The sequence below is a fragment of the Citrobacter sp. BIDMC107 genome (genome assembly GCF_001037575.1).
Classification (GTDB): Bacteria; Pseudomonadota; Gammaproteobacteria; order Enterobacterales; family Enterobacteriaceae; genus Citrobacter; species Citrobacter freundii.
Genome location: NZ_KQ089848.1, coordinates 3,869,448 through 4,330,820, shown reverse-complemented (window position 1 = coordinate 4,330,820; position 461,373 = coordinate 3,869,448). Strand labels below are relative to the sequence as shown.

At 51.9% G+C, this 461,373-nt stretch carries 412 protein-coding genes, 8 tRNA genes, 1 other RNA gene, 7 pseudogenes and 1 riboswitch (2 of these 429 running past the window's edge); of the genes and pseudogenes, 162 read left to right on the top strand and 266 right to left on the bottom strand.

Annotated elements, in window-relative coordinates; all coding sequences use genetic code 11:
• The 32 genes from gndA to SK39_RS19860 all read right to left on the bottom strand — a co-directional run.
• On the bottom strand, positions 1-88 hold the start of the coding sequence (gene gndA, locus SK39_RS20015) for an NADP-dependent phosphogluconate dehydrogenase (RefSeq protein ID WP_048217349.1). It extends 1,319 nt beyond the left edge of the window; 88 of the gene's 1,407 nt are visible here — the first part of the coding sequence; it begins with the start codon at positions 86-88; its stop codon lies beyond the left edge, outside the window.
• Between the two features lie 332 nt (positions 89-420).
• The gene (gene rfbA / locus SK39_RS20010; protein ID WP_044701931.1) at positions 421-1,293 is read right to left on the bottom strand and encodes a glucose-1-phosphate thymidylyltransferase RfbA; all 873 of its coding nucleotides are present in this window, start codon (positions 1,291-1,293) and stop codon (positions 421-423) included.
• A 38-nt stretch (positions 1,294-1,331) separates the two neighbouring features.
• A complete protein-coding gene (gene rfbD / locus SK39_RS20005; protein WP_044701929.1) occupies positions 1,332-2,231 on the bottom strand; it encodes a dTDP-4-dehydrorhamnose reductase in 900 nt (299 codons plus the stop codon).
• The gene (rfbB, locus tag SK39_RS20000; RefSeq protein WP_003844298.1) at positions 2,231-3,319 is read right to left on the bottom strand and encodes a dTDP-glucose 4,6-dehydratase; all 1,089 of its coding nucleotides are present in this window, start codon (positions 3,317-3,319) and stop codon (positions 2,231-2,233) included. The genes rfbD and rfbB overlap by 1 nt, the downstream gene beginning before the upstream one ends.
• A 16-nt stretch (positions 3,320-3,335) precedes the next feature.
• Positions 3,336-3,878, bottom strand: a complete 543-nt coding sequence (gene rfbC, locus SK39_RS19995) for a dTDP-4-dehydrorhamnose 3,5-epimerase (RefSeq protein ID WP_003844299.1) — start codon at positions 3,876-3,878, stop codon at positions 3,336-3,338.
• Between the two features lie 19 nt (positions 3,879-3,897).
• Entirely contained in the window at positions 3,898-5,328 is a 1,431-nt protein-coding gene (gene wbaP / locus SK39_RS19990) for an undecaprenyl-phosphate galactose phosphotransferase WbaP (protein ID WP_003844301.1), read from the bottom strand.
• Between the two features lie 3 nt (positions 5,329-5,331).
• Positions 5,332-6,267, bottom strand: a complete 936-nt coding sequence (locus SK39_RS19985) for a glycosyltransferase family 2 protein (RefSeq protein ID WP_044701927.1) — start codon at positions 6,265-6,267, stop codon at positions 5,332-5,334.
• On the bottom strand, positions 6,267-7,406 hold the full coding sequence (locus SK39_RS19980; protein ID WP_016150595.1) for a glycosyltransferase: 1,140 nt from the start codon (positions 7,404-7,406) through the stop codon (positions 6,267-6,269). Before SK39_RS19980 ends, SK39_RS19985 begins: the two co-directional genes overlap by 1 nt.
• On the bottom strand, positions 7,399-8,307 hold the full coding sequence (locus SK39_RS19975) for a glycosyltransferase family 2 protein (RefSeq protein WP_044701925.1): 909 nt from the start codon (positions 8,305-8,307) through the stop codon (positions 7,399-7,401). The genes SK39_RS19980 and SK39_RS19975 overlap by 8 nt, the downstream gene beginning before the upstream one ends.
• A gap of 220 nt (positions 8,308-8,527) precedes the next feature.
• Positions 8,528-9,160: a glycosyltransferase gene (locus SK39_RS19970; protein ID WP_231593822.1), complete on the bottom strand. Its 633-nt coding sequence runs from the start codon at positions 9,158-9,160 to the stop codon at positions 8,528-8,530.
• Between the two features lie 6 nt (positions 9,161-9,166).
• Complete coding sequence (locus tag SK39_RS19965; RefSeq protein WP_048217348.1) at positions 9,167-10,420, bottom strand: flippase; 1,254 nt, start codon at positions 10,418-10,420, stop codon at positions 9,167-9,169.
• A 342-nt stretch (positions 10,421-10,762) separates the two neighbouring features.
• Complete coding sequence (gene galF, locus SK39_RS19960) at positions 10,763-11,656, bottom strand: GalU regulator GalF (protein ID WP_048217347.1); 894 nt, start codon at positions 11,654-11,656, stop codon at positions 10,763-10,765.
• 165 nt (positions 11,657-11,821) lie between these two features.
• Positions 11,822-13,216 carry a colanic acid biosynthesis protein WcaM gene (wcaM, locus tag SK39_RS19955; protein WP_048217346.1) on the bottom strand — a complete coding sequence of 465 codons (1,395 nt, stop codon included), beginning with the start codon at positions 13,214-13,216 and terminating at the stop codon, positions 11,822-11,824.
• Between the two features lie 11 nt (positions 13,217-13,227).
• Positions 13,228-14,448, bottom strand: a complete 1,221-nt coding sequence (gene wcaL, locus SK39_RS19950; protein ID WP_003844312.1) for a colanic acid biosynthesis glycosyltransferase WcaL — start codon at positions 14,446-14,448, stop codon at positions 13,228-13,230.
• Positions 14,445-15,725, bottom strand: coding sequence for a colanic acid biosynthesis pyruvyl transferase WcaK (gene wcaK, locus SK39_RS19945; protein WP_003844313.1), 1,281 nt, complete (start codon positions 15,723-15,725; stop codon positions 14,445-14,447). The genes wcaL and wcaK overlap by 4 nt, the downstream gene beginning before the upstream one ends.
• 23 nt (positions 15,726-15,748) lie before the next feature.
• Positions 15,749-17,227, bottom strand: coding sequence for a colanic acid undecaprenyl disphosphate flippase WzxC (wzxC, locus tag SK39_RS19940; RefSeq protein WP_003844314.1), 1,479 nt, complete (start codon positions 17,225-17,227; stop codon positions 15,749-15,751).
• Between the two features lies 1 nt (position 17,228).
• Complete coding sequence (gene wcaJ / locus SK39_RS19935; RefSeq protein WP_003844315.1) at positions 17,229-18,623, bottom strand: undecaprenyl-phosphate glucose phosphotransferase; 1,395 nt, start codon at positions 18,621-18,623, stop codon at positions 17,229-17,231.
• 54 nt (positions 18,624-18,677) lie between these two features.
• A complete protein-coding gene (gene cpsG, locus SK39_RS19930; RefSeq protein ID WP_046670039.1) occupies positions 18,678-20,048 on the bottom strand; it encodes a colanic acid biosynthesis phosphomannomutase CpsG in 1,371 nt (456 codons plus the stop codon).
• Positions 20,049-20,183: 135 nt separating this feature from the next.
• A complete protein-coding gene (cpsB, locus tag SK39_RS19925; RefSeq protein WP_048217345.1) occupies positions 20,184-21,620 on the bottom strand; it encodes a mannose-1-phosphate guanyltransferase in 1,437 nt (478 codons plus the stop codon).
• Positions 21,621-21,622: 2 nt separating this feature from the next.
• Complete coding sequence (gene wcaI / locus SK39_RS19920) at positions 21,623-22,846, bottom strand: colanic acid biosynthesis fucosyltransferase WcaI (protein WP_003844321.1); 1,224 nt, start codon at positions 22,844-22,846, stop codon at positions 21,623-21,625.
• A complete protein-coding gene (locus SK39_RS19915; RefSeq protein WP_003844322.1) occupies positions 22,843-23,322 on the bottom strand; it encodes a GDP-mannose mannosyl hydrolase in 480 nt (159 codons plus the stop codon). Before SK39_RS19915 ends, wcaI begins: the two co-directional genes overlap by 4 nt.
• A 2-nt stretch (positions 23,323-23,324) precedes the next feature.
• A complete protein-coding gene (gene fcl, locus SK39_RS19910) occupies positions 23,325-24,290 on the bottom strand; it encodes a GDP-L-fucose synthase (protein WP_003841801.1) in 966 nt (321 codons plus the stop codon).
• Between the two features lie 2 nt (positions 24,291-24,292).
• Positions 24,293-25,414: a GDP-mannose 4,6-dehydratase gene (gmd, locus tag SK39_RS19905; protein ID WP_003036748.1), complete on the bottom strand. Its 1,122-nt coding sequence runs from the start codon at positions 25,412-25,414 to the stop codon at positions 24,293-24,295.
• Between the two features lie 24 nt (positions 25,415-25,438).
• On the bottom strand, positions 25,439-25,993 hold the full coding sequence (gene wcaF / locus SK39_RS19900) for a colanic acid biosynthesis acetyltransferase WcaF (protein ID WP_003844323.1): 555 nt from the start codon (positions 25,991-25,993) through the stop codon (positions 25,439-25,441).
• Positions 25,994-26,002: 9 nt separating this feature from the next.
• On the bottom strand, positions 26,003-26,749 hold the full coding sequence (wcaE, locus tag SK39_RS19895; protein ID WP_003036753.1) for a colanic acid biosynthesis glycosyltransferase WcaE: 747 nt from the start codon (positions 26,747-26,749) through the stop codon (positions 26,003-26,005).
• 5 nt (positions 26,750-26,754) lie between these two features.
• Positions 26,755-27,972, bottom strand: coding sequence for a colanic acid polymerase WcaD (gene wcaD, locus SK39_RS19890; protein ID WP_003844324.1), 1,218 nt, complete (start codon positions 27,970-27,972; stop codon positions 26,755-26,757).
• Positions 27,947-29,164: a colanic acid biosynthesis glycosyltransferase WcaC gene (gene wcaC / locus SK39_RS19885; protein ID WP_032936710.1), complete on the bottom strand. Its 1,218-nt coding sequence runs from the start codon at positions 29,162-29,164 to the stop codon at positions 27,947-27,949. The genes wcaD and wcaC overlap by 26 nt, the downstream gene beginning before the upstream one ends.
• The gene (gene wcaB / locus SK39_RS19880) at positions 29,161-29,649 is read right to left on the bottom strand and encodes a colanic acid biosynthesis acetyltransferase WcaB (protein ID WP_003844327.1); all 489 of its coding nucleotides are present in this window, start codon (positions 29,647-29,649) and stop codon (positions 29,161-29,163) included. Before wcaB ends, wcaC begins: the two co-directional genes overlap by 4 nt.
• 2 nt (positions 29,650-29,651) lie before the next feature.
• Complete coding sequence (wcaA, locus tag SK39_RS19875; protein WP_003841790.1) at positions 29,652-30,494, bottom strand: colanic acid biosynthesis glycosyltransferase WcaA; 843 nt, start codon at positions 30,492-30,494, stop codon at positions 29,652-29,654.
• Positions 30,495-30,566: 72 nt separating this feature from the next.
• Positions 30,567-32,729: a tyrosine-protein kinase Wzc gene (gene wzc, locus SK39_RS19870; protein ID WP_003841788.1), complete on the bottom strand. Its 2,163-nt coding sequence runs from the start codon at positions 32,727-32,729 to the stop codon at positions 30,567-30,569.
• Positions 32,726-33,175, bottom strand: a complete 450-nt coding sequence (wzb, locus tag SK39_RS19865) for a low molecular weight protein-tyrosine-phosphatase Wzb (RefSeq protein ID WP_003036763.1) — start codon at positions 33,173-33,175, stop codon at positions 32,726-32,728. The genes wzc and wzb overlap by 4 nt, the downstream gene beginning before the upstream one ends.
• Before the next feature lie 5 nt (positions 33,176-33,180).
• The gene (locus SK39_RS19860) at positions 33,181-34,320 is read right to left on the bottom strand and encodes a polysaccharide export protein (RefSeq protein ID WP_032936707.1); all 1,140 of its coding nucleotides are present in this window, start codon (positions 34,318-34,320) and stop codon (positions 33,181-33,183) included.
• Positions 34,321-34,976: 656 nt separating this feature from the next.
• Here SK39_RS19860 and SK39_RS19855 point away from each other — a divergent pair.
• Positions 34,977-36,560, top strand: coding sequence for a TerC family protein (locus SK39_RS19855; protein WP_003841782.1), 1,584 nt, complete (start codon positions 34,977-34,979; stop codon positions 36,558-36,560).
• A gap of 44 nt (positions 36,561-36,604) precedes the next feature.
• On the opposite strand, the gene asmA is transcribed toward SK39_RS19855, so the two are convergent.
• The 3 genes from asmA to udk all read right to left on the bottom strand — a co-directional run bounded on the left by asmA (position 36,605) and on the right by udk (position 39,799).
• The gene (gene asmA / locus SK39_RS19850; RefSeq protein WP_003844331.1) at positions 36,605-38,458 is read right to left on the bottom strand and encodes an outer membrane assembly protein AsmA; all 1,854 of its coding nucleotides are present in this window, start codon (positions 38,456-38,458) and stop codon (positions 36,605-36,607) included.
• 26 nt (positions 38,459-38,484) lie between these two features.
• Positions 38,485-39,066, bottom strand: coding sequence for a dCTP deaminase (gene dcd, locus SK39_RS19845; RefSeq protein ID WP_003036774.1), 582 nt, complete (start codon positions 39,064-39,066; stop codon positions 38,485-38,487).
• 91 nt (positions 39,067-39,157) lie between these two features.
• Positions 39,158-39,799: a uridine kinase gene (udk, locus tag SK39_RS19840; protein WP_003036776.1), complete on the bottom strand. Its 642-nt coding sequence runs from the start codon at positions 39,797-39,799 to the stop codon at positions 39,158-39,160.
• Between the two features lie 315 nt (positions 39,800-40,114).
• Here udk and SK39_RS19835 point away from each other — a divergent pair, with 315 nt between their 5' ends.
• Positions 40,115-43,444 carry a diguanylate cyclase gene (locus SK39_RS19835; RefSeq protein ID WP_032948115.1) on the top strand — a complete coding sequence of 1,110 codons (3,330 nt, stop codon included), beginning with the start codon at positions 40,115-40,117 and terminating at the stop codon, positions 43,442-43,444.
• Here the strand turns inward: SK39_RS19835 and alkA are convergent.
• Positions 43,412-44,281: a DNA-3-methyladenine glycosylase 2 gene (gene alkA / locus SK39_RS19830; protein WP_003841772.1), complete on the bottom strand. Its 870-nt coding sequence runs from the start codon at positions 44,279-44,281 to the stop codon at positions 43,412-43,414. The two genes, SK39_RS19835 and alkA, sit on opposite strands and share 33 nt — an antisense overlap.
• Before the next feature lie 136 nt (positions 44,282-44,417).
• Here alkA and yegD point away from each other — a divergent pair, with 136 nt between their 5' ends.
• On the top strand, positions 44,418-45,770 hold the full coding sequence (gene yegD, locus SK39_RS19825; RefSeq protein ID WP_048217344.1) for a molecular chaperone: 1,353 nt from the start codon (positions 44,418-44,420) through the stop codon (positions 45,768-45,770).
• A 99-nt stretch (positions 45,771-45,869) separates the two neighbouring features.
• Here yegD and SK39_RS27185 read toward each other — a convergent pair whose 3' ends face one another.
• Positions 45,870-45,929, bottom strand: coding sequence for a type I toxin-antitoxin system Ibs family toxin (locus tag SK39_RS27185; protein WP_106672390.1), 60 nt, complete (start codon positions 45,927-45,929; stop codon positions 45,870-45,872).
• A gap of 278 nt (positions 45,930-46,207) precedes the next feature.
• Between SK39_RS27185 and SK39_RS19820 the strand changes: the two genes are divergently transcribed.
• From SK39_RS19820 to trhP, 8 genes are all read left to right on the top strand, one after another.
• Positions 46,208-47,455, top strand: coding sequence for an MdtA/MuxA family multidrug efflux RND transporter periplasmic adaptor subunit (locus tag SK39_RS19820; protein ID WP_048217343.1), 1,248 nt, complete (start codon positions 46,208-46,210; stop codon positions 47,453-47,455).
• Complete coding sequence (locus SK39_RS19815; RefSeq protein WP_048217342.1) at positions 47,455-50,577, top strand: MdtB/MuxB family multidrug efflux RND transporter permease subunit; 3,123 nt, start codon at positions 47,455-47,457, stop codon at positions 50,575-50,577. Before SK39_RS19820 ends, SK39_RS19815 begins: the two co-directional genes overlap by 1 nt.
• The gene (gene mdtC / locus SK39_RS19810) at positions 50,578-53,658 is read left to right on the top strand and encodes a multidrug efflux RND transporter permease subunit MdtC (protein ID WP_044701897.1); all 3,081 of its coding nucleotides are present in this window, start codon (positions 50,578-50,580) and stop codon (positions 53,656-53,658) included.
• Positions 53,655-55,067, top strand: a complete 1,413-nt coding sequence (gene mdtD, locus SK39_RS19805) for an MFS transporter (protein ID WP_003036790.1) — start codon at positions 53,655-53,657, stop codon at positions 55,065-55,067. The genes mdtC and mdtD overlap by 4 nt, the downstream gene beginning before the upstream one ends.
• The gene (baeS, locus tag SK39_RS19800) at positions 55,067-56,470 is read left to right on the top strand and encodes an envelope stress sensor histidine kinase BaeS (RefSeq protein ID WP_003844344.1); all 1,404 of its coding nucleotides are present in this window, start codon (positions 55,067-55,069) and stop codon (positions 56,468-56,470) included. The genes mdtD and baeS overlap by 1 nt, the downstream gene beginning before the upstream one ends.
• Positions 56,467-57,189, top strand: coding sequence for an envelope stress response regulator BaeR (gene baeR, locus SK39_RS19795; RefSeq protein ID WP_003036797.1), 723 nt, complete (start codon positions 56,467-56,469; stop codon positions 57,187-57,189). Before baeS ends, baeR begins: the two co-directional genes overlap by 4 nt.
• Positions 57,190-57,324: 135 nt before the next feature.
• Complete coding sequence (locus SK39_RS19790) at positions 57,325-57,657, top strand: YegP family protein (protein WP_003841759.1); 333 nt, start codon at positions 57,325-57,327, stop codon at positions 57,655-57,657.
• A 159-nt stretch (positions 57,658-57,816) separates the two neighbouring features.
• Positions 57,817-59,178 (top strand): prephenate-dependent tRNA uridine(34) hydroxylase TrhP, encoded by a 1,362-nt coding sequence (gene trhP, locus SK39_RS19785; protein WP_003844346.1) that lies wholly within the window; start codon positions 57,817-57,819, stop codon positions 59,176-59,178.
• A gap of 269 nt (positions 59,179-59,447) precedes the next feature.
• Here trhP and clpA read toward each other — a convergent pair whose 3' ends face one another.
• Both clpA and clpS read right to left on the bottom strand, forming a co-directional pair.
• Positions 59,448-61,724, bottom strand: a complete 2,277-nt coding sequence (clpA, locus tag SK39_RS19780; RefSeq protein WP_003036804.1) for an ATP-dependent Clp protease ATP-binding subunit ClpA — start codon at positions 61,722-61,724, stop codon at positions 59,448-59,450.
• A gap of 30 nt (positions 61,725-61,754) precedes the next feature.
• Positions 61,755-62,075, bottom strand: coding sequence for an ATP-dependent Clp protease adapter ClpS (gene clpS, locus SK39_RS19775; RefSeq protein ID WP_003036810.1), 321 nt, complete (start codon positions 62,073-62,075; stop codon positions 61,755-61,757).
• Positions 62,076-62,398: 323 nt separating this feature from the next.
• On the opposite strand from clpS, the gene cspD reads away from it, so the two are divergent.
• The gene (gene cspD / locus SK39_RS19770) at positions 62,399-62,623 is read left to right on the top strand and encodes a cold shock-like protein CspD (RefSeq protein WP_003036813.1); all 225 of its coding nucleotides are present in this window, start codon (positions 62,399-62,401) and stop codon (positions 62,621-62,623) included.
• A gap of 74 nt (positions 62,624-62,697) precedes the next feature.
• Here the strand turns inward: cspD and macB are convergent, their stop codons facing one another.
• Together macB and macA are read right to left on the bottom strand one after the other, a co-directional pair.
• Positions 62,698-64,644, bottom strand: coding sequence for a macrolide ABC transporter ATP-binding protein/permease MacB (gene macB / locus SK39_RS19765; RefSeq protein ID WP_003840216.1), 1,947 nt, complete (start codon positions 64,642-64,644; stop codon positions 62,698-62,700).
• Positions 64,641-65,756, bottom strand: a complete 1,116-nt coding sequence (gene macA / locus SK39_RS19760) for a macrolide transporter subunit MacA (RefSeq protein ID WP_016150621.1) — start codon at positions 65,754-65,756, stop codon at positions 64,641-64,643. The genes macB and macA overlap by 4 nt, the downstream gene beginning before the upstream one ends.
• 159 nt (positions 65,757-65,915) lie before the next feature.
• Between macA and SK39_RS19755 the strand changes: the two genes are divergently transcribed.
• Complete coding sequence (locus tag SK39_RS19755) at positions 65,916-66,863, top strand: VirK/YbjX family protein (RefSeq protein WP_048217341.1); 948 nt, start codon at positions 65,916-65,918, stop codon at positions 66,861-66,863.
• On the opposite strand, the gene SK39_RS19750 is transcribed toward SK39_RS19755, so the two are convergent.
• Positions 66,860-68,518 (bottom strand): ATP-dependent endonuclease, encoded by a 1,659-nt coding sequence (locus SK39_RS19750; protein WP_003036822.1) that lies wholly within the window; start codon positions 68,516-68,518, stop codon positions 66,860-66,862. The genes SK39_RS19755 and SK39_RS19750 overlap by 4 nt on opposite strands.
• Before the next feature lie 371 nt (positions 68,519-68,889).
• Here SK39_RS19750 and aqpZ point away from each other — a divergent pair, with 371 nt between their 5' ends.
• The 5 genes from aqpZ (at position 68,890) to SK39_RS19725 (ending at position 75,229) form a co-directional block, all read left to right on the top strand.
• Positions 68,890-69,585: an aquaporin Z gene (gene aqpZ, locus SK39_RS19745; protein ID WP_003840208.1), complete on the top strand. Its 696-nt coding sequence runs from the start codon at positions 68,890-68,892 to the stop codon at positions 69,583-69,585.
• Between the two features lie 144 nt (positions 69,586-69,729).
• Positions 69,730-70,629, top strand: coding sequence for a LysO family transporter (locus tag SK39_RS19740; protein WP_003027250.1), 900 nt, complete (start codon positions 69,730-69,732; stop codon positions 70,627-70,629).
• A 155-nt stretch (positions 70,630-70,784) separates the two neighbouring features.
• Positions 70,785-72,437: a hydroxylamine reductase gene (hcp, locus tag SK39_RS19735; RefSeq protein ID WP_003840204.1), complete on the top strand. Its 1,653-nt coding sequence runs from the start codon at positions 70,785-70,787 to the stop codon at positions 72,435-72,437.
• Between the two features lie 10 nt (positions 72,438-72,447).
• Entirely contained in the window at positions 72,448-73,416 is a 969-nt protein-coding gene (gene hcr / locus SK39_RS19730; RefSeq protein ID WP_003027256.1) for an NADH oxidoreductase, read from the top strand.
• A 199-nt stretch (positions 73,417-73,615) separates the two neighbouring features.
• Positions 73,616-75,229 carry an FAD-NAD(P)-binding protein gene (locus tag SK39_RS19725; RefSeq protein WP_048217340.1) on the top strand — a complete coding sequence of 538 codons (1,614 nt, stop codon included), beginning with the start codon at positions 73,616-73,618 and terminating at the stop codon, positions 75,227-75,229.
• A 61-nt stretch (positions 75,230-75,290) separates the two neighbouring features.
• Here the strand turns inward: SK39_RS19725 and SK39_RS19720 are convergent, their stop codons facing one another.
• A complete protein-coding gene (locus tag SK39_RS19720; protein WP_003844357.1) occupies positions 75,291-75,725 on the bottom strand; it encodes a DoxX family protein in 435 nt (144 codons plus the stop codon).
• Between the two features lie 153 nt (positions 75,726-75,878).
• Here SK39_RS19720 and poxB point away from each other — a divergent pair, with 153 nt between their 5' ends.
• The 4 genes from poxB to SK39_RS19700 all read left to right on the top strand — a co-directional run bounded on the left by poxB (position 75,879) and on the right by SK39_RS19700 (position 81,306).
• Positions 75,879-77,597 carry a ubiquinone-dependent pyruvate dehydrogenase gene (gene poxB, locus SK39_RS19715; protein ID WP_003027264.1) on the top strand — a complete coding sequence of 573 codons (1,719 nt, stop codon included), beginning with the start codon at positions 75,879-75,881 and terminating at the stop codon, positions 77,595-77,597.
• 155 nt (positions 77,598-77,752) lie between these two features.
• Complete coding sequence (ltaE, locus tag SK39_RS19710; protein ID WP_003840196.1) at positions 77,753-78,754, top strand: low-specificity L-threonine aldolase; 1,002 nt, start codon at positions 77,753-77,755, stop codon at positions 78,752-78,754.
• A gap of 10 nt (positions 78,755-78,764) precedes the next feature.
• Positions 78,765-80,195, top strand: a complete 1,431-nt coding sequence (locus SK39_RS19705; protein ID WP_048217429.1) for an SDR family oxidoreductase — start codon at positions 78,765-78,767, stop codon at positions 80,193-80,195.
• Between the two features lie 97 nt (positions 80,196-80,292).
• Complete coding sequence (locus tag SK39_RS19700) at positions 80,293-81,306, top strand: NAD-dependent epimerase/dehydratase family protein (protein ID WP_003840192.1); 1,014 nt, start codon at positions 80,293-80,295, stop codon at positions 81,304-81,306.
• A gap of 105 nt (positions 81,307-81,411) precedes the next feature.
• Here SK39_RS19700 and SK39_RS19695 read toward each other — a convergent pair whose 3' ends face one another.
• Entirely contained in the window at positions 81,412-82,242 is an 831-nt protein-coding gene (locus SK39_RS19695; protein ID WP_003027275.1) for an N-acetylmuramoyl-L-alanine amidase, read from the bottom strand.
• The gene (locus SK39_RS19690) at positions 82,239-82,562 is read right to left on the bottom strand and encodes a heavy metal-binding domain-containing protein (RefSeq protein WP_001160725.1); all 324 of its coding nucleotides are present in this window, start codon (positions 82,560-82,562) and stop codon (positions 82,239-82,241) included. The genes SK39_RS19695 and SK39_RS19690 overlap by 4 nt, the downstream gene beginning before the upstream one ends.
• A gap of 126 nt (positions 82,563-82,688) precedes the next feature.
• Here SK39_RS19690 and SK39_RS19685 point away from each other — a divergent pair, with 126 nt between their 5' ends.
• The 7 genes from SK39_RS19685 to yegS all read left to right on the top strand — a co-directional run bounded on the left by SK39_RS19685 (position 82,689) and on the right by yegS (position 88,322).
• Positions 82,689-83,204, top strand: coding sequence for a lipoprotein (locus SK39_RS19685; protein WP_048217339.1), 516 nt, complete (start codon positions 82,689-82,691; stop codon positions 83,202-83,204).
• Between the two features lie 225 nt (positions 83,205-83,429).
• On the top strand, positions 83,430-84,158 hold the full coding sequence (artP, locus tag SK39_RS19680; protein WP_003027295.1) for an arginine ABC transporter ATP-binding protein ArtP: 729 nt from the start codon (positions 83,430-83,432) through the stop codon (positions 84,156-84,158).
• A 16-nt stretch (positions 84,159-84,174) separates the two neighbouring features.
• Positions 84,175-84,906, top strand: coding sequence for an arginine ABC transporter substrate-binding protein ArtI (gene artI, locus SK39_RS19675; RefSeq protein ID WP_003027298.1), 732 nt, complete (start codon positions 84,175-84,177; stop codon positions 84,904-84,906).
• A 6-nt stretch (positions 84,907-84,912) separates the two neighbouring features.
• Positions 84,913-85,629 (top strand): arginine ABC transporter permease ArtQ, encoded by a 717-nt coding sequence (artQ, locus tag SK39_RS19670; protein WP_003027301.1) that lies wholly within the window; start codon positions 84,913-84,915, stop codon positions 85,627-85,629.
• Complete coding sequence (artM, locus tag SK39_RS19665) at positions 85,629-86,297, top strand: arginine ABC transporter permease ArtM (RefSeq protein WP_003840185.1); 669 nt, start codon at positions 85,629-85,631, stop codon at positions 86,295-86,297. The genes artQ and artM overlap by 1 nt, the downstream gene beginning before the upstream one ends.
• Before the next feature lie 262 nt (positions 86,298-86,559).
• The gene (artJ, locus tag SK39_RS19660) at positions 86,560-87,291 is read left to right on the top strand and encodes an arginine ABC transporter substrate-binding protein ArtJ (RefSeq protein WP_003834417.1); all 732 of its coding nucleotides are present in this window, start codon (positions 86,560-86,562) and stop codon (positions 87,289-87,291) included.
• 131 nt (positions 87,292-87,422) lie between these two features.
• On the top strand, positions 87,423-88,322 hold the full coding sequence (gene yegS, locus SK39_RS19655; protein ID WP_003027310.1) for a lipid kinase YegS: 900 nt from the start codon (positions 87,423-87,425) through the stop codon (positions 88,320-88,322).
• A gap of 22 nt (positions 88,323-88,344) precedes the next feature.
• On the opposite strand, the gene fbaB is transcribed toward yegS, so the two are convergent.
• Complete coding sequence (fbaB, locus tag SK39_RS19650; RefSeq protein WP_003027312.1) at positions 88,345-89,397, bottom strand: class I fructose-bisphosphate aldolase; 1,053 nt, start codon at positions 89,395-89,397, stop codon at positions 88,345-88,347.
• Positions 89,398-89,649: 252 nt separating this feature from the next.
• Between fbaB and SK39_RS19645 the strand changes: the two genes are divergently transcribed.
• Genes SK39_RS19645 through SK39_RS19635 form a run of 3 tightly spaced genes read left to right on the top strand, consistent with a single transcriptional unit; the run spans position 89,650 to position 92,890 of the window.
• Positions 89,650-90,927, top strand: a complete 1,278-nt coding sequence (locus tag SK39_RS19645) for a nucleoside permease (RefSeq protein WP_003027315.1) — start codon at positions 89,650-89,652, stop codon at positions 90,925-90,927.
• Positions 90,924-91,928 carry an ADP-ribosylglycohydrolase family protein gene (locus SK39_RS19640; protein ID WP_048217338.1) on the top strand — a complete coding sequence of 335 codons (1,005 nt, stop codon included), beginning with the start codon at positions 90,924-90,926 and terminating at the stop codon, positions 91,926-91,928. The genes SK39_RS19645 and SK39_RS19640 overlap by 4 nt, the downstream gene beginning before the upstream one ends.
• Entirely contained in the window at positions 91,925-92,890 is a 966-nt protein-coding gene (locus SK39_RS19635) for a PfkB family carbohydrate kinase (protein WP_048217337.1), read from the top strand. The genes SK39_RS19640 and SK39_RS19635 overlap by 4 nt, the downstream gene beginning before the upstream one ends.
• On the opposite strand, the gene SK39_RS19630 is transcribed toward SK39_RS19635, so the two are convergent.
• From SK39_RS19630 to thiM, 3 genes are read right to left on the bottom strand one after another with little or no spacing between them, the layout of a single operon-like run.
• Positions 92,864-93,610, bottom strand: coding sequence for a GntR family transcriptional regulator (locus tag SK39_RS19630; protein WP_003027325.1), 747 nt, complete (start codon positions 93,608-93,610; stop codon positions 92,864-92,866). The genes SK39_RS19635 and SK39_RS19630 overlap by 27 nt on opposite strands.
• Before the next feature lie 42 nt (positions 93,611-93,652).
• A complete protein-coding gene (gene thiD, locus SK39_RS19625) occupies positions 93,653-94,453 on the bottom strand; it encodes a bifunctional hydroxymethylpyrimidine kinase/phosphomethylpyrimidine kinase (protein ID WP_003844369.1) in 801 nt (266 codons plus the stop codon).
• 2 nt (positions 94,454-94,455) lie between these two features.
• Complete coding sequence (thiM, locus tag SK39_RS19620) at positions 94,456-95,238, bottom strand: hydroxyethylthiazole kinase (protein WP_048217336.1); 783 nt, start codon at positions 95,236-95,238, stop codon at positions 94,456-94,458.
• Between the two features lie 31 nt (positions 95,239-95,269).
• Positions 95,270-95,366: riboswitch (TPP riboswitch) on the bottom strand.
• 234 nt (positions 95,367-95,600) lie between these two features.
• On the opposite strand from thiM, the gene SK39_RS19615 reads away from it, so the two are divergent.
• Positions 95,601-95,933 carry an RcnB family protein gene (locus tag SK39_RS19615; protein WP_016150637.1) on the top strand — a complete coding sequence of 111 codons (333 nt, stop codon included), beginning with the start codon at positions 95,601-95,603 and terminating at the stop codon, positions 95,931-95,933.
• A 51-nt stretch (positions 95,934-95,984) separates the two neighbouring features.
• Here SK39_RS19615 and SK39_RS19610 read toward each other — a convergent pair whose 3' ends face one another.
• The 6 genes from SK39_RS19610 to apbC all read right to left on the bottom strand — a co-directional run bounded on the left by SK39_RS19610 (position 95,985) and on the right by apbC (position 102,743).
• Positions 95,985-97,022: a hypothetical protein gene (locus SK39_RS19610; RefSeq protein ID WP_048217335.1), complete on the bottom strand. Its 1,038-nt coding sequence runs from the start codon at positions 97,020-97,022 to the stop codon at positions 95,985-95,987.
• A gap of 9 nt (positions 97,023-97,031) precedes the next feature.
• Complete coding sequence (locus tag SK39_RS19605) at positions 97,032-99,512, bottom strand: fimbrial biogenesis outer membrane usher protein (RefSeq protein WP_048217334.1); 2,481 nt, start codon at positions 99,510-99,512, stop codon at positions 97,032-97,034.
• 12 nt (positions 99,513-99,524) lie between these two features.
• A complete protein-coding gene (locus tag SK39_RS19600) occupies positions 99,525-100,208 on the bottom strand; it encodes a fimbria/pilus periplasmic chaperone (RefSeq protein ID WP_048217333.1) in 684 nt (227 codons plus the stop codon).
• Positions 100,209-100,255: 47 nt separating this feature from the next.
• Positions 100,256-100,810, bottom strand: coding sequence for a fimbrial protein (locus SK39_RS19595; protein ID WP_048217332.1), 555 nt, complete (start codon positions 100,808-100,810; stop codon positions 100,256-100,258).
• Positions 100,811-101,087: 277 nt separating this feature from the next.
• Entirely contained in the window at positions 101,088-101,369 is a 282-nt protein-coding gene (locus SK39_RS19590) for a DUF2574 family protein (RefSeq protein WP_048217331.1), read from the bottom strand.
• A 264-nt stretch (positions 101,370-101,633) separates the two neighbouring features.
• A complete protein-coding gene (gene apbC / locus SK39_RS19585) occupies positions 101,634-102,743 on the bottom strand; it encodes an iron-sulfur cluster carrier protein ApbC (protein WP_048217330.1) in 1,110 nt (369 codons plus the stop codon).
• 164 nt (positions 102,744-102,907) lie between these two features.
• Here apbC and metG point away from each other — a divergent pair, with 164 nt between their 5' ends.
• Together metG and SK39_RS19575 are read left to right on the top strand one after the other, a co-directional pair.
• Entirely contained in the window at positions 102,908-104,941 is a 2,034-nt protein-coding gene (gene metG / locus SK39_RS19580; RefSeq protein WP_003844377.1) for a methionine--tRNA ligase, read from the top strand.
• A gap of 206 nt (positions 104,942-105,147) precedes the next feature.
• Positions 105,148-105,606: a YehR family lipoprotein gene (locus tag SK39_RS19575; protein WP_003840158.1), complete on the top strand. Its 459-nt coding sequence runs from the start codon at positions 105,148-105,150 to the stop codon at positions 105,604-105,606.
• 42 nt (positions 105,607-105,648) lie between these two features.
• Here SK39_RS19575 and SK39_RS19570 read toward each other — a convergent pair whose 3' ends face one another.
• Genes SK39_RS19570 through SK39_RS19560 form a run of 3 tightly spaced genes read right to left on the bottom strand, consistent with a single transcriptional unit; the run spans position 105,649 to position 108,567 of the window.
• Positions 105,649-106,119: a YehS family protein gene (locus SK39_RS19570; RefSeq protein WP_003027346.1), complete on the bottom strand. Its 471-nt coding sequence runs from the start codon at positions 106,117-106,119 to the stop codon at positions 105,649-105,651.
• 46 nt (positions 106,120-106,165) lie between these two features.
• Positions 106,166-106,885 (bottom strand): two-component system response regulator BtsR, encoded by a 720-nt coding sequence (gene btsR / locus SK39_RS19565; protein WP_003840155.1) that lies wholly within the window; start codon positions 106,883-106,885, stop codon positions 106,166-106,168.
• Positions 106,882-108,567 (bottom strand): sensor histidine kinase, encoded by a 1,686-nt coding sequence (locus SK39_RS19560; RefSeq protein WP_003027348.1) that lies wholly within the window; start codon positions 108,565-108,567, stop codon positions 106,882-106,884. The genes btsR and SK39_RS19560 overlap by 4 nt, the downstream gene beginning before the upstream one ends.
• 225 nt (positions 108,568-108,792) lie before the next feature.
• Here SK39_RS19560 and mlrA point away from each other — a divergent pair, with 225 nt between their 5' ends.
• Both mlrA and SK39_RS26255 read left to right on the top strand, forming a co-directional pair.
• The gene (mlrA, locus tag SK39_RS19555; RefSeq protein ID WP_048217329.1) at positions 108,793-109,524 is read left to right on the top strand and encodes an HTH-type transcriptional regulator MlrA; all 732 of its coding nucleotides are present in this window, start codon (positions 108,793-108,795) and stop codon (positions 109,522-109,524) included.
• A gap of 51 nt (positions 109,525-109,575) precedes the next feature.
• Complete coding sequence (locus tag SK39_RS26255) at positions 109,576-109,683, top strand: protein YohO (RefSeq protein WP_003027354.1); 108 nt, start codon at positions 109,576-109,578, stop codon at positions 109,681-109,683.
• On the opposite strand, the gene SK39_RS19550 is transcribed toward SK39_RS26255, so the two are convergent.
• From SK39_RS19550 to bglX, 5 genes are all read right to left on the bottom strand, one after another.
• Complete coding sequence (locus SK39_RS19550; protein WP_032936682.1) at positions 109,664-110,395, bottom strand: ABC transporter permease; 732 nt, start codon at positions 110,393-110,395, stop codon at positions 109,664-109,666. The two genes, SK39_RS26255 and SK39_RS19550, sit on opposite strands and share 20 nt — an antisense overlap.
• Positions 110,379-111,326, bottom strand: a complete 948-nt coding sequence (locus tag SK39_RS19545) for an ABC transporter ATP-binding protein (protein ID WP_032936681.1) — start codon at positions 111,324-111,326, stop codon at positions 110,379-110,381. The genes SK39_RS19550 and SK39_RS19545 overlap by 17 nt, the downstream gene beginning before the upstream one ends.
• Positions 111,319-112,485, bottom strand: a complete 1,167-nt coding sequence (locus tag SK39_RS19540; RefSeq protein ID WP_032936680.1) for an ABC transporter permease — start codon at positions 112,483-112,485, stop codon at positions 111,319-111,321. Before SK39_RS19540 ends, SK39_RS19545 begins: the two co-directional genes overlap by 8 nt.
• Positions 112,486-112,500: 15 nt before the next feature.
• Positions 112,501-113,418 (bottom strand): glycine betaine ABC transporter substrate-binding protein OsmF, encoded by a 918-nt coding sequence (gene osmF, locus SK39_RS19535; RefSeq protein ID WP_003840148.1) that lies wholly within the window; start codon positions 113,416-113,418, stop codon positions 112,501-112,503.
• Between the two features lie 195 nt (positions 113,419-113,613).
• Entirely contained in the window at positions 113,614-115,911 is a 2,298-nt protein-coding gene (bglX, locus tag SK39_RS19530; protein WP_049015356.1) for a beta-glucosidase BglX, read from the bottom strand.
• Between the two features lie 232 nt (positions 115,912-116,143).
• On the opposite strand from bglX, the gene dld reads away from it, so the two are divergent.
• Positions 116,144-117,853, top strand: a complete 1,710-nt coding sequence (gene dld / locus SK39_RS19525) for a D-lactate dehydrogenase (protein ID WP_003840144.1) — start codon at positions 116,144-116,146, stop codon at positions 117,851-117,853.
• Positions 117,854-117,917: 64 nt separating this feature from the next.
• Here the strand turns inward: dld and pbpG are convergent, their stop codons facing one another.
• Entirely contained in the window at positions 117,918-118,865 is a 948-nt protein-coding gene (gene pbpG, locus SK39_RS19520; protein WP_003027363.1) for a D-alanyl-D-alanine endopeptidase, read from the bottom strand.
• 180 nt (positions 118,866-119,045) lie between these two features.
• Complete coding sequence (locus tag SK39_RS19515) at positions 119,046-119,633, bottom strand: Yip1 family protein (protein WP_003840142.1); 588 nt, start codon at positions 119,631-119,633, stop codon at positions 119,046-119,048.
• A 242-nt stretch (positions 119,634-119,875) separates the two neighbouring features.
• On the opposite strand from SK39_RS19515, the gene SK39_RS19510 reads away from it, so the two are divergent.
• On the top strand, positions 119,876-120,445 hold the full coding sequence (locus tag SK39_RS19510; RefSeq protein ID WP_032936678.1) for a DedA family protein: 570 nt from the start codon (positions 119,876-119,878) through the stop codon (positions 120,443-120,445).
• Between the two features lie 37 nt (positions 120,446-120,482).
• Here SK39_RS19510 and mdtQ read toward each other — a convergent pair whose 3' ends face one another.
• The gene (gene mdtQ / locus SK39_RS19505; protein ID WP_032936676.1) at positions 120,483-121,922 is read right to left on the bottom strand and encodes a multidrug resistance outer membrane protein MdtQ; all 1,440 of its coding nucleotides are present in this window, start codon (positions 121,920-121,922) and stop codon (positions 120,483-120,485) included.
• 169 nt (positions 121,923-122,091) lie between these two features.
• On the opposite strand from mdtQ, the gene SK39_RS19500 reads away from it, so the two are divergent.
• Together SK39_RS19500 and yohP are read left to right on the top strand one after the other, a co-directional pair.
• Positions 122,092-122,826: a class I SAM-dependent methyltransferase gene (locus SK39_RS19500; protein WP_016150648.1), complete on the top strand. Its 735-nt coding sequence runs from the start codon at positions 122,092-122,094 to the stop codon at positions 122,824-122,826.
• 70 nt (positions 122,827-122,896) lie between these two features.
• On the top strand, positions 122,897-122,980 hold the full coding sequence (gene yohP / locus SK39_RS27900; protein ID WP_015572324.1) for a small membrane protein YohP: 84 nt from the start codon (positions 122,897-122,899) through the stop codon (positions 122,978-122,980).
• A 68-nt stretch (positions 122,981-123,048) separates the two neighbouring features.
• Here yohP and dusC read toward each other — a convergent pair whose 3' ends face one another.
• The 6 genes from dusC to mhbT form a co-directional block, all read right to left on the bottom strand.
• Positions 123,049-123,987, bottom strand: coding sequence for a tRNA dihydrouridine(16) synthase DusC (gene dusC, locus SK39_RS19495; RefSeq protein WP_032936675.1), 939 nt, complete (start codon positions 123,985-123,987; stop codon positions 123,049-123,051).
• 61 nt (positions 123,988-124,048) lie between these two features.
• Entirely contained in the window at positions 124,049-125,242 is a 1,194-nt protein-coding gene (locus SK39_RS19490; protein ID WP_032936673.1) for a 3-hydroxybenzoate 6-monooxygenase, read from the bottom strand.
• A 14-nt stretch (positions 125,243-125,256) separates the two neighbouring features.
• Entirely contained in the window at positions 125,257-125,901 is a 645-nt protein-coding gene (gene maiA / locus SK39_RS19485) for a maleylacetoacetate isomerase (protein WP_032936672.1), read from the bottom strand.
• Between the two features lie 8 nt (positions 125,902-125,909).
• On the bottom strand, positions 125,910-126,611 hold the full coding sequence (locus tag SK39_RS19480) for a fumarylacetoacetate hydrolase family protein (RefSeq protein ID WP_016150651.1): 702 nt from the start codon (positions 126,609-126,611) through the stop codon (positions 125,910-125,912).
• A 15-nt stretch (positions 126,612-126,626) separates the two neighbouring features.
• Positions 126,627-127,664 (bottom strand): gentisate 1,2-dioxygenase, encoded by a 1,038-nt coding sequence (gene gtdA / locus SK39_RS19475; protein ID WP_003840127.1) that lies wholly within the window; start codon positions 127,662-127,664, stop codon positions 126,627-126,629.
• A gap of 11 nt (positions 127,665-127,675) precedes the next feature.
• On the bottom strand, positions 127,676-129,034 hold the full coding sequence (gene mhbT, locus SK39_RS19470; RefSeq protein ID WP_003845195.1) for a 3-hydroxybenzoate transporter MhbT: 1,359 nt from the start codon (positions 129,032-129,034) through the stop codon (positions 127,676-127,678).
• Positions 129,035-129,160: 126 nt separating this feature from the next.
• Between mhbT and SK39_RS19465 the strand changes: the two genes are divergently transcribed.
• The 8 genes from SK39_RS19465 (at position 129,161) to preA (ending at position 136,124) form a co-directional block, all read left to right on the top strand.
• The gene (locus tag SK39_RS19465) at positions 129,161-130,069 is read left to right on the top strand and encodes a LysR substrate-binding domain-containing protein (protein ID WP_003840122.1); all 909 of its coding nucleotides are present in this window, start codon (positions 129,161-129,163) and stop codon (positions 130,067-130,069) included.
• 131 nt (positions 130,070-130,200) lie between these two features.
• Positions 130,201-130,599, top strand: a complete 399-nt coding sequence (locus SK39_RS19460; RefSeq protein WP_003027379.1) for a CidA/LrgA family protein — start codon at positions 130,201-130,203, stop codon at positions 130,597-130,599.
• The gene (locus tag SK39_RS19455) at positions 130,596-131,291 is read left to right on the top strand and encodes a CidB/LrgB family autolysis modulator (protein WP_003027380.1); all 696 of its coding nucleotides are present in this window, start codon (positions 130,596-130,598) and stop codon (positions 131,289-131,291) included. Before SK39_RS19460 ends, SK39_RS19455 begins: the two co-directional genes overlap by 4 nt.
• A gap of 148 nt (positions 131,292-131,439) precedes the next feature.
• A complete protein-coding gene (cdd, locus tag SK39_RS19450; RefSeq protein ID WP_003027381.1) occupies positions 131,440-132,324 on the top strand; it encodes a cytidine deaminase in 885 nt (294 codons plus the stop codon).
• Between the two features lie 134 nt (positions 132,325-132,458).
• Entirely contained in the window at positions 132,459-133,178 is a 720-nt protein-coding gene (sanA, locus tag SK39_RS19445) for an outer membrane permeability protein SanA (protein WP_003027383.1), read from the top strand.
• Positions 133,179-133,180: 2 nt separating this feature from the next.
• Positions 133,181-133,420 (top strand): DUF2542 family protein, encoded by a 240-nt coding sequence (locus tag SK39_RS19440; RefSeq protein WP_003027385.1) that lies wholly within the window; start codon positions 133,181-133,183, stop codon positions 133,418-133,420.
• A 233-nt stretch (positions 133,421-133,653) separates the two neighbouring features.
• Complete coding sequence (locus SK39_RS19435; RefSeq protein ID WP_032936671.1) at positions 133,654-134,895, top strand: NAD(P)-dependent oxidoreductase; 1,242 nt, start codon at positions 133,654-133,656, stop codon at positions 134,893-134,895.
• On the top strand, positions 134,889-136,124 hold the full coding sequence (gene preA, locus SK39_RS19430; protein ID WP_003845190.1) for an NAD-dependent dihydropyrimidine dehydrogenase subunit PreA: 1,236 nt from the start codon (positions 134,889-134,891) through the stop codon (positions 136,122-136,124). The genes SK39_RS19435 and preA overlap by 7 nt, the downstream gene beginning before the upstream one ends.
• Positions 136,125-136,181: 57 nt before the next feature.
• On the opposite strand, the gene mglC is transcribed toward preA, so the two are convergent.
• The 6 genes from mglC to folE all read right to left on the bottom strand — a co-directional run bounded on the left by mglC (position 136,182) and on the right by folE (position 143,101).
• Positions 136,182-137,192 carry a galactose/methyl galactoside ABC transporter permease MglC gene (gene mglC / locus SK39_RS19425; RefSeq protein WP_003027393.1) on the bottom strand — a complete coding sequence of 337 codons (1,011 nt, stop codon included), beginning with the start codon at positions 137,190-137,192 and terminating at the stop codon, positions 136,182-136,184.
• Positions 137,193-137,207: 15 nt separating this feature from the next.
• Positions 137,208-138,728, bottom strand: a complete 1,521-nt coding sequence (gene mglA, locus SK39_RS19420) for a galactose/methyl galactoside ABC transporter ATP-binding protein MglA (protein ID WP_003027396.1) — start codon at positions 138,726-138,728, stop codon at positions 137,208-137,210.
• A 71-nt stretch (positions 138,729-138,799) separates the two neighbouring features.
• Positions 138,800-139,798: a galactose/glucose ABC transporter substrate-binding protein MglB gene (gene mglB, locus SK39_RS19415; protein ID WP_003027399.1), complete on the bottom strand. Its 999-nt coding sequence runs from the start codon at positions 139,796-139,798 to the stop codon at positions 138,800-138,802.
• A 292-nt stretch (positions 139,799-140,090) separates the two neighbouring features.
• Positions 140,091-141,116, bottom strand: coding sequence for an HTH-type transcriptional regulator GalS (galS, locus tag SK39_RS19410; RefSeq protein ID WP_003027402.1), 1,026 nt, complete (start codon positions 141,114-141,116; stop codon positions 140,091-140,093).
• A gap of 144 nt (positions 141,117-141,260) precedes the next feature.
• Positions 141,261-142,418, bottom strand: coding sequence for a DUF418 domain-containing protein YeiB (yeiB, locus tag SK39_RS19405; protein ID WP_048217328.1), 1,158 nt, complete (start codon positions 142,416-142,418; stop codon positions 141,261-141,263).
• 14 nt (positions 142,419-142,432) lie between these two features.
• A complete protein-coding gene (gene folE, locus SK39_RS19400; protein WP_003027410.1) occupies positions 142,433-143,101 on the bottom strand; it encodes a GTP cyclohydrolase I FolE in 669 nt (222 codons plus the stop codon).
• Positions 143,102-143,423: 322 nt separating this feature from the next.
• On the opposite strand from folE, the gene fghA reads away from it, so the two are divergent.
• Entirely contained in the window at positions 143,424-144,260 is an 837-nt protein-coding gene (fghA, locus tag SK39_RS19395; RefSeq protein ID WP_003845184.1) for an S-formylglutathione hydrolase, read from the top strand.
• Here fghA and SK39_RS19390 read toward each other — a convergent pair whose 3' ends face one another.
• Both SK39_RS19390 and SK39_RS19385 read right to left on the bottom strand, forming a co-directional pair.
• A complete protein-coding gene (locus tag SK39_RS19390; protein WP_003840109.1) occupies positions 144,261-144,650 on the bottom strand; it encodes a helix-turn-helix domain-containing protein in 390 nt (129 codons plus the stop codon).
• Complete coding sequence (locus SK39_RS19385) at positions 144,640-146,010, bottom strand: L-serine ammonia-lyase (RefSeq protein WP_071687535.1); 1,371 nt, start codon at positions 146,008-146,010, stop codon at positions 144,640-144,642. The genes SK39_RS19390 and SK39_RS19385 overlap by 11 nt, the downstream gene beginning before the upstream one ends.
• A gap of 216 nt (positions 146,011-146,226) precedes the next feature.
• On the opposite strand from SK39_RS19385, the gene serB reads away from it, so the two are divergent.
• From serB to SK39_RS19370, 3 genes are all read left to right on the top strand, one after another.
• Positions 146,227-147,114, top strand: a complete 888-nt coding sequence (gene serB, locus SK39_RS19380) for a phosphoserine phosphatase SerB (RefSeq protein WP_048217326.1) — start codon at positions 146,227-146,229, stop codon at positions 147,112-147,114.
• A 30-nt stretch (positions 147,115-147,144) separates the two neighbouring features.
• Complete coding sequence (locus tag SK39_RS19375) at positions 147,145-148,467, top strand: MFS transporter (RefSeq protein WP_003845176.1); 1,323 nt, start codon at positions 147,145-147,147, stop codon at positions 148,465-148,467.
• Positions 148,468-148,800: 333 nt separating this feature from the next.
• A complete protein-coding gene (locus tag SK39_RS19370; protein WP_048217325.1) occupies positions 148,801-150,786 on the top strand; it encodes a ligand-gated channel protein in 1,986 nt (661 codons plus the stop codon).
• 64 nt (positions 150,787-150,850) lie between these two features.
• Here the strand turns inward: SK39_RS19370 and lysP are convergent, their stop codons facing one another.
• Positions 150,851-152,320 (bottom strand): lysine-specific permease, encoded by a 1,470-nt coding sequence (gene lysP / locus SK39_RS19365; RefSeq protein WP_003027419.1) that lies wholly within the window; start codon positions 152,318-152,320, stop codon positions 150,851-150,853.
• Positions 152,321-152,515: 195 nt separating this feature from the next.
• Complete coding sequence (gene yieE, locus SK39_RS19360) at positions 152,516-153,397, bottom strand: DNA-binding transcriptional regulator YeiE (protein ID WP_003840099.1); 882 nt, start codon at positions 153,395-153,397, stop codon at positions 152,516-152,518.
• A gap of 178 nt (positions 153,398-153,575) precedes the next feature.
• Here yieE and SK39_RS19355 point away from each other — a divergent pair, with 178 nt between their 5' ends.
• The 3 genes from SK39_RS19355 to SK39_RS19345 all read left to right on the top strand — a co-directional run bounded on the left by SK39_RS19355 (position 153,576) and on the right by SK39_RS19345 (position 156,645).
• Entirely contained in the window at positions 153,576-154,625 is a 1,050-nt protein-coding gene (locus tag SK39_RS19355) for a YeiH family protein (protein WP_003840098.1), read from the top strand.
• Positions 154,626-154,696: 71 nt separating this feature from the next.
• On the top strand, positions 154,697-155,554 hold the full coding sequence (gene nfo, locus SK39_RS19350; protein WP_003027428.1) for a deoxyribonuclease IV: 858 nt from the start codon (positions 154,697-154,699) through the stop codon (positions 155,552-155,554).
• A gap of 2 nt (positions 155,555-155,556) precedes the next feature.
• A complete protein-coding gene (locus SK39_RS19345; protein ID WP_003027430.1) occupies positions 155,557-156,645 on the top strand; it encodes a sugar kinase in 1,089 nt (362 codons plus the stop codon).
• A 46-nt stretch (positions 156,646-156,691) separates the two neighbouring features.
• Here SK39_RS19345 and SK39_RS19340 read toward each other — a convergent pair whose 3' ends face one another.
• The 4 genes from SK39_RS19340 to hypT form a co-directional block, all read right to left on the bottom strand.
• On the bottom strand, positions 156,692-157,942 hold the full coding sequence (locus SK39_RS19340; protein WP_048217324.1) for a NupC/NupG family nucleoside CNT transporter: 1,251 nt from the start codon (positions 157,940-157,942) through the stop codon (positions 156,692-156,694).
• A 96-nt stretch (positions 157,943-158,038) separates the two neighbouring features.
• Entirely contained in the window at positions 158,039-158,974 is a 936-nt protein-coding gene (locus tag SK39_RS19335) for a pseudouridine-5'-phosphate glycosidase (protein WP_003840093.1), read from the bottom strand.
• Positions 158,962-159,903, bottom strand: a complete 942-nt coding sequence (locus SK39_RS19330; RefSeq protein WP_003027434.1) for a pseudouridine kinase — start codon at positions 159,901-159,903, stop codon at positions 158,962-158,964. The genes SK39_RS19335 and SK39_RS19330 overlap by 13 nt, the downstream gene beginning before the upstream one ends.
• A gap of 302 nt (positions 159,904-160,205) precedes the next feature.
• Complete coding sequence (hypT, locus tag SK39_RS19325; protein WP_048217323.1) at positions 160,206-161,117, bottom strand: hypochlorite stress DNA-binding transcriptional regulator HypT; 912 nt, start codon at positions 161,115-161,117, stop codon at positions 160,206-160,208.
• A gap of 349 nt (positions 161,118-161,466) precedes the next feature.
• Between hypT and cuyB the strand changes: the two genes are divergently transcribed.
• Together cuyB and SK39_RS19315 are read left to right on the top strand one after the other, a co-directional pair.
• Positions 161,467-162,186 (top strand): cysteate racemase, encoded by a 720-nt coding sequence (gene cuyB / locus SK39_RS19320; RefSeq protein WP_048217322.1) that lies wholly within the window; start codon positions 161,467-161,469, stop codon positions 162,184-162,186.
• Positions 162,187-162,261: 75 nt separating this feature from the next.
• The gene (locus tag SK39_RS19315; RefSeq protein WP_003845167.1) at positions 162,262-163,560 is read left to right on the top strand and encodes an anaerobic C4-dicarboxylate transporter; all 1,299 of its coding nucleotides are present in this window, start codon (positions 162,262-162,264) and stop codon (positions 163,558-163,560) included.
• A gap of 85 nt (positions 163,561-163,645) precedes the next feature.
• Here SK39_RS19315 and fruA read toward each other — a convergent pair whose 3' ends face one another.
• From fruA to fruB, 3 genes are read right to left on the bottom strand one after another with little or no spacing between them, the layout of a single operon-like run.
• Complete coding sequence (fruA, locus tag SK39_RS19310) at positions 163,646-165,334, bottom strand: PTS fructose transporter subunit IIBC (protein WP_048217321.1); 1,689 nt, start codon at positions 165,332-165,334, stop codon at positions 163,646-163,648.
• 16 nt (positions 165,335-165,350) lie between these two features.
• Positions 165,351-166,289, bottom strand: coding sequence for a 1-phosphofructokinase (gene fruK, locus SK39_RS19305; protein ID WP_003027446.1), 939 nt, complete (start codon positions 166,287-166,289; stop codon positions 165,351-165,353).
• Entirely contained in the window at positions 166,289-167,419 is a 1,131-nt protein-coding gene (gene fruB, locus SK39_RS19300; RefSeq protein ID WP_003845166.1) for a fused PTS fructose transporter subunit IIA/HPr protein, read from the bottom strand. The genes fruK and fruB overlap by 1 nt, the downstream gene beginning before the upstream one ends.
• Before the next feature lie 368 nt (positions 167,420-167,787).
• Between fruB and setB the strand changes: the two genes are divergently transcribed.
• A complete protein-coding gene (gene setB, locus SK39_RS19290; protein WP_016150664.1) occupies positions 167,788-168,969 on the top strand; it encodes a sugar efflux transporter SetB in 1,182 nt (393 codons plus the stop codon).
• On the opposite strand, the gene SK39_RS19285 is transcribed toward setB, so the two are convergent.
• On the bottom strand, positions 168,966-169,220 hold the full coding sequence (locus tag SK39_RS19285) for a YkgJ family cysteine cluster protein (RefSeq protein WP_003027451.1): 255 nt from the start codon (positions 169,218-169,220) through the stop codon (positions 168,966-168,968). The genes setB and SK39_RS19285 overlap by 4 nt on opposite strands.
• A gap of 157 nt (positions 169,221-169,377) precedes the next feature.
• On the opposite strand from SK39_RS19285, the gene yeiP reads away from it, so the two are divergent.
• Positions 169,378-169,950 carry an elongation factor P-like protein YeiP gene (yeiP, locus tag SK39_RS19280; RefSeq protein ID WP_003027452.1) on the top strand — a complete coding sequence of 191 codons (573 nt, stop codon included), beginning with the start codon at positions 169,378-169,380 and terminating at the stop codon, positions 169,948-169,950.
• 715 nt (positions 169,951-170,665) lie between these two features.
• On the opposite strand, the gene torD is transcribed toward yeiP, so the two are convergent.
• The 3 genes and pseudogenes from torD to torC all read right to left on the bottom strand — a co-directional run bounded on the left by torD (position 170,666) and on the right by torC (position 174,913).
• On the bottom strand, positions 170,666-171,298 hold the full coding sequence (torD, locus tag SK39_RS19275) for a molecular chaperone TorD (RefSeq protein WP_044711469.1): 633 nt from the start codon (positions 171,296-171,298) through the stop codon (positions 170,666-170,668).
• Positions 171,288-173,786, bottom strand: coding sequence for a trimethylamine-N-oxide reductase TorA (gene torA, locus SK39_RS19270; RefSeq protein ID WP_048217320.1), 2,499 nt, complete (start codon positions 173,784-173,786; stop codon positions 171,288-171,290). The genes torD and torA overlap by 11 nt, the downstream gene beginning before the upstream one ends.
• A gap of 9 nt (positions 173,787-173,795) precedes the next feature.
• A pseudogene (gene torC, locus SK39_RS19265) lies at positions 173,796-174,913 on the bottom strand (pentaheme c-type cytochrome TorC).
• Positions 174,914-175,077: 164 nt separating this feature from the next.
• On the opposite strand from torC, the gene pdxR reads away from it, so the two are divergent.
• Positions 175,078-176,550: a MocR-like pyridoxine biosynthesis transcription factor PdxR gene (pdxR, locus tag SK39_RS19260; RefSeq protein WP_003840070.1), complete on the top strand. Its 1,473-nt coding sequence runs from the start codon at positions 175,078-175,080 to the stop codon at positions 176,548-176,550.
• Positions 176,551-176,595: 45 nt separating this feature from the next.
• Here the strand turns inward: pdxR and uxuA are convergent, their stop codons facing one another.
• Positions 176,596-177,786 (bottom strand): mannonate dehydratase, encoded by a 1,191-nt coding sequence (gene uxuA, locus SK39_RS19255; RefSeq protein WP_048217319.1) that lies wholly within the window; start codon positions 177,784-177,786, stop codon positions 176,596-176,598.
• 202 nt (positions 177,787-177,988) lie between these two features.
• Here uxuA and SK39_RS19250 point away from each other — a divergent pair, with 202 nt between their 5' ends.
• The 9 genes from SK39_RS19250 (at position 177,989) to yejF (ending at position 189,649) form a co-directional block, all read left to right on the top strand.
• On the top strand, positions 177,989-179,455 hold the full coding sequence (locus tag SK39_RS19250; protein ID WP_032936632.1) for a mannitol dehydrogenase family protein: 1,467 nt from the start codon (positions 177,989-177,991) through the stop codon (positions 179,453-179,455).
• A gap of 119 nt (positions 179,456-179,574) precedes the next feature.
• Positions 179,575-180,561 carry a CobW family GTP-binding protein gene (locus tag SK39_RS19245; protein ID WP_016150669.1) on the top strand — a complete coding sequence of 329 codons (987 nt, stop codon included), beginning with the start codon at positions 179,575-179,577 and terminating at the stop codon, positions 180,559-180,561.
• A 34-nt stretch (positions 180,562-180,595) separates the two neighbouring features.
• A complete protein-coding gene (locus SK39_RS19240; protein WP_003840063.1) occupies positions 180,596-181,309 on the top strand; it encodes a phosphatase PAP2 family protein in 714 nt (237 codons plus the stop codon).
• A 413-nt stretch (positions 181,310-181,722) separates the two neighbouring features.
• Positions 181,723-182,292 (top strand): bifunctional murein DD-endopeptidase/murein LD-carboxypeptidase, encoded by a 570-nt coding sequence (gene mepS, locus SK39_RS19235; RefSeq protein WP_003027474.1) that lies wholly within the window; start codon positions 181,723-181,725, stop codon positions 182,290-182,292.
• Between the two features lie 172 nt (positions 182,293-182,464).
• Positions 182,465-184,024, top strand: coding sequence for a cyclic di-GMP phosphodiesterase (locus SK39_RS19230; RefSeq protein ID WP_003840059.1), 1,560 nt, complete (start codon positions 182,465-182,467; stop codon positions 184,022-184,024).
• Between the two features lie 99 nt (positions 184,025-184,123).
• On the top strand, positions 184,124-185,938 hold the full coding sequence (locus SK39_RS19225) for an extracellular solute-binding protein (protein ID WP_048217318.1): 1,815 nt from the start codon (positions 184,124-184,126) through the stop codon (positions 185,936-185,938).
• Positions 185,939-187,033: a microcin C ABC transporter permease YejB gene (locus SK39_RS19220; RefSeq protein WP_003834575.1), complete on the top strand. Its 1,095-nt coding sequence runs from the start codon at positions 185,939-185,941 to the stop codon at positions 187,031-187,033. It abuts the gene before it with no gap.
• Entirely contained in the window at positions 187,033-188,058 is a 1,026-nt protein-coding gene (locus SK39_RS19215; RefSeq protein WP_032936628.1) for an ABC transporter permease, read from the top strand. Before SK39_RS19220 ends, SK39_RS19215 begins: the two co-directional genes overlap by 1 nt.
• Position 188,059: 1 nt before the next feature.
• Entirely contained in the window at positions 188,060-189,649 is a 1,590-nt protein-coding gene (gene yejF, locus SK39_RS19210) for a microcin C ABC transporter ATP-binding protein YejF (protein ID WP_003845153.1), read from the top strand.
• 3 nt (positions 189,650-189,652) lie between these two features.
• On the opposite strand, the gene SK39_RS19205 is transcribed toward yejF, so the two are convergent.
• The 3 genes from SK39_RS19205 to rsuA all read right to left on the bottom strand — a co-directional run bounded on the left by SK39_RS19205 (position 189,653) and on the right by rsuA (position 192,244).
• Positions 189,653-189,997 (bottom strand): YejG family protein, encoded by a 345-nt coding sequence (locus SK39_RS19205; RefSeq protein WP_119174425.1) that lies wholly within the window; start codon positions 189,995-189,997, stop codon positions 189,653-189,655.
• A 333-nt stretch (positions 189,998-190,330) separates the two neighbouring features.
• Entirely contained in the window at positions 190,331-191,521 is a 1,191-nt protein-coding gene (locus tag SK39_RS19200) for a Bcr/CflA family multidrug efflux MFS transporter (RefSeq protein ID WP_003027494.1), read from the bottom strand.
• Between the two features lie 15 nt (positions 191,522-191,536).
• Positions 191,537-192,244, bottom strand: a complete 708-nt coding sequence (gene rsuA, locus SK39_RS19195) for a 16S rRNA pseudouridine(516) synthase RsuA (protein WP_044711485.1) — start codon at positions 192,242-192,244, stop codon at positions 191,537-191,539.
• 150 nt (positions 192,245-192,394) lie between these two features.
• Here rsuA and radD point away from each other — a divergent pair, with 150 nt between their 5' ends.
• Together radD and rplY are read left to right on the top strand one after the other, a co-directional pair.
• On the top strand, positions 192,395-194,155 hold the full coding sequence (radD, locus tag SK39_RS19190) for a DNA repair helicase RadD (protein ID WP_048217428.1): 1,761 nt from the start codon (positions 192,395-192,397) through the stop codon (positions 194,153-194,155).
• Positions 194,156-194,279: 124 nt separating this feature from the next.
• Positions 194,280-194,564: a 50S ribosomal protein L25 gene (gene rplY / locus SK39_RS19185; protein WP_003027502.1), complete on the top strand. Its 285-nt coding sequence runs from the start codon at positions 194,280-194,282 to the stop codon at positions 194,562-194,564.
• A 120-nt stretch (positions 194,565-194,684) separates the two neighbouring features.
• Here the strand turns inward: rplY and yejK are convergent, their stop codons facing one another.
• Positions 194,685-195,692, bottom strand: coding sequence for a nucleoid-associated protein YejK (gene yejK, locus SK39_RS19180; protein ID WP_003027504.1), 1,008 nt, complete (start codon positions 195,690-195,692; stop codon positions 194,685-194,687).
• Positions 195,693-195,826: 134 nt separating this feature from the next.
• Between yejK and SK39_RS19175 the strand changes: the two genes are divergently transcribed.
• The 3 genes from SK39_RS19175 to SK39_RS19165 all read left to right on the top strand — a co-directional run bounded on the left by SK39_RS19175 (position 195,827) and on the right by SK39_RS19165 (position 197,997).
• Positions 195,827-196,054 carry a YejL family protein gene (locus tag SK39_RS19175; RefSeq protein WP_003027506.1) on the top strand — a complete coding sequence of 76 codons (228 nt, stop codon included), beginning with the start codon at positions 195,827-195,829 and terminating at the stop codon, positions 196,052-196,054.
• Between the two features lie 31 nt (positions 196,055-196,085).
• Positions 196,086-197,846: an LPS biosynthesis-modulating metalloenzyme YejM gene (yejM, locus tag SK39_RS19170; RefSeq protein ID WP_048217316.1), complete on the top strand. Its 1,761-nt coding sequence runs from the start codon at positions 196,086-196,088 to the stop codon at positions 197,844-197,846.
• Between the two features lie 74 nt (positions 197,847-197,920).
• Positions 197,921-197,997: transfer RNA gene (locus SK39_RS19165), tRNA-Pro, on the top strand.
• 57 nt (positions 197,998-198,054) lie between these two features.
• Here SK39_RS19165 and SK39_RS27600 read toward each other — a convergent pair.
• Both SK39_RS27600 and SK39_RS27895 read right to left on the bottom strand, forming a co-directional pair.
• Positions 198,055-198,420: pseudogene (locus tag SK39_RS27600) on the bottom strand (HumD family translesion DNA polymerase); the annotation flags it as partial.
• Between the two features lie 2 nt (positions 198,421-198,422).
• A pseudogene (locus SK39_RS27895) lies at positions 198,423-198,587 on the bottom strand (DNA polymerase V); the annotation flags it as partial.
• An 81-nt stretch (positions 198,588-198,668) separates the two neighbouring features.
• Here SK39_RS27895 and SK39_RS19150 point away from each other — a divergent pair.
• From SK39_RS19150 to narP, 4 genes are all read left to right on the top strand, one after another.
• Positions 198,669-198,911, top strand: coding sequence for a DinI family protein (locus SK39_RS19150; protein WP_003845150.1), 243 nt, complete (start codon positions 198,669-198,671; stop codon positions 198,909-198,911).
• 484 nt (positions 198,912-199,395) lie between these two features.
• Complete coding sequence (gene yibB / locus SK39_RS19145) at positions 199,396-200,253, top strand: protein YibB (protein WP_032936618.1); 858 nt, start codon at positions 199,396-199,398, stop codon at positions 200,251-200,253.
• A gap of 447 nt (positions 200,254-200,700) precedes the next feature.
• Positions 200,701-201,327, top strand: coding sequence for a hypothetical protein (locus tag SK39_RS19140; protein ID WP_044701155.1), 627 nt, complete (start codon positions 200,701-200,703; stop codon positions 201,325-201,327).
• 462 nt (positions 201,328-201,789) lie between these two features.
• Positions 201,790-202,437, top strand: coding sequence for a nitrate/nitrite response regulator protein NarP (gene narP, locus SK39_RS19135; protein ID WP_003027518.1), 648 nt, complete (start codon positions 201,790-201,792; stop codon positions 202,435-202,437).
• A gap of 101 nt (positions 202,438-202,538) precedes the next feature.
• On the opposite strand, the gene SK39_RS19130 is transcribed toward narP, so the two are convergent.
• The 15 genes from SK39_RS19130 to napF all read right to left on the bottom strand — a co-directional run bounded on the left by SK39_RS19130 (position 202,539) and on the right by napF (position 214,724).
• The gene (locus tag SK39_RS19130) at positions 202,539-203,588 is read right to left on the bottom strand and encodes a cytochrome c-type biogenesis protein CcmH (protein ID WP_032936615.1); all 1,050 of its coding nucleotides are present in this window, start codon (positions 203,586-203,588) and stop codon (positions 202,539-202,541) included.
• Entirely contained in the window at positions 203,585-204,142 is a 558-nt protein-coding gene (dsbE, locus tag SK39_RS19125; RefSeq protein WP_003834613.1) for a thiol:disulfide interchange protein DsbE, read from the bottom strand. The genes SK39_RS19130 and dsbE overlap by 4 nt, the downstream gene beginning before the upstream one ends.
• A complete protein-coding gene (locus tag SK39_RS19120; RefSeq protein WP_003839444.1) occupies positions 204,139-206,094 on the bottom strand; it encodes a heme lyase CcmF/NrfE family subunit in 1,956 nt (651 codons plus the stop codon). Before SK39_RS19120 ends, dsbE begins: the two co-directional genes overlap by 4 nt.
• The gene (gene ccmE / locus SK39_RS19115) at positions 206,091-206,570 is read right to left on the bottom strand and encodes a cytochrome c maturation protein CcmE (RefSeq protein ID WP_003834619.1); all 480 of its coding nucleotides are present in this window, start codon (positions 206,568-206,570) and stop codon (positions 206,091-206,093) included. The genes SK39_RS19120 and ccmE overlap by 4 nt, the downstream gene beginning before the upstream one ends.
• Positions 206,567-206,779: a heme exporter protein CcmD gene (ccmD, locus tag SK39_RS19110; RefSeq protein ID WP_003027536.1), complete on the bottom strand. Its 213-nt coding sequence runs from the start codon at positions 206,777-206,779 to the stop codon at positions 206,567-206,569. Before ccmD ends, ccmE begins: the two co-directional genes overlap by 4 nt.
• Positions 206,776-207,513 carry a heme ABC transporter permease gene (locus SK39_RS19105; RefSeq protein WP_032949675.1) on the bottom strand — a complete coding sequence of 246 codons (738 nt, stop codon included), beginning with the start codon at positions 207,511-207,513 and terminating at the stop codon, positions 206,776-206,778. The genes ccmD and SK39_RS19105 overlap by 4 nt, the downstream gene beginning before the upstream one ends.
• A gap of 76 nt (positions 207,514-207,589) precedes the next feature.
• On the bottom strand, positions 207,590-208,249 hold the full coding sequence (gene ccmB, locus SK39_RS19100) for a heme exporter protein CcmB (protein WP_003027542.1): 660 nt from the start codon (positions 208,247-208,249) through the stop codon (positions 207,590-207,592).
• A complete protein-coding gene (gene ccmA / locus SK39_RS19095; protein ID WP_003027545.1) occupies positions 208,246-208,866 on the bottom strand; it encodes a cytochrome c biogenesis heme-transporting ATPase CcmA in 621 nt (206 codons plus the stop codon). Before ccmA ends, ccmB begins: the two co-directional genes overlap by 4 nt.
• A gap of 20 nt (positions 208,867-208,886) precedes the next feature.
• The gene (gene napC / locus SK39_RS19090; RefSeq protein ID WP_003027548.1) at positions 208,887-209,489 is read right to left on the bottom strand and encodes a cytochrome c-type protein NapC; all 603 of its coding nucleotides are present in this window, start codon (positions 209,487-209,489) and stop codon (positions 208,887-208,889) included.
• Between the two features lie 9 nt (positions 209,490-209,498).
• A complete protein-coding gene (gene napB, locus SK39_RS19085) occupies positions 209,499-209,948 on the bottom strand; it encodes a nitrate reductase cytochrome c-type subunit (protein ID WP_003839442.1) in 450 nt (149 codons plus the stop codon).
• Positions 209,945-210,808, bottom strand: a complete 864-nt coding sequence (gene napH, locus SK39_RS19080) for a quinol dehydrogenase ferredoxin subunit NapH (protein ID WP_003027552.1) — start codon at positions 210,806-210,808, stop codon at positions 209,945-209,947. The genes napB and napH overlap by 4 nt, the downstream gene beginning before the upstream one ends.
• Positions 210,795-211,490 carry a ferredoxin-type protein NapG gene (napG, locus tag SK39_RS19075; RefSeq protein WP_048217315.1) on the bottom strand — a complete coding sequence of 232 codons (696 nt, stop codon included), beginning with the start codon at positions 211,488-211,490 and terminating at the stop codon, positions 210,795-210,797. Before napG ends, napH begins: the two co-directional genes overlap by 14 nt.
• A 6-nt stretch (positions 211,491-211,496) precedes the next feature.
• A complete protein-coding gene (gene napA, locus SK39_RS19070; protein ID WP_003027558.1) occupies positions 211,497-213,983 on the bottom strand; it encodes a nitrate reductase catalytic subunit NapA in 2,487 nt (828 codons plus the stop codon).
• Complete coding sequence (napD, locus tag SK39_RS19065) at positions 213,980-214,243, bottom strand: chaperone NapD (RefSeq protein WP_032936605.1); 264 nt, start codon at positions 214,241-214,243, stop codon at positions 213,980-213,982. The genes napA and napD overlap by 4 nt, the downstream gene beginning before the upstream one ends.
• Positions 214,233-214,724 (bottom strand): ferredoxin-type protein NapF, encoded by a 492-nt coding sequence (gene napF / locus SK39_RS19060; protein WP_003027564.1) that lies wholly within the window; start codon positions 214,722-214,724, stop codon positions 214,233-214,235. The genes napD and napF overlap by 11 nt, the downstream gene beginning before the upstream one ends.
• 412 nt (positions 214,725-215,136) lie before the next feature.
• On the opposite strand from napF, the gene eco reads away from it, so the two are divergent.
• Positions 215,137-215,634: a serine protease inhibitor ecotin gene (eco, locus tag SK39_RS19055; RefSeq protein ID WP_003839433.1), complete on the top strand. Its 498-nt coding sequence runs from the start codon at positions 215,137-215,139 to the stop codon at positions 215,632-215,634.
• Between the two features lie 92 nt (positions 215,635-215,726).
• Here eco and mqo read toward each other — a convergent pair whose 3' ends face one another.
• Positions 215,727-217,388: a malate dehydrogenase (quinone) gene (gene mqo / locus SK39_RS19050; protein ID WP_016150680.1), complete on the bottom strand. Its 1,662-nt coding sequence runs from the start codon at positions 217,386-217,388 to the stop codon at positions 215,727-215,729.
• A gap of 278 nt (positions 217,389-217,666) precedes the next feature.
• Between mqo and SK39_RS19045 the strand changes: the two genes are divergently transcribed.
• Complete coding sequence (locus SK39_RS19045) at positions 217,667-218,914, top strand: SulP family inorganic anion transporter (RefSeq protein ID WP_032936865.1); 1,248 nt, start codon at positions 217,667-217,669, stop codon at positions 218,912-218,914.
• Here SK39_RS19045 and mgtE read toward each other — a convergent pair.
• The 6 genes from mgtE to SK39_RS19015 all read right to left on the bottom strand — a co-directional run bounded on the left by mgtE (position 218,877) and on the right by SK39_RS19015 (position 226,200).
• Entirely contained in the window at positions 218,877-220,313 is a 1,437-nt protein-coding gene (gene mgtE, locus SK39_RS19040; RefSeq protein WP_003027576.1) for a magnesium transporter, read from the bottom strand. The genes SK39_RS19045 and mgtE overlap by 38 nt on opposite strands.
• Positions 220,314-220,418: 105 nt before the next feature.
• A complete protein-coding gene (locus SK39_RS19035) occupies positions 220,419-222,062 on the bottom strand; it encodes a multidrug ABC transporter permease/ATP-binding protein (protein ID WP_003027580.1) in 1,644 nt (547 codons plus the stop codon).
• Between the two features lie 75 nt (positions 222,063-222,137).
• Entirely contained in the window at positions 222,138-222,788 is a 651-nt protein-coding gene (gene alkB / locus SK39_RS19030) for a DNA oxidative demethylase AlkB (protein WP_003027582.1), read from the bottom strand.
• Positions 222,788-223,852, bottom strand: a complete 1,065-nt coding sequence (ada, locus tag SK39_RS19025; protein WP_048217314.1) for a bifunctional DNA-binding transcriptional regulator/O6-methylguanine-DNA methyltransferase Ada — start codon at positions 223,850-223,852, stop codon at positions 222,788-222,790. The genes alkB and ada overlap by 1 nt, the downstream gene beginning before the upstream one ends.
• A 79-nt stretch (positions 223,853-223,931) precedes the next feature.
• Complete coding sequence (gene apbE, locus SK39_RS19020; RefSeq protein WP_046670095.1) at positions 223,932-224,984, bottom strand: FAD:protein FMN transferase ApbE; 1,053 nt, start codon at positions 224,982-224,984, stop codon at positions 223,932-223,934.
• Positions 224,985-225,099: 115 nt separating this feature from the next.
• On the bottom strand, positions 225,100-226,200 hold the full coding sequence (locus tag SK39_RS19015) for a porin OmpC (RefSeq protein ID WP_048217313.1): 1,101 nt from the start codon (positions 226,198-226,200) through the stop codon (positions 225,100-225,102).
• 739 nt (positions 226,201-226,939) lie between these two features.
• On the opposite strand from SK39_RS19015, the gene rcsD reads away from it, so the two are divergent.
• Complete coding sequence (rcsD, locus tag SK39_RS19010; protein WP_003845134.1) at positions 226,940-229,609, top strand: phosphotransferase RcsD; 2,670 nt, start codon at positions 226,940-226,942, stop codon at positions 229,607-229,609.
• 16 nt (positions 229,610-229,625) lie between these two features.
• Positions 229,626-230,276, top strand: coding sequence for a response regulator transcription factor RcsB (gene rcsB / locus SK39_RS19005; protein ID WP_003027592.1), 651 nt, complete (start codon positions 229,626-229,628; stop codon positions 230,274-230,276).
• 112 nt (positions 230,277-230,388) lie between these two features.
• Here rcsB and rcsC read toward each other — a convergent pair whose 3' ends face one another.
• Together rcsC and gyrA are read right to left on the bottom strand one after the other, a co-directional pair.
• Complete coding sequence (rcsC, locus tag SK39_RS19000) at positions 230,389-233,235, bottom strand: two-component system sensor histidine kinase RcsC (RefSeq protein ID WP_003027595.1); 2,847 nt, start codon at positions 233,233-233,235, stop codon at positions 230,389-230,391.
• A gap of 121 nt (positions 233,236-233,356) precedes the next feature.
• On the bottom strand, positions 233,357-235,993 hold the full coding sequence (gyrA, locus tag SK39_RS18995; RefSeq protein ID WP_003027598.1) for a DNA topoisomerase (ATP-hydrolyzing) subunit A: 2,637 nt from the start codon (positions 235,991-235,993) through the stop codon (positions 233,357-233,359).
• A gap of 158 nt (positions 235,994-236,151) precedes the next feature.
• Between gyrA and ubiG the strand changes: the two genes are divergently transcribed.
• The 5 genes and pseudogenes from ubiG to SK39_RS27890 form a co-directional block, all read left to right on the top strand.
• Positions 236,152-236,880, top strand: a complete 729-nt coding sequence (gene ubiG / locus SK39_RS18990) for a bifunctional 2-polyprenyl-6-hydroxyphenol methylase/3-demethylubiquinol 3-O-methyltransferase UbiG (RefSeq protein WP_003027601.1) — start codon at positions 236,152-236,154, stop codon at positions 236,878-236,880.
• A 488-nt stretch (positions 236,881-237,368) separates the two neighbouring features.
• Positions 237,369-239,654, top strand: coding sequence for a class 1a ribonucleoside-diphosphate reductase subunit alpha (gene nrdA / locus SK39_RS18985; protein ID WP_003027604.1), 2,286 nt, complete (start codon positions 237,369-237,371; stop codon positions 239,652-239,654).
• Positions 239,655-239,764: 110 nt separating this feature from the next.
• Positions 239,765-240,895 (top strand): class Ia ribonucleoside-diphosphate reductase subunit beta, encoded by a 1,131-nt coding sequence (gene nrdB / locus SK39_RS18980; protein ID WP_003027605.1) that lies wholly within the window; start codon positions 239,765-239,767, stop codon positions 240,893-240,895.
• Positions 240,895-241,149: a ferredoxin-like diferric-tyrosyl radical cofactor maintenance protein YfaE gene (gene yfaE, locus SK39_RS18975; RefSeq protein WP_003027609.1), complete on the top strand. Its 255-nt coding sequence runs from the start codon at positions 240,895-240,897 to the stop codon at positions 241,147-241,149. The genes nrdB and yfaE overlap by 1 nt, the downstream gene beginning before the upstream one ends.
• A gap of 21 nt (positions 241,150-241,170) precedes the next feature.
• Positions 241,171-241,260: pseudogene (locus tag SK39_RS27890) on the top strand (hypothetical protein); the annotation flags it as partial.
• Between the two features lie 62 nt (positions 241,261-241,322).
• On the opposite strand, the gene glpQ reads toward SK39_RS27890, so the two are convergent.
• Positions 241,323-242,390: a glycerophosphodiester phosphodiesterase gene (glpQ, locus tag SK39_RS18970; protein WP_003839410.1), complete on the bottom strand. Its 1,068-nt coding sequence runs from the start codon at positions 242,388-242,390 to the stop codon at positions 241,323-241,325.
• 3 nt (positions 242,391-242,393) lie between these two features.
• Positions 242,394-243,752, bottom strand: a complete 1,359-nt coding sequence (glpT, locus tag SK39_RS18965) for a glycerol-3-phosphate transporter (RefSeq protein ID WP_044701171.1) — start codon at positions 243,750-243,752, stop codon at positions 242,394-242,396.
• Between the two features lie 270 nt (positions 243,753-244,022).
• Here glpT and glpA point away from each other — a divergent pair, with 270 nt between their 5' ends.
• From glpA to SK39_RS26905, 4 genes are all read left to right on the top strand, one after another.
• Positions 244,023-245,651 carry an anaerobic glycerol-3-phosphate dehydrogenase subunit A gene (gene glpA / locus SK39_RS18960; RefSeq protein WP_003845117.1) on the top strand — a complete coding sequence of 543 codons (1,629 nt, stop codon included), beginning with the start codon at positions 244,023-244,025 and terminating at the stop codon, positions 245,649-245,651.
• On the top strand, positions 245,641-246,900 hold the full coding sequence (gene glpB / locus SK39_RS18955; RefSeq protein WP_032936591.1) for a glycerol-3-phosphate dehydrogenase subunit GlpB: 1,260 nt from the start codon (positions 245,641-245,643) through the stop codon (positions 246,898-246,900). The genes glpA and glpB overlap by 11 nt, the downstream gene beginning before the upstream one ends.
• Positions 246,897-248,087, top strand: a complete 1,191-nt coding sequence (glpC, locus tag SK39_RS18950; protein WP_003027620.1) for an anaerobic glycerol-3-phosphate dehydrogenase subunit GlpC — start codon at positions 246,897-246,899, stop codon at positions 248,085-248,087. Before glpB ends, glpC begins: the two co-directional genes overlap by 4 nt.
• Before the next feature lie 319 nt (positions 248,088-248,406).
• The gene (locus SK39_RS26905; protein WP_080708713.1) at positions 248,407-248,607 is read left to right on the top strand and encodes an RpnC/YadD family protein; all 201 of its coding nucleotides are present in this window, start codon (positions 248,407-248,409) and stop codon (positions 248,605-248,607) included.
• A gap of 38 nt (positions 248,608-248,645) precedes the next feature.
• Here the strand turns inward: SK39_RS26905 and SK39_RS18940 are convergent, their stop codons facing one another.
• Both SK39_RS18940 and SK39_RS18935 read right to left on the bottom strand, forming a co-directional pair.
• Complete coding sequence (locus SK39_RS18940; protein ID WP_032936590.1) at positions 248,646-249,842, bottom strand: nicotinamide mononucleotide deamidase-related protein YfaY; 1,197 nt, start codon at positions 249,840-249,842, stop codon at positions 248,646-248,648.
• Positions 249,843-249,921: 79 nt separating this feature from the next.
• A complete protein-coding gene (locus SK39_RS18935) occupies positions 249,922-250,464 on the bottom strand; it encodes a YfaZ family protein (RefSeq protein WP_032936588.1) in 543 nt (180 codons plus the stop codon).
• 317 nt (positions 250,465-250,781) lie between these two features.
• Here SK39_RS18935 and nudI point away from each other — a divergent pair, with 317 nt between their 5' ends.
• From nudI to arnF, 8 genes are all read left to right on the top strand, one after another.
• Positions 250,782-251,207: a nucleoside triphosphatase NudI gene (nudI, locus tag SK39_RS18930; protein WP_003027643.1), complete on the top strand. Its 426-nt coding sequence runs from the start codon at positions 250,782-250,784 to the stop codon at positions 251,205-251,207.
• A gap of 284 nt (positions 251,208-251,491) precedes the next feature.
• A complete protein-coding gene (gene arnB / locus SK39_RS18925; RefSeq protein ID WP_003027645.1) occupies positions 251,492-252,631 on the top strand; it encodes a UDP-4-amino-4-deoxy-L-arabinose aminotransferase in 1,140 nt (379 codons plus the stop codon).
• 2 nt (positions 252,632-252,633) lie between these two features.
• The gene (arnC, locus tag SK39_RS18920; protein WP_048217312.1) at positions 252,634-253,617 is read left to right on the top strand and encodes an undecaprenyl-phosphate 4-deoxy-4-formamido-L-arabinose transferase; all 984 of its coding nucleotides are present in this window, start codon (positions 252,634-252,636) and stop codon (positions 253,615-253,617) included.
• Positions 253,614-255,596: a bifunctional UDP-4-amino-4-deoxy-L-arabinose formyltransferase/UDP-glucuronic acid oxidase ArnA gene (arnA, locus tag SK39_RS18915; RefSeq protein ID WP_048217311.1), complete on the top strand. Its 1,983-nt coding sequence runs from the start codon at positions 253,614-253,616 to the stop codon at positions 255,594-255,596. The genes arnC and arnA overlap by 4 nt, the downstream gene beginning before the upstream one ends.
• Positions 255,593-256,495: a 4-deoxy-4-formamido-L-arabinose-phosphoundecaprenol deformylase gene (gene arnD / locus SK39_RS18910; protein ID WP_032936586.1), complete on the top strand. Its 903-nt coding sequence runs from the start codon at positions 255,593-255,595 to the stop codon at positions 256,493-256,495. The genes arnA and arnD overlap by 4 nt, the downstream gene beginning before the upstream one ends.
• On the top strand, positions 256,492-258,150 hold the full coding sequence (gene arnT, locus SK39_RS18905; RefSeq protein ID WP_032936585.1) for a lipid IV(A) 4-amino-4-deoxy-L-arabinosyltransferase: 1,659 nt from the start codon (positions 256,492-256,494) through the stop codon (positions 258,148-258,150). The genes arnD and arnT overlap by 4 nt, the downstream gene beginning before the upstream one ends.
• Positions 258,147-258,482 carry a 4-amino-4-deoxy-L-arabinose-phosphoundecaprenol flippase subunit ArnE gene (gene arnE, locus SK39_RS18900; protein WP_003027661.1) on the top strand — a complete coding sequence of 112 codons (336 nt, stop codon included), beginning with the start codon at positions 258,147-258,149 and terminating at the stop codon, positions 258,480-258,482. Before arnT ends, arnE begins: the two co-directional genes overlap by 4 nt.
• Positions 258,482-258,868: a 4-amino-4-deoxy-L-arabinose-phosphoundecaprenol flippase subunit ArnF gene (gene arnF, locus SK39_RS18895; RefSeq protein WP_032936583.1), complete on the top strand. Its 387-nt coding sequence runs from the start codon at positions 258,482-258,484 to the stop codon at positions 258,866-258,868. Before arnE ends, arnF begins: the two co-directional genes overlap by 1 nt.
• A 2-nt stretch (positions 258,869-258,870) precedes the next feature.
• Here arnF and pmrD read toward each other — a convergent pair whose 3' ends face one another.
• From pmrD to SK39_RS18850, 9 genes are all read right to left on the bottom strand, one after another.
• A complete protein-coding gene (gene pmrD / locus SK39_RS18890; RefSeq protein WP_032936581.1) occupies positions 258,871-259,134 on the bottom strand; it encodes a signal transduction protein PmrD in 264 nt (87 codons plus the stop codon).
• Positions 259,135-259,229: 95 nt separating this feature from the next.
• Positions 259,230-260,654: an o-succinylbenzoate--CoA ligase gene (menE, locus tag SK39_RS18885; RefSeq protein ID WP_048217310.1), complete on the bottom strand. Its 1,425-nt coding sequence runs from the start codon at positions 260,652-260,654 to the stop codon at positions 259,230-259,232.
• Positions 260,651-261,613, bottom strand: coding sequence for an o-succinylbenzoate synthase (gene menC, locus SK39_RS18880; protein WP_048217309.1), 963 nt, complete (start codon positions 261,611-261,613; stop codon positions 260,651-260,653). Before menC ends, menE begins: the two co-directional genes overlap by 4 nt.
• Positions 261,613-262,470, bottom strand: coding sequence for a 1,4-dihydroxy-2-naphthoyl-CoA synthase (gene menB / locus SK39_RS18875; protein ID WP_003027671.1), 858 nt, complete (start codon positions 262,468-262,470; stop codon positions 261,613-261,615). Before menB ends, menC begins: the two co-directional genes overlap by 1 nt.
• A gap of 14 nt (positions 262,471-262,484) precedes the next feature.
• Entirely contained in the window at positions 262,485-263,243 is a 759-nt protein-coding gene (menH, locus tag SK39_RS18870) for a 2-succinyl-6-hydroxy-2,4-cyclohexadiene-1-carboxylate synthase (protein WP_048217308.1), read from the bottom strand.
• A complete protein-coding gene (gene menD / locus SK39_RS18865; protein WP_032936577.1) occupies positions 263,240-264,910 on the bottom strand; it encodes a 2-succinyl-5-enolpyruvyl-6-hydroxy-3-cyclohexene-1-carboxylic-acid synthase in 1,671 nt (556 codons plus the stop codon). The genes menH and menD overlap by 4 nt, the downstream gene beginning before the upstream one ends.
• Before the next feature lie 84 nt (positions 264,911-264,994).
• Positions 264,995-266,293, bottom strand: coding sequence for an isochorismate synthase MenF (gene menF / locus SK39_RS18860; RefSeq protein WP_048217307.1), 1,299 nt, complete (start codon positions 266,291-266,293; stop codon positions 264,995-264,997).
• Positions 266,294-266,397: 104 nt separating this feature from the next.
• Entirely contained in the window at positions 266,398-266,703 is a 306-nt protein-coding gene (elaB, locus tag SK39_RS18855; RefSeq protein ID WP_032936574.1) for a stress response protein ElaB, read from the bottom strand.
• Positions 266,704-266,766: 63 nt separating this feature from the next.
• Positions 266,767-267,228 (bottom strand): GNAT family N-acetyltransferase, encoded by a 462-nt coding sequence (locus tag SK39_RS18850; RefSeq protein ID WP_003027684.1) that lies wholly within the window; start codon positions 267,226-267,228, stop codon positions 266,767-266,769.
• Positions 267,229-267,295: 67 nt separating this feature from the next.
• Here SK39_RS18850 and rbn point away from each other — a divergent pair.
• Both rbn and SK39_RS18845 read left to right on the top strand, forming a co-directional pair.
• Positions 267,296-268,212, top strand: a pseudogene (gene rbn, locus SK39_RS26215) (ribonuclease BN).
• A 64-nt stretch (positions 268,213-268,276) separates the two neighbouring features.
• A complete protein-coding gene (locus SK39_RS18845; protein ID WP_048217427.1) occupies positions 268,277-269,299 on the top strand; it encodes a chemotaxis protein in 1,023 nt (340 codons plus the stop codon).
• A gap of 42 nt (positions 269,300-269,341) precedes the next feature.
• Here the strand turns inward: SK39_RS18845 and nuoN are convergent, their stop codons facing one another.
• The 14 genes from nuoN to lrhA all read right to left on the bottom strand — a co-directional run bounded on the left by nuoN (position 269,342) and on the right by lrhA (position 285,972).
• Positions 269,342-270,799: an NADH-quinone oxidoreductase subunit NuoN gene (gene nuoN, locus SK39_RS18840; protein WP_003027689.1), complete on the bottom strand. Its 1,458-nt coding sequence runs from the start codon at positions 270,797-270,799 to the stop codon at positions 269,342-269,344.
• Between the two features lie 6 nt (positions 270,800-270,805).
• A complete protein-coding gene (nuoM, locus tag SK39_RS18835) occupies positions 270,806-272,335 on the bottom strand; it encodes an NADH-quinone oxidoreductase subunit M (RefSeq protein ID WP_003027692.1) in 1,530 nt (509 codons plus the stop codon).
• Between the two features lie 183 nt (positions 272,336-272,518).
• Positions 272,519-274,360 (bottom strand): NADH-quinone oxidoreductase subunit L, encoded by a 1,842-nt coding sequence (gene nuoL, locus SK39_RS18830; RefSeq protein ID WP_003027695.1) that lies wholly within the window; start codon positions 274,358-274,360, stop codon positions 272,519-272,521.
• Positions 274,357-274,659: an NADH-quinone oxidoreductase subunit NuoK gene (nuoK, locus tag SK39_RS18825; protein WP_000612644.1), complete on the bottom strand. Its 303-nt coding sequence runs from the start codon at positions 274,657-274,659 to the stop codon at positions 274,357-274,359. Before nuoK ends, nuoL begins: the two co-directional genes overlap by 4 nt.
• Positions 274,656-275,210: an NADH-quinone oxidoreductase subunit J gene (gene nuoJ, locus SK39_RS18820; RefSeq protein WP_003028059.1), complete on the bottom strand. Its 555-nt coding sequence runs from the start codon at positions 275,208-275,210 to the stop codon at positions 274,656-274,658. Before nuoJ ends, nuoK begins: the two co-directional genes overlap by 4 nt.
• Before the next feature lie 11 nt (positions 275,211-275,221).
• Positions 275,222-275,764, bottom strand: a complete 543-nt coding sequence (nuoI, locus tag SK39_RS18815; protein WP_003028062.1) for an NADH-quinone oxidoreductase subunit NuoI — start codon at positions 275,762-275,764, stop codon at positions 275,222-275,224.
• Between the two features lie 14 nt (positions 275,765-275,778).
• A complete protein-coding gene (gene nuoH, locus SK39_RS18810; protein WP_003028063.1) occupies positions 275,779-276,756 on the bottom strand; it encodes an NADH-quinone oxidoreductase subunit NuoH in 978 nt (325 codons plus the stop codon).
• Positions 276,753-279,479: an NADH-quinone oxidoreductase subunit NuoG gene (gene nuoG, locus SK39_RS18805; protein ID WP_003839358.1), complete on the bottom strand. Its 2,727-nt coding sequence runs from the start codon at positions 279,477-279,479 to the stop codon at positions 276,753-276,755. Before nuoG ends, nuoH begins: the two co-directional genes overlap by 4 nt.
• 80 nt (positions 279,480-279,559) lie before the next feature.
• Entirely contained in the window at positions 279,560-280,897 is a 1,338-nt protein-coding gene (gene nuoF, locus SK39_RS18800) for an NADH-quinone oxidoreductase subunit NuoF (protein ID WP_003839356.1), read from the bottom strand.
• Positions 280,894-281,394, bottom strand: coding sequence for an NADH-quinone oxidoreductase subunit NuoE (gene nuoE / locus SK39_RS18795; RefSeq protein ID WP_003028069.1), 501 nt, complete (start codon positions 281,392-281,394; stop codon positions 280,894-280,896). The genes nuoF and nuoE overlap by 4 nt, the downstream gene beginning before the upstream one ends.
• Before the next feature lie 2 nt (positions 281,395-281,396).
• On the bottom strand, positions 281,397-283,199 hold the full coding sequence (nuoC, locus tag SK39_RS18790; RefSeq protein WP_003028072.1) for an NADH-quinone oxidoreductase subunit C/D: 1,803 nt from the start codon (positions 283,197-283,199) through the stop codon (positions 281,397-281,399).
• 85 nt (positions 283,200-283,284) lie between these two features.
• Positions 283,285-283,947 carry an NADH-quinone oxidoreductase subunit NuoB gene (nuoB, locus tag SK39_RS18785; protein ID WP_003028075.1) on the bottom strand — a complete coding sequence of 221 codons (663 nt, stop codon included), beginning with the start codon at positions 283,945-283,947 and terminating at the stop codon, positions 283,285-283,287.
• 15 nt (positions 283,948-283,962) lie between these two features.
• Entirely contained in the window at positions 283,963-284,406 is a 444-nt protein-coding gene (gene nuoA / locus SK39_RS18780) for an NADH-quinone oxidoreductase subunit NuoA (RefSeq protein WP_003028077.1), read from the bottom strand.
• 627 nt (positions 284,407-285,033) lie between these two features.
• On the bottom strand, positions 285,034-285,972 hold the full coding sequence (gene lrhA, locus SK39_RS18775) for a transcriptional regulator LrhA (RefSeq protein ID WP_003028079.1): 939 nt from the start codon (positions 285,970-285,972) through the stop codon (positions 285,034-285,036).
• Between the two features lie 927 nt (positions 285,973-286,899).
• On the opposite strand from lrhA, the gene alaA reads away from it, so the two are divergent.
• Together alaA and yfbR are read left to right on the top strand one after the other, a co-directional pair.
• Positions 286,900-288,117 (top strand): alanine transaminase AlaA, encoded by a 1,218-nt coding sequence (gene alaA, locus SK39_RS18770; protein ID WP_003028082.1) that lies wholly within the window; start codon positions 286,900-286,902, stop codon positions 288,115-288,117.
• Between the two features lie 83 nt (positions 288,118-288,200).
• Positions 288,201-288,800 carry a 5'-deoxynucleotidase gene (yfbR, locus tag SK39_RS18765; protein WP_003028083.1) on the top strand — a complete coding sequence of 200 codons (600 nt, stop codon included), beginning with the start codon at positions 288,201-288,203 and terminating at the stop codon, positions 288,798-288,800.
• Between the two features lie 101 nt (positions 288,801-288,901).
• On the opposite strand, the gene SK39_RS18760 is transcribed toward yfbR, so the two are convergent.
• The 4 genes from SK39_RS18760 to yfbV all read right to left on the bottom strand — a co-directional run bounded on the left by SK39_RS18760 (position 288,902) and on the right by yfbV (position 292,515).
• Positions 288,902-290,734: an SLC13 family permease gene (locus SK39_RS18760; RefSeq protein WP_003845084.1), complete on the bottom strand. Its 1,833-nt coding sequence runs from the start codon at positions 290,732-290,734 to the stop codon at positions 288,902-288,904.
• Positions 290,735-290,811: 77 nt separating this feature from the next.
• Positions 290,812-291,489 (bottom strand): sugar phosphatase, encoded by a 678-nt coding sequence (locus tag SK39_RS18755; protein ID WP_085951580.1) that lies wholly within the window; start codon positions 291,487-291,489, stop codon positions 290,812-290,814.
• A complete protein-coding gene (locus SK39_RS18750; protein ID WP_003028086.1) occupies positions 291,482-291,976 on the bottom strand; it encodes a YfbU family protein in 495 nt (164 codons plus the stop codon). The genes SK39_RS18755 and SK39_RS18750 overlap by 8 nt, the downstream gene beginning before the upstream one ends.
• 83 nt (positions 291,977-292,059) lie before the next feature.
• Positions 292,060-292,515 (bottom strand): terminus macrodomain insulation protein YfbV, encoded by a 456-nt coding sequence (gene yfbV, locus SK39_RS18745; RefSeq protein WP_003028087.1) that lies wholly within the window; start codon positions 292,513-292,515, stop codon positions 292,060-292,062.
• Between the two features lie 339 nt (positions 292,516-292,854).
• On the opposite strand from yfbV, the gene ackA reads away from it, so the two are divergent.
• The 3 genes from ackA (at position 292,855) to yfcC (ending at position 297,998) form a co-directional block, all read left to right on the top strand.
• The gene (gene ackA, locus SK39_RS18740) at positions 292,855-294,057 is read left to right on the top strand and encodes an acetate kinase (RefSeq protein ID WP_003839347.1); all 1,203 of its coding nucleotides are present in this window, start codon (positions 292,855-292,857) and stop codon (positions 294,055-294,057) included.
• A gap of 76 nt (positions 294,058-294,133) precedes the next feature.
• Positions 294,134-296,278 carry a phosphate acetyltransferase gene (pta, locus tag SK39_RS18735; RefSeq protein WP_003028094.1) on the top strand — a complete coding sequence of 715 codons (2,145 nt, stop codon included), beginning with the start codon at positions 294,134-294,136 and terminating at the stop codon, positions 296,276-296,278.
• 199 nt (positions 296,279-296,477) lie between these two features.
• Complete coding sequence (gene yfcC, locus SK39_RS18730; RefSeq protein ID WP_048217306.1) at positions 296,478-297,998, top strand: putative basic amino acid antiporter YfcC; 1,521 nt, start codon at positions 296,478-296,480, stop codon at positions 297,996-297,998.
• A gap of 56 nt (positions 297,999-298,054) precedes the next feature.
• Here yfcC and yfcD read toward each other — a convergent pair whose 3' ends face one another.
• From yfcD to yfcF, 3 genes are read right to left on the bottom strand one after another with little or no spacing between them, the layout of a single operon-like run.
• Positions 298,055-298,609 carry an NUDIX hydrolase YfcD gene (gene yfcD, locus SK39_RS18725; RefSeq protein WP_003839343.1) on the bottom strand — a complete coding sequence of 185 codons (555 nt, stop codon included), beginning with the start codon at positions 298,607-298,609 and terminating at the stop codon, positions 298,055-298,057.
• A 56-nt stretch (positions 298,610-298,665) separates the two neighbouring features.
• The gene (gene yfcE / locus SK39_RS18720) at positions 298,666-299,217 is read right to left on the bottom strand and encodes a phosphodiesterase (RefSeq protein WP_048217305.1); all 552 of its coding nucleotides are present in this window, start codon (positions 299,215-299,217) and stop codon (positions 298,666-298,668) included.
• A 55-nt stretch (positions 299,218-299,272) separates the two neighbouring features.
• Positions 299,273-299,917, bottom strand: a complete 645-nt coding sequence (gene yfcF, locus SK39_RS18715) for a glutathione transferase (protein WP_003839339.1) — start codon at positions 299,915-299,917, stop codon at positions 299,273-299,275.
• A 134-nt stretch (positions 299,918-300,051) separates the two neighbouring features.
• On the opposite strand from yfcF, the gene yfcG reads away from it, so the two are divergent.
• The 4 genes from yfcG to SK39_RS18695 all read left to right on the top strand — a co-directional run bounded on the left by yfcG (position 300,052) and on the right by SK39_RS18695 (position 302,605).
• Positions 300,052-300,687, top strand: a complete 636-nt coding sequence (gene yfcG, locus SK39_RS18710; RefSeq protein ID WP_003845076.1) for a GSH-dependent disulfide bond oxidoreductase — start codon at positions 300,052-300,054, stop codon at positions 300,685-300,687.
• A gap of 54 nt (positions 300,688-300,741) precedes the next feature.
• The gene (gene folX, locus SK39_RS18705) at positions 300,742-301,104 is read left to right on the top strand and encodes a dihydroneopterin triphosphate 2'-epimerase (RefSeq protein ID WP_003028107.1); all 363 of its coding nucleotides are present in this window, start codon (positions 300,742-300,744) and stop codon (positions 301,102-301,104) included.
• Between the two features lie 20 nt (positions 301,105-301,124).
• Positions 301,125-302,018, top strand: coding sequence for a TIGR01777 family oxidoreductase (locus tag SK39_RS18700; protein WP_016150707.1), 894 nt, complete (start codon positions 301,125-301,127; stop codon positions 302,016-302,018).
• 71 nt (positions 302,019-302,089) lie between these two features.
• A complete protein-coding gene (locus tag SK39_RS18695; protein WP_016150708.1) occupies positions 302,090-302,605 on the top strand; it encodes a GNAT family N-acetyltransferase in 516 nt (171 codons plus the stop codon).
• Between the two features lie 33 nt (positions 302,606-302,638).
• On the opposite strand, the gene hisP is transcribed toward SK39_RS18695, so the two are convergent.
• The 15 genes from hisP to pdxB all read right to left on the bottom strand — a co-directional run bounded on the left by hisP (position 302,639) and on the right by pdxB (position 316,919).
• The gene (gene hisP, locus SK39_RS18690; RefSeq protein WP_003028114.1) at positions 302,639-303,412 is read right to left on the bottom strand and encodes a histidine ABC transporter ATP-binding protein HisP; all 774 of its coding nucleotides are present in this window, start codon (positions 303,410-303,412) and stop codon (positions 302,639-302,641) included.
• Positions 303,413-303,425: 13 nt separating this feature from the next.
• Positions 303,426-304,133 carry a histidine ABC transporter permease HisM gene (hisM, locus tag SK39_RS18685; RefSeq protein WP_003028116.1) on the bottom strand — a complete coding sequence of 236 codons (708 nt, stop codon included), beginning with the start codon at positions 304,131-304,133 and terminating at the stop codon, positions 303,426-303,428.
• Positions 304,130-304,816, bottom strand: coding sequence for a histidine ABC transporter permease HisQ (locus SK39_RS18680; RefSeq protein WP_003028118.1), 687 nt, complete (start codon positions 304,814-304,816; stop codon positions 304,130-304,132). Before SK39_RS18680 ends, hisM begins: the two co-directional genes overlap by 4 nt.
• 185 nt (positions 304,817-305,001) lie before the next feature.
• Positions 305,002-305,784: a histidine ABC transporter substrate-binding protein HisJ gene (gene hisJ, locus SK39_RS18675; RefSeq protein WP_003028120.1), complete on the bottom strand. Its 783-nt coding sequence runs from the start codon at positions 305,782-305,784 to the stop codon at positions 305,002-305,004.
• Between the two features lie 247 nt (positions 305,785-306,031).
• Positions 306,032-306,814 carry a lysine/arginine/ornithine ABC transporter substrate-binding protein ArgT gene (gene argT, locus SK39_RS18670; RefSeq protein WP_003028123.1) on the bottom strand — a complete coding sequence of 261 codons (783 nt, stop codon included), beginning with the start codon at positions 306,812-306,814 and terminating at the stop codon, positions 306,032-306,034.
• Between the two features lie 287 nt (positions 306,815-307,101).
• Positions 307,102-307,671 carry a UbiX family flavin prenyltransferase gene (locus tag SK39_RS18665; protein WP_003028125.1) on the bottom strand — a complete coding sequence of 190 codons (570 nt, stop codon included), beginning with the start codon at positions 307,669-307,671 and terminating at the stop codon, positions 307,102-307,104.
• Between the two features lie 96 nt (positions 307,672-307,767).
• Entirely contained in the window at positions 307,768-309,285 is a 1,518-nt protein-coding gene (gene purF / locus SK39_RS18660) for an amidophosphoribosyltransferase (protein WP_048217304.1), read from the bottom strand.
• Positions 309,286-309,318: 33 nt separating this feature from the next.
• Positions 309,319-309,807 carry a colicin V production protein gene (cvpA, locus tag SK39_RS18655; protein WP_003028129.1) on the bottom strand — a complete coding sequence of 163 codons (489 nt, stop codon included), beginning with the start codon at positions 309,805-309,807 and terminating at the stop codon, positions 309,319-309,321.
• Between the two features lie 220 nt (positions 309,808-310,027).
• Positions 310,028-310,690 (bottom strand): cell division protein DedD, encoded by a 663-nt coding sequence (gene dedD / locus SK39_RS18650; protein WP_003839320.1) that lies wholly within the window; start codon positions 310,688-310,690, stop codon positions 310,028-310,030.
• Positions 310,680-311,948 (bottom strand): bifunctional tetrahydrofolate synthase/dihydrofolate synthase, encoded by a 1,269-nt coding sequence (gene folC / locus SK39_RS18645; RefSeq protein ID WP_048217303.1) that lies wholly within the window; start codon positions 311,946-311,948, stop codon positions 310,680-310,682. Before folC ends, dedD begins: the two co-directional genes overlap by 11 nt.
• A 192-nt stretch (positions 311,949-312,140) precedes the next feature.
• Entirely contained in the window at positions 312,141-313,055 is a 915-nt protein-coding gene (accD, locus tag SK39_RS18640) for an acetyl-CoA carboxylase, carboxyltransferase subunit beta (RefSeq protein ID WP_003839317.1), read from the bottom strand.
• A 149-nt stretch (positions 313,056-313,204) separates the two neighbouring features.
• Positions 313,205-313,864 carry a DedA family protein gene (locus tag SK39_RS18635; protein WP_003028140.1) on the bottom strand — a complete coding sequence of 220 codons (660 nt, stop codon included), beginning with the start codon at positions 313,862-313,864 and terminating at the stop codon, positions 313,205-313,207.
• Positions 313,865-313,888: 24 nt separating this feature from the next.
• A complete protein-coding gene (gene truA / locus SK39_RS18630; protein WP_003028142.1) occupies positions 313,889-314,701 on the bottom strand; it encodes a tRNA pseudouridine(38-40) synthase TruA in 813 nt (270 codons plus the stop codon).
• Entirely contained in the window at positions 314,701-315,714 is a 1,014-nt protein-coding gene (locus SK39_RS18625) for an aspartate-semialdehyde dehydrogenase (protein ID WP_003028144.1), read from the bottom strand. The genes truA and SK39_RS18625 overlap by 1 nt, the downstream gene beginning before the upstream one ends.
• Positions 315,715-315,782: 68 nt before the next feature.
• Positions 315,783-316,919 (bottom strand): 4-phosphoerythronate dehydrogenase PdxB, encoded by a 1,137-nt coding sequence (gene pdxB / locus SK39_RS18620; protein WP_048217302.1) that lies wholly within the window; start codon positions 316,917-316,919, stop codon positions 315,783-315,785.
• A 108-nt stretch (positions 316,920-317,027) separates the two neighbouring features.
• Between pdxB and flk the strand changes: the two genes are divergently transcribed.
• On the top strand, positions 317,028-318,029 hold the full coding sequence (gene flk, locus SK39_RS18615; protein ID WP_048217426.1) for a flagella biosynthesis regulator Flk: 1,002 nt from the start codon (positions 317,028-317,030) through the stop codon (positions 318,027-318,029).
• On the opposite strand, the gene SK39_RS18610 is transcribed toward flk, so the two are convergent.
• Positions 318,026-319,204 carry an MFS transporter gene (locus SK39_RS18610; protein ID WP_003028149.1) on the bottom strand — a complete coding sequence of 393 codons (1,179 nt, stop codon included), beginning with the start codon at positions 319,202-319,204 and terminating at the stop codon, positions 318,026-318,028. The two genes, flk and SK39_RS18610, sit on opposite strands and share 4 nt — an antisense overlap.
• Before the next feature lie 213 nt (positions 319,205-319,417).
• Positions 319,418-320,632: a beta-ketoacyl-ACP synthase I gene (fabB, locus tag SK39_RS18605; protein WP_003834815.1), complete on the bottom strand. Its 1,215-nt coding sequence runs from the start codon at positions 320,630-320,632 to the stop codon at positions 319,418-319,420.
• Between the two features lie 159 nt (positions 320,633-320,791).
• Between fabB and mnmC the strand changes: the two genes are divergently transcribed.
• Positions 320,792-322,792 carry a bifunctional tRNA (5-methylaminomethyl-2-thiouridine)(34)-methyltransferase MnmC2/FAD-dependent 5-carboxymethylaminomethyl-2-thiouridine(34) oxidoreductase MnmC1 gene (gene mnmC / locus SK39_RS18600; protein ID WP_048217301.1) on the top strand — a complete coding sequence of 667 codons (2,001 nt, stop codon included), beginning with the start codon at positions 320,792-320,794 and terminating at the stop codon, positions 322,790-322,792.
• Between the two features lie 114 nt (positions 322,793-322,906).
• Here mnmC and SK39_RS18595 read toward each other — a convergent pair whose 3' ends face one another.
• Genes SK39_RS18595 through prmB form a run of 6 tightly spaced genes read right to left on the bottom strand, consistent with a single transcriptional unit; the run spans position 322,907 to position 327,457 of the window.
• Positions 322,907-323,182, bottom strand: coding sequence for a YfcL family protein (locus SK39_RS18595; RefSeq protein WP_003028163.1), 276 nt, complete (start codon positions 323,180-323,182; stop codon positions 322,907-322,909).
• Between the two features lie 32 nt (positions 323,183-323,214).
• Positions 323,215-323,763, bottom strand: a complete 549-nt coding sequence (locus tag SK39_RS18590; protein ID WP_003834819.1) for an elongation factor P hydroxylase — start codon at positions 323,761-323,763, stop codon at positions 323,215-323,217.
• A complete protein-coding gene (locus SK39_RS18585; protein WP_003028167.1) occupies positions 323,763-324,572 on the bottom strand; it encodes a sulfite exporter TauE/SafE family protein in 810 nt (269 codons plus the stop codon). Before SK39_RS18585 ends, SK39_RS18590 begins: the two co-directional genes overlap by 1 nt.
• Positions 324,572-325,396, bottom strand: a complete 825-nt coding sequence (mepA, locus tag SK39_RS18580) for a penicillin-insensitive murein endopeptidase (protein WP_003028168.1) — start codon at positions 325,394-325,396, stop codon at positions 324,572-324,574. Before mepA ends, SK39_RS18585 begins: the two co-directional genes overlap by 1 nt.
• A gap of 3 nt (positions 325,397-325,399) precedes the next feature.
• Complete coding sequence (gene aroC / locus SK39_RS18575) at positions 325,400-326,485, bottom strand: chorismate synthase (protein ID WP_048217300.1); 1,086 nt, start codon at positions 326,483-326,485, stop codon at positions 325,400-325,402.
• Positions 326,486-326,524: 39 nt separating this feature from the next.
• On the bottom strand, positions 326,525-327,457 hold the full coding sequence (gene prmB, locus SK39_RS18570; protein ID WP_003028173.1) for a 50S ribosomal protein L3 N(5)-glutamine methyltransferase: 933 nt from the start codon (positions 327,455-327,457) through the stop codon (positions 326,525-326,527).
• 166 nt (positions 327,458-327,623) lie between these two features.
• Between prmB and smrB the strand changes: the two genes are divergently transcribed.
• Complete coding sequence (gene smrB / locus SK39_RS18565; protein ID WP_003839296.1) at positions 327,624-328,175, top strand: endonuclease SmrB; 552 nt, start codon at positions 327,624-327,626, stop codon at positions 328,173-328,175.
• An 80-nt stretch (positions 328,176-328,255) separates the two neighbouring features.
• Here smrB and sixA read toward each other — a convergent pair whose 3' ends face one another.
• The 4 genes from sixA to SK39_RS18545 form a co-directional block, all read right to left on the bottom strand.
• Complete coding sequence (gene sixA / locus SK39_RS18560; RefSeq protein ID WP_003028179.1) at positions 328,256-328,741, bottom strand: phosphohistidine phosphatase SixA; 486 nt, start codon at positions 328,739-328,741, stop codon at positions 328,256-328,258.
• Positions 328,742-328,949: 208 nt separating this feature from the next.
• The gene (fadJ, locus tag SK39_RS18555; RefSeq protein WP_032949707.1) at positions 328,950-331,097 is read right to left on the bottom strand and encodes a fatty acid oxidation complex subunit alpha FadJ; all 2,148 of its coding nucleotides are present in this window, start codon (positions 331,095-331,097) and stop codon (positions 328,950-328,952) included.
• On the bottom strand, positions 331,097-332,407 hold the full coding sequence (fadI, locus tag SK39_RS18550) for an acetyl-CoA C-acyltransferase FadI (RefSeq protein ID WP_016150715.1): 1,311 nt from the start codon (positions 332,405-332,407) through the stop codon (positions 331,097-331,099). The genes fadJ and fadI overlap by 1 nt, the downstream gene beginning before the upstream one ends.
• Before the next feature lie 176 nt (positions 332,408-332,583).
• Positions 332,584-332,868, bottom strand: a complete 285-nt coding sequence (locus tag SK39_RS18545) for a YfcZ/YiiS family protein (RefSeq protein WP_003028186.1) — start codon at positions 332,866-332,868, stop codon at positions 332,584-332,586.
• Between the two features lie 371 nt (positions 332,869-333,239).
• Between SK39_RS18545 and fadL the strand changes: the two genes are divergently transcribed.
• The gene (fadL, locus tag SK39_RS18540; RefSeq protein WP_003845058.1) at positions 333,240-334,520 is read left to right on the top strand and encodes a long-chain fatty acid transporter FadL; all 1,281 of its coding nucleotides are present in this window, start codon (positions 333,240-333,242) and stop codon (positions 334,518-334,520) included.
• Between the two features lie 59 nt (positions 334,521-334,579).
• Here the strand turns inward: fadL and mlaA are convergent, their stop codons facing one another.
• Entirely contained in the window at positions 334,580-335,335 is a 756-nt protein-coding gene (mlaA, locus tag SK39_RS18535; protein WP_003028190.1) for a phospholipid-binding lipoprotein MlaA, read from the bottom strand.
• A gap of 288 nt (positions 335,336-335,623) precedes the next feature.
• Between mlaA and SK39_RS18530 the strand changes: the two genes are divergently transcribed.
• The 3 genes from SK39_RS18530 (at position 335,624) to SK39_RS26900 (ending at position 338,111) form a co-directional block, all read left to right on the top strand.
• Complete coding sequence (locus SK39_RS18530; RefSeq protein ID WP_046670109.1) at positions 335,624-336,565, top strand: formate/nitrite transporter family protein; 942 nt, start codon at positions 335,624-335,626, stop codon at positions 336,563-336,565.
• Positions 336,566-336,640: 75 nt separating this feature from the next.
• Positions 336,641-336,715: transfer RNA gene (locus SK39_RS18525), tRNA-Arg, on the top strand.
• A gap of 284 nt (positions 336,716-336,999) precedes the next feature.
• Positions 337,000-338,111 (top strand): IS3 family transposase gene (locus SK39_RS26900; protein WP_129622533.1). Its coding sequence is split into 2 segments (ribosomal slippage): positions 337,000-337,261 and positions 337,261-338,111, totalling 1,113 coding nucleotides; the frame shifts between segments, so codons are not numbered across the junction.
• Positions 338,112-338,227: 116 nt separating this feature from the next.
• Here the strand turns inward: SK39_RS26900 and SK39_RS18510 are convergent.
• The 4 genes from SK39_RS18510 to SK39_RS27405 form a co-directional block, all read right to left on the bottom strand.
• Entirely contained in the window at positions 338,228-340,132 is a 1,905-nt protein-coding gene (locus SK39_RS18510) for a hypothetical protein (RefSeq protein ID WP_053069600.1), read from the bottom strand.
• 164 nt (positions 340,133-340,296) lie between these two features.
• Positions 340,297-340,968, bottom strand: coding sequence for a nucleotide-binding protein (locus tag SK39_RS27410; RefSeq protein WP_053069599.1), 672 nt, complete (start codon positions 340,966-340,968; stop codon positions 340,297-340,299).
• A gap of 9 nt (positions 340,969-340,977) precedes the next feature.
• Positions 340,978-341,487: a hypothetical protein gene (locus tag SK39_RS18505; RefSeq protein ID WP_048217299.1), complete on the bottom strand. Its 510-nt coding sequence runs from the start codon at positions 341,485-341,487 to the stop codon at positions 340,978-340,980.
• Between the two features lie 302 nt (positions 341,488-341,789).
• Entirely contained in the window at positions 341,790-341,966 is a 177-nt protein-coding gene (locus SK39_RS27405; protein WP_165351553.1) for a hypothetical protein, read from the bottom strand.
• 301 nt (positions 341,967-342,267) lie between these two features.
• Between SK39_RS27405 and SK39_RS18500 the strand changes: the two genes are divergently transcribed.
• Positions 342,268-342,894: a recombinase family protein gene (locus SK39_RS18500; RefSeq protein WP_048217298.1), complete on the top strand. Its 627-nt coding sequence runs from the start codon at positions 342,268-342,270 to the stop codon at positions 342,892-342,894.
• A 204-nt stretch (positions 342,895-343,098) separates the two neighbouring features.
• Here SK39_RS18500 and SK39_RS18495 read toward each other — a convergent pair whose 3' ends face one another.
• Together SK39_RS18495 and SK39_RS18490 are read right to left on the bottom strand one after the other, a co-directional pair.
• Entirely contained in the window at positions 343,099-343,728 is a 630-nt protein-coding gene (locus tag SK39_RS18495; RefSeq protein ID WP_003028217.1) for an ECs1377 family protein, read from the bottom strand.
• A gap of 174 nt (positions 343,729-343,902) precedes the next feature.
• Positions 343,903-345,801, bottom strand: a complete 1,899-nt coding sequence (locus tag SK39_RS18490; protein WP_048217297.1) for a methyl-accepting chemotaxis protein — start codon at positions 345,799-345,801, stop codon at positions 343,903-343,905.
• A 373-nt stretch (positions 345,802-346,174) separates the two neighbouring features.
• On the opposite strand from SK39_RS18490, the gene SK39_RS18485 reads away from it, so the two are divergent.
• Positions 346,175-346,714, top strand: coding sequence for a DUF2058 domain-containing protein (locus tag SK39_RS18485; RefSeq protein ID WP_003839289.1), 540 nt, complete (start codon positions 346,175-346,177; stop codon positions 346,712-346,714).
• A 105-nt stretch (positions 346,715-346,819) separates the two neighbouring features.
• Here SK39_RS18485 and pgtA read toward each other — a convergent pair whose 3' ends face one another.
• From pgtA to pgtC, 3 genes are read right to left on the bottom strand one after another with little or no spacing between them, the layout of a single operon-like run.
• The gene (gene pgtA / locus SK39_RS18480; RefSeq protein WP_048217296.1) at positions 346,820-348,067 is read right to left on the bottom strand and encodes a two-component system response regulator PgtA; all 1,248 of its coding nucleotides are present in this window, start codon (positions 348,065-348,067) and stop codon (positions 346,820-346,822) included.
• Positions 348,057-350,051 carry a two-component system sensor histidine kinase PgtB gene (gene pgtB, locus SK39_RS18475; RefSeq protein ID WP_171279032.1) on the bottom strand — a complete coding sequence of 665 codons (1,995 nt, stop codon included), beginning with the start codon at positions 350,049-350,051 and terminating at the stop codon, positions 348,057-348,059. Before pgtB ends, pgtA begins: the two co-directional genes overlap by 11 nt.
• A gap of 11 nt (positions 350,052-350,062) precedes the next feature.
• Positions 350,063-351,262, bottom strand: coding sequence for a phosphoglycerate transport regulator PgtC (gene pgtC, locus SK39_RS18470; protein WP_103790837.1), 1,200 nt, complete (start codon positions 351,260-351,262; stop codon positions 350,063-350,065).
• A gap of 415 nt (positions 351,263-351,677) precedes the next feature.
• On the opposite strand from pgtC, the gene pgtP reads away from it, so the two are divergent.
• Complete coding sequence (gene pgtP / locus SK39_RS18465; protein WP_003028229.1) at positions 351,678-353,069, top strand: phosphoglycerate transporter PgtP; 1,392 nt, start codon at positions 351,678-351,680, stop codon at positions 353,067-353,069.
• 106 nt (positions 353,070-353,175) lie between these two features.
• On the opposite strand, the gene SK39_RS18460 is transcribed toward pgtP, so the two are convergent.
• On the bottom strand, positions 353,176-353,418 hold the full coding sequence (locus tag SK39_RS18460; protein WP_003028231.1) for a YfdY family protein: 243 nt from the start codon (positions 353,416-353,418) through the stop codon (positions 353,176-353,178).
• A 440-nt stretch (positions 353,419-353,858) separates the two neighbouring features.
• On the opposite strand from SK39_RS18460, the gene lpxP reads away from it, so the two are divergent.
• Entirely contained in the window at positions 353,859-354,779 is a 921-nt protein-coding gene (gene lpxP, locus SK39_RS18455; RefSeq protein ID WP_032936530.1) for a kdo(2)-lipid IV(A) palmitoleoyltransferase, read from the top strand.
• A gap of 41 nt (positions 354,780-354,820) precedes the next feature.
• Here lpxP and SK39_RS18450 read toward each other — a convergent pair whose 3' ends face one another.
• On the bottom strand, positions 354,821-355,438 hold the full coding sequence (locus SK39_RS18450; protein WP_032936529.1) for a lysozyme inhibitor LprI family protein: 618 nt from the start codon (positions 355,436-355,438) through the stop codon (positions 354,821-354,823).
• A 343-nt stretch (positions 355,439-355,781) separates the two neighbouring features.
• Here SK39_RS18450 and ypdK point away from each other — a divergent pair, with 343 nt between their 5' ends.
• A complete protein-coding gene (gene ypdK / locus SK39_RS27180; protein WP_010723117.1) occupies positions 355,782-355,853 on the top strand; it encodes a membrane protein YpdK in 72 nt (23 codons plus the stop codon).
• A 65-nt stretch (positions 355,854-355,918) separates the two neighbouring features.
• On the opposite strand, the gene alaC is transcribed toward ypdK, so the two are convergent.
• A complete protein-coding gene (alaC, locus tag SK39_RS18445; protein ID WP_003028236.1) occupies positions 355,919-357,157 on the bottom strand; it encodes an alanine transaminase in 1,239 nt (412 codons plus the stop codon).
• 387 nt (positions 357,158-357,544) lie between these two features.
• Between alaC and SK39_RS18440 the strand changes: the two genes are divergently transcribed.
• From SK39_RS18440 to SK39_RS18430, 3 genes are read left to right on the top strand one after another with little or no spacing between them, the layout of a single operon-like run.
• Positions 357,545-359,242: a sensor histidine kinase gene (locus SK39_RS18440; RefSeq protein WP_003028239.1), complete on the top strand. Its 1,698-nt coding sequence runs from the start codon at positions 357,545-357,547 to the stop codon at positions 359,240-359,242.
• Between the two features lie 14 nt (positions 359,243-359,256).
• Positions 359,257-359,991, top strand: a complete 735-nt coding sequence (ypdB, locus tag SK39_RS18435; RefSeq protein WP_032936528.1) for a two-component system response regulator YpdB — start codon at positions 359,257-359,259, stop codon at positions 359,989-359,991.
• 15 nt (positions 359,992-360,006) lie between these two features.
• On the top strand, positions 360,007-360,870 hold the full coding sequence (locus tag SK39_RS18430) for an AraC family transcriptional regulator (protein WP_003839254.1): 864 nt from the start codon (positions 360,007-360,009) through the stop codon (positions 360,868-360,870).
• A gap of 37 nt (positions 360,871-360,907) precedes the next feature.
• On the opposite strand, the gene SK39_RS18425 is transcribed toward SK39_RS18430, so the two are convergent.
• Complete coding sequence (locus SK39_RS18425; RefSeq protein WP_032936527.1) at positions 360,908-361,291, bottom strand: cupin domain-containing protein; 384 nt, start codon at positions 361,289-361,291, stop codon at positions 360,908-360,910.
• A 154-nt stretch (positions 361,292-361,445) separates the two neighbouring features.
• Between SK39_RS18425 and SK39_RS26200 the strand changes: the two genes are divergently transcribed.
• Positions 361,446-361,625: a hypothetical protein gene (locus SK39_RS26200; RefSeq protein WP_071524306.1), complete on the top strand. Its 180-nt coding sequence runs from the start codon at positions 361,446-361,448 to the stop codon at positions 361,623-361,625.
• A 43-nt stretch (positions 361,626-361,668) separates the two neighbouring features.
• On the opposite strand, the gene ptsP is transcribed toward SK39_RS26200, so the two are convergent.
• The 6 genes from ptsP to glk form a co-directional block, all read right to left on the bottom strand.
• A complete protein-coding gene (gene ptsP / locus SK39_RS18420) occupies positions 361,669-364,164 on the bottom strand; it encodes a phosphoenolpyruvate--protein phosphotransferase (protein WP_048217293.1) in 2,496 nt (831 codons plus the stop codon).
• Between the two features lie 23 nt (positions 364,165-364,187).
• Positions 364,188-365,228: an aminopeptidase gene (gene ypdE, locus SK39_RS18415; protein WP_032936518.1), complete on the bottom strand. Its 1,041-nt coding sequence runs from the start codon at positions 365,226-365,228 to the stop codon at positions 364,188-364,190.
• Positions 365,228-366,313 (bottom strand): aminopeptidase, encoded by a 1,086-nt coding sequence (gene ypdF / locus SK39_RS18410; RefSeq protein WP_032936516.1) that lies wholly within the window; start codon positions 366,311-366,313, stop codon positions 365,228-365,230. Before ypdF ends, ypdE begins: the two co-directional genes overlap by 1 nt.
• Positions 366,314-366,330: 17 nt before the next feature.
• Positions 366,331-367,578, bottom strand: coding sequence for a PTS fructose transporter subunit IIC (locus SK39_RS18405; RefSeq protein ID WP_003028252.1), 1,248 nt, complete (start codon positions 367,576-367,578; stop codon positions 366,331-366,333).
• 20 nt (positions 367,579-367,598) lie between these two features.
• A complete protein-coding gene (locus SK39_RS18400) occupies positions 367,599-367,925 on the bottom strand; it encodes a PTS fructose transporter subunit IIB (protein WP_003028254.1) in 327 nt (108 codons plus the stop codon).
• 191 nt (positions 367,926-368,116) lie between these two features.
• Positions 368,117-369,082 carry a glucokinase gene (glk, locus tag SK39_RS18395; RefSeq protein ID WP_003028256.1) on the bottom strand — a complete coding sequence of 322 codons (966 nt, stop codon included), beginning with the start codon at positions 369,080-369,082 and terminating at the stop codon, positions 368,117-368,119.
• A 204-nt stretch (positions 369,083-369,286) separates the two neighbouring features.
• Here glk and SK39_RS18390 point away from each other — a divergent pair.
• Positions 369,287-370,522, top strand: a pseudogene (locus tag SK39_RS18390) (ion channel protein).
• Here SK39_RS18390 and SK39_RS18385 read toward each other — a convergent pair.
• Positions 370,523-372,175, bottom strand: coding sequence for an alpha-keto acid decarboxylase family protein (locus tag SK39_RS18385; RefSeq protein ID WP_046670122.1), 1,653 nt, complete (start codon positions 372,173-372,175; stop codon positions 370,523-370,525). It abuts the pseudogene before it with no gap.
• Between the two features lie 181 nt (positions 372,176-372,356).
• On the opposite strand from SK39_RS18385, the gene mgrA reads away from it, so the two are divergent.
• Complete coding sequence (gene mgrA, locus SK39_RS18380; protein ID WP_048217292.1) at positions 372,357-373,346, top strand: L-glyceraldehyde 3-phosphate reductase; 990 nt, start codon at positions 372,357-372,359, stop codon at positions 373,344-373,346.
• Positions 373,347-373,483: 137 nt separating this feature from the next.
• Entirely contained in the window at positions 373,484-373,816 is a 333-nt protein-coding gene (gene ypeC, locus SK39_RS18375) for a DUF2502 domain-containing protein YpeC (protein ID WP_003839243.1), read from the top strand.
• A 32-nt stretch (positions 373,817-373,848) separates the two neighbouring features.
• Here the strand turns inward: ypeC and SK39_RS18370 are convergent, their stop codons facing one another.
• Positions 373,849-375,087: an Nramp family divalent metal transporter gene (locus SK39_RS18370; RefSeq protein WP_003028272.1), complete on the bottom strand. Its 1,239-nt coding sequence runs from the start codon at positions 375,085-375,087 to the stop codon at positions 373,849-373,851.
• Positions 375,084-375,158, bottom strand: a complete 75-nt coding sequence (locus SK39_RS27885) for a hypothetical protein (RefSeq protein ID WP_418219455.1) — start codon at positions 375,156-375,158, stop codon at positions 375,084-375,086. Before SK39_RS27885 ends, SK39_RS18370 begins: the two co-directional genes overlap by 4 nt.
• A gap of 272 nt (positions 375,159-375,430) precedes the next feature.
• On the opposite strand from SK39_RS27885, the gene nupC reads away from it, so the two are divergent.
• Entirely contained in the window at positions 375,431-376,633 is a 1,203-nt protein-coding gene (gene nupC, locus SK39_RS18365; RefSeq protein WP_003028275.1) for a nucleoside permease NupC, read from the top strand.
• Between the two features lie 144 nt (positions 376,634-376,777).
• On the opposite strand, the gene SK39_RS18360 is transcribed toward nupC, so the two are convergent.
• Positions 376,778-376,853: transfer RNA gene (locus tag SK39_RS18360), tRNA-Ala, on the bottom strand.
• Positions 376,854-376,895: 42 nt separating this feature from the next.
• Positions 376,896-376,971: transfer RNA gene (locus tag SK39_RS18355), tRNA-Ala, on the bottom strand.
• A 221-nt stretch (positions 376,972-377,192) separates the two neighbouring features.
• Here SK39_RS18355 and SK39_RS18350 point away from each other — a divergent pair.
• Together SK39_RS18350 and SK39_RS18345 are read left to right on the top strand one after the other, a co-directional pair.
• Entirely contained in the window at positions 377,193-377,555 is a 363-nt protein-coding gene (locus SK39_RS18350) for a YfeC-like transcriptional regulator (RefSeq protein WP_003028277.1), read from the top strand.
• A 1-nt stretch (position 377,556) separates the two neighbouring features.
• Positions 377,557-377,949, top strand: a complete 393-nt coding sequence (locus SK39_RS18345) for a MerR family transcriptional regulator (protein ID WP_003028279.1) — start codon at positions 377,557-377,559, stop codon at positions 377,947-377,949.
• Positions 377,950-378,005: 56 nt separating this feature from the next.
• Here SK39_RS18345 and gltX read toward each other — a convergent pair whose 3' ends face one another.
• Complete coding sequence (gltX, locus tag SK39_RS18340) at positions 378,006-379,421, bottom strand: glutamate--tRNA ligase (RefSeq protein ID WP_003845002.1); 1,416 nt, start codon at positions 379,419-379,421, stop codon at positions 378,006-378,008.
• Positions 379,422-379,679: 258 nt separating this feature from the next.
• Here gltX and SK39_RS18335 point away from each other — a divergent pair.
• From SK39_RS18335 to SK39_RS26190, 5 genes are all read left to right on the top strand, one after another.
• Positions 379,680-379,755: transfer RNA gene (locus SK39_RS18335), tRNA-Val, on the top strand.
• Between the two features lie 46 nt (positions 379,756-379,801).
• Positions 379,802-379,877, top strand: a tRNA-Val gene (locus tag SK39_RS18330).
• A gap of 47 nt (positions 379,878-379,924) precedes the next feature.
• Positions 379,925-380,000, top strand: a tRNA-Val gene (locus tag SK39_RS18325).
• A gap of 4 nt (positions 380,001-380,004) precedes the next feature.
• A tRNA-Lys gene (locus SK39_RS18320) sits at positions 380,005-380,080 on the top strand.
• A gap of 29 nt (positions 380,081-380,109) precedes the next feature.
• Positions 380,110-380,236, top strand: a non-coding RNA gene (locus tag SK39_RS26190) — RtT sRNA.
• A gap of 137 nt (positions 380,237-380,373) precedes the next feature.
• Here SK39_RS26190 and SK39_RS18315 read toward each other — a convergent pair.
• The 3 genes from SK39_RS18315 to xapA all read right to left on the bottom strand — a co-directional run bounded on the left by SK39_RS18315 (position 380,374) and on the right by xapA (position 383,503).
• Positions 380,374-381,258, bottom strand: coding sequence for a LysR family transcriptional regulator (locus SK39_RS18315; RefSeq protein ID WP_003838579.1), 885 nt, complete (start codon positions 381,256-381,258; stop codon positions 380,374-380,376).
• A 98-nt stretch (positions 381,259-381,356) separates the two neighbouring features.
• Positions 381,357-382,613, bottom strand: a complete 1,257-nt coding sequence (locus tag SK39_RS18310; RefSeq protein ID WP_003838577.1) for a nucleoside permease — start codon at positions 382,611-382,613, stop codon at positions 381,357-381,359.
• A gap of 56 nt (positions 382,614-382,669) precedes the next feature.
• The gene (gene xapA, locus SK39_RS18305; RefSeq protein ID WP_048217291.1) at positions 382,670-383,503 is read right to left on the bottom strand and encodes a xanthosine phosphorylase; all 834 of its coding nucleotides are present in this window, start codon (positions 383,501-383,503) and stop codon (positions 382,670-382,672) included.
• A 291-nt stretch (positions 383,504-383,794) separates the two neighbouring features.
• On the opposite strand from xapA, the gene SK39_RS18300 reads away from it, so the two are divergent.
• Positions 383,795-384,136: a FlxA-like family protein gene (locus tag SK39_RS18300; protein WP_048217290.1), complete on the top strand. Its 342-nt coding sequence runs from the start codon at positions 383,795-383,797 to the stop codon at positions 384,134-384,136.
• On the opposite strand, the gene SK39_RS18295 is transcribed toward SK39_RS18300, so the two are convergent.
• On the bottom strand, positions 384,127-385,053 hold the full coding sequence (locus SK39_RS18295; RefSeq protein WP_003838572.1) for a LysR family transcriptional regulator: 927 nt from the start codon (positions 385,051-385,053) through the stop codon (positions 384,127-384,129). The genes SK39_RS18300 and SK39_RS18295 overlap by 10 nt on opposite strands.
• 89 nt (positions 385,054-385,142) lie before the next feature.
• Here SK39_RS18295 and SK39_RS18290 point away from each other — a divergent pair, with 89 nt between their 5' ends.
• Positions 385,143-386,141 (top strand): bile acid:sodium symporter family protein, encoded by a 999-nt coding sequence (locus SK39_RS18290; protein WP_048217289.1) that lies wholly within the window; start codon positions 385,143-385,145, stop codon positions 386,139-386,141.
• Here SK39_RS18290 and SK39_RS18285 read toward each other — a convergent pair.
• The 3 genes from SK39_RS18285 to zipA form a co-directional block, all read right to left on the bottom strand.
• Entirely contained in the window at positions 386,138-386,356 is a 219-nt protein-coding gene (locus SK39_RS18285) for a DUF3820 family protein (protein ID WP_003038102.1), read from the bottom strand. The genes SK39_RS18290 and SK39_RS18285 overlap by 4 nt on opposite strands.
• Position 386,357: 1 nt before the next feature.
• Positions 386,358-388,373 carry an NAD-dependent DNA ligase LigA gene (gene ligA / locus SK39_RS18280; protein ID WP_048217288.1) on the bottom strand — a complete coding sequence of 672 codons (2,016 nt, stop codon included), beginning with the start codon at positions 388,371-388,373 and terminating at the stop codon, positions 386,358-386,360.
• A 71-nt stretch (positions 388,374-388,444) separates the two neighbouring features.
• Positions 388,445-389,452: a cell division protein ZipA gene (gene zipA, locus SK39_RS18275; protein WP_048217287.1), complete on the bottom strand. Its 1,008-nt coding sequence runs from the start codon at positions 389,450-389,452 to the stop codon at positions 388,445-388,447.
• Positions 389,453-389,682: 230 nt separating this feature from the next.
• Between zipA and cysZ the strand changes: the two genes are divergently transcribed.
• The 5 genes from cysZ (at position 389,683) to crr (ending at position 394,543) form a co-directional block, all read left to right on the top strand.
• Positions 389,683-390,444 carry a sulfate transporter CysZ gene (gene cysZ, locus SK39_RS18270; RefSeq protein ID WP_003838567.1) on the top strand — a complete coding sequence of 254 codons (762 nt, stop codon included), beginning with the start codon at positions 389,683-389,685 and terminating at the stop codon, positions 390,442-390,444.
• 163 nt (positions 390,445-390,607) lie between these two features.
• Positions 390,608-391,579 carry a cysteine synthase A gene (gene cysK, locus SK39_RS18265; protein ID WP_003038091.1) on the top strand — a complete coding sequence of 324 codons (972 nt, stop codon included), beginning with the start codon at positions 390,608-390,610 and terminating at the stop codon, positions 391,577-391,579.
• 383 nt (positions 391,580-391,962) lie between these two features.
• A complete protein-coding gene (gene ptsH, locus SK39_RS18260; RefSeq protein WP_003038086.1) occupies positions 391,963-392,220 on the top strand; it encodes a phosphocarrier protein Hpr in 258 nt (85 codons plus the stop codon).
• Between the two features lie 45 nt (positions 392,221-392,265).
• Complete coding sequence (ptsI, locus tag SK39_RS18255; protein WP_003038080.1) at positions 392,266-393,993, top strand: phosphoenolpyruvate-protein phosphotransferase PtsI; 1,728 nt, start codon at positions 392,266-392,268, stop codon at positions 393,991-393,993.
• A gap of 40 nt (positions 393,994-394,033) precedes the next feature.
• Complete coding sequence (crr, locus tag SK39_RS18250; RefSeq protein WP_000522253.1) at positions 394,034-394,543, top strand: PTS glucose transporter subunit IIA; 510 nt, start codon at positions 394,034-394,036, stop codon at positions 394,541-394,543.
• A gap of 61 nt (positions 394,544-394,604) precedes the next feature.
• Here the strand turns inward: crr and SK39_RS18245 are convergent, their stop codons facing one another.
• Positions 394,605-394,844 (bottom strand): hypothetical protein, encoded by a 240-nt coding sequence (locus SK39_RS18245; protein WP_003038077.1) that lies wholly within the window; start codon positions 394,842-394,844, stop codon positions 394,605-394,607.
• On the bottom strand, positions 394,841-395,707 hold the full coding sequence (pdxK, locus tag SK39_RS18240) for a pyridoxine/pyridoxal/pyridoxamine kinase (RefSeq protein WP_048217285.1): 867 nt from the start codon (positions 395,705-395,707) through the stop codon (positions 394,841-394,843). Before pdxK ends, SK39_RS18245 begins: the two co-directional genes overlap by 4 nt.
• Positions 395,708-395,789: 82 nt before the next feature.
• Between pdxK and ptsJ the strand changes: the two genes are divergently transcribed.
• Complete coding sequence (ptsJ, locus tag SK39_RS18235) at positions 395,790-397,082, top strand: MocR-like B6 salvage transcription factor PtsJ (protein WP_048217284.1); 1,293 nt, start codon at positions 395,790-395,792, stop codon at positions 397,080-397,082.
• A gap of 13 nt (positions 397,083-397,095) precedes the next feature.
• Complete coding sequence (locus SK39_RS18230; RefSeq protein ID WP_032937821.1) at positions 397,096-397,812, top strand: type 1 glutamine amidotransferase; 717 nt, start codon at positions 397,096-397,098, stop codon at positions 397,810-397,812.
• Between the two features lie 91 nt (positions 397,813-397,903).
• Here SK39_RS18230 and cysM read toward each other — a convergent pair whose 3' ends face one another.
• The 10 genes from cysM to SK39_RS18180 form a co-directional block, all read right to left on the bottom strand.
• Positions 397,904-398,815 carry a cysteine synthase CysM gene (gene cysM / locus SK39_RS18225; RefSeq protein ID WP_003838552.1) on the bottom strand — a complete coding sequence of 304 codons (912 nt, stop codon included), beginning with the start codon at positions 398,813-398,815 and terminating at the stop codon, positions 397,904-397,906.
• A 67-nt stretch (positions 398,816-398,882) separates the two neighbouring features.
• The gene (gene cysA / locus SK39_RS18220; protein WP_003038066.1) at positions 398,883-399,980 is read right to left on the bottom strand and encodes a sulfate/thiosulfate ABC transporter ATP-binding protein CysA; all 1,098 of its coding nucleotides are present in this window, start codon (positions 399,978-399,980) and stop codon (positions 398,883-398,885) included.
• On the bottom strand, positions 399,970-400,845 hold the full coding sequence (gene cysW, locus SK39_RS18215; protein ID WP_003838550.1) for a sulfate/thiosulfate ABC transporter permease CysW: 876 nt from the start codon (positions 400,843-400,845) through the stop codon (positions 399,970-399,972). Before cysW ends, cysA begins: the two co-directional genes overlap by 11 nt.
• The gene (cysT, locus tag SK39_RS18210; RefSeq protein WP_003038061.1) at positions 400,845-401,678 is read right to left on the bottom strand and encodes a sulfate/thiosulfate ABC transporter permease CysT; all 834 of its coding nucleotides are present in this window, start codon (positions 401,676-401,678) and stop codon (positions 400,845-400,847) included. The genes cysW and cysT overlap by 1 nt, the downstream gene beginning before the upstream one ends.
• Positions 401,679-402,695 carry a thiosulfate/sulfate ABC transporter substrate-binding protein CysP gene (cysP, locus tag SK39_RS18205; protein ID WP_003038059.1) on the bottom strand — a complete coding sequence of 339 codons (1,017 nt, stop codon included), beginning with the start codon at positions 402,693-402,695 and terminating at the stop codon, positions 401,679-401,681.
• A 157-nt stretch (positions 402,696-402,852) separates the two neighbouring features.
• Positions 402,853-403,644, bottom strand: coding sequence for an SDR family oxidoreductase UcpA (gene ucpA, locus SK39_RS18200; RefSeq protein WP_003038057.1), 792 nt, complete (start codon positions 403,642-403,644; stop codon positions 402,853-402,855).
• A 171-nt stretch (positions 403,645-403,815) separates the two neighbouring features.
• Positions 403,816-404,715 (bottom strand): porphyrinogen peroxidase, encoded by a 900-nt coding sequence (yfeX, locus tag SK39_RS18195; RefSeq protein WP_048210975.1) that lies wholly within the window; start codon positions 404,713-404,715, stop codon positions 403,816-403,818.
• Between the two features lie 93 nt (positions 404,716-404,808).
• Positions 404,809-405,384: an RpoE-regulated lipoprotein gene (locus SK39_RS18190; protein ID WP_016150735.1), complete on the bottom strand. Its 576-nt coding sequence runs from the start codon at positions 405,382-405,384 to the stop codon at positions 404,809-404,811.
• Between the two features lie 59 nt (positions 405,385-405,443).
• Entirely contained in the window at positions 405,444-405,893 is a 450-nt protein-coding gene (locus tag SK39_RS18185) for a DUF2919 domain-containing protein (RefSeq protein WP_003847269.1), read from the bottom strand.
• The gene (locus SK39_RS18180; protein WP_003038048.1) at positions 405,880-406,305 is read right to left on the bottom strand and encodes a GNAT family acetyltransferase; all 426 of its coding nucleotides are present in this window, start codon (positions 406,303-406,305) and stop codon (positions 405,880-405,882) included. Before SK39_RS18180 ends, SK39_RS18185 begins: the two co-directional genes overlap by 14 nt.
• 211 nt (positions 406,306-406,516) lie before the next feature.
• Here SK39_RS18180 and amiA point away from each other — a divergent pair, with 211 nt between their 5' ends.
• Together amiA and hemF are read left to right on the top strand one after the other, a co-directional pair.
• Positions 406,517-407,386: an N-acetylmuramoyl-L-alanine amidase AmiA gene (gene amiA / locus SK39_RS18175; protein WP_003038046.1), complete on the top strand. Its 870-nt coding sequence runs from the start codon at positions 406,517-406,519 to the stop codon at positions 407,384-407,386.
• Between the two features lie 2 nt (positions 407,387-407,388).
• Positions 407,389-408,288: an oxygen-dependent coproporphyrinogen oxidase gene (gene hemF, locus SK39_RS18170; protein ID WP_048217283.1), complete on the top strand. Its 900-nt coding sequence runs from the start codon at positions 407,389-407,391 to the stop codon at positions 408,286-408,288.
• 122 nt (positions 408,289-408,410) lie between these two features.
• On the opposite strand, the gene eutR is transcribed toward hemF, so the two are convergent.
• From eutR to maeB, 18 genes are all read right to left on the bottom strand, one after another.
• Positions 408,411-409,463 carry an HTH-type transcriptional regulator EutR gene (eutR, locus tag SK39_RS18165; protein WP_003038041.1) on the bottom strand — a complete coding sequence of 351 codons (1,053 nt, stop codon included), beginning with the start codon at positions 409,461-409,463 and terminating at the stop codon, positions 408,411-408,413.
• A gap of 48 nt (positions 409,464-409,511) precedes the next feature.
• Positions 409,512-410,057 carry an ethanolamine utilization microcompartment protein EutK gene (locus SK39_RS18160; protein WP_003838538.1) on the bottom strand — a complete coding sequence of 182 codons (546 nt, stop codon included), beginning with the start codon at positions 410,055-410,057 and terminating at the stop codon, positions 409,512-409,514.
• A gap of 11 nt (positions 410,058-410,068) precedes the next feature.
• Positions 410,069-410,728 carry an ethanolamine utilization microcompartment protein EutL gene (eutL, locus tag SK39_RS18155; RefSeq protein ID WP_003838537.1) on the bottom strand — a complete coding sequence of 220 codons (660 nt, stop codon included), beginning with the start codon at positions 410,726-410,728 and terminating at the stop codon, positions 410,069-410,071.
• Positions 410,729-410,737: 9 nt separating this feature from the next.
• Positions 410,738-411,628, bottom strand: coding sequence for an ethanolamine ammonia-lyase subunit EutC (gene eutC, locus SK39_RS18150; protein WP_003038033.1), 891 nt, complete (start codon positions 411,626-411,628; stop codon positions 410,738-410,740).
• A 20-nt stretch (positions 411,629-411,648) separates the two neighbouring features.
• The gene (gene eutB, locus SK39_RS18145) at positions 411,649-413,010 is read right to left on the bottom strand and encodes an ethanolamine ammonia-lyase subunit alpha (RefSeq protein ID WP_003038029.1); all 1,362 of its coding nucleotides are present in this window, start codon (positions 413,008-413,010) and stop codon (positions 411,649-411,651) included.
• A gap of 11 nt (positions 413,011-413,021) precedes the next feature.
• Positions 413,022-414,425 carry an ethanolamine ammonia-lyase reactivating factor EutA gene (eutA, locus tag SK39_RS18140; RefSeq protein ID WP_003838534.1) on the bottom strand — a complete coding sequence of 468 codons (1,404 nt, stop codon included), beginning with the start codon at positions 414,423-414,425 and terminating at the stop codon, positions 413,022-413,024.
• On the bottom strand, positions 414,422-415,654 hold the full coding sequence (gene eutH / locus SK39_RS18135) for an ethanolamine utilization protein EutH (RefSeq protein WP_003038023.1): 1,233 nt from the start codon (positions 415,652-415,654) through the stop codon (positions 414,422-414,424). The genes eutA and eutH overlap by 4 nt, the downstream gene beginning before the upstream one ends.
• Positions 415,655-415,773: 119 nt before the next feature.
• Positions 415,774-416,961 carry an ethanolamine utilization ethanol dehydrogenase EutG gene (eutG, locus tag SK39_RS18130; RefSeq protein WP_003038020.1) on the bottom strand — a complete coding sequence of 396 codons (1,188 nt, stop codon included), beginning with the start codon at positions 416,959-416,961 and terminating at the stop codon, positions 415,774-415,776.
• Positions 416,951-417,790 carry an ethanolamine utilization protein EutJ gene (gene eutJ / locus SK39_RS18125; protein ID WP_003838530.1) on the bottom strand — a complete coding sequence of 280 codons (840 nt, stop codon included), beginning with the start codon at positions 417,788-417,790 and terminating at the stop codon, positions 416,951-416,953. The genes eutG and eutJ overlap by 11 nt, the downstream gene beginning before the upstream one ends.
• 12 nt (positions 417,791-417,802) lie before the next feature.
• Entirely contained in the window at positions 417,803-419,206 is a 1,404-nt protein-coding gene (locus SK39_RS18120) for an aldehyde dehydrogenase family protein (protein WP_003038014.1), read from the bottom strand.
• 11 nt (positions 419,207-419,217) lie between these two features.
• The gene (eutN, locus tag SK39_RS18115) at positions 419,218-419,505 is read right to left on the bottom strand and encodes an ethanolamine utilization microcompartment protein EutN (RefSeq protein ID WP_003038011.1); all 288 of its coding nucleotides are present in this window, start codon (positions 419,503-419,505) and stop codon (positions 419,218-419,220) included.
• 114 nt (positions 419,506-419,619) lie between these two features.
• Positions 419,620-419,913, bottom strand: coding sequence for an ethanolamine utilization microcompartment protein EutM (eutM, locus tag SK39_RS18110; protein WP_003835054.1), 294 nt, complete (start codon positions 419,911-419,913; stop codon positions 419,620-419,622).
• Between the two features lie 37 nt (positions 419,914-419,950).
• Positions 419,951-420,967: a phosphate acetyltransferase gene (pta, locus tag SK39_RS18105; protein WP_003847257.1), complete on the bottom strand. Its 1,017-nt coding sequence runs from the start codon at positions 420,965-420,967 to the stop codon at positions 419,951-419,953.
• Positions 420,964-421,767: an ethanolamine utilization cob(I)yrinic acid a,c-diamide adenosyltransferase EutT gene (gene eutT / locus SK39_RS18100; RefSeq protein WP_003838524.1), complete on the bottom strand. Its 804-nt coding sequence runs from the start codon at positions 421,765-421,767 to the stop codon at positions 420,964-420,966. Before eutT ends, pta (SK39_RS18105) begins: the two co-directional genes overlap by 4 nt.
• A 9-nt stretch (positions 421,768-421,776) precedes the next feature.
• Entirely contained in the window at positions 421,777-422,481 is a 705-nt protein-coding gene (gene eutQ / locus SK39_RS18095) for an ethanolamine utilization acetate kinase EutQ (RefSeq protein ID WP_048217282.1), read from the bottom strand.
• Positions 422,459-422,938 carry an ethanolamine utilization acetate kinase EutP gene (gene eutP, locus SK39_RS18090; RefSeq protein WP_003838521.1) on the bottom strand — a complete coding sequence of 160 codons (480 nt, stop codon included), beginning with the start codon at positions 422,936-422,938 and terminating at the stop codon, positions 422,459-422,461. Before eutP ends, eutQ begins: the two co-directional genes overlap by 23 nt.
• A gap of 12 nt (positions 422,939-422,950) precedes the next feature.
• Positions 422,951-423,286, bottom strand: coding sequence for an ethanolamine utilization microcompartment protein EutS (eutS, locus tag SK39_RS18085; RefSeq protein ID WP_003037995.1), 336 nt, complete (start codon positions 423,284-423,286; stop codon positions 422,951-422,953).
• Between the two features lie 160 nt (positions 423,287-423,446).
• Positions 423,447-425,726 (bottom strand): NADP-dependent oxaloacetate-decarboxylating malate dehydrogenase, encoded by a 2,280-nt coding sequence (gene maeB, locus SK39_RS18080; protein ID WP_003838520.1) that lies wholly within the window; start codon positions 425,724-425,726, stop codon positions 423,447-423,449.
• A 280-nt stretch (positions 425,727-426,006) separates the two neighbouring features.
• Here maeB and tkt point away from each other — a divergent pair, with 280 nt between their 5' ends.
• The gene (tkt, locus tag SK39_RS18075; protein ID WP_048217281.1) at positions 426,007-428,001 is read left to right on the top strand and encodes a transketolase; all 1,995 of its coding nucleotides are present in this window, start codon (positions 426,007-426,009) and stop codon (positions 427,999-428,001) included.
• Here the strand turns inward: tkt and SK39_RS18070 are convergent.
• From SK39_RS18070 to aegA, 3 genes are all read right to left on the bottom strand, one after another.
• Entirely contained in the window at positions 427,991-429,034 is a 1,044-nt protein-coding gene (locus SK39_RS18070) for a DUF1176 domain-containing protein (RefSeq protein ID WP_003037987.1), read from the bottom strand. The two genes, tkt and SK39_RS18070, sit on opposite strands and share 11 nt — an antisense overlap.
• A 123-nt stretch (positions 429,035-429,157) precedes the next feature.
• Entirely contained in the window at positions 429,158-429,733 is a 576-nt protein-coding gene (nudK, locus tag SK39_RS18065) for a GDP-mannose pyrophosphatase NudK (protein ID WP_016150742.1), read from the bottom strand.
• Between the two features lie 156 nt (positions 429,734-429,889).
• On the bottom strand, positions 429,890-431,869 hold the full coding sequence (gene aegA / locus SK39_RS18060) for a formate-dependent uric acid utilization protein AegA (RefSeq protein ID WP_003847242.1): 1,980 nt from the start codon (positions 431,867-431,869) through the stop codon (positions 429,890-429,892).
• 260 nt (positions 431,870-432,129) lie between these two features.
• On the opposite strand from aegA, the gene narQ reads away from it, so the two are divergent.
• Positions 432,130-433,827, top strand: a complete 1,698-nt coding sequence (gene narQ / locus SK39_RS18055; protein ID WP_044701769.1) for a nitrate/nitrite two-component system sensor histidine kinase NarQ — start codon at positions 432,130-432,132, stop codon at positions 433,825-433,827.
• A gap of 184 nt (positions 433,828-434,011) precedes the next feature.
• Positions 434,012-437,126 (top strand): annotated as a pseudogene (gene acrD, locus SK39_RS18050) (multidrug efflux RND transporter permease AcrD).
• 75 nt (positions 437,127-437,201) lie between these two features.
• Here the strand turns inward: acrD and ypfM are convergent.
• Positions 437,202-437,261 carry a protein YpfM gene (gene ypfM, locus SK39_RS27175; protein WP_001386977.1) on the bottom strand — a complete coding sequence of 20 codons (60 nt, stop codon included), beginning with the start codon at positions 437,259-437,261 and terminating at the stop codon, positions 437,202-437,204.
• A 388-nt stretch (positions 437,262-437,649) separates the two neighbouring features.
• On the opposite strand from ypfM, the gene SK39_RS18045 reads away from it, so the two are divergent.
• Genes SK39_RS18045 through SK39_RS18035 form a run of 3 tightly spaced genes read left to right on the top strand, consistent with a single transcriptional unit; the run spans position 437,650 to position 439,366 of the window.
• A complete protein-coding gene (locus SK39_RS18045) occupies positions 437,650-438,006 on the top strand; it encodes an ArsC family reductase (protein ID WP_003037978.1) in 357 nt (118 codons plus the stop codon).
• Positions 438,007-438,009: 3 nt separating this feature from the next.
• The gene (gene dapE, locus SK39_RS18040; protein ID WP_003037976.1) at positions 438,010-439,137 is read left to right on the top strand and encodes a succinyl-diaminopimelate desuccinylase; all 1,128 of its coding nucleotides are present in this window, start codon (positions 438,010-438,012) and stop codon (positions 439,135-439,137) included.
• Positions 439,138-439,165: 28 nt separating this feature from the next.
• Positions 439,166-439,366 (top strand): membrane protein, encoded by a 201-nt coding sequence (locus SK39_RS18035; protein WP_003037974.1) that lies wholly within the window; start codon positions 439,166-439,168, stop codon positions 439,364-439,366.
• A 103-nt stretch (positions 439,367-439,469) separates the two neighbouring features.
• Here SK39_RS18035 and ypfH read toward each other — a convergent pair whose 3' ends face one another.
• From ypfH to dapA, 6 genes are all read right to left on the bottom strand, one after another.
• The gene (gene ypfH, locus SK39_RS18030) at positions 439,470-440,168 is read right to left on the bottom strand and encodes an esterase (protein WP_003037972.1); all 699 of its coding nucleotides are present in this window, start codon (positions 440,166-440,168) and stop codon (positions 439,470-439,472) included.
• Positions 440,169-440,241: 73 nt separating this feature from the next.
• On the bottom strand, positions 440,242-442,257 hold the full coding sequence (locus tag SK39_RS18025) for a tRNA(Met) cytidine acetyltransferase TmcA (RefSeq protein WP_048217280.1): 2,016 nt from the start codon (positions 442,255-442,257) through the stop codon (positions 440,242-440,244).
• A 15-nt stretch (positions 442,258-442,272) separates the two neighbouring features.
• The gene (gene ypfJ, locus SK39_RS18020; RefSeq protein WP_003037967.1) at positions 442,273-443,139 is read right to left on the bottom strand and encodes a KPN_02809 family neutral zinc metallopeptidase; all 867 of its coding nucleotides are present in this window, start codon (positions 443,137-443,139) and stop codon (positions 442,273-442,275) included.
• Positions 443,140-443,267: 128 nt separating this feature from the next.
• Positions 443,268-443,981, bottom strand: a complete 714-nt coding sequence (purC, locus tag SK39_RS18015; RefSeq protein WP_048217279.1) for a phosphoribosylaminoimidazolesuccinocarboxamide synthase — start codon at positions 443,979-443,981, stop codon at positions 443,268-443,270.
• Positions 443,982-444,092: 111 nt separating this feature from the next.
• The gene (gene bamC / locus SK39_RS18010) at positions 444,093-445,127 is read right to left on the bottom strand and encodes an outer membrane protein assembly factor BamC (protein ID WP_032937846.1); all 1,035 of its coding nucleotides are present in this window, start codon (positions 445,125-445,127) and stop codon (positions 444,093-444,095) included.
• Positions 445,128-445,143: 16 nt separating this feature from the next.
• The gene (gene dapA, locus SK39_RS18005; protein WP_003037957.1) at positions 445,144-446,022 is read right to left on the bottom strand and encodes a 4-hydroxy-tetrahydrodipicolinate synthase; all 879 of its coding nucleotides are present in this window, start codon (positions 446,020-446,022) and stop codon (positions 445,144-445,146) included.
• Positions 446,023-446,167: 145 nt separating this feature from the next.
• Between dapA and SK39_RS18000 the strand changes: the two genes are divergently transcribed.
• Together SK39_RS18000 and bcp are read left to right on the top strand one after the other, a co-directional pair.
• Entirely contained in the window at positions 446,168-446,740 is a 573-nt protein-coding gene (locus tag SK39_RS18000) for a glycine cleavage system transcriptional repressor (RefSeq protein ID WP_003037954.1), read from the top strand.
• Positions 446,740-447,210 (top strand): thioredoxin-dependent thiol peroxidase, encoded by a 471-nt coding sequence (gene bcp / locus SK39_RS17995; RefSeq protein WP_003037951.1) that lies wholly within the window; start codon positions 446,740-446,742, stop codon positions 447,208-447,210. Before SK39_RS18000 ends, bcp begins: the two co-directional genes overlap by 1 nt.
• A 153-nt stretch (positions 447,211-447,363) precedes the next feature.
• On the opposite strand, the gene iadA is transcribed toward bcp, so the two are convergent.
• The 4 genes from iadA to SK39_RS17975 form a co-directional block, all read right to left on the bottom strand.
• Positions 447,364-448,527 carry a beta-aspartyl-peptidase gene (gene iadA, locus SK39_RS17990; RefSeq protein WP_048217278.1) on the bottom strand — a complete coding sequence of 388 codons (1,164 nt, stop codon included), beginning with the start codon at positions 448,525-448,527 and terminating at the stop codon, positions 447,364-447,366.
• 11 nt (positions 448,528-448,538) lie between these two features.
• Complete coding sequence (locus SK39_RS17985; RefSeq protein ID WP_003037948.1) at positions 448,539-449,000, bottom strand: YjiG family protein; 462 nt, start codon at positions 448,998-449,000, stop codon at positions 448,539-448,541.
• Position 449,001: 1 nt separating this feature from the next.
• Complete coding sequence (locus SK39_RS17980) at positions 449,002-449,661, bottom strand: nucleoside recognition domain-containing protein (RefSeq protein WP_003847228.1); 660 nt, start codon at positions 449,659-449,661, stop codon at positions 449,002-449,004.
• A 166-nt stretch (positions 449,662-449,827) separates the two neighbouring features.
• Positions 449,828-450,892: an AI-2E family transporter gene (locus tag SK39_RS17975; RefSeq protein ID WP_003037941.1), complete on the bottom strand. Its 1,065-nt coding sequence runs from the start codon at positions 450,890-450,892 to the stop codon at positions 449,828-449,830.
• 226 nt (positions 450,893-451,118) lie between these two features.
• On the opposite strand from SK39_RS17975, the gene bepA reads away from it, so the two are divergent.
• Together bepA and arsC are read left to right on the top strand one after the other, a co-directional pair.
• The gene (gene bepA / locus SK39_RS17970) at positions 451,119-452,582 is read left to right on the top strand and encodes a beta-barrel assembly-enhancing protease (protein ID WP_003037939.1); all 1,464 of its coding nucleotides are present in this window, start codon (positions 451,119-451,121) and stop codon (positions 452,580-452,582) included.
• A gap of 123 nt (positions 452,583-452,705) precedes the next feature.
• Positions 452,706-453,065, top strand: a complete 360-nt coding sequence (gene arsC, locus SK39_RS17965; RefSeq protein ID WP_003037937.1) for an arsenate reductase (glutaredoxin) — start codon at positions 452,706-452,708, stop codon at positions 453,063-453,065.
• A gap of 33 nt (positions 453,066-453,098) precedes the next feature.
• Here the strand turns inward: arsC and SK39_RS17960 are convergent, their stop codons facing one another.
• From SK39_RS17960 to SK39_RS17945, 4 genes are all read right to left on the bottom strand, one after another.
• The gene (locus SK39_RS17960; RefSeq protein WP_211924219.1) at positions 453,099-453,800 is read right to left on the bottom strand and encodes a DnaA inactivator Hda; all 702 of its coding nucleotides are present in this window, start codon (positions 453,798-453,800) and stop codon (positions 453,099-453,101) included.
• Between the two features lie 95 nt (positions 453,801-453,895).
• Positions 453,896-455,185 carry a uracil permease gene (gene uraA / locus SK39_RS17955; RefSeq protein WP_003037932.1) on the bottom strand — a complete coding sequence of 430 codons (1,290 nt, stop codon included), beginning with the start codon at positions 455,183-455,185 and terminating at the stop codon, positions 453,896-453,898.
• A 96-nt stretch (positions 455,186-455,281) separates the two neighbouring features.
• A complete protein-coding gene (gene upp, locus SK39_RS17950; RefSeq protein WP_003037929.1) occupies positions 455,282-455,908 on the bottom strand; it encodes a uracil phosphoribosyltransferase in 627 nt (208 codons plus the stop codon).
• A 183-nt stretch (positions 455,909-456,091) separates the two neighbouring features.
• On the bottom strand, positions 456,092-457,522 hold the full coding sequence (locus tag SK39_RS17945) for a 6-phospho-beta-glucosidase (protein ID WP_048217277.1): 1,431 nt from the start codon (positions 457,520-457,522) through the stop codon (positions 456,092-456,094).
• 295 nt (positions 457,523-457,817) lie between these two features.
• Between SK39_RS17945 and purM the strand changes: the two genes are divergently transcribed.
• The 3 genes from purM to ppk1 form a co-directional block, all read left to right on the top strand.
• Positions 457,818-458,855, top strand: coding sequence for a phosphoribosylformylglycinamidine cyclo-ligase (gene purM, locus SK39_RS17940; protein ID WP_003838485.1), 1,038 nt, complete (start codon positions 457,818-457,820; stop codon positions 458,853-458,855).
• Complete coding sequence (purN, locus tag SK39_RS17935) at positions 458,852-459,493, top strand: phosphoribosylglycinamide formyltransferase (protein WP_003838482.1); 642 nt, start codon at positions 458,852-458,854, stop codon at positions 459,491-459,493. The genes purM and purN overlap by 4 nt, the downstream gene beginning before the upstream one ends.
• A 214-nt stretch (positions 459,494-459,707) precedes the next feature.
• Positions 459,708-461,373, top strand: partial view of a polyphosphate kinase 1 gene (gene ppk1 / locus SK39_RS17930; RefSeq protein ID WP_003037917.1) — the 5' portion only. 401 nt of this gene lie beyond the right edge of the window; only the first 1,666 of its 2,067 coding nucleotides appear in the window; its start codon is at positions 459,708-459,710; its stop codon lies beyond the right edge, outside the window.

The window sequence follows — 461,373 nt, the reverse complement described above, 5'->3', positions numbered from 1 at the left end:
AGACGGTATAACCACGGCTTTCGATGTTGAGCGCCAGGTTGCGCCCCATCACTGCCATACCGACGACGCCGATCTGTTGCTTGGACATTACATACTCCTGTCAGGTGTGGTCACCGCGCGACGTAAACGCGGCTTGAGATGTGGTCTAGATATTAACTCGATAATAGCAATTTTGAATAGCCTTTAATTTCACAAAATAGCAAAAATCAAACAGTCAAAATCACTGAATTAATCACAAAATAATAATAGAATTGAAGTTAGGTTCAATATAAAACACGAACTATAAAAACAATTGAAATTTGATTATGTACCACCTGATGAAAATTAAGTGATACATATCTTCCTTTAAAAGCAACATTAGTCGCTCAGGAATACAATTCATCTAAAAACTCAAGTGTGTATATTATGAGTTCACAATAACTATTTAATCAATTTAGCAAGATATTTTCCATAGTTATTCTTTGCCATCGGTTCAGCAAGTTTGAGAACCTGGTCAGCAGTGATAAATCCTTTACGGAATGCAATCTCCTCCGGGCAAGCAACTTTTAACCCCTGACGTTCTTCAATAGTTGCAATAAAATTACTAGCTTCGATGAGACTCTGGTGAGTACCAGTATCAAGCCACGCATAACCACGTCCCATCATCTCAACGGAGAGATTTCCTTGCTCCAGATAAAGTTGATTAATATCTGTGATTTCTAGCTCACCGCGCGCCGAAGGCTTCAGGGTCTTAGCTAGGGAAACTGCACTATTATCATAGAAATAAAGTCCAGTCACTGCATAGTTACTTTTAGGTTTTGCGGGCTTCTCTTCTAAGGAGATAGCCTTGCCTGTCTCATCAAACTCGGCTACGCCATATCGCTCTGGATCATTGACATGATAAGCAAAAACAGTCGCACCTGATTCTTTTTTCACTGCGTTTGAAAGTAATTTTGGTAAATCATGACCGTAGAAAATATTATCACCTAACACTAGCGCACAACTATCATCACCTATGAACTCTTCACCAATAATGAAAGCCTGAGCCAGACCATCAGGACTATCCTGTATTTTATACTTTAAGTTCAGTCCCCACTGACTCCCATCACCTAGCAGTTGTTCAAATCGAGGCGTATCCTGGGGTGTACTGATAATAAGTATATCTCGAATCCCTGCCAGCATTAACGTGGTCAGTGGATAGTAAATCATCGGTTTATCATAGATCGGTAATAATTGCTTACTCACCGCCATTGTAACTGGGTAAAGTCGTGTTCCTGAACCACCTGCTAAAATAATACCTTTACGAGTTGTCATTTTTTATCTCAAATAGTGTTTATGCCAAAGAGTAGGGATCAAAGTGACGATGCGGTAAATAGTTCAGCCAACATCCGCTTCACACCAACCTGCCATTGTGGTAACTGCAGATTGAAAGTCGTCTGAAATTTTTCCGTTGAAAGACGGGAGTTTCCAGGACGGCAAGCTGGTGTCAGATATTCACTCGTTGATATTTTTCTGACATCCTTAACAGCTAATTCAATCCCTGCTTTACGTGCTTGAGCAAAAACCAATTCAGCGTAATCAGCCCAAGTTGTAACCCCAGATGCAACCAAATGATATAAGCCAGCGACTTCTGGCCTAGCTTGTGCGGTGATAATGGCGTGAGCAGTGCAATCAGCAAGCAACTCAGCACCAGTCGGTGCACCAAATTGGTCACAGATAACCGACAAAGTCACATTTTTTTTTGCCAATCTTAGCATAGTCTTGGCAAAATTATTCCCTTTACCAGCATAGACCCAGCTAGTACGAAATATAAGATATTTTTCACAATGTTGCTGCAATAATTGCTCACCAGCTAGTTTGGTTTCACCATAAACATTGAGCGGATTCGTCGGGTCAGTTTCTTTCTTTGCAATGTCACCATCACCAGGGAAAACGTAATCAGTGGAGTAGTGGATAACCCAAGCATCGATCTTTTTGGCTTCCGATGCAATAGCCCCAACACTCTCGGCATTCACTATATACGCCAACTCAGATTCGGACTCTGCTTTGTCAACTGCGGTATATGCAGCAGCATTAACAATAACATCAGGTTTGATTCGGCGTATAGTTTCGGCAATCCCTTCGGGATTGGCAAAATCACCACAATACTCACTAGAATTAAAATCTAGTGCAGTCAATTTACCCAAAGGGGCCAATGCCCGCTGTAGCTCCCAACCTACCTGCCCGCCCTTACCAAATAATAGTATATTCATTACACTCGATCCTTATAGTTATGCTTAATCCAGTTAGCATACTCCCCGCTTCTCACATTATTTATCCACTCTGTATTGTCGAGATACCACTGGACAGTCTTGCGAATCCCGGACTCAAAGCTTTCCTGAGGGGACCAATTAAGTTCATTTTTGATTTTATCCGCATCTATAGCATAACGACGGTCATGGCCCGGTCGATCTGCAACCCAGCTAATTAGTTCACGGTATGAAGTTGAAGATGGAACGAGTTCATCAAGTAAATCACAAATTGCATGAACCACTTCAATATTTTTTTTCTCATTATGCCCGCCTATGTTATAGGTTTCTCCTGGCGTGCCTTTAGTCAATACGCAATAGAGCGCACGTGCATGATCCTCTACATATAGCCAGTCTCGAATTTGATCACCCTTGCCATAGATTGGCAATTGTTTTCCTTCAAGGGCATTCAGTATCACCAGAGGTATAAGTTTTTCTGGAAAGTGATATGGACCATAGTTATTAGAGCAATTAGTAACAATTGTCGGTAAACCGTAAGTCCGCTTCCACGCACGCACCAAATGATCACTGGATGCTTTTGAAGCTGAATATGGGCTGCTTGGTGCATAAGCTGTTTCCTCGGTGAACAACGGTAATGAATCATTATCGCCTTCCCATTGATCCGGGTGCGGTAAGTCACCGTAAACCTCATCAGTTGAAATATGATGAAATCGGAACGCTTCTTTACGTGAACTTTCTAAGTTATTCCAGTAAGCTCTACACACCTCTAACAATGTGTATGTACCTACAATATTCGTTTCAATAAAATCTGCCGGACCAGAAATTGAGCGATCTACATGGCTTTCTGCAGCCAAATGCATAATTAAATCAGGTTGATGACGTTCGAAAATGCGTTCAATGTCAGCTTTATCGCAAATATCTGCTTTCTCGAAAGAATAACGCTCATTATCAGCAATGCTTTTTAACGATTCTAGATTACCTGCGTAGGTCAATTTATCAACATTGACAACATAGTCAGCGGTATTATTTATAATATATCGAACCACTGCAGAACCAATAAAGCCCGCACCGCCTGTTACCAGAATTTTCATCAAATAGACCTATAAATTAAAGTTGAGAAGCATATTCTTTAAAAGTTAATCCTTTCATATCCTTATCAGAAAGAATAGGATCGGATACCAGCCATTCAATATTCAGATCAGCATCATTCCATAAAATACATTTTTCACTTGCAGGATCGTAATAATTTGTACACTTATATTCAAAATCAGCGACATCAGAGAGAACAACAAAACCATGAGCAAGTCCTGGCGCGATCCAAAATTGTTTTTTATTGCTTTCGCTAAGAATTACTGACTCCCAAAGACCAAAAGTTGGTGAATTTTTACGGATATCAACGGCCACATCAAGTACTTCTCCATGGACCACACGAACTAACTTGCCTTGTGGATTATTGGTCTGGAGATGTAAGCCGCGTAAAACATTTTTGACTGAACGTGAATGGTTATCCTGGATAAAATCATGTTCAATATCTAACATTTTCTTATAACGCTGGGCGTTAAATGTTTCCAAAAAGAAACCACGTACATCTTCAAATACTTTGGGTTCTATGATCTTAACACCATTGATCTTAGTATCAATAACTTTCATCATCGCACCTTTAATAGGATTAATAAGCACCGTCGCGTTTTAAAACGACACTAATTGTTTTAAATAAAATAACGATATCATTCCATAGAGACCAGTTTTTAACGTACCATGAATCAAAATATACACGTTTTTCATAATCGACATCATTTCGTCCACTTACCTGCCATAAACCTGTCATACCTGGTTTTGCCATGAGGTAGTAATCAGCTTCATCGTTATAGCGTAGTAGTTCCTCAGCGATAACTGGTCGCGGACCAACTAAGCTCATCTCACCTTTCAAAACATTAAAGAGTTGCGGAAGTTCGTCCAAGCTGGTACGTCGAATAAATTTTCCTATTGGAGTAATTCGAGGGTCATCTCGTAACTTAAAGTCTTTTTCCCATTCATCTCTGGCTTGAGAATCACTTTCAAGCAGGTTTTGTAGCACCTCCTGCGAATTCATCACCATTGAGCGAAATTTAAGACATTTAAATAAGTTTCCTTTTCGACCGACCCTTTCATGCCCATAAATAGCATACCCACCGTCTTTCTTTACTTTAAGGCTCAGATAAATAAGTAGTGGGGAAAGTAAAATTAAAAGAAAGCTAGAGACTATAATATCAAAAGTTCGTTTAACAAAACGAGAACTACGTTTAGCTAGATTGTTATTTACTCTAAGTAATAAGACTTCATGGCTAAAGATGAATGCCATATCTGTTCCATACAATGGCACACCACGAATTGTAGGTATTACTGAAATCGAACGACATTTTTTCTTTGTGAGATTTTTAAGCCATCGATCTAATTGTTGATAGTCACCATCATCAAATGCAAGGATAAATTGGATGTTTCTAAAATCTTCAATTTTGTAGATATCTTCCTCTTCTGTAAGAAGCTTAATATCTTCACTAATAGGTTCAACTTTGCCATTGACAGTATATAAATATTGAATATCATAGCCTAAGTTCTTTTCACTCATTAATGCTTGATATGCATCATAAGCGTTAACACCGCCACCTAGAATAATAGTTTTCTTTTTCCACATACCTATCTTTTTTAGGAATCGCTTAACTAAATTTCGGCCGACCGGTATAAATATAAAAATCCCACACCAAGTAAAAGCCCAAAGATAGCGAGAAAAATGCCATTTTGAAAACGCGACGATCGCCAAATCTATTACAGCGAAAATGATGACTGTTCGTAGTATTTCTTTTAGCTCATTCCAGAATGGTTTCCTGTATGTATAATGGCGTAAGCGAATTCCAAACCACGCTACAGCGACGAATCCAAGAATGAAGTGAGAGAGTACTCGGTAATTATAATCTTCCCCAGGCAGAAAAGGTGATAAGTCACCGCCAAAAAAATGCTTGGTAAGCATCATTGCTACAAAAAGAGAGGATATATAGACAAAAAAATCAACACTTGCGAAAACATATTTCGGTACATTATGCTTAAACTTATTCTTTAACATGACTCACCTATTATAAGAATTCTTCCAGTAATTCCTGTGCATACTCATTTTTTTTATGACACTAAGCGGGAGATTTTTATATCTTAATCCAATTTTGTATCCAATTAATTTTGCCACATTATTCATAAATGCTTTAATAATTAACAATGGATTATGTCTCATTAGATAAATCACCTCTGATTTAATAAATCTATTACCTTCTGACGATACTGCATTAAACTTTTTCTGAATCCACGGTTCATCTTGATGGAAAACACCAATATCGAAATAACGCTTATATTCTTCGATAATTGAGTAATTATGTGAATGACGGACTGCAGCCTCAGAGCAATAGCCTGTTTTTAGATTATGTTGAATAGCTTTCGCCGCAAAAAACATATCTTCACAAAGGATAGTGTCAGTTGGGAAACCACCAATACGCTGAAAATCATCTACTTTATAAGCGGAAAATGAATTAGACATGAAAGCAGTTTTGATGCCACGAATAGGGATACAATCTAGCTGATTTATCAACGACTCGCATCCATAATTAAATTCACGTGCATGGGCAGCTATTGGATTAGCATCAATATGAGGAAGTTGCTTACCATATGCAGCGCATAGATCATTTTCGACCATAAAATTGATTAATGTAGCCACACTATTTCTAGTTTCAAGAATAGCATCCTGAGTCAGAAAAATAACATAATCCTTATCATGAAAAATATCCATAGCTAGATTACGAGTACCACCATGATTAAAATCATGCTGCTGGATCTCATGGACAATAAATCCATACTGTTGGGCAACTGCTTGGGTGTTGTCCTTACTTTGTGAGTCCACAACCACGACATCAGTACCGGGTTGACAATTTAGATGAATAGCTTGCGCCGCTTTCTCCCAAATTTCCCCACCATTATAAGTCACTACCGCAATACCAATTTTTAAAGTAGAGCTCATTATTTCATTTCCAAAGAATCAATAATCTGTTTCGCTAACTCAGCCCAACTGTGACTAACCAAATATGCAGGATCATCAGTAAATGTAGTCGGCCCGAAAATATCTTCACCTTGGGAAAAGGCAGCTAATTTTTCGGCCAACAAAACAGCATCATCAGGTTTGAAAAAGTTCACTCTTTCATAATTTCCTATTGTCTCATGAGCATAGGGTAGATCGGCAGAAAGAATTGGTAATTTAAACTCTTTTGCTTCAGAAAGAGGAAGACCCCATGTTTCAAGCTTAGAAGGGAAAATTAGAGCATCGGTTTCATTGCGATATATATCATCTAATTTTTCTTTACTTTTCAGACCAATGAAATGTATATTTTGCAACCCACGCCTTTCACACTCAAAAATAATAAAATCTCCAAATTTCGTCATTCCTTTATTAAAGGTCAATATTATGTTTAATTTATTATAGATATGTATTTGTTGTTTTTTTAAGATTGCCATCGCATCAAGAAGTATATTGAAATTTTTAAAAGTTCTTGGAAATGCTGGGTACAGCAATCTTTTTACTCCAGTAGACACTGAGTTGCATTGAGCGGTTTCACGGTTTCTTATATTTTCTGCCTCAGGGCGGGCAACCAACAAATTATTAATACTATAGTTTTCCTTAAAATACTTTGCAATCCATTGCTGTTGCACAATGACTAGCTTATTAGATTTGATATTAACGCGATATAAATATTTGTAAAGTTTGGTAAACAAGAAAAAAGTTCGATCATACTTAAGATCGAGATGACTTGCCTGATAAAATGGAGATGGGTTATGGCAATACACAAATTGGTTGGCCGTAGCTACCCGTGCAGACATATCGTGCAGACATATCCAAGCATCTGGATTTAGTTCTTTACTCAATGTAAAGCTAGTTATATATTCAAACTTGAGTCTTTTAAGCCAGCCTGTTTTAATATTTTTATACTCATAAAATTCAATATTTTCTTGTGACTTAAATTGTTCAAATAGATTGACATCGTGAACCAAGCAAATTAACCTCACCCCAGAGACTTTGCTAAATGTAGTGATCATCGTCCTGAATACGGTCAAAATACCGCCTTCAACCATATTAACACCGGAAAGAACAATTAGCTTATTCATAAATCAACCAAAGTATTGAGAAAATTACACTGTAGGCAAACCTCTCAGTATAATAGGGTTTAACATATTTATGCAAGAAACGTATCTTTTGTAAAAAAGTTAATTTCCTTTTACATTCATTATTTTCTAACAGATTAAGCATTATTCGCGCCGATACGACTGAGCGCTTAATTCCTGATAAGGTCTTTTTCACTCTTTTAGCTCTAGCGAAGGTACTACGTTGTTGGGCACCTACAACGTTTGCTGAGTGTTGGCGATAATTAACAAGAGGCCGAGCCAGATAAAATATTTTCCCACTCCTCGCAGCCTGAAAAGCATACCAGTGATCATGCATTGCAATATGCTCAGGCACCATTCCGGCCATTTTGAGAAGTATTGAATTCATAATAACTGTACAGCCATAAACCGACGATCGCCAAGTTAAATAATTTAATGCCAAATTATTATTCGGATCAAGTTTTGAATAATTGTAAAAATCATCATTTATTAAGTTAAGATTTTCATCAACTATTCTAAGGTTTGAAAAGCCTAAACAAGGGACTTTTTCTCCGTTGATTATCTCTTGTTCACGAATCTCATTAAGCATCAGTTCTATTTTATCTTTTTCCCACACATCGTCTTGATCGCAAAAAAGAATATAATCCGCTGTACTGAATTGGATTCCATTATTGAAGTTTTTCACAACTCCTGCGGCATTATTACAAACATGACAACTAACCCTAGGATCTTGCTTCGAAATATTATGAATAAGGTCAACTGTACCATCAGAAGACCCGTCATCTGTAACAATTAAATTTAGCGCCGTATGCGATTGTTCCAAAATAGAAAAAATTTGCTGCTGAATAAATTTGGCACCATTATGAGCCGCAAGAATAACATCAACATGGATATCCTGATTCATAGTTATTTAAACACTCATTTTAATATGAGTATTTTCCTCCTTTGCCTATAACTCCATCCCAAATACCTTGCAAAATAAATTTAATTCGTTTCCTTTTGGGTGTCATAATCGCAAAAAGAGGTATTTTTTTTAGCAAAAGAAAAATAATTATAAGTTTGCTCCTCATGTCAAAACTCTTTGATTTTAATGAGAAAATCCAATTTCGTACAAGATAATATTGTCATACAGGCGAGCCTATTCTAACCTCCCAAATAAAGAGTTTTGGATACTCGTTTTCACCAATATTATGGTTCATTATTACACGTGGAGTTTCAAAAGAAAGATATCCTTTCTTTCGTGCACGATGGCTCCACTCAACATCAATCATATCGATGAACCAATCGGCTTTAAACATCCCCACGGTTTGAAAGGCATGTAGAGGAAAAAGAGCGCCAGAAGAAATAATAAAATCTTTCTCAGCTAGTCCCAAATTTTTTGGTTGATGATCTGTTGATTGCTGATTAATTGTTGGACCTATGCAAGCAATAGGATACTGATCTTTAAATTTATTATACTCAGCAATCATTTTTTTGCAGTATGAATCTGAAATCTGCGAGTCTTGATCAAAGGTAAAAATAAAATCACAATTTTCATCCATCGCTTTCTGCAACCCTATATTTTGCGCCTCAGCGATACCGACATTGTCATTCAGTCGAACAATATCCACATCCTTGTAGCTATTAACTTGTGAAGGCTCACTATTATCAACAATAATCACCTTAGATACCTGATGTGTTATTTTTCTGACAAACTCATCAAGTACTGAATTATCCGGATTATAGGTGACAATGATTGCAAATATTTTGTAGTCCATATTAATTTATCTTTTATAAATTCGTAATTTATTTGATACAATCTTTAGCAACAGCGCATCTAAAGCTACTCGGCCTGTCCAAGCGATAGCTGTACCTAATAATCCATAATGTAAAGTTAAAACATACAGAATGATAAGATACGGGATTATCTCAGAAAGATGAATAAATGCTGTAAACTTAGCTTTTCCTGCGGCCTGTATTAGTGAATATGGGATCTGAGCTAAGGCGTTAAAATAAAACCCTACAATTAGGACCTGTAAGATGTGCGCTGAATGAATGCCAAACTCCTCTCCCATCCATAAGGACATTAGCTGCTTTGAAAAGAACAAGCATATGATGACCACGGGAACACAAATAATAGACATCAATAGAATACTTTGCTTTTCAAGCTTTATTCTTTCCTCAGCTGATTGCGCATAACTAAGCTTAGGAAATAAGGCTCTTGCTAAAGCAGCTGGAATATTTAATAGTCGACCGATGCCTTCTGAGGGGGCAGTATAAAAAGCGACTTTACCCGCGCCTAATAAATTTGACACTACAAACCGATCAAAATAGACCATCATAGGGCTGATTATATTACTAATCGTTAGCCATCCTCCAAATTTTATAAGCCGTATAAATGTTTTCCTGCTAAAATTTATACCACTGGAAATTATTATTTTTCTACAAATAAAACATGTAAGTATAAATGAAATTAACCTACCGAATATTAAACCAATGATCGCGGATTTTAATGTAGGCTGGAAAATACAGCATAAAGCAGGGAGCCCAGCAATTGCTGAATTACTAATTGAACGCTGTATATTAATGTTAATAAATTTCTCATGGCCTTCCAACCATGCTAACCATATCTGATTTAATAGATAAATTGGAATAATAAATGCCAGTAATATGAAAGACTGACGAACTTCATCTCTCATATCTACTGACACTTTTAAAAACGAATTAAGATGCGGTACACTCAGTAATAAAAGAATTGCGGCCGTACAGCCCATAAACAATACTACTATACCTGATGTGGCGATAATTTTATACTGTTCTTGCAAGTCATCACGATAAATAGAAATTTCTCGAATGACAGCACGACTGAGCCCTGCATCAAAAATACTAGCATAACCCACAATTGCAAATGCCAATGTGAATATACCAAAAGCTTCGACGCCTATAACTCGAGCAAGATAACCTAAGGCAGGTACAGCAATTAATGTTGGAATTGCAAAACCTGCCAAATTATAAAAACTATTCTTTATTAGACTCATAACTCTATTTTTTGAAAACCTGCAGAAGCCTGCACATTTTTAGGTATGCTACCGCCCCTGGCCTTGCAGCTACCAGAGCACTACCTAAATTCCAAAGATGTAACCAGCCCCGCCAGCTATCGCAAAGCTCTGTTAAATTCAAACGCTAATTGTCTTACCAAATGCGACCAGAAACAAGAAAAAAACTGACAAAGCCATGATTAAACTTGGTAGGTTAACTTGTTGTTATTGGTCATTTTTCATAAAAAAGCGACAGTAACATTCCATTGCTTAAAGCATAGAAGCTGGGATGTTAGCTGCCGCTATTTTTTCTGGCTTACCGTCACAAAGACCTGTAAATATCTACTCGCTCAGTAGCTTCTCGATGCTCTTACGGAATTTCGGACCTTCTTTCAGGTTACGCAGCCCATACTTAACGAATGCCTGCATGTAGCCCATCTTTTTACCGCAATCGTAGCTGTCACCCGTCATCAGCATGGCATCAACAGACTGTTTTTTAGCCAACTCTGCAATGGCATCAGTCAGCTGAATACGTCCCCAGGCACCTGGAGCAGTTTTTTCCAGCTCTGCCCAGATATCAGCAGAAAGCACATAGCGTCCTACGGCCATCAGATCGGAATCCAGCGTTTGCGGCTGATCCGGTTTTTCGATGAACTCAACGATACGGCTGACTTTACCTTCGTTGTCCAAAGCCTCTTTGGTTTGAATAACAGAGTATTCAGACAGATCGCCCTCCATACGCTTAGCCAGCACCTGACTGCGCCCGGTTTCATTAAAACGAGCAACCATAGCAGCGAGGTTGTAGCGCAGCGGATCCGCACTTGCGGTATCCAGAATAACGTCAGGTAATACCACGACGAACGGGTTATCACCAATGATAGGGCGAGCACAAAGAATGGAGTGACCCAGACCCAGTAACTGAGCCTGACGGACGTTCATGATAGTCACGCCCGGAGGACAGATAGACTGCACCTCGGCTAATAACTGGCGCTTAACACGCTGCTCAAGCAACGATTCGAGTTCGTAAGAGGTGTCGAAGTGGTTCTCAACCGCGTTCTTAGACGCATGAGTTACCAGAACGATTTCTTTGATACCTGCAGCTACAATTTCGTCGACAATGTATTGAATCATCGGCTTGTCTACGATCGGCAGCATCTCTTTAGGGATTGCCTTAGTGGCTGGCAACATGTGCATCCCCAGACCTGCTACCGGAATAACTGCTTTCAGATTAATCATTAAGTCATTCACCTATTCATTAGTTGCTGAATTATAGCTTTTTAGCTTGTTTTAGCCAGTATGAATTACATTGTACAGTTGCCGCGTATGTTACGCCGCTTATCTGTAGAATGCAGTAATCTTAAGCTCAAGTATGTACAACTTGAGCCAGGAATGGTCGCAAAGTTACCTCTCCTGCCCCGGTAGTCGAAAATTCACCGCTTCAACATTCACCACCTGATGGTTTACCCGGTCGATGTCAACTGAACTTTGCCCAGCTTCGTTTACCGCATGAACATTGGCCAGTGAGAGTAGTGTGTCCTGCCTGGCCATAAACTTTCCGCGTACGTCCTGGCGCAGATCGAAGTGCATCTTAAGTGCGGGCCCCGTGGCCAATTGCTGCATCACCCTGACGTTACGTAAAAAAAGGTGCTGCGGTTGGTTGTGCAACTCAAGCGTGGCACACTTCATCTCCACGTTGGTGATGGCCACGAATGACGTTGCATTACCAGAGGAGATCTGAATTCCGCGTAATTTGTATTCACGTTTGGTGTTATCGAGATGGATATTATTTAGCTTAAAGTTTTGTGGAATGGATAAATATCGACCTTTGATAACGCCATAACCAATGAGCATACCTGCGCTGTTCTCCATATTGATATTATCGATCACGAAGTTATCACATCCATAAATAGCAACCGTCGCATTATCAATGCCCGCTTTCTTACTGAAATCCGGTGTGATATTTCGCGCGGTAATATTACGAATGATAAAATGCTTGCCGTTCTCCACATGAACTAACTGCCGACAGTCGGTACCGGTGATGTTCGCCACCACGAAGTTTTTTACCGCCAGTTCATCGGGATAGCTATTGTCATAGGTACTGCCCGCCAGCCCGATACCGATGCCCCAGTTCACATTGCCATTGGTACAGTTAATACGTTCAATGACATGGTCAGAAATGAGGATGTTGCTGTCGTTGATAGCCACATTCCACTCAATGGCATCTCCCTGTAGATCGCTAAAACGGCAGTTTGTAATCTTTACGCCATCCATTCGGTTATGAAAACCCTGACGCAAAATCCCATAGTTAGCGCGTGTGACAGTAATATCATCAATAATCAGATTACGCATCAGCCTTGAAGTTTTACCGCCGATATAGATTTGCGTCACCGGACCGAAACCGCTCATGGCAATCCCTTTTATTACACAGTCCGAACCACGTACATCCAGGGTAACGTTCTTCAGGCTCCCGCCCTGCTCGCCCACCACTTTGCATCCATCCTGCAGAATAAAGCGCCCACGGCCATTGCCACTTATTCGCCCTTGTATGAAGAGCGTTTTGCCTGGCGGAATAACAATAGCAGTATTGAGATCCTTACATTCCAGGCCTTTTGGTACGACGACCATTTGCCCTTCTTTGAACGCCTGCCTGAAAGAGGCCACCCAATCCTGTGGGTTGTAATCCTGAATGTTGACGCTGCCCGATGATTCAAGCGCGCGAACAACGGGAGAATGCAGCACGACAAGCGCAGAGCCCGCCGTCAGAAAAGTACGGCGTGAGAGTTTGTTCTCTGACATACAACCTCGATTTACATCGTTTGCAGCAGACTGGCTAACTGTTTATTGATAGCTAACTGATTAAATTCATTTTCAATTTTTTCACGCGCACACTGCACAATCGACTGTACCTGCTCACTGTCGAGCAGGCTAAATGCCGCTAAACGCTCTGCCAGTGCCTGCGCGTCGTTTTCCGGTACCAGCCAGCCTGATTTACCCGACTCGACCAGCTCCGGGATCCCGCTGTGAACGGTGGAAATCACCGGAATACCCACCGCCATTGCCTCCATCAGTGCCACCGGGATCCCTTCCATATCGCCGTCTCTTCCGGTGATCGAAGGCAGCAAAAATACATCCGCCTGTTCAAGCATCTCCTTTACCTGATGACTGGGCTTAAAGCCGGGCATCTCAATAACGCCATCGAGTTGATATTGCTCGATCAGCGTACGTAAACGACGCTCCCAAGGGCCGATACCCAGAATTCGATAACGAAATGAAACGCCCTGCTCTTTTAACTGACGACAAGCTTCGATGGCGAGGTGCAGTCCTTTTTTCTCGGTTAACCGGGCAACAGAGATTATTTCCAGCGGTGCAGTTGGCGATTTCAACTGGCGTGGCGTAAAGCGTGTCATATCGATTCCCATACGCGAGACGGCAATTTTTTGCGGCGGACATCCCATATTTTTTAACCGTCCGGCCCAGAGATTGCTGATGGGCAACATTAAATCACCGCGTTGAAACAGCTGCTGATACTCAGGGGTATAGCGGGCCAAAACGCCCCGGTGCGAAACATCAATCCCATGAAATACCGTGGCGATTTTTCCGCGGATCATCCCAAGCTCACGCAGCTTGGCGGCCGTTACGCCTGCGGGCCCAAAATGAGCAATAAAAACATCCGCCTCAAACGCTCGCGGATTCCCGCCGCAAATAGCTGCCAAAATCAGATTGCGCGCCTCCTCACCATAGCGTGCAACATTAAGCGCTTTCCAGGTCGCTGCGCGGGTAATACCGTGCAGAGCCGCCGCTGCCCTATATTTCAGTTTCGCCAGTTTGCTTTCCGGTTCATTCAGCAACCAGCGAGTTTTTTCACCCAGACGGTAGGTATTAAAGGAGGCATGAGTATTTTCAAGATCGCCCTTCTGCAAAGCGACAATCTCCACGTCGTAGCCCATATCGATAAATGCGGTTATCTGATTGAGTACAAATGTCTCGGAGGAGAGCGGAAATTTAAGCAGGAAAAAACCAATCTTCATTTATCCCCCTCAATACGCGTTAAAACCGACTGCACCATGCGTACCCCACGTTCGCGTTCGCGCATAACCGCGTCGCCGAGACGTATGCGCAGCTCAGGTAACTGTCCGAGAGTATCGGCAACCTTCCCTTCGAGACCGCCATCGAGAAGATGACGAATATCAACAGCCATCTCCGGTAACCCCAGTTGTTGCATGATCCCGGCCGATTTGTGCTCGTAGTTAATGGCGATGGCAGGCGTCATAAAATTCATCGAGATGATGGCAGAATGCAAGCGAGTCCCCACCGTCAGATCGCAGGCGCCCAGAATCTTCCCCATCTCCAGATCGTTAAGTTCATCCATCACCACGTGATATCGGGCCGGATCGTTAACATACTGGCGCAGGTTTAACGCCACCATGCGGTCATCTTTGTTGTAACTATCAATACCGGTGCAAGTTGACAGCGCTATCACCTGGTAACCTTCGTCGAGGATGCGGTTCACCACCCCGGAAAAGGCTTGCTCATAGGCCTGCTGCGTTGTCCCCAGACGCTTATCAAAAGGAGCCAGCTCACGCAATGTAATGGCAACGGTCTTCTGTTTAGCCGCCATGTCTAACCAGTGCTGTACCGCATAACCTGGCTCAAAATCCTCATGATGGTTGTCAACCAGCCAGGCCGTATCCACGCCAGTTTCGACTTTATCCGTGGTAATTGCGCTGCGCTTCATCAGATCCAGACTGACGGATTCACGTAAAATCAACGCATTACAGTGACCAAACACGTAGTTCGCCAGTTGATTAAACTGCCCATCCTGGAATGGCCCCACGCTGTGACCAATCATGTACAGCGGTTTTTTCGCCATAAACGAACACAGGGCATGTTCAAACTGCGGCACGCCATACAGATCGACAAAGAACGATCCGCCGACCTGGATGATGGCGTCATAGCGCGACAGCAGACGGACAAAATCGGTAAAGCCCTGGGCGATAGCGATATTGCGCAGATTACCGGAATCGGTAACACGCGAGAGCAGTACCTGATGCTGATAGCGACGACGCAGCACTTTCTTCACGCGCCCCATAACACCCGCTGCGTTGTTATGTTGCTTCATCTGCAAATACAGCGGGTCGCCCATCACCGGGCGGTTTAACAACCACGAAGAGCTCACCGGGTAACGGCTCATCACATCCACTTCGGTCTCGGGACGCAACGCGTTAATGGCATCCAGCAAACCGCGCAGGATCGCGCTATCCCCTCGGTTCCCGCAGGTATGGTTGCCTAAAATTAGTAATTTCATTATGACCTCTTAAAACGTTGTTCTTATCCCGCACGGAGCAAGGTTTTCATTTTTTCACTGCGACAGAATTGGCGTTTTATTTCCACCACCAGCGGATGGCGCGACAGCACAATCATTAGCGCAAACACCAGTGCTCCTGCCGCTATCTGGATCCCCAGCAGCGCGCTTAATGGCACCTGGTTGCGCAGGGTTAAGCCCAACGCATAGCTCACCACAAGGGTTGGTAAGGAGAGATACAACGGCAGCCACAGGCTGAGCATGTACTGACGGTAGCTGGAGCCAAGAACAGGTTTGATCATCACGAAGTAGCTGAGGATCGTGTTAATCACCTGGACCAACAGAAAGCCCAGCGTCACGCCAATCGCCCCCGCCAGATGACCGCCAATGAAAATGGCAGGAATAAACAAAAAGGTTTTGAACACATTGAATTTGAAGCTGATATCGACCCGGGCTTTCGCCATCAAAAGCGATCCTATTGGATTCCCCACGGATCGCAGCAAACCCACAATGCACAATAGTTGCAGGACCGGAATAATGCCGTTCCACTTATCGCCGAATACCAGCGGCACCACGTTATTCGACACCACCATCAGTCCCAGTAGCGCTGGGAAGTTGATAATCCCAACCACTGACAGCAACTTGTAAAAATTCACTCGTAGTTTTTCGCTGTCGTCCTGGATTTTGGCAAACGCCGGAAACAGCACGCGGGTGATAATCGGGTTCAGTTTGATCGGCGGGACAACCGCCACGTTCCAGGCGAGATTGAATCCGCCCGCCACGCCAGCTCCCAACGTGCGAGCTAAAACCAGCGTGGAAAGGTTGGTATTGATGTAATTGATGATGCTGTCTGCCGTCAGCCATGCGCCAAAACGCAGGTTCGACGAAACGGATGCCAGCGAAAAATGCAGCCCGGGTCGGTAAATCCGGCGGCCAAAATAGCCGAACAGCAGCGTACGTAGCGTACTATTCACCAGATACCCAAGAATGGCCGTCAGCGCGAGCGGCCAGAAATGGGCGCTGACCACGGTAAAGGTAAATCCAGCCAGCACCGAACTGGTTTCAATCATGCCAATTTTGTTGAAGGCCAGCTCTTTTTGCATCAGCGCGCGAAACTGCTGCCCGTGCGGTATCACCACAAACGCCAGTGATAAGGTTTTGATGAGCGGTGCCAGTTCTGGGTTATTGAGCACATGGGCAATCGTCTCGCTCAGCAGAAACATCGCCACGCATACCACGATACCCAGCCCAACGTTTAGCCAGTACAGCGTCGTCAGCTCCAGATAACCAATCTCTTTGCGTTGAATAATTGAGTTGGCGATACCGAAATCCGACAGCGTATCGGCCAGCGCTATGATCACCAGCGACACGGTTAACAACCCGAACTGGTGGTTATCAATAATTCGCGCCAGGACAGTCATCTGAATAAGTCCGAGCCCAATAATGATCACCGTTGCAATCGCCGACCACTTTGCGCCATTAAGCGTTTTTTCTCGTAAGCTCATGTTAATACGCCGCTTTGTTAACAAAGCCTTTGAATATCGTCAGAAAAACAATTTTGATATCGAACCACACGCTCCACTCGCGAATGTATTCGAGGTCAAACTCCACACGTTTCTCCATTTTTTCCAGCGTATCGGTTTCACCGCGCCAGCCGTTGATTTGCGCCCAGCCGGTAATACCCGGTTTCACCTTATGGCGTAACATGTATCCCTCAATCAGTTGGCGGTACTGTTCGTTATGCGCCACCGCATGCGGACGTGGTCCGACGATAGACATCCCCCCGGTGAGCACGTTAATAAACTGCGGCAGTTCATCAAGCGACGTCCGACGCAGGAAATTCCCCACAGGAGTAACGCGCGGATCGTTTTGCGTGGCCTGCGTCACCACCGCATCGTTTTCCATCACTTTCATTGAGCGAAACTTCCAGACTTTGATCGGCTTCCCATCCATGCCATAGCGAGTCTGGCGGAAAATCACCGGTCCTTTGGAGGTCAGTTTTACCAGTAGTGCTATGCCACACAGCACCGGGGAAATAAGTAGCAGGATCAGTGAAGCCAGCACGATATCTTCCGCGCGCTTCAACAGACGATTAATTCCCGAGAGTGGCGTGTCATACAGCGGCACCACCGGAATGCCGTTCATCTCTTCAATCCGTGAATGCAGAATGTTGAAGGTAAAGACATCAGGAATAAGGATCACTGAACAGGTGGTATCGGCCAGCTCGCGCACTAATTTTTTGACGCTGGCACCATCGCTCATCGACATGGCGATATAAACGTTATGAATGCGTGAGGCTTTGGCGTCATCCACCAGTTGTTGCAGATTACCGGCCCAGTCGCGGGAGTTTTTTCCAGGGATAGGGTCGTGATAGATACCTGCAACTTCAAACCCCAGCCACGGTTCATGGCGAAAGCTGTCCAGCAGCATTTGTCCGGCAGGCAGGTCCCCTGCCACTGCCACCCGGCGAGTGTTGTAACCGCGATTACGCAGCCATCCCGCGCCGTAGCGAATAAACGAACGACTCAACACCAGGCCAACGCTGGATAGCAGATACCACGCCAGCCAGACGGCGAGACGGTTATCAAAATCATTATTAAAGGCGATCAGACCTGCGCAAAAAATCAGGCTTAGCGTCCAGTTTTGCAGCAACAGCACCAGCTCAGTGGTAATTTTGACACCACGCCAGGAGCGATAAAAATCCGTTATGCCACCGAGCATCTGAAAAACGACCAGAGTGATCAGCGCCACCAGCAGGTGCATGTACAGGAAAGGCAAACCGCTTAATTCGCAGATTACCCACAACCCGCCAAACATGATGGTGATATCTGAAAAGCGTTGCACCATCGAAATTAACGACGCATTGGTTTTGGCGCGCTCGCGCTTCTTTAGATGTGTCATCGTGGTTCCTGTTAGTCACCCTTTGCCCAGAATCGGGCAAAGGAAGCACCAGCATTACTGATTCAGTAACGCCAGAAGAGTGCGCGTTCGCGCTTCCATCAACGGAATATCTCCGCGCGATTCCACGTTCAGGCGCACCACCGGTTCGGTATTGGAAGAGCGTAAATTGAAGCGCCAGTCGACAAACGACATGCTGATACCGTCCGTTCTGTCCACCGTCAGCGCCTCACGGGAAAAATGCTGCTCCACGCGCGCAATCGCTGCCGCCGGCTCTGCCAGCGTGCTGTTTATTTCACCACTCGCCGGGTAGGCCGCCATCCGGTCGCGGACCAGTTCGCCCAGCGACTGCCCTTTCAGACACAGCAACTCCGCGACCAGCAGCCACGGGATCATCCCGCTGTCACAGTAGGCAAAGTCACGGAAATAGTGATGCGCACTCATTTCACCGCCGTAGACGGCATCTTCGTGGCGCATCCGCTCTTTGATAAACGCGTGTCCGGTTTTTGACATCACCGGTTTACCGCCTGCCGCCGTCACCACGTCCACGGTGTTCCAGGACAGACGCGGGTCGTGGATAATCTTCGCCCCCGGATTCTTCTCCAGAAACGCCTCCGCCAGCAGGCCGACAATGTAGTAGCCCTCAATGAACTGACCTTTTTCATCGAACAGGAAGCAGCGGTCAAAATCACCGTCGAAGGCAATTCCCATATCTGCGCCGTGTTCAATCACCGCGTTGCGCGTGTCAGCCCGACATTCCGGCAGCAGAGGATTGGGAATACCGTTGGGGAAGTTGCCATCCGGCGTGTTGTGGATTTTGATGAACTCGACCGGCACGCCCAATGTTTTAAAACGGGCTTCAATGGCGTCCACTACAGGGCCTGCCGCGCCGTTACCGGAATTGAGCACCAGCTTCATCGGTTTCAGATTGGCGGGATTGATGTAACCCAGCAGGTGGTCAATGTAGGCATCACGGATAGTAATACGCTGGTAGCGGCCACGTTTTGTCTCATCAACCGCCGGGAAGTCGTTGGCTTCCGCCAGGCGCTGTACGTCGCGCAGACCGGTATCACCGCTGATGGGCCGTGCCCCTTCCCGCACCAGCTTCATGCCGTTGTAATCCATCGGATTATGGCTGGCGGTCACTTCAATACCGCCGTCAATACCCAGGTGGAAGGTGGCAAAATAAATCTCTTCGGTACCCGACATGCCAATATCCAGCACATCCACCCCCGCATCCTGTAGTCCTTTCGCCAGCGCCAGCTTTAGCGTCTTGCTGGTCAGGCGCACATCACCGCCGAGGACAATCGTTTTTGGCTTCAGGAACTCGCCGTAAGCGCGGCCAATACGCCACGCGATATCTTCATTCAGCTCTTCGCCCAGCCTGCCGCGAATATCGTAGGCTTTGAAACAGGTTAATTTCGTCATGATTTACCCTTCTTCAGGCAACAGGAGGCCCTGACTCTTAATGAGCCTTTTAATGAGTGTTAAATGCATTTCCTGGCGCGCTTCGCTTACCGGGCCTACGGTGTTGTAGGCCGGATAAGCGCGGCGCATCCTGCATCAGGCGCGCCCGTATCTGTCCGCAAACCGCACCACATCATCCTCATCGAGGTAAGATCCGGAGCGCACTTCAATCAGATCGAGCGGGATTTTCCCGGGATTCTCCAGACAATGGGTCGCCCCAAGCGGAATATAGACAGACTCGTTTTCAGCGAGCAGTTTGATGTCATCATTGATCGTCACTTTCGCGGTACCGGCCACCACTACCCAGTGTTCAGCCCGGTGATGATGCATCTGCACGGACAATCCTTCACCGGGTTTAACGGTAATTCGCTTCACCTGGTAACGGTCTCCGGCATCAATGGAGTCATACTTGCCCCACGGACGGTAAACTTCACGGTGAATATGGTGTTCATGTCGTCCGTCAGCTTTAATTTGCTCCACCACTTTTTTGACGTCCTGCACCGCGTTGCGATCGGCGATCAGCACCGCATCTTTGGTCTGCACCACCACCAGATCCTTCACCCCGACGGTCGTCACCAGGCCAGATTCGGCATACACGTAGCTGTTTTCCGTTTTGTGGCTAATGACGTCGCCATGATGCACATTGCCTTCGGCGGTATGGGCGCTGATTTCCCACAGCGATGACCAGGAGCCAACATCGCTCCAGCCTGCGTTCATGGGCATTACCACCGCATCGGCCGTACGTTCCATTATCGCATAGTCCACAGACTCTTCCGGACAGGCGAGAAACGCCTGTTCATCAACGCGGATAAAATCGAGATCGGGGTCAACCGTACTCATGGAATTCTCACAGGCCTGAAGAATGTCGGGGCGATATTTTTTCAGTTCTTCCAGATAACGTCCGGCGCGGAACAAGAACATGCCGCTGTTCCAGTAGTAATCGCCGTTCGCCACATAAGCCTGCGCGGTTTCCAGATTGGGCTTTTCAACAAACTGCGCCACTTCGAACGCCACAGCGTCGGTATTCGTTGGCGAAACCTCGCCACGGCGGATATAGCCATAGCCCGTTTCCGGCTGGTCCGGCACGATACCAAACGTCACCAGCTTACCCGCACTGGCATAGGGCATAGCATTGCGAACCGCCTCGCGAAATGCCTCTTCGTCGGCAATCATGTGATCGGCCGCCAATACCAGCAGCAGCGGATCTTCCTCCGGGCTTTGACGTTTTGCCGCCAGTGCGGCCAGCGCTATCGCCGGTGCCGTGTTACGTCCGGCGGGTTCGAGAATAATGTTCTCAGTCAGCTTGTGCAGTTGCCGTAGCTGTTCCGCGACGATGAAACGGTGTTGTTCATTACAGATAACCACCGGGCTTTCACACTCCACGCCGTTCAGACGACATATCGTTGTCTGCAGCATGGTGAGATCACCTTTCAGGCACAGGAACTGCTTTGGATACAATACGCGGGACAGAGGCCATAAACGGCTACCCGAGCCACCGGCCATCACCACCGGAAAGAGTTTGCTTTGACTCATCATTAACCCCGAATATCAGCAATAAATTGGCTAAGCACGTTATCTTTATCCAGCGTGCGTTCGGCATAGTCACGTGCCACCGTATTGACTTTTGGCATCCTCAACGCTTGTTGGATACCGCAAACCAGCGCGTTTACCGATTCCGGCTCCACGCATACTGCGATGCCTGGAACAATGTTACAGAGCTGCCCCAGCTCGGTTTCCGGCTCGGCGGTAATCACCGCGTTACCACCAACGGCGAGGATATTGGTCAGTTTGGAAGGCAGTACGGCATCCGCCGCACCGCGCTTTTGTACCACCAGATGACAGTCCGCCATTTTGAGCAGTGCAGGCAGCGCGTCATAAGATTGCAGCGGAAAGAACATCACATTGTTCAGGCCGCGTTCGCTGGTCATGTTCTCCAGCCGCGCTTTACCCCCGCCCTGCCCGACAATCACAAACAGCCAGGGCCGCTCGCTCAACAGGGCCGCTGCGTCGATTACACTCTCCAGTCCTTGCTTTTCACCAATATTGCCAGAGTAGAGAATGATTTTTTTTCCATCAGGCAAGCCCAGCTGCTGGCGCAACGCCAGAGCATCGGCGGCGTCCACATCGCGAAAACGCGCTACTTCTGACCAGTTCGGAAAGAAAATAACCTTCTGTGCATCAACGCCCTTTTCCTGTGCTTTATTCATCATTGAGCGAGAAATGGTCGAAATATGATCCATATTCAACAGCCCACTGCGCTCAAAAGCGCTGGCCAGTTTTGCCACCATACCGCGCTTGCCTTTGCCCGCCATGCCAAGTCCCAACATGGCATCAACTTCGTAATCCTGAATATGCAGCAGCGTGCGCGCCCCGGACAGCTTCGCCAGCAGGCGCATTCCCGGCGTACAAAACAGCGTCGGTACTACCCCAATGATGCGATCCGGCTTCCAGCGGCGCTGCGCCAGCAGCGGGAAGAAACTGCTCAGGGCGAAACTGCCTAAATGCAGTAGACGCTTGAGCGTGGAGGGCTGCTCAGGCACATACAGCGGGCAACGCCAGACGATGGCATCGCCCTCTTCACGACGGTAGCGCCAGGATGAATAGCGACCGTTGACTTTCCACTGCGGATAATAAGGCGGCGCAGTGATCACCCGTACGTCATGCCCCTGTTGCGCCATCCACGCCACCATTTCACCGGTGTATTTACCGATACCGGTCAACTCCGGCGAATAGTTGATGCCATACACAAGGATCTTCATAGCCCGGGTGCTCCGGCCTGACTCTTCTCACAGAAGTAAGCCCGGCTGTTGTCGTGCACGCGGTCAGTGGCCAGAATCTCTTCAATTGCCAGCCAGCGGTACGCGTCATGTTGAAGGTCAGGCAGTTGCAGGTCGTTTTCCGACACCCGCAGACGAAATCCCAGCACGATGTAATGCGTTGAGAAATCTTCCCCGGAAAAGTTGTCGTCATAGAAGTGCTGCCAGACACCGTAAAACTGCGCAGCGGACAGCAGTAAACGTAACCCCAGCTCAGCTTCAGTAAGCCGCTCAAAGGCCGCGTGCAACGGTTCATCTTTTTGCACCCGACCGCCGGGCACAAACCAGTACCCCTGCGCAGGACGATTGAGGCGCTTGCCAAGCAGAAATTCACCGTGGGCGTTTTCCACGATCAAATCAATGGAAATCAGCGGAGTTGAACGTACAACGGTGGCAAAATCCTCATGACGTAAAAACATGCTTACCCCCGGTAACGCTGCTGGTTTTCAAGAAACCACTGATATGTACTGGCAAGTCCCGCTTGCAGAGATATCTCGTGATACCAGCCCAACTGATGCAGACGCGTAACGTCAAGCAATTTGCGCGGCGTGCCGTCCGGTTTACTGGCGTCAAACACCACGCGCCCCTTGTAACCCACGACCTCCGCAATAGTCTGCGCCAGTTCACGGATGGTGCAGTCCACGCCGGTACCCACGTTGATATGCGACAGCATCGGCTGGGTATATTCCTGCAACACTTCCTGAGCCAACTCCATCACGTGGATACTGGCCGCCGCCATATCGTCGACATGCAGAAATTCACGCATTGGCGTCCCGCTGCCCCATACCACCACATCCGGCGCATTTTGCCCGCGAGCTTCATGAAAGCGGCGCAGCAGCGCCGGGATCACATGCGAATTACTCGGATGAAAGTTGTCATGCGGCCCATACAGATTGGTCGGCATCACCGAGCGATAATCACGGCCATACTGTCGGTTATACGATTCACACAGCTTGATACCGGCAATTTTGGCAATCGCATACGGCTCATTGGTCGGTTCAAGTGTCCCCTGCAACAGTTCACTCTCGGCGATTGGCTGGGTAGCTTGCTTGGGATAAATACAGGATGACCCGAGAAACAACAGTTTATTCACGTTATGCAGATGTGCAGCATGAATAATGTTGCTCTCAATCATCATGTTTTCATAAATAAAATCAGCAGGATAAGTATTGTTTGCCACAATCCCTCCTACTTTTGCCGCCGCCAGATAAACCTGGTCAATACGTTCAGCGGCAAAAAACGCCTGCACCGCACTGGCGTCCAGCAGATTAAGCTGGTCGCGGGTACGCAGCACCAGCTCCACATTATTTCGCTGCGACAATTGTCTGACGATGGCGGACCCCACCATCCCGCGATGGCCCGCCACAAAAATACGTTGTGTCTTCATCCTCAGTACTCCAGCGCGATGGCAACCTCGTAACCGTGCGACTTGAGCAGGGAATGTTTCTTCGCCGCATCAAGATCGTTAGCAACCATTTCCGAGATCATCTGGCGCAGCGTGATTTCCGGTTTCCAGCCCAGTTTTTCATGTGCTTTGGCCGGATCGCCCAGCAGCGTTTCCACCTCAGCCGGACGGAAGTAGCGCGGGTCAACGGCAATCATGACATCGCCTGGCTTCACGCCCGGCGCATCATGTCCGGTCACGGAAACCACGATGCCTTTTTCATTCACGCCCTCACCTTCAAAGCGCAATTTAATCCCCAGCTGAGCAGCCGCCATTTCTACAAACTGGCGCACGGAATACTGCACGCCGGTGGCAATCACGAAATCTTCCGGCTTATCCTGCTGCAGCATCATCCACTGCATCCTGACGTAATCTTTGGCATGCCCCCAGTCGCGCAGTGAATCCATGTTGCCCAGGTACAGGCAAGACTCCAGCCCCTGAGCGATGTTGGCGATCGCCCGGGTAATTTTGCGAGTGACAAAGGTTTCGCCGCGGCGCGGAGACTCGTGGTTAAACAGAATGCCGTTACAGGCATACATCCCGTAAGACTCACGGTAGTTGACGGTTATCCAGTAGGCATACAGCTTAGCAACGGCATACGGTGAACGCGGATAGAACGGCGTGCTCTCTTTCTGCGGGATTTCCTGAACCAGACCGTACAGCTCAGAGGTGGACGCCTGATAAAAACGGGTCTTTTTTTCCAGACCAAGGAAGCGGATCGCCTCCAGCAAGCGCAAGGTGCCGATCGCATCAACGTCTGCGGTGTATTCCGGTGAATCAAACGACACCGCAACGTGGCTCATGGCACCCAGGTTATAGACTTCATCCGGTTGGACTTCCTGTAAAATACGGGTCAGATTGGAGGAGTCCGTCAAATCGCCATAGTGCAGATGAAATTTGGGATTGCCTGAATGCGGATCCTGGTAGATGTGGTCCACACGTTCGGTGTTGAATGATGAAGCGCGACGCTTAATACCGTGTACTTCGTACCCTTTTTCCAGCAGGAGTTCTGCCAGGTAAGAGCCATCCTGCCCGGTTACGCCAGTAATGAGAGCGACTTTTGACATGTTATAACCTCTTCAGTGATCCCCTCAGGGAGTAACTTTCTCGACGCGTTCGCGCGTGACTACTGCGGGATTTCCCCGACAAATGACATTTGCTGGCAGCGATTTAAATACGCTGCTTCGTGCTCCGACGACGGTGCCATCGCCAATCGTTACGCCAGGCGCGACAAAGACATCTGTCGCCAGCCAGCATTTATCGCCAACCACTATCGGTGTGGCGTTAATATCAAAATGTTGGCTGGCATAATCATGACTCCCGGTGCATAAATAACTTTTTTGCGAAATAACTGCGTGGGCCCCAATCGTAATATCACCTAACGTATATAAAACCGCGTCATCACCCACCCAGGCATAATCTCCCAGAGTTAGTTTCCACGGATAAGTAATTTTTACTGAAGGCCGAATGACTACGTTTTTTCCTATTTTTGCGCCAAATATCCGTAATAAAAATGCACGCCAGCGATACATAACCTGTGGAGACCAGCGAAATAATGTTGATTGCACCGCCCACCATAATTGCACTTTAATAGCGCCGCCGCCGCGAAAACCTCCAGGCACTTTAAATCCGCTTAAGTCTTGCATATTGTGCTCTTACGTTTTTCCATATAAGGTTTTTGTTTTATCGGTTGTGCGCAGACGTAAATATTCTGACAAACCGGTCCAAAAACCTGGCATGTGTAATATCTGGCGCTGTACTTTTTTGGCATCCCGGCACAATTCCAGATTATTCGTCGTTGACACTCCGCCCATAGAAAATTCCGACACCAACCCGCGCAGCTTTTTAAAAGCGTAGCCGGACTTGTATAATTTGGCTGCCAACGCGTAATCTGACGATATTTTATATTGCAAATCATAATGCCAGACATTCAGTCCTGAGAGAGGAAAGAATATTGCCTGATGGCTGGCGGGCAGGCTGTGATAAATATACCAACCCGGTTTTGCCCGACGCTTAATTTTGTTGCCATTGCCGAAATCCAGCAACGCATCGCCAATGACCATAGTTTGGTCACTCTGCATTTTTAGCTGGCGGATAAAACAAGCCGCATTCGCATGCAGAATATCCCCGGAGTTGAGGAACAATGCAAACCGCCCGCGCGCCATGGCGATGCCTTTGTTCATCGCATCATAGATGCCGTTATCCGGTTCGCTGACAAACCGTAACCGGTGTTCTCCACTGAGTCCTTCAAGAAACGCCGACGTACCATCCGAGGAGCCGCCATCAACAACAATCCACTCAAAACTGATATCACCCGCTTGCGCCAGATGTGCCAGCGACGCGTGAGTTTTGACGATCCCTTCCAGATTGCGAAAGGCGACGGTAATGATACTGAGCAGCATGTGAGTTACCTCGCGATATTCAGCGCCTTGCGCAAAATAAACGGACACACAATTAAAAATGCGTATTCCGGACTAAATACTGAACCTGTAAAAAACAGTGACAATGGTGTAAGAAGATAAAGCTGCACCCGATAATTCTGATTATCGCCAAACGCATTGATCATCATTTTCATGACCTTCCCCATGTACCATAGGGCTAATATCACCGCGAACCATGAAAAATAAATAATCAGCAGATACAAGCCATTGTCTATTGTTTTACCGACATCTGCACCGTTAAAAATTCCGAATGACGCGACGTATTCATAAAGTGAGCCAAATCTCACTACGCCATCAACGTTCAGTAACGAATAACCGACCATCACTAATGGCCCTACGATACGATAATACGATGACGAACCTTCAGTTCCTAAATCACCAAGCCGCGTTGCGATGTACGGAAAAGCAAATATCACACCAACTAAAAACACGCTCAATGAGATTATCGCCAGAGGTAGCTTCTTTTTTATCGCATCCTTATTTAGGTACTGAAACGCCCATTCCAGGAGGTAAAACAAAATAAACGTCATTACTCCTGAAAACGATCCCGATAATATTATCCCTACCAGAATCATAGCATCGGACTTAGGTGTTTTGATACCAAACTGTTTGATACTGAGCCAAATTGAGATTAACGCCAGAGCGAAGAATGCCGGTTCGAAATAGAGCGCGGTGGTTCGTTTCCCACCAAACTTAATAAAGTTCAGAACATAGCTATTACTGTAAATAAGATATTTCGAAATAACTTCCATTAAACTGCTGCCGCCGCTGAGAATTATCTGTGCCATTTCAACCGCAGCTAACCCCACCACCAGTCCCACGACCAGCCAGAAAAAGCGCAAGATTTTAATGTAGTTATGCGGCGAAATCGTTTTGAAGCGAATACTCCATACCATGCCAATGATCACCACGGTATAGATAAACAACATGGCGGACGTCACGTACTTGCTGGCATCCAGTGACTGACCGAACAGATAGTTAAATGCCGTCAGTCCGCCCCCTACGCCCAGCGCGATCATTAATTTTTTGATATTGATGCGCTCGATAAACAGCAACAACAGAACGGGTAAAAAGGTGACGATAGTTATCGGGAAGCTCTCGCCAAGCTGGGCGAGTTTGACGTTTACCAACAGATAAAGCAGCGGTAGCACCAGATAGCTACAGATTCTGATAGAACGAGACATATTCCTCCAGCATCTGTTGTCCACTGTATGCCAACCGGCTGCGCTGGCTAAATGCGGCAAGCGACGTGTCAAAAACCGCCTGCGCAATGTCTGATTTTTTCAGTTGCACCAGTTGCAACACTTCAGCTTCGCTGAACGTTTTTCCGCCTGATTTAGCCAGCACTTCCTGCGCGGCATCGCTGTGCGTGGCTATTACCGGTACGCCGATGGACAGCGCTTCGCACAGAATCAGCGGGTAGTTATCGACACGTGAGCTGAACACCAGTCCATCCATCTGATTAAGCGCACTCATCAACGTGCGCTTATCGCTCTCAAAACCGTGATTGATGACGTTATCTCCCGCAAATGGCGAAAATTTGCCGAAGGTATGCAACTCAATTTTGTCTCCGAGCGCGGTAATCGCTCGCACCAGTTGCTGACTGGTTTTGCCGTCATAGCGCAGGTCATGAGCCACCACGGCAATTTTCGGCCGACCGCTCTCCTCAGGCATCGCGGGTAGTTCGGCAAGAATGGTTTCAGTTGCCACATCAATGCCATTATTGATAATGCGGCAACGTCCCGCGCCATACAGGCTGTTGAACGCGTCGGCCACATGCTGACTGGGCGAGATAAACTGGCAACCCAGCGCCAGCATCGCACGAAACATCTGCCGCTTAACGGGCAACTGCTGATGGGCTTTATCGATTTTTACCGGCGGATAGTTGCTCAGCGTTGGGCATTGCAGACAGCCCGTTTTCCAGCCTTCGCAGCCATCGGTAAAGGCACAGCGCCCGGTCACACTCCAGTGATCGTGCAGCGTCCAGACGAAGGTGATATCCGGTTTATGCGCTTTCACTTTTTGGCAAAAGGAGACTACCTCTTCCAGGTTCAACCAGTAGCTGTGCAACACATGAAAATGCAGTACCAGCGGGCCGTTAGTGCGGGTAACCATACGATATAGCTTGTCGAGATTGCCGAACATGTCGCGGTTCACGAAACGAAACAGCGCAATGTTCGCCGCCGACGTCAGGCGCGGCGTATATTTGATAACCTGCGGGTATTTCGCATGGCTGGCGCTTTTTTTACCGCCTTTGCCATAGCCATAGACAAAACGCGACGACAGCCCTTTTTCCAGCGACCTCAGATGCAAATCTAACGCCACGCCTGCCGCCCCACCTTCTGCGAGTCGCACATTAAATTGTAATATCTTCATTTTATTACCTTCACCCGTGCCTTCTCGCCCACGACCAGCGCATTGTCCGGAACGCTATCCACCACGACGCTCCCGGCACCAATCGTCACGTTATCGCCAATAGCAACGTCGCCAAGCAGAGTGACATTGGCCCCCAGCTCAACGCTGTTACCGATTACCGGGCAGGACAAATCGTTGGTGCCAAGATTGCCGATGGTGACGCCGTGACGTAGGGTAAAATCATCCCCCACAACCACGTGTTTATTGATAACCACCCCATAGCCATGATGGATGGTGAAACGACGACCGATTGATGCAGCGGCCTGAATTTCATAGCCAAACAGGCATTCGGTGATAAGGCGGTACATCACCAGTACCGGTGCGGCCCACAGGTTGTTTAAGATGTTTTTTTTACGCCAGACGGAGCAAAAATGGGCAATCCGATAGGCCACCACCATGCAGCAGGGGCGCAGACTCCAGCCGTTCACGCGTAAATCTTCCAGCATAATTAGCGTCCTCGCAGTCCGTCGGCCAGACGCTTACTGTTGCGAACAGAAAGCAGCGTCAGCAGCGTGCGCCAGTTCATCCGTTTGTTGCGGATCTGATAGAGGGTAAACAGCTGATACTTCTTGCTGGCCCGGTCAAATTTGCCTTTGTGCTTGCGGTAAAACTGAAAGTAGCCGGAGAATTTATTCGGCGATGAGGTAATGCGCATCTCACCGTGATTTACATGCAGGATCTGCGTCGCCTCTTTGACCTTCCACGGTTTGCCATACGCCACCACCATGCGCAGGAAGATGTCGTAATCCTGCGCCGCTTTCAGCGTGGTATCGAACAGACATGCTTTAAACCGCCATGCCCAGGTAAATACCTGGTTACCAATGATGTTGCGCTTATAAAACCTGCGGCGTGAATAAACGGACTTAGGATAGAGCGGCAGACTGGTCGGCTGCGAATACACTTCACCCTCACAGACATAGTCATTGGCATACAGAAACGCCCGCGTGACCAAATGATGGCGATAGTTGAGAAATACACTCAGTCGGTTCGGCGTCCATTCATCATCATCATCAATCCCCGTAATGTATTGCCCGTTGGCCTGCATAATGGCCTGATTACGCACCGCACAGGCCCCGGAGTTGGTGGGATTATGCGTATACGACACGCGCGGATCGTTGAGTTCCTCAACAAACTGCTGCAACTGCTCATATGAGGAAGAGCAATCATCCACAATGATCATCTCCCAGTGAGGATAGTCCTGCCGCAACACCGATTTAATCGCCCGAATGGCCAGCTGCTGGCGGTTCCAGGTTGGCATGTAAATTGAAATTAGCGGGTTTTCTGTGGTCATTTTCGTTTCCAAAAAAAGTTGCCTGATGGCACTACGCTTATCAGGCCTACATTCGATATGCGTTGCTGTTAGTTATTTCGAATCCGACGTGTATTCGTATTCGTAGTAGCCGTAATCCTGATACCCGCTGGCGCGGCGGAAGATCGAGTTGAGGATCACCCCTTTCACCTGAATGCCATTTTGCTCGAAGCGGCCCAGGCTGGTTTCCACCTCTTTCAGCGTGTTGACCGCATAACGCGCTACCATCAGCGTGGTTCCGACGTGGCGCCCTACGATAGCCGCATCGGTCACCGCCAGAATTGGTGGGGTGTCAATCAACACCAGGTCATAGTGCGAACTGGCCCAGGCAATCAGTTCGCCGAAGCGCTCGCTCATCAACAGTTCGGAAGGATTGGGAGGAATTTGACCGCGAGGGATCAGATCAAAATGCGGAATCGATGTCGGTTTAGCGCTGGATGAAATATCCCCTTTGCCAATGAGGATCTCAGACAGGCCGTTAACATTATTGGTCCCCAGCAGTTCGTGGGTATAGCCTTTGCGCATGTCGCAGTCGATCAATAGCACGCGTTTGTTAGTCTGGCTAATAACTGCCGCCAGGTTAGCGCAGACAAATGTTTTACCTATCGACGGGCTGACGCCGGTCAGCATCAATACGTTGTTACGCGCCTGCATCATGGCAAAGTGCAGGCTGGTACGCAGGCTACGGACCGCTTCTATGGCGAGATCCGTTGGATTCCCCACGGCCAGCAGTTGGCTTTGCTTGTAGCGTTTCACACCTTTAATGGTCTGAACGTTATCACGCGCTTTTTGCCATTCAGACAGCGGAATACTGGCATACACGCTGATACCATGCTCTTCCAGCGCCTGGGGGCTTTCAATACCGCGATTAAACAGAGAACGCAGCAGTACGCCCACCACGGAAAGCATTAAACCGAGAATGATACTGCCGAGAATAATCAGCGCCGTTTTCGGCTTCAGCACGCCAGGCTGGGCAATCGCGGGATCGACAATGCGCACATCACCGACCGTACTGGCCTCGGTAATCTTCAGTTCCTGTTGCTTGTTCAGCAACTGCATATAGACCTGCTGACCGGACTCCACATCACGCGTCAGGCGAACAATTTCCTGCTGTGTTTTCGGCATCGCCGTTACACGCCCGTTCAGCTTACTTTTCTCATCTTCCAGCGCCTGGCGTTTTTCCAGCAGCGTGCGGTACGCCGGGTGCGCTTTGGTGAACAGCTTGGAAATCTCCGCTTCTTTAAAGGTCAGTTCATTCAGCTGCGCGTCGATATTCACCATCGAATCCAGCACCGCTTTGGCTTCCAGCGGCAAATCCACGGAGTCTTTATCCTGACGGAAGGCGTTCAGCTTGTTTTCAGCAACATCCAGGTGGTTACGCACTTCGGGCAACTGCTTGGCCAGAAACGCCAGACTTTTGGCGGCCTCTTCGGATTTACGTTCCACGTTTTGTTGCAGATAGTTACGGGTAATACTGTCGAGGATCTGGCGGATTTGCTCGCGGTCTTCACCGGTAAAAGTCAGGCTCAATACACCGGTATCTTTGCCTGTTTCCGCCACCATCAGATTATTTTGCAGGGTGTTTATCATGCCCAGCGTGGAGAATTTACGGACGGTAAATTGGCTCTCCGGGCTGGCATGAATCGCCTCAACCAGCATCGTCACGCCATCGTGTTCCAACACCTTGCCGACTTGCCCCCGAACGCTAAAACCCCCGTCACTCACCAGTTGATAACTTTTGTCATTCAGCACATTGAGCGTGAAGGTCTGTTCATTCATTGCCTTTGGCAGCGTGAAGGTAGTCACATTAACCGTTTCGTTCTGACGGCCCATCAGCCGGTCCCAGCCCGCGCCAAAAATAGGGAACGTATCTTTGGTAACGCCGATATCGAGGTTGAGATCGTCTACCGTTTTCCCTAATACCAGTCGTGACTGAATGAGCTGAATTTCCGCTTCCGAGGCCGGGGGTTTGTTCGACAACGCCGAGCCAATATCCTGCACCAATGAATTTCCAGTATTTTGCTCAATTTGCACCAGCGCGTCCGCACTATAGATGGGGGTGGCGAACAGTGTGTAGACCGCGGCACACAATGCAAAAGCCGCGGTAATGCCAAGTACCCACCAGCGGGCTTCCACCACCGTTGCGACCAGACGACCAATATCGATTTCATCATTGCCCGTTACCGGCGCAGCAGACTGTTTTACTTTTTCTGTCATCGTTTTCCCTGCTCTGCGTTCAGTGCCTGAGCCCATTGGCGGGCAGACCGTTCAAGTAATGTGTACACCGCGTCAAACGCATCACGGCTTTTACGATATGGATCGGGAATTTCGCGCTCGCTGTCCCAGTGACCAAAAAGCATCACTTTGCCGCGCATCTCCGGCACCATTTCACACAGGGCAGAGATATGGCGCTTTTCCATGGCCAGGATCAGGTCATACTCCCGGCACATTCGTCCCGAGATCTGCCGGGCACAATGATTATCCAGTGACAGGTTGTGCGCCTGCGCAACGCTAATGGCGCACGGATCCGCGCCTTTCCCCACCAGCGCCCCAAGACCGGCAGAAGAGACCGTCAACGCCGGGTGAAATTGCCTTAACAAGCGCTCTGCCGTCGGGGAACGGCAAATGTTCCCCACACAGACAACTAAGATTTTGTTAAACATGACGATTACCAGTTGTGAAGGTCGCTGGCCGTGTCCGTCATATAGCGAACACCGCTAATAGTCGGCAGCAACTGATTGATCAAACGGTTCCAGCGAGCAACCGGCGCAGTAGTGACGTACACCACATCGTATGGCTGGAGTCGGAATGATGTTGCCATCACCAGCGACGTCGCATCGGACATATCAAGCTGATAGATATTGGCGATCTTGCCGTTGTTCCCGCCCTCGCCTTTCAATGGTCGAATAACGAAAATACCGCTGGCATTGGAGGTGGTCAGATCAATACCTTCGGCATTGCCCAGCGCTTCGGTAAGCGTCATGCCACTGAAGTCCATTTTGAGGGTGCTCTGTTTTTTCACTTCCCCCATTACAAAGACTTTCAGATCGTCATTACGCGGGACAAACAGAATGTCGCCAGGATAGAGCAGTCGGTTCTGGCTCAGGTCGCCATTTTGCATCAGTGCTTGCAGTGAAATGCGTTGCTCCTGCCCTTTATGAGTCAGCACAACGTTGCGCCAGTCTGCCGCTTCGGTGAGACCGCCTGCGGCGTTAATGGCATCGAGAACGGTAAGTGGCACGTTGGTGATGGCCTGCTGACCAGATTTGTTCACCTGTCCGGAGACATAGGCCTTCTGCGAGCGGAAAGCGGCGATATTAACGTCCACCTGCGGGTCAGCAATGTACTTCGCTAAGCGCCCGGTAATATCACTACGAATCTCTGCCAACGTTTTCCCTACCACGCTGACTTTGCCGATGTAGGGGTAAAACATCGTGCCATCAGGTTGTACCCAGTTGCCGGTATCGCTTGAGCTACGGTACTGCCCGGCTGGCGTGGTGAGTTCAGGATGATCCCAGACGGTCACATTCAGGACATCCCCCGGACCTACTCGGTACTGATACCCGGCAATCTCCTGGTCCAGCGACATATTAGGTTGTGCAACATTTGGTCGAGGACGTAATTGTTCTACCAGTCGTGGGGTGAGTGGATAAACATTCACCATGCGATCGATATCAAAATCAGCGTCCTGCTGTTTAATCACATCTTTGCCCATCGTAGACATATTGCTGCCCGGAAGCACGGTACAACCGTTTATCAAGATTGCCGATACCAATACTGGTATCAATTTAAGTTTGGATTTCATCATTGATTATTTATCACTTTGGCAGAGTAATTATCACATGCAATCTAAATAGCGACTTCGCCTGTACGTATTTACCTTGCCGTTAATTGAAATGGAATTTAACTGGCATCAGTCCTAAAAAAAATGAATTCATCTGCGGTCTCTTGACAGAATAATTTAGGCTTGTTTCAGGCGACCAGACACGCTACCGCCCCTGGCTTCACTAGCTACCAATGCACTGATTAATTTGAATTTTTATCTTCTCCTTTATTTTCATCACATTTACAGCGGCAACGCATCGGGAATACGTACCACTGGTTAATGAGGAAATATTTATCTTTTGATTATTACCGCAAGAATTGTTGCAGCTAAGCGAATATCAGGCAAGATAACAAACCACCGATACCAAGCTTTTAAGATTAATATTAAGCGTTGGATTTGTATATTTTTAGGATTTTATTGATGTTGACAACATTGATATAAAAACATCCCACCTGCGATATTTCCTAAATATATCTAGATTAATAAAATAATTTCCTGTAGTGACATTAAGGCTATTATCCTGCATCTGTTCTGATATAACCGACAGAGAAATCCCCTCTCGCCATTGCATTTTTCGCCAGTTTTACCCATGATCGAATTGTGACAATTGTCATACAACTATGGGTATAGCATTTACTATGGAATGGATTGCCGATCCGTCAATCTGGGCCGGACTGGTCACGTTAATCGTGATCGAACTTGTTCTTGGCATTGATAATCTTGTTTTTATTGCCATCCTCGCGGAGAAACTACCTCCTGCCCAGCGGGATAAGGCGCGTATTACCGGGCTACTGCTGGCGATGGTTATGCGCCTGCTGCTGCTGGCATCAATATCCTGGCTGGTAACACTGACCACGCCGCTGTTCAGCATTCGCGATCTCAGCTTCAGCGCCCGCGATCTGATCATGCTGTTCGGCGGTTTCTTCCTGCTGTTTAAAGCCACTATGGAGCTCAACGAACGGCTGGAAGGAAAAGACAGCGACAATCCCACCCAGCGTAAAGGCGCTAAGTTCTGGGGTGTGGTCGCGCAGATCGTGGTGCTGGACGCCATATTCTCTCTCGATTCCGTCATTACCGCTGTTGGGATGGTCGATCACCTGGCCGTGATGATGGCTGCGGTGATTATTGCCATCAGCCTGATGGTGCTGGCGAGCAAGTCGCTGACGCGCTTTGTCAACAGTCATCCAACTATCGTTATTCTGTGCCTGAGCTTCTTGCTGATGATTGGTTTTAGCCTGGTGGCCGAAGGGTTTGGTTTCCATATCCCGAAAGGTTACCTGTACGCGGCTATCGGCTTCTCGGTGATGATCGAAGCATTGAACCAGTTGGCTATTTTTAACCGTCGTCGCTTCCTCTCAGCCAACCATACTCTGCGCCAGCGCACCGCCGAAGCGGTAATGCGGCTGCTGAGCGGGCAAAAAGAAGATGCCGAACTGGATGCCGAAACCGCGGCAATGCTGGCGGACCATCATGAAGGTCAGATTTTCGCGCCTCAGGAGCGGAGGATGATTGAACGTGTGCTGAACCTTAATCAGCGTACCGTCAGCAGTATCATGACCTCGCGTCACGATATTGAACACATCGACCTCAATGCTCCCGAAGCAGAAATCCGCGCCTTACTGGAAAAAAACCAGCATACGCGTCTGGTGGTCACTGGCGAAGACGGGCAGGAAGAACTGCTTGGCGTGGTGCATGTCATCGATTTGCTGCAACAGTCTCTGCGCGGCGAGCCGCTCGACCTGCGCGTCCTGATTCGCCAGCCGCTGGTGTTCCCGGAAACTCTGCCGCTACTTCCGGCGCTTGAGCAGTTCCGAAACGCCCGGACGCACTTCGCGTTTGTAGCCGATGAATTTGGTTCCGTCGAAGGGATTGTGACGCTGAGTGATGTGATGGAAACCATCGCCGGCAATCTGCCAAACGAGGTAGAGGAAATCGACGCCCGCCATGATATTCAGAAAAACGCCGATGGTTCATGGACCGCTAACGGGCATATGCCGCTGGAAGACCTGGTGCAGTACGTCCCTATCCCATTAGATGAAAAACGTGAGTATCACACCATTGCCGGGCTTTTAATGGAATATTTGCAGCGCATCCCAAAAACCGGGGAGGAAGTCCAGGTTGGCGACTATCGGCTAAAAACCCTGCAGGTGGAAAATCATCGCGTGCAAAAAGTCCAGCTGATACCGCTACACAGTGAAGAAGAGATGGATTACGAGGTGTAAGTCACGAGCCGGATGGGGCATTAGCCACCATCCGGCAATATGAATCAGAGCTTATCCAGCAACTTTTTAACATCTTTGCCGTTGCGGGAATCTTTATTGCGATCGGCCCAGTCATTCAGGCGACGTTTTGCTTCATCCTGCAGATGTTTACGCAAAAGCTGATCAACTTGCAGACTGTAGTTCAGTGACTGCCATTGACCATAGACTCTGAGAGGAACCGGGGTGGCCTTCAGGAAATTAATCAACTTACTTTCGCCATCCCAACCGCCCAGAACGCGAATGTTAAACAGCGTGTCGCAATTCTGCTTCACCAGATCTAACGTTCCTTTGCCGGTCAGTGCCAACATAGCGGACTCCCCTACCATGTTATCCAGCGTTACCTCACCGTTATCCAGCGTCATATCGGTTACAAAACGATCCAGACGGGTCACGTTCTCCATATTTTGCTGGGCTTTAGCATCTCCACCGCTACGCTCGACGGCCTGCTGTATCATCTGCTGGAAGTTCATCCCTTCCATTCGCGTATCGTTCATTTCGACATGGGCCTGCCCTTGCCAGCTGTGACGAAACGCCTGGGCGTCAATATCCGAGCCGGAAAAATCTCCCGCCAACGACAGCTTGCCAGTGAGTGCGATGGGGTAATCAAAGGCCTTCAGAATAGTGCCAATTTCTACACCTTCCAGGCGCGGATGAAAGACCGCTCGCGGTTCTCCCTTTCTGGCATCCAGCGTGCCGGGCAATGAGATCAGCCCGCCATCACTTTTTCCCTGCAACTGTGCAATGTTCAGTAAGCCGAACCGGTTGTCTATTTTTGCCGAGACATTCTCAAACGCCATTTTCCGCCACAGCACTTTGTCAGCCTGCAAAGCGATGTCTGCCGAAAAACCCTTGAGTCCCTGATACGAAACAGCATCAACCTGGGAAGCAATAACGGGGCGCGCCAGCGTTGACTGACTCTGACCTTGCTGAACTTCACCTTTTGCTGTCACCGCTGCGTCATGTTGTACGAGCAGGTTATCCAGATTGAGCTGACCAAATTTTAGGTCAACGGCCCATTCCGGTTTTTCCAACAAGGCCACATGCGCTTGCCCGGAGAAAGAAGAGTCATTAGCGGTCAAATTTATCTGGCTAAATGAAAGCTGTTTTTTCTCTTCCAGCCATTGCGCCTGAAGATGTCCCTGACCGTTAATCCCCTGCGGCGGCAGATCGGCCCCCTGCAGTTGCCAGCTTAACTGCTCAATATTCGCAGATAAGTTGTGCGGATAATCGGAGGCATCGACCGTACCGTTAAAGGATAACGCGAGATCGCGCTGATCGCGGTTCACACGCCCGGAGAAATCAAACGTGCCGCGGTGCTGGCTATCTTGTTCCATCTCCAGACGAATATCGCGAACGGTAACCTGTTCATCGTCTTCATGTTGGAACACCAGAACACTGTCGGCAACGCGCAGACGGGCGATATCAAACGACCATCCTTTGTCTTCCGCCAGATCGGGCAACATATTGTCTTTTGGGGCAACGGGTGCATCTTTGCCCCGTACCGCCTCAGTTTGCGGGGTCAATTGAATCACTGCGCCTTTGAGCATCACCTGCTTCACGCTGAGCTGGTGGCTCAACAGCGGCCACAATGCAACGTCGAGACGCATATTATCAGCACGAACCAGGGGTTCGCTGGCGCCTTCAGCCGTTAACATCACTCGCCCTGAGAGGATACTCAGTTGCGGCCATACGTGCCAACGCAGGGGGCCATCCAACTGCAGCTGATACCCGCTACGTACGGCAACCTGCTTGACCATATACGCGCGGAAATCATTCGGATTCACCAACAGTACTAACGCAGAAAAACCGGCCACCAGCACGACCAGAAGAATCATCAGCGTCGTCAGAAATCGTCTCATGCTATCCCCAATGGACTGATAAACACTCAGTCTTTATCGATCCGGCTGGCAACGGCGCCCTGCTGGTCGCGATACTTCGCATCCTGACGACGGTTGTAGGGTCGCGCTGCCGGACCGGAAAGCGGTTCGAAACTTAACGCGCCAATCGGCATCCCCGGACGCAGAGCCAGCGGTAATTTTCCGGAGTTGTAAAACTCCAGTACGATACAGCCAGACCAGCCCGGATCGATACGGTGAGCGGTGACGTGTACCATCAGTCCCAGACGAGCCAGCGAAGAACGGCCATCTAACCAACCGACGAGATCGGAAGGCAGTGTCACGGATTCGAATGTTACCGCCAGTGCAAGTTCCCCCGGATGCAGGAAAAAGGCTTCGCCGTCCTTGAGGACGATTTCATCACTCATCACGCGATCCAGCGCGGCGCTGACTTCATCTTTCGGTCCGCTTAAATCGATATACGCCGCCGTATGACCGCGGAACGTACGGAATTTGTTGCCAAGACGCACATCTACCGTGGCGCCATTGATTCGCTCGACAGGAGGGCGTGGATTGATCGACAGGCGACCTTCATCCAACCAGGCTTCAATATCTCGGTCACATAAACGCATGGCACTTTCTCCTTTCGTGCTTCAAACCCTTAATGCCAGGTGCGTTAAGGGTGAACCAGGTTATCACTGAACGGTACACAATTCGCTGAACTTATTCAAAGAACTGACTGATTTTAGCCTTCAGAATATCGATGGCGATGCGGTTTTTACCCCCGCGCGGCACAATGATGTCGGCGTATTGTTTTGAAGGCTCAATAAATTGCAGGAACATTGGCCGGACGGTTTTCTGGTATTGCGCCATCACCGAATCCATTGAACGACCACGTTCGTTCACATCCCGCTTGATACGGCGCATCAGGCAAATATCCAACGGCGTATCAACAAAAATAGAGAAGTTCATCTCGTCACGCAAACGCGCATCCGTCAGCAGCAAAATGCCTTCCAGGATGATGACTTTCTTGGGTTCGATATGAATAGTGTCTTGCGTACGCGTGTGCTCAACATAGCTATATACCGGCAGTTCAATGGCAGAGCCGCGTTTCAGCGTTTGCAGATGTTGAAACAGCAGGCTATGGTCCATCGCGTTCGGATGGTCGTAGTTGGTTTTTACACGTTCTTCCATCGACAGATGGCTTTGATCTTTGTAATAGCTGTCTTCGGGAATAACGCCAATATGTTCGTCACCGACTTGTTCACGCAATTCGCGATAAAGAGTACTGGCAATAAGGCTCTTGCCGGAAGCCGATGCGCCGGCAATGCCGATAATGACGCACTGATGGGACTGATCAGTCATAAATTTAGCGACCTGATTAACCTGGATGTAAGGAAGGGCGGCGCCGAAACGCCAAACGCGGCAATTATAGGGATTTCAGCGGCGCGATGCCACCCCAGGCTGCACCAATGCTGTCCCTGTCGCAAATTAAAATGGTCAGATTTAGAACAGCCGCTATATTTATTCACCTGCCTTAGGAATTAATAGCTTGGGAGTGTTAATTTATGAGCAGCTGGCGTATAAATTGTAAATTGTTTGTACTAGCATAATCCCAGATTAAATGTGATGCGTCCGGCATCTCTGCTGGGCGACAACGGCTATTTGGGTAGAGTGGTAATGAGTAAACAATCCCAACATGTTTTAGTTACCTTACCCCATCCTCTACTGCGCCTGGCCAGTTTAGGTCTGGTGGCTTTCATCTTTACGTTGTTTTCGCTGGAACTGTCACGTTACGGCGCACAGCTTGCACCGCTGTGGTTTCCAACCTCTATCATGATGGTGGCTTTTTACCGTCACGCTGGAAAGATGTGGCCTGGGATCGCGCTGGCTTGCTCATTCGGTAGCATCGGCGCCTCTTTACTCTTCTTCCCCGGACAGTCGCTTAATTTCTCCTATACGGTCATTAACATTATTGAGGCTGTTGTTGGCGCAATGTTATTGCGTAAACTGCTGCCCTGGTACAATCCCTTACAAAATCTTAACGACTGGGCGCGTCTGGCATTTGGCAGCGCGGTTGTTCCGCCACTGCTGGGCGGCGTATTGATGTGGATGTTGTTGCCGAAGGAAACTACGTTAAATACCTTTCTCATTTGGGTACTGTCAGAATCCATTGGCGCACTGGCGTTGGTGCCGTTAGGTTTGCTGTTTAAACCACATTACCTGCTGCGCCATCGCGACCCGCGATTATTGCTTGAGACCCTGATTACGCTTCTGGTGACCTTAACGTTCAGTTGGCTATCCATGATGTACATTCCATGGCCATTTACCTGCGTTATTGTCCTGCTGATGTGGAGCGCTGTCCGTCTGCCGCGTATGGAGGCGTTTTTAATATTCCTCAGCACCGTGATGATGGTTTCGCTGATGCTGGCCGCCGCCCCTTCACTGCTTTACACCCCGAAACAGAACATGATGACGGACATCCCCTGGTTGCCGTTTTTGATGATCCTGTTGCCCGCCAACATGATGACCATGGTGATGTACGCGTTTCGAGCCGAACGCAAGAACATTTCAGAAAGCGAGTCACGCTTTCGCAACGCCATGGAATATTCCGCGATTGGCATGGCACTGGTTGGCACCGAGGGGCAATGGCTACAGGCCAATAAAGCCTTGTGCCAGTTTCTGGGCTATAGCCAGGAGGAGCTACGTTCGCTGACCTTCCAGCAGTTAACCTGGCCGGAAGATCTGAACAACGACCTTGAACAGCTCAACATGCTGGCACGCGGAGAGATTAATAGCTATTCCATGGAAAAACGCTATTACACCCGCGCGGGCGACGTCGTCTGGGCGTTGCTGGCCGTTTCGCTGGTGCGTCATAGCGACAACACTCCACTCTACTTTATCGCGCAGGTTGAGGACATTAACGACCTGAAGCATACCGAGTGGATTAACAAACGGTTGATGGAACGCATTACCCTCGCCAATGAAGCCGGGGGTATTGGGATTTGGGAATGGGAACTGCAGCCTGACGTGATCAGTTGGGATAAACGGATGTTCGATCTGTATGAAGTTCCCGCACATATCAAACCCAGTTGGCAAGTCTGGTATGAGTGCGTTGTACCCGAAGATCGCGAGTACGCCGAAAATGTGATTCGTGATTCGCTGGCCGCGCGGGTTCCGTTTAAGCTTGAGTTTCGTATCGCAGTAAAAGATGGCATACGCCATATCCGCTCGTTGGCCAACCGGGTGCTGAATAAAGACGGTGAAGTTGAACGCTTACTTGGTATCAATATGGATATGACCGAAGTGAAGCAGCTTAACGAAGCGCTGTATCAGGAAAAAGAGCGCCTGCACATTACGCTGGACTCAATCGGCGAAGCGGTAATTTGTATTGATGTCTATATGAACGTGACCTTTATGAATCCGGTCGCTGAGAAAATGAGCGGCTGGCAGCAGGACAGTGCCATCGGCATTCCGCTATTGACGGTACTACATATTACTTTTGGCGAGAACGGTCCGCTGATGGAAAATATCTACAGTGCTGACATGTCGCGTACGGCAATCGAGCAGGAAGTGGTCCTGCATTGTCGTAATGGCAACAGTTATGACATTCAGTACAGCATCACGCCCCTCAGCACCCTTGACGGCGGCAGCATTGGTTCGGTGTTGGTTATTCAGGACGTCACAGAGTCACGGAAGATGCTCCGCCAGCTTAGCTACAGTGCCTCACATGATGACCTGACGCAGTTGGCAAACCGGGTCAGCTTCGAAAACCATCTAAAACAATTGCTGCATTCAGTACACGACACGCGCCAGTGCCATGTACTGGTTTTTATCGATTTGGATCGTTTTAAAGCGGTGAACGACAGCGCGGGTCATGCCGCCGGCGATGCCCTGCTGCGTGAACTCTCTGCGCTTATGCTCAGCATGTTGCGATCCAGCGATATGCTGGCGCGCCTTGGCGGCGACGAGTTTGGTCTGTTGCTGCCGGATTGTAATATCGAAAGCGCCCGCTTTATCTCAGGACGCATCATCAGTGCTATTAACAATTACCAATTTATGTGGGAAGGCCGTTTGCACCGTATTGGCGCCAGTGCGGGAATTACGCTGATTGATGAGAAAAACCATGTCGCGACTGACGTTATGTCTCAGGCCGATATCGCCTGCTACGCGGCGAAAAACAGCGGCCGTGGGCGAGTCTGTGTCTATGAACCTCAGCAAAGCCAGGCCCATGCCGCGCGTAGCCAACTGTCATTGGATGAACAAAGACACACTATTACACACAACCCTATGCTGATGATCGCCAGAGGCGTTGCTTCTCCGCGTATACCGGAGACTTTTAGCTTCTGGATTATCTCGCTTCGCTTAGGCACCGCTGAGGGTGAAGTCATTGAAGATCAAGCCTTCCATGCCGGGTTGGTCGATCCCACGTTGAGTCAAGCGCTCGATCGTCGGGTATTCGGCGAGTTCTTCCAGAGTGCTGCCCCGGCTGTCGCCAACAAGGGCCTCAGTATTGCCCTGCCCCTTTCCGCCGCCGGCCTGCTCAACACAGAGCTGGTAGATGAGCTGCTGGAGCACTTGCAACGCAGCCCGCTACCGCCACGATTGCTGCATCTGACCGTTCCATCAAGCGTCATCAAAACAAACCCAACGCAGGCGGTATCCGCACTGCATCGACTGCGCCAGTACGGTTGTCGAATTGTGTTAAGTCAGGTTGGTCGCGACTTAGAGCTTTTTGACAACCTGAAATATCACATTGTCGATTACCTGTTGCTCGACAGCGAGCTAAGTGCCAGCGCTCCCGGCAACCTGATCGACGAAATGTGGGTGTCCATTATCCAGGGTCATGCTCAGCGCCTGGACATAAAAACCATCGCCGGTCCGGTGCAACTGCCGCTCATCATGGATACGCTTTCAGGCATCGGTATTGATATGATTTATGGCGATATTATTGCCGACGCCCAACCGCTGGATCTGCTACTGAATACCAGCAATTTCGCCATCAACTGACGGTTGCCAACCATCCGTATACCAGATATGCAACAGCGCATAGGAGCGCCAGGGTTTCCAGCGCTCTGCATACCGCCGGATCTGGGCTGGTGTCATGCCGGGAAAACGCTGCTTAATCAGATAATCATCCGGCAGAAAAACGTCCTTCGCCTGCCAGCCGCGCAGCGCAAAGTAGTTGGCGGTCCAGCGCCCTATCCCGGGAAATGTTTGTAGCTGCTTAACGCCTTGTTCGATATCGGCAGGGGCTGTTGTCGCGAGCGTTCCTTCAAGGGTTGCATGAGCAAGGTGAATCAACGCTTCAGCGCGTTTGAGCGGCATTCCTAACGTTTTCAGGTGCAGCGGATCGGCGTTGGCAAGCTCTTCTGGAGAGGGAAAACATACATACTCGGGCGCATCCTCCAGCGTATTGCCATAAGCGTGCGCTACTTTCGCTGTCAGTTTCGCGGCCATCGCCACGCTGACTAACTGCCCTAAAATCGCCCGTACCCCTTGCTCAAAAGCATCGACACATCCCGGCAGGCGCAATCCCGGACGCGCCGCGCCGAGGTTACCCAGCGCGCCGACAATTTGCTGCGGGCAACAGGAAAGATCGAACAAGCGCGTTATTTTTGCCAGGCACTCAGAGGCTACAGGCTGTAACCCTGAGCTCAACGTCACGTGTAGCACGTTGGCGTGCAGATCCGGGACAACGCTCACCAGACCACGATGCTCCCCTACGGACAGACTTCGGACATAACTCAGTTCTTCTACGGTTTCGACACCTTCAACCGCACGGGCGGCAAGAAATCCCAGCATCCAGGGCCAGTCATAAGGCGGTTGCCAGCTCAGCGTGAACATTCGGTTTTCCTTTTAAAGCAAACTTACAGCATAAACGGTATTCAATCAGTACGCCTTGCTTTCATATTCCAGTTGTCGGGGCGTCAACTATTCGTTAAAGTCACGCCCCTTCTTCACTGGCATGGGGATTTTTACGGTGTTTATTGGTTTTGACTACGGTACGGCAAACTGTTCAGTGGCCGTTATGCGTGATGGGCAGCCCCACCTGCTCAAAATGGAAAATAACAGCACGCTGCTACCCTCAATGCTGTGCGCACCAACGCGCGAAGCGGTTAGCGAGTGGTTGTATCGCCATCACGACGTTCCAACCACGGACGATGAAACACAGGCGCTGCTTCGCCGTGCGATGCGCTACAATCGCGAAGAGGACATCGACGTTAACGCCAACAGCGTGCAGTTCGGTCTGACATCGCTGGGTCAGTATATTGAAGACCCGGAAGAGGTGTACTTCGTTAAATCGCCAAAATCATTTTTGGGTGCCAGCGGTCTGAAGCCGCAGCAAGTTGCGCTGTTTGAAGATCTGGTCTGTGCAATGATGCTGCACATTCGCAACCAGGCGCAAAGCCAATTGCCGGAAGCTATCACTCAGGCCGTAATTGGTCGCCCCATCAACTTCCAGGGATTAGGTGGCGATGACGCCAACACCCAGGCGCAGGGGATTCTTGAACGTGCGGCCAAACGTGCCGGTTTTCAGGATGTCGTCTTCCAGTACGAGCCGGTAGCAGCGGGGCTGGATTACGAAGCCACACTGCAGGATGAGAAACGCGTGCTGGTGGTAGATATTGGCGGGGGTACGACCGACTGTTCACTGCTGCTGATGGGGCCGCAATGGCATCAGCGCGCCGATCGCGAAAACAGCCTGCTGGGACACAGTGGCTGCCGTGTAGGCGGGAACGATCTGGATATCGCGCTGGCGTTTAAACACCTGATGCCGCTGCTAGGTATGGGCGGTGAGACTGAAAAAGGGATCGCCTTACCGATTCTCCCCTGGTGGAACGCGGTCGCGATCAACGATGTTCCCGCGCAAAGTGATTTCTACAGCAGCGCCAACGGTCGTTTACTGAACGATCTTGTCCGCGACGCGAAAGAAGCCGATAAAGTAGCCTTGCTGCTTAAAGTCTGGCGCGAGCGTCTGAGCTATCGCCTGGTGCGCAGCGCAGAAGAGAGCAAGATCGCGCTTTCCGACCAGACCATTGTAACGGCTGCGATACCGTTTATCAGCGACACGCTGGCAACCGATATTAGTCAACATGGATTGGAGGCCGCGCTCAATCAGCCCCTGGCGCGCATTCTGGAGCAGGTCCAACTGGCGCTGGACAACGCGCAGGAAAAACCGGACGTGATTTATCTGACCGGCGGCAGCGCGCGTTCACCGCTGATTAAAAAAGCCCTCGCCCAGCAGCTTCCAGGGATCCCTATCGCGGGTGGCGATGACTTCGGTTCTGTCACCGCCGGTCTGGCCCGCTGGGCTGAGGTTGTTTTCCGCTAAGCGGCTCGCAAGCTGAAAGGTGTGCGTATTGACATCACCGTTGCTGTGGCTTATTTTCAGGAGTGAGGGTTAGGGAAGGTTTCCCCTCCCCCTGGTGTCTTAGTAAGCCGGTAAGCTAATGACTAAGAGTATCACCAGTATGATGACGTACTTCATCATAACCCTTTCCTTATTTTGGCCCCTTCCTCGGGAGGGGCTTTCCCGTTCCAGCGTCCCGCTGAAATCTCTGGCTTACCTCCTTTTGCCTTGACCGCACTCTAACGCGCAATGACGCATTCGCTATTTTCGCCGCAAATTGTTGCGTAACGCCTCGCAAAGCCGCGTCAGCATTCAGACGAATCCCGACAGTGTTTCATAATTCCTCCATTTTTCTCCCTTGTTCGCTGGCTAAACTAGTATCATTCCGCGAATCGTTTCAGGATGAGAAACTCATAACAATGAAAGGCAGTAATAAATCCCGCTGGGTGATAGCAATCGTGATCGTCGTGGCCGCCGTCACCGCCATCTGGTTCTGGCAAAGCCGCAGCGCTTCCCAGGAAACCGCACCGGGCGCTACCAAACCAGCGCAGCACACGCCTGGGTCGGCACGCCGTGGAATGCGCTCCGGACCGTTGGCTCCCGTGCAGGCTGCCACCGCCACCGAGGAAGCCGTTCCACGTTACCTGACAGGGCTGGGTACCATTACTGCCGCCAATACCGCCACGGTACGTAGCCGGGTGGACGGTCAGCTCATTGCCTTACACTTTGAGGAAGGACAACAGGTAAAAGCCGGCGACCTGCTGGCAGAGATAGATCCCAGCCAGTTCAAAGTCGCTCTGGCTCAGGCGCAGGGACAACTGGCAAAAGATAAAGCCACGCTGGCGAATGCCCGTCGCGATCTTGCCCGCTATCAACAGTTGGTTAAAACCAATCTGGTCTCCCGCCAGGAGCTGGATGCCCAGCAGGCGCTGGTCAATGAGACGTTAGGCACAATCAAAGCGGATGAAGCCAGTGTCGCCAGCGCTCAGTTGCAGCTCGACTGGAGCCGGATAACCGCACCTGTCGATGGTCGTGTCGGCCTGAAGCAGGTCGATGTCGGTAACCAAATTTCCAGCGGCGATACCACCGGGATCGTCGTCATTACGCAAACTCATCCCATCGACCTGATATTTACTTTGCCTGAAAACGAAATTGCTACCGTGTTGCAGGCACAAAAATCGGGAAGCCAGCTGAAGGTCGAAGCCTGGGACCGAACCAATTCACAAAAACTGAGTGAAGGCGTCCTGCTCAGTCTCGACAATCAGATTGATGCCACTACAGGAACCATCAAAGTTAAAGCCCGTTTTAACAATCAGGATGATGCGTTATTCCCTAACCAGTTCGTCAACGCCCGCATGCTGGTCGACACGCAGCAAAATGCCGTTGTGATCCCAACAGCAGCCCTGCAGATGGGCAACGAAGGGCACTTTGTCTGGGTATTGAACAGCGACAACAAAGTCAGCAAGCATCTGGTTAAACCGGGTATTCAGGACAGCCAAAAAGTGGTGATCGCCGCTGGGTTGTCCGCAGGCGATCGGGTCGTGACTGACGGTATTGACCGTCTGACGGAAGGCGCAAAAGTCGAAGTCGTTGAGGCGCACGACGCCTCTGTTTCCGATGAGAAAACAGCGCCACGCGGATACGGCAAAAAAGGAGCCAACTCCTGATGCAGGTGTTACCTCCTGACAACACAGGCGGACCATCGCGCCTGTTCATTCTGCGCCCCGTCGCCACTACGCTGCTGATGGTCGCGATTTTGCTTGCCGGTATTATCGGTTATCGCTTTCTGCCAATCGCCGCCTTACCTGAAGTGGATTACCCCACGATTCAGGTCGTGACGCTCTACCCTGGCGCCAGCCCGGACGTTATGACCTCGGCGGTAACCGCGCCGCTTGAACGTCAGTTTGGCCAGATGTCTGGCTTAAAACAGATGTCATCACAAAGCTCCGGTGGCGCATCGGTCGTTACGTTACAGTTTCAACTGACGCTCCCGCTGGATGTTGCCGAGCAAGAAGTTCAGGCCGCGATTAACGCCGCCACCAATTTATTACCTAGCGATCTACCTAACCCTCCGGTCTACAGCAAGGTAAACCCGGCAGATCCGCCGATCATGACGCTGGCGGTCACTTCCAGCGCCATGCCGATGACGCAGGTGGAAGATATGGTCGAAACCCGCGTCGCGCAGAAAATCTCTCAGGTATCCGGCGTGGGTCTGGTAACACTTTCCGGTGGGCAACGTCCGGCGGTCCGCGTGAAACTTAACGCTCAGGCCATTGCCGCACTCGGTCTGACCAGCGAAACCATCCGTACGGCCATTACCGGTGCCAACGTCAATTCAGCAAAAGGGAGTCTTGATGGCCCAACGCGCGCCGTTACCCTTTCAGCTAACGACCAGATGCAGTCCGCAGATGAATATCGTCAGCTCATTATTGCCTATAAAAACGGTGCGCCGGTTCGTCTGGGCGATGTCGCTACCGTCGAACAAGGAGCAGAAAACAGCTGGCTGGGTGCATGGGCAAATAAGCAACAAGCTATAGTGATGAATGTGCAGCGCCAGCCTGGGGCGAACATCATCGCCACGGCAGACAGTATCCGCCAGATGCTGCCACAACTCACCGAAAGCCTGCCCAAATCGGTTAAGGTCAGCGTACTTTCCGATCGTACCACCAATATTCGTGCCTCTGTTGCAGACACCCAGTTCGAGTTGATGCTGGCGATAGCGCTGGTGGTGATGATTATCTACCTGTTTCTGCGCAATGTTCCGGCGACGATTATTCCTGCAGTCGCCGTACCGTTGTCGTTAATCGGCACCTTCGCGGTGATGGTATTTCTTGATTTCTCCATCAACAACCTGACCTTAATGGCGCTAACCATCGCGACAGGCTTTGTTGTGGATGACGCTATCGTGGTTATCGAGAATATTTCACGCTATATCGAAAAAGGCGAAAAACCGCTGACTGCTGCCCTGAAGGGCGCAGGCGAGATTGGTTTTACCATCATCTCTCTGACGTTTTCATTGATTGCGGTATTGATCCCACTGCTATTCATGGGCGATATCGTCGGGCGCTTGTTCCGTGAATTCGCCGTTACGCTGGCGGTGGCGATTCTGATTTCTGCCGTTGTCTCGCTCACTCTTACGCCGATGATGTGCGCGCGTATGCTGAATCAGGCCTCATTGCGTAAGCAAAATCGCTTCTCCCGCGCCTCAGAGCGAATGTTTGATCGCGTCATCGCCGGGTACGGTCATTGGCTGGCAAAAGTACTTAACCACCCGTGTCTGACGCTGAGCGTAGCGCTCGGCACGCTGGCATTGAGCGTCATGCTATGGGTTTTCATCCCCAAAGGTTTCTTCCCAATCCAGGACAACGGCATTATCCAGGGTACGCTACAGGCACCGCAGTCCAGCTCATTCGCCAGCATGGCCGAGCGCCAGCGTCAGGTTTCAGATGTCATCCTTAAAGATCCGGCGGTAGAGAGCCTGACCGCTTTTGTCGGTGTGGATGGTACTAATCCGGCATTGAACAGCGCGCGTTTGCAAATCAACCTTAAACCACTGGATGAACGTGACGATCGGGTGCAGAAAGTGATTGCGCGCTTACAGGACGCGGTTGACAGGGTTCCCGGAGTTGACCTTTATCTTCAGCCTACTCAGGATCTGACGATTGATACTCAGGTGAGCCGGACGCAATATCAATTCACGCTGCAAGCGACATCCCTTGATGCCCTCAGCACCTGGGTGCCACAGCTGATAGCAAAACTAAATCAGCTACCGCAGCTGTCCGATGTCAGTAGCGACTGGCAGGACAAAGGGCTGGTAGCGTATGTGAACGTCAATCGCGACAGTGCAAGCCGTTTGGGCATCAGCATGTCAGATGTCGACAACGCCCTGTACAACGCCTTCGGCCAGCGTTTGATTTCGACTATTTACACCCAGGCAAATCAATATCGCGTGGTGTTAGAACATAACACCAACAATACGCCGGGGCTTGCGGCACTGGATACAATACGTCTGACCAGTAGCGACGGTGGCATAGTACCGCTCAGCGCGATCGCCAGTATTGAACAGCGTTTTGCCCCGCTGTCGATTAACCACCTCGATCAGTTCCCGGTCACCACCATCTCGTTCAACGTGCCAGACGAACATTCGCTGGGTGATGCGGTACAGGCGATTCTGGACGCCGAAAAAACGCTTAACCTGCCCGCAAATATTACGACCCAGTTCCAGGGCAGCACGCTCGCCTTCCAGGCCGCGCTGGGAAATACCATCTGGTTGATTGTGGCTGCGGTTGTGGCGATGTATATCGTGCTCGGCGTGCTGTATGAGAGCTTTATTCACCCAATTACTATTCTCTCCACGCTGCCGACGGCGGGCGTCGGGGCACTGCTGGCGTTAATGATTGCCGGCAGCGAACTGGACGTCATCGCGATTATTGGCATTATTTTGCTCATCGGTATCGTCAAGAAAAACGCCATCATGATGATCGACTTTGCCCTTGCCGCGGAGCGCGAACAAGGCATGGCACCGCGCGATGCTATTTTCCAGGCCTGTCTGCTGCGTTTCCGCCCAATTCTGATGACTACGCTGGCGGCACTGCTCGGCGCGTTGCCGCTGATGTTAAGTACCGGTGTGGGCGCAGAGTTACGCCGTCCGTTAGGCATTGGCATGGTCGGTGGACTGCTTGTGAGTCAGGTATTAACCCTGTTTACCACTCCGGTAATTTATCTGCTGTTTGACCGTCTGTCGCTGTATGTGAAAAGCCGTTTCCCGCGTCAGGAAGAGGAAGCGTAAATGAAATTTTTCGCGCTTTTCATTCATCGGCCGGTGGCGACCATTCTCATTTCGGTGGCTATCACCCTGTGCGGTATTCTGGGCTTTCGTCTGCTGCCGGTCGCTCCGCTGCCGCAGGTGGATTTTCCGGTGATTATGGTCAGCGCATCATTACCCGGTGCCTCCCCTGAAACGATGGCGTCTTCGGTCGCAACTCCGCTGGAGCGCTCGCTGGGCCGCATCGCGGGCGTAAACGAAATGACTTCGAGTAGTTCGCTTGGCAGTACGCGTATTATTCTCGAATTCAAATTCGACCGTGACATCAATGGCGCGGCGCGGGACGTTCAGGCCGCGATTAACGCCGCGCAAAGCCTGCTGCCCAGCGGGATGCCGAGCCGACCAACGTATCGCAAAGCTAACCCTTCCGATGCGCCAATCATGATCCTGACGCTGACGTCGGACACTTACTCGCAGGGTGAACTGTACGATTTCGCATCAACACAACTGGCGCAGACCATCGCGCAAATCGACGGTGTGGGCGACGTGGACGTTGGAGGCAGTTCTCTGCCTGCCGTGCGGGTAGGACTCAACCCGCAGGCGCTGTTTAACCAGGGCGTGTCGCTGGACGACGTGCGTAGCGCGATCGACAATGCCAACGTGCGTAAGCCGCAGGGTGCTATCGAGAATGATACCCATCGCTGGCAGGTACAAACTAACGATGAGCTGAAAACCGCCGCCGAATATCAACCTATTATCATCCACTATAACAACGGCGCAGCGGTGCGACTGGGTGATGTTGCGTCTATAACCGACTCTGTACAGGACGTTCGTAACGCGGGGATGACCAACGCCAAACCGGCCATTCTGCTGATGATCCGCAAGCTACCGGAAGCCAATATTATTCAGACGGTAGATAGCATTCGCGCCAAATTACCGGAGTTACAAACGCTGGTCCCGGCCGCCATCGATCTGCAAATCGCCCAGGACCGTTCACCGACCATTCGCGCTTCACTAGAGGAAGTCGAACAGACGCTGATTATCTCCGTGGCGCTGGTTATCCTGGTGGTCTTTGTTTTCCTGCGATCCGGGCGTGCGACTCTGATCCCCGCGGTAGCGGTTCCGGTCTCGCTGATCGGTACCTTTGCCGCCATGTATCTGTGCGGATTCAGCCTGAACAACCTGTCGTTGATGGCGTTAACCATTGCCACGGGATTTGTCGTAGATGACGCCATCGTGGTGCTGGAAAATATTGCCCGCCACCTGGAAGCGGGAATGAAGCCACTCCAGGCGGCGTTACAGGGTACGCGCGAAGTGGGATTCACCGTGCTTTCCATGAGCCTGTCGCTGGTGGCGGTATTCCTGCCGCTGCTGTTAATGGGCGGATTGCCTGGACGCCTGCTGCGCGAATTTGCCGTCACGCTGTCGGTTGCCATCGGTATCTCGCTTCTGGTGTCGCTGACATTAACGCCAATGATGTGCGGCTGGATGCTTAAATCCAGCGCCCCGCGTGAACAGTCGCGTAAACGGGGATTTGGTCGCGTGCTGGTAGCGCTGCAGCAAAGCTACGGCACTTCACTTAAATGGGTACTGCGCCACACGCGACTGGTCGGCGTGGTATTACTCGGCACCATTGCGCTGAATATCTGGCTTTATATTTCCATCCCCAAAACCTTCTTCCCAGAGCAGGATACGGGCGTATTGATGGGAGGGATCCAGGCTGACCAGAGCATCTCTTTCCAGGCGATGCGCGGTAAACTGCAGGATTTTATGAAGATCATCCGCGACGATCCGGCGGTGAACAATGTCACCGGCTTTACCGGTGGGTCACGGGTTAACAGCGGGATGATGTTTATTACCCTCAAGCCCCGCGATGAGCGCCGTGAAACCGCTCAGCAGGTGATCGACCGCCTGCGCGTTGCGCTTTCAAAAGAACCAGGTGCGAATCTGTTTCTGATGGCGGTGCAGGACATCCGCGTTGGCGGACGCCAGGCCAACGCCAGCTATCAATACACATTGCTGTCCGACGATCTGGCGGCGCTGCGTGAGTGGGAACCGAAGATCCGTAAGGCGCTTGCCGCCCTGCCCCAACTGGCGGACGTCAACTCCGATCAGCAGGACAATGGCGCGGAGATGAATCTGATTTACGATCGCGACACCATGTCTCGTCTTGGGATCGACGTGGCAGCCGCCAACAGCCTGCTGAATAACGCCTTTGGTCAGCGACAAATTTCAACCATCTATCAGCCGATGAACCAGTACAAAGTGGTGATGGAGGTCGATCGACGTTACACCCAGGACATCAGCGCACTGGACAAAATGTTCGTCATCAACAATGACGGTAAAGCGATCCCGTTATCGTACTTTGCCAAATGGCAGCCAGCGAATGCCCCACTGTCGGTAAACCATCAGGGATTATCTGCCGCCTCAACCGTGTCGTTTAACCTGCCGACAGGTTCTTCACTGTCAGAAGCGACAGAGGCCATCAACAGAACCATGACCCAGCTCGGCGTCCCCTCCACGGTTCGTGGCAGCTTTGCCGGTACCGCCCAGGTATTTCAGGACACTATGAACTCGCAGGTGATCCTGATTATCGCCGCCATCGCCACCGTCTATATCGTGCTGGGTATGCTGTATGAAAGCTATGTACATCCGCTGACCATTCTCTCCACGCTACCTTCGGCAGGGGTCGGGGCTTTGCTGGCGCTGGAGCTGTTCAATGCCCCGTTCAGCCTAATCGCCCTGATAGGGATCATGCTATTAATTGGAATTGTGAAGAAAAACGCCATCATGATGGTCGATTTTGCGCTGGAAGCGCAGAGAAACGGTAAGCTGCAACCGGAAGAAGCTATTTTCCAGGCCTGCCTGTTGCGCTTTCGCCCAATCATGATGACCACGCTGGCGGCGTTATTTGGCGCACTGCCGTTAGTGTTATCCGCAGGGGATGGCTCTGAGCTGCGCCAGCCGTTGGGGATAACCATTGTCGGTGGGCTGGTCGTGAGCCAGCTCCTGACGCTGTACACCACGCCTGTGGTCTATCTCTTTTTCGACCGTCTGCGTCTGCGTTTTTCGCGTAAAAACAGCAAACCGGTAGCAGAGTTATGACAGAACTTCCCGACAGCACCCGCTGGCAACTTTGGATTGTGGCATTTGGTTTTTTTATGCAGTCGCTGGATACCACCATCGTTAATACCGCGCTTCCCTCGATGGCGGCAAGCCTCGGGGAAAGCCCGTTACACATGCATATGGTCATAGTGTCATATGTTTTAACCGTTGCCGTGATGCTGCCCGCCAGCGGATGGCTGGCGGACAAAGTTGGCGTGCGTAATATCTTCTTCACCGCCATTATCCTGTTTACGCTTGGCTCGCTGTTTTGCGCCGGGTCCAGCACGCTCAACGAGCTGGTGATGGCGCGCGTCTTACAAGGCGTTGGCGGTGCGATGATGGTGCCAGTCGGCAGGCTGACGGTGATGAAAATCGTCCCGCGTGAGCAATATATGGCGGCGATGACGTTTGTCACTTTACCCGGTCAAATCGGCCCGCTGCTGGGCCCAGCGTTAGGCGGAATTCTGGTTGAATACGCCTCCTGGCACTGGATCTTTTTGATTAACATTCCGGTAGGCATTGTCGGCGCGATAGCGACGTTAATGTTGATGCCCAACTACACCATGCAAACCCGACGCTTCGACCTCTCCGGATTCGCGATGCTGGCGGTCGGTATGGCGGTTCTGACGCTGGCGCTCGATGGCAGCAAAGGAACAGGTCTCTCCAGTATCACGCTGGCGGCGTTGGTCATCTGCGGGGTGCTGGCTATTGCGCTGTATCTGAAACACGCCCATCGAAATCCCCGCGCGCTGTTTAGCCTGAATCTGTTTCGCACATCGACCTTCTCGCTAGGTCTGTTCGGCAGTTTTGCCGGACGCATCGGCAGCGGTATGCTGCCGTTTATGACGCCGGTGTTTTTACAGATTGGCCTCGGTTTTTCACCGTTTCATGCCGGACTGATGATGATCCCGATGGTGCTGGGCAGTATGGGCATGAAGCGCATTGTGGTGCAGGTCGTTAACCGCTTTGGTTATCGTCGCGTACTGATTACCACCACGCTTGGCCTGTCGCTGGTCAGTCTGTTGCTAATGACCACGGCACTGCTGGGCTGGTATTACGCCTTGCCCTTCGTGCTGTTTTTACAGGGAATGGTCAACTCAACGCGCTTTTCATCCATGAATACCCTGACGTTAAAAGATCTGCCTGACGATCTCGCCAGCAGCGGCAACAGCTTGCTGTCGATGATCATGCAGCTGTCGATGAGTATCGGGGTGACCATCGCGGGTCTGCTGTTAGGCATGTTTGGCCAGCAACATATCGCCATCGACAGCGGTAGTACGCATAGCGTCTTTATGTATACCTGGCTGTGCATTGCATTCATTATTGCGCTGCCCGCCATTATTTTTGCCCGCGTGCCGAACGACACGCAAACCAATGCGGTGATTTCACGACGCAAAAGGAGCACCTGATGAAGTTCTGGCGGCCCGGTATCACCGGCAAACTGTTTCTGGCGATTTTCGCCACCTGCATTGTGTTGCTGATCAGCATGCACTGGGCTGTACGCATAAGCTTCGAACGCGGTTTTATCGACTATATTAAGCACGGTAACGAACAGCGGCTGCAAATGCTCAGCGATGCGTTAAGCGAGCAGTACGCGCAGCACGGCAACTGGCGATTCTTACGCAATAACGATCGTTTTGTTTTCCAGATCCTGCGCTCTTTTGAACACGACAACGACGATGATAAACCGGGTCCAGGCATGCCGCCACACGGCTGGCGTACACAGTTTTGGGTTGTCGATCAAAATGCCCACGTACTGGTCGGCCCGCGGGCTCCTGTCCCCCGCGACGGTATGCGCCATCCCATCCGCGTCAACGGTAGCGAAGTGGGTGCTGTGATTGCCTCTCCGGTGGAGCGTTTAACGCGTAATACCGATATCAATTTCGACATGCAGCAAAGACGTTCCAGCTGGCTTATCGTCGCGCTCTCCACGATTCTGGCTGCGCTGGCAACGTTTACGCTGGCGCGCAGCCTGCTGGCCCCGGTTAAACGGTTGGTGGAAGGCACGCACAAACTGGCGGCGGGCGATTTCACCACTCGCGTTACGCCAACCAGTACGGATGAGCTAGGCAAGCTGGCGCAGGACTTCAACCAGCTCGCCAGTACGTTGGAAAAAAACCAGCAGATGCGTCGTGACTTTATGGCCGACATTTCTCACGAACTGCGCACGCCGTTGGCGGTGTTGCGCGGTGAACTGGAGGCCATTCAGGATGGCGTCCGCCAGTTCACGCCCGACTCCGTTGCTTCTTTGCAGGCTGAAGTGGGTACGCTCACCAAACTGGTTGACGACCTTCATCAGCTCTCCATGTCAGATGAAGGCGCGCTGGCCTATCAGAAATCATCGCTGGATCTTATCCCGCTGCTTGAGGTGGCAAGCGGCGCATTTCGTGAACGCTTTGCCAGCCGTGGACTGACGATTCAACTCTCGCTCCCGGACAGCATGACGGTATTTGGCGACAGGGATCGTCTGATGCAGTTGTTCAACAATCTGCTGGAAAACAGCCTGCGCTACACCGACAGCGGCGGCGGGCTGCACATCAGCGCCGAACAACGCGAACGCATGGTGTTATTAACCTTCGCGGATTCCGCTCCCGGCGTAAGTGACGAGCAGTTACAGAAGCTGTTTGAACGATTTTATCGCACCGAAGGCTCGCGTAACCGCGCCAGCGGAGGTTCCGGGCTGGGGCTGGCGATTTGCGTCAATATCGTACAAGCGCATAATGGTCTGATCCGCGCCGCCCATTCGCCTTTTGGTGGGGTTAGCATTACAGTAGAGTTACCGCTGGAACGCGATTTACAGAGAGATGTATGACTGAGTTACCCATTGATGAAAACACACCGCGTATTCTGATCGTGGAAGACGAACCCAAGCTGGGGCAACTGCTCATCGACTACCTGCGGGCAGCGAGCTACGCTCCTACGCTCATCAGCCACGGCGACCTGGTTCTGCCTTACGTGCGCCAAACACCGCCCGATCTGATCTTGTTGGATCTGATGCTGCCCGGTACCGATGGTCTGACCCTGTGTCGGGAAATCCGCCGCTTCTCAGAAGTCCCCATCATGATGGTAACCGCTAAAATCGAAGAGATTGATCGCCTGCTGGGGCTGGAGATCGGTGCAGATGATTATATTTGTAAACCGTACAGCCCGCGCGAAGTCGTCGCGCGTGTTAAAACGATCCTGCGCCGATGCAAACCGCAGCGCGAACTACAACAAATGGATGCAGAAAGCCCGCTTATCGTCGATGAAGGCCGTTTTCAGGCCTCCTGGCGTGGGAAGATGCTCGATTTAACACCCGCTGAATTCCGCTTACTTAAAACGTTGTCACATGAGCCGGGAAAAGTATTCTCCCGAGAACAATTGCTTAACCATCTCTATGACGATTATCGCGTCGTTACCGACCGCACCATCGACAGCCATATTAAGAACCTGCGACGCAAGCTGGAGTCGCTGGATGCTGAGCAGTCGTTTATCCGCGCGGTCTATGGCGTGGGGTATCGCTGGGAAGCCGACGCCTGCCGAATTGCTTAAACACTCCTGCCCTTCAGGGCCCGCTGCTTCATGGGGCCCTGGTGACTAGCAACTCTCCAAATATCGCTCATACTCTTTCTGACAACACTGTCGTCAATAACTGTTTGATCTAAAACTTTTAATCAAGGAGTTCATATGGCTGGTTGGTTTGAATTAAGTAAAAGTAGCGATGATCAGTACCGCTTTGTTCTTAAAGCTGGGAACGGGGAAATAATCCTTACCAGCGAGCTTTACACTACCAAAGGCGCTGCGGAAAAAGGGATCGCATCTGTCCAGGCTAACAGCCCTCTGGATGAGCGTTATGAGAAAAAAACAGCGGCTAATGGAAAATTACATTTCAACCTGAAAGCTGCAAACCACCAGATTATTGGTAGCAGTCAACTGTATGCGAATGAACAGTCACGCGAGACCGGTATTACTTCGGTTAAGACCAATGGTGTCAGTCAGACGATAAAAGATAAGACCTGATAATTACTCGCTCAGCCGGGTAACGCAACGCTGTCGCCCGGCGTTTTTCTTTACCTGCCTTCCCTGCAGCGCTACAATGCCCGCCCTTAATATGGGGGCACTCCCCTAACCGCCTCATTGAGTGGGGCGAGTCTGACCTGTCATCAGAATGAGAAAATTATGTTTAAACCGGAACTCCTTTCCCCGGCGGGAACGCTGAAAAACATGCGTTACGCTTTCGCCTATGGCGCAGACGCTGTGTATGCGGGCCAACCGCGTTACTCACTGCGCGTACGCAACAACGAATTCAACCACGAAAACCTGCAGCTCGGTATTAATGAAGCCCATGAACTGGGTAAAAAATTCTATGTGGTGGTTAACATTGCCCCACATAATGCCAAGCTGAAGACCTTCATTCGTGATCTGAAACCGGTGGTGGAAATGGGGCCGGATGCACTGATCATGTCAGACCCTGGTCTGATTATGCTGGTGCGCGAAAACTTCCCTGACATGGACATTCACCTTTCGGTACAGGCTAACGCCGTAAACTGGGCGACGGTGAAGTTCTGGAAGCAGATGGGGCTGACCCGCGTGATCCTCTCCCGTGAGCTGTCGCTGGAAGAGATTGAAGAGATCCGCACCCAGGTGCCGGATATGGAGCTTGAGATCTTCGTTCACGGCGCGCTGTGCATGGCCTACTCCGGCCGTTGCCTGCTCTCTGGCTACATCAACAAGCGTGACCCAAACCAGGGTACCTGTACCAATGCCTGCCGCTGGGAATACAACGTGCAGGAGGGGAAAGAAGATGTAGTGGGCAATATCGTGCATAAGTACGAGCCTATCCCGGTACAAAACGTCGAACCCACGCTGGGTATTGGCGCACCAACAGACAAAGTCTTTATGATTGAGGAAGCCCAGCGCCCGGGTGAGTACATGACCGCATTCGAAGACGAACACGGCACTTACATCATGAACTCGAAGGATTTACGTGCCATTGCCCACGTTGAGCGCCTGACGCAGATGGGCGTGCATTCCCTGAAGATCGAAGGCCGCACCAAGTCGTACTATTACTGTGCACGTACCGCGCAGGTCTATCGTAAAGCCATTGATGATGCTGCAGCCGGTAAACCGTTCGACCCACAACTGCTGGAAACGCTGGAAGGCCTGGCGCATCGTGGTTACACCGAAGGGTTCCTGCGCCGCCATACACATGACGACTATCAAAACTACGAATACGGCTTCTCTGTTTCCGAGCGTCAGCAGTTTGTCGGCGAATTCACCGGCGAACGTAAAGGTGAACTGGCGGCCGTGCTGGTAAAAAACAAATTCACCGTCGGCGACAGCCTGGAGCTGATGACCCCACAAGGCAATATCAACTTTACTCTCGAGCAGATGGAAAACGCGAAAGGCGAAGCCATGCCAGTTGCGCCGGGCGATGGTTACACCGTGTGGATGCCTGTACCAGAGGATATCGATCTGAATTATGCATTGTTGATGCGTAATTTTGCCAGTGAGTCCACACGTAACCCGCATGCTAAGTAGTTAATTACGGTTATTTTTCAGCGTTCGGAAGATTCTTAGAAATCGATCACATACCGTTTCGTTCATTAAGGGTATTATCCACTCCGCTGAAAAACATAACCCATAAATGCTAGCTGTACCAGGAACCACCTCCTTAGCCTGCGTAATCTCCCTTACGCAGGCTTATTTTTTGCCTGCCGTTTAAACTCTCCGAATCTCCCCAATTCAAATCTTTACTTTCAGGCGAAAAAAAACCGGGCATTACGCCCGGCTCATTAGGTGATTAAAGATTAATGTGCTGCTTCTGGCTTGTGCTTTTGTGCACTCTGGAAACCATAGGTCAGCTCATTTTTCTCTTTATCCAGCGCAACGGTCACCTGACCGCCATCTACCAGCGAACCGAACAGCAGTTCGTTAGCCAATGGTTTTTTCAGGTTATCCTGGACAACACGCGTCATTGGACGTGCGCCCATTGCGCGGTCATAGCCTTTCTCTGCCAGCCAGTCACGAGCTTCCTGACTCACTTCAAGAGAGACACCTTTCTGATCCAGTTGAACCTGAAGCTCGACGATAAACTTATCAACAACCTGATGAATCACCTCGGTAGAGAGATGATCGAACCAGATAATGTTGTCGAGACGGTTACGGAATTCCGGCGTAAACACTTTTTTGATTTCGCCCATCGCATCAGTACTGTTGTCCTGATGAATCAACCCAATCGATTTACGCTCAGTTTCACGTACACCAGCGTTGGTGGTCATGACCAGCACCACGTTGCGGAAATCCGCTTTACGCCCGTTATTGTCGGTCAGCGTGCCGTTATCCATCACCTGCAGCAACAGGTTAAAGACATCCGGGTGCGCTTTTTCGATTTCATCCAGCAGCAGTACCGCATGCGGATGCTTAATAACAGCATCAGTCAGCAAACCGCCCTGGTCAAAACCGACATATCCTGGAGGCGCACCAATCAGACGGCTGACCGTGTGGCGTTCCATATACTCGGACATATCAAAACGCAGCAGTTCAATGCCGAGGGCTTTGGAGAGCTGCACCGTGACTTCGGTCTTACCGACGCCAGTTGGTCCGGCAAACAGGAACGAACCGACCGGCTTATGCTCGTGTCCCAGCCCGGCACGGCTCATTTTGATCGCTTCAGTCAGCGCCTCAATGGCTTTATCCTGTCCGAATACCAGCATTTTCAGACGGTTGCCCAAGTTTTTCAGCGTGTCGCGATCGCTCTGCGATACGCTCTTCTCCGGGATCCTCGCAATGCGGGCCACCACGGACTCAATATCCGCCACGTTGACGGTTTTCTTGCGCTTACTGACCGGCATCAGACGCGCACGCGCGCCCGCCTCATCAATCACGTCAATCGCTTTATCCGGCAGATGACGATCGTTAATGTATTTCACCGCCAGTTCGACCGCTGCACGCACCGCTTTGGCGGTATAGCGGACGTCATGGTGCGCTTCGTATTTCGGCTTCAGACCATTGATTATCTGCACGGTCTCTTCTACCGATGGTTCAGTGACATCGATTTTCTGGAAACGGCGCGCTAACGCACGGTCCTTTTCAAAGATATTGCTGAATTCCTGATAGGTTGTGGAGCCTATAACACGGATCTTACCGCTGGAGAGCAGCGGCTTGATCAGGTTAGCCGCATCCACCTGGCCGCCCGATGCCGCACCCGCACCGATAATGGTGTGGATCTCATCGATAAACAGAATGCTGTTAGTATCCTGTTCCAGCTGTTTCAGCAGCGCCTTAAAGCGTTTCTCAAAATCACCGCGATATTTAGTGCCTGCCAGCAGCGAGCCGATATCCAGGGAGTAAAGGGTGCAATCAGCCATGATTTCAGGCACATCACCCTGGACGATACGCCAGGCGAGGCCTTCGGCAATGGCGGTTTTACCGACACCAGACTCTCCCACCAGCAGCGGGTTGTTTTTTCTGCGACGGCACAGTACCTGAATGGCGCGCTCCAGCTCTTTGTCCCGGCCAATGAGCGGATCAATTCCGCCCACTCGGGCAAGCTGGTTAAGGTTAGTCGTGAAGTTCTCCATACGGTCCTCCCCGCCAGCTTGCTCTTCGTTATTTGGCTGATTCCCAGAGTCAGAAGACTGGCTGGGTTCATCTTTACGCGTGCCATGAGAGATAAAATTCACCACATCAAGACGACTTACTTCATGCTTACGCAGCAGATAAGCCGCCTGAGATTCCTGCTCGCTGAAGATAGCAACCAGCACATTTGCGCCGGTAACTTCATTGCGTCCGGAGGACTGAACATGAAAGACCGCACGTTGCAGTACACGCTGAAAACTCAACGTCGGCTGCGTGTCGCGCTCTTCCTCACTGGCAGGCAATACAGGTGTGGTCTGTTCAATGAAGGCTTCGAGTTCCTGACGGAGCGCCACCAGATCCACAGAACACGCTTCCAGCGCTTCGCGGGCCGACGGGTTACTGAGCAACGCCAGTAACAAGTGCTCGACGGTCATAAACTCATGTCGGTGCTCGCGCGCTCTGGCGAAAGCCATGTTTAAACTGAGTTCCAGTTCTTGATTGAGCATAGGCACCTCCCCCAATGTTTATGCCTGCATTCAGGCTTTTTCCAGCGTACACAGCAACGGATGCTCGTTCTCCCTCGCATATTTGTTCACCATCGCTACTTTGGTTTCAGCCACTTCGGCAGTAAACACGCCGCAAATCGCTTTGCCTTGATAGTGAACTGCAAGCATCAGTTGCGTTGCACGTTCTACATCATAAGAAAAGAATTTTTGTAACACGTCAATAACAAACTCCATCGGAGTGTAATCATCATTGACTAATATCACTTTATACATAGATGGCGGTTTTAGCGCGTCGCGCAATTTGTCTTCCGCCAGCAGATCGAAATCCAGCCAGTCGTTCGTCTTACCCATTGTCAGTCGTCATCTTCAGTTACGGTTTCCGGCAGAAAATCTTGCCGCTGACAAGCAGCCTATGCGCACAATCAATCTACCTCAAGTATTAGATAACTATCATCTATTAGTGCCATCCGCGACATCTGTCACATAACCGACAATAGCGTTAACTGCTTCAAATTTTGATGCATTTTTACCCTATTCTGTCTGCCTGGCGCTTGACGCCCCGCCTGATTTCTCTAAATTGTAGTTTCGAGAGTTGGCGAGGTTTTGAACAGCCCCCACTCCGCCACCGGTTCATTCCATCTTACTTATATAAGATTTACGAAGGATGTCGAAGTATGGAAACGGGTACTGTTAAGTGGTTCAACAACGCCAAAGGGTTTGGTTTCATTTGCCCCGAAGGCGGCGGCGAAGATATTTTCGCCCATTATTCCACCATTCAGATGGATGGTTACAGAACGCTAAAAGCCGGACAGTCTGTCCAGTTTGATGTCCACCAGGGGCCAAAAGGCAATCATGCCAGTGTCATCGTGCCTGTCATTGAAGCAGAAGCTGTCGCATAGCTCTTCTGTCTCATTGTGTACATCCCGCAGTCAAAATGCCAGCCTTTGCGGCTGGCATTTTTATCTCTGTGGCATTATTCCCGCGCCAGAGCATCTACTGGATCCAGACGTGCCGCATTCCGCGCCGGTAGCCAGCCAAACAACACCCCGGTTGCAGTCGAACACAGGAACGCCGTCAACAGCGCGACGGGTGAGAATCCAATTTCCCAGCCCGGCAGGAATAGCTGAAGTGTAAAGGCGATCAGCATCGACAGGCTAATGCCCAACGCGCCGCCAACCAGACACACTAACACCGCTTCAATTAAGAACTGTTGCAGCACATCACTGGCACGCGCGCCTACCGCCATACGAATGCCAATCTCACGCGTTCGTTCGGTTACCGAAACCAGCATAATATTCATCACGCCAATCCCACCAACCACCAGCGAAATCACCGCCACCAGCGTCAGGAAGAGTTGTAATGTACGTGTGGTCTTTTCAGCGGTTTTCAAGACACCGTCCATATTCCAGGTGAAGAAATCCTTCTTACCGTGGCGCAACGTCAACAGTCGGGTCAGTTGCTGTTCGGCCTGGGCACTGTCAAAACCATCCTTTACTCGCACGGTGATCGAGTTCAGCCACGACTGCCCCATAATTCGTCCGGACATGGTGCTGTAGGGCAGCCAGACCCGCAGGATCTTGCTACTGCCGAACATCGACTGTTTCTCTTCTGCAACGCCAATTACCGTGGCCGGCATATTTCCCACCAGCACGACTTCGCCGACAACTTTCGCTTTATTGGGGAACAACTGGCGCCGGGTATTACTGTCGAGCACCACCACCTGAGCGCGCCCCGCCAGTTGCTCGGCGTTAAAGGTGGTCCCTTCGCTAAATGTCATGCCATAGACGTTGAAATAGTCGCCGCTCACGCCGTTAGCACTGGCAGCAACGTCGATATTGCCATAGCGTAACCGCAGGTTCTTCGATACTGCAGGTGTTACCGAACTGACCCAGGGCTGCTTCTGTAGCGCCGTCAAATCGTCATACTTCAATGCCTGTTGATATTGCGGATCGTCGTCGCCGAAATCTTTGCCAGGATAGATATCAATGGTGTTAGTACCAATAGCGCGAATATCTGCCAGAACCAGTTGTTTAGCCGCATCGCCTACCACCACGATCGACACCACAGAAGCAATACCGATGATGATCCCAAGCATGGTCAGTAGCGTTCGCATCTTATTCGCAGCCATTGCCAGCCAGGCCATGGTAAGCGCTTCACGAAAACCGCTGACAAACTGGCTCCAGCCGGATGCCGTTTTCACCGTTGGCTCCGCGATATCGCGTCCGCCAGAGGGTTTCTGTGGCGGCGGATTGCGCACAATCTCGCCGTCACGAATTTCAATGACCCGCTCGGCCTGTGCGGCAACCTGCGGGTCGTGCGTGACGATAATTACCGTGTGTCCGCGATCGCGCAGCTGATGCAAAATCGCCATCACCTCTTCGCCGGAATGGCTATCCAGTGCACCGGTGGGTTCGTCGGCAAGAATAACCTGTCCCCCGTTCATCAGTGCACGTGCGATACTGACCCGCTGCTGCTGACCACCGGAAAGTTGAGAAGGTTGATAATCAACCCTGTCGCCCAGACCCAGCCGCTGGAGTAATTCCTGCGCACGCGCCAGGCGCTGCTTACGCTCGGTGCCAGCGTAGACCGCAGGCACCTCGACATTTTGCGCCGCGGTTAAATGTGACAGCAAATGATAGCGCTGGAAGATAAAGCCGAAATGCTCACGGCGCAGCTGTGCCAGCGCATCGCTATCCAGCGTGGAGACATCCCGTCCGGCAACCCGATACGTACCGCTGGTAGGTTTGTCCAGACAGCCGAGAATGTTCATCAGCGTCGATTTACCCGAACCCGACGCCCCGACAATCGCCACCATTTCCCCGGCCTGAATGCTCAAGGATACGTCCTTCAACACCTCAACCTGGCCTTCACCTGAGGGATAGCTGCGGCGGATATGGCTCAGTTCAAGCAATGCTGTCATTTTGCAGCTCCAGCGTTGCCCTCGCCGGTAATGACTTCATCACCCTCTTCCAGCCCTTTCACGATCTCCACATCGGTGTCATTCCGCGCGCCGATAACCACTTCACGTTCGCGGGTTTCGCCGTTACGCAGTAGCCTGACGTTATAGCGGTTGTTACCAATAGGATCGCCCAGTGCCGACAGCGGGATCGTCAGAACATTTTTGACATCAGTGAGCTGGATATGGACCTGCGCGGTCATATCCAGACGCAGGATCCCTTTCGGATTGGGAACTTCGAAGCGGGCATAGTAGAAAATCGCATCATTCACTTTCTCTGGCGTCGGAAGAACATCTTTCAGCGTGCCTTCGTAGCGTGTCTGCGGATCGCCCAGTACGGTAAACCAGGCTTTTTGCCCAGGTTGCAGGTGAATTACATCAGCCTCAGAAACCTGCGCTTTTACCAGCATGGTGCTCATATCCGCCAGCGTCAGAATATTAGGTGCCTGCTGAGCGGCAATAACGGTTTGCCCTTGTAGGGTAGTAATTTGCGTTACTTCGCCTGCCATTGGCGCGACAATGCGGGTGTAATCAAGGTTGGTTTTTGCCGTATCGAGAGAAGCCTGATTACGTTTAATTTGCGCGTCAATTGCGCCAATTTGCGCCTGTTTGACCGCCATTTCGGTGGCCGCCGTGTCGAGATCCTGCTGTGAAACGGCCTGGGTTTTTGCCAGCTGTTGCTGACGGGAAAGCGTCACCCGCGCCAGTTTCCACTCAGCTTCTGCCTGTAAACGCTGGGCGCGCAATTCCATTAGCGTCGCTTCAACCTCTTTGATTTGGTTTTGCGCCTGTTCAGGATCGATTACGCCGAGCAACTGATCTTTTTTGACTTTATCGCCAATCGCGACCGACAGCGTTTTTAACTGCCCGCTGACCTGCGCCCCGACGTCAACTTTACGCAGCGCATCCAGTTTACCGGTAGCCAGCACGCTTTGCTGCAGATCGCCCGGACGAACAATTAATGTTTGATACTGAGGTAAAGGCGCATTAAGCGTTCGCCAAAGTGCAATTACCGCCACAATAAGGATGATGGCGAACAGAAAATAGCGTTTTTTGATTTTTCCCTTGAGCTTCATAAATGTCCCAATTCCCCCAATACGTCCACCAGAGTGGAGTGCTAAACATCAACGTTAAATAAATCGCCGTTGAAAAGCGCAAGAATAACAGAGTTATTGATGAATGGTTAAGATCCGCTGTGCTGAAATTAGTACCAGGGTATCAATCGGATTTATATTATGAGTCAACTAACTGAAAGCACTTTTCTTTCCACCAAACCCGTCACCAGCTTTGGTCTTTTTTACAGCCTGAGCAGCGGTCATTTACGTCCCGCACATTGCTGGGATAAGCGGAGCTTTCGTCGTAAGTTTATCTGGCGCTCACTCTTGATACCTCGCCTCACCCAGGAATGGATGACAGAACTGTCCCAATGGCCGGATCTTGAAAACCTGCTATCCCACCAACCCCGATTGCCGGTGCGTTTGCATCGTCCTTACCTTGCCGCAAACTTCACCCGTAAAATGCGTTTAGACGCGGTGCGTTTTCATTATAATGTTATCCGCCATGCATTTTTACCCGCAGAATTTAACGCCTTATTAAGCAATGACGGCTTACAACTGGCGCAAATTGAAGGCAAAGATGGCGATATATTTACCGTAACCATGATGATGTTCCCGGTGCTGGATAAAGAGGGAGAGAGCACTATTCAGGTGCAAAATGGCGACGGCGACGTACTGACTAAAATGACGTTTACGTTCTGCGAATATAATGGCAAAAGTACATTATTTATTGGCGGTGTGCAGGGCAATGCGCAACTTCCTCACGAAGCAATCCAAAAAGCGACTAAGTCTTGTCACGGGATATTCCCAAAACGTATTGTAATGGAAGCCATTTGCCGGTTAGCAGAGCGATTGAATATCGATAATGTTATGGCAGTCAGCAATGAACAGCATATCTTTCGCAGCCAACGCTACCACGATAAAAATAAGGTAATTCATTCCGACTACAACGCATTTTGGGAATCGGTTGGCGGCGAGTGCGACAGACACGGGTACTATCATATTCCGCGCACGCTGGCGCGAAAAAGCGAGGCGGATATTGCCAGCAAAAAACGCGCAGAATACCGCCGCCGCTATCAGCTACTGGACAGCATCCATTCGCAGCTGTCGTCGATGTTTCGCCACTAATCCGCTCTGCCGCGTGCCAGCCACAGCACGCGGGAAAACATTTTTCGCAGCAGCGTTGGCACTGCGTCAACGCCGCGCCGCCCGGCTTCCATCGCTACCTCAATGGCTAAATCCGGTTTTGACGAACGATGTATCGCCTTGGAGATAATTTTGCGCATATTCATGGGCACGTTCTCCGGGATTTGCGCCACCCGGTGAAAGACGTCAGCAAACCCTTGGCGATACATAAAGTGTTCCATATCCAGCGCGGGGAGCATGGTCAAATGCTCACGCTCTTCCTCTCTGTCGTCATTCAATAAGCTACGTACCGTGGCCGCATACTTTTTCCCGGCTTCATCACCATCGACCAGCACATGCCACTCGATACCCATCCGGCGGGCGAATTTAACCAGCGGCTTAAGGCCGGACTGGGCGAATTCAATAACTTTAATCCCTTCTGCATCAAAGTGATGTCCGCACTGACGGGCCAGTTCGTTAATAACCCAGGTTTCCGTTTCGCCTTCTACCAGCAACCAGCAGCGGGCAAACAACGATGACGCACGATTAAAACGAATATGAAATGCGATTCGCCGACCATCTTCTGCACTGATCCCACCCGGCCCCAGCCGCCAGGCGGCGACGCGGGATGATTCACGAACCAGACGAACAACATGTTCCACGGGCGTAAGGGACAACAGCTCACCGGAATTGGTTGTCGCCACTCGCTGCAGAGGCAGTAAATTCAACAAGTGCCAGGCCACCGACAGCATGATGGGATGTAAACGCGTTTCCGGATCTTCCACCAGCAATAAAGGTCGGGCGTCTTTATCCAGCCTCAGCGTGCCTTTGGCCTGCAACAGGGTCGAAAACAGGCCCAACAGAATAACCCGGTGCGTACGTCCGCCGGGTTTATCAATCATGCGGTTAATAATGTCCAGATAGCGCCAGCTCCGTTGTTCGTTATTGGAGCGACGGCGCATCAGACGGTAGCGGGACTGGCCAGCCCCTTGCTCGGAAAAATAGTGCTCCAACAACTGCACCATGGCCGATAACCCCTGGCGGATCTGTCCGTCGGTCAGATTTTGCGGTCGGGTAGCCAGCTCACGCGCCAGAAAATCCAGTTGGCGGGCGGTGACTTCGACGTCCGCCGAATCCGGCACGGTACCGTTGCGGATCCGGCGCATAAATCGCGCGTCGCGCAGACGCAGTACCGGCATCAGGCGCACAAGATGCCGCGCCTGATCGTTAATGTCATCGAGAGGTAATGGATGGCCGTCGCCGTCAAGAAAACTGCGCAAGGTCAGAACGCTACCGTCATCCGCACACTCGCCTTCCAGACGATAAAAAATGCGGTGATAGCCATCCTGGCACGGCGTCCAGCTGGCTTCCAGAGGGCGATAGCGACGTACCCGGTGACGCCCCGGTTGGGATTCACGAAACGTCAGGATAATGTGCAGGTGGTGTTCCCGGCCCTGTATGTCGCCCGGCGGGAACCAGAAATCCTCGCGGACAAAATGATACAAGTCTGGCTCCGGCGACAGCAGCAGGGTTAAGGCATCCAGCAGACTGGATTTACCCCACGCGTTCTCCCCAATCAGCACGTTGCTCTGCTCCAGCATCAACGACAGACGGTTAATACCACGAAATCCAACAATCTCAACGCGTTCGAGAATCATATAGCCTCCGGAAATGCTAACTTTTTCCTTCAAGTTATCAGGAGTATAACGGCAAGCGGGGGCTCAGGACACCCGATATCAATCTGGCGTGAATCGCAAAAGCAAAAAAAATAAGAATATTCTTCTTATGTTTTCTCCTGAATATAATTTCAGAACTTAATCATCGTCCTTTCGCTAATTGGACTATGCTTCATTCACCCAAGATTCAAAAAGGAATCGCAACATATTGCCTTAAATCAAATTTTTTCATCAATTTAACTGGCGAAGGGATGATATTTTTTTCTAAAATACCCGCTCTTTCATCATCGTCCCTTTTAGCGATGAATTACCGGGCAAGGAATACGAACCCGGAACTTTTAATTGAGGTGGTTATGTTCAGGAAATTAGCAGCTGAATTCTTCGGTACGTTTTGGCTCGTTTTTGGTGGGTGCGGTAGTGCAGTGCTGGCAGCCGCATTCCCGGAATTGGGAATTGGATTTGCCGGTGTCGCGCTGGCATTCGGCCTGACCGTATTAACCATGGCATTCGCCGTGGGTCATATTTCAGGTGGGCATTTTAACCCGGCGGTAACCTTCGGTTTATGGGCTGGCGGTCGTTTCCCGGCAAAAGATGTTATTGGTTACGTTATTGCTCAGGTTGTAGGCGGTATTGTTGCAGCAGCGGCACTGTATCTTATTGCCAGCGGTAAAGCGGGTTTTGATGCAACGGCCAGTGGTTTTGCATCAAACGGCTTTGGTGAACATTCACCAGGCGGTTATTCCATGCTTTCTGCCGTCGTCATTGAAATTATTCTGACCGCAGGCTTCTTATTAGTGATCCACGGCGCGACCGATAAACATGCTCCGGCAGGTTTTGCACCTATCGCAATTGGTCTGGCGTTAACTCTGATCCACTTGATTAGTATTCCAGTCACCAACACCTCCGTAAACCCGGCACGTAGTACCGCAGTAGCCATTTTCCAGGGCGGCTGGGCATTGCAACAATTGTGGTTCTTCTGGGTTATGCCGATTATCGGTGGGGTACTCGGCGGCCTTATTTACCGCACTCTGCTGGAAAAACGCGATTAATCGCTAACAAAAAAGGCCTGGCGCAAGTCAGGTCTTTTTTATCCTCTCTATATTTCCTTTTATTTGCAACTTTACTCCCCTCTTTGCTTTGAGTAGTGTGTGCTAGCGCATTTCGTCTTACTTCTCAGCAAGGATCTGGTTTTCATGTTTTCAGGGCTGTTAATCATTCTGGTTCCCCTTATTGTGGGCTACCTTATTCCGCTCCGGCACAGGACTGCATTACAACTTATCAATCGCCTGTTGAGCTGGATCGTCTACCTTATTCTCTTTTTTATGGGTATTAGCCTGGCGTTTCTGGATAATCTCGCCAGCAACCTGTTAGCTATTCTTCATTATTCTGCAGTCAGCGTGACGGTCATTATACTGTGTAATATTGCGGCGCTGTTCTGGCTGGAGCGTTCGCTGCCCTGGAGACACAACCACAAGCAAGAAAAGCTCCCCTCGCGAATTGCAATGGCGCTTGAGTCGCTCCAGCTTTGCGGCGTCGTCGTCATCGGTTTCCTGCTCGGCCTCACTGGGCTTTCCATTCTGCAGCATGCCACCGAAGCCAGCGAATATACGTTAATCTTTTTACTGTTCCTGGTGGGGATCCAACTGCGCAACAGCGGTATGACCTTAAAGCAAATTGTGCTAAACCGTCGGGGGATGATCGTGGCCGTCGTCGTCGTCGCCAGTTCGATGCTGGCGGGGGTTATCAATGCATTGATCCTCGGTCTGCCGCTGAAAACCGCGCTGGCGATGGCATCAGGTTTTGGCTGGTATTCCCTGTCCGGTATTCTGTTGACCGAATCGTTCGGACCCGTAATTGGTAGTGCCGCCTTCTTTAACGACCTGGCCCGTGAACTGATCGCCATTATGTTGATTCCAGGAATGGTGGGCCGCAGCCGCTCTACCGCACTGGGATTATGCGGCGCGACATCAATGGATTTCACCCTGCCCGTTTTACAACGCAGCGGCGGCCTGGAAATGGTCCCGGCAGCCATCGTCCACGGCTTTATTTTGAGTCTGTTAGTGCCTCTGCTGATGGCGTTTTTCTCCGCCTGACGCCCGGGCAAATACCTCTCTGGCGGTAGTCAGCTACCGCCAAAATTGCGCTAAATCAATCTCCCTGCAAGTAGTAGCAGAAATCCCTTTTATCCCTACGCGCACAGGCATAATCTTAAACATGTATATTAAATATAACTTTAAAAGGTGTGACCATGTTTTGTGTGCAATGTGAACAAACCATCCGTACTCCGGCAGGAAACGGCTGCTCTTACGCGCAGGGTATGTGCGGTAAAACGGCTGAAACCTCCGATTTGCAGGATCTGCTGATTGCTTCCCTACAAGGTCTGTCTGCATGGGCTGTTAAAGCACGTGAATACGGCATCATCGACCATGAGGTTGATAACTTTGCGCCGCGTGCGTTCTTCTCCACGCTGACTAACGTAAACTTCGATTCCCCGCGTATTGTTGGCTATGCCCGTGAAGCTATCGCCATGCGCGACGCCCTGAAAGCACAATGCCTGAACATCGACGCGAACGCAGCTGTCACCAACCCGATGGCCGATCTGCAACTGGTCAGCGACGATCTGGGCGACCTGCAACGTCAGGCCGCTGAATTCACCCCGAATAAAGACAAAGCGACCATCGGCGATAATATCCTCGGCCTGCGTCTGCTGTGTCTGTACGGCCTGAAAGGTGCGGCAGCTTACATGGAGCACGCCCACGTTCTTGGTCAGTACGACAACGATATCTATGCTCAGTACCACAAAATCATGGCGTGGCTGGGTACCTGGCCTTCCGATATGAACGCTCTGCTGGAGTGTTCAATGGAAATCGGTCAGATGAACTTCAAAGTGATGAGCATTCTGGACGCCGGTGAAACCACTAAATACGGTCACCCGACCCCGACTCAGGTCAACGTAAAAGCAACCGAAGGTAAGTGCATCCTGATCTCCGGTCACGACCTGAAAGATTTGTACAACCTGCTTGAGCAGACTGAAGGCACCGGTGTTAACGTTTATACCCACGGTGAAATGCTGCCAGCACACGGCTATCCGGAACTGCGTAAGTTCAAACACCTAATCGGTAACTACGGCAGCGGCTGGCAGAACCAGCAGGTTGAATTCGCCCGCTTCCCTGGCCCAATCGTGATGACTTCTAACTGCATCATCGACCCAACCGTTGGCGCCTACGACGACCGTATCTGGACCCGTAGCATCGTCGGCTGGCCGGGCGTGAGCCACCTTGAAGGTGACGATTTCGGTCCGGTTATCGCACAGGCGCAGCAGATGGCTGGCTTCCCGTACAGTGAAATTCCGCACCTGATCACCGTAGGTTTCGGTCGTCAGACCCTGCTGGGCGCTGCTGATACCCTGATCGACCTGGTGAGCCGCGAAAAACTGCGTCACATCTTCCTGGTTGGCGGTTGTGACGGCGCACGTGGTGAACGTAACTACTTCACCGACTTCGCCACCAGCGTACCAGACGACTGCCTGATTCTGACCCTTGCTTGCGGTAAATACCGTTTCAACAAACTGGAATTCGGCGATATCGAAGGTCTGCCGCGTCTGGTCGATGCCGGTCAGTGTAACGATGCCTACTCTGCCATTATCCTGGCGGTCACCCTGGCAGAGAAACTGGGCTGTGGCGTGAACGATCTGCCGCTGTCTCTGGTGCTCTCCTGGTTCGAACAGAAAGCGATTGTTATTCTGCTGACCCTGCTGTCTCTGGGCGTGAAAAACATCGTCACTGGCCCGACTGCGCCTGGTTTCTTCACACCGGATTTGCTGGCAGTTCTCAACGAGAAATTTGGTCTGCGTTCCGTGACCACCGTTGAAGAAGACATGAAGCAACTGCTGAGCGCGTAAGGAGTAAAGAATGACAATGCCAACTCATCAGTGCCCATGGCGGATGCAGGTTCACCACATCCATCAGGAAACGCCGGATGTATGGACAATTTCGTTGCTGTGCCACGATTATTATCCTTACCGCGCCGGGCAGTATGCACTGGTCAGCGTACGTAATTCAGCGGATACGCTGCGTGCTTACACCATTTCCTCAACGCCGGGCGTTAGCGAGTACATTACGTTGACCATCCGCCGGATTGACGATGGTGCAGGTTCACAGTGGCTAACCCGCGACGTGAAGCGCGGCGACTATATCTGGCTGTCCGATGCCATGGGTGAGTTCACCTGTGAAGATAAAGCGGAAGACAAGTTCCTGATGCTGGCCGCAGGCTGTGGTGTTACGCCAATCATGTCAATGCGTCGCTGGTTGGCAAAGTACCGCCCGCAAGCGGATGTACAGGTAATCTTTAACGTGCGCTCGCCGCAAGATGTCATTTTTGCCGACGAGTGGCGTGAATATCCGGTGACATTAGTTGCTGAAAACAATGCCACCGAAGGTTTTGTTTCCGGCCGACTGACTACCGAACTGCTGAAAAGCGTACCGGATCTGACCTCGCGTACCGTGATGACCTGTGGCCCGGCACCGTATATGGATCTGGTCGAGAAAGAAGTCAAAGCACTGGGTGTGACGCGCTTCTTTAAAGAGCAGTTCTTCACACCTGTTGCCGAAGCCGCCACCAGTGGTCTGAAGTTTACTAAGCTACAGCCGGCGAAAGAGTTCTATGCGCCGGTGGGCAGTACGCTGCTGGAAGCGCTGGAAAGCAACAAGGTTCCGGTTGTCGCCGCATGCCGTGCAGGCGTTTGCGGCTGCTGCAAAACCAAAGTGGTTGACGGTAACTACACGGTCAGCAGCACCATGACGCTGACCGACGCAGAAATCGCTGAAGGTTATGTGCTGGCCTGTTCCTGCCATCCGCAGGGTGATTTAGTGCTGGCGTAATTGGCCGGTATCTGATGTGCAAAAGGCTGCCTGGCTGTACCGGGTGGCCTTTTTTATGCTCTCAGGCGCTGCAAAATTCTGATATTTTCACTCTCCCCGGCAAAATACCTCCTTCCCCCGTAAATTATCGACCACACTTACCCTTCGCAGATTAAGCATAATCCAGGACTACCACGTCGAACTTTCTACAAGGATCCCCATGAAAAAAGTGGCCATTGTCGGCGTCGGTCCCACCGGCATTTATACGTTTCATGCCCTGGTTGAGCGCGGTGAACCGCTGGAAATAGAGCTTTATGAGCAAGCTGAACAGGCGGGCGTTGGCATGCCTTATAACAGCGACAACAACGCAGACTTCATGCTGGCAAATATAGCCAGCATAGAGATCCCACCGATTTATATCAGTTATCTGACGTGGCTACAGAATCAAAGTGATGACTATCTGGCGCAGTTTCGGATTGAACGTAATTCTTTGCATGAACGGCAATTTTTGCCCCGCGTGATCCTCGGTGACTATTATCGCGATCGTTTATTCGCTATCGTCGAGAAAGCGCGAGGCTCAGGCTTCGCGATTAGCATAAACGAATCAAGCGAAGTCACCGACCTGTGCGCAAACCCGAATGGGGTCTCTCTGTGGATCAATCATGCTTCACAGCCTGTCGAGGTGGACTTCGCCGCTATTGCCACTGGTCATCTGTGGCCTGAAACGGATGTACAGACACGGAGGTTTTTTCCCAGCCCGTGGACAGGTCTAATGGACGTCCAGATTAGCGCTTGCCGGGTAGGAATTCTCGGCACCTCGCTCAGCGCGATTGACGCAGCGATGGCCGTGGCCTGCCAACACGGTGCCTTCACCACCGGGGCTGATAACGCACTCCAGTTTATCTGTAAATCCGACAGCCAAAGCCTGAAGCTGACCCTAATGTCGCGCAGCGGTGTGCTGCCTGAAGCGGATTTTTACTGCCCTCTGCCCTATGAATCGTTGAACATCGCAACGCCTGAAGCAATTGAAGACGTCATTGTCCATGGGCAAAAAGGATTACTGGACCGCATTTTCCGGATTATTGTACAACAACTGCAAGATGCAGCCCCGCAATGGAGCCAAGAGATAGCACTTGAGACGCTCAACGCCGATACATTCCCCGAGGCCTGCTTTGCCGACAGGCTTGAGCACGATCCTTTTGAATGGGCGAAGCGCAACCTGATTGAAGTTGAACGCAACAAACAGGAACAGCGTACCGTCGCGTGGCGCTATACCCTGCTGCGGCTACACGAGGTAATCGAAGAGATCGTCCCACATCTTGATCCGCCTGATGAAAAGCGCTTTAAGCAAGGACTGGCGCGCGTGTTTATCGATAATTATGCGGCAATCCCGTCTGAATCAGTCCGCCGACTGCTGGCGCTGCACGACGCCGGGCTGATTGAGATCCTCACACTTGGTGCGGATTATGAGCGTACGAATGAGCAGGAAATGACGGTAATTTACCACCACGGTCGACGCAGCGAATTCGATGTGTTTATTGACGCCCGAGGGCAACGGGCATTGCAGAGCAAAGATATCCCTTTCCCAACGCTACGCGATCAACTGCTGGCCTGTGGCGATGAGATCCCGGATATCGGCGAAGATTACACGCTGCAAGCGCCGGAAAACGCCCGCAATCGCATCGCTTTTGGCGGGCTGCCGTGGTTGATGCACGATCGTCCGTTTATTCAGGGACTGGTTGTCAGCGCTGAAATAGGCGCCGCGATGGCAAGGGCATTGACGCAGCGAGCGCTGAGACGTCGGCACAAACTATGGAACAGTGATGACATATAGATCGACGAGGCGGGCAAACCGTCAGCGCACCCCCGCCTCGGTATTGACTCTCAAATGGTAACTATCGCCAGGCAGAATTTCCTGCAACGGAGTAACGCCCCGCCCCCAAAAACGCCACGGCCAGCGCGCCGATGAAGAAATACACCAGACTTTCAATCGCCCATGCACCGGTTTTATCCAGTGTCCAGGTTTCGCCCATCCCGACCATCAACCATGCCACAATCATCGTAAACGCCAGCCCCAACGCCGCAGGACGCGTCAGGATGCCTAGAATAATCAGACACGGCGCTACAACCTCTCCCAGCAGAACGCCGTACGCAATAAAGCCCGGGAAACCTTTCGCTATCAACATACCGCTGATGCCATCAATACCAGCAAACAGTTTATGCAGCCCATGAAACAGCATCAGCCCACCGACGGCAAGGCGTAACAAAAACTTGCCAAAATCTTCGTGAGTCAGTACTCGGTTAACTGAATTTAATAGTTTTATAACCATTTGAATTTATTCCTTGTTTCACCATGTCCAATAACAAACTACGCTTAATACAGGTTAAATGAAACCTGCCGGAAATAAGGGGGAAATGAGAAGCATAACGATTATCTTCATCTAAACTTGTAACCGGTATCACATTAGAGGAGAAGGAAAACCATGAAACAAACGGTTGCCGCTTTTATTGCTAAAACACTCGAACAGGCTGGCGTAAAACGCATTTGGGGTGTAACGGGTGACTCGCTAAATGGTCTGAGTGATAGTCTGAATCGTATGGGAACAATTGACTGGATGCCAACCCGTCATGAAGAGGTTGCTGCCTTCGCCGCGGGCGCTGAAGCGCAGTTGACGGGCGAACTGGCCGTCTGCGCAGGTTCGTGTGGGCCAGGCAACCTGCACCTGATTAACGGCCTGTTTGATTGCCACCGCAACCACGTTCCGGTACTGGCAATCGCCGCGCATATTCCATCCAGTGAAATAGGCAGCGGTTATTTTCAGGAGACCCACCCGCAAGAGTTGTTCCGTGAATGTAGCCATTATTGCGAGCTGGTCTCCAGCCCTGAGCAGATCCCCCAGGTGCTGGCTATAGCTATGCGTAAAGCGGTGCTCAACCGTGGCGTCTCCGTGGTGGTATTACCCGGCGACGTGGCGCTGAAGCCCGCCCCTGAAAGCGCCACCACGCACTGGTATCATGCGCCGCTCCCGGTAGTCACCCCGGAAGAGGAAGAGCTGAGAAAACTGGCGCAACTGCTGCGCTACTCCAGCAACATCGCCCTGATGTGCGGCAGCGGCTGCGCCGGTGCGCATAAAGAGCTGGTTGAGTTTGCGGCTAAAATCAAAGCCCCGATCGTGCACGCTCTGCGCGGGAAAGAGCATGTTGAGTACGATAACCCCTATGACGTGGGTATGACCGGGCTGATTGGCTTTTCATCCGGCTTCCATACCATGATGAATGCCGACACGCTGATCCTGCTCGGTACCCAGTTCCCCTATCGCCCGTTCTACCCCACAGACGCCAAAATTATTCAGATTGATATCAATCCGGCGAGTATTGGCGCGCACAGTAAAGTTGATATGGCGCTGGTAGGCGATATTAAATCCACGTTACGTGCCCTACTACCTCTGGTGGAAGAGAAAACCGAGCGGCAGTTCCTGGACAAAGCACTGGAGCACTACCGCGAGGCGCGCAAAGGGCTGGATGATTTAGCCAAACCCAGCGATAAAGCCATTCACCCGCAATATCTGGCGCAACAGATCAGCCACTTTGCCGCTGACGATGCCATCTTTACCTGCGACGTTGGCACGCCAACGGTGTGGGCAGCACGCTATCTGAAAATGAACGGCAAACGTCGCCTGCTTGGATCGTTTAACCACGGGTCGATGGCTAATGCCATGCCACAGGCACTCGGCGCACAAGCGACCGAACCAGGACGTCAGGTTGTGGCAATGTGCGGTGACGGCGGCTTTAGCATGCTGATGGGCGATTTTCTGTCGGTGGTACAAATGAAGTTACCGGTGAAGATTATTGTCTTCAACAACAGCGTGCTGGGATTTGTGGCGATGGAGATGAAAGCTGGTGGTTATCTGACTGACGGCACCGAACTACACGACACGAATTTCGCGCGGATTGCCGAGGCCTGTGGCATCACGGGCATTCGCGTGGAGAAATCTTCAGAGGTTGATGAGGCGCTGCAAAGGGCGATGTCAATTGACGGTCCGGTGCTGGTCGATGTGGTGGTGGCGAAAGAAGAGCTGGCGATCCCGCCGCAGATCAAGCTCGAACAAGCCAAAGGTTTTAGCCTGTATATGCTGCGCGCAATCATCAGCGGACGCGGTGATGAAGTGATCGAACTGGCGAAAACTAACTGGCTCAGGTAAAACATCCTTATTAAACCACACACAAAATCATTCATGATGCATCAAGGCGGCAAGCCCGAAAATCCCCAGGAGCATAGGAATACTATGTGACTGGGGTTTGAGGGTGCGGCCAACGCCGAGGCAGCTTGAAGGATGAAGTGTAATAAGGAGATACCATGATTGATTTACGCAGTGATACCGTCACCCGACCCAGTCGCGCCATGCTCGAAGAGATGATGGCCGCCCCGGTCGGGGACGACGTCTACGGTGATGATCCTACCGTTAATGCCCTCCAGCAATACGCGGCCGAGCTTTCTGGCAAAGAAGCTGCCATTTTCTTACCTACTGGCACTCAGGCGAACCTGGTTGCACTGCTCAGCCATTGTCAGCGCGGCGAAGAGTATATCGCCGGCCAGGGCGCGCATAACTATCTCTACGAAGCGGGTGGCGCAGCGGTGCTCGGCAGCATTCAACCGCAACCCATCGATGCCGCGCCGGATGGCTCCCTGCCGCTGGACAAAGTGGCAGCAAAAATCAAAGCAGACGATATCCATTTTGCCCGCACCCGTCTGCTCAGTCTGGAAAACACGCATAACGGCAAAGTGCTGCCGCGCGAGTATCTGAAAGAGGCCTGGGAATTCACCCGGGAGCGCAATCTTGCCCTGCACGTCGACGGCGCGCGTATTTTTAACGCCATCGTCGCCTATGGCTGTGAGCTTAAAGATGTCACGCAATACTGCGACTCGTTCACCATTTGTCTTTCCAAAGGTCTGGGAACGCCGGTAGGCTCGCTGCTGGTCGGCAGCCACGAGTACATCAAGCGTGCCATTCGCTGGCGCAAAATGACCGGCGGCGGCATGCGCCAGGCGGGTATTTTGGCGGCGGCCGGACTGTATGCACTGAAAAATAACGTGGCGCGTTTGCAGGAAGACCATGACAACGCCGCCTGGATGGCGGAGCAACTACGCGAAGCAGGGGCGGACGTCATGCGCCACGACACGAACATGCTGTTTGTTCGCGTTGGCGAAGAGCACGCGGCCGCGCTGGGTGAATATATGAAAGCGCAGGGTGTGCTGATTAACGCCTCCCCGATTGTGCGCCTGGTGATGCATCTGGACGTATCACGTGAACAACTTGCTGAAGTCGTCGCCCACTGGCGCACTTTTTTAACCCAATAAGGAGATGGGCGTGCCGCAACGGATTTTGGTTCTTGGCGCCAGTGGCTACATTGGTCAGCATTTGGTACAGGCGCTCAGTCAGCAAGGGCATCAGGTGTTGGCTGCGGCACGTCGCATTGAACGACTGGAAAAGCAGCAACTGGCCAACGTCAGTTGCCATAAGGTCGATTTGAATTGGCCAGATAACCTCACCCCGCTACTGGTGGGTGTTGATACGGTTTATTACCTGGTCCATGGCATGGGTGAAGGCGGTGATTTTATCGCCCACGAACGTCAGGTGGCGATGAACGTCCGCGATGCACTGCGTAATACAGCGGTCAAACAGCTTATTTTCCTGAGCTCATTACAGGCTCCCCGGCATGAACAATCCGATCATCTGCGTGCGCGACAGATAACCGCAGATACTCTGCGTGAATCAGGCGTGCCAATGACGGAATTGCGCGCGGGCATTATCGTGGGGGCAGGTTCCGCTGCCTTTGAAGTGATGCGCGACATGGTCTACAACCTGCCGGTACTCACCCCTCCGCGCTGGGTGCGCTCACGTACCACACCCATCGCGCTGGAGAATTTGATGTACTACCTGGTGGCGTTGTTGGATCATCCCACGCAACATCACCGCGTACTCGAAGCAGCCGGCCCGCAGGTGTTGAGCTATCAGGAACAGTTCGAGCATTTTATGGCGGTCAGCGGTAAACATCGCCTGCTCATCCCCATCCCCTTCCCTACCCGCTGGATTTCGGTCTGGTTTTTAAACGTCATTACGTCAGTGCCGCCAACCACGGCCAAGGCGCTGATCCAGGGCTTAAAACACGACCTGCTGGCCGATGACACCAAACTACGTGCGCTGATCCCGCAAAAGCTGATTGCCTTTGATGACGCGGTGCGCAGTACGTTGAAGGAAGAAGAAAAGCTGGTCAACTCCAGCGACTGGGGTTACGACGCGCAGGCGTTTGCCCGCTGGCGTCCAGAATATGGCTATTTCGCCAAACAAGCTGGCTTTAGCGTTGAAACCGCCGCCAGCAAAAAAGCACTGTGGCAGGTAGTGAATCGACTCGGCGGCAAAGAAGGCTATTTCTTTGGCAATATTCTATGGAAGACGCGCGCGGCCTTGGACCTGCTGGTCGGCCATAAGCTGGCAAAAGGTCGTCCCGAACACCCACTATTGCAAGTTGGCGACACCGTTGATAGCTGGAAAGTCATCATCGTTGAGCCGGAGAAACAGCTGACGCTGCTGTTTGGGATGAAAGCGCCGGGATTGGGTCGCCTGAGCTTCACACTGGAAGATAAAGGCGATCATCGACGCATTGATGTACGCGCCTGGTGGCATCCGCACGGTATGCCTGGACTCTTCTACTGGCTGTTGATGATCCCCGCGCACCTGTTCATTTTCAGGGGGATGGCGAAGCGTATAGCCAAACTTGCAGAACAAATCACAGACTAATGATAAAAAGAGCCTGTATTCTTTCATGTTTCCCATTGCATACAGGCGTATTTCACGGAAGAATGCGCACGACGTTTTTTAAACACAGTGGATTGATATGAAGGTACTGGTTACCGGAGCCACCAGCGGCTTGGGCCGAAACGCGGTTGAGTTTTTATGCAGCAAAGGCGTCAGCGTCAGAGCCACCGGTCGCAACGAAGCGATGGGCAAGCTGCTGGAGAAAATGGGCGCAGAATTTGTGCATGCGGATTTGACCGAACTGGTTTCTTCGCAAGCAAAAGTAATGCTTGCCGGCATCGACACGCTGTGGCACTGCTCCAGTTTTACCTCACCGTGGGGAACTCAGGAAGCCTTCGATCTGGCCAACGTTCGCGCAACTCGCCGTCTGGGCGAGTGGGCCGTGGCCTGGGGCGTTCGCAACTTCATTCATATCTCCTCGCCGTCGCTCTATTTTGATTATCACCACCATCGCGATATCAAAGAGGACTTTCGTCCGCACCGCTTCGCCAATGAATTTGCCCGCAGCAAAGCAGCTGGCGAAGACGTGATCGCGTTGCTGGCGCAGGCCAACCCGCAGACGCGTTTTACGGTATTGCGTCCGCAAAGCCTGTTCGGACCACACGATAAGGTCTTTATCCCGCGCCTGGCCCATATGATGTACCACTATGGCAGCATCCTGTTGCCGCACGGCGGAAGTGCGCTGGTAGATATGACCTACTACGAAAATGCAGTGCACGCGATGTGGCTGGCAAGTCAGCAAGCCTGCGATAAGCTGCCGTCAGGTCGCGCGTACAACATTACCAACGGCGAGCATCGCACTCTGCGCAGCATTGTGCAGAAACTCATCGACGAGCTGAATATTGATTGTCGGATCCGCTCCGTTCCCTACCCGATGCTGGACATGATTGCCCGCAGCATGGAGCGCTTAGGCAATAAATCGGCAAAAGAGCCAAAGCTGACGCATTACGGCGTCTCGAAGCTAAATTTTGATTTTACGCTGGATACTACCCGCGCTCAGGAAGAGTTGGGTTATCAGCCCATTGTGACGCTGGATGCAGGGATTGAACGTACCGCGGCCTGGCTGCGCGACCACGGTAAGCTGCCGCGTTAACCATTGCCGGATGGCGGCGCAAGCGCCTTATCCGGCCTACAAAATCCAGCCTAAATTAGCCGTAGGCCTGATAAGCTAAGCACCATCGGGCATTGGTGTTCTGCGTTAACCCTGCCCGTATTTTTCCAGTAACGCTTCGGCAATCGCCTGAGTTTCCGCATCCGCCACGCCGTTCCACAGCGTCGGGCGGAAGTGCATCTGGAAGGCCATAATCACCCGCTGCTGTTCGCGCGGCGTCATATCAGATTTTATCTCATAGCCGTAACGCGACAGCAGATCGAGTAAAGATTCGGTTGCTACCGGCGTATGAGGTGCTCGCCCGGCAAGATAAAACGCTACGCGCTGAGTGTCCGGCCACGCGCCAATTCCCTGTTCGGCCAGCACTTTCCATGGGAAAAGCGGTCCAGGATCGTCCTTACGTTGCGGCGCGATGTCCGCATGGGCTACCACGTTCTGCGGTTTTATGTCGTAGCGGGCGATAATATCTTTCGCCAATGGGATCAGCGCCTGAATCTGCGCGGGCTCAAACGGCGCAAAATATTTTATCCCTGCCGATTTTTGCCAGCCGCGGTTTTCCAGCTCAATGCCAATTGAGGTATCGTTAATACGCGTAGCGCCACGCCAGAAGCTAATCCCCGCATGCCAGGCCAGATCTTTTTCCGGCACCAGTTGCCAGATACGCGGTTTGCCGTGGTAGAGCGGCGGCACAGCCGGGATCAAATAGTGCGAGCTGACGTTTTTATCGGTCAGCGTAGCCAGAGAAGAGTCAAAATCATCGGCCGTGTAATGGATAACCAGCACTTTAATGCGTGGATAAGCAGCCTGTGCCTGACGGCGGGTATCTAACTGATACCCGTCTTTGTCGACAATCCCTTTTTCGCCAGCACATCCCACCAGCAACAGCGTAAATGCCAGCAGACACAACAGACGCTTCATCGGCGAGTTTTCACCGCGGTACCGCTGACGCTCACCATCAGCATACTGCCGTCTTTGCCCACGGTTTCGTAATCAATATCAATACCGACCACTGCATCAGCACCCAGCGCTTTGGCCTGTTCGCCCAGCTCCTGGAAAGCAATTTCACGCGCTTTACGCAGCTCTTTTTCATACGCGCCGGAGCGACCGCCGACAATATCGCGAATGCCGGCGAAAAAATCGCGGAAGATATTCGCGCCTAAAATGGCTTCGCCAGTCACAACACCGCAGTATTCCACGATGCTCTGCCCTTCCAGCGTAGGGGTAGTCGAAAACTGCATGGTTAATCTCCTTTTTGCGCTAAGAGCACGATCTCAAAAGCATTATCGAACCGATCCACTATCATTGAAAGGATATATTCTATCAACGTAGAACACTAATAGTAGAAAGCTAATAAGGAAATCATTATGCGCTACTCGAAACTCTCTCTGCTGGTTCCATTTGCACTACTTCTCAGCGCCTGTACGACCGTGACGCCGGTCTATAAAGATAACGGCACGCGTAGCGGTTCATGCGTAGAAGGCGGGCCAGACAGCGTGGCTCAACAATTCTATGATTACCGTATTCAGCATCGAAACAATGATCTTACCCCACTTCGTCCATACCTTAGCGACAACCTGGCTAAACTGCTGAACGATGCCAGCCGCGATAACGCACACCGCGACCTGTTTAACAGCGATCCGTTCTCCAGTCGGGCTACGTTACCGGACAGTGCCAGCGTCGCCAGCGCATCGACTATTCCGAATAGTGATGCACGCAACATTCCGCTACGCGTAGAGCTGAAACAGGGTGACCAGAGCTGGCGTGATGAAGTGCTGATGATCCGCGAAGGCCAGTGCTGGGTCGTTGATGATGTACGCTATCTGGGCGGCAGCGTACACGCGCCTGCCGGGACGTTGCGCCAGTCTGTCGAAAACCGTTAATCGCGCCATTTACTCGCCCAAATCATAACCCCCATTAATTGTCTGGCATTCTGCATAGAATGCCGACAATTATTCTTGCCCACTGGTGGCCCCGCTATTTTGTGCTATGTTTAGAGAAGAATGCGGTTTGCATTTAACTTTTAACGCATAAATATTGCATAACTATTCTGTCAAAGGTAGTATCTGCGGCTTCAATAGCTATCAGACTGCCAGTATCGAGTGTCAATGAGTATTCAATTAAACGGCATTAACTGCTTCTACGGCGCGCATCAGGCGCTGTTCGATATCACGCTGGATTGCCCTCAGGGTGAAACACTGGTGTTACTTGGCCCAAGTGGAGCCGGGAAAAGCTCGCTACTGCGCGTACTCAACCTGCTTGAGATGCCGCGCTCGGGCACGCTCTCTATTGCGGGTAACCGTTTCGACTTCACGAAAACCCCGTCAGATAAAGCCATTCGGGATCTGCGTCAAAACGTGGGCATGGTCTTCCAGCAATATAATCTTTGGCCGCATCTCACGGTGGTGCAGAACCTGATTGAAGCGCCCTGCCGCGTACTGGGTCTGACAAAAGAGCAAGCGATGGCGCGTGCCGAGAAACTGCTGGAACGACTGCGTCTGAAGCCGTACAGCGATCGCTATCCACTGCATCTGTCCGGCGGCCAGCAGCAGCGTGTGGCCATTGCCCGCGCGTTGATGATGGAACCACAGGTGCTGCTGTTTGATGAGCCTACCGCAGCGCTTGACCCGGAAATCACCGCCCAAATCGTCAGCATCATTCGTGAGCTGGCGGAAACCAATATTACTCAGGTGATCGTCACCCACGAAGTGGAAGTTGCTCGTAAAACGGCCAGTCGCGTGGTGTACATGGAAAACGGTCATATCGTCGAGTTTGGGGATGCGAGCTGCTTTGCCAACCCGCAAACCGAAGCGTTTAAAAACTATCTTTCTCACTAAGATTCGGGACAATACAATGAAAAAAGTTCTGATTGCCGCGCTAATCGCAGGTTTTAGCCTTTCCGCTACCGCAGCCCAAACCATTCGTTTCGCCACCGAAGCGTCTTATCCTCCGTTTGAATCGATCGATGCTAACAACAAGATCGTAGGGTTTGACGTTGATCTGGCGAATGCGCTGTGTAAAGAGATTGACGCTACCTGTACCTTCACCAATCAGGCCTTCGACAGCCTGATCCCGAGCCTGAAATTCCGTCGTTTTGACGCGGTGATGGCCGGTATGGACATCACGCCTGAGCGTGAAAAACAGGTTCTGTTCACCACCCCTTACTACGACAACTCTGCGCTATTTGTTGGCCAACAGGGTAAATACACCAGCATTGATCAGCTGAAAGGCAAAAAAGTCGGCGTTCAAAACGGAACGACGCACCAGAAATTCATCATGGATAAACATCCGGAAGTGACTACCGTGCCGTATGACAGCTATCAGAATGCCAAACTCGATCTGCAAAACGGTCGTATTGACGGCGTCTTTGGTGATACCGCAGTAGTGACAGAGTGGCTGAAAGACAATCCAAAACTGGCCGCGGTTGGCGACAAAGTCACGGATAAAGATTACTTCGGTACTGGTCTGGGCATCGCTGTGCGCCAGGGCAATACCGAGCTGCAGCAGAAATTTAACGCTGCGCTGGAAAAAGTGAAGAAAGATGGGACTTACGAGACCATCTACAACAAATGGTTCCAGAAGTAATATTTGATGAATGAATTTTTTCCTTTAGCAAGCGCCGCCGGGATGACCGTCGGCCTTGCCGTTTGTGCGCTGATCATTGGCCTTGCGCTCGCCATGTTTTTTGCCGTCTGGGAGTCAGTAAAATGGCGCCCGGTGGCATGGGCGGGCTCGGCCCTGGTCACCATCCTGCGCGGTCTGCCAGAAATTCTGGTGGTTTTGTTTATCTATTTCGGATCCTCACAACTGCTGCTGACGCTGGCCGATGGCTTTACGATCAATCTCGGGTTTGTACAAATCCCGGTTCAGATGCAGATCGAAAACTTCGACGTCAGCCCGTTCCTGTGCGGTGTCATTGCACTGTCATTGCTGTATGCCGCTTACGCGTCGCAAACGCTGCGTGGCGCGCTGAAGGCCGTGCCACTCGGGCAATGGGAGTCAGGTCAGGCGTTAGGTTTGTCTAAAGCAGCGATCTTCTTTCGTCTGGTGATGCCGCAGATGTGGCGTCATGCCTTACCGGGACTGGGTAACCAGTGGCTGGTATTGCTGAAAGATACCGCGCTGGTCAGCCTTATCAGCGTGAACGATCTGATGCTGCAAACGAAGAGTATTGCCACCCGTACCCAGGAGCCGTTTACCTGGTACATTGTGGCAGCCGCTATTTACCTGGTGATTACGCTGGTGAGTCAGTACATTCTCAAACGCATTGACCTGCGCGCGACACGTTTTGAGCGGAGACCAGGCTGATGCTTGAGTATTTACCTGAATTGTTGAAAGGGCTGCATACCAGCCTGACGCTGACGGTCGCCTCCATCGTAGTTGCTCTGGTGCTGGCGCTGATTTTCACCGTCATCCTGACGCTGAAAACGCCGGTGCTGGTGTGGCTGGTTCGCGCCTATATCACGCTGTTTACCGGTACACCGCTGCTGGTGCAAATCTTCCTGATCTACTACGGACCAGGACAGTTTCCGGCATTGCAAGAATATCCGGTACTGTGGCATCTGCTCTCTGAACCCTGGTTATGCGCCTTAATTGCGCTGTCGTTAAACAGTGCGGCCTACACTACGCAACTGTTCTACGGCGCTATCCGTGCAATCCCGGAAGGCCAGTGGCAGTCCTGCGGTGCATTGGGGATGAGCAAAAAGGATACGCTGGCGATTCTGTTGCCGTACGCCTTTAAACGCGCCCTCTCCTCATATTCCAACGAAGTGGTGCTGGTATTTAAAAGTACCTCACTGGCTTACACCATCACCCTGATGGAAGTCATGGGTTATAGCCAGCTGCTGTACGGTCGTACTTATGACGTTATGGTATTCGGTGCTGCGGGTGTGATTTACCTGATCGTCAACGGCTTGCTGACGCTGATGATGCGCCTAATCGAACGTAAAGCGCTGGCGTTTGAACACCGGAATTAAGCATATGCCTGATGGCGCTACGCTTATCAGGCCTACGGTTCATGCACCTTTTGTAGGCCGGATAAGGTGCTAGCACCACCATCCGGCAAATATGCATAAATTAAAATAATAAAGACGGACAACAACCTAAATTGTCCGTCTTTTTTTATGCCATTAAAAATATTTAATCATTTTTATTGCATATAAATTCATTAAATGGCATTGTTAATCCACGCCGCAGACACGGTAAATAATCATAAGATTGACAGACGGGAGTTCCACCATGAAAAAGTTAGTACTGGCCGCATTACTTGCTACTTTCGCCGCTGGCGCCTCAGCTGCTGATAAAATTAGTTTCGGTGTATCAGCCACGTATCCGCCATTTGAATCACTGGATGCGAGCAATAAAATTGTCGGTTTTGACATCGACCTGGCAACGGCGCTGTGCAAACAAATGCAGGCAGAATGTACTTTCACCAATCACGCTTTCGATAGCCTGATCCCCGCGCTGAAATTCAAGAAATATGATGCGGTTATTTCCGGAATGGATATCACACCTGAGCGTAGCAAGCAGGTTGCATTTACTCAGCCTTACTATGCCAACTCCGCGCTGGTGATTGCGAAAAAAGACACCTATAAAACCTTTGCCGACCTGAAAGGTAAGCGCATCGGTATGGAAAACGGCACCACCCATCAGAAATACCTGCAGGATAAACATCCTGAGGTGAAAACCGTGGCCTACGATAGCTATCAGAATGCGATTATCGACCTGAAAAATGGCCGTATTGATGGCGTATTTGGCGATACTGCTGTGGTTAACGAGTGGCTGAAAACCAACCCGCAGTTAGGCGTAGCCACTGACAAAGTAACCGACCCGCAATACTTCGGTACTGGCCTTGGCATCGCGGTTCGCCCGGATAACAAAGCCCTGCTGGAAAAACTGAACAGCGCGCTGGCGGCAATCAAAGCTGACGGCACGTACAAGAAAATCAGCGATCAGTGGTTCCCGCAGTAACGTCTGCCCAATCTGAAAAGCCGCGCTCTGCGGCTTTTTTTATCTCTTCGCCTGCGCTTTCAGTCAGTTCTTACGCCATAAACACTTTCCTGGCATACACTTGTTAAAACGAAAAAAAGTGAGGCAAACGGATGATAGCGTTCCCTGCCAGTTTACTGATCCTCAATGGAAAAAGTGCTGATAATCTCCCCCTGCGTGATGCCATTGCGAAGCTTCGCGATGAAGGCGTGGAAATCCATGTTCGCGTGACCTGGGAAAAAGGCGATGCCCAACGCTACGTTGATGAAGCTCGTCAGCTAGGCGTTGAAACGGTGATTGCCGGCGGCGGCGACGGCACCATCAACGAAGTTTCGACGGCGCTGATCCAGTCGCAGGGCGACAATATTCCGGCGCTGGGTATTTTACCGTTGGGAACGGCAAATGATTTTGCCACCAGCGTGGGGATACCCGACGACCTTGATAAGGCGTTAAAGCTGGCTATCGCCGCAAATGCGACAGCGATCGATATGGTGCAGGTCAATGATAAAACCTGTTTTATCAACATGGCGACCGGCGGCTTCGGCACACGTATCACTACCGAAACGCCGGAAAAACTCAAAGCTGCGTTGGGTGGCGTATCATACTTTATCCACGGATTAATGCGCATGGATACGCTCAAACCCGACGTCTGCGATATTCGTGGGGAAGATTTTCACTGGCAGGGTAAGGCGCTGGTGATTGGTATCGGTAATGGTCGTCAGGCTGGTGGCGGGCAACAGCTTTGCCCAACGGCGCTGATCAACGATGGTCTGTTGCAACTGCGCATTTTTACCGGCGAAGAACTGTTGCCAGGGCTGCTTTCGGCGTTAACGCAATCCGAAGACAACCCTAACATCATCGAGGGCGCATCATCGTGGTTTGATATCCGCGCCCCACACGAAATTACCTTTAATCTTGACGGCGAACCGCTCAGCGGACAGGAGTTTCATATTGAAATCCTGCCTGAGGCGTTACGTTGCAGACTGCCGCCGGGTTGTCCACTGTTGCGCTAACACAACGACACCCCGGCTGTAATCAGGCGATGGTAACTTTGCTGTCCAGATAAACATCCTGCACGGCGTTAATCAGCTTAACGCCGTCGGCCATGGTTTTCTTGAATGCTTTGCGTCCAAGAATCAGCCCCATGCCGCCTGCCCGTTTGTTAATCACCGCCGTACGTACCGCATCACTAAGATCGGTTTCGCCGCCAGCCGCGCCGCCGGAGTTAATTAACCCGGCGCGCCCCATATAACAGTTCGCCAGTTGATAACGTACCAGGTCAATTGGATTCTCGCTGGTCAACTTGGTGTAGACGCGATCGTCGGTGTAGCCAAAATTAACCGCTTTATACCCACCGTTATTTTCCGCCATTTTCTGCTTAACGATATCCGCTCCGATAGTGGCAGCCAGATGGTTAGCCTGTCCGGTAAGATCGGCAGAAACATGGTAATCCACGCCATCTTTTTTAAACGCGGAGTTACGCAGATACGCCCACAACACGGTAACCATACCCAGCTCATGGGCGCGCTCAAACGCGGCCGAAATCTCCTCAATCTGGCGGCGAGATTCCTCAGAACCGAAATAGATGGTTGCCCCTACCGCAACCGCGCCCATATTGAACGCCTGCTCTACGCTGGCATACAGCGTCTGGTCGAACGTATTCGGATAACTCAGCGTTTCGTTGTGGTTAATTTTAACGAGGAACGGAATGCGGTGCGCGTAGCGACGGGAGACAGAAGCCAGCACGCCATAGGTCGATGCCACGCAGTTACACCCTGCTTCGATAGCCAGCTCCACAATATTCTTCGGATCAAAGTACAGCGGGTTAGCCGCAAACGATGCGCCAGCGGAGTGCTCTACCCCCTGGTCCACCGGTAGAATCGACAGATACCCTGTCCCGGCCAGTCGACCCGTGTTATACAGCGTCTGCATGTTACGCAGCACGGCAGGCGGCCGATTGTTATCCACCATCACACGGTCGACGTAATCATGTCCAGGCAGGTAAAGTTGATCAGAAGGAATGGTCATACAACGATGCTGTAAAAGGTTGTCGGCGTCTTTGCCAAGCAACTGCGCAATATCAGTCATAGCTATGCTCCCGTAATTTCCGATTTGAAACCGGAATGTGGATTGTCCTGACCCGCCTTTTTGCGGGCAGCATTAAGCCTGGTACCGACTGCGCTTTTTTTCCATCTTTAGCGCACTTTTCAGCAACTTCTGCTGGCTCGATTCAGGAAGAAATAATGTTAAGGCGGTCAAATTTAGACCATAAAGGTATTTTAAAGGTATTACCTAATGGTACTATCAATGCGTACCTTACCTGTCATGAAGGATTTAAAGATGAAAACTACAGTTAAGCTGTCGTTCATGATGTTTGTAGAGTGGTTTATCTGGGGCGCCTGGTTTGTACCGCTGTGGCTGTGGCTGAGTAAAAGCGGCTTTAGCGCCGGGGAGATCGGCTGGTCCTACGCTTGTACCGCGATCGCCGCGATCCTGTCGCCCATTCTGGTCGGTTCAATCACTGACCGCTTTTTCTCCGCGCAAAAAGTGCTGGCGGTGTTGATGTTCGTCGGCGCTATTCTGATGTACTTCGCCGCCCAGCAAACCACCTTCAGCGGATTCTTCCCGCTGTTACTGGCCTATTCGTTGACCTATATGCCGACGATTGCGCTGACTAACAGTATTGCTTTTGCCAACGTACCGGACGTTGAGCGTGATTTCCCGCGCATCCGAGTGATGGGAACCATCGGCTGGATTGCCTCTGGTTTGGCCTGTGGTTTCTTACCGCAAATGCTTGGTTATAGCGACATTTCACCCACCAATATTCCCCTGCTGATCACTGCCGGAAGCTCTGCACTGTTGGGCGTCTTTGCGTTCTTCTTACCGGATACGCCACCAAAAAGTACCGGTAAAATGGATTTCAAAGTCATGCTGGGTCTGGATGCGCTGATCCTGCTGCGCGATAAAAATTTCCTCGTCTTTTTCTTTTGTTCTTTCCTGTTTGCGATGCCACTGGCGTTCTATTACATCTTCGCCAACGGCTACCTGACAGAAGTCGGAATGAAAAACGCCACCGGTTGGATGACGCTGGGCCAGTTCTCTGAAATCTTCTTTATGCTGGCACTACCGTTTTTCACCAAACGCTTTGGCATTAAAAAGGTATTATTGCTTGGTCTTATTACTGCGGCGATCCGCTACGGATTTTTCGTTTACGGTGGTGCGGAAGAATATTTCACTTACGCCCTGCTGTTTCTCGGCATTCTGCTGCACGGTGTCAGTTACGACTTCTATTACGTCACGGCCTACATCTATGTCGATAAAAAAGCGCCGGTTCACATGCGCACCGCAGCGCAAGGGCTTATCACCCTCTGCTGTCAGGGATTCGGCAGCCTGCTCGGTTACCGTCTGGGCGGCGTGATGATGGAAAAAATGTTTGCTTACCAGGAACCGGTTAATGGTCTCACCTTTAACTGGGCTGGCATGTGGGGATTTGGCGCGGTCATGATTGCCGTCATTGCCGTGATGTTTATGATTTTCTTTCGCGAATCTGACAAAGAAATCACCGCCATTAAGGTGGACGATCGCGATGTAGCGTTGAAACAAGGGGAAGTAAAATGAAAGCAGAACGTATTCTCGGTGCTCTTTATGGGCAGGCGTTAGGGGATGCGATGGGCATGCCGTCGGAACTGTGGCCAAGAACCCGGGTTAAAGCCCATTTCGGTTGGATCGACAGTTTTTTGCCTGGTCCGGCGGAAAATAATGCTGCCTGCTACTTTAACCAGGCAGAGTTTACTGATGACACGTCTATGGCGCTGTGTCTGGCAGATGCCCTGCTTGAGTGCGACGGAGAGATTGTACCCGACGTTATTGGTCGCAATATTCTGGCCTGGGCAGAGCGTTTTGATGCCTTTAATAAAAACGTGCTCGGCCCGACCTCAAAAATTGCGCTCAAAGCCATTCGCGACGGCAAACCTGTCGCCGAACTGGAGAATAATGGCGTGACCAACGGTGCGGCAATGCGCGTTTCGCCACTGGGATGCCTGCTACCCGCTCGCAATCTTGATGCCTTTATCGATGATGTGGCACTGGCCTCCAGCCCGACGCATAAATCGGATCTGGCTATCGCGGGAGCCGTTGTCGTCGCGTGGGCGGTATCGCGCGCCATCGACGGAGGAACATGGTCAGAGATTGTTGATGCGCTGCCTGCCATTGCCCTGCATGCGCAGCAAAAACGAATCACCACCTTTAGCGCCTCTCTCTCTGCACGCCTTGAGATGGCGCTGAAAATCGTCCGTAATGCCGACGGCATTGAGTCTGCCAGCGAACAGCTGTATCAGGTGGTGGGAGCCGGAACCAGTACGATTGAGTCCGTGCCTTGCGCCATCGCGATGGTCGAACTGGCGCAGACCGATCCCAACCGCTGCGCCATTCTGTGCGCGAACCTCGGCGGCGATACCGATACCATCGGAGCGATGGCTACCGCCATTTGTGGCGCGCTGCACGGCGTCGGCGCGATTGACCCGGCATTGAAGCAGGAGTTGGATGCGGTTAATCAGCTGGACTTTACCCGCTACGCCAACGGGTTAATACGACTGCGTGAGCAGCGGGAGGCGCTATGAGCAATACGCATCTGCAACAACTTCTCTCGCAGTTACGTACACAGCGGCCAGTAACGGTGGTGGGTGCAGCGGTGATTGATGTCATTGCCGATGCGTATGCCCTTCCCTGGCGAGGCTGTGACATCGAACTCAAACAGCAAGGCGTGAACGTTGGCGGCTGCGCGCTCAATATTGCCGTAGCGCTCAAGCGTTTAGGTATCGACGCCAGTAATGCGTTACCGCTGGGTCAGGGGGTATGGGCCGACATTATCCGCAATCGGATGGCAAAAGAGGGGCTGTACAGCCTGATCGACAACGCTGAAGGCGATAACGGCTGGTGCCTGGCGCTGGTGGAACCGGATGGCGAACGTACCTTTATGTCCTTTAGCGGCGTTGAGAATCAGTGGAATGCCGCCTGGCTGGCACAGCTGGATATCCCGCGTCATAGCCTGGTGTATCTCTCGGGTTATCAGCTAGCGTCCCCGTGCGGTGAATTGCTGGTGCAGTGGCTGGAAGGTCTGGAAGAGGTGACACCGTTTATCGATTTTGGTCCGCGCATCGGCGACATTCCCGAGCCCTTACTGGTACGAATTATGGCCTGCCGTCCGCTGGTGTCACTTAATCGTCAGGAGGCGGAAATTGCTGCCGAGCGATTTGCATTGAGTCAGGATGTGGAAGGTTTTGGCGCAGAATGGGTGCAGCGTTTCACCGCACCGGTGGTCGTGCGTCACGATAAAGACGGCGCATGGTATTTCAGCGCACAGACATCCGGCTGCGTACCGGCATTTGCAACGGCGGTCATTGATACTATCGGCGCAGGAGACAGCCATGCCGGCGGCATGCTGGCCGGACTAGCGTCTGGCTGGACCCTGGCCGACTCAGTGCTGTTAGGTAACGCGGTGGCATCCTGGGTAGTTGGGCATCGTGGCGGCGATTGCGCCCCATCACGCGAGGCGCTACTCCTCGCACACAAAAACGTATAGATCGCTACGACAGTAACTGATGCTGTATTCAATAGGCCGTTGCTGCTGGTCAAGCGCTACCTGCTTGATCACCAGTACCGGCACTTTACTATCCATTTGAATGTGCGCCTGGAACTCTGCATCCGGCATTCTGGCGCTAACGCGTGAGCGCGTACGCTGTGGGAAAATATGCTGGCTACGAAAATAGTCATACAGAGAAACACCAATGGCATCCACATCATGAATTAGATGTGCGGGTACCCAAGACTCTTCAATAGATACTGCGTCTTCGTCAACGTAACGAATGCGTTTGAGCAGAAAGACATCACTTCCTGTGACAACTGCCAACTGCTGTGCCACCTCTTCCGGGCAAGGTACAATTCTTTTGTTAACCCACAACGTATCCGGTTTTTTACCGCGCAACACCACCTGCTGAGAAAAACCGCGCGCTTCTTTGAGCGAATACTCGAAGATATTGTTGATTTGCGTTCCGTAACCGCGGGCACGTGTTACTACACCCTCTTCTTCCAGGGCCTGCATCGCCTTGCGTACCGTAATCCGAGAAACGCCGGTCAACTGGCTGAGGTCGCGCTCGCCGGGCAGGATATTGCCGTGCTCCAGGATCCCACTGCGCACAGCATTCTTCACCGTCTGCGCAAATTTCATATACAGCGGCGTGTTATCCGCCGCTGAAATACGTTCATTCAGTTGTGCGATAAGCTGGGTATGCGCTTGTTCCATTTATCTTTTCCCTGGCCGCCGTTTCTGCAGCCAGTATACCCATTACCACCACGCGTGAAAATGATGCACCGGACCAATTCCCTCGCCAACTTCCAGCGTGTCTGCCTGTGCCAGCGCCGCTGAAAGCCACAGTTTGGCTTCCTGTACGGTATCGGCCCAGTTGTTATGGCGCGGACGCAGGGCTGCCAACGCCGCCGATAGCGTACAACCGGTGCCATGGGTATTTTTGGTCATCACCCTCGGCGCGGTAAAACGCTGCTCGCCGTCGCGAGTAAAGAGCCAGTCCGGGCTTTGCGCGTCATCCAGATGACCGCCCTTCATCAACACCGCCTCGCAACCCAGCGCCCGTAGCGCTCTTCCCTGCTCTAACATCTCCTGCTCAGTCTGCGCATGCGATGCCCCGAGCAGTGCAGCTGCTTCGGGTAAATTAGGGGTGATAATCGAAACCTGTGGCAGCAAACGGGTACGCAGCGTTTCTACCGCCGAGGGTGACAGCAACGGATCGCCACTTTTCGCCAACATCACCGTGTCCAGCACCACATTTTGTACCCGATGGCGACGCAAACGTTCGGCGACCGCTTCAACAATATCCGTCTCCGCCAACATACCAATTTTTGTGGTGTCGATACGCACATCACTCAACACAGAGTCCAGTTGCGCAGCGACAAAGTCAGGTTCAATACGATACACCGACTGCACCCCGCGCGTATTTTGCGCCACCAACGCCGTAATAACGGAACAGCCGTATGCGCCCAGCGCCGAGAAGGTTTTTAAATCGGCCTGAATACCCGCGCCACCGCTTGGATCGGTTCCGGCGATCGTTAATGCGTTAATCCGTTTCATGCTTACTCCTGGGCGTTCAGGTTATAGAGGGCGTCGAGAAATGCCGGGACAAAGCTGCCCGGTCCGTTTGATTGCTCGGTGGCGATTTGCCCGGCCTGTTTCATCCAGCTACAGGCGGAGGCGACGTTATCAAGTCGGTCACCATGCAAGGCACAACTGGCTGCAACAACCGCTGATAGCGCGCATCCGGTGCCCACCACGCAAGTCATTAACGGGTCGCCGCCGTCCACGCCAACGATACGCTGACCATCGGTGACGTAATCCACTTCGCCGGTAACCACGACAATGGTCCCAATCTGACGAGCCAGCGCCTGCGCTGCCGGAAGCGCAGCGACAGCTGTATCGGTTGTATCCACGCCGCGTCCCCCACCGTTCATGCCGGCGAGAGCAAGTATTTCCGAAGCGTTGCCACGAATAGCAGCAGGCTGTAGCGACAGTAAATCCAGACAAAAGCGGCGGCGAAACTCAAGCGCGCCTACGGCAACGGGATCGAGCGTCCACGGGGTTTTAGCATGATAAGCCCGCTCAACGGCGGCGCGCATCGCCGTGGCCCGCTCCTGAGTTAAGGTGCCGACATTAACCAGCAATGCACTGGCAATAGCGGCGAATTGGCTGGCTTCTTCAGGTTCGATCACCATCGCTGGCGATGCGCCCAGCGCCAGTAATGTATTGGCAGTAAAGCTTTGCACGACTTCATTGGTCATACAGTGTGTGAGCGGGGATAGGGTTCTAAATTGGTGCAAAGTGTGAGCCGCGAGCGCGCGGCTGTGCAGGTCAGGCTGCATGGTTCAGCTCCTGCCCGCGCGAAGAAGGGACACGGGCAGTGTCAGACTTCCCTACGCTGGCATTATCCAGATCAGGTGGTACGGGTATTTCTCAGCCTTCACCAGGAAGGGCACCCCGAGTCGTTGAAACACAAACGTAATATGCTGGTTTCAGTAACAGGATACTGCCTGTGCTTAGCGATGTAAATTGGCGTACTACCCGCCCCCAAAGTGAAACTACTGGTCAAGATTGCTGCAATTCTGTACTTTCATTTACACTTTTTACGAAATGACTGGAGTGATCACAAAATAGTGCTTGTCAGACATCCGGTATGCCAGGAATGATACATGACTGATTTTGATGACCCGAAGAGGTAGAGAGGATGGGTATGAAGAATAAAATGTTGCTGGGTGCACTTCTGCTTGCAAGCAGCGTCGTCTGGGCCGCGCCAACCGCAACAGCTGCCCCCACCGGTATCGATAAATATGAACTGAGCAGCTTTATTGCTGACTTCACCCATTTCAAACCCGGTGACAAGGTCCCACCACTGTATCTCACCGAAGAATACACCATTAAACAGTGGAATCTACGCAATCTGCCCGCGCCGACGGCAGGCACCCACTGGACCTACATGGGCGGCGCGTATGTGCTGGTCAATGATGCCGATGCTAAGATCATTAAAGCTTACGATGGCGAGATTTTTTATCATCGGTAAAAAAGCACGCACTCGTTCTTATGGGGGAGTGCGTAAAATACCATACCATGATCAATCATAATCGATAACAATTTTTACACGGCTCAATACCTGCCCGGCTTTAAATATCTTATCTCCATAAGGAGTATATTTATATTTCAGCGGTATAATCGTATTTCTGGCCACGTTTTCTTTTAAATCACCCCATGCGATCAGTTCATAATGATTATTGCTTAAATTAACTACAGATCCATCTTTTATTAACTCAAAGCCAATATTTCCCGCGCTATCACTATTCGTATATTCATTAGGCAAAACATTGCCTACAGCATTATCAGAAACGAATCTGTAATGAACAGATCTTGTGGCATAGGCCACAGTTTGGTCACAATCAATCTTTACTTCAGCATCGGCATCATATGAAAGATTATTCTTCACATCACTATAATTTACAGTATTAACTCTAACTGCAGTATCAGTAAAAGAACAGGTAGTAGGAGTGTAATTAAATTTTACCTTGATTTTTTGTGCTAAATAATGAATGGAGTCAGTACGATCCTCCGTAAAAACAATATAATCACCCAGGAGCGTTGAATTATTTAATTTTATAGCTGTAGTTCCTCCCGGATCTTGATTGATTAATTTATAATCTACCCTGTAGCTTCCTTTCGAATTGATTTCACCACCATTGAAATTAAAATACTCATACTGACTCCATGTCCCCGCAATTCGAGAAAGTGGAAAGACAGGGGAATTTTGCACTATAATCCTCACTGCAACATATATATAACTACTTATATCCTCTGACTCTATCCGATAGTACATGATATGATTATAAAGAGGTATGGCAGTGAGTTCGTAATTATTACTATTTTTATTCGAAAATTGACAGTGAAATTTTCTTGAAGAAGTAAAATTAAAATTTTGAGCAGTAGCTTGCTGAAATAAATTTAACTGTGCTTCATTTAAATTTATTTCTATATCTTCACTTAAAGCCACCCCATCCGAAGTTTTTGTCGCAGTTCCTAAAAAAGCAAAATCTTCATCATAACACATAGAAAAACTTGAAAATGATACAACCATAAGAAATAACAAACATATAAATCTCATACATCCTCCTTATCGGCAAATATAAACTTTACTTTCATCAATCGTTTTACCGAAGGAGATTGAGCATGAAAGTCCCTGTTGTTTATCCACTGAGATCTTAATTTCCGGCGGCACGCTGTCGGTACGAATAAAGAGCTGGCTGCCCTGACCGACCAGGCCAACATTATTCCCTTGGTTATCTTCCACCTCATAACCAAAAGTTAAGGGCGAACCATCCGGGCGCTGGGCGCGAATAAACCAGGGCTGCCGTTGGTCGGTATCGAATTTCACCAGCACCACGGCGCCGCGATAAGGCGCAGCACTGTGTCGGTTACCCAATAGCTCGGTTTTACTGTCGGTATTAGAAACGTTCAGCATCAGGTTATTTTCCCGATAAGGGGTAACAGTATCGTATAACACTACACCGTTATGGTTCGTGGTACGGTATCGTTGTCCGTTAACATATGCCCCTTCCAGTCCCGGAGCCTGAAGAATAGCAAAGGTATCTGAGAGACGATTAGCCAGATTCACCCCGCCAGACCAAGCCAACACACCGCCTGAAATATTGCCGCTGGCTTGCATATATTTATTTGACTGACTATAGCTGCCGCTTAGCGTAGCAAGCGGTGCATTCCACGTTAGGTTTGCACCTGCCATTGTTTCGCTGTCTTGACGCTGGTGACTGAGATTCACCCCATAGTTAAACTGATCGCGACTGCCCGCAGTACCGGAAAGCCCGGTATTATTTGACGCAAAACCATCATCATCAAAGGTCGTTGAGTTAGACATATACAAATGTCTACGTGGAGTGCTTATATCATCTCCCCAATCGAACGGAATGGAGATAAAAACGTTAAAACGCTTATCTTCGTGATGATCCTCGTCGTATGTCTGACTGGCTGAAAAGGTATAGCTAATCCGTTGCCAGCTATTGGAATAACTCAACTGATAATCTTTACTGTTACCGCTACGCCCCCAATAATCGCGCCACAGCGTACTGAACGAGAATGAACCCCAACCTTGCGGCATAGATTGGCTCACGTTGGCCGAAAAGCTGTTCTTACGACCAAAATCGTTCTGGTAATAATCCGCGATGTCGTACACATCATTTTCATCACGATGATAGCTGTCTTTATTATTTGCCCAGACGTGATCGTTAAACGTTCGATAATCTCGTGACGAGTATCGATAGGCAGCAAGGCCAAAACGCGTGGCGGTTTGCGTCAAATATTTATTATAAGCAATTTGATAGCTCTGCCCGTCAAATACATCGCCATTGTCCTGCTTACTGTGTGAACGCGTAGCATCCACGGAGATGGCACCAATTCGGGTATTCCAGCCGGTCCCTAACGTAAACGAATTGTAGTTATCAGCGAGCATCGTACCGCCGTATAACGTCAAAAGGTTATTCCACCCATATTGATAGCTTAGCTGGGTAAAATCGGTTTGATTTCTCGCCCCCTCAATATGGCTACGTCCAGCGACAAAATCATATTTGGATACACCGGGCTGCAGCATATTCGGGACAGAAGAGAACGGTACCAGATAGGTCGTTACTGACCCATCAGCCTCTTTAATACTGACATCAAGATCAGCACCACCGCCCGCCAGTTGTAAATCAGCGATAGAAAACGGACCTGGCGGCACCTCTTTTTGGTAAACCACAAAGCCGTTCTGCTCAATAGTCACTAACGCATTACTCTGTGCAATCCCCTGTACCAATGGCGTAAAGTTTTGCCTGGAGTTCGGCAACATCTGCATATCACGATACAATCTCACCCCGCGAAACCGCACGGAGTCAAAAATATCAGACGATGTGTACATATCCCCGACGCGCAGAGTGCCGAGAATTTGCGAGATCCCACGCTCCAGATAAAAAGTATTACTTTTCCACTCTCCGCTACTGTCTTCAGCTTTAGTGTAGCTGGCATCTGAATGTAACTGCCAGCCCAGCAGATTCAACCCACTGTTAAAACGAGCATAGGTGCTTTTACTGTTACCAGAATTCTTATAGTCGCTGTAGTACTGACTAAGATAATAAGAAGTATAAAGGGCATTAATTCCACGATTCCAGTTTTCTGGGGGAACATAGCCATTTTCCAGTTCATCTACATAGGCCTGGGGGACGCTAAGATTTAATTGAAATTTCCCTATATTCCAACTATAGCTTCCTCCTTGAACCATTTGCTTAAGCGACAAACATGTCCGGGTTTTCTCGATCTCATCGGTATTAATCCCTAAACGCGAAATCGTATCGCGAGGCAGACAAGTTTCATCAGGGGTGTCTTTAACTGTAATCTCATATTTACCACGCCATTGTGTGTTGACATAGATATCAATGTCATACTGTCCTGGCAATGGATGATTATTATCAATACGGAAATCAGAAACCTTCGCGCCTTTCATACCACCAGTCATAAAATTGGTATCGAAGGTTTCTTCTGCTGCATAGGTAGTAATACTCCATAACGAAAATAATATCGCAGAAGCAAGCGGGGTCATCCTTAACATAATCAGCTCCTGTTATTTCAAGCTGACGCTATCACTTATAAAGCTGCCATAATCATTGATAATGGTTAATTTATATTGGTTAGCGTTACTACTTTTAGCCATGACGGGTTCACTAGAAAACGGCGCTACCATCACTGATTTATCATTTATTTTCACACTGCCAATTTTTATCTCAGCCACCGTAACCCAATTAGCATTGTCATTTTTTATGATAAAACCCTTGCCATTGCGCGACAATACTATTTTTTTGAAAGTCTCACTATTAACGGGCGCAATACCTGATGGACGGTAAAATAGTTTAATACGATTCTGCATTGCAAACTTTATAACATTCTTACCAGCATTTGCTGGATTATTAGGCGGAATATCCAGTACATTAAGATAAAACAGACTCTCTTTGTTGTTCGGCAACATATTGGGCATTTTCTTGATTTTGAGCTGTTGCCCTGAATTGCCCGGCACCCTGACCACTGGAGGAGTTAATAAAAAGGGAACCTGGATCTTCTCTGGCGGTAATGAAGTATTACCGTCATCGACCCAAGCCTGAACCAGAGAGGCATTTTGTTCCTGGTTCATTAATTGCAGCGTTATTTCATTTTTTTCCGCGGGATAAATAACTCTTGTGCCATAAATCACTATCCCTGCATGAACTGGTGTAACAACTGATAATGTGATTACCGCACATAGCATCTTCATTTTTCATTCCTTATTTTATGCCGGCAACCGGAGTTGCCGGCATAACATTATTCCTGTATGACCATCAGTTTTACAGTTCCGTTTACCTTACCCTCAGAAACGTTAGTTGCAGTTTTTGCATACCGCGCAGAAAGAAGCAACTCAAATTTATTATCGCCTAATGATTTAAGATCAGAAATAGTAAGCGTTGATTTTCCGTCTTTTTCAATTAATTTATTTTTGTGGTATAATTTAAAACCAACACCGGTAGCACCACCAGATCCCTGAGCCACGGTGTTTTCGATAACATCATTATAATCAAAAGCAGCACCATCAACTTTAATAATTACATCTTTGGTTGGATCGCATACCAAAACCATTGGTGTTGTCGCTTCATTTTCGCCAAATGGAACATCGACGCCAACACCGTAACCTTGAAATGCCGAAGCAGGTACATTTCCTAATTCAATTGCAGAAACGTTATTTCCATTATCGAATCGACAAGCAGTACCTGTTACTTCACCAGTAATGGTTAAAGTTCCTTCTTCCTCTGCAGGAGCAGCAAAAGCCCCGCCACTCAAAAATACCCCAGCCAATACAGCAGCAATAATTGAACGATTCATAGTATCTTCCTTAATCAATATATTTAGATTTATTACATGGTGTTATTCCTGTAACTAGAATCTACACGCTTAAATCGTTACCGCAATGTAAATGGAATGTTTTTTTGATTTAAAACAATTTACTCAATGCAATATAATCGCAACAAATAGATAAGAACCAAGCTTATTTCCACAATTAATAAGTTAACGTAATTTACCATTCATATTTATTTTTAAAATAAATAAAAAAGCCCACACCATTCACAGGAGTGATGTGGGCTATATAAATGAGACTATCCTAGTCGTAGCGATTAAGGATAATTTGACGATTATCGCTGCCCGGAATGGCTACCAGTTCCGTTGTTACTCCCCTCGCCACCGACGTGACAGTTTGTTCGGTACTGGAAACGTGGGTAGTGTTGCCGCAGCGCTGTTGAAGGTGAGCATTTACCACTTCGGTACTGCAGGTCGGCGCGACAACGGTGCCGCTAATAGTTAAGGTAGCGGTATCTGTTCCCAACGCGGGAAGACTTAATCCATAAGCCAGAACTATAATTCCCAGCGACAAAGTTTTTTTCATCTAAATGTCGTTCCTGTATTAAGCCCGATTTAACATGCAGGGTGGTTATTTAGCGTAATGATAGATGTACTACCACGCGAAAACCAATTGAAATACTAAATCAATAGGATAAATCTGATCAATTTAAATGATGAATAACGGGTTTAATTCAGAAAAAACATTTTTTATTAAGGCAGGATAAACAATACTCTATTTTCCCTTCATCTTATACATTCACCACATCAATATATAATTAATGCGGTGAATGATATTTAACGCTATAAATTACACCGCGCGGAAAGCAATCTCGCCCGGAATAACTTCTCCCTGCCAATACAGCTGTGCCGCCACACGCCCTGCAAGGTCGCGGTAAATGGCGGTAAATTCGCTGTCTGGACGGCTGATAACCGTCGGCGTACCGCGATCGAGGTCTTCACGCAGAGAAATATGCAGCGGCATTTGTCCCAGCAGTTGGGTGTGGTACTGCTCGGCCAGTTTCTGCGCGCCACCGGTGCCAAAGATTGGCTCATGATGGCCACAATTGCTGCAAATATGCATACTCATATTCTCAACAATACCCAATACCGGCACTTCGACTTTTTCGAACATCACAATGCCTTTTTTCGCATCGATCAGCGCGATGTCCTGCGGCGTAGTGACAACAACCGCGCCCGTTACCGGAATGTTCTGCGCCAGCGTCAACTGGATGTCACTAGTGCCCGGCGGCATATCCAGTACCAGATAATCAAGATCCGGCCATAAGGTTTCCTGCAACATCTGCAACAGCGCTTTACTGGCCATCGGGCCGCGCCACACCATCGCGTTATCGTCAGTGACCAGATAACCAATGGAGTTCGTTGCCAGACCATGAGACATGATCGGCGCCATGTGGGTACCATCTGGCGAGGTTGGACGCTGGTTTTCCGCGCCAAGCATTGTCGGGATAGACGGACCATAAATATCGGCGTCCAGAATCCCCACCTTCGCCCCTTCTGCAGCCAGCGCCAGCGCCAGGTTCACGGCGGTAGAGGATTTACCCACGCCACCTTTACCTGAACTGACGGCGATGATGTTTTTCACACCATTAATACCTGGCTGGTTTTTCACGCGTTTCAGCGTCGCGATGTTATGCGACAGTTTCCAGTCGATCGCTTTCGCGCCGGTAATACGCAGCAGATCGGCGCTACATTGCTCTTTTAAGTCCTCAAACGCGCTATGCCAAACGAACGGCATGACCAGCTCAACGTGCAACGTGTCATCCATCCAGGCGACGTGGTGCAACGCTTTAAGCGTCGTCAGATTATGCTTCAGGGTTGAATGCTGAAAATTCGCCAGCGTCCCGGCAACCATGGCGCGCAGGGTCTCTGGTGATTTGGCCTGGGATTGTGCGTTCATCCCGACTCCTTTTTGTTGTTCTGAATATACAATAGTCGCCAAGTAGTTTACTCCAACCGCAACAATTATTCATTTACGGATAAATGCCCTTATCGCTTGGCGCAGTAATTACCATTTTGGTACTATCAAAGCCCTTTTCACTACAAAAGAAGTAATTGCCCACTATGACTCAAGTCGCGAAGAAAATTCTGGTAACGTGCGCGCTGCCGTACGCCAACGGCTCAATCCACCTCGGCCATATGCTGGAGCACATCCAGGCTGATGTCTGGGTCCGTTACCAGCGAATGCGCGGCCACCAGGTTAACTTCATCTGCGCGGACGACGCACACGGTACGCCAATCATGCTGAAAGCACAGCAGCTTGGGATCACGCCAGAGCAGATGATCGGTGAAATGAGTCAGGAGCATCAGACTGATTTTGCAGGTTTTGACATCAGCTATGACAACTACCACTCGACGCACAGCGAAGAGAACCGTGAGCTGTCTGAGCTGATTTACACGCGCCTGAAGGAAAACGGTTTTATTAAGAACCGTACAATCTCCCAGCTTTACGATCCGGAAAAAGGCATGTTCCTGCCGGATCGTTTTGTTAAAGGCACCTGCCCGAAATGTAAGTCTCCGGATCAGTACGGCGATAACTGTGAAGTCTGCGGCGCAACCTACAGCCCGACCGAACTTATCGAGCCGAAATCCGTTGTGTCTGGCGCGACGCCGGTGATGCGTGACTCCGAACACTTCTTCTTTGATCTGCCGTCATTCAGCGAAATGCTGCAGGCGTGGACGCGCAGCGGCGCGTTACAGGAGCAGGTCGCCAACAAAATGCAGGAATGGTTCGAATCCGGCCTGCAACAGTGGGATATTTCCCGCGATTCCCCGTACTTCGGTTTTGAAATCCCGAATGCGCCTGGCAAATACTTCTACGTCTGGCTGGACGCGCCAATTGGCTATATGGGTTCATTCAAAAACCTGTGCGATAAGCGCGGTGACACCACCAGCTTTGATGAATACTGGAAGAAAGATTCCGACGCCGAGCTGTATCACTTCATCGGTAAGGATATCGTTTACTTCCACAGCCTGTTCTGGCCTGCCATGCTGGAAGGCAGTAACTTCCGTAAGCCGACCAACCTGTTCGTCCACGGTTATGTGACGGTGAACGGCGCGAAGATGTCTAAATCTCGTGGCACCTTCATTAAGGCAAGCACCTGGCTGAAGCACTTCGATGCCGACAGTCTGCGCTATTACTACACGGCGAAACTATCTTCACGTATTGATGACATCGACCTGAACCTGGAGGACTTTGTCCAGCGCGTTAATGCCGATATCGTCAACAAAGTAGTCAACCTGGCATCCCGTAATGCAGGCTTTATTGCTAAGCGTTTTGACGGCATTCTGGCGACTGAGCTGGCCGACCCGGCGCTGTATAAAACCTTCACCGACGCCGCAGCAGTGATCGGCGAAGCATGGGAAAGCCGTGAATTTGGTAAAGCTATTCGTGAAATCATGGCGCTGGCCGACGTGGCAAACCGCTACGTTGACGAACAAGCACCGTGGGTTGTGGCTAAACAGGAAGGCCGCGATGCCGACCTGCAGGCAATTTGCTCCATGGGCATTAACCTGTTCCGTGTGCTGATGACCTACCTGAAGCCGGTTCTGCCAACGCTTGCTGAACGTGTGGAAGCGTTCCTGAACTGCGAACTGAGCTGGGATGCCATTGAGCAGCCACTGCTCGGTCACAAGGTCAACACCTTTAAAGCGCTGTACAATCGCATCGACATGAAACAAGTTGAAGCGCTGGTGGAAGCGTCGAAAGAAGAAGTGAAAGCCGCTGCCGCACCAGTAACCGGTCCGCTGGCGGATGACCCGATTCAGGAAACCATCACCTTTGACGATTTCGCCAAAGTTGACCTGCGCGTAGCGTTGATTGAAAACGCCGAATTCGTGGAAGGTTCCGACAAACTGCTGCGTCTGACGCTGGATCTCGGTGGTGAGAAACGAAACGTCTTCTCTGGTATTCGTTCTGCGTATCCGGATCCACAAACCCTGATTGGCCGCCAGACCATTATGGTTGCTAACCTGGCTCCTCGTAAGATGCGCTTCGGCATTTCTGAAGGGATGGTAATGGCCGCAGGTCCTGGCGGGAAAGATATCTTCCTGTTAAGCCCGGATGAAGGTGCAAAACCAGGCCAACAGGTGAAGTAAGTCAAGTATCTCAAGCGCTGCAACCGCAGCGCTTTTTTTTTGCTACGTGAGTGCTTCCTCTAATCTTAACCCTTAATCCATTTTCGGACTGCTCAGTTGTTAATATTAGATTTATTCTATACTGCACTGGGATCAAGATAGTCCGGGCTTACCAGATTCGTGGAGGTTATTGTTTAACATCCGATATTCATGAAATGGAGTTTTACATGAAAGCGTTACATAAATTTTTCACTCTCGCCGTGGTATCGGTTGTGTTTTTTTCCCTGGCAGGATGCGGTGATAAAGTAGAGACAAAAACATTTAATGCCAACCTCAACGGTTCGGATATCACTGTCTCTTACACCTATAAAGGTGATAAGGTCCTGAAGCAAATCTCTGAAAGTAAAATCAGCTATGCGTCAGTCGGTGCCAGCAATAAAGAAGAAGCAGCAAAAGTATTCGACGCATTAAGCGCCAAATATCAAAATATTACTGGTATAGAAGAAAAACTCACCTATTCAGATACCTACGCGCAAGAAAATGTCACTATCGATATGGAAAAAGTCGATATAAAAGCGTTGCAGGCCATTTCAGGGATGAAACTATCTGAAAACGCCGATAAAAACATCAGCATGAAGCAAATGCAAACGGTAATGGAATCGGCGGGTTTTAAAGAAGTGAAGTAAAGCTTCGGCGACCCGATTTTGATCGTGATCGCCAGCGCTGCTTTACGCTTTCTTTTTATGCTCTCGCGACGTTAAACCACGCAGGAAATAACGCAGGAACTGATCGCCGCATTCGCGATAATTCTTATGGTCCGGCGCGCGCATCATGGCGGTAATTTCCGGCATCGACACACGGAATTTCTGCTCGGTCATAATTGCCAGAATATCATCGGTTTTCAGTGAAAAAGCGATACGCAGTTTTTTCAGCACCGTATTATTGTTAACACGACGCTCAAGCGCCAGTTCCGGTGCAGAATCATCTTTACCACGCAGATGATAAATCAGACCGTTTAAAAAACCGGAGAGAATGATATCCGGGCAGCGAACAAACCCGTCTTCATCTTCTTTTGTCGTCCAGGTATCGAAATTTGCGGAGATGGATTCCATGTCAGCAAGCGCAAGAATACGCACCATGTCGTTATTGTTCGCTTTCAGGGTGTAGCGCAGGCTACGAAGAATATCGTTACTTAGCATAGAGCCTTCAACTGTCGGTGATGCAATGGCGCGCAGTGTATCAGTTTTACAGTCCAATCGCCTCTTTTAGACTTTTAAGATAACGACGACTCACCGGAACAGTCAGCCCGTTACGCAAAATCAGTTCCGCCTGGCCGTTGTCTTCCAGACGGATCTCCTGCAATTGCGCCATATTTACCAGATATTGTCTATGACAACGCAGCAGAGGAGTACGGCTCTCCAGCGTCCTGAGCGTCAACTCAGTGAAGCCTTCTTTACCATCACTGCTGGTCACATATACGCCACTCATACGGCTGCTGATAAACGCCACGTCATCCATTTGCAACAAATAAATTCGGCTGTGACCGCTGCACGGAATAAACTTCAGCGCCTGCTGATTTTCTGGCAGGAGTGATACATCCTGCTTCGTGCGCTCCTGACGCAAACGGATCAGCGTTTTTTCCAGCCGAGCTTCTTCGATCGGCTTGAGCAGATAATCAAACGCATGTTCTTCAAAGGCTTTCACCGCATACTCATCAAAGGCGGTCAGAAAAACAATGTACGGACGATGCTCGGGATCAAGCATGCCAACCATTTCCAGGCCGCTGATTCGCGGCATCTGAATATCAAGGAACAGAACATCCGGACGCAATTTATGTACCGCGCCAATGGCTTCCACCGCATTCGAACATTCGCCGACAATCTCGATGTCGCTTTGCTCCTGCAACAGGATCCGCAGATTCTCCCGGGCTAACGGTTCGTCATCGACAATTAGCACTTTGATCATGCCAGTTCCTCCAGAGGAAGTCGTAAAGTGATTCGGGTAAAGCGGTCAGGTTCACACGCTACGCTAATGCCAAAATCATCGCCAAACCGCTCGCGCAGTCGTTTATCGACCAGATTCATACCCAGTCCACTGGCTTCTGATGTTGGCTGATACAGCCCGGCATTGTCTTCGATATCCAGCATCAGATATTGCCCTTCTCGACGGGCGGTAATCGATACTTCACCGGTATCTAATAACTGAGAAGTACCGTGTTTGATAGCATTCTCCACGATGGGTTGCAGAGTAAAAGCGGGTAATTGCTGATGCGAAAGTTCTTCTGGCACCGTCAAGGTCACCTGAAGACGCGATTGGAACCGTGCCTTTTCAATTTGCAGATAAGCATTAACGTGTTCAATTTCATCGGCCAGCGTCACAATTTCCGACGGGCGTTTTAAATTTTTACGAAAGAACGTCGACAGATACTGCACCAGTTGGCTGGCCTGCTCGCTATCACGTCGGATCACAGCTTTGATGGTGTTGAGCGCATTAAACAGAAAATGGGGATTGACCTGGGCGTGCAGGAGTTTTATTTCCGACTGCGTGAGCATCGCTTTTTGCCGCTCATACTGTCCGGCCAGAATCTGCGCCGAAAGCAGTTGGGCGATCCCTTCCCCCAGCGTGCGGTTGATTGAGCTAAAGAGACGGTTTTTGGCTTCATACAGTTTGATGGTCCCCATCACCCGCTGGTTTTCACCCCGCAAGGGGATCACCAGCGTCGAACCTAATTTGCATTGCGGATGCAAAGAGCAGCGATAAGGGACTTCATTGCCGTCGGCATAAACCACCTCTCCGGTTTCAATCGCCCGCTGGGTGTACGAGGAAGAGATAGGTTTGCCCGGCAGATGATGGTCGTCACCAATACCGGTAAATGCCAGCAGTTTCTCACGATCGGTAATCGCCACCGCACCGATATCCAGCTCTTCATACAGCACCTGAGCAACCTTCATGCTGTTAACCTCGTTGAACCCCTGGCGCAAAATCCCTTCCGTTGAAGCGGCAACTTTGAGCGCGGTGGCGGAAAAAGCGGAGGTATATTTTTCAAACATCGCCCGTTTATCGAGCAAAATACGCATAAATAAGGCGGCACCGACGGTATTGGTCACCATCATAGGCGCGGCAATATTGCTGACCAGTCGGTAGGCATCATCAAACGGCCTGGCGATCAATAAGATGATCAACATCTGCACCAGTTCAGCAACAAAGGTAATGGCGCCCGCCGTCAGCGGGCTGAATACTTTATCGGTACGACCACGACGGGTGAGCACGCTGTGCACCAGTCCGCCGAGCAACCCTTCCACAATGGTCGAGATCATGCAGCTAAGCGCCGTCATTCCGCCCATTGAATAACGATGTAAACCACCGGTCAGACCGACTAAGCCGCCAACCACAGGGCCGCCAAGCAGCCCGCCCATTACCGCACCAATAGCGCGAGTATTCGCAATGGAGTCATCAATGTGCAGCCCGAAATAGGTGCCCAAAATGCAGAAAATGGAAAAGGTAACGTAGCAAAGCAGTTTGTGCGGCAGCCGGATAGTCACCTGCATCAGCGGAATAAACAAACGCGTTTTGCTCATGAGCCACGCGATAACGAGAAACACGCACATCTGCTGAAGCAGCAGCAACACCAGATTAAACTCGTACATACCCGCCAACCACACATCTCTTAAAAGCGCGTAACATACATGGGCTGCGCGTAACTTTCTTTGAAGTGTTGCAAAAAAAAAGGAATTTGTGAGAACGATCACTCGAAAGCGCGATCATGACTACAAACCCACCCATTTATTGATCAAAAAACAGGCAAAACTACCTGGTTCGCAAAAGAGCGTCTAAAGTAAAACTGGGACCTCGCAAGCATAAGTGAGACGACGATGGCGCTTTACACAATAGGTGAAGTGGCTTTGCTTTGTGATATCAACCCTGTCACTTTACGCGCGTGGCAGAGGCGTTACGGATTACTGAAACCGCAACGGACAGACGGCGGACATCGCCTGTTTAACGACGCGGATATCGATCGGATCCGTGAGATAAAACGCTGGATCAACAACGGTGTCCAGGTCAGCAAGGTTAAAATGTTGCTCAGCAATGAGAGCATTGATGTGCATAACGGTTGGCGTGAACAACAAGAGACGCTGTTGAACTATTTGCAAAGTAATAATCTGCATAGCCTCAGACTGTGGATCAAAGAGCGTGGTCAGGATTATCCCGCACAAACGCTCAACACCCATTTATTCATTCCGTTACGCCGACGTCTGCAATGTCAGCAGCCGATCCTCCAGGCGTTACTGGGGATCCTCGACGGCGTACTGATCAACTACATCGCGATTTGTCTTGCCTCAGCACGCAAGAAACAGGGCAAAGATGCTCTGGTGGTTGGCTGGAACATTCAGGATACGACCCGCTTATGGCTGGAAGGTTGGGTCGCCAGCCAGCAGGGGGGGCGCATTGACGTCCTTGCTCATTCGCTGAACCAACTGCGACCGGAGCTGTTTGAAGGTCGCACCTTGCTTGTCTGGTGCGGCGAGAACCAAACGCCCGCTCAGCAACAACAGCTGAATGAATGGCGCGCGTTAGGTCACGATATTTATCCACTCGGTATTTAATATTCTATTAACAAACGTGTACAATCCTTGGATTCACATAAGGAGTGCATAATGAGCGCAGCTAAAATCGGTGTCATTACCCTCTTCCTGCTGATGGCCATCGGCGGTATCGGCGGTGTCATGCTGGCAGGTTATACCTTTATTTTACGTGCCGGGTAAGATGTCTCGCTAATTTCTCAAAACCGCGGTCAACAATTACCGCTGCCAGCGCGACCAACAGCGCCCCCTGAATCACATAGGCGGTATTGAACCCACTCAGCCCGATAATAATCGGCGTACCCAGCGTGTTCGCTCCAACGGTTGAGGCGATGGTTGCAGTGCCTATATTAATAATCACCGACGTGCGAATCCCGGCCAGAATAACCGGGGCCGCCAGCGGTAACTCTACTTTACGCAGCCGCTGCCCCTGACTCATGCCCATTCCACTGGCGATATCCATCACGCTGGAAGAAATGCCGCCAAGTCCCGCCAGGGTTGCCTGCAAGATCGGTAATACCCCATACAGGATCAGCGCAATAATTGCCGGTTCAGGACCAAACCCCATCACTGGTACGGCGATCGCCAACACTGCAACTGGCGGAAAGGTCTGCCCCACGGCGGCAATCGTTTCCACTATCGGCCTGAATTCCGCGCCCCAGGGCCGGGTTACCGCAATTCCCGCCCCAACGCCAATCAATACGGCGATAAGGCTTGAGATCCCCACCAGTGTAAAATGGCTCAAAGCCAGCGCCGTAAAACTTTCCTGCTGATACACGGGACGTGGCAGCTCAGGAAACAGCGAACTAAACAGGGTCTGACTGTGAGGCAATCCAACCAACAGGATCAGAAACAACGTAACAAGCCACAGCAGTGGATCAGCAAGACGTTTCACGGGTCGGCATCTCCGAAAGCAAATCGCGAAAATGGAGCGTTCCGCAGGGTACCCCCTGCAGCGTCACGACAGGTAAAACGTCGCAACCGCGCGCCACGAACACCGATAACGCATCACGAAGCGTCATCTCATCCACCAGCGGCTCGCCGTCTGAGTGTTCTCCGCGACGAATAAAATCGCCTACCGTACGCAGCGACAACAGCCGTACGCCCAGTTCACTGCGGCCAAAAAAGGTTTGTACGAAATCATTCGCTGGCGCGGTGAGCATCGACAGCGGCGTGCCTTGCTGCACGACCTTTCCTGCATCCATCAGCACCAGATGCTCCGCCAGCCTTAGCGCCTCGTCGATATCATGCGTCACCAGCACAATGGTACGCCCGAGCAGACGGTGAATACGCGTCATCTCCTGCTGCAGCGCACCACGAGTGACCGGGTCCAGCGCGCCAAAAGGCTCATCCATCAATAGCACCTGCGGATCCGCCGCCAACGCACGCGCAACCCCGACCCGCTGCTGCTGTCCGCCGGAAAGCTGATGCGGATAACGGTGGCGCAAACTCGCCTCAAGGCCCAGCAGAGCCATCAGTTCATCTGTTCGGTCATCAATACGTGGGCGCGACCACTTTTGCAGTTGCGGTACGGTGGCGATGTTCTGCGCGACGGTCCAGTGGGGAAACAAGCCAATAGACTGAATCGCGTACCCCATGCGCCGTCGTAGCTCCAGCACCGGCAGGCTACGAATTTCTTCTCCGGCAAAGCGGATCTGCCCGCTGTCGTGTTCAACCAGCCGATTGATCATCTTTAGCGTGGTGGACTTCCCCGAACCTGACGTGCCGATTAGCACCGAAAAGCTGCCCTCCCCTAACTGCAGGTTAAGGTCATCAACGGCTTTTTGCTGACCATAGGTTTTACTGACGTGGCGAAATTCAATCATTATTCGATACCTTTAGCAGCGCGAGACCTAAATCAAACAGCGCATCAATCAACACTGCCAGCACAACGACTGGGATCACGCCCAACAGCACTAAATCGACGGCGCTACTGAGCAATCCCTGAAAGACCAGCGCGCCAAATCCCCCTGCTCCAATCAGCGCAGCAATCACCGCCATTCCCATGGTTTGCACCATCACTACCCGTAAACTGCGTAAGAAGACCGGCAATGCCAGCGGGAACTGCACCGAGACAAATCGCTGGAAAGTGTTCATTCCCATCGCTCGAGCGCTTTCCAGTACATCCCGCGGTACCTGATTCAACCCAGCCACAACGCCACGTACAAGCGGTAACAACGCATACAGCACCAACGCAATAAGCGCAGGCGTCATACCAGTTCCCGCGACGCCGAACTTGCCCAATAAAGGAAAGTGCTTCACCAACCCGGCAAGTGGCGCAATTAACAGGCCAAACAGCGCGACTGAAGGAATGGTTTGGATGATATTCAGTGCCGCAAATACCGGCCCCTGACGGGTGACAGAGAAAGCACACCAGATGCCCAGTGGCACACCAATAAGCAGCGCGGGCACCACGGTAGCAAACAGAATCGTCAAATGTTGCGCCAGCGCGTCGTTGAAGACATCCTGGCGGTTGGCATATTCTTTAAGCAGAGAAAGATCGTTAAACGTGCCGGAGAACAAAAGCACCAGCGGCACAATGAATATTTGAGCATGCAGCGCCCAACGCCACAGTGCCTGAGCGGTGATGCGACGAATAGCGTCACTGGCGGCCAGCAGCATCAGCCCCACGCCCAACCAGAATCCACTGCCCAGACTAGTTCTGGCCAGCGGACTCCCTGTCTTCGCCAGATACGTTGCCGTTGTACCTGCGGTTACCAGCGCGGCGATCACCAACAGTTGGCAAACGATAAGCGCCAATATATTGCCGGGCTTTCCCGGTACAACGCTCAGAAGACATAGCAGCAAACAGGCCACCGCCAATCCCCATGCCATGTCGGAGCTGATATCCCAGAGTTGACGACCTTCGCCGGACACCAGACGATTAGGGGCATAGCTAATGAAAGGCAGCGCTGCCGCCGCGAAAGTAAGAAGCACCAGCAGCAACAGCACCCGATTAACTGAAATATTCGACAAAACACCCACCCGCTGCAAACGCCGTTACTTCACCCATCCTTTTTGCTTCAGGTAATCTGCTGCGACTTTTTTCGCATCCAGCCCCTCCACGGCAATGCTGGCATTCAGTTGTTGCAACGTTTTTTCATCCAGGCTGGCAAAAACCGGCTGTAGCCACTCTCCCATTTGCGGATAGTCTTTCAGCACAGATTCACGTACGACGGGTGCTGGCGCATAAATGGGCTGGACACCTTTTGGGTCGCTTAAAGTTTGCAGACCGAGCGCCGCAACCGGGCCATCGGTGCCATAAGCCATCGCCGCATTGACTCCAGAAGTCTGCTGCGCCGCCGCTTTAATCGTTACCGCGGTATCCCCCCCAGCCAGCGACAACAGCTGATTTTGATTCAGTTTGAAATCATAGGCTTTTTCAAACGCTGGCAGCGCGTCAGCCCGTTCGATGAATTCCGCAGAGGCGGCAAGTTTGAACGTTCCTCCGTCCTTCAGGTAACGGCCTAAATCAGCAAGGGACTCAAGTTTGTTCTTTTGCGCGACATCCTGGCGTACTGCAATAGTCCAGGTGTTGTTGGCGGGTGCAGGGGTTAGCCAGACCAGCTTATTTTGCTCTGCATCCAGCTTTTTCACTTTGTCGAATCCAGCCTGCGCATTTTTCCACGCGGGATCATTTTCATCTTTAAAAAAGAATGCGCCATTACCGGTATATTCCGGATAAATATCCAGCTCACCGGAGGTGATTGCCCCACGCACCACTGGGGTGGTACCAAGCTGTATTTTATTGACGGTTTTCACGCCATGGCTTTCGAGCACCTGCAAAATAATGTTGCCGAGCAGCGCCCCTTCGGTATCTATTTTTGAACCGACCGTGACGGGTGACGCGGCCTGTAAGGGTAGGCTTATCGCAGCTAACAGCGCCAGCGAACCCACCGATACTTTTGAGATTATCATGCTGTACTCCTCATCCTTTTGCGGCCCTTTTCAGAGACTTGAGGAAAAAGCATAGTCGAAAAATCAGGGCTTAACCTGGCAATTGGGCAGTAAGAGAGGGATTCGTTAGCAATAACGTGATGAGAAATAAGAAGCAGACGCGGCGCGTACGTCTAAAGATAAAGGCCGGAAACCCGGCCTTTACTCGCTAATCAATTACAGCAGTTCAAATTCGCCCTGCTTCACTCTGGCGGAATCCACGCCGATGAAAACGTTAAATTTGCCAGGTTCTGCATCGTATTGCATACGCTGATTCCAGAACTTCAGCGCGTCAATGTCAATCGGGAAGCTGACGGTCTGGGTTTCACCCGGCTTAAGATTCACTTTCTCAAAACCTTTCAGCTGTTTTACCGGACGACTCATGGAAGCGGTCACGTCCTGCAAATACATCTGAATCACCGTCGCACCTTCGCGCTTGCCGGTGTTGGTCACCTGCACGCTGGCCGTCACGGTCCCGTCACGCTTCATCGTTGGAGAAGAGAGCTTCACATCAGAAACCGTGAACGTGGTGTAGCTCAGGCCATAACCAAAGGGATACAACGGACCATTCGCTTCATCAAAGTAGCGCGACGTGTACTTGTTCGGCTTATCTGCGTTATACGGACGACCGGTATTGAGATGGCTGTAATAGACCGGAATCTGTCCGACAGAGCGCGGGAAAGACATCGGCAGCTTGCCTGACGGGTTGTAATCACCAAAAAGCACATCGGCGATGGCGTTACCGCCTTCCGTCCCGGCAAACCAGGTTTCGAGGATCGCATCGGCCTGTTGATCTTCTTTAACCAACGCCAGCGGACGTCCGTTCATCAGTACCAGAACCAGAGGTTTACCGGTGGCTTTCAGCGCGGCAATCAGGTCACGCTGACTCTGTGGAATAGTGATATCGGTGCGGCTGGAAGCTTCATGCGCCATACCTTGCGCTTCGCCGACTACCGCAACCACCACGTCAGACTGCTTCGCTGCGTTCACGGCTTCATCGATCATCGCCTGCGGCGAGCGCGGGTCAACCTTCACCGCCTCTTCATACAGATTGAGGAAATCGACAATGCCTTTGTCGTTGGTGATATTCGCCCCTTTGGCGTACAGCACTTTGCCCTGATCGCCGACGGCATTTTTAATCCCCGTCAGTACCGTTACCGACTGATCGGCAACACCGGCAGCGGACCAACTGCCCATCACATCACGCTTGCTGTCGGCCAACGGACCGACGACTGCCACGGTGGCGGATTTTTTCAGCGGCAACGTTTCCAGACGGTTTTTCAGCAGCACCAGGCTTTCTCGCGCTACTTCACGCGCCTCTTTACGGTGCAAACGGCTTTCCGCGTTGGTGTCCTGTGGGTCAGATTCTTTGGCCCCCAGATGACTGTACGGGTCGTTAAACAGCCCCATATCATATTTCACGTTCAGCACGTGGCGCGCGGCGTCATCCAGCTCCGCCATCGTCACTTTGCCGGATTTAATCAAGCCCGGAAGATATTTGCTGTAATACTCATCGCTCATACTCATATTAATGCCGGACTTGATCGCCACACGCACCGCATCTTCAGGATCGGAGGCAGTACCGTGCTTAATCAGTTCCTTAATCGCGCCGTGATCGGAAACGGTAATACCCTTAAAGCCCCATTCATCACGCAGCACGTCTTTGAGCAGCCATGCATCTGAGGTTGCAGGCGTACCGTTTAGCGAATTAAGTCCTACCATTACCGCACCGCTACCAGCGTCCAGCCCGGCTTTATACGGCGGCATATAGTCGTTGAACAGACGCTGTGGGCTCATATCGACGGTGTTATATTCCTTGCCACCTTCAACCGCGCCATAAGCAGCGAAGTGCTTGACGCTGGTCATCACCGAATAGCGATCCGCCGGGCTTTTACCCTGCATCGCTTCTACCATGGTTTTACCCATCGTAGCCGTTAAATACGTGTCTTCACCAAAACCTTCTGAAGCACGGCCCCAACGCGGATCGCGAGAGACATCGACCATTGGCGCCCAGGTCATATTCAGACCATCATCGGCGGCTTCATACGCGGAAATACGGCCAACGGTTCTGACCGCATCGAGATTAAAAGAGGATGCCAGGCCGAGACTTATCGGGAACACGGTACGTTGGCCGTGCAATACGTCGTAGGCAAAAAAGAGAGGAATTTTCAGGCGGCTGAGTTCCATCACCTGATCCTGCATTTTGCGGATATCCTGGCGCGTGACGGTGTTAAAAATTGCCCCAACCTGCCCATCTTTGATCATCTCGCGGATGGCTTCTTTCGGGTTATCAGGCCCGACGCTTATCAAGCGTAGTTGCCCAATTTTCTCATCCACGGTCATCTGTTTAAGTAAATCGGTAACGAATGCATCCCGCGCTTCTGGCGTCAGAGGATGGTTACCAAACAGCGTGTCCGCCTGCGCTGGTTGCAACGCCAGACTCACCGCGACACCTACAGAACATAGCCATTTCATGTTGATTCTCTCTTTATTTTTTCCCGACGAGGCAGCGAAAATATAACAAAAACCGCAGTTTGCCGTAAGACTAAACGGGAGCAATAAAGAAAGCTAAGGTTATTCTCCTAATTTTCAAAACTAGCGCAAATCATTAGAAGACGAACCAGAGACAATATGAATGAGAAAGCGTATTGTCATACAAAGCGCTATGCTTGTTCCTGATATTGAGTCCCACCACAAGGAGTGGAGAATGTCTTCCATTACAACAGATAATAAAGCTTTCCTGAATGAACTGACCCGTCTGGTTGGTCATTCTCACCTGCTCACTGAACCTGCTAAAACGGCCCGCTATCGCAAGGGATTCCGCTCCGGCCAGGGCGAAGCGCTCGCCGTTGTGTTCCCCGGCTCGCTTTTAGAGCTGTGGCGCGTTCTCAATGCTTGCGTCGCCGCTGATAAAATTATCCTGATGCAGGCCGCCAATACCGGCCTGACCGAAGGCTCTACGCCGAGCGGAAATGATTACGACCGCGAAATTGTCATTATCAGCACCCTGCGCCTGGATAAACTGCACGTCATCGGCAAAGGCGAACAAGTGCTGGCTTATCCCGGTACAACATTGTATTCGCTGGAAAAGGCGCTCAAACCGTTTGGCCGTGAGCCACATTCTGTGATCGGGTCATCCTGTATTGGCGCTTCGGTAATTGGCGGCATTTGCAACAACTCCGGCGGCTCGCTGGTACAGCGCGGCCCGGCATATACCGAGATGTCGCTGTTTGCGCGTATTGACGAACAAGGTAAATTGCAGTTGGTCAACCATCTGGGTATCGAGCTGGGCCAGACCCCGGAACAGATCCTGAGCAAACTTGATGACGAGCGGATTAAAGATGACGATGTCCGCCACGACGGGCGACACGCGCACGATCACGACTATGTCACCCGCGTCAGAGATATTGAGGCGGACACGCCCGCCCGCTATAACGCCGACCCGGATCGCTTGTTTGAATCATCCGGTTGTGCAGGTAAGCTCGCGGTTTTCGCCGTGCGTCTGGACACCTTCGAAGCCGAAAAAAATCAGCAGGTCTTTTACATCGGTACCAATCAGCCTGAAGTGCTGACGGAAATCCGCCGTCATATTCTGGCAAAATTCGAGCACCTGCCGGTTGCTGGTGAATATATGCACCGCGATATTTACGACATCGCCGAGCAATATGGCAAAGATACGTTTCTGATGATCGACAAGCTCGGCACCGACAAAATGCCGTTCTTTTTCACCCTGAAAGGTCGCACCGATGCGATGCTGGAAAAAGTGAAAATTTTCCGTCCGCATTTCACCGACCGGGCAATGCAGAAATTTGGTCATTTGTTCCCCAGCCACTTACCGTCACGCATGAAAAGCTGGCGCGATAAGTACGAGCATCACCTGCTGTTAAAAATGGCCGGTGGCGGCGTGGCTGAAGCACAAAACTGGCTCAGCGAATATTTCAAAACCGCTGAAGGCGACTTCTTTGCCTGCACCCCAGAAGAAGGCAGCAAGGCGTTTTTGCATCGCTTTGCGGCGGCTGGCGCGGCGATTCGTTATCAGGCCGTACATGCTGATGAAGTAGAAGATATTCTGGCGCTGGATATCGCGCTGCGTCGTAACGACACCGAATGGTATGAGCATCTGCCGCCAGAAATCGACAGTCAACTGGTGCATAAGCTCTATTACGGTCACTTTATGTGCTATGTATTCCATCAGGATTACATCGTGAAAAAAGGCGTGGATGCACATGCGCTAAAAGAGCAGATGCTGGAGCTTCTGCACGAGCGCGGAGCACAGTATCCGGCAGAGCATAACGTCGGACATCTGTATAAAGCACCGGAAACATTAACCCGTTTTTACCGCGAGAATGACCCCACCAACAGTATGAATCCGGGTATTGGTAAAACGAGTAAGCAAAAGTTCTGGAAAGAATCGTAGGCCCGATAAGCGTAAGCGCCATCGGGCACGTTGCCGGGGGCGCTTCGCTTGCCCGGCCTACGGTTTAATCGTTCTGCGCGGTTTGCTCACCCGTAGCTGAACCTGCCGCCGCCATCTGCGCCGCTTTTTGCTTTTTGTAGCTCAGCGCTGCTGCCGGAACCGGCATCACCTTGCCGGTTTCAATCCAGGTGCGTAAACGGCTGGCATCGGCAAAGTGGGTATATTTACCGAACGCATCCATCACCACCAGCGCCACCGGTTTATTGTTAATCACCGTGCGCATCACCAGACAGTGGCCTGCCGCATTGGTAAATCCGGTTTTAGTTAACTGAATATTCCAGTTATCGCGATATACCAGATGGTTGGTGTTGCGGAATGGCAGCGTATAAGCCGGGTTGGCAAAGGTCGCCATATCTTCACGCGTAGTGCTTAACTGGCCAATCAGCGGATACTGCTTGCTGGCGATCAGCAGCTTGGTTAAATCACGAGCTGTCGAGACGTTATGAATCGATAAGCCGGTTGGTTCCACAAAGCGTGTCTGAGTCATGCCGAGCGCTTTCGCTTTGGCATTCATGGCTTTAATAAACGCGTTATAACCGCCAGGGTAATGGTGCGCCAGACTGGCTGCCGCACGGTTTTCTGACGACATCAGCGCCAGCAGTAGCATGTCTTTACGGCTAATTTCACTGTTCAGTCGCACACGAGAGTAGATGCCTTTCATTTCCGGTGTCTGACTGATATCAACTTTCAGTTTCTCATCCAACGGCAGTCGTGCATCAAGCACCACCATCGCGGTCATTAATTTGGTAATCGACGCAATCGGCCGCACAAGGTCCGGGTGGTTCGAATAGATAACTTTGTTGGTATTCAGATCAACAATCATCGCGCTACCGGACGCTATCTCAGGTTGAGAAGCCGCTGCGGTAGTTGCCGTTTTCGCCACGGCTTGGGGTGCAAAAGGAACGGCCAGCACCAGGGCAAGGCTTAATAATGAAACTCGGAATTTCAGCATGATGAGATTTCTGATAATGGTTCACGCACGTCACAACGCACACCGCCAGAGACTAAGTATTATCTCAAGCTAGCTCAGGCATCATAGCGATCCGGCAGGTTTGCCGCCACAGGAGAATCGTCTCGAAATGCTGCGTTGCTGACTTTTACGTCAACAACGCAGCGCAGACAGGTTTACCCGTCAGAATAATCGGTAGCCGTAACCCCACAGGATTACCGTAATAGCCAGTAGAACTTCCAGCACCAGCACACCGATCGCCAGCGTCGAACTGGAAAAACTTAACCCTTCCTCGCGTGTGATATTCAGGAATGTCGGTATGCCGAGATAAAGTAAATAGCCGGTGTAAAACAACGCGATGGTCCCCACCAATGCGCACAGCCAGACCAGCGGATAAAGTGCGACCAGTCCGCTTAAAAACAGCGGCGTCGCGACATATCCTGCAAAAACCATACAATGCGCCAGCGACGGGCGCTGCGGGTAATTACGCGCCATCCACCAGATAACCCGCCCCATAACGGCGACGCCCGCCAGCATCACCCCGTAAAACAGAATTGCCATCGCAAATCCGGTCAACAGAGATAGCTTCAGGATATTGCCATCGCCAAAATTCCAGCCGATTTGTGTAGTACCGATAAACGCGCAAACCACCGGGATTGCCGCCATCAGCAGTACATGGTGAGTATAGTGATGCGAAACGCTTTCGTTTTCGCTGTTGATCACGTGCATTTCACGATCGGGATGGGAAAACAGCCCCCAGACATGGTTCATACCGCCCCCTTGTTGTCAGCTCCGGACCTCAACACTTCAAGTATAATTCAGCTTTTGATTATTTTATGTACACAGAAAAAATACCGAAGCGCCGGGTAAAAAGTTTGTTCAGGCGTAGGCATGATAGGCGAAGCGCCATCAGGCATTGGAGAGCTGAGCGACCTTAAGCGCTACTACGCGGCTTTTCCGGCATCAAATAATCATAGGGTGTATGCTATTAGCAGTGGAGGTCATACAATCGTATGGATATAAATCATTATGTTGCGCAATACGGCTATGCTGCGTTAATCATCGGCAGTCTGGCGGAAGGCGAAACCATTACCCTGTTAGGCGGCGTTGCGGCGCATCAGGGCGTCCTGAAATTTCCCCTGGTGATACTCTCGGTCGCGCTGGGCGGGATGATTGGCGATCAGTTGCTTTATTTACTCGGACGTCGTTTTGGCGGCAAAATTTTGCAGCGTTTCTCGCGCCACCAGACGAAAATTGATTACGCACAGAAGATGATCCAGCGACGTCCTTACCTGTTTGTGGTCGGTACGCGCTTTATGTACGGCTTTCGCGTTATTGGTCCCTTACTGATTGGCGCCAGTCACCTGCCGCCGAAGATCTTTTTACCGCTAAATATTCTTGGCGCGTTTGTCTGGGCATCGTTATTTACGACTCTGGGCTACATCGGTGGTGAAGTGATAGCGCCGTGGCTGCACAGCCTTGACCAGCATATCAAGCATGGCATCTGGCTGGTGCTGGTTATCGGGATTGTCGCGGGCGTCCGCTGGTGGATGAAACGGCGAAGCACGCGTAAAGCGCAATGAAGATGGCCCGACAGCGGAACACCGTCGGGCCGATTAATCAGGACGCGTGATAACCGCCGCCCAGCGCACTGGTCAACTGAATTGAGGCATCCAGCCATTGGCCTTGCAAAAGCAGACCGTTGCACTGCTCACGTAATGCCGGGATCTTTGCCTCGCTGACCCTGGAGCCCGCAATAATACCCGCATTAAAGCGTGCCTGAGCCAGCCCCACTACGCGCTGAGCGTCATGTTCAATCTGCTGCTGATGCTGATTTTTCTGCGCTAATGTTTCTACCTGCGATGCAGCACGTGCCACGTCATTCACCGCATCCACCACCGCTTTGTTGTAATTCGCCACCGTCAGATTGCTTTGCGCTTTCGTAATATCGAGATTCGCGTTCAGCCTGCCGCTGTCAAAGATAGGCAGTGTCAGCCCGGCGGTTACGCCCATTTGCTGCGCGGAATGGCGGAACAGGTCACTCAGATGTAACGCATCCTGTTGTAAAAATGCCATCAGATTCACATCGGGATAAAACGCCGCTTTCGCCGCATCAATGCTGCTCAGCGATGATTCAATGTACCAGTGCGCCGCCTGTAAATCCGGGCGGCGGGCCAGTAGCGAGTAACCCAATTGTGACGGGAGCTGGCTTTCGACCGCGGGCAGTGGGGTCGAATGGAGCTTCAGGGCAGTGGACTGGGCATTGGTCAGCGCGCTCAGCCGTGCTTCAATCACCTTCATTTTACCGCTAACATCATTCAACTGCTGCTCTGTTTTGCTGGAATCAATATCAGTTTCAACGCCTTCCACTGAAGAGGTTAGACCGTTTTGATACAGCTGACGATCGACGGTTATCACATTTTGCTGCTCGTTTTCGATTTGCGTCAGTACGGTTTTCAGCGCCGCCTGCGTCTGCCATTCCCAGTAAAGGCGGGAGACACCGCTCGCCAGCAGCTGCCGGGTTTGCTCGCGCTCAGCCTCACGTGCCTTAACGGCCCCAATACGCGCCGTCACTTCAGCCCGATTTTTACCCCACAGATCCAGATTCCAGCCAGCGGTTAAACCAAAGGTTCCATTGGTGTACCACGGTCCTGTTGTTCCGGCGGCCGGATCGGTAATGGCAAACGGTCCCATCAGCCCCTCAGCTGACATTCTCTGACGCTCAACGTCTGCGGAGAAGTCGATCTCCGGACCATCCTGTGCTTCCACAGCCTTAGCCTGCGCCTCCGCCAGTTGAATCCGCTGTTCCGCTACCTGCATATCAGGAGAATTTCGCAACGTGCTGTCAATCAACGCATTAAGTTGTGGGTCGTGATATGCCCTCCACCACTGGCTGTCCGGCCAGCCATTTTTTAACGCGGCAGGCAATGTGGTATCGACATTCGCAGCAGGGGTCTGCTGTGACAGAGACTGGCGGTCATCATGCATAGGCGCACAGCCTGCCATCAGAACAAAAAGCGGCAACAATGCCGTGGTGATAAACACAGAATTACGATTCATGGAGATATACAGGTAAGAAAAGATGTGCAGAGATTACGACTTGTCGCTTTTGCTTTTTTAGTTACGCGTGGCAATACATCTTTGGCAATAAAAATATAAAATCAGAAAAATATACACCTCGCGAATAATATAGATTAAATAGTTTTAATAATTAATGGATGGAGATTTTATGTCACAGAATATCTATGACGATCCTGAGTTCTTTGCCGGATATGCCACGCTGGATCGTTCAGTAAAGGGGCTCGACGGCGCGCCAGAATGGCCGACAATACAAGCGATGCTCCCCTCTCTTCAAGGCAAAAACATTCTTGATTTGGGCTGTGGATATGGCTGGTTTTGCCGCTACGCACGCGATAATCAGGCTGCCAGTGTAGTGGGACTGGATATTTCACAAAAAATGTTAACTCAGGCGCACAGTATGACGCAGGGTAATGGCATCGTTTATCAGCGTGAAGATCTCGAAACGCTTACCTTGCCCCCAAATTCCTTTGATCTGGTTTATAGCTCGCTTGCCCTGCACTATTTGCACGATATAGAACGATTATTCGTAACCATTTACCAGTCATTAACACCGGGAGGCATGTTGGTTTTCTCTGCTGAGCATCCAATTTATACCGCACCGCTTAACCAGGGCTGGATCAAAGATAAAACCGGGCAACTCTCCTGGCCGATTAATCATTATCAGCAGGAAGGTGAGCGCATCAGTAACTGGTTTGCTGAGGGCGTCAAAAAACAGCACCGTAAGCTGGCGACCTGGATTAATGCGCTGATTGGGGCCGGATTCGACATCGTTTGTGTCGATGAATGGGGACCTTCCGCGCAACAGATTGCTGAAAACCCAGCGTTAGATGAAGAAAAAGAGCGGCCGATGGTGTTTCTGCTCAGCGCACGTAAACCAGCATAACAGCGCCTCCAGGCAGAATGATTAATACTTTCCTATACTCAATCTGAACTTACCAAAAAAAGGAAAGTTAATGAAAATTCTGCTGTGGGTTATTCTGATTATTTTTCTGATTGGACTGTTGGTGGTAACAGGCGTGTTTAAGATGATTTTTTGATATTGCTGCCTATCAGCCAGCCCGGATAAGGCATTAGCATTTAATCCGGTCTGGCGCATCAGCTGTGTTCAAAGGGTAATAGCCTGAATCGCACGCGCGATATCCGGCGAATTGTTTAACGCACGAATTTCCTGAAACAGCGCGGTTGCCTCTGAATATTCTTTTCGCAGATACCCTAACCACTGCTTAATCCGCGCTACATGATACAGCCCGGTGTCCCCCTGCTTTTCAAGACGGGTATATTTTTGCAACAGCGTCACGACATCAGGCCACGGCATACGCGGTTCGTTGTATTTCACCACGCGGCTCAGGTTTGGAATATTTAATGCGCCACGTCCGATCATCACCGCATCGCATCCGCTGATGGCCATACAATCCTGGGCGCTCTGCCAGTCCCAGATTTCGCCATTCGCGATAACCGGAATAGTCAGTCGCTGGCGGATCTCGCCAATCGCCTGCCAGTTAATATGTTCTGCCTTATAGCCCTGTTCCTTGGTTCGACCATGCACCGCCAGTTCGCTGGCGCCAGCCTGCTGCACGGCATCGGCAATTTCAAACTGCCGATCGCTGTTATCCCAGCCCAGACGCACTTTCACCGTCACCGGGAGATGAGCCGGGACCGCCTCGCGCATAGCTTTTGCGCCCCGGTAGATAAGCTCAGGATCTTTCAGTAACGTTGCGCCACCGCCGCTGCCATTCACCAGCTTCGACGGACAACCACAGTTCAGATCGACACCGTACGATCCCAGTTCTACCGCACGCGCCGCATTCTCCGCCAGCCACTGCGGGTACTGCCCCAACAGCTGAATGCGAACCAACGTGCCGGATGGCGTCCGGCTGTTGTTAAGCAGTTCCGGGCAGAGTCGATGAAATACTTTTGCCGGCAGGAGCTGATCCACCACGCGCACAAACTCGGTGATGCACAGATCGTAATCATTCACTTCAGTCAGCAGCTCGCGCACCAGTGAGTCGAGCACGCCTTCCATCGGCGCCAGTAAAACACGCATATCGTCACCCGCAAAAAAAGAGGCGCTATGGTAGCGCCTCCGTTCGGGAGATTAAAGAGGCTCAGCGTGGCAGCAGGCAGTTATCTTCTTTCCAGCCGTATAACCACTCCATACCGCGATAAAATTCCGCCAGCGACTTGTCTTTCCACAACAGATTACGCACCTGACGCTCGACGCCTGCGGCATGGTAGACGCGTCCCATTTCGCGGGTTGACCAGACGATGCGTGCGGTACGCGGAATACGCACCGACTCATACAGCGCGAAGGCATCAGCCGCATCGCCGTCACACTGCTGTAACGCTTTACCTAGCGTGACAGCATCTTCCAGCGCCATACAGGCTCCTTGCGCCATATATTGCGCCACCGGGTGCGCGGCATCTCCCACCAGCGTGATGCGGTCGGTTCCCCATTTCTCTACCGGCTCACGATCGGCGGTTGACCAGCGCCGCCATGACGTCGGTTTATCCAGCATCTGACGAGGGCGTGGATGAATACCCGCAAAATAGGAGAGCACTTCCTCTTTGCTACCATCCTTCACCCCCCACTCTTCCTGCTGACGACTGTGGAAGGTCACCACCAGGTTGTATTGTTTGCCGCCGCGCAGTGGATAGTGCACCAGATGACAATGCGGTCCGGCCCACAATACCGGCGCGTTAATGCGCAAATCTTCCGGCATATCATCGCAATCAATCACGGCGCGATAGACCACGTGCCCGGTAACCCGCGGAGCATCGCCAATCAGAGACTGACGAACAACCGATTTTACACCGTCACAGCCCACCAGAATATCTGCCGTCCAGCTGTTGCCGTGCTCGTCAAATACCGTCACGTCATTCTCTGTCTGGCGAATATCAACCACGTTAGTTGAAGTGCGATACTCAACGTTAGGATGCACCAGTGCCGCTTCCCAAACGCTGGCGTGAATATCAACCCGATGGATAACCGCATAAGGACCGCCAAAGTGATCGCGGAACGCCTGCCCGGTTTCTATCCGTACTACCTCTTTCGCATTTACCGCATCCATCATCGTGATGTGGTCGGTAAAAACGGCGCGTTGACGGGCAACTTCCCCCACGCCAAGGCTGTCCAGAGCAGAGAATGCATTCGGCCCGAGCTGAATACCCGCGCCAATTTCACCAATTTCGTGCGCTTTCTCCAGCAACATCACTTTAATGCCCTGACGGGCCAGCGATAGCGCGGTCGCCGCGCCGCCAATCCCGCCACCCACGATAATTGCGCGTGTCACTTTAGCCATTGTCGTTCTCCTTATCAGGCTGGAATTTTGTCTTGTTGATTCTCGGGCGCGGCGGCGATAAACGCCGGAAGCTGGGTACAGGCATCATATACCGCCTTACAGCGTGGATATCCGCTCAGATCGCAACCCATCCGCAACGCGTTTGCCCACTGCGGGATCAGACAGCAATCCGCCAGCGTCGGTGCGTCCCCCACGCAAAACGTCCCCGAGTGACTCTGGCGCAACATCTGTTCCACCGCGCTTAACCCTTGCTGGATCCAGTGGGCATACCAGCGTTTTTTATCTTCTTCACTGACCTTTAGCTCTTCGCTCAGGTAGCGCAGCACCCGTAGATTGTTTACAGGGTGAATATCGCAGGCGATGGCATAAACGATTTCCAGCACCTTACTACGCGCCGGGAAATCGGCGGGCAGCAGCGGCGACTGTGGAAAGTGGCCATCCAGCCAGTCGGTTATCGCCAGAGACTGCCCGAGTGATTCTCCGTCATCGGTCACCAGCGTCGGCACCAGTCCCACCGCATTCATTCGCCGGTAGGCCAGTTCGTTCTGCTGACCAATGCGAATATTGACGCCCACCGTCTGGTAATCGAGCCCCTTCAGCGCCAGCGCAATGCGTACACGATATGACGCGGAGCTATTAAAGAAACTGTACAGCTTCATTATCCACCTCAGACAATCTTCACGGCGATGGGGGTTAAACCGTCTACGTTTCCGGTGATCACATCCCCTTTCACTACCGCCCCTACGCCTTCGGGTGTACCGGTGTAGATCAGATCGCCTGGCTGCAGTTCGAAAAAGCCTGACAGATAGCTGATGGTTTCATTCACAGACCAGATGAGGTGGCGAATATCGCTACGCTGGTGATCGTCGCCGTTGACCTGCAACCAGATTGGCGCATGGTTAACATCCACACTTTCGCTGGCTTTATGCAACGGCGCGATGGGCGCGGAGAGATCAAACGCTTTGCCGATTTCCCATGGACGCCCCATCTGACGCATCTCCATCTGCCGGTCACGGCGGGTCATATCCAGACCGGTGGCATAGCCCCAGATATATTCGTGCGCTTTTTCCAGCGGAATATCGCTGCCCTTTTTACCAATCGCCACCACCAGCTCTATCTCATAGTGATAGTTATCGGTCTGCGATGGGTACGGCAGTTCAAGGATCTGACCAGCTGCCACCGGGACTATCGCATCAGCAGGTTTACAGAAGAAGAACGGGGGTTCGCGATCCGGATCAAAGCCCATTTCACGCGCATGAGCGGCATAGTTACGGCCCACACAATAAACGCGGCGTACGGGAAATTGTTCATCACTACCAACCACCGGAACGGTAACAGGCGCTTGTGGTTCGAATACATATTGCGTCATTTTCTCTCTCCCAAATTAATAGCGTGCTTCACGGAACAGCCCCAGCGCTTCCTGAACCGGTCTGTCCGAAAAACTGAATAAGACGGTATCTTCGTGGGTCTGGAACGACACGCCGTGCCAGGTCGGCACCACAAAAATATCTTTTGGCGAAAAGTTGAAGGTCTCGTTACCGATGGTGACCTGCCCACTTCCTTCCACCACGTGATAGATAGTGCTGTCAGTGGTACGCGCCATTCGTGAGGAAAAGCCCTGCGGCAACAGTTGCAGGAAGGTTCCCATCGAAGGCATGGGATAACCGCCGGTTACCGGGTTGACGTAACGCATCTTGTAACCGTCCCACTCATCGGCGTCGCCCATACGGGTCAGGTCATGTAGCGCTTCACGGCTGCGATCGTAGCGATAGTTAAAAATCGGCGATGAGTTACCCTTCTGATGACGCAGCGGCAACATATTGGCCGCGTAGCGCGGTAAGTAATCCCCTTCCTGGCGCGTGACCGGCTGCTGATCTTCCGGGTAGTCTTCCGCAAAGCCGCAGCCCAGCAGGTTCACCAGCGGCAAATCCAGACCGTCCAGCCACACCACCGGTTCACTGCCCGGGTTGCCGTGATCGTGCCAGCGCCACTGCGGCGTCAGAATAAAATCGCCTTCATGCATCTGGGTGCGCTCGCCATCCACGGCGGTAAATGCCCCTTTCCCTTCGACAATAAAGCGCAGTGCAGACTGGTTGTGGCGGTGACTCGGCGCAACCTCGCCCGGCATAATTAACTGCAATCCTGCGTACAGCGTTGGGGTGATTGAAGACTGTCCGCGCAACATTGGGTTTTCCAGCACCAGCACGCGGCGAATCGCCTCTTTCGCGCCAATCAGATCGCCACTTTCTAACAGCAGAGGGCGGATCTCCTGATAGTTCCAGTACGCAGGCGCGCAATGTGCGTTCGGGGTTGGCGGCACCAGGCGGTGCAGCGACTCCCACAGAGGGGTCAGATTCTGCCCGGAAATATGCTGGTAAAACTGCTGACGGCTGTTCTTAACATCCTGATTCAGTTCAGACATAGGGATTCTCCTTATTCATTCACAACACCTGCGCGAGGCAGAGTATTTGAGGCAGAGGCCGACTGGCGGATAACAACCGTCAGCAGCGTAAGCATCACCGCGCTGATGGCCGCCGGGACGGCAATAATGAAAAACAGGTTATCGAATGAGAAATTCATCGCCATCATCACGCCGCCAGAAAGCGAGCCGACAATCGCGCCGCAGCGCCCCACCGCATTAGACCAGCTGACGCCCGTCGCCCGGCTTTGTGTCGGATATAGCGTGGCGGTTAACGCATTTAGACCAACCTGAGAACCGCTGATACCAATGCCGGTGCCAAAAATAGCCAGAGCCATCAACCACAGACCGTTCTCGCTCAGGCCAATCATGACGATGCACACTGCGCCCAGTGCATAACTCACGGCCAGCACGCGGAAAGGATTGTATTTATCCATCAGCATGCCCAGCGCCAGCGCCCCCAGCGTTCCTCCAATCTGGAAGGCGGCGGTTACCCATGAGGCATGCTGCAGATCAATTCCACGATGGTTTAACAGCGTTGGCATCCAACTGGAGAGCAGATAAATAATCAGCAAGCTCATAAAGAACACTACCCATAGCATCAGGGTAATGGGCAGCTGTCGCCCGACGAACAGCTGGCGAATGCTTCCTTTAGCAATCGCTGTGTCCTCGTTGAGATAAAAATGGGTAGTGTCATAACGTTCCCGGGTGATGGCGCTAACGGTTCTGGCAATCACGTTTTGCGGCAGTTGGCGACGAACCTGCCAGCGCGGGGATTCCGGTAGCGCAAACAGCAGAGCCACAAACAGCATGAGTGGTAGAACGCCTCCCAGCACCAGAATGCCGTGCCAGCCAATAACCGGCACCAGTTGCGCGCTCACAATTCCACCCATCGCCGACCCCAGGGTAAATCCACAAAACATCATGGTCACCAGCGCGCCACGCCGCCGCGCTGGCAGGTACTCTGACGTCATGGTGATGGTATTTGGCATCGCGCCGCCCAGACCTAACCCGGTAAGAAAGCGCAAAATAACCAGCGTTTGTAGATCGGGAGAAAAAGCCGAAATCAGGCTCAGGGCGCCGAACAGCGCCACGCAGAGTTCAATCACCCGTTTACGGCCAAAACGGTCAGACAATGGGCCGCAGAGCAATGCGCCAGCGGTTAGCCCCAACAGGCCTGCGCCAAACAACGGCGCCAGATCGCCGGCAGTCAGCTGCCAGTGAGTACGAATGTCGGGAGCGATAAAGCCAATAGCTGCGGTATCAAATCCGTCGAGCATGACGACCAGAAAACAGCAAATGATAACGCGCCACTGGGTCTTACCGACGGGAGCGGAATCGATCAGTGCTTGTAGATCACGTTGATGAGTCATAGTGAATGCCTCAGTGCAGGTAGAGTAGATGTCTGTTTTGTTTTAGGTATGTTGCGACTTTGTATGTTTGGAGATGAAATGTACAATGGCTTTTCATGCAGAGGCATAACCTGGAGGTTATAGCAAATGGCAAATTGGGCGCAGAAACTTAAGTTGCAACACCTGCAAACGCTTATCGCGCTGGGCGAACAGGGAAATCTGACTCACGTCGCACGGATGATGAATATCACCCAGCCAGCGTTGTCAAAATGGTTATCACAGCTCGAAGATGAGATTGGCATCACCCTCTTTGAACGTCACAGCAAAGGCTTGCGTCCTTCCGAAGGCGGCAAGCTGTTACTGCAGCATGCCCAACGCCTGCTCAATGATATGGAACGTTCGCAATATGAAATCGCCCGTTTTAAGCAAGGCGGCCTGGTGGGAAGTCTGAAGATTGGCTGCTCACCCGTAGCGACCGACTGCGTTTCACTGGCAATACTGGGTTTGCTCAAAGAGTTGCCAACCCTGAACCTTAATATCGAAGAGAAAGTGATGACCCCGCTGCTGCACGATCTGCTCGCGGGTTCGGTGGATGTCGTCGTCGGTCGCGTCGGTGGCCGGGCGCTTCAGTTGCCGCTCAATTACCAGGTGCTGTATACCGAGCCGGTCTGTTTCGTCGCCCGTCCCGATCATCCCTTGGCAAAATATCCCTTGCTCACCTGGCACGATCTGGCGAACTGGCGCTGGATTGTCTGGCCAACAGGAACCCCTATCCGGATAAGCATTGATAACGCGCTGGTTGATAACGGCGTCATGTTGCCGGAAAACATCATTGAATCGGCGTCGATCAACGTCAGTACCAACCTGCTGCAAAGTAGCGATATGATCTCTATTCTTTCTTTGCGTCTGGCACAACGGTATGCCGCCCAGGGGCAGTTGGCTATTCTGAATCTGCCGAAGATTGAACAAAAAGGCAGCGTCGGCGTATTCTGGCGCAACAACGAAACACCTACTACCGCCCTGAATCGTTTTTTGTATTATCTGGCACAGGCTTAGCGCGGAGAGTTAGGGCCATCGCCCGATGTTCCAGATATCTATTTCCTCTATGCTTAGAATTCATGATGTGATCGGTAGCACGTTTTTAAGTTTAATTGTATGATGAATCAGTCTCGTCAAGGGTTTCAACTATGAGCAAAGCACTGAACGTTATCTGGCAATATTTGCGCGCATTCGTCCTGATTTATGCCTGCCTCTACGCAGGTATTTTTCTTGCGTCGCTACTTCCTATCACCATTCCGGGCAGCATTATCGGCATGCTGATTCTGTTTGTCTTACTGGCTTTGCAGGTGTTACCGGCAAAATGGGTTAACCCTGGCTGCTACGTGCTGATTCGTTATATGGCCCTGCTGTTTGTCCCGATTGGTGTGGGGATCATGCAGTACTTTGACCTGCTCCGCGCACAATTTGGTCCGGTAGTGGTGTCCTGTACCATCAGTACGCTGGTCGTTTTCCTGGTGGTGAGTTGGAGCTCGCACATTGTGCACGGTGAACGCAAAATCGTTGGGCAAAAAGGGTCAAAAGAATGATGTCGTATATCTGGTGGTCGTTACCTCTTACGCTGGCGGTATTTTTTGGCGCACGTAAGCTGGCTGCACGATTTAAAATGCCGCTATTGAACCCGCTGCTGGTTGCCATGGTGGTGATTATTCCCATTCTGCTGCTGACCGGCATTCCCTACGATCACTATTTCAAAGGCAGCGAAGTACTGAACGATTTACTGCAACCTGCCGTGGTCGCGCTGGCCTATCCCTTATACGAACAGTTGCACCAAATTCGCGCCCGCTGGAAATCAATCATTGCTATCTGTTTTGCCGGGAGCGTTGTGGCGATGGTAACAGGTACGACAATCGCTTTGTTGATGGGCGCATCACCGCAAATTGCCGCGTCTATCATGCCAAAATCGGTCACCACGCCTATCGCTATGGCCGTGGGAGGCAGTATTGGCGGCATTCCGGCTATCAGCGCCGTATGCGTTATTTTTGTCGGTATCCTCGGGGCAGTATTTGGTCATACGTTGCTTAATGCGATGCGCATTCGCACCAAGGCCGCTCGGGGGCTGGCAATGGGCACCGCGTCGCACGCCCTGGGTACCGCACGCTGTGCAGAACTGGACTACCAGGAAGGCGCGTTTAGCTCTCTGGCGCTGGTTATTTGCGGCATTATCACCTCGTTGGTTGCCCCATTCCTGTTCCCGATTATTCTGGCGGTGGTGGGTTAACCTTCATTTTTTAGCTATTTATTTGCGATGCGTTGCACATTTTTCATTTAAGTTTCATAAGTTGCATACGTAATGGGATTTAGATCACATATAAAGCCATAACAGGTCCGTAAACTACGATTCCATTACATTGTTATGAGGCATCGCCATGCATCCACGTTTTCAAACTGCTTTTGCCCAACTCGCGGATAACTTGCAATCAGCCCTGGCCCCTGTTCTGGCGGATGCGCATTTCCCCGCCATGCTGACTGCTGAGCAGGTCTCTTTGCTGAAACGCGAATCGGGACTGGACGAAGACGCGCTGGCATTCGCTCTGCTGCCGCTGGCTGCGGCCTGCGCGCGTACTCCACTGTCCAATTTCAACGTTGGGGCTATTTCTCGCGGCATCAGCGGCAACTGGTACTTCGGTGGGAACATGGAGTTCCTGGGCGCGACCATGCAGCAAACTGTTCATGCCGAGCAAAGCGCTATCAGCCACGCCTGGCTGCGCGGTGAAAAAGGGCTCGCCGCCATCACCGTCAACTACACGCCGTGCGGCCACTGTCGCCAGTTTATGAACGAACTAAACAGCGGACTGGATTTACGTATTCATCTGCCGGGACGTGCGCCACACGTGCTGCGCGATTATCTGCCAGATGCCTTCGGCCCGAAAGATCTGGAGATTAAAACGCTGCTGATGGACGATCAGGATCACGGCTTCGCACTGCAGGGCGATGCGTTGACCCAGGCAGCAATCACCGCTGCCAACAGATGTCATATGCCGTACAGCAAATCCCCAAGCGGCGTGGCGCTGGAGTGTAAAGATGGTCGTATTTTTAGCGGCAGCTATGCTGAAAATGCTGCTTTTAACCCAACCCTGCCACCACTGCAAGGCGCGTTGAACCTGTTGAATCTGAATGGTTATGATTATCCAGATATCCAACGCGCCGTGCTGGCTGAAAAAGCCGATGCGCCGTTAATTCAGTGGGATGCGACGTCTGCCACGCTGAAAGCACTGGGCTGCGACAATATAGAGCGCGTGCTACTCGACTAAGTCGTGTTGCCCGATGGCGTAACGTCATCGGGCAACAGTGACTAAAATCCCCTCAATCAGATTGCTGTTTCTTGCGCTACGTCTTCGGGTAAAGTAGCCTGATTGAAATTCCATCCAAATAACGAGTTTTCTGCATGTTAAAGCGCGTGTTTTACAGCCTGTTAGTCCTGCTAGGCTTGCTGCTTTTGACTGTGCTTGGACTCGATCGGTGGATGAGCTGGAAGACTGCTCCCTACATTTACGACGAACTGCAGGATTTACCCTACCGCCAGGTAGGTGTGGTTCTGGGCACGGCGAAGTATTACCGCACCGGCGTCATCAATCAGTATTACCGCTACCGCATTCAGGGCGCATTGAACGCCTATAACAGCGGGAAGGTAAACTATCTGCTGTTAAGCGGCGACAACGCGCAGCAAAGCTACAACGAACCCATGACGATGCGTAAAGATCTGATTGCCGCAGGCGTCGATCCCGCTGACATCGTGCTTGATTACGCCGGGTTCCGAACGCTCGACTCCATCGTGCGCACCCGTAAGGTGTTCGATACCAACGATTTCATCATTATTACCCAGCGATTCCACTGTGAACGTGCCTTGTTTATTGCGCTCCATATGGGTATCCAGGCCCAGTGCTACGCCGTACCTTCGCCAAAAGATATGCTCACCGTGCGGGTACGTGAATTTGGTGCCCGTTTTGGTGCACTTGCCGATCTCTACATTTTTAAACGTGAACCCCGCTTTTTAGGCCCACTGGTCCCTATCCCTACCATGCATCAGGTACCGGACGATGCACAGGGATATCCGGCAGTCACGCCTGAACAACTGCTCGAATTACAAAAGAAACAAGGAAAATAAGCATGGATGTACAAACCCTTTTCGTCGTGTTGGCCTTTCTGCTCATTCCCGTGTTTTGTTTTCGTGAAGCCTGGAAAGGCTGGCGCTCGGGAGCCGTAGATAAAATTAAAAAGAATGCGCGTGAACCGGTTTTCGCTTATCGCAATCAAGAGCCACTGCAATTTTGGTCTTACGTACTGGTTTATGCTGGATGCGGGTGCTTATCCTTCGGTATGGTTATTTACTTAGTTTTTTATCGATAACGCATTTGCCTTTATATTAGCGTTTGAGAATAGCTAATATTTTGATAATAGTTACCATTTCAAGATAAGGGATTAATGCTGCCCGTCAGCATTTCCCTCAAACTATCTTCTATTTGTGAATCCTTTCACAGAATACTCTTCCTGCAGTGCTTAGCCTTAAGAATAGCCTTTCACTTTTTATATTTTGTTATTAACGGTTTGCCTTAATTTACTCAAGCATTAAGGAAGAAAATATGCCACAACAAAATTATCTGGATGAGCTCACGCCTGCTTTTACCCCATTATTAGCAATAAAAGAGGCTTCCCGCTGTTTATTATGTCACGATGCCCCCTGTAGTCAGGATTGCCCGGCGCAAACCGACCCGGGGAAATTTATTCGCTCCATTTATTTCCGTAATTTTAAAGGCGCAGCCGAAACTATCCGCGAAAATAATGCGCTCGGTGCGGTGTGCGCTCGAGTTTGCCCAACCGAAAAATTATGCCAGCGCGGGTGTACGCGTTCAGGAATTGATAAACCTATTGATATTGCGCGTCTGCAGCGCTTTATAACCGATTTTGAACAGCAGACCGCGATGAAAATATATCAGCCAGCAACAAAAACGCTGGGCAAGGTCGCCATTATCGGTGCAGGTCCGGCAGGATTACAGGCCAGCGTAACGCTGAGCAATCTTGGTTATGACGTAACCATCTTCGAAAAACAGGCTCAGCCAGGCGGCTGGTTGCGCTATGGCATCCCAGAGTTTCGTTTGCCGCATTCGGTTTTGGATCATGAAATTGCCCGTATCGTTGAAATGGGCGTGACCATCAAGTGCAATTGTGAAGTCGGCAATGCCCTTTCCGTTGAGCAACTCAAAGCAGAATATCGCGCCGTACTGGTTACCCCAGGTATGTCTTACGGCTCAACATTGCCTCTTTTTGAGCAAGCGAATCACGTTGAAATTGCCGTCGATTTTCTGCAACGCGCCCGACAAGCCAGCGGCGATATTACCGTCGCCAAAAGTGTATTGATCATCGGCGGTGGCGATGTGGCGATGGATGTCGCCAGTACGTTGAAACTGCTGGGCTGCCCGTCAGTCACTTGTGTCGCGCGTGAAGAACTGGCTGATTTTCCGGCCAGCGATAAAGAATTCAGCAGCACCCAGGCATTAGGCGTGTCGATTATTGACGGTTTCACGCCCGTGGCGGTAAGCGGAAATCAAGTTACCTTTAAGCACGTACGCCTGCCAGGCGAACTCACGCTAGAAGCCGATCACATTATTCTTGCCGTCGGTCAACACGCTCAGCTTGATAATTTCGCCACGTTAAAGCCACAACGCAATCTTATCAATACGCAAAACTACCAAACCGCCGATCCGGCTCTGTTTGCTGCGGGCGATATTGTTGAAGGCGATAAAACGGTCGTTTACGCCGTGAAAACCGGAAAAGAAGCCGCTCAGGCCATTCATCACTATTTAGAGGGAGCTTGCTCATGTTAACGAAAGATCTTTCTATTACCTTTTGCGGCGTCAAATTTCCCAACCCGTTCTGCCTCTCTTCCTCTCCGGTGGGCAACTGCTATGAAATGTGCGCCAAAGCCTATGATAGCGGTTGGGGCGGCATTGTTTTTAAAACGATCGGGTTCTTTATTGCGAATGAAGTCTCCCCGCGCTTTGACCATCTCAGCAAAGAAGATACCGGCTTTATTGGCTTCAAAAACATGGAGCAAATTGCCGAGCATCCGCTGGAGGAGAATCTGGCTGCTATTCGGCGACTGAAACAAGACTACCCGGATAAGGTCCTGATTGCGTCGATCATGGGGGAAAATGAGCAGCAATGGCAGGAACTGGCCCGCCTGGTTGAAGAAGCGGGTGCAGATATGATCGAGTGTAACTTCTCCTGCCCGCAAATGACCTCGCATGCTATGGGCAGCGATGTAGGACAAAGCCCTGAGTTGGTTGAAAAATACTGTCGGGCGGTTAAACGCGGTTCGCCCCTGCCAATGCTGGCTAAAATGACACCAAATATTGGTGATATGTGTGAGGTGGCGCTGGCGGCAAAACGCGGAGGAGCCGACGGCATCGCGACCATCAATACGGTTAAATCCATCACTAATATCGACCTGAACAGGAAAATCGGGATGCCGGTCGTCAACGGTAAATCCAGTATTTCCGGCTACTCCGGCAAGGCCGTTAAACCTATTGCTTTGAGATTTATCCAACAACTACGCATGCACCCTGAACTGCGGGATTTTCCGATTAGCGGCATTGGAGGAATTGAGACCTGGGAAGATGCCGCCGAGTTTTTACTGTTAGGCGCTGCCACGCTGCAGGTGACCACCGGGATCATGCAGTATGGATATCGGATTGTGGAGGACATGATCAGCGGGCTGTCACATTACCTCGCCGATCAAGGGCTTGACTCACTGGAGGAGATGGTGGGTCTGGCCAATGCCAATATCATCCCCGCCGAGGAGCTTGACCGTAGCTACATTGTCTATCCGAACATCCATCTTGATAAATGCGTCGGCTGTGGTCGCTGCTACATCTCCTGCTATGACGGCGGGCATCAGGCGATGGAATGGAATGAGGAAACCCGTACACCGCACTGCAATACGGAAAAATGTGTGGGATGTTTATTGTGCGGTCACGTTTGCCCGGTAGCCTGTATTGATCTGGGCGAGGTGAAATTTAAACCTGGAGAGAAAGAACATGCGTTAACGTTGTAACGCAGATAAAAAAGCCCGGTGCAGGTTGCGCTGCACCGGGCTTTTTACATTGTACGATTACTTCTTACGCGCGTACTTCAGTGAGTCCAGCGCGACCGCGAAGATGATAATGCCGCCCTTGATAATATACTGCCAGTAAGGGTTTACGCCGATGTAGGTCAGACCGTAGTTGATGACGGTGAAGATAATCACACCGGTCACCACGCCAAACACAGTACCTACCCCGCCGCTGAACGACACGCCACCAACCACGCACGCCGCAATCGCATCCAGCTCATACATAAAGCCGAGGTTGTTGGTCGCCGAGCCGATACGCCCGGCTTCCAACAAACCACCGAAGGCATAGAACACGCCAGACAACGCATAGATAATCAACAGGTTCAGCGCAACGTTTACCCCAGACACTTTCGCAGCTTCCGGGTTTCCGCCGATGGCGAAAATGTTTTTACCGAAGCGGGTCTTGTTCCACAGCACCCACACAAAGGCCACGGCAATCAGCGCGTAGAAGGTGATGTAGGAGAGTCGGAAACTGCCCAGTGCAATAAAGCCCTGTGCAAAGGTTGAAAATCCGCTGTCAAAGCCAGAGATTGGCGATGCGCCGACGAAGTCGTAGTACAGGGAGTTGATCCCGTAAACGATAATCATCGTACCCAGGGTGGTGATAAACGGCGTCACGTTCAGGTAAGCAATGATAATACCGTTCACCAGACCGATAATGGCACCAATCACGCAGACAATCAGCACCACTACAATGATCGGCATCGTCGCCATTTCCGGGAACACCTTGTTGGCATTCTCCATCGACTGCAACAAAGTCGCTGCCACCACTGCCGCCAGGCCAACCTGACGCCCCGCCGACAGGTCGGTCCCTTGGGTAACAATCAGTCCAGCCACACCCAATGCGATAATAATACGCACCGAGGATTGTGTGAGAATATTACTCAGGTTCAGTAAGCTTAAGAAAGTGGGATCCTGGAAAATAATAATCGCCAGCAAAACCAAAAGAACAACGTAAATTCCGCCTTCTTTCAGGTAAGTAAGAAAACTTTTCTTATTTAACGCACTCATGAGGAGCCCCTAATCTTAAAGGTGCAAAGACGCAAGACGGAGGATTTCGTTTTGCGTTGTTGTTTTAGTGTCAACAATTCCGGCAACGAGACCATTGCTCATCACCAGAATACGATCGGTAATACCCAGCAGCTCCGGCATTTCAGAGGAAATAATAATAATCCCCTTATCCTTTTTCGCGAGTTCGGCAATTAACTGGTAAATTTCAAATTTCGCGCCAACATCGATTCCACGCGTCGGTTCATCCAGCATCAGAATTTCTGGCTGCGTTAATAACCAACGACCAATAACCACCTTTTGCTGATTACCGCCAGAAAGTGAACCAATTTGCGTACGATGGCCCGGTGTTTTCACCCTCATGGAGTCAATTACCCACTGGGTGTCACTCTTCATGCGGGAATTATCCAACAGACCGACTTTGTTTTTGTAATTTTGGATATTAGAAATTAACGAGTTAAAACCAATGTCCAGATACGCATAAATACCGGTTGAGCGGCGCTCTTCCGTGACCAGCGCAAAACCATGGTTGATGGCTTCATTTGCACTGTGGTTATTAATCTTTTTGCCGTGTAGCGTAATCGTACCCGATGATTTCTCACGAATACCAAAAAGCGTTTCAACAATATCCGTGCGTTTTGCCCCCACCAGACCGGCAATCCCGAGAATTTCCCCTTTGTGTAAATCAAACGAGATATCACGAATCGACGGCTGACGCAGCGAGGTCAGGTTACGCACTTGCAGAATGACTTCACCAGGTTTGTTTTCTTTATCCGGAAAACGTTGGTTCAGTGAACGCCCAACCATCATGGCGATGATCTTATCCATATCCAGCCCTTCCAGCGGCTGGGTCGCAATCCACTGGCCGTCGCGTAGAACGGTAATTTCATCACACAGCTGGAAAATTTCTTCCATTTTGTGAGAAATATAAACAATACCGCATCCACGCTCTTTCAGCTTACGGATGATAGTGAACAGATGATTAACTTCTTTCTCGGTTAACGATGAAGTTGGTTCATCCATGATGACGATTTTGGCGTCATAGGAGAACGCCTTCGCAATTTCAATCATCTGCATTTGTGAAACGGATAATGTGCCGACGCGCGCACGCGGATCGATATCAATATCCAGTTCATCAAATATCGCTTTGGTATCGCGGTACATTTTTTCCTGATCGACAAACATGCCTTTGGTGGGATAGCGTCCCAGCCACATGTTGTCCATCACAGAGCGTTGTAATACCAGGTTTAATTCCTGGTGTACCATCGAAATACCATTCTCAAGCGCTTCCTTAGCAGAATGAAAATCGATTTCTTTACCCTGAAATAAAATACTGCCGGAATCTTTTTGATAGATGCCGAAAAGACATTTCAATAATGTTGATTTCCCCGCGCCATTCTCCCCCATTAAGGCGTGAATAGAATGCGGGCGGACTTTTAAATTGACATTATCAAGCGCCTTAACGCCGGGGAAGGACTTGTTGATGCCGGTCATTTCCAACAAGTATTCGCCTGACGACTGAGTATGTGTGCTGACCATAATTATACCTTGTTGGCCTTGCAGAGTGCGTTATTAAGGGCGCAATGAAATTGCGCCCACAGACGGAGTATTTACTTATTGGTGAACTCGGCCAGATTATCTTTATCGACACCTACGTACGGAACGCGAACAATCTTGTTCTCAATTTTCCAGTTAGTGCCATCTGCCGCACCTTTGCCATCAGCCAGGTTTTTCGCCAGATCAAAGGTGGCTTTCGCCTGGTTATTAGCATCGTTCAGCACGGTACCGGCCATAGCGCCAGATTTCACCAGCGCCAGTGCTTCAGGCAGGGCATCCACGCCAAATACCGGTACGCTGGTTTTATTGTGTGCCTTCAGCGCTTCAACTGCGCCCATTGCCATCGCATCGTTGTTGGCGATAACGACTTCGATTTTGTTCGCGTTCGGACCGGACATCCACGCATCCATCTTATCTTTCGCCTGAGCGGTATCCCACATTGCAGTATCTAACTGCAGTTGCTCAGTTTTAATGCCTTTGTCGTTCAGCTCTTTAATCACGTAAGTAGTACGTGCTTCAGCATCCGGGTGTCCCGGTTCGCCTTTCAGCAGAACAAACTGAATTTTGCCGTCTTTGTTCAGGTCCCAGTTCGGGTTAGCTGCCCAGTGTTTGGCAATCAAATCACCCTGAATAATACCGGACTCTTTAGAGTCAGTACCGACGTAATACGCTTTGTCATAGCTGTCCAGCGCCTTGCGAGAAGGTTCTTTGTTGAAGAACACGATCGGTACGTTCTGTCCGCGTGCTTTTTCAATGACCGTGCCTGCAGCTGCCGGGTCAACTAGGTTAATCGCCAGTGCTTTAACGCCTTTTGCCAGCAGCACGTCGATCTGATCGTTTTGTTTGGACTGGTCGTTCTGCGAGTCGTTCATCAGCAGTTGTACATCTGGCGCCGCTTTGGCATCTTTTTCAATAGCCTTACGTACCACTGACATAAAGTTATCGTCATACTTATAGATAGTCACACCAATACGGGTATCAGCAGCGTGCGCAGCCGCGCCGAATAACATGCTTGCCATTACAGCAGACAGGGTCAACACCTTCTTATTCATGGTATCTCCGGTTTTATTATGCAGGGTAGTACTTGAGATAAATGCTCGGCAGGCAGAACGTTACTGAAGTGTTACTGAACGCCGAAGCTCACTTTTAAAAATATTTCTTCCGTGTCTGGCAACGCTCCCAAAACAGGCTTTAATTATCGTTTAAGGCAGCTATACCTCGATGAAAGTGATTATTCACCGTTACATAGTAGTTACAGCGCAACAAACAGTGTCATCATAGCTATCGCATTGTTAATATACTGTGAATTTACTCACATATTGAAAGCGGTTACATCGCGCTGCGTTATAAGTTAGTGATCGGTGCCGCATTCTGCCGCAGCGCCACTGAATGGCGACGTACCAGCGTCGGCATAAAGCAATGCGTCGCCTGCGGATCCAACGTGCCAGCCGCGCCCTGTAGTGCAAGTTCCGTCGCCATTTTTGCCATAGAGGCAATGGGATAGCGCACGGTGGTTAGCTGCGGATCGGTGTAACGCGCGATGGGAATATCATCGAAGCCAATGATTGAAAGGTGTAATGGAATAGCGATACCGTTATCTTTTAGCGCGGTCAGCGCGCCAGCTGCCATATTGTCGTTATAAGCGAAGACTGCCGTCAGTTGTAAATTGCGCCCCAGCAGTTCCACCATCGCAGACTCGCCGCCCTGCATATCGGGCGAACCGGTGCCGACCCAACTTTCTGCCGCAACAATCCCCTGCTCTTTCAGAGCAGTTAACCACCCTTCTTTGCGCATGGTGTCATCTTCAATGCGATGGCTTGATGCCAGATAACCGATGCGTTGATGACCATTATTCAGCAACATACGGGTCGCCATTTTAGCGCCGCTGATGTTATCCAGGCAGACGCAACGGTGGGCGTAACCCGGTACCAGGCGATTGATCAGCACCATGCCGGGGATTTGATCCATAAACTCGGCCAGTTCCCGATCGCTCAGTGCTTTAGAGTGTACAATCAATGCGTTACAGCGTTGGCGAATCAACACTTCAATGGCATGACGTTCTTTTTCCGCCTCATGGTAGCTGTTGCCAATCAGGACATACTTCTGATGCTGCTGGGCAACCATATCCACGGCTTTTACCAGCGCGCCAAAAAACGCATCTGATACATCCATGACGACAACACCAATCGTGTCGCTTACCTGCGTCGCCAGCGCTTGTGCGTTGGCATTAGGTCGATAGCCAAGCTGAGTGACTGCTTTCATTACCGCTTCACGCGTATCGGGACTCACTAGCGCACTGTTGTTCAGTACGCGGGAAACGGTCGCTACAGAAACGCCAGACTGCCGTGCCACATCACGAATGGTTACCATATTCACTGCCCTGTTTTAGATTGCGGCTGCCCGCAGACACCCCAGGCTGGGTATTTTGTCAGCACAATGAAACGGACTGCGTGAGTGATGTCACAGGAATGAAAGCGCTTACATCCATTTTGTTAATGAATGTGATCCAGATCGTTATCTGGATGTTCGCGGTAATGATGTCCCTGCAGCACGCAGGGTTAATTGACGCCACAGCCATTCCACCGGGCCCTGGCGGTAATAACGTAGCCATATCACGGAGAAAAGTAAGTTAATGACCCAGACCGGGATGACGAAATACAGCAGCTCCAGCCGGTCGAATTTCATAAATAAGCCGAATTGATAGAACAGCGTGGTACAGATTAAGGTTTGTAACAGATAGTTGGTTAATGCCATGCGCCCCACACAGGCGACGGCAATGACCCATTTTAAACGGCTAAGCTGCGGCCAGAAACCGTACATCAGCGCGGTGTAACCAATGGTCTGCATCGGCGCTCCCAGCTCTCGCGGGGCTTGTAACAGGAAAGCACACCAGCGGTAGGCCCAGTCCAGATTCCACTGAGCGATGATAGCAGGCAGGTTTATCGCCATCCCAATAATGACCAGCAGCACGCCGGTACGTCGATAGTGCTGCAAACTGTACTGCCCTTTTAGCCAACCGCTGCGCATTAATGCCGCGCCGAGCAGCATCATCCCCGCCAGTTGCCAGCCGTACTGAGCACCCAACGCCAGCAAGCTATTGGACATCATATCCACGCGATTGCTGATTGCTTCCATTCCGCCGTTCACTTTCCAGTATTTTTCATACAGCAACGCTGAAGCATCCGGCGTCCAGGCGCGGCTGGTTTCGCTCCCGGAGATCACACCCAACAGCAGCAGTACGCCAACGCCCACCAGATACAGCAGCACACCAGTGTTAAATAAGCCTTTTACCGACGGCGCATCCCGGATCAGCCGCCAGCAAATCAGGCCGATCAAGCCATATGCCAGCAGGATATCGCCATCCCAGAAGAGTAAACCGTGAATAAAACCCAATAACACCAGCAGCGTAAGCCGTGACTGGATCCAGCGTTTACCGCGTGGGAGCAGCATTTGCAGACCGGCACCGAACAGCAGCGCAAACAGCGTGAGGAATTTTACCTGCGCAAAGAGATCGAGCAGCGCCCAGGTCCAGGCATCGGATAAGGTGATGTCGCCATACCAGGCAGGATTGAGGTATGCCGCCTTTGGCAAGCCAAAGGCGCTAATATTGAGAAGCAGGATACCAAGAATGGCGACGCCACGAATAAAATCCAGCGTGACATTACGCTCCATGGTTCCTGCCCTAATCAGTTGTGATGACGTACTGCGCGCAGGAATTCCTGACGCGTGTTCTGGCTGGACTTAAACAATCCACCAAGAGAAGTGGTGGTGGTCGCACTGGTCGCATCACGAATGCCGCGCGCTTTCACACAGTAATGCACCGCATCAATCGACACCGCCACATTATTCGTCCCGAGCAGCGTTTGCAGCGCGGTGAGAATTTGCTGGGTCAGGCGTTCCTGTACCTGTGGGCGCTGGGCGAAGAACTGCACAATGCGGTTAATCTTCGACAGACCAATGACCGAATCTTTCGGAATATACGCCACCGTCGCTTTGCCATCGATAGTGACAAAGTGGTGTTCGCAGGTGCTGGTCAGCGTAATATCGCGGACCGTGACCATCTCGTCCACCTTCATTTTATTTTCAATGACGGTGATTTTCGGGAAGTTGGCGTAATCGAGGCCGGAGAAAATCTCATCGACATACATTTTCGCAATGCGATGAGGAGTTTCCATCAGACTGTCATCGCTCAAATCGAGATTGAGCAATTGCATAATCTCGGTCATATGGCCAGAGATAAGACGTTTGCGTGTTTCGTTATCCATCTCTTGCACGGGCGGGCGCAGCGGGGTTTCGAGACCACGCGCAACCAGCGCTTCATGAACCAGTGCCGCTTCTTTACTGAGTGATGACATTTCTTCTTCTCCTGCAGGTGGGGCGCCTCTGCCCTGCATGGGGCAAAGTTTTTAGGCTGTATCACAGCCAGAACATTGTGCGTGAGGCGGCGCACATAATCCAGTATTCACCGCGATAATTATTGAAATTGGCACAGCCTTTTAACTGTAGCAACTTCACTTTCTGTTCAGCCCGGTGACGTTGAGTGTTAATGTAAAGTTATATAGATGATGAAGTATGTTTGCTCAATGCGGAAGTGAAAGTTACTCACAGTGCAATGAATAATCTGTATTATGGTGAGTTCGCAAACACATACAGGTTCAACACAACAAGGAGCCACGCATGGAAATGCTTGAAGAGCACCGCTGTTTTGAAGGCTGGCAGCAACGCTGGCGTCACGACTCCACCACGTTAAATTGCGCCATGACCTTCAGTATTTTTCTTCCGCCACCCCGCGATAACGCCCCACCTCCGGTGCTGTACTGGCTGTCGGGCCTGACCTGCAATGATGAAAACTTCACCACCAAAGCCGGCGCACAGCGCATCGCGGCTGAGCTCGGCATTGTCCTGGTGATGCCTGACACCAGCCCGCGCGGCGAGCAGGTTGCCAACGATGATGGCTACGATTTAGGCCAGGGCGCGGGATTTTACCTCAATGCCACTCAGCAGCCATGGGCAACGCATTTTCGCATGTATGACTATCTGCGTGATGAGCTTCCGGCACTGATTCATTCGCAGTTTAACGTCAGCGATCGCTGCGCCATCAGCGGACACTCCATGGGCGGTCACGGCGCATTGATTATGGCGCTGAAAAATCCCGGGAGATACACCAGCGTTTCAGCCTTTGCGCCGATCGTAAACCCTTGTCGCGTTCCGTGGGGCGAGAAGGCTTTTAGCGCTTATCTGGGTGAAGATAAAACACAATGGGCTGAGTGGGATAGCTGCGCGTTAATGCTGGCCAGTAAGCCCACAGACGCGATTCCGACGCTAATTGATCAAGGAGACAGCGATCAGTTTCTTGCCGATCAGTTGCAGCCCGCAGTGCTGGCCGAAATAGCCCGTCAAACCGCATGGCCAATGACACTGCGTATCCAGCCAGGTTACGACCACAGCTATTACTTTATTGCGTCGTTTATTGAGGATCACCTGCGCTTTCATGCCCAGTATTTGCTGAAGTGATCACCAGTAAAGCGTATTTTCTATTGCCGCGCTGTAGCTCATCTCTTCTGACTGCGGCGCGGACGCTTTACGATTTAGATCGGCCGCCTGTTGGCGTACCTGTAATCGCCCCACGCTCTCACCGCCTTCATAACCTTCGTTAAAATTACGCACTTCAGACTCGAATAAGATTGCATCCAGGTGATGCAACTTATTCAGTGCACGCAACAGGGAGATAAGCGTGTCCAGATTGAGGCCGCCGCCTTTCTCAATGCGTTTAATGGTCGCAATGCCGACCTGTGCGCGGTCAGCAAGTTGCTGCTGCGTTAGCGCCAGAGAAATCCGCGTTTCTCTGATGCGAGCGCATAATGACAAGATGATTTCATCATTATTCATGGTGTTATATTTCATGCCGCCCTCCCCGATTTTTGGGCTGAATTTTCCCAAGGCAGCCGTGATACGTCTCACGGTACTTCGCGCTCATGTCTTTACCCGTTTCATACATGGCGGCAATCACCTCATCGAGCGAAACGCATGGCTCGCTGACACGGCTCATCGCCATCGTTGCGGCGTTAATCGCTTTTACGGACGAAATCGCGTTTCGTTCGACGCAGGGAATTTGTACCTGCCCGCCAACCGGATCGCAGGTCAGTCCGAGATGGTGCTCCATGGTGATTTCTGCGGCATTCAGCACCTGAGCAACTGACGCCCCCATCAGTTCCGCTAATCCGGCTGCGGCCATCGAACTGGCCACGCCGATCTCTCCCTGACACCCAACCTCAGAACCTAAAATAGACGCGTTTTGTTTGAACAGTAGCGCGATGGCGCCAGCGGTGAGGAAAAAGCGGATAACCGATGCGCTATCCAACTTACAGACAAACTTATCGTACCAACTGAGGACCGCAGGGATGATACCGCTCGCACCATTGGTCGGCGCGGTCACCACTCGCCCTCCAGCGGCGTTTTCCTCGCTGACGGCAATCGCAAACGCATTCACCCAGTTGAGGTTGGTGAGAAAGTCGTTAGCAGAGGGTTTCATTGCCAGTAATTTATAGAGCGAGCAGGCCCTGCGCGGCACCTGATACGAGCCTGGCAGTAGGCCTTCAGTATGCAGACCACGATGGACGGCCTGCTGCATTATCGCCCAAACGTACGCGAAATAGTCATGCAACGCCGCCTGGGAATGCACCTGTAATTCATTTTTCATCATTAATGCCGCAACGGATAGTCCATTACGCTGACACAGTTCCTGCAGCTGCGCGGCATTTTGAAACGCAAAAGGAAATGCGTTTTTTTGCGCGGCTCTCTCGGGCGCCGGCTCGCCGGGTTTGCGAACCTGGCCGGCGCCGGTTGAAAACCATGTTTCTTCATACAACGTAAAATAATCATCCCTGGCACGAAACGTCATCGCATAGGGATGGCCAGAATGCGGTTGTTGATTCGGCTTAATCGCGACCGTCACGGTAACTGAAGGAGAAAGCGTCAGGGTGCCGTCCTGTTCAGCACGTTTAATGAGATCCATCTGCTGGAGTAAATCAACATCATCCGGCTGATTGCCCAACAGCCCCAGATAAAGAGCGATATCAACGTTATGACACTTGCGGCTTAATGAGAGCGCACCGTATAGCTCAACCTCGATTTCTCGCGTTAGCGGTAAGATCTCCTGTAGCTTTAATTGTGAAATGAAGTTAAACGCAGCACGCATTGGCCCTACTGTTCTTGAACTGGAAGGCCCTATGACGACTTTAAAAATATCAATACAACTTTCCATTTTAGACCCATCCCTGTTAGTTAAAATAGAATATACCGCCAATAGCAACAGACCGTGATGTGTATATCAAAAATGATACCTTTCAGACTTTGTTTATTTATTGGTATAAAAAACAATACTATTTTATCTTTTTTTTAACATTCACATCTGTGATAAAGCAGGATTCAATCGTCACCCCCTACTATTAAAATAACCTTAATTTACAGGAGTAACATAATGGCAATTATTTATTTTATTAGTGCAAAAGATCCTGAAAAACTTCAGGCATGGCTGCACAATACATTTCTAAATACCGAGACCAAACAATATCCGTGCGCACTGGAACAATTATCTATAGCCGCATTCAATAAACCGTATTTAAAATTATCAATACCCGATGAAATATTCACCGATGACATATACAAGAAACTAAGGGCTACATCGTTCACTCAGCAATTTGATTTTTTCCTAAAACCGCAAATCATCCCGATTAACGGGATCATCGCCTTTGACATGGACTCGACATTTATCGAGGAAGAAGGTGTGGATGAGATTGCCCGCGCGCTAGGCATCACCGATCGGATAACGGAACTGACGCAGCAAGCGATGGAAGGAAAACTGGATTTCAATAACAGTTTCACCCGGCGCATCGGAATGTTAAAAGGGACACACATCCATGTCATTAATGCCGTATGCGATCGGATGACGGCCTCTCCCGGCATCACCACCATTTTGCCATTCCTCAAGCAGAAAGGATTTAAAACAGCGATCATTTCCGGCGGACTGGATATTTTCACCCACCGCTTACAACAGAAATATCAGCTGGACTATATATTTTCAAATACCGTTGAAGTCAGGAATGGTATGCTGACAGATAATATTTCCGCGCCAATCATGAATGCAGAAAATAAGAAAAAAACATTGGCCATGCTTGCCGACTCTCTGCAGATGCCTCAGCATAATATTATCGCCTGCGGTGATGGCGCCAACGATATTCCCATGCTCACGTATGCTGGCACTGGTATTGCCTGGCGAGCAAAACCCGCGGTCAGAAATTTAATTAACAATCAGATTAATTTTCACGGATTCGAGTCGCTTTTGTTCTTTATCGAAAATGGATTATAACCCACAAGCACTGCCTGAAGGGAAGATCATATGAGCTTGAAATCATTTATATTCAGCCAGGCTGATAAGCCGGTTGTAAAAGAAAAAAAAGAGATTGACCATACTTACAAAAAATTCAGGATAGAGATTATTACCTCGGTTTTTATCTCTTACGCGGTCTTTTATTTAACACGTAAAAACTTCTCAGCCGCCATGCCGGCCATGCTGTCAGATACCACTCTGACCGCAGAAGATTTTGCCATCATGTCTTCACTGTTTTACATCCTGTATGGCTCAATGAAGTTTGTTGGCGGCATGCTGGTTGATAAAATCAATCCGAAAGCCATGACCGGCCCGGTGCTCATTGGCGTGGGGATCGTTAATATTCTGTTTGGTTTTTCCGACAGCGTTGCCGCGTTTTATGTGTTGTACAGCCTCAATGCTATCCTCCAGGGCACCAGTTTTCCACCAATGGCAAAGATCATGGCATCCTGGTTTTCCAAGAATGAACGCGGACGTTGGTGGGCGGTCGTTGAAGCGGCGCATAATATTGGCGGGAGTCTCGCCCCACTGCTGACAAGTTTCGCGATTGTCTGGAGCGGTAGCTGGAAAATGGGTTTTTATGTACCGGGCGCAATCTCCTTGCTGATGGGGCTCGTAGCGCTCTTTACGATTAAAGACCGTCCCGGGACCTTAGGTTTGCCTAACGTTGGCGAATGGCGTAAGGATCCAACAGAGCTTGCCCAAGTGAAAGCCAGTCCGGTAAATCTCTCCTTTTGGCAGATTTTCGTCAAATATATCCTGATTAACCCATTAGTGTGGATTATTATCATTGGCGATATGTCCGTTTATATTGCCCGCACCATCCTCAATGACTGGCCGCAAATTTACTATTCTCAGGTACATGGCTGGAGCCTGATTAAAGCCAACTCTATTATCTCGTGGTTTGAAGCCGGTGGACTTGCCGGAGGGTTACTGGCGGGTTACTTATCTGACTTTATGTTTAAAAGTAACCGCTGGATGACAGGCTTAATATTCGCATTAATGCTGTGCGTATGTATTACCTTAATCCCACTGGTTCAGGATACCTCATATACCATTACGGCCATTCTCTTCACCATTATGGGTTTCGCCCTGTACGGGCCGCATATGCTTTTTGCCGTAGGTTGTCTGGACGTCACTCACAAAGATGCGGCGGGATCGATAACTGGCTTCCGCGGATTGTTTAGCTATGTCGGCGCGGCGTTAGCGGGCGTACCGGTGATATTAGTGAAGAACAACTGGGAGTGGTCTGGAGTCTATCTCTATGCCGTGATCGCAATCCTGTTAACCACCTTGTCACTGGCCTTACTCGCCAAATTCCATCGACTATAAGCCAGCCATAACAGGACAGTGGCGCCATCGCCGCTGTCTTTCGGTTGGGTTCTTTCAGCGTCAAAAAGGTGTCCATCTTCTTCATCCCTCCATCATTCCTCCACTTTTTCTCCTTTTTTCTTCCTTCACTATCTTATTGATTAAAAAAGCATTTCACCCCAGATCACATCAAACACAAATGATTTCTATTATCATTTGTGTTTACAAATATTCATACTTTTGTACAATCCCTCCGCTTCTTTACTGAAAAGAGTCCTTAAAAGACAAATACATACAATTGTCATGGCCTTTCACATGACGCGCAGTTTGATTCATTTAAATGGAATGATACAAATGACTATACCTCACGTTAAGGCTGTAGCTGCCGCAGTATGCGTCGCCAGTCTCCCATCACTCGGCCATGCCGCTGAACAAGATACCGTGGTAGTTACCGCTACCGGCTTTGAGCAGAAAATTCAGGATGCCCCGGCTTCGATATCTGTTATTACCAAGCAGCAGATTGAGGACAAAGCCTATCGCGATGTCACCGATGCGCTAAAAGATGTCCCTGGCGTCGTCGTCACCGGCGGGGGGAGCAGCAGCGATATCAGTATTCGCGGTATGGCTTCGCAATACACGCTCTTCCTGGTCAACGGTAAACGCATCAGCACCCGCGGCACACGTCCTAATAGCGACAACTCAGGTATTGAACAAGGTTGGCTGCCGCCGCTTGAATCCATCGAGCGTATCGAAGTCATCCGTGGCCCGATGTCATCACTGTACGGCTCCGACGCGATGGGCGGTGTCATTAACGTCATCACCAAGAAAGTGTCGAATACCAAAGCCTGGACCGGTTCTCTGCACGGCGATGCCACTTTCCAGGAAGACAGAGACTCCGGCGATATTTACCAGACCAACGCCTATGCGTCTGGGCCACTGATTGACGGATTACTTGGCGCGAAGGTGACCGGGTTATTCTCCCATCGGGCGGAAGATAAAATCCTCAATGGCTACAATGAACAGCGTATGCGTAACGGGGGCTTAACCCTGAACTTTACGCCAGATGATAAAAACGACATCGATTTCGATTACGCACGTGAATTGCAGGATCGTGACAGTACCCCAGGCAAATCTATGGCTGAGGAAAACTGCCGCAACGGAAGCTGTAAGCCAAACAGCAAAAGCGAAAGCAAGTATGTGCACACGACGTATTCTTTAACCCATAGCGGTTATTACGATGACTTCAACTCCACCAGCTATGTCCAGCAGGAAGAGAGCGAAAACCCGGGTCGCAAAATGAAGTCTTACAATACGATTTTCAATAGCCAGAACCAGGTCTTCCTTGGGGCGCATACCCTGACGCTAGGTGGGCAATACCGTTATGAGAAACTGCGTGATAACGGCAACCAGCTGCAAGCGGCTGATGGGCTGAACAAATTGACCCGCTGGAGCTGGGCGTTGTTTGCTGAAGATGAATGGGCCGTTACCGATACCTTCTCGCTGACCGGCGGTCTGCGTATGGATAAAGATGAGAACTACGGTGACAACTGGACGCCACGCGGCTATGGCGTATGGCATCTGAGCGATCAATGGACCTTAAAAGGCGGCGTTTCGGCGGGCTACCGTGCGCCAGACCTGCGCCAGTCATCAGCAAACTGGGGACAGGTCACCGGCGGCGGTCGTCTGAACGGAATCATTGTCGGCAACCCGGACCTGAAGCCGGAGAAAAGCCTCAGCGAAGAAATCGGCTTACTGTGGGATAACGGCGATAACCTCAACGCAGGCGTCACCCTGTTCAATACCGACTTCAAGAACAAAATCACTGAAGTGCGCCGTTGTAACAGCAGTTCCGATCCGGCCTGCACCATCGGCAATACCCATTATGACTTCGTCAGCGATCGCGTTAACGTCGATAAAGCCAATATGCGTGGCGTAGAATCCACCTTCGGCTGGAAAATAACCTCTGACGTCAACTGGACTGCGAACTACACCTACACGGAATCTGAGCAGAAAAGCGGTCAGTTCTCCGGCCAGCCGTTGAACAAAATGCCGAAGCATATGTTTAACACGACGCTGGACTGGCAGGCCACGCAGGATCTCGGTTTCTGGAGCCGCCTGAATCTGCGTGGAAAAACGTCTGAATACCTGAGCCGTACTTCCATGGCGCAGGGTACGCCGTCCTATACGCAGGTCGATGTGGGTTTACGTTACTATGCCACCAAGGATTTGTTGATGACCGCTGGCGTGTATAACGTGCTGGATAAGCAAATCGATTACGATACCTACGACACCGTTCTCGATGGTCGTCGTTACACGGTTGGCATGACTTACAGCTTCTAAGTTTGACGCAATAAAAAACCCCGGCACTCATCATGCCGGGGTTTTTGTTATGCTTTTTATACTGTTATTTCTTCACGCGACCCGGGAATTTCATTTCGCTGTAGCGGACAAAATGGGTTCCTTTGGTCAGCTTATAGCCAAACCAGATAATCAGGAACAGCGGGATACCAATATAGGTAGCCATCACGCCGCCCCAGTCAATGCTGTCTTTCAGGAACGCTTCGTAGTTCTGGCCGAGAGTGATAATCAGGCACAGCACAAAGGCGAAGATCGGACCCAGCGGGAAGAAGCCAGAACGGTACGGCAGATCCTTCACATCGTGGCCCTGCAGCACATAACCGCGACGGAAGCGATAGTGGCTAATGGCGATCCCCAGCCAGGCGATAAAGCCCGTCATCCCGGAAGTATTTAGCAGCCACAGGTATACGGTCTGGTTGCCAAACATCGAGGTCAGGAAGCACAGCCCCGCCACCACGGTGGTCGCATACAGCGCGTTACGCGGTACGCCGCCACGAGACAGTTTACCGAAAATACGTGGCGCTTTACCGTCACATGCCAGGGTGTAAAGCATACGCGTGGAAGCGTACATCCCGGAGTTACCTGCAGACAGCACCGCCGTCAGGATAACTGCGTTCATCACCGCTGCCGCAGACAGCAGACCCGCATGCTGGAATACCAACGTGAACGGGCTAACGCTGATGTCTTTCACATCGTTGCGCAGCAGGCTCGGATCGGTGTACGGAATAATCAGGCTGATAATCAAAATCGCGAACACATAGAACAGCAGGATTCGCCAGAATACCTGACGTACCGCACGTGGAATGTTCTTTTCAGGATCTTCAGATTCACCTGCCGCGATACCGATCAGTTCCGTCCCCTGGAAGGAGAAGCCGACGATCATCGCCACGCCAATCATCGCAGCAAAACCACCGGCAAACGGTGCATCACCGGTCGTCCAGTTGCTCCAGCCCACCGGCTGAGCGCCTTTGAAGATACCGAAAATCATCATTACGCCAACTACGATGAAGATAATGACGGTGGTAACTTTGATCAGTGAGAACCAATATTCCGCTTCACCAAATCCGCGAACGGAAATGTAGTTCAGCAGGAAGATCACGCCGAGGAACAGCGCACTCCAGATCCAACCCGGCGTGTCCGGGAACCACCAGCTCATCACCAGCTGTGCGGCCACCAGGTCAACGGCAATCGTTACCGCCCAGTTGTACCAGTAGTTCCAGCCCAGCGCGAAGCCAAAGCCTTCTTCTACGTAGTTCTGACCGTAGGTGGAAAACGAGCCAGAAACCGGCATATAGGCCGCCAGTTCACCGAGGCTGGTCATCAGGAAATACACCATCAGACCGATCAGAATATAAGAGAACAACGCGCCGCCAGGACCCGCTGCAGAAATAGTTGCACCAGATGCAACGAAAAGACCTGTACCGATGGAGCCTCCAATGGCAATCATCGTCAGGTGACGCGCCTTCAGTTCACGACGTAGCGTGGGCGCTTCTGTGGTTTTAGTTTCGGAAACCATGTGAAAATGCTATCCATCCAAAAAATGAGGCGCGATTGTAGCAGACGAAACGGCATTCTTCCGGCACAAATGCGCTGTTATAAGAGACCTTCATGACTGGCCGCGGATTATAAGTAAAGCAGAAAATAGAGGGTGCAAGGCGGTTAAAACGTAACCGCCATTATGCAAAAAGGAGTCGCTACGACAGTGAACGTCCTATTCCCCCTGCTCTACCTGGTCGCTGTAGTGCAAAAAGCGCGTAATGGCATTGGAGATATGTTTTTGTCGATGATGAACACGCCACAGCGTGCGGACCAAACGCGGAAGCGGCACAGGAACTTCGCTCAGCGTTCCCGCCTGTAACTGCTCGGCAATGACCCGCCGTGACAAACAGCTGATCCCGAGGCCATGGCGCACCGCATGCTTAATGGCCTCGGAGTTACCCAACTCCATTGCCATCTGAAATCTCGGCAAATGAGACAACAGCAGGTAATCCACCAGTTCACGCGTACCCGATCCTCGTTCACGCAGTATCCACGGCGAAGCAGCCAGTTGTTCCAGCGTAACGGGTCCCTTTGTAAGCGGTGACGACGGTGCGGCGAACACCACCAGCTCGTCTTCCAGCCACGGTTCAGAGATAATTTCCGTACTGTGACACGGCCCTTCAATCAGCCCGATGTCTACCCGGAAATCCAGCACCGCATTGATCACGTCCTGGCTGTTGCCCACGCTAAGCTCCAGCGGCAAATCGGGGAAATCATGCCGATAGCGGGCGATCATGGCAGGGAGAATATAGTTGCCAATGGTGCTACTGGCATAAACCCGGATAGCGCCATTATCTTCGCGGAAAAGCTGTTCGATTTCGGTCGTTTGCTCAAGTAGCGCCAGCGCCCGTGGGTAGAGCAAGCGCCCGTGTTCGTTGACCACCAGTCGTTTACCAACACGGTCAAACAGTTGCACGCCGAGTTGCCCTTCCAGATCGGTAAGTGCCGCACTCACCGCCGACTGCGACAATGCCAGCATGACAGACGCCTGGGTCGTTGAGCCGCTTTTTAATACCTCAGCAAACACTTCAAGTTGTCGCAGGGTGATATGCATAGTCGTTTTCCACCGGATAACCGTTACTTATACCCTAAATAATTCGAGTTGCAGCCAGCGTACATGCAACCTGAAGTATGACGGGTATACCACTTATATAGATTAATTATAAATATATAATCAATTTTATTTTTAAACCACTTCGCCGTACTCTTTTACCCAGATAAAGGAGAAGGATATGACAGAACTCACCTTGCAGACTCATCGTCGTACAGCGTGGCATTTTATTCCGGGGCTCGCCCTGAGTGCAGTTATCACTGGGGTCGCCTTATGGGGTGGATCCATTCCCGCCGTTGCAGGTGCCGGGTTCAGCGCCCTCACCTTAGCAATCTTACTGGGGATGGTTCTCGGCAACACCGTCTATCCGCACATCTGGAAAAGCTGTGACGGCGGTGTGCTGTTTGCTAAACAACATTTATTACGTCTGGGGATCATCCTCTACGGCTTCCGCCTCACCTTCGCGCAAATTGCTGACGTCGGCGTCAGCGGTATCGTGATTGATGTGTTAACGCTAAGCAGTACCTTTATGATTGCCTGTTTCCTGGGGCAAAAAGTGTTTGGTCTGGACCGCCACACCAGTTGGCTGATTGGCGCGGGGAGCAGCATTTGTGGTGCCGCCGCCGTGTTGGCAACCGAGCCTGTAGTGAAAGCGGAAGCCAGTAAGGTAACCGTCGCTGTCGCCACCGTAGTGATCTTCGGTACCATCGCTATCTTCCTGTATCCGGCAATGTATCCGCTGCTGGCACACTGGTTTAGCCCGGAAACCTACGGCATTTACATTGGTTCCACCATGCATGAAGTGGCACAGGTAGTGGCTGCCGGGCACGCCATTAACCCGGATGCGGAAAATGCCGCAGTTATTGCCAAAATGCTGCGCGTCATGATGCTGGCACCGTTTCTTATCCTGTTGGCCGCCCGCGTTAAACAGCTGTCTCCGGCCTCCGGTGGTGAGAAGAGCAAAATCACCATTCCGTGGTTTGCCATCCTGTTCATTGTGGTCGCGATTTTTAACTCGTTCCACTTTCTGCCGCAGTCGATAGTGAACATGCTGGTAACACTGGATACCATTTTGCTGGCAATGGCGATGGCCGCACTGGGGCTGACCACTCACGTTAGCGCCCTGAAAAAAGCCGGTGCTAAACCGTTACTGATGGCCCTGCTGCTGTTTGTCTGGCTGATTGTAGGCGGTGGCGCGATTAACCTCGCTATCCACGCGCTGATGGCATAAACGAGCACGACTCACCTCCATTAACCCGCTATACTTCCTCCTTTTGCATTTGAGTATGGCGGGTTTAATTTATGAAATACATCGGAGCGCACGTAAGCGCCGCTGGCGGTCTGGCTAACGCCGCTATTCGAGCCGCAGAAATCGAAGCGACCGCATTCGCCCTGTTCACCAAGAATCAGCGTCAGTGGCGTGCCGCGCCGCTGACCACCGAAATCATTGATGATTTCAAATCTGCCTGCGAGAAGTATCACTATACTTCCGCGCAAATCCTGCCTCACGACAGCTACCTGATTAACCTCGGTCACCCGGTCAGCGATGCGCTGGAAAAATCGCGTGACGCGTTTCTTGACGAAATGCAACGCTGCGAACAGCTTGGCTTATCCCTGCTTAACTTTCACCCGGGTAGCCATTTGATGCAGATTCCGGAAGATGAATGTCTGGCGCGCATTGCGGAATCGATCAATATCGCCCTCGCCCAGACCCAGGGCGTTACGGCGGTCATTGAAAATACCGCCGGACAGGGCAGCAACCTTGGCTTTAAGTTTGAGCACCTGGCCGCCATTATCGACGGCGTAGAAGATAAATCCCGTGTCGGCGTCTGTATTGATACCTGCCACGCCTTCGCGGCCGGTTACGATTTGCGATCCGTTGAGGAATGCGAAAAGACCTTTGCGGAATTTGAACGAATTGTCGGCTTCAAGTATCTGCGCGGTATGCACCTGAACGACGCCAAGAGCACGTTTGGCAGCCGCGTTGACCGTCACCACAGCTTAGGTGAAGGCAATATTGGCCACGATGCCTTCCGTTGGATCATGCAGGACAATCGTTTTGACGGCATTCCGCTGGTGTTGGAAACCATTAATCCAGATATCTGGGCAGAAGAGATTGCCTGGCTGAAAGCCCAGCAAACTGAAAAAGCGGTGGCCTAATCATGAACGACAGGGAAAAGCAGATCCTTAAGATCTTGCGCCGCAATCCGTTGATTCAGCAGAATGAAATCGCCGATATTTTGCAGATCAGCCGTTCACGCGTCGCTGCGCATATTATGGATTTAATGCGTAAAGGCATGATCAAAGGTAAAGGTTATATCCTTACCGAACAGGATTATTGCGTGGTTGTCGGTGCTATCAACATGGATATCCGGGGGGTTGCAGACATCCATTATCCGCAGGCAGCCTCTAACCCTGGCAGCATTCATTGCTCAGCAGGCGGTGTAGGACGTAACATCGCCCACAACCTGGCGCTGTTGGGCCGCGACGTACATTTAATTTCCGCTGTTGGCAGTGACTTCTATGGCGAAACATTGCTGGAACAAACGCGTCAGGCTGGGGTTAACGTTTCCAGCTGCATTCGTCTGCATGGACACAACACCTCAACCTACCTGTCGATCGCTAATCAACAGGAAGAGACCGTACTGGCCATTAACGATACCCATATCCTGCAACAATTGACGCCGCAGTTGCTTAACGGTTCGCGAGATTTGATTCGCCATTCCGGTGTCGTACTGGCCGATTGCAATCTGACCGCCGAAGCCATTGAGTGGGTCTTTACTATTGCCGATGATATTCCGGTATTTATTGACACCGTTTCAGAGTTCAAAGCGGAAAAAATGAAAACCTGGTTTACGCGTATTCATACGCTAAAACCCACGCAGAAAGAGCTGGCGATTTTATGGGGCCAACCTATTCATACTGATGCGGATCGCGTACTGGCCGTCAATAGCCTGCATCAGCAAGGGGTAAAACGCATTTTTGTCTGCCTGGAAGATGAATCCGTTTTTTGCAGCGAAAAGGACGGCGAACAGTTTTTATTGACGCCGCCTGAGCATACGGTGGTAGACAGTTTTGGTGCCGATGACGCTTTTATGGCGGGATTACTGTACAGCTTTCTGGAAGGCAGTGAGTTTCGTGAAAGCGCGCGCTTTGCCATGGCCTGCGCGGCATTATCGCGGGCCAGCGTCAGTATCAACAACCCAACGCTCTCTGCGGATAACGCTCTGTATTTGCTGCAAACAGCTTGAATGTCTGCCGGATAGCGCTACGCTTATCCGGCCTACAAACTTTATTTTATGCCAGTCCGATAAAGAAACCGGCTATTGTCGCGCTCATCAGGTTTGACAGCGTTGCTGCTGCCAGCGCACGCATTCCAAGTTGCGCGATTTCCGGCGCACGCTGTGGCGCAATCGCCGAAAATGCCCCGACCACGACGCCAATCGAACCGAAGTTCGCGAAACCACACAACGCAAACGAGATAATCGCGATGGTCTTCACGTCCAGCGTTCCGCCCGTTTGCAGATACGGCGAGAAGTTGAGATAAGCGACAAATTCGTTGATCGCCAGCTTCTGTCCAATCAGACTACCTGCCAGCGTCGCATCGCTCCAGTCCACGCCCATAATCCACGCCAGCGGGGCTAACGCATAGCCAAAGATCCCTTCCAGAGTGGCGTGGCCAAAACCAAACCAACTGCCAATTCCGCCGATAATGCCGTTAATCAGCGCGATAATGGCGACAAATGCCATTACCACCGTCGCAACGCCTGCGGCGATCTTCAGCCCGGTCATAGCCCCACTGGCCGCCGCTTCGATGATGCTTTTCGGTGGTGTTTCAGTAAATGACAGGTTTTCAAAGGTGACGCGAGATTCTTCCGTTGCCGGACTCAGCATACGGGCGAACAAAATGCCGCCAGGGATTGCCATCAATGATGCCGCCAGCAAATAGTCAATCGGGACGCCCATTCCGGCGTAACCAATCATCATTGAGCCAGCAATCGAGGCCATCCCGCTACAAATAGCGGTAAACAGTTCATTACGATTAAGGCGGTCAATAAACGGTTTCACGATTGCCGGGATCTCGTTTTGCCCGAGGAAAATCGTGGTTACTGCGACAAATGACTCGATCTTACTGATGTTCAACGCCTTCTGGAAAATACCGCCGAGGATGCGGATCAATAGCCCCATCACGCCAATGTAATAGAGCAGACTGATGAGTGCGGTCACAAAAATGATGGCCGGGAGCACCCGGAAGGCGAAGATAAACCCAGCCCCGTCAAACAGCACATCCATTTTTGGCCCAACCAGGGAGCCGAAGATAAATGCGCTACCCGCGTCACTATATGACATCACCTTGTGGACGCCGAGCGCGGCCTGTTCAACCAGCCATTTTCCCGGCGGGAAATAGAGCATAATACCGCCGATGGCAATTTGCAGTACCAGCGCAGCCCCAACGGTGCGCAGACTAATACGTTTTTTATTTACTGACAGCAGAAACGCGATGGCCAGTAATACCACCATACCCACAACACTTCTCATTATATCCATAATGAAATTCCCTTCATGTCAGGAAACCCGGCGTTATCGCCAGGTTTTGGTAGGTTTGATATTCGCGGGCGACCGCATTCTGCCCGGGAAATTCTGTCAGGCGAGGCGTTGATACTCCTTCGCAATTTCACAGGCCAGCACCGCGTTGTTGAACACCAGTTGAATATTTGATTTCAGGCTGTCGCCACCGGTCAGCTCCGCAACTCGCGCCAGCAGGAACGGCGTACTTTCTTTACCCACGACGCCCTGCTCTTCCGCTTCTTTTACCGCCTGATCTATTGCCGCATTAATTTTCTCTTCTGCCATGGCAAACTGCTCCGGGATTGGATTAGCGACAACCAGGCCTCCATTAAGACCCGTTTGCCATTTCACCGCCATCGCGCGGGCAATCTCTTTAGCGCTGTCCAGACGGATACTGACTTCAAACGGACTGGTACGACAGAAAAATGCCGGTAACGCTTGGGTTCGATATCCAATTAACGGCACGCCAAAGGTTTCTAAATATTCAGTCGTTAAGCCAAGATCCAGAATAGATTTAGCACCAGCACAAATTACCGTGACATTGGTATGTGCCAGTTCCTGCAGATCCGCGGAAATATCAAACGTATGTTCAGCACCACGATGAACGCCACCAATTCCCCCTGTCGCAAATACTTTAATTCCAGCCAGCGCGGCAATAATCATCGTAGAGGCAACGGTGGTGGCACCATTTTTCCCTGCCGCGACCACAAATGGCAAATCACGACGACTTACTTTCGTAACGCTATGTCCTTCTCGTCCAAGCAATTCAATTTCATCTTTACTTAAACCTACTTTCATTATTCCGCCGATAATGGCAATGGTCGCAGGAACAGCGCCGTGCTTACGAATAGTTTCTTCTACTTCAATCGCTGTCTGAGCATTCTGCGGAAATGGCATTCCATGAGAAATAATGGTTGATTCAAGCGCAACAATCGGTTTTTTACTGTTTAATGCTTCCTGGACTTCTGGTGATATTTGTAATAATTCAGAGGAAAGAGTTAATTCAGACATTCTGTGTTCTCCACTATTGAGCTAACATTCGCAACAGACAAATCAGGGTTATTGGTATATTCACAGGCTAATGCCATTGATGAACACCCCTGCGCAAATCGAACCGAATCAATAAAGGGCATGCCGTCTACCCAGCAGGCGGCCAGTCCAGCCATCATCGCATCACCAGCCCCTGTGACATTAATGACGCGAGTTTTAATGGGGAGTGACCAACCACAACTCCCCGCAATATCACTGTAATAAACGCCGTCGCCGCCCATGCTGAGCACCAGCCGGTTTAAGCCGCGATCATGAAACCACGCGGCGACTTTGCTAACGTCATCACGCCCAGAAAGCGCAATACCGCTGAGCGTTTCGGCTTCAAGGCGGTTTGGTTTGAGGGTGTGAATTTTTGCAAAGCGGCCGCGAATTTTTACGCACTTCCAGGCCGACACCGGGTCAACAAACACCGGAACATCTCCGGCGTTTTCCAGTACCCATGCCAGAGCGTCTTCGCTGATATTGCAATCGGCGATAATGACTTTTGCCTGCCTAATAAAATCAAAATGCTGTGATAAAAATTCTGCTGAAATATGCTCGGTGATACTCATATCATTAATAGCCACCAGCATTTCACCAGTATTATCAAGCAGCGATAAATAACTGGATGTATTCTCTCCGGAAACGATAAGACACTTGTCGACATGTACTCCTGATTGATTAGTTTGTGCCAATAATGATTGACCATAAAAATCGTTACCAACCGCTGTTAGCAACCAAGAATTTTTACCCAGCAGCGCGAGATTATGTGCGATATTGCGTCCAACGCCACCGGGAGTGAATTTTATCTTACCTGGATTCGAATCCGCATAATTTAGAGAAGCATGCGAATACCCAGCAACATCCATATTGGCCGAGCCAATCGTTACGATGTATTCCTTTTCACGCATAGCACGTCCCCTGGCAATTAATTTGCCACAAATGAGTTCGTTAAAAATAACCAACGCCACACATCAGGTTATTAGAGCACATGTTCACTATCAAACATGTGTTCATAGTAAGCGTGTTTTTGACAAAGTAAATCCATCCACAAGCTATAAAGTCGATAGATATGAACAGAATCACAATTTTTTATAGATACAGTTTGTCAGGGAGAGAGAAAATGAGAGGTAGTACACAAATTGATCAGGTTAAAAAGCATCTTTGGTCATAACCGAAGGTTTTTCAGACGCGCCAGGCGAACTGGCGCGTATCAACTAAGCGAAACCAGATCCTCTGGCATATGGTTGTACAAAATCCGCCAGAAGTGCTCAGCCGTTTTATTCAGGCGGGTATCCATTCTATAAATATAGGCCTGAATAGGCACCATCAACTCCGGCGTGTCCAGACAAACCAGGCGTTTATCCCGTAGTTCGTTCACGATCGTCCACGCTGGCAGCCAGGCAATACCATGCCCATCCAATGCCATATTCTTCAATAGCTCACTCATCGAAGACATAAACAGCGTACGCCCCGAAATACTACCCACCTCCGCCAGGTGACGGTTAACCAATCTTCCCATGTAGGATGTGCTGGTATAGTTCAGTATCGGCACCTGCGGCTGATAGATATCAAACAACGCCTTACCCTGTGAATCCGCAGCACAGACGGGATACAGCTCAGACTCAAACACCTTCAAGCCGCAGAAAGGTGACTGCATTAAGTCTTCATCGCGAAAGGAGATAATGAAATCACTTTTCCCCTCGCGCAGCGTATTCACTGCCTGGACTACGTCAATCGCTTCGACGTGGTATACAAACTCCTCGCCCCATGCTGACATTGAATGTACTAATCTGGGCAACATCGTCAGCGACAGAGAATGCGCTGCCGCTATTTTGATATTGGGAACGCCAAGCAGGTTGTGACCACTAAGCTCATCTAAGTTACATTCCAGCTGTTGCAGCAGGCTACGGGTCTGCGAATGGAATAACTTACCCTCCTCCGTCAGCTGCAGTGGACTCGTCGTACGGTCAAACAGCAACACCCCAACGGCGGATTCAAGCGCCTTGATCCGCCGGCTAAATGCCGGTTGGGATAGGTTGCGCTCCTCCGCTGCCTGGGAAAAATGACGACACGCTTCCAGCGTCAAAAAGTCATATAACCATTTTGTCTCGATATTTTTCATGCCTGTCACGCGGATGTTTAAATATGTCAATTAGTCTTAAGCATCATGCCTGAATATGCCCGGAGATGATATTCAACATCAGCATCTGTTGATTCGTTTTTTGCATAACACCTTCGTTTTTGACATTAAGCTGTTTCTTTACCCATCGACCACGACAGCTTATCGCTGCGGAATTTCAGACACCAGCCTGATTACTGGCCTTCTGAGGTGGCAAAAGAAACTGCACCCATGCAGTTTTTGCATTGAACCATACATTATTGCATTTCTCCTCACGACACACTGCTGTTAAACATAGACACCAGACACACACCAGCCCTGATATTAAATATCGGTAATAGAGGTATATATTGTGAAAGGTTTAATTGGCGTACTTGGTGGTATGGGACCTGCTGCAACCGTCGATCTTTTTAATAAATTCGTCACCTTTACCGCAGCGCAACGCGATCAGGAACATATCCCATTAATTATTTCATCCATCCCTGATATTCCAGATCGAACTGATGCGTTAATGCATCATGGTCATTCCCCACTTCCGGCAATGCGTGATTATATGCATAAACTGGAAGATGCTGGTGCGGAGTGTATTGTGATCCCCTGTAATACTGCCCACTTTTGGTTTAATGAATTAAAAGAGTGCTGTCATACAGAGTTACTCAGTATCGTTGAAACCACCATGGATGAAGTCAAAAACTGCGGAAAATCACGTATCGGTTTACTTGCTACCAACGCCACCCTTTACATGGGACTCTACCAAAAAGGCATAGAATCTCTTGGCTTAACCTGTGTCTGCCCTGATTCATCCGGTCAGGAAAAAGTCATGGATAGCATTTATTGCTTAAAAGCCGGCGATCTTAAGCGGGCACAAACGCTGATGAATGAACAGGCTGAAATGCTCTTTTCACGCGGTGCAGAAGTCATTGTACTGGGATGTACTGAAGTCCCCGTCATTCTTGCCAACGCAGTCAAAAACTCACCAGATAAATATATTGACTCAACCGGTTCATTAGTACGCGCCGGTATTAAATGGTACGAAAAGCGGGTTGGCAAACATCATCTTCTGGCGCAATAACAGCCGTCACCAGTTTAATAAAGCATTAAACAAACACTTATTTTAATAACAAATTATTCTCTGGCGGAGGCCATTATGGTTTGGTTAGAAATTATCGTCGTGTTGGGTGCAATATTTTTTGGTATCCGCCTCGGCGGAATAGGTATCGGTTTATGCGGCGGGCTGGGGCTGGCTATTTTAACGTTGGGATTTGATCTACAAATTGGTTCGCCCCCCGTTGACGTTATTCTCATTATTATGACAGTTGTCGTGGCAGCATCGGCGCTACAGGCCGCCGGAGGTATGGATTATCTGGTTCGCGTAGCCGGTAATTTCATGCGGCGTAATCCTAAATATATCAATATTATTGCACCGATTATCACCTGGTCGATGACCATTATGGCCGGAACAGGGTTCATTGTATTTTCTACCCTACCGGTGATTGCCGAAGTCGCCAAAGAGTCCGGTATCCGCCCTTCTCGTACGCTCGCCGGCTCCGTGGTCGCCTCTCAGGTGGCGATATCCGGTTCACCGATCAGTGCCGCAATGGCGGCGATGCTGACCATTATGGAAGGCAACGGTGTCACCTTTATCCAGGTTATGGCGGTATGTCTGCCAGCTTCGTTTGTTGCCGCGATGGCCGCCGCTTTTATCGCCTCACGTCAGGGATGCGAGCTACAAGATGATGAAGTCTATCTTGAACGCCTGCAAAAAGGGTTGGTGCGTAAATATGAAGGGCAAAACAGCACTGTACCGGGTGCCAAACTCTCAGTCGCCCTGTTCATGTTAGCAACGGTCGTCATCGTTATTCTTGCCGCCTGCCCGCAGCTACGCCCCGGATTTGATGCCGGCAACCCAATGAATACCCGGGATATCATCATTATTTGTATGCTATCTGCCGCTTGCCTGATGGTGGTGTTATGCAAAACATCAACCGATGCTATTGTCCTGACCTCCACATTTCGAGCAGGGATGAGTTCACTGGCCGTCATTCTCGGGATTGTTACATTGGGAACGACCTTCATTGATGCCCACTTAGCGGAGATTAAGGATATCGCAGGCGATATTCTACGGGCTTATCCGATGCTGTTGGCGCTGGTGCTGTTTGGTACCTGCGCACTTCTCTACTCGCAAGGCGCCACAACGCCGCTGATTATCCCTCTGGCCGTTGCGCTCGGCGTACCTACATGGGCGATTCTGGCCTCCTATGTGGCGGTAACCGGGGTGTTTGTTCTACCAACATACCCGACTTCGCTGGCGGCAATGGAGTTCGACACCACAGGGACAACACGCGTGGGCAAGTATGTCTTAAACCATCCATTTATGCTGCCAGGACTGGGTGGGATCATTGCTGGCGTTGCCTTTGGTTTTATCATCGCGCCAATGATTGCCTGAACCGTTTTACATATCTATCTTCAGGCAGCAGTTAATCAATAAAAAAAGGGGCAGAGAAATCTCTGCCCCTGATGTCAGCATTAAATCATGCCGCTTTTGCCACAACCTCATCTTCCGGGCGCTTCAGCACCGCGTAGGAGAGACCGGCTACCAGCGTACCGGCAATAATGGCCAGCAGGTAGCCCAGTACCGGCGTAATTGCGCCTGGAATTAACAGGACGAAAAGCCCGCCGTGTGGCGCCATCAGTTTCGCACCCACTGCCATCGAGATAGCACCGGTAATCGCACCACCAACGATACAGCAAGGCAGAACGCGCATCGGGTCACGGGCAGCGAATGGAATAGCCCCTTCGGTGATAAAGCACAGGCCCAGTACCAGCGCTGCTTTGCCGCCTTCCTGCTGCGCTTTGTCGAACTTACGGCGCGCAACCAGCGTTGCCAAACCCAGAGCCAGCGGGGGAACCATACCTGCCGCCATGATGGCCGCCATCGGCGCATAAGTTTGCGTACTCAGCAGACCCACACCGAAAGCATACGCCGCCTTGTTAACCGGACCACCCATATCGGTACACATCATGCCGCCAAGAATCGCTCCAAGCAGCACCGCATTCGCCGTACCCATGGTTTGCAGCCAGTGGGTCAGACCTTCCAGAATGCCAGCCACCGGTTTGCCGATCAGGTAAATCATGGCCAGACCAACCACCAGGCTTGAGAACAGCGGAATGATCAGGATCGGTTTCAGCGCTTCCATACTCTGCGGGAGTTTCAACTTCGTGCTGATAAGCTTCGCCACATAACCGGCAAGGAAACCAGCAATAATCCCGCCAATAAAGCCGGAACCGGTGCTCACCGCCAGCATACCGCCGATAAGACCCGGCGTCAGACCAGGACGGTCAGCGATGGAAAACGCGATATAACCTGCCAAAACCGGCACCATCAGCGCAAAAGCTGAACCACCGCCAATCTGCATCAGCGCCGCCGCCAGCGTACCCTGCTCTTTAAACGCTTCGATACCAAAAGCGAACGAGAGTGCAATACACAGACCGCCAGCAACCACCATCGGCAGCATGTAAGAGACGCCCGTCAGCAGGTGACGATATGCCCCCGCGCTCTCTTTCTTACTTTCGGTTGCTGAAGTCTGCGCTTTACCGGTTGGCTGGTACGGTGTTGCTTCTTCCAGCGCTTTGTCCAGCTCCTGCTTGGTTTTCTTCAACGCAAGACCCGTAGAGGTGCGGTACATCGGTTTGCCGGCAAACTTCGCCAGATCAACTTCAATGTCAGCTGCCACAATCACCAGATCCGCATGAGCCACTTCTTCCGGCGTAATGGCATTGCCTGCGCCAACAGAACCTCGAGTTTCAACCTTCACCCACCAGCCACGTTTTTTCGCTTCTGTTTCAATCGCTTCAGCAGCCATAAACGTATGAGCAACACCGGTCGGACACGCCGTCACTGCCACTACACGTTTTGGACCACTGCTGGCCACAGGTGCTGTTGCAACCGGGGCACTGTAAGGTTTTGCATGGCCCTTCGCTTCGCTGAGGAACAGTTCAGGGTGCGCAACCGCACGACCAATGTCGCCCAGCCAGACTTTTTTGCCGTTCAGCGAACTGTCGGCAGGAAGCGTATCGCCCAGAACAATTGCCAGTTCGGCATCATTCGGATTATCAATAATTTCCAGATGTGCTTTCTGTGCCGCCGCTCCAAGCAGGGTTTTCGCCATGTAAGCGCGAGCCTGGCCGAGATTAGCGTCAATAATCAGCAGCGTTTTCATTATGCCTCTCCTGCTGTCAGTTAAACGGTTTTAAGTCGACACGCGCCATCATTGCGGCCAACTGAGGACGATCGGTAATGCCTACATTACTTTGGCTTACTGCCAGGGCGGCAACAGCCGTCGCCAGACGCAGGGTATGTTCACTGGACTCACGCATCAGCAGGCCGTAAATCAGACCGCCAACCATTGAATCACCCGCGCCGACGGTGCTGACCACCTCAACTGACGGCGGTTTAGCAATCCACTCACCTGAAGCGTTAACCCACAGCGCACCTTCCGCGCCGAGTGAAATCACCACGTGAGCAATACCCTGCTCGCGCAACGCATGCGCCGCATCAATCACATCTTTCATTTCCGGCAGTTTGCGGCCTGCCCAGATTTCCAGCTCACGACGGTTTGGTTTCACCAGCCACGGTGCCGCTTTCAGACCCGCCACCAACGCTTCACGACTACTATCAAAGATAATGCAAGGACACTGACTGCGCAGGCGCGTCATCCAGTCGGTGAAGGCTTCCGGGCTCACGCCGGTCGGCAAACTGCCGCTGACGCACACCATGTCGAACTGGCCCAGCCAGCTCAGCGAGTCATTCACAAAGCGTTCCCAGTCAGCCGGGGTGACTTCAAAGCCGGAGAAATTAAAGTCAGAAACTTCACCGTCTTTTTCGGTCAGTTTGACGTTGATACGGGTACGCCCTTGGACAACCTGAAAACGGTTGGCAATACCCAGTTCGCTGAACAACTGCTGAAAACCATCCTGGTTGTCTTTACCCAGGAAGCCGCCCACAGTGACATCGATACCTAAATCCTTCAAAACCTTAGCGACGTTAATTCCTTTCCCTGCCGCGTGCAGACCGGTGGTTTTAACCAGGTTCACTTCACCGCGTTCAATTTCCGGGCAAAAGCCCACCAGGTCGTAAGCCGGGTTAAGGGTGATAGTCGCAACACGTCTGCTCATTACGCGCCCTCCCCCAGACCTGCCGCGATGGCTTCTCCAATCGCCTTCAGCGCCTGTTCAGCATCTTCGCCCTGTGCGGTAAAGCGCAGGTGATGTCCTTTTTTCACACCTAATGCCACAACTTTCATCAGACTGCGTCCATTCGCCGGTTTGCCGGTTCCATCAAGATTTGTCACGGTAATTTCACTGTTAAATTGTTTAATCGTATTCACCAGCATGGTGCCCGGGCGGGCATGTAACCCATGCTCATTGCGCACAATAAATTCGGCGCTCAGTACATCATCAGTTAAGGCGTCATCGCTGGTCAGCAGCGCCAGCACCGTTGCCGCATCGGCTTTCAACAAACGGTCAGCTTTATTATTCAGCAGCAGATCGCCAAGGCGCTTCAGCACGGCAACCGGTTGATCGTCATTCATGGCGACGGTCACCAGCAGGGCTGCCGCTTCACCTTGTACATCGAACGTTGTTGCTGCACGGCTGACCGCAACAGCGCTACGAACGTTGCCTTCAGCACAGTCATTCAGCCAGATCCCCTGACCGAGATTCATCGGCTGCTCATTGATTGCTCTGGTCACAAAGGTGGCGTCAACTGCACCGACTTCTTTCAGTCGTGCCGCGTTGAGTGCCTGCAGCGTCACCAGCGAGTTGGCCACGACATCCAGCGACAGCGTTTCGTTATCAAGCTTCAGCTGTTCGCTTTGCTTTTCGCCCATCAGCAGCGCACGCAGTTCTTCCGCCGTGGTCGCAGATTTCAGCTGTTCAGCGACGGAGTCATCGCTCAGCACGTGTGTCAGCTGACGCAGTAAACCGAGGTGTTCATCAGAGCTTGCGGCGATGCCGATTGCCACATAAGCAACCTGCCCTTCGCCCCAGGTCACGCCCTGCGGAAACTGAAAAACCTGCACACCGGTTTTCAGCACCTGATCGCGCGTGTCCGTCGTACCGTGAGGAATCGCAATACCGTTGCCGAGGAACGTGGACGTCTGTTGTTCGCGCGCCAGCATGCCATCGACGTAGCCTTCCGCGACGTTACCCGCCTGCACTAAGGCAGCGGCAACCTGGCGAATAGCCTCTTCTTTATTCCCGGCCTGTTCGCCCGGGTGAATATCCTGAACAGATAACTGGAACATGGTTCTCCTCTCCCGCTGATTTGAAACGATTCAGCTAACATGAGAAAAAAGGCGTCACCTGACTCCATCAGTTATGGCGAGATGACGCTGAAACGTTTCAAGAAGTCTTGCTCTTTTTTCTTCAGCACACAAGTAAAGTTGACAAATTACTTGCTGAATTTAGAGATAACGCACATTTTCTCTGCGAAGGAGAAAAAACTGCTGACGGAAAAACGGCGTCAGCTTGTCAGATTCAGCAACGTCAGCAAACAGCATTCTTTGACTGAAATGCTATTTTGATTTTTGATGCCGATTTTGATTTGGCTCCCTGTTTATTTTCTGACAAGCGGCGTAAACTCCGCGTCTCTTCACATCATTGATATCAAAACATGCATAACACCCCCGTAGCCGCCACACCCAAGGCGTTTGATTTAACGTCTTCGGCGTTCCTGCTTGTCGCATTTCTGACGGGTATCGCCGGTGCGTTGCAGACGCCAACGCTTAGCCTTTTTCTGACGGATGAAGTCCATGCCCGTCCCGGCATGGTCGGGTTCTTTTTTACCGGCAGCGCCGTGATCGGCATTTTGGTGAGTCAGTTTCTGGCCGGGCGCTCGGATAAAAAAGGCGATCGCAAAAACCTGATTGTGTTTTGCTGCGTGCTGGGGATGCTGGCCTGCGTGCTGTTCGCCTGGAACCGTAACTATTTTATTCTGCTGTTTATCGGGGTATTCCTCAGCAGCTTTGGATCGACTGCCAACCCGCAAATGTTTGCTCTCGCCCGTGAACACGCCGATCGCACAGGTCGGGAAGCTGTCATGTTCAGCTCAATATTACGTGCGCAGGTTTCGCTGGCCTGGGTAATTGGCCCACCGCTGGCCTACGCGCTGGCCATGGGGTTCAGCTTTACGGTGATGTATCTCAGCGCAGCGGTGGCGTTTGTTGTCTGCGGCGTAATGGTCTGGTTATTTTTACCCTCGATGAGTAAAAACGTGCCGCTCGCAACAGGCGCAGTTGAAGCCCCGCGCCGCAATCGACGCGACACGCTGCTGCTGTTTGTTATCTGCACATTAATGTGGGGCACTAATAGTCTCTATATCATTAATATGCCGCTGTTTATCATCAACGAACTGCATCTGCCGGAAAAACTGGCTGGCATCATGATGGGTACCGCTGCCGGACTGGAAATCCCGACCATGTTGATTGCTGGCTATTTTGCAAAGCGTCTGGGCAAACGTCTGTTGATGAGAATTGCCGTCGTCGCCGGATTCTTCTTTTATGCCGGTATGCTGCTGGCTCACTCTCCGGCGATATTACTTGGCTTACAGCTGCTGAATGCGATTTACATCGGCATCCTCGGCGGAATTGGCATGCTCTATTTCCAGGATCTGATGCCAGGACAGGCAGGCTCAGCAACGACCCTGTATACGAATACCATTCGCGTGGGCTGGATTATTGCCGGATCGCTGGCGGGGATTGCCGCTGAAATCTGGAACTATCACGCGGTGTTCTGGTTTGCGCTGGTGATGATCGTCGCCACCGTTGTGTGCCTGGCGCGCATCAAGGACGTTTAAGGCGCGGTCAGCGCTTCAAGCTCGATGAGATAAACCATGGCCTGGTGCGTCGTCTGTCCGCACATTTCCGCACTGGGCTGTAAACCGCCGCACACTTTTGGTCGTAGCGGCGAAGCAAAAATTTTGCAACGCAGGGATTCATCCAGCTGAACGCATGGCGTATTAGCAGGTTTGCCATCAGGCATGCCAGGGATGGGACTGGAGATTGAAGGCGCGGTGCAGCATGCACCACAATCCGGACGGCATTCCATACAGTACTCTCTTTATCGTAAACCATCGGATTGTGCGGGAAGCGCACAGTACCACCTTTTTGGCACCAGCAAAAGCATGAATTCCGCTTGCCTGAATGCCCCGGCGCGAGTAGTTTTACGCGATATTTTAGACACTCCTCACTACAGGATTTTTTCGATGCCAAGAGCGAACGAAATTAAAAAAGGTATGGTACTAAACTACAACGGCAAGCTGCTGATTGTAAAAGATATCGATATTCAATCACCATCCGCACGTGGTGCAGCTACTCTGTACAAAATGCGTTTTTCTGATGTGCGTACCGGTCTGAAAGTTGAAGAACGCTTCAAAGGCGACGATATCGTGGATACCGTCACCCTGAGCCGCCGCGGGGTTGATTTCTCCTACGTCGATGGCAACGAATACATCTTTATGGATAAAGAAGACTATACCCCGTATACCTTCACCAAAGACCAGATTGAAGAAGAGCTGCTGTTCATGCCGGAAGGCGGTATGCCGGATATGCAGGTACTGACCTGGGACGGCCAACTGCTGGCGCTTGAACTGCCGCAGACCGTAGACCTGGAAATCGTTGAAACCTCACCGGGTATTAAAGGTGCTTCAGCGAGTGCGCGCAACAAGCCAGCAACCCTGAGCACCGGTCTGGTGATCCAGGTTCCTGAGTATCTGAGTGCGGGTGAAAAAATCCGTATTCATATCGAAGAACGTCGCTATATGGGCCGTGCAGATTAATCTCCTGTCGTTACAGGTGAACCAAAGATAATGGCATGTTATCTCTGGCAAAATGTTCCGTTCACTTTAGTGGTATCACTTCTCTGAAACCATACTGCCTGTGAACGTGTTAAGGGTACTATCGACGTACCCTTAACAATCCCGGCTCCCGGCGGGAAAATTGCCACTTCGTGGTTCCCTCCGCTTATTCCTCCAGGCTACCGGGCCGGGCGCGAGGTAGCGTCCCTGCAAAACGCGCCCTGAACCCGCATCCATGCGGGTTCTCCCGGCCTTACGGAAACACGTCGGCAATTTTCAGCCGGACCAGCCCACACCTGACCACCTGCGTTTTTTGTTTAAACAGCAAAACAGATTTAACTGGAAGCCAGAGCGTTAAAGCGATGACCCCGGTCCGGCTGAAAATCGATGAGGCGTTGACGGCTGACCGGGGCTGCCCGCAGGGATGCGGGCAGAGGGGACGGCCTGCAAGGATGCAGGCTCGGCACCGACCCGACAGGCAGACGGCATAAGACGAATAACTCGCGCAGCGACGATTTTCCCGCTGGGAGCCTGGGATGCAAGGGAGGCGGCGGTGAGCCTCCCTTGCACGTTCACGGGTAACGGCGTTTCAGAGAAATGACTCCACTGAGGTGAACGGAACCCTATGCCGCAATCAAATATTCTCCATAATGCTTTACTGACTGGCATTACAGCGCAGGCTGTCCCTTTGTCATTTTCAGCGCTGACTGCTGAAATAAAAATCATCCATCAGCAGCGACTCCAGATACTGTTCATCCTCTTGCATAAAACGCACTATCAGATTAACCGCCTGAGGATAAAACCCCTCGTTATCCCGCACCAGACATGCGTCGCGAAATAACGGTGCCCAGCACAGAATATGATGATGCAAAAAGTAATACTGCGCGGAGAATTTCTCCTCTTTAGCAACCATCCTCGCCATTAATGCCAACTGTACGGCAATATGATCGGAGGGTTCATTCTCCCGCGCCGCCAGCCCTTGCTCAACCAGCAGCACATTCATTTGCCGACGTTCTTCTGCCGCTGTCGTGTGTGGATAGTGCCCCGCATAGGGAGAAACACTAGCCGGCGGGGCCAGCAGAAACAACGAGGCAAAATCTGCGGCCAGCTCCAGCTGTCGGGAGTCGCGCCGCAGAACCCGGCCCAGGCTACGCTCAAAACGTTTAACATTGGCAGATAATCCGGGGATCGCCTCGAGTGAGGCAATCCATGCCTGGCTATTGCCATTTTCCAGACTGGCGAGCTGTTTTTCATCCAGCTCACGAAATAACAGTTGCGAAAACCACTGGTACACAGCCGCCCGCTGCTGATGAATTTGATTATGCTGCACTGGTCCCCTCCTCTTTCACAATCTGCGGACCACCGAAAGCCGTCACCGGCGGGGCTTTCTGCTGATAACGCTCGACCTCCACCAGCACGGTATGTGCTGAAGGCCCCTGGGCCAGCTGTGAAGTACCGATATCCGCACTCAGCACGTTCGGGTCGCCATAGGTGCATAATGTCCCGGCTTTCCCCCCTTCCTGCGGGGAGTACCACGCGCCTTCATGAATACGGACCACGCCAGGGGTAAAATCCGGACTGATTACCACGCCAGCCAGTACCTGACCACGAGCGTTAAAAACGCGGGCGATATCACCGGCTTTTAAGCCACGAGTGGTGGCATCCTGTTCGCTGATATAAAGCGGCTCTCTTCCGGCAACTGCATAGGTGTTGCGAAACGCCTCGCTTGAGCACAACTGGGAATGCAGACGTTTATCCGGATGGCAGGATTGCAAATGCAGCGGGTATTTATCTTTTTTGCCGCTATGGGTACGCTCAAAGGGTTCCATCCATACCGGATGCCCCGGACAATCCTCATAGGCAAAACCCGCGATGGTTTTGCTATAGATTTCAATAAGACCTGACGGCGTTCCCAGCGGATTCAGGTCTGGCTGCTCACGAAACTCGCCGTGACGTACCCACGGCTGACCCGACGGATATTCAATATATCCGTCACCCTGCCAGAACGTTGTGAAGTCCGGTAAGGTAACACCGAGCGACGCCCCCATCTTCACACCTTCGTCATAAAGCGCCTGTATCCACTGCATTTCATTCCGGTTTTCACGGTACACCGCTTCCTTATCAAATCGCTTACACAGCCCGGCAAAGATGTCAAAATCATGCCGCGCTTCGTATTGCGGTTTAACAATCTGATGCAGCGCCATCAGCCCTTTATTCGAATGCGTGCCGAACTGCTCAATATCGTTACGTTCAAAACGGGTGGTCACAGGCAGAACGATATCGGCAAAACGGCACGACGCGGTCCATTGGTGATCTAACACCACCACGGTTTCCAGCTTTTTCCACGCGTCGATCATGCGGTTCCTGTCCTGCTGGGCGTGGAATGGATTGGCCGCACTGTAGATCGCCATTTTGATGTCAGGATACGTTAACGTCTCACCGTTGAAGGCAATCTTGTTGCCTGGCGCAAGCAGGCAGTCAACGATACGCGAAGTGGGGATATGCTCCGATGCGCCGCGAAAATCCGCTTTGTACTTCGCCTGCGGGGGATTAGTAATACTCCCCAGCCCGGAGAGCACTGGCCCGGTCGATGTTACCGTCCCACCCCCGTTATAGTGCCAGCCAAATCCGACCCCGCCGCCGGGCAAACCAATTTGACCGACCATACTGGCCAGTACCACCAGCATCCACGGATACTGCTCACCGTGGTGCATGCGTTGTACGCACCAACCGCCCATAAACTGTGTCCTGCCTTTCACCAACAGGCGGGCGAAGTCTCGGATCTGCTCTGCTGTCAGCCCGCAGATTTCAGCCGCCCATTCGGCATTTTTCGGCTGCTTATCACTCTCGCCCAGCAGGTACGGTAAAAACTGTTCAAAGCCGACGGTGTAATCGGTAATAAACGCCGTGTCGTACAGTTTTTCTTCGTACAGGGTATGCGCCAGTGCCAGCATTAACGCGACATCGGTTTGTGGCCGCAACGCCAATTGCTCGCAGCCAAGATAGTTTTGAGATTTGCTACGCACTGGATCAACGCTGATAACGCGCATCTTATTCTGCGCTACCGCCTCTTTAATCTGCTGCCAGTAGCCAAACGCATCGTGATCGGGAACCAAAAACTCGATCTGCAAGTTCTTGATCGGATCGCAGCCCCACAACACGATGGTATTGCTGTTTTGAATCACCAGCGGGAGTGACGTCTGCTGCTCATAAACTTCCAGTGAACCAATCACATGCGGTAAAATGACCTGGGCCGCTGCCGCAGAATAGTCTCCGACAGTTGTCACATAGCTACCATGCAGGCCAAGTCCCCGGTCCATCGCCCCGCCCGCTTTATGGTATTTGCCTACCATTTGCCAGTCAGCAAGCCCGGTAAATACGCCTGATGAACCATAGGTTTTTTGCACCCGCTCCAGCTCTTCGTACAACAAATCCAGCGCCTGATCCCAACTGACCCGTACAAAACGGTTATCTCCGCGCTGGCTGCGATCCGACTCCTCACGTTTAAGCAGCCAGTCCAGACGCACCATCGGGTAGCGCACCCGCGACGGGTTGTAGACCACTTCACGCACCGCGTTCAGCATATCGCAGGGATATTTGTCATGTTTGAACGGACGGGTTTCGGTCCACTCACCGTTGACCACTTTGGCTTCAAAAGCGCCATAGTGCGAACCTGATTGAATCCACTGTTCGGGATTTTCCCCCGCCGCCCACACTTTTGATATAAGCGGATTAGGCGCCAGTGCGCTGGCAGCACCCACCGCCAACATACCGCTGAGAAAACGGCGGCGGGACGGATTAAAGTCATGAATATCCATACATTATCCTTACTTTTTGTTGGTGTCAGACACATCGCTGGCGTGGGTCTGGAGGTATTTCAACAACGTACGTTCCTCCACCGGATTAAGCCGGTAATAGGTCGACATGGCTTTCAATCCAGCGATCCAGCCATTAGCGGTATATCGGGTCGTAGGAGGAGTGCTATGACAGGCGCTACAGGTGGATTGCAGCATTTGATCTGAGTACTCCCAGATTGGCGCAAGTGTGCTGATAAAGTCCTGATCGGTGGTCCAGGCGGTGACGCTCACCTGCTGCCATTCCTGATGTGAATCAGGATCGACCTGGGTTTGTAGCACTTTTACGTTCGCCATCAGGGGCTCATCGAGCACGGCGGAGAAAACGCGTTTCCCCATATACTGGGTGATCACCCGTCCACGCCCTTTGCTTTCACGCCAGCCCGTAATTTCGAGCTGGACGTTACTGCCTTCTTTTTTCAGCACCTTGGCCTCGGTGGCGGGAAATAACAGCGCCTTCCCTGCCGGACTTTCTGCCGTTGCCGCCAATGATTTTTCGCTTAATGAGAACAGTGTGGACGCATCCGTTGGCGTATCTCCCTGACGCTGTAGCTGCAACCGCTGCTCATATCGGGTTTGTGATGGGCTATTCCTTTGTGGCAATCGATACAGTTACTGTCTTTTGCTGCCGCCGCGGTCATTTGCGCCGCCGCATTTGCCGATTGCTTGCCATGATCCATTGCCTCATAGCTATGGCAGGATTTACACGCCGCTGAATTATTCGCGCTCATGCGCGCCCACTCCCGTTGGGCCAGCTCCGAGCGTTTGGCAGCAAACTTTTCCGGAGTGTCGATAGAAGGAGAAATAAAGGTGTGATAGAGATCGTTTAAGGCTTCAGTTTTACGAATAAGCGTTGGCACAACGCCCGGTGGAATATGACAATCCTTACACTCAGCCCGCACGCCAGGCGCGTTGCGAAAATGCACGCTGGTTTTATATTCCTCCCCAGCCGTGCGCATCGAGTGACACGATAAGCAAAATTCGGTGGCACTGGTGTAATGAACGCCTTGCCACGTTCCCCAAATAGCCAAGGCCATTACTACCGCCCCGACGAATGCGCACCACAATGCGTTCTTTCTTATCCACGACATGCTTGCCTCCATTTTTTAATAGCGACACGCTAAGGGATAATAAAAATCAAAAATAGAGACAGCGAAAGCAGATTATAGGAACAGCAGCCACTCTATGAGGTGAGTCAAATAGTAAAGATCAGAAATTCGTAATATAGTGACCATCTGTAAATAAGGAATTTCTTATGCTAACACTGACGCTCAATAGAGAAAGCCGTACTCCGCTGCAACTGCAGATATTTCAATTTTATTTCCAGGCAATTCAGCAGGGTGATTTGCTTTGTGGAGACAAACTCCCCTCTATTCGCGAGCAGGCTCAGGTATTGCACGTTGCTAAAATAACGGTAGTGATGGCCTATGATAAGCTGATGGCGGCTGGGTTAATCAAGAGCCGACACGGCATTGGCTATGAAGTGATATTCACCACGCCTGTACGTATAACCCCAACTCATGTGCCCGTAACCCAAGGCTCCCCACCGGTAAAACCTAAAGCTGCCGGGGTCTCTACCGATGTTTACGCCGAGCCTGGACGAGAGTGCTACTGCCGGATGGGCGTCCCCGACCCCAACGCTTTTCCCTGGTCAAGCTGGCGGAAATGGAATAATGCTCCAAGCATACTTAAAGAACAATTATTTACCCGGTATCATTCACCAAATGGATTATTTTCACTACGTGAGCAACTGGTCAGATACCTTAATTTATCCCGCGGAATTAATACCCGAGCAGAGAACATCATCATTACCAACGGGATTCAGGAAGGATTATCACTACTCAGCCAAATATTTATTATTCATCATGCTGTCAGTCAGCAAAAAAAGTGCCATATTGTGACCGAATCCCCTTGTTATTCTGGCGCATGGCATCTCTTTAATTATTACGGTGCAGACATTACGTCAATTGCCGTAGATAACCACGGGCTGCAAACAGATAATTTACCCGAGTATGAAACCCAGCTTTGTTATGTTACTCCAGCTCATCAGTATCCGATGGGAAGTGTGCTTTCGCTGGAGCGCCGTCAGTCATTATTAACGTGGGCGCAACGCGTCGGCGCTTACATCATTGAAGACGATTACGATGCCGTTTTTACCTATGGGGACAATCCCCTTCCCGCGCTGAAAGCCATGGATTATCACAACCGGGTTATCTATATGGGGACATTTTCTAAAACACTGGGGCCAGGCGCACGGCTTGGCTATCTTATTTGCCCTGATGAACTGCTTCCGGCGGTACAGAACATGAAAGCGCTCAATAACAACGGCAGTCAGTGGTTGTTGCAGCAATTTTTAGCCGAACTGATGCAAAATCAGGTTTTTTATACGCATATCAGCAAGCTGGCCTGCAGCTATGCGACGCGCCTCACTCTGTTACGCGATGGCCTGTCCACTCTGTTTCCCGAAGGGAAAATCGCTGGCGCAACGGCAGGTCTGCACCTCTCGTTACGCATTGCCAGACATACCGAATTCATCGCCAGGTTGCAACAAAGCTGCCTGTTGGCTGGGATCCGTTTCGACACTCTGCCGGATATAGAAAATGGATCAGAAGCCGCATGGCGCAAAGAAAACAGCGATGCTGTTATGTTTTTTGGTTTTGGTGGATTGCAGATACAGCAGATCAATAAAGTGCTGACAGTGCTGGAGCAGGCGCTCGCGCAGCCTTGATGAATAACAGGGATTGCGCCTGTAGCGCAATCCCTGTTGTTAGACTTACAGCAGGTCGCGGAACTGCGTTTGTTTCAGCGCCAGCTCAACGCCGCGGACTTCTGCCAGTCCTTTCAGGCGACCAATCGCCGAGTAGCCCGGATTGGTTTTCTTGTGCAGATCGTCAAGCATCTGGTGCCCATGATCCGGACGCATCGGGATAGGACGCAGGTCGCCCGCCTTTTTACGCCGCTGCTCTTCGCTCAAAATGGCAGCCACCACCGATACCATATCCACATCACCCTGCAGGTGCGCACCTTCGTGGAACGTTTTCGGGTTATCTTCACGACAGGTCGAGCGCAGGTGCGTGAAGTGGATACGATCGCCAAAGGTTTCGATCATTTTCACCAGATCGTTATCAGCGCGCACGCCGTAAGAACCGGTACACATGGTGAAACCATTATTAATACTGTCGACGGTTTCTTTCAGCCACTGCATATCTTCGATAGTCGAAACGATACGCGGCAGGCCGAGGATCGGGCGCGGCGGATCGTCAGGATGCACGGCCAGACGCACACCGACTTCCTCTGCCACTGGCACAATCGCCCGCAGGAATACCGCCATATTTTCGCGCAGATCGTCTTTACTGATGCCGTCATATTCAGCAAGGCGAGCACGAAACTGATCCAGCGTATAGCCCTCTTCTGCGCCAGGCAGGCCAGCAATGATATTGCGTGTCAGCTTTTCAATTTCTGCATCGCTCATGGCATTGAAGTAGTCCAGCGCCTGGCGTTGTTCTTCGTCGGTATAATCCGCTTCAGCTCCCGGGCGTTGCAGAATGTGCAGCTCGAAAGCCGCAAAGGCAATCTGGTCAAAACGCAGCGCTTTGGAACCATCCGGCAGCTGATATTCGAGGTCGGTACGCGTCCAGTCGAGGATCGGCATGAAGTTATAGCACACGGTATCGATGCCGCAGGTCGCAAGATTACGGATACTCTGCTGATAGTTGGCAATCCACGTTTGATATTGACCTGAACGCGTTTTGATATCTTCGTGGACAGGGATACTTTCCACCACCGACCAGTTCAGCCCTTTTTCAGCCAGAATGGCCTGACGCTGTTGAATTTCTTCTACCGGCCACACTTCACCGTTAGGAATATGGTGCAAGGCGGTTACAACACCCGTTGCGCCAGCCTGACGCACATCATCAAGCGATACCGGATCGTTAGGTCCGTACCAACGCCAGGTTTGTTCCATTGTTTTACCTCACAAGTTGTTATACCAAATTAAATCACCTTAATGACGACTACCATACAGGTATCCGTTAGATGATCAACACATTGCCGATGATTGGTTGATCAAGCTCACATTCCCCGGATAAATGAGGCACACCAATTCAATTTGTTGTCATATAACTTTATACTGCCATTGTTAATTTATGGTTAATCAGGTGTATTTAATGAAAACTATTGCCTCAGCGCCACTGGCGGAAAATGTCATGATGCCGCAGTACGACCGCCAGCAATTAAAAACGCGGATTGTACATTTTGGTTTCGGTGCTTTTCACCGCGCCCATCAGGCGTTACTCACCGACAGGGTGCTGAATGCGCAGGGTGGAGACTGGGGTATTTGTGAGATCAGTCTGTTCAGCGGCGATCGACTGATGAGCCAACTGCGCGAACAGGATCATTTATTTACCGTGCTGGAGAAAGGGGCCAACGGCAACCAACCGATTGTTATCGGCTCCGTCAACGAATGTCTCAACGCCAGGCTGGATTCACTGGCGGCTATTATTGAAAAATTCTGCGAGCCTCAGGTGGCTATTGTCTCGTTAACCATTACGGAAAAAGGCTACTGCATCGATCCGGCTACAGGCTCGTTAGACCTCAGTAATCCACGTATTGCTCACGATCTGCAAACACCGACTGAACCGCACTCTGTCCCAGGAATTATTGTTGAAGCGCTACACCGCCGGCGTGAACGCGGGCTACAGCCGTTTACCGTCCTCTCTTGCGATAATATCCCGGACAATGGTCATGTGGTAAAAAACGCCGTACTGGGAATGGCGGAAAAACGTTCACCAGAACTGGCAACCTGGATTCAGGAGCATGCCAGCTTCCCGGGTACCATGGTGGATCGCATTGTTCCTGCCGCTACCGAAGAGTCACTGGCTGAAATCGCACGCGAGCTGGGCGTTGCCGATCCTTGCGCAATCAGCTGCGAACCGTTTATCCAGTGGGTGATTGAAGATAATTTTGTGTGTGGCCGCCCAGAATGGGAAACGGCGGGCGTCCAGATGGTCGAAAACGTCTTGCCGTGGGAACAAATGAAACTGAGGATGCTGAACGGCAGTCATTCGTTTCTCGCTTATCTCGGTTATCTGGCCGGGTTCCAGCACATCAGCGACTGTATGCAGGACAGCGCATTTCGTGAAGCCACCCACCGTCTGATGCTCAACGAACAGGCGCCTACGCTGCAAATTACCGACGTTGATTTAGACCAGTATGCCCTAAGCCTGTTGGAGCGTTTTGCCAACCCAGCGTTGAAACATAAAACCTGGCAAATTGCGATGGACGGTAGCCAGAAATTACCCCAGCGCATGTTGGAAGGGATCCGCGTACATTTAGCCCGCCAAAGCGAATGGCCGCTGCTGGCGCTCGGTGTCGCAGGCTGGATGCGTTATGTGAGCGGCGTGGATGACTCAGGCGCCGCAATTGATATTCGTGACCCACTAAGTGAGAAAATTGCCGCTCTGGTTAAACAGAGCACAGAGTCAGAACGTGTCAGCGCCCTGCTTTCGCTGCGCGAGATTTTCGCCACCGATCTCGTCCAGAATCCGCAGTTTGTCGCGGCCATTCAGCAGGCCTGGCAACGCATTGCCCAATACGGTGCGCATCAGGCTGTCATTGATACGTTAAAAAGTTAACGATTTCTGCCATTAAACAGGACGAAGCGCGTCTTCGTCCTCTCACCCCTTCTCTTTTTCACCGTTTTTCGCCAGGATTGTTAAATGCCATTACGGTAATTTATGAATCTGGAGTAAATGTGACTAAAACCAATCTCATCACCGGTTTTCTCGGCAGTGGCAAAACCACCTCTATTCTTCATTTATTGGCAAACAAAGATCCTGCTGAGAAGTGGGCCGTGCTGGTTAATGAGTTTGGCGAAGTTGGCATTGATGGCGCGCTACTGGCTAACAGCGGTGCGCTGTTAAAAGAGATCCCCGGCGGCTGTATGTGCTGCGTTAACGGTCTGCCGATGCAGGTTGGTCTCAATACGCTGCTACGTCAGGGAAAACCTGACCGTCTGCTCATTGAACCCACCGGCCTCGGCCACCCTAAACAGATTCTGGATTTACTCACCGCACCGGTTTACGAACCGTGGATCGATCTGCGTGCGACCCTCTGTATTCTTGACCCGCGGCTGTTACTGGATGAAAAAAGCGTCGCCAATGACAATTTCCGCGACCAGCTGGCCGCCGCAGATATCATTGTTGCCAACAAAACCGACCGTGCCACGACGGAAAGCGAAGACGCCCTGCAAAGCTGGTGGCAACACTATGGAGGTAATCGCCAGTTAGTTCATGCCGACCATGGACAAATTGATGGACAGCTACTGGATTTGCCCCGACTAAACCTGGCAGAGCTTCCTGCAAGCGCGGAGCACGCCCATAGTCATGCCGACAAAAAGGGGCTAGCAGCGTTGAGTCTACCCGCACAGCAGCGCTGGCGTCGTAGCCTGAACAGCGGACAGGGCCATCAGGCCTGCGGTTGGATTTTTGACGCCGATACTGTGTTCGATACTATCGGTCTGCTGGAATGGTCGCGTCTTGCTCCTGTTGGACGAGTGAAGGGGGTAATGCGTATTAAAGAAGGACTGGTACGCATTAACCGCCAGGGAGACGACTGGCATATAGAGACGCAAAACGTCGCGCCACCAGATAGTCGTATTGAACTCATCGCCGATACCGAGACCGACTGGAATGCGCTACAGAGCGCATTGTTGAGACTTCGTTTAGGCGCTAGCGCGTAAGGTTGCCTTCGTTTTTTAGCAATGGTAAACGACGATGAAAACCCGATACCCTCTAATCCTCCTGCTTAATATTGTGGGCCTGGCACTGTTTCTGTCCTGGTATATTCCAGCCGGGCATGGGTTCTGGTCTTCACTGGATACGGGCGTTTTCCGCTTCTTTAATCATAAACTGGTGGAAAGTCCGCTGTTCTTATGGGTTGTTGCTATAACCAATAACCGGGCATTTGACGGCTGCTCATTGCTGGCAATGGGCGCATTGATGCTGCACTTTTGGCTCAAAGAGACATCGGAAGGTCGCCGACGCATTGTGGCTATCGGTTTGGTTATGCTGCTTACCGCAGTGATATTAAATCAGCTGGGCCAGGCGCTTATTCCCGTTAAACGTGCCAGCCCAACCCTGATGCTGGATAATATTTATCGCGTCAGCGAACTGCTGCATATTCCGACCAAAGATGCGTCGAAAGACAGTTTTCCTGGCGATCACGGCATGATGTTGCTTATTTTTTCCGCATTCATGCTGCGTTATTTCGGAAAAGTCGCAGGAATAATCGGCCTTATTATCGCTGTGGTTTTTGCCTTCCCACGCGTAATGATTGGCGCCCACTGGCTCACCGATATCGTGGTTGGTTCCATGACGGTGGTCTTGATTGGCCTTCCCTGGTGGCTAATGACGCCATTAAGCGACCGATTAGTCACTCTGTTCGTGAATTATCTACCCGGCAAAAACAAACAATTTTTAAACAAATAACGCAGAGTAATTAACATCATCAGGGATACTTCTGATTCCCTGATGATGCCTGGCAATATTTCATCATTCTGATTGTCATTCTCCTGTCATCTTATTCATGTTTAAAATGAGTAAGTTGCGTGTTTTTTACCCTGATTGTTCTTAATTTAGACAATGCCGTTTATTCACTTTCTGTATCAATTTTTCTTATAAGAAATCACGTAAAATCACTCGCATTGACCGGAACGATCGGGTAATCTCGAACACGTTTTGCCTCGCGGGATAATTATTCCCTTTCAGAATAAATTTGTGCGTTCTGCCACAGATTTGACCTTAAGGAATTGTCTCATCGTGCGATGGTAATTAGTCTCGTCACGTTTGGCATTTTTTATAACGATATTTATCGTTAAGGACTTCAAGGGAAAACAAACAAAATGGTCAAATCTCAACCGATTTTGAGATATATCTTGCGGGGCATACCCGCGATAGCAGTTGCGGTTCTGCTTTCTGCATGTAGCACAACGAACACCGCCAGGAATATGCATTCTGAGACGCATGCTGTGGGCAATGGAGATAACTCTTCACTGCAAGCCTCTCAGGATGAATTTGAAAATATGGTACGTAATATCGATGTTAAATCACGTATTATGGACCAATATGCTGACTGGAAAGGCGTGCGTTACCGCCTTGGCGGCAGCACCAAAAAAGGCATTGATTGTTCAAGCTTCGTACAGCGTACGTTTCGTGAGCAATTTGGTTTAGAGCTTCCTCGCTCAACCTATGAACAACAGGAAACGGGTAAATCCGTTTCGCGCACTAATCTGCGTACAGGCGATCTGGTTCTGTTCCGTGCTGGCTCTACTGGCCGACACGTCGGTATTTATATCGGCAACAACCAGTTCGTACATGCCTCGACCAGCAGTGGCGTTATCATTTCCAGCATGAACGAGCCTTACTGGAAAAAACGTTACAACGAAGCTCGCCGGGTTCTAAGCCGCAGTTAATTTCGTTTGGCAGCTATCCCTTGGCTATCCTGATGAGACATATAAAAAAGCACTGCTACGGCGGTGTTTTTTTTTGCTTTGCCCTTGTGACTAAGAAAAATCTCACAACATGAGTCATTTCAGGTTATATTCATACAGGATAAGTGGTTACTTCAGGTAAACATAAGGAACTATGTTAAGGCGCTCCTCTTCTTCCGATCGGAAACTCCTGCTCACCTGCGTTATAACGGGGATAGTCGTCGCGTTACTCGTCAGCTCACTGCAGTTTTTTATGTCATGGCATCAACGAAACGCAAAGTACGACACGCTAACGTCTAACATACAAAACTATATTGAAAGTTTCTTCGCTGACCTTGAAACCACCACCAACACACTGCAACCTCTGGTAAAAGACACCTGCTCGCAAGCTTCAGCTCAACTCACTTCCAGCGCCGCGTTTAGCCTGAATGTGCGGGCCTTTTTGCTGGTAAAAGACGGTATCGCTTTCTGCTCTTCAGCAACCGGTTCAATGAATACGCCTCTTCAGCAATTGGTTCCCGTGCTGGACATGACGAAAGATATCGATATGGATCTCCAGCCCGGTACGCCAATGATGCCGAATAAACCGGCAATACTCATTTGGTATCGCAATCATTCATTACAGAACAGCGGCGTTTTTGCCACCCTGAATGTTAACCTGGCACCCTATCTTCTCTATAACGCCCGGCAAGATGATTTCAACGGTGTGGCACTCATCGTCGGGAAGACGGCTATCACCACGTTTTCCAAACAATTAATCCCCGTGTCTGAACTCCCTGCTCTCCCATCATATAATGCAGCCTTGTCTACATTCCCGTTGGAGGTGCGTTTTTACGCGGATCGGTGGACGTATAAAGATGTTGGATACGCCATCATGCTCGGATGCATGGCCGGGATCATGACCGCTCTCCTTCTCTGGTACTACATCTATGCCGTCCGTTTACGCCCGGGGAAAGATATCCTTAACGCCATCAAACACAATCAGTTTTATGTGGTGTACCAGCCCGTGGTAGAGGTGCAAACGCTGGAGGTGAAAGGTGTTGAGGTACTATTACGCTGGCATCACCCGACCACCGGTGAGATCCCCCCGGATGCCTTTATTCATTACGCAGAATCACAGAAAATGATTGTGCCGCTAACCCAGCACCTCTTTAAGCTGATAGCCCAGGACGCGCCGATGCTGCAAAAAGTGTTACCCGCTGGCGCAAAATTGGGGATCAATATCGCGCCAACGCACTTACACGGCGAGACGTTTAAAGATGATATTCAACGCCTGTACGCCTGCCTTCCCGCGAACTATTTTCAACTGGTGCTGGAAATCACCGAGCGGGATATGCTGCATCAAAACAAGGCAATCGAGCTATTTGAATGGCTGCATTCAGCAGGTTTTGAGATTGCCATTGATGATTTTGGCACCGGTCATAGCGCACTTATTTATCTGGAACGCTTTACCGTTGACTACCTGAAAATCGATCGCGGCTTTATTAACGCCATTGGGACGGAAACCCTGACCTCTCCGGTTCTGGACGCCGTGTTGACACTCTCTAAACGTCTTAATATGCTGACGGTTGCTGAAGGGGTAGAAACACCTGAGCAAGCCCGTTGGCTGCGCGAACGTGGAGTACATTTTTTCCAGGGATACTGGATTAGCCGCCCATTAAAGCTTGCTGATTTCGTGCGTTGGATGGCGCAGCCCAATAAGCCGACGTGGTGATCGCAGTATGCGATTCATATATTCTCACTCGCCGCTACATCTCTTATCTTTCAGGCATGATGCCCGTCGGGTTGTGGCAGGAAAAGGAAATCGCTTTTAATGATCCCTCGCGTATTGCTTCTGTTTATCACCCTCATCGGGTTTAGCGCCCAGGCGCAATCCATCAAAGAAAGCTATGCTTTTGCCGTGCTGGGTGAACCGAAGTACGCGTTTAACTTTAATCACTTCGATTATGTTAATCCCGCAGCCCCTAAAGGTGGTCAAATCACCCTCTCCGCCATTGGCACATTTGACAACTTTAACCGCTATGCAATGCGAGGTAATCCCGGCGCACGTACCGAAACGCTTTACGATACGCTGTTTACAACCTCTGACGATGAGCCTGGTAGCTATTACCCGCTCATTGCCGACAGCGCACGCTATGCTGACGACTATTCCTGGGTAGAAATTGCCATTAATCCACGAGCGCGTTTTCACGATGGATCACCCATTACCGCCCGCGACGTCGCATTCACCTTCCACAAATTTATGACTGAAGGCGTGCCGCAGTTTCGTCTGGTCTACAAGGGAACAACGGTAAAAGCCATCGCGCCATTAACCGTACGCATTGAATTAGCCAAACCGAGTAAAGAGGACATGCTCAGCCTGTTTTCATTACCCGTGATGCCAGAGAAGTACTGGAAAGACCATAAGCTCAGCGATCCCTTATCATCGCCACCGCTCGCCAGCGGCCCTTATCGCATTACCAAATGGAAGATGGGCCAGTATATTGTCTATTCGCGCGTCAAAGATTATTGGGCTGCTAATCTGCCCGTCAATCGTGGACGCTGGAACTTCGATACCATCCGCTACGACTATTATCTGGATGATAACGTCGCCTTTGAAGCGTTTAAGGCCGGTGCGTTTGATCTGCGTCTTGAAAATGATGCCAAAAACTGGGCGACGCGTTATACCGGGAAAAATTTCGCGAATCATTACATCATCAAAGATGAACAAAAAAATGAATCCGCCCAGGATACGCGCTGGCTGGCCTTTAATATTCAGCGTCCGGTGTTCAGTGACCGACGGGTGCGGGAAGCCATCACGCTGGCCTTTGATTTTGAATGGATGAATAAAGCCCTGTTCTATAACGCCTGGAGCCGGACCAACAGCTATTTTCAGAATACCGAATATGCTGCGACAAAATACCCCGATGCAGATGAACTGGTGATACTCGCGCCCTTGAAAAAAGATCTCCCTCCTGAGGTCTTCAGCCAAATCTATCAGCCGCCAAAATCAAAAGGCGATGGCTACGATCGTGAGAACTTGCTGAAAGCTGATACCTTACTGGAACAAGCCGGATGGGTACTCAAGGGGCAGCAGCGCGTAAACAGCGTCAGCGGTAAACCTCTGAGCTTTGAACTATTGCTCCCGGCGGGCAGCAACAGTCAGTGGGTGTTGCCGTTCCAGCACAACCTGCAACGCTTAGGCATTACCATGAACATCCGCCAGGTTGATAACTCACAAATCACCAACCGCTTACGCAGTCGCGACTATGACATGATGCCAAGGTTGTATCGCGCAATGCCGTGGCCGAGTTCAGACCTGCAAATTCTGTGGGCTTCTCAATATATTGACTCCAGCTATAACGCCCCCGGTGTGCAAAGCCCGGTTATCGATAAGCTGATCGGTCAAATCATTGCCGCGCAAGGTGATAAAGCCAAACTGATCCCACTCGGCCGGGCACTGGACAGAGTTTTAACCTGGAATTACTACATGTTGCCGATGTGGTTTATGGCCGAGGATCGTATCGCCTGGTGGGACAAATTTTCGCATCCGGCTATTCGCCCAATTTATACCATTGGCCTCGACAACTGGTGGTATGACGTCAACAAAGCGGCGAAACTGCCCGCAGCCAGACGGCAGGGAGAATAGATGGGCGCTTATCTGATTCGACGTCTGCTGCTGGTGATCCCAACGCTTTGGGCCATCATCACCATCAACTTTTTTATCGTGCAAATTGCCCCCGGCGGTCCGGTTGAACAGGCCGTCGCCGCCATTGAGTTCGGGCAAAGCGGGGCATTACCTGGCGCGGGTAGCGAAGGCGTTCGCGCCAGCCATGCGCAAACCGGCGTTGGTAACATCAGCGACAGTAATTATCGCGGCGGCCGGGGTCTGGACCCGGAAGTCATCGCGGAAATCACTCGGCGCTACGGGTTCGATAAGCCCATTCATGAGCGTTATTTCAAAATGCTTTGGGACTATATTCGTTTCGATTTCGGCGACAGCCTGTTTCGTAGCGCCTCTGTGCTGACGCTTATCAAAGACAGCCTGCCGGTTTCCGTTACGCTGGGCCTATGGAGTACGCTCATCATCTATCTGGTGTCGATACCGCTTGGGATCCGCAAAGCGGTTCACAACGGCAGCCGGTTTGATGTCTGGAGTAGCGCATTTATTATTATTGGCTATGCCATTCCGGCCTTTCTGTTTGCCATTTTGCTGATCGTCTTTTTTGCCGGGGGCAGCTACTACGACCTGTTCCCGCTGCGCGGGCTAGTTTCCGCCAATTTTGACTCCCTGCCCTGGTATCAGAAAGTGACCGACTACCTTTGGCATATTACCCTGCCGGTGCTGGCGACGGTAGTTGGTGGGTTTGCCGCGCTGACTATGCTGACCAAGAACTCATTTCTGGATGAGGTGCGCAAACAGTATGTCGTCACCGCACGCGCTAAAGGGGTCAGCGAGAAAAATATTCTGTGGAAACATGTGTTTCGCAATGCCATGTTGCTGGTGATCGCCGGCTTCCCGGCGACGTTTATCAGCATGTTTTTTACCGGTTCGCTGCTGATTGAAGTGATGTTCTCGCTTAACGGTCTGGGACTACTGGGGTATGAATCCACCGTATCACGCGACTATCCGGTAATGTTTGGCACACTCTATATCTTCACCCTGATCGGTCTGCTGCTGAATATCCTCAGCGACATCAGCTATACGCTGGTCGATCCCCGTATTGATTTTGAGGGACGCTAATGTCGCGATTAAGCCCCGTCAATCAGGCCCGCTGGGCGCGCTTTCGCCACAACCGTCGCGGCTACTGGTCGCTGTGGATTTTTCTGGTGCTGTTCGGTCTTAGTCTATGTTCAGAACTGATTGCCAATGATAAGCCGTTACTGGTGCGCTACGACAATAGCTGGTATTTCCCCCTGTTCAAAAACTACAGTGAAAGCGACTTCGGCGGACCGCTGGCGACCCGGGCTGATTATCAGGATCCGTGGCTACAGCAGCGCCTGGAAAACCAGGGCTGGATCCTGTGGGCACCAATACGCTTCGGGGCGACCAGCATTAACTTTGCCACCGATAAGCCCTTCCCTTCCCCGCCTTCTGCACAAAACTGGCTGGGAACAGACGCCAACGGCGGTGATGTACTGGCACGGATCCTCTACGGCACACGTATTTCTGTCTTATTTGGCTTAATGCTCACCCTGTGTTCGAGCGTGATGGGCATTATGGCTGGCGCAATACAGGGCTATTATGGCGGCAAGGTGGACCTGTGGGGGCAACGATTCATTGAAGTTTGGTCCGGTATGCCAACGCTGTTTCTCATCATTCTACTGTCGAGCGTTGTCCAGCCTAACTTCTGGTGGCTGCTGGGTATTACCGTGCTGTTTGGCTGGATGAGCCTGGTTGGCGTGGTGCGCGCGGAGTTTTTACGTACCCGAAACTTTGATTATATTCGTGCCGCTCAGGCGCTCGGCGTGGGCGATAGCAGTATTATTCTGCGCCATATGCTACCCAATGCGATGGTTGCCGCTCTGACCTTTTTACCGTTTATTTTGTGCGCCTCGATAACCACTCTAACCTCGCTGGATTTTCTTGGGTTTGGCTTACCGCTTGGCTCGCCATCGCTCGGAGAACTTCTGTTACAGGGTAAAAACAACCTGCAGGCGCCGTGGCTTGGCATCACCGCGTTCATCTCCGTTGCCCTGCTCTTATCGCTTCTGATCTTTATTGGTGAAGCGGTACGCGACGCGTTCGATCCCAACAAGGCGATTTAAGATGACACAACCTCTGTTAGCTATTGACAATTTATCGGTAGGTTTTCGTCAACAAGAGACCGTGCGCACCGTGGTCAACAGTCTGTCACTGCGCGTTGATGCCGGACAAACGCTGGCGCTGGTGGGTGAGTCCGGCTCAGGTAAAAGCGTGACCGCGCTATCTATTTTACGGTTATTGCCCTCCCCTCCGGTCGTCTACCTTTCCGGCGACATCCGTTTTCATGGTGAATCATTACTTCACGCCGATGAGCAAACGCTTCGCGGCGTGCGGGGGAATAAAATCGCCATGATTTTCCAGGAACCAATGGTGTCACTGAACCCGCTTCACAATCTGGAAAAACAGCTTTATGAAGTGCTGTCGCTGCATAGGGGAATGCGTCGGGAGGCCGCGCGAGCAGAAATCCTGACCTGTCTGGATCGCGTTGGCATCCGTCAGGCGGCCAAACGTCTCGCAGACTACCCGCACCAACTGTCCGGCGGGGAACGCCAGCGCGTGATGATCGCCATGGCATTGCTAACACGACCGGAGCTGCTGATTGCCGATGAACCGACTACCGCGCTGGACGTTTCCGTTCAGGCACAGATCCTGCAACTGCTGAGGGAACTACAGCGCGAGCTGAACATGGGATTACTGTTCATCACCCACAACCTCAGTATTGTGAAAAAGCTGGCCGATACCGTGGCGGTCATGCAAAACGGTCAGTGCGTTGAGCAAAATAAAGCAGCACAGTTGCTCACTGCGCCCACGCATCCCTACACGCAGAAATTGCTAAACAGTGAACCTTCCGGCGACCCGGTACCTTTACCGGCCGGACAAGCCCCGCTGCTGGAAGTGGAAAAACTGCACGTCGCCTTCCCCATCCGCAAAGGTATCCTGAAGCGTGTGGTGGACCACAACGTCGTGGTTAACAATATCAGTTTCTCTCTGCGGCCCGGTGAAACGCTGGGGTTGGTAGGTGAGTCTGGGTCGGGGAAAAGCACTACCGGACTGGCGCTCCTGAGGTTAATCTCCTCACAGGGAAGTATTGTGTTCGATGGTCAGGCGCTGCATACCTTAAATCGTCGCCAGCTGTTGCCGGTCCGTCACCTTATTCAGGTGGTATTTCAGGATCCCAACTCCTCGCTTAACCCACGCCTGAGCGTGCTACAGATTATCGAGGAGGGGTTACGCGTTCATCAGCCAACCCTGTCAGCCGAACAACGCGAGGCGCAGGTGAAAGCGGTGATGACGGAAGTGGGACTGGATAGCGAAACGCGGCATCGTTACCCGGCTGAGTTTTCCGGCGGTCAGCGTCAACGTATTGCCATCGCCAGAGCATTGATTCTCAAACCTTCCTTGATTATCCTGGATGAGCCAACATCATCGCTAGACAGAACCGTACAGGCGCAAATCCTGACGTTGTTAAAGTCCTTACAGGAAAAGCATCGGCTGGCTTATATTTTTATCAGCCATGATTTGCACGTAGTACGCGCGTTATGCCATCAGGTTATTGTGCTACGTCAGGGAGAGGTTGTGGAGCAAGGGCAATGCGAGCACGTATTTAACGCGCCACAGCAAGCCTATACGCGTCAGCTGCTTGCGCTAAGCTGACGCTCAAAACGGATTGTTATTTGAAAACGGCTCTGCGATGGCCACGCCGAAGTTTTTCAGTCTGCAGGTCGCGGCAAATTCATCCTGGCGATTCACAAACAGGCACGGCTCCCCTTCGCATTCCAGTACGGAACAAGGAACCTCAATGTCGCTGAGGGCCTGGCTGAGCTTATGCATGACTGACCATGCGCTGTCACCATCAGGGCTGAGCAATTTGAGCGCCACCAAGCTGTTCTCATTGCTCTGAGCGTTTTGCGGAATCGGTTCAACCTTTGAACCTGCGAAACCCACCGACCAACGATAGCTCTGCGGCAGACGATGAACGATTGAGAGTTGTAATGTCATCACTTTCTTTCCCTGGAAGCACAATCACTTCACAATTATTTTACATCAATATTAACACATCATTGACAATACGTCTTCAGACAGTTGGTAAACGTTTACACCCTGTCTTTATGCCGCTTTCCGAACCAGGTAATTAAAATTATTCAATGGTTCCGGCATATTTCCGGGCTATATGTACTCGTTTCTGCGATCTAACTCAACCTTTTTAACTACAATGATGTGACTTTTTACATAAATTGATTTTACATAAAATAAACATAACCAGGGGAACTGATAGATTTGCGGTTGATGTATATCAACTCTGGAGGCCTTATGGCCCCCAGGATGTGTAATAGATCACCGTTTTTGGGCGCGACTGGCGTAAAGACAGAAGAGAATTGAACAGGTAGCGCAAAATGCAATCGACCATATCATTGGCCAGGCCGAGTTAAAGGTCGCCAGAGACAACAGCGCCCCAACGATGGCACCAATGCCGAAGCGGAATGTCCCTGCCAGCGATGACGCCGTTCCCGCCATATGTGGAAATTCATCCAGAATAACCGCCATAGCGTTAGATGACACCATCGACACACAGCCAACAAACGCCGCAACGCCCACGACCAGGGCCCAGAACCCCAACCCAAACAGTGTGCTAAAGACCATCCAGCCTGCCATCACGAACTGGATCCACAGACCGGTACGGAACATATTCAATGCCCCAACCCGACGCACAAAGCGGCTGTTGATGATAGTCATCACGAACAGAAATACGATGTTCAGTGCGAAGTAATAACCGAAATGTTGCGGTGAAACGTGGTTGATCTCAATGTAGACAAAGGGTCCGGCGCTCAGAAACGAGAACATCCCGGCAAAACTGAATCCGCTGGCCAGCATATAGCTCAGCACACGTTTATGACGAAACAGCGAGGCAAAGTTGCCAATAGTAGTACGCAGGCGAAACGGCTGGCGACGCTCTACCGGCAGAGTCTCTTTGATCAGTGTAAGGATCATCACCGACGCCAGAATAGCCGCCATGGCGAGGATCCAAAAGATATAGTGCCAGCTCAGCCATACCAGCACCCAGCCACCGATAATCGGTGCCATTAATGGCGCAATTGTCGTGACCAGCATGACGAATGACATCATGCGCGAAAACTCTTCTTTCGGATAGATATCACGCATCAGGGCGTTGATAACCACGCTCGCTGCAGCAGCAGCCAGGCCGTGGAAGAAACGCATCACGATCAGTTGATCGATGGTTTGCGCCAGTGCGCAGGCCACAGCCGCCGCCGCAAACACCAGCGTCCCGCCCAGGATCACTGGCTTGCGTCCAAGGCTGTCTGCCATTGGCCCATAGAACAGTTGCCCCACTGCGAACCCCAGAATATAGGTACTGAGGGTCATCTGCGCGCTACCTGCTGGCACACCAAACTGTTCAGAGATAACAGGCAGCGCCGGAAGATACATATCAATCGACAACGGCATCAACATGGCTAACAAGCCAAGGATAAAGACAATGGCAATTGACGAGTTCTGCCGGGTGGTCACATTTAGCTCCTGAAATTAACGCGGGGTTAAGTTAACGCTGGCGATTTCTTCTTCAGTCAAAGGACGGTATTCACCCGGCGCCAGATCCTCATCAAGCCTGATGTCACCAATCCGTTCACGGTGCAGTTCCACAACGTGGTTACCCACCGCGGCAAACATACGTTTAACCTGATGATAGCGCCCTTCGCTGATGGTCAAACGCACCTGAGTTGGCGTAATCACTTCCAGCAAGGCCGGTTTGGTCAGGTCTTTCTCATTGTGCAACTGTACGCCATGGGCAAACTGTTCGGCGGTATCATCTGCCACTGGCGACTCCAGCGTCACCAGATAGGTTTTCTCACAATGGTGACGAGGAGAGGTGATGCGATGCGACCACTGTCCGTCATCGGTCATCAGCACCAGTCCAGTGGTGTCGATATCCAGACGCCCTGCCGCATGCAGTTTGTAGGCAACCGGTTCATCAAGGAAATAGAGCACCGTCGGGTGATCGGGATCATCCGTTGAGCAAACATAACCCTGAGGCTTATTCAGCATAAAATAGCGCGGGCCATTTTGTTGAACCAGGGAATTACCGTCATATTCTACGTCGTGTTCTGGCAGCAGCTTAAAAGCGCTATTTCTGACGATTTCACCGTCGACGGTAACGCGGTTAGCACGGATCTCACGCCCGGCAATAGCGCGGCTGACGCCGAGTTGCTGAGCGATAAATTTATCAAGTCGCATGTGTGTGATTTTGCCTGTAAAAATACGAGAATCGGGTTTACGCCCGAAAAGTGGGACCGTTATCCGCCCAGTATAGCGGCGTTACACCATCCCTCAAGAGAAATGATTCATGGCATACTACTCCTTGTTATTGTTTATTATAGTGAGCCCATGATTTTTACTCTTCGCCCGTACCAAAAAGAAGCCGTGGACGCCACGCTCAACCATTTTCGCCACCACCGCACCCCGGCGGTTATCGTCCTGCCAACCGGCGCGGGCAAAAGTCTGGTGATTGCCGAGCTGGCCCGCGTGGCGCGTGGTCGCGTACTGGTACTGGCGCACGTCAAAGAACTGGTCGCACAAAACCATGCGAAATATTGTGCGCTGGGCCTGGAAGCCGATATTTTTGCCGCTGGCCTGAAGCGTAAAGAGAGCCACGGGAAAGTGGTATTTGGCAGCGTACAGTCGGTAGCGCGTAATCTGGACGCCTTTCAGGGAGAATTCTCCCTGCTTATCGTCGATGAATGCCATCGCATTGGCGATGATGAAGAGAGTCAGTATCAGCAAATCCTCACTCACCTGACCAAAGTAAATCCTCTCTTACGCCTGCTCGGACTTACCGCCACACCTTTTCGTTTGGGCAAAGGCTGGATTTATCATTTTCATTATCACGGAATGGTGCGCGGCGACGAAAAAGCACTGTTTCGCGACTGCATTTATGAATTACCGCTGCGCTACATGATTAAACACGGCTACCTGACACCGCCAGAACGCCTCGACATGCCGGTAGTGCAATATGACTTCAGCCGCCTGCAGGCACAAAGTAACGGCCTGTTTAGCGAAGCGGACCTGAATCAGGAACTGAAAAAGCAGCAGCGAATAACGCCGCATATCATCAGCCAGATTGTCGAGTTTGCCCAGACGCGTAAAGGGGTGATGATTTTCGCCGCCACAGTTGAACACGCCAAAGAAATTCTGGGTCTGCTGCCTGCTGACGACGCCGCACTTATCACCGGAGACACGCCTGGCGCCGAACGCGACGTGCTGATTGAAGAGTTCAAAGCCCAACGTTTTCGCTATCTGGTGAATGTGTCGGTCCTGACCACTGGCTTCGATGCCCCGCACGTCGACCTTATCGCCATTCTTCGCCCGACCGAGTCAGTTAGCCTTTACCAACAAATTGTCGGTCGTGGGCTGCGCCTGGCGCCGGGTAAAACCGACTGTCTGATCCTCGATTACGCTGGTAACCCGCACGACCTGTACGCGCCGGAAGTTGGTGCGCCGAAAGGGAAAAGCGACAACGTTCCAGTACAGGTGTTCTGTCCTGCCTGCGGCTTTGCCAACACCTTCTGGGGCAAAACAACGGCCGACGGCACGCTGATTGAGCACTTTGGCCGCCGCTGTCAGGGATGGTTTGAAGATGATGACGGCCATCGCGAACAGTGCGATTTTCGTTTCCGTTTTAAAAACTGCCCGCAGTGCAACGCGGAAAATGACATCGCCGCCCGCCGTTGTAGGGAGTGCGACGCGGTACTGGTTGACCCGGATGACATGCTGAAAGCCGCGCTCAGGCTTAAAGATGCGCTGGTCCTGCGCTGTAGTGGGATGGTGTTACAAAATGGCCAAGATGAAAAAGGCGAATGGCTGAAAATTACCTATTACGATGAAGATGGCGCCGACGTTAGCGAGCGCTTTCGTCTGCACACTCCCGCGCAGCGTACAGCCTTCGAGCAACTGTTTATTCGCCCGCACACCCGAACGCCTGGCATTCCCTTACGCTGGATAACCGCCGCCGATATCCTCGCCCAGCAGGCGCTGTTACGTCATCCTGATTTCGTGGTCGCGCGCATGAAAGGTCAGTACTGGCAGGTCCGTGAAAAGGTCTTCGATTATGAAGGACGCTTTCGTCGGGCACATGAATTACGCGGTTAATCGTACTTTTGATTGATGTACCAGCCGTTTGAGTATAGAATCTCGCCCGCTTTTGCATACGCAAAGCAGATCACTTACCTGTTGCTGGGTCGCCTGTAGCAGGAATTATTAAAGAGAGATTTAAATGTTTACTATCAACGCTGAAGTACGTAAAGAGCAGGGTAAGGGTGCGAGCCGCCGCCTGCGTGCCGCTAACAAGTTCCCGGCAATCATCTACGGTGGCGCAGAAGCCCCGATTGCTATCGAACTGGATCACGATGCAGTTATGAACATGCAAGCTAAAGCTGAATTCTACAGCGAAGTTCTGACCATCGTTGTTGACGGTAAAGAAGTTAAAGTTAAAGCTCAGGCTGTACAGCGTCACCCGTTCAAGCCGAAGCTGTCTCACATCGACTTCGTTCGCGCGTAATCGCAAACAAGTTGAAGAAAAACCCCGCCAAGGCGGGGTTTTTTTATGGGATTTTGTAATCGATACTGATGGTTCTCGTCGACCGGATAAGGCGTTTACGCTCTCACCCGGCAAACGGTTTTATTTCCCGCCCGACGTGCGACGCTGCAGCTGGTCGCGCAGGTTCGGCGGCGTACCTTTGATGGTCAAAGTATCTGTAGCCGGATCCCAGAAAATACGTTCACCCAGTAGCATGGCGTCGAAGTTGATGGTTAACCCACCGCCGCTTCCGGCAAATTTGGTTAACTGACGCAGCGTACTGCGATCCGCCGGGAAACTCTCTTCCAGCTCGTAGCCTTTATCAGCGGTAAATTCGCTGAAGCTAACTTCACTGACGCCGGAAAGCTCTTTGGACAGCGACTCCAGCTCGATCTCTTCACCGGCTTGTAGCTGTTCGTTGCAGTAGCTGTACACCTGCTGACGCACGTTCTGGCGTTCAGCTTTATCGAGCTGCGCCTCGGCAGTAAAGTCATCGACCGCCTGCAGCAGGCCACGGTTTTGCGCTTTGGCATTCAGACCTTCGCTGGCACCGAGGAAATCCATAAAGAAATCGGCGACTTTGCGCCCTACCCGCCCTTTCAGGAACGTCAGATAGCGCGTGGACTCCGGATTGGTTTCCCATTCGGTTAAATCAATACGCGCCACGATATCCGCATGATTGATGTCCAGATAGTGCGTCGGATTGATATCCAGATTTTCATTGACGCGCATGCTGCTTAAATTGTTCAGCACGGCGACCAACAGATACTCTACCGCCAGATAGCGGTAATGGCAGAACAGGACAATGCCGCCGTCGGCAAAAGGATATTTCGCCAGCTCGTCCCGCAAGCGTCCGGTCGCGGCACGACTAAATGCCAGAAAATCCTCTTCGCCCTGACGCTGTAAACGCAGCGTTTGTGCCAGTTCACTCTCTTCGCTAAACAGGCCATAAGCTTTATTCTTGGCGCTATATACCCGATGCAGCTCAGCCATCATATCGACAACCGTCGCTGTCGGTTCCAGTAATGAATCGCGCAAGACCAGCTCAAGGTTCTGCTCGTCACGTTTGATAAGCTGGTGCAGGGCAATCTGGTTGATATCCAGACTCATGATAAACTCTCCTTTTAGACCGGGCGGTATTCAACCACCTGCCGGGCAGTGACGCAATAGAAGATAAAAAAGCAGAAAAAAAACTGTCTGTACGGTAATATGTTGCCCTTTCATGAACAGACTGATTTCGATTTATGCCACAAATTTCCCGCTATAGTGACGAACACGTTGAACAACTGCTGAATGAGATGCTCAACGTACTGGAAAAACATAAGGCGCCGACCGACCTTTCCCTGATGGTACTGGGAAATATGGTGACTAACCTTATCAATACAAGCATCGCACCGGCCCAGCGCCAGGCGATTGCCAACTCTTTTGCCCGCGCATTGCAGTCTTCGGTAAACGACGACCAAGCGCATTAAGAGCCTGCTCCGGGGAAACGAACAACAGTTTATGGTAACTCATCGTCAGCGCTACCGTGAGAAAGTCTCCCAGATGGTTAGCTGGGGGCACTGGTTTGCCTTGTTCAACATCCTGTTGGCCGTGGTACTCGGTAGCCGTTACCTGTTTGTCGCCGACTGGCCGACAACGCTTGCAGGTCGTATTTATTCCTATGTAAGCCTGGTCGGACATTTTAGTTTTCTGGTGTTTGCCACCTATCTGTTAATCCTGTTTCCCCTGACGTTTATCGTCATGTCCCAGAGGCTGATGCGATTCTTATCAGCTATTCTGGCGACGGTGGGCATGACGCTGTTGCTAATCGACAGCGAAGTTTTCACCCGCTTCCATTTGCACCTCAACCCGATCGTCTGGGAACTGGTCATCAACCCTGACCAGAATGAAGCGGCGCGTGACTGGCAACTGATGTTTATCAGCGTGCCAGTGATTCTGTTAATTGAAATGCTGTTTGCGACCTGGAGTTGGCAAAAGCTGCGTAGCCTGACGCGTCGTCGCCACTTCGCCAAACCGTTAGCCGCATTCTTCTTCATTTGCTTTATCGCCTCGCACGTGGTGTATATCTGGGCGGATGCCAATTTCTATCGCCCGATTACCATGCAGCGCGCGAATCTGCCGCTCTCCTACCCGATGACGGCGCGTAAGTTCCTGGAAAAACATGGTCTGCTGGATGCGCAAGAGTATCAGCGTCGCCTGATCGAGCAGGGGAATCCGGAAGCAGTTTCCGTGCAGTACCCGCTGAGCGAACTGCGCTATCGCGATATGGGCACCGGCCAGAACGTCCTGCTGATCACCGTCGACGGCCTGAACTATTCACGCTTTGAAAAGCAGATGCCTGCGCTGGCTGAATTCGCCGGGCAGAATATCTCCTTCACGCGTCACATGAGCACTGGCAACACCACGGATAACGGGATTTTTGGCCTGTTTTACGGCGTCTCACCAAGCTACATGGATGGGATTTTATCGACCCGAACGCCTGCGGCGTTGATTTCCGCGCTGAACCAGCAGGGCTATCAGTTAGGGCTATTCTCCTCGGATGGCTTTACCAGCCCGCTTTATCGCCAGGCGCTGCTGTCAGATTTCTCCATGCCAAGCGTGCAGACGCAATCTGACGATCAAACCGCAAGCCAGTGGATTAACTGGCTGGGACGCTACGCGCAGGAAGATAACCGCTGGTTCTCGTGGGTCTCCTTTAACGGGACCAACCTTGATGAGAGTAACCAGAAGAATTTTGCCAAACGCTATGCCAGCGCCGCTCAGGATGTGGATGCCAACATTAACCGCATTCTGAGCGCCCTGCGCGGCTCCGGCAAACTGAACAATACGGTGGTGATTATTACCGCTGGTCGGGGCGTGCCGCTGACGCAGGAAGAGAACAGCTTTGCCTGGTCGCGAGGCCATCTGCAGGTTCCTCTGGTTATTCACTGGCCGGGAACGCCAGCACAGCGCATCAATAGTCTGACCGATCATACGGACCTGATGACAACGCTGATGCAGCGCCTACTGCACGTCAGTACACCTGCTAACGAATACTCACAGGGGCAGGATCTGTTCAATGCAACTCGCCGCCATTACTGGGTTACTGCCGCTGACGGCAGCACGATGGCCGTTACCACACCCGAGATGACGCTGGTGCTGAACAACAACGGTAATTATCAGACCTATAATTTGCGCGGCGAGAAAATAAAAGATCAGAAACCGCAGCTAAGTCTGCTGTTACAGGTTCTGACGGATGAGAAGCGATTTATTGCTAACTGATTAATTATAAATCAGTTAGCGAGACATGCTCTTGCATTCGTAGCGGAAAGCAGTAGTATTAGCAGCCATAGCGTCGGCACGTAGCGCAGCCTGGTAGCGCACCGTCATGGGGTGTCGGGGGTCGGAGGTTCAAATCCTCTCGTGCCGACCAAAAATCCCCAAAAAAACAGCCTGTTACGGCTGTTTTTTTATGCCTGTTTTCTGAGCGCTCCGCGTTCCTGGCATCATTAATGATGTACGTGATAACTCCAAATATTGCGTGTGAGGAATTGTAGCCATCACCATCTTCTGACAGCGCTTCCCTTCTCCCGTTCTCCAGATTAACCAGGTGGGGCTGAGGGTGAGTTCGGTATCACTTGATCCTGAATTCCCCATCTATCGCGCATATCAGCAGCGAACCATCACAGGCTGAAAGCGACGCATCCACAACAAGTAGCGCCCCCTGGATTATCCCTTCCCTGAAATGTGAACGCGATGCCCGTATGAAATAAGTCGCTGCGGGCTGGCTGATTAGCTGCTGATCGAGGGAGATCCTTGTTTCAACGTAATCATTGACAGGTGAAGGGAAGCCCATGGCTATAGTCCTCCGTTTGGATTGAACAGCTGAAAGGTACGGTTCTCCCCTTCCTGCGTTGATACATCGCGGAATGTTGTCACATACCACTCGATCCATTCGTTAGGCTGCTTCATCGTCCAGTTCCAGTTAACCTTGCTCAGTTCCTGGACAAACCGCTGTGTGGTGGCATCAATTAACCCCTCTTGAATACCGGATAAAAACACAGTATAAATACTGTATATACATCCAGCAAAAGGCTACAAGCAATGTTCGTGGAACTCGTTTATGACAAAAGGAATTTTGATGGTTTGCCCGGAGCAAAAGATATCATTCTGGGAGAATTGACGAAGAGGGTTCAGCGGATCTTCCCCGATGCTGATGTTCGGGTTAAACCGATGATGACACTACCGGCGATCAACACTGACGCCAGCAAACATGAGAAGGAGCAGATAAGCCGTACTGTTCAGGAAATGTTTGAAGAGGCTGATATGTGGCTAGTTTCAGATTAAACGCCTTGAACCGTCATATTGCTTAAGTACAATCCGCCGTGACTGGCAATCATTCAATACTCGCACTATCGAACGTTCGCCAGTCGGCCGCAATAATGCTCTTGCATACGGTGTGGTTGCGGCAACTCTTGTTACAGTTCACCATCAATTGGCCAGCCAGGTCATCTTTAATGATTTCCGTTATTACGCCAAATATCGGCAAAGGAACACTGCTTGATATGATTCAGTAACCTATGGTTATCATATATTGGAACAAAACGACAATTTCAAAAAAAATAATATCAATGAAAATTATTCACCATTGAACAATCCTTTGCAACAACCAGTTATTTTGTATATCCGTTGCTTATCAGTTTTAATATCACATGATCCTTCCCGCCTCATGTTGATACTGATAGAATGTTTCCATGTGACTGATATCAAAAAATATGTATTCAACATTCTTGTAGTTATTGGATAGGTATAAAACACGGATTGCTTAAAAATGAACTCTTCTATTACCATTGTTACAGCATTTTTCGATATAGGACGAGGAGACTGGACGAGTAATAAAGGTTTCTCTCCTCACTTAGAGAGAACAGCTGATACCTATATTCAGTACTTTGAAAATCTGTCTAAATTGGATAATGACATGGTCATTTTTACATCCAGTGAACTTAAACCCAAAATTGAAGCAATTAGAAATGGGAAAAACACTGTTGTAGTGGCTTTAGATATTAATAAGAAATTTCAAAGCATAAAAAAAAGAATTGCACGAATTCAAAAAGATAATGAGTTCATAAGCAAACTTGAAACTCGCCAGTTGATAAATCCCGAATACTGGTCCCCAGACTATGCACTGGTTTGCAATCTAAAAACATATTTTGTAAACAGAGCTATAGAGTTAAATCTTGTGAATGATGATATGGTTGCATGGGTTGACTTTGGTTACTGTCGTAGTGCAGACGTAACCAGAGGGTTATCTCGATGGGACTATCCTTTTGACCGCAACAAAGTAAATTTCTTTACAGTTAAAAAAGGTTTGACCGTCAAAACTATACATCAGGTTTTTGACCACATGATTAACAATCGTTCCTATATTATTGGTGGGGCAATTGTAGCAACACAAAAGAAATGGAAAGAGTTTTACAAACTGGTTTGTCAGTGCCAAATAAAAACACTCAGAAATAATATAGTTGATGACGATCAGGGTGTTTTTATAATGTGCTATTATTACAACCCTAAATTAATAAAACTAAATTACCTGGGTAAGAACCGCTGGTTTAATCTATTTAAACTATTCGGAAGAAAAGATTTAATTACTTTATTAAGAAGATTAAAGGTCTCTCTTATAGGTAAATAATTTTTAATTGAGGTATGAACAATGCCGATTCTAACCAGCCCCGGCATTGTTTTGCTTTTTCCTGCGCAGCCTGTCCCTGAAAAAATGCTTTTTCCGCCTCTGCATCATGAACCTATTGTGTGCCGTCCCATTTAACGTATCCCCCTTCGGGAGCCACTGATACAACATTATCAGGCAGGGACCCCAGCGTCTCAACCCACATGGGGAAATTAGAGCCGGTTAAAAGTTGTGAGCCACTCATTTATGTTACTCAGACCAAGTCTGAGTAAGGCTATCACACATAACTAAATTTAATTTATGGTGCAGGGAGTAGACAGTGTACATATCAATATTTACTTCTCAACGATGATCTGCGTCGTTTAAGACCGACATCACTATATTAAGGGAAGTGCATATATATGATGATATTGACTTTTTTTCATTTTTTTCACACGGAGCTAAAGTTAAATGTCTAAACGTAAGTCTAAAATTTACGAAAATCCCGGTCTTGACTCAACAATCTTTGTTGAACCGCAGCAAATTGCCAATACAGCCAATGCATTTCGTGAAGTGGTAAATAGCCTTAATAACGGCTATCTAGACGTACACGATGTTAGACGGAATGTCCTTTATACCAACGCAACTTTAGCAATTGAGCTTTATTTTAAAGCATTCTTGGTCAAAAGAATTCCTGCACCTTACGATTTCACCATCGAAAATGGCCAGGCTACAAAAGCTGAATTCGATGATGAAAACCGCGCGACTAATTGGCATTCACGCCTAGATCTTCTTGAAGAACATAAAACGCACAACTTAAAAAAGCTTTTCAATGCACTTAGCGACACACAAAAAAAATGTGTCACACAAGAGATTTTGCAAACATGTAACACGATCCAGACCGCTACGGATCTATTGCAATTCCTTGACACTATTAGGAACTACTTTGTTGATAAGCGTTATGAATTCCAAGAATTCATCTATGGTGTTCCAAAAGACTCAAATATGATCTATACCTTGATTCCCGTCTTAAATGCCATTGGTAAAGTGCTTGCTAACCCACCAAATGCACCATTTCCAGACATGACTTTGTTATAAGGAAGGTTATAGTTTCAATGTTATTAAGCTCCTTTTTAGAAACATAAAGGTCTAATCTGATCTAAAGCATCTAAACAACATGGGAGAAACGTCCCCTAACCTATTGATGTATATAGAGCAGATTTTGTCATAAAAGCACTGTTTGTTTACACATGCAAATAGCAATTAGAACCAGCAATGGCGCGGCTCTCAGTGTTTCATAAGCGGTGTCATGGGGTGTCGGGGGTCGGAGGTTCAAATCCTCTCGTGCCGACCAAAAATCCCAAAAAAACCAACCTTAGGGTTGGTTTTTTTATGTCTGAGATTCATCATTCCTGAGTATTACTACGGCTTTCAGTACAGGTTTTACTACTTACCCATGCACAAATTGGGGTAAAATTTATCCTCTCATCAGCGTGATGAATCTGGACGATTGATGCGCTGAAAACAATAATGATACTAATAAAAACTCAGGAGAATAGTATGCCTGAAGCAACGCCTTTTCGGGTGCTGATTGTTGACGACCACCCACTGATGCGGCGAGGAATTAGTCAATTATTGCAACTTGATCCCGCCTTTAACGTAGTCGCGGAAGCGGGTGATGGTGCCAGCGCTATCGACCTGGCAAACCGCCTGGACCTTGATGTGATCCTACTGGATCTCAATATGAAAGGGATGAGCGGACTGGATACACTGAATGCGCTGCGTCGGGACGGCGTCACCGCGCAAATTATTATTCTTACCGTATCGGATGCCGCCAACGATGTGTACGCTCTAATTGATGCCGGCGCGGATGGTTATTTACTTAAAGACAGCGATCCTGAAGTCCTGCTGGAGGCTATTCGCAGTGGTGCCAAAGGTGGTAAAGCCTTTAGTACCCGCGTCAGCGAATATTTGCGCGAGCGCGACCTGTTTGGCGCCCAGGAAGACCCATTCAGCGTTCTCACCGAACGCGAACTGGATGTGTTACATGAACTTGCTCAGGGGCTATCGAACAAACAGATTGCATCAGTGCTGAATATTTCTGAACAGACGGTGAAGGTGCATATTCGCAATCTGCTGCGCAAACTCAACGTGCGTTCTCGTGTAGCTGCCACCATTCTATTTTTACAAACACGCGGCATGCAGTAATCAGATATTGCCCGATGGCGCTACGCTTATCGGGCCAACAAGTCACGTGCATCAGTAGGCCGGATAAGACGCTTTGCGTCGCCATCCGGCATCTTTCACTCTTACTTCTCCTGCGGCGTTAGCTGCTCCATCGCCTGCTTAATGCTGCGTTCTATCACCGCCCGACGGGTATCATTGGCCGGTAATAATTTCAGCATCATCTCCCACGCCGCAACCGCCTCGCCAAAGCGCTGCTGTTCAAAAGCGTTAAACGCATACATGCTGAGAACCCGCACGTTGGCATGTTCGCCGCGTACCAACTGGCGTAGCAGCTCCCCTCCCCGACGGTTATCATCAGGATCGGAAGAACGGGTCAGCGCTTCCGCATAGCCCAGCGCAGCATCACTGTTTTTCGGATCCAGTCGATAAGCATTGGCATAGGCTTCAGTGGCCGTACTGGCGTTACCAAGTACCATGCCAATTCGCCCAAGCATGATCCAACCTTCAACGTTGGTAGGATCGGCTTGTAAGCGAGTGCGCAGACCCAACGCCAGACGCGTCATATCTTCTTCATTGAGCGGATCAGCTTTTGGATCCAACGCCCGCTCCAGCAGCATAGGTGCCTGAGCGGTGGCCTGTTGCCAGACCTGAACCTGCTTATAGTTGCCGGTTTCATAATAGCTCACTGCGCCAACCCCCAGCGCCACCACGATGCCGGGCACAAACAACCCGAACCCACCGCGTTTGCCATCCGGGATAACGTCATCAGGAAACTCTTCCTGTTTTACCCGGACACGTCGGCGAGTACGGGCGAAAATAATCCAGCCACCCAGACCAATCGCAACCACCGGCATCACCCACAAAAGTATAGTAAGCGGCGTCAACGGCGGATCGTAAGTGACGAAGTTGCCGTAGCGGGCCACCATGTAGTCGACAATCTCTTTCTGACTTTTTCCTTCCTGCATCAGTTCGTACACTTTCTGACGCAGGTCGGTGGCAATCATCGAGTTAGAATCGGCAATACTGTTGTTCTGACATTTAGGACAGCGCAACTGTTCGGTAAGCTGACGGAACTGCTGCTCCTGCGCTTCATCCTTAAACTGCATCACATCGATGGTCGCAAGCGCGGATCCAGAGATAACCAGCATCAGCAGGCCCAGTAAAAATCTCATTGCGCAGCCTCCTTACTGTACTTATCCCACAACGGTTTGATCTCGCTCTCCCACACCCTGGCATTCAAATCGCCGGCATGGCGATAGCGAATAATACCTTTCCCGTCGATCAGGAACGTCTCCGGCGCACCGTACACGCCAAGATCCAGACCAAGCATACCGTCGCCGTCAAACAGGCTTAATGAGTAAGGATTGCCCAGCTCTTTCAGCCAGACAATGGCTTTCTGACGATCGTCTTTATAGTTCAGCCCCACCACCCGCACGCCCTGCGCAGACAGCTGATTCAGGTACTGATGTTCGGCGCGACAGGTCGGACACCAGGTCGCCCAGACGTTCAGCAGTACCGGTTTGCCCTGGGTCAGCACATCGGCCTGATAATGCTGCCCCGGATTTTCCAGCGACTCCAGGCGGAATGTCGGAACGGGTTTGCCGATCAGCGCCGACTCCAGATTAGTGGGATCGTCCCCCTGAGCGTTACGCGCCAGTTGCCACAGCAGCGCCGCCGCAATGATCAGAAAAATAATAAACGGAATTAACAGTGCGTTGCGCTTCATACAGCCTCCGACGCATTTTTTTGCACCGCGGCGCGAGGACGCGTGCGCTGACGATAGCGTGGATCAAACAGGCAGAACAATCCGCCCAGCGCCATCAGCAATCCTCCGGCCCAAATCCAGCGAATAAACGGTTTGTAGTACAGACGCACAGCCCATGCGCCGTTATCCAGTTCTTCACCCAGCGCAGCGTACAGATCGCGTGTGAATCCGCCGTCAATTGCCGCTTCAGTCATCATCGAACTGGTGCTGTTATAGAAGCGTTTTTCCGCATGCAGCGTGGCTTCTGGTTTACCATCTCGGGTAACGCCAATAATGGCGACACCGCCCCGGTAGTTAGGTCCGGTAATATCTTTCACTTCGCGGAACGTGAACTGATAGTTATGGATACTGACGCTATCACCTGCCTTCATGCGCACATCGCGTTCAACACTGTAGTTCTGGCTAAAGGCAATACCGACAATAGTAATCGCCAGCCCAACGTGGCCCGACACCATGCCCCAATAGCTTGGTGTTAACTTCGTTCCGCGGGAAACACGCAGGAACGCTTCGGACACCGCCAGCACGAATATCCAGCATGCCATCGCCAGACCCACCACCGTCATAGCGGCAATGCGATCCTCAAACAGCCACGGCAGCAGCAGCGACATAACAAGCGTGGTGACAAACGCGATAATCAGTAACGTTTTCAGTTTACGCGGTCGGTCACGGCCCCAGCGCACTAATGGCCCTATTCCCAGCAACAGCGCGAACGGTGCCATCAGCCAGGTAAACATGGTGTTGAAGAACGGCTCGCCAATCGAAATGCTGCCCAGCCCCAGCTGTTTGTGCACCAACGGCAGCAGCGTACCCAATAGCACCACCAGCATGGCGGCAATAAGCAGAACGTTGTTGCCCAACAGCAGAGATTCACGCGACCACAGCGCGTTATTTACCCGCGAGCGGACCTTGTGACCGCGAACCGCAAACAGCAGCAGGGAGCCGCCAATCACTAATACCATAAAGGCGAGAATAAACATCCCGCGCGACGGATCGGAGGCAAAAGCATGCACCGACACCAGCACGCCGGAGCGCACCAGGAAAGTCCCCAACAGGCAAAGCGAGAATGCGCAGATTGACAGCAGCAGCGTCCAGGCTTTAAAGCTGGCACGCTGTTCGGTGACCGACAACGAGTGCATCAGCGCCGTTCCCACCAGCCATGGCATAAACGAGGCATTTTCAACTGGATCCCAGAACCACCAGCCGCCCCAGCCCAGCTCGTAATAGGCCCAGGCGGAACCGAGCACAATACCCAGCGTCAGGAACACCCACGCCGCCAGCGTCCACGGACGCGAAAAACGGGCGAAGGTACTGTCCAGTCGGCCACTCATCAACGCGGCAATCGCAAACGCAAAGGCCACGGAGAAACCGACATACCCCATGTACAGCAACGGCGGATGGAAAATCAGCCCCGGATCCTGCAACAGCGGGTTCAGGTCGCGCCCTTCAATAGGGAAGTTGGGCAACGTACGGGCAAATGGATTGGAGGTAAACAGAATAAACAGCAGAAAGCCAACGCTGACCATCCCCATCACCGCCAGCACGCGGGCGACGATGTCCAGCGGCATACGCTGGCTGAATGCCGCAACGGCGAACGTCCAGCCGCTCATCAGCAGTACCCACAGCAGCAGAGAGCCTTCATGCGCGCCCCAGGTTGCTGCCACCCGATACCAGACCGGAAGCTGGGTATTGGAGTTGCTGGCAACGTAGGTGACGGTAAAGTCATTAACCACGAAGGCGTTGACCAGAATCAGGAATGCACCCATCACACAGATAAACAACACCCAGGCAAAGGGCCGCGCGGAAGCCATCATCCGCACATCGCCGCGCGCTACGCCCCACAGCGGATAGACCGACAGCAGTAACGCCACGCCTAGCGCAAGGCACAACAGCGCATTGCCAATTTCAGGCATCATGACGTTTTATCCTTATACACGCTTTCCGGACGACGATGGTTTTCCTGCATCGCTTTTTCAACTTCCGGCGGGGTGTAATTTTCATCATGTTTGGCCAGAACCTCTTTGGCCTGTACATGATTTCCCTCGTCCAGTTCGCCCTGAACAACAACACCCTGCCCTTCGCGGAACAGATCCGGCAGAATACCTTCATAGGTTACATCCACCACACCTTCGGCGTCATAGATGCTGAAATTCACCTTTAATGACTGCGGATCGCGCTTTACGCTACCGGGCATCACCATACCGCCCACGCGCAGGCGCTGACCGACTTCAGGCATCTGCTGCGTTTCGCGCTTACCGTAGAGTATCTCTCCCGGCGTATAGAACAGGTCAATATTGGAACGCAGCGCATAAAGCACCAGCGTAATGGTCAAAGCCAGACCCGCCAGTACCGCACAGGCTATCCATAACCGATTTTTACGTCGAATATTCACGCCGCCTCCCGTTGCACTTGCGCCGCACGCATACGTGCTTCTCTCGCCCGCTGCTGCGCTACACCGCGTAAAATTGCGCGATGCTGTAACGTGGAATGCACTACCAGCACCACCAGCGGGATAACGCTCATCGCTACGGCAAGCCAGACATACAAGGCGTAGCCGCCCATCGCGAAAAAATCACTCCATGATGCAAATGCAGGGGTCATTGGCGGCCTCTTTTTAAGATCAGTTCGCTCACCCACGGGCGGCGTTTTTCCATCATCAAAATCAGGTTACGCATGCGCATCAGCGCCAGCGTGACAAACAGTAACAGGTAGCCGACGATCGCCAGACGCAGCGGCGTACGCATCGCCGGATCGATGCTTTGCTGCATGCGGGTAGAACCCTGATGCAGCGTATTCCACCACTCAACCGAGTAGTGGATAATCGGTAAGTTGACCACACCAATCAGCACCAGAATACCGGCGGCACGACCTGCCAGACGGCGGTCATCAAAGGCATGCCACAGCGCAATGGCGCCAACGTAGAGAAACAGCAGCACCAGTTCAGAGGTGAGTCGGGCATCCCAAACCCACCAGGTTCCCCACATCGGTTTGCCCCATGCGGAACCTGTCACCAGCGCAATAAAGGTAAACACTGCACCAATCGGCGCCATCGCAGCCAGCGCCAGATTGGCCATTTTCATCTGCCAGACCAGGCCGATAAACGCGGCAACGGCCATCGAGGCGTAAATGCCCATCGACCAGATTGCCGCCGGAACGTGCAGATAAATAATGCGATAGCTCTGCCCCTGCTGATAGTCTGCAGGCGCAAAACCAAAGCCCCAGATCCATCCCGTTATCAGTACCACCGCGCTGGCAATCGCCAGCCACGGGATAAACCAGCCACAGATCTGATAGAGCCGAGGGGGCATCGCCAATTGATGAAGTGTTTTCCACATAGTTCAGTCACCAGACTCCATAAATTAAAATCCGTTGTGCCGGAGCGCCTTGCCCGGCCTGCACATCTAATTCTCGTTACTGCACGCTTATCCGTAACGCCGCGGCTGTGGCAAACGGGCTTAACGTGGCGCTGCCGACCAGCAACGCCCCCAGAATCGCCATGTACCCTTCAACCGGTAAGTGCATAGAAGCCGCATCCATCGCGGCGGTCGCAAAAATCAGTAAGGGTATGGTGAGCGGGAGTACCAGCACGCTTAACAGCACGCCGCCGCGCTTTAAGCCCACCGTCAACCCCACGCCCGGCGCGCCGAGAAAACCCAGCGTCGGCGTTCCGAGTAACAAGGTCAGCGCCATAATTTTCCAGCCGTACATATCCATGCCCAGCAACAGCGCCACCAGCGGCGAGAGGATCAGCAGCGGCAGACCTGTCACGACCCAGTGCGCCATCACTTTCGCCAGCACCACGGCCGGTAGCGGTAACGGCAGCAGCATCAGTTGCTCAAGGCTGCCATCCTGTAAGTCATCACGAAATAGCCGTTCCAGCGCCAGCAATGACGCCAGTAGCGCCGCAACCCAGATGATGCCCGGCGCTATGCGCGCCAGCAGCTGTGGCTCCGGCCCAATACTCAGGGGGAACAGCGTAATAACAATCAGGAAGAACCATAAAGGATTAGCAATTTCCGCACTATGACGAAACGCAACTCGCAGTTCTAAACGAAAGATTCGCCACATCATTGCGTTGCCCTCTCACTGGTCAGCGCAATACGTCGCACTTTATCGGTTTCAACATTGAGCGGTTGGTGGGTGGTGAGAATAACAATACCGCCCTGCTCCGTATGCTGCGCCATACGCTGAGTCAGTCGCTCAACGCCGTTCACATCAATGGCGGTAAAGGGTTCATCGAGGATCCACAGTCGGGCGCGGGTCAACCACAAACGGGCCAGCGCCACGCGCCGCTGTTGTCCGGCGGAAAGTTGGTTCACTGGGATATCTTCATATCCGGCAAGTCCCGCCTGCGCCAGCGCAGCCAGACACTGCGCGATGTCGCCGTCATGATGGAAGAAACGCAGGTTCTCCAACGCCGAAAGCCGGGTTTTTATCCCCGGCTGATGTCCAATCCACAGTAGTTGCTGATGGTAGCTGTCCCGCACGTGATGCAGCGGTTGCTCTTGCCAGCAAACCTCCCCTGCGTCGGGACGCGCCAGCCCGGTAAGCAACCGCAGCAGAGTGGTTTTCCCTGCGCCGTTGCTGCCGGTAATTTGTACCCATTCCCCTGCGTTGACGCGAAATGACAACTCGCTGAACAGTATTCTGTCATCCCGCTCGCAAAGTAATTCTCTGGCTTCAAGCATACCTGGTTATCTACATCCTGTTAAAAGCCCGGTTTGACTTCGCGCATATCAGGCAGTTTGTGCGCTATCCCTTTATGGCAGTCAATACAGGTTTGCCCGTCTTTCACGGCCTGGTCGTGCATTTTGGCCGCGACGCCTTTCTGGGCGGTTAAATCCATAAACTCGAAGTTGTGACAGTTTCGACACTCTTGCGAATTGTTATCTTTCATACGCCGCCACTCATTTTGCGCCATCGTTAAACGATGATCTTCAAATTTCTGCGGTGTATCTATTAACCCCAGTGCTTTCGCGTACAGCTCTTTACTGGCCTTGATCTTACGGATCATTTTCGGGCCCCACTCGTGTGGGACGTGGCAATCAGGGCAAGTCGCTCGCACACCACTGCGGTTGTTGTAGTGTACGGTTTCCATGTATTCCTGGTACACCGTATTGCGCATTTCGTGACAGCTAATGCAGAACTCTTCTGTATTGGCCTTTTCCATACCGGTATTAAAGCCGCCCCAGAAAATAATGCCGCCCACAAAGCCGATTAACAACAGCGTGCCGAGCGCCAGACGGCTGGGGCGACGCCACCATTGCCAGACGCGCTTAATCCAGCCTGGTTTACGGTTAGAATTTTCCATAATGACCTCTTATTTCCCGTAACCTTTCGAGGGGGTGAAGGTATTTTCAACAATCGGCGCGGCGTCAGCCTGCGGAACGTGACATTGCAGACAGAAATAACGACGCGGCGCGACTTCAGCCAATACCTTGCCGTCGCTATCCATAAAGTGCGTCGGACTGATGCGCGGCGCACCGGTGGTACGATAGCTTTCCACACCGTGGCATTGCAGGCAGCGGTTGGTGTTAGTCGTCACCTGATATCCTTCAACGCTGTGCGGAACCATCGGCGGCTGATTCACATAGTTCAGCGGCATACGCACTTGCTCTTTCGGCATGCGAATCGCCCCTTCCTGTGTTCCTGAGACTTCAGGTGACTGGCTCAGATCCACTCCGTTTGCAGCCCAAACTGCCCCACTGACTAGCAAGGCCAGCGCGGCCATCCATTGACTCAGCGCTTTAATCAGGTCATGGCTTTTCATGATTTCGCTCCCGAACTCCATCGTGTTGTTATTGTAAAAACATCCTCAGAACAGACATCCACACAGCGACCGCAGGCCATGCAATCGCGACTGGTTACCTGCACCGGACTTTGCTCATCCAGCACCGGCGCACGTAGCACATGCGGTTCCGGGCAAACATGAAAACAATCCATACAGCGGTTACATCTGTTACGTTCTTTTGCCGAAACGGTTAATGCACCTTTACTTCCCACCACGCTATACAGCGCACCCAGTGGGCAGAGATGCCCGCACCAGCCATGCTCAACGACCAGTAAATCAAATAAAAACAGCGCGAGGATCAGCAACGCTCCGCTACCGAATCCCATTACCAGGCTACGTCCCAGCAAAGAAACCGGGTTTATCCACTCCCACAGCAGCGTACCAGTCAGCGCTGAACCGACCAGAATGACCACCAGCAGGACGTACCGTATATGGCGCGGCAGGGTCGCAGACTGATTCAGGTCAAACCTTCTGCGCAACCAGCTGGCTAAATCGGTGACCGGGTTCATAGGACAAACCCAACTGCAAAACAGTCGCTTACCGGCCAGGGCATACAGCACCGTAATGATGGCTGCCCCCGTTAACGCCACCGTCGCTGGCAGATGCCCGCTGGCCAGGCTTTGCAGAGTAATCAGCGGATCGGTGAACGGGATAGCGTCCAGCAACAGGCTGCTACTGTAGTTGCCATGCAGAATCCAAACACCAAGCCACGGGCCGCTAAGGAACATCGCCAGTATCAGAAACTGACTCAGACGACGCAGCAGCAGCCAACGATGACTCTTCCACCATCCTTTTTTTGCCTGCGCTTCACGCCCGGCATCACGTTTACGATTTGCCATTGTTCCCCTCCAGCCAACCGAAGCGGTAATGGTGTCCTAACTCCCCTTTCGCCAGCGACAACGGCAGCACTTTTATTGCTGGCTGCTCCAGTACGCAGACTTTTTCGCATTTCCCACAGCCGGTACAGGCATCGCTGTGCACGGTAGGAATAAACCGCGCATGCTTGCCGGTACGCATGTTACGGTCCAGCTCCAGGGTGATCGCCTCATCGATTTTCGGGCACTCGCGATAGCAAACGTCACAGCGTAATCCCTGATAGTTGAGGCAGTTTTCGTGATCCAGCAGTACCGCCAGCCCCATACGCGAATCGTCAATGGATTCAATTTCTCTGTCCAACGCGCCGCTGGGGCAGGCTTTGGCGCATGGAATGTCCTCACACATTTCGCAGGGAATATCACGGGCGATAAAATATGGCGTACCAGCCGCCAGCCCGGAGGCCAGCGTCGCCAGCTTCAGCGTGTCATACGGACATGCCTGAACGCACTGACCGCAACGTACGCAAGCGCTGGCAAATGCCTCCTCGCTCAGTGCACCTGGCGGGCGCAACCGCACGCCGGTTGCGCGTGCGGTTTGTTGTTGCAACCCCAGCGCCACGCCAACGACGGCCAGCCCGCCCGCTGCGCGAACCATATCGCGCAGAAAGCGGCGGCGGCCATTTTGGGGTTTTGCTGACCGGGACATAACGCGTTACACCTTCGCCAGTTTCACGGCGCACTTCTTGAAATCCGTCTCTTTGGAGAGCGGATCCGTCGCATCCAGCGTCAGGTTGTTCACCAGCTGTGCGGCGTCGAAGAACGGCATGTACACCAGCCCCTGCGGCGGACGGTTACGACCGCGTGTTTCAACAATCGAAATCACTTCGCCACGACGGGAAATCACTTTGACCTTATCGCCACGACGCAGATCGCGTGCTTTTGCATCCAGCGGGTGGATAAACAGCACGGCTTCCGGGAAAGCGCGGTGCAGTTCAGGCACACGACGCGTCATACTGCCGGTATGCCAGTGTTCCAGAACACGTCCGGTGGATAGCCACAGGTCATATTCTTTATCCGGCGCTTCAGCAGCAGGCTCAAACGGCAGCGCGAAGATAACCGCTTTACCGTCCGGTTTACCGTAGAACTTGTAGCTTTCACCTGCTTTCACGTAAGGGTCGTTGCCTTCGCTGTAGCGCCACTGGGTCTCTTTGCCTTCGACGACCGGCCAGCGTAAACCGCGGGCTTTGTGGTAATCGTCAAATGGCGCAAGGTCATGCCCGTGACCGCGACCAAACCAGGCGTACTCTTCGAACAACCCTTTTTGCAGATAGAAGCCCAGCTCGCGGGATTCATCATTCAGTTGATCTTCAGCCAGTTCAGTCACCGGGAATTTTGTCACTGCTGGCGTGGCAAACAGCACGTCATACAGCGTTTTGCCACGCAGCTCCGGTTTTTGTGCCAACAGCTCTTCGGGCCACACTTCTTCTGTTTTGAAGCGACGAGAGAACTGCACCAGTTGCCACAGATCCGACTTCGATTCGCCCGGTGCTTTAATCTGCTGACGCCAGAACTGTGTACGGCGTTCAGCGTTACCGTAGGCACCTTCTTTCTCTACCCACATCGCAGTCGGCAGGATCAGGTCAGCAGACAAGGCGCTGACCGTCGGGTACGGATCGGAGACAATGATGAAGTTGCGCGGATCGCGCCAGCCCGGCATACGCTCCTCATTGATGTTCGGACCAGCCTGCATGTTGTTGGTACACATCGCCCAGTAGACATTGAGCTTGCCATCTTTCAGCGCGCGGTCTTGTGCCACGGCGTGCAGACCGATTTTTGCCGGAATGGTCCCTGACGGAATATTCCAGTGCTTCTCGCAGATATCGCGGTGTTTTTCGTTTGTCACCACCATGTCCGCAGGCAGACGATGGGAGAATGTACCGACTTCACGCGCGGTGCCGCATGCGGAAGGCTGGCCGGTCAGAGAGAACGGGCCACAGCCTGGCTGGGAGATTTTGCCAGTCAGCAAGTGCAGGTTATAGACCAGGTTGTTGGCCCATACACCGCGGGTGTGCTGGTTAAAGCCCATCGTCCAGTAGGAGATGACTTTTTTCTTCGGATCGGCATACAGCTGCGCCAGTTGTTCCAGCTGATCTTTTGGTACGCCGGTCATTTCGGCGGTTTTATCCAGCGTGTACTCAGCAACGAAGGCTTTGTAATCCTCAAAGCTCATCGGTTCAGAGGCATCGGATCCCGGGTTTTTCGCCGCTTTTTCCAGCGGATGGGTCGGACGCAGACCGTAGCCGATGTCCGTCACGCCTTTACGCAGGTTAACGTGCTTGCTAAAGAAATCCTGGTTAATCGCATTGTTTTGAATGATGTAGTTCGCGATGTAGTTGAGGATCACCAGATCGGTTTGCGGCGTGAAGACCATACCGTTATCCGCCAGCTCAAAGCTGCGGTGCTGGAAAGTGGAGAGAACCGCGACGTTGACGTTAGGATCGGACAGACGACGGTTGGTGATGCGCGACCACAGGATCGGGTGCATCTCTGCCATATTCGCGCCCCACAGGACGAAGGCGTCTGCATGTTCGATATCGTCATAGCAGCCCATCGGTTCATCCATACCGAAGGTACGCATAAAGCCGACTACCGCTGAGGCCATGCAGTGACGTGCGTTCGGGTCGATGTTATTGGAACGGAAACCCGCTTTAAACAATTTGGCAGCAGCATAACCTTCCCAAATCGTCCACTGGCCAGAGCCGAACATGCCGATAGATTCCGGGCCTTTCTCTTTCATCGACGTTTTGAATTTCTCTTCCATCACGTCAAAAGCCTGGTCCCAGCTAATCGGGGTGAACTCGCCTTCTTTGTGATATTTGCCGTCTTTCATGCGCAGCATCGGCTGCGTTAAACGGTCTTTTCCGTACATGATTTTCGGCAGGAAGTAACCTTTGATGCAGTTAAGCCCACGGTTAACCGGCGCATCCGGATCGCCCTGGCATGCCACAACACGCCCTTGCTGCGTTCCGACCAATACGCCGCAGCCCGTCCCGCAAAAACGGCACGGGGCTTTGTCCCATTTGATGGCTTCTTGCTGACCGACTACCGCGCGGGCAACGCCCGGCACGCTTAACCCGGCAGCCGCCGCAGCGGCCGCAACGGCGTTAGCTTTCATAAAGCTACGACGACTGAGTTTCATGGTGTTTCCTCACCTTGCTCATCCTGCTGGTGATAAACCAGCGACACCGCCAGCACGCCCGCAACGTTGCGCACTGACTCAATTGTTTTCATTAGCGTTTCACTTTGATCAGCTTCCACCACCACAATCAACTGACCACTTTCCACATCGCTGAGGGCAACTTCGCAACCGGGAAAGGAACGCAACTGCGTGGCGATATCGTTGATATGCTGGCTTTTGGCCTGAACGACCAGGCTGCAGACCTGCCAGTTATTGTCCATGGTTGTACTCCGCGTTAATGGCTGATACCGGGCAGATAGCGACACAGGCGCCACATCCGTTACAGTCCTGATTGTCGAGCTGCGGCTGATAAATGCCGGACAGCGTGGGGCGAAAGGTTATTGCCATGGGCTCACAGCTATCCTGACAGCGGTGACATTCAACGGACTGATGTGCGAGACAGTTTTCCCCAATCGTAAAGTTCAGATCCCATGCCCTGGTGTGGCGCGGAAGAAAAAGTGATTCGGGACAGGCTTCTGCGCAGGCATAGCAAAAGCTGCACTCGCCGTGTTTGAAATTTACGCTCGGGTAACCACCCTGGCCTCGCTGCAGGATGTCGGTTTCGCACGCCTGGATGCAGGCGTCACAACGGAGGCAATGGGCCAGAAAGTGAGAGTCTTCCTTGCTCCACGGCGGACGGATCCCTGCGCTGGCGTTTCGCCAACTGCCTGTCAACATGCCTCGACGGGATAAATCAACCATGACATTGTCCTTCCATAATGACGCCCTCCCTCGGCGGGTTGAACGACATAAAAAACTGCACTATTTATGAGTAGTTATTTTTAGCCGTAAGATATTTCAGGATGTGTTAGAGGTGCATACCCCAATTGGGGTAAATGCTGTTGCCGGATCAAAGGAGTGTTGAGTTGGCGGGAAAAAATGCGCTTTTGCTCACATTTCAATGAGTTATATAGCCACGTATATAGCGATTCAATATTAAGATAATAATCTCATGTTTAAGATGATTCTTAGAATATATCGCTACATTGAACGTAAACCATTGCTGGATACACTTAAAATATAAGTAAATACAGATTAATTGATGATGCGAATATGTTAACCTGCCCCTGACTCGTTCAAAAGACAGAAGAAAGGAAACACTGTGAACAATAAGATGAAGACAATTGTCCCTGCCGTACTTTTCGCCGCCTTTACCAGCACTTCTGCATTGGCTGCCAGTAACGATAGCGCCGCTCAGCCGCTGGAAAAAGTCGCCCCTTATCCTAAGGCGGAAAAGGGTATGAAGCGCCAGGTTATCCAGCTTACCCCAGAGAAAGATGAATCTACTCTGAAAGTAGAACTGCTGATCGGACAAACGCTGGAAGTTGACTGCAACCAACACCGCCTGGGTGGCGAACTGGACAGCAAAACGCTGGAAGGTTGGGGATATGACTACTACGTCTTCGACAAAGTCACATCTCCGGTTTCAACCATGATGGCCTGCCCGGACGGTAAGAAAGAGAAGAAATTCATTACTGCGTATCTGGGTGATGACGGCATGCTCCGTTACAACAGCAAGCTGCCGATTGTGGTCTACACCCCGGAAAACGTGGACGTTAAATACCGTATCTGGAAAGCAGAAGATAAAATTCAAGACGCAGTCGCGCGCTAAGTCAGGATGTGCCGGATGGCGGCGTACCGCCTTATCCGGCATACAGACGCATAAAACAGGCCGGATAAGCGCAGCGCCATCCGGCATTGTATTTACAGTGCGATATCCGCGACGGCTTTCTGTTCAGGCTGCGGTTGTGCCTGAGGTTTCAGCTGTGGTTTCGGTGCTTCATCAGCAACCTGCGGCTTGTCATATTTCAGACCCAGAACCTCACTGGTGTACTGCAACTCTTGTTCCGTAGCCTCAACGTTACCGTTCAGCTTAGTACCATAAGACGGAATGATGGTTTTCAGCTTCGCCTGCCACTCGGGGCTGGCCACTTTATCTTTAAACACTTTTTCCATCAGATGCAGCATGATCGGTGCCGCGGTTGATGCGCCCGGAGAAGCTCCCAGCAGCGCAGCAATCGTGCCTTCTTTATCGCTGACGACTTCAGTACCCAGACGCAACACGCCGCCCTTCTCCGCATCGCTTTTGATGATCTGCACACGCTGGCCCGCCTGCCATAAACGCCAGTCTTCTTTTTTCGCCTGCGGATAGTACTCTTGCAGCGCAGCAAAACGGTCGTCGTCGCTGAGCATCACCTGGCTCACCAGATATTTCACCAGATCGAAGTTATCCAGACCCACGTTGACCATCGGCATAAAGTTCGACGTGGTGGTCGAGCTGAGCAGATCCCACAATGAACCGTTTTTCAGGAACTTGGTGGAGAATGTCGCGAATGGCCCAAACAGCACAACGCGCTTGCCATCAAGGATACGCGTGTCGATGTGCGGTACGGACATCGGCGGCGCGCCAACGGAGGCCTGACCGTACACTTTCGCCAGGTGGCGGTTGACTACGTCCGGATTGTCCGCAACCAGGAACTGCCCGCCCACCGGGAATCCGGCATAGCCTTTCGCTTCCGGAATGTCGGTTTCCTGCAACAGCTTCAGCGCAGCGCCACCGGCACCGATAAAGACAAACTTCGCCTTGATATCATGTTCCGCTTCGTTATTTTTCAGATCGGCGACCGTGACCGTCCAGCTATTGTCGGCATTACGCTTAAAACCGCGCACTTCGGTGCTCAACTGCAGCGCAAAGTTGGGCTTTTTCTGCAATGAGGTAATCAACTGGCGCGTGATTTCGCCGTAGTTCACGTCAGTACCAATCTCGGTACGCGTTGCTGCGACTTTCTGTTTTGGATCACGACCTTCCATGACCAGCGGCGCCCACTCTTTAATCTGCGCGTGATCTTCAGAATAACGCATACCGCGGAATAACGTGCTCTGTTGCAATGCGGCGTAACGGGCACGCAGGAAGTTGACGTTCTCGTCACCCCAGACAAAACTCATGTGCGGAACGGTAGTGATAAACGAGCGTGGTTCATGCATCACGCCATTATTAACCTGATATGCCCAAAACTGGCGGGAAATCTGGAAGGCTTCGTTAATGTCGACTGCCTTTTCAATGCTGATGCTACCGTCTGCCTTTTTAGGCGTGTAGTTCAGCTCCATCAGTGCGGAGTGTCCCGTTCCGGCGTTATTCCAGCCATTTGAGCTTTCCTGCGCTACACCATCCAGTCGCTCAACCATGGTCATTGACCATTGCGGCTCCAGCTCCTGTAAATAGGTTCCCAGCGTGGCGCTCATGATGCCGCCGCCAATCAACAGTACATCCGTTTCCTGCTCTTCCGCCGCTTTCGCTTTTGCCGCCATCGAGACAACATTCAGCCCTACAGCCATGGTGAAGAGCATGGCAGTCACTTTTTTCATAATGTTAATGCCTTACTTTTAGTATCGCTTTTTTGCTTTTAATGCAGGTGAAAATCGAGCGGCATCAACGGTAACACTTAAGTAAAAATAATTAAATATTGTTTATAAATTATATTTAATTTTTAAAGATGTTATAAATACGTTGATATTTTATAGGGTTATTGGCAATCATTTCTGGAAACCGGCCCGGCAGACGGGTACTATGCTGCGCTTTGCTATTCACCGCACGGATGCCTGTCGGTCTGCTGTATCAGGCCATTTTTGACCTGAGTGTAACTATGTCTGCAACTCAACATTCCTCTGTCGCAGTCGCGGAAAACGCGACCCGTGCCGTGCTCCGCCAACCCCGTCTGCTGGTTCGCGAAACACTGGCCGGTGTGGTAACCGCCCTGGCGCTGATCCCGGAAGTGATCTCGTTTTCCGTTATCGCAGGCGTTGATCCTAAAGTCAGTCTGATCGCCTCCGTCGTACTGTGCCTGGCGATGTCCTTTTTAGGTGGTCGTCCCGCAATGGTTACCGCCGCTGCAGGATCGGTTGCGCTGGTGATTGGTCCAATGGTGCATCAACACGGCGTGCAATACATCCTGCCTGCAGTGGTACTGGCCGGGATGATTCAGATCCTGTTTGGTGTATTGGGAATGGCACGTCTGATGCGATTCATCCCTACGGCCGTGATGACCGGATTTGTCAACGCACTAGGTATTTTGATTTTCTTTGCCCAGGTCCCTCATTTCTGGGGGAAAAGCCCGCTCATCTGGGGGCTGTTTGTCCTGACGCTGCTGATTGTGCTGTGGGTTCCGCGGTTTATTAAAGCTATCCCCGCACCGCTTATCGCCATCGTGCTGCTGACCGTGTTCACTGTCACCAGCGGGCAACTGTTACCGACCGTCGGTGACGAAGGTTCGATGAGCGGCGGCCTGCCGGGTTTCACCCAGTTGTTGGTTCCGCTCAACCTGCAAACGCTGGCGATTATCTGGCCCTGCGCGCTGAGTATCGCTTTTGTCGGTTTGATGGAGTCGCTGTTGACCGCCCGTCTGGTGGATGACCTGACGGTGACGCCGTCGAATAAGAATCGCGAGAGTGCCGGGCTGGGGATAGCCAATATTCTGGCCGGATTTTATGGCGGCATCGCCGGGTGCGCGATGATTGGTCAAACCATCGTTAACGTCGAGATGGGCAAAGGACGCAGCCGCGTCTCGACGGTTGCCGCCGGACTGGTATTACTACTGTTAGTCACTGGGTTAAGCGAAGTGATGGCAGAAATACCCATGTCGGTGCTGGCGGGAATTATGGTGATTGTGGCGGTAAAAACCTTCAGTTGGCACAGCATCCAGCCCGCCACGCTGAGGAAACTCCCCGTCACTGAAACGCTGGTGATGCTGGTGACCGTCGCTGCCACGGTATCCACCGGCAACCTGGCGATTGGCGTGGTTACCGGGGTGATGGCAATGCTCATTCTGCCACGTATCGTCAGAAGCAAACGCGCGGCTACATCAGAAACAGCGTTGCCAGACCGAGAAAAATAAAGAAACCGCCGGTATCGGTAATAGCCGTAATCATGACGCTCGAGCCAACCGCCGGGTCGCGCCCGAGCTTCACCATCGTCATCGGAATGATGACCCCCATTAATGCTGCCATCAACAAATTAAGCATCATCGCCAGGGTCATTACTCCGCCGAGCGCCATGTCATCGTACAGCCACCAGGTAATACCGCCCATAATTCCGCCCCATACGAGGCCATTAATCACTGCAACGCCCATTTCGCGCAGGATCAAAAACGTCAGGTTCCCCGGCTGAATATTTTGTAGCGCCAGCGCGCGGACGATCATGGTGATGGTTTGATTCCCGGTATTGCCGCCAATTCCCGCCACAATTGGCATCAGCGAGGCCAGCGCCACCAGTTGCGAAATCGTATGTTCAAAACCGTCGATCACCCGCGAGGCGATAAAGGCGGTACAGAGGTTAACGGCCAGCCACGCCCAACGGGTTTTTACCGCTTTGGTAACGGGCGCAAACACATCCTCTCCGGCGCTTAAGCCCCCCATTCGACGCAAATCGGTATCAGTTTCTTCATAGACCACATCGACGATCTCATCGATAGTTAAGCGGCCCATCAGCTTGCCTGAAGGGTCAACGACTGCAGCACTGACCAGGTCGTCACGTTCGAAGGTACGTGCAGCGTTTTCAGCGATATCGTCCGGAGAAAAGGTGAGCGGGTCATCTTCCATCACCTCGCTGACTTTGCGTTGCACATCATTGAGCAGAATGCAGGTTAGCGTCAGTTCTCCAACCAGCACTTTATTGCGATCGGTCACGAAGAGTTTATCGGTGTTCTCCGGCATTTTGCCCAACCGTCGCAGGTAGCGTTGCACCACTTCCAGCGTCACGTCCGGACGCACGGTGATGACTTCGAACTCCATAATCGCGCCGACGCGATTCTTCTCGTAATGCATTACCTGGCGGACACGCGCCCGCTCTTCGGCTGGTAACGTCGCCAGCAACCGTCCAGTGAGGTTACGCGGGAGATGCTGCACCAGATAAATCTGTTCATCGATATCGAGATATTGCAGCGCATCCAGTATTTCGCGGTCACTCATCTCATCGATCAGGTCGTCCCAGACGTTTTCAGACGCCTCAAGCAGGACGTTACCACGCTTTTCACTTTCGACCAGTCGCCACAGGGCGTGACGCTCTTCTGAAGGTAATGCTTCGAGGGTATCGGCTAAATCGGGAGGCGGCAGGTGGGCGACCAGCGCCCCTACCTCAGCAATATCGTCGGCTAACGTACCGACGTCATATTGCTCAGCCAGGGTAAGCTTGCCCAACAGTGTTGAAATAATGGCTTTATCAGTGGTCAGCAGCCAGATAAGGCGCGCACGCTCTTCATCACGCAGCCTGGCGCTGTTTTTGTTTATTACGGACATTAATCATAAATCCATGATATGAAATATCATTAATCATGATGCCGATTTATGTAAATAACAATAAACAGTGCCGCCGGGTGGCTAAAAAACCGGCGGCACGTGGGATCAGGCTGTGCGAGCCACCGCGTCACGCGAGGCGGCTTCACGTTCATCGCCCAGCAGTTCACTCAACTGTCCGTTACGCATTTCCAGCAGCCTGTCGGCATGAATAAAATAGTGATCGTCGTGGCTAATGGCGAAAATGGTTTTGCCCATTTCCTGCATCAAAGGCAATAGCACCTGATAGAACTCCCGGCGGAAATGGGGATCCTGATCGGCAGCCCATTCGTCCAGCAGAATGATGTCGCGCTCCTCCGCCAGAGCCAGCAGCAGCGCCACGCGTTTCTTCTGCCCTTTCGACAGTTTCAGATTGAGGATACGGCCATCGCTCAGCTCCAGCTTGTGCCCCATCTTCAGATGTTCCAGCCACTTCGCGACCAACTGCGGATTAGCCTCTTTACCTTCCGGCCCCAGCAGTTTGTCGAACAGCCAGACGTCGGTAAACACGGCGGAGAATAGCTTGCGGTAGTCTTCCGGTTTTTCAACGGCAACGGCCTTACCATCAAGCAATATTTCGCCTGACTGCGGCTGGTATAGACCAGTCAGTAACATCGCCAGCGTAGATTTCCCGCTACCGTTACCGCCAATCAGAAAGATCAGTTCACCGCGATGAATCGTCAGATTCACGGGTCCAACGGAGAAGGCGTTATCCTGATAGTGGAAAACCACGTTACGTAACTCCAACGTCTGCCAGTTCGGAAACGCATTTGGACGTGGGAATTCGGCCTTAAAGGGCGCAAGGGCAAACCTGTTCAGCTTGTTGAACGCTACCTGCGCGGTGAGCAGCGTCGGTAGCGCGCCAACGGCAGAGAGCAGCGGCGTGCGTAAAAATAGCAGCGTCAGCGAATAGGTCGCCGCCACGGCGGTATCCGCCCAGCCCAGACTGTTGGCCATCCAGAACACCAAACCAATGGCGCCCAGCATCATAATGTTCGACCAGTTGACTGCGCTCAGGTGGAAAGTATCGGCGCGAATAATATGGTGACGGTACTCTTTGGCATCCGGGACGTACATCTGATTAAAGATATGCTCGGCACGCTCACGGTTGAGCGTCAGCTCTTTGCGCCCTTCCAGCACCGTTTGATAATCGTTGTACAACTTATCTTCAGTTTCGCGCAAGGTGGCCATGTGTTTATACACCCGCGCCACCAGCACAAATCCGCCCCAGATGGTGATTGCCATCCAGATTGCTGTCACCAGCAGCATTTTAGTCGACAGCATCGCCAGATACGCCGCCGATCCGACTGTCAGGATAATCCCCTGTACCAGCTCAGGCAGACGAACAAAGGCGATGGTGATGTTGCGGATATCACTGGTTAAACCCGCCAGCAACGAGGCGCTGCCAAGCTGTTCGATGCGCTCGACGTGGGTGTCCAGAATCCGTTTGATAAATTCGCTACGCAGTCGGTAGACAAAGTGGTGTCCCAGCGTGGTGAGCGCCAGTTGTGAACCGAGGGTGACGGCCATCAATAATAGCAGCAGGCCAAGAAACTCCGGTAGCACCATCAGCGTGGTGTCGACCGTTTCAATCAGACGCTGGTTGATAAACGCAATCAGCCCAATCCCCAACGCGGCGCTGGCGAGGCTGAGCGCCATCACGCTGATAAATGGCCAGCGATACTGCCGCCAGACAAGAAGTAAAAGTTCCATGCACACAACCCGGACAAGTAATAACAGCCCGCAGTTTAAACATCTCTTCACTGACAGCAATAATAATTCTTATTTTTATTCTTTTTTACCTGCCTGACGAAACGTCAGATTGTAACGACAGTCTCCGGTCAACGGATGATACCCCGTTTTAAGCGGCTGGATCCCATGATAAAACAGCCGCGAATTACCGCCCCACACCACGACATCGCCATGTTCCAGCAGCAAACGCTTTAAAGGGTCATTACGGCGCAATCCGCCAAATTGAAAGATGGCCGGTAGCCCCAGCGATACAGAGACAATCGGCGCCCGCAGGTCGGGCTCGTCTTTATCCTGATGTAAGGACAGTTTTGCCCCTGGCGTGTAGCGGTTAATCAGGCAGGCATCGGGTTGAAAATCAGCATAGCCCGCCGCCGTCGCCGCCTGTTGACACAGGTCAGCAAATGCATCCGGCAGCGGCGGCCAGTGCACGCCGGTGAGTGGATCAAACGGAGAATAAAGATAGCCATGCTGATCCGTCGTCCAGCCCAGATGGCCGCAGTTGGTCATTGCCACCGACATCGTATAGCCGCCGGGCGTTACCATCTGACGAAATGGCGACTGTCTGGCGACAGCCGCTATCGCCTGCAGTAAAGTAGGTGCAGAGTCAAAAGCGAAACGTCGCAGAATAACCGCACCTGAAGCCAGCGGCTCCTGCCAGGGTTTAGCATCCGCAAAAAGATCGAGCATTATGTTTCCTCGCCAGTAGTTTCCCGTTGCAGTAACTGCGCCTTGCGCGCAATACCCCATCGGTAGCCCGAAAGTGCGCCATCACCACGGATCACCCGGTGACACGGAATAACAATCGCCAGTTTGTTGGCCCCACAGGCACTGGCCACCGCGCGTACCGCCTTCGGTTTGCCGATGGCGCTGGCCAGCTGTTGGTAGCTCATTGTTTCGCCGCACGGAATTGCGCGCAGCGCCTGCCACACCTGCTGCTGAAATGCGGTGCCCCGGATATCCAGGGGTAGCGATAGCGACGCGTCACGCGAGTTGATCGCGGCGATCACTTCGCGCACGCGCTGCTGAAAATCGGCATCTGCAGGAACATCCTGCGCGGCGGGAAACAGCTCATGCAGATCCGCAACTAACGTGGCGTCATCATCACCAAGTAAGATCGCACAGATACCCCGCTCGCTTTCTGCCACCAGACAACGACCCAGAGCGCAATCTGCGAGGGTATAGCGTACAGAAACGTTGTCGCCACCTTTACGAAATTGCTTTGCGGTCATGCCTAATGTCTGATCCGCTTTGCGGTAATAGCTGCTGCTGTCGGGGAATCCGGCGTTGAGAATCGCCTGCGTAACCGGAACACCTTTCGCCAGAGCATCGCGCAGACGGCGGGCACGCCAGGACTGCTGCCACGCTTTCGGGGTCATGCCTGTCGTAGCTTTGAACAAGCGATGTAAGTGATACGGGCTCATTGCCACCTGTTGTGCCAACTCGTCCAGCGTAAGAGGTGACTCTTGCTCCAACAACTGGCAGGCGCGGGCAATTTTGTCCAGTCGATGCTGTTGCGCGCTGTCTTTATCCGGCTGGCAGCGCTTACAGGGGCGAAACCCGGCAGCCTGCGCCTGCTGAGCATCAGAGAAAAAGCAGACATTTTTGCGCAGCGCATGTTTTGCCCGACAGGACGGACGGCAGAAAATACCGGTGGTCTGGACGGCAAAAACAAACTGACCGTCGGCGTCGGCGTCACGAGCCAAAACGGACTGCCAACGGTCATCGTCAGTGATGCGTAAACGATTTTTCATTTCGGACTCCTTTGTTAAGCATAGCGCTTAGCCTCAGTGTGTCCCCATAGCCGGATACAAAAACCCGCAATCTTGCTTTTTAATTTTTTTCGCTGACCAGAAAGCTTTTGAACTGCGGCGACATCCAGGTGTTAAACCCCTCGCCCTCTTTCATAATCATATAGACCGCCAGCCCTTCACGACGCACAACTTCTTTGGCCTTTTCCGGGCCGAGCACCATCAATCCAGTATCCCAGCCGTCAGCTTCCAGCGCCGTTGGTGCAATGACCGTTACGGACACCAGGTTGTGTTCAATCGGACGACCGGTTTGCGGATCGATAACATGGGAAAGACGCTTGCCATCCAGCTCATAATAGTTACGGTAGCTGCCGGAGGTGCTAATGCCATGCCCGTTAATGTCTACAATCGCCTGCACCGCGTTTTCACGATCGGTCGGTTTCTGAATTGCGACACGCCACGGATGCCCTTCAGCATTCATACCGCGGCTGTTTAGCGCACCACCAACGGAAACCAGATAACGGGCGATCCCTTCCTGCTCCATTAATCGTGCCAGATGATCGGCGGCGTACCCTTCGCCAACGGTAGAGAGATCCACATACAGATCCGGCAAGTCTTTTTGCAGGTAATTCTGATGCGCTTCATTCACGACCTTTAGATGTGAAAGTCCGGTTTTCGCTTTTGCAGCGTCAATTTGCTCTTGGGTGGGAATATGCAACGGTTGCTGATCCGGGCCAAAGCCCCACAGATTGACTAACGGCCCCACGGTGATATCCATAGCCCCATCGGTTTTTGCGCCAATGCGTAGCGCCGAGGTCACGATATCCGCCATGGCGTCGCTAACCGGCCATGGTGACAAACTATTCGATAAGTTAAAGCGCATCAATGCAGAGTCATTTTTATAGGTGGAGAGCAGTTGATCATCGGCATCAAGCTGAGTCTGGATCTTCACCTGTAGTTCTGCGGCGCGTTTTGCATCGACGCCCACGACACTGACCCGCCAGAAAGTGCCCATGGTTTTACCTTCCAGAACGGTGGCTGGCGTTGTGGTCTGAGCAGGTTTCGGGGCTTCATCGCACCCGACAAAAAAAATCGTCACCGCCAGCAGCGCTGCGCGATAGAATTTCATTTCCATACGTAATTATCCTCATGCGAACGCGCGCAAGAGTACACCAAAAATCGTTGTTTGTACGGCGGAAAAACAGCATTAAAAAAGGCCCCGCAGGGCCTTTGATAACAATAAATATAGATTAGAACTGGTAAACCAGACCCAGCGCTACGATATCATCGGTACCGATACCTGCGCCACGGGTGAACTGATTGTCATCCAGCAGGTTGATTTTGTAATCAACATAGGTGGACATGTTTTTGTTGAAGTAGTAAGTCGCACCAACATCAACATATTTCACGATGTCTTCGTCGCCATAGCCACGGCCCAGGTCTTTACCTTTAGACTGCAGGTAAGCCACGGACGGACGCAGACCGAAGTCGAACTGGTACTGAGCAACCGCTTCGAAGTTCTGTGCTTTGTTAGCCCAACCCAGGGAGCCTGCACGCGTTGCGTTGTAGGTCTGAGTGTACTGAGTTGCAAAGTAGAAGTTGTTCGCGTCGTATTTAATACCACCGGTATAGGTTTCAGCACGGTCGCCGGTACCGAAGTTCAAACGGTTCTGTTCGTCGGTACGTTTTGAACTGGTGACTGCAGTACCCAGAGAGAAGCCTTCGCCGATATCATAAGTGATAGATCCGCCAACGCCGTCGCCATTCTGACGCAGTGCTTCACGACCGTTGTTGGTCACGCCGGTCATGCCTTCGCCTTCCGGGCTACCGTTTTTACCCTGATACTGCAGGGCAAAGTTCAGGCCATCAACCAGGCCGAAGAAGTCGGTGTTACGGTAGGTCGCGAAACCGTTACCACGCTGCTGCATGAAGTTGTCAGAACCGTAGGTGTCGCCGCCGAATTCCGGCAGAACGTCGGTCCAGGACGTTACATCGTAAACTACGCCGTAGTTACGACCGTAGTCGAAAGAACCAACATCAGCGAATTTCAGACCCGCAAACGCCACACGCGTCCAGGAGTTGTTCTGAGATTCAGGCGCGTTACCCTGAATCTGGTATTCCCACTGGCCGTAACCGGTCAGTTGGTCATTAACCTGAGTTTCGCCTTTGAAGCCGATACGCATATAGGTTTGGTCACCATCAGCGCTTTTGTCATCGGAGAAATAGTGCAGACCGTCGACTTCGCCGTAAAGGTCTAATTTGTTGCCGTCTTTGTTATAAATTTCAGCCGCATTCGCTGCGCCTGCTACCAGCAGTGCTGGTACCAGGAGGGACAGTACTTTAACTTTCATGTTATTAACCCTCTGTTATATGCCTTTATTGCTTTTTTATGCCACTGCATACTGATTAAGGTCATTAACCAGTCGGCAACTTCATTCTCCGCAAAAACACAGAATAATCCAACACGAATATGATACTAAAACTTTTAAGGTGTTTCATTTATCCGCATAGATGTTTCAAAATATTAATACAAGGGAACTTTTTTAAAATCAAAAAATAGGCAAAATAAGCACAAATAATCAAGAATCATATCAATAATCTTTAAAATCAATTAATTACACGAAAAAATCTTATAGCACTGAATGACAAAAAAAAAATCTTCACTCGCAACTAAAATAGACCCGCTATCATCATTAACTTTATTTATTACCGTCATTCATTTATGAATGTCTGTTTACCCCTATTTCAGCCGAATGCTCAGCGTTCGGTTTTTTTTTACCCTTCTTTACACAAAACTTACCTTTCTGTGCTACCGATGCAAAACTATAACGACTATTAACTATCTCATAGCACTGCGCTCAGATATAAGCCTGACAAATAATTGATTGTTATTTAATGCTAAATGTATACTTTCCGTACGAATATTTGTACCCGCCGTTATCCACTGTACACCTTTGCACCGTCACGGGCGCAACCAAATGAGGCGTAAAAAATGCAACCTCTGCCGCGCGGTGTAAGTGTGGTAATTCATACATTACCCTTTATACTGCCCCTTCATCTTTCGCGTCGTTTAACAGGTCATAAACACGAATGAGTCAGTCTGACACAACGGTTTCCACCCGATTCTCCCTGTTGCCAGGAAGTATTACCCGTTTCTTCTTATTACTGATCGTTGTGCTGTTGGTGATGATGGGTGTTATGGTCCAGAGCGCCGTCAACACCTGGTTAAAAGATAAGAGCTATCAGATCGTCGATATTACCCATGCCATTCATAAAAGGGTCGATACCTGGCGATACGTGACCTGGCAAATCTATGACAACATTGCCGCCTCAACCAGTTCGCCGGGTGCAGAAGGGCTGCAGGAAACGCGTCTGAAACAAGACGTCTATTATCTTGAGAAGCCGCGCAGAAAGACCGAGGCACTGATTTTCGGCTCGCATGACAGTTCTACATTGGAAATGACCCAGCGCATTTCAACATATCTGGATACGTTGTGGGGCGCAGAGAATGTCCCATGGTCAATGTATTACCTGAATGGTCAGGACAACAGTCTGATCCTAATCTCGACGTTACCGCTGAAAGATCTTACCTCCGGTTTTAAAGAATCGACGATTGGGAATATTGTCGATTCCCGGCGCGCTGAGATGCTGCAACAGGCTAATGCGCTAGATGAACGTGAAAGCTTCTCTTCACTGCGCCGTCTAGCCTGGCAGAACGGGCATTACTTCACGCTACGCACGACCTTTAATCAGCCAGGACATCTGGCAACGGTTGTCGCCTTTGACCTGCCGATTAATGACTTGATCCCGCCCGGTATGCCGCTGGACAGTTTCTATCTGGAACCAGATGCCACCTCAACGACCGAGCACCTGAATGAAAAAGAGTCGCCTGACAGCGTCAGCATTAATTTCAACAACAGTAAAATTGAGATCTCTTCGGCGCTAAACTCAACGGATATGCGGCTGGTATGGCAGGTTCCGTTTGGCTCATTGCTGCTCGATACATTGCAAAGCATTCTGCTACCGCTTTTGCTGAACATTGCGTTGCTGGCCCTGGCGCTATTTGGCTATACCACTTTTCGCCACCTCCCAGTCCGTTCCACCCAAGTGGCGCCAAACCTTGCGGCAAATAATGAACTGCGCGTTCTTCGCGCAATCAATGAAGAGATTGTTTCCCTTCTGCCACTGGGATTACTGGTACACGATCAGGAAGCAAATCGTACGGTGATCAGCAACAAAATTGCCGATCACCTGCTGCCGCATTTAAATCTGCAAAACATTACCAACATGGCAGAGCAGCATCAGGGAATCATTCAGGCCACCATCAATAATGAACTGTATGAAATCAGACTGTTTCGCAGCCAGATCTCCCCGAGAACGCAGATCTTTATCATTCGTGACCAGGACCGCGAAGTGCTGGTCAATAAGAAGCTGAAACAAGCGCAGCGGCTGTATGAGAAAAATCAGCAGGCCCGCGCGGCCTTTATGCAGAATATTGGCAGCGCGCTGAAAGACCCCGCGAAAACGTTGGCTGCCAATGCCGCCGCGCTCAATACACCGGACAGCCAGAAACTGGCAAATCAGGCCGACGTTCTGGTGCGAATGGTGGACGAAATCCAGCTAGCCAACCTGCTGGAGAACGATGCCTGGAAAGGTGAATCCACACTGTTTTCCGTGCAGGCATTAATTGACGACGTAGTTCCGGAGGTTCTGCCAGCCATTAAGCGTAAGGGGCTGCAGCTACTGATTAAAAATCACCTTAGCGCCCATGATGAACGCCGTGGCGATCGCGATGCCTTGCGCCGTATTTTGCTGCTGTTGATCCAATATGCGGTAACCACCACGCAGATTGGTAAAATCACGCTGGAAGTCGACCAGGATGAGTCAGAGGCTGAACGCCTGACCTTCCGCATTCTGGATACCGGGCAAGGCGTCACATTGAATGAAGTTGATAATCTCCATTTCCCGTTCATCAATGACACGCAGGGCGATCGGTATGGCAAAGCCAACCCTCTGACGTTCTGGTTGTGCGATCAGTTAGCCCGTAAGCTTGGCGGACACCTGAATATCAAAGCGCGGGAAGAACTTGGAACACGTTATATCGTCCATGTTAAAATGCCGCTGCACGATCAACATGCTGATAGTGAAGAGCGCCTGTTGGATGACGTCTGCGTAATGGTTGATGTCACCTCAAATGACGTACGTAGCATTGTATTACGTCAGCTGGAAAACTGGGGGGCAACCTGCATCACGCCCGATGAACGGTTGAATAGTCAAGAATATGATCTCTTTTTAACGGATAATCCGTCTAATCTTACTGCTTCAGGCCTACTTTTAAGCGATGATGAGTCTGGCGTGCGGAAAATTGGCCCTGGCCAACTGCGCGTTAACTTTAATATGAGCAATGCTATGCAGGAAGCTGTCCTTGAGCTGATTGAAGAGCAACTGGCGCAAGAAGGGTTCCAGGAACTCCCCCTCGGCGGAGATGAAAACGCCGAACTTCATGCCAGTGGTTACTACGCTCTCTTTGTAGACACAGTACCGGATGATGTTAAGAGGTTGTATACTGAGGCGGCTATCAGCGATTTCGCTGCGTTAGCCCAAACGGCCCATCGCCTGAAAGGCGTGTTTGCCATGCTTAATCTGGTACCCGGCAAGCAGTTATGTGAAGCGCTGGAACATCTTATTCAAGAGAAAGATGCTCCAGGTATAGAAAAATACATCAGCGACATTGACGTTTACGTCAAGAGCTTGCTGTAGCAAGGTAGCCCAATACATGAACACTATGAACGTAATTATTGCCGATGACCACCCGATTGTACTGTTCGGTATTCGTAAATCACTTGAGCAAATCGAGTGGGTAAATGTTGTCGGCGAATTTGAAGACTCCACTGCACTGATCAACAATTTGCCTAAGTTGGATGCGCATGTGTTGATTACCGACCTCTCCATGCCGGGAGATAAATACGGTGATGGGATCACGTTAATTAAATATATCAAGCGTCATTTCCCGAGCCTGTCGATTATCGTTCTGACCATGAACAACAATCCGGCTATTCTGAGCGCGGTACTGGATCTCGATATTGAAGGGATCGTACTGAAGCAAGGTGCGCCAACCGATCTGCCGAAAGCGCTTGCCGCACTGCAGAAAGGTAAGAAATTCACCCCGGAAAGCGTGTCTCGTCTGCTGGAAAAAATCAGCGCCAGCGGCTATGGCGACAAACGTCTGTCACCGAAAGAGAGTGAAGTTCTGCGTCTGTTTGCCGAAGGTTTCCTGGTTACTGAAATCGCGAAAAAACTCAACCGTAGTATTAAAACCATCAGCAGCCAGAAAAAGTCGGCAATGATGAAACTCGGTGTGGAAAACGATATCGCCCTGTTGAATTACCTCTCTTCCGTAACGCTGAGTCCCTCAGACAAAGAGTAATTCTTTTAACACCAAAGTGCCTGATGGCACGCCGTTTATCAGGCCTACGAATGACACTGCGTGGTGCGTGTTCCGTAGGCCGGATAAGGCAAGCGCCGCCATCCGGCATCTGTTATTCCCGCGCCTTCCTCACCCTTTCCGCATAGACCGTCAGAGTTTGCTTCAATACATCCAACGTCACTGGCTTAGACAAACAGCTATCCATACCCGATTCCAGGCAACGCTGCTTCTCTTCGGCCAGCGCGTTGGCCGTCACGCCGACAACCGGCAGCGTTAACCCTAACTGGCGGATACGCTGGGTCAGGCGATAACCATCCATGTTTGGCATGTTGACGTCACTCAGCACAATGTCGATATGATTTTTGCTGAGCACATTGAGCGCATCCACACCGTCATTCGCGGTTTTACACTGATATCCCAACGATCCCAATTGATCGGCCAGTAAGCGCCGGTTTATAGGGTGATCGTCAACAACCAGGATCATCATGTCATCGTTCGTCGCACCGGCTTTATCCGGGGTTGGCAGCGCCGTGGAGAGCTCTTCACTCCCCAACTCTACACTGTAGATATGTGCCAACAGCGCAGGCAGTTCGTGCGGTGACGCCACGCTGTGTACCCATTCTCCAGGCTCTCTTTCCAGCGGAATGCCAATATGTCGGCGGCAGAAAATCACCGCTGCTCGCCCCTGCCAGGCCTGTTCCAGCACATCGTCGGCCACCAACAGGTCATCCGCATCGGGCTGTTGTCCCTCATACCGCAGCACCGTCATCCCATTACGCGTCAGGCTGGATTCGAGAAAATGGTACAGTGACGCATTACGTACCGCCAGCCAGCAACGTGTGCCAGCCAATCCTTCAACACCCTTTTTCAGCGGATACTGTGCGCCATAAAGCGGAATACGCAGCGTAAACTGGCTCCCCATTCCCGGCTCGGAATCGACGGAAATATCCCCATCCATCATGCTGATCAGTTTTTCACAGATCGCCAAACCAAGTCCCGTTCCCTGGAAATTACGCTGTACGCCAGTCCCCACCTGGAAGAAAGGATCGAACAACCGAACCACCTCTTTGGCAGGGATCCCTACACCCGTATCACGCACTCGAATGCTCAGATAGTCGCCGCTGCACTGCACGTGCAACACAATACAACCGGTATCGGTAAACTTGATTGCGTTACTCAGTAGATTAGAAATCACCTGTTGTAAACGCATCGGATCGCCATTCAGCGCCACAGGCACATCCGGATCGATAAAGCAGTACAACCCCAACTGCTTGCGGACCACCAGCGGCAAATAGTTAGCCGTAATATGGTTCATGACTTCACGCGGTGAAAACTCTCGCGGTTCAATCTTCAGCTGTTCAGATTCAATCTTTGAGAAGTCGAGAATATCGCTGATAATTTTCAGCAGCAGGCTGGAAGAGTTATTCATCGCCGTTACCAGACGATCCACCCCACTCGGTAACTCTTTGGTTTGCAACAAATCAAGGTTACCGATAATGCCATACAGCGGTGTACGTAGCTCATGGCTCACCGTCGCAAGGAACATCGATTTTGACTGGCTAGCCTGTTCCGCCGCCTGTGCCATCTCCTGCAACGACTCTTCCATTTTAACGCGCGCACTGACATCAACAAGGACACAAATTGCCACGTTTTCATTACGATAGCGCGAGTGCACAAAGCTGATTTGCAGATTGGTATTGTTGCTGGTCAGCACATCAACAAAATTGACCTGTTGGCCGCAAATAATTTGCGTTAACCGCTGACGGTCTTCATGCGTCAGCATGTTCAGATAGGTGTGCGCCAGTTCGTTACTCAGGATATTAATGCCATCCATCGTGCGCAGAATACAAATACCCACCGGCGCAGAAGCCACGATTTTACGGTTAAACTGCTCATGTTCTTCCAGCCGCTGAGCATCACTTTCCGCTGGAATAAAAATGCGCCGTTCATACATGCGCGTGAGCATAAACAATGCCGCCCCGACCAGCACGTTCAGCAATATAGCGTTCAGGATCATCATGCGGATCCGCTCCAGCACCAGGTCGACAGGAACGGAGTACACGATGCTCAGGGAGGACGGAGGCAGATTTTTCTTCAGTACCAGCTCGCGGAAACCTGGCGTGTAACCAAACCAGGAGCGCTCCTGCATCCAGTGGGGCTCAGCCTTAATATTCCCTTCAGGGCCGGTGAGAGAAATTAGCGCATGGCCATTTTCGTCGAGGATGGTCACGCCCATAGGTAAACTACCCGGTGTGAAGAAATTCTCCATGCGAATAGGCTGCTCTACGCCCAACAGCGCCTGGAGACGATTGGCGAGGTAAACCGGCGTCAGTGCATAGAAATACCCTACTCCCGGACGCGGCCCCTGGCTAATCCAGAACAAGTTGTTGCCGTTTTCTTCTTGCGTAGCATTGCGATACTTAATAATGCGCTCATGCAGAGCCTTCAGGGCCTCGTCTCGTTCGACGGGCATATCACGCAAACCGAAATTGGCCATACAGAGGTTGTCGCTGCCGATCAGGAACACTCGATTTAAATCATAAGCGGCGGAAAAGTTGTCGCGCCAGTAGCGCATAAACCATGCCAGTGATTCCAGAGAACCTCGCCAGGCGTTGCCCATTACCGAACAGTCGGAGTCGGCAAACAGCGGCTCAAAATTAGGCACGACGGTTTTATCGTCTCGCGCCCGCAGCGACATCACGCCGTTTTCCGCCGTTAAGCGATTTTCGGCAATATATTTCAGCTCTTTAATCACATCAGAGGTGCGCTGAATGTAACGTTGGGCCTGATCGGAGCTGAGATTAAGCTCCTGATGGATCTCAGACTCTCGCTGGTGCAGCGCATTCACAATGTAGAACACGGAGGCAAACGCGATCAGACACCAGATAACGAGCGCCAGCGCTCTGAACAGGTAGCGTGAGACTTTTAGGGTTGAATGAACGGAAGCAAGGTATTTCAAAGGGGCGAAGCTCCGCCTCAGGGCATTAATAGAGTGTGGTTAAGGTAGCGGTAAATGTCTTTTGTCGCAATGCCATTAAAAAAAGGGCCGGAGTTCTCCGGCCCTTCTTATTACGTTTTAATTACTCTTCAGCGTCATCCGCTGCATCATCATCGCTTTCCGCTTCAGGCGCGATATCCTCGTCACCTTCAGCTGCACTTCCGTCGATGGAGTCGAGCTCTTCATCATCAACCGGTTCAGCAACGCGTTGCAGACCCACAACGTTTTCGTCTTCCGCAGTACGGATAAGGATAACACCCTGGGTATTACGCCCTACCACGCTGATTTCCGACACGCGAGTACGTACCAGCGTACCTGCATCGGTGATCATCATAATCTGGTCGGTATCTTCAACCTGTACTGCGCCAACAACGGAGCCATTACGCTCGGTGACTTTGATGGAGATAACACCCTGCGTACCACGAGACTTGGTTGGGTATTCGCTTTCCGCTGTACGCTTACCGTAACCGTTCTGCGTGACGGTCAGGATTGCCCCTTCACCGCGTGGAACGATCAGGGAAACAACGGAGTCTTCACCTGCCAGTTTGATCCCGCGAACACCGGTCGCCGTACGACCCATCGCGCGAACTGCGTTCTCTTTAAAACGCACCACTTTACCGGCAGCAGAGAACAGCATAACTTCGTCATTACCGGACGTCAGATCAACGCCAATCAGTTCGTCGCCTTCGTTCAGGTTGACGGCGATAATACCGGCAGAACGCGGACGGCTGAATTCGGTCAATGCCGTTTTCTTCACGGTACCGCTGGCGGTTGCCATGAAGACGTTGACGCCCTCTTCGTACTCGCGTACCGGCAGAATTGCGGTGATACGTTCGTTCGCTTCCAGCGGCAGCAGGTTAACGATTGGACGTCCACGCGCACCACGGCTCGCTTCCGGCAGTTGATAAACCTTCATCCAGTACAGACGACCACGGCTGGAGAAGCAGAGGATCGTGTCATGGGTGTTGGCCACCAGCAGGCGGTCGATAAAGTCTTCTTCTTTAATGCGTGCTGCAGATTTGCCTTTACCGCCACGACGCTGCGCTTCGTAATCGGTTAACGGCTGATATTTCACGTAGCCCTGATGAGACAAGGTCACGACAACATCTTCCTGGTTAATCAGATCTTCGATGTTGATGTCAGCGCTGTTCGCGGTAATTTCGGTCCGACGAGCGTCACCGAACTGTTCACGAATCAGCTCCATCTCTTCACGGATAACTTCCATCAGACGATCTGCGCTGCCCAGAATGTGCAGCAGTTCAGCGATCTGTTCCAGCAGCTCTTTGTATTCGTCGAGCAGTTTTTCGTGCTCAAGGCCGGTCAGTTTCTGCAAACGCAGATCCAGAATAGCCTGAGCCTGCTGTTCAGTCAGGTAGTACTGACCGTCACGCACGCCAAATTCCGGCTCCAGCCACTCAGGGCGCGCGGCGTCATCACCAGCACGTTCCAGCATGGCGGAAACGTTGCCCAGTTCCCACGAACGCGCAACCAGCGCGGCTTTCGCTTCTGCCGGGGTCGGCGCACGGCGGATCAGTTCGATGATCGGATCGATGTTCGCCAGCGCAATCGCCAGCGCTTCAAGGATGTGCGCACGGTCGCGGGCTTTACGCAGTTCAAAGATAGTACGACGAGTTACGACTTCACGGCGGTGACGTACGAACGCGGCAATAATATCTTTCAGGTTCATGATCTTCGGCTGGCCATGGTGCAATGCAACCATGTTGATACCGAAGGAAACCTGCAATTGGGTCTGGGAGTAAAGGTTGTTCAGAACCACTTCCCCGACCGCATCGCGTTTCACTTCAATCACTATGCGCATACCGTCTTTGTCAGACTCGTCACGCAGCGCGCTGATGCCTTCTACGCGTTTGTCTTTTACCAGTTCGGCGATTTTCTCAATCAGGCGCGCTTTGTTTACCTGATACGGAATTTCGTGGACGATGATGGTTTCACGACCCGTTTTGGCATCCGCTTCGACTTCCGCGCGTGCGCGAATGTACACTTTGCCACGGCCGGTACGGTAGGCTTCTTCGATACCACGACGACCGTTGATGATCGCTGCAGTCGGGAAGTCCGGACCCGGAATATGTTCCATCAGCCCTTCAATGCTGATGTCTTCATCGTCAATATATGCCAGACAGCCGTTGATCACTTCAGTCAGGTTGTGCGGCGGAATGTTGGTCGCCATACCTACCGCGATACCGGACGAACCGTTCACCAGCAGGTTAGGAATTTTGGTCGGCATGACGTCAGGAATTTGTTCGGTGCCGTCGTAGTTATCGACGAAATCAACCGTTTCTTTTTCCAGGTCAGCCATCAGCTCATGGGCGATTTTCGACATACGGATTTCCGTATAACGCATCGCCGCTGCGGAGTCGCCATCGACAGAACCAAAGTTACCCTGACCATCTACCAGCATGTAACGCAAGGAGAATGGCTGCGCCATACGAACAATGGTGTCGTAAACGGCGGTATCACCATGAGGGTGGTATTTACCGATTACGTCACCAACGACACGGGCAGATTTTTTATAGGCTTTATTCCAGTCGTTGCCCAATACGTTCATGGCGTAAAGTACGCGACGGTGAACCGGCTTCAGGCCATCTCGGACGTCTGGCAGCGCACGGCCAACAATGACCGACATCGCATAATCCAGATAGGAGCTCTTCAGCTCTTCCTCAATGTTGACCGGTGTAATTTCTCTCGCAAGGTCGCTCATCTAACCGCTATCCCTCTACTGTATCCCGGATTCAAAGGTCGCAAATTATAACACATACGTGAAGATTCAGGTAAATGGATTCCCCCTGACAGAGGCTTTATTCATCCCGTCAGGCTGATATACTCATTTGCATCGCAAATTTAGGAGTAGAAGCCCCAATGAATGCCGAAAAACCCCCGGTTACTCACAACGTTGACCATGAAGAAATTGCCAAGTTTGAAGCAGTCGCGTCACGCTGGTGGGATCTTGAGGGTGAATTTAAGCCACTGCACCGTATTAACCCGCTGCGTCTGGGCTACATTACTGAACGCTCAGGCGGCCTGTTTGGTAAAAAGGTTCTCGACGTCGGCTGCGGCGGCGGCATTCTGGCGGAAAGCATGGCGCGCGAAGGCGCAACCGTCACCGGGCTGGACATGGGCTTTGAACCGTTACAGGTCGCAAAACTGCATGCGCTGGAGAGCGGCATCCAGGTGGAGTACGTACAAGAAACTGTCGAAGAACATGCGGATAAGCATGCGCATCAGTATGACGTTGTGACCTGCATGGAAATGCTGGAGCACGTACCAGATCCGCAGTCGGTGGTCAGGGCCTGCGCCAGGCTGGTTAAACCGGGCGGCGAAGTCTTTTTCTCCACGCTTAACCGCAACGGCAAATCCTGGCTGATGGCGGTGGTCGGAGCGGAATATATTCTGCGGATGGTGCCGAAAGGCACGCATGATGTGAAAAAATTCATTAAGCCCGCTGAACTGTTAGAGTGGGTTGACCAGACCGTGCTGAAAGAGCGTCATATGACCGGCCTGCACTACAACCCCATCACCAACACCTTCAAACTCGGTCCGGGCGTTGATGTGAACTATATGGTGCATACCACCGCCAAAAGCGAATAAACCAGCGCTCATGGCCTTATGACGCTGGATTGTAGGCCGGATAAAGCGCGCCAGCGCCGCCATCCGGCACGACTCCGGGCTTTAAAGCCTGATGGCGCTTCGCTTATCAGGCCTACGTTATTACGCATCGCCTACCAATCCTGAGTAGTACCGGTACAGCAATTTTTGCGCCAGATCATAAGAACTTTCCTTACCTTAGATGAAGAAATCAGCACTCGATCAAAATTTCTATTTTTTTTCTCAATTATTGACATCCCCGCCAGGCCTTATAAGACGCGCACTTAGCGATTCTCACCCTTTTGCAACCTCAATTTAACCTCAAAATCAACTCTTGTGCTGAAAAGAATCCCTACTAGAATACTCACCATATAGCGTCTATTTTATCAAACAACCCCTATATATAGTATTTATCCACAGACTTAGTCACAACATGACTCTGTGGATAATATGGGGGATATTTTTTCTTTCACGGACAGGTAAAAAACCACATGAATCAGAGTCTGCTGGTGACAAAGCGTGATGGTAGTACAGAGCGCATCAATCTCGACAAAATCCACCGAGTTCTGGATTGGGCGGCAGAAGGACTGAATAACGTATCGATCTCTCAGGTCGAGCTGCGCTCCCACATTCAGTTTTATGACGGTATCAAGACCTCCGATATCCATGAAACAATCATCAAAGCTGCCGCCGACCTGATCTCCCGCGAAGCGCCGGATTATCAGTATCTGGCCGCCCGTCTGGCGATTTTCCATCTGCGCAAAAAAGCCTATGGCGAGTTTGAACCGCCAAAACTGTTTGACCATGTCGTGAAAATGGTTGAAATGGGCAAATACGACAATCATCTGCTGGAAGACTACACGGAAGAAGAGTTCAAGCAGATGGACTCGTTCATCGTACACGATCGTGATATGACCTTCTCCTACGCTGCGGTGAAGCAGTTAGAAGGCAAATATCTGGTGCAAAACCGTGTTACCGGTGAGATCTATGAAAGCGCACAGTTCCTCTACATTCTGGTAGCAGCCTGCCTGTTTTCTAACTATCCGCGTGAAACACGTCTGCAATATGTAAAACGTTTCTACGACGCCGTTTCTACGTTCAAAATCTCGCTGCCGACGCCGATTATGTCCGGCGTGCGTACCCCAACGCGTCAGTTCAGCTCCTGCGTACTGATCGAGTGCGGCGACAGCCTTGACTCCATCAACGCAACCTCCAGCGCGATTGTGAAATACGTTTCTCAGCGTGCCGGTATCGGCATTAACGCCGGTCGCATCCGTGCGCTGGGTAGCCCGATTCGCGGCGGTGAAGCGTTCCACACCGGTTGTATTCCGTTCTACAAGCATTTCCAGACTGCGGTGAAATCCTGCTCTCAGGGTGGCGTACGCGGCGGTGCAGCCACGCTGTTCTACCCAATGTGGCACCTGGAAGTTGAAAGCCTGCTGGTCCTGAAAAACAACCGTGGCGTCGAAGGCAACCGCGTTCGTCACATGGACTACGGCGTACAGATCAACAAACTGATGTACACCCGTTTGCTGAAAGGCGGCGACATCACCTTGTTTAGCCCGTCCGACGTCCCGGGTCTGTATGACGCGTTCTTCGCCGATCAGGATGAGTTCGAACGTCTGTACACCCAATATGAAAACGACGACAGCATCCGCAAACAGCGCGTGAAAGCGGTTGAGCTGTTCTCACTGATGATGCAGGAACGTGCCTCTACCGGTCGTATCTATATTCAGAACGTTGACCACTGCAACACCCATAGCCCGTTTGATCCGGTTGTCGCACCGGTACGCCAGTCCAACCTGTGCCTGGAAATCGCCCTGCCGACCAAACCGCTGACCGACGTTAACGATGAAAACGGCGAAATTGCGCTGTGTACGCTGTCCGCATTTAACCTGGGCGCTATCGAAAGTCTGGACGAACTGGAAGAGCTGGCCGTACTGGCGGTACGTGCGTTGGATGCGCTGCTCGATTACCAGGATTATCCGATTCCGGCCGCCAAACGCGGTGCGATGGGTCGTCGTACGCTGGGTATTGGCGTTATCAACTATGCCTACTGGCTAGCGAAAAACGGTAAACGTTACTCTGACGGCAGCGCCAATAACCTGACTCACAAAACCTTTGAAGCGATTCAGTATTACCTGCTGAAAGCGTCTAACGAGCTGGCGAAAGAGCAAGGCGCATGCCCGTGGTTTAACGAAACCACCTATGCGAAAGGCATTCTGCCGATCGATACCTATAAAAAAGACCTGGATGCTATCGTCAGCGAATCCCTGCATTACAACTGGGAAAGCCTGCGCGAATCAATTAAAACTCACGGTCTGCGTAACTCCACGCTCTCCGCTCTGATGCCGTCCGAGACCTCTTCGCAGATCTCCAACGCCACCAATGGTATTGAACCACCACGCGGTTACGTGAGCATCAAAGCATCGAAAGATGGAATTCTGCGTCAGGTCGTGCCGGACTACGAACACCTGCACGACGCATACGAACTGCTGTGGGAAATGCCGAACAACGACGGCTATCTGCAGCTGGTAGGTATCATGCAGAAATTTATTGATCAGTCGATTTCTGCCAACACCAACTACGATCCGTCGCGCTTCCCATCCGGAAAAGTACCGATGCAGCAGTTGCTGAAAGACCTGCTCACCGCCTACAAATTTGGTGTCAAAACGCTGTATTATCAGAACACCCGTGACGGTGCGGAAGACTCTCAGGACGATCTGGTACCGTCCATTCAGGACGATGGCTGCGAAAGCGGCGCATGTAAGATTTAATCTTTTGCCGGGTGGCGTAGCGCTTACCCGGCCTACAAATTAATTCGCGGTATTGTAGGCCGGATAAGCAAAGCGCATCCGGCAGTACATTCCAGACAGGATTCTCATCAATGGCATACACCACTTTTTCACAGACGAAAAATGATCAGCTTCTGGAACCGATGTTCTTCGGCCAGCCGGTGAACGTCGCCCGCTACGATCAGCAAAAATATGACATCTTTGAAAAACTGATCGAAAAGCAGCTCTCTTTCTTCTGGCGTCCGGAAGAGGTCGATGTTTCTCGCGATCGTATCGATTTCCAGGCATTGCCGGAACATGAAAAACATATCTTCATCAGCAACCTGAAGTATCAGACGCTGCTGGACTCCATTCAGGGACGTAGTCCAAACGTCGCGCTGCTGCCGTTAATCTCGATCCCTGAACTGGAAACCTGGGTGGAAACGTGGGCGTTTTCTGAAACTATCCATTCCCGCTCCTACACTCATATTATTCGCAATATCGTTAACGATCCGGCGGTGGTGTTTGACGATATCGTCACTAATGAGCAAATCCAGAAACGCGCAGAAGGTATTTCCAGCTACTACGACGAATTGATCGAGATGACCAGCTACTGGCATTTGCTCGGTGAAGGTACGCATACCGTTAATGGCAAAACGGTTGTCGTAAACCTGCGTGAGCTGAAGAAGAAGCTGTATCTGTGCCTGATGAGCGTCAACGCGCTGGAAGCGATCCGCTTTTATGTCAGCTTCGCCTGCTCCTTCGCATTCGCCGAACGTGAACTAATGGAAGGCAACGCGAAAATTATTCGTCTGATCGCCCGCGACGAAGCCCTGCATCTGACCGGTACTCAGCATATGCTGAACCTTCTGCGCAGCGGTGTAGACGATCCGGAGATGGCGGAAATTGCCGAAGAGTGCAAACAAGAATGCTACGACCTGTTCGTACAGGCCGCGCTGCAGGAAAAAGAGTGGGCGGACTATCTGTTCCGTGATGGCTCAATGATTGGCCTGAACAAAGACATTCTGTGCCAGTACGTTGAGTACATCACCAACATCCGTATGCAGGCTGTCGGACTCGATCTGCCTTTCCAGACCCGCTCTAACCCGATCCCGTGGATCAATACCTGGCTGGTGTCTGATAACGTCCAGGTCGCACCGCAGGAAGTGGAAGTCAGCTCTTATCTGGTCGGTCAGATCGATTCGGAAGTTGATACCGACGACCTGAGTAACTTCCAGCTCTGATGGGCCGCGTGACTTTGCGCATCTCTGGCACACAACTGCTGTGCCAGGATGAACATCCTTCCCTACTTGCCGCACTCGAGTCGCACGATGTTGAAGTCGAATATCAGTGTCGTGAAGGCTACTGCGGCTCCTGTCGTACCCGCCTGGTGGCGGGACAGGTTGACTGGATTGCCGAACCTCTGGCCTTCATTCAACCGGGTGAAATATTGCCCTGCTGTTGCCGGGCAAAAGGCGATATTGAAATAGAGCTGTAACGCAAGGCGGGATAAAAATTGTTACTGGTAAAAGAGCCGCCGATGAACGGCAGCCCTTTATTTCTCCTGCAGGCATGTAGGAAAACGTTAACAGCAGACGGCCTTATCTAGCAGTTAATCACGTTTCGTCCAATAAGGCCTGTGACCGGAGGTGCATCACAGGCCTTATGCCATTACTCTTTGTTCAGGAATTTCACTGCTTTGTCGGGGAAATCGGTGAACAGCCCGTCAACACCCGCTTTGTTATAAAGAATGTCATACAGCTGGTTTACGTCAGTGGTGTAATCCGGCAGTTGATCGGCGCGAACGGTATACGGATGCACCACCATCTTATTCTGATGTGCGTCCTGCACCATGCCAGTTAACGAGATATTGCCCTTCTTCGACTTCTCATCAATCAGCATGTGGTAGTCCGGCCCAATGCCGTCCGCATACTGCGCAACCTGCTTCATGGCACCCGGTTTAAACATCCAGTCGTAGTTGTAATTAACCCAACTGCCGTCTGGCTTTTTCTCCTGAGTTTCATTCCAGTCAGTGTACGCAATCAACTGTACCAGATTGAGATCCATCCCCATCTTCGGTTCCAGTTCATTCTTAATGCGCTTTAACTCTGCGACATCAAAACACTGCAGATAGACCTTATCGTTCTTGTCGGTGTACCCGTACTTTTTCAGTACTTCCAGCGTTTTAGCCGCAATGTCCTTCCCTTCCTGATGATGGAACCACGGCGCTTTCATTTCCGGGTAAATGCCGATGTTTTTACCGGTTGAATGATTTAATCCCTGAACGAACTCAATTTCTTCTTCGAAAGTGTGCACACGGAAATCAGATTTACCCATCGGGAAACGCCCCGGGTAGGTCTGGACCTTTTTGCCATTTTCGATATCAAAGCCTTCAGTAAACTTCAGCGACTTGATCTCATCCAGCGTAAAGTCGATAGCGTAGTAACGCCCATCTTTACGCGCGCGATCCGGGAAACGCTCGGCAACATCGGTGACGCGGTCAAGATAGTGGTCATGCAGGACGACCAGATGGTCGTCCTTAGTCATCACCAAATCCTGTTCCAGGTAATCCGCTCCCTGAGCATAGGCCATCGCTTTCGCAGGTAACGTATGCTCCGGTAGATAACCGCTGGCGCCACGGTGCGCAATCACGACTTTATCTGCGGCAACCGCCGCGCTGCTCACAACCATACCTGCCAGCATCAGCGCCACGCTGAGACTTTTCAATGTGGTTTTCATCTATTAGCCCCCGTTACGCTTGAGCTGGATCTCTTCGTGATGGCGTTTTTCGCCAATCATGACGACTACCAGCAGAATAACCGCCAGCACACTACCGCCAATCATCACCATAAAGCCGCCGTCCCAACCGAAGAAGTCAACGGTGTAGCCGACAATGGCGCTCGCAGCCACAGAACCGCCGAGATAACCGAACAGACCAGTAAAGCCAGCCGCCGTACCTGCCGCTTTTTTCGGTGCCAGTTCCAGCGCATGCAGACCAATCAACATGACCGGGCCGTAGATCAGGAAGCCGATGATAATCATACAAGCCATATCTACGTTCGGGTTGCCTGCCGGGTTCATCCAGTAAACGATGGTCGCAATCGTCACCAGCGTCATAAAGAACACGCCGGTCGCGCCACGGTTTCCACGGAAGACTTTATCCGACATCCAGCCACACAGCAGCGTGCCCGGAATACCCGCATATTCATACAGGAAGTAGGCCCAGGATGATTTATCCAGTGCAAAATGCTTCACTTCTTTCAGGTAAGTCGGCGACCAGTCCAGGATGCCGTAGCGCAGCAGATAAACAAACACGTTGGCGATAGCGATGTACCACAACAGTTTGTTCGGCAGTACGTACTGCATGAAGATCTGCTTCGCAGTCAGCTCTTCTTCCGCTTTCTCGTTGTAATCGTCCGGATAATCGTTCTTGTACTCTTCGATTGGCGGCAGACCACAGGACTGCGGCGTATCACGCATCAAAGCAAAAGCAAACAGCGCGACAACGATCGCACCGAAAGCAGGCATGTACAGCGCCGCTTTCCAGTCATTGAACCAGGCCATACCCAGCAGGAACAACAGAGGAGGCAGACCGCCACCCACGTTATGCGCACAGTTCCAAACGGAAACGATGCCGCCACGCTCTTTCTGCGACCACCAGTGCACCATGGTACGACCACACGGCGGCCAGCCCATCCCCTGGAACCATCCGCAGAGGAACAGCAGCACAAACATTACCGCGATGCTCGATGTCGCCCACGGCACAAAGCCCATAAACAACATCACTGCCGCAGCCAGTATCAGACCCGCTGGCAGGAAAACGCGCGGATTCGAGCGATCCGAAACGGACCCCATGATGAATTTCGAAAATCCGTAAGCAATGGAGATACCGGACAACGCAAAACCCAGATCGCCACGCGAGAACCCCTGCTCAACCAGATACGGCATCGCAAGGGCAAAGTTCTTACGTACCAGATAGTACGCGGCATAACCAAAGAAAATCCCCAGAAAAATCTGCCAACGTAATCGACGATATGTCGGGTCGATCTCCGCTGCAGGCAAACGCGCCGTGTGTGACGCTGGTTTAAAAATGCTCAACATAGTGTAGCCTCCGTGGCCGTCTTTCATTCGAAGTAAACACTGCAGTTCGTCATTACTACCCTACCGCTCCCAGTGTGGCCGCGATGTTAAGGAAAGATACATAACAAAAATGTGAAACGCAGCACATATTGTTACAGATTTATGACAAATGTTCATAAAGGCGCACGAAATCACGTTTCATTTTCGAATAATGAGCGATTATGCGCGAAATCAAACAATCCATGTTTTTTATGTGGCTAAATGATAAAAAACGAACTGTGAGGAAAAACAATGAAAACTCGCGACTCGCAAACAAGTGACGTGATTATCATTGGTGGAGGAGCAACAGGTGCAGGGATCGCACGCGATTGTGCGCTGCGCGGGTTGCGCGTCATCTTAGTGGAACGCCACGATATCGCCACAGGTGCGACCGGGCGCAACCACGGCCTGCTGCACAGCGGTGCACGCTACGCCGTCACCGATGCTGAATCTGCCCGTGAGTGCATCAGCGAAAACCAAATTCTGAAACGTATCGCCCGCCATTGCGTTGAGCCAACGGACGGTCTGTTTATTACCCTGCCGGAGGATGAGCTCTCCTTTCAGGCGACCTTTATTCGCGCCTGTGAAGAAGCAGGGATTCGCGCAGAAGCGATTGACCCTCAGCAGGCACGTATTATCGAACCTTCCGTGAATCCACAGCTGATTGGTGCGGTAAAAGTGCCTGACGGCACGGTTGATCCTTTCCGCTTAACCGCCGCCAACATGCTGGATGCGCGTGAGCATGGCGCGGTTATCTTAACGGCGCATGAAGTGACAGGGCTGATTCGCGAAGGCGCGACGGTTTGCGGCGTTAATGTGCGCAATCATCTGACGGGCGAAATGCAGTCCCTGCATGCACCGGTTGTCGTTAACGCCGCCGGGATCTGGGGTCAACGCATTGCGGAATATGCCGATCTGAGCATCCGTATGTTCCCGGCCAAAGGTTCGTTGCTGATTATGGATCATCGCATTAACCAGCATGTCATCAACCGCTGCCGTAAACCGTCTGACGCCGATATTCTGGTGCCAGGCGATACCATCTCATTGATCGGTACCACCTCGCAGCACATTGATTACGATGATATCGACAGCAACCGCGTCACCGCAGAAGAAGTCGACATTCTGCTGCGTGAAGGCGAGAAACTGGCGCCGATTATGGCGAAAACGCGCATTTTACGCGCCTACTCCGGCGTACGTCCGCTGGTGGCCAGCGACGACGATCCCACCGGTCGTAACGTCAGCCGTGGGATTGTACTGTTCGATCACGCAGAGCGTGACGGACTGGAAGGGTTTATCACCATTACCGGCGGCAAACTGATGACTTACCGCCTGATGGCGGAATGGGCTACCGATGCTGTTTGCCGTAAGCTGGGCAATACCCAGCCTTGCACAACCGCAGACACCGCGTTGCCTGGCTCACAGGAATCTACCGAGCATACGCTTAAACGCGTTATTTCGTTACCTGCGCCGCTACGCGGTTCGGCAGTCTATCGCCATGGGGATCGTACCCCAGCGTGGCTGAGCGAAGGCCGTCAACATCGCAGCCTGGTCTGTGAATGCGAAGCGGTCACCGCAGGCGAAGTGCAATACGCCGTCGAGAATCTAACCGTCAACAGTCTGCTCGATTTACGTCGCCGTACCCGCGTCGGAATGGGGACCTGCCAGGGCGAATTGTGTGCCTGTCGCGCTGCAGGTTTGCTGCAACGTTTTAATGTCACTACCGCAGCACAATCCATTACTCAGCTTTCCGACTTCCTCAACGAACGCTGGAAAGGTGTGCAGCCTATCGCCTGGGGAGATGCACTGCGCGAAAGCGAATTCACTCGCTGGGTTTATCAAGGGTTGTGTGGTCTGGAAAAGGAGCACCAGGATGAAATTTGATACCGTCATTATCGGCGGCGGCCTCGCTGGACTGCTATGCGGCCTGCAACTGCAAAAAAGCGGACTGCGCTGCACGATTGTTACCCGCGGCCAAAGCGCCCTGCATTTTTCCTCCGGCTCACTGGATTTGCTCAGCAGCTTACCCGATGGTCAACCGGTGACGGATATAGAAGCGGGTTTGAATGCGCTGTACACTCAGGCACCCGCACATCCGTATAGCACCATCGGAACGCAGAACGTTCTGGAACTGGCCCAGCAGGCACAAAATTTACTGGAAGAATGCGGAACGCATTTGCAAGGCAACGTGCATCAGGCACATCAACGTGTTACCCCGCTGGGCACCCTGCGCTCAACCTGGTTAAGTTCCCCGGAAGTGCCGGTCTGGCCGCTGTCCGCGCAGCGTATATGCGTTGTAGGGATTAGCGGGTTACTGGATTTTCAGGCGCATCTCGCCGCGGCGTCATTACGCCAACGTAATCTCAGCGTCGAGACGGCAGAAATCGAACTGCCGGAACTGGATGTCCTGCGTGATAACCCAACCGAGTTTCGCGCCGTTAATATTGCGCGCCTGCTGGATAACGAAGATAAATGGTCGCTGCTCTATGACGCATTGCTGCCAATGGCAAAAACCTGCGACATGATAATCATGCCGGCCTGCTTTGGTCTGGCAGATGAGCGGCTCTGGCAGTGGCTTAACGAGCGCCTCCCCTGCTCGCTGACACTGTTACCGACCCTACCTCCTTCGGTACTGGGCATGCGTTTACACAACAAATTGCAGCGCCAGTTTGTGCGCCAGGGCGGTGTGTGGATGCCGGGTGATGAAGTGAAGAAAATCACCTGTCAGGACGGCGTGGTCAGCGAAATCTGGACCCGAAATCATGCCGATATCCCCTTGCGGCCACGTTTCGCCGTGCTCGCCAGCGGCAGTTTTTTCAGCAGCGGGCTGGTCGCCACGCGTGAGGCAATCCACGAACCAATCCTGGGACTGGATGTACAGCAAACAGCTACCCGCGCCGAGTGGTATCAGCGTGACGTTTTCGATCCACAACCGTGGCAACTGTTTGGCGTCACAACCGATGCCACATTGCGCCCATCACTGGCGGGAAAAACGATAGAGAACATGTACGCCATCGGTTCCGTCCTCGGCGGATTCGACCCTATCGCCCAGGGTTGCGGAGGCGGCGTGTGCGCAGTCAGCGCCTTACATGCCGCACATCATATTGCGAAACGTGCAGGAGGACAGCAATGAGCGACACACGTTTTGAAAGTTGTATCAAATGTACGGTGTGCACCACCGCCTGCCCGGTAAGCCGCGTCAACCCGAGCTACCCGGGCCCTAAGCAGGCCGGCCCGGACGGTGAACGTCTGCGCCTGAAAGATGGCGCGCTATATGACGATGCGCTGAAATACTGCATCAACTGTAAACGCTGCGAAGTGGCCTGTCCGTCAGACGTGAAAATCGGCGATATCATCCAGCGCGCGCGCGCCAAATACGACACGACGCGCCCATCGCTGCGTAACTTCGTCTTAAGCCATACCGATTTAATGGGGAGCGTTTCCACCCCCTTCGCCCCAATAGTGAATACCGCCACCTCACTAAAACCGGTACGTCAGTTGCTGGATTACGCGCTAAAAATCGATCATCGCCGTACGCTGCCGAAGTACTCCTTTGGCACCTTCCGCCGCTGGTATCGCAGCATTGCCGCACAGCAGGCGCAGTATCAGGATCAGGTCGCCTTTTTCCACGGCTGTTTTGTGAATTACAACCATCCCCAGCTTGGCAAAGACCTGATCAAGGTGTTGAATGCGATGGGAACCGGCGTGCAACTGCTGAGTAAAGAGAAATGCTGTGGCGTACCGCTGATTGCTAACGGATTTACAGATAAAGCGCGTAAACAGGCGGTCAGCAACGTGGCCTCACTCCGGGAAGCGATTGATGGCAAAGGCATTCCGGTGATCGCCACCTCATCAACCTGTACCTTTGCGCTACGTGATGAATATCCGGAAGTGCTGGATGTCGACAACTCAGGCCTGCGAGAACACATTGAACTGGCAACCCGCTGGCTGTGGCGCAAGCTGGATGAAGGTAAAACGCTGCCGCTGAAAACGCTGCCACTGAAGGTGGTCTATCACACGCCATGTCATATGGAGAAAATGGGCTGGACGCTTTACACGCTGGAACTACTGCGACAAATTCCGGGGCTGGAGCTGACAGTGCTGGATTCTCAGTGTTGTGGGATTGCCGGGACTTACGGCTTTAAAAAGGAAAACTATCCGACTTCACAGTCTATTGGCGCACCGTTATTCCGCCAAATTGAAGAAAGCGGCGCTGATATCGTCGTCACCGACTGCGAAACCTGTAAATGGCAGATTGAGATGTCTACCAGTAAGCGTTGCGAACATCCCATCACCCTGCTTGCCAAAGCGTTGGGTTAAACCTGTTGCCCGGTGGTATTTGCTACCGGGCATTTTTTTGCGTAGCCCGTTCCGCTTAATTGAATACGTTGCAGTCGGACATATTTATCTCTGATTCATCCACGCAAAGACCCCATTTCCCGCATGCAGCGCATTTTAAAAGTGGATACCGTCACGCCATCTTCTCTATCAGTTACAAGCACCATTAGTTACAAGCACCGCTAATGACAGCCAGCTACAAACGCTATTTAATTACCTGCTACGGTACGGTGACGTTTCTCACGTCAGCGAATTTATCCATGAAGTTGCCGAACGTTCCCCCCATCATAAGGAGAGGTTGATGACAATCGCAGGGAGGCTAAAACAAGAAGGTCACCACAATGGGCTACAACAAGGGCTACAACAAGGGTTAGAGAAAGGGGTGCAAAAAGGAACGCAAGAAGAAGCCTTACGTATCGCGCGCATGATGCTGGAAAATCGAATTGATCGTGATTTGGTTCGGTTAATTACTGGGCTATTGCCTGACGATGTCACAGAATGAGTCAGATTGGGAAGGTTTGTAACCTTCCCTGTTAATAATTAAATCGTGAGCGACTCAACCACTTCGATCCAACCGTGCTCGCTGGCAAGATCCTGATTGTTAAGCCAACGGCGCAGCATATTTAGCGCCATCATTGCGCACACTTCCTGACGAATCGACAAGCTGTAGCGATTAGCGTTCAGCCGAACGCGCAAACCATATGTCCCATTGGGGGTGGCCAGCGCAAAGTTAATATGTTCGTTTTCGAAAGCTGATATCGCCAAAGCCAGCCCGGCATAATGTTTGCTACGTCGCTCGGTTACCCAATGCGCCGTTTGCGCCAGCGTTTCTTCCTGAGGCGGAACAACTTCGCTCGCCAACAACGGAGCATTAGCGCGAGAAAGCTGCAACGCGACCAGACCACCGGTAAATTGTTCGCTCAGCGTCAGGCTATATTGCCGTTCCTGCAACGTGCGGGCGATTTGCGCAGGCAAACCTTCCGTACCTTCAAAAATCATGTTTTGCCCGGCAACCTTTTTCACCTCAGGCCACAGCGCCAGCATCGCTTCGCGTTGGGAATCCGGCCCGGTCAGCTTCAGCTCAATAATCGGCATTGAGGAGCGATATCCCATTGTTACACCCGGTGGCAAAGTTAGCGGATCCAGGCTTTGTGCCAGCTCGCTTTCAGAACGGCCAAAGGTGGTTAATCGCAGGCATAACGGGGGCTGAGCCAAAGAGAAACGCTCACGCAAACGCGGCAGAATCTCATGCTCAACCATGACTTTGAATTCTGACGGTACACCCGGTGTAAAAAACATCAGGCAGCGGTTAAGCTTCAGGGCGAACCCGCACGCGGTACCCACCGGATTATTGATAAACTCCGCGCTGGCGGGAAGTTCAGCCTGTTTGCGGTTGCTCGGCGCCATCACGCGGCCACGATCGCGGAAATATCGCTCCATCTCGGTCAGCCATGCTTCATGCAGCACCAGCCCTTCGCCTTTTGCCGTTGCCGCTGCCAGCGCGCTCAAATCATCGCTGGTTGGCCCCAAACCGCCATTAACGATCAGTATATCGGCGTGTTCGCTACGCTCACGCAAAACGGAGACTAAATCGTTAAGATTGTCACCTACCGTGTTGCGGCGTGTTAGCGGTAAACCCTGATTAAAGAAAAAATCGGCCAGCCAGGCGGCATTGGTGTCGACGATTTGTCCGTGCAACACTTCATCCCCGGTGGATAGCATCTCCACGTTTAACATCGTGTTCTCCTGCTTTTATGATGAAAACACTATAACGCATGGAGGGGGGAAGGCGCGACTGAACGCCGCGCCAGAAATGTTAGAAGCTGGCGTTAACCCCAACGTACGGGCCATCAGCAATTGCGTTATCACGGTTACCGTCTTTACCTGCCAGGTTCAGGTAACGATAACCGGCTTCGATGCTCAGCGGACGCATAATAGTCAAACGCGCACCGGCATTTGCTTCTTCATAGCTGTCGATACCGCTGGAAAGCGAATCAGGCGAGTAATAGTACTCACCAAACAGACGAATGCTGTCGCCGATCGGCCACTGTAAACCACCACCGACAGCCGCAGCATAACCTTCATCGCCATCGTTTGGATTGGTATATACACCTTTACCACCAACGGTCGCCAACAGTGGACCCAGCGGGATATTCAGCCCCAGGCCCAGCCCAGCAACATCGCCGTCGTCATCATTATGCATCCAGTTGCCGCTGACGGCCAGACCGGTGGTCTCAGTACCCATACCGAATCCAAGGTTGGTGTAGTCTTCGCCAGCCTGACCGTTGATGCTAATCGCGTTTGCCGAAGCAGAAACAAACAGCATTCCGGCAAAACCCAACAGTAAACTTATTTTCATTTTCTATCCTTTCCTGCAAGAATCAAAACATAGCCCCAAAACCGGTGAATTGTACTGTCAGATGACGAGGAATCAATGAGCTAAAAAAGCGATGCAAGACCATATTGTAACTAAATACTACTTAATGAGATTAGATAAGGTTAAATTTTTTTATGTAATCTATCATTCGCATCCCTGAACGCCATTTTCAACAACAATCAATTTTTCCTCGCCCGTACGGACTTAATCGTCGATGAAGCGTTTTTTCTCCAGTCAGCAAAAGGTAAGATAGGTGGATGATGGAATTCTTAATACCCGCCCCTGCAAGGACTTGACCTATGCGCCAAAGAACAATTGTTTGCCCATTAATTCAAAACGATGGCTGCTATTTACTCTGCAAAATGGCTGACGACCGCGGCGTGTTTCCCGGTCAGTGGGCGCTGTCTGGCGGTGGCGTTGAGCCGGGTGAGCGCATCGAAGAAGCTTTGCGCCGGGAAGTGAGAGAGGAGCTGGGCGAGCAGTTGGTGTTATCAGAAATTACGCCATGGACTTTCAGTGACGATATTCGTACTAAAACGTACGCGGATGGCAGCCAGGAAGAGATTTATATGATTTATCTCATCTTCGATTGTGTGGCAGCTAATCGTGAAGTGAACATTAACGAAGAGTTCCAGGCGTTCGCCTGGGTTAAAGCGGAAGATCTCGGCACCTACGACTTAAATATCGCCACACGTAAAACGTTAACCTTGAAAGGGTTACTGTAAGTCCCCCGAGTTTAAACGTAATATAAACAATGATCACATTAGCGGTATTGCTCTCAGCATTCAGCAACAGAGAACAATACCGCCATAATGAATAAAAACTCTTTATATTCAAACAAATAAACCACTCCCCACTGTCTTTGTTATTATCTCCCAAACCTTAAACCCTTAAGGATAAATTAACCTTCGGCCATTAACCTTTGTAGCCTGATGAAATAATTAACGACGCCCCTGTTTAGTCCTAAAAATAAAACTTCGGTAGCGTTAAATGGCTTGAAGGAATAATGATGTCTGACTTTTTGCCTTTCTCTCGCCCGGCAATGGGTGCTGAAGAGCTTGCCGCTGTAAAAGCGGTGCTGGACTCTGGATGGATAACCACTGGCCCGAAGAACCAACAGCTGGAAGAAGCCTTCTGTCAGCTCACAGGAAATCAACACGCTGTCGCCGTCTGCTCTGCCACGGCAGGTATGCACATCACACTGATGGCGTTGGGCATAGGTGCAGGCGATGAGGTCATTACGCCGTCGATGACGTGGGTTTCCACCCTCAACATGATTGTCTTGCTGGGTGCGACGCCAGTCATGGTCGACGTCGACCGCGATACACTTATGGTCACACCTGAGCAAATTGAAGCCGCCATTACCCCACGAACCAAAGCCATTGTTCCAGTACATTACGCAGGCGCCCCCGCCGATCTTGACGCAATTTATGCCATTGGCGAGCGTTATGGCATCCCGGTCATAGAAGATGCGGCCCATGCCGTAGGGACATTGTATAAGGGCCGTCATGTCGGGGCGCGCGGTACGGCAATCTTCTCGTTTCACGCCATCAAAAATATCACCTGCGCAGAAGGTGGACTGATTGTTACCGACGACAGCCAGCTTGCCCAGCGGCTTCGCAGCCTGAAGTTTCACGGTCTGGGCGTTGATGCTTTTGATCGACAAACCTATGGCCGGGCACCGCAGGCCGAAGTGCTTGCGCCAGGATACAAATACAACCTGACGGATATCAATGCCGCTATTGCGTTGGTACAGCTGAATAAGCTGGAGCAACTGAATTCACGCCGGGCGCAAATTGCCCAGCAATACCAGCAGGCGCTGGCTGATACGCCATTTCAACCGCTGGACCTGCCCCGGTGGCCGCACGTTCATGCCTGGCACTTATTCATCATTCGTGTTGACGAAACCCGCTGCGGGCTGAGCAGAGATGCCCTGATGGAAGCGCTGAAGACTAAAGATATCGGCACCGGTCTGCATTTTCGTGCAGCCCATACGCAAAAATATTATCGCGAACGCTTCACTACCCTTTCGCTCCCAAATACTGAATGGAACAGCGCGCGCATCTGCTCGCTGCCGTTATTCCCAGACATGACCGAAGCGGATACCCAGCGGGTCATTACGGCACTTCGCGAGATTGCAGGACAATAATCATGTTTGAAGCAGCACCAATCAAAAAAGTCTCGGTGGTCATTCCCGTTTTTAATGAACAGGAAAGCCTGCCAGAGTTAATCAGACGCACCAGCGCCGCCTGCGAGAAATTGGGTAAAGACTATGAAATTCTGCTAATCGACGACGGTAGCAATGACAATTCCGCTCAGTTGATGATGAATGCCTCCCAGGCACCAAACAGCCATATTGTTTCTATTTTGCTGAATCGCAATTACGGACAGCACTCGGCGATTATGGCCGGTTTCAGCCATGTCACTGGCGACTTGATCATCACACTGGATGCCGATTTGCAGAACCCGCCGGAGGAGATCCCTCGGTTGGTCGCCACAGCAGATGAGGGGTTTGATGTGGTGGGCACGGTGCGCCAGAACCGGCAGGACAGCGTATTTCGTAAGACCGCCTCACGCATGATCAACCATCTGATTCAGCGCACCACCGGAAAAGCGATGGGTGACTACGGTTGCATGCTACGCGCCTATCGCCGTCACATCGTCGATGCCATGCTGCATTGCCAGGAGCGCAGCACCTTTATCCCGATTCTGGCCAACATTTTTGCCCGTCGCGCGACGGAGATCCCGGTACATCATGCAGAGCGCGAATTTGGTGATTCCAAATACAGCTTCATGCGTCTGATCAACCTGATGTATGACCTGGTGACTTGCCTTACCACAACACCGCTTCGCATGCTGAGTCTGTTGGGCAGCGTGATCGCCGCCACGGGCTTTACCTTATCAGTCTTGCTTGTTGTTCTGCGCCTGACGCTCGGCCCACAGTGGGCAGCGGAAGGGGTATTCATGCTGTTTGCCGTCCTGTTTACCTTTATCGGCGCACAGTTTATTGGCATGGGTTTACTCGGCGAATATATCGGTCGCATCTATAACGATGTCCGCGCCCGCCCCCGCTATTTTGTTCAACACGTTATCCGCCCACAAACCACGCAGTCAACCGAGGAAAACCGCGCATGAAAGCCGTCGTATTTGCCTATCACGATATGGGATGTCAGGGTGTCCAGGCCTTGTTGGATGCAGGTTATGAAATCGCTGCCATTTTTACGCACACCGACAATCCGGGTGAAAAAGCGTTTTTTGGATCTGTTTCCCGCCTCGCGGCCAGCGCCGGTATTCCGGTTTACGCCCCGGACGAGGTTAATCATCCCCTGTGGATTGAGCGCATTAGCCAACTGGCACCTGATGTTATCTTCTCGTTCTACTATCGCCATTTACTGAGTGATGAGATCCTCAGCCTTGCCCCTAAGGGTGCATTTAATCTGCACGGCTCGCTGCTGCCGAAATACCGTGGCCGCGCGCCGCTGAACTGGGTACTGGTCAATGGTGAAACCGAAACCGGCGTCACGCTTCACCGGATGGTCAAACGCGCGGATGCCGGTGCCATTGTTGCCCAGCAGCGGGTTGCTATTTCGCCCGATGATGTGGCGTTAACGCTGCACCATAAATTGTGCCAGGCAGCGCGTCAGTTACTCGAAGAGGCGCTGCCCGCGATTAAAACGGGAGATTATGCAGAACACGCCCAACAGGAAGCAGAGGCGACCTGTTTTGGTCGCCGTACGCCGGAAGATAGCTTCCTCGACTGGAACAAACCAGCCGCAGAGTTGCATAACCAGGTACGCGCCGTCAGCGATCCATGGCCGGGCGCATTTAGCTATGTTGGTACGCAAAAATTCACCGTCTGGTCGTCACGTGTTTGCAAAAATGACCGCGCAGCCCAGCCAGGAACCGTCATCTCCGTTTCTCCTTTGCTGATCGCCTGCGCTGATGGCGCACTGGAGATTATTACCGGGCAAGCTGGCGATGGTATTGCCATGCAGGGGTCACAGCTCGCGCAGGTTCTGGGCCTGGTACCAGGTTCTCGCCTGAACAGCCAGTCAGTTACTACCGCTAAACGCCGTACTCGCGTGCTGATCCTTGGCGTCAATGGCTTCATTGGTAACCATCTGACCGAACGCCTGTTGCAAGAAGACAATTACGAAGTGTATGGACTCGACATTGGCAGCGACGCCATTAGTCGTTTTCTGCAGCATCCACGATTCCATTTCGTCGAAGGCGATATCAGCATTCACTCCGAATGGATTGAATATCATGTGAAAAAATGCGACGTCGTGCTGCCGCTGGTAGCGATCGCCACGCCAATCGAATATACCCGCAACCCGCTGCGCGTGTTTGAGCTCGATTTTGAAGAGAACCTGAAAATCATTCGCTACTGCGTGAAATACCGTAAGCGCATCATTTTCCCGTCAACCTCCGAAGTCTACGGCATGTGTACCGACAAAGTTTTTGATGAAGACAGCTCGAACCTGATCGTCGGCCCGGTGAATAAACCACGCTGGATCTACTCCGTTTCCAAGCAGTTGCTGGACCGCGTAATCTGGGCATACGGCGAAAAAGAGGGATTGCGCTTCACCCTGTTCCGTCCGTTTAACTGGATGGGACCGCGTCTGGACAGCCTTAACGCCGCGCGTATCGGCAGCTCACGCGCCATTACCCAACTGATCCTCAATCTGGTGGAAGGTTCACCGATTAAGCTGATTGAAGGCGGTAAGCAAAAACGCTGCTTTACTGATATTCGCGATGGTATCGAAGCCCTGTACCGCATCATTGAAAACGAAGGCGGACGCTGCGATGGCGAAATTATCAACATCGGTAACCCGGAGAATGAGGCCAGTATTCAGGAACTGGCAGAAATGCTGCTTACCTGCTTTGAAAAACACCCATTACGCAACCACTTCCCACCGTTTGCCGGTTTCCGTGACGTCGAAAGCAGTAGCTACTATGGTAAAGGTTATCAGGACGTTGAGCATCGTAAGCCCAACATTCGTAATGCAAAACGCTGCCTGAACTGGGAGCCCACCATTGAGATGCAGGAAACGGTAGAAGAGACGCTGGACTTCTTCTTACGCAGTGTGGATATCACGGAACACACATCATGACCAAAGTAGGCTTGCGCATTGATGTCGATACTTTCCGGGGGACGCGCGAAGGTGTGCCCCGCCTGTTGGAGACATTGAACCGGCATAACGTTCGGGCAAGTTTTTTCTTTAGCGTTGGACCTGACAACATGGGGCGCCATCTCTGGCGTCTTGTGAAGCCACAATTTCTGTGGAAGATGCTGCGTTCAAACGCAGCATCGCTCTACGGATGGGATATATTGCTCGCGGGAACCGCGTGGCCGGGAAAAGAGATTGGCCAGGCCAATGCGGCGATCATTGCGCAAACCGCCCTGATTCATGAAACCGGTTTGCATGCCTGGGATCACCATGCCTGGCAAGCGCGAAGCGGAAACTGGAATGATAAACAGCTGATTGATGATATTTCACGAGGCATTACCGCCCTTGAAGCCATCATCGGACAACCGGTTACCTGTTCTGCGGTTGCCGGATGGCGTGCCGACAACCGCGTCGTCGAGGCAAAAGAAACGTTCCATTTACGCTATAACAGCGACTGTCGGGGAACGTCGCTATTTCGCCCTGTACTGGCGTCCGGGAAAACAGGTACGCCGCAAATTCCCGTCACGTTACCAACATGGGATGAAGTGGTTGGTCAGGAGGTCCAGGCGGTGGACTTCAACGCTTATATTCTCTCCCACATCCAGATGAGCAGAGGAACACCGGTGTACACCATTCATGCGGAAGTTGAAGGCATCGCCTTTCATCAGAATTTTGACGAGCTGCTTACTCGCGCCGCGGACATGGGGATGACATTTTGCCCGCTTGGCGAGCTGTTACCAGACGATATCAGCACCCTGCCAACAGGGCAGATCGTGCGGGGAAAAATACCGGGCAGAGAGGGATGGCTCGGCTGCCAACAACCGGTGAGTGTGACACAATGAAACCTGCTGCCCGCTATACTCTGGCCTGTATCGCGTTTATTGCACTGTATTTTATTCTCCCCATCAACAGTCGCCTGCTCTGGCAGCCTGATGAAACGCGCTATGCCGAAATCAGTCGGGAAATGCTGACGTCCGGCGACTGGATCGTGCCGCACTTTTTAGGACTCCGTTACTTCGAAAAACCCATTGCCGGATACTGGTTAAACAGCATCGGACAATGGCTATTTGGTGCTAATAATTTTGGCGTCAGAGCGGGGGCTATTTTTGCCACCTTGCTGACGGCGCTACTGGTAGCCTGGCTTGCCATGCGGTTATGGCAGGATAAGCGTACCGCCGTACTCTCTTCTGCTATCTTTTTAACGTTCTTTTCGGTTTACAGCATCGGTACCTACGCGGTACTTGATCCAATAATTGCGCTTTGGCTGATGGCGGGCATGTGCTGTTTTTGGGAAGGCATGCAGGCCACCACCAGAACGCGCAAAATCATCGCTTTTTTGCTGTTAGGGTTAACCTGCGGTATGGGCGTGATGACCAAGGGCTTCCTGGCGCTTGCCGTTCCTGTGCTCAGCGTACTGCCGTGGGTTTTCGCGCAAAAGCGCTGGAAAGATCTCATACTCTACGGTCTGCTGGCGGTTATCGGCTGCATCGTGATTGTGCTGCCGTGGGGAATAGCGATTGCCCGGCGTGAGCCGGATTTCTGGCATTACTTCTTCTGGGTTGAACATATTCAACGCTTCGCACAGGATGATGCCCAACACAAGGCTCCCATCTGGTACTACATTCCGGTATTCGTGGCTGGCGCATTACCATGGCTCGGGCTGCTTCCTGGCGCGCTGCGTACGGGCTGGCGTGAGCGGGATGTTCCGCGCAGCGCACTGTACCTGTTAAGCTGGATTGTCATGCCAATCCTGTTTTTCAGCATCGCCAAAGGAAAACTGCCGACCTATATTCTTTCTTGCTTCGCCCCGCTGGCGATATTAACGGCGCGTTTCGGCCTGCAGGCCGCGGAAAAAGGCTCCGCCGCACTGCGCGTGAATGGCTGGATCAACGTGCTGTTCGGCGTGACCGGCATTGTCGCCACATTTATTGTTTCCACATTGGGTCCGTTAAAGACGCCGGTCTGGTCGCATATCGAAACGTATAAGGTGTTTTGCGCGTGGGGTATTTTTATCACCTGGGCACTGTTCGGCTGGTATACGCTAAATAACCACGAGAAGAACTGGAAATTCGCCGCGCTGTGTCCGCTGGGACTCGCGCTGTTGTTTGGTTTCTCAGTCCCTGACCGGGTGATGGAGTCTAAACAGCCGCAGTTTTTTGTCGAGATGACTAAAGAGTCGCTGGAGTCGAGCCGTTACATTCTCACCGACAACGTTGGCGTTGCCGCAGGGCTGGCCTGGAGTCTGAAGCGTGACGACATCATGATGTACGGCCAAACGGGCGAGTTAAAATATGGCCTCAACTACCCGGATGCTCAGGGGCGTTTTGTTAGTCGGGAAGACTTTGCCGACTGGTTAGCGCAACATCGTCAGCAAGGAAATATTACGCTCGTGCTCACGATTGATAAGGATGAAGATATTAATCAACTCGCTATCCCTCCCGCTGATTACATTGATAATCAGGGGCGACTGGTTCTGATTCAGTATCGGCCAAAATGATCTGGATAGCCTTAGTTCTCGCCAGCCTGCTCAGCGTCTGCGGCCAGCTATGCCAGAAGCAGGCGACCCGACCGGTGTCCGTTCGTGCGCGAAAACGCCACGTCACGCAATGGATTGGGCTTGCTCTGGCAAGCCTCGGTCTGGCCATGCTGCTATGGCTGGCGGTACTGCAGAACATTCCTGTCGGCATCGCCTACCCCATGCTGAGTCTTAACTTTGTATGGGTGACGCTGGCCGCGTGGAAAATCTGGCGCGAACCCGTCACTACACGCCACTGGCTGGGGGTTGGGCTGATCATTACCGGCATCTTTATTCTTGGGAGCGCAGTGTAATGGGCATCTTTTGGGGATTATGTAGCGTTATTATCACCTCCGCAGCCCAGTTGAGCCTCGGCTTCGCAATGGATAATCTGCCGCCAATGATGCAGCCGCTGGAGTTCATCTCCGCCGTATTATCTCTCAGTATTGGAGCGTTTGCTTTATCTGCCGGGCTGGCAGGCTATTTGCTGTCGGTTATTTGCTGGCATAAAGCCCTGCACCAGCTCGCGCTGAGCAAAGCTTATGCCCTGCTCAGCCTGAGCTATGTGCTGGTTTGGGTTGCATCAATGATTCTGCCCGGCTGGCAGGGAACATTTTCAGTAAAGGCGCTGGTTGGGGTACTGTGCATCATGGCGGGTTTAATGACGATTTTTCTGCCTGCAGACAAGCACCGGCGCTGAGCTCATTTATCTGCCGACAGTCGTAACAGGCGCTCCCATTCGTCACATATGTACTGTCTGGCATCGATTATTTTAATCACGCGGGATACATCGCGATTAACACAATACTGCGCATCTTTCAGCGGTGAAAGAAGATCGCCAGGTTTAACCCGCTCGAAAGATTGCGCCTCAGCGAGCATCTTAAGCGAACCACCACTATCGCAAAGTACAATATAGAGCCTCGCTGCTTTCTTGTGACAGCAAGACTTCTTCACATGCCATTCCATAGCGCACCTTTTGTTAAAAAATTTCACAATAGGTTACACTTCAGCAGATAAACAAAAGGACAATAGCTGCGGAATGACAAAAATGAGAAATGTAATTAATGCTTTCTTAATGTTAATGATGAAGCACTTACCCAATCCGACAACGCACGACGCGAGATTTTAATCCCTCCGGCTTTAAGCTCGGGTGGCAATGTCAACCAACATACCGGTTGCTGAAAGCGTGCCAGCTTATCTTTTACCCACTCTGCCAGATTAGTTTCTCCAGCATTAGCGTCATACTCAACGACCGCCACCGGGCGATGGCCAAATTCTTTGTCTTCTATCGGCACAATAAAGGCCTGCAGAACATGTGGATGTGCGGCAATCACGCGTTCCACCTCTTCCGGCTGTATGCCTTCCCCGCCGCTAAAGAACAGATTGTCCATACGACCGACAATGGTTAACTTGCCGTCCTTCAACACGCCGCGATCGCGGGTTGCAAACCAGCCTTCCGCGTTCACTAAAGGCATAAGCTGTCCGTTACGCCAGTAACCTTGCGCCATGCTGGCGGCTCGTAGCCAAACTTCGTCATTAACGATCCTGACTTCCCGCCCCGGTAAAGCAGAGCCCACATCCGCCAGGCCATCTGCCTCTTTCGCACAAACCGTAGAAGCAAACTCCGTCAATCCGTAACCGCACCAGCAACGAATCCCCTGTTCACGCGCCTGTTCCGTCAACTCAACAGGAATTGCCGCACCGCCCAGCAGCACCGCTTTTAGCGTGACTGGCGTGTTATTAACAAGTAAGCGCCACAGTTGCGTGGGCACCAGTGAAGCGTGAGTGCATCCAGCCAGCATTTGATCCAGCGGCTGTTTGTCGCGCACGGTCATTCGCGCCCCGGCGAACAACCATCGCCACAAAATGCCCTGCCCGGAAACATGAAACAGCGGCAGTGAGAGCAGCCAGTCATCCTCAGCACCAAACGGCATTAATGACAGTACGCCCTGCGCGCTTGCCAGATGCGCCTGACATGTATGCACCGCCGCCTTTGGTAATCCGGTAGAACCTGAGGTTAACGTCATCGTGCTCAAACGCTCGGGCAACCATGCAGCGGCGTGATCGCCTGGCAACAACTTCATCTGTAACGGACTGAGTTCCGGGAGTGCGATAGCAGCCTCCAGATCCAGCGCAAAACGTAGCGTTAAGTCCGGGACCAGCGCATCAAGCAGCGACTGAGGCAACTGTGGGTTCACAGGTAAAACCCGCGCCCCACACTGCAGCAGCGCGAGCCAGGCCAGCAAAGCGCGCGGATGATTCCAGGCGCGAAGCAGGACGCCATCGCCTTCTTCCACGCCCTGAGCGGCAAAACCGCTGGCCAGATGGTCGATGCGCGCGCAGAGCTCGCTCCAGCTTAATGCCTCATCGTTGAGGCGTAAGGCTGGCGCCTTCGCACGAACCTGTCGCCAGTGACGCCACGGCCAGTCACTGGGTTGTATCAGGCCCGATAAGCTCACGCTATCGGGCCTTTCCTGCTGGGTCATAGCAGACGTTCCAGCGCATCAACGTCGATACACGGCAACGCGCTACCGGGCCAGGTGCGTACCTGCTGGCACTGCATCAGGCTCAGGGTATCCAGACCCGGGTTGGTTTGCGGCGTCAACCAGGCGGCAATTCGCGCCAGCTGGGTTAAGCCCAGACTCGACTCGATTGACGAACTGATAACGGCAGTAAGACCAAGCGCATGCGCCGCTGCCACCTGTTCACGGACTTTATCGAGACTGCCGGTCAGCGTAGGTTTGATAACCACAGCCTTGACGCCCTCTTCGGCTTCGAAGGTGAAATCCGCTTCACGCAGACTTTCATCCCAGGCGATGGCAATGCCGGTTTCACGCGCGAAGGCACGAGAATCATCACGGGTTTTGCACGGTTCTTCGAGGAAGGCAATGCGTCCGCGATACTCCGGATTAACGTATTTCGCGAACTGCTGAGCTTTCAACGGCGTCCAGGCCCGGTTGGCGTCAAGTCGCAAATGCAGCTCCGGGATCGCCTCAAGTAACAGATTGGCTACCATGCCGTCGCGAACCGCTTCATACAGACCGACCTTAATCTTCGCCACTTTTTCGCCCGGCATGTCCGCCAGTTGCAGTACCAGATCGTCAGGATCGCCCGTACACAGCGGTGCAGCACGATAGTCTGCGTCCTGTGGCAATACGCCAGCCAGTTCGGCCAGCGCACAGCTTACGCCAAAGGCGACTGAAGGCAGTTGCGGTAAGGAGGCATCCCCTTGCAGCCAGCCTTTCACCCAAGCCAGCAACTCGGTTTGCGCTTCTTCCCAGCTTTCCTGACTGAAGCCCGGCAGCGGGGAGATTTCTCCCCACCCTTCACGCTCACCGTCACGAAGACATACGTATAACCCGTCACGCGTTTTTAACCGCCTGTCGCGCAGAATCACCCCCGCGTCCATGGGGATCTGCCAGCGGTATACCTGCGCGCTACGCATTACGGATTCCGTTTGAATTTGCTGAAATCAGGCTGACGTTTCTGGTTAAAGGCGTTACGGCCTTCCTGACCTTCTTCCGTCATGTAGAACAGCATAGTGGCGTTACCTGCCAGCTCCTGCAGACCTGCCTGACCATCACAGTCGGCGTTCAGTGCAGCTTTCAGGCAGCGCAGCGCCATTGGGCTGTTTTGCAGCATTTCGCGACACCAGCGTACTGTCTCTTTTTCCAGATCCGCCAGCGGAACCACGGTGTTGACCAGCCCCATATCCAGCGCCTGTTTCGCATCGTACTGACGGCACAGGAACCAGATTTCACGCGCCTTTTTCTGACCGACGATACGCGCCATATAGGAAGCGCCCCAACCGCCGTCGAAGGAACCGACTTTCGGACCGGTCTGACCGAAGATGGCGTTTTCAGCCGCAATGGTCAGGTCACACATCATGTGCAGCACATGACCGCCGCCAATGGAGAAACCTGCAACCATCGCTACTACCGGTTTCGGACAGGTACGAATCTGACGCTGGAAGTCCAGTACGTTCAGGTGATGCACACCGGAGTCATCCTGGTATCCGCCGTAGTCGCCACGTACCTTCTGATCGCCGCCTGCACAGAACGCTTTATCGCCCGCACCGGTCAGAATAATCACGCCGATGTTGTCATCATAGCGAGCATCCGCCAGCGCCTGGATCATCTCTTTCACGGTGACCGGACGGAAGGCATTGCGTACCTGCGGACGATTAATGGTGATTTTTGCGATACCGTCGGTGGATTTCTCGTAAAGAATGTCGGTATAGCCTTCAGAGCAATCGTGCCATTCTACCGGTGCGTAAAGCATTGTTTCATCAGGATAGATCATAAAATGTCCTATAGTCAGCGACGCAGAATCTGAGCCAGACAGTCCACTACACCCGCGGGGTTGTCCCGATGCGCGTTGTGTCCGGCATTACGAATCACATGGTTTGGTACTGATATTTCCGCCGCCAGAGCGCGGAATTTATCGTCACGTTCACCACATAAATAATAAAACGGAAATGTGCGCGTCGTGAGTTGCGCACGTAAATCAGGTTGTACGGCAAGCGAGGTGGCCTCCAGCATTGCCGCCAGCGTTTGCCCATTATTCTGGCTACGCAGAGCGACCAGCGCCTCTCTTTGTGCCGTGTTCAGCGAGGAAAAAACGGGCTGTTGATACCAGTCATTAAACACCTCACGTAGCGGCTCTGCGCGAAAACGCGCAGCCCAGCGGCCATCCGAGAGACGACGCTGAACGCGCGCCTCTTCGCCTTGCAAGCCTGGATGTCCACCTTCAACCACCAGACCACAAAGCCCTGGCATCTCCTGACAGGCCGCCATCATCGCGACTCTGCCACCAAGAGAGTATCCCACCAGCCAGTAGTTGAGTATGTTGTAATTAAATAGAGTGTTACGCAGCAAAACGTTTACGTCATCGAATCCGCTCACGCTGATGTCAGCGGAGCCACCGTGTCCCGGCAGATCGATGTATAGCCGCGAATAATCCTGAAACGCTTCGCCGACCATCTGCCATTCCCGACAATCGCCAGAGAAACCGTGCAGGAAAACCAGCCAGGGAAATCCCGTCTGGCCCTCTTTCGCCTGCGCATGCAGGATCATAGATGACTTACCTGCGCCAGCAGTTGCTGCAAGGTTTGCGCCCCGTCAGTTTCATTCACCACCAGCTCAATCACCGTGGCCGCAGGAGTACGCCAGGCGTTAGTCAACGCGCTCTCCAGTTGCTCCCAGTTTTCCGGGCGCTGGTATTTAAGGTTAAACATGGCGGCAGCATGCTCGAAATGTACGTTCTGCGGCATCAGATAGAACCGTTCGCGTTCGCTCGCTGGCGTCGGCAGCAGAGAAAAAATCTGTCCGCCGTTATTGTTGACCACTATCAGGACAAACGGTGCAGAAACCTGGCGCAATAACGCCAGCGCATTCAGGTCATACAATGCAGATAAATCGCCAACAATCGCCAGCGTCGATTTCGCGCTGGCACGCTGTACACCTGCTGCCGTTGACAGCAGGCCGTCAATACCGCTCGCGCCACGGTTGCTATAGACCGGGTAACCAGCCGGAAGCTGCGACAGCGCATCAATCAGGCGTACCACCAGACTGTTACCCACGAACAGCTGCCCCTGCTCCGGCAAGTATTCGCGAATACGGTGGGCTAATTGCGCTTCACCAAACGCCTCACGACGGGCTTCTACCGCCTGCCAGGCCAGTTGTGCCAGGCGAGGGATTTCCACGTACCAGGGCTGACGTTTCTCCGCCGGATGCAGCTCCAGCCAGTCGCCAACTTTCGCCACCAGCCTGCGGCCACAATGGTGAGCCGGATCGAGGCGGCCTTCGATATTATCGACAATCCAGTATTCCTGCGGATCGCAGTTAGCCTGCCATTGCAGGAGTCGTTTTCCGGTCAGGCTGCTACCAAGCTGCACCACAATCTGCGCCTGCTGTAACTCAGCTACCGCTTTCGCATTTCCCAGCCACAGGTCGGCGCACGGCAGCGGTTGTCCGGTTTGCGACAGAACATCACCAATCAGCGGCCAGCCTAACGTCTGCGCCCACTGCGCAACCTTCTTACCTTCTTCAGCGCTCATGCGGCCCGCAATGACTACGCCTCGTTTTTGTCGCCAGAAAAACCAGTCGCGCTGTTTGTCGCTTTCCAGCCGACGCGCTTCTCGCAGCCAGGGTTTATCGTCCTGCCACCAGTCGCCGAGGCGCTGTTGCCAGGCAATCCCCGTTTCGTCCATATCGCCATACAGCGGTTCCGCAAACGGGCAATTGATATGAACCGCCCCGCTATGCAGGGTTGCTAACGCATTATCAATAGTGGACACCAGCCAGCTTGCCGGAATGTCCTGAGTCGGACGCGGTAAAGAGAGCGTTTGCGATGGATGCGAGGCAAACATTCCGGCCTGACGAATCGCCTGGTTCGCGCCACAGTCGATAAGCTCTGGCGGTCGGTCTGCCGTAAGTAAAATTAGTTTTTCACCGGTCAGGCCCGCTTCAATCAACGCGGGATATAAATTCGCCACCGCGGTACCGGACGTCACAATCACGGCGACAGGCTGACGGCTAACTTTTGCCAGACCTAAGGCCAGATGACCAAGACCACGCTCGTCAAAATGGGTGTGGTGGATGAATGCGGGGTTTTCCGCTGCCGCCAGCGTCAACGGTGTAGAACGAGAGCCAGGGGCAATGCAGACATGCCTGACGCCGTGGCGAGTGAGTGCTTCCAGAATGACCGCCGCCCAGCGTCGGTTAAATGCGCTTACTGACATGAGATTGTCCGGTATCAATATTGCGACACAGTATAAAGAATCGAATAAATGGATTTTTGATATGAGTCGGTAATGTGTGACTCATTAGGCTTCCATCTGTAATAAAGTACGTAAACCCGCCGCTTTGTTGTCTATTTCTTGCCATTCCTGCTCAGGATCTGAACCACGTACGATCCCTGCCCCGGCATAAAGGCGCACCACGTTTGCGCTAATTTTCGCCGAACGTAGTGACACGCAAAACTCACTTTGGTGCCGTGAAAGATAACCCGCAGAACCGGCATACCACTCACGTTCAAAGGGTTCATTTTGTTGGATGAATTCACGCGCCAGCTCTCGCGGAATACCGGCGACAGCCGCCGTGGGCTGGAGTTGCATCAGGCAAAGCGTATCGTCGGCCTGATTCAGTTCCGTCCAGATGCAACGGCGCAGGTGCTGCACTTTACGCAGCCTGAGCACCTGTGGCGGCAGCACGTCGAGAGTTTGCGTACAGCCTTGCAGGCGCTGGCAAATATCTTCAACCACCAGCATATTCTCACGCTGGTTTTTATCATCTTTCATTAGCCATTCACCCAACTGCCAGGCCCGATGATCCTCTGGATGATTGGCCACGGTTCCGGCCAGCGCCTCGGTGCGCAGCGCCGTGTCTCGCCGCCGATACAGACGCTCAGGGGAAGAGCCAAGGAAAGCGGAGTCGGCAGAGAATGCCATAAAGAAATGGTAGCAGTTCAGGTTTAAGCGACGGCTGGAAGCCATCACGGCCGCGGCATTAACCGACTGAGAAAACTGTAAGTCGGTCGCCCGTGCCAGCACAACCTTATCGAGGTCTTCTCCTGCGATTGTTTGCGTGGCGAGTTTTATCAGATTTGTCCAGCCAGCTTTATCCGGCCAGTTCTGTTCTCCCGTCAAATTCAAGCGCAATGCAGGAAGCGGTTTTACAGGAGCAAGCGATGAGATAAAGGCAATCGCATGTGCAGCGTCTTCACGTAGCGACACGTCGCTATAGAGATGTAAGCGTAAGCTCGCCACTCCGGCGCAACGTCGCCACTCCAGCCGCGGCAGCAGCAAATTGCCACGCTGTGGCTCAAAGGCATTCAGGCCCCAGATGCGCAGGTCGGGATGACTATCATGCTGGTGTAAAAATTGCTGGGCCGATTCCAGCGAGGAAAATGCGGCGACGGCCCCTAATACGGCGGCCTCTTCGTCGCCGTTACGCTGCTGCCAGTAAAACTGGGGCCAGACGGGTTGACTGGCCAGCCATCCTAAAGCGTCAAACGCATCATTCAGTGGGAAAGGTATATCGTAAATACGAATTCCAGGTGCTGCTGGCATCTCTTGCGATAAATGACGCATCAGACTTTCCAGCGCAGTAGTGATTGAATGCACGCGGACCTCTCCCTGTTAAAAACCTCACATTATACGGGGTACTGAGCAGAAAAAGCAGTACCCCCAGTTAGGGAGTACGTACAAATGCGATGACAGAACGGAATTTATCGCCGTGCTAACAATAATCCCATCACTAAACCGACTGTGGCGCCAACGCCGATCCCGCGCCAGGGTTTTTCGTGCACATAATCATCCGCCCGACAAACAGCTTTTTTCGCACGGTAATAGTAGCTGTCAGAAGCATGGCTGACGCGATTTCTCACCTCTTCTAACGCCCGTTCTGCCCGCGCTTTTAACTCAAGGTATTTTTGATCTGCTGGGTCGCCAGAAGAACGCAGCACCTCTTCCAGCGTTTCACTTAATAATTCCAGATCATCATCGACACGTGATTCATAAGAATGAAAAGACATTATATTCTCCCTTTCTATTGACGTACCCGCTAACTATAGACAACCTGGACTGTTTGCGCCTGTTTACGCCTGATGTGCTTCCCGCGCCATTCCGACGTGTGGAATACCGTCTTCGTCATAGATATCCGTTACCGGAACAAAACCAAAGCGCGCATAGAACGATTGCAGATGCGCCTGCGCGCCCAGATATAACGCCTTGTGTGGCCAGTGTTGCGCGCAGGATGCCAGCGTCTGGGCCATCAGCTGTTGCCCCAGTTTTTCACCGCGCAGCGCTTCGCTTACAATCACCCGACCAATCACCACCGGCTCCAGCTCGTCATCGCTTTTCAGAATCCTCGCATACGCCACCAGCTCATCGTTATGCCAGCCCAGAATATGGCGATTCTCTCCAACCAGGTCATCGCCATCCACATCCTGGTACGGACACTGTTGCTCAACTACAAACACCGCGCATCGCAACTGAAGTAGTGCGTACAGTTGTTGGGTACTCAGCTTTGCATGGTGGAGATCTTGCCAGTGAATCATTGTCTGCCCCTATGTTGTGATAACCTGAACACCCTGCCTTATTGATGGCGAAAAGTGTAACGCGAAGATGGAATTACTATTTTTAGGCACGTCAGCGGGAGTCCCCACTCGCTCACGCAATGTAACGGCAATTTTACTGAATCTGCAACACCCGACTCAGGCGGGGCTGTGGCTTTTTGATTGCGGTGAAGGGACACAGCATCAGATGCTGACCACCCCTTTCAATCCAGGAAAACTCGATCGTATTTTTATCAGCCATCTGCACGGCGATCACCTGTTTGGTTTACCGGGACTACTGTGCAGTCGCTCAATGGCCGGCAATGTCCAGCCTCTGACGCTTTACGGGCCAAAAGGGTTGCGAGAGTTTACCGAAACCGCATTACGTCTGAGCGGCTCCTGGACCGATTATCCGATGGAAATTGTGGAAATCACCGCAGGTGAGATTGTCGATGACGGCCTGCGTAAAGTCACGGCGTACCCGCTGGCGCATCCGCTGGAGTGCTACGGTTTTCGCATTCAAGAGCATGACAAACCCGGTGCGCTTGACGCTAACGCCCTGAAGGCGGCAGGTGTTAAAGCGGGCCCGTGGTTTCAGGATTTGAAAGCCGGGAAAACTATCGTGCTGGAGGATGGACGTAGGATCCACGGCGCCGACTTCCTCGCCCCGGCCACCAGGGGAAAATCAGTCGCTATTTTCGGTGACACAGGACCCTGCGCGTCCGCCATTGAACTGGCTCGAGGTGTAGATGTCATGGTACACGAAACCACGCTGGATGCCTCAATGGAGGAGAAAGCGAACAGTCGCGGGCACAGCTCAACCCGACAAGCAGCACAGCTGGCGCTGGATGCCGGAGTGGGACGCCTGATCATGACCCACGTTAGCTCACGCTATGATGAAAAGGCTGTCAGCGTTTGCTTGAAGAGTGCAAAGCGATTTTTCCAGACACGGAACTGGCACACGATTTCGCCATTTTCAGCGTTTAACGCTTTATTTTTCCGCCTCAGTGCCGATAACAGTGGAAAGGCTGGCTTTCACACTGAGGACAGGATGAACAATTTCCAGAAAGATATTGATGACAGGACAAACCTAACCCTGTCTAACCGTTTTGAACTGCTGCTATTTCGCCTCGGCAAATCTGTTGAGGAGCAGAAATCAGAGCTATTTGGCATCAACGTATTCAAGCTGCGTGAAATCGTGCCGATGCCGACCTTTACGCGTCCGGCTGGTATGAAGGCCCCGCTGCTGGGTATGGTTAATATTCGCGATCAGGTGATCCCGGTGATTGACCTGCCCGCCGTCGCGGGCTGTAAACCAGAGACCGGACTCAACATCCTGTTAATCACAGAATATGCCCGCAGCGTCCAGGCATTTGCGGTGGAGTCAGTGGAAAACATTATGCGCCTGGACTGGCAACAGGTGCATACCGCCGAGAAAGCCGTCAATGGTCGCTATATCACCAGTATCGCTTGCCTGGACGACAACAAAGAGACCAACAACCTGGCGCTGGTGCTCGACGTTGAGCAGATCTTGTACGACATAGTACCGGCGAACCACGACCTGCGTGCAACCGATCTGAAAACCAATAAATTCAACATCACGCCAGGTGCGGTGGCGATTGTGGCAGATGATTCAAAAGTGGCCCGCGCAATGCTGGAAAAAGGGCTTAACGCCATGGAAATCCCGCATCTGATGCATGTAACGGGCCAGGATGCGTGGGAAAAAATACAGCAGCTTTCCGCAGAAGCGCTGGCGGAGGGCAAGCCTATTAGCGAGAAGATCGCCCTGGTACTCACCGATCTCGAAATGCCGGAGATGGACGGTTTTACGCTTACCCGCAAAATAAAAACCGACGAACGCCTGAAGAAGATCCCGGTCGTTATCCACTCTTCGCTTTCCGGTAGCGCGAACGAAGATCACGTTCGCCGAGTAAAAGCGGATGGCTACGTGGCCAAATTCGAAGTCAATGAGCTTTCTTCAGTGATCCAGGAAGTGATGGATCGCACAGCAAAAGGCATCAGCGGTCCGCTGGTAAGCCGTCAGCTATTAAACTGGCCCGTATTTCACGCATAAAAAAACCCGCCGAGGCGGGTTTTTTCGTTACTGCATGTAGCCTTACATCAGCGGAGTCGCTAACTGCACAATGCTGATCAGCGGTTGCGGGTAAATACCCAGCACCAGTACCAGCAGTGCAGAAATCAGCACTACGATACCGCCCGCGCTGTACTGCCAGTTAGACGGCGCATCGCGGTTCAGCTGTTGCGGTGCGCTCAGGTACAGGCTCACGGCAACACGCAGGTAGTAGTACAAACCAATCGCCGAACCGACCACCACAGCGGCAACCAGCCACCACAGGTTAGCCTGCACACCGACTGCCAGTACGTAGAACTTACCGATAAAGCCCAGCGTCATCGGGATACCGGCCAGAGACAGCATCATTACCGTCATCACTGCCGCGAGGATCGGACGATGCCAGAACAGACCACGGTAGGAGAACAGGGAGTCCGCATCCGGGCCACGGTACGGGCTGGACATCAGGCTGACCACACCGAACGCGCCGAGGCTGCTGAACAGGTAACCGGCCAGGTAAACGCCAACCGCTTCCATCGACATCTCACCGCTCTGCAGAGCAATCAGCGCCACCAGCAGGTAGCCGAGATGAGAGATAGAAGAGTAACCGAGCAGACGTTTAATATTGGTCTGGCTCAGCGCCATCAGGTTACCGAAGATGATGGAAGCAAAGGCAATCACGCCCAGTACGATACGTACCGCTTCGCTATCCCCTACCGGTGCGTACAGGAACAGACGCATCACCACGCCGAAGATAGCGATTTTGCTCGCCGTCGCCAGGAAGGTGGAAACCGGAGCCGGAGCGCCCTGGTAAACGTCTGGCGTCCACAGGTGGAACGGAACCAGCGAAAGTTTAAAGCCGAGGCCAACAATCATCAGACCGAAGCCCGCCAGCAGCAGCGGTTCGTGCAGCATGCCGTCGCCGAGGCTCTTACCGAGCGCAACAAACGACAGATTGCCAGACTGCGCGTACACCAGCGCCATACCGAACAGCAGGAAGGAAGACGCTGCGGCAGACAGAATGGTGTATTTGATACTGGCTTCCAGCGAACGTTTCTGACGGAACGCATAGCCAACCAGACCAAACAGCGGCAGAGAGATCAGCTCAATACCAAGGAACAGCGCCGCCAGATGGTTAGCGTTAGCCAGCAGAATACCGCCGAGTGCGGCAATCAGCACCAAAAGGTAGAACTCTTCCCGGTTGTCGTCGTAGCCTTCCAGCCACGGGTAAGCAAAGGTACAGGTGGCAAGACTGGCCAGCAGCACCAGTCCGGTGTAGAGCATGGCGAAACCGTCAACCCGCATCAGCGGGGTAACGTCCATGGCGCCCGCCTGGCCAACAAACCAGAGCGAAACCAGCGCGGCGTTAAGCCCAATGACCGATAACGTGGCATTGAGGAAGTGATTGCGTCGCCACGCAATGGAGAGCATCACAACCACCACCGTCAAGCCGACGATCAGCAGCGGTAGCAGCGCAATCAGGTGTTGTGGAGTTATTGTCATGGCGATTTACGGCCTTGTAGTAGTAACGGAATTAACAAACCACTGCTGGATGTTGCTCATCGCAGAATGCGAGGTATCCAGAATCGGCTGCGGATAGAAGCCAAGCAGTACCAGAAGCACGACCAGCAACAGGATGATAAACAGCTCACGCAGCGACATCCCTGGCAGTTCAACACTGGCAATCTGGCTCTTCGCTTTACCGAAGTAAGCGCGATGCAACATCGCCAGCGAGTAAACAGAGGCAAACACCAGACCAAAGGTCGAGATCACGGTAATGACCGGAACCACCTGGTAGCTGCCGAACAGAATCATAAATTCGCCAACGAAGTTACCTGTACCCGGCATACCCAGCGTACACACGGCGAAGAACATTGACAGCGCAGGCAACCATTTCATTTTGCCCCACAGGCCGCCCATCATACGCATATCACGCGTGTGCAGACGTTCGTACAGCTGACCACACAGAATGAACAGACCGGCTGCGGACAGACCGTGCGCGATCATCTGAATAACCGCACCCTGGTAAGCCAACTGGCTGCCGGTGTAGATAGCAATCAGTACGAAGCCCATGTGCGATACGGAGGTGTAAGCAATCAGGCGTTTGATATCGTACTGATTAAAGGCCATCCACGCGCCGTAGAAGATACCGATAACACCCAGCCACATTGCGATAGGTGCAAACTCCGCCGACGCGTTCGGGAACAGCGGCAGGGAGAAGCGCAGCAGACCGTAAGCCGCGGTTTTCAGCAAGATCCCTGCCAGGTCAACGGAACCTGCCGTCGGCGCCTGAGAGTGTGCATCCGGCAACCAGCCGTGCAGCGGAACCACCGGCATTTTCACCGCGAAGGCGATGAAGAAGCCCAGCATCAGCAGATATTCCACACCGTGGGACATCGGGGTATTCAGCAACTCTTCATAGTTGAAGGTCCACACACCGGTCGCTTTATAGTGCACAAACACCAGCGCCAGGATGGCAATCAACATCACCAGACCACTCGCCTGGGTATAAATGAAGAACTTGGTCGCCGCCGTGATACGCGTTTTACCGTCAGAGGCTTTATGCCCCCACAACGCGATCAGGAAGTACATCGGCACCAGCATCATTTCCCAGAAGAAGAAGAACAGGAACATGTCGATGGCAAGGAACACGCCGATCACGCCGCCTAAGATCCACATCAGGTTCAGATGGAAGAAGCCCTGGTATTTTTCGATTTCATTCCAGGAGCAAAGTACCGCCAGAACACCGAGCAGACCGGTCAGCACTACCATCAGCAGCGACAGACCGTCGATAGCCAGATGAATAGAGATGCCAAAACGTGGGATCCACGGCAGGACAAACTCAGACTGCCACTGCGGAATGCCAGCGGATTGCGTCAGTGAATAGCCGCCCTGCAACCACAGTTGCAGGCCAAGCGCCAGCGTCAATCCCATGGTAATCAGCGCGATCCAGCGCGGCACCTTCACGCCAAAGCGTTCGGTCTGCCAGCACAGGAAGCCACCAATAAAGGGAATTAATATTAGCCAGGGTAGTAACATGGCGATCTTTATTCCTTGTTAAAGTCCCATCAGGACCTGATTTTCAACGAATTCTCAAACAGAAAATTCACTTCGGATTGCGGCTTTTTTTGCCCGGCGGCGCGAACGCTTACCGGGCCTACAGATTCCCGTAGGTCGGATAAGCACCAGCGCCATCCGACATCAACGCCACAATCCTCAAACTCAACGCAGTACCATCAACAGTGCCAGCACAACGACGGCGCCGATGCTCATTGATGCCACATACCAGCGCAGATAACCGTTCTCGCTCAACAGCAGGCCTTTACCTGCAAAGCGGGAAAGGATCGCCGGAATGTTCATCATTGAGTTGAGCGGATCGCGTTTCAGCAACCAGGCAACACCCAGGAACGGCTTGACGAACACTTTGTCGTACAGCCAGTCGAAGCCCCAGGCGTTATACCACCAGGTACCCAGCAGGCGGCCCGGCGCACTGTTGGCAATCGATGTCACAAGCTGGCGTTTACCCAGCCACAGCCATGCTGCGATCAGGATGCCCGCAATCGCTACGATACCGGAGGTAATTTCCAGCGTCATGACGCGACCATGCTCAAGCTCGGTCGTCGCAGGCAGTACACCCTGCAGCGGCGGCACAATCAGCGCGCCAACGAAGGTGGACAGGATCATCAGCACAATCAGCGGCAGATGATGGGTAATCCCCTTCCCTGCATGAGCGTGAATTTGTTCTTTACCGTGGAACACGATGAAAATCATACGGAAGGTGTACAGAGAGGTCATGAACGCACCGACCAGACCTGCAACCATCAGATTAATATGACCATTCGCCATTGCACCGGCCAGAATCTCATCCTTACTGAAGAAGCCAGCGGTAATCAGCGGCAGAGCCGACAGCGCCGCGCCACCGATCAGGAAGCAGAGATACACCAGCGGAATTGACTTACGCAGTCCGCCCATCTTGAAGATGTTCTGTTCGTGGTGGCAAGCCAGGATAACCGAGCCGGATGCCAGGAACAGCAGCGCTTTAAAGAAGGCGTGCGTCATCAGGTGGAAAATCGCCGCATCCCACGCCTGTACACCGAGAGCCAGGAACATATAACCAATCTGGCTCATGGTGGAGTACGCAAGAACGCGTTTGATGTCGGTCTGTACCAGCGCAGCAAAACCCGCCAGCACCAGAGTGATGGCACCGATAATCCCCACCAGGTGCAGGATTTCTGGGGTCATCAGGAACAGGCCGTGCGTACGTGCAATCAGGTAGACACCGGCGGTAACCATCGTCGCAGCGTGGATAAGCGCAGAGACAGGCGTCGGGCCGGCCATCGCATCAGCAAGCCATGTTTGCAACGGCAACTGCGCAGATTTACCGACCGCACCGCCCAGCAGCATCAGGGTTGCCCACATCAGCATGTTGTTACCATCTGCAAAGTGCGCAGGCGCCAGTTCCACCATTTCGCGGAAGTTCAGCGTGCCCAGCTCGTTGTAGAGGATGAACAGCGCGAACGCCAGGAATACGTCACCAACACGGGTTACCACGAAGGCTTTCATTGCCGCAGCGCCATTCTTCGGATCGGTATAGTAGAAACCAATCAGCAGATAGGAGCACAGGCCCACGCCTTCCCAGCCGAGGTACATCAGCAGCAGGTTATCCGCCAGCACCAGAACCACCATGCTGGCGATAAACAGGTTGGTGTAGGCGAAGAAACGAGAATAGCCCTCTTCTCCGCGCATATACCAGGAGGCGAACATGTGGATCAGGAAACCAACGCCGGTCACCACGGAGAGCATGGTCAGCGACAGGCCATCCAGCACCAGGTTAAAACCGATGTTGAAGTCGCCGACTGACATCCAGGTCCACAGCGGCTGGCTGTAAGCCTGCTGGCCATTGGCAAAGAAATCAACGCCAACAAACGCAGTCACCAGCGCGGCCAGACCAATCGACCCGACACCCACGGTAGCGGACAGATTTTCTGACCAACGACCACGGGAAAACGCCAGTAATACAAAGCCAATAAATGGCAGAATAATGGTTAAGGCAAGCATGTTCATCCACGCATCTCACTTACTGAATCGATGTTCAGGTTCTGGCGACGGCGATGAAGTTGCAGCAACAGCGCAAGTCCAATGCTCGCTTCCGCAGCCGCAAGGCTGATGGCGAGAATGTACATCACCTGACCATCGGTCTGGCCCCAGTAGCTTCCGGCGACCACAAAGGCCAGCGCGGAGGCGTTAATCATGATTTCCAGCCCGATCAGCATAAACAGCAGATTGCGGCGGATAACCAGACCGGTCAAACCCAGGACGAATAAAATCGCAGCGAGGATCAGTCCATGTTGTAAGGGGATCATGCGTGCTCCTCCGTTTTTCTTTTCGCGCGGTCATCAGTGCGATTGCTCAGCACTTCACCTGAACGCTCTTCGCGCCCCACGTGGAAGGCCACAACCAGGCCCGCCAGCAGCAGCATCGAAGCCAGTTCGACCGCCAGTACATACGGTCCGAACAGGGAAATACCGACTGCTTTCGCGCTAATTGGCGTCCCGTCGATGCCCTGATCGTTTACGCCCAGAATGGCGTAAACAATGACCACCAGCATGATGGCCGACAGAATCGCCGGACCAATCCACACCTGAGGTTTCAGCCACTGGCGTTCCTGTTCAATTTCAGAACCACCGAGGTTGAGCATCATTACCACGAATACGAACAGCACCATGATAGCGCCCGCGTAGACGATAATTTCCAGCGCACCGGCGAAGTAAGCGCCTAACGAGAAGAACACCCCGGAAATCGCCAGCAGCGAAATAATCAGATACAGCAGTGCGTGTACCGGATTGGTGTGGGTGATCACCCGCAAGGTTGCGAGAATGGCTATCAGGCCACAGATATAAAAAGCGAACTCCATTGCCCCTCTCCTTACGGTAACAGGCTCTTGACGTCGATAGGCTTGGCTTCGTTCTCTGCTTCGCCCTTATCTTTGCCGTCGATTGCCATACCTGCCATCCGGTAGAAGTTATATTCCGGGTATTTGCCCGGACCGGAGATCAGCAGATCCTCTTTCTCGTAAACCAGGTCCTGGCGCTTGTACTCACCCAGCTCGAAATCTGGAGTCAGCTGAATAGCCGTTGTCGGACAGGCTTCTTCGCACAGGCCGCAGAAAATGCAGCGTGAGAAGTTAATGCGGAAAAACTCCGGATACCAGCGGCCATCTTTGGTCTCTGCTTTTTGCAAAGAGATACAGCCTACCGGACACGCTACCGCACACAGGTTACAGGCAACGCAACGCTCTTCACCGTCTGGATCACGAGTCAGAACGATACGACCACGAAAACGGGGCGGTAGATAGACCGGCTCTTCCGGGTACATCTGCGTTTCGCGTTTCGCGAACGCATGCAGGCCGATCATCCAGATACTGCGTACCTGGGTGCCGAAACCTACGAACAATTCTTTTAAGGTCATGGTCTTTGTGTCCCTTATTGCGCCTGCCAGAGAATGACAGCCGCCGTTACCAGCAAGTTGACGAGCGTCAGCGGCAGACAGACTTTCCAGCCGAAGGACATTACCTGGTCATAACGAGGACGCGGTAACGACGCACGAATCAAAATGAACATCATCATGAAGAACGCGGTTTTCAGCGCGAACCAGACGAATGGCGGTAAGAACGGGCCATGCCAGCCACCGAAGAACAGGGTAACCATCAGTGCAGAAATGGTGACGATACCGATGTATTCACCCACGAAGAACAGACCGAATTTCATACCGGAATATTCAATGTGGTAACCGTCGGCCAGTTCCTGCTCGGCTTCTGGCTGGTCAAACGGGTGACGGTGACACACCGCCACGCCCGCGATGGCAAAGGTGACAAAACCAAAGAACTGCGGAATAACGTTCCAGATATCAGCCTGGTTGTTGACGATGTCGGTCATGTTAAATGAACCGGCCTGCGCCACCACGCCCATCAGGGAAAGTCCGAGGAACACTTCGTAGCTTAGGGTCTGCGCAGACGCACGCATCGCACCGAGCAGGGAGTATTTGTTGTTACTGGACCAGCCGGCGAACAGCACTGCGTATACCGCGAGGCCCGCCATCATCAGGAAGAACAGGATCCCGATGTTCAGGTCAGCAACCACCCAGTTCGGACTCACCGGCACGATGGCGAAAGCCAGCAGCAGCGAGGTGAAGGCGATCATCGGTGCCAGGGTAAAGATGACGCGATCCGAGAATTTCGGGATCCAGTCTTCTTTAAAGAACATCTTGATCATGTCCGCAACCAGCTGGAGCGAACCGCCCCAGCCAACACGGTTCGGTCCGTAACGGTTCTGGAACAGACCCAGCAGACGACGTTCGCCAAAGCTCATGAATGCCCCGCAGGTGACCACCACCAGCAGGATCACCACCGCTTTGAGAATGCTCAGCAGGATCTCAATCAGATCGGGTGTAATCCAACTCATTGTTGTGCCTCCTGCAGATCCTCAAGACGCGCACCTGCCAGAACCGGCGCGATGCCAGGCATGCCCATCGGTAAACCAACCTGCCCTGCCGTTAATCCTTCAGCGATTTCAACCGGCAGCGTAACCGTGTTGCCATCGTAGCTGAAAGAAACGCGCGTACCGGCATTAACACCCAACTTCGCGGCATCAGCCGGGTTGAGTTTGATGTACGGCTGCGGCATACGGGTCTGGAAGACCGGCGCACGCTGGGACATTTCGTCACTGCCAAACAGGTGATAGTAAGGCGCGATACGCCACTGACCATCCTGAGCCTGGAAGCTCGCCGGAACGGTAGTGAAGTAATCCATACCATCCGCAGAAGCTTCGATCAGGCGCACGCCCGGATCGCCATGACGCAGTTTACCGCCCACTTCATCCTGGAACTTGTTCCACGCCTGTGGGGAGTTCCAGCCCGGAGCCCAGGCAAACGGAATTTGTGAACGCGGTGCAGACGGCTGGTTGTTCCCTTCCATAGAGAAAGCGAACATAGTGTCTTTGTCCTGCGGTTGACGCGGTTCGTGTACGCTGATGTTGGCGCGCATTGCGGTACGCCCACTGTAGCGGTGCGGTTCACGCGCCAGCTTCTGTCCACGGATACGGAAGCTTGCGTCCGGCGCGGCATCTTTAATGCCCGCCAGCTGCGGCAACTTCTCAACAACCGCGTCGATAACGTGGTCGAGCTGCGTCCAGTCCACTTCACGGCTCTGCACGGTGCTGTGCAGCGAGTGCAGCCAGCGCCAGCTTTCCAGCATTACGGTGTTGCTGTCGTAGTAGGATGGGTCATAAACCTGGAAGAAACGCTGGGCGCGGCCTTCGTTGTTAATCACCGTACCATCGCTTTCGGCGAAGCTTGCAGCGGAAAGCACCAGATGGGCGTTTTCCATAATTGCCGTACGCTGATGGTCAACGACCAGTACCAGCGGCGCTTTCGCCAGCGCGGCATCAACGCGAGCGGCTGAAGCATGGCGATGCAGGTCATTTTCCAGCACCACAACAGCGTCAGCGCGGCCTGTTTCCAGCTCGGTCAGCGCATCGTCAAGGGAACCACCGCCAATCATGCCGAGGCCCATGCTGTTAACCGAGCGAGCAATCATGGTGATGCCAACGTCTGCGCCACGACCTTTCAGCGCCTTCGCCACGTTGGCAGCCGCCTGAATCACTTCGGCGCTACCGGCGTTGGTGCCGGAAATAATCAGTGGTTTCTTCGCCCCGGCTAGTGCCTGAACGATAACGTCAATTTTGTTCTGCAGGTCACGGTCAATACCGTCAACCGCCGGCGCGTTGTTATCCAGCGCGTGGGCGATAGCGAAACCTAAACGCGCCTGATCTTCAACCGGTGCGCGATAGGTCCAAGCGGCGATATCGTCCAGACGGGTGTTATCGACGTTGGTAACGAACAGCGGATGCTTAGCACGCTGGCCGATATTAAGGATTGCTGCGATCTGCCAGTCAGCCACTTTCTGTGCCGCCGCCATTTCACGCGCTTTACCTTTCACCGCCTGACGCACCGCCAGCGCAACGCGTGCGCCGGTCTGGGTGACATCTTCGCCCAGCACCAGAACCGCATCATAAGATTCGATTTCGCGCAGTGCCGGAGTATGAATCCCGCCGTCACGCAGTACGCTCAACGCCAGTTGCAGACGATCCAGTTCGCCCTGAGCGATACCGGTATAGAAGTTATCCGCACCGACCAGTTCACGCAGCGCGAAGTTACTTTCAACGCTGGCGCGCGGGGAGCCGATACCAATCACTTTCTTCGACTGACGCAGAATATCTGCCGCGCCCTGCATCGCCTGCTCGGCGTTCAGCGTGATCAGGTCATCGCCACGACGCTGTACCGGCTGACGCGGACGGTCTTTCAGGTTCACGTAACCATAGCCGAAACGACCACGGTCGCAGAGGAAGTAGTGGTTAACGGTACCGTTATAACGGTTTTCGATACGACGCAGTTCACCGTAGCGCTCGCCCGGGCTGGTGTTACAGCCAATGGAACACTGCTGGCAGATGCTCGGCGCAAACTGCATGTCCCATTTACGGTTATAACGCTCGGAGTGCGTTTTATCGGTGAAGACGCCGGTTGGACAAATTTCGACCAGGTTGCCAGAGAATTCGCTTTCGAGCGTACCGTCTTCCGGACGACCGAAGTAGACGTTGTCATGTGCGCCATACACGCCCAGATCCGCACCATCGGCGTAATCTTTGTAGTAACGTACACAGCGATAGCAGGCGATGCAGCGGTTCATTTCGTGAGAGATGAACGGCCCCAGGTCCTGGTTACGGTGAGTACGCTTCGTGAAGCGGTAGCGACGGAAGCTGTGACCGGTCATGACGGTCATATCCTGCAGGTGGCAGTTGCCGCCCTCTTCACAGACCGGACAGTCGTGCGGGTGGTTAGTCATCAACCACTCCACGACGCTTTCGCGGAACTGCTTCGCTTCTTCGTCATCAATAGAAATAAAGGTGCCTTCGGTGGCCGGTGTCATACAAGACATCACCAGGCGACCACGCGTGTCTTCCGCGTTCTGATATTGCTTCACCGCACACTGGCGGCAAGCACCGACGCTTCCCAGCGCCGGGTGCCAGCAAAAGTACGGAATATCAAGGCCAAGAGACAGACAAGCTTCCAGCAGGTTGTCCGCTCCGTTGACCTCATATTCTTTGCCGTCTACATGAATCGTAGCCATAGTCAGCATGCTTCCAGTTGGCTCGGTCGTAACCGAGCGTTAATCGAATTTCTTATCGCGACACAGGGCTAACCCTGTGATCACCAGCGCTCTTTCAGCAGGTTCGGCTGAATACCACCAATAGCGTGGGTATTGCTGAAGGTCTGCTTGATGCCAGCTTCGAATTCTTCGCGGAAATATTTAATGGCGCTCTGCAGCGGTTCCACTGCACCCGGTGCGTGTGCACAGAAGGTTTTACCCGGGCCGAGGAAACGACACAGTTGCTCAAGTGTCTCGATATCCCCAGGCTGGCCTTCGCCACGCTCAAGCGCGCGCAGAATTTTCACACTCCACGGCAGACCATCACGGCACGGCGTACACCAGCCACATGACTCGCGGGCAAAGAACTCTTCGAGGTTACGCACCAGAGGAACCATGCCAATCTCGTGATCGACAGCCATTGCCAGCGCGGTGCCCAAACGGCTACCTGCTTTACCAATGCTTTCGAATTCCATCGGCAGATCGAGGTGTGCTTCGGTCAGGAAGTCAGTCCCCGCGCCGCCAGGTTGCCAGGCTTTGAACTTCAGGCCATCGCGCATGCCGCCCGCGTAATCTTCGAGGATCTCACGCGCGGTAGTACCGAAAGGCAGTTCCCACAGGCCAGGGTTCTTCACACGACCGGAGAAGCCCATCAGCTTGGTGCCCGCGTCTTTGCTCTTCGAAATGTTCTGGTACCACTCCACGCCGTTCGCGAGGATAGCCGGTACGTTACACAGGGTTTCGACGTTGTTTACGCAGGTCGGCTTACCCCATGCGCCAGAGCTTGCCGGGAACGGCGGCTTGGAGCGTGGGTTAGCACGGCGACCTTCGAGGGAGTTGATCAGCGCGGTTTCTTCACCGCAGATGTAACGCCCTGCCCCAGTGTGGACAAACAGTTCGAAGTCGAAACCGGTGCCCATAATGTTTTTGCCAAGCAGACCGGCTTCGGTCGCTTCGGCGATCGCGCGACGCAGATGCACGGCTGCTTCGATATATTCACCGCGCAGGAAGATATAACCACGGTACGCTTTCAGCGCAAACGCGGAAATCAGCATGCCTTCCACCAGCAGGTGCGGCAGCTGTTCCATCAGCAGACGGTCTTTATAGGTGCCCGGCTCCATTTCATCGGCGTTACACAGCAGGTAACGGATGTTCATGGATTCGTCTTTCGGCATCAGGCTCCACTTCAGACCGGTGGAAAAGCCCGCGCCGCCGCGCCCTTTCAGGCCAGCGTCTTTTACCTGATTAACGATTTCGTCCGGTGACAGCCCGGTCAGGGCCTTACGCGCACCTTCGTAGCCGTTCTTGCTACGGTATTCGTCCAGCCAGACCGGCTGTTTGTCATCACGCAGACGCCAGGTCAGCGGATGGGTTTCGGGAGTACGGATAATGTCTTTCATTTATACCGCTCCAGCAGTTCGGGAATGCCTTCCGGGGTCAGATGAGCGTGAGTATCCTCATCGATCATCATGTTTGGCCCTTTGTCGCAGTTCCCCAGGCAACAGGTCGGCAGCAGCGTAAAGCGACCATCAAAAGTCGTCTGCCCCGGCTTGATGTTGAGTTTTTTCTCAAGCGCGGCCTGGATCCCCTGGTAGCCGTTGATATGGCACACCACGCTGTCGCAATAGCGGATCACGTGGCGACCTACCGGCTGGCGGAAGATCTGGCTATAAAACGTAGCAACACCTTCTACGTCGCTTGCCGGAATACCCAGCACATCAGCGATCGCATAGATCGCCCCATCCGGCACCCAGCCACGCTGTTTCTGAACGATTTTCAGCGCTTCAATGGACGCCGCACGCGGGTCTTCGTAGTGGTGCTTCTCGTGCTCAATCGCTTCACGCTCAGCCGCACTCAGCTCAAAAGCCTCGGTTTGTGGTTGTTGATTCTCGTGCATAATTAGCGGTCCACATCTGACATAACAAAATCGATACTACCCAGATGGACGATCAGGTCGGACACCAGGCTGCCACGTACCGCTACCGGGATCTGCTGCAGGTGCGCATAGCTCGGGGTACGGATACGGGTACGGTAACTCATGGTGCTGCCATCGCTGGTCAGGTAGTAACTGTTGATACCCTTGGTCGCTTCCACCATCTGGAAGGACTCGTTTGCCGGCATAACCGGACCCCACGAAACCTGCAGGAAGTGGGTGATAAGGGTTTCGATATGTTGCAGCGTGCGCTCTTTCGGTGGCGGCGTCGTCAGCGGGTGATCCGCTTTGAACGGGCCTTCCGGCATGTTATTGAGGCACTGCTCAAGGATGCGCAGACTCTGGCGCAGCTCTTCAACTTTCAGCATCACGCGGGTATAGCAGTCGGACACACCGCCGCCAACCGGGACCTCAAAGTCAAAGTTTTCATAACCAGAGTACGGACGCGCTTTACGCACGTCGAAATCAATACCGGTCGCACGCAGCGCAGCACCGGTACAACCCCAGTCCAGCGCTTCTTTCTTACCGTAAGCGGCAACACCCTGCGAACGGCCTTTCAGGATGGTGTTACGCAGCGCGGCTTTCTCGTAAGAATCCAGACGTTTTGGCATCCAGTCGAGGAAATCACGCAGCAGTTTGTCCCAACCGCGCGGCAGATCGTGTGCCACACCGCCGATACGGAACCAGGCCGGGTGCATACGGAAACCGGTGATCGCTTCCACGACGTCGTAGATTTTCTGACGGTCAGTAAAGGCGAAGAATACCGGGGTCATCGCGCCGACGTCCTGAATGAACGTGGAGATGTACAGCAGATGACTGTTGATACGGAACAGTTCAGACAGCATGACACGAATCACGTTGACGCGATCCGGCGTGGTGATGCCTGCCAGTTTCTCAACCGCCAGTACGTAAGGCATTTCGTTAACGCAGCCGCCGAGGTACTCGATACGGTCGGTGTACGGAATGTAACTGTGCCAGGACTGACGTTCGCCCATCTTTTCAGCGCCACGGTGGTGGTAGCCGATGTCAGGTACGCAGTCGACGATTTCTTCGCCATCAAGCTGCAGCACAATACGGAATGCACCGTGGGAAGACGGGTGGTTAGGACCGAGGTTGAGGAACATGAAGTCCTCATTTTCGGTGCTACGCTTCATGCCCCAATCTTCAGGTTTGAAGGTCAGCGCTTCCATTTCCAGATCCTGTTTGGCTTTAGTCAGCTCAAACGGGTCGAATTCGGTTGCACGCGCCGGGTAGTCTTTACGCAGCGGATGGCCTTCCCAGGTATGTGGCATCAGCAGACGCGTCAGGTGCGGGTGACCTTCGATGTCGATGCCAAACATTTCCCAGGTTTCACGCTCATACCAGTTGGCGTTCGGGAACAGTTTGGTGAAAGTCGGTACGCGCAGATCGTTTTCAGACAAAGCCACCTTGAGCATGATATCGCGATTGCGTTCAATGGAGATCAGGTGATAGAAAACGGAAAAATCCGCGGCGGGTAACCCTTCGCGGTGCGTACGCAGACGTTCGTCCATGCCGTGTAAGTCAAACAGCATGACGTAAGGTTTCGGCAGTCTCTTTAAGAAATCGCCAACTTCCAGTAATTGTTCACGCTTGACCCAAACAACGGGTACCCCGGTGCGAGTCGCCTGAACGGTAAAGGCATCCGGCCCAAAACGGTTGCGCAGTTCGCCAATGACCGGGTCATCAAGGTGATCCCGTGTTTGCCATGCAGCGTCTTGCGCGGTTAAGTCGGTCATATTGTTCACCATTGCAAATGGTCCGTGGTGGTCGGCAGTGCTTCGCGCTATTTATGTAGTGATAAGCGAAGGAAGTGCTGCTGCCGACAGGCGCAAATTAAATCTCGTCTGGTGTACGAAGATTCGTTACAGCAATACGTTCGCCGCGTTTACGCTCGCGTTCTGATTGCATATTGGCGCGATAAACGCCCTGATCGCCAACCACCCAGGAGAGCGGACGGCGTTCTTTGCCAATGGAATCTTGCAGCAGCATCAGAGCCTGCATATACGCTTCTGGGCGCGGCGGACATCCCGGGATGTACACATCGACCGGAATAAATTTATCAACGCCCTGCACCACAGAATAGATGTCGTACATCCCGCCGGAGTTGGCGCATGCGCCCATGGAAATAACCCATTTCGGTTCCAGCATCTGATCGTAGAGGCGCTGAATAACTGGCGCCATTTTGGTAAAGCAGGTTCCGGCTACGACCATCAGATCAGCCTGACGCGGCGATGCACGCAGTACTTCCGCACCAAAACGGGCCACATCGTGCACGGCGGTAAACGAGGTCACCATCTCAACGTAGCAGCAGGAAAGGCCAAAGTTATATGGCCAAATTGAGTTTTTACGGCCCCAGTTAACCATGTCATGCAGTTTGCCCATGAACACGTTTTTGTTAACTTCTTGTTCCAGGGGGTCGGTTACGATCTCCTGTTTTTGCAGGGGGTAACGGTCGTTCTCACCGTTAGGATCTATGCGGGTGAGCGTATAATCCATCTTAATGCCTCGCGGTTAGCGTTGACGATTAGCGATACTGTTCGTTTCCGGGTTCATACGCTCGCGGCGTGAACGCGCGGGCGTCCAGTCCAGCGCGCCAATACGCACCAGATAAACCAGACCTGCCAGTAACACAAAAATAAAAATTGCAGCTTCCACAAAGCCAATCCAACCGCTTTCACGGATAGAAGTTGACCATGCGAACAGATACAGCGCTTCAACGTCGAAGATAACGAAGAACATGGCTACCAGATAAAACTTGGCAGACAGGCGCAGGCGGGCGGTGCCGACCGAGTCGATACCTGATTCAAACGGCACGTTTTTAGATCTCGCGCGTGCGCGACCCCCTAAAAACCAGCCGCCGACGAGCATCAGGCAGCACAGGCCAATGGCAACGATAAGAAAGATAGCGAATGCCCAGTGATGAGCGATGATTTCAGTGGATGTTGACATACTCATTGCTTACTCATCAAAAGTAGCGCCAAATTCTCTGCTCTTTTCGGCAGATGAACGCCACATCGATTCATGGGGAGGAATAAAAAAAACCTTACAATCACTGTGAAAAATCATTTTATACAGCTAATTGATGGGGTTTTTTACTCCTTTCTATAACCTTTTGTCAACTTTAACAAAAGTTTCCTCACATTATTTTACACCAATCCAACTTCATTAACATAAAGTGCTCTTTAGACCCATTTCGATTGCATCATCGGTCATTTTTAATGTTGTTGAATCGTGTCCGTAGTGAAGTAAAAAAGATAATACACGTCTATTTTGACAGGAATTCACCCAGATGCCTCCCCCTAAATGGGAGTATTTTCTTGATCTGTGACACGCTTTTGTTAATTCACCATAAAAAACAGCAACAATTTCTCTAGTTTTTTAACATGGAAACATTTAGCAACGCGGCTGATTATTTTTCACCCTATTGTCAGTCTGTTTTTTTACCTGCTGATTTTGTTAAGTTTTAGTATATGAATGAACAGAAAGCAGTAATATTTGCATAAAAAAAGAGCCGCTGGATGTTTTTTCATCATCAGTGGCTCTTTTTTACACTTACATTTTTAAACGTTTTTTTGTGACGCTTTACTCAAAGTCGCCTTCAACAATCAGCGAGTCATCTCCCCCTTCAGGGGTAAACTGATTGTATTGCCAAGGATTTTGATATGTCTGCATCGACTTAAAGATAGCCTGAGCTAATTCATTTTGCGTGGCCGGATCGCTGCACAACAGATACTCGGTATCAGGCAGAGGTGGCAATCCGTCCGCCGCACCCAGTACGCGTAAATCCGGGCTCATCATTTCTACAGGACGCGCAGTAACGCCAAGCCCTGCTTTTACCGCCGCGCGGACCGCAGGTAATGTTGAAGCGACATAAGCCAGACGCCACGGGATCTGTGCGGCATTCAACGTCGCCAGCACGATATCGCGAAACGGGCTGGGATCGTCCAGCAGAACTAACGGCACGGGTTCGCCTTTTTGCAGGATATATTCGGCTGCGCAATACCAGTGCGTCGGTGAAGTCCGCAAATTCAGGCATTCAAAATCGTCAGGGCGATTCGTGGTTACCACTAAATCCACTTCTTGCGACTTAAGCATCTCCACCATGTAAGCATTGCGTTTCACTCTTACATCAAGGGCAAGCTTCGGATAAACCGAACTAATGCGGTTAAGCAGAAATGGGAGTATGGTGTCGGCGGATTCATCAGAAGCACCGATAGTTAACACCCCCTGAAGATTGTTAAACATCAATGATGAGCATGCCTCATCATTAAATCGCAGTATTTTCCTGGCATAACCCAACAGTTGGATACCATGTTCGGTCAGCAGTTTGTTGCGTCCATGACGCGCGAACAACTCTTTCCCCACAAGTTGCTCAAGGCGCTGCATTTGCTGACTTACCGCAGACTGAGTTCGACATACTGCAGCTGCCGCAGCCGCGAAGGTATTTAGGTCGGCAACAGCAACAAAGGTTCTCAGCAGATCGAGGTCGAGGTTAATTATCGGACGATTTGCATTTATCATAGTTTTTCACTTACTCGCGGGTCATACCGGGTTAATGCTGTGCATTCAGAATCAAACAACTCCATTTGTAATGTGCCTCCCTTCAGTTTCGCTTAGTGTAACCAAGTGAAAATAAGGATGTATTTGGTTTAACAAACGAAACAATGCTCTTTCTGAGCTATTTTAAAACCCGTGATATTCATCGGAATATAGCAACGAGAAAGAGCCGTATTTTTAGCTGCCGTATGATTCTGACTAATGGAAAACATGTAAATTTTGTAAATTTAAAAAATAGTTAACGAACAATAATTTACACATTAAAAACTAACTTTTCAGTATGTTATGAACAACCAACAAACATTTGAATTATCGTAAAACTCGGACTACAAACCATTTCATAGGAGTTATCTTAACCTAAAACCACTATATTTATAAGTGTTATTGCGAATAATTCCGGGCGAATTGGTGTTATGTCAGTGCAACGGTTTTCGTATTATTAGCCCACTCAATTTGATGTCGTTTAAATAATAAATAATAATTAATTAAGAATCTCTCAATTCATTAATTATGCTTAACAATGGATTCACACCGTATCACGTAGGGATCAGACCGATAACAGAATTCGTTGATGAAACCTCAGTATTTTCGAATCGCGCCGTATCACACAGATATCGACTGCATTTTGTTTTATAGGGGTAACTTTTTTCGACCAGACAAATCACCATACCAAAGCCAACAAAGCAAAACATAAACCATAAAAAACACAACAATCCAGATTATTACACTGTAATAATTGCATAATTTAGTTATTAAAAGTTAATTATCGTCCTCCTGCTTTCCAAAATCTTCTACTAAAGACCCTTCAAAACTCACCGTCGTGGGAGTACATTGTGCTGGGCTGACTTCCACGGCAGGGAGTGGCATTCACAGCTAAAAAGGTCAACGTTCATGTCTCCCATTGAAAAATCCAGCAAATTAGAAAACGTTTGTTATGACATTCGCGGCCCGGTTCTGAAGGAAGCAAAGCGCCTGGAAGAAGAAGGCAACAAAGTTCTGAAACTGAATATCGGCAACCCTGCGCCTTTCGGGTTTGAAGCACCAGATGAAATTTTAGTGGATGTGATCCGCAATTTGCCAACTGCGCAAGGATATTGCGATTCCAAAGGCCTTTATTCAGCCCGCAAAGCAATCATGCAGCATTACCAGGCCCGCGGGATGCGCGATGTAACCGTAGAAGATATCTATATCGGTAACGGCGTATCCGAATTGATTGTGCAGGCCATGCAGGCATTGCTGAACAGTGGGGACGAAATGCTGGTTCCTGCACCTGATTATCCACTGTGGACGGCGGCGGTTTCGCTCTCTGGTGGTAATGCCGTGCACTACCTGTGTGATGAATCATCAGACTGGTTCCCGGACCTGGATGATATCCGCGCCAAAATTACGCCGCGTACGCGTGGGATCGTCATTATCAACCCCAACAACCCAACCGGCGCTGTTTATTCTAAAGAGCTGCTGATGGAGATTGTTGAGATTGCTCGCCAGAACAACCTCATCATCTTTGCAGATGAGATTTACGACAAAATTCTCTACGATGACGCCGAGCACCACTCGATAGCGGCAATGGCCCCGGATCTGCTGACTATTACCTTTAACGGCCTGTCAAAAACCTATCGTGTTGCCGGTTTCCGTCAGGGCTGGATGGTACTGAACGGACCGAAGAAACATGCCAAAGGGTATATCGAAGGCCTTGAGATGCTGGCTTCTATGCGCCTGTGTGCGAACGTCCCTGCACAACATGCCATTCAGACCGCGCTGGGCGGATATCAGAGCATCAGCGAATTCATCATGCCTGGCGGACGTCTGTATGAGCAACGTAACCGCGCCTGGGAACTGCTCAATGATATTCCTGGCGTCTCTTGCGTAAAACCGCGCGGTGCACTGTATATGTTCCCGAAAATTGACGCCAAGCGCTTCAATATTCATGACGACCAGAAGATGGTGCTCGACTTCCTGTTGCAGGAAAAAGTACTGCTGGTCCAGGGGACGGCATTCAACTGGCCGTGGCCGGATCATTTCCGCATCGTTACGCTGCCGCGAATTGATGATATCGAAATGTCGTTGAGTAAATTTGAGCGTTTCCTGTCAGGGTATCGCCAGCTGTAACCACGCAAAGTGCTACCGGGTTTGCATCCGGTAGCACTCTCTGCGCAAAATACCGTTACTGAAGTCACTGAGTAAGGGTCGTTATGAAGCAGAGCCACTTTTTTGCCCACCTCTCCCGTCTGAAACTCATTAACCGCTGGCCGCTGATGCGCAACGTGCGCACCGAAAACGTGTCCGAACACAGTCTGCAGGTTGCCATGGTTGCTCATGCGCTGGCCGCGATCAAAAACCGTAAATTTGGTGGTCAGGTAAATGCTGAGCGTATTGCCCTGCTGGCGATGTATCACGATGCGTCAGAGGTGTTAACCGGCGATCTCCCTACCCCAGTGAAATATTTCAACTCGCAGATTGCTCAGGAATATAAAGCGATAGAGAAAATTGCCCAGCAAAAACTGGTCGATATGGTTCCCGATGAGTTGCGCGATATTTTTGCACCGCTCATTGATGAACATGCCTTGAGTGAAGAAGAAAGATCGATTGTTAAACAGGCCGATGCCCTGTGCGCGTATCTGAAGTGCCTGGAAGAACTCTCCGCCGGTAACAACGAATTTCTGCTGGCGAAAACACGTCTGGAAAAAACGCTGGAGTCACGACGCAGCGAAGAGATGGACTACTTTATGGACGTGTTTGTCCCAAGCTTTCACCTTTCATTAGATGAAATCAGCCAGGATTCACCGCTTTAAACGATTTTGCCGGATGGCGGCTAACGCCTTATCCGGCCTACAGGTAACGTGATATCCGTAGGCCTGATAAGCGCAGCGCCATCAGGCGTTTACTGCGGCGGTCAAAACGGGAACAGCATCGGGATCATCACCACGCACACTGCCATGACAATCACCGTAAACGGTACGCCAATCTTCACGAAGTCGCTAAAGGTGTAGTTACCCGGCCCGAGCACCAGTGTGTTTACCGGTGAAGACACTGGCGTCATAAAGGCTGCGGAAGCCGCCATCGCAATCACCATCGCAAACGGATACGGCGAAACGCCCATCGACTTTGCCGCCGCCAGCGCAATCGGCGCCATCAGTACCGCCGTCGCGGTGTTAGAGATAAATAACCCAATGGTCGCGCACAGCACGAACAGGCAGCCCAGCATCATATACGGGCCGTACCCACCACCAACGTCCATTAGCCCTTTCACCACCAGATCGACGCCGCCCGTTTTCTGTAACGCCAGCGCAAAAGGCATCATCCCGACAATCAAAATAATGCTTGGCCAGTGAATGGCTTTGTAGGCGCTTTCGGCATCGATGCAGCGGAATTTTCCCATCAGCAAACAAGCGATAATCGCGGCAACCGTATTAGGGATTTCATCGGTGAGCATTAACGCGACCATCAGTACCAGACAGAAAATCGCATGCGGCGCCTGGCTGTGCGCCGGAGAAGCTTCACTGACTTCCACAGGCATATTTAGCACCACAAAATCGCGCCCTTTTTGTCCAAGCAGCGTGATCAGCTTCCAGTTGCCCACCACTAAAATGATATCGCCCATCAACAGCGGCTCATCAACCACCGCCCCGGCCAGCGCCGTACCATCGCGCTTCAGCCCAACGACATTCAGCCCGTAACGCGTACGAAAAGCGATTTCCCGTACCGTTTTGCCGATCAATTCCGACTCAGGGATCAGAGAGATTTCGGCCATGCCCACATCAAGTGCCTGCTCGGAGAAGTATTCTCCACGCAGCACCATCGGTTCCAACAGTTGCTCAGCGCAAAATTCACGCAGGTCGACATCGGCCGCAGACATATCAATCAGCAATACGTCACGAGCACGAAACTCAGAAACCCCGTTTACGTCAACGATCACGCGACGAAAGCGACGCCAGCGCTCCACGCCAATCACGTTTGCCCCGTAGCGCTCACGCAGTTTCAGGTCGTCCAGACGCTGGCCTATCATAGGAGAACCCGGGCGAATCGCCAGGCGACGCGCGCGCCCGGTCAGGCGATATTCTTTAATCAGATCGCGAAAAGTCCGGCGCTTCCAGCCGTCGCCCGGCTGCCCGGAGTCTTCACCCTTCAGCATAAAACGCATCACCAGCATATAAATTATGCCAAGTACCAACACCACCAATCCCAGTGGGGTTACGCTAAAAAAGCTAAAACCATTAAGTCCTTCACGTAACAGTTCACTGTTGACGACCAGGTTTGGCGGCGTTGCCACCAGCGTCATCATGCCGCTTATCAAGCCGGCAAAACTTAGCGGCATCATCAGGCGTGAAGGGGAAATTTCCATGCGCATGGAAACACTTAAGACAACCGGAATAAAGATGGCGACCACACCGGTCGAACTCATGAATGCACCGAGTCCAGCTACGGTTATCATCAGCAACACCAGCATTTTAACTTCACTGCTACCGGCGACCTTCACCAGCCAGGCGCCCATTACTGTCGCCACACCGGTACGCACGAGACCGTCACCGATAATGAATAAAGCCGCTATCAAAATAACGTTAGGATCGCTGAACCCGGAAAAAGCCTCTGTGATGCTCAATGTTCCACTCAGAACAAAGGCAATAATGACCAGCAAAGCGATCGCGTCCATACGCACTCTGCCAGTTGCAAACAAGACGACGGCAATCGCCAGCAATGAGAGAACCCATATCAATTCACCGTTCACAACATATCCTTGTTAAATGAGAGGGATGGACTGATTCTGCCATAAAAAAGCCCCAACAATCTGGGGCTAAATCATGATCAGGTATTTCTTATAACGACCACATTTCCGTTGGGTTGTTTGGTCACAGAAATATGTTCCAGACTGGTCAGCGAAAAATCAACCTCGTTCAGACGCGGCGTATCCGCTGGCGCGTTGACCGCGATGACATGACACCCAGCTGCCAGTCCTGAAAGCACCCCGGCGGGGGCATCTTCCACCACGGCACATTCCTGCGGTGCCAGGCCCAGAAGCTGAGCGCCTAACAGATACGCGTCTGGCTCTGGTTTCCCTCTTTTTACCCGCTCGGCGGTGACAAACACTTCAGGAGCAGGAAGCCCAGCAACACGATGGCGCGCCCGTGCGACCGGCATAGAGCCGGAGGTCACAATCGCCCATGGAATACCCGCTTTATTGAGATGGTTGAGTAAATCAACAGCCCCAGGCAGCGCAGTGATTCCGGCGGTTTCCGTCGCTTCGATCTGCTCCAGACGGGTAAACTCCGCGGCGATCTCTGCCTCAGATTTGCCCACCATAAAGTGTCGCAGGGAGGTAATGGCCTGCTTGCCATGAATAAAGCCGAGCACCTCGGCGTGATCGAGGCCAAAACGATCGGCCCAGTTGCACCACGCACGCTCTACTGCGGGTAAGGAATCGACCAGCGTTCCATCCAGATCAAACAGAAAACCTTTGCACTGCACGCTCGCCCCCTCAGGCATTAATGATTTGGTTAATTTCATTCGCGCTCAGGTGATACTGGCGCGGGCAAGAGTGCCAGACGTTCAACATACGCTGATATTTTTCCCACATCGGGGTCTGGGCGTTGAAGCCATGCGTACCCGCATCAAAGTGGGTATAGCGACCTTCCACATTCACCATAAAGCGAACGTATCCGAGGAAACGGGCTTCCGTTGCGGCGTCAAAACCGAGGAAAGTCACGCGGCGCTCATCAATAGCCTGTGCATCCTTAAGATTAGTCCAGGACACATGTAATGCGTGGTACATCTCCATAATATCGATAATCGTACGACAGGTTTCTTCCGTCAGTTCACCAAACTCACGATCCAGCTCACGCATCTGCAAGCCGTAACCGCGTTCAATAATCGTCTGCAAACGACGATAACGCTCGGCGTTAGTTGGGTCGAGCATAGTCATCATTTTGTACTGATTCGACAAAATCAGACGTTGAGCGTTGGTCATTTCCATTTGGGACTCCTGTATCACTACTACTGCGATGAAAAAAAAGAAGGCATCTTGTGCCTTCTTTTATATGCGTAATCAGGGGTCAATTACAAATCATCAAGGAAAGTTTTATCCAGTTGTTTGAAGGCGCGCTTAAGCGTGTCAGCCAGCGCCTGGTAATCCGGCTTTCCTTCTACCGGAGATAGCGCCTGCCCGGCTTCTTGCAATTTACCCCGAACTTCGTAGAACCAGTTGAGTATTGAAGGCGGCAGCGGCGTTACGGAACGTTTACCCAGCCACCACATGCCCTGCATCGGCAGGCTGAGCGCAAACAGCGCGGTCGCCACGGCCGGTCCCAACTGTCCCCCTAGCGCAATTTGCCAGCATAAGGTGAAGACGGCGATAGGCGGCATAAAACGGATTGCGTAACGTGTCATACGGATCACGCGGTTCTCTACAAACACGGGCGCGAGGCGCTTTTCCATTGGCCACGTCTTCGCGTAGTGCTGCCCCCGGCGAAACAAGCTAAAAAAATTGACGGAACGATTATCCGGTGTCGACATGGCGGTTACCTCAACTTCACATATAAAAATTAAAAAATTTGTGCAAAACAACAACTACAAGGGACATCGTTCAAAACATTTTGTCTTTGATACCCACATTCAGGTATCCTGTGCCGGCCTGTAAGGCCTTTAGTCCAAAATCATTGAGTCGTCAAATTGACACATAGTATGCCATTGGCTGAAAAATACGCAAAATGACATAGACTCAAAGGTATTTATTCCATCGTGCCCAAAAAGACCATGGCGCATGATGTTAATCATAAACGTCGGTGTCATCATGCGCTACGCTCTATGACTCCCTGACGTTTTTTTAGCCACGTATCATAAATAGGTACTTCCATGTCGAGTAAGTTAGTACTGGTTCTGAACTGCGGTAGCTCCTCACTGAAATTTGCCATCATCGATGCAGTAAACGGTGAAGAATACCTTTCTGGTTTAGCCGAATGTTTCCATCTCCCAGAAGCACGTATCAAATGGAAAATGGATGGCGGTAAACAAGAAGCGGCTTTAGGTGCAGGCGCCGCTCACAGTGAAGCGCTGAATTTTATCGTTAATACTATTCTGGCACAAAAACCAGAACTGTCTGCTCAGCTGACTGCGATTGGTCACCGTGTTGTTCACGGCGGCGAAAAATACACCGGCTCTGTAGTTATCGACGATTCCGTTATTCAGGGTATCAAAGATGCAGCCTCTTTTGCACCGCTGCACAACCCTGCACACCTGATCGGTATCGCTGAAGCGCTGAAATCCTTCCCGAATCTGAAAGACAAAAACGTGGCCGTATTCGACACCGCGTTCCATCAGACTATGCCGGAAGAATCTTACCTCTACGCCCTGCCGTACAGCCTGTACAAAGAACATGGCGTTCGTCGTTACGGCGCGCACGGTACCAGCCACTTCTTCGTTACTCAGGAAGCGGCTAAAGTGCTGAACAAACCGGTTGATGAGCTGAACATCATCACTTGCCACCTGGGCAACGGCGGTTCTGTATCTGCTATCCGTAACGGTAAATGTGTTGATACCTCCATGGGTCTGACCCCACTGGAAGGTCTGGTGATGGGTACGCGTTCCGGTGACATCGACCCGGCGATCATCTTCCACCTGCACGACACCCTGGGCATGAGCGTTGACCAGATCAACAAAATGCTGACCAAAGAGTCCGGCCTGCTGGGTCTGACCGAAGTCACCAGCGACTGCCGCTATGTTGAAGATAACTACGCGACTAAAGAAGACGCTAAACGTGCAATGGACGTTTACTGCCACCGTCTGGCGAAATACATCGGTTCTTACACTGCGCTGATGGATGGTCGTCTGGATGCCGTTGTCTTCACCGGTGGTATCGGTGAAAACGCCGCGATGGTTCGTGAACTGTCTCTGGGCAAACTGGGCGTTCTGGGCTTTGAAGTAGACCACGAACGTAACCTGGCCGCACGTTTCGGCAAATCTGGTTTCATCAACAAAGAAGGTACCCGTCCTGCGTTGGTTATCCCAACCAACGAAGAACTGGTTATCGCGCAAGACGCGAGCCGTCTGACCGCCTGATTTCACACCGCCAGCCTAGCTGGCGGTGCTGTTTTGTAACCCGCCTGAAACGGGCGGTAACGAAAGAGGATAAACCGTGTCCCGTATTATTATGCTGATCCCTACCGGAACCAGCGTCGGTCTGACCAGCGTCAGCCTTGGCGTGATCCGCGCAATGGAACGCAAAGGCGTTCGTCTGAGCGTCTTCAAGCCGATCGCTCAACCGCGTGCCGGTGGCGATGCGCCAGACCAGACTACCAGCATCGTCCGTGCTAACTCTTCTCTGCCAGCCGCTGAGCCGCTGAAGATGAGCCACGTTGAATCTCTGCTGTCCAGCAATCAGAAAGATGTGCTGATGGAAGAGATCATCGCGAACTACCACGCGAACACTAAAGACGCTGAAGTTGTCCTGGTTGAAGGCCTGGTCCCAACCCGTAAACATCAGTTCGCGCAGTCTCTGAACTACGAAATCGCGAAAACGCTGAATGCAGAAATCGTCTTCGTTATGTCTCAGGGCACCGATACCCCGGAACAACTGAACGAGCGTATTGAACTGACTCGCAGCAGCTTCGGTGGCGCGAAAAACACCAACATCACCGGCGTAATCGTTAACAAACTGAACGCACCGGTTGATGAGCAGGGCCGTACTCGCCCGGATCTGTCCGAGATTTTCGACGACTCTTCCAAAGCGAAAGTGATCAAAGTTGATCCGGCTAAACTGCAAGAATCCAGCCCGCTGCCGGTTCTGGGCGCGGTGCCATGGAGCTTCGATCTGATCGCTACCCGTGCAATCGATATGGCGCGTCACCTGAACGCCACCATCGTAAACGAAGGCGATATCAACACCCGCCGCGTGAAGTCTGTGACTTTCTGCGCACGCAGCATTCCGCACATGCTCGAGCACTTCCGTGCTGGTTCTCTGCTGGTAACATCTGCCGATCGTCCTGACGTGCTGGTTGCAGCATGCCTGGCGGCCATGAACGGCGTAGAAATTGGCGCCCTGCTGCTGACCGGCGGCTACGAAATGGACGCGCGCATTACCAAACTGTGCGAACGTGCATTCGAAACCGGCCTGCCGGTATTCATGGTAAACACCAACACCTGGCAGACCTCTCTGAGCCTGCAGAGCTTCAACCTGGAAGTTCCGGTTGACGATCACGAGCGTATCGAAAAAGTTCAGGAATACGTTGCTAACTTCATCAACGCTGACTGGATTGAATCTCTGACCGCAACGTCTGAGCGCAGCCGTCGTCTGTCTCCACCAGCGTTCCGTTATCAGTTGACCGAGCTGGCACGTAAAGCGGGCAAACGCGTTGTTCTGCCGGAAGGCGACGAACCGCGTACCGTTAAAGCGGCAGCCATCTGTGCTGAACGTGGTATCGCAACCTGCGTACTGCTGGGTAACCCGGATGAGATCACCCGCGTTGCGGCCTCTCAGGGCGTTGAACTTGGCGCTGGCGTAGAAATCGTTGATCCAGATGTGGTTCGCGAAAGCTACGTTGCTCGTCTGGTCGAACTGCGTAAGAACAAAGGCATGACCGAAACCGTTGCCCGCGAACAGCTGGAAGACAACGTGGTTCTCGGTACCCTGATGCTGGAACAGGACGACGTTGACGGTCTGGTTTCCGGTGCCGTTCACACTACTGCGAACACCATTCGTCCACCGCTGCAGCTGATCAAAACTGCACCGGGTAGTTCCCTGGTGTCTTCTGTGTTCTTCATGCTGCTGCCGGATCAGGTTTACGTTTACGGCGACTGCGCGATCAACCCGGATCCAACCGCAGAACAGCTGGCAGAAATCGCTATTCAGTCCGCTGAATCCGCGATTGCCTTCGGTATCGAACCGCGCGTTGCGATGCTCTCCTACTCCACCGGTACCTCTGGTGCAGGTAGCGACGTAGAGAAAGTTCGTGAAGCGACTCGTCTGGCGCAGGAAAAACGTCCTGACCTGATGATCGACGGACCGCTGCAGTACGACGCCGCCGTTATGGCTGACGTTGCGAAATCCAAAGCGCCGAACTCTCCGGTTGCAGGTCGCGCTACCGTGTTCATCTTCCCGGATCTGAACACCGGTAACACCACCTACAAAGCGGTACAGCGTTCTGCCGACCTGATCTCCATCGGGCCAATGCTGCAGGGTATGCGCAAGCCGGTGAACGACTTGTCTCGTGGCGCGCTGGTAGACGATATCGTCTATACCATCGCACTGACCGCGATCCAGTCTTCCCAGCAGCAGCAATAATCTGCCGAGTGTGCCGGATCTCTTATCCGGCAACATATCTACTTATCAAACCGGAAATAGCTGATATTTCCGGTTTTTTTATGTCTGTTTCCCTTTTGGCATAATCTGAAATATTTGCCTGAATGCGCTGCATCAATGAATAACTATTCTTCTGTTCGCATACTTACCCTCTTTTGCATTGCAACAGGGATAGTCTTTCATGTCAGCAGTAACAGAATCACAGCCAGCCAAAAAATGGGCGATGCCCGACACGCTGGTGATTATTTTTTTCGTCGCCATTTTAACCAGTCTGGCGACATGGGTTGTTCCCGTCGGGATGTTCGACAGCCAGGAAGTGCAATATCAGGTTGATGGACAAACCAAAACCCGTAAAGTCGTTGATCCCCACTCTTTCCGCATTCTGACCAATGAAGCCGGTGAAGAGCAGTATCACCCGGTTAAGTTCTTTACCACCGGAGATGAGCGCCCAGGCCTGATGAATTTTCCGTTCGAAGGCTTAACCTCCGGCTCGAAATTCGGCACTGCGGTCGGCATCATTATGTTTATGCTGGTCATTGGCGGCGCATTTGGCATCGTTATGCGTACCGGCACCATTGATAACGGCATCCTGGCGCTCATCCGCCATACGCGGGGCAACGAGGTCCTCTTTATCCCAGTGCTGTTTATTCTCTTCTCCTTAGGCGGCGCGGTGTTTGGCATGGGGGAAGAGGCGGTTGCCTTTGCCATTATCATCGCGCCGCTGATGGTCCGGCTAGGTTACGACAGTATCACCACCGTTCTGGTGACCTATATCGCGACTCAGATTGGTTTCGCCAGCTCATGGATGAACCCATTTTGCGTGGTGGTCGCGCAGGGTATTGCGGGCGTTCCGGTGCTCTCCGGCTCAGGTTTGCGTATCGTGGTGTGGGTCGTTGCCACAATGATTGGCCTGACCTTCACGCTGGCCTATGCGGCGCGCATCAAAAAGAATCCGCAGCTGTCGCGCGTGCATGAATCAGACCGTTTCTTCCGCGAACAGCAGGATGAAGTCATTGAGCGCCGCTTCACGCTCGGCGACTGGCTGGTGCTGATGGTGCTGACGGGCGTGATCGTGTGGGTCATCTGGGGCGTTATCGTCCACGCATGGTTCATTCCTGAGATCGCCAGCCAGTTCTTAACCATGGGACTGTTGATTGGCATTATCGGCGTCGTGTTTCGGCTCAACGGCATGACGGTCAACATCATGGCCTCCTCATTTACTGAGGGAGCACGAATGATGATTGCCCCTGCCCTGCTGGTTGGTTTTGCCAAGGGCATTTTACTGCTGGTCGGTAATGGAGAGGCGGGTGAAGCCAGCGTGTTAAACACTCTGCTGCACAGTATTGCCAACGGCATTAGCGGGCTGGATAACGCCATAGCGGCGTGGTTTATGCTGTTGTTCCAGGCGGTGTTTAATTTCTTCGTCACCTCCGGCTCCGGTCAGGCAGCATTGACCATGCCGCTGTTAGCGCCGCTGGGCGATCTGGTTGGCGTCAACCGTCAGGTTACCGTGCTGGCCTTCCAGTTTGGCGACGGATTCAGCCATATTATCTATCCGACATCGGCATCTCTGATGGCTACGTTAGGTGTTTGTCGGGTGGATTTTCGTAACTGGCTGAAGGTAGGTGCTACGCTGTTGGGGCTGCTGTTTATTATGTCCAGCGTGGTGGTGATTGGTGCGCAGATAATGGGTTACCATTAAAAAGCGCGCGTCCGGCCTACTCGATTTCTCGACGCAGTAGGCCGGATGAACAGAGGTTACTCAGCTTCTTCCTGCTTTTCGGCTTTCGCACCTTCATTCTTGGCGTTGCGGGTCATCCACAGCGCCAGGGCTTTCAGGGAGTCCGGAGTAAATTCGTCGCAGCGCGCGGTAATTTCTTCCGGCGTCAGCCAGCAAACTTCGCTAATTTCTTCTTCCTGCAGCGCAAACGGTCCGTGGGAAACGCAGCTAAACAACCCGCCCCATACGCGACAGTTCTGGTCTTCAAAGTAAAACTGACCATGCTCGGCAAACGGCACGCCCGCAATCCCCAGTTCCTCTTCTGCTTCACGGCGCGCTGATTCCAGCATCTGCTCGTCAGCCTGAACAACACCGCCTGCGGTGGCATCCAGCATACCGGGCAAAAAATCTTTTGTCTCAGTGCGACGTTGAACCAGAATTTTGCCCATACCATCATGCACAACGATATACGTTGCACGATGGCGTAAGCGTTGCGCTCGCATTTGTTCCCGGCTGGACTGTGCAATGACTTCGTTGTCTTCATTCACAATATCCACCCATTCAGTACTTGCCAAACGACGCTGTTCCACCATCAGGAAACCTTCTTTTTTCTGGCGCTCTTACGGCGCGTTTATGTTTGTGGGGTAAATTACGGATTAATCTCAACCTGTGCAATAACACTTTGATCATTGAGTGCCATTACGCTGAGAACATTATCATCCAGGATCCCGTAACTTGCCGCAAAGCCCCCTTTAGGGATGCTTACCGAGCCGGGATTGAAATAATAGATATCCTCGCGCCGCTCAGCAACCGGCAGATGAGTATGCCCATAAACCAGAACATCGCCCGCATTGAGCGCCGGCATATTTTGCGGGCCAAAAAGATGTCCGTGCGTCAAAAAGAGTCGCTGGTTTTCTGTCAGAATTTGCTGCCACGGCGCAGTCATCGGAAAATGCAGGAGCATCTGATCCACTTCGCTGTCGCAATTACCACGCACCGCAATAATTCGCGATGCCTGTTCATTCAGCCGTTCTGCAACCTGCGCAGGTGCATAGCCTTCTGGAAGCGCATTACGCGGCCCGTGGTTTAAAACATCACCCAATATCACCAGCCATTGCGCACCGCTTGCAGCAAACCGTTCGAGTATGCGTTCCGTGGCTGGCAACGAACCATGAATGTCCGATGCGAACATCAGTTTCATCACTCACTCCTCGCTGAAAAGTACCTTGTAATGATACTGGATTACGGCCCGTTTTTCAGCAGGAACGCTTCGCTGAAAGCGCGATAAAACGCTGTACTGAAGCGCGCTGCCACTGGAAGGTGGCGTATTCCGCAAGCGCTTCCGGAACCTCATCGCCATTCAGGACCAGGCGATTAAGCATTAGCGCTAAATCACAGTCAGCGATACACCATTCGCCAAATAAATTCTGCTTACCGTGGCTCAGTAAACTGCCGGCAGTAGCGAACAATTTTTCCGCACTGGCTTTTCCCGCTTCGCTTAACGGTCCTTTCTTCACGCCAGCAAAAACGACATCCGTTGAGCGTTCTTCACGGATAGGCATTAAATCGCTGCGGATCCACGCCTGAACCTGGCGCGCCCGCGCGCGTTTTTGCACATCGTGCGGATAGATACGCTCCCACTGTGGCGGCGCGAAGCTCTCTTCCAGGAATTCCGTAATCGCTGATGATTCGCTCAGTTCAAAACCATCGATCTCAAGAACCGGCACGCGGCGCGTCAAGGCGTAACCTTGCCATGAAGGTTGCAAATGTTCGCCACTGTTGAGATCAACAGTTTTCAGCGTAAAAGGCAGCCCTTTCTCTTGCAGAGCGACATAAACAGACAGCACGTAAGGGGAGAAAAAATTGGCATCTGACCACAGCGTAATTGCAGGTTTGCTCATAATGTCCTCTGAAGTGTATTAGCTTGCCTTCAAAATATAGAGTCTTTCTCTCGCTGTCACTTGATGAAAACTCAAGCACGCCAACAGGCTCTATACTTGTTATGACCCGGTTCATGACAAAACGGATGCTGAAAATGATCGATCTCTATTACACGCCATCGCCAAACGGTCACAAAATCACGTTGTTTCTTGAAGAGGCGCAGCTGCAATACCGTCTGATTCATGTCGATATCAGCAAAGGTAGCCAGTTTCACCCCGATTTTCTGCAGATCTCGCCGAACAATAAAATCCCGGCCATTATCGATCATGCCCCGGTGGACGGCGGAAGGCCCATCAGCTTGTTTGAGTCCGGAGAAATTTTACTCTATCTGGCGGAAAAGAGCGGTAAGCTGCTCAGCGGTGAATTACGCGAACGCCACACCACGCTGCAGTGGCTGTTCTGGCAGGTCAGCGGTCTGGGTCCTATGCTGGGGCAGAATCATCATTTCAGCCATTACGCTCCGCAAACGATCCCTTACGCCATTGAAAGATACCAGGTTGAAACCCAGCGCCTGTACAACGTGATGAATAAACGTCTGGAATCGTCACCCTGGCTGGGAGGCGATCACTACAGCATTGCCGACATTGCCAGCTGGCCGTGGATCCACGCCCATCAGCGTCAGCGCATCGACCTCGACAACTATCCGGCGGTCAATAACTGGCACGAACGCATCCGTACGCGTCCCGCGACTGAACGCGCCATGCAGCACGCACAAAGCGAGAAGCGATGACGCAATTCGGTTCTCGTGTATCATGCAAAGGTTCATACATGGAGGAAACCTGCAATGTCACAACCTGACGCTATTATTCGTATAAAAAACCTTCGTCTGCGCACTTTTATCGGCATCAAAGAAGAGGAGATCCTTAACCGCCAAGATATCGTCATCAACATTGCCATTCACTATCCGGCAGACAAAGCCCGTACCAGCGAAGATATCAACGACGCGCTGAATTATCGCACAATCACCAAAAGCATCATTGCCCACGTGGAGGGTAACCGCTTCTCATTATTAGAAAAATTAACTCAAGATGTGCTCGATATCGCACGCGAACATCACTGGGTCACTTATGCTGAAGTGGAGATAGATAAACTTCACGCATTGCGTTACGCCGACTCAGTTTCTATGACGCTGAGCTGGCAGCGCTAAAACGTAACCCGGGAGGCGACATGCAGATTCTGATTACCGGCGGTACTGGCCTGATTGGACGTCATCTGATCCCCTGCCTGCTGGAACTGGGGCATCAGATAATTGTAGTGACACGTACCCCTGATAAGGCTCGTCAGATTCTCGACTCTCGGGTCACGTTATGGAAAGGACTGGAAGAGCGGCAGCATCTCAATGACATTGATGCCGTGATTAACCTTGCCGGAGAACCTATTGCAGATAAGCGCTGGAGCGCACAACAAAAGGAACGCCTGTGTCAGAGCCGTTGGGGCATTACGCAGAAACTGGTCGATTTAATCAATGCCAGCGAGACGCCGCCCTCAGTGTTAATCTCCGGTTCCGCTATCGGTTACTACGGCGATTTGGGCGAAGTTGTGGTTACGGAAGAAGAGCCACCGCATAACGAATTTACCCATAAGCTCTGCGCCCGCTGGGAGCAAATTGCCAGCACTGCGCAAAGCGACAAAACCCGCGTGTGTATGCTGCGTACCGGCGTGGTACTAGCCTCTGCTGGCGGTATTCTGGCGAAAATGGTCCCGCCATTTCGTCTTGGCTTAGGCGGCCCAATCGGTAACGGACGACAGTATATGGCCTGGATCCATGTTGATGATATGGTCAACGGAATTATCTGGCTGCTGAATAATGATCTACGCGGTCCCTTCAATATGGTTTCGCCATACCCGGTGCACAATGAGCAGTTTGCCCACGCGCTGGGACACGCTCTAAACCGCCCTGCCATTCTGCGCATTCCCGCCACCGCTATGCGGCTGCTGATGGGGGAATCTTCAGTACTGGTCCTTGGTGGTCAACGCGCATTACCCAAACGCCTGGAAGCGTCCGGTTTTGCATTTCGCTGGTACGATTTAGAAGAAGCGCTGGCAGATGTGATCCGATAATCCCGTAGCTCTATTCACGGTCGCTGTTGTGGTGGTAAGGTTATAGGCCAGATTTCCGCAATGGCGACGTTATGGCGATAATTTCGACTCCCCGACTTACCCTCTCCTTATTTAAATTTTCTGACTGGTCATTTTTCCAGAGATTACGTGAATGCCCGGAAGTCATGCGCTATATGGGTGATATTGCCCCAGCGAAAGACACGCGGCTGTTATTCGCCAGACGTCTGGCTGCACAGCATACTTTTGTCATCCGCGAGCATAACAAATCAACGCCTCTCGGTGATATTGGTTTGCAAATCAGCCATTTATACCCACACGAGGCCGACCTCGGCTACGCCATTTTGCCTGAAGCTCAGGGGAAAGGGATTGCCAGCGAAGCCGTGACGGCAGTGTGCCAGTACGCTTTCGAGCGCACGGACGTCACGGCGATAAACGCTTACGCACTCGCGGAGAATAAGGGTTCTGTTCGTATTCTGGAAAAAACGGGGTTTGTGCGTACCCAGGTACTGGAAAAGGCGTATGAGATTGATGGCATCGCCTACGACGACTGGGTGTTTCGGCTGGAGCGCGACGCGCTAAAATTGTAAGCCCGGAAAACGTAACGCCTCCGGGCAGGTGATTTACTTCAACGAACCTTTGAGGAACTGCTGCAAACGTGGACTTTGCGGATTACCGAATACCTGCTCCGGGTCGCCCTCTTCCTCAATTTTCCCCTGATGCAGGAAAATCACGTGCGTGGAAACATGACGGGCAAACCCCATTTCGTGAGTCACCACCACCATGGTTTTCCCCTCTTCGGCCAGCTGTTGCATAATGCGCAGCACTTCACCCACCAGCTCAGGATCTAGTGCCGACGTGGGTTCATCAAACAGCAACACTTCCGGCTCCATCGCCAGCGCACGGGCAATGGAAACACGCTGCTGCTGACCACCGGACAGATGCACCGGATATTTGCCCTGCGCGCGCTCATCAATGCCCACTTTAGCCAGATACTTCACCGCACGGTCGCGGGCTTCCTGTTTGCTCAGCCCCAACACCTGGATCGGCGCTTCCATGACGTTTTCCAGCACCGTCATGTGGCTCCACAGATTAAAGTGCTGAAAGACCATCGTCAGACGCGTGCGCAGCAGGCGCAGCTGGTTTTTATCCGCAACCTTGAGCTGACCGTCTTTGTCGCGCACCAGACCAATATTCTGACCACTGACTACAATCGACCCAGCGCTTGGTTTCTCAAGAAAGTTAATGCAGCGCAGGAAGGTACTTTTACCGGAACCTGATGAGCCAATAATACTGATAACATCACCCGCGTTGGCCTGCAGCGACACCCCTTTCAGCACTTCATGTTCGCCGTAGTGCTTATGTAAATCGATAACGTTTAATTTATTTTCAGACATCGTGTTACTCGAATCATTTAGAGGATACATGCTGCAACCAGCGTTTTTCCGCTTTACGGAACAGACTGATCAGGACATACGAAATAATCAAATACAGTACAGCGGCAATACCGAAGGCGGTAAACGGCTGATACGTTGCCGAGTTGATATCGCGGGCGATTTTCAACAGGTCAGGTACCGTTGCGGTAAACGCCAGCGCCGTGGAGTGCAGCATTAAAATGACTTCATTGCTGTAAGCCGGCAGCGCAATACGCAGCGCGGAAGGTAAAATAATGCATCGATACAGTTTGAATGACGAGAAACCGTATGCGCGAGCAGCCTCAATCTCACCGTGAGGCACGGAACGGATAGCCCCGGCGAAAATCTCAGTGGTATAGGCGCAGGTATTCAGCGTCAGTGCCAGCACGGTGCAATTCAACCCGCTGCGGAAAAACGCGTTGAGGAAGTCCGTGCCTTTGACTATCTCCAGCGTATACATTCCGGAATAAAACACCAGCAGCTGAACGTACAGCGGCGTGCCACGAAAAATATAGGTGAACAGCCAGATAGGGAACTGGATAAATTTATTACTGGAAACGCGGCCAATAGCCAAAAAGAGCGCAAGTATTCCGCCCATCACTACTGACGAAATCAAAAGCCACAGGGTGATAGCGACGCCAGTGTAGCGATATCCGTCGGTCCACAGCAGGGACTTCCAGTATTCCTGAATAATCTCGATCACAGGTCAGCCCTCTTCACACCCACGGAATAGCGGCGCTCAAGGTACAGCAGCACACCATTAGAAACAGTGGTAAACACCAGATAGATGACCCCGCACACCACGGCAAAATAGAACGGCTCCCAAGTACTCTTCCCGGCAAGCTGGGTCGCTTTCACCACGTCTTCCAGGCCGAGCAGCGACACCAGTGCCGTGGCCTTAAGAATAACCTGCCAGTTATTACCGATTCCCGGTAAGGCATAACGCATCATCGCCGGGAACATAATGCGACGAAATATTTGTGAGCTGGTAAAGCCAAACGCCGTCGCGGCTTCAATATGGCCTTTTGGTACAGCCATAAACGCACCGCGAAAAGTTTCGGTAAAGTAGGCGCCGTAGATAAATCCAAGGGTGATAATGCCCGCAACCATCGGATCGATATCAATCTGGCCGATACCGATGGCATCGGTAATGGTATTCAGCGCGATTTGTAATCCGTAGAAGATGAGCAGCATTAAGACCAGATCGGGCACACCGCGGATTAGCGTTGTGTACCCTTCGAAAATAAGCCCCATTGCCCGGCTTTGCGACAGCTTTGCTGCTGCGCCGACAAGACCTATCAGAACCGCCAGTACCACCGAGCTGAGTGCCAGCTCCAGCGTAACAATTGCGCCCTGTAAAATAACACCTGAAAAGCCATACAACATGCTGCCTGTCCTGTCGTGTGTGGTGGAGTAGTAAGCCTCTTTTGATATTTTGTCTCGTCACTTTATGCCTGATGGCGCTTCGCTTATCAGGCCTACAAGCTTTCGTCGTAGGCCTGATAAGGCGCAGCCGCCATCAGGCAATAAGTCGATCAAAAATCTACGGGCTTTATCAGCACCTGCGGTAATTAACCGCCGTAAACATCAAAATCGAAGTACTTTTTCGCCAGCTTCTCGTAAGTCCCATCAGCTCGCATTTCGGCAAAGGCTTTGTTCAGCGCTTCGCGCAGCTCGTTATCGTCTTTGCGCAGCCCCATCCCGGTACCCACGCCGAACAATTTCTCGTCTTTCACAGACGGACCGCCGAATTTGTAATCTTTACCGACTGGCTGTTTCAGGAAGCCTTCGCTGGCCGCGACTTCATCCTGGAACGCGGCGTCAATACGCCCGGCAGTCAAGTCAGAATAGATATTGTCCTGCCCCTGATAAGAGACAATCTCAATACCTTTTGGCGCCCAGTGTTCGTTGCCGAACGTTTCCTGGGTGGTGCCCTGCAGCACACCAACACGTTTACCTTTCAGCGACTCAATGGTCGGCTGAATAGCTGAATCTTTAGCGACAACCAGACGCGAGTCGGCTGCATAAAGCTTGTCAGTAAAAGCGATTTCCTGCTGACGTTTTTCAGTAATGGAAAGCGAGGACATGATGGCATCGATTTTCTTCGCTTTTAACGAAGGGATCAGCGCGTCCAGCGGGTTTTCCACGAAAGTACATTGCGTATTAATACGTTTGCACAGCTCTTTAGCCAGATCGATATCAAAACCGACTAATTCACCCTGTGCATTTTTAGATTCGAACGGCGCATAAGTAGGATCGGTACCGATACGAATTTTTTGCGGAATGGCTGCAAATGCTGCGGTAGCACTGGAGAAAGCCAGAACCAGAGAAAGAGACAACACCAGTTTTTTCATAACTATCCTCAACAGACTGTCTTTTATAGGGGATCTTTACAGGACCAGGTGCAGTTATCGTGCCATTAATCAGGCCGACAAGGCAAAGTATTCTACCCTGCCGGCGGTATTTATTTGCATGAAAAGCGCTTAAGTATGCACTCATGCTTATTAAGTCAGCGATAAAAGCACCAAAACAGTGCACTGAATGTATTATGCACCGTAATGGTTACCCGCAATGGTGCAGTCAATTCCCCACGCCGCTGTATTAATCGCCGTAGACATTAAAATTAAAATATTTGCTCGCCATTTTGTCGTAGGTGCCGTCTTTGCGCAGTTCACCCAGCGCTTTATCAAAAGCGGCTTTCAGCTCGGTGTCATCTTTGCGCAAACCAATCCCGGTTCCGTCGCCAAAGTATTTTTTATCTTTCACCGAAGGACCTGCAAAGTCGTAGTCCTTACCGGCAGGTTGCTTCAGGAAGCCTTCGCTGGCCGCGACTTCATCCTGCAGCGCTGCGTCGAGACGACCCGCCGTCAGGTCAGAATAGATAAGATCCTGGTTCGCATAGGCCACCACATCCACGCCTTTGCTACGCCAGTTGTCATTGGCATAGGCTTCCTGAGTAGAGCCTTGCAGCACGCCAACGTGTTTACCCTTGAGGGAGTCCAGAGTCGGTTTAATTGGGGAACCTTTCGCGGCGATCAGCCGTGAGTCTGCTGCGTAAAGTTTGTCTGAGAATGCAATCTCTTGCTGACGCTTCTCGGTGATAGAAAGCGAGGAGATAATGGCATCAATTTTTTTCGCTTTCAGCGACGGGATCAGCGCATCAAAGTCGCTGGCAACCCAGGTACATTTGATCTGCATGCGCTTACACATCTCATTTCCCAGATCGATATCAAAGCCGACAAAGTCGCCTTTGGCATCTTTAGAGGAAAAAGGTGCATACGTTGTATCTGTACCAATACGAACCGTCTGCGGAAGTGCTGCGTAGCTGGCCGCGGTGGCGGAGAGTCCTACCAGCAAAGACAAAGCAAGAACCGTCTTCTTCATACATAACCCTCAAGTGGCGTAATTTTATTATGTTTTACGTTGTGTTGTGTGTTTGCAGACTTTTTCATGCAGGTCTTATGCCATTTTCGCATCGATGAGGATATTCGACGTTAAATATGTTAATAAAACGTTGCAATAATGTCCTGATTTTGAAGATAGCAGGTCTGACGGTCGAACCGCAGCGTTTCGTTGAGTTTTAACGAATTAAATGTTGAGGATATGATCGCGGTTACAAAATTGCCCTGAAACAGGGCAACGGATGTTTCTTTGCACGCTGATGGAACGGCTTACGCCCCTTGCCAGCGGGTGAACAGGTCCTGCGGAAGGGTAATATCAAACTGGTCAAGCACGCGATTAACCGTTTGATTAATCACATCATCGAGCGTTTGTGGACGATGATAGAACGCCGGGACTGGTGGCATAATCACTGCGCCAATTTCTGCCGCCTGGGTCATGAGGCGCAGATGCCCCAGATGCAGCGGCGTTTCGCGTACACACAGCACCAGCGGACGACGTTCTTTCAACACCACATCTGCCGCACGGGTAAGCAACCCATCGGTGTAACTGTGGACAATGCCGGAAAGGGTTTTGATTGAACACGGCAGGATAACCATGCCGGCGGTCTGAAAAGAGCCGGAGGAGATACTGGCGGCGATATCGCGCGTATCATGATTCACATTTGCCAGCGCCTGCACGTCGCGCACAGAGAGGTCCGTTTCCAGTGCCAGCGTCTGCCGGGCAGCGGCACTCATCACCAGATGGGTTTCCACATCGGTAACGTCACGCAAAACCTGCAGCAGGCGCACGCCGTAAATTGCCCCGCTTGCGCCAGAAATACCAATGATGAGTCGTTTCATGTGTAATAGCCCTTACTTGCTCAGGGCCGACTTTGCAGGAAATTACGGTGAGTTGCAAGCAAGGGTGCAGGTTGCGCCCTTGCTTGCGAGCAAACATTAACCTTCGTTGTGCATTTCAAGGTTTTCCGCTTCGTTCTGACGCAATACCGCTTTAGCATCATCATTACGCAGGGAGTCGAGGAAATCGAGATATTGCTGGTCGACGTCTTTGGTGACGTACACACCGTTAAACACTGAACATTCAAACTGCTGAATATCCGGATTCTCAGCACGGACAGCTTCAATCAGATCGTTCAGGTCCTGGAAGATTAGACCATCTGCGCCGATTATCTGGCGAATCTCGTCCACTTCACGACCATGCGCAATCAGCTCCGTCGCCGTAGGCATATCGATGCCATAAACGTTCGGGAAGCGAATTTCCGGGGCGGCAGAGGCCAGATACACCTTCTTCGCTCCGGCTTCACGCGCCATCTCGATAATTTGTTCTGAAGTGGTGCCGCGCACGATGGAATCATCCACCAGCAGCACGTTTTTATCACGGAATTCCGCACGGTTAGCGTTCAGCTTACGGCGTACTGATTTACGGCGCAGCTGCTGGCCCGGCATGATAAAGGTGCGTCCCACATAGCGGTTTTTCACAAACCCCTGACGGTACGGCTTACCGAGAATACGGGCAATTTCCAGCGCGATATCGCAGGAGGTTTCCGGGATTGGGATGACTACGTCGATGTCCAGATCTTCCCACTCACGGGCAATTTTTTCGCCAAGCTTAGTCCCCATATTCACACGGGCGCTGTAGACGGAAATCTTGTCGATAAAGGAGTCAGGACGAGCGAAGTAAACGTATTCAAACAGACACGGATTGCTCAACGGGTTATCAGCACACTGACGGGTAAACAGCTGGCCTTTTTCGGTGATATACACCGCTTCGCCAGGGGCTACGTCGCGCAGGAATTCAAAGCCCAACGTGTCCAGCGCTACGCTCTCAGACGCCACCATGTACTCGGTACGGCCATCGCCAATATCGCGTTTGCCCATTACCAGAGGACGGATACCGTTAGGGTCGCGGAAGGCAACCATACCGTGACCGATAATCATCGCCACGCAGGCATAGGCGCCGCGAATCTGGCGGTTGGTTGCCGCAATGGCAGCAAAAATATTGTCGGCCTCCAGCGGGTAATGGCGGAAGTTATCCAGCTCGCTGGCGAAAATATTCAGCAGAATTTCAGAATCTGAAGTGGTATTGATGTGGCGGCGCTTTTCTTCAAACAGCTTTTTACGCAACTCATGCGCGTTGGTCAGGTTGCCATTATGAGCAAGAGTGATGCCATACGGTGAGTTGACGTAAAAAGGTTGAGCTTCGGAGGCGCTGGAGCTGCCAGCCGTTGGGTAACGCACATGACCGATGCCCATATTGCCCTGCAAACGCTGCATATGGCGCGCTTCAAAAATATCGCTCACCATTCCGTTTGCTTTACGCAAGCGGAAGCAGTTGTTGGCATCAATGGTGATGATGCCCGCAGCATCCTGACCACGATGCTGGAGCACCGTTAACGCGTCATAAATCGACTGGTTTACCGGCATAACACCGGCGATACCGACAATACCGCACATACGTCTTTTCCTCGTTCAGCAACGACCCAAAGTTTATACTTTGGGCAAGAAACTTGACGAGCTTTGCAGATAGTCAAAGAACCATCTGATGATGAAACTGAACTGCGGAATCAGCTGCGACTTACCCCAGTCTTCACTTTTCGACAGACCGGTAAAGGTATCGAGAAAGAACAGTATGGCGGCAACGATCAACGCTCCACGCAAAGCACCGAAGCAGATCCCCAACACCCTGTCGGTACCCGACAGTCCTGTTTTCTCTACCAGTTGGCCTATCACAAAGTTAACGATAGCGCCGACGATAAGTGTCGCGATGAACAGTATCGCGATAGCAATCCCATTTCGAACCAGTTCGTCTTCAAAGCCCGTAAACCAGACAGACAGGTAAGTGTAGTAATGGCTGGCGACAAAGAAAGCACAACCCCAAGTCACCAACGATAATGCTTCACGAACAAAGCCACGGATCAGGCTAACCAGACAGGAAAAACCAATCACCGCGATAATGGCGTAATCAATCCAGACCATATGTGTCCCACGATTTTACGCCCTGTCGTCCTGTTCGGGGCGCATTCTAACAGAAAAAGAAAACGTTTGCGTAGGGATTTCCTTTCCACGCGTAAATAAAAATGGCGCTGAAAAAATCTTCAACGCCATACCGTTTTATGCCTCTTCGGGCACTACCGGATAGCGGTAAAAACACCGTATCCGGCCTGAATCAGGGCTGCGCCGTAAACAGCGCAATCCCTTAATTAGGGGTGTACCCCATCACGACGCCACTCAGACCAGAGATCTTTTGCAGCTCGCCCAGCGAGTTCTTTAGCTTATCTTTGGAGGCGTCCGGCCCGACGAGAATGCGGGTTATTTTACCCTGCACCGGCGTTGACGGGGAAGTATATACCCGGAAGCCCGCGCCACGAAGTTTACCCACGATCTCATTGACCTTATCCGCATTTTTCAGTGCACCGAGCTGTACAACGTACGCTTTGCCGGTTGGGGCTGGCGCTTCTTCAGCGGCCGGTTTCGGCGCTGGAGTCGGTGCCGGCGTCGGAGCGACGGCAACAGGCTGCGGTTTCGGTTTAGGTTTCGGTGGTTCCACAGGCGCAGGGACAGGATCTAATTCCGCGCTGTTTGTCGTCGTCAAACGTGATGGATCCAACGATGGCGCGGCAGCATCACCCGCACGCACCTCTTCTGCCGCCCCTTCCGGCGGCTGAGTCGGCAGCGCCTGCGTTGCTGCAGGCATCATGTCTGGTTCATCGCGATCACCGGGTTTAGGCACCAGTGGGATCGCTGCAAATTCATCCTGATAATGCTTTTTCTGCCCGTCAAGCAGCCCGGGAAGCACAATTACCCCGAGCGCGACTAGCACAATTGTGCCGACTAATCGATTCTGAAACTTACTCGCCACCGCTTCTCCCCACGTCTATTACTTCCATGACATGTGCGACAGTGTGAAAGGATCCACACACCAACACGGTATCTTCTGGCTTCGCCTCAGCAAGTGCTGCAGACCATGCCTGCGCCACGCTGTCATAAGCGTTGCCTTTGCCCAGGTGCTCCAGCAGTTGTTCTGCCGTTGCGCCACGCGGCCCTTCCAGAGGCGCACAGTACCAGACGTCAACCACGCTTTTTAACCAGGCTAACGTACCGGCAATATCTTTATCATGTAGCATACCGATAACCGCAAGTACACGCCCGCTTTTCACTAACTTTTTCAGACGTCCGGTCAGATACTCTGCCGCATGCGGGTTATGGGCAACATCGAAAATCACTCGCGGCGACTCGCTCACAATCTGGAAGCGCCCCGGTAAAATCGCGCGTTCGATGCCGTCACGAATCGCCTGCTCGCTAACGTTCAGCCCGCTTGCGCGCAGCGCGGCCAGCGCGGTAGCAGCATTAGGTTGTGGCACCTGAGGCAACGGCAAATGCGCCAACGTTCCATGAGCATCCGTAAACGACCAGTCGTTCTCAGTAACCGCATAGCGCCAGTCTACGCCGCAGCGTTGCAAAATCGCCCCGCACTCTTGCGCGACATCCGCGATGGTGTAAGGCATTTCAGGCTCGCCGACGATAGCCGGTTTCTCTGCACGGAAAATGCCCGCCTTCTCACGACCAATACTTTCGCGATCCGGGCCCAGCCAGTCAGTATGGTCAAGCGCAATACTGGTGACTACAGCGACATCGGCATCGACGATATTGGTGGCGTCAAGGCGGCCGCCTAATCCCACTTCCAGAATAACGACATCCAGTTGGGCCTGTTTAAACAGCCAGAGTGCCGATAACGTACCGTATTCAAAATAAGTCAGGGAAATATCACCACGAGCGTCTTCAATCTCAGCAAACGAGGCGGTATGGGCTGATTCCGGCAGTTCCCCCCCCTGCACGCGTACGCGTTCCGTGTAGCGCACCAGATGAGGCGAACTATATACCCCAACTTTATATCCTGCCGCAGTCAGCACAGATTCCAGCGTACGACAGGTCGTGCCTTTTCCGTTGGTTCCTGCCACCGTAAACACAAATGGCGCGGGTTTCAATACACCCAGTTTGCACGCTACCTGGCTTACGCGCTCAAGGCCAAGATCGATGGTTTTACTGTGCAGGTTTTCCAGATAAGAAAGCCACGACGCCAGGGGCGACGCGGCTTGAGGAATACGTTTATTGTCCATGATGCCTGTAATTTTATTACGTAGATTAAAGCAAAAGGCAGCGCCAGTTGGCCCTGCCCTTTTTTACTCGTCGTCTTTCAAGCTGCAGGTGTGTTGGCTGCTCTCGCTCACCCGAATCACTTGCCCGTGCAAGCTCATCGGGATTCACTCTCTTGCCGTCTTCCTGCAACTCGAAATCCATAGAGTAAGTTATCAGGCTTCTGATTCCTGATCGGGTACCGGAGATACCACCTCGCCTTCACGCGGCTCATCCGGATTCGGCGCAGGAAGATTCATCAGCTTCGCCAGGATGCTTGCCAGTTTCAGGCGCATTTCCGGACGGCGGACGATCATATCGATAGCGCCTTTTTCAATCAGGAACTCGCTGCGCTGGAATCCCGGCGGCAGTTTCTCACGTACGGTTTGCTCGATAACACGCGGACCCGCGAAGCCGATCAGTGCTTTCGGTTCTGCAATGTTGAGATCGCCCAGCATCGCGAAGCTTGCGGAAACACCACCCATTGTTGGGTCGGTCAGTACAGAAATATACGGTAAACCGCGTTCCTGCATTTTCGCCAGCGCAGCAGAGGTTTTTGCCATCTGCATCAGAGACATCAGCGCTTCCTGCATACGCGCCCCGCCAGAAGCGGAGAAGCAGATCAGCGGACAGTTGTCTTCCAGTGCCTGCTCAACGGCACGGACAAAACGCGCACCGACCACAGAGCCCATGGAGCCGCCCATAAACGCGAACTCGAATGCCGCAGCGACGACCGGCATACCATGCAGCGTGCCTTTCATCACCACCAGCGCATCTTTCTCGCCGGTTTCTTTCTGCGCAGAAGCCAGTCTGTCTTTGTATTTTTTGGAGTCACGAAACTTCAGCACGTCTTTCGGCTCAAGCTCGCTACCCAGTTCCACAAGAGAACCTTCATCTAACAGGCTATGCAGGCGATTGCGCGCCGACATGCGCATATGATGGTCACACTTCGGACAGACCTCAAGATTACGTTCCAGCTCAGCACGGTATAAAACCTGACCGCAGCTATCACACTTGGTCCACACCCCTTCAGGAATGCTTGCCTTGCGGGTGGGAGTAATGTTGCTTTTAATTCGTTCAATCCAGCTCATTGGTGACCTTTCTGCCTGAACCCTAGTCAGCTTTGTTATAAGGGGCGCATAATGCCATTTTTGCCCCTAACAGACCATGAATGTTGCACATTAAAACATAACAGCCCGAAACTTTGGATAAAAAAGTGGTCGAACCGCTGAGTTACTTTCTATTTTGCAGCCCGTGACGCAGCACGTTTATGGCGAATTACTTCAATCACCCCCGGCAATACGGAAAGGACGATAATCGCCACAATCAGTAATTTCAGGTTCTCCTGGACAATCGGCAGATCGCCGAACAGGTAGCCTGCGTAGGTGAACAACAATACCCACAGCAATGCACCTACGACGTTATACATCGCAAAGTGACGGTAGGACATATGTCCCATACCGGCAACAAACGGCGCAAATGTGCGCACGATAGGCACGAAACGCGCCAGGATAATCGTCTTACCGCCATGACGCTCGTAGAACGCATGGGTTTTATCCAGGTAGCTGCGACGGAAAATTTTGGAGTTCGGGTTACTGAAAAGTTTTTCCCCGAACAATCGGCCAATAGTGTAGTTCACTGCATCGCCCACAATCGCCGCCACAATCATCAGCGCCACCATCAGATGAACATTGAGATCATTGGTCGGCAGCGCAGAAAGCGCACCAGCAACAAACAGCAGCGAGTCTCCCGGCAGGAACGGCGTCACCACCAGCCCGGTTTCGCAGAACAGGATCAGAAACAGAATCGCGTATACCCAGATACCGTATTCCGCGACCAGCTCCGCCAGGTGCACATCAATGTGCAGGATAAAATCAATAAGAAAGTAAATCAGGTCCATAGTTATGCCTTTATACGACTCAAATTAGTCCGCCAGAAATAGCGGGCCCATAGGCGGTTTTGGCAGGTCGAACCGATCCGGGTAATCTACTGCAACCAGATACAGTCCTTCCGCTTTCGCCGTTGCCGCTGCCAGCGTTCTGTCCTTTGCCGCTAACAGTTCTGCTATCCAGCTCTCCGGCTGGTTGTTGGCGCCAACTTCCATCAGGCTGCCGACAATATTCCTGACCATATGATGTACAAAGGCATTCGCTTTAATATCCACCACCACATATGCACCGAAACGTTCAACGTTAATGTGCATCACGTTACGCCACGGTGTGCGCGACTGGCACTGTACCGCACGGAACGAGGTAAAATCATTTTCGCCAATCAGACACTGGGCTGCACGATGCATACGCTCAGCGTCCAGCGGTTCATAATAATGGGTTACCCCTTTACCCAAAACCGCAGGGCGCAACCGATGATTGTAGATGATGTAGCGATAACGGCGAGCCGTAGCGCTAAATCTGGCATGAAAATCATCAGGTACAGCTTTCACCCAGCGCACGGCGATGTCACCAGGTAAATTCGCATTTACCCCCAGTGTCCAGGCCGCATCTTTACGCTGGGCAGTGGTTTCAAAATGCACGACCTGCCCAGTGCCATGAACGCCCGCATCCGTGCGACCTGCACAAAAAACATTAATGCGTTCGTTCGCCACCTGAGAAAGCGCTTTTTCCAGTTTTTCCTGAACGCTACGCACTTCGTTCTGGCGCTGCCAGCCATAATATTTGCTGCCGTCATACTCAATGCCCAGCGCAATTTTATGGGTTGACGGCTGTTGCTGGTCAGACATTAGTACAGGTACTCCTGCACCAGTTTTTCCGCAATTTTCACCGCCATTAACGCGCCACCAAAGCGTACGTTGTCTGCCACAGACCAGAACTGAACTTGCTCCGGCATACCGTAATCGTTATGCACGCAGCCAATAGAAAGGTGCGGAGTACCTGACGCGTCGCCAACCTGAGTCGGGAAGTCGGTCTCTTCCGACAACACCACATCTTCGCCGCGTGAAAACGCATCACGTGCTTCTTCCGCCGCCAACGGGCGCAGGGCTTCAAAATTCACCATCTGCGCATGGCCATAAAACACCGGGGACTGCACGATGCTGGCGGAGATCAGCAGGCCGTCATCCTGCATAATTTTGCGCACTTCATCAACAATACGACGCTCTTCACGCACGCTGCCTTCGCGATCGGGCAGCAGCGGCAGCATATTGAACGCCAGCTGACGACCAAAGAAATCATCTTCGTCAATCGGGATGCCGTTAAGCAATTTCGCGCTTTGTCCGGCCAGTGCGTCTACGGCTTTTTTGCCGTGAGCGGAAGCCGAAATAATATTGGTCACCGTAATCCGTGACAGCCCGCCGTCATCAATCAATGGTTTCAGCGCTGACAGCAACTGGCTTGTCAGGCTGTTTGGTACCGCAATCACATTGCGGTTACGGTAATCCGCCAGCACGAACGGGTTAACGTCCGGAACCACCAGCGGAACGTCTGGTTCAAGCGCGAACAGACCGCTGCTGTCAATCACCAGGCAACCCGCATTTGTTGCTTCTTCTACCCATGCGGCGGTGGCTTCAGTGCCCGCAACAAAAAATGCCAACTGTGCCTGCGTCCAGTCAAAGTCTGCAACGTCCTGCACTATGACCGATTTACCGTTAAAACGCAGATGCTCACCGGCGCTTTCATTACGCGCCAGCGCATAAATTTCACCGACCGGGAACTGGCGTTCAGCCAGCGTATCGAGCAGGGCTTCGCCTACGGCGCCCGTTGCGCCCAGAATGGCAATATTCCAGCCTTCAGACATGGTGATTTACTCCAAGAAATACGTAAGCGTCCCTGTCGCATTATTCGACAGGGAGCATTAAGAAGACATTAATGTGCCGGATGATGAACAGCGTTAAAACCCAGCTTACACAATAAGGCAGCAGCCGTTGCGTCGTCACACATCACATATAAAGACGACCACTCACGACGCTCAAGGTAATTTTTACGCAGTTTATCAAACTCACCCGGAATTCCAGCGACTTTACGCAGCGGCGCATCATCGCGGCGCACATCATACACTAAATGCACCAGCCTTTTCAGCGTTGGCTGATCTAACGGGCCATGCAGGGTGATACGACCAAATTCCGGCGCGGGTAACAGGGTACTGAGCGCAACGTGCTGCTCGTGACCAATAAACTTACTATAGGCCTCAAAGACCTGCGTGGTGCCACGCGCTTTTCCTTCGAGGGTATACCCGGCAATGTGCGCCGTGCCGATATCGGCTTTCTCCAGCAACGCCACATTGAGATCCGGCTCTCCTTCCCAGACATCCAGCACAACGCTCAGCGACTGACCGGCATTCAACCGGTTCAGCAATGCTGTATTGTCGATGACCGGCCCACGGCAGGCGTTGATCAGAATAGTGCCCGGCTTCAGTCGGCTAATCAGCGCATCATCCGCCATGTGCAGCGTTTTGTAGGGTCCGTCTTTAAACAGTGGCGTATGGAAAGTCAGCACATCGGCTTGCTCTACCAGTTCGTCCAGCGAGCGGAAATCGCCCTCGTCACCGCGATCGGCTCGCGGTGGATCGCACAGCAGCGTGCGGATCCCCAGCGCTTCCAGACGCGCCTGCAAACGCCCACCCACGTTGCCCACACCCACAATGCCTACGGTACGATCGCGTAACGAAAACCCGTCACGCTCCGCCAGCATCAGCAACGCTGAAAAAACATATTCTACGACCGCTATCGCGTTACAACCGGGCGCGGCGGAAAAACCGATCCCAGCCTGCGCAAGCCAGGCGTCATCCACATGGTCTGTACCAGCGGTTGCCGTACCGACAAATTTAACCGGTTTTCCTCCAAGCAGTGATTCATTTACTTTCGTCACCGAGCGCACCATTAAAGCATCCGCATCATCCAGTTCAGCAACGGGAATCGGACGACCGGGAACCGCTTTGACCTCCCCCAAACGACTGAACAGTTCGCGGGCATAGGGCATATTTTCATCAACGAGGATTTTCACGTCTTTCGCACCTGTTTGAGAACGAGAGTTAACCGGGCAAGTGTGCCATAATCTCGCCGCCAGGCATACTGCGAGACCTGGTCAGCACAGATTTAAGGAACAGAGATGATGCAGCCCATTTCAGGTACGCCCGCACGCCCTCCCGGCGAAGGCCAAAATGCCCCTTCCGCTGCGGGTGAACAACCGTTATCCACACAACAACGTACTGTGTTGGAACGACTAATTACCCGTTTGATTTCACTCACCCAGCAGCAAAGTGCTGAGGTGTGGGCCGGAATGAAGCACGATCTGGGCGTCAAAAGTGATACTCCGCTGCAGTCACGTCACTTTCCAGCCGCTGAGCAAAACCTTAACCAACGGCTGGGAGTTGCTCAGCAAAATCATGTTAATCGTCAGGTGCTTTCGCAGCTCACTGAATTACTGAGCCAGGGAAATAATCGCCAGGCGGTGAGTGATTTTATCCGTCAGCGGTATGGGCAAACGGCGCTCAGCCAGCTCACGCCTGAGCAGTTGAAAAACGTGCTCACGCTGCTGCAACAAGGGCAGCTGTCGATACCACAGCCGCAGCAGCGCCCGGCAACCGATCGCCCGTTGCTCCCCGCAGAGCACAATACGCTGAACCAGTTAGTTACCAAACTGGCGGCGGCCACGGGAGAATCCGGGAAGATGATCTGGCAGTCGATGCTGGAGTTGTCTGGCGTAAAAAGCGGTGAGCTGATCCCTGCCAAACAGTTTACGCACCTGGTCACCTGGCTGCAGGCGCGCCAGACGCTCAGCCTGCAAAGCGCCCCGACGCTACAAACGCTCCAGGCTGCGCTGAAGTTGCCATTAGAGCCGAATGAGCTGACAGCAATAAAAGAGTACGCGCAGCAGACGTATCAGATCCAACCACAATCGATTCTGACCACGGTGCAGGTGCAGGACTTGCTCAATCAAATTTTCCTGCGTCGCGTGGAACGAGAACGCGAGCTCAGCGATCCGCGTCATCTGCAACCCATTTACAGCCCGTTCGCGCCGATGATTGAAACGGTTAAATCTCTGTCGGCACGACCGGGACTGTTGTTTGTTGCATTGATGATTGCGTTAGCCATTTTCTGGCTGGTCGCTTAACCTTTACGCAGCGTAAGCAACGTTACAATAATCCCCACCACGGCGGATATCGCCCCGGCAAGGAACACTGAGGGATAACCGTACGCGGTGGCCAGCACCCCGGCGACCGGCCCGCTTATGCCGTAGGAGATATCCTGAAATGCGGCGTACCCGCCCAGCGCCGTACCGCGAACCTGCGCGGGTACTCGCTTCACCACCTCGACGCCCAAGGCCGGGAAGATAAGCGAACACCCGGCCCCGGTTAATGCCGCTCCAAGCAGTGCAACCCAGGCTGTTGGGGCCTGCCACAGCAGAATCAGTCCTGCGGTTTCCACCAGCAAAGAGACAACGGCAACCTTCACGCCGCCGAACCGGTCCGGCATCCAGCCAAACAGAATGCGCATCAGCACAAACGCCCCGCCAAACGCGGTCAGGGTGAACCCCGCCATCGTCCAGCCGTTGCTGACAAAATAGAGTGAAATAAATGTACCGATCACCGCAAAGCCAACGCCCTGCAGCGCCAGGCCCAGGCCCGGTTTCCAGATAAGCCCTACCACGCTCCATAACGAAGGACGTTCTCCTGCATGTGCAGGCACTTTACGCACGGTGCCGTTGAATACCCATGCCAGCAGCGGTAATACCATCGTGGTTCCCGCCAGCGCCGCGAAGCCAAAGTGGCTGTGGATCAACAGGCCCAACGGTGCACCGGCGGCCAGCGCGCCGTAAATCGCCATTCCGTTCCATGACATCACCTTACCGGAGCGTGTTGGGCCGACCAGCCCCAGCCCCCAGGTCAGCGTTCCGGTGAGCAGTTGGCTTTCGCCAAAACCGAGGATCAAACGACCGACGATTAGCAACGCAAATTTTACGGGAACAGAAACGGGCAATAGCGCGGCTAACAGCCACGCCGCACCCGCCAGCCCACAGGCAAACATCCCCTGCAGCGCCGAGCGTTTGGCACCATATTGATCGGCTAACCGCCCGGCGTAGCCGCGTGTTAATACCGTCGCCAGAAACTGTACGCCGACGGCGATGCCGACCATGGTATTGCCATAGCCCAGTTCCTGGTGCACAAACAGAGGAATGACGGGCAAAGGTAAACCGACCGTCATATAGGTCAGGAAAACCGCAAAAGCGATGCGAAACAGCGAAAAGTTCGCCGAAGGTGTTTTTTCTTGTTGGGTTACAGCTGTCATGCGTTACTCCAAAATGCAGAGTAAGGCGAGGAATGCCCACGCCCCCTCTACCTGACTATCAGGATTAAGGTGCGTTGGATAACGTTAAACGCTTACGCATTATCAAGAGGATAATGTTGAAGCTGGAGTCTGCCTGTAAACCAGAGCGGTTGTCAACGATATAAAAAAGGGAGCCATCAGGCTCCCCTCTTGCATAATCTTTCAGTCTTACGCTTACAGCTTACGCATAACCAGCGTGGCGTTGGTGCCGCCAAAACCGAAGCTGTTGGACATTACAGTCGTCAGCGCCTGCTCGGTCGGTTTGGTCACGATGTTCAGACCTGCCGCCTGCTCGTCCAGCTCTTCAATGTTGATGCTTGGCGCGATAAAACCGTGTTCCAGCATCAGCAGAGAGTAGATAGCTTCCTGAACGCCAGCCGCGCCCAGTGAGTGACCGGTCATCGCTTTGGTTGCGGAGATTGCCGGGCTGTTGTCGCCAAACACTTCACGAATCGCACCCAGCTCTTTGACGTCGCCTACCGGAGTAGAGGTACCGTGGGAGTTCAGGTAGTCGATCGGCGTGTCTACGCCGTGCATCGCCATCTGCATGCAACGTACTGCGCCTTCGCCAGACGGAGCAACCATGTCTGCGCCATCGGACGTTGCGCCATAACCGACGATTTCCGCATAGATGTGCGCGCCACGTGCCAGAGCGTGTTCCAGCTCTTCGACCACGACCATACCGCCGCCGCCAGCAATAACGAAACCGTCACGGTGTGCGTCATAGGTACGGGAAGCTTTGGATGGATCGTCGTTATATTTGGTAGACAGCGCGCCCATGGCGTCGAATTCACACGCCATTTCCCAGCACAGCTCTTCGCCGCCGCCAGCGAAAACGATGTCCTGTTTGCCCAGCTGAATTTGCTCTACCGCGTTACCGATACAGTGCGCGGATGTCGCACAGGCAGAGCTGATAGAGTAGTTTACGCCGTGGATTTTGAACGGCGTTGCGAGGCAGGCAGAAACGCCGGACGCCATCGCTTTGGTGACCACATACGGGCCAACCGCTTTCAGACCACGCGGGCTACGCATTGCGTCAGCACCGAACACCTGAAAACGCGGGGAGCCGCCGCCGGAACCTGCAATCAGGCCAACGCGCGGGTTGTTCTGGTAATCTTCTGCTGCAAGGCCGGCATCAGCCACTGCCTGTTCCATAGAAAGGAATGCATAGATGGATGCGTCGCTCATGAAGCGCACTACTTTGCGGTCAATGAGGCCAGTGGTATCCAGTTTTACGTTGCCCCATACGTGGCTACGCATGCCGGAGTCCTTCAGCTCCTGAGAGAAAGTGATCCCTGAACGTCCTTCACGCAGAGATGCCAGGACTTCCTGCTGGTTATTACCGATGCTGGAAACGATGCCCAAGCCAGTAATCACTGCACGTTTCATTCAATACCTCTGTAAGTCGCACTATTTTAAAGTTTCGAGTGGCACAATAGCGTACACTTGTACGCCGAACAAGTCCGATCAGCCATTTAATGTGGAAATTTGCGCAGCCAGGCACTCATCGCTAAGATCGGGGCACAGCCTGCCAGACGAGTAACTTACGTGAAACAATACGCTATACAACCTGCCAACCTTGAATTCAACGCTGAGGGTACACCTGTTTCCCGAGATTTTGACGATGTCTATTTTTCTAATGATAACGGGCTGGAAGAGACACGTTACGTCTTTCTCGGCGGGAATCATCTCGCCCAGCGATTCCCTGCGCATTCACGTCCCCTCTTCGTGGTGGCCGAAAGCGGGTTTGGCACCGGACTTAACTTCCTGACACTCTGGCAGGCGTTTGCCGAATTCCTCGATACCCACCCTGACGCTACCCTGGAAAGATTACATTTCATCAGTTTTGAAAAATTTCCGCTGACGCGTGAAGATCTGACCTTAGCCCATCAGCACTGGCCAGAACTTGCCCCGTGGGCCACGGCGCTGCAAGAGCAATGGCCGCTGCCGCTGGCGGGATGCCATCGCCTGCTCCTTGATGAAGGACGCGTCACGCTGGATCTGTGGTTTGGCGATATTAACGAACTGACCAGCAAGCTGGATGACTCCCTGAATCAAAAAGTGGATGCCTGGTTTCTGGACGGTTTCGCGCCGGCAAAAAATCCGGATATGTGGACGCCAACGCTGTTTAACGCAATGGCCCGTCTGGCTCGCCCCGGCGGCACGCTGGCGACCTTCACCTCAGCAGGCTTTGTGCGTCGGGGATTGCAGGAAGCCGGGTTTACGATGCAAAAATGCAAAGGCTTTGGTCGCAAACGAGAAATGCTTTGTGGCGTAATGGATAAGACGCTGGCGCTCCCCTCCTCGGCACCCTGGTTTGCACGTACCGGAACAGATAAACGCGAAGCCGCCATTATTGGCGGGGGGATTGCCAGCGCATTGCTGTCGTTGGCGTTACTGCGCCGCGGCTGGCAGGTCACGCTCTATTGCGCCGACGATAACCCAGTCGGGGGTGCATCCGGCAATCGCCAGGGCGCTCTTTATCCGCTACTGAGCAAACATGACGCGGCCATTAATCTCTTTTTCCCCACCGCGTTTACCTTCGCCCGCCGGCTGTATGACGCCCTCCCCGTTGAGTTCGCGCATGACTGGTGCGGCGTGACGCAACTGGCGTGGGATGAGAAAAGCCAGCAAAAAATCGACCAAATGTTGTCCCTTGAATTGCCCGATGCGCTCGCCGTCGGAGTTGACGCAGAGCAGGTTTTACAAACGACCGGCGTAAAAACCGGATGCGGCGGGATTCAGTACCCCGCCGGAGGATGGCTGTGTCCGGCACAGTTAACCGCCGCCGTATTCGACTATGCCGCAACGCTGGGATTACGCACCCGGTATCAACATACGCTGGCCTCACTGTCTCGACAGACAGAAAACTGGAAATTGGCGTTTGCCAATGGAGCAACCGCCACTCACGCTGCGGTAGTGCTGGCTAACGGGCATCGCATTAACAGCGTTGAACAGACGCAGTCGCTACCGGTGTACTCCGTAGGCGGTCAGGTGAGTCACATTCCTACTACGCCTTCGCTTTCAGCGCTGCGTCAGGTGCTGTGCTATGACGGCTACCTCACGCCGCACAACCCGCAAAATCAGCAGCACTGCATTGGCGCCAGTTATCATCGCGGAAGTGAAGAAACGGTGTATCGTGCTGACGATCAGCAGCAAAACCGTCAGCGCTTAATAGATTGTTTCCCGAATGCCGCGTGGGCAAAAGAAGTAGACGTTAGTGGCAATGCCGCCCGTTGTGGAGTGCGCTGCGCCACGCGCGATCACATGCCGATGGTCGGCAACGTCGCGGATTATGACGCCACGCTCAGCCAGTATGCCACTCTTGCCGAAGACAGAGAGCACGCCGTAAACGCCCCGGTTTATTCCGATTTATTTATGTTGGGTGCGCTGGGCTCGCGCGGGCTGTGTACTGCCCCGCTGTGTGCAGAAATTCTGGCATCGCAAATGAGCGATGAACCTATCCCTATGGATGCCAGCACGCTGGCTGCGCTGAATCCTAATCGTCTGTGGGTAAGGAAGTTATTGAAGGGTAAAGCGGTGAAATAAGATACCATCTCATCATTGCCTGATGGCGCTACGCTTATCAGGCCAACACCCCCCGTCCACGTAGGCCGGATAAGACGCCTTCGCGTCGCCATCCGGCACAATCCACTGCAATTATTATTGCGTTGCCTTTTGAAATAAAGTGTCCCACATCTCTTTCACTAACGCCTGGTCACGCGGCGAGAGTTCGCCTGCGCTGATGGCTTTTTCCAGGCTGCTGGTCACATTGGCGTACAATGCCTCAGCGGAATGGTCCTCGCCAGCATCCAACTCAGCCACAGCCAGCGTCAGGTGTCCACGCAAATAGCCACTGGCAAACAACTCATCATCGCTGGCGTGCTCTACCATATCGTCGATTAATGCCAGAATGCGTGATTCAAACTCCGCGATCATCTTCTTTCCTCATTGTAAACGTGGCAGCAGCTTCAGTTGAGCGCTTCGGGCCACGGGAATTGTTCCGCCGTAAGTTCAGGCGTGTGATAATAATTCTGTAACGCGTTAATAAAACGCGCCGGACGTTCAGGGATCCCCTTTTCCAGGTACTCCATTACCTGAGCATGAACACGGCGCTGGAATACCACGCGGTCTGGTTCAAAGTCCCCTTCGAGGTTGTCGCAACTGACGTTAAACGGGTACCCCGCCGCCATGCAAAACAACCAGTCAAACGCCTGCGGCTTCACTTCCACATCTTCAAACTGGCATTGTGTCTTCGCGTCGCGTCCGTCCGGGCAGTACCAGTAACCAAAATCGACCAGCTCACGACGAGCTTTACCGGCGATGCACCAGTGTGAAATTTCGTGTAACGCACTGGCGTAATAACCATGCGCAAAAACGATACGGTGATACGGTAATTCCGCATCCGCAGGAAGATAGATCGGTTCGTCGTCGCCTTTAATCAGACGGGTATTAAATTCATCGGCAAAGCAGCCGTTAAAAATCTCAATTAACTGTTCGTAGTGGTGCGTATTATTCATTAATTCATCCCCAGCCAGTGGAGAATCTCCTGTCCATGATTATCATAAAGTAGCTTGGCGCTCATCACGGCGGAGACAATAACGATCATTGGCCGAATGAGTTTTTGTCCTTTGCTGAGCACCAGTCGAGAGCCCATCCGTGCGCCAATAAACTGGCCAATGAGCATCACAAAACCTGTCGCCCAAATCACTTTGCCGCCGAGGGCAAACAACAACAACCCACCGATATTCGATGTGGCATTTAATACTTTGGCGTGGGCCGTCGATTTCGCCAGGTTGTATCCGCACAGCATGACAAAGGCCAGCGCGTAGAACGACCCTGCCGCCGGACCAAAAAAGCCATCGTAAAAACCGACGCAGCCTCCCGCCACCAGCGCGAAAGGTAAACCGTGCAATCGACGCTGTCGGTCCTCTTCCCCCACTTTCGGCATCAACAGAAAGTAAAGGCCAATACATATAACCAGAACCGGCAGGATCTGGCGCAGAACATCTGACTGCACGTGCTGAACCAATAGCGCCCCGCTCATTGATCCGACAAACGTCATGAAGATATTGAGCTTCTGATCCGCCAGATTAACCACGCCACGACGAATAAAATAGAGGGAGGAAGAGATAGATCCCCCGCAGGCCTGCAACTTATTGGTCGCCAGCGCTTGCGCAGGTGGCATCCCGGCCGCCATCAATGCCGGGATGGTGAGTAGACCACCGCCTCCGGCCAGAGAATCAATAAAACCTGCCAGCATCGCCACAAAAAACAGCACACCTAGCAGCAGTGGCGACACCATAAACAGAGAGGCAAAATGATCCATTAGAGTACATGCTCGTCCAGTAGCGCCTGGCAGGAAGGCGGCAACGGCGGCGGTGTCTTCTTCTCAGGCTTGGTGGTTCCAGGTTTTGGAGGTTCGAACCAGCTTTGCAGCTCCGCGCCACAGCCGTCACCCGGTGGCGGTAACGGTTGATCTTCGCACTCAAGGCTGTCGGCAGGGCAACGTAAACGCACGTGCATATGCGCACGATGCTGGAACCATGGCCGCACTTTACGCAACCAGTCCCTGTCGGTCCCTGCATCCAGACAAAGTTGTTGCTTAATCGCCGGATTCACGAAAATACGCGTTACTTCATTATCTTTTGCAGCCAGCCTTACCAGGCTAAAAATCTCCGGTTTCCACAGTGATGGCACAACTCGTTTGCCGTCCTGTGAGACCAGATCTAACGCCTGCGGCCGCAGCAGTTGCGACTGGGTCCAGCGCGTTTTCGGCAGTTGCAGGAAAATATCAACATCCAGTCCCGTCTGGTGGCTGGCGTGACCGCCATTGAATCGCCCACCGGCCGGCATACCCATATCGCCGATTAACACCGTGCCCAGCCCCTGACTATTAGCCTGATTACTCAGACGCTGGATAAACCTCACCAGATCCGGATGGCCAAAGTAACGACGCTGATCGGTGCGCATCACCTGATAATGTTCTGACTGTACAGGCAGCGTATCTGCGCCAACAATACAGCCATTGGAAAACGCGCCGATAGACTGCGCGCTGCCCGCAACCGGATGGGTAATTTTCTGCCAGGGCGTCGCCGCCAGACAGGCGGTACTGGCAAACAGAGCCAGCGCCGCAAGTGCCGTTTTTTTCATCTCTTACCAGCGTGGAATATCGGTCTTCACGTCCGCATTTTGCGCCCGCTGACGCAGCAGGTGATCCATCAATACGATCGCCAGCATCGCCTCGGCGATCGGTACGGCGCGGATCCCAACGCACGGATCGTGACGACCTTTAGTGATCATTTCGACTTCGTCACCAAAGCGGTTAATGGTGCGCCCTGGAACGGTAATACTGGACGTCGGTTTCAGTGCCATATGAGCAATGATTTGTTGCCCGCTGCTGATCCCACCCAGAATGCCGCCCGCATGGTTACTCTGGAAACCTTCTTTGGTGATTTCATCTCGGTTCTGGCTGCCACGCAGCGCAACAACGTCAAATCCGTCGCCAATCTCAACGCCCTTAACGGCGTTAATGCTCATCAGCGCATGGGCGATGTCGGCATCCAGGCGGTCGAATACAGGTTCGCCAAGACCCGCAGGCACACCGCTTGCAACAACGGTCACCTTCGCCCCGATGGAGTCGCCCTCTTTCTTCAGCCCGCGCATCAGTTCGTCCAGAGCTTCGAGTTTATCCGGGTCCGGGCAAAAGAACGGGTTAAGTTCCACCTGGGACCAGTCTTTTATCTCCAAAGGAATATCACCCATCTGCGTCAGGCAACCGCGAATCTCAACGCCGAACTTTTCCGCCAGATATTTTTTGGCAATCGCTCCGGCCGCCACGCGCATCGCTGTTTCACGTGCGGACGAACGTCCGCCACCACGGTAGTCGCGCAGGCCATATTTCTGCTCATAGGTATAGTCGGCGTGTCCTGGACGAAAAACGTCCTTAATCGCGCCGTAATCCTGTGAACGCTGATCGGTATTTTCGATCAGCAGGCCAATGCTGGTGCCAGTGGTAACGCCCTCGAACACCCCGGAGAGGATTTTCACCTGATCCGGCTCACGACGCTGCGTAGTGTAGCGCGATGTGCCTGGACGCCGTCTGTCGAGATCGTGCTGCAAGTCAGCTTCTGTCAGAGAAATGCCCGGCGGAACACCATCGACAATACAACCGAGCGCCAGCCCGTGTGATTCGCCGAAAGTGGTTACGCGAAAGAGTTGCCCAATTGTGTTTCCTGCCATCACGGCTCCGTTATGAGTGTTGTGTATTTGCGCGTGTAATTAGTCTTTATAAATGCTGAAGTGCTCACGAGCAGCAACTAACTGCTCTTTGGTCAGCATGAATACGCCGTCACCGCCGTTGTCGAACTCCAGCCAGGTGAACGGTACATCCGGATATTGCTCTATCAGATGTACCATGCTGTTTCCGACTTCACAAATCAGAATACCGTTATCTGACAGGTAGTCTGGGGCGTTCCCCAGAATGCGGCGGGTAAGTTTCAGCCCATCACTGCCGGACGCCAGACCCAGCTCAGGTTCGTGACGATATTCGTTTGGCAGATCGGACATATCTTCCGCATCGACATACGGCGGGTTGGTCACAATCAGGTCATACTGGACTTTCAGCAGATCGCGGAACAGATCGGAACGGATCGGCGTGACGTGATGGATCAGGCCGTGTTCTTCAATATTGTGTTCGGTCACCGCCAGCGCGTCAGTGGAGATATCCACCGCATCAACTTCGGCTTCCGGGAAGGCATACGCGCAGGCAATGGCAATACAACCGCTGCCGGTACACATATCGAGGATATGCTGCGGCTGCTCATTAATAAGGCCCGCAAAGCGGTTATTAATAAGCTCGCCAATCGGTGAACGCGGAACCAGCACGCGTTCATCAACATAAAACTCATGCCCGCAGAACCAGGCTTTGTTGGTCAGATAAGCAACCGGAATGCGCTCGTTGACGCGGCGAATCACGCGTTCAACAATACGATGACGCTCGCTGGAGGTCAGACGCGCTGTACGCATGTCTTCCGGAATATCCAACGGCAAATAAAGTGACGGCAGCACTAGTTGTACGGCCTCGTCCCATGGGTTATCCGTGCCATGGCCATACCAGATGTTCGCCGCGCTAAAACGGCTGACCGCCCAACGCAACATGTCCTGAATGGTATGCAGTTCACTCACTGCTTCATCGACGAAAATTTTATCCACGTATTCCTCCAGGGCATGCTCGTATTAATTTCGGCGGCTAGTTTGCCACGAAGACGGCGATAAATCAGCATTCACACAGGGCCTGAGCGCGAAAATTGCGTTTTAAGCGATCGGATGCCCGCCGAGTCGGGTTAAACTAATGGAAAATAAAAGTTGAGACTCTCGAATGAAAAAGAAAACATCGCTCAGCGAGGAGGATCAGACGCTGTTTCGCCAGCTGATGACCGGCACGCGTAAAATTAAACAGGACACCATTGTTCACCGACCTCCACGTAAAAAAATTGCCGAGGTTCCGGTTAAAAGACTGCTACAGGAGCAAGCTGATGCCAGCCACTATTTCTCGGATGAGTTTCAGCCGCTGCTGAATACGGACGGTCCGGTAAGATACCTGCGTGCCGACGTCAGCCATTTCGAACTGAAGAAAATGCGCCGTGGCGATTACTCTCCGGAGCTGTTTCTCGATCTGCATGGGCTGACCCAGCAGCAGGCCAAACAAGAGTTAGGCGCGCTGATTGCCGCCTGTCGTCGTGAGCATGTATTTTGCGCCTGCGTGATGCATGGCCACGGAAAACATATTCTGAAACAGCAAACGCCGCTTTGGCTGGCCCAGCATCCGCACGTGATGGCTTTTCATCAGGCACCGAAAGAGTACGGTGGCGACGCCGCGCTGCTGGTGCTAATTGAAGTAGAAGAGTGGCTACCGCCCGAACTTCCGTGATGCAGAAAAACAGAAAGAGCCGCGTTTGCGGCTCTTTGCATTTTCGGATGACGGCTGCGCCTTATCCGATACCAACCTTTTTAAATCGCTTTTGCCATTTTCAGGTTACACGGGCTCATCTGCCAGTTAAAAGTACCCTTCCCGCTCTCATCAAGCGTTACGCTGGCAATCGCTGATGTGGTAAACATCGGCGGTGTTTCACCTGGGCAAAGCTCAGACACCAGATACCCCACTAAAGGCAAGTGAGAGATAACCAGTGCCGTGGCGATACCTTCATTGGCCAGAGCCTGTAAATAGGCACTGACCAGACCGACATCGCCGCAAGGAGTCAACTCCGGCAAAACATCCACACCGGTTGGCAGGTTCATACATTCCCCCACCACATCCAGCGTTTGTTCGGCTCGTAGGAACGGGCTCACCAGAACACGTTCGATATCCACTTTTTGACCTTTCAGCCAGTTCGCCATCAGGCGAGATTCGTCACAACCACAGGAGGTTAAGGGACGAACCGAATCACTGGCGGCATCGAGGGCCGCGTCGCCGTGACGCATGATAAAAACTTGCATATTGCACCGCTTTTGTTAACCAGAATCACCAATACCTTTATTCACAGCCCCTATTGGCTGTGATAACGATATGGTGGCCGGCATTGTGCCTTATCCATTCACCGAATGAAACGCTGTTTTTTACCTCAACGGCGTAAGTATAGTCAATCTCTGTTTACATTTTGAGCGCGAGCCATACATTCAGTGCGGATTCATCCTACCTTTGACCTCATGAATTCAGGTCAGTTTCCCCAATATTCCAGAATCTTTCACTGTGTGCCGCCATCTGCAATAACTGTTCACACGGCGCAAACCGCGAGCCGTATTGCGTGGTCAGCCGTTGCAGAGTCGCAACCACTTCTCCCGCGCCGAGTGAATCCATATACCGGAACGGGCCGCCGAGGAATGGCGGAAAACCAATACCAAATACAGCGCCGATGTCGCCATCACGTGCGCTACGGACTATCTTCTCGTCGAAACAACGAGCTGCTTCATTGAGCATTAACATGACGCACCGCTCTGCTACCTGCGCAGCGGTAAGTCGGCCCTGACCCTGAACGCCAATAAGCGTATAAATTGCAGGGTCGACCTGTTTTTTGCTTTTACGCCCTTTCACACCATAAAGATAGAAACCCCGACCATTTTTTCTACCTTTGCGATCGTCATTCAAAATTGAAGCAACAACATTTGCAGGCGCGCTAAAACGTTCTCCATATGCAGCCTCAAGCACTGGTATAATTTTAGTGCCCGTATCAATTCCGACCTCATCCAAAAGTTGGATTGGCCCAACTGGAAAACCAAACTTAACCAGCGCGGCGTCTATGGTTTCGACCCGCTCGCCCTCGGTCAACATACGAATCGCTTCGTTAATGTAAGGCGCTAAAATGCGGTTAACGTAAAAGCCGGCCTTATCTCTGACCACTATCGGCGTTTTGCCCTGTTTTTTCGCTAACTTAACGGTAGTTGCAATCGTCTGCTCGGAGGTCGTGGCATGTGGGATCACTTCGACCAACGGCATTTTTTCCACCGGACTAAAAAAGTGTAAACCAATCACTTGTTCAGGCCTGGTAGCATTCGCAGCAATATCGCCAATGGGCAAAGATGAGGTGTTAGAAGCAAAAACGGTATGAGGTGCGCAATTTTGCTCAACTTCTGCCACCATCCGTTGTTTTAGCGACAAATCTTCAAACACGGCTTCAATAATCAAATCGCGATGCGCAAAGCCACGGTAGTCGATCGATCCCGAAATCAGCGCCAGTTGTTTATCGCGTTCGCTGGCTTTGATATGACGGCGACGAACCTTCGTTTCAAGCTGATCCCAGCTATACTTCAGCGCATGGTTGATTCCCTTAGCGTTTATATCTTTGATGCGCACAGGCAAGCCGCCTTTACAGGCCGTCACATAAGCAATACCGCCCCCCATCAGACCGCCGCCCAAAATGCCAACGCTGTCCAGCGGGCCGGGCTTCGCATCACTTCCCGGATCCTTTTTCACGTCGGTGTTGGCAAAAAAGATGTGCCGTAGCGCCTGAGACTGGGATGTCATCGCCAGCTCACCAAACGCACGGGCCTCTGCGTCGTAACCACTACTGCTGCCTTGCGCTAGCCCGGTTTCGATGACCTCAAGGATACGTTCTGTTGCAGGGTAGTTACCTTGCGTTTTTTGCGCCGTCTTTTTACTGGCCATGCGGAACAACAGCGCCCGCCCCAGCGGCCCCGCCAACACTCGCTCTCTCACGGGCAGTGTTCGTTGCGCAGAACTGTCCTTTTTAGCCAGTTCAACGGCCGCTTCCAGCAAAATGGAATGCGGTACAACTTCATCCACTAAACCAACTTTCAGCGCCTGTTTTGCGCGTAATTGTTTTCCGGTGAGGATCATATCCAGTGCGGTACTGACGCCAATCAGGCGCGGCAGCCGCTGCGTACCACCGGAGCCGGGCAACAAGCCAAGTTGTACTTCCGGTAAACCCAGTACGGTTTTAGCATCATCGGTACAAATACGGTTGTGGCACGCCAGCGCCATCTCCAGGCCACCGCCGAGGCATGCACCATGAATCGCGGCGATAACCGGGATCGGTAAAGCATTAATTTCCGCCATCATCTGCTGCCCCTGACGGGCCAGCGTTTCGGCTTCCTGCGCGCTGCGACAGCTACCAATCATGTTGATATCCGCCCCGGCAATGAAGTTATCGGGTTTAGCCGAAATAAACACCACACCACGCAATGCTTTGTTATCGCGGATTTGTTTCAGAATGGCCCGCACCTGAGAAGCAAACTCTGCTTTCAGGGTGTTCATTTTCTCTCCGGGCACATCAATGGTGACAACAGCAACGTTATCCAGACGTACGTTTAGTGTAAAAGCCGATGTCATTTCCATTATTCCGCCTCCAGAACCATTGCCGCACCCAGACCACCAGCTGCACAGGCTGTCACTAAACCAAAACCGCCGCCACGACGACGCAGCTCATGGAGGGTTTGAGTGATCATGCGCGCACCGGTGGCAGCAAAGGGGTGTCCATAGGCAATCGATCCGCCCAGCACGTTAAATTTACTGTCATCAACCTCGCCAGTGGCATGCCTCCTGCCCAGCACGTCGCGGGCAAAACGTTCGCTACCCAACAGCTGAAGATTCGCCAGCGTTTGCGCGGCAAAGGCTTCATGCATATCGATCAGGGTTAAATCTGCCATCGTCAGACCGGCTCTCTCTAGGGCAAGCGGTGTTGACCACGCCGGTCCCAGCAGCATGTCCTGCCAGACATCGATGGCGGTAAAAGCAAAACTACGCAAGTACCCCAGCGGCACCAGCCCCAACTCTTTCGCACGCGACTCCGTCATCATGATCACGGCGGCAGCGCCGTCCGTTAGCGGGGTACTGTTTGCCGCGGTGACGGTGCCGTGCTTGCGGTCAAACGCCGGACGTAGTTTGGCGTAATCGGCCAGCGTAGAGTTACCGCGAATGTTGTTATCTTCTGAAAAAGGATCTTTAAACGGTGGCGCGTAGGTAGTCATTACCTCATCTGCCAGCTTTCCTTCAGCCCATGCCTGAGCGGCACGCTGATGAGAGCGGTGCGCCAGAGCATCCTGCTGCTCTCGGGTAATACCATAGGTTTTGGCCATTTGCTCAGCCGTATCCCCCATACGCAAACCGGTGGAATACTCTGCGACGGCCGGCGGCACAGGCATCAGGTCACGTAAGCGCAATCGGGAAAAGAGTTTAAGGCGTTGACCGGTTGTCCGGGCCTTATTGACATCCACCAGCACCCGCGCCAGCTTTTTACTAACGCCAATAGGCAAGACTGACGAGGAGTCCGCACCACCCGCAATTCCAGCACGAATAGACCCCGCCATCAGGCTTTCCGCGACATTCGCCACCGCCTGGAAACTGGTCGCGCAGGCCCTGCTCACGCTGTATGCATCGGTATGTACATTCATACCGGTTCCCAGCACAATTTCACGAGCAATATTTGGTGCTTCAGGCATTTGCACCACCTGGCCAAAAACCAGTTGCTCGATCACATCGGCAGGAATTTCGCTGCGCGCCAGCAGCTCACCGACGACCATCTTTCCTAAATCAACGGCGGGAATGCCATGAAACGCGGTAGCCTGACGAGCAAATGGCGTACGCAATCCACTTACAATGGCAATACGGTCGCCCTGGCGGGTAACCAGCGGTAAAGCCTGACTCATAACACTCCCCTGTAAAAAAATAAAATAAGTGGTCTGACCTGATCATAGTCTTAACCAATTTTTTACATTTAGCCAAGCGGGGAGAAAAGAAAGTGGGAGCTAAGACACAGTGAATAATCACTGACAGTTACGAAAAAGCCCTTGCTATCAGATAGCAAGGGCTTTTGCAGAGGGGATTAACGCAGGCCCAGCTGGAAAATCAGCGTTTCAGCTTCACAGGCAAAAACAAAGTCGATATCCAGACGCACACCTTCTGACACTTCAGTAAAGGTCGAAGTGATTTGGCAAGGCTCAGATTCCACGCCACGTGCCTTTTCAGTCAGAGCGGCCAGTGTTTCTTCTGCCTCTGCGCGATTCGCGAACACACGGCTGTAGGACGCGGTGCAATCGGAGTTGTCCATGATGGTGCCAACATCCATACAGCAGCAAACCGGGGTTTCATCAGCACTGCATTTACTCATTGTAGATTTCCTCTGTATTCGCACCTGAGGTGCCAGATAAACGATAGGGATATTTTACGCTCCCATTATTCGCCTCTCCAGTCGTTAATTGTACGAAATGCGATAAGTGACCGAAATCACACTTAAAAATGATCTAAAACAAAAATCGCCCAAACAGGTGAGTGCGCACCTCCGCAATTTTGCCAGCTGGATCGCGTTTCTCTGATCAAATTTGAAAATATTTATAAACATACTTGCAACATTCCAGCTGGTCCGACCTATACTCACGCCACTGGTCTGATTTCTAAGTCGTACCTCAGACCCTACACTTCGCGCTCCTGTTACGGTATGTAACATTGTTTGTATAAAAATAAATCTATGAGGTTATGGTCATGAGCCAGAAAACCCTGTTTACAAAGTCTGCTCTCGCAGTCGCAGTGGCAATTATCTCCACACAGGCCTGGTCTGCAGGCTTTCAGTTAAACGAATTTTCTTCCTCTGGCCTTGGCCGGGCATATTCGGGTGAAGGCGCAATTGCGGATGATGCAGGAAACGCCAGTCGTAACCCGGCACTGATTATGATGTTCGATCGCCCTACTTTCTCAGCAGGTGCGGTGTATATCGATCCAGACGTTAATATTTCCGGTAAATCGCCATACACCGGACGCAGCACTGATGCGGACAACATCGCGCCTACGGCGTGGGTTCCCAATGCTCACTTCGTGATGCCTATCAACGAACAGTTTGGTTGGGGTGCTTCCGTTACCTCAAACTATGGTCTGGCTACCGAATTTAACGACAGCTACATCGTTGGTGAATACGGCGGTAAGACCGACCTTAAAACGGTCAACCTTAACCTGAGCGGTGCCTACCGTCTGAATGATAGCTGGAGCTTCGGTCTCGGTTTTAACGCCGTTTATGCTGATGCAAAAATTGAACGTTATTCTGGTGAGCAAACGGCTGCATTACCGAAGGTCAGCAACAAAATTGCCAGCCTGAAAGGGGACGAATGGGGCTACGGCTGGAACGCCGGGATTTTGTACGAACTGGATAAAAATAACCGTTATGGTTTAACGTACCGTTCTGAAGTTAAAATTGATTTTGATGGCGATTATAAGAGTGGCATCCGTACCCAGGCGAACGCCATACCTGGCGCTGGCACTACATTCCCATGGGGAACGACCAATGCCACCGTCCCGGGTTCTCTGACACTTAACCTGCCTGAAATGTGGGAATTGTCAGGTTATAACCGTATTGCACCACAGTGGGCTATCCACTACAGCATGGCCTATACCAGCTGGAGTCAGTTCCAGGAGCTGAAAGCCACAGGTTCCAATGGACAGACACTGTTCTATAAAGAAGAAGGCTTCAAAGATTCTTACCGCATTGCATTGGGTACGACTTACTATATGGATAAAAGCTGGACGTTCCGTACCGGTATTGCTTATGACGATAGCCCGGTTCCAGCAAGCAAGCGTTCCATCTCCATTCCGGACCAGGATCGTCTGTGGCTGAGTGCGGGTACGACTTACGCATTCAATGATGACGCATCCATTGACGTCGGCGTTTCTTATATGCACGGCCAGAAAGTGACCGTTAAAGAAGGCCCGTATACTTTCGACTCTGAAGGTAAAGCCTGGCTGTTTGGTACAAACTTCAACTACGCATTCTGATTTTCTTCAGACGTAAAAAAGGTGAGCTTTTTAGCTCACCTTTTTATTTGCCCAATTCCTTACTCAGAATCGATCTCTTTTAAATCGTCCTGAATGTCTTTCGCGTTCGGGTTTTCTTCTGGTTTGAGTTTCCCACCATTCGCAATAAAGTCATGACGCTGGAAGTAAGCTTCACGCACCATAATGTAAGGATCGGAAGACTGACGCAGCAGACCGTCAGAATCGAGCAATTGCGCGCGAGTTTCAATCCCTTCAACCGTCCATTTGCCTATCGACAACGGCCAGGTCAGCCAGGACAGTACCGGATACAGGGTATCGACCATATCGCCGCCGTCATCACGCAGTGTGAAACTACCGTAGAACGGAAGCTGCATATACGGCCCGTAACCCACGTCATAGTGGCCTAACGTACTGCCAAAGCGGTGTGGTTCAACGCGCTGCAACTTCGGATTAGCCATACCTGCCACATCGATAAAGCCGCCCATACCTAACAGGGTATTCAGGAAGAAACGGGTAAAGTGCACCATCCCCTGATAAGGATCGCCTTGCAGGAAATAGTTGACCATGACGGCCGGTTCTTCAAGGTTCCCCGTAAAGTTGCTTAAACCATTACGCGCCGGCTGCGGAACATAATCACGCCAGGCCACTGCTACCGGTCGAACAACATAGGGATCCAACACGTTAAAGTTGAAGTTGTACATGGTACGGTTGAACCCTTCAAATGGGTCCGAACGCCCCTGCTGTTCAGTACCGGAGCTCGCACACCCCACCAAAAGTGTGGTTCCCAGCGCAAGCGCCGACAGGCGAAGCTTCATAAGTATCTCCCTGTGTTTTATGGCTATCGCTGATTGCCATCCATGACGGAACGATGACGTATCCGCCTGTTTAGATGTGAGCGATTGTAACAGCACGTCAAATGATGTCTATATACCCTGTCTTACTGATTTGATCATAGCCTGGTAATACGCACTCCGCGGCGGTTCTATTCTAACTAACCCGATAAAAACAAACGTTACCATTTTTGCTATCTCAGACTTTCTCCCGCTGATTTTCAGACAAAAGCCGCTACGCTTTAGCAATACGTGCTTATTCAGGATTCGGCCATGAATGACATCAAGAAAGATAAGATTGATCGACACAGCGACGAACTCGAAGTGGAAAGCGATGAAAAACTAACAGGGAAAAAGATAGAGCTTGATGAGGACAGACTCCCCTCCCGCGCCATGGCGATCCATGAACATATTCGCCAGGATGGGGAGAAAGAGATGGAGCGCGACGCAATGGCCCTGCTGTGGTCAGCCATCGCAGCCGGACTGTCGATGGGTGCCTCGCTACTGGCTAAAGGGATTTTTCACGTACAGCTGGAAGGTGTGCCAGGGGGATTTTTACTCGAGAACCTCGGTTATACCTTCGGCTTTATTATTGTCATTATGGCCCGCCAACAACTCTTTACCGAAAATACCGTCACCGCCGTACTGCCGGTGATGCAAAACCCTACCCTCGGCAATTTTGGCCTGTTGATGCGCCTGTGGAGCGTGGTACTGCTGGGTAATATTATTGGCACCGGGGTTGCAGCATGGGCGTTTGAACATATGCCGATTTTTGATGAAGAGACCCGCGATGCTTTCGTCAAAATTGGCATGGATGTGATGAAAAACACTCCTGTGGAGATGTTTTCCAACGCCATCATTTCTGGCTGGTTAATTGCCACCATGGTGTGGATGTTCCCCGCCGCCGGGGCGGCAAAAATTGTGGTCATTATTCTGATGACCTGGCTGATTGCGTTAGGCGATACTACGCATATCGTCGTTGGCTCGGTGGAAATTCTCTATCTGGTCTTTAATGGCACGCTACACTGGAGTGATTTTTTCTGGCCCTTTGCGCTACCAACGCTCGCCGGGAATATCTGTGGCGGAACGTTTATTTTCGCGCTGATGAGCCATGCGCAGATCCGCAATGATATGAGCAACAAACGCAAGGAAGAAGCCCGGTTACAAGCAAAGCGTGATGAGCAAACGCAGAAAAACCAGAAAAAACAGGCCTGAATGGTGACTGTTTGAGCAGTCGGGCGGCCTGAGACTTACCGTTGTGAGTAAAAAACGCTATACTCGTGCCGCTTCGTCCCCTTAGTTAAATGGATATAACGAGCCCCTCCTAAGGGCTAGTTGCAGGTTCGATTCCTGCAGGGGACACCAAAACCCTGTCTATCGAAGTATATTAAAGTCTATTTTTATCAATAATTTCAATGCGCTTACCTCCAACTATGGTCTATCAAGGTCTGCGGTAATATACGGACATCCAGCTTGTTTTGTTGGTATAACTGTTGGTACCGTAAGTTCGATAATGCCAATACCATCATCAGGAGGCCACGATGGCACTAACTGAGGTAAAAGTCAGAAATGTAAGTAGCCCGCATAATCGTGCCATTCACATTTAGAGATCATCCGGCATAATCAATCTGCCAACGAAGGAGATCGCTATGCGTAAAGCCCGTTTTACTGAGCATCAGATTATCGCTGTGATTAAGTCGGTTGAAACCGGACGAACTGTTAAAGATGTCTGCCGGGAGGCCGGTATTTCTGAAGCCACCTACTACAACTGGAAGTCCAGATACGGCGGCATGGAGGCTTCTGATATTAGAAAGATCAAAGATCTTGAGGACGAGAACCGACGTCTCAAACAGATGTTTGCCGACCTGAGCCTTGAGAACCGAGCGCTGAAAGACGTTATCGAAAAAAAGCTTTAAAACCAGCCTTTAAGCGTGAGCTGGTCACTCATCTGATAACGACATTCGGACTCAGTATCCGTCAGGCCTGCCGGAGTCTGAACCTGAGCAGAACGGTTTACCATTACCGCCCGGATCCCACGCGTGACGAACCCGTTATTGTCGCGTTACAGGCAGTGGCAGAGCGATACCCACGATACGGTTTTCCAAAACTTTTCCAGGTGTTGCGGCGGCAGGGACACCCGTGGAATCACAAAAGGATCCATCGTATTTATTGTCTGCTGAAGCTGAATTTTCGCCGAAAGGGCAAACAGCGGTTGCCGGTGCGTAATCCTTCGCCACTGGCCACGCCGGAAACACTGAACCAGAGCTGGTCTGTCGATTTTATGCATGATGCCCTGGTCTGTGGCCGTCGTTTTCGCACGTTCAATGTCGTTGATGACTTTAACCGTGAGGCGTTGTCGATTGAAATCGATCTGAATCTGCCAGCTCTGCGCGTGGTCCGTGTACTCGACAGGATTGCGGCCAATCGCGGCTATCCGGTCATGCTACGTATGGATAACGGTCCGGAATTTATCTCACTGGCACTGGCTGAATGGGCAGAGAAACATGCAGTAAAACTGGAGTTTATCCAGCCGGGTAAGCCGACGCAGAACGCTTTTATTGAGCGCTTTAACCGAACATACCGTACAGAAATACTCGATTTTTATCTGTTCAGAACGCTGAATGAAGTGCGGGAAATCACGGAAAGATGGGTGTCAGAATATAACTGCGAACGCCCTCATGAATCACTGAACAATATGACGCCGGAGGAATATCGGCAACACAATCATTTGGCCGGGATCTCAAAAAATGCATGGATCTAAAACGGGTCTATTTACACCTTTCCCCATAGACAAGAAGAGGCATAAACAAGAATTGACTCATGCCTCAGGAGATGTGAGATGAAAAATCGAAATCTAGCGCATAATTTTCGAATGCTCTAAACTCTGGGTTTCCTTAGTTTACGGGGTGAACGCAAACCAAGATAGTACTTATATAGAAAAGCGAAAGAATATTTTTTCCTTCCACCACTAATATAAGTTACAAATATAATTCCATTTAGAACCAGCATTTCTTCAAAATGGGTTACTGGAAGAGTCTTAAGATCGTCATGGTTGTCTTTAACACACTCAACTAACTCTTCAAAATCATTTTGAAGTAATGAAGAGCATTTTAGCCTATCAGGAACTGCGCTGTTCCTAATATCCTCTACGAAAAGACGTATGAGTTCATTACCCGCTTCATTAGCTAAGTCATTGAAATGCTTATCTACAGCCTGAGATCTTACACTTTTGTACATGCAATATTGAATGCTCAAAACCGATGAGCCTCTCAATTTATTATCGTCACGAATTTGCTCATTAATAGCAAGCTTTATTAAATCTAAAAAAGGACGCAAACTGATAGTTTGATCAGCATTTTTTATATTTGTATAAAGTTCATCGTAAGCGTTGTTCCAGCTATCCCGGCTTTCGCCAAAGAAAACTTCTGTTAGAGGTCTCAATATATACTCATCAGCAGGAAGTTGGTTGAAATTGTTTCTTTTATTCAATCTTTTCACTATCTGATTTTTTATAAAATCTTCACTCTTATATTTACCCAAAAACTCTAAAAACTCATCACGTGCATAGGCAAAAACCACCTTAAACAGGAAAGCATACATCTCTTCATGTGACCATTCCAAGTTAATAGTTTGTTTTTCGAGAGCGTTTTTGTTCGTTAAATTGCCTAGTTTAGAAAAAAGGTCTCGCCTTACAAAAAGCTTGGGTTGAATGCGCTCCCAATTGTTTGATACGCATAAACGAATTAGCGGCGATATACCTCTATTCCACTCTTTTGGGATCACAACAAAATCTAACTGATCAAATGTCACTATTAGACGAGAATCACTATGCCTTAGACTGGTCTCAGCCTTCTCAAGAGAATTTTCGACTACGGTGTACAACTCTTCAGAATCAATAATAGCTTTGAACTTCAAAAAAGTTGCATTATCATTTTTAACTTCAAAATAATTATCATCCGGTTCAATTATCCCTGAGCGGCATACAGCAAGCCACAGATAAATAACCCAAAACTTTCTAATCTTACTATCATCATCTAAATATGATGAAAAATGAGATGATAGTTCAAAATATGATCCTGTCGAAGAATTATAATCTCCAATGGCATGAATAACTTTAAATTTTAAATGTTCTTTTTCCGCACGTTTAACTAGTAAATTAAAGAAAATATCATTTTGCAATGCTTTATAAAATGCAGTTTTCCCAGTTCCTTTACCGCCCAGTAATATTTTATATTCTGGTAAAAAAAGATCTTGCATACACTGCCTGATATAAAAATCCTTCTGGAAAAAACTGTCATTGTATTTTATATTTTCTGCATAAGGATCAGGTAAACTAGATGATAGTTTTTGAATTACCAAATCTGCAGATTCGTTGCACTTTATATTTTCTCCAACCTCGATGCACTCTGCGACCGGATCCTTGTATTCTGTTTCTGTTATAGATTTCAACTCTTCTGACAGAAATTCAAAAAACTTACTGTAACTATTTGACCCTGAGTGGGACATAAAATGTTTGGTATCTTCAATATCTTCAAACTCTGTACCAACCAATTCAAGCATACTCTCTCTTTGAAAAATAAATGTTGGCACATTAAAATCAGAATATGCTTCGCAATAACTTAATATTTTCTTATTAAACCTCTCATATCTTTTTGTTATGGAAGAAGATATTATTGAAAGGATCATGATTAGTTTTTTATTATCTTTAATTTCAGAAAATCTTTCCAATAGAAATTCTATACCTGCTTCATTTTGATGATCATCACCGCTTAATGCAACCACGAGATCAGAAATTTCAGATAAAGATCCAAATACGTTGTTAAATCCAGTCCTTGAGTCAAATATAATGACATCTGGAGAGTATTCTTTATTTATATTGATAATGAGGTTAGTTATATCTGTCGTAAAAGAATCCCTGCCCTGTAAATCTAAACGAGATAAACCTTCTAAGTAGTATTTTTTTCGTCCCCGAAAATATTTCCAGCGGGCATTAAGTGAACCTTACCCTCACCAGTAAATACCGATGGGACTTCATATATATACTTATCACTTAATTTTAAATCTGTGCAAAACTTACTATCAATAAGATATTCAACTATCCCATTCTTAGGATTGTCAAATTGAGATATATTGAAAAAATTAATCAACCCAGGAGCTTCAAAGTCACAATCAACTACAAATACTTTTTTCCCGAAACTTGCATAATAACCGCAAAAAAGTGCTAAGGAAGTAGTTCTTCCCACACCACCTTTATAGCTAAAAAAAGTCACAACTGGTGTTTGATTGTGAATTTCATCATCTGAAGGATCAATTAAGTTATCAAGTGAGCGTCTCAATCCAAAATTAATGCTATTCTCTTTGAACAAATAAGCATAATCTTCATCTAGTCCGTTCTCCTCAGTTAGGAAATCAAATGAAATGTTATAACAATCAATCTCATTAAAAATCGTATCCTCGTCAGCAAGGTCAGAAATATTTTTTATTCGATCACTTGCAATAGTGATCCTAGCGAGTTGATTCATAGTCAAATCTATATTGAAATTAGACAATATATTTTGATTTTTTAAACGCTGCAAAGAGTTTTTTATTTTTTCCAGAACAACAAATGAAATTAACATTTTACATTTTTACCTAATATTTGATTCAACATGTTTAAATATAGTTTTCGCGTGTTCATTAAACTTCATAACATGAATATGCTCATCACTATGTTTGAATTTCTCAGGAATAGGGTTATATACATATCTTATCTCAGCATCCCATCCGTTATACAGTTTTTTCACTTCAGGGCTTATAGTTTCTTTTCTATCGATCAGTATTAGCCCAGGATATTCTCGATTAAAAATCTCGTCATACATTGAAAATTTATGATGTTTTATTTTGTTATTATACGTTATACCCTTAGAATTAATTTTAGTAATATCCATATCTTTATCATAGCCAATTAAAGCATAGATGCCATATTTTAGGACGCACTCGATGACATACCCAGAAATGTAATATAAATTGAGAGTTAATCTTTTAGTTGCACCATTATTCAAGGGTTGTTGTTGCAATTGAATAGATAGTGAGTCGTATAAAACTTCACTTGTTTGAACATGTTTTCTAGCAGCACTTAGATACTCCCTGTACTTCATTATAACCTCCTATATGAATTTTCAAAAATGTAACTTTAAGTTTTATTTATTGAATCCTATACACAAAATAGGTACAAGTCACCTATTGAGTTACGCAACATGTGACAGGCTCCCCATGAATGAATACTCCATGTTGCAAGTAGCTTCCGCTTTTGGCACAAAAGCTGACTGTGTGGTTAGGTTTAACTCAGATAAGTGACATCGTCAGCCCATATCTTAGCTGAAACAGTTAGCGGGCTATAACCGGTATACGTAGAATAACGAAAAACAAGAGAAACGCGCCAGCAACAGCGCGTTCTGTATCAGGTAAGTTGGCTGGTATCTATGGTATCCATCCAATCGGGTGCAATTCCCAAACATTCCGCTATCTCTCCGTCGGTCATGTCTTTAGTTGAGAAATTCGCCAGAGAATCGTTAACTTCAGTATAGTCGGGAGAAAGTAGCAGGCATTCCCGCAACTCTTTCAGGTCTTTTTCCATCTTAACACTCCTTGTTAATAGACCATCGAACGATGGTGCAGATTTTTGCCATCCTTGTACTGGCAAGCAAGCCCACCAACGCAACAAATTATCTCATGTGGTTAACACGGTGTCGGGGTGTTTTTTTCGATTAACTCAGCACTTCACTGTAACTGCCAGCCATCATCCTAGTCTCAATAGGGTATACCGTAATGACAGGGTGACACAAAGTCTCAATAGGGTTTCCTAGGAACATTTTGGCTAAACAAAATGCCTTATGTATCATTTGGAATTATATTCACAACCCTATTGAGACAATACAATGAACGTTAGAATTTACTGCCGAGCATCAACTGAGGGGCAACACGCTGATCGAGCACTTACCAGCCTACGTGAATTCTCAAAATCAAAAGGCTGGCAGATTGCAGGAGAGTACGTAGAAAATGCTAGCGGGGCGAAGCTGGAGCGCGTAGAGCTAATGCGGCTATTGTCCGAAGCCCAGCCCGGCGATCTGTTGATAGTGGAAGCTATAGATCGTCTGAGTCGCCTAGAACATAGCGCATGGGTTGAACTGAAAGATACGCTCAACCGAAAAGGGTTAATCATCGTATCAATGGATTTGCCAACGAGCTGGCAGATGGTCGAGATGGCAAGCAATGACCTAACCAGCGGCATCCTGAGAGCTGCAAATGCCATGTTGATAGATATCCTTGCCACAATGGCGCGACAGAATTACGAAACACGCCGTAAACGCCAACAGCAAGGCATAGAGCGGGCTAAAAGCGAAGGCATATACATTGGCAGGGAGAAAAATCAGGAAGCGCGAGAGATCGTTAGAGAGATGCTGGAGCAAGGAGTAAAACCTGAACTCATCATGAAGGCAGCAGGAATCAGCCGAGCGACTTACTACCGGATAAAAAACGAGCTGGTAATCATAAAATCGGAATAAAATTTGAAAGGTCGTCAGGCTTGTTTCATCTGCTAAAAGCCAGTATTTCTGACCACAATGCCTGGGGCACCTACTGGGGCACCCACCAAAATCGAAATAGAAATAATATACAATTCAAGTTGTTAGTTTATTTTTCGATTCCTGCTGGGGACACTCTGAAATTAATGCATCCTGTTTAAATCCAATCAATTACCAGCCAGTTCATCACTGGGCCAGGCGGTAGAACGGCACATTCCTCACTGTTGCAGTAAGATTGTCGGACACCATTGTCTGCTTTGTAGCTATCCGCATCCCTGCTTTTCTCAGCCTCAACACATCAGCGGCAATACGCTGGCTGCCAAACCAGAAAAGCCCATCCAGCGCAGTGACATCAAGGCCCGATTCAAGTGCCAGCTTCAGACGTTCGCGTGGTGCTTTTACTGTTTTAGCAATCTGCTGATATGGCGCTTCGCTTGAACCTGCAGGACTAATGCGCCGGATTCGATGCGACAGGCGGTACTGAAATTCATCCGGTATCCCACCGAGACTCGCTTTCAGGCTGTAAACACAACCAAAGCGTTTGCCGTTAAAGATGACGTTTTTCTGACTAAGCTGCAGCTCTTCACGCACGCTGGCAATCAGTTGCGGAGTACGGAGTAATAACAGGCGGAAAGGCAACTCAAAACTGGTCACGTAGTCCACATTCAATAAAGCAATACGCAGACGCTCTTGCGGTCCCGCCTTCAATTCGCGACATTCAGTAATAACATCAGCCCACTGGCCGGTAAGGCGGGAACTCTCAGTCGCCTCAGTAAAGCTGTATTTTTCAGTCTCATAATCAATACGTTCAGTCACACGGAATTCCCTTCTGGCCACATCTCGGTATCGGTTGTTCACTTTACCAGCGACAAGATTGCTATGTCAGGAATCTTTGCTTAACCCACCCAATATTTGCTTCATACCATCACACTAAGATGACGACAACTGACCGATCCGGCGCGTTTACCGGATCGGTACAGCGGCGTCATGTCAGACAACAAAACGATTGACCAGCCCCTTCATGGTGACCGACAGATTGTCCAGCCGCTGGCTGTCGCTCGCGGCCTGAGAAACCAGCGCCGCATTTTGCTGCGTAACCTGCTCCATCGGTCGCAGAGCCTGGTTTATCTGGGTTACCCCTTGCGACTGTTCTGTCGCCACGCGCGCGATATCCGCAATATATTGCTTCATACTGGTGGTATTGTCCGCTGCCGCTTCCAGCGCGGTAGCTGATGCCGTGACCCGCTCAACGCCCTCACTAATTTTAACCATGTTCTGCGCAACCAGCTCGCGGATCTGGTTAGCTTCTTTGGCGCAACGCTGGGAAAGATTCCGCACTTCACTGGCCACAACCGCAAACCCCCTGCCCATCTCTCCTGCCCGCGCAGCTTCCACTGCCGCATTCAGCGCCAGTAAGTTAGTCTGAAACGAGATATCATCAATTGAGGTCACAATATTCGATATTTTCTCACTGGAAGCGCGAATATCCCCCATACTCTGGTTCGCCGCAGTGGCAACGTTACTGGCCTGTCGGACCTCTTTTTCCAGCCTGATTGTCAGATGCTCCGCTTCGCGGGCATTATCCGCTGTTTGCGTAATCGCAGTTGATAGCTGCTCCATACTGGCCACGGCTTGTACTATTGATGCAGCCTGTTCATCTGTACGTTGAGCCAAATCCTGATTTCCCACCGTAATACTGCTGCTGGCATCGGACAAAACCACGGCGCCTTGTTTAATCTCCTGTACGATATGCTGAATACTTTCCAGCATCGTGTTATAGGCACGATTAAGTGAGGAAAGCTCATCTTTACCCGGCGTCGCCAGACGTTGAGTCAGATCGCCATTCATCCCCGCAATCTTGCGCAGCGTGTCGCTGAATTGGCTATGCATATTGATTGCGATGGCTCCAGCGAAGGTCAATGATGCCAGTAGCGCTAACAAGCTGACGACCATATATATTTGCCAGTTTTTTCGTGCATCCTGCGCGAGTTTTTCTGCATTCGCCAACAGAAGATTCGCCGTCACATTTTCTATCTGCCGCATCACTTCAATACGCTGAGTTTGTACTTTGAACCAGGTAGTAGGATCGACACCAAATCCACCGTTCTCGACATGATTAAACGCGGTTTCACGAAATGAGAGGGCTTTTGACGCTTCTGCAGATTGTAAGCGATTTTTCAACATGGCCGCCTGTTCAGGCGAGCTCAGGCGCAACGATTGTGCCAGCCAGACGTTCTGTTTACTGACGACATCACTGAGCTGATGTAACTGTCCGTCGGCGAAATGACCGGAGGAAAAGATATTTGATAACAGTGCCCGTTCAATACCCGCTTGTTCTTTCAAATTCAGCAGATTGTAGTAGGCGGCAAATGCGTTTGCCATTTCGCCAGAATCCGTCAACTGCCCCAACTTGCCGACAAAACTCAGCACATCAGCAATGGCGTTGGTGTAAAACTTAACCACATCTGCGGCCGGAAGCCCCAACTGCGTGACATTTTCCCGGATGGTGGCGAGCGAAAGAATGTTTTTCTTAAACGCAGCGACAGAGGTAGCAACATCCCCTTCCGGTAATGCAGTATCGGACAACGAGCGCACGAATACCTCGATCTCGCGATCGGTCAAAGCCCGCTGCGCGTTTAACTCATCTTTGAACGTAGTCCCTGCAGCCCCCAGAAATCCGACACTCATTCCCCGTTCTTTTTGCAGTTCATGCACCACATTTCCAGCACTGCGTGCGAGCGCTGTCAGTTGGGCAATATTCTCCATCTGCCGTTCTGTCTCAATACGCGTCAATATTCCTGAACCTGCAAACCAACACAACGCCAGTAATAGTGGTTGTAGCGCGATTATTAACTTCATTTTCATCGGCATTCGATAAACCCACCACATGCCACTTCCCTCCATTGTCCATATTTTCATTATGGTTATCGGCGTAAAGAAGCGGCTCTTTAAATTTGAGCAATGGGCAACTGTTTGTTTTTTAGATTAAATATTTACCAGGATAACTCTATTTAATTACTTCAATCAGAATAAAACGCTGTCTAATGTGAATCTGCAAACCTATGCTCCATCTTATTAACTTATTCGGCATATTATTTTTTATTAAAAAAATCAGGTAATCATCAACTGATTCAGCAAGGGAGAGAGACTCAGGACAGTGATAGCAGCCGAGATAACAGCCGTGACTACGGCCATCATTCTGGCGTCCCACCGAACGTTAAGGTTATAATCCTTACAATGATTTTTTGGATTAGAAGCGACAATGACAAAACTTACCCTACAAGAACAGATGCTTAAAGCGGGTCTGGTCAGCAGCAAAAAAATGGCGAAAGTGCAGAGAACGGCGAAAAAATCGCGCGTTCAGGCTCGTGAAGCCAGAGAAGCGGTTGAAGAGAATAAAAAAGCGCAGATCGAGCGTGATAAGCAACTCAGCGAACAACAGAAGCAGGCCACGTTGTCTAAAGAGTATAAAGCGCAGATCAAGCAACTAATTGAAATGAATAAAATCACCATTACCCGTGGCGATATTGGTTACAACTTTACTGACAATAATCTGATCAAAAAAGTCTATGTTGATAAGGTGACTCAGTCTCAGTTGATCAAGGGCCGTCTGGCTATTGCCCGTCTGACGGCTGAAAGTGGTAGCGAGAGCGAATACGCCATCATTCCGGCAGTCGTCGCCGACAAGATTGCCCAGCGCGATGCAAGCTATATCGTGCTTAATTGCGAACTGAGCCAGGAAGCTAAGGATGAAGACGATCCGTATGCTGATTTTGTCATTCCTGATGATCTGATGTGGTAAGCAAAACCCCTCAATAATCACCCGGAATTTCGTCACATATTTCGGTGAACGCTCACGCCGCCACCGAAATACTGTCAACGTCTCTTCATCCCCACATTCCGCCTGCTAAAACTTATAGTGTTCTTTGCTCAGTCCGTATTTTCTCATGCGTAAATAGAGTTTTTTACGCGGGATTTGTAAATACTCCGCGACTTCATTAATACGCCCCTGATGGATATTTAGCGCTTCAGTAATGATCTGCCGCTCGTACTCGTCGACCCGACGATCGAGCGGTGTCGGTTGAGGCAAATGCAGTTGCGGATTCGCGGTTTCAGCCAGTGGCAATAGCCCAACGGCAAAAAGCTCGGCGGCATTGGCCAGTTCCCGAACATTGCTTAACCACACGCGACGCCGCATACCTTTTAGTAATTCCCCGTCAACCTCAGGCACAGGATGGTTCAGACGCAGACAGGCTTTCTGCAGATAATGGCGAAACAGCGGTTCAATATCATCCGGGCGCTGAGACAACGGCTGGCAACCAATTTGCGTCATCGCAAAACAGTAATAGAGTTCGGCCACAATCTGGTTGGTTGCCGCCAGTTCCACCAACGAAGTGGCGCCAATGCCAATTAAGCGAAACGGACGTCGTTCCTGGCTTTGCAAATGCACCAGCTGGTGTTGCTGTTCACGCGCCAGGCACTCAATATGGCTCAGAACCAGCGTTCCCCCTTGCGCCTGGGCAATAAGGTCATTGAGTTGTTCCGAGTTCCCGGGCGTCAGTTCACCGCGAATAAACGCGCCTTCAGCGCTGCGCCCAAGTTGATGTAAATAACGGGCCCCGGTCATACGCCCGGTTCCCGGCTCGCCATAAAACCAGACGGCAATATCCGTTTCCGCCAGTTGCCGTAAACGCTGGCGATACTGATTAACCCAGTCACTGTAGCCGACCAGTTCAACTTGTAGCTTTTGCTGGCAATAGTGACGACGTGCAATCACAGATTTTCTCTGACGCAACGCATCCTCTACCAACACCAGCAGTTTGCCAGGATCAACCGGTTTTTGCAGAAAGTTCCACGCCCCTTTCTTCACCGCGTCCACCGCCATCGGAACATCGCCATGCCCGGTGATCAACAGGATCGGAAGCTGATTGTCATCCTGATGAAACAACGTCATCAGGTCGATTCCATTACAGCCAGGCATACACACATCGCTCAGGACAATCCCTGGCCAGTCGGCCTGCAACCAATTTCGGGCATCAAAAGGGTTACTGCATGCGAATACATGATATCCCTCCTGTTCAAGCAACAGAGTGTAAGCGTCGAGAACATCGGCATCATCATCAATAAGCAGAACAGAATATTCATCACTCAACATCGTTTACATCCGTCAGATTAAATTGCAGAACGACGCAGGCATTGCGCCCCGGGGTTGACGCCAGGCGCAGTTCGCCGTTCATTTGCATCATTAACGATACACAAATCGATAAGCCAATACCGAGGCCAACATCCTTACTGGTGGTAAACGGTTTTAACAGTGATGGTAATAATGCCCCAGGCCAGCCGGGGCCGTTATCGCTGATAAATACGCACAACCGGCTGCCTTCGGCCTGCCAGTGAACATCTATTTTCGCCGCTACCGGACAGGCATCCAGCGCATTTGCCAGGACGTTTACCAGCACCTGCTGAATACGCACTTCATCACCAGCCACCCACACGCTCCGATCTGGGAGCGTCAGCGTACCCTGCTGTGGCTTATGCCGCATGGACAACAGTTCCCAGGCAGCATTGAACGTTTGTCGGAGATCGACCGGATGCAGAGGCGTACCAGGCTCGGCTCGGCGCGCAAACTGACGCAGCGAACGGATAATGGCATCAATGCGAGTAATCAGTCCCTCCGCTTTGGTTAATGTGCTTCTGGCCTGAGCGGATTGCCCCTGTTCAATTGCCCTCCCCGCCGTAAACAGGTACATCGACAGCGCATTCAGCGGTTGATTAATCTCGTGCGCCAGCGTGGTCATAGTCTGGCCGACCACTGCCAGTTTTGCGGTTTGGATCAGCTCATCCTGCGTTGCGCGAAGATCGGATTCAATCTCTTTGCGCTCTGTCACTTCCTGCTCCAGCTGATTTTTTTGCGCGCTCAACTGGCCCAGAGTATGGCGCAGCAAGCCTGCGATACGCCCCAGTTCATCGCGTCCATATACCGGGATAGTGGCATCCGTTCTGCCAAGACCAATTTGCACCACGGCCTGGTTGAGCGCAGTAAAACGTTTCACCAGACGCGAACGAATGAAAAAGTGATTAAGCCCCCAGGCGAGAAGTAGCGCCAGCAGCGTCGCCAGCAGGATAAGTCCACCGCTGACACGAACAATTTGTTCCAGCCGTTGGTTAAACGTCTGCATTTGCTGATGGCTGCTCCCCAGTTGCGCTTCAAGCAGTGTTCGAAAGCGCCCAAGTGTGTCCTCTCTGGCATGGCTGGCATCAACGAGCGCTTTTTGCGCTGCGACATAATCGCGCATGGTATCGGGCATTTTATTTTTCATCATCCCGATTTCCAGCAGCTCATCGATAGTTTGTCGCAGTGTGATAGTGCTGGGCCAGTCATCAAGGGTACGGATATTTTCATCCGCCGTTTTCTTCAGATTTTCCAGGTAGCGGATGTGATTCTCCACCAGCATTCCGTCGTCGCTACCCGATTTCAGTTCATTAAGCCTGTCGCGTAAATCATCAACGATCTGGTTTTCAATTCTTGCCAGGGTGTAAACCTGCTGCTGCTCGTTTTGCACCTCTCGGGCACGTTTGAGATACAGCGCCGCATCACCATTTTTGGCCTCGATTTGATCCAGCAACGTCCCCTGCTGCCAGGTAAAATCCTGCACCAGTGAATTCAGCTCAGTAGTAAAATCATCATGTAGCCAATCAATGCGCGCGGAAAGTTCGCTCACTTTTTCGCGTACAAGGAACATGTTGTAGAGCACCCGATCCAGTTCCGCCATCAGCGCCCGGCTGTCTTGCAAAATCACCGCCAGTTGCTGCTGTTCTGCTGGTTGCAACCCCCTGCTCAGCACTTCGATTTTATCCAGATGCGAGATTATCTGATTGCGCAGTTGCAGCCTTACCGTCGTATTGGGAGCCAGCAGGAATTCATTAAGTTGGTCCACAACCAGGTTGAGATTCCCTTCAATCAAAAAAGCGGAATGCACGCGCGGGAAGTAATCATCAAGCGAATAGCGTATCTGCGAGCTCTGTTCATGCCAGGAGTACAAACTGACGCAGCTTACGCTCAACGTCAGTAATGCGCCCGTCAGAAAGGCTCCTCGCAGACTGCTGCTGATGCTGAGCTGACGCAGACGGTGCAGTATCGATCCCCCTTTCATTTTAATTCTTCCAGTTTTGATATCGCCTGACGCTGATTTTTAAGAAACCAGAGCTGCCACTCCATCATCTGCTGTTCGGCAACGCTTTTATTATCAAACTGCGCAAGCCAGGCTTCATCTTCACTACTTTTGGCATCTATCGGAACGCTGGTCAGTAAGGCTCTGATTTCGGGTAGCGGGCGTTTCAGGCGAGCTTCCGCACTGTATAGCGCCCGCCATGCATCCTTTAGTTGCGCAAGACGAAAACTGATTGCGGTATCAAACATCCGCTGCACCAACTGTTGCCGCTTAAGGATCAGCCGATAATTAAGCGCAGGCTGGTTCATTAAAATAGCCTGCTGAGCAGCGCGGGGATTATCAGATGCGAGCTGCGTTACCGGGTATTTCCCCGTATTAGCATCCGCAAGGATCCGCTGTCCCTCCGGGCTTAACAAATAGCGGATAAAACGACGCGCTTCATTGGGGTGCTGGCTGTTATTGAGAACAGCAACATAGGTTGGCGATACTGCCGAGCGTGGAAAATAGGTAAACGCCAGGTGAGGATCGTTAAGCAACAAGTTAGCATAATTATCAATGACCGGCCCCGCAACGCCAAGGCCGCTCTTAATTTTGTCGGCTACGCCAAAACTGCGTGATGAAATCGTCACCAGATTTCCAGCACTCGCCAGTAATGTCGCCCAGCCCTCTTCCCACCCTTTTTGCTGTAGCAACGACTCAACCATCAGATGGTTGGTATCGGAACGCGACGGGCTACTCATTAACAAAGCGTTCTGATATTTAGGATGCGTTAAATCCCCCCAGTCAGCAGGAGGCGACAAATGACGCGCCGCCAGCGCAGAACGGTTAATCAATAGGCCAAAACCAGATATCGCAACAGCCACGGAGGTAGAACGAATCGAGTCCGGCACCAGCCGCTGGCTTTCCGGCAGCACATTATCGAAGGGCGCCAGCTTCTGATGCTCCTGAAGATGCTGCAACAGCATGGGCGACGAGGTCAAAATCAAATCGACGTTCTCCGCATTGGCAGTATCAAGCAGTTGTTCCAGTGAACTGCTGGTCCGGTTTAATGTGCGAATCATCACCGACCCCGGTTCCGTCTGCCAACGCTGAATAATCCAGGCCGTTGCCCCCGGTGAAAAGGTTGTTGCCATTACCAGCTCTTTACCCTGCGCCAGACAACTCACCGACAGCGACATAAAACAGAGCGAGACCGCCCAACAACGCCCCCGGTCCAAAAGTCTGTTTGTGATCCCGTTCATAAATACCAACATGTGCAAAAAATAATATTGAGACAAAACTTACCCGTTTATCACTGCCAGAGTGAAGAATAAGGTTATTCGTAGAATAACCAAACGGAAAGTGACGGCATCGGTAAAGAATACCCGAAAATGCAGCCTGAATTTGTTAATATCCGCACACGCTGATGATAAAAACGTCCGTAAAAGAATAGAATTTAAAATCCATTATTTAAAAAGAGTCAAAATCAGCCACGCAATCCACAAATTGTGTCAATAGTGACTCATTTCATCAACTTGAGTTTCTCTGCCGTCTATTTCACTCTTCACTGCGAAAAATCCTGATATTCACATCAATATAAATTTAGGTGATGATATGTTATCAATATTTAAAGCAGGGCCAGCGGCAAATAAAGTCCCGGCGGAGAAAGTCCAGGAAACTTATGGCCGATACCGCATTCAGGCATTACTCAGCGTATTTCTTGGCTATCTTGCGTACTATATTGTGCGCAATAACTTCACGCTCTCAACACCGTACCTGAAGGAACATCTGGATCTCAGTGCCACACAAATTGGTCTACTCAGCAGCTGCATGCTTATTGCTTATGGGATCAGTAAAGGCATTATGAGCAGCCTGGCAGACAAGGCCAGCCCTAAGGTCTTTATGGCATGCGGCCTGATTCTGTGCGCCATTGTAAACGTCGGTTTAGGATTCAGTACCGGATTCTGGATTTTTGCCGCTCTGGTCGTTTTCAATGGTTTGTTCCAGGGTATGGGCGTTGGCCCTTCATTTATTACCATTGCCAACTGGTTTCCGCGTAAAGAACGTGGACGCGTTGGCGCATTCTGGAATATCTCTCACAATGTTGGCGGTGGTATTGTTGCCCCGATCGTGGGTGCCGCCTTTGCCATTTTGGGGAGCGAGCACTGGCAAAGTGCCAGCTATATTGTTCCGGCCGGTGTGGCCGTCCTGTTCGCTTTTATTGTGCTAATGCTGGGGAAAGGTTCACCACGCCAGGAAGGCTTACCGGCTCTGGAACAAATGATGCCGGAAGAAAAAGTCGTATTAAATTCCCGACACGCTGTCCAGGCGCCAGAAAATATGAGTGCCTTCCAGATCTTCTGCACTTATGTGCTGCGTAATAAGAATGCCTGGTATGTTTCACTGGTAGATGTCTTCGTCTATATGGTGCGTTTTGGCATGATTAGCTGGTTGCCTATTTATCTGTTAACCGAAAAACATTTTTCGAAAGAGCAAATGAGCATCGCTTTTCTGTTTTTTGAATGGGCGGCAATCCCTTCCACATTACTGGCGGGTTGGCTTACCGATAAACTGTTTAAAGGCCGTCGCATGCCGCTGGCCATGATTTGTATGGCGCTGATTTTCGTCTGTTTGATCGGCTACTGGAAAAGTGAATCCCTGCTGATGGTCACTATTTTTGCCGCCATTGTGGGTTGCCTGATCTATGTTCCACAGTTCCTCGCTTCTGTTCAGACGATGGAAATCGTCCCCAGCTTCGCAGTGGGGTCAGCGGTAGGTTTACGCGGATTTATGAGCTACATTTTTGGCGCGTCGCTGGGAACCAGCCTGTTTGGCGTAATGGTCGACAAAATGGGATGGCATGGCGGATTCTATCTGTTGATGGGTGGGATTGTCTGCTGCATCCTGTTTTGCTACCTCTCTCATCGTGGCGCGCTGGAGCTCGAACAGCAGCGAAAAAATGCTCAGCAAGAGGAAGCCTCACTCCAGTTGGCGGATGCCCGGTAATTCATTTCGCTCTCACAAAAAAGTGCCAGCGATGCTGGCACTTCAATAACTCAGATAAATAAAAAAGCTCAACGTGATAATTTATTGCTAAACGTAACATTCCAAATTATTGCTTACCGTAACCCACCATAAAGCGAATAATCAAACCGCAAGCAGGAGCAAGAAACAGGAATAACCCGGTTACCATTTCGTTACCGTTGGTCAATCGCATAGTAAAAAAGTAAATTAATGCCGTAAGGATGGCCATGCCGAGAAAAGCGCTGATTGACGCCGCAGCGCCCATAACCTGCCAGATATAGCAACTGACGCACAAAATGCTCAGAGCGAGAAAGATCCAGAAATAGAGCATAGCGATACCTCCTGTTTGCCGTAAACTTAACGTAAGTCCTTACACTCCCTTAACTTTATATTCTAAGACAATTCCTATCCTCGTGCAATTTCAGCAACATCTTAGTTACAAAAATCCTTCACCTGCATACTATTACTCTCTCGGGCAGACATTTATTTAATCTGCATAAAAACAACGGATTATATATAGGTTAATTTTTGTTCTTAATCGCCTTAAAAACATTTACGAATCTTGAGTAATTATTTCTGGCTGACATTAATTTTCGGGTGTACATTGTGCGTCCGATCATTCATGCCCCCTCGTGGTTTTGTCCTGACTCAGTTTTACACTCTTTACAGGAACCAATGTCGTTCATGGCGGCCTAACGATCAGTACAGAGAGTAAAGCGAAAGACAAAGAATCTTCGCGATACATCTATTTCGTATCAACAACAGGTGCTTATGTTCCCCCAATGTAAATTTTCACGCGCGTTTTTGCATCCGCGCTACTGGCTCACGTGGTTTGGTGTTGGAGTGCTCTGGTTACTGGTACAGCTTCCCTATCCCGTATTGTGTTTTCTTGGTACCCGTACAGGAACGCTGGCTCGTCCATTTTTAAAACGCCGTGAATCTATTGCACGTAAAAATCTCGAACTCTGTTTCCCAAATTTGTTGCAGGAAGAAAGAGACAAACTGGTCGATGAGAATTTCCGTTCACTCGGCATGGGGCTACTTGAAACAGGTATGGCCTGGTTCTGGCCGGACCGTCGGGTGCGTAAATGGTTTGATGTAGAAGGACTGGACAACCTGAAACGCGCCCAGTTGCAAAATCGTGGCGTGATGGTTGTAGGCGTACACTTTATGTCGCTCGAGTTGGGTGGCCGCGTAATGGGGCTTTGTCAGCCAATGATGGCGACCTATCGCCCGCACAACAATAAGTTGATGGAGTGGATCCAAACCCGCGGTCGTATGCGCTCCAACAAGGCGATGATCGGCAGAAATAATCTGCGTGGTATTGTCGGCGCTCTGAAAAAAGGAGAAGCCGTATGGTTTGCCCCCGATCAGGACTACGGTCGTAAAGGAAGCTCGTTTGCCCCCTTCTTTGCCGTCAAAGATGTGGCAACCACCAACGGTACCTACGTGCTGTCGCGTTTGTCGGGTGCAGCGATGCTGACCGTAACCATGGTGAGAAAAGCAGATAACTCTGGTTATCGCCTGTTCATCACGCCTGAAATGGAAGGTTACCCGGCTGATGAGTGCCAGGCAGCGGCCTATATGAATAAAATTATCGAAAAAGAGATCATGCGCGCGCCCGAGCAGTATCTCTGGATCCACCGTCGCTTCAAAACGCGCCCGATGGGTGAAGCCTCGTTGTATATCTGAAAAGAAAGGCCGCAAGGCCTTTCTTTTTTTCTACGGCTGAATTACTTCACGCCCCATTTATTGTGGAGTTCAGTCATTCGTTCGCTATAGCTTCGGGCAATGCAGGCTGGCTCATCATCCTTCTCCTTCCAGCACTCGTTGCGTCCTTTGATCCAACCGCGCTGCTCTGCTTTTAACATCGGATCATTCTTCGATTTAGCCAGTGCCTGTTTAAAAATTTCGTTCAATTTCAGATCCATTGCAGAGAGCGATGGGCTCTGGCAAATAATATCTTCCGCACTTCCCTTTTGAACAGCAGAGCAGGAGTAAGACGGACCAGCGTTGGTCGATTTTTTCGCTGGAGAGTAATCAATATTGTCCTCCGGCAGGCAAACCCCGTGCTTACGATTAGGTCCAGTCCAGGATACGTCCGGATTTCCGTCATCTTTGCGGGAGATAGAAACGGTATTTTTACCACTTGTCGCCTCCCAATAGTTTTCATCGAAAGCCTTAACCGTCGCCTTCGCGCCATCGATCCAGACATTGCCTTTACCATCACTATTCACACCACCAATACTTGCGCAGCTGAAATTGAACGCCAGCGGCGAAGCCGCCATCGACGTCAACGGCGTAAGAGCGAGTGCTAACATCATTAACCTGGTCATTTTTAACCTTTTCATTATTAAATTCCGCGAAAAATTAACCGCATTAACATCATGGCGATATGAGAACTATCCGAGTAAGCATTCCGTCGCTCAATAGCAATTTATTACCGAGAGAAATTAAACTGTCGCCGAATCACGACACTTGTAAGTTATTAAAATTAAATAAAAAAATGCCTCTTGTCTCACCTCATTTTTAGGCGTACATTAGCGCCGTCTGGAGCATTAAAGCTCAGAATTCTGAGGTGATGCAGCCAAGTAAACGAGGGGAATTCTCCATTTCGTTTATGCGTGCATCAGCTCTCTGTCAGGTAAGCATATGTTCATTTAGACATACCCAAGGTATGCGGAGAGATGAAAAGTGAAATATTTCTTTATGGGCATTTCTTTTATGGTCATCGTTTGGGCCGGTACTTTCGCCCTGATGATCTAAATTAAAAGACGCAGCAAAAAACAGGAGCCATAAGGCTCCTGTTTGCATTTTGGGGGAACATTCTGTCAGTCGGTACTTTCAGAAGTCGATTTTGCACTGGTCGGTAACAGGCCATCTGCGCGGAACATTGCTTTGATACCGCGAATAGCCTGGCGGGTACGGTCACGGTTTTCAATCAACGCAAAACGCACATGCGTATCACCATAATCACCAAACCCAATCCCCGGTGAAACGCATACCTTCGCTTCGTTCAGCAGTTTCTTGGCAAACTCAAGTGACCCCATCCCGGCGTATTGCTCTGGAATTTTCGCCCAAACGTACATCGAGGCTTTTGGCACCTCGACCATCCAGCCAGCTTCATGCAGCCCTTTGACCAGCACATCACGACGACGTTTATATTGCTCTGCAATATCTCGCACGCACTGCTGATCGCCTTCCAGCGCGGCGATGGCCGCAACCTGTAACGGTGTAAAGGTTCCGTAATCGTGATAGCTCTTAATTCGCGCCAGCGCGTTTACCAACGTTTTATTGCCCACCATAAAACCGATACGCCAGCCCGCCATGTTGTAGCTTTTCGACAGGGTGAAAAATTCAACTGCGACATCGCGAGCGCCCGGTACCTGCATAATCGACGGCGCTTTCCAGCCGTCATAAACAATATCAGCGTAGGCCAGGTCGTGAACCACCAGCACGTCATAGCGTTTAGCCAGAGCCACAACTTTTTCGAAAAACTCCAGCTCGACGCATTGTGCCGTCGGGTTCGACGGGAAACCTAAGATCATCATCTTCGGTTTCGGATAGCTTTCGCGAATCGCGCGCTCCAGCTCATTAAAGAAATCGACGCCTTCGACCAGCGGCACAGATCGTACCTGCGCGCCGGCAATCACCGCGCCATAAATATGGATGGGATAACTTGGGTTGGGTACGAGGACCGTATCACCGTGATCGAGCGTTGCCAGCATCAGGTGCGCAAGTCCCTCTTTGGAACCGATGGTCACAATGGCTTCGGATTCAGGATCGATCTCAACGTCATAGCGTTCCTGGTACCAGCGGGAAATCGCCCGACGCAGACGCGGAATACCGCGAGAGGTGGAATAACCGTGCGTATCCGGGCGCTGCGCCACGGTACACAGTTTTTCAACAATGTGAGGAGGCGTGGCCCCATCCGGGTTCCCCATGCTGAAGTCGATAATATCTTCGCCGCGCCGACGCGCAGCCATCTTCAGTTCAGCCGTGATGTTAAAAACGTACGGGGGAAGGCGATCAATACGCGTAAAGCGACGTTCAGGGCGGGAGTCAGCCATAATATCCTCAGATTAACGTTAGCGCCCGGACCGTCCGAGCGACGCTGCCACGATGGTGGCACGTTTAGAAAATAGCCTGAATAATTTCCTTCTGTCGAGAGGCAAAACAAAATATTTTTTCCTGACAAAAAAGAGGAACAACATAGTAAAATGAGGAAATATTCATTTTCACAACCCGCTTAAAATTACCATCATTTAACATTTTGTTGTTAAATACATTACCTTGAACACAGCGCTGACAGGACAGGTATTGTAAATACAACAATCATGCAACAATCCCCTTTTAATATTATGGTTTTTCCTCATTAGGCACAGGCTGCGTGGGCACTGGTCATCCTGGCCCAGGTTACCTATCATAGAGGTTTAACCCTTGCGCAAGAGTCACCCGTGCACGAAATATTCAATATGCTGCTGGCGGTATTTGACCGGGCAGCACTGATGCTGTTCTGTCTGTTTTTCCTGATTCGTATCCGCCTGTTCCGCGAACTGTTGCACAAATCAGCCCACTCCCCAAAAGAGCTGCTCGCCGTTACCGCGATTTTCTCAATGTTTGCCCTGTTCAGTACCTGGTCCGGCGTACCGGTTGAAGGCTCACTGGTTAACGTGCGTATTATCGCGGTCATGTCAGGGGGGATTCTGTTTGGTCCGTGGGTCGGTATCATTACAGGCCTCATCGCGGGTACCCACCGCTATCTGATCGACATCGGCGGCGTCACCGCCCTGCCCTGTTTTATCACCAGTATTCTGGCAGGCTGTATTGCCGGGTGGATCAACCGTAAGATCCCTAAAGCGCAGCACTGGCGAGCTGGCATTTTAGGCGGAATGCTGTGCGAATCCCTGACGATGATCCTCGTCGTCGTCTGGGCCCCCTCTACCGCACTGGGACTGGATATTGTCTCAAAAATCGGTATCCCAATGATCCTGGGCAGCGTCTGCATTGGCTTTATCGTCATGCTAGTGCAAAGCGTGGAGGGCGAGAAAGAGGCCAGCGCCGCAAAGCAGGCCAAGCTGGCGCTGGATATTGCCAACAAAACCTTGCCGCTTTTTCGGCAGGTTAACAGCGAGTCGCTCCGCCAGGTATGCGAAATTATTCGCCATGACATCCATGCGGACGCCGTCGCAATTACCAATACCCAGCACGTTCTGGCCTACGTTGGCGTGGGGGAACTTAACTACCGTGATAACGATGATTTCGTCAGTCCTACCACTCAGCAGGCGATCAATTACGGAAAAATCATCATTAAAAACAATGATGAAGCGCATCGCACACCGGAAATACATTCCATGCTGGTGATCCCGCTGTGGGAGAAAGGCGTTGTCACCGGTACGCTAAAAATCTACTACTGTCACGCCCACCAGATAACCTCCTCGCTGCAGGAAATGGCTATTGGCCTGTCGCAAATTATCTCGACTCAGCTTGAAGTTTCCCGGGCGGAACAGCTACGTGAAATGGCAAATAAGGCAGAGCTACGCGCACTACAAAGTAAAATAAATCCTCATTTCCTGTTTAACGCCCTGAACGCAATTTCGTCGTCGGTGCGACTTAACCCGGACACCGCACGCCAGCTCATTTTTAATTTGTCGCGTTATCTTCGCTACAATATCGAATTAAAAGACGATGAGCAGATCGACATCAAAAAAGAGCTGTATCAAATCAAGGATTACATCGCCATCGAACAAGCGCGTTTTGGCGACAAACTAACGGTTATTTATGATATCGATGAAGAGGTAAGCTGTTATATTCCCAGCCTGCTGATTCAGCCGCTGGTAGAAAACGCTATCGTCCATGGGATTCAGCCCTGCAAAGGGAAAGGTGTGGTCACCATCAGCGTGGCGGAGTGTGGTAACCGGGTACGGATAGCCGTGCGGGATACGGGCCACGGTATCGATCCAAAAGTGATTGAACGGGTCGAATCCAATGAAATGCCGGGCAATAAAATTGGTCTGTTGAATGTGCACCATCGCGTTAAGCTGCTCTACGGTGAGGGATTACATATCCGCCGTCTGGAGCCAGGCACTGAGATTGCCTTTTATGTACCGAATCAGCATTCGCCCGCAGCCGCACCGGCCACATTGTTGCTTTAACCAGGAGTGAAGTCGTGAAAGTCATCATTGTTGAAGATGAATTCCTGGCCCAACAGGAACTGAGCTGGCTGATAAAAGAGCACAGCCAGATGGAGATTGTCGGCACGTTTGACGATGGTCTGGACGTGCTGAAATATCTCCAGCACAACCGCGTTGACGCCATTTTTCTGGATATTAATATTCCCTCGCTGGACGGCGTATTACTGGCACAAAATATCAGCCAGTTCGCGCATAAACCCTTTATTGTGTTTATTACCGCGTGGAAAGAGCACGCCGTTGAAGCCTTCGAACTGGAAGCTTTTGACTACATTCTGAAGCCGTACCAGGAATCACGCATTGTCAGCATGCTGCAAAAGCTGGAAGCCGCCTGGCAACAGCAGCAAACGGGAACTTCGCCCGCCAGTCCGGTGGCCCGCGAAAACGATACGATCAACCTGATCAAAGATGAGCGGATCATCGTGACCCCGATCAACGACATCTACTACGCAGAAGCCCATGAAAAGATGACGTTTGTCTACACCCGGCGCGAATCGTACGTGATGCCGATGAACATCACCGAATTTTGCAGCAAACTGCCGGCTTCGCATTTCTTCCGCTGCCACCGCTCGTTCTGCGTGAATCTGAATAAAATCCGCGAGATCGAACCCTGGTTTAACAATACCTATATTTTGCGCTTAAAAGATCTGGAATTTGAAATCCCGGTTAGTCGGAGTAAAGTGAAAGAGTTCAGACAGTTAATGCACTTATAGCGCAGAGAAAGAGCGATGAAAGAGCCAGGCCTTCCCGCAGACCAACAGTTTTTCGCCGATCTGTTCAGTGGCCTGGTGTTAAACCCACAGCGTCTGGGGCACGTGTGGTTCGCAACCCAGCCCACCACGTTACCGACCGGCAGTTTATGTATTGATCTTCCGCGCCTTGATATCGTGCTACGTGGGGAATACAGCAACCAACTGCAAAAACAGCAGCATAACCTGGCAGAAGGCGACATGCTGTTTATCCCGGCGAAAGCGGCCAATCTGCCCGGCGGCGACAAACCCGTGATGCTGCTGAGCCTGGTTTTTTCTCCGGCATGGCTGGGACTCTCTTTTTACGATAATCGAACCGCATCGCTGCTTCGTCCGGTACGCCGTATTGAGTTACCCCATCCACAGCGCGGCGAAGGCGAGGCGATGCTCACCGCATTAACGCATTTAAGCCGCTCTCCTCAGGCCCAGGATATCATTCAGCCGTTGGTGCTTAGTCTGCTGCATCTGTGTCGTAGCGTGGTGAATACCCGCCCAGACACTGAGCGCCCACGCGCTGAATTTCTCTATCATAGTATGTGTAATTGGATACAGGATAACTATGCCCAGCCGCTGACTCGCGAAAGCGTGGCGCAGTTTTTTAATATCACACCCAATCACCTGTCAAAAGTGTTTGCCCAGCACGGCACTATGGGGTTCGTCGAGTATCTGCGGTGGGTAAGAATGGCGAAGGCGCGCATTATCTTGCAGAAATACCATCTGTCGATTAGCGAAGTCGCACAGCGGTGTGGATACCATGACAGTGATTATTTCTGCCGCCTGTTCCGGCGTCAGTTTGGCCTGACGCCGGGAGAGTACGGCGCGCGTTTTCAGTCAGCGCGTTGATTATGTCAACACCTGCCAGGGCCGCCGCATCTTTGCTTTATGGTGAGTCGTTACAGCCGATGCCTGTGTGTTTAGCCCAATTGACCATTCCCTGGAAATCAACAATCACCACGGATTCATCGCCAACCACCCAGGCATCATGGCCTGGAGGAATGCGCGACAGCTCACCGGGCTTACAATCAAATTCGCTGCCATCATCCATTTTTACCCGCAGCACACCGGAAACGTGGTACTGAAAATGAGGGGCTTCGCAACTCTTCGTTCCAGCGATAGGTTGAACTGACGTAGACCACCGCCAGCCTGGTTCCAGGACCGCACGGCCGACGATTGCACCTCCCACATCGAGAAGCTCCAGTCGCCCGTGAGGGAACTCACGAACTTCGTCTGGAAGACCAAATGACTTCACTTCTGCTTTGTCCATTGCGCACCTCCTTAGGTTGATTACGCGCATGGCCGCTCTTAAATTATATCAGCAGCGGTCATTTATTGTACGATTCGTAATCTCAGCCAGGATCGTTGTAAAATAACGGCCTTTAGCTAAACCCTGCAGGCTTACTCAATAAAGTGAATATACGATGAAGAACAGACGTGCACTCTCCCTGATGTGTTTTCAGATGCTGGAATCAGGTGCGGATCGTCGGACCGTGAAAAGAGCCCTGACCTCCCGCCGTGTTAAAGGTCGCCAGGCGGTAGTTCTGCTCTGCAAGCAAGAGATGACTCTGTTGAGGGCCGGGAAACTACCGTTCTCTGATTGATAATTTCCCTTTCTGACCCGCTTATCCACTCTTGCTGTCAAACTTAAAACGTCAGTTCTGCCTCCAGCAGCGCAAGAATGCTCTCAGCATTTTCAGCGGCAAACAACGACTGGCGGAACTGCTTGTTCACCAGCTTGCGCGCCAGCTGCGAGAAGACCTTCACGTGGTTTATGCCTTCATCAGCACCCAGCGTCAGCATGATCACCAGTTCCACATCACCCATATCAGACTGCCAGTCAACGGGCTGCAGAAGCCGGGCAATGCTGATGCTGGAATGGCGGATCCACTGGGATTTCGTGTGCGGAATAGCCACACCGAAGCCGACGGCGGTGGTGACGATCTCTTCGCGCTGCCAGACATCCTCTTCCAGTTCAAACGGATGTTCAGTCCGTCCATTAACGCCAAGATTGCCGCACAGGAACTGGATCACCTGCTCTTTGTTACTCAGAGATTCGCCGACAAAGATGTTCTCCAGCGCCAGCAGCGGACGCACATCTTTCTGCGGTGCAAACTGGTTTAGCAGATCTTCTATCTCCTGAGCGCTACGGCATTCGCAGGCCTGCATGGCGAGCTCACGACATGCCCGACCGTCCAGTTGACGAAGCTGGCTTTTTACCGCCGGAATACGTGGGCTGCTCATGCTCAGCTCGTCCAGCCCGAGGCCCAGAAGCAGCGGTAAATAACGTCCTTCACCGCCCAGTTCGCCGCAAATACCCACCCATTTACCGCGTTCGTGCGCCACGCGAACAATCTGCTGCAACATGCGCAGGAACGACGGCGTAATCGGGTTGTACAGCGGCGAAACGCGCGGGTTATTGCGATCAACGGCGTACAAATACTGGGTCATGTCATTTGAGCCAATACTGAAGAAATCCACCTCATCACAGAAATGGTCGATGATGTAACACACCGAAGGGACTTCAACCATAATCCCCAATGAGATTGTCGGAGCATGACGTAAGCCGTCCGCTTTCAGCGCCACCAACGCTTTTTGCAGTTCGCTTTTTACCCATAAAATCTGGTCGAGGCTGTGCACCATCGGGATCATCAGTTGCGCATTGCCGAAGGTCGCCGCCCGTAAAATCGCGCGCAACTGAGTGCGAAAAAGCCCGGCAAACTCCGGATAAATCCGCACCGCGCGATAGCCCAGGAACGGATTCTCTTCCTGCGGAATATTAAGATAGCGGATGTTCTTATCGCCGCCGATATCCATGGTGCGAAAGATAACCGGCTTGTCGCCCGCGGCCAGTAAGACCTGCTGGTAGGCTTCAAACTGTTCCTGCTCATCAGGTGCGCTGTCGCGGTCCATAAACAGCATTTCAGTACGAAACAGCCCAATCCCTTCCGCACCATTGGCAAACGCTCCCGGCGCTTCCAGCGCGGTACCGATATTCGCTGCAACATCAATACGCTGATTATCTTTGGTCAACGCAGGCTGGGCGGCATCAAGCGCCTGCCGCCGCTGGCATTCATCGGCCAGCTTCTGCGCAATCGCGTAATAGCCGCGAACGGCATCGTCTGGATTGATGGCTAATACCCCACATCGGGCATCCAGTACCGCATGCTGCCCGGAATACCGGTTAATGGCCGCCAGCGGCAAGCCGCTAAGTACCGGAATAGCTGACGCACGGGCAAGGATCAGAGTATGCGAAGTGCGCCCCGTTTTCTCCAGGAGCATGCCAGACAGATGCTGCAAATCGAGGCTTAAAAACTGGCTGGGCGTCAGATCCTCAGCAACCAGAATCGTTGGTTTAGTCAGCACCAGCGTATTGCGCGGTCGTCTTTCAGGCCAGGTGATGTGCAGCAACTGTTCGCTGATATCACGGATATCACTAACGCGTTCGCGCAGGTAATCACTACCGGAGGCCGACAGCTTGTCGCACACCAGCTCCATATTGGCAATGATTGCCGCCCCTAGCCCCAGATGTTGCTCCAGCATTAAGCGGCGAATATTCCCGGCAAACTCGTCATCCTGAATCAGAGACAGATGCGCGCTAAGGATGGTTTTACTCTCGCCGTCGCGCTCGCGCAGCTGCTGATTGAGCTGTTCGGCAAGCGTCGCCAGACTATGCTCCAGCCGGGTATTGTCTTCCGCACTCGCCGCAATCTCACGATAACTTTCCAGGTTATCACTCTGCCAAAGCGTGAGCGTACCTGCTCCCACGCCCCCTGCCAGCACGCTGCCGTACAGCAGGTCCGGGTTGAGGCGAATCAGCGAACGCGGCAACGGGTGCGCCGCCAGTTCCGCCGGGGTCGGCTGAACGCTATCGCTGTCAATAAACCGGTGCTGCAGGTACTCCTCCAGCGCTCGCCGGGCCTGTTCTTCATCGCGACCAGTAATGGTCAGGCTGCAACTGTCGTTAAACAGCGTTCCGGTACCTATCAGCGCCAGCGAGCTTTTCGCATCCGCCCGCGCATTCTGGCGATGATTAATAAATACCACCTCACTTTGCCACTGGCTGCACTGTTCTTTCAGCTCCCACGCCGGACGCGCATGCAGACCATTGGGTAACGGGCAAAGAAATTGAATCGTTAGCATAACAACTCCTGATTAGCGCGAAATCAGCACCTGAAATCCGTCAGATGAGCCACGGTTTCGCACGTAAGATGTGAAATAAGAGCCGACAACAGCTGCTGCGTCTGGATGATGTCCCGGCAGTCGGCAATCGACGCCGCGCAATGTCCATACCGTGTGGCAGGTCCCATGACAACCGTTGGGATCCCTGTGCCGCTTACGTGCACCGCCCCGCCGTCGGTGCCGCCGTTACTGAACATATCGAGCTGCAGGGAAATACCCGCGTCAGCGGCCACGCTTTCAACCCACACCGTCAGCTTTGGCGGTGCAATCAGCGATTTATCGCTCAGCACCAGCATCGGACCTTTGCCGAGCTGCCGATGGTTGGCCACACTGTAATCAAAGTTTTTGGCCCAGCAGGCGGTATCCAGCACAAATGCCACATCCGGTGCGACAACGCGTGCAGCCGTTTGTCCTCCGCGCAGTCCCACTTCTTCACTGGAACTGGCCACCAGCCAGACCTCGCAAGGAAGGATGGCGTTATGCCATTCACGCAGTAGCGCCACCAGCAAATAACATCCAAGACGGTCATCAAAGGCTTTGCCCATGATTCGCTGGTGCGGCAAGACCTGAAAGGTTGTGTCGAATGTGACGCGATCGCCGGGGCGTACGCCGGCCTGGAGTACCTCATCATAAGATCGCGCGCCAATATCTACCCGCAGCGTATTGACCTCATTACCGCAGCGCTCTCCGTCGAGCAGACCGGGAATTTTGCTCTCTTCACGGGTGGTGATCCGCACCGGCTGCAGTTGTCGGGCCGCCATACGCACATTTCCCACCGGCAATACATCGATCGCCCCTTCGCTGGAAATACTACGCACGATAAATCCCACTTCATCCATATGCGCGCAGATCATCGCCTTCGGACCGGTTGATTCATTGAGACGGATCAGCACCGATCCCAGACCATCAAAGCGCACCTCTTTATTAAGACGATCCGCCTCCTCAAGCAGGATCTGCCGCACTTCCTGTTCTGACGAGGCGATCGCGTCCGCCTCGCTCAGCGCCTTTAGTAACGATAAATCCATTACGCCTCTCCCGTGTGTAGCAATGTTTTCGCCATGGTATAGAGCACCTCTCCGCCGTCAGGCGTAACCAGCACAACATCTTCAATACGCACCCCCCCCTGCCCCGGCAGATAAATACCCGGCTCAACGGTGAGCAGCATGCCAGCGACCAGAGGTGTTGTGTCAGCGGGGGAAAAATGTGGATTTTCATGCACTTCAATGCCGATAGCATGTCCGGTGTTGTGACCAAATGCATCGCCATAGCCCGCCTGGGTAATGACCCGCCTGGCTGCGGCGTCTACCTCATTGCATCGCGCACCTGGTCGAATTGCCGCCACCGCGGCACGCTGCGCCGCAAGGACAATCTGGTACACGGCAAACAGCGCGCTTTCTTCCGCTGGCTGGTTCGCATCGGGGATGCGAAAGGTTCGCGTCATATCCGAGCAATAACCCTGATACAGCGCGCCAAAATCCAGCGTGATGAACTCACCCGCCTCAACACGTTTGTCGCTGGCTTTGCCGTGTGGCAGCGCACCGCGCCAGCCGCTGGCGACAATGGTGTCAAAAGAAGCTTTATCTGCGCCGAGCGTGCGCATAAACCACTCCAGTTCAGCGGCAATTTCGCGCTCACTGAGACCGGGTTGAATAAAGCGTCGTATATGTTCCGCGCTGAGATCAGCTATCCGGCAGGCTTCGCGGATGCAGGCTATTTCCTGCGCCGTTTTCACCTGCCGGAGCACATCCGGTACGGCGCTCACCAGTCGGGCGCGCAGTTTGTCCGCCCACGCGTTCGCCGTTTCCCAGCTTACTTGCTCACCTTCGAATCCCACCGTCTGCAGCTTTTCGTGCGCAATAATGTGATTCACCTGCGAAAATAGCGTCTGCGCTCCATCGAGCCGATGGATCTGATAGCCCTGAGTACGCGTGGCAATATCGGTGTAGTAACGGGCATCAACCAGGATATGCGCACTTTCATGGCTGATAAACACAAACCCTGAACTGCTGGAGATCCCCATATGCGGCTGTTTGTTCTGCCGTGATGACAACAGCATCGCGTCGAGTTGTTGCGCCGTTAACCAGTCGCGCAGTGAAGCAAGTAAGCTCATAGTTACAATCCTTTTAATCAGAGGCTTTCAATCAGCAACTTGCCTTTGCGATACATCAGATGGCGAAGGAACACCACCATCAGCGCCGTAATCACCGCACCTAACAGGATCCCCGCCATATAGACGCCGAGGTTAGTCACCAGCGGCCACGCCCAGATAGCGGATTCCGGGAACCACTGCACGGCCCCCAGCCAGACGGCAGCCGTCGACCCAACAATGGCGCCAACCATATAAGAAGGAATTGCGGTGATGGGGCTTTCCAGTGCAAACGGGATCGCCCCTTCGCTGATTCCCATAAATGCGAGGAACATTGCCGTTTTCCCCTGCGGGTAAAGCTGTGCGCTGAACAGGCGTTTGCCGGTTAAGCGACGGTCAATAAGCGTGGCCAGTCCGAGGCCAATCGGCGGAATGACAATCGCAATAGAGCGCGCGGTGACCGGCAGAACGTGATCGGTAGTAAAGCTGAAGGCGACAAAACCTGCGGCTTTATTAATCGGGCCGCCGAGGTCAATCGCCGTTGCCGCGGAAATCCCCATCGCGTACATCAGCGTGCCTTTCTCGCCAGCCGCCGTCAGCAAAGTACGGATCCCGCCGTTAATCCAGCCGCCAAACGGCGTTATCACGTAATACATCGCCAGCATGACGAAAATGGCGGAGAGAATGGGCAGTAAAAAGGTGGTTTTGAATGCCAGCAGGAAATCAGGCAGCTGGATTTTTTGGTTCATCCACTTCACCAGATACCCGGCGACAATCGAGATAATCAGCGCACCAATAAAGGTTGACGGAACCGGAGCACTGGTTACCCATTGCAGCGTTGATGGGTCAAAATTCAGTATTTGTGTCGGCTGAGTAGACATCAGCCCGCCAATGAACCCCGCCGGAAACGCCAGCTTGCCGCCGATGGAGTTGGCGACAAACGCAGCAAACATCGGAATAGCAAAACCAAACAGCACGCCGCCAAAAGATTGCGACAGCCAGGCAAACTTCAGTAATGAGAGATTAAAACCGGTAAATTTTCCGCTGTTCAGCGCATCCATGATGCCAGTGTCAGCAGGAATATCGAGCCAGCTATAGGCGATCAGTTGCGAGAAGGCGAGAATCACCCCGCCCATAATTAACGTCGGCACCATGCGTGAAATACCCGACATCACATGTTGCGGAAGTTCGCCCCAGAAGCTATTGCGGGAGGCCGGTGGATTTTTTATTGCCGCTGCCGCACCAGATGCGCCAGGCACAACGGTTGCACTGCGTTTTTTAATGGCCATATGTAATTCCCTGTCGATGATTATTGTTGTTCAGCGGCAACCATCTCTTCGATCTCTTTAATGATGCCGGCAGCATTTTTTATCGCGTCCTGTAGCGTAATTTCGTAGACATCACGCGACTCAAAACGCTCGTTATCTTCTGGAGTTACGGCAACTGAATGGATGATTAACGTCGCCTCAGCAATATCCTGCGCCGTCAGGCGATTTTGTATTCCGTCAGCACCCTGGGTTTCGATTTTCACTTCATAACCGGCTTCAACCGCGGCTTCTTCCAGCGCCTGAGCTGCCATAAAGGTGTGGGCCAGCCCCATTGGGCACGCGCAGACGGCAATTAATTTTTTACTCATAATCATTTCCTCGTAATAGTTAACGAGTGAAATTATGGTCCGAGGAAAGTAACAACCGTTATCAGACAAATAATGCTTTTACTGGACAAATAATCCAGCAATCAGGAAGTGTGACGAAGGTCGGAAAGGTGGGCGGCAGGCATAAAAAAACCGCGTGATTTACGCGGTTTTGCAGATTTCTGATTGAAGAATTAAAGAATATGGCCCAGCGTCTGACGCAAATGCGCACCTGCGCCAAGTAGTCCAGGATTATCGTGCACAATCAGGTACACCGGAATATCCTGCACGTAGGCTTTAAAACGGCCTTTATCTTCAAAACCACCGCGGAAGCCTGAAGCCTTAAAGAAGTCGAGGAAGCGCGGTACGATACCACCGGCGATGTACACACCGCCAAACGTCCCAAGGGTTAACGCCAGATCGCCACCAAAACGCCCCATAATGACGCAGAACAGCGACAGCGCCCGACGACAGTCAATGCAGGAATCTTCCAGCGCCCGTGCGGTGATATCCTTCGGCTGCAGATTTTCCGGCAACCGCCCGTCTGATTTGACGATGGCGCGATACAGATTCACCAGCCCCGGACCGGACAGCACACGTTCTGCGGAAACATGGCCAATTTCGGCGCGCAGGACTTCAAGGATAATTCCTTCTTCTTCGCTGTTAGGCGCAAAATCTACATGACCGCCTTCACCGGGCAGGCTTACCCAGCGTTTGTCCACATGCACCAGATGCGCCACGCCGAGCCCGGTTCCTGCGCCATAGACGGCTATCGGTTTACCTTCAACAGGTTCCGCGCCACCAAACTGGATCAAATGCTCTTTTTTCAGCATCGGGATCGCCATCGACACGGCGGTGAAATCATTGATGATTTCCAGATGGCTAAAGCCCAGATTTTTTTTCATCTCAGCAATAGAGAATGCCCAGGTATGGTTGGTCATTGCCACCCAGTCGCCAGTAATCGGACAGGCAATGGCAATGCAGCCATCTTCGACGCTGACGCTATGCTCATCCAGGTACACGCGCACCACGGCTTCCAGACTGGGGTAATCAAGCCCGGAATAGGTTTTTGCCTGCGAAATCTCGCCGCTGGCAATATCGCACAGAGCAAGACGCGCGTTGGTGCCGCCAACATCCCCTACTAAAGCATATTTTGTCATTCTTCCACTGCTCCGCTAAAGTCAGATTAAATCTTTGCCACACTGTAAATTCATGGGGACATAACAACAACGGTCTGAAGGCTGATGCCCGTGGAAAATCGATCCAGATCACACAATTACTTTATCGTTTCAGCACCATTTGCAGCGATGTCGTCAGGCAGGCTGTGCAAACTATGTCTATGACTCTGTTTTAAGGAATAGAAAATGCTCCATCCGCGAGCCAGAACGATGCTCTTGCTATCAACCCCAGCGCTAATCATTGGCATAGCGTCCAGCCTGGTGTTGATCGTTGTGATGAAAGTGGCTTCCGTTTTACAGCAGTTTTTGTGGGAACGTCTGCCTGTTAGCATCGGTATAGCCTAGGACTCTCCGGTCTGGATTATCGGTATGCTGACGCTCACGGGGATCATGGTCGGGTTAGTTATCCGTTACAGCCATGGTCACGCAGGTCCGGATCCGGCCTGTGAACCGTTAATTGGTATGCCGGTGCCAACGTCAGCACTACCGGGCCTGCTGGCAGCGCTAATCCTTGGCCTCGCGGGTGGCGTCAGTCTGGGTCCGGAACACCCCATCATGACCGTAAATATCGCTCTGGCAGTGGCACTTGGTAGCCGCATGTTTCCCCGCATTGCGAAACTGGACTGGACCATTCTCGCCTCTGCCGGCACCATCGGCGCGCTATTTGGCACCCCCGTTGCCGCTGCGCTGATATTTTCGCAAACGCTGAATAGCTCAAACGATGTGCCCTTGTGGGATCGCCTGTTCGCGCCGTTAATGGCCGCGGCCGCGGGTTCGCTAACCACCAGCCTGTTTTTTCACCCCCATTTTTCACTGCCCATCGCGCACTACACGCAGATGCACTTGATCGATATCCTCAGCGGCGCGGTTGTTGCCGCAATCGCTATTGCTGCCGGAATGGTAGCCGTCTGGTGTCTGCCACGTTTGCACCATTTAATGCATCGATTAAAACACCCGGTACTGATCCTCGGGGCAGGCGGTTTTATCCTTGGAATTTTGGGTGTTATCGGCGGGCCGCTTACCTTGTTTAAGGGACTGGACGAAATGCAGCAGATGGCGTTTAGCCAAACGCTGGGGACATCGGATTATTTCATGCTCGCCGTAATTAAGCTGGCGGCGTTAGTAGTTGCGGCAGCGAGTGGTTTTCGCGGAGGGCGAATATTCCCGGCGGTATTCGTTGGTGTCGCCTTGGGTCTGATGCTGCACGCCCATGTTGAAGCGGTGCCGGCTGCCATCACGGTTTCTTGCTCTATCCTCGGGCTGGTGCTGGTCGTCACCCGCGACGCCTGGCTGAGCCTGTTTATGGCAGCAGTGGTGGTACCAGATACCACCCTGCTGCCGCTGCTGTGCATCGTCATGCTGCCCGCCTGGCTGCTGCTGGCAGGCAAGCCGTTGATGGTCGCTGAACGCCCTGATAAATAGCTATCCGCCGTTGCGAGATTCCAGCGCACGGGTCACCGTGCGCAATAATTCAGGAAGATCGGCTTTCGGTAGCACTACCTCAATTAACGACAATCGTTGCGGATGGGACAGCCTGGCCAAAACTTCCTCCAGCTGTACCGCCTGCCTCACCCGCCAGCATTCCGCCTGGCATTCACGACTAAACGCCTGCGGCACCAACGTCCAGCTCCAGGCGGCGATATCGTTATAGCGCTGATTTGCCCCGTGTATGGCCCGCTCCACGGTATAGCCGTCATTGTTGAGGAGTAAAATAACGGGTGATTGCCCGTCTCTGAGCATGGAGCCCAGCTCCTGAATGGTGAGCTGCGCCGCGCCATCGCCAATAATCAGGATCACCCGACGGTCCGGACAGGCCGTTTGCGCGCCGAATGCCGCCGGTAGCGCGTAGCCAATAGATCCCCACAACGGTTGAACCAGTACTTCCGCCCCGCAAGGTAATGAGAGCGCAGCCGCGCCAAAGGCGGCGGTTCCCTGATCGACGAGGATAATGTCATTAGGCGCCAGATACTGCTGCACCGTATGCCAGAAGTTTTCCTGCGTCAGAGGCCCCTTCTCAACCTGAATGCGCGCAACTGGCGGACGTTCTGGCGGCAGTGAAAACGACATTTCCAGACACAGCTCCCGCAATGTGGTGACCGCCTGCTCCATCGGGATGTTAAACCAGCTGGTTCCAATCCGTGAGGCATGTGGCTGAACCTCAATGGTGCGCTCCTGCGGTAGCTGTTGCGTAAACCCGGCGGTCAGGGTGTCGACAAATTGTGTGCCGACACAAAATATCGTGTCGGCATCTTCGATAGCCAGACGAACATAATCGCTACTGGCTCCGGCACTGTATGTGCCAACAAACGCCGGATGACGTTCATCGAACAGCCCTTTGCCCATCAACAACGTGGCGTGGGCCATCGGCGTTTCCGCCATCCAGCGCTGTAAAACCGGCTGCAGACCAAAACGTAGCGCGAGAAAGTCCGCGAGCAGCGCGACGCGCGGGCTGTCCAACAATCGTTCACGGGCATGGTAGCGAAACGCTTCTGCCACACTGCTCTCCGGCTCGCTCAGAGGAACAATCAGGATGTCATTCGGTGGTGTGGCGGGCTGTTTTGCCACATCAGCAGGTAACATCAGATAGCCCGGTCTGCGTTCGATGAGCATTGCTCGCAACACGCGGTCAATTTCATAACAGGCGTTTTGTTCATCCAGTACCGCGCTCGCCGTCGTCACCGCCTGCTGCATACGGTAAAAATGTTGAAAGTCACCATCACCCAGCGTGTGATGCATCAACTCCCCACGACGCTGTGCACCGCGACAGGGCGCGCCAACAATATGCAAAACAGGAACATATTCCGCATAACTTCCTGCGATACCGTTAATCGCACTTAACTCGCCCACACCAAACGTGGTGAGCAGCGCCCCTACCCCAGAGACCCGTGCATAGCCATCTGCCGCATAAGCCGCATTCAACTCGTTCGCACACCCGACCCAACATACGTTGGGATGTTCAATCACGTGGTCAAGAAACTGCAAATTATAATCGCCTGGCACACCAAAGAGATGGCCGACGCCACAGCCTGCCAGCCTGTCCAGCAGATAATCAGCAACGGAATACGGGGTTTGCATGACAGCTATCCTTCTGACGGTAACCTCATGTTGAGTATCGAAGAACTGTGATGACTGTCCAGGAAAGTCGCTGTGAAGGGGTGGAAAGCAGGATTTACAGTTTTGGCGGTAAAAATTCATTGAAGAATAGACGGTGTAACCGTATACACTGAAACACACACGCATTGTGGAAGGGGGTGACATGGTTTATCACGCAGATGACAATCGTTATCAGACAATGGAGTACCGCCGCTGCGGTCAGAGCGGCCTTAAACTGCCGATTGTCTCGCTGGGTTTGTGGCACAATTTTGGCGATACCACACAGGTCGAAAACAGTCGGGCATTATTACAGCGCGCATTCGATCTGGGGATCAACCATTTTGATCTGGCAAATAACTATGGTCCACCGCCGGGTTCGGCAGAACGGAATTTTGGTCGGATCCTGCAGGAAGATTTTTTACCGTGGCGAGATGAGCTTATTATCTCCACTAAAGCGGGCTACACCATGTGGGAAGGTCCCTACGGTGACTGGGGTTCACGCAAATATCTGATTGCCAGTCTCGATCAAAGCCTGAAGCGCCTGGGACTGGAGTATGTCGATATTTTCTACCACCATCGCCCCGACCCTGAAACACCGCTCAAAGAAACCATGCGCGCACTGGATCACATCGTCCGTCAGGGCAAAGCCCTGTACGTCGGGTTGTCTAACTATCCAGCAGATCTTGCCAGGCAGGCGATTGAAATACTCGACGATTTAGGTACGCCATGCCTTATTCACCAGCCCAAATATTCCATGTTTGAACGTTGGGTCGAAGGCGGTCTGCTGTCGTTGTTACAGGAAAAAGGCGTCGGCAGTATCGCCTTTTCACCGCTGGCAGGCGGGCAGTTAACCGACCGCTACCTGAACGGCATTCCTGCGGACTCTCGTGCGGCAAGCGGCAGCCGTTTCCTGAACCCGGATCAAATTACGCCAGAGAAACTGGAGAAGGTGCGGGCGCTGAATGCGCTGGCAGAACGACGCGGGCAAAAGCTTTCCCAGATGGCGCTGGCATGGGTGTTACGGGATGACAAAGTCACGTCAGTGCTGATTGGCGCGAGTAAAACGGCGCAGATTGAAGACGCTGTCGGCATGCTGGCAAACCGTCACTTTACGTCTGAAGAGTGCGCGGAGATTGATGCTATCCTGAGTTGATTGAAATAAAGACACATTTATTAACAAAAAGTGCTCTCACTTACGATTTAAGAGTTAAGGCGATGAAACGGGGCTTTACTGCCCCGTAATATTACGTTAACAGGCCGGCTACGGCTCGATCGTGAAGGAGAGAAAACATGTTCAGGTCACTGATTCTGGCGGCAGTCTTATTGGCTTTTACACCGCTGGCCGCGAACGCCGGCGAAATCACCCTGCTGCCATCAATAAAATTGCAAATTGGCGATCGCGATAACTACGGTAACTACTGGGATGGCGGCCGCTGGCGCGACCGGGATTACTGGCACCATAACTATGAGTGGCGCAAAAATCGCTGGTGGCGTCATGACAATGGCTATCATCGCGGTTGGGATAAACGCAAAGCTTATGAGCGCGGCTACCGTGAAGGCTGGAATGACCGTGACGACCACCGCGGTCGCGGAAAGGGCCGAGGTCATGGCCACCATCATTAATGTAACAAAAGGGCCCGCAGGCCCTTTTGTTTTTACAAACCGAGAGCGGTTCCTACCAACAGCCAGATATTGAGCGTCACCACCAGCACAACAATCACCCAGCCTACCTGTTTTACCCATCGGGTATTCACCAAATCGCCCATCAGCTGACTGTTGCTGGTGAAAATCAACAACGGCACCAGCGCCAGTGCAATACCAAAACTGAGCAACACCTGGCTCATCACCAGAATACGCGTTGGATCTAATCCCATCAGAATCACAATAAAGGATGGCATCATGGTGACCGTACGGCGAACCCAAAGCGGAATGTGAAAACGGATAAACCCTTGCATCACCACCTGCCCCGCCAGCGTACCGACCACAGTAGAAGAAAGTCCCGCAGCCACCAGGCTTAAACCGAACACTGTCGCCGCAGCGTGACTCAACAGCGGTTCAAGGGTCAGATAGGCTTGATCGAGATCGGCAATACCGGTATGCCCGCTAAAATGAAATGCAGCGGCAGCCGTCGCCATCATCGCCAGATTGACAAATCCGGCAATCGTCATGGCGATAGCCACATCCCATTTCGTGGCCGCATAGCGCTGTTGACGTGTTCCGCCGTGCAGATGCTGGGTTAAGGAAGAGTGCAGATAAATGACATGCGGCATGATAGTCGCGCCGAGCACGCCAGCGGCGAGGAACACCGCTTCGGAATTAGGTAGGCTCGGGATAACCATCCCCTTGCTAAGTTGCGCGAAGTTCGGCTGGGAAAAGATCAATTCCACAATGTAAGCCGCAGCCACAAACAGCAGCAAGCCGCCAATCACTTTTTCCAGCGGTTTTTGCCCGCGGCGCTGCAACATCAGAATCAAAAAAGTCGCGATACCGGTGAGCACGGCCCCCTGCAATAACGACACGCCGAGGATCAACTTAAAGCCAATCGCGGCACCAATGAATTCAGCAAGGTCTGTCGCCATGGCGATAATTTCGGCCTGCACCCAGTAGAACCACACCACCGGACGAGGATAGTGATCGCGAATTTGTTCCGCCAGATTTTTACCCGTGGCAATGCCAAGCTTTGCCGATAGCACCTGGATCAGCATCGCCATCAGGTTTGCCCAGACCACCACCCACAACAGTTTATAGCCAAAGCTGGCTCCTGCCTGGATGTTGGTGGCGAAGTTGCCCGGATCGATATAGCCGATCGCTGCGATGAACGCAGGTCCCATTAATGCGAGCTTCAACTTGCGCGCTGCCCGTCCACTGCTACTCTCAACGCGATCGTTAGTCATTTTAGTGCCTCAGAAACATAGCCTTTGCTATGTTTCAAGCTACGCCTATTGAGAATGATTATCAAATTCATTTTGATGGGTGAAGTTGATTTCTCTGATAGTGTTTGTCTATGGATCGATAAGGATTCTGGGAAAAACGGTAAAATGTTTAATTATTGTTATAGATTAGCACAATGACATAACTTTTCACTTCGATACAAAGCATAACGGAAGTGTATCACCGATCACTAATTTTGAATCTCGTCACAGGTCCTTATTATAGTGTGTGTTTGATCTCGTTTTCTTTATGGTTGTTACATAGAATGTGCACGAAAACTAAACCTGCCTCATATTTGGAGCAAATATGGACCGCGTCCTTCATTTTGTATTGGCATTGGCCGTTGTTGCGATCCTTGCGCTGCTGGTAAGCAGTGACCGTAAAAAGATTCGCATTCGTTATGTTATTCAACTGCTTGTTATTGAAGTGTTACTGGCGTGGTTCTTCCTGAACTCCAACGTCGGCCTGGGCTTCGTAAAAGGCTTCTCCGAAATGTTCGAAAAACTGCTCGGTTTTGCCAACGAGGGGACGAACTTCGTCTTCGGCAGCATGAATGATCAAGGCCTGGCATTTTTCTTCCTGAAAGTGCTGTGCCCTATCGTCTTTATCTCCGCCCTGATCGGTATCCTTCAGCATATCCGTGTGCTGCCGGTTATTATCCGCGCAATTGGTTACCTGCTTTCCAAAGTGAACGGTATGGGCAAGCTGGAATCCTTCAACGCCGTCAGTTCTCTGATCCTGGGTCAGTCCGAGAACTTTATCGCCTATAAAGATATTCTCGGCAAAATGTCTCGCAACCGTATGTACACCATGGCTGCAACGGCGATGTCTACCGTTTCCATGTCTATCGTCGGCGCGTACATGACCATGCTGGAGCCGAAGTACGTTGTTGCGGCGCTGGTACTGAACATGTTCAGCACCTTTATCGTGCTGTCGCTGATCAACCCTTACCGCGTTGATGCCAGCGAAGAAAATATCCAGATGTCTAACCTGCATGAAGGTCAGAGCTTCTTCGAAATGCTGGGTGAATACATCCTGGCAGGTTTCAAAGTGGCAATTATCGTTGCGGCGATGCTGATTGGTTTCATCGCGCTGATTGCTGCCCTGAACGCCCTGTTTGCCACCGTGACCGGCTGGTTTGGCTACAGCATCTCCTTCCAGGGCATCCTGGGTTACATCTTCTATCCGGTTGCATGGGTAATGGGTGTTCCGTCCAGCGAAGCGCTGCAGGTGGGCAGTATCATGGCGACAAAACTTGTTTCCAACGAATTCGTTGCGATGATGGACCTGCAGAAAATCGCCTCTACGCTCTCTCCGCGCGCTGAAGGCATCATCTCTGTGTTCCTGGTCTCCTTCGCTAACTTCTCTTCTATCGGTATTATCGCCGGTGCGATTAAAGGCCTGAACGAAGAGCAAGGTAACGTAGTTTCCCGCTTTGGTCTGAAGCTGGTGTACGGCTCTACGCTGGTGAGCGTACTGTCTGCATCTATCGCAGCACTGGTGCTGTAAGCGTAAGACAACGTCGTAGTGATAAGGCCGGGGAATTTCCCCGGCTTTTTTATGCCTGCTATTCAGCAGAGCAGGGAGATATCGGTAAGAATCGACAGGATGCAGAAACAAAAAACCCCCGCTTTTCAGCGAGGGTTTAAATTTTGGTGGAGCTAAGCGGGATCGAACCGCTGACCTCTTGCATGCCATGCAAGCGCTCTCCCAGCTGAGCTATAGCCCCACGATGCTTTTACGTATATACCAAATTCGTTGGGATAAAATTTGGTGGAGCTAAGCGGGATCGAACCGCTGACCTCTTGCATGCCATGCAAGCGCTCTCCCAGCTGAGCTATAGCCCCATTACGTAAAGCTTGTCGAGTTGACGGGCGGCATCATATGAATTCCCTTCGCGTGTGTCAACGGCAAAATTAACTCATAGAATTCAATCGCTGAAAAAGCAGTCAAATGAAGAACATTGCGCAACAACTCGCATTCAGTAGTTAAACGCGTCACGGTTTCTACTAAAATGGTGCTATAAAATGAGCCACTAATTAACCCCACGACTATTCAGGGAATCGTTATGTTCAAGGAACGGATGACGCCAGAAGAACTTGCTAATCTGACCGGATACAGCCGACAGACCATCAATAAATGGGTGCGCAAGGAGGGTTGGGCTACATCACCAAAACCAGGCGTACAGGGCGGTAAAGCGCGTCTGGTTCACGTCACCGAACAAGTTCGTGAATACATTCGCAGCGCTGAGCGTTCAGCCGAAGGTTTATCAGATAATTTATCGTTATCAGGCGATACCTCTATCGAAGCTCTACTGATTAGGCTCGCCAAAGAGATGACTCCGTCAGAACAGAAAATGTTTACGTCACTGATCCTGCGTGAAGGCATTACGGGTTTATTACAACGCTTAGGGATCCGCGACAACAAATAATATGAAAAAATTACGCAGCAAAATGACGACCGAAGAACTGGCGGACTGTCTCGGAGTTGCCAAACAAACCGTCAATCGTTGGATCAGAGAACAAAACTGGACCACCGAAAAGTTTCCCGGCGTTAAAGGGGGTCGTGCAAGGCTGATTCATATCGACTCCAGCGTCCGCACGTTTCTGCTCAATATTCCGGCTTTTCGCAAAGTACCTGAAATTTATCAGGCAGAGGAACCGTTGGCAGAATACAACCACGTGGTGCGTAGCCACGCCTGTCGCCAGATAATTAGCGCACTGGACAACATGTCCCCAACGGAACAAGAAAAGCTGGCAATGTATATTTCTCGCGAAGGTATTCGCACTTTCCTTACCCGTCTGGGTATTGATGAGTCTGAATAACAGGCAAAAAAAACGGCAGGATGCGCTCCTGCCGTTGTTTCATCGCTCAACCGAGCTTACTGCTGGCTTTCACGCTCAGCAATAAACGCCAGCGCTTTATTAATACGCTCAATGCTGCGGGATTTACCAATCGCATGCACTGTGACGTCTAACGCCGGAGACTGACCCGCACCGGTTACGGCTACGCGCAGCGGCATCCCAACTTTACCCATACCCACTTCCAGCTCATCAGCGGTCGCCTGAATCGCGTGGTGCACGTTTTCTGCCGTCCACTCGCTGATAGCAGCCAGTTTATCGCGAACCACTTCCAGCGGCTGACGTGCTACCGGACGCAGGTGTTTCTTCGCGGCGTCCGCGTCGAACTCAGCAAAATCTTCGTAGAAGTAACGGCAGCTCTGCGCCATCTCTTTCAGCGTTTTGCAGCGCTCACCCAGCAGTTTAACCAGCTCAGACAGCTGCGGGCCGACGCGAGTGTCGATATTTTCCTGCTCAATGTGCCATTGCAGATGCGTTGCCACATATTCCGGTGCCAGCGCATTAATGTAGTGATGGTTCAGCCACTGCAGTTTTTCGGTGTTGAACGCACTGGCAGACTTACTCACCGCACCAAGGGAAAACAGTTTGATCATCTCTTCACGGGTGAAGATTTCCTGATCGCCGCTGGACCAGCCCAGACGCACCAGATAGTTCAGCAGCGCTTCCGGAAGGTAACCGTCGTCGCGATACTGCATAACGCTGACCGCACCGTGACGTTTAGAAAGTTTTTTACCATCGTCGCCGTTGATCATCGACACGTGTGCATAAACCGGTACCGGCGCATTCAGCGCTTTCAGGATGTTTATCTGACGCGGAGTGTTGTTGATATGGTCTTCACCACGAATAACGTGAGTGATTTCCATATCCCAGTCGTCGACCACCACACAGAAGTTGTAGGTCGGGGAACCGTCGGTACGGCGGATGATCAGATCGTCCAGCTCCTGGTTGCTGAATTCGATCGGCCCACGGATCTGGTCATCAAAAATAACGGATCCATCCTGCGGGTTGGCAAAACGCACCACGCATGGTTCATCATCAGCATGATGTTCATGACCGTGGCGGCAGCGACCGTCGTAACGAGGCTTCTCACCGTTTGCCATCTGCTCTTCACGCAGCGCGTCCAGACGTTCTTTGGAGCAGTAGCATTTGTACGCGGTACCGGCTTCCAGCATCTCATCAATCACGGCGTTGTAGCGATCAAAACGTTTGGTCTGGAAGTACGGGCCTTCATCCCATTCCAGATTCAGCCAGTTCATGCCATCCATAATGGCTTCAATAGCTTCCGGAGTGGAGCGTTCGAGATCGGTGTCTTCAATACGCAGCACAAACTCACCGTCATGGTTACGTGCAAAAAGCCAGGAATATAGAGCAGTACGCGCACCACCGACGTGCAGGTAACCTGTCGGGCTTGGCGCGAAGCGAGTTTTGATTTTCATGAAATGGCCTTACGTTTATAAAGATGCCGACAACCGGCAAATCCAGGGAAGATTATCAGGCTCGTATTCTATCACTGTGGTCTGATTCCTCAATGTTGTTCAGGTTGGAACATCACGCTTTGCCATTTTCGTATACAAATCATGCTGCATGGATTGATTTGCGATCGTTTTGTTTAAATTTACGACGAACGAACAAATTCTTTAGAAAATGCGTTGACTCATTTTCAACTCTCCCTATAATGCGACTCCACACAGCGGGGGTGATTAGCTCAGCTGGGAGAGCACCTCCCTTACAAGGAGGGGGTCGGCGGTTCGAACCCGTCATCACCCACCAACTACCTTATGTAGTCTCCGCCGTGTAGAGTAAGAAATTGAGAAGTGGGTGATTAGCTCAGCTGGGAGAGCACCTCCCTTACAAGGAGGGGGTCGGCGGTTCGATCCCGTCATCACCCACCACTTTCTCGCCAGCTGGATTTCTTACGATAAAATTGAAGTACCGAAGTGGGTGATTAGCTCAGCTGGGAGAGCACCTCCCTTACAAGGAGGGGGTCGGCGGTTCGATCCCGTCATCACCCACCACTTCGGGTCGTTAGCTCAGTTGGTAGAGCAGTTGACTTTTAATCAATTGGTCGCAGGTTCGAATCCTGCACGACCCACCAATGTAAAAAGGCGCCCTAAAGGCGCCTTTTTGCTATCTGCGATTTGTAAGATTCGAACCTGCGGCAGGTTCGGTGTTGAGCGCAGCGAAACAACGGAGCCGGTTACGGCGACGGCCCGAAGTGCGAGCGAAGCGAGTCATCCTGCACGACCCACCAATGTAAAAAGGGCGCTGGCGGCGCTTTTTTGCTATCTGCGATTTATACAACTGCCTGATGCGCTACGCTTATCAGGCCTACCGACAATACTCCCTTCGTAGGCCGGATAAGACGTTAGTCGCCATCCGGCACAGATATCACATCGTCAATGCCGCTACCAGTTTCTCCAGCGCGGGTGTCGCCTGCTGTTGGTCATACACAATATATAAATCCGCCGGAATACGTTCCTCTAACGGTCGGAATACCACGCCTGGCCAACTCATCTGCGCATAACTGTCAGCAATTAACGTAATACCAATCCCCATGCTGATCATCGCCAGCACCGTTTGCGGCTCCCTCACCTCACGGATAATCATCGGGGAAAATCCAGCGCTCAGGCAAACTCGCTGCAAAAATGCCCAGTCGGTATGAATGGAGGGCATCGTGACAAAATATTCATTTCTCAACGCTTCCAGCGGTACGGATTCACAGGCGGTAAGAGCATGTTCTTCCGGTATGGCCACCAAAAATGAGGATTCATGTAAGCGCAGGCTGGTAAATCCGGGAGAGGGTTCAGTAGCCATGCGCCAAATCCCCGCATCCAGTTCACGTCTTTCCAGCATCGTCATCTGCATTGCGGGCATGTTCTCGCGAAACTGCACCTCAACGTTGGGATTTTCCTTCAGAAAACGCCGCATCACCGGACGCATTTTTCCCCACATTGCGGTACCAATGACGCCTAGCTCAATTCGCCCTGCCTCACCGCGACCAATCTGTTCCACTCGTGCCAGCGCCTGATTAGCACTGGATAACAGTCTGCGCGATTCTTCCATCAAAATTTTTCCGGCGTGGGTTAACGCCACGCTGCGGGAATGACGGATAAATAGCAACGTGCCGAGCTGTTGTTCCAGCTCTTTAATATGCGTACTGAGGGGCGGTTGCGACATATTCAGGCGAGCAGCAGCGCGTCCAAAATGCAGTTCTTCTGCGACGGCAAGAAAATAACGCAGTAACTTCAGATCGATGCGGTGCGTGCGTTCCATGGATAATGCGCTCCTGAGTGAATATTAATGCGCAAAGTTACCACATTGCATCGCAGAAAATGAAACGGCGGGTATCAGAACCCGCCGCTAAAGGAGCATTAATGTGCCAGTGATTTCTGCGCTAGTCGTTCAGGCTCATGCTTATATTTAAAGAACAATGCAAAGATAACCGCCAGGACCAGCGCGTAAGCGGCAAACACCAGCCAGATAGTTTGCCAATCCTTGACGCCATCGACAGAAAAATAGTCCACCGCCATCCCGCTCAGGATTGAACCCACCCACGCACCAATGCCATTTACCATCGTCATAAACAATCCTTGGGCGCTGGCGCGAATGCTTGAATCAACTTCCTGCTCGACAAATACCGATCCGGAGATGTTGAAGAAATCAAACGCGCAGCCGTAAACGATCATCGACATCAGCAGCAGTACAAAGCCAAACGGAGACGGATCGCCAAAGGCAAAAAAGCCAAAGCGCAGCGTCCACGCCAGCATACTCATCAGCATCACTGTTTTAATGCCAAAGCGTTTAAGGAAGAATGGAATAGTGAGGATAAAACCCACTTCCGCCATCTGCGAAACTGACAGCAAAATGGAGGGATATTTCACCACAAAGCTGTTGGCAAACTCAGGGTTACGGGCAAAATCATGCAGGAACGGATTGCCAAAGACGTTGGTAATTTGCAGCACCGCCCCCAGCATCATGGCAAACAAAAAGAAAATTGCCATGCGCGGATTTTTAAACAAAACAAACGCATCCAGCCCCAGTTTACTGGCCAGCGTGGCGGACTCTTTTTTCTCCGCAACCGGTATTTTTGGTAACGTCAGCGCATACAGAGCCAGCAGCAGCGATGCGCCTGAAGCAATATAAAGCTGTGCGCTGCTCAGTTCCAGCCCCATTAAGCTGACCGTCCACATCGCCACAATAAAACCTATCGTACCAAATACACGAATTGGCGGGAATGCGGTAGCCGGATCCTGACCCGATTGTGCAAGGCATGAATATGAGACGCTGTTCGATAACGCAATCGTCGGCATATACGCCATCGCGTTAACCAACATTACCCAGAACATGGTCTGTGGATCGGTAACGGTTGTGGCGTACAGCAACACGCCAGCACACACCAGATGGCACAGCATATAAGCGCGCTCGGCACGCAGCCACTTATCGGCAATGATCCCCATAATGCCCGGCATAATAATCGCTGCCAGCCCTTTCGAGCTGTAGACCATACCCACATTCGCGCCGGTAAAATCCAGGGTGTTAATCATGTAAGAACCCAGGGTTACCAGCCAGCTTCCCCAGATGAAATATTGCAAAAACGACATGAGCTTTAAGCGAGATGCGATACCCATTTTTCCGTTCCTTGCCATAAAGTAAGACCCCGCAAGCGGGGTCATGTTTTAATTATTCAGGCCAGTTTGCGCAAGAAGCCACAGATCAGATTGATGAAGTTCTGCCGGGAGAGTTCCGCTGCAGCCAACGTCTGCGCGTGAGATAACTTCACATCCCCCAAACCTTCCGCCAGGTTGGTGATGGCAGCCACCGCAACCACTTTCAGACCGCAGTGGCGCGCAGAAATAACTTCAGGCACCACCGACATCCCCACCACGTCACCGCCAATAATTTGCATCATGCGGATTTCTGCCGCCGTTTCAAAGTTCGGTCCCGGATAAGAAACAAACACCCCTTCGCTCAGCGGAAATCCTTCTTCTGCGGCGACGGTTTGCAGGATCGCACGATAGTCAGCATCATAGGCATTCGCCAGCGAAAAGAATCGCTCACCAAAACGCTCATCGTTTAGTCCGACCATTGGTGTACCTGGCATCGTATTAATGTGATCGCTAAGCGCAACGAGACTACCTGGTCCGACTTCGGGGCGCAAAGAACCTGCGGCATTAGTACAAAATAACAGTTCGCAGCCCAGCAGCTTCAGGGCGCGAATGGCGTCGGTCATCACCGTCATGCCGCGACCTTCATAAAAATGCCCACGCCCTTTCATACAAGCCACCGGAATACCCGCCAGATTTCCCAGCACCAGCTCACCGGCATGACCATGTACAGTACTGACAGGGAATCCCGGCAATTTCTCGTAAGAGATGGGCACTGCATCCTCGATTTGATCCGCCAGAGCACCGAGGCCAGAGCCAAGAATAAAGGCTACGCGCGGGGTGAAATCGGGTTTGTAACTACGAATGATGTCGGCGCTATACCAGGGATTTTGCGAGAAAAGAGAGTGACTCATGAGATATCCTTAATACTGAGTAGTCGAAAATAATGTCGCGTACCGCACTGTTATAGCGAGACTACGCAATCGATTACCAATACCGTTTATCCCGACAACCGATAGTAAATCGGTATCGATGAGTCGCACTAAACCAGCCTGAAATCACATTTTTTTCGGGCCAGAAATGGCACAGGAATAGAGATACATGAAGATTTGGAACTTGTATTATTAAACTCCGCTCCGCCATATTGTAACTGAAGTTCTGTTCACTAATGCCGATACTCATGTTTTATGGTGTGAGGAATCCGTATGACAACGATTAACGTTTCCACCCCAACTGTTCAAAGCAGTAGTGGTGGTGGAAAAGCCCCAGCCGGGAATGACATCTCCGCTCAGATTGCACAAGTCACCCAAAAGATAACCAAGCTAACTCAGCAGCTCAAAGATATTCCCAATAGTAGTGGCAGCGTTGAGCAGAAGCGCGAACAGCGGGAGCTTATTCAGACACAAATCAAGATGTTACAAGCACAGCTGGCTCAACTGTTGCGACGGCAGGCCGAGGAGTCACAGCAAAAGCAAAGCGCCGATCAGAGAAAAGCTGAGGGCATCAACACGGCTTCCGACCAACATCAGGTCGATATTTATATCTGATACAACGGATCACGGGCACGACCAGCGGTTAATTCACTGGCCTGCATACGCACCACGTCCCACAGCGCCTGAGCCGCGGTTGATAAAGAGCGGTTTTTACGTCGAGCCAGCATCAGTTGCCGTTCAACTACCGGCGTCAGGCGCTTAACCTGCAAGTGACTGCCCTGCGGTAAGGGGAGCGCCAGCGCGGGCAGCACACTGATGCCAATCCCCGCCTCCACCATCGGGAACAGCGTGGCGGGATGACCAATCTCCTGAACGATGTTGGCATCAATGGAAAAATGGGCCAACGCCGCATCGATCAGCGGTCGACTACCGGAAGCGTAATCCTGTAACACCAAACGTTCGTGATACAAATCCTGCCAGTTCACCCACTCACGTTGGGCTAACGGATGATCCTCGCGACACAGCAGCAGGAACGGTTCGGACAGTACGGCTTCACACTGCAGGTCGGTCACAGCACCAGGATCTATCACAATGCCAAAATCCACCTCTCCCTGGCGAATACTTTCCAGCACCCACTGCTGGGGCCTGTCGTGCAGCACAAAATCGATCGCAGGATAAAGCTCATTACTCTGGGCAATACACTGTGGAATAAGGTGAGCAGAGATTGTCTGGCTGGCGGCAACACGCACCGTTCCAGTTAACTGTGTCCCCACCTGGCCTGCTTCACGCAGCGTGCTGTGCAGTTCATCCAGAATACGTTCCAGCCGCGTCGCCAACTGGTACCCCGCTTCCGTCAGCACCACTTCCCGCGTTGTTCTATCTAACAACCGCACCCCCGTCTGAGCTTCAAGCTCTTTAACGCTGTGGCTGACCGCAGACTGGCTTAAGCCAATAATATCCCCCGCCCGGCTAAAGCTTTTGGCCTGAGCGACGGTAACAAAGATACGGAGCTGACGCAGAGAGTAATTCATCTATTCGATTCATATATGGATGCAATAAATCAATTTTATTTCTCAAATGGAAAAACGCAAAATGTTGCTACTGAATTTCAGGAGCTTTTATGAAACTTTTTCGTATCCTTGATCCGTTCACGATTACGTTGATTACGGTCGTATTACTGGCGTCCTTTTTCCCAGCCGAAGGTGGCTTTGTGCCTTTCTTTGAAGGCTTAACCACCGCCGCCATTGCCCTGCTGTTTTTTATGCACGGGGCCAAGCTCTCTCGTGAGGCAATTATTGCCGGCGGTAGTCACTGGCGTTTGCATCTGTGGGTGATGTGCAGCACGTTTGTTGTTTTCCCGGTGCTGGGCGTTCTGTTCGCCTGGTGGGCGCCGGTTAATGTTGACCCGATGCTGTACACCGGTTTCCTGTACCTGTGTATTTTGCCGGCCACGGTGCAGTCGGCAATCGCCTTTACGTCGCTGGCGGGGGGGAACGTTGCCGCCGCCGTGTGTTCCGCTTCGGCCTCCAGCCTGCTGGGTATTTTTCTCTCGCCGTTGCTGGTTGGCCTGGTCATGAATATGCATGGCGCAGAAGGCAGCCTGGAGCAGGTGGGGAAAATCATGCTGCAGCTGCTGCTGCCGTTCGTACTGGGACATCTTTCGCGTCCGTGGATTGGTAACTGGGTGTCCCGACATAAAAAATGGATTGCAAAAACGGATCAATCATCCATTTTATTGGTGGTTTACTCCGCCTTCAGTGAAGCCGTGGTTAACGGGATCTGGCACAAAGTGGGGGTTGGCTCACTGCTGTTTATCGTGCTGGTCAGCATCGTATTGCTGGCAATCGTGATTGGCATCAACGTCTTTGTTGCGCGTAAATGCGGCTTCAACAAAGCCGATGAGATCACCATTGTCTTTTGCGGATCGAAAAAGAGCCTGGCGAATGGGATCCCAATGGCAAATATTCTGTTCCCGACGTCAGTGATAGGAATGATGGTGCTGCCGCTGATGATCTTCCATCAAATTCAGTTGATGGTTTGTGCGGTGCTGGCACGTCGCTACAAGCAACAGACGGACGCATTGCAGGCGCAGCAGAAAAGCCGCGCCGCAAAGGCTTAAAGCGGGCGTTTCAGGGGCTGCACCAGTTGCGTCAGCCCTTCAGTTTTAATCAGCAGCGTGATTTGCATCAGTTCGCCGAGCTTGCCCGGCGGGAATTCATCCTTACGGGCAAACCACAGCAGATACTCTTCCGGTACATCAATCAGCCGACGCCCTTTATATTTGCCAAAGGGCATCACGGTATTGGCGATTTCAACCAGCTGCTCTTTTTCCATCTCAGGCACCCAGTAAGCGAATCATTTCAGCTTCGTCGATCACTTCAATGCCCAGCTCCTGCGCTTTTGCCAGTTTAGAGCCCGCTGCTTCCCCCGCAATCACTAGATCGGTTTTCTTCGACACGCTACCGGCCACTTTTGCCCCCAGCTCGGTCAGTCGTGCTTTGGCATCATCACGCGACATCAGGCTCAGGCTCCCGGTCAGCACCACCGTCTTACCCGCGAAGGGGCTGTCGATTTCTTCAGCGTTGATAACCACCGGCGCTGGCCAGTGAATCCCCTGCTCCAAAAGCTGGACGATCACCTCGCGGTTACTCTCTTCGGCAAAGAAATTAAACACGTGGGTCGCCACCACGATGCCGACATCCGGCACTTTTTGCAGCTCTTCAACAGAGGCGGCTTCCAGCGCCTCGAGCGTGCCGAAATATGCCGCCAGACCTGCAGCTGTCGCTTCGCCGACTTCACGAATACCCAGCGCATAGAGGAAACGGGCAAACGTGGTCTCTTTCGCTTTTTCCAGCGCATTTACTACGTTTTGCGCCGACTTCGGCCCCATGCGATCAAGACCGGTCAGCTTACCTGCGGTCAGCGTGAAGAGATCCGCTGGCGTATGGACATACTCTTTCTCGACCAGTTGATCGATAATTTTGTCGCCCATGCCGTCGACGTCCAGTGCACGGCGGGAAACGAAGTGTTTCAATGATTCCTTCCGCTGTGCCCCGCAGATTAAACCTCCGGTACAACGAGTGACCGCTTCGCCTTCCACACGCTCAACGTCAGAGTTGCATACCGGACAGTGGGTGGGAAACTCGATTTCGCGGGTATTGTCCGGGCGCTCGGAAAGCACGACGTTCACTACCTGCGGGATGACATCGCCCGCACGGCGAATGACGACTTTATCGCCAATACGCAAACCAAGACGCTCAATTTCATCCGCATTGTGCAAGGTGGCGTTACTGACCAACACCCCGGCAACCTGAACTGGCTCAAGGCGGGCGACAGGCGTAATCGCCCCTGTACGTCCAACCTGAAACTCAACATCGCGGACAAAGGTCATCTGCTCCTGCGCCGGGAACTTAAAGGCCACCGCCCAACGCGGCGCGCGGGCAACAAAACCCAGTTGTTCCTGCAAGGCCATAGAGTTGACTTTGATCACCACACCATCGATATCGAATCCCAGCGTCGGTCGGTCTTCTTCAACCTTATGATAGTAAGCAAGTACTTCCTCCGGAGAGTCGCAAAGCGCCACTCTGTCGCTCACCGGCAATCCCCACTCTTTAAATTGCAGCAGACGGCCCAGATGGGTATCGGGCAACACACCACCTTCCAGCACACCAACGCCATAGCAGAAGAAAGTAAGCGGTCGCTTCGCAGTGATACGCGGATCGAGCTGGCGTAATGACCCAGCCGCCGCATTACGCGGGTTAGCAAACACTTTGTTGCCAGTACGGCGGGCCTCTTCGTTGATTTTTTCAAACCCGGCCTGCGGCAGGAACACCTCGCCGCGCACTTCCAGACGCGTCGGAATGTTATCGCCGCGCAGTTTTAACGGGATCGCACGAATGGTGCGCACGTTCGAGGTAATGTCTTCCCCGGTGGTGCCATCGCCGCGCGTTGCGGCGCTAACCAGCACGCCGTTTTCATAGAGAATACTCACCGCCAGCCCGTCAAGCTTCAGCTCACAGCACCAGGTTAGTTTGTCCGTACTCTTCAGTCGGTCCTGTACGCGCTTGTTAAAGGCGAGAAAACTCTCTTCATCAAACACGTTATCCAACGACAGCATCGGCAATTCATGGCGAATCTGACTGAACGCCGTTAACGGGGCGGCGCCAACGCGTTGGGTTGGCGAGTCAGGGGTAATAAGGTCCGGATGCTGCGCTTCCAGCTCGCGGAGTTCGCGCAGCAGACGATCGTATTCCGCATCGGGAATTTCCGGCGCGTCCATCACATGGTAGAGATACTCATGATGGCGAAGCGTGGTTCGCAGTTCTGTCAGTTGTTGTTCGATTGATTCCATATCGCACCATCAATGATAAAAAACCCCCGACAGGCGGGGGTTTAGCAAGGAGATGTCACGCCAAAGGAGAATCAGGCGCGAGATTCTTTAACTTCGCGGATGCGGTCCTGATACTCGCGCAGTTTCTGCGGCGTCATCATGCGACGTTGATCGTCAAGCACCACACCACCCACTTCATCGGCGATGTGCTGTGCGGACTGCAGCATCAGCTTAAAGTTTTGCAGCTCGTCCCCATAGGACGGAACCTGCATAAAAATAGTTACGCCAGGGGTGCTGAAATCACCCGTCATTTCGGGGTCAAACGTTCCTGGGTTAACCATATTGGCAAGGCTGAACAGCGACGGACCGCTGCCATCCGGGCTCAAATGACGATGGAAAATATTCATATCGCCAAATTTAAAACCGGCTTGCTGAATGCTATTGAGCAGCACTTCACCGTTGAGCTCGCTACCGTGATGCGCCGCAACGTTCATAATAATGACCGCTTCTTTACGCTGAGGTTTTTCAGCAGCAGGCGCTTCTTCAACTACCGGCTCAGGCTGCGGTTGATGTTCAACGGCAGGCTCTGCGGGCTGGAAAGTCTGCGTCGCAGGTTGCGGTGCTTGCTGCACGGGCTGCTGAACCTGCGGAGCAACGGGCTGATGCTGCATCGGCTGCTGTACAGGTTGTTGCTGAACAGGCTGATGTTGCACCGGCTGCTGCGGTTGTACAGGCTGCGGCTGAGCATGCGGCGGCGGTACCGGCGCTTGTGCAGGCTGCTGCGCGGGTTGACGCGGCTGAGCCGACGCATAAGGCGGCTGGTACTGGTGTTGCGGCGACTGAGGAGGAACACCATGTTCCTGCGCGTTACCGGGAGCATGATTCACACGATGAACGCGAACTTCGCCCACGCCTTCGTCTTCCTCGACGTTGTCGTCGAACGAATCCTCGTCTTCACGTTTAGACTTCATGCGTTTCAATGGGCGATCGCGGAATATAGAAGACCGCTCTTTACGGCTAGTCCAAAAACCATGTACCAGTAAAGCGATTATGGCGATCGCGCCAACAATGATTAATATCAGACGCAAATCCTGCATCATTATATTCTCTGTTGTTCTAACACCTTGCCACCACGGCAAACATTTACTCACTAAGAGTATTTGTCGATTACGCCAAGTGCAAGTGCACTCTTGGCTTTCACGGCATAAAGATGAACAAAATTGTGCTTTTTGCTGTTTTTTCGAACATTTCTGAACAGCTTAACGCTCAACAACCCGGTAAGATACGCAAAGTTTACCAGAGCTTATATAACAAGGAGCATGTCCTGACCATGGTTTCATCATCTGCAGTCGTACCTCGCAGCGGCCTTTATTACTTTTCACAGGGATGGAAGCTCATCACCCAACCGGGCATTCGTCGCTTTGTCATCCTGCCTTTGCTGGTGAATATCCTGCTGATGGGCGGCGCATTCTGGTGGCTATTCACACAACTCGATAGCTGGATCCCCGCGCTGATGAGTCACGTCCCTGACTGGCTTCAGTGGCTCAGCTACTTGCTGTGGCCGATTGTCACTATCTCCGTACTACTGGTGTTCGGCTACCTCTTTTCCACCATAGCCAACTGGATTGCCGCGCCGTTTAACGGTCTGCTGGCTGAACAACTGGAAGCGCGCTTAACGGGCGCAACACCGCCTGACACCGGTGTTCTCGGCATCATGAAAGATGTTCCCCGTATTATGAAACGTGAATGGCAAAAGCTGGCGTGGTATCTCCCGCGCGCCATCGTATTGCTGATCCTCTATTTCATTCCGGGTATTGGGCAGACCGTCGCCCCGGTGCTGTGGTTCCTGTTCAGCGCATGGATGCTGGCCATTCAGTACTGCGATTATCCGTTTGATAACCATAAGGTGCCTTTTAAGGAGATGCGCGTCGCGCTGCGTACACGCAAGGTCACCAATATGCAATTTGGCGCATTAACCAGTTTGTTCACCATGATTCCGGTGCTCAATCTGTTCATCATGCCGGTCGCGGTTTGTGGTGCCACGGCGATGTGGGTAGACTGCTATCGTGCTAAGCACGCGTTATGGAAGTAATGCAAAAATGTGTAAAAGCGGGCTGGCTTATGCCCGCTCTTATTCCATACTGCAAGGCATTATTTCCCATCAGCATATAGATATGCGATTTCCTTACTTCCCCATACTTTCTCAACAGGTATGCTGAAGCGGTATCCCAATTTCATACAGTTAAGGACAGGCCATGAGTAAGATTTTTGAAGACAACTCGCTGACTATCGGTCATACGCCGCTGGTTCGACTGAACCGTATCGGTAACGGACGCATTCTGGCGAAGGTGGAATCTCGTAACCCGAGCTTTAGCGTCAAATGCCGTATCGGTGCCAATATGATTTGGGATGCCGAAAAACGTGGTGTACTGAAACCGGGTGTTGAGCTGGTAGAACCGACCAGCGGCAACACGGGGATTGCGCTAGCCTACGTTGCCGCAGCCCGCGGTTACAAACTGACTCTGACCATGCCGGAAACGATGAGCATTGAGCGCCGCAAGCTGTTGAAAGCTCTGGGTGCGAATCTGGTGCTGACCGAAGGCGCAAAAGGGATGAAGGGTGCAATCCAGAAAGCGGAAGAAATTGTCGCCAGCGATCCGGAGAAGTTCCTGCTGCTGCAGCAGTTCAGCAACCCGGCGAACCCGGAAATTCACGAAAAAACCACCGGCCCGGAAATCTGGGAAGATACCGATGGCCAGGTTGATGTTTTTATTTCCGGCGTCGGTACCGGCGGTACATTGACTGGTGTGACCCGTTACATCAAAGGCACTAAAGGCAAAACCGATCTGATCACCGTCGCGGTTGAACCTACCGACTCCCCGGTTATCGCCCAGGCGCTGGCGGGTGAAGAACTTAAACCGGGCCCACATAAAATTCAGGGGATTGGCGCAGGTTTCATTCCAGGCAACCTTGATCTGAAACTTATCGATAAAGTCGTCGCCATCACCAATGATGAAGCAATCTCTACTGCGCGTCGCCTGATGGAAGAAGAAGGTATTCTGGCGGGCATTTCTTCCGGCGCTGCTGTTGCTGCCGCGCTTAAGCTGCAGGAAGATGAAACCTTTACCAATAAGAATATAGTGGTTATTCTACCGTCATCGGGTGAGCGTTATCTGAGCACTGCACTGTTTGCCGATCTCTTCACAGAGAAAGAACTGCAACAGTAATGCCAGCATGTTAAAAACGCGTAAAAAAGCACCCATTTGGGTGCTTTTTTGTGGCCTGCTTCAAAGTTTCAACTCGCCTGGCATTGATTCAACCCACCAGAACTGGTATTTAACCAAGCTAATTATTTTGATGCGCGAAATTAATCGTTACAGGAAAAGCGCTAGCTGAATCGATTTTATGATTTGGTTCAACTCTTCCTTTCGCGGCATAATGTTTAATGACGAACGAAACGTCAGCGGCAAGAAGTTGCCAGCAACGGATTGCACCGAACTCCTTTTGTGTCGCGTCTAGTTTACGCCGATGCTAACAATACAGGCTAAAGTTGAACCGCCAGGCTAGACTTTAGTTCCACAACACTAAACCTATAAGTTGGGGAAATATAATGTTCCAGCAAGAAGTTACCATTACCGCTCCGAACGGTCTGCATACTCGCCCTGCTGCTCAGTTTGTTAAAGAAGCAAAAGGCTTTACTTCTGATATTACTGTGACTTCCAACGGCAAAAGCGCTAGCGCCAAAAGCCTGTTTAAACTGCAGACTCTGGGCCTGACTCAGGGTACCGTTGTTACCCTGTCCGCAGAAGGTGAAGACGAGCAGAAAGCAGTTGAGCATCTGGTTAAACTGATGGCTGAACTCGAGTAAGTTCAACGAGTTCTTTTAAATATCAGTCACAAGTAAGGTAGGGTTATGATTTCAGGCATTTTAGCATCCCCGGGTATCGCTTTCGGTAAAGCATTGCTACTGAAAGAAGACGAAATCGTCATTGACCGGAAAAAAATTTCTGCCGACAAGGTTGATCAGGAAGTTGAACGTTTTCTGAGCGGTCGTGCCAAGGCATCTGCGCAACTGGAAGCGATCAAAACCAAAGCTGGTGAAACGTTCGGTGAAGAAAAAGAAGCCATCTTTGAAGGGCATATCATGCTGCTCGAAGATGAGGAGCTGGAGCAGGAAATCATAGCCCTGATTAAAGATAAGCACATGACGGCTGATGCAGCCGCGCATGAAGTTATCGAAGGTCAGGCCACAGCCCTGGAAGAGCTGGATGATGAATACCTGAAAGAACGTGCGGCTGACGTACGTGACATCGGTAAACGCCTGCTGCGTAACATCCTGGGTCTGGCAATTATCGACCTGAGCGCTATTCAGGAAGAAGTTATCCTGGTAGCCGCAGACCTGACCCCGTCAGAAACCGCACAGCTGAACCTGAACAAGGTGCTGGGTTTCATTACTGACGCGGGCGGACGTACTTCCCATACCTCTATCATGGCGCGTTCTCTGGAACTGCCTGCCATCGTCGGTACGGGTAGCGTCACCTCTCAGGTTAAAAACGACGACTATCTGATTCTGGATGCCGTAAACAATCAGGTTTACGTCAATCCGACCAACGACGTTATCGAGCAACTGCGTGCCGTTCAGGAGCAGGTTGCAACCGAGAAAGCGGAACTCGCTAAACTGAAAGATCTGCCGGCTATCACGCTGGACGGACATCAGGTTGAAGTTTGCGCCAATATCGGTACCGTTCGTGACGTTGAAGGCGCTGAACGTAACGGCGCTGAAGGTGTGGGTCTGTACCGCACCGAATTCCTGTTCATGGACCGTGAATCGCTGCCAACTGAAGAAGAACAGTTTGCTGCGTATAAAGCCGTTGCTGAAGCCTGTGGCTCTCAGGCGGTCATCGTTCGCACCATGGACATCGGCGGCGATAAAGAACTGCCGTACATGAATTTTCCGAAAGAAGAGAACCCGTTCCTGGGCTGGCGTGCCGTGCGTATCGCCATGGATCGTAAAGAGATCCTGCGTGACCAGGTTCGCGCGATTCTGCGCGCCTCTGCTTTCGGTAAACTGCGCATCATGTTCCCAATGATCATCTCTGTTGAAGAAGTGCGTGCACTGCGCAAAGAGATCGAAATCTACAAACAGGAACTGCGCGACGAAGGTAAAGCATTTGACGAGAGCATTGAGATTGGCGTGATGGTGGAAACACCGGCTGCGGCAACAATTGCGCGTCATTTAGCCAAAGAAGTTGATTTCTTTAGTATCGGCACCAATGATTTAACGCAGTACACCCTGGCAGTTGACCGTGGTAATGATATGATTTCACACCTTTACCAACCGATGTCGCCATCTGTGCTGACGCTGATCAAGCAAGTTATTGATGCTTCTCATGCTGAAGGCAAATGGACTGGCATGTGTGGTGAGCTTGCAGGCGACGAACGTGCTACACTTCTGTTGCTGGGGATGGGTCTGGACGAATTCTCTATGAGCGCCATTTCTATCCCGCGCATTAAGAAGATTATCCGTAACACGAACTTCGAAGATGCGAAGGTGTTAGCAGAGCAGGCTCTTGCTCAACCGACAACGGACGAGTTAATGACGCTGGTTAACAAGTTCATTGAAGAAAAAACAATCTGCTAATCCACGAGATGCGGCCCAATTTACTGCTTAGGAGAAGATCATGGGTTTGTTCGATAAACTGAAATCTCTGGTTTCTGATGATAAGAAAGACACCGGAACTATTGAGATTGTTGCTCCGCTCTCTGGCGAGATCGTCAACATCGAAGACGTGCCGGATGTAGTTTTTGCTGAAAAAATCGTTGGTGATGGCATCGCTATCAAACCAACCGGTAACAAAATGGTTGCTCCTGTTGACGGCACCATCGGCAAAATCTTTGAAACCAACCACGCTTTCTCTATCGAATCCGACAGCGGCATTGAGCTGTTTGTTCACTTCGGTATTGATACCGTTGAACTGAAAGGCGAAGGCTTCAAACGCATCGCTGAAGAAGGTCAGCGCGTGAAAGTGGGCGACCCGGTTATTGAATTCGATCTGCCGCTGCTGGAAGAAAAAGCCAAGTCTACCCTGACTCCGGTTGTTATCTCCAACATGGACGAAATCAAAGAACTGATCAAACTGTCCGGTAGCGTGACCGTGGGTGAAACCCCGGTTATCCGCATCAAGAAGTAATTCTTGCCGCAGAGAAAAATGGCGCCGATTGGCGCCATTTTTTTATACACTTCATCCGCAATTAAATGTGTGCAGTCACCGGGCGATAACAAGCCTCGCGCATCAGGATTTTCATGCCCTCCGGCCCGCTCTCCAGCATCCGTCGTTCCGAATCCGCCACTAACAACTCACAGTCGTAACCACCCGCAATGCCGAACATAGCCCGCGCCACGCAGATATCTTCCAGCGCCGCTGTCCCGCAGGTATCAAAGTGTCCAACCATACGCCCATTCTGGCGAACCACCAGCCGGTAACTCTTCATCGCGCCTCCCCTGCCGGTGGCAGAATTAATTCATCACAACCGCACTGGTGCGTCCACGTCATCACATCCAGCACCCGCTGTGCAGCATCGTGCGTCGCGGTCGTCAGCACTTTCCCCATCACAAGGCCGCTCACCAGCTCGGCACAGAACAGATCGCCAGTCCCCTTCAGATCCGTTTTCACTCGCGGATGAGCTAACACCTCAACCGTTTCAGCCGTCACCACCGCAACATGAATAATCTCTTCCGTCTCCCCCGGCGCACTGGTGATCACTACCCATTTCAGGGTGTCGGTGAGCAGTGATTGTGCCGCCGTAATGGCTTCATCAAGCGTACGACACGGCTTTCCGCTCAGCATTTGCAGCTCGAACACATTTGGAGTCAGCCCCTGAGCCAGCGGCAGCAGGTGCTGACGATAAGCCTCCGGAATTTCGGCTTTAACATACATACCGCTATCCGTATCGCCAATCACGGGGTCGACCAAAATGCACAGGTCCGGATGCGTGGTCAGAACGGTTTTCAGCCACTGTGCCAGCAAGGCGATTTGTTCCGCGCTGCCCATGTAACCTGTCGTCACCGCCTTTAGCTCGCGCAAGGCATCACGCTCGTTTAAGGCGCGGAGATAACCGCTAAACCAGTCTGCTGGAATAACGCCGCCGTAGAAGGTTTCATAATGCGGAGTATTACTGAACAGCACCGTAGGTACTGCCGTCACACGTAATCCCTGCGCTTTAATGGCCGGGACGGCGATGCTGTTACCTACGCTGCCATAAACCACCTGTGACTGAACGGCGACGATATCGGTCTGTAACGCCCGATGCGTGTCGTCGAAGAGCACTGACTGGATATCACTCTCCTGCTCCATAAATTTCTCCTCTCGCTGGACAGCGGGACTACGCCTCACTATTATCGTCATATGCTAAAATTCATTTTGTCATAGGTCAATAATGATCGACGGAAAAACCGCTAACGAAATTTTTGACAGTATCCGTCAACATGTCACTACAGGCACGCTGGCAGTGGGTGAAACGTTACCGCCAGTGCGGGAACTGGCAACGGAATTAAACGTGAACCGCAATACTGTCGCGGCGGCTTACAAACGCCTGGTCACCTCCGGGTTGGCACAAAGCCTGGGACGCAACGGTACGGTGATTAAGGGGATTACTGCCCCCGTAGCACTGGAAGGTGGTAATCCGGATACCCCGCTTATCGATCTTTCCGGCGGTAATCCAGCGCCCTCGCGACTTCCTGACCTGAGTAATTATTTTGCGAAGATAAATAAGAGTCCGCGCTTGTACGGCGATGCCGCTGTGTCACCTGGACTTAAGGCGTGGGCATCAGAATGGATGCAAAATGCAATGCCCGGCAAAGGGGAAATTGATATTACCAGCGGTGCCATTGATGCTATCGAACGGCTACTGTGCGCCCATTTGCTGCCTGGTGATAGCGTTGTCGTAGAAGATCCATGCTTTTTAAGCAGCATCAACATGCTGCGCTATGCCGGGTTCTCAGCAAACCCGGCCAGCGTTGACCGCGAAGGCATGCTGCCAGGCCAGCTGGAACTCGCGTTACAGAAAGGCGCGCGGGCAGTAATTCTGACACCGCGCGCGCATAACCCGACAGGATGCAGCCTGAGCGCCTCACGCGCGGCGCAATTGCAGGAAATTCTGGCCCGCTATCCGCAGACGCTGGTGATTGTCGACGACCACTTTGCGCTGCTATCTGCTTGCCACTGGTATCCGGTGATTGCGAAGGAAACCACGCACTGGGCGGTTGTCCGCTCGATGTCAAAAACGTTAGGACCAGATTTACGCCTGGCCATTGTGGCCAGCGATCCGCTCACTTCAGGGAAGCTACGTTTAAGGCTTAACTCCGGCAGTCAGTGGGTCAGCCATCTGCTGCAGGATTTGGCCTGCGCCTGCCTGAATGACGAGACTTACCAACACACGCTGGCGCAAACTCAGCAATTTTACGCCGCCCAGCAGCAAAAGTTGACGGCAGCTCTGCGGCGACATGGCATTGAGTTGCCCGTTGGTGACGGTCTGAATATGTGGCTACCGCTGGAAGATAACAGCCAGGCGATCGCTTTTGCGCTGGCAAAGTCCGGCTGGCTGGTACGCGAAGGCGAAGTGTTTGGCGTCAATACGCCTGCCCACGGCCTGCGCATTACGCTGTCAACATTATCAGACAGCGACATTGATAAGCTGGCGACTGATATCCATCAGGCGCTAAAGCGCTAACAGGAGAGAAAAAGTGCGAGTTCATTTTGTTATTCATGAGTCTTTTGAATCTGCTGGCGCGTATCTGCCGTGGGCTGAATCACGCGGCTATACCATCACCTGGTCGCACGTTTACGCCGGGGAAACGGTCCCTGCGAACGCGGATGGCTTCGATATGTTGGTGGTGTTTGGCGGTCCGCAGTCCCCCCGGACCACGCTGGCAGAGTGCCCGTACTTTGATTCTCAGGCCGAGCAGCATCTGATCAATCAGGCGATTGCGGCACGTAAAATTGTGGTGGGGATCTGCCTGGGTTCACAGTTAATCGGCGAAGCGCTGGGTGCGAAGGTGTGCCAGAGTCCGGAAAAAGAGATTGGTCACTACCCGATCACCCTGACCGAAGCAGGCCAACAGCATCCGTTGTTCAGCCATTTTGGTTCACCGCTTACCGTCGGTCACTGGCACAACGATATGCCTGGATTAACCGACCAGGCGACAATTCTCGCCACAAGCGAGGGCTGCCCGCGACAAATCGTACAATACGGTAATTTCGTCTATGGTTTTCAGTGCCATATGGAATTTACGGCTGATGCTATAGAAGGGCTTATTCAACACTCCGAACAAGAACTGGCGGAAGCTAAAGGCAAGCGCTTCATCCGCTCCGTTGAAGAGATGCGCGCATGGGATTATCAGCAGATGAATGAGAAGCTGTGGCAATTCCTTGATAAGCTTGTGGAAAAACGTAACGATTGATTATGGCAGGCCGGATAAGACGCTTTACGTCGTCATCCGGCGATCGTGTCGTACGTTTGCCTGATGGCAATATGCTTATCAGGCCTACAAACTAAATCCCTGATCCCTGGTTAAAGTGCTCTTCGCCAAACACGCCGGTTGAAAGGTAGCGATCGCCGCGATCGCAGATGATCGCCACCACCACCGCTCCCGGATTTTGTTCGGCCACGCGAATCGCTCCGGCTACTGCGCCGCCGGAACTGACGCCGCAGAACACACCCTCTTTCACCGCCAGCGCGCGCATGGTGTTTTCCGCATCGTTCTGATGAATATCCAATACCTCATCCACCAGCGAGGCGTTAAAAATGCCCGGCATATATTCCGCAGGCCAGCGGCGAATTCCCGGAATACTACTGCCCTCTTCCGGCTGCAGGCCAACGATAGTAACCGCTTTTTCTTGCTCACGCAGAAAACGCGACACACCAGTAATGGTGCCTGTTGTTCCCATACTGGAGACAAAGTGGGTAATACGACCTGACGTCTGCTGCCAGATTTCCGGTCCGGTGGTGGTGTAATGCGCGTACGGGTTATCCGGATTATTAAATTGGTCGAGAAGTTTACCTTCTCCGCGCTGCGCCATTTCAAGAGCTAAGTCACGCGCGCCTTCCATCCCCTGCTCTTTGGTCACCAGAACCAGTTCAGCCCCGTAAGCACGCATCGCCGCTCGGCGCTCCTGGCTCATGTTGTCTGGCATCAGCAGCTTCATGCGGTAGCCCTTCAGCGCGGCGATCATTGCCAGAGCAATTCCGGTATTACCGCTGGTAGCCTCGATCAGCACATCACCAGGCTTAATTTCTCCACGTTTTTCCGCTTCGACAATCATCGACAGCGCAGCCCGGTCTTTCACCGAACCCGCGGGATTATTGCCTTCCAGCTTGACCCAAATTTCACTGCCGTTATCCGGCGCCAGACGTTGTAGTTTCACCAGAGGCGTATTGCCAATTGTTTGTTCTAATGTGTTCACGTTTTGAGCTCGTAAAAAAGCCCGGGGGCGCAGCGCTTACCGGGCGATAAACATACTTTTTAACCTATCAGGCACTTTGCGCCAGAGCAAGTTCCTCTTCACGCGTTTCAATGCGCTGGTCGCCGTTATACAGACGCGCATTTTGCAGCCCGACAAACAGCCGCTCGCCGCGGCTTGGGGAATCATCGCCCTGCATGATGACCGTCAGCGGTTCGTTATACCACCCCAGCGGTTGCACAACTAATTGGGTGTAGTGTCCTTTCGGGCTGGCTTCCAGTACCTGTACCGGCAACGGCGAATCCAGGCTGGTACGACGGCTGACGTCCACTTCCCACGGACGCAGGAACAGATCAACCGGTCCCTGATAACCAGGCGTATAACCCAGCGGCCAGCGGTGTGCGCCCACGTGGAATTGGCCGCCGCGAATCGTCCCCTGCAGGCGGTTAACCTCCCCCATAAATTCCAGCACAAAACGGGTAGCCGGTTCGCGCCAAACTTGATCCGGCGCATCAGCCTGCTCGATATGACCCTGACTCATCACCACCACGCGATCGGCAACTTCCGTCGCTTCTTCCTGGTCGTGGGTAACAAACACGCTGGTGAACTTCAGCTCTTCATGCAGCTGACGCAGCCAACGACGCAGCTCTTTACGCACCTGCGCATCGAGCGCGCCAAACGGCTCATCGAGCAGCAGGATCTGCGGCTCTACCGCCAGCGCACGCGCCAACGCCACACGCTGCTTTTGCCCACCAGAAAGCTGCGCCGGGAAGCGGTCCGCCAGATGAGCCAATTGAACCATCTCCAGCAGTTTGGTGACTTTTGCTTTGATGGCCGCCGCATTTGGACGCTCACGCCGTGGCAGAACCGTCAGACCAAACGCGATATTGTCGAAAACGGTCATATGACGAAACAGCGCATAGTGCTGGAATACGAATCCCACTTTACGGTCGCGAGCATGCAAACGACTGACGTCGGTGCCGTGAAAACGGATATGCCCGCTGGACTGATGCTCCAACCCGGCAATAATGCGCAGCAGCGTGGTTTTGCCCGAGCCGGATGGCCCCAGCAGCGCGACCATCTGACCTGAAGGAATATCCAGCGAGATATCGTTCAGCACCTGGGTGCGACCAAAAGACTTCTTAATATTGGCAATCTCAATGCTCATGATTTTCCTCCTGCTGCGCGCGTTTCTCCTGGTTCTCCAGACGCCATTGCAACATGCTCTTCAAAAACAGGGTAATAATCGCCATCAGCGTTAATAGCGCCGCGGCGGTAAAAGAGCCGACCGTGTTGTAGTCCTGCTCCAGTAATTCAATTTGTAGCGGTAGCGATAGGGTTTCGCCGCGAATCGAGCCGGATACCACCGACACCGCGCCAAACTCGCCAATCGCACGGGCGTTGGTCAACACCACGCCGTACAGCAGCGCCCAACGAATATTCGGCAGCGTAACGCGGCGGAACATCTGCCAGCCGGACGCGCCCAGCAACACAGCCGCTTCATCTTCATTACTACCCTGGCTTAACATCACCGGCACCAACTCGCGCACCACAAACGGACAGGTCACGAATACCGTCACCAGCACCATCCCCGGCCAGGCAAACATAATTTGCAGATTATGCTCATCCAGCCATCCACCCAGCGGACCGTTAGAGCCGTAAAACAGCAGATACACCAGGCCGGCAACCACCGGCGAGACGGCAAACGGAATATCCAGTAACGTCAGCAGAAGTTGGCGTCCTGGGAAGTTAAAACGGGTCACCAGCCAGGCCAGCAACACACCAAACACCAGGTTCACCGGCACCACAATCAGCGCAATCAGCACCGTCAGCCAGATGGCATGCAGCATGTCCGGGTCTGCCAGGTTCTGTAATACCGGCATTAATCCCTTGCTGAACGCCTGCACGAAGATGTAAATCATCGGCACCAGCAAAATAAACGCGGAGACCAGCATGCCCGTGCCGATCAGAAACCATTTACCCCAGTTGATGCGGGGTGCGCCATAGCGTTTCAATTGGGTAATGTCTGCCATCAGTGACCTACCACACGTCGACCAAAGCGACTTTGCAGGGTGTTAATTGAAAACAGCAGCAACAACGAAGCCCCGAGGATCACAGAAGCAATCGCGCTGGCGGCCGGGTAGTCAAACTCCTGCAAGCGAACAAAAATCATCAGCGAGGTTACTTCCGTTTTCCATGCGATGTTCCCAGCGATAAAGATAACCGCGCCAAACTCACCGAGGCTTCGGGTAAACGAAAGCGCAACGCCCGCCACCAGCGCGGGGGACAGCTCCGGCAGCACCACTTTACGGAAACTCTGCCAGCGCGTAGCACCGAGCGTTTCTGCGGCTTCTTCATATTCGGGACCTAATTCTTCCAGCACCGGCTGGACGGTACGCACTACAAACGGAATGCTGGTAAACGCCATCGCCACCGCGATACCAAGCCAGGTGTAGGTCACCTTGATATCCAGCTTCGCCAGCCACTCGCCGTAGAAGCCATTAACCGAAAACAGCGACGCCAGCGTCAGACCCGCCACCGCTGTAGGCAGCGCAAACGGCAGATCCATCAGTGCATCCAACAGCGTACGGCCCGGAAAGCGATAGCGGGTTAAGATCCACGCCATCAGCAAACCGAACACGCCGTTAAAAATCGACGCGACAAACGCCGACAGCAGCGTCACTTTATAAGCCGCCACCACCTGCGGATTGGTAATCACATCCCAGTATTGCGCCCAGCTCATTTGCGCCAGTTGCATCACCAGCGCGCTCAGCGGCAGCAGCAATATCAGGCAGACAAACAGTAAGCTTGTGCCCAGGCTTAAGGTGAAGCCGGGCAGCACGCGTCGGGAAGAAACAGCAAACATTTACTTACGCCCCGCCGCCAGCAGTTTGTCCAGCTCTCCACCGCTGACAAAGTGTGTTTTCATCACTTCAGGCCACGAACCAAACTTATCTTCCACACGGAACAATTCGGTCTGCGGGAATTTATCTTGCTGTTTGTCCATCACCTGCGGGTTATTCACGCGGTAGTAGAAATCGGTAATAATGGTTTGCGCCTGTGGGCTGTACAGCCAGGTCAGGTACGCTTTAGCTGCTTTTTCAGTACCGTTGGCTTGCACATTTTTATCTACCCAGGCTACCGGGAATTCAGCGAGAATATTGGTTTTCGGGATAACCACTTCAAAACCCTGCGCTTCATACTGTTTACGAATGTTGTTCACTTCTGATTCGAAGCTGATCAGCACATCGCCCAGACCGCGCTCTGCAAAGGTGGTGGTAGCACCGCGACCGCCGGTATCAAACACTTCGACGTTTTTCAGAAACTGGGTCATGAACTGTTCGGTTTTGGTTTTATCACCACCGTCAGCTTTATCCGCAGCACCCCACGCCGCCAGATAGGTATAGCGCGCGTTACCGGAGGTTTTTGGGTTCGGGAAAATCAGTTTCACATCAGAACGCACAAGGTCATTCCAGTCATGAATGTTTTTCGGATTCCCCTTACGCACCAGGAAACCCATGGTGGAATAGAACGGCGAGCTGTTATTCGGCAGGCGGCTTTGCCAGTCGGCGGGGATCAGTTTGCCTTTGTCATGCAGGATCTGCACGTCGGTGACCTGGTTATAGGTCACCACATCGGCTTTCAGCCCCTGCAGAATCGCCAGAGCCTGTTTTGATGACCCGGCATGAGATTGTTTAATCGTCAGTTTGTCACCGCCGTTATCCTTCGCCCATTGCTGTTCAAACGGCGGATTAAGGGCGGCAAAAAGCTCACGGGAAACATCGTATGAACTGTTCAGCAGTTCCGTTGCCTGCGCCTGCCCCACCAGCAACAGCATGGCTGCCAGCGTCAGTGTTCTTTTTTTCAGTAAGTTAACGGCCATTGCGCACCCTTATAAATTTAATGACTTTCTTATGGTCATCATATTTATAACCAGTGCTAAAGGAGTAACGGTTTTATATACCGTTTGATGATTTGAAAGTTGAAAAGAGAATAAGAGAATCCCTCCCCACATCGAGTGAGGAGGAGACCGGCATCAATCAGACGCCGACGCTAACGCTTTCTGGCAGGGTGCTACCGCCATCAATCACGTTTTGCGTGCCAGTTAAGTAACTGGACTCATCCGAGGCCAGGAACGCCGCCAGTTCACCGACCTCAAGCGGACAGGCCAGACGACGCATCGGGATCGCTTTCGCCATTTCGACTAATACGGATTCAGGATCTTCCGGGTTAGATTGACGCGCAATGCTTTCCGCCATCGGCGTACGAACGTAGCCTGGGCAAATGGCATTAACGCGAATGCCTGACTGCGCATATTCTACCGCCAGGGATTTGGTCAAACCGATGATTGCGGCTTTCGACAGTGCGTAGGCCGTTTCGCCCGGGTCGGCAACCATATCGCCGGTCACCGATGACATCATCACGATGCGCCCATCTTTGCGCGCAATCATCTCCGGCAGAACGGCTTTCGTCACATTCCAGACGCCTTTAATGTTGATATCAATGTGGAAATCGCGATCTTCATCGCTCATATCAAGGAAGTTGCCGAGGCGGCATACGCCGGCATTGTTCACCAGAATATCGATTTTGCCTTCAATCTGCTTCGCGCGCATCACCGCTTCCTTGACCGACGCAAAATCTCTGACGTCAGCGTGAACGGCTGTGCAACGGTGCCCTCGCCCAGCCAACTCATCCGCCAGTTTTTCAATCTCATCGGAGATATCCAGCAGAATTAAGTTCGCACCATGGCGGGCAAACGTTCTGGCGATACCCTCGCCAATACCCTGAGATGCGCCCGTAATCAATGCTGTTTTGCCCGTGAGTTTTCCCATTTCAATATTCTCCTTTTGAATATGAAGCCTTCGCTTCATTCACGCAGAAGATACAGCAATAACAAATTAGTGCTGAGGAATAGCTCACTAAATCAGGTTAATCTCAGGTAAAAAAATCCCCGACGATGCGGGGATGTCTATTTCGTGGCCGATAACAGGATCAGATCGCCATTACAGCGCCATTAAACGGTCCAGCGACGGTGCAAAGTAATAGCCGCCGGTTACCGGTTTGGTGAAGCGCAGCATTGCATCACGCTTACCGTCGGTGTCACCAAACATGCTCAGCAACTGTTGTTCAATGTTGTGCAGACGGGCGCAGTAGGCGCAGAAATAGAGACCATGCGTGCCGCTGGCAGTGCCGTATGGCAGGCTCTGGCGCACAATTTTCAGCCCTTTACCGTCTTCTTTGAGGTCAACACGGCTCAGGTGAGAGGTGACCGGACGGTCATCACCGTCGATCTCTTCGTTGGCTTCCTTGGTGCGGCCAATCATCATTTCCTGGTCATGGATGCTCATGCGATTAAGCTGCTTCAGGTTATGTTCCCAACGCTGCACAAACACATAGCTGCCACCGGCATCCACACCATCTTTGATAACGGCGACTTCACGGCGCGTTTCTTCGCCTGCCGGGTTTTCCGTACCGTCAACAAAGCCGCTGAGATCGCGCTCTTCGACCCAACGGAAACCGTGGATTTCTTCTTTGACTTCAATACAGTCGCCAAATGCTTCCATTGCCGCCTGCGCAACGGAGAAATTCACGTCATGACGCAAAGAGAGAATATGGATCAACACGTCATATTGGGTTGCTGGTGCCAGACCTTTACCGTAAGGGATAAAGTCTTTTAACTCTTCAGCACCGACGCCGCCGCTCAATGTACGCCAGGTGTTGTTGCCAAAAGCGACAACCGCGCCCAGATGCGCATCCGGGAACTTAGCTTCAAAGGTCGCCAGCTTATCGGCGAAGGTTTTGCTGGCCGCACGCAGGGCCTCAACGTCGCCTTTAACATTGGCTTCAATCCAAATCGCCGCACGGCAATGTTCTGGCAAAATGCCACTCTGAACCTGAGACATTGTTCCTCCTGAAAAAAAGATGCCACGACATCGTGGCATTGATGGGCGCTATTCTACCTGTTTTTTTAACAAGCCGATTTGTTCAGACGCAAATTAACGCCGCCAGATAATTTTGCTTACTTTCCACGCTTTCAGCGTGTCGTCAGATGGCATTATATCTTCAGGCCCGCTCCATTCACCGGAAAAAATATAGCTAATATGTTGACTTCCTTCAGCTTTACACTCAACGCCCGCGCTGTCATCGCCGGTTGCCTTTTGGCAATTACCGAAAGCTTTAGTGTAAAGGTCGCTAAACGGTGTACCGATTTCGACACCCGCGACTGACGAAATATCGTGGTCTAACACATCAATACGACTAATGGTTCCCTGGCTGCCATTGATGACTATCGCCAGCTTGTCGTCTTTCATCGCTTCATAGAAGCGCACCACATTTCCGTTATCAGTCTTCATCCCGCTACGCAGGCGGTAATCACCGTCCAGCGCATCAGCAATGGCTTTTTCATCCAGCGGTGTCGCGCCCGTTAACGCTCCGACGCCCTGCTCTGTGACCTGCGTTGAAGAACCAAACCAGTTCCACGGATTGGCGGCAGACCAGTTCACCGAGGACAACGTTGAACACCCGGCCAGTAGCAGCGGCATCGCGCATAAAGTCAAACGCAGTGATTTCATTTCACTTCCTTCCTTATTTATCAACGTTGCTTGGAGTCCGGTTTCCCCAAAAAGTGCCGTTATTCTTTCTCAAGGGAAAAACAGGCGCGCAGACGTTGATTGGTTAACAGCCAGATCAATGCGACGATATCCGCCACCAGCAGCGCCAGCCCGACACCGTTGAGCGGATCGCCTGCCAGCCACATCACCGGCTGCCAGCACAGCAGCACCAGTTGAGCGAGAATCAATAATCCGCGCAGCCAGCGCCAGATTCCCGGAAACGCAAAGCGTCTCCCGCTGAGTAAAAACGCCAACACGGCGGGAACGCCGGGGAGCAAACCCAGCCAGAATGCGTCATGATCGGGATAAAACAGATTCAGCAACGTGTTGCCCTGCTCACGAGAAGAACCGGCAATCACAAACAAAACCCAGGTGCGTGCCTGCAACAACAGTACGCACCAGAAGAGAAAAGGCAGGCGCAGACGCCCATGACCGTCATAGTCGGCCGGATGAAACTCAGTACTCTTCATCTTCAATCAAACGCTTGCCCAGATTGAGTACATCCGCATGTTCATAGCCCAGACGTTCATACATGCCCTGTACGACGTCGTTATCGTCACGCACCATGATTTGAATCTTCGGGCAACCGCGGGCAATGAGCTTTTTCTCCAACCGGTTGAGTAGCGCATTAGCGATACCGCGACCGCGAAACTCAGGATGCACGCCCAGGTAATAGGCGGAACCGCGGTGCCCGTCGTATCCGCCCATCACCGTACCGACCACCTCACCGTTCACTTCAGCGACGAGGAATAAGCTGACGTCATGATTGACTTTACGTTCGATGTCCATTTCAGGGTCGTTCCATGGACGCAGCAAATCACAACGCTCCCAGAGGGTGATCACCTCTTCGAAATCTTCCTGGCGAAAAACGCGTATTTCCATGGTATTGGTTACCTTTTCAGGACGTTAAAAAGCGATTATGGCGCGAACGGCTGATTTAGCCAATATCTGACGCGAAGCGGCGGAAAAAATGGCATAATACGGAATTGTCACGTATTGAAATGAAAAGTAAAACAATTCTTATCTCGATCCGTCGCAACGGACTACGCGATACGATATAACGTTTAGAACCTTTTTTTACAACTCAGGCCGTATGAGCACTTTTAAACCACTAAAAACACTCACATCGCGCCGCCAGGTGCTGAAAGCCGGGCTGGCCGCCCTGACGCTGTCAGGCATGTCGCAAGCCATCGCTAAAGAAGAAGCGCTAAAGACCAGTAATGGACACAGCAAACCGAAAGCGAAAAAATCAGGCGCTAAGCGCGTTGTTGTTCTTGATCCGGGGCACGGCGGGATTGATACCGGTGCAATTGGTCGCAACGGATCGAAAGAAAAGCACGTGGTGCTGGCGATTGCCAAAAACGTGCGCTCGATCCTACGCAACCAGGGGATTGATGCCCGCCTGACCCGCTCCGGCGATACGTTTATTCCGCTCTACGATCGCGTCGAGATCGCCCACAAACATGGCGCAGATCTTTTCATGTCGATCCACGCCGACGGTTTTACCAATCCGAGCGCTGCGGGTGCTTCGGTCTTTGCCTTATCCAATCGCGGTGCCAGTAGCGCCATGGCGAAATATCTGTCCGATCGTGAAAACCGGGCCGATGAAGTCGCCGGGAAGAAGGCCACCGACAAAGATCATTTGTTGCAGCAGGTGCTGTTCGATCTGGTGCAAACTGACACCATAAAAAACAGCCTGACGTTAGGCTCGCATATTCTTAAGAAGATCAAGCCGGTACACCGTCTGCATAGTCGCAGCACGGAACAAGCCGCCTTCGTGGTGCTAAAATCACCTTCGATTCCGTCGGTCCTGGTCGAAACCTCGTTCATCACCAACCCGGAAGAAGAACGATTACTGGGGACGGCTGCGTTTCGTCAGAAAATCGCCACCGCTATCGCCAATGGCATCATCAGCTACTTCCACTGGTTTGATAACCAGAAAGCACACTCGAAGAAACGTTAACCATGAAGCCCGATGTACAACGCGTAAAACAGTTCCTGCTCAGCCTGCAGGATGAGATTTGTCAGCAGTTATCCACCGTAGACGGCACCGAATTTGTTGAGGATAACTGGCAACGCGAAGCGGGCGGCGGCGGGCGCAGTCGAGTGTTGCGTAACGGCGGTATTTTCGAGCAAGCAGGCGTCAACTTCTCTCATGTCCATGGCGATGCAATGCCGGCCTCGGCTACTGCGCATCGCCCGGAGCTTGCCGCGCGTAGCTTTGAAGCGATGGGCGTCTCGTTGGTGGTGCATCCGCAGAATCCTTACATTCCGACCAGCCATGCCAACGTACGTTTTTTTATCGCGGAGAAACCTGACGCCGACCCGGTGTGGTGGTTTGGCGGCGGCTTTGACTTAACTCCCTACTACGGCTTTGATGAGGATGCAGTTCACTGGCACCGCACGGCGCGGGATCTATGCCAGCCGTTCGGCGAAGATATTTATCCCCGTTACAAAAAGTGGTGCGATGACTACTTCTTCCTCAAACACCGCAACGAGCAGCGCGGCATTGGCGGGCTGTTCTTCGATGATTTGAATACGCCAGATTTCGACCACTGCTTCGCCTTTATGCAGGCTGTTGGAAAGGGTTATACCGAGGCGTATTTGCCCATCGTCGAGCGCCGCAAAGCAATGAGCTGGGGCGAGCGTGAACGCAATTTTCAGCTTTATCGTCGCGGACGCTATGTGGAATTTAACCTGGTGTGGGATCGCGGCACATTATTTGGTTTGCAAACCGGCGGGCGCACGGAATCGATTCTGATGTCGATGCCGCCGCTGGTACGCTGGGAGTATGACTGGCAGCCAGAAGCGAACAGCCCGGAAGCCGCCCTTAGCGAGTTTATTCAGGTCCGCGACTGGGTGTAATGGCCTGATAGCGACACAATTCGTAGGCCGGATAAGACGCAAGGCGTCGCCATCCGGCAGCGCAGCAAGCACAATTGCCTGATGGCGGCTAACGCCTTATCAGGCCTACTCAAGCTATACCATCACGCCCACTGGCGCATACGCTGATGCAGCGTCAACGAAGGTTTCTCCGCAAACAGTTGCTGGTAGTCGGTAGCAAACTGCCCTAAATGCCAGAATCCCCACTGCATGGCGGCGTCTTTCACCGTCGCACTCTGCGACCACGGGCTTATCAACTCACGGCGCACGGCGTTCAGGCGAATACGTTTCAACCAGGCATTTGGGCCAATACCGAGGATGGCGTGAAAGGCATTTTGCAACGTCCGGCGGCTAACGTGCAGTTGATTGCATAAGTCGAGCACGGTCAGCGGCTCTGACATATTTTCCAGCACATATTCGCGCGCACGCGACAGCAAGCGACGATAGCTCTGATGGCTGATGCTCTCCGCAGTCATAATCGGCTGCGCTTCTTCCAGCATAGTCCCCATCGCCAGCAGCAGGTTATCGCCCAACACTTTGCGTACCGCAGGTTGGCGAAGGTTTTCCGGGTTTTCGCTAAACGTCGCCAGCGCCTGCTGCACAAAGCCCCATAGCGCGGCTTTGTGTTGTTCTTTCACTTCCAGCGCCGACTGGTTGCGCAGCATATGCAACACCCTTTCCGGGTTATGCAGGAAGTTGGCCTGACGGGCAATGGCCTCTTCAGAAATGACGACCCCCAAAATGGTGTAGTCATCCGGCGTACTTAGTTCAAACTCCGTCCCGCCTGGGCGGGTGGCAATTTCAGCGTTACCCAAACACTGGGTACCAATAAATCCCTGCTCGCCGCGCGTGGCCGGAATGCCAAACCAAAATGAGTTTGGCCAGACAAGGCATGACTGACGCAGCGCCAGTCCGGTGTATTCACGGAACACCTGAATATCATCGAGCAGGATTTCCGTGAACTCGCCATGAAATTTTCCCGGATGCAGCTGGTCGTAGATCTGCTGCCAGGCTGTAATCGTCAGCGCGTGCTCATACACATCCGTTGTTCGCCGTTGGTGAACGTTGTCCACTTCCACTTTCGGCGTCAATTTAACGTCTTCGGGTAATACTTCATGATAAAGATGGTGCAAGTTTGCAGTACGGTTCTTTTTCATGATCTTTTAAGCCGGAAGCTTCAACGAAGCCCCCGGCCCTCCGACAGGTTAATTTTTTAAGCGATAGCGACTACTGCGTTTACGCAACGCTCCGTCAGAAAAGAGCTGTTCCAGCGCATTTCTGGCTTCATCAAGTGACCAGCCAAAGTGGGCAGCCACTTCCCCTGCCGTCATTCCTTGACGGACCGATGTTAACAGCGCCAGCAATTCATCAGAGGATTCAGATGACACAGGTGCTTCCTGCGTCTTCTCTGGGGCCACATCTGACTTCACTTCAGGCTTCTGCTCTGGTTTCTTCGGTTCTGGTTTCTTCGGCTGGCGTTTAAAACCGCCGATCAGCCACTGGGTGTCATCGTCCGGCCGGCCTATTTCCTTACGGCTGATAACACGGCCTGTACGCGCTGCAGCTGCACTGCCAGCATCCAGCGCTGCTCGGCATGCCGCCAGATCGCCTTCCACCACCAGCGTCAGCCGACCAGGATCGAGCACTTCGTGGCTAAGCAGGCGCACATTCGCGGCTTTCAGCATGGCATCGGCCGCGTCCACGGCAGCCACCATGCCATCCACTTCCAGTAATCCCAGTGCATTGATCATCACTACCTCTCTTACGCGCGCTGGATTGGATTACGGGCAATATCCAGAACGGCATCGGCAAAGGCGTTACATGCGGCTTTACAAGCGGCCTGGCTACCGGTCAAAAACGCTGCTGAATAGTTGGTTTCTGACGGCGGTGGTACATAGGTTACCAGTTGTACATCGGCAGATTTCAGCGCGGCATCAATACCAAATGTCGCTTCCAGCGGCGGTGCTACCAGATACGCCATCGGATCGCCCAGTCGGCATCCCGCGGTCGCGGAAAGATACGAACCGGTACGCGAAACCACATGCGCCAGGAAGGCGGTATCTTCTGCGTCATTCGCCCACTGGAATGCCGCACCGCTTTCAATATTGGCCACCATCGCGTCCAGACCCGCGCGAACTTCGGCCGGGTTTGGTCCACCGAGCATAATCAGCACTTCGCCCGAGGTTGGAGAGGGACTGTGCGCCGCACCGGCATACAGCGAGCGGCCATAAACCACTTCCACCATCGCCTGTTTTGTCGCTTCATCTGCGGCAATATACGCCACGTCATCAGAGTCTGCTGTGATGAGTCCGAGGCTACGTATATGTGGCGGTAATTTAAGTTCGCGGGCAAAACCGTCATTTACCGAAGCAATCACACGCATCGCGGTGACTGAAGGTCTAATCAAATCTAATGCTGGCATGATGCCTCCTTAACGGGTCATATTGATGCCGGATGCTTTTTGCTCCAGCATGCGCTTGGCCAAATCCACAATCACCGCCGCCGCTTCAACCGGTGGCGTACCGCCCTGGTGAATGTTCGAGATGCAGGTACGGTCAGCCTCAACGGTGGTTGCCACACGCGGCGAATAGACGGCGTAGCAAGAAAGACTTTCCGACTGGCCGAGGCCCGGACGCTCACCAACCAGCAAGATCACCGCTTTTGCACCCAGCAGTTCGCCGATCTGATCTTCAATTTTCACGCGCCCATAGCGAACAAAGAACGGCGTCCCGACCTTCAATCCGGCCTGTTTTAAGCCCGACAACAACGGCGGCAGGATCTCTTCGTAGTTGGCGGTGATGGCGTCAGTAGACAGACCATCAGAAATAATCACCTGCACATCCGGATTCATTACACACTGTGATTTCAGTGCTTCAATGGCTTCCGCACTCAGACGACGTCCCATGTCCGGGCGCGTCAGATACAAGTTTTTGTCGCTGATTTCCGAGCGCACTTCCAGTAGTCCCTGGGCTTTTACCCACTCTTCCGGCACTTCTTTCAATACCGTATCTTTCGAACGCGAGTGGTCAGCAAGGAAGCGCAGCAGCGCCTGGGTACGCGGACGTGGACCGGCACGACCGGTACATACACGCGCAGCGGTGCTACGGCGCAGTTCGGTCAATACCTCTGCACGATGCGGATTCTCAACGCCAATCCACGCTTTCGCTTCAGCTGAACCTAAGTCCATCGCACAGCTTTCACCGGTCGGCGCGGCGCACTGCGTAGTGCTGCATTTCACTTCCGCTGATGGCGCTTGAACCTGCGGCTCTCCCATTGACGCCATTACGCTGCGTACAATTTCTTCAATCTGTTTTTGATCCATCGTGTGTCATCCCCGCGTCATCAGAAGAACAGTGACGGATCGCCCGCCCGTTTGGTCAGGCGACCGTTTGCCATAATGCCCATGGTTTCCAGCCAGCGTTCAAACTCCGGCGACGGGCGCAGGTTCAGCAACTGGCGCACGGTCGCGGTGTCGTGGAAGGCGGTGGTCTGGTAGTTGAGCATGATGTCGTCACCGAGCGGCATGCCCATGATGTAGTTGCAGCCAGCGGTGGCGAGCAGAATCATCAGGTTTTCATTGAGGTTCTGGTCAGCATCAGCATGGTTGGTGTAGCAGCAGTCGCAGCCCATTGAGATGCCGCTCAGCTTGCCCATGAAGTGATCTTCTAAGCCCGCGCGAATAATCTGACGATCGTTGTAGAGATATTCCGGCCCGATAAAGCCCACCACGGTGTTCACCAGGAACGGATCGTAGTGACGCGCCAGCCCGTAGTTACGCGCTTCCATCGTCACCTGATCGGCACCAAAGTTAGCGCCAGCGGAGAGCGCAGACCCTTGCCCGGTTTCAAAGTACAGGCAGTTTTCCCCGGCGATACGGTTGAACTCAGCACCCACTGCACGCGCTTCATCCAGCATGGCCAGCTCAACGCCAAACTCTTTCAAGCCTTTTTCGCTACCGCAGATACTTTGGAAAATCAGCCCGCCCGGCGCACCGCGACGAATTGCTTCAATCTGGGTGGTGACGTGCGCCAGTACGCAGCCCTGGGTCGGAATATTGAACTTGTCGATAACGCCATACACGGTATCGAGCACGCGGCTTAAGTTTTCCACGTCATCTGTGACCGGGTTGACACCGATCACCGCATCGCCCGCTCCGAAGGACAGTCCTTCATAGATTTGCGCCGCAATACTCTGCACATCGTCACGGGTATCGTTCGGCTGCAAACGGCAGCTAAAGGTGCCCGGCAGACCGATGGTGGTGTTAGCCTTTTTGATCACCGGCATTTTCTTACCACCGTAGATCAGGTCCGCGTTAGAGCAGATTTTTGCTACCGCAGCGACCACTTCCGACGTTAACCCTTTACGCGTAAACGCAATGTCATCAACAGAGGTTTCATCGCTCAGCACGTACTCGCGCAGCTCGCTGATACTCCAGTTTTTGATGCGGTTATAGGCCGTTTCGTTGACGTCATCCTGAATCAGACGCGTCACGCAGTCCTCTTCATAGGAAATCACCGGGTTATTACGGATATCCGCTACCGTCATTTCCGACAGCACCTGCTTAGCCGCCACGCGCTCTTGCGAACTGGTTGCAGCGACACCTGCCAGCACATCCCCCGAACGCAGTTCGTTGGCTTTTGCCAGCACCTCTTTAACATCCTTAAACTGATAAACATTGCCGAACAATGTGGTCTTTAGTTTCATAAGTCGTTCCCTCAGGAAGGAAATGCGAGTGATTTCACCGTCACCGGCACAACCGATCCGCCAAAAAGAGGCGTACCAATGTCGATATAGTCCCCCGCCCGGACAACCACCTCATCGATGACCGCCAGCGGGTGTTGCTGTAACTGTGGGCGTAACAGCATGCCCAGGGCTTTACCAAAATCCTGCTCGGCTACCACCAGCAGGGGATGCGGATTCGGATAGCGCGCGACAAAGGCCAGCAACGCATCAATCACCGTTAACAGCGCGGCGTAGCGCACCGGCAGAGAAGCGGGCAGCGCCAACACGTAGGCGTCCGTTTGCGGGTCCAGATCGAGCTGCATTAGTGCCTGTTGCCAGGCGGCCACCAGATCAGCCTCATCAACCGGAATCGCCACTGGCAGATTGCGCAGCGGAAGCGCCACACCCTCCAGCCAGATAGTGCTGCCCGAAAGCGACAGCGTATGCGCACCGGCGCCAATCACCGTGGCGCGCACGGTTTGCGCCGGGAACTGCACGTTCATCTCACGCAGGCGCGGATGTTCATGCAGCGCCGTCGCTAACAGCGGCCCAATGTCGGAAAAACAGAACGGATCGGCAGGTTGGTTGCGGTAGCACTCGCCCACCCCGCCGGACAACGTAATCACTTCCGGCTTCACGCCCTCCGGTAACAGAGCGGTTTGCATCAGCGCCTGTGCCAGCGGTGAAAGCGTGCCGTCAATCACCTCCACAATCAGCGCCGCCATCCGTCGGGCCACCTGAACAAGCTGCGCCGCATTGAGGGTTCGGGCATCAGTGCCTGGACCAAATACGTCATCCACAATCATTTGTCCCGGCTGATGCGCATGCACCACGCGCCCCTGACCGTCCGTTTCCAGTAGCCGTCCGCCGACATTCAGACAGGCCGATCCGCTGACTTTTCCGGCATCGAACAGAACGTAGTTCGACGTACCGCCGCCGATGTCGATATTCAGTACGCGGCACAACTTCTGCTCGGACAGGGTTTGCGCCCCCGCACCGTGACCGGCAATCACTGATTCCAGATGCGGACCGGCGCTGGCAACCACGAAATCCCCCAGCGACTGGGAGAGCGCCATCACCGCCGGGCGCGCGTTGCGCGTTTTGGCACTTTCCCCGGTAATGATGATCGCGCCGGAATCAACCGTTTCCGGCGCAATCCCCGCCGCCTGATACTGGGCGAGGATCAGTGCTTTCAGTTCGGCCTCTTTCAACCCGCCCTGCTTATCAACGGGGGTAAAGAACACCGGGCTTTGCCAGCTAATTTCGCGTTTGATGAATTCGTAGCGCGGCACCTGCGACACTGCCGCACGGTTAACCAGCTCAAGGCGCGAGAAGATCACCTGAGTGGTGGTGGTGCCGATATCGATACCGACGCTGAGTAGCTGGCGAGTATTCACGATTGCGCCTCCGGATTGGTTTCTGCTGGTGCCGGAACATCTTCGTCTTTCGGTACTAACAGCATAGCCACGCCAATCGCCGTCACGCCGCCGATCAGCTTGCCGACAATCATCGGGAAGATCATGGCGTTCATGTTGGCAGCGGCGAAACCTAAGTGGTCACCCAGAGCGAAGGCCGCGGAAACCGCAAAGGCGCAGTTGATCACTTTGCCGCGGGTATCCATGTTTTTCATCATGCCGAACATTGGGATGTTGTTGGCAAGCGTTGCCACCATACCCGCAGCAGCAATGTTATTGACTTTTAACAGGTTGCCGACGCTCATCAGCGGTTTTTCAAACCAGCGGGTCAGCAGCAGCACCATCGGGTAGGCACCCAGCAGCACACAGGAGATAGAACCGATAACTTCGATGGCGCGCATCACTTCACCCGGCTTGTCGCCTGGCGCCATGAAAATAGGATCAAGACCTGGAATCAGCTCCCAGCCGAGCAGGAACTTGATGACTGCCGCAGCCAGACCGAGGGTGATCAGCGCTACCAGGAACTTGGCGAAGATCTGGAAGCCGTTGATCATTTTTTCCGGGATGAATTTCAGTCCCAGCGCCACCAGCACGGCTACGATCAGCACCGGAATCATGTTCATCAGGATCAACGCAAAGGTGAACTCCACCGGCTGACCGTTGATTTCCACACCGGAGTACATCGCGACCAGACCACCCGCAATACAGCCAATCGGAATGGTGACAATACCGGCCAGCACGCCCAGCGCCAGATAACGACGGTCAGACGGTTCAATAATTCCCAGCGCAACCGGAATGGAGAACACCAGCGTCGGCCCCATCATCGCGCCGAGAATCAGGCCAGAGTACAACCACGCCGCCACATCGCCGCCCGCCAGCTCTTTCGCCAGGAAGAAGCCGCCCATATCGCACGCCAGCAGCGTTCCGGCAAACATCGACGGGTTCGCGCCCAGCATTTCGTACAGCGGAATAATTACCGGCCCGAGCACATGCGCCAGTACCGGCGCCAGCGCGGTCATACCGACCATCGCCAGACCCAGCGCGCCCATTGCCATAAAGCCTTCTTCAAACTGACCGCCCGATCCCTCAATGCTCTTACCGAACTTACCGAGGAAGCGCGCCGAACCGCCGAACTGCGACAGGATCCTGTCCACGGCGGCAATCAGCATAAAGAACATCATGATGTACATGATGATTTCGTTAATTCCCATAGCCCCTACTCCCTGTCATTTGTGATTTGTAGGCCGGATAAGACGTTTACGTCGCCTCCGGCATTAACGCCGTGTTATTACCGGATGGCGGTGCGAGCACCTTATCCGGCCTACAGGCATTACCCGGCAGCCGCGTACAGGTCGATAATCTGTTCCTGCGTGGCGGTGCGTGGGTTACTGCGAATACAAATATCCTCCAGCGCGGCGTGTGCCCATGCGCTGTAATGCTCGGGTTTTGCTCCAACGTCTGAGAGCCGTTTGGTCTGGCCCACTTCGCTAATCAACTCGCTGACCGCGTTGATAGCATCACGATCGTCCGATTTCTTGTTGGTTAACGCGCGTCCGATATGGCTGAAGCGCTCACGACACACCATGCGGTTGAACCCCATTACCGTAGGAAGCAGCATGGCGTTAGCCTGTCCGTGTGGGATATGCAACGTCGCTCCCGGCTGGTGCGCCATCGCATGGCACAGGCCCAGCCCTGCGCTGGAAAACGCCATCCCGGCCATACAGGAAGCCAGCAGCATGCTTTCGCGCGCCGCCAGATCCTGACCGTAGCCGACGGCCTTCGGCAGCGATTTACCTATCATCGCAATCGCGCCAATCGCCAGACTGTCGGTAAACGGCGTCGCGTTCAGCGCGCTATACGCTTCAACGGCGTGCGTCAGTGCATCAATCCCGGTCATTGCCGTTACATGTGCAGGCACGCCTTCCGTCAATGCAGCGTCCAGGATCGCCACATCCGGCATCAGGGTTGCGTGGGCCAGCACTTTTTTGAGTCCAGTCGCGGCGTCGATTATTACCGTGACGTTGGTGGTTTCTGAGCCCGTTCCGGCGGTAGTCGGTACGGCAATCAGCGGCAGACGTGGGCGTAACGCGCTGCGCTCGTCCATGTCTGCCAGCGTCTGAGTGGGGTTGGTCACCAGCAACGCCACTGCCTTGGCGGCATCCAGTACGGAGCCACCACCAAAGGCCACAACGCCATCGCACTTCGATTCACGCAATTGCGCGACCGCCGCGCAGACATCCGTAATACACGGTTCGCCTACCGGACATGGCCACAGCGTCATCGCCACGCCTTTCATCGCCAGACTGCGTTCCAGCGCGGCGGTCATCCCCGCCTGATGCAGGAAGCTGTCCACCATGACGAACATATGCGTCAATCCGCGCGTTTGTGCTTCCTGTCCGCAGGTACTGAGCGCTCCCAGCCCACAAAGGGTGACCGGTGGAACGCTAAACGTTTTTACGCGTTGCAGATTCAGGGTATCGAATGCCTGAAAGAGCGCGGTCTGCAATTCAGCTTGCATAGATTCCTTCCGCTTTTTCTTTTCCGCTGTTGGCAATCGCCAGCGGGGTCATAAACAGGCTGTGCTGGGGTAAATGCACCTGCAGTTCCGGGAAACGCTTACGGAACAGCTCATCAACGCCCGGCTGCATGCAGGAACCACCGGCCAGCCATAAATCGGTAACGCCCTGACCCGCAATATGATGAGCCACGATTTCCGCCATTTTTTCGTAAACAGGCTTCACCACCGGCCAGATTTCTTTGCCATTGCTACGCTTGTACTGCTCGGCTTCTTCTAACTGGATACGACGGTTCCCGGCCAGCGTCAGAGAGATATGATGCCCACCGGTTGCTTCATCAGCGGAGTAGGTCACCTTGCCTTGTTTAACGATCGCAATCCCGGTAGTGCCACCACCAATATCCACCACGCCGGCGTTATCGAGCTGCAACAGATCCGCCACCGCTGTCGGTTCGTCGAGCACATGGCTCACTTCAAGCCCGGCAGACTCCAGCACGTTAATAGAGATGCGAGGGTCAGTTCCCGGTGGAAATGAGGTTGCCGCATGGGTAAAGCGGCAACCCAGCTGTTGTTCGAGCGTATCGAGATGGCGACGAACGATGGTCACCGCACCAAAGAAATCCCAGACGATGCCATCGCGCACGACATCGGCCCAGTCCAGGCAAACCGCGACCGGCTGTCCGTCACTGTCCACAACCATCGACACCACATCACACGTTCCCAAATCAATGCCCAACCACAGCGGTGAATCGCTCTTTGTGGGCGTCTGGTTACATAGCGTTGCCGCTTTTAGCAGTCTGGGTGTCAACCAACGTTGTTCGTCGTGCGCCATCTCATTTACTCCTTATACAATTCTGAAGGCGTCTACCAACACACAGCGACGCAGACGCACAAACGTACGCGCACTGGTCACCCCTTCCCCGGTTGGTGTGGTAATGGTCATCGTGGTCCAGCCTTCGCCGCCGAGTCCAAGACCGGCAATGCACGGTCCGTTCTTAACGAAGATGCTGGTATCAATGGCGTTTGCCATACGGTTCATGTTGTCGATATTGCGCGAGTGCATCGCCGCCGTATGGTGGCAACCGCCTTCAAGCTTGACCGCCAGTTCAATGGCTTCATCGACGTTAGCGACCCGCACGACTGGTAGAACCGGCATCATCAGTTCGGTGACGGCAAACGGATGCGTCGCGGAGGTTTCGACGAATAACAGACGGGTTTGCTCCGGTACGTTCAGACCAATCGCCGCAGCGATTTTGCCTGCGTCACGACCTACCCAGTCACGACTGACCGTGCCTTTACCGCGCTCATCGATATTTTTCAGCAGCACCGGCTGCAGCTGTTCGGCCTGGGCCGTGGTGAGTTTCACCGCATGCTGGCTTTCCATCAGACGCATCAGTTCATCAGCGACGCTATCGACCACGATCAGCACTTTTTCGTCAGCGCAGATGATGTTGTTGTCAAACGATGCACCTTTAACTACCGACTGCGCCGCGCGTGCCAGGTCAGCCGTTTCATCAACCACCACCGGCGGATTACCTGCGCCAGCGGCAATCAAACGTTTGTTGGTGTGCTTACGCGCGGCATCTACTACGGCTTCACCACCGGTCACCACCAGCAGGCCGATACCAGGGTACTTGAACAGACGTTGGGCAGTCTCGATATCTGGGTTGGCAACTGTCACCAACAGGTTTGCCGGACCGCCTGCGGCAACTACCGCCTGGTTAAGCAGAGTGATAGCGCGCTGAGAGACTTTTTTCGCCGCCGGATGCGGTGCGAAAACCACGCTGTTTCCAGCGGCAATCAGGCTGATGGCGTTGTTAATGACGGTCGCGGCCGGGTTGGTAGATGGGGTTACCGAGGCCACCACGCCCCACGGCGCGTTTTCAATCAGCGTCAGACCGTTATCACCGGTCAGAACCTGTGGAGACAGGCATTCCACACCCGGCGTGCCGCGCGCCTGCGCCACGTTTTTGGCAAATTTATCTTCGACGCGTCCCATGCCGGTTTCAGTGACGGCAAGTTCCGCTAATTCTCTGGCGTGCTTTTCGCCCGCCTCACGTAGCGCCGTGATAGCCAGTTGGCGCATAGCGACGCTTTTCAGCCCCTGCTGGGCCAGTTTTGCTGCCGCCACTGCGTCATCCAGGGAGGCAAAAACGCCCATTTCTTGAACGGCACTGACGGGTTGGCTGCTGTCTTTCATTTTCAGCAGTACCGCTTTCACGACCTGTTCAATATCCTGTTGATTCATGATTTTCTGCCTTATTTATGGAAGATCACCTGACCACCTGCCACCACTTCATCGACAATGCCAATCACGCACAGATCGACAGGCGATGATTCATTCCGGTGCGCCTGACGGGCGGAGCTTCCGCTGACCAGCAGCACCCACTCTCCGGTTCCCGCCCCGATGCTGTCGATAGCAACAGCACATTGCCCGTCGGGATTTCCCTGGGCGTCAATCATTTCCACCATCAGCAACTTGTCGTGCGCGAGCCCCTGATGGCGTACGGTACAAACAATTTGTCCTGTAACGATTGCCAGTTTCATACGCGCCTCCGTGGCATATTTCAGGTAAAACCTCCCCCTACCCTCCGCAGAAGGTAATGTGAAAAGGAGAGAGGGTGACGCCAGCAATGAAGTCTGTGGCGTCACATGGACGACTTACATGTCGTTGCTGTCGCCTTTAAAGCTGATCGGGAACACTTCTTCCAGATCGCCGTGTGGACGCGGGATCACGTGCACTGAAACCAGCTCGCCAATACGCTGTGCTGCCGCAGCACCTGCGTCCGTTGCAGCTTTACATGCCGCTACGTCGCCACGGACCATGGCAGTGACCAGACCGCCACCGATCTGCTTCACGCCAACCAGTTTCACGCGTGCCGCTTTAACCATTGCGTCAGAAGCCTCAATCAGTGCAACCAGGCCCCGGGTTTCAATCATTCCTAATGCTTCCATTGTGTTTTCCTCTCATTAAGGGGTCCTGAACGGGACCTTATACAACCAGTGTGTGCGAGGCGTTTTCACGACTCATGTCAGTCTGGCGCGGCACTGCTGCCACCAACGCCAGTTCGATAATTTCCTGTACGCTACAGCCACGAGAGAGATCATGAAGCGGTGCGGCAAGCCCCTGAATCAATGGCCCTACTGCGCGATATCCTCCCAGACGCTGAGCGATTTTGTAGCCAATATTGCCTGCCTCCAGCGATGGGAAGACCATCACATTGGCATTGCCCTTTAACGGACTGGCGGGCGCTTTTTGCGCAGCGACATCCGGAACAAAGGCGGCATCAAATTGCAGTTCACCGTCCACGGTAAGCTGCGGGGCACGCTCACGAACGATCTCGGTCGCCTGCTGCACGTTAGCGACGTTAGGATGGCGAGCACTGCCATTACTTGAAAACGACAGCATGGCCACGCGCGGCTCTTCACCTGTGATCGCCTTCCAGGTTTCAGCGCTGGCGATGGCGATATCCGCCAGCTGTGCAGCGGTGGGCTGCGGCACAACGCTACAGTCTGCAAATCCTAATGACGGCCCGAGATACTGCGGCAGCATCAGGAAAATTGACGACAGCGTTTTGCAACCAGGCTGTAATCCAATAATGCGCAATCCTGCACGCAGCACGTTTGCCGTTGATGACAGGTTGCCCGCAATACACACATCGGCTTTACCGGCACTGACCATCGCGGCGGCAAACATCAGCGGATCGTTGAGCTTCTCCCGCGCATCCGGCGGCGTTTTTTCACCCGCCGTTGCCCGCCAGCGCAGGGCAAACTCTTCACGCATCTGTACATTGCTTTGTGGATCAATAACCTGAATACCATCCATGGCTACGCGATGACTGAGCGCAAACTGGCGTAGCGCAAACGGGCTGGCGACGAGAATGGGGCGTGCCAGACCGTGCTGATGCAGGTAATTCGCCGCCTTCAGCACCCGGACATCCAGCGCATCCGGGAACACTACTCGTGCAGGTGAGCGTTGGGCGAGTTGACGAGCACGTTCAATGATCATTGCTTCTCCCCCAGTCTCTGTTGAATTTGACTAACCGTCAGCGGATGCTTTGCAACACTCAGAATCATCATCACGTAGACCGTACTGGAAAGGCGGTTGAGCGCCTGCATAATGTCCGGTCGTATAACCTCAAAACTGCGAGTGATGAATACCTGGGCCGCCACCGTCTCCGTTTCACGGACTTTGGTACGCAGCAGATTAAGCAGCGCGCAATCACGTCCATGGCTGGCTTCAGGCACCAGATGGTCGTGGTCCAGATAGCGCAGCGGTTGATGCGAAAGACGGTGTAAATCTTCGTCACTTAAACCCACGACAGCTTGTGCTGCCAGCGGCTCATCCATGGCGTCTGCGCGCATAATATTGCCCAGGCGCGAGCGGATATCCGCCAGCCACGGCTGCCACGGTTCTGCCATCTCAATCTGCAACCACACGGCCAGGGCGATGGTGCTGTCCAGCGCGGCGCGAAATCCCAGCCGAGGGTCACTTTTGGCGACCATCTTGTCCGCCGTCAGATGCGTCAGGGTGTCCGGTTTCTTCGCCACCGGTTGATGGCACAGTTCGCAGCTGGCCTGTGGATGCGTATCACTGCTGGTTAACCCATGCACCGGCTGCGGCTGCTGTTCTTCGTCATCAATAAACAGGCTGCCCTGCTCGTCAATAAACTTAATGCGCAGATGTCGGCTTTCCAGTAATTCCCGGGCAGACGGCGTCAGGCGAGCGTCAGCGGGGAGATGAATTTCAGCCCCTTCGCTGAGCGTATGATTCGCTCTGAGCCATGCTTCGGTAATGAAATCCTTCATACATCCGCCTTAGCAGGACTGCCAGTTCGCAGGCCAGGCCACATACAGAAACTTCACCGTCGATGGCGTACCAAATTCGATGCTGGAGCCTTTCGGGATAAACATCACGTCCCCGGCTTTTGCAATCATGGTTTCGCCTTCGTGGCGAACATGCAGCTCTCCTTCCAGAATCATGTCGATTTCGTCGTAGTTCAGCGTCCATGGGAAAAAGGCGTTATCCCACTGCATAAACCCGGCGGCCATGCTGCTACCGTCCTGGTCGGTCACCAGATCGGTTAAGCCCACGCAGTGCGGCTGCGCGCCGTCAAAACGACCAAACTTCACGCTGCTGCCGTCGATGACTTTCACACCGCCTTTGCCGGTCACCGAGTTAAAGCTCGGCTGCATTCCGCCCTGCTCCAGCGACTGCTTTTCCTTCATGACTTTGTCCATCAGCTGCGCGACCAGGCTTTCGGTAAATTGCCCTTCTGGCAATTGTGCAATGATGGTTTCACGAATGCGCTGGCTTTCCGTTTTGCCATCATCCACCGCAGACGGTGCAGCAGCGGCGGCAGTTGGTGCGGATTCATCGCATTCACTGATGGTAACGCCCAGCAGCTCCGCCACTTCGCGCGCCTCCGGGGTGATGATGCTGGCGCGCAGAACAACCGACATTTCCTGTTCGCCGCGTGCGTGGGCCGCACGAATATCGTTAGCTGTGATAAGTTTTTTCACCTGCCCTTTCCTCCTTTTGGCTGAGCTCAGTCAGATAATCCACCAGGTGCTGCACACTGCGCGGGTCATGGCTATTGAGCTCAAAAATCGGCTCCTGAAACCCCATCCCGCGAAGTAGTTGTCGCGTTGCGGCGACATCGGCATCCGGCATGTCCGTTTTACTGATAACGGCGATTTGTCGTTTACTGGCACCGATATCCAACAGCCCGGCAGGTAAGCGACTTTCTTTATCATTTGCCGCGTGTATATAAATCAACGTATCAACATCCTGCAGCGTGGTAATTAAGGCGTGATACCAGCGCGGATGGCTAAAATATTCCCCTGGCGTATCGATATCGCCATTTTCATTAAACTCCACGGCCTGTGTTTTTCTGGCGAGGGAATAATTCCCCTGTAGCGCATTAAAGAGCGTTGTTTTCCCCGCCCCCACCGTACCGACAAACGCAATACGTTTCATCGCCGCCTCTGATTAACTTTTTGTCAGGTTGCACAAAGTGAAATTTAATAATCGACCCAGACCGCTTACCGTCTGTAATAACGCTTCTTCTACTGCGCCTACCGAGCCGTAGATCACCAGTGCGCCGCTGAATCTATCGAGAAAACCGATATGTACATCCGCCGCCTTCATGGCTAAGTCACCGGCAATCATCGCGGTTTCGCCTGGCGTCAGCGTCATGATGCCGATAGCGCCCGCTTCGGGAACGCCGATCTTTTTCGCTAATTCCTCGCCGGGGTGCGCAATGAGATGCGCCAGCGTGACCTGTTTCCCCGGCACAAACTCCTGAATAATGCGTTCTTTTTCCATTGCTCACCGCCTCCGCTAAAACTGCCCTTATCGTGGCAATTTTTTGTCAGAGTAAATAACAAAATTCGGCAACCAGGTTTAAAAGGTGAAGTAGATCACTAAGAAAGGGAAAATAAAAAGGCGCGAGAGAAACCCGCGCCGGAAATTAATTAAAGTGAAATTACAGCGGCTGCGTTTGGGCTTCTACAACCGCCAGCGCCACCATATTAACGATACGACGAACAGAGGCGATCGGCGTTAATACATGAACAGGTTTCGCAACCCCCATCAGCACCGGGCCAACCGTTACGCCTTCAGAACTGGAAACGCGTAGTAAGTTGTAACTAATACGGGCCGCTTCCATATTCGGCATCACCAGAATATTCGCTGAGCCTTTCAACGGACTGTCCGGCATGCGGTCATTACGGATACTTTCCACCAGCGCGGCGTCGCCGTGCATTTCGCCGTCAATCATCAACTCTGGCGCGCGCGCCTTAATCAGCTCCAGCGCTTCGCGCATTTTGCTGGCCGACGGGCAGTCAGATGAACCAAAGTTGGAGTGCGACAGCAACGCCACCTTCGGTTCAATACCAAAGCGACGCACTGTCTCTGCCGCCATCACGGCGATTTCCGCCAGTTGCTCAGGCGTAGGATCGTCGTTGACGTAAGTATCGGCGATAAAAGTGTTACCGCTTGGCAGCAGCAAGGCGTTCATCGCCCCGGCAGTATGCACGCCGTCACGATGACCAAACACCTCTTTCACCACGCTGAAGTGCTCATGGTAGTCGCCAATCGTACCGCAGATCATCGCATCCGCTTCGCCACGCTGCACCATGATTGCACCGATCACCGTAGTGTTGGCAATCACCGCACGCTGCGCCTGCTCCTGGGTGATCCCACGGCGCTTCATAATCTGGTAGTACTCGCTCCAGTACTCTTTAAAGCGTGGATCGGATTCGTTGTTGACGATTTCAAAATCGACGCCCGCTTTGATCTGCAGCCCCAGTTTCTGGATACGCATTTCAATAACGCTCGGACGACCGATCAGGATTGGTTTTGCCAGCCCTAAAGTAATCAGCTCCTGGGTAGCATGCAGTACGCGCGCTTCTTCCCCTTCCGTCAGCACCACACGCTTCGGCGCTTTGCGTGCCAGGGAGAAAATTGGCTTCATGAACAGGTTGGTTTTGTAGACGAATTCAGTCAGCTTATCGATGTAAGCGTCAAAGTCGGCAATCGGACGCGTTGCCACACCAGAGTCCATCGCTGCTTTCGCCACAGCAGGGGCGATTTTGACGATCAGACGCGGGTCGAACGGTTTCGGAATGATGTATTCCGGGCCGAAGCTCAGGTCCTGATCGCCATAAGCAGAGGCCACCACTTCACTCTGCTCGGCATGCGCCAGCTCAGCAATGGCGTGCACCGCCGCCAGTTTCATCTCTTCGTTGATGGCCGTCGCACCGACATCCAGCGCACCGCGGAAGATGAACGGGAAGCACAGGACGTTGTTAACCTGGTTCGGGTAGTCTGAACGACCAGTACAAATGATTGCGTCGGAACGCACCTCTTTTGCCAACGGCGGCAGGATTTCCGGTTCCGGGTTAGCGAGTGCCAGAATCATTGGCGCACGCGCCATCTTCTTAACCATTTCCTGCGTCAGCACTTTCGGACCGGAGCAACCGAGGAAAATATCTGCGCCGTCAATGACATCATCCAGCGTACGCTTACCGTCATCCACCACCGCATAAGCCGCTTTGGTTTCCGCCATGTTCGGTTCGCGGTCTTTGTAAATCACGCCTTTGGAGTCACAGACCACAATATTGTGTTTCTGCATACCCAGCGCTACCAGCAGGTTCATACAGGCAATCGCCGCCGCGCCTGCGCCAGACACCACCATGCGCACGTCGGAGATATTTTTCTCAACCACCCGCAGACCGTTCAGAATTGCGGCAGTACTGATGATTGCTGTACCGTGCTGGTCATCGTGGAAGACCGGAATATTCATGCGTTCGCGCAGCTTTTGCTCAATGTAGAAGCACTCCGGCGCTTTGATATCTTCGAGGTTGATACCGCCAAACGTGGGTTCCAGGGCCGCAACCACATTGATAAATTTATCCGGATCGAGTTCATCGACTTCAATGTCGAACACGTCGATCCCGGCGAATTTCTTAAACAGAACGCCTTTACCTTCCATCACCGGTTTGCCGGCCAGTGCGCCAATATTGCCCAGGCCCAGCACCGCCGTACCGTTGGAAATAACCGCAACCAGGTTGCCGCGCGCGGTGTATTTGTAGGCTGCCAGCGGGTCCTTTTCAATTTCAAGACACGGTGCAGCCACGCCCGGCGAGTAGGCCAGCGCCAGGTCGCGCTGCGTTGCCAGAGGCTTGGTCGGAGAAACCTGGATTTTACCGGGTACCGGAAATTCGTGGAAATCGAGGGCGCTTTGTTTTAACTGGTCATCCATCTTGTTGTTCCTTTCACGTATCTATCAAAAAAGTGGCGCGGGTAACCATTCTACTGAGCCGCACATTATCACCTCAGTCAACGGCACAAACTTTGAAGGTCCCCAAACTCTCACCATTCAAAGAAAGAATTTGTTATCAATTTATAACAGCCATGTTACCTGCTTAATCCAGCAATACCATGCTTGTCTGCTATGCTTTTTGCTGACAACGCCCGCAATTTTCCCAAAAGTGTGAATCACAACACGCATCTAACACTTTACTTTTCAAGGAGTATTTCCTATGACCCGTAAAGAGCTTGCCAATGCCATTCGTGCGCTGAGTATGGATGCCGTCCAAAAAGCTAACTCCGGCCACCCAGGAGCACCAATGGGGATGGCCGATATCGCCGAAGTGCTGTGGAACGATTTTCTACGCCATAACCCGACCGATCCCACCTGGTACGATCGTGACCGGTTTATTCTGTCCAACGGCCACGCCTCAATGCTGCTTTACAGCCTATTGCATCTTTCCGGTTACGACCTGCCGATCGAAGAATTAAAGAACTTCCGTCAGCTCCATTCAAAGACGCCAGGTCACCCGGAAATTGGCTACACGCCGGGCGTGGAAACCACCACCGGACCGCTGGGCCAGGGTTTAGCCAACGCCGTCGGCATGGCCATTGCCGAACGCACGCTGGCAGCGCAGTTTAACCAGCCGGACCATGAGATTGTTAACCACTTTACCTGGGTCTTTATGGGCGACGGCTGTCTGATGGAGGGTATTTCACACGAGGCTTGTTCGCTGGCGGGCACGCTGGGGCTTGGCAAACTCATCGGCTTCTACGATCACAACGGCATCTCAATTGATGGCGAAACCGACGGCTGGTTTACCGACGATACTGCAAAACGCTTTGAGGCTTACCACTGGCATGTAGTGCACGACATTGACGGTCATGACCCTGAGGCGGTGAAAAAAGCCATTCAGGAAGCGCAGGCTGTTACTGATAAACCGTCGCTGATTATCTGCCGCACGGTGATTGGTTTTGGCTCACCGAATAAAGCCGGGAAAGAGGAAGCGCACGGCGCTGCGCTGGGCGAAGAAGAGGTGGCGCTGACCCGGCAGAAACTGGGGTGGCATCATCCTGCTTTTGAAATCCCCAAAGAGATTTACCGGGCGTGGGACGCACGCGAGAAAGGCGAAAAAGCGCAACAGGGCTGGAAGGAGAAATTCGCAGCTTACGAACAAGCCTACCCGGAACTGGCGGCAGAGTTTACTCGCCGGATGAGCGGCGGACTGCCTAAGGAGTGGGAAGCAACAACCCAGAAATATATTACCGACCTGCAAGCCAACCCAGCCAAAATAGCCACCCGTAAAGCTTCGCAAAATACCCTGAACGCCTATGGGCCGATACTGCCAGAACTGCTCGGCGGCTCGGCGGATCTGGCACCCAGCAACCTGACCATCTGGAAAGGCTCCTCCTCTCTTAAAGAGGATCATGCAGGAAACTACATCCACTACGGCGTGCGGGAATTTGGCATGACCGCCATTGCCAATGGTATCGCGCACCACGGGGGCTTCGTACCTTACACTGCCACGTTCCTGATGTTTGTCGAATATGCCCGCAATGCCGCGCGCATGGCGGCGCTGATGAAAGCCCGACAAATCATGGTTTATACCCACGACTCGATTGGCCTGGGGGAAGATGGTCCCACGCACCAGGCCGTCGAACAACTCGCCAGTCTACGCCTGACGCCTAATTTCAGTACCTGGCGACCATGCGATCAGGTTGAGGCGGCAGTAGGCTGGAAGCTGGCGGTCGAACGCCATGACGGGCCAACGGCGCTGATCCTCTCGCGGCAGAATCTGGCGCAGGTTGAGCGCACGCCTGAGCAAGTGCAGCAAATTGCCCGCGGCGGCTATGTGCTGAAGGACGGCGGCGGTAAGCCGGATGTTATCCTGATTGCTACCGGTTCAGAAATGGAAATCACGCTGCTGGCGGCGGAAAAACTGACCGGCGAAGGCCGTAACGTGCGGGTAGTTTCTCTGCCTTCAACCGATATCTTCGACGCCCAGGATGAGACGTACCGGGAGTCGGTCCTGCCGGCAAACGTCAGCGCGCGCGTGGCGGTAGAAGCCGGTATTGCCGACTACTGGTTCAAGTATGTTGGGCTGAAAGGGGCGATTGTTGGGATGACGGGCTATGGGGAGTCGGCTCCGGCGGACAAGCTGTTCCCGTTCTTCGGCTTTACGGTAGATAACATCGTCGACAAAGCACACAAGGTGCTTAACGTGTGATCCACAGTGTGGGCCAGGCATCTGGCCCATGCCAGTTATCACAACTTGGCTCCTGGGCATAGCGCACCAGGCGAAAACGCTGACCATCGTAGCGCCAGCGGGTCTGGATACCGCAATCTGCCAACCCTCGTCCTTTAGCGAGGGTAACCAGCTCCCGCGACTTTTCGTCAAACGCAGCGTTGGTCAGCTCCATATCGCGACTTTCCGCATCCGTTTTAAAAGGCAGACTTAACCGTACCGCGCGTGAAGTCAGCGGGGTTGTACGTGAAACCACCCACGCCAGATCGATAGTGTTATACGCTCCGGCCTCACAGCCAATCATCAGCAGCGCTTTATCATCCGTTAGGGCCGTGACGCGCATCTCGCGACGCAGCGGATCGATAGAGCAACGAATACCGTTGATTCGCCAGTTACCATAGTCCAGCAGTTCACTGCGCTCTTGCTGTGTGAGAGGCGTTGGCGTTGGGTTAATGACCGCTACGCCTTTCAGCGCGGGGGCAGGAGGTACACTGAGCGGAGGCTCGTCACCTTTTTCGATCCATGCGGTTTCGCTGCCAACCCGTTTTTGCTGGGCATCGATAAACAACAATGCGGCTTTTAGCCCGACCAGCGAAAGATTTTGCGCACCTTTTTGCAGGGTAATCGCCTTCGCGTCCTGTACGGTTTGTAAAAATGCGCTAATGGTGGCCGGATCATCGGTCATCAGTTGCCATGGGGTAACACGCCAGTGCTCGCCGCTCAGCGAGAGCGGCGCACCATCCAACAACAGACGCGGCGCAATATCGCTCTCTTTGACGTTGGACGATTCCAGCCCGCCCAGTTCAATACGCAACACGGCGTCAGTATGTGCCCCGGCGCTGCGGCTCAAGGTCATGACCAGGCCGTGGTGCTCTCCGGTATTGCGCGCCACGCAAAAATTTTGGTTATTACACGTCACCTGCCAGTCAGAAAACGCCTGTTGCGCGGGCGCAGCCCAGAGCAATCGGGCTGGTAGCAACCCGAGCAGGAAAAGGAGAATAACGCGATAGCGCATGGACGGTACAACCCCGAAGTCAAAACACACAGCCTAAGCGGTATCTTCCTTGCGCGACTGATGTGGCTCAATAAGAATTGTCGGATTGGCCGTAAATTTGTAAAGAAATATAAATCCCGCGCATTAGTCCATGAGATGCGACGACTGCAAATAGTTCAACAATAGCACCGTTTTACCGTCACGGATCTCACCCGTTTTGATCATTTCCAGCGCCTGGGTGAACGGCAGTTCCAGAACTTCAATATCTTCATCTTCCACACCGCCACCAGCGTTTGCTCGCTGGCTGTCACTGTATTGTGCAATGAAGAAGTGGATTATTTCCGTCACGCCGCCCGGCGACATGTATAACTCAAACAGTTTGCGCACTTCGCCCACTTCAAATCCGGTCTCTTCAATGGCCTCTTTGCGAATGCACGCTTCCGGTTCGTCGTTATCCAACAGCCCAGCGCAGGTTTCAATCAGTTGACCATCTTCATTACCGTTGACCCAGGTGGCGACGCGGAACTGGCGAATTAAGACCACCGTTTTCTTCTCCGGGTTATACAGCAGGATTGTGGCACCGTTACCGCGATCGTAAACCTCGCGTTTATGACGAATCACCTCCCCAGTGCTACGGATCAGGTCATAGGTGATATTGCGCAGGATGAAGTAGTTATCGGAGAGGACTTTATCTTTGATGAGGGTAATTTTTTGCGACATACCGGCTCCACAGCAAGAAGTGAGAAATAATACTACGCCGTGAAACCGGGTTTGTCTTGGAACAATGTAGGCCTGATAAGCAAAGCGCCATCAGGCATTCATGCGGCACATTGCCGGATGACAACGCTAACGCGTTTTATCCGGCCTGGACGCCGATTAGTGAGATTTGACTGATTTTACGCCCAGCCAGTCGACGATCCCCTGGGCGGCGTGCCGCCCCTCCGCCATGGCCGTCACCACCAGATCCGCACCGCGTACCGCGTCGCCACCGGCAAAGATTTTCGGGTTACTGGTTTGGTAACGGTATGCGCTTTCAACATCGGCGGCAATGCGCCCCCAGTTATCGACCTTAACGCCATGCGACTCCAGCCACGGCATGCCGTGTGGGTGAAAACCAAACGCCATGATCACCGCATCTGCGGGCATCACAAACTCACTCCCGGCGATGGGAACCGGGCGACGACGCCCCTGCGCATCAGGTTCGCCAAGTTGGGTACGTAAGAAACGCACGCCGCTGACTCGCCCATCGGCATGCAACACCAGCTCAACCGGCTGGACGTTAAACTCGAAGTTTGCCCCCTCTTCCCGGGCGTTCTTCACCTCTTTTTTCGAACCCGGCATGTTGGCTTCATCACGACGATAGGCGCAGGTCACCTGGCTTGCACCGTGGCGCAGCGCGGTACGTACACAGTCCATGGCCGTATCGCCTCCGCCCAGAACCACCACGTTCAGTCCGGCGGTATCGATAAACGGTTCTTCAGGCAACTCATCCAGCCCCATCACCTGCTTGGTGTTGGCAATCAGGAACGGCAGCGCATCATATACGCCTGGCGCGTCTTCATTTGGCAGGTCCGCCTTCATGGAACGATAGGTTCCCACCCCCACGAACACGGCATCGTAATCCTCCAGCAACTTTTCAAGTGCGACGTCCTTACCCACTTCACAGTTAAGTTCGAAATGAATCCCCATAGCGCTGAAGATTTCACGGCGACGCGTCAGCAGCGATTTATCCAGTTTGAAGGCCGGAATACCGAACGTCAGCAAACCGCCAATTTCAGGATGGCGATCGTAAACGGTGGCACTGATACCGCTACGCGCCAGCACATCCGCGCAGGCCAGACCCGCCGGACCCGCGCCAATAATGGCAACACGCTTGTCCACTTTCTGCACATGGCTTAAGTCCGGCCGCCATCCTTTACTCAGCGCCCGATCGGAGATGTAACGCTCAATATTACCGATGGTGACTGCGCCATGCTCACTACGCACCGTGCATGCCCCTTCGCAGAGTCGATCCTGCGGGCATACACGCCCGGTCACCTCCGGCAAGCAGTTGGTTTGATGTGAAAGCTCAACCGCGGCATCGATGTTTCCGGCTTTGACCAGCTCAATCCACTGCGGAATGTGGTTATGCAACGGACAGGTCCATTCGCAAATACTGTGGTCGCCGCATTTCAGGCAGCGAGAGGCTTCCCGCTCCGCCTGCGCCGTACGAAACGGCAGATAGATCTCTTCAAAGCTGGTTTTCCGGGCATCAATCGCCAGTTTATCCGGTTCACCACGCGCAGGCGTCGCCTGCATTTGCTCACGTTTGGTGATGACATGTGGAACAAAATCGGTAGTGCTGGCGTGCCATGGCTGGCTTTCCAGACTTGCGGTACGCAGCCTGCGCGCTTTTGACAGACCGGTAAGCGAATTTTCCGTCACCAACTGTAACGCCTGCGCCGGGCAGTTCTCTACGCAGGCGGGCCCCTGCTCACGCCCCTGGCACAGATCGCATTTGTGCGCGGTGGCTTTCACCTTCCCTTTGGCGACGGGAGTGAGTACGATCTGCATCGTGCCGAAAGGACAGGCAACGACGCACGATTTACAGCCAATGCACTTTTGCGGGTTCACCTGAACGCTGTCGTTATCATGGCTAATTGCCCCATTTGGGCAACTTCTGGCGCAGGGTGCATCTTCGCAGTGGTGACAGGTCACCGCGCTGCGCTGCTGCTGATGTTTAATGACGGTAATTCGGGGCTGAAAATGCCGTTGGCTCAGGACATGCTGTTCGCCATTGTGAGCCATGACGCAAGCGACCTCACAGGCATGGCATCCCAGGCACTGCTGGCTATTGACCATAATAAAACGATTCATGGCTTCCTTCTTTTTTGGTTGCAAAAACCTTATTCTTTATAAGAGTGTTATTAACCGACACGGAAGGAAGCGGCAATGTTCATTTGCCCAGGAAGCACAACTATTTGTGCAGAACCTGTGGCAGATCAATTTATTTCATCGCATATGAAATTGTGTTTCAGTTACCATCCAGTTTCATGGCGTTTTATTAACCTTTATCAAATACACCGCATCGTTCACGCTGTTTTCAGGCGCGACGTGTATTGTGTGAGGATGCACAAGTGACGGTAAAGCGTCCGGTCTCGGCCAGTCTGGCTAAAGCTTTTTTCTACATAGTGCTGCTGTCAATTCTCTCAACAGGTATTGCGCTGCTCACGCTGACCAGCAGCTTGCGAGATGCCGAAGCCATCAACGTTGCTGGCTCATTGCGCATGCAAAGCTACCGTCTGGGTTACGATCTGCAAAGCCAGAGCCCGCAGCTTAACGCCCACCGCCAGCTTTTCCAGCAGGCGCTAAACGCACCGGCATTACAGAATCTGAATGCGTGGTATGTGCCACAAGCGGTAAAAAGCCGCTATGGACGTCTGCATGCTAACTGGCTGGAAATGAATGCCCGCCTGATCGACGGCGATTTAAAATGGTACCAGGCCAATATCAACAACTACGTCGATCAAATCGATCTCTTCGTGCTGGCGTTGCAACATTATGCCGAGCGTAAAGTCATGCTGGTATTTGGCATCTCGCTGGCGGGCGGGATCGGCATATTCACCCTCGTCTTCTTTACCCTGCGGCGCATTCGCCAGCAGGTGGTGCGTCCGCTGAATAAACTGGTGATGGCCAGTCAGCAAATTGAACACGGTCAGTTTAATATCCCACCGCTGGATACCGGTTTGCCCAATGAGCTGGGGTTGCTGGGCAAAACGTTTAGCCAGATGTCGAGTGAATTACACAAGCTGTATCGCTCGCTGGAAGCGTCTGTTGCCGAGAAAACTCACGATCTCCATGAAGCCAATCGCCGTCTGGAGGTGTTGTATCAGTGCTCCCAGGCGTTAAATACCAGCCAGATTGACGTGCACTGCTTCCGCCATATTTTACAGATCGTCCGCGAACATGACGCCGCGTATTTCCTTGAGCTCACCGTCGGTGATAACTGGCGGATTAGCGAAGGGACTAAAAGCCTGGAGCTGCCGATGCAGATCCTGCCGGTCACTATGCAGGAAACCGTCTACGGCGAACTGCACTGGCAAAGTCCAAACGTCAATGCTTCTATTCCACTGCTTAACAGCGTTTCCTCAATGCTGGGACGCGGGTTGTACTTCAACCAGGCACAAAAACATTTTCAGCAACTGTTGTTAATGGAGGAGCGAGCGACGATTGCACGCGAACTGCACGACTCACTGGCACAGGTGCTCTCTTATTTACGCATTCAGTTGACGCTGCTGAAGCGGTCAATTCCGGAAGATAACGCTCCAGCGCAAAGCATCATGGCGGATTTCTCCCAGGCGCTGAACGATGCCTACCGCCAGCTACGCGAACTGCTCACCACCTTCCGTCTGACCTTACAACAGGCAGACTTACCCTCCGCCCTGCATGAAATGCTGGAAACTCTGCAAAATCAAACCTCAGCTAAACTCACACTCGACTGTCGGTTACCCACGCTGGCGTTGGATGCGCAAATGCAAGTGCACCTGTTGCAGATCATCCGCGAAGCGGTGCTGAACGCCATTAAGCATGCCAGTGCGAGCGAAATTGCCGTCAGTTGCGTAACGGCTCCGGACGGCAACCACACGGTTTATATCCGCGATAACGGCATCGGCATTGGCGAGCCGCATGAGCCTACAGGGCACTATGGACTAAATATTATGCGTGAGCGGGCGGAAAGACTAAGCGGCACGTTGACCTTCTCTCAACCTTCCGGAGGAGGAACGTTGGTAAGCATCAGTTTCCGATCGGCTGAATCAGACAGTTATCTAACGTAAAGAACCGCAAAGCGCCGTCGGGTCTGGATCCTGGCCTGACGGCGTTGGCACGAAAGGTATGCTGTAAACGGGCATGATAATTTACATTATCTTCTTTTTTTCTCCACGTTTGACCCGTACCTTGCCGCTAAAGTGAAGCAAGCCATACCCATAACGATACGCAGAAACACGAGGTCCTCTTTTAATGGCGAATTTTTTCATCGATCGCCCCATTTTTGCCTGGGTGTTAGCTATCCTGTTGTGCCTGACAGGAGCCCTGGCTATTTTTTCACTGCCCGTTGAGCAATATCCCGATCTGGCGCCGCCAAATGTACGGGTCACCGCCAACTATCCTGGCGCCTCGGCTCAGACTCTGGAAAACACCGTCACCCAGGTGATCGAGCAGAACATGACCGGTCTCGATAACCTGATGTACATGTCGTCACAGAGCAGCGGGACAGGTCAGGCATCAGTTACGCTGAGCTTTGTCGCCGGAACCGATCCTGATGAGGCCGTCCAGCAGGTGCAAAACCAGCTGCAATCGGCAATGCGTAAACTACCGCAGGCGGTACAGGATCAGGGGGTCACGGTGCGTAAGACCGGGGACACCAATATTCTGACAATCGCCTTTGTCTCCACCGATGGCTCAATGGATAAGCAGGACATCGCCGACTATGTCGCCAGTAACATTCAGGATCCGCTCAGCCGTATTAACGGCGTGGGGGATATTGACGCTTACGGCTCACAGTACTCCATGCGAATCTGGCTTGACCCGGCCAAACTGAACAGTTTCCAGATGACCGCTAAAGATGTGACCGACGCTATCGAGTCACAGAATGCGCAGATTGCGGTCGGACAACTTGGCGGTACGCCTTCGGTGGACAAGCAGGCGCTGAACGCGACGATCAACGCCCAGTCGCTACTGCAGACTCCGGATGAATTCCGCGCCATTACTCTACGTGTCAACCAGGATGGCTCAGAAGTTAAACTGGGCGATGTGGCAACGGTCGAAATGGGGGCCGAGAAGTACGACTACCTCAGCCGGTTTAACGGCAACCCGGCTTCCGGTCTGGGCGTGAAACTGGCCTCCGGCGCCAATGAAATGGCAACGGCAGAGCTGGTGCTCAACCGCCTTGACGAACTGTCACAGTATTTTCCACATGGGCTGGAATATAAGGTGGCATATGAAACCACCTCCTTTGTCAAAGCCTCAATCATCGACGTGGTAAAAACCCTGCTGGAAGCGATCGCGCTGGTATTCCTCGTGATGTACCTGTTCCTGCAAAACTTCCGCGCCACGCTGATTCCCACCATCGCCGTTCCCGTCGTCCTGATGGGTACCTTCTCCGTGCTTTACGCCTTTGGCTATAGCGTTAACACCTTGACGATGTTTGCGATGGTGCTGGCGATCGGCCTGCTGGTCGATGACGCCATTGTGGTAGTGGAAAACGTCGAGCGTATTATGAGTGAGGAAGGGCTCACACCGCGGGAAGCGACACGGAAATCGATGGGGCAAATCCAGGGCGCGCTGGTTGGTATTGCCATGGTGCTGTCGGCGGTGTTTATCCCGATGGCCTTCTTCGGCGGCACTACCGGAGCTATTTACCGCCAGTTCTCGATTACTATCGTCTCCGCAATGGTGCTGTCTGTTCTGGTGGCGATGATCCTCACTCCTGCTCTGTGCGCCACCCTGCTCAAACCGCTGCATAAGGGCGAGCATCACGGACAAACCGGTTTCTTCGGCTGGTTTAACCGCATGTTTAATCGCAACGCCGAGCGCTACGAAAAAGGCGTTGCCAGGATCCTGCACCGCAGCCTGCGCTGGATACTGATCTACGGCCTGCTGCTCGGCGGAATGGTTTTCCTGTTCCTGCGCCTGCCAACCTCCTTCCTGCCGCTGGAAGACCGCGGCATGTTTACCACCTCGGTACAGCTGCCCAGCGGCTCCACACAGCAGCAAACATTGAAAGTGGTTGAGGAAGTAGAGAAGTATTACTTCACCCATGAGAAAGACAACATTATGTCGGTCTTTTCCACGGTCGGTTCAGGCCCTGGCGGGAACGGTCAAAACGTGGCGCGTATGTTTGTCCGTTTAAAAGACTGGGATGAGCGCGACACCACCACCGGAACCTCTTTCGCCATCATTGAACGTGCGACCAAAGCTTTTAATAAGATTAAAGAAGCCCGCGTCTTCGCCAGTAGCCCTCCGGCTATCAGTGGCCTCGGAAGCTCTGCCGGTTTCGATATGGAGCTGCAGGATCACGCTGGTGCGGGGCATGACGCGTTAATGGCCGCGCGCGACAAGCTGATTGAGCTGGCCGGGAAGGATTCTTCCCTGACCCGCGTTCGTCATAACGGTCTGGACGACAGCCCGCAGTTGCAAATTGATATCGATCAGCGCAAAGCCCAGGCACTGGGCGTTTCCATCGATGACATCAACGATACATTGCAAACGGCCTGGGGGTTCCAGCTACGTCAATGACTTTATGGACCGCGGTCGCGTGAAGAAGGTTTACGTGCAGGCGGCAGCAAAATATCGCATGCTCCCTGACGACATCAATTTGTGGTACGTCCGTAATAACAACGGTGGCATGGTGCCTTTCTCGGCCTTTGCCACGTCGCGCTGGGAAACCGGTTCACCGCGTCTGGAACGCTACAACGGCTACTCCGCGGTCGAGATTGTCGGAGAAGCCGCGCCCGGCGTCAGTACCGGTACAGCGATGGACATAATGGAATCGCTGGTGCGCCAGTTGCCGACCGGATTCGGCCTCGAATGGACTGCGATGTCTTATCAGGAACGGCTGTCGGGTTCTCAGGCCCCCGCCCTGTACGCCATTTCTCTGCTGGTGGTATTCCTGTGTCTGGCGGCCCTGTATGAAAGCTGGTCAGTTCCCTTCTCCGTCATGCTGGTTGTGCCGCTGGGGGTCATTGGTGCTCTGCTGGCGACCTGGATGCGCGGTCTGGAAAACGACGTGTACTTCCAGGTCGGGTTACTTACCGTTATCGGGCTATCGGCGAAGAACGCAATCTTGATTGTTGAATTCGCCAATGAGATGAACGAGAAAGGACACGATCTGCTCGATGCCACGCTCCACGCCTGTCGCCAGCGCTTGCGTCCGATTCTGATGACCTCGCTGGCGTTTATCTTTGGGGTTCTGCCGATGACCATCAGCAGTGGCGCAGGTTCTGGCGGTCAACATGCGGTGGGGACAGGCGTAATGGGTGGAATGATTTCAGCCACTATCCTGGCGATTTACTTCGTGCCCCTGTTCTTTGTGCTGGTACGCAGACGCTTCCCGTTGAAACCGCGCCCGGAATAATCGGGCACAAAAAAGGCGACTTACGTTGAGTCGCCTTTTTTTATCCTTTACAGGATATGAATTTCTTCCAGAAAATTATTTACGAAGCATCACTTCGATAAAGTCTTTCCAGTTCCCCAGTTCACGTTCAATCATAACAACCTCTCTTATTATTATGAGCATTCTACAAAATCATCATCATCAAAAGAAGAACATTTAACCGATGGTTGTGATTACATCCTCCCGTGTTTGGGGTTTATGTGATCACTATGCGCCATACCCATAAATTTTATGTGACTTACTGCAATATTTTGAAATATTCATACATCATCTACTACTTTTGCAATTCTGATGGAAAAACAGGCTGATGCAAACAGGCAGATTCTGATTTTTAGTTATACGGTATTTTTGGAGCTTTCAGGAATCATTATTCACTGTTGTTCAACAATGTTATATTTTTCTATAACGATTGAATGACAATATGTATTATTCATTGCCACATAATAAAAGAATAAATATTCAAATTACGTCAATAAGGATTCAAATGATCACCCTCTACGGCATTAAGAATTGCGACACGATTAAAAAAGCCAGACGCTGGTTGGAAGCACAAGGTATTGACTATCGCTTTCATGATTATCGCGTCGACGGTCTTGACAATACGCTATTACAGTCCTTTATCAGCGAATTAGGTTGGGAAGCGCTGATCAATACACGTGGAACCACCTGGCGTAAACTCGATGAATCCACGCGCAGTCAAATCACCGATGCGGCTTCCGCCGCCGCATTGATGATTGAAATGCCAGCAATTATCAAACGCCCATTGCTCTGCGCGCCGGGTAAGCCTATGCTGCTTGGTTTCAGTGAATCCAGTTATACTCTGTTTTTTAATGAGGTGTAGTCTATGTCGTGCCCGGTTATTGAGCTGACACAGCAGCTTATTCGCCGTCCTTCCCTGAGCCCGGATGATGCCGGGTGCCAGGCGTTAATGATTGAACGCCTGCGCGCGGTAGGTTTTACCGTTGAGCGTATGGATTTTGGTGACACACAGAATTTTTGGGCATGGCGCGGTAAAGGTGAGACCCTGGCATTTGCCGGTCACACCGACGTAGTGCCCGCCGGCGATGTCGATCGTTGGATCAATCCACCGTTCGAACCGACTATTCGCGATGGCATGCTGTTCGGGCGTGGCGCTGCCGATATGAAAGGCTCACTGGCAGCGATGGTCGTGGCCGCAGAGCGTTTTGTCGCCCAGCATCCAAACCATCAGGGTCGTCTGGCATTTTTGATAACGTCCGACGAAGAAGCCAGCGCCAAAAACGGCACCGTAAAGGTGGTTGAAGCACTGATGGCGCGTAATGAGCGACTGGATTATTGTCTGGTTGGCGAGCCGTCCAGCACGGAAATCGTTGGCGACGTAGTCAAGAATGGACGTCGTGGTTCACTGACCTGCAACCTGACCATTCATGGCGTGCAGGGGCACGTAGCCTATCCGCATCTGGCCGATAACCCGGTACACCGCGCGGCGCCAATGCTCAACGAACTGGTGGCGATTGAGTGGGACCAGGGTAACGAGTTCTTCCCGGCGACCAGCATGCAGATTGCCAATATTCAGGCAGGTACCGGCAGCAACAACGTTATCCCCGGAGAACTGTTTATCCAGTTCAACTTCCGTTTCAGCACTGAGCTGACCGATGAGATGATTAAAGCACGGGTTCACGCGCTGCTGGAGAAACATCAGTTGCGCTATACCGTCGACTGGTGGCTTTCCGGTCAGCCGTTCCTGACTGAACGCGGTAAACTGGTGGATGCAGTAGTGAACGCCATTGAGCACTATAATGAAATTAAACCGCAGTTACTGACTACAGGCGGGACGTCCGACGGGCGCTTTATTGCCCGCATGGGGGCACAGGTAGTCGAACTTGGGCCGGTCAACGCCACTATTCATAAAATAAATGAATGTGTTAATGCCGCCGACCTGCAGCTGCTTGCCCGTATGTATCAACGTATCATGGAGCAACTCGTCGCCTGATGAGTGTTCCTGCAAGAGGAAAAAATACATGGACTGGCTAGCAAAATATTGGTGGATTCTGGTGTTGGTGTTTCTGGTAGGCGTGCTGCTTAACGTTATCAAAGATCTCAAGCGCGTCGATCCAAAGAAATATCTGGCCAACAAACCGGAGCTTCCCCCGCATCGTGACTTTAACGATAAATGGGATGACGACGACGATTGGCCGAACAAGGATCAACCGAAGAAATAATTTCCAGGCCGATAAGTCACGTAGGCCCGGTAAGCGTTAGCGCCACCGGGCGTTAAGTGCCGGATGGCAACGCTTCGCGTTTTATCCGGCCTACGGTTATCAATCAGATCATCTCAATCACATCATCATCATGAGGCTTACCACCGCTCAGCGCTTCATCAAAATAGTGCTTCGGTACGGTAAAACGCAGATGATCGAGCGCAAACTGCATGCTGCGTTCATCAATGGCGTGCCCCAGGTTTTCGACGATATCCAGCGTCACATCCCCACCCGCAGCAATTAATGCCTCCTGCGCGGCAACGGCATGGGAGAGTTCTATCACCCGGTCTTCACCACCGTGAATCAAATGCACCGTCGTTGCGGTAGTTGCAACCTCCGGTAAGGTGGCATAGCGACCATTGAAGGCAATGACCCGCGACGCCAGCCCCGGCTCGGCTTTGATGCTCTCAAGCGACATAATCGAACCCTGAGAAAAACCAATCAGCGCGGTGGCCTGCGGTGAAACGCCGCTTTGTTTCTGCCAGTAGCGCACGGTTTCGATAAACACCGGCATAATCGCGTCAATACGCGCCTGGCGGTTCTCTTCCGTTACGCCCTGTACCGAAAACCACTGACGTCCGGAAGTCGTACCGTAAGGCTCTGCCCCGCCAATGCTGACGATTAACGCATCCGGAAACAGCGGCGCAAACCAGGAGCCAATTTCACCCATGGCAACCGGGTTATCGCCGACGCCATGAAACAGCAGCAGTAGCTGTTGAGCGGGTTTATCGGGACTTTGAACAACAAAATGGTCATGTTTCATGGCGATCTCCTTAACTGATGAGAATCATTCTACGCCGCTTAACCGCAATGACCATGCCAGGAAATTGAAGATGTTAGTGAAAAAATTGCCATTGCATAATGCGATTATGTAGCCGCTGTTCACGTTCAGCATCCAGCTGATTTAACGCTTGTGCCGCTTCGGCGCGCTGAACGACCAGCAGCGCTTTACGACCTGAGATCTTCAGCTGTTGGCACAATTCGGCGTCGCTGCGTTTAGCCTGTATACATCCGCGCAATGCCGGAAGAGGTAATTCACTGTGCTCAAGCAGACGACTCAGACAGCCTAGCGACGTCAATAATGGCCGATGCGCGAAGGCAAACCCAGCCAGCTCAGCCCAGTCATCCTCATTAAGCGTAGTCTCTTTCAGCGGGACCAGCGGAATGCTCTCACCGTTCCATCGCGCAAGGATTTCCGCGTCACGCCGCAAATGCTGGTGCTCCCGCTCGGCAAGGCGTTTCCCCGCTTCGCTGATGGGCAGCAACGCCATGGCGGTATAACAGCCGCTGCTGGCTTCCCGGTGATTCCCCATTCGCACCAGCACAAAACCGCAGCGCTGCCAGAAACGCCATAGTTCAGCCGTATACCCAAAACTGACCGAGAGATAGTCACACGATGTGGAATAGTGGTGGGCCAGCACAATCAGCTGTTGCCCAATACCTTCTCTTTGGCGCGCAGGATGAACCGCAATTCGACTGACTCGTCGCCCGACGAGCGTCGCCGCCAGGGGGTCACCGCCGTGCGCCGCCAGCGACTGCGCAACCAGATTACCTCTGGGTCGGCGATATCCGGCCCAGACGGCCTGGCTTAATTCTGCGGATAATCCACCCTCATCGACCAACCAGACGGCCCCCGCCACCGAGCCAGCAGCCGAAGCATGCAGAAAATGCTGCCCCGGCGCGTCCATCATGCGTCGCAGGTCCAGCGGTGAGGTACGGTAATGCGCCCCGGAAAGCAACTGATACACCGCTAATGGCAGCGCCGGGTTTGTATGCCAGGCGAGTTGCTCAAACGCCGAAAAGTGCAACTCCCCCGATGGGGCATGCGTAAACATTTCGTCATCAAACACCAGGGCATCGCTGACAATTTGCTCCAACGGACATCCCTGCGCCCAGCGCACGGGTTGTTGCAACTCATAGCGTCGAAGATTAGGGAAGCGGGCGCAGAATTTCAGCAAGAAGCCTCTACCCGTTCCCTCGTAGCCTTGTACTGTAGTGGTTAACAGCGTACGAGGAAAACGCGCCACCAGTTGGTGTAGCAGCGGCGCGGGGATCGCGGCGGCTTCATCCACAATCAGCCAGTCTGCGGTCTCAGAACTGCTTAATAGTGCATCCGGCGCCATAAAGCGGTAACGCTCTGCGGCAAATTGTGCCAGCACATCCGTTGCAGCTTTGGCAGGTGCGGTCACAACCGCAGTGCCGTTAATCCGCGCTATGAGTTGCCCTGCCAGAGCGGATTTGCCCCGACCTCGTGCGGCCGTCACCGCAACCACACCGGGAGGCATAGCCAGCAAATGATTTAATATCATCGCCTGTTCTGGTTGGGGTTCGCCAGTTGCCGCAAGCCAGGCTGCGCGAGCAGGAAAGTGCGGACAGGAAACCGGCTGATGCTGCTGCCAGTGCAGAGCCTGTCTATCGAGGGAAATCACCCGTTTGACGTGCTCAACAAAGTGCGGTGTGGGAATGGGCTCAGCACAATCGCTCCAGCGTAGTGAATCCACGTCTGGATGCGTGTGCCAGGAATGCCAGGGTGGGGTCAGCAAAACCAGCCAACTGCCGGCAAGCAGTGTACCGCTTAAGGCGGCAAACGCCGCAGCGTCAAATCCCTGCCCGGCGTCGAAAACTGCATGACGAAACTCGCGCCCCAGTAACGTTTGCAGCGCCTGTAGCGTACAGTTCGGTTCAGCAGGGGCATTCGCCCCTACCCACAACCAGTCGCCGGGTAATATGTCGCGTAGCGCTAACGCCTGCCCCTGACACCAGTTCTCCTCGCCGCTGATAATCAGCAAACGACGGATCCCCTCACGAGCCATCTGTTCGGTTAACGCCCTCAGCGCCGTGTTATCGGACATCCCTGCCTCTGTATCTTAAATACCTTTACCAAAGGTATTACATTGTCCCGGATCGCCGCTATCAAAGCCGCGCTTGAACCAGGTAAAACGCTGTTCAGAGGTTCCGTGAGTAAAGCTGTCCGGTACGACGCGTCCTTGTCCTTGCTGTTGCAGGCGATCGTCACCAATGGCCTGTGCGGCGTTTAGTGCCTCTTCCAGGTCACCAGACTCCAGCACGCCCTGCTGCTGCATGCTGTGGCCCCAGACACCGGCAAAGCAGTCCGCCTGCAGTTCCATACGAACGGAAAGACGGTTCACCTCAGCTTGTGAGGCGTTCTGCTGCATCTGGCGAACCTTCGGTTCAATACCCAGCAGTTTCTGCACGTGGTGACCCACTTCATGGGCGATAACATAGCCCTGCGCAAAATCACCATCTGCGCCCAGCTTGTTTTTCATGTCATCATAGAATGAAAGGTCGATATATACCGTACCATCTGCCGGACAATAAAACGGCCCCATCACGGACTGGCCCGCGCCGCAGCCGGTGCGCGTCGCACCCCGGTACATCACCAGCTTCGGCTGTTGGTAGGTGCGGCCCATTTTTTCAAACTGCTGTCCCCAGGTATCTTCTGTTGTAGCCAGAATCACCGAGGTAAATTTTGCCGCTTCATCATCGTTTGGGCTGATGGAGCGTGATGATTGTTGTTGGGAGACCGGCTGGCCGGTCATTAATCCGGTGAGATCCACGCCATAATAACCCGCCACCAGCACCACAATCAGCAGGATGATACCGCCTTTACCACTGGGCAGACGAAAACCAGGCCCCCCCATAGAGGGGCCGCCGCCAGAGCTGTTTCGTCTGTCTTCCACGTTGTCACTTTCACGACGCCCTTGCCAGCGCATAATCACCTCAACTTTTTATTCATTATGATGATGATCGTAGGCGGTTCGGAACAGGATTACCATAAGAAATAGTAATCAAATCAGGTGGGGTTAATGAGCCGGAGAGCGATCGCCGGCTCAGGGGAAGATTAGTCTAACTTCACACCCAGGCGATGCGCGACGGCTTCATAGGCTTCGATCAGGCCGCCCAGACTCTGGCGGAAGCGATCTTTGTCCATTTTATCCAGCGTTTCTTTGTCCCACAGGCGGCTACCGTCCGGTGAGAATTCATCACCCAGGACTACTTCACCTTTATACAAACCAAACTCAAGTTTGAAGTCGACCAGAATCAGACCAGCATCATCAAACATCTTTTTCAGCACGTCGTTAGCTTTGTAGGTCAGCTCTTTCATACGTGCCAGATTCTCTTTGCTCACCCAACCAAAAGTTTCGCAATAGGAATCGTTAATCATTGGATCGTGCATAGCATCGTTTTTCAGGAACAGATCAAACAGCGGCGGATTCAGTTCAATACCTTCCTCAACGCCTAAACGCTTAACCAAAGAGCCTGCCGCGCGGTTACGTACCACACATTCAACCGGTACCATATCCAGCTTTTTCACCAGACATTCGGTATCAGAAAGCAGTTGCTCCATCTGGGTAGGAATACCCGCTTCTTGCAGTTTAGTCATAATGAAATGGTTGAATTTGTTGTTCACCATACCTTTACGGTCAAACTGTTCAATGCGCGCGCCATCCCCTGCTGACGTATCATTGCGGAATTCGAGCACCAACAGGTCCGGGTTTTCCGTGCTGTATACGGTCTTCGCTTTACCACGATACAACTCAGCTTGCTTTTGCATCTTTATTACTCCTGGGTGTGAATTAACGATAAATATTGCGTTTTTCTGCCGACGCACACGTTTGCGTATCATATCAGAAAAAAAGGGCTGGAGTTATCCAGCCCTTTATTTTTACTTACTGAACGCTGCCTGGAAGACAGCGACCAGCGCGTCGTTCTGGCTTTGCGTCAGGGTATGCCCCTTCGGATCGATAAACTGCAAGCTACTGCGGTTGTCTAAATCACCGACCTGCAGTTTATAGTCGCCGGATACCAGACCTGGGTCACTTGCGCCCAGCTCCTGCCAGCTGCTATCAGACAGAGGTTTGTAGGTCACCGCGATGCTACCCTGAGAACGGGTGCTGTCGGTTACCTTCATCCCCACTTTCTCAAGCGCTGCTGGCAGACGCTGCCACACCACGTTGAACGGTCCGCGTACCACCAGCATTGGTAAACCGGTGTCATCGGCTGCGCTCTGAACATCCATGGTGGCTGCAGAGCGGTTCTGCGCGGCATTCGCGGCGTCGGTGGCGTTCTTATCCAGACCAGCAGAGATAACGTTCATCATCTCAGCGCTGTAACGCTGCATTGATGCCGCATCGGCTACGGGTTTACCCGCCTGCTCGAGGTTAACCAGTTTCACCGTTACCGCTTGCTGATAGCCCTGCGGTTTAACCGAGATTTGATAACGTCCACGGTACTGCTCGTCTTCATCCAGACGGTTCCAGTCAACCCAGTCGGTGGTCAGTGTCTGGCTGGCATCATCACGTTTGGTGATCGTGTAGTTTTTAGACTGAATGACGCTCACGACCTGCGGCCACAGCGTGTTGCCACGACCATTTTCCACCAGCAACGTTGAGGTATCGCCTGCGATTTGCGTGCGAGCGCCAGTGACTAACGCTAACGGCTGAGCCGGTGGACGAATATCCAGCGCTTTACCCACAGCACCACTGCCGTTGGTTACCGGGATATTATAGTCGCCCGACATAACCGGCAAAATCATCCCAGCTGGAGCATGAAGCTCAGCAAGCGGTGCGGCCTCCAGATAGGATTCATCACCGCTCACCTGGCGCTTATAGCGCGAGTCAGAGCTACAGGCCGCGAGCAACATAACAAGCGAAACACCCGCAACCTTGGCCAGGCGCGACTTTTGTACTGAGTAAGCCATCAAATCTCCCTAAACTTTACAGCAAACCGGCATGCTTAAGTGCCGCTTTGACGATTTCACGAGCATTGTCCGTGATTGGCGTCATCGGCAGACGTAGCGTATCGGTCGCCACAAGTCCCAACTCCTTACACGCCCATTTCACGGGAATAGGATTGGGTTCGACAAATAGTTTGTTGTGTAACGGCATCAGACGCTGGTTAATCACCCGCGCCTCGGCAAATTGCCCGGCTGCCGCCAGTTTGCACATTTCAGCCATATCGCGTGCCGCAACGTTAGACGTTACAGAAATCACGCCATGACCACCGAGCTGCATAAAATCCAGTCCGGTCGCGTCATCACCGCTGAGCAGAATAAAGTCGTCCGAAACCAGCTCTTTGATCTGGTGAACGCGACTTAAGTTCCCCGTGGCCTCTTTAATAGCGATAATATTTTTAACTTTCGCCAGACGACCAACGGTTTCCGGCAGCATATCGCAGCCAGTACGGGACGGCACATTATACAGAATTTGCGGCAGGTCAGTATGCTCAGCGATGGCTTTGAAATGCTGGAACAAACCTTCCTGGGTTGGGCGGTTGTAGTAAGGCGTCACCGTCAGGCAGCCAACAACACCGCTGTCGTTGAAACGCTGCGTCAGACTAATGGCTTCCGCGGTCGCATTGGCGCCGGTTCCGGCAATAACCGGAATACGCCCGTCAGCCAGCTCCAGCGTCATCATCACCACATCGCCATGTTCATCATGACTCAGGGTGGCGGACTCACCGGTGGTGCCAACAGAAACGATCGCCGAGGTGCCGCTGGCGACATGATAATCAATCAGTTTTTTCAGGCTCGACCGGCAGACTTTACCTTTCTCATCCATCGGCGTAACAAGCGCGACAATACTTCCCGTGAACATGGGCCATCCTCTGTGCAAACAAGTGTCTCAATGGTACGTTTGGTACGACAATAAAAGCAAGCGACCAGAGCCGTTCTGATTGTTGTATGCATGTTTTTTTTATGCTTTCCTTATGATTACCTCACCGCTCAAAGGAAGAACAGGTTTGACATCGTCATCGCAACACTATCTGGTCATTACTGCGCTGGGTGCCGACCGCCCAGGAATTGTGAACACCATCACACGTCATGTCAGCAGTTGCGGCTGTAATATCGAAGACAGCCGACTGGCCATGCTGGGTGATGAGTTCACGTTTATCATGTTGCTGTCGGGCACCTGGAATGCCATCACCCTGATTGAATCAACCCTGCCATTAAAAGGCGCAGAGCTGGATTTACTCATTGTGATGAAGCGCACGACCGCGCGCCCTCGTCCGGCGATGCCTGCTACGGTATGGGTGCAGGTCGATGTCCCTGATTCTCCCCATTTGATTGAACGCTTCACCGCACTGTTTGACAGCCACCAAATGAATATTGCGGAACTGGTTTCACGCACGCAACCGGCTGAGAATGGAAAGGCGGCGCAGTTGTTTATTCAAATTACCGCACATAGTCCTGCATCACATGATTCGGCAAATATTGAAGATGCGTTTAAAGCACTCTGTACAGAACTCAATGCGCAAGGCAGTATTAACGTCGTCAATTACTCACAGCATGATGAACAGGATGGAGTTAAGTAATGAACCCACTGAAAGCCGGTGATATCGCACCGAAATTTAGCTTGCCGGATCAAGACGGAGAACAAGTAAATTTAACCGACTTCCAGGGACAGCGTGTTCTGGTTTATTTTTACCCGAAAGCCATGACACCCGGCTGTACCGTACAGGCCTGCGGCTTGCGCGATAACATGGATGAGTTAAAAAAAGCTGGTGTTGAAGTGCTGGGGATCAGCACCGACAAACCAGAGAAGCTTTCCCGATTCGCGGAGAAAGAAGTCCTGAATTTCACGCTCCTGTCCGATGAAGATCATCAGGTTTGCGAGCAGTTCGGCGTCTGGGGTGAGAAGTCATTTATGGGCAAAACCTACGATGGCATCCACCGCATCAGCTTCCTGATTGATGCCGAAGGCAAAATTGAGCACGTGTTCGATGACTTCAAAACCAGCAATCACCACGACGTGGTACTGAACTGGCTGAAAGAGAACGCCTGATTTACGTTTTGCTGGAAAAAGCCTGATGGCGCTTCGCTTATCAGGCCTGCGCAGCTTATTAATATTGCGAAACTTGTAGGCCGGGTGAGGCGTAGCCGCCACCCGGCATAAACGTGAATCTGTACTTTTTCAGGCTGACATCCGCATAAACGTTTATTCAAACGTCCCTTTTACGCAGGCCTTCTTCTCTCTGACCACGGCTTTTCCCTTCGCCCAAAGGTGATTAACCTCCAACGCATCGTTAAGCACCAGAATGTCCGCATCGCATCCCACCGCCAGGCGCCCCTTATGTTCGAGCCCTAAAAATTCTGCGACCGTACGCGTCAGCGGACAGAGCGCCTGTTCCAGCGGTATGGCATGAACTTTCACCAACTGGCGCACCGTTTCAGCCAGTGATTCAAACCCCGCGACACCGATACCGATGAGATTACCTAACTCATCAAATTCCGGCTGGCTGCCGTTGCCATCCGAGCTAAGGGTAATGCGCGACAGTGGCACGTTCTGCCGCAGCGCCGTGGCGATAGCCGTGGCGGGGTCGACGGGCTCCTCAATGCTGCTGGTAATGTCGATATAACCGCCTTTACAGGCATACTCCAGCGCCGCCTGGAACAACGGTTCCGCACGGTTAACGTGTGTCGGCAACAGTTTAGTAATCGGCACATCGCAGCAGTTGAGGATCTGGTACAACGGTTCCAGCATGCGCGGGCTATCGCCCATATGGAATACACTGATCCCCGGTTTGCGTCCTAACAATCCACCGACGCGCGACTGCGCTGCCATGTTTGCCAGCACCGAGGTATCTGGGGCTGAGGAACGATGGTCCGAAATCGCACATTTCACGCCAATGATTTTATCGATCAGCGCCACGTCACGATCGATGCTGCCGGTGATCGTCGGGGAAGGCAGAGAATACGCCCCAGTAAGCATCCATGCGCTGATGCCTTCAAACTCCAGCGCGCGGGTTTTTGCCAGCAGCGATTCCGGATGACGGGTAATGCCATCGGTACCCAGCAAACCCACCACCGAAGTTACACCAGCTTCAACCAGGCGTGACAAGCGCACTTCCGGCGTGCGGGTATGCGGCCCTGCTTCCCCGCCTCCGCCAATCAGATGGACGTGTTGATCGATAAATCCTGGGCACACAATCGCGCCGTCAAGATTGATACACTCGCAACCGGGAAAGTCTTCAGGAGAAATTGACGGGGCGATGGCAACAATTTTACTGCCGGAGACCAGTATATCCTGTCGCCCTAAATCTTCCGGTGCGTACACGTGTCCCTGCTGGAACAACGTCAAATTAAGAATTGAACAGTTCATAACCTTCCTTGTCAGGCAATTACCTGCATAACCCAAATAGAGAGCAGCGCATTAATGACGCATACCGCAATAATCAGCGGGTAGTAACGGGGATGGACCCCCGCAGTTCCCAGGCAGCGTCCCACATTTTGCACCGGATTGCCCATCAGGTAGATTGCCGGTAGCAATACAGTCGCATCATGTCCCGAAAGCGTACCAGCAACAACCAGACTGGCACAAACGCCGACGCCGCCTCCCATACTCATCACCGCCGCCAGCAGCACGGTGGCAGATTCCCCCGGTAGCCCCCACAACGCCATCACCGGTTCGCACACCCGCCCGACAATCTCGAGCAATCCCGTCACCTTCAGCGCCTGAATAATCACAAAAGCCATCACCACGTTAGGTAACAGGCTGGTTGTAGCAATTGTAAACCCGCGCCGCGCGCCATCGATAAACATATCCATGACGTTTTTACGTACCTGCGTTGTCATCTCAGACCTCCTGCTGCAGACGGCGATTTTCAAGCTGCGCGATCCACAAACGCAGCAGGTTCGCTCCCACAAATTTGAAGACAAGGATCACCGCCAGCGGCGTAATCACCGGAACGGTAACCACCGTAAACAGCGCAGCGCCAGAGGAAAAATAGTTGGTAATACACGCGCTGCCGCTGGTTTGCCAGCAGGCAAAAATGGCACGCTCCTGTTCAGTAATAATGCCCTCTTCCGCCATCTCTTTGGTCATCCCGGCCGCGGCATCGGTATTTTGCAAATTCGCAATCAGCGCCAGCGAACAAACTCCCGGAATACCGAGTAACGGGCGCAGGACCGGCGTCATCAGCTGTTGTGCCGCACGTAACCCCCCCAATCCTTCGGTGACGGAAATAATCCCGAGTGAAAGAATGACGGAAGGTGCCAGCTCAAGCGCGAATAAGAAGCCGTCTTTGGCTCCCATCCCTCCAGAGCCGCGAAAAGAGACCGCCGTATCGCCTGCGGCATTAATCTGCCCAAACGCGCCGTTGAGGACGGTGAAGTCAAAGACCCGCCACCATTCGGTACTTTTCGCAAACATGCCGGAAAAAAGGATAATCGTAATAAAAAAAGCGAGATAACCGCCCCATCCCACCTTTTGCTGCGTGTGTGTGTTGTGACCCATTTTGTTCTCCTGTTGGTCTTATTCCTTGCGTGACAGAAAGACATCACGCAGGTCAAGTTAAAGACAAATGCGGAGAAAAACGACAGCAGAAGAGATTATTCAGAAAGTGTGGATAGAGGTCAGACAAGTTCGGATCCGGCGACATGATATCGCCGGATCTTGCAGATTAGGGTTCGTCAACGACCTGACCATCCGGCCAGGCGTGCATTACCGCTTTGATTAACGTCGCCAGAGGGATCGCAAAGAATACGCCCCAGAATCCCCACAGACCGCCGAAAATCACCACGGAGAGAATAATCACCAATGGATGCAGATTGACCGCCTCGGAGAACAGCACGGGAACCAACAGATTGCCGTCCAGCGCCTGGATTATCAGGTACACGGCAAAACAGCTCCAGAACTCGGTGCCAAGCCCGAACTGAAACAGCGCCACGCCGACCACCGGAATCGTCACCACAAAAGCGCCGATATACGGGATCAGCACAGAGAACCCTACCAGCACCGCCAGCAGCAGCGAATAGTTGAGACCAAACAGCAGGAAGCCGAGCCAGGTCGCCACGCCGACCACCACCATTTCCAGCACCTTTCCGCGAATATAGTTGGTGATTTGCTGGTTCATCTCTTTCCACACCTGCCCCGCCAGCCCACGATTACGCGGCAGCACCCGGCGCACGGCGTTCAGCATCTGTCCTTTATCTTTGATCAGGAAGAACACCATCAACGGGACGAGAACCAGATAGACCGCCAGGGTCAGCAATCCAACCAGTGAGGCTAACGAATATTTCACCACCGAATCGCCCATGGTGAGCATTCGCGAGCGCATATTTTCCGCCATCGCATCAATGATGCCCGCATCCATCAGCGCCGGATAACGTCTTGGCAAGGTGGCGGCAAAATCAGACAATTTATTAAGCATACCGGGCATGTCGCGGATCAGGTAAATACCCTGCTGCCACGCAACGGGCATCACCACAAAGGCCATCAGCAGCAAAATACCGACAAACACCACCAGCACAATCGATGTCGCCCAACGCCGTGAACACCCAATATGTTCCAGCCGCACAGTCGGCCATTCAAGCAGGTACGCCAGCACTATGGCGACCAGTAGCGGCGCCAGAAGACCGCTAAAAAAGAACAGGATGCCAAAACCGGCAACCAGAATAATCAGCAGGGCGATGGCTTCGGGGTCGCTAAAGCGGCGACGATACCATTGCATCAACATTTCGAGCATAAAACCCTTCCATGAACCCAATAGCGGGATTGCGATCCCGAATTGTATCGAAATGTCACAAAAAAGACTTCGCTTTTTATGGCTGATTACGCAAAGTGAAAAGACATTTTTCCTGGGTGTTCATCGTCAGGTTTCGCAGTTACACTCCGTAAGCTTGCGGAGTGTGAACGATACTTCACAGCATTGGTCAAATGGCTATCTCAAAAAAGAATACAGGACAGAGGTTATGTTCAGGCAGTTGAAAAAAAACCTGGTTGCTACCCTCATTGCCGCACTGACTATCGGTCAGGTTGCGCCCGCATTTGCTGATACTGCGGACACCCTTCCTGATATGGGAACGTCGGCAGGCAGTACGCTTTCCATAGGACAGGAAATGCAGATGGGCGATTATTACGTACGCCAACTGCGCGGCAGTGCGCCATTAATTAATGATCCATTGCTCACCCAATACATTAATGCGCTGGGGATGCGTCTGGTCTCGCACGCCGACTCGGTAAAAACACCCTTCACATTCTTTTTGATCAACAACGATGAAATCAACGCCTTTGCTTTCTTTGGCGGCAACGTTGTCTTGCACTCCGCATTGTTCCGCTATTCCGACAACGAAAGCCAGTTAGCATCGGTCATGGCGCACGAAATCTCCCACGTCACTCAGCGCCACCTGGCGCGTGCAATGGAAGATCAGAAACGCAGTGCGCCGCTAACGTGGGTAGGTGCGTTAGGTTCAATTTTATTAGCGATGGCTAGCCCGCAGGCGGGTATGGCGGCGCTGACCGGTACGCTGGCGGGAACACGTCAGGGGATGATTAGCTTTACGCAACAAAACGAACAGGAAGCAGATCGCATCGGTATTCAGGTGCTGCAACGCTCGGGATTCGATCCCCAGGCCATGCCGACGTTCCTCGAAAAACTGCTCGATCAGGCCCGTTACTCTTCGCGTCCGCCGGAAATTTTGCTGACTCACCCCCTGCCTGAAAGCCGCCTGTCGGATGCCCGTAACCGCGCCAACCAGATGCGTCCGGTGGTCGTCCAGTCGTCAGAAGATTTTTATCTGGCTAAGGCACGAACCTTGGGCATGTACAACTCTGGTCGTAACCAGTTGACCGATGACCTGCTGAGTAACTGGTCGAAAGGCAACGTACGTGAGCAACGTGCGGCACAATATGGCCGGGCATTGCAGGCGATGGAAGCCAGCAAATATGACGAGGCGCGTAAAGCGCTGCAACCGCTGCTGGCTGCAGACGCGAACAATGCCTGGTATCTCGACCTGGCAACGGATATCGATCTCGGCCAGAAGAAAACCAGTGATGCCATTAACCGCCTGAAAAACGCCCGCGACCTGCGCACTAACCCGGTACTGCAGCTCAACCTGGCGAATGCGTATCTACAGGGCGGACAAGCCAAAGAGGCGGCAACCATCCTGAATCGCTATACGTTTAACCATAAGGACGACCCTAACGGCTGGGATCTGTTAGCGCAAACGGAAGCCAACCTGAACAACCGCGATCAGGAGCTGGCGGCGCGGGCGGAGGGGTATGCCCTCGCCGGACGTCTGGATCAGGCGATTTCGATGCTCAGCAGCGCAAGCTCTCAGGTGAAACTGGGTAGCCAGCAACAGGCCAGATACGATGCCCGTATCGACCAGCTACGCCAGCTGCAAGAACGCTTTAAACCCTACACGAAGATGTAATTATCAAACCCTTGCCGGATGGCGACGCTGTAGCGTCTTATCCGGCCTACGTCAGACGCGATATGTAGGCCGGATAAGGTCTTTTGGCCGCCATCCGGCAGTATTGTTATGCAAGGAGAAGTCATGTCAGACGCGATTAAAATCTACCATAACCCACGCTGCTCCAAGAGCCGTGAAACGCTGGAATTACTGAAGTCCAATGGCGTGGACCCGGAAGTGGTGCTGTATCTGGAAACCCCGGCTGACGCCGCGACCCTGCGTGAACTTCTGCAGATGCTGGGTATGTCCAGCGCGCGTGAGCTGATGCGCCAGAAAGAGGATCTCTATAAATCGCTTAACCTGGCGGACAAAAATCTGAGTGAAGATGCGCTGATTCAGGCAATGGTGGAAAACCCGAAACTGATGGAGCGCCCGATCGTAGTTGCCAAAGGTCAGGCTCGAATTGGACGCCCGCCGGAGCAGGTACTGGAAATCGTCGGTTAACCGAAACCTGCCGCAGTCATTTGGCTGCGGCGCTTACAGCTTCAGAATTTCTTTTACGAACGGAATGGTCAGCTTACGCTGGGCGGTGATCGATGCGTGATCAAGCTGATCCAACGTCATAAACAGCGTACGCATTTCCCGATCCAGACGCTTAAGCAGAAAGCGGCCCACATCTTCCGGCAGTTCAAACCCACGTAGCCTGGCGCGTAATTGCAACGCCTGCAGCTTATCTTCATCGGAAAGTGGTTGCAGCTTGTAGATTTGCCCCCAGTCCAGACGCGAAGCGAGATCTGGCAATCCCAGATTCAGCTGTCTTGGTGGACGATCGCCGGTGATCAGCAGGCGTGTTTTCCCCGACTCCAGGATACGGTTGTAGAGATCAAAGATCGCCATTTCCCACAGCGAATCACCAGCCACACATTCGATGTTATCGATGCATACCAGCGATAAATGCTCCATCCCGTCGAGCACCTCGGGGACGAACCAGGTGCGTTTGTCGAGCGGCACGTAGCCTACCGCATCGCCGCGAGCGGACAGTTCCGCACAGGCTGCATGCAGCAAATGACTACGGCCAGCGCCTTCACGCGACCAGAGATAAATATACCCGCTATGTTCCTGACGCAGCACGTTTTGCAGTGCAGCCAGTAAAGAGGAGTTATCCCCCGGCCAGAAACTTGCGAAAGTTTCGTCGTCAGGAAGATAAAGTGGCAAAGAGAGCTGTGCCGGTGTGTTCAGAGATACCTCAACCCAGGATTTCATAAAATCGCGTTGAGTTTAACACAGAAATGCGTCGCGATAGAACCGGGCAGCATCGCCACCCGGTCAAAGGTTTACTGTTGCTCAGTGTCGGCATCTTTGGCGTCGAGCACCACTTCTTCTGGACGCAGCAGGCTGATAACTTTGAAAATCAGGCTCAGACAGACACCCACAATGGTCGCCAGCGCCATGCCTTTCAGCTCAGCAGCACCGATGTGAACTTTCGCGCCGCTGACGCCGATGATCAAAATGACCGAGGTCAGGATCAGGTTCTGTGCTTTGTTGTAGTCAACTTTTGACTCGATCAGCACGCGAATACCGGAAGCGCCAATCACGCCGTACAACAGCAGAGATACACCGCCCATGACCGGCAGTGGAATAATTTGGATCGCCGCAGCCAGTTTACCCACGCAGGAGAGCAGAATGGCGAAAATCGCCGCACCGCCAATAACCCAGGTACTGTAAACGCGGGTAATCGCCATGACGCCGATGTTTTCGCCGTACGTGGTGTTCGGCGTAGAACCGAAGAAGCCGGAGATCACCGTCGACAGGCCGTTAGCAAACATAGAACGATGCAGGCCAGGATCGCGAATCAAATCTTTTTTCACGATATTCGCCGTTACCACCAGGTGGCCGACGTGTTCAGCAATAACCACCAGCGCCGCAGGCAGAATGGTCAGAATAGCGACCCATTCAAAGCGCGGCGTATAGAACGTCGGCAGAGCAAACCAGTGAGCCTGCGCTATCGGCGTGGTGTCCACGACGCCCATCACGAAGGAGAGCGCGTACCCGGCCAGCACCCCAATCAAAATCGGGATAATCGCCATAAAGCCACGGAACAGCACGGAACCAAATACCGTCACAGCCAGCGTCACCATTGAGATGATGATGGTTGTTGAGTCTGGCGCTTGTCCTTCCGCAGGCAGCAATCCCGCCATACCCGCAGCGACACCCGCCAGCTCCAGACCGATAACGGCAACGATTGCGCCCATCGCCGCAGGCGGGAACATTACATCCAGCCAGCCAGTACCGGCTTTCTTAACGATGAACGAAACCAGGCAGAACAGGATGCCACACATAATGAAACCGCCCAGCGCCACTTCATACCCTAGCGGCAGCAGCAGCAGAACCGGGGAAATGAACGCAAAGCTTGAACCGAGGTAAGCCGGAATTTTACCTTTACAAATGAAGAGATACAGTAAAGTACCAATACCGTTAAACAGCAGAACGGTAGCTGGGTTGATATGAAACAGGACTGGCACCAGTACCGTTGCGCCAAACATGGCGAACAGGTGCTGTAAACTAAGCGGGATTGTCTGTAAAAGCGGCGGTCTTTCACTCACCCCGATAGCACGGCGCGTCATAGTGTTTTCCTCTGAGTGTTGTTTGTTATTAGCGATTGGGTTGTTTTATTCAAAAAAAAGCCGACTCTTAAAGTCGGCTTCTTTTCACTTATTCGTTTACTTGGTACCAAAAATCTTATCGCCGGCATCGCCGAGCCCCGGAATAATGTATCCGTGCTCGTTCAGTCCCTGATCGATGGAGGCAGTGTACAGCTCAACATCCGGGTGCGCTTTTTCCAGCGCCGCGATACCTTCCGGCGCTGCAACCAGCACCAGGACTTTAATGCTGCTGCAGCCTGCTTTTTTCAGCAGGTCGATGGTAGCGATAACGGAACCGCCGGTTGCCAGCATCGGGTCAACGATCAGCGCCATACGCTCATCAATGTTAGAAACCAGCTTCTGGAAGTACGGAACCGGCTCCAGCGTCTCTTCATTACGGTACATACCGACCACGCTGATACGCGCGCTCGGAACGTTTTCCAGAACGCCTTCCATCATGCCCAGGCCCGCACGCAGGATTGGCACAACGGTGATTTTTTTACCTTTGATTTGGTCAACTTCAACCGGACCGTTCCAGCCTTCAATGGTCACCTTTTCGGTTTCCAGACCGGCGGTTGCTTCATAAGTCAGCAGGCTGCCAACTTCCGAGGCGAGTTCACGAAAGCGTTTAGTGCTGATGTCGTTTTCACGCATCAGTCCCAGCTTGTGTTTGACGAGTGGGTGTTTGACTTCCACGATCTTCATACTCTTCTCCTTTCCTCAGACGAGTGGCAACCACAAAAAAAATCGCCGGATTATACCGCTTTTCGTCTCTGGCGCAACACTGCATACGCTTGATATGGATCAACCAAAATCGTTTGCGTCTGGATGATGAGTATAAAACAACCCCCACAATAAGTGCGGGGGTTGTTATCAATGCTATGAATTTTATAGATTTTCAGCATTACTCTGGATGACGTTTTGATACCATGAAAAAGATTTCTTCGGCGAGCGTGCTAATGTCCCACTCCCGTCATTATTTTTATCAACATAGATAAAGCCGTAGCGTTTTTTCATCTCCCCCGTCCCGGCCGAGACTAAATCAATACAGCCCCACGGGGTATAACCCATCAGATCCACGCCATCTTCCACCACCGCTTTTTTCATTTCGCGGATATGCGCGGCCATATAGTCAATACGATAGGAATCATCCACCGAGCCGTCGGCCTGCTGCACGTCAATCGCCCCAAAGCCGTTTTCAACAATAAACAGCGGCAACTGATAATGATCCCAGAACCAGTTCAGCGAATAGCGCAGACCGACGGGATCAATCTGCCAGCCCCAGTCCGACTTCTGCACGTACGGGTTAGAAACCAGGCTTTTCGACTCGTCGTAATCCAGTTGTGGGTTGTCCGCCGTTGCCTGGGTCGCGAAAGACATATAATAGCTAAAGCCGATGTAATCAACGCAGCCCTCGGTCAGCGCCTGACGGTCTTCCTCGGTGATATCCAGTTCAAAGCCACGACGGGTAAAGTAATTGAGAAGATGCTGCGGGTATTTGCCGCGCACATGGACGTCAGTAAACCAGTAACGCCGGTGCATAGCGTTCATCGCCATCATCATGTCGTTCGGCGCACAGGTCAGCGGATAAATTGGGCACATCGCAATCATGCAGCCAATTTGCAGCGCCGGGTTAATTTCACGCGCGACCTTCACCGACAGCGCGCTTGCCACCAGCTCGTAGTGCGCAGCCTGAAACATGACCGGCTCGCGGTCTTCGCCGGGCTGGTATTTCAGGCCAGAGTTAGTAAAGGGCGCGAAGTCTTCGTGATAATTTGCCTGATTGTTAATCTCATTAAACGTCATCCAGTACTTCACTTTGTACTGGTAACGGGTGAATACCACCCTGGCAAAACGGACAAAAAAGTCGATAAGCTTACGGTTGCGCCAGCCGCCATATTCCGTCACCAGATGGTAGGGCATCTCGAAGTGCGACAACGTAATCACCGGTTCAATGCCATATTTCAGACATTCGTCGAACAGATCATCATAGAACTGCAGGCCAGCTTCATTGGGTTGCGCTTCGTCACCTAAAGGGAAAATCCGCGTCCAGGCAATAGAAGTGCGAAAACATTTAAACCCCATTTCGGCAAACAGCTTGATATCGTCTTTATAGCGATGATAAAAATCGATGGCATCGTGGTTAGGGTAGTTTTTACCGGCAATCACACCGTCAGTAATTTCACGCGCCACACCATGCGCCCCCGCCGTCATGACATCGGCAACGCTAATTCCTTTACCGCCCTCCTGCCAGCCACCTTCCAGTTGATGAGCGGCGACAGCGCCACCCCACATGAAATCTGCTTTAAATCCTGACATCCCCTTCCCCTATCGTGATGAGTCTGCGCAAAACGCTCCAAATGAGGCCCGCAACAAAAAACAGAAACCGGTTTCAGTACGATACTGTGCATTCGGCTGGCAGGTTTCAAGCACAAGGCTGTACCCGGTTTCATTTTCGTGGCGCAGTTCAAACAAATAGATAAATGATTGTAAAATGCTGAAAAAACCAGCAGATAAAACTTGATGCAGAGCAGGCTCGCAAACGTTTGCTTTCCCTGTTAGAATTGCGCCGAATTTAACTTTTACTGCAAGTAAACATGTGGGGAAGCAGGCAGTGACCGATAAAACCTCTCTTAGCTACAAAGATGCCGGTGTTGATATTGATGCAGGTAATGCTCTGGTTGATCGAATCAAAGGCGTAGTAAAGAAAACGCGTCGTCCGGAAGTTATGGGTGGTCTGGGTGGCTTCGGTGCGCTGTGCGCATTGCCGCAAAAATATCGTGAACCGGTACTGGTTTCCGGCACTGATGGCGTTGGTACAAAACTGCGTCTGGCGATGGATCTGAAACGCCACGACACTATCGGCATTGACCTCGTCGCAATGTGCGTCAACGACCTCGTGGTTCAGGGCGCTGAGCCGCTGTTCTTCCTCGACTACTATGCAACCGGCAAACTGGATGTGGACACCGCAGCCAGCGTCATTAACGGGATTGCCGAAGGCTGCCTGCAGTCTGGCTGTGCGCTGGTCGGTGGGGAAACAGCTGAAATGCCGGGGATGTACCACGGCGAAGATTACGACGTGGCAGGTTTCTGTGTTGGCGTCGTCGAAAAATCAGAGATTATCGACGGTTCTAAAGTGGCTGACGGCGACGTACTGATTGCGCTCGGCTCCAGCGGTCCGCACTCCAACGGTTACTCTCTGGTGCGTAAAATCGTTGAAGTCAGCGGTTGTGACCCGGAAACCACCGAGCTTGAAGGTAAATCGCTGGCCGACCACTTGCTGGCTCCGACCCGCATTTACGTAAAATCCATTCTGGAACTGATCGAGAAGGTTGATGTGCACGCCATTGCCCACCTGACCGGCGGCGGCTTCTGGGAAAATATTCCACGCGTTCTGCCAGACAACACGCAGGCCGTGATCGACGAGTCTTCCTGGCAGTGGCCAGCCGTCTTCAACTGGCTGCAAACGGCGGGTAACGTCAGCCAGCATGAGATGTATCGCACCTTTAACTGCGGCGTAGGTATGGTTATCGCCCTGCCAGCTCCGGAAGTGGACAAAGCCCTGGCTTTGCTCAATGAGAAAGGTGAAAACGCATGGAAAATCGGTATCATCAAAGCTTCTGATTCCGAACAGCGTGTGGTCATTGAATGAAAAACATTGTGGTGCTCATTTCCGGTAACGGAAGCAATTTGCAGGCGATAATAGACGCCTGTGAACAGAAAAAAATCAATGGCACCATACGTGCAGTATTCAGTAACAAGGCCGATGCGTTCGGCCTTGAGCGCGCACGCGAAGCGAATATTCCGGCACACTCGCTGGAAGCCGCCCAGTTTGCCAGTCGCGAAGCCTTCGACCGCCAACTGATGCAAGAAATTGACGCCTGGGCGCCGGATGTCGTGGTGCTGGCCGGTTATATGCGCATCCTCAGCCCGGCGTTTGTCGCGCACTATTCTGAACGATTGCTGAATATCCACCCGTCTTTATTGCCAAAGTATCCCGGCCTGCATACGCACCGCCAGGTACTGGAAAACGGCGATGAAGAGCATGGTACCTCCGTCCACTTCGTCACTGATGAACTGGACGGCGGACCGGTTATTCTCCAGGCCAAGGTTCCGGTATTTGAAGGCGACAGCGAAGATGATGTCACGGCGCGGGTTCAGGCTCAGGAACATACCATTTACCCACTGGTGGTAAGCTGGTTTATTGATGGTCGCCTGAAAATGCGTGATAACGCTGCATGGCTGGATGGCATCCGCCTACCGCCACAAGGCTACGCCGCCGACGAATAATAAAATTCAACCTGTAAGCCGCATGTCACCATCCGGCTTACAGGCATAACTACCTTTTCCGGTTAATACCACCGGTATTCATCTACGCTCCCCCTTTCTCTTTGCTATCAGACGGTTTATTGTCATATTTTTCTGGCACAGTTGGACATCTGAGAGCAATGCTCGCCATAATAAATCGGTAGTGTCCCGTGAATGAAACGGAGTAAAAGTGGTAATGGGTCAGGAAAAGCTATACATCGAGAAAGAACTCAGTTGGTTAGCGTTCAACGAACGTGTACTCCAGGAAGCTGCTGATAAGTCAAACCCGTTGATCGAACGGATGCGTTTCTTAGGCATCTATTCCAATAACCTCGACGAGTTTTATAAGGTTCGTTTTGCCGAACTGAAGCGCCGAATCATTATTAGCGAAGAACAGGGTTCAAACTCTCACTCCCGCCATCTGTTAGGCAAAATCCAGGCCCGCGTATTAAAAGCCGATCAGGAATTTGACGGTCTGTACAACGAGTTGCTGCTGGAGATGGCGCGCAATCAGATTTTCTTAATCAATGAACGCCAGCTATCGGCCAATCAGCAGAGCTGGTTGCGTCATTACTTCAAACAATATCTTCGCCAGCACATCACGCCGATCCTGATTAACCGCGAGACGGATTTAGTCCAGTTTTTGAAAGATGACTACACATATCTGGCGGTAGAGATTATCCGCGGCGATACAATCCGCTACGCGCTGCTGGAAATCCCTTCTGACAAGGTTCCCCGTTTTGTGAATCTGCCGCCGGAAACTCCGCGTCGTCGCAAGCCGATGATCCTGTTGGACAACATTTTACGTTATTGCCTTGACGATATTTTCAAAGGGTTCTTTGATTACGACGCACTTAACGCCTATTCGATGAAAATGACCCGTGACGCCGAATACGATTTGGTGCACGAGATGGAATCGAGCCTGATGGAGCTGATGTCCTCCAGCCTGAAACAGCGTCTGACCGCAGAGCCTGTGCGTTTCGTCTATCAGCGCGACATGCCCAATGCGTTGGTCGAGGTGCTACGTGAAAAACTGACGATTTCTCGCTACGACTCGATTGTTCCCGGCGGCCGTTACCATAACTTCAAAGACTTTATTAACTTCCCCAACGTTGGCAAAGCCAACCTGGTGAATAAGCCGCTGCCGCGTCTGCGCCACATCTGGTTCGACAATGAGAAATTCCGTAACGGATTTGATGCAATCCGCGAGCGCGATGTGCTGCTGTATTACCCGTACCACACCTTTGAGCACGTTCTTGAACTGTTGCGCCAGGCGTCTTTCGACCCGAGCGTACTGGCAATAAAGATCAACATCTACCGTGTGGCAAAAGACTCGCGCATCATCGACGCGATGATCCATGCCGCGCATAACAGTAAAAAAGTCACCGTGGTAGTGGAATTACAGGCGCGCTTTGATGAAGAAGCCAACATTCATTGGGCCAAGCGTCTGACCGAAGCGGGCGTTCACGTCATCTTCTCCGCGCCGGGTCTGAAAATTCACGCCAAACTGTTCCTTATCTCGCGTAAAGAAGGTGATGAAGTCGTGCGCTATGCTCATATCGGGACGGGCAACTTCAACGAAAAAACGGCGCGGCTGTACACCGACTACTCGTTGCTTACCGCTGATTCACGCATCACCAACGAGGTTCGCCGGGTGTTCAACTTCATCGAAAACCCGTATCGTCCGGTGACGTTCGATTATCTGCTGGTTTCTCCGCAGAACTCACGCCGTCTGCTGTACGCCATGATCGACAAAGAGATCGCCAATGCGCAGCAAGGCCAGCCTTCCGGTATCACGCTAAAACTGAACAACCTGGTCGATAAAGGCCTGGTTGATCGTCTCTATGCGGCCTCAAGCTCAG

Bases quoted from the DNA above. Each gene is read 5' to 3' on its own strand.
- mglC (WP_003027393.1), bottom strand. From the start codon at position 137,192: ATGAGTGCGTTAAATAAGAAAAGTTTTCTTACTTACCTGAAAGAAGGC.
- napH (WP_003027552.1), bottom strand. From the start codon at position 210,808: ATGGCAAATCGTAAACGTGATGCCGGGCGTGAAGCGCAGGCAAAAAAA.
- gtdA (WP_003840127.1), bottom strand. From the start codon at position 127,664: ATGTCTGAACTGAATCAGGATGTTAAGAACAGCCGTCAGCAGTTTTAC.
- fadL (WP_003845058.1), top strand. From the start codon at position 333,240: ATGAGCCAGAAAACCCTGTTTACAAAGTCTGCTCTCGCAGTCGCAGTG.
- yeiB (WP_048217328.1), bottom strand. From the start codon at position 142,418: ATGGAGCGTAATGTCACGCTGGATTTTATTCGTGGCGTCGCCATTCTT.
- ubiG (WP_003027601.1), top strand. From the start codon at position 236,152: ATGAATGCCGAAAAACCCCCGGTTACTCACAACGTTGACCATGAAGAA.
- SK39_RS19570 (WP_003027346.1), bottom strand. From the start codon at position 106,119: ATGCTAAGTAACGATATTCTTCGTAGCCTGCGCTACACCCTGAAAGCG.
- pgtA (WP_048217296.1), bottom strand. From the start codon at position 348,067: ATGTTGAGTGATGAATATTCTGTTCTGCTTATTGATGATGATGCCGAT.
- eutN (WP_003038011.1), bottom strand. From the start codon at position 419,505: ATGAAACTGGCAATCGTTACAGGACAAATTGTTTGTACCGTACGCCAT.
- nrdB (WP_003027605.1), top strand. From the start codon at position 239,765: ATGGCATACACCACTTTTTCACAGACGAAAAATGATCAGCTTCTGGAA.
- SK39_RS18845 (WP_048217427.1), top strand. From the start codon at position 268,277: ATGAACAATTTCCAGAAAGATATTGATGACAGGACAAACCTAACCCTG.
- SK39_RS19690 (WP_001160725.1), bottom strand. From the start codon at position 82,562: ATGCAGTTTTCGACTACCCCTACGCTGGAAGGGCAGAGCATCGTGGAA.
- serB (WP_048217326.1), top strand. From the start codon at position 146,227: ATGGCAATTATTTATTTTATTAGTGCAAAAGATCCTGAAAAACTTCAG.
- cysP (WP_003038059.1), bottom strand. From the start codon at position 402,695: ATGGCCGTTAACTTACTGAAAAAAAGAACACTGACGCTGGCAGCCATG.
- SK39_RS19860 (WP_032936707.1), bottom strand. From the start codon at position 34,320: ATGATGAAATCCAAACTTAAATTGATACCAGTATTGGTATCGGCAATC.
- cvpA (WP_003028129.1), bottom strand. From the start codon at position 309,807: ATGGTCTGGATTGATTACGCCATTATCGCGGTGATTGGTTTTTCCTGT.
- SK39_RS18935 (WP_032936588.1), bottom strand. From the start codon at position 250,464: ATGAAAATAAGTTTACTGTTGGGTTTTGCCGGAATGCTGTTTGTTTCT.
- clpS (WP_003036810.1), bottom strand. From the start codon at position 62,075: ATGGGTAAGACGAACGACTGGCTGGATTTCGATCTGCTGGCGGAAGAC.
- dcd (WP_003036774.1), bottom strand. From the start codon at position 39,066: ATGCGTTTATGTGACCGAGATATTGAAGCCTGGTTGGATGAAGGTCGC.
- SK39_RS18370 (WP_003028272.1), bottom strand. From the start codon at position 375,087: ATGACTAACGATCGCGTTGAGAGTAGCAGTGGACGGGCAGCGCGCAAG.
- crr (WP_000522253.1), top strand. From the start codon at position 394,034: ATGGGTTTGTTCGATAAACTGAAATCTCTGGTTTCTGATGATAAGAAA.
- SK39_RS19175 (WP_003027506.1), top strand. From the start codon at position 195,827: ATGCCACAAATTTCCCGCTATAGTGACGAACACGTTGAACAACTGCTG.
- cpsB (WP_048217345.1), bottom strand. From the start codon at position 21,620: ATGAGTCAAAGCAAACTCTTTCCGGTGGTGATGGCCGGTGGCTCGGGT.
- artI (WP_003027298.1), top strand. From the start codon at position 84,175: ATGAAAAAAGTTCTGATTGCCGCGCTAATCGCAGGTTTTAGCCTTTCC.
- aqpZ (WP_003840208.1), top strand. From the start codon at position 68,890: ATGTTCAGGAAATTAGCAGCTGAATTCTTCGGTACGTTTTGGCTCGTT.
- maiA (WP_032936672.1), bottom strand. From the start codon at position 125,901: ATGAAGCTGTACAGTTTCTTTAATAGCTCCGCGTCATATCGTGTACGC.
- SK39_RS19755 (WP_048217341.1), top strand. From the start codon at position 65,916: ATGAGTCAACTAACTGAAAGCACTTTTCTTTCCACCAAACCCGTCACC.
- yejK (WP_003027504.1), bottom strand. From the start codon at position 195,692: ATGAGTCTGGATATCAACCAGATTGCCCTGCACCAGCTTATCAAACGT.
- SK39_RS18300 (WP_048217290.1), top strand. From the start codon at position 383,795: ATGACAACGATTAACGTTTCCACCCCAACTGTTCAAAGCAGTAGTGGT.
- pbpG (WP_003027363.1), bottom strand. From the start codon at position 118,865: ATGCTGAAATTCCGAGTTTCATTATTAAGCCTTGCCCTGGTGCTGGCC.
- alaC (WP_003028236.1), bottom strand. From the start codon at position 357,157: ATGGCTGACTCCCGCCCTGAACGTCGCTTTACGCGTATTGATCGCCTT.
- pdxR (WP_003840070.1), top strand. From the start codon at position 175,078: ATGCTAACACTGACGCTCAATAGAGAAAGCCGTACTCCGCTGCAACTG.
- SK39_RS19335 (WP_003840093.1), bottom strand. From the start codon at position 158,974: ATGTCTGAATTAACTCTTTCCTCTGAATTATTACAAATATCACCAGAA.
- nuoC (WP_003028072.1), bottom strand. From the start codon at position 283,199: ATGGTGAACAATATGACCGACTTAACCGCGCAAGACGCTGCATGGCAA.
- rfbD (WP_044701929.1), bottom strand. From the start codon at position 2,231: ATGAATATACTATTATTTGGTAAGGGCGGGCAGGTAGGTTGGGAGCTA.
- eutH (WP_003038023.1), bottom strand. From the start codon at position 415,654: ATGGGAATTAACGAAATCATCATGTACATCATGATGTTCTTTATGCTG.
- osmF (WP_003840148.1), bottom strand. From the start codon at position 113,418: ATGATAATCTCAAAAGTATCGGTGGGTTCGCTGGCGCTGTTAGCTGCG.
- maeB (WP_003838520.1), bottom strand. From the start codon at position 425,726: ATGGATGACCAGTTAAAACAAAGCGCCCTCGATTTCCACGAATTTCCG.
- menB (WP_003027671.1), bottom strand. From the start codon at position 262,470: ATGATCTATCCTGATGAAACAATGCTTTACGCACCGGTAGAATGGCAC.
- torA (WP_048217320.1), bottom strand. From the start codon at position 173,786: ATGGATATTCATGACTTTAATCCGTCCCGCCGCCGTTTTCTCAGCGGT.
- rcsD (WP_003845134.1), top strand. From the start codon at position 226,940: ATGAGTCAGTCTGACACAACGGTTTCCACCCGATTCTCCCTGTTGCCA.
- SK39_RS19250 (WP_032936632.1), top strand. From the start codon at position 177,989: ATGAAAACTATTGCCTCAGCGCCACTGGCGGAAAATGTCATGATGCCG.
- SK39_RS19490 (WP_032936673.1), bottom strand. From the start codon at position 125,242: ATGGCTAAAGTGACACGCGCAATTATCGTGGGTGGCGGGATTGGCGGC.
- SK39_RS19370 (WP_048217325.1), top strand. From the start codon at position 148,801: ATGACTATACCTCACGTTAAGGCTGTAGCTGCCGCAGTATGCGTCGCC.
- eutR (WP_003038041.1), bottom strand. From the start codon at position 409,463: ATGAAAAAGAACCGTACTGCAAACTTGCACCATCTTTATCATGAAGTA.
- thiD (WP_003844369.1), bottom strand. From the start codon at position 94,453: ATGAAACGGATTAACGCATTAACGATCGCCGGAACCGATCCAAGCGGT.
- SK39_RS19355 (WP_003840098.1), top strand. From the start codon at position 153,576: ATGACAGAACTCACCTTGCAGACTCATCGTCGTACAGCGTGGCATTTT.
- aroC (WP_048217300.1), bottom strand. From the start codon at position 326,485: ATGGCAGGAAACACAATTGGGCAACTCTTTCGCGTAACCACTTTCGGC.
- SK39_RS18505 (WP_048217299.1), bottom strand. From the start codon at position 341,487: ATGAAGTACAGGGAGTATCTAAGTGCTGCTAGAAAACATGTTCAAACA.
- wcaJ (WP_003844315.1), bottom strand. From the start codon at position 18,623: ATGACACATCTAAAGAAGCGCGAGCGCGCCAAAACCAATGCGTCGTTA.
- SK39_RS18700 (WP_016150707.1), top strand. From the start codon at position 301,125: ATGCAGATTCTGATTACCGGCGGTACTGGCCTGATTGGACGTCATCTG.
- ccmA (WP_003027545.1), bottom strand. From the start codon at position 208,866: ATGCTTGAAGCCAGAGAATTACTTTGCGAGCGGGATGACAGAATACTG.
- hypT (WP_048217323.1), bottom strand. From the start codon at position 161,117: ATGAAAAATATCGAGACAAAATGGTTATATGACTTTTTGACGCTGGAA.
- SK39_RS19835 (WP_032948115.1), top strand. From the start codon at position 40,115: ATGAGTAAACAATCCCAACATGTTTTAGTTACCTTACCCCATCCTCTA.
- fghA (WP_003845184.1), top strand. From the start codon at position 143,424: ATGGAAATGCTTGAAGAGCACCGCTGTTTTGAAGGCTGGCAGCAACGC.
- eutJ (WP_003838530.1), bottom strand. From the start codon at position 417,790: ATGGCGCACGACGAACAACGTTGGTTGACACCCAGACTGCTAAAAGCG.
- ptsH (WP_003038086.1), top strand. From the start codon at position 391,963: ATGTTCCAGCAAGAAGTTACCATTACCGCTCCGAACGGTCTGCATACT.
- SK39_RS19545 (WP_032936681.1), bottom strand. From the start codon at position 111,326: ATGATTGAATTTCGCCACGTCAGTAAAACCTATGGTCAGCAAAAAGCC.
- asmA (WP_003844331.1), bottom strand. From the start codon at position 38,458: ATGAGACGATTTCTGACGACGCTGATGATTCTTCTGGTCGTGCTGGTG.
- bglX (WP_049015356.1), bottom strand. From the start codon at position 115,911: ATGAAATGGCTATGTTCTGTAGGTGTCGCGGTGAGTCTGGCGTTGCAA.
- SK39_RS19915 (WP_003844322.1), bottom strand. From the start codon at position 23,322: ATGTTTTTACGTCATGAGGATTTTGCCACCGTTGTACGTTCAACTCCG.
- yfbV (WP_003028087.1), bottom strand. From the start codon at position 292,515: ATGTCGACACCGGATAATCGTTCCGTCAATTTTTTTAGCTTGTTTCGC.
- eutT (WP_003838524.1), bottom strand. From the start codon at position 421,767: ATGAAGGATTTCATTACCGAAGCATGGCTCAGAGCGAATCATACGCTC.
- yohP (WP_015572324.1), top strand. From the start codon at position 122,897: ATGAAAATTCTGCTGTGGGTTATTCTGATTATTTTTCTGATTGGACTG.
- wcaF (WP_003844323.1), bottom strand. From the start codon at position 25,993: ATGCAAGACTTAAGCGGATTTAAAGTGCCTGGAGGTTTTCGCGGCGGC.
- menH (WP_048217308.1), bottom strand. From the start codon at position 263,243: ATGATCCTGCATGCGCAGGCGAAAGAGGGCCAGACGGGATTTCCCTGG.
- aegA (WP_003847242.1), bottom strand. From the start codon at position 431,869: ATGAATCGTTTTATTATGGTCAATAGCCAGCAGTGCCTGGGATGCCAT.
- nuoA (WP_003028077.1), bottom strand. From the start codon at position 284,406: ATGAGTATGTCAACATCCACTGAAATCATCGCTCATCACTGGGCATTC.
- smrB (WP_003839296.1), top strand. From the start codon at position 327,624: ATGAAAAAGAAAACATCGCTCAGCGAGGAGGATCAGACGCTGTTTCGC.
- fadI (WP_016150715.1), bottom strand. From the start codon at position 332,407: ATGAGTCAGGCTTTACCGCTGGTTACCCGCCAGGGCGACCGTATTGCC.
- yfcD (WP_003839343.1), bottom strand. From the start codon at position 298,609: ATGGTGGAACAGCGTCGTTTGGCAAGTACTGAATGGGTGGATATTGTG.
- napB (WP_003839442.1), bottom strand. From the start codon at position 209,948: ATGAAAAGCCATGACCTGATTAAAGCGCTGAGTCAATGGATGGCCGCG.
- cysW (WP_003838550.1), bottom strand. From the start codon at position 400,845: ATGGCAGACATTACCCAATTGAAACGCTATGGCGCACCCCGCATCAAC.
- eutP (WP_003838521.1), bottom strand. From the start codon at position 422,938: ATGAAACGTATTGCGTTTGTCGGTACGGTGGGGGCGGGGAAAACAACG.
- SK39_RS18425 (WP_032936527.1), bottom strand. From the start codon at position 361,291: ATGGACAAAGCAGAAGTGAAGTCATTTGGTCTTCCAGACGAAGTTCGT.
- SK39_RS19510 (WP_032936678.1), top strand. From the start codon at position 119,876: ATGGATATAAATCATTATGTTGCGCAATACGGCTATGCTGCGTTAATC.
- baeR (WP_003036797.1), top strand. From the start codon at position 56,467: ATGACTGAGTTACCCATTGATGAAAACACACCGCGTATTCTGATCGTG.
- sanA (WP_003027383.1), top strand. From the start codon at position 132,459: ATGTTAAAGCGCGTGTTTTACAGCCTGTTAGTCCTGCTAGGCTTGCTG.
- cspD (WP_003036813.1), top strand. From the start codon at position 62,399: ATGGAAACGGGTACTGTTAAGTGGTTCAACAACGCCAAAGGGTTTGGT.
- wbaP (WP_003844301.1), bottom strand. From the start codon at position 5,328: ATGTTAAAGAATAAGTTTAAGCATAATGTACCGAAATATGTTTTCGCA.
- SK39_RS18665 (WP_003028125.1), bottom strand. From the start codon at position 307,671: ATGAAACGACTCATCATTGGTATTTCTGGCGCAAGCGGGGCAATTTAC.
- nupC (WP_003028275.1), top strand. From the start codon at position 375,431: ATGGACCGCGTCCTTCATTTTGTATTGGCATTGGCCGTTGTTGCGATC.
- baeS (WP_003844344.1), top strand. From the start codon at position 55,067: ATGAAGTTCTGGCGGCCCGGTATCACCGGCAAACTGTTTCTGGCGATT.
- bcp (WP_003037951.1), top strand. From the start codon at position 446,740: ATGAACCCACTGAAAGCCGGTGATATCGCACCGAAATTTAGCTTGCCG.
- arnF (WP_032936583.1), top strand. From the start codon at position 258,482: ATGGGCATCTTTTGGGGATTATGTAGCGTTATTATCACCTCCGCAGCC.
- SK39_RS18595 (WP_003028163.1), bottom strand. From the start codon at position 323,182: ATGATCGCGGAGTTTGAATCACGCATTCTGGCATTAATCGACGATATG.
- eutS (WP_003037995.1), bottom strand. From the start codon at position 423,286: ATGGAAAAAGAACGCATTATTCAGGAGTTTGTGCCGGGGAAACAGGTC.
- cpsG (WP_046670039.1), bottom strand. From the start codon at position 20,048: ATGACGAAATTAACCTGTTTCAAAGCCTACGATATTCGCGGCAGGCTG.
- wcaC (WP_032936710.1), bottom strand. From the start codon at position 29,164: ATGAAGATATTACAATTTAATGTGCGACTCGCAGAAGGTGGGGCGGCA.
- SK39_RS18405 (WP_003028252.1), bottom strand. From the start codon at position 367,578: ATGGCCATTAAAAAACGCAGTGCAACCGTTGTGCCTGGCGCATCTGGT.
- SK39_RS18755 (WP_085951580.1), bottom strand. From the start codon at position 291,489: ATGCCTGAGGGGGCGAGCGTGCAGTGCAAAGGTTTTCTGTTTGATCTG.
- napG (WP_048217315.1), bottom strand. From the start codon at position 211,490: ATGTCCCGGTCAGCAAAACCCCAAAATGGCCGCCGCCGCTTTCTGCGC.
- ltaE (WP_003840196.1), top strand. From the start codon at position 77,753: ATGATTGATTTACGCAGTGATACCGTCACCCGACCCAGTCGCGCCATG.
- SK39_RS19560 (WP_003027348.1), bottom strand. From the start codon at position 108,567: ATGTACGAGTTTAATCTGGTGTTGCTGCTGCTTCAGCAGATGTGCGTG.
- SK39_RS19130 (WP_032936615.1), bottom strand. From the start codon at position 203,588: ATGAGATTTTTACTGGGCCTGCTGATGCTGGTTATCTCTGGATCCGCG.
- arnT (WP_032936585.1), top strand. From the start codon at position 256,492: ATGAAACCTGCTGCCCGCTATACTCTGGCCTGTATCGCGTTTATTGCA.
- dapE (WP_003037976.1), top strand. From the start codon at position 438,010: ATGTCGTGCCCGGTTATTGAGCTGACACAGCAGCTTATTCGCCGTCCT.
- poxB (WP_003027264.1), top strand. From the start codon at position 75,879: ATGAAACAAACGGTTGCCGCTTTTATTGCTAAAACACTCGAACAGGCT.
- SK39_RS18310 (WP_003838577.1), bottom strand. From the start codon at position 382,613: ATGGGTATCGCATCTCGCTTAAAGCTCATGTCGTTTTTGCAATATTTC.
- glpT (WP_044701171.1), bottom strand. From the start codon at position 243,752: ATGTTGAGCATTTTTAAACCAGCGTCACACACGGCGCGTTTGCCTGCA.
- SK39_RS19435 (WP_032936671.1), top strand. From the start codon at position 133,654: ATGCCACAACAAAATTATCTGGATGAGCTCACGCCTGCTTTTACCCCA.
- pgtC (WP_103790837.1), bottom strand. From the start codon at position 351,262: ATGTCGCTGTCGGTGAGTTGTCTGGCGCAGGGTAAAGAGCTGGTAATG.
- mglA (WP_003027396.1), bottom strand. From the start codon at position 138,728: ATGGTCAGCACACATACTCAGTCGTCAGGCGAATACTTGTTGGAAATG.
- SK39_RS19970 (WP_231593822.1), bottom strand. From the start codon at position 9,160: ATGGACTACAAAATATTTGCAATCATTGTCACCTATAATCCGGATAAT.
- sixA (WP_003028179.1), bottom strand. From the start codon at position 328,741: ATGCAAGTTTTTATCATGCGTCACGGCGACGCGGCCCTCGATGCCGCC.
- upp (WP_003037929.1), bottom strand. From the start codon at position 455,908: ATGAAGATCGTGGAAGTCAAACACCCACTCGTCAAACACAAGCTGGGA.
- SK39_RS18625 (WP_003028144.1), bottom strand. From the start codon at position 315,714: ATGTCTGAAGGCTGGAATATTGCCATTCTGGGCGCAACGGGCGCCGTA.
- mepS (WP_003027474.1), top strand. From the start codon at position 181,723: ATGGTCAAATCTCAACCGATTTTGAGATATATCTTGCGGGGCATACCC.
- arnA (WP_048217311.1), top strand. From the start codon at position 253,614: ATGAAAGCCGTCGTATTTGCCTATCACGATATGGGATGTCAGGGTGTC.
- SK39_RS19215 (WP_032936628.1), top strand. From the start codon at position 187,033: ATGTCGCGATTAAGCCCCGTCAATCAGGCCCGCTGGGCGCGCTTTCGC.
- tkt (WP_048217281.1), top strand. From the start codon at position 426,007: ATGACCCGTAAAGAGCTTGCCAATGCCATTCGTGCGCTGAGTATGGAT.
- SK39_RS19855 (WP_003841782.1), top strand. From the start codon at position 34,977: ATGGAATGGATTGCCGATCCGTCAATCTGGGCCGGACTGGTCACGTTA.
- rplY (WP_003027502.1), top strand. From the start codon at position 194,280: ATGTTTACTATCAACGCTGAAGTACGTAAAGAGCAGGGTAAGGGTGCG.
- gyrA (WP_003027598.1), bottom strand. From the start codon at position 235,993: ATGAGCGACCTTGCGAGAGAAATTACACCGGTCAACATTGAGGAAGAG.
- mqo (WP_016150680.1), bottom strand. From the start codon at position 217,388: ATGAAAAAAGTGACTGCCATGCTCTTCACCATGGCTGTAGGGCTGAAT.
- nuoM (WP_003027692.1), bottom strand. From the start codon at position 272,335: ATGTTACTACCCTGGCTAATATTAATTCCCTTTATTGGTGGCTTCCTG.
- SK39_RS19985 (WP_044701927.1), bottom strand. From the start codon at position 6,267: ATGAGCTCTACTTTAAAAATTGGTATTGCGGTAGTGACTTATAATGGT.
- SK39_RS19980 (WP_016150595.1), bottom strand. From the start codon at position 7,406: ATGAATAAGCTAATTGTTCTTTCCGGTGTTAATATGGTTGAAGGCGGT.
- napC (WP_003027548.1), bottom strand. From the start codon at position 209,489: ATGGAAAATTCTAACCGTAAACCAGGCTGGATTAAGCGCGTCTGGCAA.
- accD (WP_003839317.1), bottom strand. From the start codon at position 313,055: ATGAGCTGGATTGAACGAATTAAAAGCAACATTACTCCCACCCGCAAG.
- ccmB (WP_003027542.1), bottom strand. From the start codon at position 208,249: ATGATGTGGCGAATCTTTCGTTTAGAACTGCGAGTTGCGTTTCGTCAT.
- nuoK (WP_000612644.1), bottom strand. From the start codon at position 274,659: ATGATCCCCTTACAACATGGACTGATCCTCGCTGCGATTTTATTCGTC.
- napD (WP_032936605.1), bottom strand. From the start codon at position 214,243: ATGGACAATAACTGGCAGGTCTGCAGCCTGGTCGTTCAGGCCAAAAGC.
- ptsJ (WP_048217284.1), top strand. From the start codon at position 395,790: ATGATCGACGGAAAAACCGCTAACGAAATTTTTGACAGTATCCGTCAA.
- yfeX (WP_048210975.1), bottom strand. From the start codon at position 404,715: ATGTCTCAGGTTCAGAGTGGCATTTTGCCAGAACATTGCCGTGCGGCG.
- mdtQ (WP_032936676.1), bottom strand. From the start codon at position 121,922: ATGAATCGTAATTCTGTGTTTATCACCACGGCATTGTTGCCGCTTTTT.
- fabB (WP_003834815.1), bottom strand. From the start codon at position 320,632: ATGAAACGTGCAGTGATTACTGGCTTGGGCATCGTTTCCAGCATCGGT.
- yfaE (WP_003027609.1), top strand. From the start codon at position 240,895: ATGGGCCGCGTGACTTTGCGCATCTCTGGCACACAACTGCTGTGCCAG.
- mgrA (WP_048217292.1), top strand. From the start codon at position 372,357: ATGGTTTATCACGCAGATGACAATCGTTATCAGACAATGGAGTACCGC.
- lpxP (WP_032936530.1), top strand. From the start codon at position 353,859: ATGTTCCCCCAATGTAAATTTTCACGCGCGTTTTTGCATCCGCGCTAC.
- SK39_RS18295 (WP_003838572.1), bottom strand. From the start codon at position 385,053: ATGAATTACTCTCTGCGTCAGCTCCGTATCTTTGTTACCGTCGCTCAG.
- SK39_RS18585 (WP_003028167.1), bottom strand. From the start codon at position 324,572: ATGGATCATTTTGCCTCTCTGTTTATGGTGTCGCCACTGCTGCTAGGT.
- argT (WP_003028123.1), bottom strand. From the start codon at position 306,814: ATGAAGAAGACGGTTCTTGCTTTGTCTTTGCTGGTAGGACTCTCCGCC.
- dsbE (WP_003834613.1), bottom strand. From the start codon at position 204,142: ATGAAGCGCAACGCACTGTTAATTCCGTTTATTATTTTTCTGATCATT.
- SK39_RS17985 (WP_003037948.1), bottom strand. From the start codon at position 449,000: ATGACAACGCAGGTACGTAAAAACGTCATGGATATGTTTATCGATGGC.
- SK39_RS19725 (WP_048217340.1), top strand. From the start codon at position 73,616: ATGAAAAAAGTGGCCATTGTCGGCGTCGGTCCCACCGGCATTTATACG.
- metG (WP_003844377.1), top strand. From the start codon at position 102,908: ATGACTCAAGTCGCGAAGAAAATTCTGGTAACGTGCGCGCTGCCGTAC.
- narP (WP_003027518.1), top strand. From the start codon at position 201,790: ATGCCTGAAGCAACGCCTTTTCGGGTGCTGATTGTTGACGACCACCCA.
- lrhA (WP_003028079.1), bottom strand. From the start codon at position 285,972: ATGATAAATGCAAATCGTCCGATAATTAACCTCGACCTCGATCTGCTG.
- cdd (WP_003027381.1), top strand. From the start codon at position 131,440: ATGCATCCACGTTTTCAAACTGCTTTTGCCCAACTCGCGGATAACTTG.
- SK39_RS19965 (WP_048217348.1), bottom strand. From the start codon at position 10,420: ATGAGTCTAATAAAGAATAGTTTTTATAATTTGGCAGGTTTTGCAATT.
- purF (WP_048217304.1), bottom strand. From the start codon at position 309,285: ATGTGCGGTATTGTCGGTATCGCCGGTGTTATGCCGGTAAACCAGTCG.
- ypfJ (WP_003037967.1), bottom strand. From the start codon at position 443,139: ATGCGCTGGCAAGGGCGTCGTGAAAGTGACAACGTGGAAGACAGACGA.
- SK39_RS26200 (WP_071524306.1), top strand. From the start codon at position 361,446: ATGAAGAACAGACGTGCACTCTCCCTGATGTGTTTTCAGATGCTGGAA.
- SK39_RS19790 (WP_003841759.1), top strand. From the start codon at position 57,325: ATGGCTGGTTGGTTTGAATTAAGTAAAAGTAGCGATGATCAGTACCGC.
- gmd (WP_003036748.1), bottom strand. From the start codon at position 25,414: ATGTCAAAAGTCGCTCTCATTACTGGCGTAACCGGGCAGGATGGCTCT.
- SK39_RS19590 (WP_048217331.1), bottom strand. From the start codon at position 101,369: ATGAAAAAAACTTTGTCGCTGGGAATTATAGTTCTGGCTTATGGATTA.
- pta (WP_003847257.1), bottom strand. From the start codon at position 420,967: ATGATCATTGAACGTGCTCGTCAACTCGCCCAACGCTCACCTGCACGA.
- ackA (WP_003839347.1), top strand. From the start codon at position 292,855: ATGTCGAGTAAGTTAGTACTGGTTCTGAACTGCGGTAGCTCCTCACTG.
- fcl (WP_003841801.1), bottom strand. From the start codon at position 24,290: ATGAAGACACAACGTATTTTTGTGGCGGGCCATCGCGGGATGGTGGGG.
- SK39_RS18450 (WP_032936529.1), bottom strand. From the start codon at position 355,438: ATGAAAAGGTTAAAAATGACCAGGTTAATGATGTTAGCACTCGCTCTT.
- SK39_RS18035 (WP_003037974.1), top strand. From the start codon at position 439,166: ATGGACTGGCTAGCAAAATATTGGTGGATTCTGGTGTTGGTGTTTCTG.
- yfcF (WP_003839339.1), bottom strand. From the start codon at position 299,917: ATGAGCAAACCTGCAATTACGCTGTGGTCAGATGCCAATTTTTTCTCC.
- wcaK (WP_003844313.1), bottom strand. From the start codon at position 15,725: ATGAAATTACTAATTTTAGGCAACCATACCTGCGGGAACCGAGGGGAT.
- macA (WP_016150621.1), bottom strand. From the start codon at position 65,756: ATGAAGCTCAAGGGAAAAATCAAAAAACGCTATTTTCTGTTCGCCATC.
- arnC (WP_048217312.1), top strand. From the start codon at position 252,634: ATGTTTGAAGCAGCACCAATCAAAAAAGTCTCGGTGGTCATTCCCGTT.
- elaB (WP_032936574.1), bottom strand. From the start codon at position 266,703: ATGTCTTTTCATTCTTATGAATCACGTGTCGATGATGATCTGGAATTA.
- cysK (WP_003038091.1), top strand. From the start codon at position 390,608: ATGAGTAAGATTTTTGAAGACAACTCGCTGACTATCGGTCATACGCCG.
- SK39_RS19440 (WP_003027385.1), top strand. From the start codon at position 133,181: ATGGATGTACAAACCCTTTTCGTCGTGTTGGCCTTTCTGCTCATTCCC.
- mgtE (WP_003027576.1), bottom strand. From the start codon at position 220,313: ATGTCCGTAATAAACAAAAACAGCGCCAGGCTGCGTGATGAAGAGCGT.
- SK39_RS19120 (WP_003839444.1), bottom strand. From the start codon at position 206,094: ATGATGCCTGAAATTGGCAATGCGCTGTTGTGCCTTGCGCTAGGCGTG.
- SK39_RS18245 (WP_003038077.1), bottom strand. From the start codon at position 394,844: ATGAAGAGTTACCGGCTGGTGGTTCGCCAGAATGGGCGTATGGTTGGA.
- SK39_RS18850 (WP_003027684.1), bottom strand. From the start codon at position 267,228: ATGATTCACTGGCAAGATCTCCACCATGCAAAGCTGAGTACCCAACAA.
- setB (WP_016150664.1), top strand. From the start codon at position 167,788: ATGCATAACACCCCCGTAGCCGCCACACCCAAGGCGTTTGATTTAACG.
- SK39_RS19595 (WP_048217332.1), bottom strand. From the start codon at position 100,810: ATGAATCGTTCAATTATTGCTGCTGTATTGGCTGGGGTATTTTTGAGT.
- SK39_RS18160 (WP_003838538.1), bottom strand. From the start codon at position 410,057: ATGATCAATGCACTGGGATTACTGGAAGTGGATGGCATGGTGGCTGCC.
- hisP (WP_003028114.1), bottom strand. From the start codon at position 303,412: ATGTCTGAAAATAAATTAAACGTTATCGATTTACATAAGCACTACGGC.
- SK39_RS26905 (WP_080708713.1), top strand. From the start codon at position 248,407: ATGACAATCGCAGGGAGGCTAAAACAAGAAGGTCACCACAATGGGCTA.
- pgtP (WP_003028229.1), top strand. From the start codon at position 351,678: ATGTTATCAATATTTAAAGCAGGGCCAGCGGCAAATAAAGTCCCGGCG.
- arnB (WP_003027645.1), top strand. From the start codon at position 251,492: ATGTCTGACTTTTTGCCTTTCTCTCGCCCGGCAATGGGTGCTGAAGAG.
- folC (WP_048217303.1), bottom strand. From the start codon at position 311,948: ATGGACAATAAACGTATTCCTCAAGCCGCGTCGCCCCTGGCGTCGTGG.
- ptsI (WP_003038080.1), top strand. From the start codon at position 392,266: ATGATTTCAGGCATTTTAGCATCCCCGGGTATCGCTTTCGGTAAAGCA.
- yeiP (WP_003027452.1), top strand. From the start codon at position 169,378: ATGCCAAGAGCGAACGAAATTAAAAAAGGTATGGTACTAAACTACAAC.
- SK39_RS18530 (WP_046670109.1), top strand. From the start codon at position 335,624: ATGAATGACATCAAGAAAGATAAGATTGATCGACACAGCGACGAACTC.
- SK39_RS17980 (WP_003847228.1), bottom strand. From the start codon at position 449,661: ATGGGTCACAACACACACACGCAGCAAAAGGTGGGATGGGGCGGTTAT.
- yejM (WP_048217316.1), top strand. From the start codon at position 196,086: ATGGTAACTCATCGTCAGCGCTACCGTGAGAAAGTCTCCCAGATGGTT.
- eutC (WP_003038033.1), bottom strand. From the start codon at position 411,628: ATGGATCAAAAACAGATTGAAGAAATTGTACGCAGCGTAATGGCGTCA.
- SK39_RS19750 (WP_003036822.1), bottom strand. From the start codon at position 68,518: ATGATTCTCGAACGCGTTGAGATTGTTGGATTTCGTGGTATTAACCGT.
- yegS (WP_003027310.1), top strand. From the start codon at position 87,423: ATGATAGCGTTCCCTGCCAGTTTACTGATCCTCAATGGAAAAAGTGCT.
- arnD (WP_032936586.1), top strand. From the start codon at position 255,593: ATGACCAAAGTAGGCTTGCGCATTGATGTCGATACTTTCCGGGGGACG.
- fadJ (WP_032949707.1), bottom strand. From the start codon at position 331,097: ATGGAAATGACATCGGCTTTTACACTAAACGTACGTCTGGATAACGTT.
- glk (WP_003028256.1), bottom strand. From the start codon at position 369,082: ATGACAAAATATGCTTTAGTAGGGGATGTTGGCGGCACCAACGCGCGT.
- hisJ (WP_003028120.1), bottom strand. From the start codon at position 305,784: ATGAAAAAACTGGTGTTGTCTCTTTCTCTGGTTCTGGCTTTCTCCAGT.
- rfbA (WP_044701931.1), bottom strand. From the start codon at position 1,293: ATGACAACTCGTAAAGGTATTATTTTAGCAGGTGGTTCAGGAACACGA.
- wcaL (WP_003844312.1), bottom strand. From the start codon at position 14,448: ATGAAGATTGGTTTTTTCCTGCTTAAATTTCCGCTCTCCTCCGAGACA.
- nuoH (WP_003028063.1), bottom strand. From the start codon at position 276,756: ATGAGTTGGATTACACCCGATCTGATTGAGATCCTGCTGAGCATTCTC.
- SK39_RS19630 (WP_003027325.1), bottom strand. From the start codon at position 93,610: ATGGAACAAGCGCATACCCAGCTTATCGCACAACTGAATGAACGTATT.
- SK39_RS18045 (WP_003037978.1), top strand. From the start codon at position 437,650: ATGATCACCCTCTACGGCATTAAGAATTGCGACACGATTAAAAAAGCC.
- SK39_RS18185 (WP_003847269.1), bottom strand. From the start codon at position 405,893: ATGAAGAGTACTGAGTTTCATCCGGCCGACTATGACGGTCATGGGCGT.
- arsC (WP_003037937.1), top strand. From the start codon at position 452,706: ATGTCAGACGCGATTAAAATCTACCATAACCCACGCTGCTCCAAGAGC.
- SK39_RS27410 (WP_053069599.1), bottom strand. From the start codon at position 340,968: ATGTTAATTTCATTTGTTGTTCTGGAAAAAATAAAAAACTCTTTGCAG.
- gltX (WP_003845002.1), bottom strand. From the start codon at position 379,421: ATGAAAATCAAAACTCGCTTCGCGCCAAGCCCGACAGGTTACCTGCAC.
- SK39_RS18545 (WP_003028186.1), bottom strand. From the start codon at position 332,868: ATGAGTAAATGCAGTGCTGATGAAACCCCGGTTTGCTGCTGTATGGAT.
- nuoN (WP_003027689.1), bottom strand. From the start codon at position 270,799: ATGACAATAACTCCACAACACCTGATTGCGCTGCTACCGCTGCTGATC.
- dusC (WP_032936675.1), bottom strand. From the start codon at position 123,987: ATGCGTGTTTTACTGGCGCCGATGGAAGGCGTGCTCGACTCACTGGTG.
- rsuA (WP_044711485.1), bottom strand. From the start codon at position 192,244: ATGCGACTTGATAAATTTATCGCTCAGCAACTCGGCGTCAGCCGCGCT.
- mdtC (WP_044701897.1), top strand. From the start codon at position 50,578: ATGAAATTTTTCGCGCTTTTCATTCATCGGCCGGTGGCGACCATTCTC.
- SK39_RS19045 (WP_032936865.1), top strand. From the start codon at position 217,667: ATGTCTGCAACTCAACATTCCTCTGTCGCAGTCGCGGAAAACGCGACC.
- eutG (WP_003038020.1), bottom strand. From the start codon at position 416,961: ATGCAAGCTGAATTGCAGACCGCGCTCTTTCAGGCATTCGATACCCTG.
- bepA (WP_003037939.1), top strand. From the start codon at position 451,119: ATGTTCAGGCAGTTGAAAAAAAACCTGGTTGCTACCCTCATTGCCGCA.
- truA (WP_003028142.1), bottom strand. From the start codon at position 314,701: ATGTCTGACCAGCAACAGCCGTCAACCCATAAAATTGCGCTGGGCATT.
- wzc (WP_003841788.1), bottom strand. From the start codon at position 32,729: ATGACAGAAAAAGTAAAACAGTCTGCTGCGCCGGTAACGGGCAATGAT.
- yibB (WP_032936618.1), top strand. From the start codon at position 199,396: ATGAACTCTTCTATTACCATTGTTACAGCATTTTTCGATATAGGACGA.
- nfo (WP_003027428.1), top strand. From the start codon at position 154,697: ATGAAATACATCGGAGCGCACGTAAGCGCCGCTGGCGGTCTGGCTAAC.
- apbC (WP_048217330.1), bottom strand. From the start codon at position 102,743: ATGAACGCACAATCCCAGGCCAAATCACCAGAGACCCTGCGCGCCATG.
- SK39_RS19500 (WP_016150648.1), top strand. From the start codon at position 122,092: ATGTCACAGAATATCTATGACGATCCTGAGTTCTTTGCCGGATATGCC.
- SK39_RS19385 (WP_071687535.1), bottom strand. From the start codon at position 146,010: ATGGAAAGTTGTATTGATATTTTTAAAGTCGTCATAGGGCCTTCCAGT.
- fruB (WP_003845166.1), bottom strand. From the start codon at position 167,419: ATGTTCCAGTTATCTGTTCAGGATATTCACCCGGGCGAACAGGCCGGG.
- pdxK (WP_048217285.1), bottom strand. From the start codon at position 395,707: ATGGAGCAGGAGAGTGATATCCAGTCAGTGCTCTTCGACGACACGCAT.
- SK39_RS18385 (WP_046670122.1), bottom strand. From the start codon at position 372,175: ATGCAAACCCCGTATTCCGTTGCTGATTATCTGCTGGACAGGCTGGCA.
- SK39_RS19225 (WP_048217318.1), top strand. From the start codon at position 184,124: ATGATCCCTCGCGTATTGCTTCTGTTTATCACCCTCATCGGGTTTAGC.
- rcsB (WP_003027592.1), top strand. From the start codon at position 229,626: ATGAACACTATGAACGTAATTATTGCCGATGACCACCCGATTGTACTG.
- glpB (WP_032936591.1), top strand. From the start codon at position 245,641: ATGAAATTTGATACCGTCATTATCGGCGGCGGCCTCGCTGGACTGCTA.
- purN (WP_003838482.1), top strand. From the start codon at position 458,852: ATGAAAAACATTGTGGTGCTCATTTCCGGTAACGGAAGCAATTTGCAG.
- SK39_RS18635 (WP_003028140.1), bottom strand. From the start codon at position 313,864: ATGGACCTGATTTACTTTCTTATTGATTTTATCCTGCACATTGATGTG.
- eutM (WP_003835054.1), bottom strand. From the start codon at position 419,913: ATGGAAGCATTAGGAATGATTGAAACCCGGGGCCTGGTTGCACTGATT.
- SK39_RS19465 (WP_003840122.1), top strand. From the start codon at position 129,161: ATGGCAAATTGGGCGCAGAAACTTAAGTTGCAACACCTGCAAACGCTT.
- mlaA (WP_003028190.1), bottom strand. From the start codon at position 335,335: ATGAAGCTTCGCCTGTCGGCGCTTGCGCTGGGAACCACACTTTTGGTG.
- SK39_RS19640 (WP_048217338.1), top strand. From the start codon at position 90,924: ATGAAAGCAGAACGTATTCTCGGTGCTCTTTATGGGCAGGCGTTAGGG.
- yfcG (WP_003845076.1), top strand. From the start codon at position 300,052: ATGATCGATCTCTATTACACGCCATCGCCAAACGGTCACAAAATCACG.
- dld (WP_003840144.1), top strand. From the start codon at position 116,144: ATGTCTTCCATTACAACAGATAATAAAGCTTTCCTGAATGAACTGACC.
- fruK (WP_003027446.1), bottom strand. From the start codon at position 166,289: ATGAGCAGACGTGTTGCGACTATCACCCTTAACCCGGCTTACGACCTG.
- SK39_RS19685 (WP_048217339.1), top strand. From the start codon at position 82,689: ATGCGCTACTCGAAACTCTCTCTGCTGGTTCCATTTGCACTACTTCTC.
- nuoE (WP_003028069.1), bottom strand. From the start codon at position 281,394: ATGCACGAGAATCAACAACCACAAACCGAGGCTTTTGAGCTGAGTGCG.
- SK39_RS18400 (WP_003028254.1), bottom strand. From the start codon at position 367,925: ATGAGTAAAAAATTAATTGCCGTCTGCGCGTGCCCAATGGGGCTGGCC.
- wcaB (WP_003844327.1), bottom strand. From the start codon at position 29,649: ATGCTGGAAGATTTACGCGTGAACGGCTGGAGTCTGCGCCCCTGCTGC.
- SK39_RS17945 (WP_048217277.1), bottom strand. From the start codon at position 457,522: ATGTCAGGATTTAAAGCAGATTTCATGTGGGGTGGCGCTGTCGCCGCT.
- SK39_RS18350 (WP_003028277.1), top strand. From the start codon at position 377,193: ATGTTCAAGGAACGGATGACGCCAGAAGAACTTGCTAATCTGACCGGA.
- artJ (WP_003834417.1), top strand. From the start codon at position 86,560: ATGAAAAAGTTAGTACTGGCCGCATTACTTGCTACTTTCGCCGCTGGC.
- SK39_RS18485 (WP_003839289.1), top strand. From the start codon at position 346,175: ATGACAAAACTTACCCTACAAGAACAGATGCTTAAAGCGGGTCTGGTC.
- nuoF (WP_003839356.1), bottom strand. From the start codon at position 280,897: ATGAAAGACATTATCCGTACTCCCGAAACCCATCCGCTGACCTGGCGT.
- macB (WP_003840216.1), bottom strand. From the start codon at position 64,644: ATGACAGCATTGCTTGAACTGAGCCATATCCGCCGCAGCTATCCCTCA.
- SK39_RS19820 (WP_048217343.1), top strand. From the start codon at position 46,208: ATGAAAGGCAGTAATAAATCCCGCTGGGTGATAGCAATCGTGATCGTC.
- preA (WP_003845190.1), top strand. From the start codon at position 134,889: ATGTTAACGAAAGATCTTTCTATTACCTTTTGCGGCGTCAAATTTCCC.
- ypfH (WP_003037972.1), bottom strand. From the start codon at position 440,168: ATGAAACATGACCATTTTGTTGTTCAAAGTCCCGATAAACCCGCTCAA.
- SK39_RS19635 (WP_048217337.1), top strand. From the start codon at position 91,925: ATGAGCAATACGCATCTGCAACAACTTCTCTCGCAGTTACGTACACAG.
- artQ (WP_003027301.1), top strand. From the start codon at position 84,913: ATGAATGAATTTTTTCCTTTAGCAAGCGCCGCCGGGATGACCGTCGGC.
- SK39_RS18590 (WP_003834819.1), bottom strand. From the start codon at position 323,763: ATGAATAATACGCACCACTACGAACAGTTAATTGAGATTTTTAACGGC.
- fbaB (WP_003027312.1), bottom strand. From the start codon at position 89,397: ATGACTGATATTGCGCAGTTGCTTGGCAAAGACGCCGACAACCTTTTA.
- fruA (WP_048217321.1), bottom strand. From the start codon at position 165,334: ATGAAAACGCTGCTGATTATTGACGCTAATCTCGGCCAGGCTCGCGCT.
- wcaD (WP_003844324.1), bottom strand. From the start codon at position 27,972: ATGTCTCGTTCTATCAGAATCTGTAGCTATCTGGTGCTACCGCTGCTT.
- btsR (WP_003840155.1), bottom strand. From the start codon at position 106,885: ATGATCAAAGTGCTAATTGTCGATGACGAACCGTTAGCCCGGGAGAAT.
- xapA (WP_048217291.1), bottom strand. From the start codon at position 383,503: ATGAGTCACTCTCTTTTCTCGCAAAATCCCTGGTATAGCGCCGACATC.
- ypdE (WP_032936518.1), bottom strand. From the start codon at position 365,228: ATGGATTTATCGTTACTAAAGGCGCTGAGCGAGGCGGACGCGATCGCC.
- ypeC (WP_003839243.1), top strand. From the start codon at position 373,484: ATGTTCAGGTCACTGATTCTGGCGGCAGTCTTATTGGCTTTTACACCG.
- wcaA (WP_003841790.1), bottom strand. From the start codon at position 30,494: ATGACCACAGAAAACCCGCTAATTTCAATTTACATGCCAACCTGGAAC.
- mepA (WP_003028168.1), bottom strand. From the start codon at position 325,396: ATGAAAAAAACGGCACTTGCGGCGCTGGCTCTGTTTGCCAGTACCGCC.
- SK39_RS19975 (WP_044701925.1), bottom strand. From the start codon at position 8,307: ATGAATCAGGATATCCATGTTGATGTTATTCTTGCGGCTCATAATGGT.
- cysT (WP_003038061.1), bottom strand. From the start codon at position 401,678: ATGTTTGCTGTTTCTTCCCGACGCGTGCTGCCCGGCTTCACCTTAAGC.
- SK39_RS18460 (WP_003028231.1), bottom strand. From the start codon at position 353,418: ATGCTCTATTTCTGGATCTTTCTCGCTCTGAGCATTTTGTGCGTCAGT.
- alaA (WP_003028082.1), top strand. From the start codon at position 286,900: ATGTCTCCCATTGAAAAATCCAGCAAATTAGAAAACGTTTGTTATGAC.
- nuoJ (WP_003028059.1), bottom strand. From the start codon at position 275,210: ATGGAGTTCGCTTTTTATATCTGTGGCCTGATAGCCATTCTCGCAACC.
- nuoL (WP_003027695.1), bottom strand. From the start codon at position 274,360: ATGAACATGCTTGCCTTAACCATTATTCTGCCATTTATTGGCTTTGTA.
- SK39_RS18500 (WP_048217298.1), top strand. From the start codon at position 342,268: ATGAACGTTAGAATTTACTGCCGAGCATCAACTGAGGGGCAACACGCT.
- SK39_RS19285 (WP_003027451.1), bottom strand. From the start codon at position 169,220: ATGGAATGCCGTCCGGATTGTGGTGCATGCTGCACCGCGCCTTCAATC.
- dapA (WP_003037957.1), bottom strand. From the start codon at position 446,022: ATGTTCACGGGAAGTATTGTCGCGCTTGTTACGCCGATGGATGAGAAA.
- SK39_RS18285 (WP_003038102.1), bottom strand. From the start codon at position 386,356: ATGGAAAAAGAGCAGCTGGTTGAAATCGCCAATACCGTGATGCCCTTT.
- radD (WP_048217428.1), top strand. From the start codon at position 192,395: ATGATTTTTACTCTTCGCCCGTACCAAAAAGAAGCCGTGGACGCCACG.
- SK39_RS19015 (WP_048217313.1), bottom strand. From the start codon at position 226,200: ATGAAAGTTAAAGTACTGTCCCTCCTGGTACCAGCACTGCTGGTAGCA.
- ptsP (WP_048217293.1), bottom strand. From the start codon at position 364,164: ATGCTAACGATTCAATTTCTTTGCCCGTTACCCAATGGTCTGCATGCG.
- napF (WP_003027564.1), bottom strand. From the start codon at position 214,724: ATGGTTGATTTATCCCGTCGAGGCATGTTGACAGGCAGTTGGCGAAAC.
- glpQ (WP_003839410.1), bottom strand. From the start codon at position 242,390: ATGAAAACCACATTGAAAAGTCTCAGCGTGGCGCTGATGCTGGCAGGT.
- mglB (WP_003027399.1), bottom strand. From the start codon at position 139,798: ATGAATAAGAAGGTGTTGACCCTGTCTGCTGTAATGGCAAGCATGTTA.
- mdtD (WP_003036790.1), top strand. From the start codon at position 53,655: ATGACAGAACTTCCCGACAGCACCCGCTGGCAACTTTGGATTGTGGCA.
- bamC (WP_032937846.1), bottom strand. From the start codon at position 445,127: ATGGCTTACTCAGTACAAAAGTCGCGCCTGGCCAAGGTTGCGGGTGTT.
- SK39_RS19345 (WP_003027430.1), top strand. From the start codon at position 155,557: ATGAACGACAGGGAAAAGCAGATCCTTAAGATCTTGCGCCGCAATCCG.
- glpA (WP_003845117.1), top strand. From the start codon at position 244,023: ATGAAAACTCGCGACTCGCAAACAAGTGACGTGATTATCATTGGTGGA.
- hcp (WP_003840204.1), top strand. From the start codon at position 70,785: ATGTTTTGTGTGCAATGTGAACAAACCATCCGTACTCCGGCAGGAAAC.
- SK39_RS18750 (WP_003028086.1), bottom strand. From the start codon at position 291,976: ATGGAAATGACCAACGCTCAACGTCTGATTTTGTCGAATCAGTACAAA.
- SK39_RS26255 (WP_003027354.1), top strand. From the start codon at position 109,576: ATGAGCGCAGCTAAAATCGGTGTCATTACCCTCTTCCTGCTGATGGCC.
- ypdF (WP_032936516.1), bottom strand. From the start codon at position 366,313: ATGAGCTTACTTGCTTCACTGCGCGACTGGTTAACGGCGCAACAACTC.
- SK39_RS19645 (WP_003027315.1), top strand. From the start codon at position 89,650: ATGAAAACTACAGTTAAGCTGTCGTTCATGATGTTTGTAGAGTGGTTT.
- SK39_RS18315 (WP_003838579.1), bottom strand. From the start codon at position 381,258: ATGGAACGCACGCACCGCATCGATCTGAAGTTACTGCGTTATTTTCTT.
- SK39_RS18680 (WP_003028118.1), bottom strand. From the start codon at position 304,816: ATGTTGTATGGCTTTTCAGGTGTTATTTTACAGGGCGCAATTGTTACG.
- purC (WP_048217279.1), bottom strand. From the start codon at position 443,981: ATGCAAAAGCAAGCTGAGTTGTATCGTGGTAAAGCGAAGACCGTATAC.
- SK39_RS19330 (WP_003027434.1), bottom strand. From the start codon at position 159,903: ATGCGTGAAAAGGAATACATCGTAACGATTGGCTCGGCCAATATGGAT.
- nuoI (WP_003028062.1), bottom strand. From the start codon at position 275,764: ATGACCTTAAAAGAATTGTTCGTAGGTTTCGGCACCCAGGTACGCAGT.
- SK39_RS18490 (WP_048217297.1), bottom strand. From the start codon at position 345,801: ATGTGGTGGGTTTATCGAATGCCGATGAAAATGAAGTTAATAATCGCG.
- ucpA (WP_003038057.1), bottom strand. From the start codon at position 403,644: ATGGGAAAACTCACGGGCAAAACAGCATTGATTACGGGCGCATCTCAG.
- SK39_RS27405 (WP_165351553.1), bottom strand. From the start codon at position 341,966: ATGGAAAAAGACCTGAAAGAGTTGCGGGAATGCCTGCTACTTTCTCCC.
- cysZ (WP_003838567.1), top strand. From the start codon at position 389,683: ATGGTTTCATCATCTGCAGTCGTACCTCGCAGCGGCCTTTATTACTTT.
- yfbR (WP_003028083.1), top strand. From the start codon at position 288,201: ATGAAGCAGAGCCACTTTTTTGCCCACCTCTCCCGTCTGAAACTCATT.
- rfbB (WP_003844298.1), bottom strand. From the start codon at position 3,319: ATGAAAATTCTGGTAACAGGCGGTGCGGGCTTTATTGGTTCTGCAGTG.
- SK39_RS19105 (WP_032949675.1), bottom strand. From the start codon at position 207,513: ATGTGGAAAACACTTCATCAATTGGCGATGCCCCCTCGGCTCTATCAG.
- artP (WP_003027295.1), top strand. From the start codon at position 83,430: ATGAGTATTCAATTAAACGGCATTAACTGCTTCTACGGCGCGCATCAG.
- SK39_RS18120 (WP_003038014.1), bottom strand. From the start codon at position 419,206: ATGAATCAACAGGATATTGAACAGGTCGTGAAAGCGGTACTGCTGAAA.
- SK39_RS19695 (WP_003027275.1), bottom strand. From the start codon at position 82,242: ATGAAGCGTCTGTTGTGTCTGCTGGCATTTACGCTGTTGCTGGTGGGA.
- SK39_RS19610 (WP_048217335.1), bottom strand. From the start codon at position 97,022: ATGAGATTTATATGTTTGTTATTTCTTATGGTTGTATCATTTTCAAGT.
- ligA (WP_048217288.1), bottom strand. From the start codon at position 388,373: ATGGAATCAATCGAACAACAACTGACAGAACTGCGAACCACGCTTCGC.
- trhP (WP_003844346.1), top strand. From the start codon at position 57,817: ATGTTTAAACCGGAACTCCTTTCCCCGGCGGGAACGCTGAAAAACATG.
- wcaM (WP_048217346.1), bottom strand. From the start codon at position 13,216: ATGTCAGAGAACAAACTCTCACGCCGTACTTTTCTGACGGCGGGCTCT.
- menE (WP_048217310.1), bottom strand. From the start codon at position 260,654: ATGACCCAGCAGGAAAGGCCCGATAGCGTGAGCTTATCGGGCCTGATA.
- eco (WP_003839433.1), top strand. From the start codon at position 215,137: ATGAAGACAATTGTCCCTGCCGTACTTTTCGCCGCCTTTACCAGCACT.
- arnE (WP_003027661.1), top strand. From the start codon at position 258,147: ATGATCTGGATAGCCTTAGTTCTCGCCAGCCTGCTCAGCGTCTGCGGC.
- SK39_RS19315 (WP_003845167.1), top strand. From the start codon at position 162,262: ATGGTTTGGTTAGAAATTATCGTCGTGTTGGGTGCAATATTTTTTGGT.
- yejF (WP_003845153.1), top strand. From the start codon at position 188,060: ATGACACAACCTCTGTTAGCTATTGACAATTTATCGGTAGGTTTTCGT.
- SK39_RS19815 (WP_048217342.1), top strand. From the start codon at position 47,455: ATGCAGGTGTTACCTCCTGACAACACAGGCGGACCATCGCGCCTGTTC.
- apbE (WP_046670095.1), bottom strand. From the start codon at position 224,984: ATGGAAATGAAATTCTATCGCGCAGCGCTGCTGGCGGTGACGATTTTT.
- mhbT (WP_003845195.1), bottom strand. From the start codon at position 129,034: ATGACTCATCAACGTGATCTACAAGCACTGATCGATTCCGCTCCCGTC.
- galS (WP_003027402.1), bottom strand. From the start codon at position 141,116: ATGGTAACCATTCGTGATGTGGCACGGCAGTCTGGCGTTTCTGTAGCG.
- SK39_RS19240 (WP_003840063.1), top strand. From the start codon at position 180,596: ATGAAAACCCGATACCCTCTAATCCTCCTGCTTAATATTGTGGGCCTG.
- nudI (WP_003027643.1), top strand. From the start codon at position 250,782: ATGCGCCAAAGAACAATTGTTTGCCCATTAATTCAAAACGATGGCTGC.
- nuoG (WP_003839358.1), bottom strand. From the start codon at position 279,479: ATGGCTACGATTCATGTAGACGGCAAAGAATATGAGGTCAACGGAGCG.
- lysP (WP_003027419.1), bottom strand. From the start codon at position 152,320: ATGGTTTCCGAAACTAAAACCACAGAAGCGCCCACGCTACGTCGTGAA.
- yieE (WP_003840099.1), bottom strand. From the start codon at position 153,397: ATGCATATCACCCTGCGACAACTTGAAGTGTTTGCTGAGGTATTAAAA.
- SK39_RS19600 (WP_048217333.1), bottom strand. From the start codon at position 100,208: ATGAAGATGCTATGTGCGGTAATCACATTATCAGTTGTTACACCAGTT.
- SK39_RS19230 (WP_003840059.1), top strand. From the start codon at position 182,465: ATGTTAAGGCGCTCCTCTTCTTCCGATCGGAAACTCCTGCTCACCTGC.
- uraA (WP_003037932.1), bottom strand. From the start codon at position 455,185: ATGACGCGCCGTGCTATCGGGGTGAGTGAAAGACCGCCGCTTTTACAG.
- SK39_RS19480 (WP_016150651.1), bottom strand. From the start codon at position 126,611: ATGACGCAATATGTATTCGAACCACAAGCGCCTGTTACCGTTCCGGTG.
- iadA (WP_048217278.1), bottom strand. From the start codon at position 448,527: ATGAACTGTTCAATTCTTAATTTGACGTTGTTCCAGCAGGGACACGTG.
- wcaE (WP_003036753.1), bottom strand. From the start codon at position 26,749: ATGCTGCTCAGTATCATTACCGTCGCCTTTCGCAATCTGGAAGGGATC.
- nuoB (WP_003028075.1), bottom strand. From the start codon at position 283,947: ATGGATTATACGCTCACCCGCATAGATCCTAACGGTGAGAACGACCGT.
- amiA (WP_003038046.1), top strand. From the start codon at position 406,517: ATGAGCACTTTTAAACCACTAAAAACACTCACATCGCGCCGCCAGGTG.
- SK39_RS19720 (WP_003844357.1), bottom strand. From the start codon at position 75,725: ATGGTTATAAAACTATTAAATTCAGTTAACCGAGTACTGACTCACGAA.
- zipA (WP_048217287.1), bottom strand. From the start codon at position 389,452: ATGATGCAGGATTTGCGTCTGATATTAATCATTGTTGGCGCGATCGCC.
- wzxC (WP_003844314.1), bottom strand. From the start codon at position 17,227: ATGAGCTTACGAGAAAAAACGCTTAATGGCGCAAAGTGGTCGGCGATT.
- SK39_RS19340 (WP_048217324.1), bottom strand. From the start codon at position 157,942: ATGGATATAATGAGAAGTGTTGTGGGTATGGTGGTATTACTGGCCATC.
- SK39_RS19575 (WP_003840158.1), top strand. From the start codon at position 105,148: ATGAAAGCGTTACATAAATTTTTCACTCTCGCCGTGGTATCGGTTGTG.
- napA (WP_003027558.1), bottom strand. From the start codon at position 213,983: ATGAAACTCAGTCGTCGTAGCTTTATGAAAGCTAACGCCGTTGCGGCC.
- hcr (WP_003027256.1), top strand. From the start codon at position 72,448: ATGACAATGCCAACTCATCAGTGCCCATGGCGGATGCAGGTTCACCAC.
- flk (WP_048217426.1), top strand. From the start codon at position 317,028: ATGCAGCCCATTTCAGGTACGCCCGCACGCCCTCCCGGCGAAGGCCAA.
- rfbC (WP_003844299.1), bottom strand. From the start codon at position 3,878: ATGAAAGTTATTGATACTAAGATCAATGGTGTTAAGATCATAGAACCC.
- SK39_RS18290 (WP_048217289.1), top strand. From the start codon at position 385,143: ATGAAACTTTTTCGTATCCTTGATCCGTTCACGATTACGTTGATTACG.
- galF (WP_048217347.1), bottom strand. From the start codon at position 11,656: ATGATTAATCTGAAAGCAGTTATTCCGGTAGCAGGTCTGGGGATGCAC.
- SK39_RS18610 (WP_003028149.1), bottom strand. From the start codon at position 319,204: ATGACAGCTGTAACCCAACAAGAAAAAACACCTTCGGCGAACTTTTCG.
- SK39_RS18190 (WP_016150735.1), bottom strand. From the start codon at position 405,384: ATGAAATCACTGCGTTTGACTTTATGCGCGATGCCGCTGCTACTGGCC.
- SK39_RS19455 (WP_003027380.1), top strand. From the start codon at position 130,596: ATGATGTCGTATATCTGGTGGTCGTTACCTCTTACGCTGGCGGTATTT.
- yfcC (WP_048217306.1), top strand. From the start codon at position 296,478: ATGTCAGCAGTAACAGAATCACAGCCAGCCAAAAAATGGGCGATGCCC.
- clpA (WP_003036804.1), bottom strand. From the start codon at position 61,724: ATGCTCAATCAAGAACTGGAACTCAGTTTAAACATGGCTTTCGCCAGA.
- yfcE (WP_048217305.1), bottom strand. From the start codon at position 299,217: ATGAAACTGATGTTCGCATCGGACATTCATGGTTCGTTGCCAGCCACG.
- artM (WP_003840185.1), top strand. From the start codon at position 85,629: ATGCTTGAGTATTTACCTGAATTGTTGAAAGGGCTGCATACCAGCCTG.
- SK39_RS19220 (WP_003834575.1), top strand. From the start codon at position 185,939: ATGGGCGCTTATCTGATTCGACGTCTGCTGCTGGTGATCCCAACGCTT.
- nrdA (WP_003027604.1), top strand. From the start codon at position 237,369: ATGAATCAGAGTCTGCTGGTGACAAAGCGTGATGGTAGTACAGAGCGC.
- ccmD (WP_003027536.1), bottom strand. From the start codon at position 206,779: ATGACCCCTGCATTTGCATCATGGAGTGATTTTTTCGCGATGGGCGGC.
- glpC (WP_003027620.1), top strand. From the start codon at position 246,897: ATGAGCGACACACGTTTTGAAAGTTGTATCAAATGTACGGTGTGCACC.
- SK39_RS18180 (WP_003038048.1), bottom strand. From the start codon at position 406,305: ATGGAAATACGCGTTTTTCGCCAGGAAGATTTCGAAGAGGTGATCACC.
- SK39_RS18940 (WP_032936590.1), bottom strand. From the start codon at position 249,842: ATGTTAAACGTGGAGATGCTATCCACCGGGGATGAAGTGTTGCACGGA.
- folE (WP_003027410.1), bottom strand. From the start codon at position 143,101: ATGTCATCACTCAGTAAAGAAGCGGCACTGGTTCATGAAGCGCTGGTT.
- SK39_RS19740 (WP_003027250.1), top strand. From the start codon at position 69,730: ATGTTTTCAGGGCTGTTAATCATTCTGGTTCCCCTTATTGTGGGCTAC.
- SK39_RS17975 (WP_003037941.1), bottom strand. From the start codon at position 450,892: ATGCTCGAAATGTTGATGCAATGGTATCGTCGCCGCTTTAGCGACCCC.
- cysA (WP_003038066.1), bottom strand. From the start codon at position 399,980: ATGAGCATTGAGATTGCCAATATTAAGAAGTCTTTTGGTCGCACCCAG.
- wzb (WP_003036763.1), bottom strand. From the start codon at position 33,175: ATGTTTAACAAAATCTTAGTTGTCTGTGTGGGGAACATTTGCCGTTCC.
- SK39_RS19140 (WP_044701155.1), top strand. From the start codon at position 200,701: ATGTCTAAACGTAAGTCTAAAATTTACGAAAATCCCGGTCTTGACTCA.
- wcaI (WP_003844321.1), bottom strand. From the start codon at position 22,846: ATGAAGATCCTTGTGTATGGCATCAACTATTCGCCGGAGTTGACCGGT.
- SK39_RS19700 (WP_003840192.1), top strand. From the start codon at position 80,293: ATGAAGGTACTGGTTACCGGAGCCACCAGCGGCTTGGGCCGAAACGCG.
- alkB (WP_003027582.1), bottom strand. From the start codon at position 222,788: ATGCTCGATCTTTTTGCGGATGCTAAACCCTGGCAGGAGCCGCTGGCT.
- thiM (WP_048217336.1), bottom strand. From the start codon at position 95,238: ATGCAGCCTGACCTGCACAGCCGCGCGCTCGCGGCTCACACTTTGCAC.
- folX (WP_003028107.1), top strand. From the start codon at position 300,742: ATGTCACAACCTGACGCTATTATTCGTATAAAAAACCTTCGTCTGCGC.
- SK39_RS19605 (WP_048217334.1), bottom strand. From the start codon at position 99,512: ATGTTAAGGATGACCCCGCTTGCTTCTGCGATATTATTTTCGTTATGG.
- mlrA (WP_048217329.1), top strand. From the start codon at position 108,793: ATGGCGCTTTACACAATAGGTGAAGTGGCTTTGCTTTGTGATATCAAC.
- eutB (WP_003038029.1), bottom strand. From the start codon at position 413,010: ATGAAACTAAAGACCACATTGTTCGGCAATGTTTATCAGTTTAAGGAT.
- ada (WP_048217314.1), bottom strand. From the start codon at position 223,852: ATGAAAAATCGTTTACGCATCACTGACGATGACCGTTGGCAGTCCGTT.
- SK39_RS19375 (WP_003845176.1), top strand. From the start codon at position 147,145: ATGAGCTTGAAATCATTTATATTCAGCCAGGCTGATAAGCCGGTTGTA.
- SK39_RS19390 (WP_003840109.1), bottom strand. From the start codon at position 144,650: ATGAAATATAACACCATGAATAATGATGAAATCATCTTGTCATTATGC.
- SK39_RS18430 (WP_003839254.1), top strand. From the start codon at position 360,007: ATGAAAGAGCCAGGCCTTCCCGCAGACCAACAGTTTTTCGCCGATCTG.
- SK39_RS18345 (WP_003028279.1), top strand. From the start codon at position 377,557: ATGAAAAAATTACGCAGCAAAATGACGACCGAAGAACTGGCGGACTGT.
- nudK (WP_016150742.1), bottom strand. From the start codon at position 429,733: ATGTCGCAAAAAATTACCCTCATCAAAGATAAAGTCCTCTCCGATAAC.
- SK39_RS18695 (WP_016150708.1), top strand. From the start codon at position 302,090: ATGGCGATAATTTCGACTCCCCGACTTACCCTCTCCTTATTTAAATTT.
- alkA (WP_003841772.1), bottom strand. From the start codon at position 44,281: ATGTTCACGCTGAGCTGGCAACCGCCTTATGACTGGCCCTGGATGCTG.
- SK39_RS19460 (WP_003027379.1), top strand. From the start codon at position 130,201: ATGAGCAAAGCACTGAACGTTATCTGGCAATATTTGCGCGCATTCGTC.
- SK39_RS19615 (WP_016150637.1), top strand. From the start codon at position 95,601: ATGGGTATGAAGAATAAAATGTTGCTGGGTGCACTTCTGCTTGCAAGC.
- uxuA (WP_048217319.1), bottom strand. From the start codon at position 177,786: ATGGAACAAACCTGGCGTTGGTACGGACCTAACGATCCGGTATCGCTT.
- SK39_RS19035 (WP_003027580.1), bottom strand. From the start codon at position 222,062: ATGGAACTTTTACTTCTTGTCTGGCGGCAGTATCGCTGGCCATTTATC.
- udk (WP_003036776.1), bottom strand. From the start codon at position 39,799: ATGACTGATCAGTCCCATCAGTGCGTCATTATCGGCATTGCCGGCGCA.
- SK39_RS18025 (WP_048217280.1), bottom strand. From the start codon at position 442,257: ATGTCCGATAACACGGCGCTGAGGGCGTTAACCGAACAGATGGCTCGT.
- eutL (WP_003838537.1), bottom strand. From the start codon at position 410,728: ATGCCAGCATTAGATTTGATTAGACCTTCAGTCACCGCGATGCGTGTG.
- pmrD (WP_032936581.1), bottom strand. From the start codon at position 259,134: ATGGAATGGCATGTGAAGAAGTCTTGCTGTCACAAGAAAGCAGCGAGG.
- menD (WP_032936577.1), bottom strand. From the start codon at position 264,910: ATGTCAGTAAGCGCATTTAACCGACGCTGGGCGGCGGTCATTCTGGAA.
- menC (WP_048217309.1), bottom strand. From the start codon at position 261,613: ATGCGTAGCGCGCAGGTATACCGCTGGCAGATCCCCATGGACGCGGGG.
- SK39_RS19150 (WP_003845150.1), top strand. From the start codon at position 198,669: ATGTTCGTGGAACTCGTTTATGACAAAAGGAATTTTGATGGTTTGCCC.
- hemF (WP_048217283.1), top strand. From the start codon at position 407,389: ATGAAGCCCGATGTACAACGCGTAAAACAGTTCCTGCTCAGCCTGCAG.
- SK39_RS19515 (WP_003840142.1), bottom strand. From the start codon at position 119,633: ATGAACCATGTCTGGGGGCTGTTTTCCCATCCCGATCGTGAAATGCAC.
- SK39_RS18070 (WP_003037987.1), bottom strand. From the start codon at position 429,034: ATGCGCTATCGCGTTATTCTCCTTTTCCTGCTCGGGTTGCTACCAGCC.